This is a genomic window from Salinicoccus sp. Marseille-QA3875 (assembly GCF_054950095.1).
Window position 1 is genome coordinate 804,633 of sequence record NZ_CM143103.1, and the last position, 461,373, is coordinate 1,266,005.

The following is a 461,373-nucleotide window of genomic DNA, read 5'->3' on the forward strand; positions in this document are numbered from 1 at the left end:
TCACTGCCTTTGACCTGCTCGCTCACCTGTGTAATGATTTTCTCTTTCTCTTCATCATCCAGAGAAGCGAATTCTCCCGTACTGCCGACGATGATGATGCCTGCCACTTTCTGATCCAGGAAATGCTGGACGTTTTCTTTCATTCCTTCATAGTTTACGCTGTAATCCTCGTTCATCGGCGTGATCAATACCGGGTATACACCCTCAAATTTGTTCTGCATGTTCTTTATCCCTCTCAATTTCATATTTGTCTTTTTTCATTATAAATAATCCTGCATAACCGTAAATCAAACTGATGATAATAACTAAAAATCCATACCAGAAAAATGGTAAGTATGCGATTGTCGCGACACCCAGCGTTGTTGCCATAAACACACCGCCGTCAGACCATGGCACCATCGGTGTCGTTACTGTCCCTCCTGCTTCAACGTTACGCGACAGTAATGTCCGGCTGACGCCCTGCCTGTTATAGTTCTCTTCAGTAATCTTAGTTCCTGTCAAAAGTGAGACATATGCTGCACCACCGAAGAAGACACCGAAAAATGATGCAAGAAGTGTCGTGGTCGTCAAGTTGCCCGTGCTTGTTGCCCATCTTGCGAAAATGTCTCCAATGACCTTAAACGCACCGATAGTCTGCAGTAGTCCGCCGACACCAAGTGCAAGTATGATCAGTAGGATGACGTCCAGCATAAATGTTATCCCGCCGCGGTCAAGCAGATTATCGATAAATTCGATTCCCGTCGAGACGCCGCTTCCTGAATACATCGCTTCAATCGCTTCTATAAAGCCGTACCCCTGGAATAAGGCTGCCCAGACGCTGCCGAGCAATGCTCCGAAAAGAATGACCGGTACGGAAGGCAGCTTGAACAGAAGCATGACGACGACCACTGCTGCCGGTATGAGCATGATCCAGGAGATGTTGAATGTCTCCTGAAGGTTTGCCATCGTTTCCTGGGCAATCGTCAGATCCCCGCTGCCTTCGGTGATGAATATGCCGACGATCCAATATGCTGCCGCTGCAATGATGAATGCAGGAACAGAGACGAAAGCCATGGATTTGATGTGCCTGAACAAATCGACATTCGACAGCGATGCTGTCATGACCGTAGTATCAGATAACGGGGACATCTTATCTCCGACATAACATCCGGATATGACCGCTCCGGCCACCAGATATACCGGCAGGCCGAAACTTTCACCGATTGCCATCATGGCAATGCCTGCTGTCCCTGCCGAACCGAAAGATGTCCCTGTTGCAAGTGATGTAATGGAACAAATGATCATCGCAGCCATTAAAAATATGCTGGGACTGATGATGCTGAGCCCGTAGTAGATCATCGTCGGCACCACACCGCCTGCAATCCATGTTCCAATGAGGGCACCGACCGCAATCAATATCAGGGTGGCGCCCATGCCTTCATGAATGCCTTTCAATAAACCCCGTTCCATCTCAAAATAAGAGTATTTTAAATAAAGTCCAAATCCCATAATGACGAACCACACCAGCAAAAGTGCCAATTGAATCGGTAATTCCAAAATGACGATAGAACCGAACATCACTACTACGAACAGCACCATGATTGAAATTAACATCGGCACACTCGGCAGTCTATTCTCCCTTTCCATACAAATTCCCCCCTGTTTTATCGGATTACAAATCCTTTTGAATAGATATCTGTATCATCAATATAAAATTGCGAATTAGATATCAGATAATGCTCAAATGCATATTGGCCGTTGACGACCTCTACAACAGACGTATTTAATGCAGTGGCTTTGCCCTGCTTATAAACCCTGTTCAAAACAGAAACCGCTTCGCTCACCGGATAGGCGAGTATCACTTTCTCTTCATTGACTGTGACATGCTTGTCCTGATTGATGAGCACGAGATATCCCCTGAACGCTTCGTAAGCATCCGCGTACTTCTTTATCTCCGAGATATTTTCTATCGACAGTTCAAAATCCACCGCTTCCATACGGACATCTTTGCCATTTACAGCATACATATCATCTTTGCTTTCAATTTCATGGATATTTTCAATACCAAGGTCGTTATGTTCATAAATGTATGTATCCTCTTTCGACCGGATGGTATATGTTTTTTTCTGCCCGATATTGCCGCGCTCGAGCAGCGACTGGATGAAGCTTTTGAAAAGTATATCTCCATTATCCAAAATGGAGCTGGAATACACTTCAATATCAATGTCTGCCCCGGCCATTTCATAAATGATCAGATTGACATACTTGCTGCCCCGCGGCTCATTCAATAATAAATCGATATTGTTGAATCCTTCCACACTGCATGCAAGTTCATTCTTATGAACAATTCTGAGCTGCTGGCCGCAGACGTGAATATCATGACTGTTGATTATTTTCTTTATCACCTGCCCGCCTCCTTATATTTCAGGTATCAGCAGATACCCCTGATTCAGTGGATCATCCTCATTTAAATAAAAATCATGGCGTCCCATTATCCATGCGGAGCCTGTGATGGAAATCCTGTTATATGAGATGCCTTCTTCCTCCCGCGTACTGAGTAGACGTGCTTTAAATTGCGATCCCGTAATGCTTTCATGGATGAATTCTTCATCCACTCCGAGTGCACCTTCTTTATATAAGGTCGAAACTTTGGCACAGGTACCGGTGCCGCACGGTGAACGGTCGATGCCCCCCGGCGGGACAATGACTGCATTTTTAGTAACATCTCCTGGAGTATACAGTTCCATATGCGTTAATTTATCGATGAACGGAAACTCAGGATGCTGAATTTCATGCTCCATGTTAATAGCGTCCCGGATTTCCATGGCAGTCGATACAATCTCCTCAGAATCACTGACATCCAGCGTCAGACCGAGTTCTTCCGCTTTGATAATGCCGTAAAAATTACCGCCGTATGCGATATCACATTTAATATTTTTTTTATCTTTGTAATCGACGTAAACCGTCTTTAAATGAAAAGCATCCGTACTGACGAAGGTCACTTCCTCGACTTTGCCGTCGGTCACTTTGCATTCCGCTTCGACGACGCCTGCCGGGGTATCCAGTACAACTGTCGTGACGGGTTCCTTCACTTCGACATACCCGAGCTCGACGAGCGCTGTACATGTGCCAATGGTGTCGTGCCCGCACATTGGCAGATAGCCGCCGGTTTCTGCGAAGATTACGCTGAAATCCGCTTCTTCTTTCAAAGCCGGCAGCACAATCGTGCTGCTCATCACGTCATGTCCTCTCGGCGGATAGACCAGGAATTTCCTGATATAATCGTGATTTTGTTTCATATCCAGCATTTTTTCCTGGATTGTATTGCCTTTCAATTCCGGCATGCCTGTCAGCACTGTCCTTGTCGGATTACCGCCGGTATGTGTATCAATCGTTAAAAACTGCTGGGCATTGATGTTCATTGTGCCACCTCCTTGAATCTCGACAGGCTGAGCGGGCTGATGTCATCGACCAGTGAATCCGTCACCATCTCGCTCATCCATTTACCGGTGATGGCACTGAGTCCGATGCCATCTCCTTCATGCCCTGCCGCCACATAATAGTTTTTAATATCAGTATCAGAAATGATCGGCAGATGGTCGGGTGTCCATGGCCTGAGTCCCGCGTAAGACCGGATGATATTCAAATCTTTCATCTTTGGAAAATACTCGATTGCACGTTCAGCAATCAATCGGATGATGTTGGCATTCACATTAGTATCAAAGCCTGTAAATTCTCTGCTGCTTCCCATAAGGAAGTTCTGGCTTTCTGTCGCTTCATGCACTAAAGCAATGCCGTAGTCATTCATCGCCTTCGGTGCGACCCGCTCGCGCCCGAACTTCGTCATCAAATATCCGAATTCCTGAATTTTCCGGGTGCCCATCAGTTCTGTGCGGGAAGCGACAAGTATGTGCCCCTTACGCGGTCGGATCGGCAGGTCGATTTCCAGAAGTCTGCTTATTTCAGGTGCATGTATGCCGCCTGCATTGATCACTTTATTCGCGGTAAAAATTCTACCATCCGAATATATTTTAAAAGTCTCTCCATCTGTTTTTTTAATATCATCAACAGTAGTATGTTCATATAAAGTGAAGTCATACTTCTTCGCCTCGTTGATCAACGAAAAAGTCAGCATATATGGATTGACGGTCGAATCGTTTGTACATTCAAGACCGCCGGTCAGATGATCGGCAAAATATTTCGAGTCATTCTTCAAATCTTCCTTTGTCAGTTTTTTAAAGAACTGATCTTCCCCGTTCGCTTCGTTATGACGGTCGACCCATACATATGCCTGTTCCAGTTCCTCATCATTTGCACAAAGAAAGATACTGCCGGGGTGCCTGAACTCGAAGGGCATTTCAAGTTCCGCTGACAACTCTTTGATCAGTGCCTGGCTTTTAATCGCCATCCTGCTGTCGAAACCCGGTTCTTTATCTATCAGCAGGACATTGCCGTCGCATTTTGAAGTCGTGCCAGATGCAACTGTGCTCTTTTCAATGAGTCCTACATTCAGTCCTTTTTTCGACGAGTAGTAGGCAATGCTTGCGCCTATGACCCCACCGCCGATAATTAATAAATCAAAATGATTATTCAATAAGCCCTCATCCTCCTCTCTTAATTATATATAAGAAATAAGCATGCCAGTTTCACTTACAGTAAAACTATTATCGTTTGTAATAAAGTGTAAAGAAAACTATAATTATTATATTAAAGTTTACAAGAGGAGATATTATGATTGAGAAAAAGTTAATTGAAATACTGATCAATTTTTATAATCATTCGTTTACAATCATTGATAAAGATGAACGTGTCATCTATTGGAGTGATCGTGCTTCAGAAATATTCAACTTGAAAAATGAAGATGTGGTGGGAAAAGATATAAAAGAAATTTTTTCGGAAGATCAGCTGCTGATCCTGAATTCCCTCCGTAAAAATCAATCTTATGAAAAGAAGCGCCATCAGGCGACTCCGGATATTTATGTGGATATCAAAGCAGAACCTATCTGCTATGATGGTGAAGTTCTGGGGGCTGTTGTTTCAGAAATCGATGTGACGTCACAGATTAAAAGAGAAAAGGAACTTGAAGAACTTAAAAATAAAGTCAGCATACTGAGTGATAACGTCAGACAGTTGAATAATGATGACCATTTTAAAAATATCATCTACAAAAGTTCCATAATGGAAAATTTGAAAAATCAGATTGAAAAGGCTGCAAAGACAAATGCCAATATTTTAATTACAGGCGAGACCGGTGTCGGAAAAGAGCTGTTTGCACAAGCCATTCATAATACAAGCCGTCTTGAAGGAGACTTCATACCGCTGAACTGCGGCGCCATCCCCACCGAATTATTCGAATCGGAATTGTTCGGTTATGACAGAGGTGCCTTTACGGGTGCCAACAAAGAGGGCAATCAGGGGAAAATCGAACTTTCGGAAAACGGGACTTTATTCCTCGATGAAATTGGTGAAATGCCGCTGGAGATGCAGGTGAAGTTTCTGCGTATTCTTCAAGAGAGAAAGTACTTTAAACTAGGCGGTAAAAAAGAGCAGACGACAAATTTCAGGCTGGTTTCCGCCACAAATAAAATGATTACAGAACTGTTGTCATCCGAAAACTTCCGCTCGGATCTCTTGTACAGAATCAATGTCATCAACATCCATATACCGCCGCTCCGGGAAAGAACGGATGATATAGCGTCCCTATTTTACTATTACTTGTATCAGTTGTCAGATAAGTATCAAACGGAACTCAGATATGCCGATGAGCAGCTTTTACGAAGTCTGATGCAGTATGAATGGCCGGGAAATGCAAGGGAACTGATCAATGTCGTAGAGAGGCTTGTCATTTTTTCCAGCGGCGATCGGCTGGATAATAATATTTTCCATCAATATTTGGAAGAAGTGGGTCAGACTCAGAGTATGACCGCTTACAGTCTGCCTCAAAATGATTTGGAATTGAAAGATTACATCAATCATATAGAAGCGGATTATATTAAGCAGGTGATGGAGTCCAACAATCACAACATCGAAAAGTCCAGCCAGATCCTGGGCATCAGCCGGCCGACGCTGTATGCGAAGATCAAGAAGTTCAATCTGTAACTGGCACGATTATTTCTTATCGTATAATAAGTAAGAACTATCATTTGAGGTGAACATTATGAATAGTAACGAAGATTTTACAGTATGCCGCTGTGAAGGTGTAACATACTCGGAAATCTTGAAGGAAATGGACAAGGGCGTCAATAATTCAAGGGAAATGAAGTTAAAAACAAGAGCCGGCATGGGGTTCTGCAACGGCAGGACATGCGGCCATCTGATCAATAAAATTACAGAGGATGCTGAAAATGAGACTCCGGTCTTTATTCACCTGAGGGCCCAGCCTCCAATACGTACGATATCATTTGAAGAACTTTCAGGAGGGCAGCTTGATGACAAGAAGAATATTAAACCATAAGATACTCGGTGTGAAGAAACCTCATATCATCCCATTTGCATGGAATGGTGAGACATATTACGGTGCTGAAGGTGAAAGCATTACAGCCGCCCTGCTTGCCAATGACATACGGACACTCCGCTATCATGAAAACGACGGTGCACCGAGAGGGTTCTACTGCAACATCGGCCATTGCTCCGAATGCAGAGTGACGGTCGACGGCAGACAAAATGTCCGCGCGTGCCTGACGCCGCTTCAGAAGGATATGGAGATCGACAGACAGGGCAGGCTGCCCCATCTGGTTAAAGGAGGCCGTGGAAATGACACATTATGAAGTGATAATCATCGGTGCCGGTCCCGCGGGAATGAGTGCCGCCAACATATTGAAAGATGAAAAAAGCGTCTTGATTATTGATGAATATTATCATTACGGCGGCAGACTGCTCGGTCAGCTTTACGAAGAATCCAAAGGCAGCTGGTGGAACGGCATGGAAGTTGCCCATCGCCTATATAATGATCTGGATGACAAAATAACACTGAAGCTCGGGACTTCCGTCTACAATGTCGGGAAAGAAGATGCTGAGTTCACTGTTTTTACGAATAAAGGGGCGTTCACATCTGACTATCTGATCGTTGCGACAGGCGCGAAGGAAAACTCCTGCCCGCTTCCCGGCTGGGAACTGCCGGGAGTCATGACTGTCGGCGCCGCGCAGGTATTGACCAACTTCCACAGAGTCGCGCCCGGTGATGCCGGCGTCATTATCGGAATCAATCCCTTGTCAATGGTGATTGGAATGGAACTCGGATATGCCGATATCGAAGTCAGGAAAATCTGTCTGCCGGCTGAAAATAAATTTAATACCACCATGCCGAAAGATGCGCTTCTGACATTGATGGGACTCGGCCGCTCCGCCCCGACAAAATTACTATCCATTCCTGCCGCCATAGGCAGCAGAATGTCACCTTTTCATGGAATGGCTTTGAAACTCTTCCCGTCAAAGGGCGTTAAAGCACTGGGCCTGCCGATATCCATCAAAGAAAGAGTCATCAGGATCAACGGCAGAGATTCCGTAGAGTCCGTCACTACAGTAAAGACTAAATCTGACGGCAGTGTAATCAAAGGTTCAGAGCAGGAGATAAAATGTGATTTCGTCTGTATTTCAGACGGCTTGTCTCCGGTAAACGAAATCACTTCATTGTTTAATTTGAAACATGCCTATCTTGAATCCCTCGGTGGGTATGTTCCCATTCACAGTGAACACATGGAAACTGAAGTCGATAAAATGTATGTCGCAGGCAATATCACCGGGATTGAAAATGCCAAAGTTGCCATGCTGCAGGGCGAAATGGCCGCCCATCATATTTCAGGTGATGAAGCAGCGGTGAAAAATACTTTAAAAAATATTACAGATGAACGAAAAAATGCCAAAGTAAAATTCCATAAAGATCTCGATGCCGGCCGGGACAAGCTCCAGTTGTACTGGCTCGCAAAATAAAGCAAATTATTCAGAACGCATAATAAAAGAGCAGCCTGTGAGGCCGCTCTTTTATTTTGTGTATGAGATTATTTCGAATTCGATGATACTAGAAGAATCTTTGTCGTTTCGGCGGTATCATTATACCACTCATGCTCCACTCTAGAATCGATGTGAATGGATTCACCGGTCTCTAATGTTTTCTGTTCGCCGCTTATGATCACTTCCAGTGAACCGGATAGAACATAGATGAATTCCTGCCCTCTGTGAGTGTACGGCGAATGCTGTGACTCGCCTGCTTTTAATTCCACTTCAGCAGGGGTGAATATCGGATTTTCTATATCACCCGACAAATCTTTATATGAAAAATTACCATTCAAAGATGAAGCGTCGACCGGACCTGTATGGGTATCATCAAAAAAGAAATTCACATTCACATCGAGCGCTTCGGAAATCTTTTTCAGTGATGTGAACGTCAGTGTTTTCAAATCACGTTCAATCTGTGAAATAAAACTGATGGACAAGCCACTTTTCTCACTGAGCTCTTTTAAAGTCATCTTCTTGTCTTTACGTAACTTCTTCAATTCATTACCCAGCGTTTCGCTCATATCCCGGCCTCTTCCTTTTATGATCTGTCCATGTTGACAAACACACTTTTCACTTCGATATAGTTTGCGATCCCGTAGTCTCCGCCCATATCCCGGCCGATGCCCGATTGTTTATAACCGCCGAACGGCATTGTTTCAAGCTCCAGGCCGAAGTCGTTGATCCACACTGTTCCCGCTTCAAGTTTTGAAGCGATATAATGGCCGTCTTTAATATTCTCAGTCCACACACTTGCAGCAAGACCGTAATTGCTGTCGTTTGCTCTCGTTATGACTTCTTCAATGTCGTCAAACGGCAGAACAGACATTACAGGTCCGAATATTTCTTCTCTCGCAATCGTCATATCATCCGTGACATCAGTAAAGATTGTCGGTTCAACGAAGAAACCTTTGTCTCCGATCCGTTTTCCGCCGGTGATCAGTTTGGCACCTTCTTCTTTACCCTTTTCGATATATCCGAGAACTGTGTCCAGCTGCTTCTCAGATACTAAAGGTCCGATATCCGTTTTTTCATCCAGGCCGTCTCCCACTGTGATCTCTTCGGCTTTCTTCTTGAGTGCATCAATCACTTCATCATAGATGTTTCTGTGAACGTAGACCCTTGTCGTCGCGCTGCAGTTCTGACCGGAGTTATACATGGTACCGTCCAGAATACCTTCGAGACCCGCCTCAAGATCAGCATCTTCCAATACGACTGCAGGAGATTTTCCGCCGAGCTCCAAAGTGATGGACTTGATATCTTCCGCTGCCTCTTTCATAATATTGCGTCCGGTATTTGTCGAGCCTGTGAATGCGACTTTGGACACGTCTTTGTGAGTAACGAGTGCGTGGCCTGCTTTATTTCCGAAACCGGGCACAAAGTTGACTACGCCGTCAGGGAATCCCGCTTCTTTAAATAATTTCGCAGTATAAAGTATCGATAAAGGCGTATCTTCAGCCGGCTTCAGTACAATCGTACAGCCTGCAGCAAGGGCCGCGCCCATCTTCCATGCCGCCATAAGAAGCGGATAGTTCCACGGAACGATCTGCGCCACAACGCCGATCGGCTCGTGCACAGTGTATGTGACATAGTTCGGATCTATATTCGTCGTCTTGCCGAAAATCTTAGTCGCCCATCCCGCATAATACCTGAAATGCTGTACTGTGCCGTCGACATCATCCTCAAGTGCCTGCTGATATTTTTTCCCGTTATCCAATGCTTCAAGCTGTGCCAGTTCTTCACGATTTTCATGAAGCAGTTCAGCAAACTTATAAATCAGCTGTGACCTGGAATCCGCGTCCATCTTAGTCCATTCTCCATTGTCGAATGCATCTTTAGCCGCTTTAACAGCTTTATCCACATCTTTCTCTGATGCTTCACTGACATTCGCAATCACTTCTTCTGTAGAAGGATTTTTCACTTCAAAAGTTTTGCCGCTTTCAGAAGGTATGTATTCACCGTTAATATAAAGCCCTTTGTCACCTTCTAAAAATTCTTTCACTTTCGGTTTCAATTCAATTGCTGACATTCAATTCCACTCCCCATTATTTTATGTAATATTTTTAAATTTAAATATTCTGTTAACTGAATCATAAATGATTACAAATAAAAAAGCAATCAAAATTTCACTGACAGTGAAATTTTGATTGCCCTCTTGCTTCTGCTACTTAGTTTCAAGTCTTGAAAGCACAACTTCTCCCAGTACTTTTGCACTGATCAATAATGATTTTTCATTAATATCAAATTTAGGATGGTGGTTGATATAGGCATTTTCCACACCTTCGGGCTTTGCACCGACATTGATGAACGTGCCCGGAGTGTTCTGTAAATAATAGGAGAAATCTTCAGAGCCGCTTGAAGGATCGTGGTGAGCAAGATTTTTAATATATCCACCCCTGCTGCCGGACAAGATCTCTTCAACCTTCTCTGTCTTCTCCGGATCATTGTACAGTACCGGATAGTCATAGATATAATCCAGATCACACTTCACGCCAAAAGCAGTTTCCAATCCATTTAAGATTTTTACCATCTCATCGTGGATGGGCACTTTATTTTCCTCTTCCATATAACGTACCGTACCGCGCAACGTCACTTTATCAGCAATGACATTCTGTCCGCCCGGGGCTTCAAAAGCTGTGACCGACACTACAGTGGTATGCTTGGGATTCATCCTTCTTGATACGATCGACTGGACCTGGGTGACAAAATGTGAGCCGGCAACAATCGGATCGATTGTCGTCTCCGGCATCGCACCGTGTCCCCCGCTGCCCTGGATATGCAGATTGAAGTTTGAGCGGCCCGCCATAGCATTGCCGGAAACGAGTCCAACTTCCCCCGTTTCATACATCGGGAAAAGGTGGATGCCGTATACTTCATCAAGATCATCTAAAATTCCGGAAGCGACAATGCTCTTTGCTCCGCCCGGCGGCACTTCTTCCGCATGCTGGTGAATGAGTTTTATCGTTCCATCCCACTCATCTTTAAGTTCAATCAATGACTCGCCGAGAGTCAGTAAATATGCTGTATGGCCATCGTGGCCGCACGCATGCATCACACCTTCATTTTTCGACTTGAAAGGCACTTCCGTTTCTTCCGTAATCGGCAATGCGTCGAAATCAGCACGCAGACCGATTGTTCTGCCCGGGGCTTTTCCGTTGATTTCCACGACAATACCGTTCTCTCCTTCAATATTCGTTGTCACTTTTACGTCTTTATCTTTATAGAAATCTGCAATATACTGCGCTGTTTTTTCTTCCTTGAACGACAGCTCCGGATGCGCGTGAAGATGGCGTCTGATCTCGATCATTCGGTCTTCTTTCTCTTCAAGCCTGTTGAACAGTTTTTCTGTAATTGACATAACTATCCCTCCATCTGTTATTAAGTTTATTCTAAACTTATATAAATACAATTTCAATCTATACGTTATCAATTTCACAAAGTCAGCTCTGCCGCTGTATAAATTTCTGTGATAAGATTATAATTGTATAAAAATTTATTACTTAGGGGTAGCTAAAATGACTGTCAATAAAAAACCAATGAGCTTTTCAAAATCGATCAAAACTACACAGGTTTTCCCTGAGCATACAAATCATTTGAACACGATGTTCGGGGGCAAGATGTTAGCTAATATTGATGAGATAGCAGCCATCGCTGCGATGAAACACGCTGAAAAAAACTGTGTAACGGCTTCCATCGACTCTGTAAACTTTCTAAAACCGATACGCGCCGGTGAAATCGTTACATATGAAGCGTACATTTCTCATGTCGGCACTTCTTCACTTGAAGTCTGTGTACAGATTAAAGTCGATAATCCTTTCACACATAAGAGTGACCTTGCGGTGCTGAGCTTTTTAACTTTTGTTGCTGTAGATGAAGATGGTAAGAAAGTTGAAGTGCCGAAAGTATATCCGACAAACCAGCATGAGGAATGGTTGTTCAAAACTGCGGAAGACCGTATTCAGAAACGTCAGAATCAGCGTGTGAAAAGCAAGGAAACAATCGAATTTTTAAAAAGTATCGAAGAATAAAATAAGGAGGCGGCGATTTGCCGTCTCCTTATCTATTTGGACCAAAAACTCTCGGTTCTTTATTTTCAGGTATGCCATCCAGACGTTTCTGCAAAGATTTCTGCCAGCTTTCAGCTAAAAGTTCTACATCTCTTAAACTTTCTGCCAGACCGTAATTATCCTTCTGGTTGTACATCACTTCATTGCATGCATCGATCGACCACTCAGGATGCGGCCTTTCCAGCAGCTGGAAGCCTTCTCCCGCCTGCACTCTGCCTTCTTCGATCACTCTGAAGTACCAGCCAGTCCTCCCTGAGTTTTCAATTTTTAAGGCTAAATCAATGATCCGATGTTTTCTTGCCGGACGCCAGCATGGTCTGCGCGGCTGCGAGACTTGTATTTTGGCTTCTCCCAATTGATAAATATCACCGATGCAGACATTTGATTCATCAAGACCGGTTACCGCAAGATTTTCGCCGAAAGCACCTGCGTGCATCTCCTGTCCAAGCTCATTCTTCCATTCGTCATAATGCTCGATATTATAACAGAATGCCGCTTTTTCAGGTCCCCCGTGATTGCGTTTGTCTCCGACTTCATCATTTTCAAAACCTGTTTCTGCCAGATAGACTGCTTCCTCTGTTTTCTCCCTGTATATTGCTGTCGTCCATTCCTGATCCATCTTTTGCTCTGCGCTATTATCTCCATATGTTCTGGCCTTACCCACAAATAAATATTTCACTTTACCCAATTCCATGGCAACCGCCCCCAATGAATGTCATTTATCTTCATTATACAACTTTAAATTCATCTGTTAACCAGAAGACTTTCGTATCATCATGATATCTGAAAGCTTTTACAATCCGGTATTCACCGCTGTCCAGGTTTAAAGAATAGTCGGACGGGTCAATCTTTGTTGTTCTGGTTTCATCGGGCGGTATCGCTTTACCATAGTTATCAAAGGCAGAAAAATCTTTGAAGACCGAATCTTCCAATGTAAGCATATACCACTTTCCATCAACTTTTTTCTCAACATAGAAAAATTTTCCGTAGCCAAAAATTGAATCGCCGGTATTTTTAATGCTTAATTTAATTTTTAAAGCTGATTGTTCAAGATCAGGCTCGATGACATTCATTTCGAGACTTTTATTTGAACTTGGAAGTTCCTGCCTGGGGCTCGGATCTTCAAGCAAATCCGGAGTGACCGGGCTGATTACAGCGTTTAAAATAAAAGGAGTGAGAAATAATACGATGAATATTGAAAATCTTTTCATTTTCAATCACCTTCCTCACTCCAATTATAATATAAAGACAAAAAAGACGAAGAGACCTTCGCCTTATTTATCCCCTGATTTTGAATCTTCATCGTTAAATTCCGTCAATGCATATTGTTTGGAAAATATTCTTTTAAGCTTCCGGTTGATGGCACTTTTAGGATACCTTATTTTATAATTGGACAATCTGGCAAACTCCGCCGTCTTTTTATACTCCGGATTATTTTTATCCTGTAAAATCATATGAAGTCTGTCAAAATCTTCGATCCCTTCCGATTGCTCAATCGGACTGGGGCCTCCGTAATCCACTATTTCCGGGTATACATCTTCATCCTTCGAAATAAATTCCACCAGTTCAACTTTATGATGCCATTTCGCTTTGTAATTATAAATATAGCTCACTGTGCCAAGTTCTGATAAAAATGCATCCACCTGAGTATAACTGGAAAGCAATACTGGTTTCTTTTTGGTTTCTCCCGTCGTGTCTTCCGAATATACCCGGATGACATAATTATCATTTAAAAATTCAGCATAAAACTTTTTGCTCCATCCAAAAGCAATTTGAATGATCAAGTGCATCTCATAAAAGTTCAGACGTGTCGGAATAATCATTTCGCGAAAAATAATATCACTGCCGCCTACTAAAGATATTTTCACCCTATAAGCATTGTAGGATGATTGGCTTTCTTTATTTCTCAATATATTATTCTTGTAACGCTGACTTTTGACTTTTTTCAAATTGGTGCTCCTGATGGCTTTCAGCACTTCCGGATGAGATATTCCATAGTCATTCTCCATGACGATAATCAATCCGAAACTGATCAACTCCTGATATTCCTTAATGTTATTGTAAAAAGGATAATCATTTTCTGCATGTTTCCTTATCACTTGAAAAGCTTCGTCCGATAAAGACAGAAGAATCTCCCTGATTTTCTCTTTATCTGTCAGAAGTCTTTTTAAATCATTGACATAGATCGCTTTTTGAAGCGATGCCGGCGAGTGTGAAAGCGCTTTCGAAATTTCTTTCAGTTGAGTTATTGTTATACCCATTAACAACTCTTCGAGACGCATCTCTGAATATGACATAAGAATCGTTTTCTTAAGTGGACTGAGCTCTTCCAGCCATTTAAGATCTTTATCATTTTTGTTAAGTTCTTCAATCAAACTGCGCAGAGTTTCTTCATGCACAGCCCCCTTCCTCTCATTGAAGGGAACGACTAGATATTGATCGATTAAAAATGGATACTCACCATCCGACAGATCAATTGTGTAATATCCATTCTTCGCCTTAGACGATTTTAATTTATCTATCAGTTTAAGTTCCTCTGTACTCAACTGTTCAGCAACCCAGCTGATATGATACGGATTCGTAATTTCCCGGTACCGGTAGACCACAAACTCATCAATCGATTGATATGCCCTTTTCCTCGTTTTGCTCAATTCCTGCAAAATCTCTTCAGTTATGAATTGTCTGTAAAATTCTTGAACCCCCATAATTTTCCCCCTTTGGTGCATCTAACATCCCCTTGACAATCTCTTACTATAAATGTATCACAAATTGTAATGATACACTACTGATTTTTGTCTATTATCAGTTAATTCTGATTATTCATCAAGATCAGTATGTGTTGATATGGTATGCAGTGATTTGTATTGGTTGTGTGTCGCTGTTTTGTGTCTTTTTGCAGGCGTCGTTTTTATGTCATGGGTGAATAAATGCTTGAAAATCACTGAGTCTGCGAGTGATACTTTTCTCTTGGTTGGATGTCTAACAGCGCTTCGTAATGGAAACGAGGCTCCGTTGGATGTCTATCACCGCTTCGATATGGAATCGAGGCTCCGTTGCAAGTCTATCACCGCTTCGATATGGAATCGAAGCTCCGTTAAAATCATCTTATTCCTTCTTTAACTAAAATACCTCTTGCTGTAAAAGCCGGAAAACTGAATCTTAGATTTTTCTCAATTAGTATTACAGCTTCTTAATTTCTGCATCTGTAATTCAGATGTATTGGAGTTTATTTACAAAACATGCCAGTTACGAAAAACTCTCTGAATGATATAATAAAAAATAATTCAAATTTTAGGAAAGGGCGTTTCTCATATGGAAAAAGGTTATATTTCTGAAATAGAAGTTCAGGTGATGTACGCAGATACAGATATGATGGGCGTTATTTACCATGGTAATTATCCAAAGTGGTTTGAAATGGGCCGGATGCAGCTGATCACAGATATCGGTTATGATTATCTTGCGATGGAGCGTGAAGGATATTATGCACCGGTATATAATCTCGATGTGACTTATGTAAAGGCGTTAAAGTACGGTGACCGTGCATTTGTCAGAACATGGGTCAAAAAGAACACAGGCATGAGAACAGATTACGGTGTCGAAATTGTAAACGGCGACGGTGAACTATGCACTTACGGCACAACAACACATGTTGTCGTGAAAAAAGTAGATGGTGAATTTAAACCGGTGCCCTTCAAGCGGATCTTTCCTGAATGGTTTCAAATATATGAAAAGATTAAAGTAGACGGGTAAAAACGGCTCATAATACACCGATGTTTTATACACCGGTGTATTATTATACTCATTTCCACTTGTGTAAGCGCTCCCTCTATGTATACTTAAAAATAAGGAGGGGATTTTTACATGCCTGATTCAAATAATCAACTATTCGAACATAAAACAAAAAAAGAATTTAACTTTTTCTTAGCAGTGCTTCCGCTCATTGTCATGGTCATATCGATGCTGTATGCAATAGTGGTACTTGAAACCGATCCGCACCTTCCTTTAATTATCGGCACAGCCACCGCAATGATTGTTGCTGCAGCAGTCGGTTTCAAATGGGATGATCTGGAAGAAATGATGTACAAGGGGATACGTCTTGCACTGCCCGCTGTCGTAATCATCATGCTGGTCGGTCTGATCATCGGCTCGTGGATCGGCGGCGGCGTTGTCGCTACGATGATCTATTATGGTCTCATGATTATCAGCCCGCAGTTCTTCCTGGTGACAATCCTTATAATCTGTGTGATCGTTTCACTTGCTATCGGCAGCTCATGGTCAACTATGGCAACTATCGGTGTTGCCGGGATGGGGATCGGCATGAGCATGGGAATCAATCCCGCAATGATTGCAGGCGCTGTCATTTCCGGCGCTTATTTCGGTGATAAAATGTCACCGCTATCTGATACGACAAACCTGGCATCAGGTCTGACGAACACTGATCTCTTCGTACATATCAGACATATGCTGTACACGACAGTACCCGGACTGATTATTTCTCTGATTGCGTTCTTCATCATAGGAATAAATGTCATCGGTACAGGCACAACTTCTCCGGAAGATATTGAAGCCATGATGACAAGCATGCGTGAGAACTTTGTGATCAGCCCGTGGCTTTTATTAGTACCTGCTTTAGTTATTTTATGTATTGTTTTAAAAGTGAAAGCCGTGCCGGCTCTGGTCATTGGAGTACTGCTCGGATTCATATGTAATATCTTCATTCAGGGAGATGCATTTGCGGATGCTGCGTCCATTCTGATGAACGGCTATGTATTGGAATCGAATAACGAAATGGTCGATTCACTTTTTAATCGCGGCGGGCTTATGGACATGATGTACACAGTTTCACTGACTATCGTCGCCATGACTTTTGCCGGTATTTTGGAATATACAGGTATGCTTAAATCGATCATGCAGCAGATTCTTAAAGTTGCGAAAGGCACTTTTGGTATTATTACCGCAACGATTGTATCCTGCTTTGCAACGAACGCAACATGTTCAGAGCAGTATATTTCAATTGTCGTACCTTCAAGAATGTATTTAAAAACTTTTATCGAAAATAATCTGCATTCCAAAAACTTATCTCGCTCACTTGAAGACGGCGGTACATTAACTTCTGTATTCATCCCGTGGAATACTTGCGGGGTATTCATATACGGTACACTCGGCGTTGCTGCCTGGGAGTATGCACCATTTGCGATTCTTAACTTCACAGTGCCTGTAATTGCGATGATCCTGGCTGCAACCGGGTTCGGCATCACTAAAATGTCAGACGAAGAACGCGATGCTTACCTGGCCAAGCATTACCCTGAAGAGCATAAAACTGCAGAAGCATAAAAATAAGCCCCGGCAAAATTTGCCGGGGCTTCCCTCTTTCTGATCATTAGTCATCCTGTTCGACGTCAATCACTTTTCCGGTTGTTGCGTGGATTTCCACTTCGTATTCAGAACCGTCATAATCAATTTCTATATCGAATTCATTATCTTCCTTGTCCAAATCCCACTCATCTACAGTACCGCCGCCGACAGCATCCAGAGCGATGTTCAGCGCTTCTTCAGATGAAATGAATTCACCCTCAAACTCGATGTTGTTTGTATACTCCCTGTCTGATTTATTCTCCTGGTCGATATCTGTCACTTCACCTGTCGTTGCATTGATTTCGACATCATATTCAGAACCGTCATACACCAGTTCAATTTCATAATCATTGTCATCTTTGTCGAATTCCTTATCAGTGACATCTCCGCCGCCGACTTTATCTTTGGCAATCTGGACTGCTTTTTCCATTCCGATAAACTCAGAATCTGCAGATGATGTCGACTGCGTTCCTTCATCCGACTCATCATCCTGATCGAAGTCTTTTATTTCACCTGTCGTTGCATTGATTTCCACATCATATTCAAAACCTTCATGAACTATTTCAATTTCATAGTCATTGTCATCTTTGTCGAATTCCTTATCAGTGACATCTCCGCCGCCGACTTTGTCTTTAGCTATCTGGACTGCTTCGTCCATGCCGATGGACTGAGAATCTGTCTCTGTTGTCGTCTTTCTTTGTTCTTCCCTGGCCGCTTCTTTGTCGTCTTCACGGTCAATTTCTTCCTCTGAGATACTCAGGTCGTCAGCGTTGATCTTAACTTCATATTCATCTTCACCGTTTTCCATTTCAATCTCATAATAATAAACACCGTCATCTTCATCGAGTTCCACTTCTGTCGCAGTACCTTCAAAACGTTCGCTCGCCATATCAACTGCTTCCTGAACTGAATACTTGAACTCGTTTGTCTCTTCGGTCTGGACATTTGCGACACCGTTGTTATCTTCGTCAGACCACTCCAGATTTTCATCTGCACTCACTGTTGAACATGCGCCCAATACTAATGCCGAAGCCAGAGTACCTGCCATTAAAGTATATTTATTAATTTTCATTTTCTAACTCCTCCTTGTTATCTTACTTATATAATAACCATCCAAAACTAAAGGCCATTTAAAGTAAAATTAAAGAATGATTAAAAAATGAAATGTTTGTTTTAACTTGAGACATTTTCCTTGTTTTTCAACCGGATTGCCATTGTAACCAGCACGAAACACAGCATTGCTGCCACGAGATTTACAAAGACGACGCCCGGCCAGTAATGGCTGACCCAGAACAGTCCGGCAAAAGTTCCAAGCAGAGAAGCACCGACATAATAGAAGAACAGATACAGTGATGAAGCCTGGGCTTTATTCTTACTTGCATTCCTGCCGACGAGCCCGCTCACTACAGAGTGGCTTGCAAAAAATCCGTATGTAAACAGGGACAGACCCAAAATGATGGTAAATACGTTCGGTATGAACAAGATCAATATACCGGTTGTCAATATCAACAATCCAAGGTAAAGTACTTTCTCCTGGCCGAAACGGACCACCAGACTTCCATTTACAGTAGAACTGACTGTACCGATTAATAGTATCAGGAAAATCCAGCTGACAATCGACTGGTTAATGTTAAACGGCTCGCCGAGCAGGACGAATGTCACATAGCTGAACAAGGCAATATTCATCCCCATCAATAAAAACCCGACACCGTATAAGCTGACCAGCACTGGATTTTTCATATGACCGATGAGGGATCCGAACAAAGAGCCTACAGAAAATTTCTGCGCTGTAAAGTTCCGGGAAGGGTTCAGCAGCTTCCAAAATACTATCGTTGCAATGACACTGATGAGTCCGATGCTTAAAAATGCGATCTGCCAATTAAATACATCACCCATCAATCCTGAAAAAACACGTCCAAATACTGCACCGAGTGAGTTTCCGCTTATGTAGAGCCCCATTGCAAGCGGCATACTTTTAGGATGGATTTCCTCGTTGATATATGCCATTGCTATGGAAGGCACTCCGGCGAGGACCACACCTTGTAAAGTTCTTAAAATAAGTAACATGGTGAAGCTCTCTCCGCTTAAAGGCGTGAGTACACAAAGCAATGATGCTGCGAACATCGATGCCACCATTATTTGTTTACGTCCGACCGCTTCTGAAATCGAACCGAAAATTATCATGCTGACCGCTAAAGCCAACGTCGTTAAAGTCAGGGAAAGGCTTGAAGTGGCGGGAGTGACATTAAAAGCCTCACTGAATTCAGGCATCAGCGGCTGTGCAGTGTACAAAATTGCAAAAGTATTAAAACCGGCAGCAAAAAAAGCGATGGAAACTTTCCTGAATTCCGGCGTCCCCTTTTCTATAAAATTCATAAGCAGCATCTCCAATGAGTATTCTGTTATTTACAATGCTACCACTGCATCCTTTTATAGTAAATTGCAGTTGCTTGGGACCCGACGTCGTGTCGGGAGATACTCTCTCTGCCCCGACATCGTTTTTGCGCCATGTCGGGAGGACGGCAAAACCCGTCAAATCCTCTTCTCGATTTGACGGGTTTGCTGTTTAATCATCATAATCTATCTCTATTATCGAACCATTAATTGAATTGATTTCAACTTCGACTTCCTGCCCATTTACAATCAATTCAATTTCATATTCAAAATCCTCGTCATCATATTCCCATTCAATCACAATGCCGCCGACTGTGTTCAGTGCAATATTGATTGCCGCATCGGGCGTCAGTATACCATTGTTATAATCGGATGTCTGGTTATCCTGCTGTTCAGTGTTATCTTTTGACTGCTGCTCTGCATTCTCAGTCTTCTCTGCAGGTTCTTCCGCCGATCCAATTTCCTCTAGCACCTGCTTTCCTGCCGTTTTTTCCTGTTCTTCATCTTTTTTATCAGCAGATTCTGACTCCCCTTCGGCCGGTGGCTCCCTGTCGTCAGGTTCATCAGATTGGCCGGATTTGCTGTCTTTATCCTTCTTTGGCTCTTCAGTATTTTCATCCTCAGCTTCTTCATCATTTGCCGAGTCCTCACCTTTGCCACCGGATCCATCGATTTTATTTTTCGCATCTTTTTTAATTTCTTTATTAAGAACATCCGCCGTCAATGCATCGATTTCGATGACAACTGAATTATCGTCAGTCTCTATAAGGATTTCGTATTCATCATTTTCAAGTTCCCAACCGGTAATTTCCCCGTCAACTTCTCCATCAGCAATATCAAGTGCAGCTCCCGGAGTAATTCTTTTCACGCTGTTCAGTGATTCCTCACTATCAGCGTCACCTTTTTCAAGTTTGATTACTGCCAGATTGTCAGCATCCACTTTACTCTCGTACTTTATCTCATCATTCACGATCTCGATTTCATAATAATAAACACCGTCATCTTCATCGAGCTCCACTTCTACCACTGTGCCTTCATACAATGAATTAATCTTATCCACTGCTTCCTGCGGTGTATGGTTTAAGTCATTAATTTCCTCTGCGACACGGTTTTTAGCTTCGCCCTGATTATTGTTATGTGTCCACTCCAAATCAGTGTCAGCATTGGCAGTCGTACACGCTGTGATCAACAGAACCGCACCAAAAATAATGATACTCAAGTAGTATTTCATGTTATTTACTGACCTCCCAATAACGATTCATTGATTTCACTATACGGTTCTTGTCCTAAAGGAGACTTAACGATTTATTAAAACTTGATTAAAACCTTTGAAAATTTTGATTTTTCTCAATATTCTCTTTATATTTATTTCGGTTTATGAGATAATTAATGATAAGTTGAAAAACGTTTATTGATTTACAGCAGGTGATGGGAAAGGAGGAGCATGATGGTCCGTGTTTCCTGGGGGATGCTGGTTTTCCTGGTCACCATCATACTTACAGGCTGTAGCGGTGATGATGACTTTAACGGTCGTACGTTCACGATTGTTGATGCTTCTGCTCTTCTTGAAACAGAAGAACAGGCGAATCTGCAGGAAGATACCAATAGAGTATTATTGTCTCTCTCATTCGATTCAGGAGAGGTCACCATCAATTCTGATCAGGATTTAACAGGAGAATATAAAACAGTGGATGACCGGCTGGAAATAACTTTAAGCGATGATGAAGGGGATTTCAATCTAGTCTTTTCCGACCTGGCATCCAGCGTTGAGAAGAACGTCAAATATACAGCTGAGATTTCAGATGTAGATTATTCTCTTAGCAATACTGACGATCTTGCTCAATTGGAATTCATATCTTCGGATAATACTGAAGGCACGATGGTCTCTTTTGAAGAAGACACAGAATGACAATAAAAAACGACCTCGAGGAGGTCGTTTTTCATGCCGGTATACCAGCTGCAGCACGATCATCTTTCCATCTTCCAATTCAATTTGAACTGAACATTCAGGACAGTCCCTGAATCTACAAATGTAATTGCATTCCGGCTTTTTCCGGCAAAATAATGATTCAATATATTTTCGCATCGTTTTATCGTACTGTTTTCCATCTTGCCGTCCGAGCCCGAGTTGCTGCCAAACTCCAACGGTTTGAATATATATGGTGATTCCTCATACTCATAGAGATCCATATCATCTGTATTCCATGAACAGTCCAGATAGAATGTCTGATGATCTGCACAAATCAGGTCTTCATATAATTGTTCCGAGATTTCAATTTTGCGGTATGATTTTATGCCATCCTCTTCATTGCATAAATTCACAAAAAATTTATCATTCTCTATTTCTATTGATGATGATTTCAAGTTTTTAATCTCCGAATAGTCATCACCTCTAATACCTTCGAGTAAAGCTCTGTATATTGCGATATCAGAATCATTTTCGACTGTTAATACGAAGTTATTAAAATCATCTAAATGATACATATAACTTTTATTCATCAAAATTCTGATCCTCCGTAACCTTTTTATTTTTACCATCACATATTATATATTATTTCACAATATTTTTATACAAGTATATATGTATTTCATTGATTTTTCACAATAAAATGCCATCAGCTTTCCGGCTGATGGCATTTTATGATGATGTTTCTGCTACTTGTTCAATATTATCTGGTCTATTTCTTTCGGAAATTTATTGAAATTATGCGTTTCCTCACCAATGTACAGAGCATCTTCGATTCTCACACCGCCGAACCCGGGCTGATAAATTCCAGGCTCCACTGTCACGACGTGGCCGATTTTCAGTTCTTCCTTGTTTTCACTGTCGAGGGAGGGTTGCTCATGCAGGCCATAGCCCAGCCCGTGGCCGATTCTATGTGTGAAAAACTCCCCGTAACCGGAGTCATTTATAACGTCTCTTGCTTGTTTATCCACGATATTCATCGCCGTCCCATGGACCGCAGCTTTAACACCTGCTAAATTCGCTTCATAAACCGCATTGTAAATATCTCTTTGTTCATCGGTCGGTTCACCGATGATGAAAGTCCGCGTCATATCTGATACATAGCGGGATTCGGATATGATGCCGAAATCTATCAGCAGATAATCGCCGTTCTGTACTTCGGTGTCCCCTGAGGAACCATGGGGCAGGGCGGAATTTTCCCCGGTGAGTACGAGAGGTCCGAATGAAACGTCCATCGCCCCGTATGATTTTAACTTCTCTACAAGATAATCTGCAATTTCTTTTTCAGTCTTGCCGATGACACCATCTTCTATTAAATCAAATAACGCTTTCTCTGTAATGTCCACCGCTTCCTGCAGATGCGCTTTATCTTCTTCATTCTTAATGCCGCGCAGTGCATTGACCTCGTCGTCTATCGGACGGATGCTTTCAGCAGAGTACTCTTCCCGCAATTTCATATAGCGGTCATATATCAGATGTCCACCCTCGATTCCGATGGATTTATCCTGCCCCTGTCCGAGCTGTTCAAATAGCAATCTGAAAGGATCTTCACCGTCCCGGTGCGGCAGATGATTGACGACTGCTGCCGTATCATTGACGATTTCCTGATCCAAAGCCGGGTACATCATGGTCGTTTCCTCAGACTCTGCATCTATGATAAGGGCCAGCATTCTTTCATGAGGGTCTATAAAACATCCGGTGAAATAAAAGATGTTCGTCGGATCTGTGAGGATGACCGTATCTACGTTTATACCTGTGACCAGCTTCGAAACTCTCTCTTTAAAAATTGACATTAGAATTTTTCATCCTTTACTTTATCATTTTGATCAGTGCAACTTACTCATAAATATAACTCGTTCATGTTATCATTGTAAAATGATGTTAAAAATGAACGGTGATAAAAATGAAACGTTTCTTACAATTATTCAATGATTTGCATTTTAAAATAAATGACAGTTTTAAACTGCCGTTTTTGTCCTCTTTCGTACTGTTGACCGGTTATATTTTAATCGTCGGTTTCAGCGGCTACCTGATCGGCTACGATCTGATCGGCGAAAGCAATACTTCTGTGACAGATGATCTTTTTGTATTGTTTCTGAGAATGGTACTGATCATTCTCTTCATCAACTTTAATATATTATTCCTATATTTTTTAGTCAGGTGGTTCAGGCATAAAAGAATCGCCCTCAGGGTAATATATTCCTATTATGCCATTTTCAGCACCTTTTTATTTTTAATATCCATCATACTGTTTATCAGTATTTTATTTTCATACTATGTTCTCGGCATACAGACCGACCATCTGTTCTTGTTTTTCGGCCTGACAGTGCTCATCATACTCACCTCTGCCAACCTTTACCCGGCATATTTTCTGGTGCGTGCTTTGAAAGATGAGCCCATTGATATCTTCTGGGCCATCATACTGTGCGTGCTCGGGATTCACATTTTCAGCTTTATACTGTTCAACATCTGGAACAGGATTCACATATTCCAATTATGGCTGTAAATATATATGCCGGCGGGAATTCATTTTGATTTATGTTCCAAATATTTATCAAACCATGATGTCAGATGTTCGAGCCTTTCGACGCGCAGGCTCGGCTTTCCCGTCCTTGATAAATTATGGTCTGCTGCAGGAAACCTGACAAAACGGGTTTCCTTTTTCTTATATTTTAATGCAATGAAAAGCTGCTCACCCTGCTCCACCGGGCAGCGGTAATCATGCTCGCTGTGAAGTATCAGAAGCGGCGTTTCTATATTATCCACATATTTGATTGGAGAATGATGCCACATCGTCTCTATATCATTGAAGTCCGCTCTGATCTGCCAGTCACTGAAATAATACCCGATATCCGAGACCCCTCTGAAGCTGACCCAATTGGAAATGCTGCGCTGTGTGACAGCCGCTTTGAATTTATTCGTATGACCGACAATCCAGTTCGTCATAAAACCGCCGTATGAACCGCCGGTGACTCCGAGATTATCCGTATCAATCCAGTCATAATGCGCAGTGATATGATCCACACCTGCCATGATATCCTTATAGTCACCATTGCCGTAGTCACCTCTTACAGCATCTACAAACTTCTGTGAATAGCTGTGCGAACCTCTCGGGTTTACATATAAAACTGAATACCCTTTCGCTGCGAGCACCTGCATTTCATGAAAGTAGGTATTAGCATAAAACGCATGCGGTCCACCATGAATATTCGTGACCATCGGATATTCAGCACCTTCTTCAAACTCTGCCGGTTTCATAAACCATCCATGCACTGTCGTATCATCAAAACTCTTATATTCAATCGCTTCAGGCACGACAAGATCTTTCTCTTTCACATAGCGGGAGTTGATGCCGGTCACCTGTTTCAATTCGTGATTTTTAAGATCAAACTGATAAAGTTCACCCGGGTGATCCGGCTTTGAAATCGTCAAGTATGCATAATCCTCTCCGGCATCCATCCCATATATATGATGCGCATCCTGAAGCAGCGGTTTGATTTCCCCATTCACATTGCCTGTGTACAGATTTACACTGCCATTTTCGGACACCAGGAAGATGAAATCCGTGTTCGAAATCCAGACAGTCGGATTCATTTCCACTGACTGCTGCGTGTCTGCCGCAACATAATCACCGACGGGCTTATCCAGTTCTCCAGTCAGAGAGACAGAAGTCCCTTTTTCTAAATCATGCAGAACGATTTCTGCATGGGTCGCATTCTCGTACCCGCGCCCCATGTGAGTCATCAAAAAATATTTTTCGTCCGGACTGACATCGATTTTCATGATGGAACCTTCATCTTTGATTATTTCTGTACTGTTCCCGCTGCCCTTTTTAATATAGAGCTTCTGTGAAAAATTAAAGTCTCTATCTTCACTTTCATCTGACGAAAAGATGACCGTGTCCCTGCCGACACTCGCATGAAGAGTATAGTTCTCTTCTCCTGACAAAAGTGCAGTCACTTCATTTGTTTCCAGGTCCACCGACTTGACCGACTGGTACTTCTCTTTAAGCAGACCGACACTGTCGGCCTTATACTTCATGCGGTCGATGATTACAGGCTCGGGAAACTTCTCCTTATCGTCCTGTTCTCCTGAGACTTCATTTTCATTTAATTCCTTTTCCGTCAGCGGTTCACTGGATACATGATAAAAGATTTTCCTGCCGTCTTTTGAAAACAACGCGCTGCCCACGCCTTCTTTCTCACGCGTCAGCTGCTCCCTCTCCCCGCCGTTCAGGCTGATAAGGAAAATCTGCGGTTTATCATGCTCCCCTTTTGCTATAAATAAAGACCGTCCCCCCTTCGGTGAATGCACCACATTGGAAATACGTTCTTTTTTATAACTGAGCTGTCTGCTCTCTCCCCCATCGAACATAAATAGATTTGTCACATAATCATTGGATTTCTCATCCAGATAAGTTACTGAATATGTAGCTCCGCCGTCCGGAACGACTGCCGGAGCGGAGACTGATTTTATTTCGAATATATCTTTTATTTCAACTTTTGACACAAAAATCCCCCTCATCTGTTTTCTTCATCTTAACATTAATGAGGGGGATGTTTGAGTGATAAGTCACTCAGCGGTCCAGACATTTTGAAATTTCCATCATTCCTTCTGTAATTCTCGGCCCCGGTCTCGTGACGATATCCGGGTCCACTGCACACTGCCGCTCTTCAGATTTTATTGTCAAGTTTTCAGTTCCCGGAAAATCTGCCACTTCGTCACTTAATCCAGTCTCATCCACACCGCTGACTGATATTATGTAATCCGGGTTCCTCTCCATCACTGCTTCAATACTCGCGCTTATAAAGCCGGTCTGGTCACCGAAAGTGTTATCAACATTCAATTTTTCCAGAACATCATGTAAAAAAGTATGGTCACCTGCCGTAAAAAATTCAGGACTGTTCGCTATTTGGATGACCGCATCATAATTTTGTTCCCGTCTCTCATTTTCCACTATGTTATAAATATCCTTTTCCAGGTTTTCCGCAGCTTCCTCCGCTTTCCCGGCTTCTCCGATAAACCGGCCGATTTTGGTGATGGTTTCAGGAATGCCGTCGACAGTCTCCGTTTCCTCCACGTAAAGCACTTCTGCACCGGTTTCTGCAGCAATCAGTTCCAATGAACTCTCATGCATTGCACGGGATGATTCATGAGACAGTATATGCGTCGGTTCCAATGCCAATAATTGCTCAATATCAAATTCAAATGCATCAATTTTACTTACGTCCGGATTCTGGACCAGATCTTCTGGATATGTATCCACAGTGGTGATGCCGACGATTTCATCATTCACACCGAGAGCATCCAATATTTCAGTATTGCTTGGTATCAGTGACACAATCCTTTTATCAAAAGAAAAAGACTCTGAGCTGTTTATCTCAGAGTCTGCGTCGCTGCTTAAATCCGAATCAGATGATGTCGGCTCCTGCTGTTCAGAAAAATCATTCTGCTCTTGCTGTTGCTGCTGCATCATCATCATGCCGCAGCCTGACAGGTTCATGATTAAGAAGATCATGACCAGAGGCCTTAAAACTTTTTTCACATTAACACTCCTAAGTGATTACATTTTTTCCGGTGCTGAAACACCGACGAGCTTAAGTGCGTTCTGCAATGTTTGTCTGACTGCTTCTATCATTAATAAATATGCTTTTGTTTTATCTTCATTGTCACTGAGTACTTTTTCCGCATTGTAAAACTTATGGAAAGTACTTGCAAGCTCCTGAATATAAGTCGCTATTCTGTGTGTTGCACGGTGGTGGGCAGAGCCTTTGACAATATTCGGGAATGCCGCCATCTTCTTGATCAGATCCAACGCCTGTTCGTTCGAGATGACCGAAACATCTGCATTGTTGTCGACTTCATATCCTGATTCTTTCGCCTGTCTTAGAATACTGCAGATTCTTGCATGCGCATACTGTGCATAATATACAGGGTTGTCGCTGGATTCCGACTTAGCCAGATCCATATCAAAATCAAGATGGGAATCGGAACTTCTCATCGTCAGGAAATAACGGCAGGCATCGACACCGATTGTGTCAATCAGTTCGCGGAGCGTCACGGCTTTGCCTGTGCGCTTGCTCATCTTGACCTCTTCACCGTTTTCAATCAGACGGACCATCTGCATAATTTTAATTTCCAGCATTTCCGGATCTTTTCCGAGTGCGCCGAGAGAACCCTTCAGACGATGAATGTAACCATGATGGTCTGCGCCGAAAATATTGATCAACTTATCGAAATTCCTCTCAACCTTATCATAATGATAAGCAACATCCGGCATCAGATAAGTGTATGTGCCGTCACTTTTACGTAATACACGGTCTTTATCATCACCGAAGTCGGTAGTACGGAGCCAGAGGGCACCGTCCGCTTCAAATGTATAGCCGTTCGCTGTCATTACATCGAGTGCCGCATTCACTTCATCAGTTTCATAAAGTGAAGTTTCACTGAACCAATTGTCAAAGTTGACGTTGAAGTCATCAAGATCTTTTTTCAACTTATCCATTTCATAGTCCACTCCGAGTTTTCTGAACATCTCGATACGGTCTTCTTTTGTAGTATCAACGAGCTCCGGAGACTCTTCAGCAAGCTTTTTACCGATATCCTGGATATCTTTGCCGTTATAACCATCCTCCGGCATTACCAGTTCCTGCCCCAGCGCTTCCAGATAACGGGCGTCAATCGACAACGCCAGGTTGTCAATCTGGTTTCCTGCATCGTTGATGTAGTATTCACGTTCCACATCATGGCCGGCAAAGTCCATAATATTAGCCAGCGTATCGCCGACACTCGCATTTCTCGCATGTCCTATATGGAGATCGCCCGTCGGATTTGCACTGACAAACTCAATGAGTACTTTTTCTTTGACTTCCGGAGTCGAACGGCCGAAGTTTTCACCCTGTTCCATCACCTGAGGAATAACCTGAGTCACCGATGATTCATCCATGAAGAAGTTTATAAACCCAGGCCCTGCGATTTCGACAGATTTAATGCTGGCTGCTGATTCGTCCAGATGTTGAACGATCGATGCTGCTATGTCCCTTGGCTTTTTCTTCGCCTGTTTAGTCAATGTCATCGCCACGTTCGAGGAAAAATCACCGTTCGCTTTATCTTTTGGTGTTTCAATTTTAATTTCGGGCACTTCAGTCACTATCCCGGACTCTTTTACTGCATTTTCCAGTGCTTCCGACAATCCAGCTTTTAAATTCATCATTGAACCTCTCTCTCTAGTTTATATTGGTAGCTGCCCAGTAATTGACCCTGCTCAAATAATTCATAGTCAATAGTAATCTCGTTCCGAAGAGCTGCAATATGATATGTGTATATTGTGAAGTGATGCCTTCCGGCAGGTGATTCATAAAATGTATCCGTTTCTTTGCCTTCGGCAAAGTGGAATTTCATATTGACCACGCCACTTCTGTTGATTTTTATAAAGTCATCATTGATTCTCAATATGACATCCAGTTTATACTCGTCCATCTGCTCCTGATACTTCAAATAACGGTCACGTTTAAAAATCTCCGTCACTTCAACTTTCTGGGAGAAAGACTGCTTTTCATCATTCATATTAAAATTTTGAGTGAGTAAAAAACTCAATTTTTCATCCTTCATATAATCACCTGCAAGTAAGGTAAATTATAACATATTTAGAGTAATAAAGAGATTATAAACGCAAAAAAGACAGGGAGTTGCCCCTGTCTAAGTGTCCTAGTTATATTTTATATAACTATATAGTATTTTATAGTCGTTTCATGAAATCTGCAAGCCTCATTTATAAAAGTCTTATTTTGGACAAATTCGATATGTGGAATTAATCATCTTTCATGACTTCTTTCAATTTATCCGAGTTATCCCACATTTCAGGGTTATGATCCATTAAAAACTTCTTCAATGAACTTCTGCTCTTCTGATCCATGTCATCGATGATGATGTGGCCTTTCATGGAACGGTCCATCTGGTTGACGTGCTCATGCATCATCTTGTAGCCGCGCTTTTTCGTCTTATTGATCATCTCATAACATGAAGTGACACCTTCATAGACTGGACCGTCCTTCGTTCTTTCAACTGTCACCCAGACCAGCCAGAACTCTCTTTGGCCTTCGCCTTTAGGTTCCTCTATATCGTTGACCCATTTAACACGTCTTTCGACATCAGCCCGTCCGTGCAGTCCGCCGATATCGATGAAAGTTTCCTGTGTATCAATATCGATATAGACAGGAGCGACGTTTTCTACACTGATCGCTCCGAAATTCTGACCTTTGTGCCCTGTCAGAGGGTCGTCTTTAATAATATTAAACTGAAAACCTGGTTTCTTTTTGCTGGAATCATTCGACATTTTATCCTGCTCCTATGCTAATTGATTCAAAATATTTATTATTTCACCTTTAATCTCAGGGTCCTTTATCGCTAATATTTTCTCTTTTGGATAATACAGCTTCGACTCCATACGATGAACGCCTGTAATGGAATGGATGATTGCAGACTGGCTGCTGATCTCCCGCAGTTCTCCGTCATTTTTTTGGAGATGGATCGGTTTACGATTATTGTTTGTGCCGGGACGGTCATAATCATATGGTAAATCTGAAAATGAATCGCTGAAAAAATAATATTCCGGGTCGATGCCTGCTTTTTTAAACAAGTCTTCCAATTCACTTTTCGTAATATAAGAACCGTCGAATGGCAAATACTTGAACAGTTCCCTGTTTACAAAACGGTTGGACAGATCTGATAATATCTCGTCATCCTCATTGATCCATTCCTGCAGATAGAAATTGACCACCATTTCATCCAGCCTCAGATAATCATGAACGGTGACATTCTCTTCGAAGAAAGGTATGAAGTACTTTGGCGCCTGTTTAAATGTATGACCATTTTCATGTAAATACTTGGCCCGTCTCAAAGCGAGATTCAAAAGTACTTCCCCGCCCCGTGAAACGGGATGGAAATATACCTGCCAGTACATCTGATAGCGGCTCATCAAATAATCTTCGACCGCATGCATGCCGCTTTCTTTTATGATGACTTCTTCTTTTGCCGGACGCATGACGCGTAATATCCTCTCCATATCAAACCGTCCGTAACTGACACCTGTATAGTAGGAATCGCGCTGAAGATAGTCCATACGGTCCGCATCTATCTGACTGGATATCATACTGATGACAAGCTTGTTTTCATGTGTCTGATCAATCACCTTTGCCACCTCAAGAGGAAAATCGGGACTGACCCGTTTCAGCACATCATTGACATCGGTATCACCTAATATGATTTTACGGGTATACTCCTCGTGATCAGTATGGAATATTTTCTCAAAGCAATGGGAGAACGGCCCGTGACCGAGGTCATGCAGCAGAGCTGAAGCCAGGGCCAGCAGACGGTCATCTTCCTCCCACTCTTCATACTCCTTGAAGTTTTCCGTCATGCGCCTCACAATCTCATACACTCCAAGTGAGTGGTTGAAACGCGTGTGTTCAGCAGAATGAAAGGCCAAGTATAATGTACCCAGCTGTTTTATCCTGCGGAGGCGCTGAAATTCTCTTGTTTTTATAAGATCCCATATCAACTGGTCCCGTACATGGACATACCGGTGAACAGGGTCTTTGAACACCTTTTCTTCCACAAGCTGTTTTTTTGAATATGGTAATTCAGTCAACATAAACCATGCCCCCTCCACTCTCAATTCCATATTATCATAAGTCATATTACTAAGTACAAAACACCGGCCTGTATAACGATCATACATAAAAATATACGGCAGATGGATTTATCCTCTGCCGTATATTTCACATATTTTATTCGTTGGATGTTTTCTTATCGCTTTTTTTATTTCTCACTTCTTCTTCCTGTTCGAAATCTTTTTTTATTTCCTCGCTTGGCGGCTGATCAGGCGGCACCTGCTCTTTGAATTCATCTTCTTTCACTTTCTTTTTCTTATCTAGTTCCTGCTCTTCTTCACGGGTCGTCATCCGTCTATGCTCATCGTTTTTATTGTCCATGCATTATAACCCCCCTCTTTATGGTACCAATTCCCATTTCATATAGGGGGTTAAACTAAATTTCCGGTTTTTCTTCAGATCTGCCGTAAACAAAATGATAGATCACCATGGCAATAAGTATCGATATTACGAGCAGCTGGTACAATCCGCCGTAACCGACAAAAGGGACGATCATCCCAAGGAAAAATGGTCCGAATCCAAGGCCGATTTCCAGCATGATGAAAAATGTGGATGTAGCAAGACCCACGTTTTCTTTCTTCGCAATATTGACACAGAGTGCTTGTGCGACAGACTGGAAGTTACCAAATCCGAGGCCGATTAAAAAACCTGCAAACAGCAGTACAATACCTGCTCCGGCATTGCCCATCACGAAAAATCCGGCAGCCATCAAAATAAATGCAGGGTATTGAATGACATTGGCGCCAAAACTATCCAGTATCTTCCCTGTGACCGGTCTCGTGAGCAGAATAGCCGCCGAGTAAACCAGGAAGAACATACTGGCTGCAGTAACAAGATCTACCTCTATGGCATACAGATTCAGGAATGATAATACTGCAGAATAGGCAATCCCCATAAACAGTACTACCGTACCCATCGGGAGCACCTCTCTGTCAATCATGACAAACTTCGCTCTCTCCGCTCCTTCAGGTCTTACCGTGTTGTTTATTTTAATGAATGGCAGCAGGAATGAAATTACGAGGACAATAATTCCGATATAGATCAACATCGTATTAAAACTGATATATTCCGATAGTAGAAATGACAGAAAAGGACCGACTGCGGATCCCAGCACCATGCTCAGACTGAAATGGCTGATACCTTCGCCGCGTCTTTCAGGCGGGACCGAAATGGTTGCAAGCGTGTTGAGAGAGGTGCTGATGATTCCCGTCGCCAGACCATTCAATAATCTGACAGCTATTAAAAAGTAGAGGCCCCCGTCTATGAAGTATAAGATATAAGTGGCGAAAAACAGCAATGTACCGATGTACATTATTTTCTGTGCGCCCATGTTGTTGATCTGGTATCCCGACAGCGCACGGCCGATCAGCACCCCGACGATGAATATACTTGCGACGAACCCTGCTATACTGGGTGCAGCATCATATTTCTCGATAGAAACGCTACCTATGGTCACAAGGGTGGAATACATTGAAAACATCACTATAAAATGAAATATGAATATGACTGCAAATTCTTTTGTCCATATCTTTCCCTTGTGTCTGCTTTTGGACAAGACACCCTCTCCTTTCAAAACCAATTATAAAAACCAGTGACGAAATGTCACTGGCTGTTGCTTGAAAATATTTCCAGGTCTTTATCCCCCCGGACTTTTTCATTACGTTTAATCATGCGCTGAATATACTGTTCATATTTGTCCGAGTACTCAGACGGCAGATCGTAAGTCACACCAGGATTGATATTCAATACACTGAGAAATTTGTTGAGCACATCTTCTACCGTCCAGTTTTTATCCAGTAATTCGTTCAGTGATGCCATCACTTCCGGCTGAATCAAAGGATATTCAAACTTCGTCTCAGAGTCCTTTTTAGCATGACGGTAAAATTCTTTCATGATTTCTGCACGGGACGCACCAGATCCGGATACCGAAAGATAAATCTGCACGGCCACACCGTTTTTAATGCGTCTCTGGGATACTCCCGCGAACTTTTTACCGTCGATACTGAGATCATAGCTTCCCGGACAATAACTCCCGTTAATCTCATACGCTTTGACGTCGGCCTCCCCGAGTGCGGCACCGACCAGGTCGAGCATCAGATCATAGCCCTCATCGATAAGAGGTGATTTACCCTTCTCCACGATCAAAGATACATTTAAGATGCCGTCATCCAGAACCACACCGAGTCCCCCACTGTTTCTGACTATATAGTCATAACCGATTGAGGATAAGTAAGACAGTCCATCTTCCAGATGCGGCAGTCTGGCATCATGCAGGCCCAATATGACAAACGGATCATGTACCCAGGCACGAAACTTGAGCGAATGGTCTTCGCCCGCTATTTCCTGCAGGACATCATCCATAGCAAATGAATGATAAGGATGAGCAGTCTCTGATGCCGGTATATAATCCCATTGTTCGTTGAATAATTTATTCATTTTCGTTTTTGATGGCGAGTGCCTGTGTGGCTGTGAATAATGCCAGATTAAAGACTTCATCTGTCGTACAGCCTCGTGAAAGGTCGTTTACCGGCTGGTTGAGCCCTTGCAGAATCGGTCCGTACGCTTCAAATCCACCCAGTCTCTGAGCGATCTTATAACCGATGTTCCCCGCTTCCAAAGTAGGGAAAATAAAGACATTCGCATTTCCTTTTATTTCTGAATCCGGTGCTTTTTTCTCTGCAACACTTGGAACAAATGCCGCATCAAATTGGAATTCACCGTCTATCGGCACTTCAGGCATCTTGTCTTTCGCGTATTGTGCCGCTGTTCTTATACGTTCTGTCTCTTCTGTTTTTGCAGAACCGTGTGTCGAGAAGCTGAGCAGTGCGACAACAGGGTCCACATTGAAACTTTGAGCCGTCTTGGCAGTTTCAACCGCTACTTCAGAAAGCTCTTCAGCATTTAGTACCGGGTTGATTGCACAGTCGCCCATTACGTATAGCTCATCTTCACGAAGCATAAAGAATATCCCGCTTGTACGGGACACACCCGGCTTGGTCTTGATGATCTGCAATGCCGGACGGACTGTATTCGGTGTAGAATGCATCGCACCTGAAACAAGGCCATCTGCTTTATTGGTATAGACAAGCATTGTGCCAAAGTAATTAACATCGTTCAGGATTTCTTCAGCCTGCTCTTTTGTGACTTTACCATTTCTTCTTTCAACAAAAGCATCTACCAGTTCTTCTTTGTCATTACAGTCTACAGGGTTTATGATTTCCAGATTTTCTATATCCAACGACTCTTTTTCAGCCAGTTCTATAATTTCATTTTCATTTCCTAATACAATGGGGTGAACATAAGATGTTTTGTTCAATTCAATTGCAGCTGTCAAAATTCGAAGGTCAATACCTTCAGGAAAAACTACTCTTACATTTTTTCCATCTAAGTTCGCTTTTAGTTCATCTAAAAATTGACTCATAGTTTCCTCCTTGAAAAGCCTATATACGAAATAATTATACCTTTTCTGTCACATGATTTCATCCCTAAATCCTTTTAAAACGTTTTCAGATAGAGTAATATAGATATGATAACAATTAAAAAGAGAGGTTTTTTAAGATGAGTGAAGCTGTTTCAACGTTAGATGGATGGTGGAGTTTACATTTATTATATAATGTTGACTGGACATCTTTAAGATTACTTGAAGACTCGGAGAAAGATCAATTGATCGGTGAGCTGCAATCATTCCTGGACCGTCAGGAAGAGGTTCATAAAAATAAAGAAGGCAGTTATTCATTTTATAATGTCACCGGTCAGAAAGCAGACCTGATACTCTGGATGCTTCGTCCGACAGTTGATGAACTGAACAAGCTGGAACTTGAATTCAATAAGCTCGGTATCAGTGATTTTCTGATTCCGTCCTATTCATATGTATCTGTAGTGGAAATGAGCAGTTACCTGGCGAAAGATTCCGACGAAGACCCATACGAAAACCCTTATATAAAAGGACGTCTGTATCCTGAAGTGCCGAAATCCAAATACATCTGTTTCTATCCGATGGATAAAAAACGCGATCTGGATGACAACTGGTATATGCTTCCGATAGAAGACAGAAAGCGTCTGATGAGAGATCACGGCATGATCGGCCGCCAGTATGCGGGCAAAGTAAAACAGTTCATCACAGGTTCACAGGGACTGGATGAGTACGAGTGGGCAGTCACTTTATTCTCAGACGATATGCTTGAATTCAAGAAAATCATCTATGAGATGAGATTTGATGAAACATCTGCACGCTATGGAGTATTCGGAGACTTTTTCGTAGGCGTACACTTGCCGACTCCGGAATTACCAGAGTTTTTCAAATAGTATATACATGTTTGAACACCACCAGAATCGGCTATAGTGAAATGCTCGATTAAACTAACTGAAAGGGTGTTTATATGGGGAGATTAATTAGAAGACTCGCTATAATTGTTGCGCCTATAATCATTAAAAAGATATTCAATAAGAATAAATCTGATAAAAGACGTTAATGAGAAGCCTGCTGAGTTATGATTTCGAATAACCGGCAGGCTTTTTATAATTGTTTGACACCCCTTGATATGGGCTATAACTTATTAATATACCAATTTTCAGGGGGATTTTATATGTCTCGAATTATTCGCAGACTCGCATGGATTCTGATTCCGATGGCGATTCGGAGAGCCACACGCGGCAAAGGTAAAAAATAATATATGGACAAAGCGGTTTGTCAATATCGATAAAAATCGTAAACGGGGAAAGTATATGTTGACTGGAAACAAACAAAAAAGAATGATCCTCATCTTTACAGGATCAGTCACGTCTATCGTAGCTCTTTCTTTATTGATTGTCGGTTTCATCTTCTTAATTTCTGAAGGCGAACTATTTGGATTGGCAATCATTTTATTCGGCCTGGTTTCAATTTGGTTTGCACTGAGGGAATTTAAGGAGTATCATCAACTAAAGATAGAAGCAGAAGAAGCACAGAATCAGAGTGATAATACACAAAATAAGTCCGACTAAATGAGTATTTTATCCAAGTTCCGAGAAATGGTTTGAATTATTTTTAATATTCACTTACTATTCAATTATAACCGGTAATTAAATATAACTTGAATTTAGGCGAATTAACCCATATATATTGAAGGAGGTAATTCTAATGGCATTTGTAATCACACAACCATGTATGAGCGAAAAAGCAGGCGATTGCGTTGACGTTTGTCCTGTTGACTGTATAGAACCGGGTAAAGACCAGTACTATATCGATCCGGATATCTGTATCGACTGCGGAGCGTGCGTCACAGTCTGCCCGGTGGATGCAATCATCGAAGAATATGATATGACACCAGAGGACGAACCATTCCTGGAAAAAGCAAAACAGTTCTACGGATTAGCATAAAATATTGCAATACTTATGACCAAACCCCATCGCGGGTTTGGTTTTTTTATGGTGATTTTCTTGAAGTTTTGATCTTCCCCCGACATCGTTTTTGCGCCATGTCGGGAAAACCCCGCTGCCCCGACATCGTTTTTGTGCCATGTCGGGAGAACACCGCTGCCCCGACATCGTTTTTGCGCCATGTCGGGAGAACACCGCTGCCCCGACATCGTTTTCAAGCCATGTCGGGAGAACGCCTCAGAACACAAAAAAGCCACGGCAGGCATCTCCCGGACACCGACGTGGCTCTGAATATAATTATATTTTCACAATACCGATAATTACCATTACCCAGGCTGCCAAAAACAGTACGCCGCCTATCGGTGTAATCGCACCGAGTATTGAAATTCCTGACACAGCAAGTACATATAGCGAACCGCTGAAAAAGATGATGCCCGCAAACATTAACCAACCGGCAACATTCATCGGTATGTCAGTCATTCCAATCAAAATTCCTATCGCAATGAGTCCCATCGCATGGAACATCTGATACTGCACTGCAGTTTCCCAGACGGCTATATAATGATCTGATATTTTACCTTCCAGTCCATGTGCGCCAAAAGCACCCAGTGCAACTGATATGAATGCATTAATCGCACCTAGTATAACAAATAATTTCATCAATAATTGCTCCTTTTATTAAAAATCGAAGATCGAATCATTTTTACTTTTATCGTCGGAAGGGTCATTCCCTTTCTCCCGGCCGCCCATCAATTCAAGCATTTTCTCATCTTTCTCCGTAATGACAGGTTTTTCATTTTCTTCGTTCTCAACAGTTCTGCTTTTAACTGCCGGTTTATATCCTTGCAAAACACCGACCAGTGTCTCGAGCGCATAAAGATGTTTTTCAAATTCATGCGGCAGACTTGAAACTTCAAGCATATGCAGCTCGGACTTGATCTGATTTATGATCTGCTGTTTCATTCCCGCTCACTCCAATCCACCATCGCACGGCCGTGCTCTTTCAAATACGCATTCGTCCGGCTGTATGGTTTTGAACCGAAAAACCCCCGGTATGCCGATAAAGGGCTTGGATGAACGGACTTTATTACAAGATGTTTCGAAGTGTCTATCAGTGCCTCTTTTTTCTGTGCAGGTTTACCCCACAAGATGAATACTACATTTTCCAGTTCTTCCGATACCACTTCAATCACGCTGTCCGTAAATTGCTCCCAGCCGAGTCCTCTATGGGAGTTTGCTTCGTTAGCATCCACGGTCAGTACCGTGTTGAGCAATAAAACACCCTGGCCTGCCCAGTCTTTTAAGCTGCCGCCGGTCCGTTTTATATTCAAATCGTCTTCCAGTTCCTTATACATGTTCCGAAGGGACGGCGGTATTTTTATTCCCTCATTGACAGAAAATGCAAGGCCGTGGGACTGGCCTTCTCCGTGATAAGGGTCCTGCCCCAGTATGACCACTCTCACATTCTCGAATGAAGTCAGCTCAAATGCCGTATAGATTTCTTCCCTTGGCGGGAATACTCTGCCGTTTTTATATTTATCATTCAACACTTCTTCCAATGTGCTGAAGTCGTGTTTTTTCTTTATTTTTTGAAATACGTCTGTCCATTCCATTTGATCACCTCTCACAAAATTTTATTATACCATTCAAGTAAGCAATGCTCTAGAATTACAGAGTCAAATATAGTAAAATATCATTATTAATCTATAGTAGGAAAAGAGGAACTTTTATGAGGCTTCAAAAAACTCTAACGATCGCAGGTACAGATGTCAGCGGAGGCGCAGGCATAGCTGCAGATTTAAAAACATTCCAGGAATATGAAACATATGGAATGTCTGTGATCGTAACGACTGTGACAATGGACCCGGAAACGTGGTCACACAGAGTATTCCCTACAGCTTTAGAAGTTGTAGACTCACAATTAGAAACTGCTTTGTCGCTGTCACCGGACGCTATCAAAACTGGCATGCTCCCGTCTGAAGAAGTGATTGAAAGGGCAAAAGATGCCTTTTTGAACAGTGATGCAAAAGCATTCGTCATCGACCCGGTCATGGTATGTAAAGGTGATGATGAAGTTTTAAATCCCGGACTTGTGGATGCAATGGTAGAACATCTGATTCCACATGCAACAATTGTCACACCGAATCTGGTCGAGGCGGGTCACCTGACCGGCCGTAAAACACCTAAGACTCTGGAGGAAGTGAAACAATGTGCGGAGTCCATTATAAATATGGGTACCAAACACGTCATCATTAAAGGCGGTACAGGCATCGACGGTGACAAAGCAGTTGATGTATACTATGATGGTGAAGAATTCCATCTGATAAAATCGGATAAGATCGATGCATCCTTCAATCACGGTGCCGGCTGTACGTTTGCTTCGGCAATTACGGCCAATATCGCCAAAGGCAAAACACCTCTCGAAGCAGTTCAAAATGCGAAAGCTTTCGTCACATCGGCGATTAAAAACGGCTGGAAAATGAATGAGCATGTCGGGGTTGTCAGACATGGCGCTGCAAACACCGTAGAAGAAGTACAAGTAAATGATGAACAGATATAAATGGGAGATAGTCTGACTATCTCTTTTCAAATGTAAAAGTAGGAGTGGCATGTGAATGGAGAAAATCGACCGCGATAAAGTACAGGAAGTGTTGAATCAATACCAGAATCAACCTGTTTATGTACACGTTGAAATAACGAGTGGCGTGTATGCAAACCATTTAAATGAAGAATTCTTTAATGTCGGCACGTTCATGCGGAATGTCCAAGTCGAATTTGTCCAGGGCGCAATCAGAGGCGGTAGGGACGGTGAGTACCGTGTAGGTTTGAAGTTGGTTAACGGCGGCTGGATTTACGTCCTTGGTCTGACACATTATGTTATAAATGAAAACAATGAATTCATCCTGCATGGTTTTGACCATGACGGGAAAATGGCAAGTGCACTAGAAATATCCGCTGATGAATTTTTCAAATAGGAGGAAATTAAGATGGAAAAAGAAAGACATGTTTTAGTTGTCTTCCCTCACCCCGATGATGAGGCATTCGGTGTTTCCGGAACAATCATGAAATATCTTGATTCTGGAGTTCCGGTGACATATGCCTGTCTGACATTTGGTGATATGGGACGGAGTCTGGGTTATCCTCCATTTGCAACGAGAGAATCACTGCATGATATCAGAAAGCAGGAAGTCGAAAAAAGTGCTAAAATAATGGGGCTGTCCGATTTAAGGCTGCTCGGTTACAGAGATAAGACACTGGAGTTTGAACCGCCTGGTCATATGGCTTCAGTAATGAAAGATTTGATTGATGAATTGAATCCTTCCACTATCATATCTTTTTACCCCGGATATTCTGTACACCCCGACCATGAGGCTACTGCTGATGCTGTAGTGGATGCGGTCACGGAAATGAGCCCCGGGGACAGGCCGAAATTACAACTGGTCGCTTTTGATAAAAACACGTTGGAGGATCTCGGCGAACCTGATATCATTAACGATATTACAGGATATGAAGATAGAAAAGAACAGGTCATGGCAGCACACATCTCACAGACAGGGCCTTTATTAAAAAGACTTGCAGCTGAGACGGTAGATGGCCAGGAAACAAGAGAAGCATATTTAAAACTGGAGCAATTTTACAGTTATGATATAAATTAAGGAGATTGTTATGGAAGAGTTGGATTTAACGACACGAGAAGGTCGTTTTAAACATTTTGGTTCTGTTGACCCTGTTAAAGGTACAAAACCGACAGAAAAAGCCGAAATGGCTGATCTTCAAAATTCTAAAAAAGATTTTTTATTCGCAGTAGAGTCTGTAGGTATAAATAATTTGAGTTATCCTGTAGTAATTGGTGATTATCAATCCGTTGGTAACTTTGAACTCGCGACAAGTTTACGGCGTGATGAAAAAGGCGTTAACATGAGCCGCCTTCTGGAAGCGTTGGAGACTGAAAACAATAATGGTGTCACACTTGATTTTGAATCATTGGAACAGGTACTTCTTGTACTCCGTGACCGCATGCGTCAGGAAAATGCCGAAGTGACAGCTGACGGCAAATGGTACTTTTCAAAACCGAGTCCGGAAACGAACTTACACGGTATCGCACATGCAGATGTAAAATATTCACTTGCATTGAACGAAACCGGTCTGACAAGAAAGCAATTCGGCATGACAGCCATGGTTACGACACTTTGTCCTTGCTCAAAAGAAATCAGTGAATACGGCGCACACAACCAGCGTGGCTATGTGAAAGTCATGATTGATGTAGATCCGAATGTGGAAATACCTGAAAACCATAAAGAAATCGTTTATGAATTATTGGAAATAAATGCATCAAGCCAGCTGTACCCTATCCTCAAGAGAACTGACGAGAAAATGGTTACTGAACGCGCTTATGAAAATCCGCGTTTCGTAGAAGACCTGATTCGTCTGATCGCTTATGATATTGCAGAGCTTGACTGGGTAAAAGGTTTTGAACTTGAGTGCCGCAACGAAGAAAGTATCCACCAGCACGATGCATTCAGCAGAATGACTTATCAGAAATAACAAAAAGACATCCGATGGATGTCTTTTTATTTTGTCGTATTTTCGTATTCATTATTCAATACATTTTCAATTGCGACTGCTACGCCGTCTTCAATATTCGTTCCGGTAACTACATCAGCGATTGCTTTTACTTCCGACGTCGCATTCCCCATGGCTACGGCAGTACCGGCTCGTTTCAGCATGGAAATATCATTTAAGTTATCTCCGATTGCCATTGCATCCTTTAAATCAACATTAAGTTCTGCTGCCATCTTTTCAAGTGCAATACCTTTTTGAGCAGATCTATGCGTCAGTTCGATATTACCGTAAGAGGATGCTGATACAGCAAATTCATCAATTTCGTGCAAGTAGTTTTTCGCTCTCACAAGTTTTGGCATGCTCGCTGAAGCAGCTAAAAACTTTAAGATTTCTTCATCTTCCCGCTCGTATATTTCTCTGTAATCCGATACTTCCTTCAAAGATGTCTTTTCCAGTCTTTCACGCATTAACCTGCGTATTTTCCCGACATCCGGACTTCCGCCGGATTGTTCAGCTAATTCAATGAATATGTCTATATCCTTCTCAATGCTGGTCGTATAAATTGCACGGTCTGTATATACCTGATAGAAAAGGTCTTCAGATTTAAAAATATCAGTGGCCTGGGCAACCAATTCACTGTTCAGTGGATAATTAACCACGACTTCATGCTGATCGTTACGGACCTGGGCACCGTTCAAACATATATACGGAAGGTTCAGATCATACTCCCTGACAATGGCATGTGCTTCATAAAAAGCCCTGCCTGTCGCAATTACAACCTGGATTCCCTGTTCAAGCGCCTTGTTAATCGCAAGGATTGTCCTCGGGCTGATGGAATGTTCAGGTGTCAGCAGAGTTCCATCCATATCTATTGCTATCAACTTGACCATAAGCTGTATAAAACTCCTTTTAATTTTAATTTATAATAATAGAATTCTATCTTTGCCTGTCCTGTGATTTTCTTTGCCGCAAATCCTTAAAAAAACTTTTAAGAAGCTGGCTGCATTCTGTTTCCAATACTCCGGCAGTCACTCTGGGCCTGTGATTAAATCTTGGTTCATCCAATAATTCCATCAGGCTCCTGACCGTACCGCCCTTAGGATCATATGCACCGAAGATGACGTGTGATACACGGCTCATTATTATGGCGCCGGAACACATTACACAGGGCTCCAGAGTAACATATAAAGTACAATCTTCTAAACGGAAAGATTCAAAATGTTCACTGGCACGATGGATCGCAATCAGTTCGGCATGTGTTAACGGATGACTGGTTGTTTCCCTTAAATTATGCGCACGTGCAATGATTTCACCATTATGAACTATAACTGCTCCAATCGGCACTTCACCTTTATCAAATGCTTTCCCGGCTTCTTCCAGTGCCGCCCTCATAAATTCATTATGACTATTTTCTTTTGTCATGCAGTATAAACTCTCCACTTTCAATTAAATCGGTGATACTGTCCACAATCAGATCTGCACCTTTTAAATGTTCTCTCTTCGAAGTCCCGCTTAAAACCCCGATTGTGTAGAGTCCTTCGTCTTTACCAAGAAGAGTATCCGCATTATTATCGCCGATCATCACCACGTCACCGACTTCATAGTCATGTCTGCTGAGGAAAGGGTGCAGCACGCGGATGTCCGGCTTTTGATAATCTGTATCATCACCGGCAACAATATCATCAATCAGATCCGTAATTTCAAGTTTTTCAATAAAAAGCTCAGTGCCTTTCCTGCTGTCACTTGTAACGATAACATTTTTATAACCTAAAGACTTCAAAGTGGAAAGAACGTACCTTGAACCATCGATAAGTTCCATGTTGCTCGCGATATACTCTAAATTTTCTTCATAATAATTTTGTGCCCATTCGCCGCCGCCCTGTGCAAATTTTTCATACTGTTCATGAATATCTGCCGCTGTGCCGCTTGCGACTACAGCGTCGGATTGAATTTTACCTTCAACCAGGCCAAGGGCATGTGCGACATTTTCTTTTTGTGAATGAATATTAAAGTGTTCGGTAAAAGCTTCAACACTTTTAATTGCAAAAGGAGTCCAGACTTTTTCATAATTCAACAACGTGCCGTCCTTATCAAACAGTATCGCTTTCAATGACTATCCTCCTAGCAAAAATAAGAAGGCAAAAGCCTTCTTATAATTTTTCTCTTATTGCATTGATCATTTCTACGGTCATTTTTTCTAAATCATACTTAGGATTGAAACCCCACTGCTCTTTCGCAGCACTCACGTCAATGGCATCCGGCCAGCTCTCTGCAAGGCCCTGACGTACAGGATCCACATCATATGACAACTCAAATTCCGGAATGTGTTTTTTTATTTCACCGGCAACAGTTTCCGGTTCGATACTCATCGCAGTGACATTGAATGCATTGCGGTCAATCAGATTTTCCTCATCTGCCTCCATCAACTTGATGATGGCATCAATCGCATCATCCATATACATCATGTCCATATAAGTCCCCTGTCCTATATAGGATGTATAGCTGCCCTTCTTAACTGCTTCGAAAAATATTTCTACAGCGTAGTCTGTCGTGCCGCCGCCAGGTTCTTTAATGTGTGATATCAAACCTGGAAAGCGCACTCCGCGTGTATCCACGCCAAATTTCGAATGGTAATAGTCACAGAGCAGTTCGCCTGAGACTTTATTCACGCCATACATGGAAGTCGGTCTTTGTATCGTCGTCTGAGGTGTATCTTTTTTAGGTGTTGATGGACCGAAAGCTCCGATTGAACTCGGTGTGAAAAATTTAAGGTTCCTGGTCCTTGCAACTTCAAGGGCGTTGACCAGTCCGCCCATATTTATATCCCATGCTATCATGGGTCTCTCTTCACATGTTGCACTGAGCAGCGCCGCCATATGCATGATGGTGTCCGGCTCAAATTCATCCGCGAGCTCTACCATCTCATTATACCTTCTTACATCCAGTATTTTAAACGGTTTGCCTTTTAATGGCCCTTCCTCCGGTTCATTGATATCTGTCGGCAGAACATTTTCTTCACCGTATATTTCCCTTAATCTTACTGTCAGCTCAGTTCCAATCTGTCCAAGCGCCCCTGTTATTAAAATTCTTTTCATAATAAACCCCTTCAGGAAATAACCTTCAGTTCTTTTCCGACTTTCTCATAGATTTTAAGTGCATCATTCAGCATCTCTTTCGTATGTGATGCCATCGGCATATTACGCACACGTCCTGTGCCTCTCGGCACCGTCGGGAAGACGATGGATTTCGCATAGACGCCCTCTTCCATCAGGCGCTTTGAGAATTCCTGCGTGGTTTTCTCATCCCCGATGATACAAGGTGTAATCGGTGTTTCTGAATTACCGATATCAAAGCCCAGCTCTTTTAATCCGCTCTTCAAATAATTGCCGTTTTCCCACAGCTGGTCATGCAGTTCAGTTGAAGCCATCAACATCTTGATTGCTTCATTGATTGCTTTCGTATCTCCCGGCGTCAATGATGTTGAAAACAGGAATGGACGCGCCGCCACTTTTAAGTAATCGATCAGTTCCTGTGTACCGGCCACATAACCGCCGACCACTCCGATCGCTTTGGACAGGGTCCCCATCTGGATATCTACATCTTTTTCAAGTCCGAAGTGTTTTACAGTGCCTGCTCCTTTGCCCATTACACCTGAACCGTGGGCATCATCGACATAAGTGATCAGATCGAATTCTTTCGCGATTTCAACGATTTCAGGCAGTTTCGCAACGTCACCGTCCATTGAGAACACACCGTCAGTGATATACATCACTTTCTTATATTGACCCGACTCCACAGCTTCTTTTGCCTTTTTTCTCAAGTCATCCATATCCGAATGGTTTACACGGATGATTTTCGCACGCGACAGACGGCATCCGTCGATGATTGAAGCATGGTTCAGTTCGTCGGAAAGAATTGCATCTTCCTTGTTCATCACTGCCTGAATCGCTGCCATATTACAGTTAAAACCGGACTGGAATGCGACCGCACTTTCCGTCCCTTTAAATTTTGCCAGTGTTTCCTCCAGCTCAACATGGACATCGAGCGTACCGTTGATAGTTCTGACCGCGCCCGCTCCGACACCATGTGAATCGATTGTTTCCTTCGCTGCTTTCTTCAACGTTTCGTTCGTTGCCAGCCCTAAATAGTTATTAGAAGATAAATTGATTAATTCTTTATCATCAATATTGATTTTTGCACCGTTTGCGCCCTTCACCACATTGATTTCATTATATAGACCGTTATCCTTTAACTCCTTAAGGTTAGCTGATAAGTAATCGTTTAAAATTTTAGACATTTACCTCTCTCCTCTCATCATTAATTCTATCATAATTAAGCGCTTTCTTTTAATGAAAACTGGTATAATCCTAGTAATCGAAGTATTCTTTCTACATCAAATAGTTTAAAAAATTAAAAATTTTTGTTAAAATGAACTATTATCAAAATGGAGGTTAGTATATGACTATAAATGATTTGGCTGAATCCATCCTTCCTAAAATGATCGAGCATAGAAGGTATCTGCATATGCATCCGGAAGTATCATTCCATGAAGAGGAAACTTATAAATATATATTAAAATATTTACAACAATACGATAGTTTGAAAATCCGTGAAAAGGTCGGCGGCAAAGGGCTGCTCGCGACTTTTGGTGAAGGTCGCCCCCACATAGCAATCCGTGCGGATTTCGATGCGCTGCCGATCCAGGATGACAAGGATGTGCCGTATAAATCAACGGTCGATGGTGTCATGCATGCCTGCGGCCATGACGGTCATACGAGTACTTTATTCGCCCTGGTGGATATTTTGAATGAACAGCAAAAAGCAGGCAGATTAGCCGGATCCGTGTCGTTCATCTTCCAGTTTGCCGAAGAAGTCCAGCCCGGCGGCGCTGTCTCGATGGTGGAAGATGACGTACTGGATGGTATCGACAAAGTATACGGCCAGCATTACTGGAGCCAGTATCCGACACATACCATCAAGGTAAAACCGGGTCCGATAATTTCAAGTCCGGATTACTTTGTCATTACCATTCATGGTAAAGGCGGACACGCCGCACATCCCCATGAGGCAGTCGATCCTGTACTGATTGCCGCGGAGGTCATCACAAACTTGCAGAGCGTGGTTTCAAGACAGATCTCCCCTGTTGACAATGCCGTTGTCACTTTCGGCAAAGTCAGTGCGGGCACAGCGTTTAATGTCATACCTGATACCGCTGAAATTGTAGGTACTGTACGTACTTTCAAACCTGAAATCAAAGACAAGATTTATGAAATATTCCAGAATGAAGTGGAACTTACAGCAAAAAAACGTGGTGCCGAAGGCGAACTTTATTATAACTACGGTTATCCTGCAGTCATCAATCATGATGATGAGGCAGAAGTCATCGAACAGGCAGCGAAAGATCTGGGACTCCCTTTCGAAACCGCAAAGCCGTTGATGATCGGGGAAGATTTCAGTTATTACATTCTGGAAAAGCCCGGCGCATTTTTCTTTACCGGCTCCGGCAACAATGATAAGAACTCAACTTATGTCCATCACCATTCGATGTTTGATCTGGATGAAGATGCCATGGTCAGCGGATTATCCATGTTCATGAAAATACTTGAGCTTGAGCAGGTGATCAAATGGAGTTAAAAGAGATAGAGAAATTGGCCAGTGGCAGCTTCAATGAACTGGTGAAACTGCGCAGGCATTTCCATATGAACCCTGAATTATCCTTTAAGGAAGTGCACACCCCGGCTTATATCGCAAACTATCTTCATGAACTGGGATTGGATGTGCGTGAAGGCGTCGGCGGACGCGGTGTCGTCGCCAAGCTCATAATCGATGAGAATCTGCCCACAATTGCACTTCGTGCCGATTTTGACGCATTACCCATCCATGACCAGAAAGACGTGCCATACCGCTCTGTAGTGCCTGGAGTGATGCATGCGTGCGGACATGATGCACATACTTCTGTAATCATGACAGCTGCACGTATTTTAAGTGAAAATAGAAATTCGCTTAAAGGGAACGTAGTATTCATATTCCAGCATGCCGAGGAAGTCGATCCCGGCGGTGCGATACAGATGATTGCCGACGGATGTCTCGACGGTGTGGATGCAATATTCGGCCAGCATGTATCCACGAGTCTCGATATCGGTACAATCGGCTATAAAAAAGGAACAGCAACCGGCATGCCGGACGACTTCACGGTGAAGATCAAAGGCCGTGGCGGACACGCTTCGAAGCCCGACGGTGCAATCGACCCCCTCGCTGCTGCGATTTCATTCTGCAACCAGATGCAATATGCCGTTACACGCAAAGCTTCTCCAATGGAGCCTGTCGTGCTGTCGATCACGATGTTCAACGGCGGCCACCAGCATAATGTCATTCCTGATGAAGTCGAAGTCGGGGGAACTATCCGGACATTCAACAAAGAGACGCAGGATGTCATGATCAAAGAGTTGAAAAGGTGTCTTGAGGGGCTGGTCACGATGACCGGAATCTCATATGACCTGGATTACATGAAAGGCTACCCGCCTGTAGTCAATGACGATGAAAAAACGGATATGATCATCCAGGCCTCGAATGAGGTCTCTACTGTCAGCCAGGTCCAGTCTCTGGAAGCGGATCTCGGAGGGGAAGACTTTTCCTACTATTTGCAAAGAGTGCCCGGGACGTTTTATTATACAGGCGTGAAGAACGCCAGTTTCAGAGCCGATTATCCACATCATCACGGCATGTTCGATATCGATGAAAAAGGACTGATCAATGCATTGTCAGTGATGCTGCGCTCAGTGTTCATATATTTTGAAGAGGAGGCGTCAAAGTAATGGATATAAAACAGGAGATAGAATCCAGATTCGAAGAGATGGCAGCCGTGCGTCGTCACATGCACAGATATCCCGAACTGTCATTCCAGGAAGAGAAGACCAAAGCCTATATATACGATCAGATCAAGGACCTTCCTCTGGAAATAAAAAGAGACGTCGGCGGAAATGGTTTAAGTGCGAGATTACAGGTCAGCGATGATTATAAAACAGTCGGACTCCGTGCGGATTTTGATGCACTCGCAATCCAGGAAGAAAATGATGTAGAGTATAAGTCGGAAATTGACGGCGCGATGCATGCATGCGGCCACGATGCCCACACAGCAATGCTGATAACCACGGCTAAAATATTATGTGAGAATCAAGATGCCCTGCCAGTCAATGTCGTATTCATATTCCAGCATGCTGAAGAACAGCTGCCCGGTGGAGCGAAAAGCATGGTCGAAGCCGGCGTACTTGAAAATGTGGATTATATTTATGGTATTCATGTCTCAAGCAAATACCCCGTCGGCACACTCGGCTATTCGTACGGATATAAACATGCGAGTGCCGACGCTTTTACATTCAATATAATCGGAAGAGGCGGCCACGGTGCAGAGCCGCACGAAGCGATCGACCCGGTTGTCGCATCCGCTTCACTGATCCAGCAGCTGCAGACGATTGTTTCGAGGACCGTAGATCCATTGAAATCGGCAGTCGTCACTGCATCCATGTTCAATGCCGGCAGTGCATTCAATATCATACCGACCAAGTCAGAAGTCGCCGGAACAGTCCGTACATTTGAAAAAAGTGTCCAGGAGCAAGTTATCGGACGCATGGAAGGCATCCGTAAAGGGATTGAAGACAGCTTCAATCTAAAATGTGAGCTCGATTATGAAAAAGGATACCCTGCAGTATTGAACACCGATGCAGAGGTCGATCTGCTGGTGGAAACTTCCGGCGGCGATACGGATTTTATTACAAGCGTTGAAGAAGTTGAGACTTCAATGGGCGGCGAAGACTTCGCCTACTATCTTGAGAAAATACCAGGTGCATTCTATAACATCGGAACGAAGAATACAGCACTCGGGACAGACTATCCACATCACCATCCGAAATTCAACATCGATGAAGATGGAATGAAAGCAGGCGTCGAGTCATATTTGAGATTGATTACCGGATTTAGAGAAGTTTAAAAAAATGATAGGTTTGTCAGAACTGCTCACATAGCTAGAAATATCACAGCAAATACGAAAAAAGGTCAAAATCCCAAATAGGATTTTGACCTTTTCATTTACTTCGGCAATATTAAATTTTCCGCTTCTTTCAATATTTCGTAGGCATCATCTGATTTATTGGAACATACGACGATGGTAATGTCCTCACCGGGATAATGCACAGCACGGAAATTCACGCCGGGGTCATATCCCATCTGGATATATTTAACTACACCTTCTCCAGACGTTTCCATATATCCCGAGTAGCCATAATGAATATCTTCCCCTACACTCACCTGAGGTTTCAGAAATACCCGCATCATTTCTTCTGTTAAAATTTTACCATCCTTCAATGCTTTCCAAAATAAACCGATATCCGCAGCAGTCACATAAGCGCCGCCATCCGGACCGCCCTTAGCAGGCAGTGAAAAGATGTTGGATTTCCATGTGCCGTCAGATTTTTCCATATAGCCCATCGCCACATTGCCGGGTAATTCGTCCGCTGAAAAATACCCTGAATCATACATACTTGCCCTTTGAAATATATGCTCCTCTATATAATCTGCGAACGCCATGCCGCTGACCTGCTCAACCACCATACCTAAAATGATATAGCCGGTATTATTATAGTTAAATGGACTGCCGGCTGCACCAGCCATCTTCTCATATTGGAACATCGGCAGAAAATCTTTCGTCGAGCGCACCCTGTACATCGGAAGCACTTCCCAAAGTTCTTCAAAATCATCCATTTCATCCTCGTCAAAATAATCCGGTACACCGGATGTGTGGGTCAGCAGATGATGTATGGTGATATCCTCATCAAAGTGTGGAAATTCAGTATCCAGACAGTCGATGAGCTTCGTATTAAAAGCCAGCTTTCCATCCCCTGCCAGCCTGCAGATTGCAGCAGATGTAAAAATCTTGCTTCCCGAGGCTATAGAGAATCTTGTATCCGGCTGGTTCAAAATTTTTTCCGACTTGTTGGCAAAACCAAAACCGTCCGAGAACAGTATCTCATCATTACTTTCAACGTAAATGCTGCCTGAAAATTCAAGTTCCTTTTGCCTGTCTGCTAAATGATTCCAATTCACCTTATCATTCATTTTCAGTTCCCCCTGAATGTATTTTATACTTGCTTAAAACACATCCAACTAGCCTTTTCATATTTGATAATGAATCATCTCATTCTCCCCCTTTTATCTTTTCGATCATATCATCAAAAGTATCATTGTGCAATATTACAATGAAACCACCCTGAAAGCAGTTGCCGCTTCAGGATGGTCAGAATAATCTTCAACTATATACTTGCTCTCACAACTTTTTTATAATATCCAAGCGAAATCACGGCAAATATTGAATACAGCACAGTATATGCTCCCATCACTATCAACATCGGGGTCCACATCTCAATTCCGAATATGAACCATCCCGATTGCACGGCAAAATACGTGTGCAGCAAGCCGATGATCAACGGTATACCGAATGTGATTGCCATTTTCAAAGCGAGACCACGTAATATTTCACTTTCCCTGAAGCCAAGTCTGCGCAGTACGCTGTAACTGCCCTTTTCATTTTCACATTCATCAATCTGTTTAAAGTATAATATACAGCCGGATGTCAGTAAAAATGCAAAACCTAAAAACCCGATGATAAATGTCATCATTCCTGTCATCTTGACCATCTCTTCGTATGATTGAAGTTTAGAACTGAATGGCGGATTATTTTCATCGTCCATCAGTTCAAAAATCTCACTGGAGTCATCTCCTGCAATATTAAAAGCGTACATATCAGTCGGCATATCATTCTCACTGTTTGAATCCGGCTGATTATCATATAGATTCTGATAGACCTCGTCGTCCACGATCACGACAGGCAGCCCGTAGGATACGTTCGAGGGGATGACCGCCTTATCATCGACGTCAACGACTTCCACCGTCCGTGTGAAATATTTTTCATCAGTGAATGTCATCTGATCACCGACTTCATGTTCACTGAACATATCCTGAATTGCTAAATGACCGGTAACATGAGATTCATTTTTGCCCACATCGAAGCCTTCGAACTCGTTTTCACTTGCAACGACTACACTGTTTTGAAATAAACTGCCTTCGTTTTCTTCGCCTTTTTCATTTTCTTCTTCCAATCCAAAGTGGATGAAAGACTTCTCCATACGTTCAATTTCAATACCTTCATCATTCAACAGTTCTTCATAGAAATTCAAATCCTCTTCCGAATACACAGTATACTCATACGGATCGGTACTATTAAGCATTTTGTCCGTCGAATAATAACTGATATAACTCAGTGACATCGCCGTAATACTGATAGCTGTGATGACTGTGATCACCGTCAGTAAAAATGCATTTGACCGCATTTTAAACATCACGCTTGTAATCGACAGCACATCGTTTACATCCACATGTCCATTTTTCGCCCGGCGTATCAGATTCAATATAAATGTGATCGAATATTTAAATGTAATATAAGTACCGGCAATCGTTAAAAATAGGATGATCAACATATTAACCGGCAGCATGAAGGGATTCCCCATGGCACTTTCAAATAATTCTCCTGACATGTAATAGCCGTAACCCACCATGACAAGCCCGATGACCCCCATGATAATCGTACCGATGCCCACCGGCTTGCCTGCTGTTTCGGAGGTTTTATTGAGCTTAAGCAGTCTGATCAATGAAGAGCTTCTTAAAAATATATAATTTTGGATCATCAAAATGATGAATATCACAATGAATACTGCAGCTGTAATCCATACTGCGGTAAAAGAAAAACTCATATTTACCAGCATATCCACTCTCATTATTCTTAAAAGCAAGAGGAGCAGCAATCGGGATATAAAGAACCCAAGCAGTATACCGCCTATCAGACTGCCAAAGTAAATCATGAAATTTTCCAGCGCCAAAATTCTGAATACCCTGAGCCTGTCCATCCCTATCAATTGATAAAGTGCCAATTCCTTATGGCGTCTTTTAATAAAAATCATATTGGCAAACATGACAAATAATGAAATGATGATGAATATTACTACAGACCCCACCATAAAGAGAGAGGATAAGCCCGTATTTCCTGAAATTTCGGCTGATGCAGCATCATCCAACGACAGCAGTACGAGTGAAAAAAACAAGGACACACTGAAGATGAGCGCAAAAATATACAAGGCATAGTTTTTTATATTTCTCAAAAAGTTTTTTATGATTAAACTATTCAGCATCTTCAATCACACCACCCAGCACACGCTGTGTATCCAGAATTTCCTGATAGTAATTTTCCTGTGTCATATCTCCGCGCGTCAATGAAGTGTATACCTGGCCGTCTTTCAAAAAGACCACTCGATGTGAGAAGCTGGATGCTGCAGCATCATGCGTCACCATCAATATGCTTGTTTCTAACGTACTGTTCAACTGCTGGAGCTTCTTTAAAAGATCGCTTGCCGATTTAGAATCAAGCGCTCCTGTCGGTTCATCCGCAAATATGATTTTCGGTTGATGAATGAATGCACGGGCAGCACTTGTACGCTGTGCCTGTCCGCCCGAAACCTGACTTGGGTATTTATTTGCCAAATCTGTAATTCCCAATTCCCCCGCCACTTTATCAAAATGGGCCGAAGCTTCCTTCTTAGTCATGTCCCTTATGGCGAGCGGCAGCATGATATTTTCCTTAACGGTCAAAGTGTCGAGCAGATTATAATCTTGAAAAATAAAACCGAGGTCATTTTTTCTGAAATCTGCCAGTTTTTTATCTTTCAATGACGTGAAATCTGTACCGTCGATATAAATTTGGCCGCTTGTAACCCGGTCGATAGAACTTAAAACATTGAGCAGTGTCGTTTTACCAGAACCTGATGCGCCCATTATGGACACGAATTCTCCTCTGTTCAAATTGATATCTATACCTTTCAGGACATCTGTGCGGTTGAACTTATTACCAAAACTCTTCTTTATATTTTGTGCTTCTAATAATGTCATTATTAACCCTCCTGTATTTCTCTTATATATATTGTAACTAGAAAATATAATGACATCGTTTGATTGAGCGAACAAAAAACACTGCTAAGTGACATTTTTGTCACTTAGCAGTTATATTGGTGAATTGATTCTCTTTATTGAACTCAAGTGTCATGGTCGTATATTTTTCGTATGATGATTCAGCAGTAAGTTCAATGTTCAATGTCTCTGAGACATTTTTGGCTATATACAGACCCATTCCCGTCGACTGTTCGTCATGATGATCTCCTGTCGATGTAAATCCGGCTTCAAAAATCCTTTCCAGATCCCGCTTCTCTATACCTCTTCCATAATCCGTAATTGTGAGCATTGTAAACCCCTTCTCCGCGCTGCTCCGGATGACGATATCATTATCCTCGGAATATTTCACACTGTTCGTGATCAGCTGATCAATGATGAACTGACACCATTTCATATCCGTATATACGATATTTTCCTGCAGATCGATATCGAAGCCGATACATTTTCTGATGCATATTTCTTTTAATTTCCTGATCGAGCTGTTCAATACAATATTTAAATCGAGCGATTCTATGTACAGATCATTCTTTATATTCGGCAATCTTTTTAAATACAGCACTTCGTTCAGCATACCATTCAGCCGTGTCCACTCACTCAGCAATCTATTGCCTTCTGTTTCCGGTAAATCATCCAGCATCAGTTTCATCGTTGTCATCGGCATTTTCATATCATGGATGAAACGTGTAAGCTCATCCAGATTTTCCTTTGTTTTCAAAGATTCTTCATCAAGCTGCCGCTGATGCGTCACGCGCAGTTCATCCAGCTTTTCATAAATTTCATGCTGCGCCGGTGTATTTCCTTTCGTCAAACCCACCACATCATTCAACGTTTCAAGGTTTTCGAAATCATTGTAAAACTTCCTTTTCCGTCCATAATCCCAAATTATATATACGATTAATATGATCAGATTGAATAAAAATATATAGATTACAGATATATTGGGTATTCCGTTGTCCAGTAAACCGATTAATAATATTGAAATATTAAGTAGGAAAAATAATATGAAGACCGGTATGTTTTCTTGCCAGTACATCGACCACTACTCCTTTAAAATATAACCGATTCCGGTTTTAGTATGGATCGCTTCTTTCAAACCGATATTTTCCAGTTTTTTTCGCAGACGGTTAACATTGACCGTTAATGTATTATCACTGATAAATTTTGAGTCGTCCCACAGTGCCTCAATGATTTCTGTCCTCGATACAGTATCTCCTGCATTCTGTGACAGTATGGACAGAATATATGATTCATTCTTTGTCAGTTCCACAGTATGATCATCCACTGTGATAATCAATTTCTTGAAATCGAATATCGCATTTCTGAATTTAAATACATCCAGTTCTTTATTCTGATATTCATATGTACGTCTTAACAATGCCTGTACTTTGGCGTTCAGCACTTCAAAATTGAACGGTTTTTGCATATAATCATCTGCACCCATCTGCATGCTCATGACCATGTCAGTCGGATGATCTCTCGAAGATAAAAATATTATGGGTACTCTGGAAATATTTCTGATCATGCGGCACCAGTGAAAACCGTCGTACTTGGGCAGAGTGATATCAATGATGACGAGCGACGGTTCCAACTTTATAAAGTCGCTCATTACATCCGAGAAATCCTCTATGCCGTGCGCATCCACGTCCCACTCTTTAAAGCGTATGATCAACTCATCAAGAAGCACATCATCGTCTTCAATAATAAGTAATTCCACTGCTTTATACCTCCTTCTGAATTAAAGGTATTTCATTTATAATAGTATACGTTATAAATACCGGTTATAAAAACAAAAAAAGCGCAAAACCTTATTTAAGATTTTGCGCTTCAAATATATAATCACAGATTATTTTTTGATTTCAGTAACAACGCCTGAACCTACAGTACGTCCACCTTCACGGATTGAGAAACGAGTACCGTCTTCAATCGCGATTGGAGAAATAAGTTCAACATCAATTTCAACGTTGTCTCCAGGCATAACCATTTCAGTTCCTTCTGGAAGGTTTACTACACCAGTTACATCCGTAGTACGGAAGTAGAACTGTGGGCGGTAGTTAGTGAAGAATGGAGTATGACGTCCACCCTCTTCTTTTGAAAGAACATAAACTTCAGCTTTGAAGTTTGTGTGTGGTGTAATTGAACCAGGTGCTGCAAGCACTTGTCCACGCTGGATATCTTCGCGGGATACACCACGCAGTAATGCACCAATGTTGTCACCAGCTTCAGCATAGTCAAGAAGCTTACGGAACATTTCTACACCAGTGATAGTTGTTTTGTGTGATTCTTCAGCAAGTCCGATGATTTCAACTTCGTCACCAACTTTGATTTGACCACGGTCAACACGGCCTGTTGCAACAGTACCACGGCCAGTGATTGTGAATACGTCCTCAACCGGCATCATGAACGGCTTGTCAGAGTCACGCTCAGGAGTAGGGATGAACTCATCTACTGCTTGCATAAGATCAAGGATTCTTTGTTCCATGTCTGCATCGCCTTCAAGAGCTTTAAGTGCAGAACCAGCAATAACTGGAATGTCATCACCAGGGAAGTCATATTCAGAAAGAAGCTCGCGAACTTCCATTTCTACTAATTCAAGTAGTTCTTCGTCGTCCACCTGGTCAACTTTGTTCAAGAATACTACTAGTGCTGGAACACCAACGTTACGTGAAAGCAGGATGTGCTCACGAGTTTGTGGCATCGGGCCATCTGCTGCAGATACAACAAGGATAGCTCCATCCATTTGTGCTGCACCAGTGATCATGTTTTTAACGTAGTCAGCGTGACCTGGGCAGTCAACGTGTGCATAGTGACGAGTATCAGTTTCGTACTCGATGTGAGACGTGTTGATTGTAATACCACGCTCTTTTTCTTCTGGTGCGTTATCAATCTCAGCGTAGCTCTGAGCTGTAGTGTCACCATGTTTAGCAAGTACAGTTGCGATTGCAGCTGTTAAAGTTGTTTTACCGTGGTCAACGTGACCAATTGTACCGATGTTAGCATGTGTTTTCGAACGGTCGAATTTTTCTTTTGCCATTTTAAAATACATCTCCTTATTTAAAGAAATTAGTTTTTTATAGTTGCCCCGGGAAAAGTATAACACTTTCCAGAGTTGTTTCTAAGTCACTTATATACGATTCATATACAAAAATCAAGTTTATAAATTATTCACCAGTATTTTTCTTGATGATTTCTTCAGCAACTGATTTTGGTACTTCTTCGTAATGATCGAAAGACATTGAATAAGTTCCGCGGCCCTGAGTGTTTGAACGCAATGCTGTCGCATAACCGAACATTTCAGAAAGTGGAACGAATGCATTGACGACTTGTGCGTTACCACGGGCGTCCATACCTTCAACACGTCCACGACGGCTTGTTACGTCACCCATGATATCACCCATGTATTCTTCAGGCATAACGATTTCTACCTTCATCATAGGTTCTAAAATAACCGGATCACAAACTTTCGCAGCTTCTTTCAAAGCCAATGATGCAGCAATTTTGAAAGCCATCTCAGATGAATCGACATCGTGGTATGAACCATCAAAAAGTCTTGCTTTGACGTCTACCATCGGGTAGCCTGCAAGTACACCATTTTCTAATGAATCTCTGACTCCGGCTTCAACCGAAGGTATGAATTCACGTGGTACTGCACCGCCGACGATATTGTCTTCGAATTCAAAACCTGCACCTTGTTCGTTAGGTGTGAATTCAATATGAACATCACCAAACTGTCCGCGTCCACCAGACTGACGAGCGAATTTACCTTGAACTTTAGCCGCTGTTTTAAATGTTTCACGGTAAGATACCATTGGCGCACCAACGTTACATTCAACTTTGAATTCACGTTTCATACGGTCAACAAGTACATCCAAGTGTAATTCACCCATACCGCCAATGATAACCTGACCGGTTTCATTGTCAGTACGTGCAGTAAACGTAGGGTCTTCTTCCTGAAGTTTCACTAGAGCTGTAGTCATCTTATCCTGGTCAGCCTTGGATTTAGGCTCAACTGATAAGTGAATAACCGGCTCTGGGAAATCCATGGATTCAAGAATGATGTCAAGTTTCTCTTGTGTAAGGGTATCACCCGTACCAGTGTCTTTCAGACCTACTGCAGCTGCGATATCTCCTGCATAAACAGTAGAGATCTCTTCACGTGAGTTAGCGTGCATCTGTAAGATACGGCCAACACGTTCACGTTTGCCTTTAGTAGTGTTCTGAACGTAAGAACCAGCATCGAGTGTACCTGAGTACACGCGGAAGAAAGTAAGTTTACCTACATAAGGGTCAGTCATTACTTTAAACGCAAGTGCTGCAAACGGCTCAGAGTCATCTGGTTTTGCAATATATTCTTCCTCTTCATTATCCGTTTTATGACCGACAATCGGTTTAACGTCTAATGGAGATGGCAGGTAGTCCACTACTGCGTTAAGCAATAATTGAACGCCTTTGTTTTTAAATGCAGTTCCGCAAAGTGCAGGGTAGAATTCAACATCACAAGTTGCCTGACGAATTGCTGCTTTGAGCTCTTCTACAGTAAACTCTTCTCCGCCAAGGTATTTTTCCATAACGTCTTCGTTGACGTCGGCCAAACCTTCGATAAGAGCGTCTCTTGCTTCTGCTGCTTCAGCTTCATACTCTGCAGGGATCGCTATCTCTTCAATCTCTGTCCCTATGTCGTTACCGTAGTTGTATGCCTTCATTTCTACAAGATCAATGATGCCTGTGAAATTGTCTTCAGCACCAATCGGAAGCTGGACTGGGTGAATATTCGCTTGTAAACGGTCTTGTACAGTGCCTACTGCATACTTGAAGTCAGCACCGACTTTGTCCATTTTGTTTACGAACACAAGTCTTGGAACGCCGTATGTCGTCGCTTGACGCCACACTGTTTCTGTTTGTGGTTCAACACCTGACTGTGCATCAAGTACTGTAACCGCACTATCAAGTACACGAAGTGAACGTTCAACTTCAACAGTGAAGTCTACGTGTCCAGGTGTATCAATGATATTTACACGGTGTCCGTCCCACTGGGCTGTTGTCGCAGCAGATGTGATCGTGATACCACGTTCCTGCTCCTGCGCCATCCAGTCCATCTGTGAAGCACCTTCGTGTGTTTCACCAAGTTTGTGGATACGTCCTGTGTAATAAAGAATACGTTCAGTCGTCGTAGTCTTACCAGCATCGATGTGAGCCATGATACCGATGTTACGCGTATTATCTAACGAGAATGGTCTTGCCATGAGTATTCTTTTCTCCTTCCAAAAATGGATTGAAATTTATTACTATCAGGCACTGACACTACCAGCGGTAGTGAGCAAATGCTCTGTTAGCTTCTGCCATTTTGTGCACTTCTTCACGTCTCTTAACAGCACCACCGGTGTTGTTTGCAGCGTCAAGAATTTCGTTCGCTAATCTCTCTACCATTGTTTTTTCCCCACGCAGACGAGCGTAGTTCACAAGCCAACGGAGACTCAGAGTCGTACGGCGTTCCGGGCGTACTTCCACAGGCACCTGGTAGTTTGAACCACCAACACGACGTGCTTTGACTTCAAGTACAGGCATGATGTTCTCGATCGCTTCATCGAAAACCTCCATAGCATCTCTGCCTGAACGTTCCTGCACTAAATCGAATGCGCTGTATAAGATACTTTGTGAAGTACCACGCTTACCGTCAACCATCATTTTGTTGATTAATTTTGTGATCAGTTTTGAGTTGTGAATCGGATCTGGCAACACATCTCTTTTTGGAACTGGACCTTTACGAGGCATATTGTAATCCTCCCTTCAAATATTATCATTTATTCGTCAAAAGTTTAATTCATTTAATAGAATCAGTGACTTCAATTATTTTTTAGCTTTAGGCTTCTTGGCTCCATACAGTGAACGGCCCTGCATACGTCCGTCAACACCTGAAGTATCAAGTGCACCACGTACAACATGATAACGTACACCCGGTAAGTCTTTAACACGTCCGCCACGGATAAGAACAACACTGTGCTCTTGAAGGTTATGGCCGATACCAGGGATATAAGCGTTAACTTCGATGTTGTTGGAAAGTCTCACACGAGCATATTTACGCAGCGCTGAGTTTGGTTTCTTTGGAGTCATCGTACCTACACGAGTACAAACACCACGTTTATGAGGCGCAGATTCTTTCGTCACGCGCTTCTTAAGACTGTTGAAACCTCTGTTCAGTGCTGGTGAGTCTGTGCTTTGGCTTTTAGACTTACGCGGCTTTCTGATTAACTGATTAATAGTTGGCATTTTGAATAGTCCTCCTCCCTTTATCAAGATTTTGTAATACCACACATCCAGGTGGTTCATTTTTAGAGTATAAAAAATCTGCAAGAATAAATTCTTACAATTTCGCATCTAAATTGCTCTCTAAGAGGTAAATTACCCATTATAGAGTAACCTTAACAATAATAGCACTTTAAAAATGCTATTGTCAAGCATTTTCGAGTATTATTCCCATAAATGCCTCAAGTAGTAATGATAACAAGATAAGCCGTGTGATACAAGGGTTTAATCATAAGATATAACCCGGAATCCTTCCGGCGCTGCATCGCTGTAATACTGCTCACACATTCAGTTTTATAGAAAAAGAGCAGCAGTAAACAAATTGTTTACCGAAGCTCTTTAAAATCTATATTATTCTTCTGTCACTGTTTCTTTTTCTTCCACTTCGGGCAACTCGGCATCGACTTCAACATCACGGTATCTCGGCATACCGGTACCTGCTGGTATCAGCTTACCGATAATGACGTTCTCTTTGAGCCCGAGCAGGTCATCCCGTTTACCTTTAATTGCTGCATCCGTAAGAACTCTTGTCGTCTCCTGGAAACTTGCAGCTGACAGGAAGCTTTCAGTTTCAAGTGATGCTTTTGTGATTCCAAGCAATACAGGTTTAGCTGTTGCCGGACGTTTTCTCTTCTTAAAGATTTCTTTATTCGCATCCGTAAATGAGTGGACTTCAACCAACGCGCCCGGTAGTAGCGTAGTATCTCCGGCATCGATGATCCTCACTTTTCGTAACATCTGTCTGACCATTACTTCAACGTGCTTATCATCAATTTCCACACCTTGCATACGGTATACCTTTTGAACTTCTTTAAGCAGATATTCCTGAGTTCTGTTCAATCCGGCAATCGTCAATAATTCTTTCGGTTCGATTGAACCTTCGCTTAACGGTTCACCTGGAATGACTGTATCACCAATCTCGACTTTCAGTCTTGCTGCACCAAGCGCAGTATATGTCCTTGTTTCCTGTTCGCCTTTGATCTTGATTTCCTGCTGGCGATCTTTGACAATTTCGATATCTGTCACTTCGCCGCCGATTTCGGTAACGACAGCCTGACCTTTAGGATTACGTGCTTCAAACAATTCCTGGATACGAGGAAGACCTTGAGTGATATCACTTCCGGCTACCCCGCCTGTATGGAATGTACGCATTGTAAGCTGTGTACCCGGCTCACCGATTGATTGAGCTGCGATTGTACCCACTGCTTCACCGACTTCAACTTTTTCACCGGTTGCAAGATTTTTACCATAACAGCGTTCACATACACCATGACGTGTATTACAAGTGAATGCTGAACGGATATAAACCTCTTCAATACCACTGTTTACAATTTCTTTAGATGTTTCAACTGTAATCAGTTCGTTTGAACGTACAATAATCTCTTTAGTTTCAGGGTTTCTGATTGTCTCTTTCGCGTAACGGCCTTCAAGACGGTCGATCAGCGGTTCAATAAGCTCAGATCCTTCTGTGAGTGCTGAAACCAGCAGACCTTTATCAGTACCACAGTCTTTTTCACGGACAATCACATCTTGTGCGACGTCTACAAGACGACGTGTCAGATAACCTGAGTCAGCAGTTTTCAGCGCGGTATCCGCAAGACCTTTACGCGCACCGTGTGTGGATATGAAGTACTCTAGTACTGTCAATCCTTCACGGAAGCTTGATGTGATCGGCAGTTCGATGATCTCTCCAGACGGGTTGGCCATCAGACCACGCATACCTGCGAGCTGAGTGAAGTTTGATGCGTTACCACGTGCACCTGAGTCACTCATCATGAAGATAGGGTTCAACCTGTCCAATGACTGCATCAGTTTTTCCTGGATGACATCTTTTGCTTTAGTCCAAAGTTCAATGACTGTGCTGTAACGCTCATGCTCTGTAATCAGACCACGTGAGAACTGTTTCTGCACTTTTTCAACTTTAGCATCTGTTTCATCAATGATCTGCTGTTTATCCGGCAGTACTACAATATCGGAAACGCCAACCGTAATACCTGCTTTGGAAGAATACTTGAAGCCCAGATCTTTCATAAGGTCCAACATTACAGATGTTTCTGTAATGTGGAACTTATTGAAGATTTCAGCGATGATCTGGCCAAGATAACCTTTATCGAATGGGTCGACAAGCGGTCTGTCTTTATAATATTCTTTCAAGCCGCCTTCACCCAACTCTCCAACTTGTACGAAGTATTCATCAGGTGTTTTATTTTCAAGGTTTGTTCTTGTCGGTTCATTTATATACGGAAATGACGGTGGCATGATTTCGTTGAATATCATTTTACCGACCGTAGTCAACATTACTTTGCTGCGATTTTCTTCAGATACTTTTTCAATATCCAATGAGCCGGCATGTACACCGATTCTTGTATGAAGACCGACATAGCCATTTGTGTAAGCCATGATGACTTCATTCGCATCTTTGAAAATGTGACCTTCACGTTTATCATTCTCACGCTCAAGCGTTAAATAATAGTTACCAAGAACCATATCCTGTGATGGTGTAACAACCGGTTTTCCATCTTTCGGGTTCAGGATATTTTGAGCTGCAAGCATAAGCATTCTCGCCTCTGCCTGTGCTTCTTTGGAAAGCGGTACGTGAACCGCCATCTGGTCACCGTCAAAGTCAGCGTTATAAGCAGTTGTCACTAACGGGTGCAGTTGAATTGCCCTGCCCTCGATCAGTACCGCTTCAAACGCCTGGATACCTAAACGGTGAAGTGTTGGTGCACGGTTCAAAAGTACAGGGTGTTCGCTGATTACATCTTCCAGAACATCCCAGACTTCACTTTCCATCCGCTCTATTTTACCTTTGGCATTTTTAATGTTAGTAGCCATTTCTCTTTGAACAAGCTCTTTCATGACGAAAGGCTTGAACAGCTCAAGAGCCATTTCTTTAGGCAGACCGCACTGATACATTTTCAAGTTTGGTCCAACAACGATAACCGAACGTCCTGAGTAGTCTACACGTTTACCAAGTAAGTTTTGACGGAAACGTCCCTGCTTACCTTTCAACATATGAGACAACGATTTTAATGGACGGTTGCCCGGCCCGGTGACTGGACGGCCGCGACGGCCGTTATCGATTAACGCATCGACAGATTCCTGCAGCATACGTTTTTCGTTTTGTACGATAATTCCAGGAGCACCCAAATCCAACAGACGTTTCAGACGGTTGTTACGATTGATTACACGACGGTATAAGTCGTTTAAATCACTCGTTGCAAAACGTCCGCCATCCAACTGTACCATCGGACGGATTTCCGGTGGAATAATTGGAAGTACATCGAGGATCATCCACTCAGGTTCATTTCCTGAGTTACGGAATGATTCCACAACTTCCAGTCGCTTGATCGCACGTGTCAGGCGTTGACCTGTAGCAGATTCAAGTTCTTTCCTCAATTGGGCCAATTCTTCTTCCAAATCGACATTTTGAAGCAGTTCCTTAATCGCTTCAGCACCCATTTTGGCAGTGAAAGTATTACCGTGCTTATCATAATACTCACGGTATTCCCTCTCTGATAAGAGCTGCTTGGGCTCTAAGCCGGTCGAACCCGGTTTGATGACTGCATAAGATGCGAAATAAATGATTTCTTCTAATGAACGTGGTGACATATCCAAAAGAAGCCCCATTCTGGACGGGATACCTTTGAAATACCAGATATGAGATACAGGAGCAGCAAGTTCAATGTGCCCCATTCTCTCACGACGCACTTTTGCACGTGTCACTTCCACACCACAGCGGTCACATACCATACCTTTGTAACGTACACGCTTATACTTACCACAGCTGCATTCCCAATCCTTCGTCGGACCGAAAATTTTCTCACAGAATAAACCATCACGCTCTGGTTTTAAAGTTCTATAGTTAATTGTTTCAGGTTTCTTGACTTCACCGAATGACCAAGAACGAATCTTTTCGGATGAAGCAAGACCGATTTTCATATATTGAAATCTATTGACATCTATCAATGAGCTTTCCTCCCTAAAAGTTTAATCAAGCTCAGTACATCACTCAGTGACATTCTCAGTTTCAACTTGTTTTTTATCACTAACATTCAGCTGATTCGAATTGTCCTCATCTTCAAGATCATGCATATCGACTTCTTTGTCTTCATTATCCATGATTTTGACATTTAATCCCAAGCTCTGAAGCTCTTTCATCAACACTCTGAATGACTCAGGCACACCTGGTTTTGGAACGTTTTCGCCTTTTACAATCGCTTCATAAGTTTTCACACGACCGACTGTATCATCTGATTTGACCGTCAGTATTTCCTGTAATGTGTACGCAGCACCATAAGCCTCAAGTGCCCATACTTCCATCTCACCGAAACGCTGACCACCAAACTGGGCTTTACCGCCAAGCGGCTGCTGAGTAACAAGTGAATAAGGTCCTGTACTTCTCGCATGGAGTTTATCGTCAACCATGTGAGCCAGTTTGAGCACGTACATTACACCAACAGAAATTCTGTTTTCAAACGGTTCTCCTGTACGGCCATCATACAATGCCGTCTTACCATCTCGTGCAAGTCCTGCTTCTTCCATCGTATTCCACACGTCATCTTCATTTGCGCCGTCGAATACCGGTGACGCCATCTTTATACCCATCTCGCGGGCTGCCATTCCCAGGTGCAGTTCCAGCACTTGTCCGATGTTCATACGTGAAGGTACGCCCAGCGGGTTTAGCATAAGGTCGATAGGAGTTCCGTCCGGAAGGTACGGCATATCTTCCTCCGGCAGAATACGTGAGATAACACCTTTGTTACCATGACGGCCAACCATCTTATCTCCGACGCTGATCTTTCTCTTCTGAACGATATAAACTCTTACAAGCTGGTTTACACCAGGGGACAATTCGTCACCGTCTTCACGGTTGAACACTTTGACATCCAGGACGATGCCACCGGCACCATGCGGTACGCGAAGTGAAGTATCTCGCACTTCACGTGCTTTTTCACCGAATATCGCATGAAGCAGACGCTCTTCCGCCGTCAGTTCAGTCACACCTTTAGGTGTTACTTTTCCAACAAGAATATCGCCGTCCGTGACTTCTGCACCTATATAGACTATACCGCGGTCATCCAGTTTTTTCAGAGCATTGTCTGAAACGTTTGGAATGTCACGAGTGATTTCTTCAGGCCCAAGTTTAGTGTCACGGGCTTCAGATTCATATTCTTCAATATGGATGGAGGTATAGACATCATCTTTAACAAGTCTTTCACTCATGATTACAGCATCTTCATAGTTATAGCCGTCCCAAGTCATGAATCCGACTACAAGATTACGGCCAAGAGCCATTTCACCATTATCCATGGATGGTCCATCAGCTAATATTTCACCTTTGGAAACAACGTCCCCAACAGAAATGATCGGCTTCTGGTTATAACATGTACCTGAGTTTGAACGTGTGAATTTAGTCAGCTTGTAAACATCTTTTTCTGTTTCGACTTCTTTGCCGTTCTTCTCTTCAATTCGGTACACATGAATTTCCTTCGCTTCAACATGGGAAACTCTGCCTTTATATTTGGATACTACTGCTGCACCTGAATCGCGGGCAGATACGTGCTCCATACCTGTACCGATATAAGGTGATTCAGGTATAAGAAGAGGTACCGCCTGACGCTGCATGTTCGCACCCATCAGTGCACGGTTCGAGTCATCATTTTCAAGGAACGGGATACATGCAGTTGCTGCTGAAACAACCTGCTTCGGCGATACATCCATGTAGTCCATGCGTTCTCTTGGCATCTGCGTGTTATTACCACGGAAACGACAGAAGATTTCATCATTCTGGAAACGGTTGTTTTCATCAAGAATCGAGTTGGCCTGCGCCACAACATAGTTGTCCTCTTCGTCAGCTGTCAGATAATCTATCTGATCAGTGACACGATTCGTTTCATGGTCAACTCTTCTATACGGAGTTTCTATGAAGCCAAATTCGTTTACACGTGCATAACTTGATAATGTATTGATCAGACCGATGTTCGGCCCCTCCGGAGTTTCAATCGGACACATACGTCCATAGTGTGAATAGTGGACGTCACGCACTTCAAATCCGGCACGTTCACGCGTCAGACCACCGGGTCCAAGCGCTGATAGTCGACGTTTATGGGTCAACTCGGCCAACGGGTTTGTCTGGTCCATGAACTGTGATAACTGGGAACTGCCAAAGAATTCTTTGATAGAGGCAATTACGGGACGGATGTTGATCAGCTGCTGCGGTGTGATCGACTCAGCATCCTGGATTGACATACGTTCACGGATGACACGTTCCATACGTGAAACACCGATTCTGAACTGGTTCTGCAGCAGTTCACCGACTGAACGCAGGCGACGGTTGCCCAGGTGGTCGATATCATCTGTATAACCGACACCGTGTAACAAGTTGAAGAAGTAGCTGATTGAAGAGATGATGTCTGACGGCGTGATTGATTTCACTTCAGCATCAGGAAACGCATTCCCGATAATTGTCGTCGTTCCTTCTTCAAAGTTAGGTGCTTCGACACTGATCGACTGCACTTCAACAGGCTCATCAAGAGCGCCCTGTTCTAGATCATAGGTCTCCAGGTTAGCTGTCGATTCAAGTGCATCCGTAATTGAATCTAAAGTTCTGCGGTCGATTGTTGCCCCTTTTTCAGCAACAATTTCTCCTGTTTCTTTATCAACGATCGGTTCAGCCAATACCTGGTTGAACAATCTGTTTTTAAGATGAAGCTTTTTATTCATCTTGTAACGACCAACGTTCGCAAGATCATAACGCTTTGGATCGAAAAATCTTGTGTAGAGCAGATTTTTAGCGTTTTCCACCGTCGGCGGTTCGCCCGGACGTAAACGCTCATAGATTTCAAGCAATGCCTGATCCACTGTTTCTGTAGTATCTTTATCTAATGTGTTGCGTATATATTCATTATCACCAAGAAGGTTGATGATTTCCTGGTCAGTTGAGAACCCAAGCGCACGAACAAGCACTGTGATTGGAAGTTTACGAGTACGGTCGATGCGGACATAGACAACGTCTTTAGCATCAGTTTCATACTCTAACCAGGCACCGCGGTTCGGTATTACCGTTGCACCATAGCTCAACTTACCATTCTTATCATATTTCTCTGAGTAATATACAGATGGGCTGCGTACGAGCTGGGATACAATGACACGTTCAGCTCCATTAATAATGAAAGTACCAGTGTCCGTCATCAATGGGAAGTCACCCATAAATACTTCCTGCTCTTTCACTTCGCCTGTCTCTTTAATAACTAAGCGGACTTTCACGCGTAATGGCGCAGAGTAAGTTGCATCGTGGTTCTTTGCCTCATCTTCATCGTATTTTGGTTCACCAAGTTTATAATCTACGAACTCTAATGACATATTTCCAGTAAAATCTTCTACTGGTGAAATATCCTTGAACATTTCAATCAGACCCGTCTGTAAAAACCACTCATAAGACTTGGTCTGAATCTCAATCAAGTTAGGCAGATCCAATTGCTCTTCGATACGTGCATAGCTCCTGCGTGTAGCATGTCTTCCATATTGAATCACTTGACTCATCGACAGATTCACCCCTAATAAAATTTACGTAAAACATACACATTAGCATACTAGAATGTTTAAAGACAAAAAGAAAACGGAATCGAAATCAACCCCATTTTCTATTTATATTAAACAGTATTTAATACGCTCCATTTCAATAAGCAGACAAAAAGTGCATACTTATTGGTATTATATTTTTACATTCTATAACTATAACACAAGTATTTTGTCAAGTCAAATTGGTTATTGATTTTCTTACCAATTTATGTTTTGAGCAGCATCCTCATGTCTTTTTATACCTTTTAATACGTAATAGCCTTTCTCTTTCAAGAGTATTTCCACGTTGCCAAACAACTGCTCAATCGATTTTTTATATGATTTCATGCCCTGCTTCTTCTGTACCACCATATAAAATTTTCCGGCTGTCTCAAGACGGTTGAATCCGTCTTCTATAATGTCTGTGACAACATCCTTACCTGTTCTGAATGGAGGATTGGTAACATAAAGCTTCGTTTTAATATCTGATTCATCATATTCTTCCCTCGATAAAATCTCGGCTTTGATATCATTCTTCACAATGTTATCATGCAGCAGACTGACTGCATCCTCATTCACTTCAATCATCACCGGCCGTACATCTAAAGCTTTGCCCAATATGATGCCTATCGGTCCGTAACCCGCTCCCATATCGATCAATGAAGCGTCACCTGCCTCATTATCGGACACCACACCGGATATCAGCACTCTTGTACCGTAATCCAGCTGGTCTTTTGAAAATACACCGCGATCAGTTTTAAAATTATATACGGTATTCTTAAAAGTATATTCTATCTCTCTGTAATCATGGGCGGTTTGATCGGTTGTAAAATAATGCGACATCAATATCACCTCCGGTGATTTATATGTAATGAAAAAGAGAGGCTCATCTAAACAATATGTTTATATGAGCCTCACTTCAAAATTTATCTATACACAAAAATTATTTAAGTTCTACGCCAGCGCCAACTTCTTCCAACTTCTCTTTAAGTTCTTCAGCTTCTTCTTTAGCCAGACCTTCTTTGATTACTTTAGGCGCTCCGTCAACTAATTCTTTAGCGTCTTTAAGTCCTAAGCCAGTTGCTTCACGCACAACTTTGATGACTTTGATCTTGGATGAACCTGCGTCTGTAAGTTCAACATCAAATTCAGTCTTCTCTTCAGCTGCTGCCTCTCCGCCGCCTGCGCCTGCTGCTGCTACTGGTGCTGCTGCAGTTACGCCAAATTCTTCTTCAATTGCTTTTACAAGATCGTTTAATTCTAAAACTGTCATACCTTTAATTGACTCAATGATTTCTTCATGGTTAGCCATTATAAATTCCTCCATTTTTTTAATTGATTTAATTGCGATTAAGCTTCTTCTTCTTTGTCTTCACCAACAGCTTTAACTGCATAAGCGAAGTTTCGTACTGGAGCTTGAAGTACAGATAGTAACATAGACACAAGTCCATCTTTGGATGGCAGTGATGCAATTGCATTCACATCTTCTGCCGGTGTGAACTTACCTTCAAGGACACCTGCTTTAATTTCCAACGCTTCATGTTCTTTAGCAAAGTTGTATAGAACTTTGGCCGGAGCAATGACATCTTCATTAGAAAATGCAATCGCGTTTGGTCCAGTTAAAAATTCATTCAGCTCTGTAAGTTCTGCTTTTTCAGCAGCACGGCGAGTCATTGTATTTTTGTATACTTTGAATTCTACGCCGGCCTCTCTGAGACTTTTTCGCAGTTCAGTCATTTGGGAAACTGTTAATCCACGGTAGTTTACAACTATTGTAGAAACAGATTCTTTCATCTGAGCAGCGATATCATCTACTAATTGCTGTTTTGATTCCATCACGTTTGACATTCTTACACCTCCATAATTTTGTGTGTATAGGCTGGTGCAATAAAAAAAGCACCTTTTACCTACGGCAAAAAGTGCTTGAATATATATTGATCAATTCAAGTCTTTTTCATTTGCCTCGGCAGGATGTTCTTTTAAGTAACGCTTAAAACGCCACTCCTACTGTCTCAGGTAATCTTTTAATACAAGTGCAACTGTACAACAGCCAGCTGCACTTGTCAATATTAACTTTTATTATAGGATTCTTGCTGCGTTGTTATCCACTTTAATTCCAGGTCCCATCGTTGATGAAAGTGCTACAGATTTAAAGTAGGTACCTTTGGCAGATGCGGGTTTTGATTTTGCCAATGCATCGTGAATCGTATTGAAGTTTTCAACCAGTTTGTCAGTATCGAATGATACTTTACCAATTGCAACGTGTACAATACCTGATTTCTCTGCACGGTATTCAACTTTACCTGCTTTGATTTCTTCTACTGCTTTTTTAACATCCATTGTTACTGTACCTGTTTTAGGGTTTGGCATTAAACCTTTAGGACCTAATACACGTCCAAGTTTACCAACTTCACCCATCATGTCAGGTGTTGCAACGATTACATCAAAGTCAAACCATCCGCCATTGATTTTCTGAACGAATTCCTGATCTCCTGCGTAATCTGCGCCTGCTTCTTCTGCCTCTTTAAGCTTTTCACCTTTAGCAAATACTAATACACGCTGTGATTTACCAGTACCGTGCGGCAATACAATCGCACCACGGATTTGTTGGTCGTTTTTACGTGTATCAATACCCAGGCGGAAAGCGACTTCAACAGAAGCATCAAAATTTACAGTACTTGTTTCTTGAGCTAATTTAACTGCTTCTTCAATTGAGTATGAAGAATTGGCATCAAATTTCTCAAGAGCTGCCTGATACTTTTTACTTCTTTTAGCCATTTGTAATTCCTCCTTGTGGTTTTAGCGGGTTATCCTCCCACGTTTGTATTAATACGTTTTATACAGTCATTGTCATTTTACTTTTCAATTTCGAAGCCCATGCTTCGAGCTGTACCTTCGACCATACGCATTGCCGCTTCTACATCAGCCGCATTAAGGTCTTCCATTTTCGTCTCAGCAATTTCACGCACTTGCGCTTCTGATACTTTCGCCACTTTTTCTTTGTTAGGTTCACCTGAACCTTTTTCAACACTTGCAGCTTTTTTCAGTAATACTGCTGCTGGTGGTGTTTTAGTTATGAAAGTGAATGAACGGTCTTCAAATACAGAGATTTCCACTGGAATGATCAGACCTGCCTGCTCTTGTGTACGCGCATTGAATTCTTTACAGAACCCCATGATGTTCACGCCTGCCTGACCTAATGCCGGCCCAACTGGCGGCGCTGGATTTGCCTTCCCTGCAGGAATCTGCAATTTCACAACGTTGATAACTTTTTTAGCCACGATGTGCACCTCCTCGTTTATCGTGATGTGGTCATAGGATATTAAGATTTTATCCTCCCACTCGCATCTATAAAAAGATGGCCGGAAAATTCCGACCATAACATTTTACCATTATTATAATTAAAATACAACCTGTATTTTATAGTTTTTCTATTTGATCGAATTCCACTTCTACAGGCGTCTCCCTGCCAAACATTTCTACAAGCACAGTCAATTTGTAACGTTCTTCATCAATCCCTTTGATTTCACCGGATTGATTGTTGAACGGACCATCAATAATGTTGACGACTTCACCGATTTCAACTTCGAAATCGACTGTCTTCTCAACCATTCCCATGGATTTCAAAATAAACTTCACTTCTTCAGGCAGTAACGGGTTCGGTTTGCTTCCTGCACCCTGTGAACCTACGAATCCTGTGACACCCGGCGTATTTCTGACAACATACCAGGATTCATCTGTCATTATCAATTCTACAAGTACATAGCCTGGAAATGTCTTTTTCATCGCCGTTTTACGTTTGCCATCCTTAACCGTCGTTTCTTCTTCTTCAGGGATTACCACTCTGAAGATCTGATCTTGCATATTCATAGAGTCAAGACGGGCAAGTAAATTCGCTTTTACTTTGTTTTCATACCCTGAATAAGTATGAACGGCATACCAATTCTTTTCACCAGACATCCAATCGCTCCTTTAAATTACAATAAATCTATCAACGCTGTAATACCCAAATCCAATGCATAGAAAAAAGCCAGGAAAAATATAACCGTCAATGCAACAACCATTGTAAATCTGGCAGTTTCCTGACCGGTCGGCCAGCTTACTTTTTTCATTTCGCTAACTACATTTTGAAAGAAATTCTTATTGTTTGCCATTTTTAACATATCCTCCTACTTCAGATGGAACTTTTATGAGTCGTATGTCGATTACATTTTTTACAAAACTTTTTCATAATCAAACGTTCTTTATGGTCGTTCTTTAATTGATAATTTCTTGATCCACAGTCATTACACACCAATGTTATCTTCATATAACACATCTCACTCAATTCTTATTTACTATACCGATTTTGAAAAACAATGTCAAACACTGTTAAATCATACGATAAATTATTTTTTGCGCTTTCTTCTCACCCTGTGCAGGCTGTTTACTATCACCTTTTCACTGACACAAAGCTTCTCACTGATTTCCTTGATCTGGTAGCCGTAGTTACAATAATAAACGATTTGGCGTTCAAGCGGGGAACACACTTTACGGTTATTTAAAATCTGTGATTTGTTCTCCTCATATATGATGATATCCAGAGGATCATCCTGCATTCTGTTGCGGTGATCCGCAGTTTCAAAAGTGATATCCTTCACTGATTTGATGACCTCGCTCAAACCATAGTCGGTCAATCTATAATACAGCTTCATCAGTTCATACGTGATCACCTTCGAAACATAATGACGGTAGTTGCCGAGTTCGGGATTATACTTATAGCATAGTCTCAGCGCCAGTTCCATCATGTCCTGCAGCGCATCCTCCCGGTCATAATGATCGAAAGGATATTTCAGAGTCTTTTTAAAAATGACCTGCCTTAAATTTTCGTCTATCCAATCAAATGCACTAATATCACCATTGTATACTTTGTACGCATAATCATTCATCCGGTCATCTATCGATTCTTTGAGATTAAAGTAATGTTGAGTAATTAGATACATAAGCCGTCTCCCATAATTTTATATATATAAAATATATGGTGAGACGGCATTTACTTCAAGGTGCTATTTTAAGCCCCTTCTCCATTTTTCAAATTCTGATAAAACATCAGGACGGATATCCAGTTTCCGCCTGGGCAGTTTCTGGTTTATTGCATCAATTTCTTTGCTGATGTTTTTTTCGGAATCCTCCAGCGTCATCCACATTTCCCTGGATGGAATCCGGTAGGCACCTAAAGCGAAAATCGCATTCTGTTCAGTCAGGTCGCTCGTAACCACGCTGATCTCACATAGAAATGGATGATAATTATCATGGACAAAACGTTCGATATATTCATCAGCTGTTTCTTTTTCTTTAGTGAAAATGACGGTGATTCCATGTTTTTTCAAAATGGATTCCATACTCTTCACTTCGTAGGCATCGAACACGATGATAATTTCAAACGTGGTCACCATCTGATACTCCGCAAGTGCTTTTATCAGCTCTTCCCTGGCTAACTCCAGCGACACTTTGGATTCGCTGAAAAGCTCTTTATTGGCACCGATCAGGTTATAGCCGTCCACGATCAGAATCCTCTCTTTTTTTCTCATCACATCACAACCTGACAGGGTTTTGCCTGCGGTAAACCTCGTACATGAGCAGGGCCGCGGATACTGAGGCATTTAAACTTGATATTTGACCCACCATCGGAATTTTAACAGTGAAATCACATTTTTCAAGTGTTTTTTTGCTGATGCCCTCTCCTTCACTGCCGATAACCAATGCAGTACTTACATCTAAAGAAAGCTCACGGTAATCCGTGTCCCCGCTGCCGTCGGCACCGACGACCCAGAAACCTCTGTCTTTCAGCTTATCGATCGTCTGATTAATATTTGTCACCCGCACAACCGGTATATATTCAATTGCACCGGTGGAAGTTTTAGCCACTGTGTCTGTCAGCTGCACAGAGCGTCTTTTCGGGATGATCACTGCATCGAATCCTGTCGCATCGCAGGTCCTTAATATCGATCCCAGATTATGGGGATCTTCCAGGCCGTCAAGGATGATGACATTTGCAGTCTCCTCACCTTCAACCGTCTGCAGGAACTTCTCAAAATCCATATATTCATGGGCGCTGATTGACGCAATGATGCCCTGATGCTTTTCATCAGTCATACCGTCCATTTTACTTTTTGGAACATTCTGGACGACCACTTTCTGCTTCCTGGCCATATCCAGAAGTTCTTTCACCTGATTTTTATTAATTGAATCCTGTATATAGATTTTATTTATGTCTTTTTCGGAACGCAGTGCTTCCCGCACTGCGTTTCTGCCGGCCACTATGGAATTAGTCATCGTGAACCCTCCCTTCCTTAATAATTTCCTGCATCAATTCTCCTATTCTGGAATGGTTGTCCGTCAGATCGAGATAACCGATCAGCGCTTCCAGACCCGAGGCATTCCGATACTCTTTAATCGTTGCATTTTTAGCTCTCGTCGCACTTGATTTATTCCGTGCACGCTTGGCTATTTCCCACTCGTCTCCAGTGATCAGACCTTCTCTCCTCAAATGGAGCAGAGCATGCGACTGGGCTCTTGCACTCACCAGCCGGTTCGCTTCTCTATGGAGGTCTTCAGGCTTCAGGCGGGATTTATTTTTAATCAGAAATGTGCGGATGTAGACCGCGTATACTGAGTCGCCCAAAAAAGCTAAAGATAAGCTCGGCACTTCTTCCACATTAAAGTCAGCCACGCTTAAACCGCACTCCTTCTTTAGTATCTTCCAAAATTATGCCCTGTTCTTTTAAATAATCCCTGATTTCGTCAGCGCGTGAGAAATCTTTATTCTTCCTTGCATCGTTGCGTTCCTCGATCAGTTTTTCAACTTCTTCATCGAGTAAAATTGTTTCTTCTTCCAAAACAATGCCAAGCACGCCGGCATACTTTTCAAACACTTCTATGAACTTCGTCAGCACTTCAGCATTTGTTGTATTGTAGCGGAGATATTTATTCAGCTCGGAAGTGATGTCATGCCACGCACTGATAGCGTTGGCCGTGTTGAAATCATCATCCATATGCGATTCAAACGTCTTAACATTTTCATCGATGATTTCTGTTATCTTACTGTCGACTTCTGTACCGACTGCACTTTCAAGGCGTTCTTTCGCCTGTCTGTAGCTGTCCTGGATACGCTCCAGCCCTGCCCTTGCCGCATCGACCAGTTCACGGTTGTAATTGATCGGATTGCGGTAATGCACGCTGATCATAAAGAACCTCAGTACATTCGGATTGATTTCCTTGATGATGTCATGAACCAGTATGAAGTTGCCCAGTGACTTTGACATCTTCGTGTTGTCAATATTGATATACCCGTTATGCATCCAGTAATTCGCAAAAGTTTCATCTGTCATACATTCACTTTGAGCAATCTCATTTTCATGGTGGGGGAAAGTCAGATCCTGTCCGCCCGCATGAATATCTATCGTGTCACCCAGATGTTCTCTCGCCATCACGCTGCATTCGATGTGCCAGCCCGGACGGCCTTCACCCCACGGAGACTCCCATTTGATTTCATTCGGCTTTGCCTGTTTCCAGAGAGCGAAATCCAGAGGATCCTCTTTTTTCTCTCCGGCGTCGATACGTGCACCGACTTTCAGATCATTGATCGACTGCTGGCTCAGTTTACCATAGCCGTCATATGAACGGGTTTTGAAATAAACGTCGCCGTCTGATTCATAGGCGTGACCTTTCTCGATCAACACTTCTATGAATTTAACGATGTCATCCATATGATTCATCACTCTCGGATGGACTGTTGCGCGCTTGACGTTAAGCGCGCCTGTATCCTCAAAGAACGCTTCGATGAAACGCTCTGCGATATCAGGCACCGATTGTCCCAATTCCTGTGATGCCTTGATCAGTTTATCATCGACATCCGTGAAGTTCGCCACGTATTTTACATCATAACCTTTATATTCCAAATATCTTCGGACCGTATCAAAAGCGATGGCAGGTCTCGCGTTCCCGATATGGATATAGTTATACACAGTCGGGCCACAGACATACATCTTAACTTTACCTTCCTCGATCGGCTTAAACGTTTCTTTCTGTCTTGTCAAAGTATTATATATGCGAACCATCTTTAACCTCATCCCTTACTTCTTTTCTAAAGTCTTTTATTTCATCTTCCAGGCCTAATATCATTTCCAGAATAGGATCCGGTAAATCTGTCACGTTCAAGTCACGTGCGCCTTTAACCTTTTCACCAGCCTGTTTGACTATACGTCCAGGTATGCCTACGACTGTAGAATCCTTGGGTACGTTGATCAATACAACTGAATTGGCACCAATTTTGGAGTTTTCACCGATACGTATGTTACCGAGCACCTTCGCTCCGGCAGCAACCAGTACATTGTCATCCACGTCCGGGTGTCTTTTAGTCTCTTCTTTTCCTGTGCCGCCCAATGTGACACCTTGGTAGATTGTGACGTTATTGCCGATGCGGCATGTTTCACCGATGACCACGCCCATGCCGTGGTCTATGAATAAACGTCTGCCCACCTGTGCGCCGGGATGTATTTCTATACCTGTCATAAAGCGGCTGATCTGTGAAATGATCCTCGAGAGAGTGGCAAATTTTCGTTTATACAATTTATGCGCAATTAAGTGCATCCATACAGCATGCAGTCCTGAATAAGTGAACAACACTTCAAATTTACTTTTCGCAGCTGGATCCAGCTCCAGTATCATATTGATATCTTCTTTCATACGATTGAACAAGATGATCCTCCTCCCAAAATAAAAAATGCCTCTGTCCAAAAAACTGGACAGAGGCGCATTCGCACGGTTCCACTCTGTTTACAAAATAAATTTGCACTTATAAATATACAATTCATGACAGAGTGCATTTCTGAATTATATCATGGTTGCCTTCTCACCCGCCAGACAATCTCTGATTTCCACAATAAACCATACTTCATTTCTCTGTTACTGATTATAATAATCGATTACAATCCGGACTTCAACAAGATAGACTCATAAGCCGGTTATTTCAATTTAGAAATTCTGTTCAGTACTTTTTCTTTACCGATCAGAGAAATCGAATCCGGCAGTTCAGGTCCCTGTGTCTGTCCTGTAACTGCAACACGGATCGGCATGAAGAGCTGCTTCCCTTTATATCCCGTCGATTTCTGTACATTTTTAATTGATTTTTTAATGGTCGCAGGATCAAAGTCGATCAAGTTTTCAAACTCATCATACAATGCAGTCATGAGTTCAGGTATATGTTCCTGATTGATCACTTCTGTCGCAGCTTCACCAAATTCAATATCATCTTTGAAAAACTGCTCGGATAATGCTGTAATTTCACCGGCAAAACTCATCTGCGGCTGATACAGTGCTACAAGTTTCCTTGCCCATTCAATCTCCTCTGTACCTGAATCTTCATTAACCAGTCCTTCTTTAATCAGGAAAGGCAGTGCCATATCAAATACTGTCTCTGCATCTTTCTCCTTCATATACTGGTTGTTGATCCAGGTCAGTTTCTGCTTGTCGAAGAAAGCAGGTGCTTTGGATAATCTTTTTTCATCAAATAATTTGATGAACTCATCTTTGCTGAAAATCTCCTCTTCGCCTTCAGGCGTCCATCCAAGTAAAGCGATGAAATTAAATAACGCTTCAGGCAAATACCCAAGTTCTTTATACTGTTCGATAAATTGGATGATGGCCCCGTCACGCTTGGATAATTTCTTTTTATTTTCGTTGACGATTAACGTCATATGACCGAATTCAGGCGGCTCAAGTCCTAAAGCTTCATAGACCATGAGCTGTTTTGGTGTATTTGAAATATGATCATCACCGCGGAGAACATGTGAGATTTCCATTTCATGATCATCTATCGCGACAGCGAAGTTATAAGTCGGGATGCCGTCTTTCTTCACGATGACCCAGTCACCGAAACCATTTGATTCGAATGACACTTCACCTTTGACGATATCATCAAATTTGTAGACTTTATCCTGAGGGACACGGATCCGTATTGCAGGTTCACGCCCTTCAGCAATAAGAGCATCTTCTTCTTCCCTGGTCAGATTGGCATGGCGACCGCCGTATCTCGGCATCTCTCCGCGTGCAATCTGTTCCTCACGCTCTTTTTCAAGTTCTTCGCTAGTCATATAACAACGGTAGGCAAGGTCCTCATCCAGCATCTTTTTGATATAAGGTTCATAGATGGACCCGCGTTCAGATTGTCGGTAAGGGCCGTAGCCGCCGTCTGAATCAATACTTTCATCCCAGTCGATACCCAGCCACTTCAAGTTTTTCAGCTGGGATTCCTCACCTGTTTCAACATGGCGTGATTTATCAGTATCTTCGATCCTGATGATGAAGTCACCGCCGTAGTGACGTGCAAATAAATAATTGAATAACGCTGAACGTGCGTTTCCTATATGCAAAAATCCAGTCGGACTCGGCGCATATCTAACTCTTACTTTATCCATTATGATTCCTCCATTTTTGTGAGCAGGACCACTGCTTCAGAAGTGATGCCTTCTTTTCTGCCTACAAAACCCAGTTTTTCTGTAGTAGTCGCTTTAATATTAACATTAGAGACGGCTGTCTTCAAAATTGAAGCAACACTTTTCCGCATATCATCGATATGAGGTCTGAATTTTGGCGCCTGAGCCATGATTACAGCGTCGATATTACCAATCTCGTAATTTTCATCGTGCATTTTCTGCACAACTTCAGCCAGTAATATTTTTGAATCCATATCCTTATACTCGTCATCTGTATCGGGGAAAAATTTGCCGATATCACCAAGAGCCAATGCCCCCAGTATGGCATCCGCCACCGTATGCAGCAGTACATCCGCATCCGAATGTCCGGCCAGACCCCTGTCATACGGAATGGTCAATCCCCCGATGATCAGCGGTCTGTCGTCGGCAAATGCATGAACATCAAAACCATGTCCGATCCTTATCATTCGTCTTCACCCTTCCTGTTGATGATAGATTCGGCAACCACCAGATCTTCACGGGTTGTAATCTTAATATTATTATAGTTGGATTGAGCAATATGCACGTTCTCTCCCAGTATTTCCACCATGCTTGAATCATCGGTCACCGAAAGCTCATTTGTACGGGCATTTTCATGGGCGCGTCTGATTAAATCATAATCGAAAGCCTGCGGTGTGTGGGTGATGAATAATTCTTCTCTCGGCAAAGTCTCTGCAACGAGGGAACCCTTCACTTTTTTAACCGTATCTTTTACTTTGACTCCGCAGATGACCGCCTTGTGAATTTTGACTCTGTCGTATATGTCATCCAGCAATGCCTTCGTGATGAATGGTCTCGCACCATCATGTATGAAAACATATTCACACTTCGGAATTTCTTCCAAAACATTATAAATGCTGTCCTGGCGTTCTTTTCCGCCGATAACTACACCGTGCACTTTATCATACCCGGATAATTTTTCTTTTAACAGCGCTGCTTCATCTTCTCTCGCCGCCAAATAAATTCCTTCACAGTTCGGATCGTTCTGGAATTGCCCGACAGTGAGTTCGATGATCGATTTCCTGCTCAGTTCGATAAATACCTTATTTCTATTATACCCCATGCGCCTGCCTAAGCCTGCAGCGGGAATGATTGCGATATAAGCCATGATTAACTCTCTTTCTTAGTAAAGATGATGCGCCCTGAATTTGTTTGCAGCACACTTGTCACTTCAACACTGACAGTCTGGTTAACCAGTTTTCTGCCATCTTCGATAACAACCATTGTACCATCTTCAAGATAGCCGACGCCCTGGTCTTCCTCTTTACCATGTTTGGTCACCATAATATCCAGTGTATCGCCCTGCTTGATGATCAGCTTGATTGCATCGGACAGTTCATTGACATTTAAAACTTTAATATTATGCACCTGGCAGACACGGTTCAGATTATAATCCGTTGTGATCAGTGCTGCATTCTCTTCTTTGGCAAGCTGCACCAATTGCTGATCCACATCCAGCTTGTCATATTTTACGGGCTGGACTTTTACATTCTCAGAACTCTCCTGCAGGTCATGCAGCATTTCCAAACCTCTCTGGCCGCGGTCCCGCTTCATGGAATCTGTTGAATCTGCAATCAGCTGCAGTTCGTCCAGAACGAATTGAGGTACGGAGATCTCTCCTTCTATAAATCCTGTTTTTACAACATCGACGATTCGGCCGTCTATGATTGCACTGGTATCTAACAGCTTTTTCTGCCCTTGAAAACTCTCGGTCTGCTCTTTGTTATTTTGTTTCGGCAGCAGTTCCAGAACTTCACTGTGCTTTTTCATACCAATTTGAAAACCCAGATAGCCCAGAATAATTGCCAGTGCAAAAGATATGACTTCACTCACGATCGGAATATTTAATGTATTCAATAATAATGATATTAAGACAGCAACAACAAGACCGATAACCATACCCAATGTGGCAAAAATGATTTCGGGCAGATTTCTGTTTAAAAGGATGCCCTCACCCTTACGGATCAGCTGCTCCACTTTATCGATAGACCAATAGAAGATGATTAGAAAGAGCAGTCCGCCAATCAAGGCATGTACAAGGGCATTATTCAATATGGCCGGAAGATCGACAGGCATTACGGTAATCAAATCAGGGAACAACCATACACCCAGTGATACACCACACAAAAAGTATAAAATATACAATAAATATCTCAACATAACATTCACCTCCTCAAACTGGATTTCAGCTGACTAATTAAAAGCCTGTTTTATAGCCTGTCCCAGGTCGCTTACACCGTGGACTTTTAAACCTTCCGGCAGCTGAATGCCGGTCAGATTGGATTTTGGAACAATCGCCCGCTTGAAGCCAAGCTTGGCCGCTTCCTGCAGGCGTGATTCTATCTTGGTTACACGCCTCACTTCACCTGTCAGTCCCACCTCGCCGATAAAGCAGTCATCGCCGCGCACTTCTTTATTTTTAAAGCTTGAAGCAATGCTGATGATGACACTCAGGTCAACCGCAGGTTCATCGAGTTTTACTCCGCCCGCTACTTTGATGTAGGCATCATGCTGCTGCATCAGATAACCGCCGCTCTTTTCCAAAACGGCCATCAGGAGTGACAGGCGGTTTTGGTCAATCCCTGTAGACATACGTCTTGGGTTATGGAAGTGGGTAGGTGTAACAAGTGCCTGCACTTCGACGAGCATTGCCCTTGTACCTTCCATCGTTGCGACAATCGCAGATCCCGGCGTGTTTTTTGAGCGCTCTTCCAAAAAAATTTCGGAAGGATTCAAGACTTCTTTCAAGCCTGTGTTCTTCATTTCAAATATACCCATTTCATTTGTCGATCCGAAGCGGTTTTTCACAGCTCTTAAAATACGGAATGTATGATGCTGGTCACCTTCAAAATAAAGAACGGTGTCCACCATATGTTCGAGCAGACGTGGTCCGGCAATCTGACCTTCTTTTGTCACATGGCCGACGATGAATGTTGCGATGTTTTCACCTTTGGCGATATTCATGAGGCTCTGAGTACATTCTCTTACCTGGGACACGCTGCCCGGCGCACTCGTGATATCCGGGTGGAATATCGTCTGAATGGAATCTATGATCAAAAAATCCGGTTTGGATTTTTTTATTTCATCATGGATGTAATAGAGGTTCGTTTCACAATAGACGTTGAGATTTTCGCTTGTTTCATCCAGTCTGTCAGCACGCAGTTTGATCTGTTCAAGCGATTCCTCACCGGACACGTATAACACCTCATGCTCTTTAGACAATGTTAAAGCTGTCTGAAGTAAAATCGTCGATTTCCCGATACCCGGATCTCCGCCAATGAGTATGAGAGAGCCGTTTACAATGCCTCCGCCGAGGACACGGTCGAATTCTCCGATTTTTGTCAAAGTTCTTGGTGTAAACGTCTTTTTAACATTATTCAGTTTGACCGGCCGGCTGCTTTTCTCGGGTTCCTGCTTTCCAAGCGTGCCCCGGCCTTTCGTTTCTTTATGTATCAATTTTTCTTCCATCTGATTCCACGCACCGCAGCTTGGACATTTCCCCATCCATTTGGGTGATTCATATCCGCACGCCATGCATTCAAATATATTTTTAGTTTTCGCCATATTTGACAACTTCCCCCAGCCTGTACTCTTTATCATTGTATTACTATTTAGAAAGATTTTAAAGTATGGAATCTACAAGTAAAAATGAAAACAGAATAGCCCAAACCAACATTCGATTTGGGCTTTCTGCAATTACTTCTTGACTGCTTCTTTTTTCTTCGTATCTATTGTGAATTCTTTCTTCTTATAATCAACGACGACAACTTTATTTTCAAAGTCAGCGCCTGACAGTAAGGCTTCACTTAAAGTATCTTCGATATTCTTCTGAATGCTTCGTGCAAGCGGTCTTGCACCGTATTCAGGGTCATATCCATCTTCAGTAATCTGTGCTTTGGCTTTGTCAGTCACTTCAATATTGATATTCTGATCGATCAGTCTTTCCTGCAGCTGTTCAATCATCAGCGAGACGATTTCCGTCAAGTGTTCTTTTTCAAGACTGTGGAATACGATGATATCATCCACACGGTTGATGAATTCAGGTTTGAAAGTCTCTTTCAGCTCTTTCATCATCGTGCTCTTAATCGTCTCGTAATCCTGGGCATTCGCATCGGTTGTCGTTCCGAATCCTGCGAATTTACGGTCTCTGAGTTCTTGTGCACCGACGTTCGAAGTCATCACGATGATCGTATTTCTGAAATCGACTGTACGTCCGTTTGCGTCAGTCAGACGGCCATCATCCAGTACTTGCAGAAGCATGTTGAATACATCAGGGTGTGCTTTCTCAATCTCATCAAACAGAATGAGTGAGTATGGTTTTCTGCGGACTTTCTCAGTCAACTGGCCGCCGTCATCATAACCGACATAACCCGGAGGTGAGCCGACAAGTCTCGAGATTGAATGTTTCTCCATGTATTCACTCATGTCTACACGTATCATGGCGTCTTCTTCGCCGAACATCGTTTCACTCAGCGAACGGGCAAGTTCGGTTTTACCGACACCTGTCGGGCCGAGGAATATGAAGCTTCCAATCGGACGCTTAGGATCTTTGAGTCCGGCTCTTGCGCGGCGTACCGCTCTGGAAATTGATTTTACAGCTTCTTCCTGTCCGATCACTCTGCCGTGCAGGATGGATTCCAAATTCAACAGACGCTCTGACTCGCCCTCTGCAATTTTAGAAAGCGGGATGCCTGTGATACCGCTGATGACCACTTCAATGTCACCCTGTGTCACAGATTGAGAGGATTGCCCCTGCTCTTTCTTCCAACTGTCCTGTTTCTCTTTCAACTGCTTTTCAAGTTTCGACTGCTGGTCTCTGTAGTTTGCTGCTGATTCAAATTCCTGACTTTGTACGGCGGCATTCTTCTCTTTCTTAACCGCTTCAAGCTTGCTTTCCAGATCTTTCAAGTCCGGCGGGGAAGTATAGCTGCGCAGCCTGACTTTCGACGATGCCTCGTCAATCAGGTCAATCGCTTTATCCGGCAAGAAACGGTCCTGGATATAACGTGCACTCATTTTAGCTGCAGCGTCCAGAGCTTCATCAGTAATATTGATTCTGTGGTGCGCTTCATATTTATCTCTTAAGCCTTTAAGAATCAGTACAGTATCTTCAACATTCGGCTCATCAACCTGGACCGGCTGGAAGCGTCTCTCAAGTGCAGCATCTTTTTCAATATGCTTGCGGTACTCTTCAAGCGTAGTGGCACCGATACACTGCAGTTCGCCGCGGGCAAGTGCAGGTTTCAAGATGTTTGAAGCATCGATTGCACCTTCAGCACCGCCTGCTCCGATTAATGTATGCAGTTCATCTATGAATAAAACCACATTGCCTGCTTTATGGATTTCTTCCATCACTTTTTTCATGCGCTCTTCGAATTCACCGCGGTATTTCGTACCTGCGACAACCGTACCCATATCAAGCGACATGACACGTTTATCTTTTAAGGTTTCAGGCACTTCATTTTTCACGATCGACTGCGCAAGCCCTTCGGCAATTGCCGTTTTACCGACACCCGGCTCACCGATCAATACCGGGTTGTTTTTAGTACGGCGTGACAATACTTCAATGACTCTGGTGATTTCTTTGGAACGGCCGATGACCGGGTCCAACTGGTCTTCACGTGCAATTTCCGTCAAATCTCTCGCCAGTGAATCCAGAGTCGGAGTATTATTATCTTTCTTTTGAGGATCTTTGCCCTGAAGTACTTCAGGGTTGCCCAGCATTTTAATGACTGAAGCACGGGCTTTAGTGATATTAAGATCCAGATTGGCAAGTACACGTGCAGCAACGCCTTCACTTTCACGGATCAGTCCGAGCAGTAAGTGCTCCGTCCCGACAAAGTTATGGTGCAGCTTGCGTGCCTCGTCCATGGACAGTTCAATCACTTTTTTAGCGCGCGGTGTATATCTGATGGAGGCTGTCGCATCATCACCTTCATTGATCAGGTTGAAGACTTCATCACGTACATTGTCTTCGCTGATATTAAAGCTTGATAACACTTTTGCAGCGATGCCTTCTTTTTCTTTTATTAAACCGAGTAATAAATGCTCTGTTCCGATATTCGAATGCTTCAGGCTTATTGCTTCTTCCTGTGCATATGCAAGTACTTTCTGGGCTCTTTCAGTCAATCTTCCAAATAACATTTATATAGTCCCTCCTATTTGTTCACGTAATAAAGTTGCACGTTCTTCGGCAACTGCGCTCTCTAATGATACATACTCTTTATTCAGGCTGTTTAAACGCATTTTGATGAAAGCGGGTTGAATCAATTGGACAAGTTCCTGGAATCTGATCGTATTCTCGGGTAATAAGCCAAGATCGAGACCCAGTTTAATGTTGCTTAAATGATTCGCAGCCTCTTTCAATGAAATGGTATAGGCATATTTAAGTATGCCGTACGAACGAAATATTGAATCTTTGGCTTTTATGAGATGTTCGTTATTCATTATTGAGCGCATCTCTATCTCTTCTTCTATAATTCTTGTCTTCAGTTCGTTTAAGCTTTTGATGATATCCTTTTCAGACTGACCGAGGGTCAGCTGATTTGATAATTGGTATATATGTCCGAGCGGCACCGAACCTTCGCCGTATATTCCCCGGAGGGTGAAGCCAAATCGGTTTAAGTTGTTCGAAATCCTCTGGATCCTGTTTCCTAATGATAATGCCGGCAAATGCAGCATCACAGAAGCTCTGAGTCCCGTGCCTACGTTTGTCGGACAGGCTGTCAGGAATCCATATTTATCATCAAAGGCGTAGTCGAGCCTGCTTTCCAGCCGGTCATCGAGTGCAGATGCATTCTCATAAAGTTCATCCAGGGACAACTCTGCCCCCATTGCCTGAATTCTGATGTGATCCTCTTCATTGACCATTATCGAAACCGATTCATCATCATTAATATAACTTAAACGGCCGCGTTCGGTAAAAAGAGGACTGATCAGATGCTTCTCCACCAATAACGCTTTGTCTTCAAATTTCAATTCTTCCAGATCCACCTGTTTGAAATCACTCAGCGTATCGTTCAAAGTCTCGATTACATGAGTCATGTCCTCTTCCTTCAACATATGCGGGAATGGCAGTTCGCGGACATTTCTTGCCAGACGTATTCTAGATGACATCTCTACAGGAATTTCTTTTGCCTGGCTGACCCAGGGGCTAATTTTTGCCATTGTCATCACCCGCTTCCAATGATTTGATCTGATCACGCACTACTGCTGCTTCCTCAAATGCCTGCTCCTCAACAAGTTCGGAAAGGTTCGCACGAAGCTGTTCGATTTCCTTTTTAACCTTGATGTAAGCCGAAGACTTTTGAGGTATTTTACCGACATGTTCTGTTTGGTACAGCTGTACCTTCGTGATGATTTCATCACTTTTTTCACTGAACGTCTCATAACATTCCGCACAGCCGAACTTTCCTTTTTTCAATATGGATTCAATGGTGGAGCCGCAGTTTTCGCAGTGTTTCTTCTGCTGTTTGTGTGAACTGAACGGCTGTTGTGCCGAGAGAGACTGCAAGAGTTGATGTATATTGAACGAATCGTCCGAAAAACTTGAAAACTGACTGGAAAACGACTTATTGGCACAAGCTTCACATAAATACCTCTCTGTTTTGTTCAAGCCACTGCCTGTCGTTATATGAACAGTCGCTTCATTCTCCTGGCATGATTCACAAATCATATAATCACTCCTCAGTATATAAGATGACATCGATTATTTTAAGTAGAATTTTAGCTCTCAACTGATCCCTGAAAGGCAATTCTATCATTAAAGTCTCCCTGTCAAGAACGGCATTGATAATTTTACCTTCTTTCAATGTAATCGTGTCATTTTCAAACATCGATTGTACGATATGCTGTGCATTTCGCTGACTTAAGGCGGGGCCAATCAATTTTTTCAGATGAGCAAGATATTCTGATTTTGAATGTGTCTCAACTTTAGTGATACGTATATATCCGCCCCCGCCGCGCTTACTCTCTACCATATAACCGTGCTCATTGGTGAACCGTGTTTTGATTACATAGTTCAGCTGCGACGGGACACAGTCAAATTTTTCAGCGATAAAGGCACGCTTGATTTCAACGACTTCGCCGTCGGAAGCTGCAAGTAATTCTTTCAAATATTGTTCGATAATATCTGACATATTACGCATGCTGTCACCTCTTTTGACCTTCTTTGACTAAAGTATACATTCTGCTTCTGTTTTTGGCAAATTTCTTGTTCAAAATAAAATTCTTCTTTATTTCTGTAAACGTTTGCATTATAATGATTCAGTATCGCGTTTCAGTCTTATATACTTTATAATGTACTTTTAGAGATGCATATACATAACCGCAACATATATCAAATTTTTTGGAGGATCTTTTATGAGTGTTTTAATGGGGATAGTCGGTATACTATTCACACTTTTCCTTGCATGGATTGCGAGCAGCAATAAAAAACTTTCGTTTAAAAAATGGAAGAACATTCTTATCTTACTCGCATTACAGCTGTTTTTTGCATTCCTGTTCCTGAACACTACGTGGGGTCAGACATTTATCGGGTGGCTGGCCGAAGCATTCAACCACCTGCTCGGCTTTGCCGCTGAAGGCGGACAGTTTGTATTTGGTGACCTGATGTCTTTATCCACAGAATCAGCCGCAGCAGGCGACCAGGTTTTATATAACAGTGAAGATGGAATGGCATTCAACGTATTCTTCTTCAACGTATTGGTCCCTATCATTTTCATCAGTGCAATCATCGGTATTCTTTCCTATATAAGAGTACTGCCTTTGATCATTAAAGGTATTGGGATGCTGATGACCAGAATTACAGGCATGCCTTATATCGAATCATACAACGGTGCTGCTTCAATGTTCCTCGGTCAGTCCGAAGTGTTCATATCACTTAAAAACGTTCTGCCGAAAATGACGACTCAAAGACTCTATACTCTGGCCGCACAGGCAATGAGTTCAATTTCCCTGTCTATCGTCGGTGCATTCTTTACGATGCTGGAGCCACAGTTTGTCATCATTGCCATCGTGCTGAACTTCCTGGGAATTTACATCATCGTTCATGTCATCAACCCGTATGAGGAAGAAATCAGTGACGAAGGCGTTGCGATTTCAACAAATCCTGAGAAAGGGAAATCTTTTTTCCAGGTGCTTGGCGATTACATCATCGACGGCGGAAAAGTTGTGCTTGTCGTTGCAGCAATGCTGATTGGTTTCATTGCTCTGATCGGCCTCTTGAACCAGCTGTTCCTTCTTATACCAGGAAGCAGCCTGACGTTCCAGGATATTCTCGGTTATATCTTTATGCCGATTGCATTCCTTATTGGTATTCCTTGGGATGAAGCACAGACTGCAGGCAGCCTGATGGCAACTAAACTGATAACGAATGAGTTTGTTGCAATCGGTGAATTTATGACACTTGCAGATGACTTATCAAGAAAAACGCAGGCGATGGTTTCAGTCTTCCTGATTTCATTTGCCAACTTTGGAAGTATCGGTATCATAGCAGGTTCGGTTAAAGGTCTTCACAGTGAAAGTGGAGATGAAGTTGCAAGATTCGGACTCAAGCTTGTATACGGTGCGTCCCTTGTAAGCTTGCTTACAGCAACAATCGTCGGATTCTTCTTCTAATATCCGACATGAAAAAGCTCTCCCGGAAGACGGGAGAGCTTTTTCTTTTCAAAATTCAAAGTAAGTTTTTGGACAATCATCCGTCCAGCCCGACAATAACAAGTACACCCATTAGAATGATCATGATTACAGTAAAAACAATGAAATATTTAACATATCTAAGGGGATGCTTTTTGAAATAACCGGTGAACTGCAATATGGTCAGCATGCCGCTGACAAGAAAGAAGACGATGGATATCAGTAACATTGTATACAGCACATTTATAAACATGATTGGAAGCTCCTTAATTTCATCCTAAGACCATTGTACAGGAAATATGATTTTACACCATCAGCTCATATAAATTTAAAATTTATCTTGTTTGATAGTAGTTTTTCCATGTGATATCATATGAATGACTATAAGAAAAGAGTTTACTAGGGTTCCGCAATCTGATTGGTCTGGACCGAGAGTAGACCCATGAAGCAATTCATGACACGGAAGGATAAAAGCCTGGGAGATTTCAATATCTCCCAGGCTTTTTTATTTTATCTTTGAAAGGATTTGAATTTATGAACTGGATTAAAATCATCATCGCTTCCATTTTTGAAGTCGGCTGGGTCATCGGCATCACCCACGCCGATAACTGGTGGCAGTGGGGGCTCACGATCATCGCCATATATGTCAGCTTCTACCTGCTGATTGTCGCTTCCATGGAACTACCGGTCGGCACATCCTATGCCGTATTTGTCGGTTTAGGTGCAACAGGCGTCGCAATCAGTGATTTTCTGTTCTTCGGTCAGCCTTTTACAATCTGGAATATAATCTTTATAGGTGTGCTGCTGATCGGTGTCATCGGCCTGAAGATGGTCACATCCGAAGAGCGTGTGGAAGGGGCTGAGCAATAATGGCATGGATTGTACTGATATTTGCAGGAGTTTTTGAAATGCTTGGAGTCAACGCCATTAACGTATACACGCATAACCGGACCATCAAAGCACTCTTTGGAATATTACTGTTCTTCGGCATCAGCTTCATATGCCTGTCGATCGCCATGAATACCATAGCCATGAGTACAGCTTATGCCGTCTGGACGGGCATCGGCGCAGCCGGCGGTGCGATTCTCGGTATGCTGTTCTACAATGAACCGAAAAATTTCCGGAGAATATTCTTCATCTCATTGATCATCGGCAGTGCGGTCGGGCTGAAAGCAATCAGCTAATATGCTTTCACCTGGGGAACGCTGCCACAAGTAAGCAAGAAAATATAGAAGCTGCCCACTGATGGATAAATGCTCCCACAGATGAGCAGCTTATTTTTATTCAAAGGATATATTATTCGTCTGCGACTTTCACTATTTGCTTTCCAAAATTTGAACCGTCAAATAATTTTCTGAATGCTGCAGGGATTTTTTCGAATCCTTCTTCAACTGATACTTCCGTATGGATCTTGCCGTCGTTCACCCACTCTGAAAGCTGGCGGTCCGCATTCTGGAAATCATCGGCATAATTGCCGACGATAAATGCCTGCATCAACGTTTGAGACTTGATCAATGTTGACTGGATTCTCGGCCCGATGTCTTCTGATGGATTATTGTAAGCTGAAATCGCCCCGCATACTGCGATTCTTGAAAACTTGTTCAGATGTTTGAACACCTCGTCGGACACAGGGCCGCCGACATTTTCAAAATAAACGTCTATTCCTTCAGAAACTGCATCTGCCAGTTTTTCACTGAAATCATCAGATTTGTAATCGACACCCGCATCAAAACCGAGTGTTTCCGTTAAATATTTAACCTTCTCTTCACCGCCGGCAATACCGACGACTCTAGCCCCTTTGATCTTTGCAATCTGGCCGACTACCGAACCGACTGCTCCGGAGGCCGCCGACACGACGACCGTTTCACCTTTTTGTGGTTTGCCAATTTTCAGCAAACCGTGATAAGCTGTCTGCCCCGGCATACCCAGTGTGCTCAAGTACAGGTGTAAAGGCAGTTCAGTATTCGAAATTTTAGACAGGTTCTCTGCTGGGACTGTGACATGACGCTGCCAGCTCATTATCCCTTTGACAAAGTCGCCTGCTTCGTAACCGTCAGCATTGGCTTTTTCTATCTTCCCGATGACGTGGCCGCCCAGCGGTTCGTCCACTTCAAATGGTTCCGTATATGATTTTCCTGCCGACATGCGGCCTCTCATATAAGGATCTACAGATACATAAATGCTTTTTACTGTAACTTCCCCTGCCGCCGGCTCTTTGATTTCTGTCTCTTCAAACTTGAATACATCATCTCCAGGAATGCCATCCGGCCGCTTTGCCAGAACAATCTGTTCATTTTTCATACTTTAGCCTCCATTTGTGTATTATCCATCAAGTGTAAATCCGGCCAGGTATGATATCAATCAATCCGGTCTTTCCTCTGCAGTTCATAAGCTCTGGATCTTCCATGATTAACGGGAGTACAATAAGTTCGAAGGTTCCTCTGAACTGTGGAACGCGAAATTTCATTCTTTAATATCTTTTGAATGACAGCTGTTGTAACCTGCTCATTGTGATATAGTATCTGAAAATCCTGCACTGCGTTCAAAACATGCAGTTTATTGCTCGTTCTGCCGTGACAATTTCTGCACACTGTAAAACCCCTGTGACTGTCGAGTTCATACGCATTGCAATGCATACAATATCTGCCTGTTTTGAGACGGCTGAAGTCTGTACTTATTTGATAGAAGGGCTCCGGCACCCTGTATGATTCAATCAATTGAATGATCTCCCGGGCGTCTTTTCTGGAGGTTAACCGGTTCAAAGTTCTCATATATATTTTAATTCTGTCCCTTTTTATCACTGATGCAGTACAGGCATCATCGTTTGTTGAGATTATAAAATAAGGATTGGGAAAAATCACCTTGGAATCTACAACGATATTGATATGATTTTCCCTGAATATTTTTATAAGTTTAGAACTCGCTCTTTTAACCTGAATGATTGGGTCATCAGATATTTGAATATTTCCCACATGCCAGACGTTATTTTCATAAGTATATTGACCACTGTAATTTTTAATTTCATTGATAATAACCTTGTCATCACTGACAATTAAACTGTCAATTTGAACCAATGACTTATCTGCTTTTATCCAGATATCTCTGAAAATGTTGATTCCATCATGCCCTGCTTCCTCAAAGATTATGTCATATAACTGTTCACCTTCAAAACCTTTTTGTAATCTATTAAGCCTTTTCGACTCCACCTCTGTCAGCTGTGCTCTGATTGATAAAGTTTCCAAATACTTCAATTCGTTGGGCTTACTTCGCTCAGTCAGAAAAATAAAATCATCCCCTTTATTATTTTCGCCATAAAAAAAATCCCCTCTATAATGTATTAGGAGAAAAACAGGGATTTTGATTTTTTTACTTTTAATTTTTAAGTGTATTTATATTATTTATGAAACTATTCACCCTTTTATTTTGAAATCTATTGATTCCCATCTGAATTTCCTTACTTTCAGCAGTAGATAAGGATAGAATTTGAAAATATTTAAAGAAGTGAGCCGGCCGGGTGACTAGTAAAATCATATTACAAGTCACTCATAACCGCCAGTGACCAGCAAGCCACTTTATCCAGTCACTCACAACTCCCAGTGACCGGCAATCCACTTTATCCAGTCACTCATAACTCTCAGTGACCGGCAATCCACTTTTTCCAGGCACTCGTGACTCCCAGTGACCGGCAATCCACTTTTTCCAGTCACTCACAACTCCCAGTGACCGGCAATCCACTTTACTTTATTTTAAACTGGCATGTATCAACAGTTCATCTATAATCCCAGTTGTTTCTTAATGGCTTCTTCCTGATTTTTAAAGGCTTCCTGATCAAGCTCATGTGGTTCTCCAGTTTCAGAGATTTGCTTAATATTCTGCGCCTGGAAATACCAGCCTGTAAAGTCACGCACAATATTCTCAACTGTGAGCGGCAGTCTTTCTTTAAGTGTCAGCACTGTTTTGCCGCCGTTCCCTTCATCAAGTTCCATCTCTATATCACCGGCATGCCATGTAAAGATGATTCTCTTCTTATCACTGAATTCCAGTACATCCATGTATTCCCAATCATCGTCTCCAAGAGTGAACACCAATTTTTCCGGTCTCGGTTCATCGTCGAACCTCAATTCTGGAAACCACTGTTTTATACCATCTGCAGTTCCAATATAGTGAAATGTGTTTTCTGCCGTCGCATCGATTTCTATCTCTATTGTCTGATATGCATTATAATCATCAGTATTATAATCCGCCCTCATGTTTATAGTCCCCTTCCCATTTTTGAATTTTGATCACTTTAAGTATAACAAATAGTCTCACAATAAAAAAACAGTGCACTCATGCACTGCTTTTTCTGACTATAAAAGCTCTTTTGCCAATAGTCTGTAAACGTCGAGACGCTTCTCCTGAGAATGCGGGATACTACAGATCATCGCCTCTTCAAAACCATACATTTCCTGCTCATTTTTCAACTGCTCTGCAACTTCTTTTGCATCGCCTACCAGATGAAGTTTACGTCCTTCCCTGATGCTCATCTTATCGAGCTCACTGAGCGGATAATTCTGCGCTTCTTCCGGCGTCATCGTCTGGGATATGCGCCCCTGCTGCAGCATCAGTCTTGAAATGTCATATGGCAATGCTTCATATTCCGCTTCCTCTTTAGTTTCAGCGGTCGTCACCATATAGGATACGTTGATCTCAGGTTTCTCCATCAGCGCAGATGGTTTGAACCTTTCTTTATATATATCGAGTATTTCCTTCGACAATTCACCGTTGAAGAATTGCGCGAAAGAGTAACCCGCTCCCATTTCCGCCGTCTGAACCGCACTGTTACCGGTTGAGCCGAGCATCCATGCTTCGGGCAGTACTACATTGGAAGGAAAAGCCGGTGTTGAACCATATAACCTGCCTTCCGGCACTTCATCATTAATCAGCTGCATGGCAATTTCAAATTTGTCATACATATCATCCATCTTCGGCTGCCTGCCCTCAGCAAGTGCATACATCGCAAAGTGGTCTCCGCCCGGAGCCCGTCCGACACCGAAATCAATTCTGCCTGGAGAAAATGCACTGAGTGTTTTAAATACTTCAGCCAGTTTCAACGGTGAATAGTGCATCATCATGACACCGCCCGTACCAATTCTGATATTGTCGGTTTTAGCGGCAAGCCTTGCTGCAGTGACTTCCGGTGCAGAACTCACATGGGATTTTGTTCCATGGTGTTCCGCCATCCACATCCGGTGGTACCCCAGTTCATCTGCCAATACCGCAAGTTCTTCCGCTTTAACAAGTGCATCAGCGGATTCATTTCCTATCGTTACCGGCGCTTGATCCAATACGCTCAACTTCATTTAAAGCCACCCTTTCAAAATCTTCATCCAGTTAATTTCCAAATTAGAAATAATATTATCAGTTGTCATCCTTTCATTCAATTTAACTGCCTGTTTTACATTGGAATACGAATAATATATTCTCAAAGTAACAAATCCATAAAATACGAGGGGTTTTATCATGACCGGATCACAAGCTGAAAACAACAGGACCAGAGACAGTAAAAATGAATTCTGGATAACAGTCGCGCTTTTTCATATATACTTTATCTTTTTCTACATGCTGGTGCTTATCATCTTTTCACGGTTCACAGTCAGCTGGCTTATGATCATCGTCCCATTCCTGATTGTCGCCATGGTACCGCTTGCAAAAAAAGGGATAATGGCCGGTAAAGAAAAATCAACAAAAAATGAATTGCTGCCAACGGTGGGCTTCTTAATATTATTTGCGGCTGCTAAACTGATTCTTATCTTTTCATTACACGACTTTTTCGAATCACTTTATATCATTGATTTGGAATCATCGGTAATCGACCTGATTGTCGTCAGTATTTTCACAGTAGTTCTTGCTTTGGCTCTTTATTTCCTATTCACGACAGATGCGTGGGTCAACCGTTTCATTTTCGTCATTCTTGCAGTCTATTCACTTGCCAGAATTTTAAACCCTTTCGACGTGATGACTGATGTTACCGCCTGGATTCTGCAGTACTTGACCCTTATCGCCCTGCCGATTATTCTGCTCGCAATTTTTATAAAAGCAAAATCATCCAAAAGTTCGGAATAAAATGCCCGGGAGCTGTTTATTTTTCGTCAAATCTCAGCCATTTAACACCGACTCAATTTGATATAATAATTGTAAATATAAATTGTGGGCCGGGTGATCATTTTGTCACGTGAACATTTAAATTCACTGCTAGTCAAATTCATAACTTTCATTACAGTATTCGCGCTGTTATATGTTACATCAGCATATATTTTAACTTTCATCACACCGAATATTAACTGGGCGATGGTGCTCCATATACTTAATATCGGCGTGATGTTCATACTGTCCCTTTTTATCACCAAACACCTGGGCAGATGGATTGCAGCTAAAATTTCATAACAGGCAATATACCCGGACAGGAAATGATTTCCTGTCCGGGTATATTTTTATTGTCGTAAAATTTCACATTGTGTAATATGATTATATCAGGGGGCGGATTACTATGATCAGTATTTACGAATTGAAGCCTAAATTCCAGCAGTTATTGAAGCCGATTGTCAATTTCCTGCACAGGATGAATATCACACCTAATCAGGTGACCATTTTTGCATGCCTTCTTTCATTATTGATCGGCGTGCTTTTTTATTTCAATTACAGTTCAACCTGGATTTATATCGTCATCCCGGTCTTCATGTTTGTGCGTATGGCACTGAATGCGGTTGACGGCGTCCTTGCCAAAGATTTCAACCTGCAATCCAGACTGGGAAAATACTTGAATGAGCTGACGGACGTCATCAGTGATTCCGCTCTGTTTTTACCGTTCATATTGATCGCCGATCCACATCCTGTGACAGTCATCATATTTATCATATTGTCCATCATCAGTGAAATGGCAGGTGTCATGGGTGAAAATATTTCAGGCGTCAGGCAGTATAGTGGACCGATGGGTAAAAGCGACCGTGCTTTTTTAATCGGCGCAATATCGGTGTCACTGATTTTCTGGGATCCACTCACACAGTACTTATGGATTGTATTTCTGATTGCTTCAATTTTAATCGTCATCAATATATATACAAGAGTTAAAAATGGATTGGAGGACAAAGTATGAATTTCAATGTACTGACAGATGAAGTGCTTTACGTGCTTATCGGCATCGTCGCGATTTTAGTAGTTTCAACCGCAATCACTTTGTTTTTAAAACAAAAGAAACCTTCACATACGGTGGACGAAGTGATGCTGCGCATCAAATCATGGTGGGTGATGTTCTTCATCTTCACTTTCGCCCTCGTTATCCATTCGACAATATCACTGATATTCATGGGAATATTGTCGTTCCTTGCATTAAAGGAATATTTTTCACTGATTCCTTTCAACCGGGCGCACCGTCTCGTTATTTTCTGGTCCTATATCGCAATACCGATTCAGTTTTTATTCATATACTTTGAATTTTACGGCATGTTCATCGTCTTCATACCTGTGTATATGTTCCTGCTCATACCGATTCAGGCAATCATAGTCGGAGAAACGAAAAATTTTCTTCAGTCAGTCGCTTCTGTTCAGTGGGGGTTGATGCTCATGGTATTCGGCCTGTCGCACCTCGCCTACCTGCTCGTTCTTCCGGGAAAGGAAAACAGCGTGCTCGGTGCCGGGCTTGTTTTGTTCCTGGTCGTTCTTACTCAGGCGAATGACGTCGCACAGTTTTTATGGGGGAAATCACTCGGCAAACGGAAGATTCTGCCGAAGGTCTCTCCGAATAAGACATGGGCAGGCTTTTTCGGCGGCGTACTGACAACGACAGTACTCGCCGTAGTGCTGGCTCCGTTGATCACTCCTTTCACTTTGACCGGCAGTATCATTGCAGGGCTCTATATCGGTCTGACCGGATTTATCGGCGATGTTAATATTTCCGCTTTGAAACGTGACTTGAATATAAAAGATACTTCAGCACTGATCCCCGGCCATGGAGGTATCCTGGACCGCGTGGACTCACTGACATACACGGCACCGCTGTTCTTTCACTTTGCTCGATTCTTTTACTTTTAAGGGTGGGATAAATGAGAAGTTTATTATTTTCCATTTTAGTCAGGCCGGTCATACTGTTTGTACTCGGAATTAATATACGGCACAGGGAGAAGCTCCCGGCGTCCGGCCCTGTTGTAATCATTGCGAATCATAACAGCCATCTGGATACACTTGTACTGATGTCATTGTTTCACGGGAAAAGCTTTCAAAAAGTCCGTCCGGTGGCTGCCGGGGATTACTTTATGAAGAATAAATTCCTGGCTTTCTTTTCTACTAAAGTCATGAATATCATCCCGATAGAAAGAAAGATGACGAAGGATATCCAAGGCATGTTTTCACCGATTCTTGACGCTTTGGAAGATGACAGCATCATCATATTATTTCCTGAAGGCTCAAGAGGTGAGGCTGAACAGCTCAGCAGATACAAAAGCGGCATCTATTACTTGATGCGGGAAGTGCCTGATATTGATATTGTTCCGGTATTTCTATACGGCCTGGGCAAAGCTCTGCCGAAAGGATCTTTTATTTTCGTGCCGTTCTTTGTTGATATTCTCATCGGTGACTCATTTAAATACAATGAAAACCGCAAGGAATTCATGGACACTTTAAATGAACGAATGGATAATCTTGGAGAGGAGGGTCAGTTTAAAGAATGGTAATGATGATTGCATCTTTTATATGGGGTCTCAGTGAAGCTACCTTTTTCTTCATAATTCCGGATGTCCTGCTGAGCTATTATGCTCTAAAGAATGACAACTTAAAGAAGATTTTTCTAATGAACATCGTCTGCATCACCGGTGCCGCCTCCGGCGGCGCCGTCATATTCATGATGAGCACCACCAATCACGCCAATGTCGTTGATTTTATGCTGTCAGTCCCCGCCATCCACACATATATGCTCGATCATGTGAAGGCTGAAATGTCAGCCAATACTTTTCTGGCCCTGGTTACAGGACCTTTATTCGGCGTGCCCTATAAATTGTTTGCAAGTTTCGCACCACTTTACACTAATGTATTTATCTTCATATTATTTTCCATCCCTGCCCGATTAATACGATTCATTATCGTTTCACTGCTCGCATATTTACTTTCCCACAAGATTTTTAGATATTTGTCTTTAAAAGTTAAAACCTTGATCTGGCTTTTTGTTTGGGTGGTTGTCTACACAATCTATTTTTCCATCCACCCTTTCTGAATATCCATTTTATTTTTTGTTGACTTGATTAATGTATATTGACTTACCGGTATTTTTCAGTTAATATTCCTATTAGTTTGGTATGACTTTAATTTGTGAGGTGAACGGACTTGAAAGTACAATTGAAAGACGTACATAAAGAATTTAAAAAAGATCAAAAGCAAAAGCTTCAAGTATTGGATGATATCAACTTTGATATTAAAGAAGGTGAGTTCGTTTCTCTTCTCGGACCTTCCGGCTGCGGAAAGTCGACAATATTGAAATTAATCGCAGGACTTGAAAAAACGACTTCAGGTGAAGTGCTGGTCAACGGTACAAAAGTCGATAAACCCGGTACAGACCGCATCGTCGTCTTCCAGGAAGGCGGGTTATTTCCATGGATGACCGTAAAGGAGAACGTATCTTACGGCTTGAATCTGAAAAACATGTCCAAAACAGAAATAGAAGAAAAAACAATGGACGGCCTGCGGATGGTGCATCTTATCAATTTTGCAGATGCCTACCCCCATGAACTATCCGGAGGGATGAAACAGCGTGTGGCTATCGCACGGGCGCTCGTAATGGATCCAGAAGTATTATTGATGGATGAACCATTTGCAGCGCTCGATGAACAGACAAGACTCGTACTCCATAAGGAACTTCAGAATATCTGGAGAAATACAGGCAATACGATTTTATTTATTACGCATAATATTCGTGAAGCATTGACACTGTCCGACCGTGTACTTCTCATGAGTACCCGCCCCGGCAAAATAAAAAAATCTTTTACCGTTCAGTCTGCACGCCCCCGTGATCCTGCGGACAGTGTCATCGTCGATCTCGAAAGACGTGTCATGGCAGAGCTTGAAGTTGAAATGGAAAAAGTGTTAAAGGAGGAGTTTGGTGATGACTACAGTTTTAAGACGGATAATCTTCGTAGCAGTGATCATCGGGATATGGGAAGTAATATCTAAGCTTGGATTCTTCCCTACATTCATGTTCCCTCCTATCATCATTCCGAATGAGCCCGGGGGTGTCACCGTCATTGGCACGCTCATAGGGAGCATCATGTCAGGGCAGATTGTGACTGCTACAGGAACAACGCTGATCAGATTATTGATCGGCTTCTCGATCGCTGTCGTACTCGGCTTAACATTCGGATTCCTTATTGCCCGCTATAAATGGGTCGACGATACGCTGGGATTCTTTGTTACAGCACTGCAGTCCATTCCTAGTATTGTGTGGTTCCCACTTGCGATCGTCTGGTTCGGTCTCGGCAATGCCTCCATCCTTTTCATAGTGGCAATCGGAGCAACGTGGACAATGACTGTGAACTCGAGCACAGGATTTAAAAATGTGCCATCAATCTATATGGATGCCGCAAAAACATTGGGCTCTTCAGGTTCACACCTGCTGAGGACGGTCATCATACCCGCATCAGTTCCACATATCATTTCAGGACTGCGCGTAGCATGGGCATTTGCTTGGCGTGCAATCATGGCCGGTGAACTGCTCGGCTCAACAGGCGGGCTCGGTTACTTACTTGACCTGGGACGTTCAATCCAGGCAATGGATCTGGTTCTGTCCATCATGATTGTCATTGGTGTCATCGGAACAATTATAGACAATCAGGTTTTCTTACGTATGGAACGTGCAGTCGCACGCCGTTACGGTCAGACTGTTTAAATAAAATTCAGGAGGATATACATGAAAAAAATCATATTGGGAATTATCGCGCTGTCTCTTGCAGTAGTTGCGGGATGTAACAGTTCGGAAGAAGCAGCTGAAGAGGTCAGAATCGGCTACTTCCCGAACTTGACGCACATCACGACTGTTGTCGCTTTACAGAACGGATACTTTGAAGAAGAATTCGGGGAAGATATTTCAATTGATACGATGACATTCCCGAACGGCAGTGCTTTTATGGAAGCAATGTCTACCGAAGAGTTTGATATTGGTACTGTCGGACCCTCACCGGCTACGACAACATTTATGAGAAACCCTGCACACTCAATCATTGCAGGTGCAGTTAACGGCGGTGCCGTACTCGCAACAGCAGAAGATTCAGGCATTGAATCAGTTGAAGATTTAGATGGTAAAAGTGTAGCTGTACCGACAATAGGTTCGACTCAGGATATCATGCTGAGAAAAGCACTTCATGAAGCCGGACTGGATATTGATGACTCCGGCGGGACTGTAAGCCTTAATCCGCAGGCACCGGCTGATACATCGACATTATTCCTGCAGGGCGATGTAGCTGCTGCAGCAACTCAGGAACCTTGGGGAGTATTTTTAGAAAATCAGACGAATGCAGATATTCTTTTGGATGAAGATGAGTTCGGCTGGGGTGCAGATTCCACAATGACAGTAGTCACTGCAAGAAATGCATTTACAGAAGCAAATCCCGAACTGGCTGAAGGTTACTTACGTGCACATACAAGAGCAATTGAATTTATCGAAGAGAACCGTGAGGAAGCGGTTAATATTTTCGTAGATCATATCACTGAAATCACAGGCAGCGAACTGAGTGTGGAAGAAACACTTGAAGCAAGCGAACGTCTTTACCCGACTCATGAACTGGACGAAGAAGTACTTCAGGAAATGGCAACGATCAGCTATGAAGCAGATTACATGTCAAGTGATGACATCGAAGGATTGATCGACACAGAATTCATAGATAAAGTCACTTCTGAACAATAATGAAAAAGCACTCAACAACCAATTGTTGAGTGCTTTTTTATATTACCATCCACGGTCCTGCATTCTTTCATTTTCAGGAAGTGTCCGTACATCAATGCCCGACATCGGTGTGCCAAGCTCTTTTGCGAGCTCACCGATCAATTTATAATCCTGATAGTTTTCAGTCGCCTGAACAATCGCTCTTGCGAACTTCTCAGGCTGTTCTGATTTGAATACACCTGAGCCGACAAACACTCCGTCAGCACCCAGCTCCATCATTAACGCTGCATCCTGCGGGGTTGCGACACCGCCTGCTGCGTAATTGACGACCGGAAGTCCGCCCAGTTCCTTGATCTCTTTCAAAACCTCATATGGCGCGCCCAGATCTTTAGCGAATGTCATCAGTTCATCATCGCTTAATACTGAAATCTGCTTTACCTGCTGATTCACTTTTCTGATATGCCTGACCGCTTCGACGATGTTGCCTGTACCCGGTTCACCTTTTGTGCGCAACATTCTGGATCCTTCACCGATACGTCTTGCCGCTTCACCAAGGTCACGGCAGCCGCATACAAACGGTACACTGTAATCGGACTTCAACAGATGATACTCTTCATCCGCAGGCGTTAAAACTTCTGATTCATCAATGAAGTCGACACCCATCGCTTCAAGTACACGCGCTTCTGAAATATGTCCGATACGGCACTTGGCCATGACCGGAATCGATACTGCCTCCACCACTTCTTCTATGATACGCGGATCTGCTGAACGCGCGACGCCTCCTGCAGCACGGATATCAGAGGGCACACGCTCCAGTGCCATTACAGCGACTGCGCCTGCAGCCTCTGCTATCTTTGCCTGTTCCGCATTTACTACATCCATGATTACACCTTTATAAGGCATTGCCAGTTTTTCCTGAGCCATCTTACATCCCACTTTCTTATATTATTAACTTATGATATATTCTAGATGATTAACTGACTCTTACAAAGTGTCAGATTACCAAATAATATAGGGGTCAGATCATGTATATAAAACTAGATCCAAAAAGTGGGCTGAGCTTATATGAACAGCTTTATCAGGAAATTAAAAAACAAATTTTAAAAGGTGAAATCAAAAACAACGCCAAGTTACCGAGTAAAAGACAGCTGAAAATGGATTTGAACGTCAGTATGACTACCATCGAACGCGCCTATAATCAGCTTCTCGATGAAGACCTTGTGTACAGTGTGGAAAAGAGCGGTTTCTATGTATCAGCGATCGATCTGCTCAAAACGACACCGAAAGAAATACCTTATATTGTAAAGCCAGCGCAGCAAAAATTCAAACTGGCCCTCGGTACAATTGATACTTCCATTGTGCAAAGGGAGGTCATCAAACAGATTTCAAGAGAAGTATTCGACCAGCATGATCTGCTCAACCCGGGAGAAAACAGCGGTGAGCATGAACTCAGGGAAGCCATCTCGGATTATCTGCATTTCAACCGGGGAGTCTCCTGCTCCATCGATCAAATATTCATCGGTCCGTCGACAGAATTCCTGCTGCAGCAGGTTTTATTATTGCTTGATTATCCAACGATGACGATTGAAAATCCAGGGTATCCGATAGTGAAAAAAGTGATTTCACATTTAAAACTGACCCATGATATTGCACGTGTGGATTCCGACGGCATCAATCTTGAAGACGTCATCACCAACAAAAATCCTGTCGTCCATATCACTCCATCCCATCAATTTCCGAGCGGCGTGGTGCTGTCCTTGAAAAAGCGCATCCAGCTGCTGAATTACGCACTGGAAAATGATGTGTACATCATCGAAGATGATTATGACAGTGAATTCAGATATACCGGCAGACCCCTGCCTTCTCTGCAGGGACTTGACCAGAATGACCGGACGATATATATGAGCACATTTTCAAAATCATTGTACCCTTCCCTGAGGCTCTCTGTAATGGTTCTGCCCAAACCACTTTCCGAAAAATATTATACAGAAAAATTGTCCTGCAACGTTTCAAGACAGATGCAGCATATTGTCGCAAGATATATTTCTGAAGGATATTTAAACAGGCATATCAACAGAGTCCGTAAAATCTACAAAAAAAAGATGCAGCAGATTACAGAATGGCTGAAATCAGCCCATCCTGCCGTGAGTATCACCGGTGACCATACCGGTATGCACTTTATTCTGAGTTGTCCAGGGCATGATATACGACCACTTGTTCTGCAACATCAGCTGATCAGTAAAAACAATTATTCAGTGGACGACCATTTTAATGATTCAGTGATTGTCGGCATCGGTGAAGAGAGTACAGAAGATATTATTCAGACATTGGATATATTTTTAAAAAGTGTATATCAATAAAAATCTGCCTCGAATTTAACGACCATCAATCTGATTTGAAGCAGAGCCCAAATTATTTTGGCCATGAAAAAACACATGGAATACATTCCATGTGTTTATGAGTGGGCCTAAGTGGACTCGAACCACCGACCTCACGCTTATCAGGCGTGCGCTCTAACCAGCTGAGCTATAGGCCCCGGTTATGTAATTGAAAATAAAAAAATGGAGACTAGCGGGATCGAACCGCTGACCTCCTGCGTGCAAGGCAGGCGCTCTCCCAGCTGAGCTAAGCCCCCAAAATAGAATATAATAAGAAAGATGCGGGTGAGAGGACTTGAACCTCCACGTCCGAAGACACTAGATCCTGATTCTAGCGCGTCTGCCAATTCCGCCACACCCGCGGATGAAAATCGGGAAGACAGGATTCGAACCTGCGACCCCTTGGTCCCAAACCAAGTGCTCTACCAAGCTGAGCTACTTCCCGCAATTATAATTAAATCTGTTCAAAAAAATAAAACGGTATGACCGCTTAATAAAAATGGAGCGGAAGACGGGATTCGAACCCGCGACCCCCACCTTGGCAAGGTGGTGTTCTACCACTGAACTACTTCCGCCTTTAAAAATTATTCAAATGGAGAATGACGGGTTCGAACCGCCGACCCTCTGCTTGTAAGGCAGATGCTCTCCCAGCTGAGCTAATTCTCCCTCTCACTAATGTTGAGTGCCTATTAATGATAATACAAAAATCATTACAATGTCAACATATCCTTAATATTTAAAAGTGTAAAAAGGGAAAGCAAGTAGAATCCTTCAGCTAAAAGTGATTCTACTTGCTTATGGGTGCCAATCTATATAAAGTATTCTGCTTAAATACCTTATAAACTTAAATTAATTGTGCTATCGCGTCGATCGGAATACTTTTTTCACCAACAATTGTGAGGATGCCTGTTACTGCTAAAATCATTGACATAACAATTCTTTTTGTCATTGTATCTCCCCCTTTGTTAATAATTTTATTATACTACATGTTCAGACTGTTCTTTAAAAATTTTCATATATGAAAATTAAAAGATGAAATACTTTCTTTTTTCAGTCATTTTTAACTATAATGCTTATAACTGACAACTTATGGAGGGGATTCATATGTCTAATCAATCTATTGGAATGCTGATCAGAGAGTTCAGGCAGTCAAGAAACCTGACCATGAAGGAAGTTTGCGATACCGATCTGTCCATTGCACAATTATCCAAATTTGAGCGCGGAGTCAGCGAAATAACCATCAATAAATTATTAGTCATCCTGGACAAGCTGAATATTACAATTGAAGAATTCTTTCATGCTGAACAGGAATTTGAGTTGAGTGAATTTGAGCAGCTTATAGTGACAATGAAAGAGCATTACATAAAGAATGACGCCGGCCGGATAATTGAATTAAGAAATGAACAGCTTGAAAAATATTCACAGAAGAATGTTAAATTCTTTGAGCTGAATGCAATAATGCTGTCTGCTCTGCTGAAAGATCTTAAGAACGAAAAGACTAAAGAACCCGAAATGGAAGAGAAGCTGATCGACCATCTCCTTGAAGTGGATATATGGTGCCATTATGAAATCGTCCTTTTCGCCAACTCCATTTCACTGTTCAATACAAATACTCTTGTCACTCTGACAAATGAAATGATCAGCAATACGAAATATTATCAGGAAATAAAAAAACACCGCGTCATTACAATACAGACATTGATCAATGTCATACTCACTCTGCTTGAAAATGGTGAAACGGAGCAGAGTAAAATATTTCAGGATAAACTTACAGAACTTCTTGAGATGGACCAGTATCTGCTTTATGAAAGAAACGTCTCCATTTACTTAGCCGGTTTTTATCTTTATAAAACGGGCCAGAAAGAAGACGGCTTAAAATCAATGCAGCAGGCGATATCCACCTTTAAAGATTTAAAAATCGATCAGCTTGCACAAAACTTTCAAAGTCACTATGACCAGATCGTATCCGGATAATGAAAAGCCGTAAGTACCCATTTCAGTACTTACGGCCTTTCTTCTTAAATCCCTGTGTCTTCCACAGGCTCCATCCAGTCTATCGTGCCTACTGTCATTGCCAGATGGACAAGTTCACTGTCTTTCTTCGCACCGTGCCAATGAACGACATCTTTGCCTATATTGATGACATCACCCGCTTTAATCGTTTCAGGTTCTTTGCCTTCTTCCTGATACCATCCTTCACCGTGAGTGACGAGCAGCACCTGTCCGACTTCGTGGGAATGCCACTTTGTTTTGCCGCCCGGCTTGAAAGTTACATTCGCTATCGGCGTATTGAGGGGTGCTCCCTCCTTGAACAGCACGTTATGATACACTTCACCCGTAAAATTATCTGTCCTTTGTTCACCTTCCGGAAAAATCTTTTCTGCAGTCATTGACTTATCCCCTTTCAAATCTGTGTATCTTAAAAATAACATGTTTTTAAAATATATTGTAATGATGAAAACTGGAACAGCTGGAAATAAAAATCCCGCGTCGGCTCGTTTAATGAAAATAGCTTAAACAATACAGAATCCCTGCGATTGTCATTCCCTGATCTGGCCGGAGCCTTCCACAACATATTTATAGCTGGTCAATGCTTCCAGTCCCATCGGTCCTCTGGCATGCAGTTTTTGTGTGCTGATGCCGATTTCTCCGCCGAAACCGAACATTTCACCGTCGGAAAAACGTGTAGAAGCGTTCACATACACTGCTGCGGAATCCACATCGTTCAGAAAATCCTGAATGGCCTGGTAATCCTTCGCCACAATCACATCGGAATGACCTGTAGAATATTTCTCTATATGTCCGATTGCCTCGTCGTAACCGTCCACCACTTTTACTGCGATATCATAACCCAGATACTCATCTGTAAAATCCGACTCCTCTGCAGATACAGCATTTTCCACCAATCCGCAAACTGTTTCATCACCATGTATCGTCACTCCGGCTTCATCCAGGGCCTGAGCAAGTTCCGGCAATATCTCTTGTACAATACTCTTATCAACTAATAGAGTTTCCAAAGCATTACATACTGACACTCTATGGGTTTTGGCATTGATGAGTATCGATTTTGCCATATCGAAATCCGCCGATTCATGAATGTACATATGACAGTTGCCGGTGCCCGTTTCAATGACCGGTACCGTTGCCTTCTTCAATACTGCCTGGATCAGACCGGCACCGCCTCTTGGAATGAGGCAGTCCACACCTTCATTGAACTGCATGAACTCCGCTGCAAGTTCCCTTGAAGGATCTTTTATGAGTTGGATGCTGTCGTCTGGTACATTCGTTTTAGCCAAGCCGCCCTGCAGCACTTCCACAATTGCCTTGTTACTGTTCATCGCTTCTTTTCCACCGCGCAAAATGACTGTATTTCCTGCTTTTAAACAAAGTCCTGAAGCGTCTGCAGTAACGTTCGGGCGTGATTCATATATGATGCCGACAACACCGAGCGGCACTCTTTTTTTGCTGATTGACAGACCGGCTTCATTTACCCATTGTCCGTCACTTTTAGTCGTCGGATCTTCAAGTCCGGCCATTTTAACAAGACCGCCGGCCATGCCTTCAATTCTCTCTTCATTCAATGTCAGTCTTTCCACCAATGCTTCGGTCAGGCCGTTATCCTGACCGTTTTTAATATCCTCGGCATTTGCCTGTAAAATTTTCTCCTGGTTATCTTTAAGCGCTTCTGCCATTGCCAGCAGCGCTTCATTTTTATCACTTGCTGACAGTCCTCTCAAAATTCTTGCCGACTGTTTCGCTTTTTTTCCAAGTTCTTCAAGTACCGTATTTTCTGTCACTGTATTTTCATTCATGATCAATCATCTCCCTGTATCGATAGTTCCGGCAGCTCTTTTTTAAACAGAGTCCCGACTTCTTTTCCATCCACAATATCAAATATGATATTTGGATTTTCAGCTGAAGCAATCACCATGGCTTGATTGTTATCCATGACACGTTTGGCTGCGCTCAGTTTCGTTTCCATGCCGCCGGTTGAAAACACCGAGCCGGCACCACCTGCCATGGCAAGTATGTCATCATTGATTTCGCTCACATAAGGAATTAATTTCGCATCCGTTTCAGTATGCGGGTTGGCATCGAACAGCCCTTCTATATCACTTAAAATGATCAGCAGGTCAGCCTCGGTCACCTCTGTGACGACTGCCGATAATGTATCATTCTCTCCAAATTTTGACCTGCGTCCGGATTCGTCCACGGACACCGCATCATTTTCATTAATAATCGGAATGATTTTATTAGACAGTAAAGAATTGATTGTCGTCTGGCAGTTTTCATATGCATTAGGATAACTGACGATATCCCTCGTCATCAATATTTGTCCGACATGCTGGTCGTAATGCTGGAAGAAACGGCTGTAAAGATTCATAAGGACACTCTGCCCGACAGAAGCCAGTGCCTGTTTTTCAGCTATATTGTCAGGATACGAGTCCATATTCAAAGTGCATGCACCGGCGCCCACTGCGCCTGAAGCCACGAGAATCACCTCATGTCCCTGCTGTCTGAGTGTGGAACAGACATAAGCAAGACGGTCGATCTTATGATAGTTGATTTTGTCTATTGATTTCATTATTGAATTTGTACCGATTTTAACGACTATGCGTTTATGCCCCTTTGATAATTCAATGCTCATATGTACCACTCCCGAGATTCATAATGATTGTAATTATACATTAAAGCGCATATAAATAAACCCCTATTTAAAATGAATACGTTTTCATGCATAAAAAATGCAAATCCCGAGAGTTTCGGGATCTGCAATGTCTGTTCTATCTAATTATTTCTGCTTCATGTAAGGGAATAGCAGTACATCACGGATACTTGCTGAATCTGTGAGCAGCATAACGAGTCTGTCCACACCGATTCCAAGACCGCCTGTCGGAGGCATGCCGTATTCCAATGCTTCGAGGAAATCTTCATCCATATCATGGGCTTCATCGTTGCCGGCTTCTTTTTCAGCAACTTGTGACTCGAAACGCCTTCTCTGATCTATCGGGTCATTCAACTCTGTAAACGCGTTCGCGTGTTCGCGTCCAACGATAAATAACTCAAAGCGATCTGTAAAACGCGGGTCATCAGGGTTTTGTTTTGCCAATGGAGAAATCTCAATAGGATGACCATATACAAATGTCGGCTGTATTAAAGTTTCTTCCACTTTTTGTTCGAAGAATTCATTCAGGATATGACCATACTGCATCGTCGGTTTGACTTCGATACCATGTTCCTTGGCAAGTTCATGGGCTTCTTCATCCGTTTCGACATCATAGAAGTCCACACCAGTCTCTTCTTTTATAAGGTCAACCATATGCACACGTTTCCACCCTGTGCCGAGCTCTATATCCTGTTCACCGTACTTCACTGTGGAACTGCCTGTCACTTTTTCAGCAATATACGCAATCAGGTTTTCAGTCAGATCCATAATGTCATAGTAATCTGCATAAGCTTCATACAGTTCAATCATTGTGAATTCGGGATTGTGGCGTGTAGAAATACCTTCGTTTCTGAATACCCGGCCAATTTCATAAACTTTTTCAAGTCCGCCGACTATCAGTCTTTTCAGATGCAGTTCAATTGCGATACGCATGAAAAGTTCAACGTCCAATGCATTATGATGAGTGATGAATGGTTTTGCCTGTGCACCGCCTGCTATCATGTGCATCATTGGTGTTTCAACTTCCAGGAAGCCTCTTTCGTTTAAATAATTACGCATTTCCTGAATGATACGGCTCCGTTTTATAAATGTACCTTTCGATTCTTCACTTGTTATCAGGTCCAGGTAACGTTTACGGTAACGCTCTTCTATATCCTTCAGTCCATGATACTTATCAGGCAGAGGGCGGAGTGCTTTCGTCAGAAGTTTGAATTCACTTGCTTTAACTGATAATTCGCCGGTATTCGTCTTAAACATGACGCCCGTGACCCCGACGATATCTCCGAGGTCCGCATGTTTCCACAAGTTATCAAAATCTTCTTCACCAATCTGATCTTTCCTTACATAAATCTGTATCTGGCCGTTGATATCCTGGATATGCGCAAAACCGGCTTTACCTTTCCCGCGTTTAGTCATCAGGCGCCCTGCAATGACTGTTTCTGATTCATTTTCTTTTTCCTCAAGTTCTTCTTTTGAAAATTCATCCCAATCTCTCACAAGTTCATCTGAATACGCCGTACGTTCAAACTTCGCACCAAAAGGATCGATGCCAAGATTGATCAACTCCTGCATTTTCTCTCTTCTGACACTTACCTGGTCATTCATTTCTTCAGTCAACTAAAAACACTCCTTAAATATATTAAACTGTTATTTTTCCTGTCTATTTCTAATTCTAATGAAGAGTCATCTACAATCTCAGCACAGATTAATCACGCACTGATTTTTCAGGATGTCATTCTCTTCTTTCCAACTCTTCTTTAAGCTCTATTACAAGCTTGTCAAGTGTGGGATGTTTCATGTACGGTGCAATTTCTGAAAGAGGTTCCAATACAAAGCTGCGCAGATGCATCTCTTTATGAGGGATGGAAAGATCATCAAGTTCCAGCTCCAGATCTTCATAAAGGAGAATGTCTATATCTATAATTCTAGGGCCCCATACTTCTTCTCTGACTCTTCCCAGAGAATGCTCTATTCCCAGTACCGTCTCAAGAAGACTGAGCGGAGACATACGCGTACTGATCTCTGCGCACATATTCATAAATTCCGGCTGGTCTGTTTTGCCGTAAGGTTCTGTTTCCAGAATGGATGACTTATTGGTCACTTCAATTTCTTCAAAATCATTAAGTGCTTCAATCGCTTTTTCCAAATTTTCTTTACGATCTCCCAAGTTACTGCCCAGGCCCAGATAAACATTTGCCATTAGCTCTCCCGCCTTCTATTCAGAGTTATACTCACATTGTCATAGTGTCCGTCTATCGGCGGACTCGGTTTTGTAATCGTCACTTCTACTTCCTGTATTTTACCATACTGGTCAAATAGTGATTGTGATACTTTTTCTGCCAGATGTTCAATCAGGCTGACGGGTTCGCTTTTCATTATATCTTCGATTAATTGATAAGCCTCCCCGTAGTGTACGGTTGCATTCAGATCATCGTTCACAGATGCATCTTTCAAATCCAGATACATTGTGACATCAGTAATAAAAAACTGTCCCAATACACGCTCTGCATCCAGTGCCCCATGATAAGCATATATTTTTATGCCGTTTATTTTAATGTTATCCATCTAAATCTTCCTGTAGTTTGACATAGGCATCTGCAAGTCTGCGGTTAATTTCTATATTGTGGACACGCACCGCTCTGACACCTTTTTCCATACCGTAAATCGTTGTGGCAGCAGTGGCCGTATCTCTCTCAGAAGCTTTCGATTCGCCCTCTATTAGTTCCTTGATCATGCGCTTGCGGCTTGTTGCCAGAAGAACCGGATAGCCCACTGCGACCAGTTCATCCAGACGTCTCATCACCTCGAGCTCCTCCTGGCGTGTTTTAACAAATCCTATGCCTGGATCAATCCATATATTTTCTTTCTTTACACCATGTTCAAGTGCAAGGTCCACAGACTCCTGTAATTCTCTGATCATATCTTCGACCACATCTTCATAAGTTCCATGATCATTGTTGTGCATTAAGAAAATGGGCGCATCGAATTCAGCAGCAACATCGAGAATCTTTTCATCATAAGTGCCGCGCCACTGATCATTTATCATCGTCGCTCCCGCTTCCATTGCAGCTCTTGCCACAGTCGAACGGAATGTATCTATTGAAATTTCAACTCCAAAATCTTTAATCGCTTCTATCACAGGTTTCACGCGATCAATTTCTTCCTGTTCCGAAATCTCTGTATATCCCGGCCGCGTCGAATAGCCGCCAACATCGATGATATCAACACCTTCACCGACCATTTCACGTGCACGTTCCACAGCACTTTCAGTATCACGGTATTTACCGCCATCACTGAATGAATCCGGGGTGATGTTGAGTATTCCCATGATTTTCAATTTATTCATAGCACATACCTCTTACTCTTGTAGAATTTGAATAGACACATTATAACATGTTTCAAACTGACGATTCCACACTTTAAAAGTCCAGTTCTGCGAAATCAACCCACGGCTGAAAATTTCCGTAAAAAAACTGCAGGCAGATCTGATGATCTGTCTGCAGCTTGAGCATCCCAAATATATTACAATGATCTATTCATCAAAGTTAAATAGTGCTGTTGATAAATATCTTTCACCGTTAGACGGCAGAATTACAATGACGTTTTTACCTTTGCCGAGTTCTTTGGCAGCGTCGAGACCCGCTTTAACTGCTGCACCTGATGAAATCCCGCCAAGGATTCCCTCTTTGGCTGCCAGTTCACGTCCGACTTCCATCGCCTCATCATTTGAAACAACAGAAACTTCATCATAGATTTCCGTATTTAAAGTTTTTGGAACAAATCCAGCGCCGATACCTTGAATTTTATGCGGACCTGGTTCCTTACCGCTTAAAATTGCAGAATCTGTCGGTTCAACAGCATAAATTTTCACATTCGGATGATGTTCTTTCAACACTTTGCCTGCACCTGTCACAGTACCGCCGGTACCGATACCGGAAACGAAGCCGTCAATTGATAAACCTTCCATCTGGTTGACCAGCTCTACGCCGGTTGTTTTCTCATGAATTTCAGGGTTCGCCATGTTTTCAAACTGCTGCGGCATGAAATAGTTTTCTTTTTCAGCAAGTTCACCTGCTTTTTTAATCGCACCTTTCATACCGTCCGCACCAGGCGTCAGTACAAGCTCTGCACCATACGCACGAAGCAGGTTGCGTCGCTCTTTACTCATCGTATCAGGCATCACCAGAGTTGTCTTATAACCTTTGCTCGCTGCCACCATGGCAAGGCCGATACCTGTATTACCGCTTGTCGGTTCAACAATCATCGTATCTTTTGTAATTTCCCCTGCTTTTTCAGCTGCTTCTATCATTGCTAAAGCAATTCTGTCTTTGACGGAACTTCCGGGATTCATAAATTCCAATTTCACATATACGTCTGCGCTATTTTCGTCAGTAAGGCTGTTTAATTTTACTAGAGGTGTGTTGCCGATCGTCTCTGAAATGTTATTGTAAACTTTGCTCAAAATAAGCACTCCCTTTTCCTAGTATACTGATATGAATAATATAGCATGAAAATGATCCCTTATCAATATTAGTGCGTGATCAGTTCTTTCAATTCTTCGGCATCAATCCATACTTTATTGCGGCAGAAATGACAGTCGGCTTCCGCCCCGCCATCTTCTTTGATCATGGACATGATTTCCGCCGGGTCCAGAGCTGATATCGCATTTATGAAACGCTCTTTCGAACAATTACATTCGAAGGATACCGGCATTTCACTCAGCTCTCTCCAGTTCTTTTCCCCAATCGCAGCATCTATAATCTCACGGGGGCTTAGTCCATTGTCGATCTGCTGTGAAACAGGTGTCATTTCTTTTGTTATTTCATCGAGGAATTCAAATGTTTCCTCACTTGCACCAGGCAGCACCTGAATGATGAACCCCCCTGAAGCTTTAACAGTATTGTCAGGGTTCACCAGTACACCAAGACCGACGATGGAAGGCACCTGTTCACTCGTATAGAAATAGTAAGCAAAATCTTCTCCTATTTCACCCGATACAATTTCCGTAGAACCTGTAAAATGTTCTTTTAATCCGATGTCTTTGACGACTCTCAAGTAACCGTCAGTACCAACTGCTCTTCTGACATCCAGCTTTCCTGCGTCATTCAGCTCAAAGTGAACTTGAGGGTTGCCGAGATAGCCTCTGACGTGACCTTTCGCGTCACTGTCAGTGACAATAGCTCCAATCGGCCCTCCGCCTTCGATAGTCGTAGTCACTTTCTCTTCGTTCTTAAGCATTGCACCCATGAGTACAGCTGCTGTCATTGAACGCCCAAGCGCCGCAGCTGCTGTCGGGTATGCTCCATGGCGGCTGACAGCCTCATTTATAGTTTCTGTCGTATCCACTGCCAATATGCGGATTTCATCATTCAAACCAAGGCCTCTAACTAAATAATCACTCATTTTTATCCTCCTGAATCATTAAAAGTCGCCTTGCGGCGACTTTTAAATTGATTAATCTCTTCGATTATTATTTTCCCAGTCTTCTTCACGTCTCTTTTGTTGATCGACACGTGCGTTATCTTCCCGCTCTTCCGGTTCGCCGGCCATGTCCGGATGCTCTTCAAGTTCGCGGTTATCATCTGCACGGTCTTCACCGTCCTGAGATCTGTCTTTATCATCGACTTCTTTCTTTACTTCATCGTATGATTTGCCGACTTTTTCCTCTTCAGAATCATCTGCTGTATGGTCCTCGAAATTTCTCTCAGGTAACTTGCCATTGTAGAATAGACCTTCGATCTGTTCGCGATCCAATGTCTCTACTTCAAGGAGTGTTTCTGCAATCAATACCAGCTGTTCTTTATGATCAGTCAGAATTTGACGGCAGCGCTCATATTGAGTCTTAACAATATTCTGCATTTCCTGGTCGATTTCATATGCAATCTTATCTGAGTAATTTTGATCTGACTGCATATCTTTGCCAAGGAATACCTGGCCGTTCGACTCGCCGAACTGCAACGGTCCGAGTTTATCACTCATGCCATATTCTGTAACCATTTTACGCGCAATGCTTGTCGAACGCTGGAAGTCATTGTGGGCACCTGTGGAAACTTCACCGAAATTGATTTCTTCGGAAACGCGTCCACCAAGCAAACCGACAATCTTATCTTCAAGTTCAGGTTTCGTCATAAAGTAACGGTCTTCACGCGGCAGCATAACGGCATAACCGCCTGCCTGTCCGCGTGGAACTATGGTCACTTTGTGCACCATATCCGCATCATCAAGCACCATTCCGATTACAGTATGCCCAGCTTCGTGGAATGCAACGATATTTCTTTCTTTCTCAGAAATGATCTTGCTCTTCTTCGCAGGCCCTGCAATCACTCTGTCCGTCGCTTCATCAACATCACGCATATCAATCTTCGTCTTGTTATGTCTTGCCGCAACCAGGGCTGCTTCATTGAGCAGGTTCTCAAGGTCCGCTCCGGTGAAGCCCGGGGTACGTTGGGCAATTGCTTTCAAGTCGACAGTATCATCGAGCGGCTTGTTTCGTGCGTGTACTTTAAGTACAGCTTCACGGCCTCTGACATCCGGTCTGCCAACTTGTATCTGTCTGTCGAAACGTCCTGGACGCAGTAATGCAGGGTCAAGGATATCCGGTCTGTTCGTTGCAGCAATCATGATGATACCTTCGTTTTCACCGAAACCATCCATTTCTACGAGCAGCTGGTTCAATGTCTGTTCACGCTCATCATGTCCACCACCTACTCCGGCACCACGTTGACGTCCTACAGCATCAATCTCATCTATGAAGATGATACAAGGTGCGTTCTTTTTGGCGTTTTCGAACAGGTCACGTACACGTGACGCACCGACACCGACGAACATCTCAACGAAGTCGGAACCACTGATTGAGAAGAATGGAACGCCGGCTTCCCCTGCTACGGCTCTTGCAATCAATGTCTTACCTGTACCTGGAGGCCCAACCAATAGAACACCTTTAGGAATACGGGCGCCGATCCTGTCAAAACGACGGTGATCTTTCAGGAAGTCGACAACTTCAATCAACTCCTGCTTTTCTTCATCCGCACCGGCAACATCATCAAAACGAACTTTTTTCTTATTCTGGTCATAAAGCTTGGCTTTAGACTTGCCAAAGTTCATCATTTTGCCGCCGCCACCGCCGCCGCCTTGTGCCTGACTCATTAAGAATAAGAACAGGAACAGGATAATCAGTAACGGTATGAATGTAAATAACATTGTAGTCCAAGGACTTTGCTCATCTGCAGGCTGGACTGCAAAGTTCAAACCATCCTGAGCACGTGCTGTGTCTAAAATACTGTCCAAGTCACTTGTACTGTTGTATGGAATCACTGAAGTAAACGACTCCTGCTCTTCCTGTCCGCTCAAGCGACCTTCGATTAAGTAAACATTTCTGTCCGGCTTAATGTTCAATTCTTCAACATTGCCAGCTTCTAATTCTTCAATGAATTCATTATATTGAAGTTCTTCTTCTAGTTCAGAAGAACCATTAAACTGTGAAAATATACCAAACATGATGACTACTAATACTAAGATTAGTATCATGTTACGGCCTGTATTCTTCGGCATTCATACTCCTCCATTTCTAATACACTAAAAGAGATAATATCATAATTTATTCATCAAGTTCCACTGATATGTTTACGAATAGTGTTCCGGTTTCAATAACCCGATATAAGGCAGGTTCCTGTATCTCTCATCGAAATCCAATCCGTAGCCGACAACGAAACCATCAGGAATTTCAGTTCCTATGTATTTAACATCCACATGCAGCTTCCTGTTTACCGGTTTATCCAGTAAAGTGACAATTTCAATTGATGCGGCATTGCGGGATTTTATCAGATTGATGATTGAGTTCAAAGTGGTTCCTGTCTCTATGATGTCTTCCACTATCAAAATGTGCCTGCCATCGACCGAACCTGATAAATCTTTTAATATCTGGACTTCCCCTGTGGATTTCGTCCCCACATAGCTGGATACATCCATAAAATCGATTTCCAGATGTGCATCGATCTTTTTGATCAGATCACCCATAAACAGGACCGATCCTTTTAACAGACCGACTAGAATAGGCGTCTTACCTTCATAATCTTTTCTTATTGTATCGCCAAGATCTGTAACAATCCGGTCGATATCTTCTTCCGATAAGACCACTTCACTAATATCATTATTCAAACTCATGACTTTTCTCCTTTGAAATATTTAAGCCTTTATAATTTTCTCGTGGTTTCATTATATTATATATTGTTCCGAGTGCAATAACTTCATCATTCCCATTTATAATTAAAGGTATTTTCAGACGTTCCTCAAAAGGAACTTTTTCATCGATGAAAACCCTCGATATCTTTTTCGTTCCAAGATTCGGAAGACGTATCACATCACCGTCTGACTTAGCTCTGACCATCAAAGGGAAGATATCATCAGGAAGATCCACATCCAGTTTATAACTGTTAAAAAAATACCGCCCACTGCGATCAATTAAAAAACTCTTATCTGTCGATTTTACATTATTTTCGTATGTATTATCAATATATACATCATCATATCTCAATTTGATCAATTTATTTCCAATGGCAAGGTCACTTTGAGACAGTTCACTTTGTATTACATTGATTGTTTCTTCGATGAATATGCGACTCGGCGACACACCCCGGCCTTTCAGCCATCTCTGAAGTATGAACACCTTGATGATATGTGTCTGTGTCTTAAATGCACGTCTGGAAATCACACCGTCCGAACAACCGTTTAAAAACTTCGATGCTTCAATATCCGCAAGCTGTTTCAATTCATCAAAATCACTTGCAACCCGCGAAAGACTTTCTTCATGGAGATTTTCATTCTTTTTAATATTTCCGGCAATATGATGTCTGATGTAATTCCTTGTGTAATCATCTTCTTCATTTGTGGCATCTTCAAAATAGTGTACATCATAACGCTGCTGGTAATGCCTGATGTCTTCTTTCAACAGCGTAAGAAGAGGTCTCGCAACTTTCATACCGTTGATGACATTGTCTTCTTCTATACCGAGACTCTGATTCAGATGTCTGTTCGTCAGAAGCTGATGCAGAATCGTTTCAAAATGATCATCTTTATGATGTGCGGTGAGCAGCACATCTACACCATGGATTTTGCATCTGTCCGCAAAAAAACGGTAGCGCATTTCCCGTGCCTGTCCCTGGGAAAAACCATCTCCCATGGAGAGGTGCTTCACTTCTACTAAATGATCATTCGATTCTCCAAGCTGTCCTATATACTGCTCTTCTTGTTCTGACTCTCTACGGACACCGTGATTGACATGCAATAGAATAAGTTCCCGGTAAGTACCGCTGTATTCATGCGTTAACTGATGGTAAAGAACCATCGAGTCTATACCGCCTGAAATCGCGAGTGCCACAGTATCTGATTTCTGCCATTTTACATTTGCGAGTTTAAGTCTGCCTTTTAACATCTCAGTCTCCAACTTGTATTTTAAAATAAAATAAGACGATTACAAGAATCGCCTTAATTTTTTATCTGCGTCCGCGTCCACCGCGACGAGATTCTGCTTGTCTCTTTATCGTGGAAAGTCGATCTTCACTATCTTTAAGGAAAGACGATAGTTTCTTCTCGAAATCTTCTGGTGATGGTTCTTTACGTGGTCTTGGTTTCGGCTTTTGTTCTTTCGCCTTTTTAATCGACAGGCTTATTTTGCCATCATCACCGACAGACAGTACTTTAACCTCTACCTCCTGGCCAATGCTCAGATGATCATTGATATCTTCTACATATTGATCTGCCACTTCACTGATGTGTACGAGTCCGTTCTTTCTTTCCGGTAATTCAACAAAAGCACCAAAATGTTTAATACCTGTGACTTTCCCTATGATTTTACTGCCCACTTCAACTGACATGTTTATATAATATCCTCCCAATTACTGTTATCTCTATTTATAATACTATAAAAATGAAAAATAATCATTACATATGTAATGATTATTCCCCAGACCCGCTGTCTTCCGTAACAGGTTCGTCATTATTACCATCGGACAGGTTGAAAACAATTTCACCTTCTTCCGACAAGAAAAATTCACTGCGCGCGATACGCATAATATAGTCATCATCATTAAGCTGATTTATTTTCTGCTCTAAATCTTCCGCTTCGGTAATTTTATTCTCAAGCCGCTCTTCATTGACAGCCACTTCTTCTTCTAAATAGGAGTTCTGATGATTTTGATGCAGTGCAATGACAAGCAGAATGCCAGCAATAAGCAGCATGATGCTGCCGACAAGCAATGTCCGTTTTCTGCTCACACGACTTTCATTACTTAATACTTTTTTCTCGGTTTCTTTTTTCTTCGTGTAGCTGTTGAGTAATTTAACAACTTTTTTATTCACAGCACCACATCCATTCTTTTACGTTAACCCTCACTCCTAAAATACACCATTTCCACACAGATTTCTATATAAATTCATCTATTTCATCTTGATTTTCATTTTTCTCGAGTCTTTCTTCACTTATGATTTTATACATTCTTTCCGCTTCTTCCTTTTTGGCGTGTGCACCCAGCATCAGGACTTCGAAAGTCACGATCTTGTTCCCGAACCTGATTTCGATGATATCCCCGACATTGAGAATCGTTCCTGCCTTTGCGGTACTGTCATTAATCTTCACACGCCCTTCGTCACTTACTTCTTTTGCAAGCGTACGCCTTTTTATAATACGTGACACTTTCAAATATTTATCGAGTCTCATTATTATCACCTTTCTCTTCCACCTGCTCAGATAAAGAATCCTGATTATGAATTGTATTCTTCATCCATCCCAGAACTTTATCCCCATACTCTTTTTCATATTTTATCTTTTCTGGTTTTCCTTCGGCCTTTTTAGCCTGCTCCCACACGCGGTCGAGATCTTCCATACCTTCAACTACCACATCTGAGAATACGTGAGGATGACGTCTGACGACTTTTTCGTTCATGCTTGAAAGTACATCAAGGAAGTTGAAGTAGCCGTCCTTATTGCCTATTGCTGAATGAAGTGCCACCTGGAGCAGAATGTCACCCAGCTCTTCCACAATCGCTTCATCATCCTGCCGTTCAATTGCTTCAATGACTTCATAGGCTTCTTCGATCAGATACTTCTCAAGTGATTCATGAGTCTGCTTTTTATCCCACGGGCAGCCATCCTCACTGACAAGCGTATCAAAGAGCTCCATCATATGATATATCGATCTGTTATTCTGCGTTTCAAGCTCCATTTCAGGTATGAACAGTGCCATCAGGTTGCTCCTCATCTGCATATGGTCCAGTTCATACAGCGGCGTTTCATAGACCATTTCGTCGCTGCCGCCTGCAGCAGTAACGATTTTGACATTCATTTCAGCCGGATAATAATCGAGCAGCGTCAGTTTGACTTCGCTTAAGCTGAGCTGGTCATAAACCTGGGTAATGATGGTGTGTTTCTTATGAGAGAGGTCTTCCAGCCTTAAAGTTGAAGCATCCAGCAGTTGGAAACCTTCATTGACCGGCACTTCCACAGCACTGATGACTGCATCTATGAAACTCTGTCCACCGACTATATTCACCCGGTAGCCGCCGCTTCCTGCACTTTCCATTAAAATCTCCGTTGTCGTTTCATAAAATAAAGGGTGCCCCGGCACAACATAGTCCACATCAGACGACTGTACTGCTTCAATCAGCCGGCGGCATATCTCTTCATAGGTCGATTCAAAAGTTTCATTGCTTTCATAAACTTCGTCAAAAGCCTTCCAGTTCAACCCTTCTTCTTTCAATGTACTGATGACCGGGTGGTCTTCTGTCCGCAAAAATAAATTCCCAGACGATTTGATCCTTTTATATATGCCTAGAGGCATGCTGTCTATATCTGAGCTTCCCAGTCCGATAATATTAATTGTATTCATCAGGCAACCTCCATTCGACTGTCTTGAATATCTTCCATGATGCTGACCAGTTTCTTTATATCTTTAGTGGCCACAGTGATTTTCAGCTCGCCGTCCTCGACTGCCACCTGTATCATTCTTCCGTATTCACTTGTATCCATGAACAGTTTTTCACCATCAACCTGTCCGGTCGCCGTCTTCGAAACATGCAGATGGATCCTGCGTCCGTCTTCTTTCACCTGGTATATGCCATACATCAATGCATATACTTTCACACGGACAAGTTGTATCAGATTGTCGACTTCTTCCGGATACTCTCCAAAACGGTCGATTAGCTCATCCTCGATATCTGCAACAGTTTCTATGGAATCTGCGCTTCTAAGACGTTTATAAATATCTATTTTGGACTGCTCATGCGTAATGTATGTTCCCGGAATATAAGCATCCAAAGTGATGTCTATCGGAATGTTCACCGGCTGCTCTTCTTCTTTGATGCCCTGCTTTTCCTTTACCGCAGATTCCAGCATTTCCGAGTACAGTTCATACCCGACCGAATCGATAAAGCCGGACTGGTGTTTACCGAGCAGATTTCCTGCCCCTCGTATATTCAGGTCGCGCATCGCGATTTTAAAACCGCTGCCGAGTTCCGTATATTCCTTGATCGCTTCGAGCCTCTTCTCTGCGACTTCAGTCAGTACTTTATTCGGCTGATGGAACAGGTAGGCATAACTGATCCTGTTGCTCCGGCCGACACGTCCGCGCAGCTGGTAAAGCTGGCTGAGTCCGAACCGGTCAGCATCTTCAATGATTAATGTGTTGGCATTCGGCACATCAACACCTGTTTCGATGATGGTGGTCGTCACAATCACATCAAACTCATTATTGACGAAGGCAAGCATCGTCTCCTCCACTTCCTTCTCAGTCATCTTGGCATGCATGACACCCACCGCCGCATCCGGAACAAGCGATTCGATATGCGCTTTCTTCTGATAGATCGTATCTACCCTGTTGTGCAGATAAAACACCTGACCGTCACGGGCAAGCTCACGTTCAATGGCTTCACGCACAAAGTTGCCGTTAAATTCCAGCACATAAGTCTGTACAGGGAACCTGTTTTCAGGCGGCGTTTCAATGACAGATAGATCTCTCACCCCCGACAGGCTCATATGCAGCGTTCTCGGAATCGGAGTGGCTGTCAATGTCAGCACGTCCACATTGGTTTTCAACTGCTTGATGCGCTCTTTATGACGGACACCGAAACGCTGTTCTTCATCGACGATCAATAACCCCAGATCTTTAAATTCAACGTCTTTACTCAATATTTTATGTGTGCCGACTACGATGTCCACTGTGCCTTCTTTAAGACCTTCCCGCGTCTTCTTATTTTGTGCAGCCGTTCTGAAACGGCTCATCACTTCGACATTGATGGGATAATCTTCAATTCTCTCGATAAGACTTTCAAAATGCTGGGCGGCAAGAATTGTCGTCGGCACTAAAAATGCAACCTGCTTATTATCCTGTACAGCTTTGAAAGCTGCCCTTATCGCGACTTCCGTCTTACCGTAGCCGACATCTCCGCACAACAGGCGGTCCATCGGCTTTATTTCTTCCATATCATTTTTAATTTCATTGACGGAAGCAATCTGGTCAGGTGTCGGTTCATACGGGAACCTTTCCTCGAATGATTGCTGCATATCTGTATCCGGACCGTACTTGAAACCCTGCGCCTGTGCACGTTCCTGATACAGCTTCATCAGCTCATCGGCGATTTCATTGACGCTCGCCTCCACCCTGGCCTTCGTCTTCTTCCATTCTGTACCGCCGAGCTTATGCATTTTCGGTGTGCTGTCTTCATTCGATACGAACTTTTGGACGAGGTCCATCTGATCTACAGGAATATACAGCTGGTCGGTCCCTTTATACTGCAGCTTCATATAGTCATTATGAATGCCGCTGATTTCCATCGTTTCAATACCCAGATAACGGCCGACACCATGATGCACATGGACGACATAATCTCCAACGTTCAAATCCTGGTATGATTTGATCTTTTCGGCATTCGACAGTTTTTGACGGCGCTGCTTGCGCTTCGCCGTCTTATTATAGAGCTCTTTCGAAGTAAGCATCGCCACTTTCATAAATGGCAGAATAAAACCTTTAGGCATTTCGCCTGTCGTCAGTACAATCCCGCTGTCAACCGGGATAGTATGGATGTAGCTTGTGATATTCAGGTCTTCAAGAAGCTGCTTCGTCTTCTGCAGTTCCTCTTCATTCCTTAAAATGATATTGATCAAGTATTCATCTTGTATCATCCTGTTCAGGTTGGATGCGAGAATATCATACTGACCGTAATAGATTTCCGTCGGACGGACTGATATCTTAACGATTTTGCCGATTTCCACCGGCATGCTCTTCGTGAACAATGTGAAATAGGTGCTGCCCTGCAGAGAGATCAACCGGTCCAATTGACCTTCAAGATAATTTCCCCCGCCTTTAAACATTTTGCCGGCTTCAACCATCGAACTGTAAAATTCACTTACTGCTTCAAATTCCGTTTCATATGCAGAAGTGATATTCGTCACTTCATCGATGAGTACATGATGAGCATCGGTGATGTAGTCAATGAGTGAATTGCCCTTCTCATGAAGAAGATGACTGTATTGGACGAGATGTTCGAATGTAAGGTCAGGGTGCGTCACTTCGGCATAATGTTCATCCAGATTCTCTTTCGTTGTCTCGTCCGCCATATTTGACGACTCTTCATAGAGCCCCTCGATTTTATCGAGGAGTGCTGCTCTGTCATCCTCATCCAGTATATATTCGGCATACGGATTCAATGTGAAAGTTTCAATGTTTTCCATCGAGCGCTGTGATTCAGGGTCGATGATCCTGAGTGAATCTATCTCATCGTCAAACAGCTCCATACGGTAGAGGGCATCTGATGTATATATATCAAAAATATCGCCGCGTACGGCAAATTCGCCGACATTCTGCGCTTTCGTCATCCGTTTGTACCCGAGACTCACCAAATCCCCGATAAGCGCCTCATAATTCACCGTGCCGCCGATTGCAAACGCCTGTTGATATTCCAACAGCTTATCTTTCGGCATCAAAGGCTTCATAAGCGCATGTACAGGCACGATAAATAGCCCTGGCACATTATGTGCTAGAGCGTAGCCTGCCGTCATCCGCGATTTTATAAAGTCCGGACTCTGCTTTGAATGGTTCTCAATCATTATGTCACCGACCGGGAACGTATAGACATTGTCTTCCATAAGATCCATCAGAACAGATGCGAGCTTTTCCATCTGATGATTATTTTGTACAAATACGACATAAGGTCTTTTATTCATTTCATAAAGCTGTGATAAAAGAGTCGCCTTGAAGTCCTCATTCACACCGGTCACCAGAAGGTTTTCTTTTTTATCGTGTTTTGCCACTTCTAAAAATCGTTCATCCTTCTGGATCCGTCTAAGTATCTTATCATCCATCCACATCACCATTAAACTGAGTCATCACTTCTTCGAATGGCTCATTGATAAAGCTTGAAGAAGCTTCACTCGTTCTGTCGATCACTTTTCCAAGTAAAGGCTGCTCATCTTTTTTAAACTTACTGAGCACATATTTAACCACTGTCATCCCTGTATCAGGCCGGTCGATGCCGATACGGATGCGTTTATATTTTTCACTGCCAAGATGCTGATTCAACGATTTCATGCCGTTGTGCCCGCCGCCGGTGCCTTTGCCCCTCAATCTCAATTTACCGAGCGGCAGGTCCAGATCATCATACAGGACAATGATATTTTCCAGCTCTATATTATAATAGTCGACCAGAGGACGTACGCCTTCCCCGGATAAGTTCATAAAAGTCTGCGGTTTTACCAGCATGACTTTTTGACCGTTATGAATGCCGATGCCATAGTCACATTTGAACTTCCGGTCTGTAACTTCAATGTCCAATTCTTCTCCAAGTTTGTCAATAACCATGAACCCAACGTTATGACGTGTCTGTTCATATTTTTTCCCTGGATTTCCAAGTCCAATGATACACTTCATCTTCTCACCTCATATAACGCTAAAAAAGGCGATGGTTGCCCACCGCCAATTGTTCAAATTATTACTCTTCGTCTTCTTCTGATCCTTCAGGAGCTTCAGCTGACTCTTCGCCCTCTTCAGACTCTTCGCCTTCTGCATCCTCATCAGGCTCTTCCTCTTTTTGTGGAGGAACAACTGTAACAAGTGCTTCATCTTCTTCGTTTTCGATAGTGAAGTTACCTGTAATTTCAACGTCGGATACATATAAAGTATCTCCGATTTCAAGTTCAGTAACATCCAGTTCCAACGATTCAGGAATGTTATCCGGTGTTGCAGTTACTTCTACTTCAAAGATAGGCTGCTCTACGATGCCGCCTTCGTCCGTCCCTTTCGCTTCACCAGTGATTTCAATCGTAACATCCACTGTAACTTCAGTTTTCATGTTGATTGCAACGAAATCGATGTGTGTGATCTGATTTTTAAGTGAATCAAACTGGTAATCATACACCATCACTTTCGTCTCTTTACCGTCAAGCTCCAAATCGATTACACCGTTACGACCCACTTCGCGGATCAATTTGATGAATTCAACTTCATCAACTGCAACTGCTGTGTTTTCAACTTGATAGCCATAAACGACTGCTGGTACTTGACCAGTATTACGCAGCTTGTTTATCGCTGAACGAGTTTTTGTTTCTCTATTTGCCGAGGCCAATTTTGCCATGGTAATAATTCCACCTTTCATATAACAGACAATGTATTATGTCCAATTTAACACATAGCACAAATAATAATAACATATTACCCGCTTGTTTGTAAAAGAAACTTTTAATTATCAAATAAAGTGCTTACCGACTCTTCTTTGTAGACACGTACGATCGCCTGTGCAATCAGCGCTCCCACCGAGAGTTCCTTGATTTTATCAATCTTCTTATCTTCAGCCAGCTGAATGGAATTGGTAACTACCAGTTCTTTTATAATTGAACTTTCAATTCTTTCAATTGCAGGTCCTGATAATACAGGGTGTGTACAGCATGCATAGACTTCTTTTGCCCCTTTATCCACGAGCGCCTGTGCTGCCAGTTTTATTGTACCGCCGGTATCGATGATATCATCGATGATGATTGCCGTTTTACCATCAATTTCACCGACGATGTTCATGACTTCTGCAACATTCGGTTTAGGTCGTCTTTTATCAATGATGGCGATTGGTGTCTTAAGACGGTCCGCCATTTTACGTGCACGGGTTACACCGCCATGGTCAGGGGACACGACGACCACTTCTTCAAAGTCCAGATCTTCTTTTTCTGAGAAATAATCACTTAATAAAGGAACGCCCATTAAATGGTCGATTGGAATATCAAAGAAACCTTGTATTTGAGGGGCGTGCAAATCCAGTGAAATCACTCTGTTGGCACCTGCCGTTTCCAGAAGGTTCGCCACTAATTTAGCCGTGATCGGTTCACGTGAACGGCTTTTACGGTCCTGTCTCGCGTAACCATAGTAAGGGATGACCAGGTTGATTGTTTTGGCAGATGCACGTTTCAGTGCGTCCACCATGATGAGCAATTCCATCAAATGTTCATTTACAGGCTGGGACGTCGGCTGAATAACGAAAACATCACACCCCCGCACACTTTCTTCAATACTGATTGATACTTCCTCGTCCGAGAAACGGTTGACTTCACATTTACCCAGTGGAATACCGATATGATTGGAAATCTCCTCTGCAAGCGGTTCGTTACCGTTCAAAGAAAAAAGTCTTAAGTTGGAATTAGTTACGTGAGTAGCTGACATGATTTGCCTCCATTATTTTAGTTTTTATAATAGCCTTCTTTTGTCGTCTGTCTGTTTCTTGCAATTGCCAGACTGTCTTCAGGTACTTCGTCTGTTACAGTGGATCCTGCTGCAACAAATGACCGTGCACCAATTTTAACAGGAGCAACCAGATTGGAGTTGCATCCGATGAATGAGTCCTTGCCGACTTCCGTCTTATATTTGTTTTTACCATCATAATTCACTGTTATTGATCCGCATCCGATATTGGCACGGGCACCAATATACGCATCTCCAATATAACTTAAATGAGAAACTTTTGCCTCATTTTCAAGCTCGGATTTCTTAACTTCGACAAAGTTGCCGATTTTAACTTGTTCACCAAGTGTGGTCCCCGGTCTCAACTGGGCAAAAGGCCCCACATTCGTGCCTCTGCCGACTTTGGAACCGGTAATGACAGACTGTTTTATAACAGCATCATCCATTATCTCTGAATCAGTGATATGGGATGAAGTGGTTATTGTAACATTTTCACCGATGATCGTGCTGCCGCTGAGCACTGTGCCCGGATGAATTATAGTATCCATGCCAATTTTTACATTGGCATCAATATAAGTAGTTTTAGGATCGATAAGCGTCACACCATTCTGCATATGACTGACATTGATCTGTTCACGCAGCAATTCTTCTGCCTGACTGAGGGCAACTCTGTCATTGATGCCTAACGTCTCTTCAAATTCCATTGTTTCATAAGCATCGATCAACTTATGTTCCCTGAAAAGTATATTGACCGCTTCAGGCAGATAATATTCATTTTGAGCGTTATCATTTGTGACCTTGTCCAAAGCTTTAAATAGTGTTTTATTGTCAAAGATGAATGTACCGGTACTGATTTCATGCAGCTCCCTGATTTCAGAAGTCGCATCTTTCTCTTCAACAATCCTTTTTACCGAACCGTCATAATTCCTGACAATTCTGCCATAGCCGGTCGGAACATCAGCTTCTGCAGAAAGGATCGTTGCCAAAGATTTCCTCTCATTATGAAAATCGAGCAGATTTCGAATCGTATGGGATGAGATAAGCGGTGTATCGCCGCAGATTACCAAAGTGTCTCCCTCTTCATCAGCCAGCAGATCTCTGAGCTGATTCACTGCATGTGCAGTGCCGAGTCGTTCTCTTTGAACTGTTTTTTTAACACTGTCACCTAAATAATCACTGACTTCGTCACTGTCCGGACCAATGATGGTATAAACTTCATCAAATCCGGCCTCTTTAACATTATTGATGACATGCTGAATCATCGGCAGTCCACATAACTCATGTAAAACTTTCGCCTTTTTTGATTTCATGCGTGTACCTTTGCCAGCAGCTAAGATTATCGCTCTAGTTTGCATAGTTACCCTCCAATTATTCGATACATCAATTATATTTTACTCTATAATTACTTTCAAGACGAACATTAGGAGATTGTAAAACAATTCACAGGAGCAATCCAATCTTCCACAATGAATACTTATGATTTTAATTCTGTGACCTCATTTTTACACTGATGCATGATCTTCCCAAAATAAAAAGAGTATAAAATCTATGGGCAGATTTCATACTCGATTCCTAGTTTTATACGTTCTGGTCATCATCGTCTTCTTGTGCCGGTTCCTCGTCGGTTTCCATTTCTGATTTTTCATCTTCTCCGCTGCTGTCTGCTTTCTCTGCCTCCGCGACATCTTCAGTTTCATCATAGACTTTCATGATTTCTTCCTGTACATGCTGTCTCATCTCTGAATTGATCGGATGTGCTATATCCCTGAATTCACCGTCCGGAGTTCTCTTGCTCGGCATAGCTACGAAAAGTCCATTGTTACCTTCAATGACTCTCAAGTCATGAATGACAAAAGAACCTTCAAATGTAATCGACACTAACGCTTTCATTCTTGTATCCTGATTATTAACTTTACGCAGCCTGACATCTGTAATTTTCATATTCAGTTCCCCCAATAAGTTGATATTGTTGGATCAAATGTGTTACTGCTGCAGTCTAATCATATTAAATTGGTTATTGCGTTTCCATCTTATTCTTCCGATGCAACAACTTCAATTTCTACCTGAACATCTTTAGGTAGACGACTGACTTCCACACATGACCTTGCTGGTAATTTACCCGTAAAATAAGAACCATAAACCTCGTTGATATGCGGGAAGTTACCCATATCAGATATGAAAATCGTCGTTTTTACTATATTGTCAAAGTTCATTCCTGCTGCTTCGAGTACATATCCTACGTTTTTCATCACCTGATCGGTCTGCTCTTTAACGTCTTCGGAAATGATTTCTCCTTCTTTCGTAAGAGGAATCTGGCCTGATGAGAAGAACAGACTGCCCACTTTTACGCCATGGCTGTATGGCCCTAATGCTTCCGGTGCTTTTTCTGAATTGATTGGTTTCATAACTGACACTCCTTTTAGTTGTTACTTTCAATATACTGTATACAGTTTCCTTCTTCTACTGCAAAGGACTGGTTGTATTCATCTATATTCGATACTTTCAATACCGATGTATAATCTTTGAACTTCCTGTTGGCAACCTCTTTTGCTTCCACCAGTACACTGACACCGACGATCTCCGCACTGAATTCTTCCATAAGATTCATCACGCCGGAAATTGAGCCGCCTGCGCGCAGGAAATCGTCGACCACAAGCACGCGCGAACCTTCTTTTAATGTACGTTTCGATAACACCATCGTTTCAATCTTACGGGTTGATCCCGAAACATAGTTCACGGAAACAGTCGACCCTTCCGTAACCTTGTTGTCTTTCCTGATAATTGCGACCGGGGCATTCAGCTTTCTTGCAACTGCATTTGCGAGTGATATACCTTTTGTTGCAATGGTGACGACTGCATCTATCTCTTCATCCTTATACATCGTCGCAATCAGTTCACCGATATCATTCATCAATGACGGGTTGCCCATAATATCGGACATGTATAAATAGCCGCCGGGGAGCAGCCGGTTGTTCGTCTCCAGAATGTCCTTGAAATTCGATACGATTTCTATCGCACGTCCAGTGCTGATTTCAGGATGGTAGGTGATCCCTCCGCCTGCACCGGCCGTCGTTCTTATTGTTCCGATGCCATCATCTTCAAATACATGCTTTATAATGCGGATATCTTCACTGATTGAAGATTTCGCCTGATTGAACTGATCTACAAAATAAGTCAGCGGGATAAGCTCGTTTGGATGTGAAACTAAATATTGCGTCATGAATACTAGACGTTCACTGCGTTTGTATTTCATTATAACTCTCCAGTTCCGTATTATTAAGTACGATTTTATCACAAACGTTCGCCTTCAGCCAATTAACCCAGCAGTCTTACACGGTAGACTTCGTCACAGCAGCCGCGCATGGAGTTGTACAGATGTATCGCCTGACGTTCCTTTTGAACGAGACCGAACACTGTCGGGCCGCTGCCGCTCATCATTGCCTTATCCGCCCCTGAAGCTTCCATATTCTCGATCAGTTTCTTAACTTCCGGATAATGTTCAATCGTCACTTCTTCCAGATCATTCTTCATGTGATTCACCACACCGTTATAGTCGCCTTCGACAGCCGCTTCAACCACTTTTCCTGAAGCAGGCTCATGCTTCCCCGGCTGCAGGCGAGAATATATGACTTTCGTCGATACACCAACCGAAGGTTTTGCCAGAATCACCCATGCATTCGCCGGTTTCGGCAACAGCTCTATCGTTTCACCTCTGCCTGTGCAAAGTGCCGTTCTCCCAAAGACGCAGAACGGGATATCCGACCCCAGCTCTGCGCTGAGATCCGCCAGCTCCTCAAGAGAACGGCCGAGTCCGTACAGCTCATTCATGCCTCTGAATGTCGCAGCCGCATCGCTGGAGCCGCCCGCGAGTCCCGCTGCAATAGGTATATTTTTCTCAATCACAATATTGACCCCGGTTTTTATACGATAAGTTTTCATCATTAAAGCCGCGGCCTGATAAGCAAGATTTTTTCTATCATTTGGTAAATACTGGTTTTCAGTCTCTATCGTTATTTTATTGTCCGTACGCTTTTCAAATGATAATTGATCGTTCAGATCCACTGTCGTCATCACCATGCTGACTTCATGAAAATTATCATCTCTTTTGAAAAGGGTATCCAGTGTTAAATTGATTTTAGCCGGAGCTGTTTCATAATGCATAATACTATCTCCATTTTGTCCTTTTATTTTTGTCTATTTTAACATAATCCAATATGTATATGGAGATTCTGTATAATAAAAGGCTGGACAGCGGTGTGTTTTACACCGTCCAGCCTGATGTTGATCAGTCATCTGATTTTCTTTTATTTAATGCCCATAACACAATCATAAAACTTACAGCGACCCAGGCGAGCAGTATTAAAAACTCCGCTGCGCCGCCGTCACCGTTTAAAATATACAAGTTTTGATAAAGCGGAAGATATTCTGCAATCTGTCTCGCAATATGGGTTTCGTCAGTGACCAGAAATTCAATATACGGCGTGAAGCCGAATATGAACATGATCGGGATTAAATATACCGAAGTCGTTGCGACACTCTTGACCAGCAGTCCGACGCCGATGCCAAGATTTAAAAAGAATATGCCCAGCAAAATCAATCCACCAATATTTTCAACTGACCAAAAGCCGGTGGTTTCGATCAGCATAATGGATGCGACCAGTGATATTATTGTCATTAAAGTAATGACAGAGCTTTTGCCTGCGATAATATCTATAATCGTTGCCGGTGACTGCAGCAATCCTCTCAGTGTGTCCTTTTCATTCTCTTCTGCCATCATCGTCATCATCGAACTGAATGTTACAGCAGTAAAAACGACGCCGACGATTATAATGACCATTTCATTCGGTACACCGTCTGTTCCAGCCTCCATTCTGCCAAAGAATGCTGATATCACAATCGGAATCAGTACCGACGTAAACAACATCATATTCCTCATGAATTCCTTGAAGTCTTTTTCAAATATTGCCGCCACTCTTGCCATGTTCATATTAGACAAGCTCCTTTCCGGTTACTTTTTTGAATACTTCACCCAGTGTCGGAAAATCCGTCCGGATATCAATGACACTTGTATCAAACAGTGCTTCTTTTAAGAAATCCTGATTTTCCAAATCGCGTCCTACCGTTCTGACACCGCCGTCTTCATAAGTCAGATGCACATCATTCTTTTTATACCTGTGCCTCAATTCTTCCGGCGAGCCGGTTTCTTTAATGACACCCTCATACAGGAAAGCGACTCTGTCACACAATCTCGTCGCCTCGTCCATATTGTGGGTCGTCAGCATGATTGTCGTACCTTCATCTTTTAGATCTTCCAGCATTTCATGAATTTTTTCTGTTGTTGTCGGGTCAAGCGCACTGGTCGGTTCATCCAGGAACAGCACATCCGGTTTATGGAGTACTGCTTTACACAGCATCACGCGCTGTTTCATCCCTTTGGAAAGTTTGGAAACTCTTTTGCCCTTCTCTTCCAATAGACCGACTTTCCCGAGCACTTCATCCACCACATTTTTAGGCGCATCGTATAATTTTCTGTAAAGTTCCAGGTTATCGCTGACCGTCAATCTGTCATATAATGAAGTTTTATCAGATAGGATACCCAAATTTTTAACATATGAAGTCTTTCCAAAGTGCTTGTCCGAAGTCCCATTCACTTCCAAACTGCCGCCGGACGATTTAAATTCACCAGTTAAAAGTTTTATCGTTGTCGTTTTCCCTGATCCACTCGGCCCGAGCAACCCGAACACTTCTCCTTTCGCCACTTCAAAATTGATTCCTTTCAGCGCATGCTCCGCACCAAATGTCTTTTTCAATTCATTTACATGTATCATTTGAATTCCCTCCATGTTTTTCGGTTGATTTTGTTGTTAATTCAAGATTACACGCAAAATAAAAACACCGCGATATAATCACGGTGAGTTGTGGTTACGGGATATTCAATTGTGTCGAAATCCCTTTAAGTAAAGGGTGTACAGGCTAAATTGTACTATACATAGCCGAGTTGTACCTTGGGATGTACCAATCATATTCCAAACTGTTACAGCGATTTCACCTTTTTATTGAAGACTATTAAAAAGAAGACAACACTGAGAATCGTCCATGTGATTAATATGATAAACGGCTGAACAATCATACCTTCCCTGATAAATAAATTCTGATATAACGGAGTCAGCTCAAAAAATCGGCGGAAAATATTATCCTGATCTGTGACTATCAGTTCGATATATGGTGCCATTGCAAATATAAAGAGCATGATAATTATAAAAAGTGATGAAGAGGCCAATGTCTTTGATATCATTCCGAACGCAGCCGACAAAAAATAAAATATCATCCATAAAATAATCAAAGCAATGATATCAACAAAATTCATCATCATCAGACTATCCATCAGAATTAAATTGAATATCATGATTAAAGAAGTGACAGCGAATAACAGAATCCCTCTGCCAATAATGTTGGCTGTCATGCTTTTTTTATCCGTAATCACATAATCTAAAGCTCCCTGTTCATTATCTTCTGCCAGCATGCTTATTATGATACTGCTGGTCGCTGAAGCAAAGGTGATACCCACCATCGTAAAGATGACTATGAAAGGTATCGATTCCCCAACCTCTTCATCGATTCTCTGAAACATCAGCGCCATGAGAATCGGCAGCAGCAGGCTTGTGAGCATCGACATATTCATAACCATCTCTTTGGCGCTCAATTTGAATATCGCCATTATTTTATGTCCCATAAATCAACCTCATTTTGTATTTGCTTCTATAATGTAATCAGATGTTCCTGGATTTCATTGTATTTGGTCCTGGATAAAGGGATTTTTGATTCTTCCGGATTGCTGATGACGACTGAATACGTATTTTTGGACCATGTAATGATCTCTTTCACTTTGTGCAGGTTCACTATATAAGACCGGTGGCATCTGTAAAATCCATGACTGCCGAGCTTCTTTTCCGCTTCCTGCAAGGTGGACTCCATAACAAACTTTTCCCGGGAAATATTTATGAACACTTTCCCTTCATTGCTTTCCAAATATTCTATATCACTTATATTGACAAATAATGTTTTGTCATCCGCTTTAACTTTTATTTTGCTGATTTTATTCTCATTCTCTTCTTCAGGACTTTCTTCCGTTTCCACTTTTTGCAAGCCATGCTGAGTCAGTCGTGTGATATCAGGCTGGACAAGGAATGCATCTTCTGTCCTGGTCACAGCAACAACGACCCCTTTTTTCTGCTCCTTCAGATGGCTGATGAGCTTATGAAACAGATGGATATTATCCTTTGTTGTCCCGTAAAACGGTTCTATGAATATTATGTAGTTTTGGTCACTGAGCAGTCCATGTATGAAACTGAGCCTCTGGATGGTTTCATCATTTGCTTTGCCGAGCGGGAGACTGCTTACGTCTTCCAGCCTGTACTGCATCAATAGATCATCTGAGTTCGTCTTCCTATTATACCAGCCGCTGTAAAAGCGGATATAGTCTTTAATGTTGTGGCGTTTAAAAACAGGCATTTTAGATTTTACGATACCCACTTCACTTTTATCAATCATCGCTTCCAGTTTTTTTAAATATTCAAAAGACATCTGAATCGCTTCTACTTCGCCTTCTTTAAAATGAATTTGGTCGGCACTGTCTCTATCGATAATTCCGCTGACATTAATCTCCATTTGGACGCCCCCTTTACACTATTATTATAATGATAATCTCTCTTAAAATCACACTTTTAGTAGAAAACGCATTCATTTAGATTTCGAGACTTTATCCCTTTTAATTTTCAAAGATATATTGTAATATGAAGATACAGTTAGTTACATTATGTAATTAAATAAAATAATGTTATTCGGAGGAAAGATTTATGACTAAAATTGGTATTATTGTAGGTAGTACACGCGAAGGCCGTGTAAGTGTTCCAGTTGCAGAGTGGGTTAAGGAATTTGCTGAGAAGCAGAATACTGACGCACAATTTGAAATCGTTGATATTAAAGAGTACGGTTTAGACCGTTTCAACGAAAAATTACCGCCGGCTATGGCAAATAAAGAGTACTCCAATGAAAAAATTACTGCATGGTCTGAAAAAATAGATGAGTTGGACGGATTCATTTTTGTGACTCCTGAATATAATAACAACATCTCTTCATCACTGAAAGACCATATCGACTATATCGCTTCTGAGTGGAACAACAAAGCAGCAGGTATCGTAAGCTACGGTTCGACACTTGGCATGTATGCTTCACTTGCACTGCGCAACACACTTGGAAACTTGAGAATGGCTATCGTTTCACCTCAAGGTGCTTTCAGCCTGTTCACAGACTTTGAAGAAATGACTAAATTTGCGCCACAGGAAGTCCACAATGCAACTATGGAAGCATTGGTCAACGATGTAGTAAATTGGTCAACAGCTCTTAAAACAGTACGTTAATCTCTGATTAACATTCCTAATATAATAAAGCCTGCATAAATGGATTTCATTTATGCAGGCCTTTTTTGTTTAAAATCCGAACTGAGCTTCTTTTTTAGCTGTGATTTCTTTATATGTTTCCGACAATACCATCGTGTCATCTATTAGTCTGTCAAGACGCAGGTGGACATCATCTCCCTGAAGCTGACCGTCGATAAAGTTCGTATCCAGAACGAAAACATATCTCGGCACTATATTCGCTTTTAAATAGCTAAGAATCGGCTTGTAGTTATATTCCGGAATTAAGAAATGTTTATCTGAGCCTGCAGTGATGAGCAGGCTGACTGTTTTGCCTTCAAGAGCATTTTGAGGCAGCAGATCGAATATATTTTTCAGCGCTGCCGGCATTGAAGCCTGGAAAATCGGGCTGCCGATAAAAATGACATCTGATTCTATGATTGTCGCCAATACTTCTGTGGCATCACCGCCGTAATCCAGATAATTTCTGCCATCGCTGAACGGCAGATCTACATCTTGTAAGTTAATGTATTTGATTGTTGCATCACTGTACTGCGCTTCCAGCTTTTCTTTCAATAAAGTTGTTGCGATACGTGTTTTGTTGCCGGCATTTGAGCCTGATAATACTAAAATATTCATTACAACTATTCTCCTTTAGTCCGTTTTGTATATTTCTTAATTTCCGGTACCACTTTCTCACCTAATAGATCAATTGTTCTTTTAACATCATCAATGGGCACACCGCCAAAATCTATCTGGGCAATATAGCGGTCGTGATTGAACATTTCATGCTGATATAGAATCTTTTCCACAATATGTTCCGGAGATCCCACGTTGATGACACTCTTTACGTCCTGTCCCTGGGCGAATGCCTGTTTCGGAAATCCCTGCCCATTGGACAGTTTCATACCTTCATTGATATGAGGATAATATTCCTTATAGGCATCCATCATATTTTCCCTGATATATAGGAAACCTGCTGTCGCAACAGGCAGATCATCCGGATTAAAACCATTTTCAAAAGCTGTCTGGCGGTACAGATCGATTCTTGATTTAAAAGTTTCAGCCGGTCCACCGAGATGCGCCTGATACATCGGGATACCTATTCTTCCCGCCTTCTGGGCAGATGCGAGAGAACCGCCGACGGCCCGCCATATCGGCAGTCCCTCCTCTTGGTTTTCCGGACGGGGTATGACTTGCGCATCATTTAAAGGTGCACGGAATTCACCATTCCAGTTTATAGTCTTATTTTCATTTATTTTTAAAAACAGCTCGAATTTTTCTTCAAATAACGCTTCATAGTCGTTTAAGCTGTAACCTAGTAATTCATAAAGGCCAACCCGGGAGGCTCTTCCTGCGACGACTTCCATCCGGCCGTCCGACAAAAGATCGATTGTCGAAGCATCTTCAAATACCCGGACAGGGTCTGAAGTACTGATGATCGTTGATCCTGATGAGATTTTTATTTTGCTTGTCGCTTGAGCAATTGCAGACAACAGGACAAGATGTGCCTGGGATACGAAATGTTCCTGGTGTGATTCGCCTACCTGGAACACATCGAGGCCTGCATCTTCAGCCATCTTTGCCGCTTCTACAATTTCCTTCAGACGCTGGCTTGCGGGAATCAGCTCTCCAGTGTGTGGATTCGGCATATGTTCACCGAGGGAATAAAGACCGATTTCCATCCCCTTTGAACGATTGATTTCAGGCATAACATGAGGATTTTCACTTTTCATATGTCACTCTCCAAACTTTAGTACTTTAAGTATACGCATGCTGACAATTATTTTCTAATATATTGTTTATGTATTTAGTATGAATTAAAAAAGCACAGTTTTAAATGTCTGTTGCAGTATTTCTTGAATTCTGACTTTTATTGTTGTAATATCCTTACTACATCAGGATTGTTCATACGAAATAAAAGTTTAAATTGGTCTACCAGCTTGCAGAAACGCCAAATCAAAAAATTAGGAGTGGTTTTACAATGAAACGTTTGGCAAAGGCAGGACTTGCAGCAACACTTGCTCTTGGAACATTCACAGCCGTAAACACGACCGATTTGACAACACACGCAGAAACAGAAGTAATGGCAGAGAAAGACGTTAAAAATAATGAATATTATTATGAATATAATGGAGATACTGGATATCAGGATGATGCATCATTCTTGCTGGATGAAGCATTCGTCAAAGGATTATCAGATAATAATTTTACTTTGAATGGGTATGAAGTCGACGCTGATCCGGATGCTCACTTAGACAGTGAACATCATGAAATCATTGAAGTTTATGATCAGACATTGCATGTCAATGAGAGCGGCAAAGCGACACAGGCTGAGTTTCCTGTAAATGAAGGTACAATTTCCACGGATGATCTTGAAGACGTTTATGGAGAACCTGCGGGTAATTCATATTTGGATGGTGAAGGAAACGGTATGTATTTCTATTTCGAAAATGGAAAGCAGATCAATTTCAGCATCAGTGATGGCTCTGTCAACCTTGCAAAAGTAGGCGCACATGACTCTGAAGGTGCCGGAGACCGATAGTTTCAAAATTAAAATGCAAAAAAATAAGGTGGAAAATCTTACAATCAAGATTTTCCACCTTATTTTATGTTTAGCTGAGTCTGTACCAGCTGTTACCGTTCTTATTGGATTACAAATGCTTCACTCTGCTCGTTGACGAAAGTCATTTCAACATTGGATGTCAATACATCAGTGTATGTATATGACACTCTTTCAAAATTATGTTCTTCTTGATCAAGCTCTACTACGAAAATAGAAGGATATGTTTCTCTCAGAATACCATGTCTTTCTATTAACTTCTTACGGCCTCCATTGGCACGAAGAATAACGCGATTACCTAATTGACAATCAAGAATCTTTTTGATGTCGACTAAAGATTTTGGCATTTGGCCCACCTCACTAAATCTATTATAACAAGTTTACATAACTTTGTCAATAAATCGTTGGAATTAGTCGGCCTTACACGAACTTTAAGTTCGGAAAATTAATTAACTTACGGTATATTCCTGCAAATTCTTCAATTGATAAACTTTCTCCCCGTCTTCTCGGTTCAATTCCTGCATCATCCAGCAGCTCATTTATCTCAATTTTATATGCTTTTCCATCCTCAAACAGGGAGAGATAATTATTGAGGATGGTTTTTCTTCTCTGTACAAATGCACCTCTGGTGAGCTTGAAAAATTTCTCTTCGTCATCCACTGCCACTTTCGGCTCTTTCCTTGTCTTCATCTCTACTATGATTGAATCGACATTCGGTGCCGGCATAAATACAGCCTTTGGGACATTTTGAACTGTTTTGGCATCCGTATAATAATCGATGGCGATGGAAAGCGAACCGTATGCCTTTGTACCCGGTTCTGCACTGATGCGTTCGCCCACTTCTTTCTGCATCATCACGTAGTACCGGTCAATCGGCAGCTTCTTCATAAGAAAATTCATTAAAATAGGCGTTGTAATGTAATACGGCAGATTTGCCACGACAACAACTTCTTTGAATGTCCCCAGATCTTCTTCTATCATCGTTCCGACATCTGCTTTTAAAATGTCCTCATTGATAATCGTGACGTTGTCATATGGTGAGAGCGTATCATTAAGGACAGGTACCAGTCTTTGATCAATTTCATAGGCAACCACTTTCCCTGCTCTTTTGGCAATCTGTTCAGTCAATGAACCGATGCCCGGTCCCACTTCAATCACTGCCGTATCTTCGTCGATCGCCGCCCGGTCCAGCACTTTATGGATAACATTGGCATCGACCAGAAAGTTTTGTCCCAGACTTTTCTTAAATGTGAAACCGTGTTTTTTTAATATCTCTTTGGTTCTTGATACTGTTGCGATATCTTTCATATCATTCATCCTCTTCCAGCTCTGACAATATAGCCGTCACTCGGTCCTTTTCTATCCTGTACCGGTTCAGTTTATTCCTCAGCTGCTTTGCATTTGCGTAGCCGATATTCAGCTTCTCGGTCAAATACTCCCGGCGGGCTTTTGAATCGCCGATGCCGCTCAGCCGCCAGAGCTGCATATCCTCTACCGATATCTCTTCAGTACGCACCTGATGATTGACAAGTACATTTCGAAGCGCACTGCGGATGGCTTCAATCGAAGCGTGTTCAATCCCGATGCCGCGTTTACTTGTCGCAGCTTTTCTCGAAATAAAAGCCTCTTTTATATCAGGGAATCTTTCTAAAATGGTATTTCTGATCTTATGCCCGGGAAAGTCGGGGTCCGTTAAAATGATGGCTCCCCTTGTGGACATAGCCACTTCAATTTCCTGCATGATTCTTTCATTGATAGCCGAGCCGTTTGTTTCTATCGTCTCACAGATTAAAGCTTCCTTTAACCTCCGGGTATCGTCCCTGCCTTCAACTACAATTATTTCATTTATTACTGGTTTATCCATAAGTTAACTCCTTTGGACATTATCATAACATAATATTTCACAGCATTAATCATTTTATTTTTAACGAAAAAAAGCTGAGAGATTCTCTCAGCTTCATCATTTGAAGTTAAAAAGTCTTTCAGCATTTTCGGTCGTCGCTTTTGCGAGCGATTCATAAGGCATGTCTCTTAATTCCGCAATCTTTTCAGCGATCAGTTTGACATATGAAGGTTCGTTGCGTTTACCCCGGTGAGGATGCGGTGTCAAAAACGGTGCATCCGTTTCAACCAGCAGCCTTTCAAGCGGCACATGAACGGCAATATCTTTCGGCAGCTGTGCATTTTTAAATGTCACTGGGCCTCCGAGGGAGATATAGAAGTTCATATTGATGACCTCATCCGCCACATTCTCATCTGCACTGAATGCATGCATGATGCCGCCGATGTCTCCGGCCTGCTCTTCTTTTAAAATTTCTACACAATCTTCGGTTGACTCTCTGTTATGGATGATAATCGGCAGATCCACCCGTTTTGCGAGAGCGATCTGTCGCCTGAACAGTTCTTTTTGAACGTCCTTCGGTGATTTGTCCCAGTGGTAATCCAGGCCTGTTTCACCGATTCCTACAATCTTTTCATGTTTCGATAATTCTTCTATCCATTCAAGATCCTCATCGGTACAATCCACTGCATCTACAGGATGCCAGCCGATTACACCGTAGACATCCGCATGTCGATCGATCAGTTTCATCGTACGTTCGATGGTTTTACGGTCAAATCCGACTACCACCATCTTTTCTATGCCGGTATCTCTTGCACGTAAAATCACTTCTTCCAGATCCTCATCATAGTGATCTGCATTCAAATGTACATGTGTATCAATCAGCAAAGGGATCACTCCTTATTTTACGATGCTGCCGTTTTCTATACCATCAGGCACGCTGATCAGTGTCAGACGGTTGTTCTTTTCAGCTGTTAAAATCATACCTTCTGAAAGCTCACCGCGCAGTTTAACTGGTTCAAGGTTCGTGACAACAAGCACTTTTTTGCCGATGATATCTTCAGGTTCATACTGTTCTCTGATGCCGGAGACGATCTGGCGCTTCTCTTCACCGAGATCAACTTGGATTTTCAACAGTTTATCCGCTTTTTTGACACCTTCGGCATTGATGATCGTACCGGCTTTAATTTCAACCTTATCAAAATCATCAATTTTAATGCGTCCTGAAGTTAAATCTTCCTGCTCTTCTTCCTCCTGTTTAGGCGGCTTCATCGAAGTCTTGATATGTTCCACTTCACTTTCAACATCCAGACGTGGATAGATCGGCTGCGGTTTGTCGATGATTCTGCCATCCACCTTAATACGTCCGTATGTCTTGATGGAGTCATACTCTTCAAGAGTTTCATCAACCATGTTCAGCTGTCTAAAAATTTCTTTCGGACCATGAGGCAGATACGGTTCCAGAAGAATTGCCGCAATACGGATATTCTCAGCAAGGTGAACCATCACATTACCAAGCTCTTCTTTTTTACTCTCATCTTTTGCGAGCACCCACGGCGTCGTTTCATCAATATACTTGTTTGTACGGCTGATGATTGTCCATGTTGCTCTGAGTGCTTTATTGAATTCAAGTGCTTCCATTGCATCTTCATAAGCCTGTATGTTTTCTTTCACGACATTTTCAAGGCTTTCGTCAAATTCATTGATATGCCCTTTATATTCTGGCAGTTCACCGTCAAAGTACTTATTAATCATGGAAAGGGTACGGTTGACCAGGTTGCCAAGGTCATTTGCAAGGTCGAAGTTTGTACGGTCCACGAACGATTCCGGTGTGAATACACCATCAGAACCGAAAGGCACTTCTCTCATCAAGTAGTAACGCAGTGCATCGAGGCCATATCTTTCAACTAATGTGTTCGGGTAGATGACATTTCCTTTGGACTTGGACATCTTGCCGTCCTTCATCAATAACCAGCCATGCCCCATCAGTTTTTTAGGCAGTGGCAGATCAAGTGCCATCAGCATTACCGGCCAGTAGATCGCATGGAATCTGACGATCTCTTTCCCGATCATCTGGACGTCAGCCGGCCAATATTTACGAAATAAAGTTTCGTCATCAGAACCATAGCCGAGTGCAGTGATATAGTTTGTCAATGCATCGATCCAAACATAGACCACATGCTCCGGGTTTGATTTAACCGGGATTCCCCAGTCAAATGTCGTTCTGGAAACTGCCAGGTCCTCGAGTCCCGGTTTAATGAAGTTGTTCAGCATTTCGTTTTTACGTGAAGCCGGCTGGATGAAATCAGGATTGTCTTCATAGTACTGTACAAGGCGGTCTGCGTACTTACTCATCTTAAAGAAGTAACTTTCTTCTTTGAGCAGCTCGACTTCATGACCGCTTGGCGCTACTCCGCCGGTCATATCGCCCTTCTCGTCCCTGTACACTTCAGCAAGCTGGGATTCTGTAAAGAACTCTTCATCTTCGACGGAGTACCATCCTTCATATTCGCCAAGGTATATATCTCCCTGTTCCAGCAGCTGTTCAAAAATCTGCTGAACCGCTTTTTTATGAAAATCATCCGTCGTACGGATAAACTGATCGTTTGTAATTTCAAGCAGCGACCATAACTCCTTCATATCTTCGGCCATATCATCAACATATTTCTGAGGAGACACACCCATCTTCTGAGCTTTGTTCTCGATTTTCTGACCGTGTTCATCAGCACCGGTTAAATAATATACATCATATCCGCGCATACGCTTATACCTAGCCATAACATCACTTGCGATTGTCGTATAAGCGTTTCCGATATGAAGCTGGCCACTCGGATAGTAAATTGGCGTCGTTATATAAAATGTCGGTTTTTCCATGCCATTGCCTCCTAATTGTTCATTAGTTAAATATATCTAATTTTGCAGTGATTTTCAATTGTCGTTGTATAATTGTTGGCAACTTGAAAACCTTTTGTGCTATAATCATCTGTATCTTAAGACCTGCCATTTTTAAACAAAAAAGATGTATTTTTATTTATATATTTTAATTGGTTTGAATTTAGAAACAGAGTCTTAACATTATAATTCCTAAAAACCACAACGTAGAATCTTCATGAGGAACATAGTAAGGAGGAAATCATATGAAGTCAACTGGTATCGTGCGTAAAGTCGATGAGTTGGGCCGTGTAGTAATCCCTATAGAGTTGCGACGCATTCTCGATATCGAAGTAAAGGATGCTTTAGAAATCTATACCGATGATGACACGATCATCCTGAAGAAGTATAAACCATCCATGACTTGTGATATTACAGGCGATGTCTCAGATAAAAACATGAGGCTTGCTGAAGGCCGGATCATCTTAAGTGAAGAAGGCGCCAACATGCTTATAAAAGAGATTCAAGATAAAATGTCTGATGATTAACAAATGCTGCCGAAAATCTTATGATTTTCGGTTTTTTTTGCTCTTTTATCCCTCTCCACCATCATGATAAAGATTATAGACTTCCTGTTTCTTCATCCCTTTCATATCTGCTACCATCTTAATCGCTTTCGTCGGCTTCATGCCCTGTTCAATAAATTGATTCACATGTTCCTTAATCGGCATATCACTGACCATATCTTCCTCTTCGTAGCCTCTGATAACTATGACGAATTCTCCCTTTAAAGGAATTCCCGAGTCCAGCATGCCATAAATTTCTCTGACAGTACCCCGGCGGTGCTGTTCGAACTTTTTTGTAATCTCTCTTGAGATACTCACTTCCCTCTCTTCATCAATCTCCATCATATTTTTAATGGTCTGTTTCAATTTATGAGGTGATTCGTATAAAACCGACGTCTGGGGATGAAACATGATCTGTTTCAGCTTATCATTCTTCTTACTGCCAGTTTTCGGAAGAAAACCGAAGAAAGTGAATTCAAATGAGGGGATACCGCTCGCAACCAATGCGAGTGTAAATGCTGATGCGGAAGGAATCACAACATATTCAAGATCTGCCTCCTGCATTTTCCTGATAAGTTCGTAGCCTGGATCTGAAATGACGGGCATACCTGCATCACTCACCAATGCAAAGGTTTTTCCATCTTTCATCTCTGCAATGATATCTTCCTCCACCTGTTCTTTGTTGTAATCATGATAAGAGCGGAGCGGCGTGGAAATTTCAAAGTGATTGGTCAATTTTCTGGTCAATCTTGTATCTTCGCATAAGATGGCATCCACTTCTTTCAAAGTACGGACTGCCCGTACACTCATATCATCCAGATTTCCAAGTGGTGTGCCGGTTATATAAAGATTCATGATTTTCCTCCTTTAATCAAAATCAATTTCTCAAGCCGTGAAAGCTTTTTAATCTGTATCTCTCTTTTCATCGCATCGCTCTTCGAATCAAAGGTTTCCTGATACATGAGCTTTACCGGACGCCTGTTGCGGGTGTATTTTGCACCCGTACCGAGATTATGTTTTTCCACCCTTGCCCCGACGTCTCTTGCATAACCCGTATAGAGGCTGCCGTCATTACACTCGACAATATAAATATAGTAATTAACCATAGTAGACCTCAAGCATTTCCTCTGAATACTGATTATCTAGACCGTATATATAGAATGGTGGCAGGATATCAACGTAGGCCTGGCTGTGAAATGCCGCTTCCAGTACGACGAACATCGCAGTCTTCGAGGCCGGATCATTATAGACAAATTGCTTCTTCTTGACCCGGAATCCATTTTGCATCAGCTGATATGTAACTTCTTCGCTCCGTTCCGCACGGTGCACCATATAAAGACGGCCTTTATTTTTAATGAGGTAGCGGGCAGCCGTTATGATGCCTTCCAGGTCGATCATGACTTCATGCCTTGCGATACTGTGAGGTCCTAGTGTTTTCAGCGGCTGATCATTTGTGAAGTAAGGCGGGTTGACCGTAATGACATCATACGACGAGTGTTTAAAATGTGACTTTATATTTTTAATATCAATATTATGCATGGACAGCTGAGCTGATTTTTCATTCAGCTCAAATGAACGTTCAGCCATATCGACCAGCACTTCCTGAATTTCCACAGCATCTATCGGCAGTTCTGTCCGGCGGGACAGAATCAGCGGAATGATGCCATTGCCTGAACATAAGTCCATCACTGTCCGGTCCCGCTTAGTGATCTTCGTAAAATCAGCGAGCAGGAGGGCATCTACAGAAAAAGAAAATACTGCTCTGCTCTGAATGATCTTCATCGATTCACGGAAAAGTTCGTCCAATCTCTCTCCGTTTTTTAACAATTGGTTCACCTCTATTGAAATAAGAAAAGCGGCATCAGCCGCTTTTTGTAATTATGATTGGTTTATGAATCCCTGACAGAAGAGACACTCTTCTCCATGTCTGTGTGTACCAAAGTGTACGTTGCATATATGGAACCCTTCATCATACAAATTCTTTAAAGTGTTTTGTTTAAATGAAGCATCAGGTTTAGCTTTTGCATTATTCACAAGTGTTTCGTAATGTTCTTTCTCCATTTGCAGGCTGACGTTCTCTTCGACCAGCTTAACTGCATGCACTTTGATTGATTCCAGGTTATCATGCATGTTTTGAAGATCGTTTTCAAGCTTACTGATATGGTTGAACAGCTGTTCGCGGTCCATTATGAAACACCGCCGCCGGAAGCCATTTCTTCCAGCTCATCATAATGATATTCCTGAATGTAGTCATCCTTGTATTTTACCTGGATAACCAGATCCAGAATATTCATGCCGATCACTTTACCTTTACCATTCGGCGTATCAACCATTTCTCCGACATCGGGCATTTTCGTCCTTGTATCTTCATAGTACTGATCTTCATAATTCAGACAGCACATCAATCTGCCGCATGCACCGGAAATTTTTGTCGGTGACAGGGACAGGTCCTGGTTTTTAGCCATCTGGATGCTCACTGGTACGAAGTCACCGAGGAATGTCGAGCAGCAATGTGCTCTTCCACATGGACCGATACCGCCTAAATATTTTGCTTCATCACGTACTCCAACCTGTCTTAATTCGATACGTGTTTTAAAACGTGTGGCAAGCACTCTGACAAGTGATCTGAAATCCACACGCTCATCTGCTGTAAATTTGAAAATGAGCTTTTTATCATCAAGTGTATACATCGCGTTGACGATATTCATATCAAGCTTTTCTTCCACTACCGAAGCCTTGCAGAACTGCAGTGCATCGGCTGCTTTGGATTCATTTTCGTGATATTTTTCTAAATCGCTGTCATCTGCGAATTTTATAAATTGACCGTCCGGTTCAACTATATTATCTTTTGATATTTCATATGTGCCTTTGACGACACGCAGCAATTCCTTCCCGCGCTTTGTTTCGGCAATAATATAATCATCTCTTTGTACAGATGCTTTACTACTATCTATATAAATATTACTAAAGTAATCTAATTGAGTCGCAGTCATGAGTTTTATCATAATTCATCAACCTTTCGAAATGATAACCATTCCCTCAAATGCGAGCATAGGGTGTACATTGTATTGAATCATCTTATTGGCCTGTTCTATTTCATCCAGCATAACGGTCAGATGATTGACACCGATTATATTGTCCACTTTGACACCTTCTTCAAAAGGCTCGAATATATCCAGTTTCAACTTCGAGTGCATCGCCTGGCGTACATATCCGTCTATCAGCTGCAGCAGCAGCTGATGGTCACGGCGTTCAGCACACAGATCCAGCATCGGCTTAATATCAAGCAATACAAGAGAATGCCCATTAATCCATTTGGATGAAAATTCAGCTGCTGCATTCCGCAGCTTCGTGAAATTTTCGCCGGTATCCTTTACATGCTGTGCATTAAGAGACAGCACATCCACCGTCTCGAGATCCGCTTCCGACAAGTAAGACAGTTCCTTCAGCCGGTCGCTGCTCCGCCCTTTAATATGGACATGCTGTGACCTGGAATGAATAGTCGGTAAAATATTACTTTTATCGATTGTCAGCAAAATCGCTACCGTTTTCTCAGGCGGTTCCTCCAGAAATTTGAGCAGACTGTTTTCAGCCTGCGGCGTCAGCTTATCAAAAGCTTCAATAATGTACACTTTGTACTCCGATTCGGTCGGCTTGTTGTTCATCGCATGCATCAAATCACTGACTTCTTCTTTTTTTATAGAATTTTCATCAGTTTGCAGGTAATAAAAATCGGGATGATTCCCCTCTTCCAGCAAAGACTGGTTTCTCGGGGTGTCACCAAAAATATTCAACGCAAAAAACATGCCGTATCTGCGCAATGTTTCCAAAGTATCGCCTTCGAACATATAGGTGTGACTGAGCCTTTTATTTTGAATTGCATTCAATAAATAATTTTCCGTCGTCTGTTTAGTATCCATCTGTATTTACTTTAAAATCTTTCAAATTGCTCTATCGGTAATACGAAAACCGTTGCGCCGCCCACTTCCACTTCCACTGGATATGGGATATAGGAATCCGCATTGCCGCCCATCGGTGTTACAGGGGCAACCGTCTGTTCTCTGTTACCGCATGTATCGTCGATTACATTCAGCAGATCATTTACACGCTCATCATCCACACCGCAAAGGAATGTCGTGTTCCCTGCACGCAGGAAACCGCCTGTTGATGCCAGTTTTGTATTTCTGAAATTTGCTTTTGTCAGACGATCCGTCAATCTTTGGCTATCATGATCCTGCACAATTGCTATTACCATTTTCATGATTGGTCACCTCTACGATTCATATATTTTTCTATTATACTATAAGCATCCTTGAACACATCTTCAATAGTCTGGTTTGCATCCACAACCTTGATACGGTCCGGAAAATTTTCAGTCAACTTATTATACCCCAACACTACATCTTTGTGGAACTCGAGCGTTTCTTTATCCAGACGGTTGCTGTCACGTTTGTTATCCTGGATTCTTTTGAGTCCGGTCTCAGGTGAAAGTTTTAAATATATCGTCAAATCCGGCATATGACCTTCGATCGCAAACTTGTTGATCTGCATAATTTCATCAATTCCCAGATTTCTGGCATAACCCTGGTAAGCAAGTGAGCTGTCAATGAAACGGTCACATAAGACGATTTTTCCATCATCCAGAGCCGGCAGCACCTTTTCCACGAGATGCTGCCGTCTGGCTGCGGCGAATAATAATGCCTCTGTACGGCCATCCATGTCGCTTTCATTGGCGAGAAGTATATCTCTGATTTTCTCACTGATCGGGATGCCCCCCGGTTCACGTGTCACCATCACATCATCTGTATCTTCAAGCGCTTCACTCAACATCGATATAATGGTTGTTTTACCAGAGCCTTCCGGTCCTTCAAATGTAATAAACATCGTCATGTGTCATCCTCAACTTTATAGCATTCAATATTATCTTCTATGCCCTCCATTTTAACACGATAAAACCGTTTGTGTATTATAGTTTTAATAATGTCATGTGTAAAATGTTCACCAGTGTGTATAATCGGCACTCCCGGAGGGTATGGCACCACCGGACGCACTGCTTCTTTTCCAACCAGAAAAGTCAAATCTTCATCTTTTGACTGCGCTGGATCCGGCTCGTCAAATGACAATTCTTTCAATCTCTCGAACAATAGATCGAGCGGGTAGCCGTGACCTGGATGAAATAACGGCAGACACCATAATACGCCTTCATCGGTCACCATTTCTGAATATATATTTGCATTATCCAGTACTTCAAATAATCTGTAAGGAGAAACACCTTCCCGGTTAAGTGTAATTTTAGCAGGATCTTCGCCTTCACCGACCGTGAATTTCAGTTCTTTCAAATAATCAATGATTGCACGTCTTTTATTGTGAAATTCGTCAGGTACAAAATCATTGTAAAACTTATGTGCAAGTTCAATCGATGCCAATATTAGATAGGACGGGCTCGATGTTTCAAAGTAGTCGATGTACTTCATGACTGTCTGGTGCATCCGCTGATCCTTGGTGAATACTGCTGATGCACCGGTCAGCGCAGGAAGCATCTTATGATAGGACTGGATCACAATGTCTGCATTGAATGTCATCGCTGAAGGCAGAAAGCCCGGCGCGATACCATTGTGGGCTCCGTGGGCTTCGTCCACGATGACGATGGCACCTGCAGCCCCCGCTTCCCCAATGATGTTTTCCATGTTTTTAATCCCCTCGCCGCTGTACGTCGGATATGTAAGTATGAGGGCTTTATTTTTCAGGTCCAGCTTCAATACCTCTTCCGATGAGTGCTTTTCAAAAGATGCATCTGCAAGATCCAGACCGTGGTACACAGATTTATGGGCGTCACCAATGACCAGAAATTCATCGACCTTATCTTTGACAGCATAAACAGCAGATAAGATGCCTGTCGTCGTCCCATTTACAACCGCCTGGGCATGATATCCCGGTGACTTGCCGGCTAAAAACTCATTCAGTTCAAATAAAACGCCTTCAGGAGAATGCAGGTCATCCAGTCCTGTAATTTCAGTCATGTCATCCGTCCAGTTCAACCGGCTCAGATTTCCAATCGTCATATTTTTATGGCCGGGAACATGCATGGATATCGCCGTTTCTTCTCTTAATTCATTCAACTTATTTACCAAGCGCATTCAATCACCTTTTCAGTCAGCTGCTAATATATTTTTATAAAACGGATCTTTCCCTATAAATATTGTACGATCACAAAGTTCTTTAATCTCTGTCATATCATGCGAAGTATAAATGATCAATGTCCCTTTACCCGACAGACCCTTCAAAAATTTGCCGATTTCTATACGGGATTTCAAGTCTATGCCGGCTGTCGGTTCATCCAGGAGCAAAAGTTCCGGTTCATGAATCAGACTGATTGCCAGATTCAATTTCCGCTTCATACCGCCTGACAGCCTGTTCACTTTCGTATTATATTTTTCCAGATGCAACTCTGACAGGAGTGCTTTCAATTCGGAGACAGAAAGGTTTACAGGTGAAAGCTTTTCAAAGAACTTCATATTTTCCATAACAGTGAGCGCTTCCCAAAGTTCCACTTCCTGAGGCACGTAGCCTATTTTATGACGCAGTTTTTTATAATGGTTTTCATAACTGTGCTCATCCAAATACACTTCCCCGCTTGTCGGCCGGTTCAATGTTGCAATTATTTTTAACAGAGTGGACTTCCCCGCTCCGTTTTCACCGACGAGGCCGATGATTTCTCCCCTGTCGGCCTGCAGACTGAAATCTTCCAGTACAGCCTCTTTACCATAACTTTTATATAATGCTTCAACTCTCAACAACGGCCCCACGCCCTTTCCATAAGACAATCATCAGCAGTAAAACCGGCAGCAGAATATTTACAGACCCTGCCAGCAGCGACTCCACAGGATGCAGATGTACATACAGCCATTGTACGGTCATATCCGCTGCAAGAGGCATCACAGCGTGCACCGACAGCAACACTGCCGTCACCATCATTCCGAGCCTGTATAAGGCAAATGGGCTTCCTGCAGCTGCCGCAATAATAAAGCCCAGCATGTTGCAGAAAATCCTGAACAGAAACAGGCTCAACAGGCTGATATCCGCATCAAAAATTACATTGAGCAGTAAATATGTCATCACATCGATGATCAGCATAACCGCTGTATACATTGTCAAACTGTACAGTAAATACATTTTATGTGAAATGACGGTAAATTTGAACCGCTCAGAAATTTTTCCATGATACTCCTTGTTAATCATATCAAACATGAAAATTGACAGCATGATCGTCAAATATGCCCACACCATCCATGGGTTCAGTAATTCATCATAATCAGATATGACTTCAGTATCAAGGAAGGATAATTCCCGGGTCAATAAATTATTTTCTTCCTGGGTATTTTCGATCGTAACGGCTATTTCCTCTTCGGAAATGACTTGCCCGGGAGCGTACTCATCACCGAGTGCATTGACTTCCTCATAAACAGCCAGTACTCCCAGATGTTCCTGTACGAGCGAGGCCAGCTGTTCTTTTACCGGCACGTAAAATAAAGACCTGTCTGTATAATGCGCCTTTATTAAATCATCCCTTTCGTTATGCGTCATTTTATTTTCGAAATTTTCCGTGAGTATGAAAACACTGTCATAATTAAACTGCTCCAGCTGATGAATCACATGATTTCTATCTTTGCCACTAAACTTATCGAGTCTGATAAACTCACTATTTTCCAATGACATCAGAATATCATCGGTTATTTCCCCTTCACCATCTTCAACTACAACTGCCACAGGCACTCTGAAATCATCACTTGTCCTGTTCACTGCACTGGTTATGAGAACGGTCAGAATAAGCGGTAAAAACAGCCACAGCAACACTCTCCACATTACAGGCTTAAGCAGAAGCCAGCGTGTTATCAATATCTTTTTCACTGAGTTCTCCGCTCCTTCCAAAAACCGGCAGCAATCGTCATCAACGATAAAATGATAATGGAAACGACCAACACATCGAACTCAAATGAAAAACGGCTGCCCAGCATGATATTCTCCATCCAGCTTAAAGCCTGATAACTCATACTGTAATCAAAGAGTCCATCCATATAAATCGGAAAGAAGATTCTCGGTATTAAAGCACCCGCAAATAACAATACAATGAAAAGAACTGCAGCCTTTGCCAGCAAAATCACTTTAGATGAAGGCACCAGCCAGTCGATGAGCAGAAATACGAGAGCAAGGGCTGATATGTATAAGGCGAGCAGAACAGTCACTCTTATAAAATTCTCATCCGCAATATACAGTTCATCGGTTCTGGTGACTATGTATAATAATAAAACACTCATTAAAAGTGTCACTGCAAAAGTCAATATCGTTTTTGCGGTACCTTCCGCCATATATGTGACACCGAACATCTTCATCCGTTCTCTTAATTCAGGTTTCACATCCTGCACAAGTATCAGATGAGTCATCAATACCCAGATGGATATGATGATGAACATGCCGTTGACGATGAAATATTCATAACCTGATGAGATATGATGTGTTCTTTCAGATTCATCCATCATGGTCCCGCTCGATAAAGTCTGCAGGAAAAAATTGATGAATTGTTCAATCATCAGCGCTTCACGCTGATCTGCATCCATGCCAAAATCTTTGGCATAATGATTAATCGTCAGTATATTCGCCTGAGAATTCCGGATATGCCTGACCACTGTCTCTATCATTTCGTTGATGACATGGCTTTCCAGTATACGGTTGGGATTGCCGACAACTTTCAGCTGACTTTCCTCCCCCTCGATCATTTTAGTGAAAAACCCAGCAGGAAAAACGATGTACGCAGAGATATCATCACTTTCAATCTGTCTATAGGCTTCCTCTTCTTCAAGTCCGACAAGGGTCAGGGCCGCATCAACATCAGTCGCCTCCACAAGTAATGAAACAATCCGGCTCGTTTCATCACTGTCGTCAAGATTGACAATACCTACAGAAACCGGCTCTTCCTCCTCAGGCATAAAAAATAATGATGCCATCCAAATGACCAGGCCGACAAATAATAATGGTGAAATATAAATAAGAGGAAGTGACAGCCACTTCCTCCCCATTCTATTGATGTCATTAGCCAGAAACACGAGTATATGCTTCAATGTTTTCATTGCTAATGCACCCTTTCAATTAATTTTATTAAAATCCTTGTTCCATGCCGGGGGAATTTTCTCCTATCCATTCTGAGAACTTTTCACCGAACTCATTGAAATATCTCTCCAGTTCAGGTTCATCCATACTGCCCAAATCAACTGTATCAGCAGCTTCAGGTTTATCCACTTGATTTAATGTGGAACCTGTGACGTCAATGTTTACTGCGAAATTGTCCTTCGAGACGGTCACACCGTCATCGGCATATAATGTATGAATCTGCGACATCTGGTCTCCTTCATAAGTCCCCTCCATATCCCAGAACAGTGATACCGTTTCACCTTCGAAGCCTGCAGGGAAATCAACTTGAATATTTGTCTCATCCGTTTCTCCAGCTGTCTTATCCATTGACAGGTTAATTATTTCCGAACTGCCGGTCTCACTGAACTCGATATAGTCACTCGAGCCGTCTTCAGATTCATTGAGTGCTGCTTCTATATCGATGCCTTCGCCTTCGGAACGGAGTTTATAATTAAATTCTTCTCCACCCTCAGTCACCACCTTTTCACCAGTGATTTCAATCGGCACGGTTTCTCCTGACTCAACAAACGCTGTATTGAATTCACGCTTAACAATATGATCGTCATTTGTCCATATTGCTGAAGTCAAACCGTCAGGAAATTCCTGGTCGTGAACTTCTTCAGCAGCTTCTCTCAAAGTCTCGTTGAAATCACTGATGGATGCCTCCCCTTCATCGGAAGAAGTGCTCGCCATGAATTCCACTCTGAGCATTTCAGCCAGTTCTTCATCATCAGCAAGCTTCGTATAGAGATTGCTTAAAAATTCCTGGATCTGTTCTTCACTCAATGCCATCGTGAGTTTTTCAGCACTGATTTCTTCTCCAGCTACTGTAATATCTTCATCCTCGGAACTGAAAGCATCATCAGGAAGCTCTTCGCGGACAAATGATGTATATTCGCTCTGTATGTACTCTATATCTTTCTCACTTAAAGAACCACTTGTAAAGAAATCCGAATAATCCACTTCTGCATCCTCTTCCATACTTCCAGGTTCAATAGTATTAATAAAAGAAACTGCATCCGTCTCATTCAAAGTTAGATACTCTTCGATAAATGGAAATGTAACACCTGCTGTATCAGCATCCATATAGGCAAATAATCCTTCAAATTTAAAACCAGTTATATCACCCGAAATATCAGCCGACGAATATTCATTTTCTTTATGAAGCTGAGTTTCCACAGTGATTTCAGATTGGTTGATCATCTGCTCTAGTCCCATACTGTTTAAGCTAGGGTCACTAACATCTGCAGACAGAGTATAACTAGACTCCACCGCATTAGTCTGAGTCTGCTCATACCATTCCAATTCATTTTCAAAACGGTCTTCAATAACCTGAGTAAAATAATCAATTTCTCCTTTTTCAGCAAGAAGATAACTGTTTTTTGGTGTATTCACAAAGAATTGATACGCTGCAAAGCCGCCAATACCCGCCAATAATAGTACACCTGCAAGCACCCCTAAAATCAGTGGTATTTTAGATTTAGATCCCAACACTATTCCCCCAGACAATAATTTGAAATTTATTTAATGTTACCACATAAAAATTAGCATGTATATGATGGTAATAATAGACTAAATGTGTGAATAAATTTAATTAGCCTAATTTTATCTTCCGCAATATATACAATATAAAAAGAGGAATAGCGATAATCAAAGTGAATCTGATTTCAATGATAATAATATTCTTAAGATACACCAAAAATCAGACATAAAAAAAAAGACCTACATAAAAAAAGACCTAATCTCAATGATTAGATCTTTATATTTGCCTGGCAGCGTCCTACTCTGACGGGACGAATGTCCAACTACCATCGGCGCTGGAGAGCTTAACGACTGTGTTCGGCATGGGAACAGGTGTGGCCTCTCCGCCATCACTACCAGACAATGTTGACTGTCGAATACATGAAATGTAATCACAGTTTTGGGATGTTCGACTCCGTCGAACGAATGTCTATCTGTGCCGTTCTAAGCATTAGAAATGCAAGAACGTCATCGATATACACTCAAAACCGGATAGAAGCAGACAAACACAAGTGTAAAAACCCTTTACACGGTACAAATCTTTGAATAAGTCGTCGATCGATTAGTATTCGTCCGCTGAGTATGTTGCCATACGTACACGCCGAACCTATCTACCTCATCATCTCTGAGGGATCTATTGGGGAAATCTCATCTTGAGGGGGGCTTCATGCTTAGATGCTTTCAGCACTTATCCCGTCCATACATAGCTACCCAGCAATGCCGTTGGCACGACAACTGGTACACCAGGGGTATGTCCATCCCGGTCCTCTCGTACTAAGGACAGCGCCTCTCAAATTTCCTACGCCCACGACGGATAGGGACCGAACTGTCTCACGACGTTCTGAACCCAGCTCGCGTGCCGCTTTAATGGGCGAACAGCCCAACCCTTGGGACCGACTACAGCCCCAGGATGCGACGAGCCGACATCGAGGTGCCAAACCTCCCCGTCGATGTGAACTCTTGGGGGAGATAAGCCTGTTATCCCCGGGGTAGCTTTTATCCGTTGAGCGATGGCCCTTCCATGCGGAACCACCGGATCACTAAGTCCGTCTTTCGACCCTGCTCGACTTGTTGGTCTCGCAGTCAAGCTCCCTTATGCCTTTACACTCTGTGAATGATTTCCAACCATTCTGAGGGAACCTTTGAGCGCCTCCGTTACTCTTTAGGAGGCGACCGCCCCAGTCAAACTGTCCACCTGACACTGTCTCCCGCCCGGATCACGGGCGTGGGTTAGAATATCAACATCACCAGGGTGGTATCCCACCGGCGCCTCCATGTATACTGGCGTACACACTTCACAGGCTCCCACCTATTCTGTACGGGGGATGTCAAGATTCAATATCAGGATACAGTAAAGCTCCACGGGGTCTTTCCGTCCTGTCGCGGGTAACCTGCATCTTCACAGGTAATATGATTTCACCGAGCCTCTCGTTGAGACAGTGCCCAAATCGTTGCGCCTTTCGTGCGGGTCAGAACTTACCTGACAAGGAATTTCGCTACCTTAGGACCGTTATAGTTACGGCCGCCGTTTACTGGGGCTTCAATTTGCACCTTCGTTCCGAAGAACTAAGCGCGCCTCTTAACCTTCCAGCACCGGGCAGGCGTCAGCCCCTATACGTCACCTTTCGGTTTGGCAGAGACCTGTGTTTTTGATAAACAGTCGCTTGGGCCTATTCACTGCGGCTCATATCTCTATGAGCACCCCTTCTCCCGAAGTTACGGGGTCATTTTGCCGAGTTCCTTAACGAGAGTTCGCTCGCTCACCTTAGAATTCTCTTCCCAACTACCTGTGTCGGTTTACGGTACGGGCGGTATATATCTTGCTAGCAGCTTTTCTTGGCAGTGTGAATCAACAGCTTCGCCTACTAAATTTCGGCTCCCCGTCACAACTCACGGTTACACAGGGCGGATTTGCCTACCCTGACCACTCGTTGCTTGGACATGCACTTCCATCGGCATGCCTGACCATCCTCCTGCGTCACCACATCACTCGAACAATATACACCGGTACAGGAATGTCTACCTGTCATCCATCGCCTACGCGTCTTCGCCTCGGCTTAGGTCCCGACTAACCCAGAGCGGACGAGCCTTCCTCTGGAAACCTTAGTCATTCGGTGGACGGGATTCCCACCCGTCTTTCGCTACTCACACCGGCATTCTCACTTCTAAGCGCTCCACATGTCCTCACGATCATGCTTCGCTGCACTTAGAACGCTCTCCTACCATCAATAAATTGATCCACAGTTTCGGTAATATGTTTAGCCCCGGTACATTTTCGGCGCAGCGTCACTTGACTAGTGAGCTATTACGCACTCTTTAAATGATGGCTGCTTCTAAGCCAACATCCTAGTTGTCTGTGCAACGCCACATCCTTTTCCACTTAACATATATTTGGGGACCTTAACTGGTGGTCTGGGCTGTTGCCCTCTCGACAATGGACCTTATCACCCACTGTCTGACTCCCATGAAGCGCATCTATGGCATTCGGAGTTTGTCTGAATTCGGTAACCCGGGATGGGCCCCTCGTCCAAACAGTGCTCTACCTCCACGATGCTCTCATGAGGCTATACCTAAATATATTTCGGAGAGAACCAGCTATCTCCAGGTTCGATTGGAATTTCACCGCTACCCACACCTCATCCGGTCACTTTTCAACGTAAGTCGGTTCGGCCCTCCATCCAGTGTTACCTGGACTTCAGCCTGGACATGGGTAGATCACCTGGTTTCGGGTCTACGACGATATACTATGGCGCCCTGTTCAGACTCGCTTTCGCTGCGGCTCCACATTCACTGCTTAACCTTGCATATCATCGTAAGTCGCCGGTTCATTCTACAAAAGGCACGCCATCACCCATTAACGGGCTCTGACTACTTGTAAGCACACGGTTTCAGGTTCTATTTCACTCCCCTTCCGGGGTGCTTTTCACCTTTCCCTCACGGTACTGGTTCACTATCGGTCACTAAGAAGTATTTAGCCTTGGGAGATGGTCCTCCCGGATTCCGACGGAATTTCTCGTGTTCCGCCGTACTCAGGATCCACCTAGGGCCGACAACGTTTTCGTCTACGGGACTGTTACCCCCTCCGGTTCATCTTTCCAGATGGTTCGACTAACATTATCTTTCCACATTGGTGTCCTACAACCCCAGCCGAAGCTGGTTTGGGCTCTTCCCGTTTCGCTCGCCGCTACTCAGGGAATCGTGTTTACTTTCTCTTCCTCCGGGTACTAAGATGTTTCAGTTCCCCGGGTCTACCTCCAAATGCGCTATGTATTCACGCATTGGTAACGTCCATAAGACGCTGGGTTCCCCCATTCGGACATCTTCGATTCACAGCTTACTTACAGCTCCTCGAAGCATTTCGGTGTTGGTTCCGTCCTTCATCGGCTCTTAGTGCCAAGGCATCCACCGTGCGCTCTTCATCACTTAATCGTAATGAATTTGTGAGTGTACTGGTTACAGTACATCGCGTGTATCTTGAACTCTTTGTTCTCGGTTTTCTACGCTTGTTTTGATTTCGGTTAAAATCATTTGTTTTGTTTGCTTCTCTATCCGGTTTTCAATGTACATCTTTAATATGAATGCCTCTCCAATGAGAAAACATTCAAAACTGAATACAATATATCAAACGTCAATCCCGTTCCTGTAATTATCCTTAGAAAGGAGGTGATCCAGCCGCACCTTCCGATACGGCTACCTTGTTACGACTTCACCCCAATCATCAATCCCACCTTCGACGGCTGCCTCCATAAAGGTTGGCCCACCGGCTTCAGGTGTTACTGACTTTCGTGGTGTGACGGGCGGTGTGTACAAGACCCGGGAACGTATTCACCGTGGCATGCTGATCCACGATTACTAGCGATTCCAGCTTCATGGAGTCGAGTTGCAGACTCCAATCCGAACTGAGAACAGTTTTATGGGATTCGCTTGGCCTTGCGGCGTTGCTGCCCTTTGTAACCTGTCCATTGTAGCACGTGTGTAGCCCAAATCATAAGGGGCATGATGATTTGACGTCATCCCCACCTTCCTCCGGTTTGTCACCGGCAGTCAACTTAGAGTGCCCAACTGAATGCTGGCAACTAAGTTTAAGGGTTGCGCTCGTTGCGGGACTTAACCCAACATCTCACGACACGAGCTGACGACAACCATGCACCACCTGTCACTCTGCCCCGAAGGGAAACCATATCTCTATGGCTGTCAGAGGATGTCAAGATTTGGTAAGGTTCTTCGCGTTGCTTCGAATTAAACCACATGCTCCACCGCTTGTGCGGGTCCCCGTCAATTCCTTTGAGTTTCAACCTTGCGGTCGTACTCCCCAGGCGGAGTGCTTAATGCGTTTGCTGCAGCACTAAGGGGCGGAAACCCCCTAACACTTAGCACTCATCGTTTACGGCGTGGACTACCAGGGTATCTAATCCTGTTTGATCCCCACGCTTTCGCACATCAGCGTCAGTTACAGACCAGAGAGCCGCCTTCGCCACTGGTGTTCCTCCATATCTCTGCGCATTTCACCGCTACACATGGAATTCCACTCTCCTCTTCTGCACTCAAGTTCCCCAGTTTCCAATGACCCTCCCCGGTTGAGCCGGGGGCTTTCACATCAGACTTAAGAAACCGCCTACGCGCGCTTTACGCCCAATAATTCCGGATAACGCTTGCCACCTACGTATTACCGCGGCTGCTGGCACGTAGTTAGCCGTGGCTTTCTGGTTAAGTACCGTCACACACATGGCAGTTACTCCATGTGTCATTCTTCCTTAACAACAGAGTTTTACGAGCCGAAACCCTTCTTCACTCACGCGGCGTTGCTCCGTCAGACTTGCGTCCATTGCGGAAGATTCCCTACTGCTGCCTCCCGTAGGAGTCTGGGCCGTGTCTCAGTCCCAGTGTGGCCGATCACCCTCTCAGGTCGGCTACGCATCGTCGCCTTGGTGAGCCACTATCTCACCAACTAGCTAATGCGCCGCAGGCCCATCCATCAACGGCACCAAAAGCGCCTTTCAACTTTAAGACTTGTGTCTCAAAGGATCATCCGGTATTAGCCACGGTTTCCCGTGGTTATCCCAGTCTGATGGGTAGGTTGCCTACGTGTTACTCACCCGTCCGCCGCTCGATTGATTGGAGCAAGCTCCAATCGCTCGCGCTCGACTTGCATGTATTAGGCACGCCGCCAGCGTTCATCCTGAGCCAGGATCAAACTCTCCATAAATGGAAAGCTCATCTTGAGCTCGGTGTGATACTTCAATCATGAAGCATCGGTTTGCGTGTTCCGTTGTTCGCCTCAACTTGTGTTCCTATATAATAGAAACTTTATCGGAATTAAACGTTGACATATTGTCATTCAGTTTTCAATGTTCTCGTTTTCGACTGCTTTACTATCATAACATACCAGCTTATCGAATGCAAGCAACTTTTTTCAAGTTTGTTATTTTAGCTTTTGCAGCTGCCGGTTCAATCGGTGTTTCGTTTTGACCCGACAAGAAATAACTATACAGGCTTTCAAAACATAATGCAAGTGTTTTATTAAATTCTTTTAAAATTCTTTTCCGCTGCTTCCCTTTTAGAATACGACTCTTTATTAAAAGGTATACTATAGGAAGGAACTATTTAATAACAGCCGATTGTCCGCTGTGTTCTTTTGCAAGTTCCAGTCCGCATCTCTTTTCACTGAGAAATGAACTAGACTTACAACTATACCAGTATTATTTTAAAAAGCAACCCTAATGCTCTAAATTTTAAAATGATTATAGTTCACTCTATATATAGTACTCTTTCAGACATGCTTAACAACTCATACAGTAATCCGGTTCCTACTATATAGTAGTGATGTTTCTCCACAATCCGGGTCTGCACATCGTCAAACCCCTGTCATGACAACATTGACCAGGGTTTTCCAGTATGAAACAATGTAGTTGTCAAACAAAGATCAGTGAGGGTGATGGATATGGCAAAAGAAAAAGTGGAGTCGAAAGGTGTGGTCGCAGTCATTATGGCTGCAGCCTTTCTATTTACATTCAGCCAATTTTTACTGATAACAGCTTTCCCTACCATAATGGAAGAGTTTGATATCAACGCTACACAGGTCCAGTGGCTGACGACATCATTCTTATTGACCAGCATCATTTTCATACCGATGTCCGGTTATTTATCAACGACCTTTTCCTCAAAAGCGCTCGTGGTTTTCGCGATGTCGTGCATGGTCGTCGGTACAATCATCGGCGGGTGGTCTCCGAACTTCGGTGTACTGATTCTTTCAAGAGTCATCCAGGCTGTCGGAGCCGGTATCATACTGCCGCTCGTTCAAACGATATTGTTAATTGTCTTTCCATATCACAGACGGGGATTTGCAATGGGCATGCTCGGTGCTGTTACAAATGTCGCCCCCGCTTCAGCGCCGTCGATTTCCGGCGTGATCATCGATGTGCTCGACTGGCGTTCACTGCACTGGGTACTCCTGCCACTTGTTCTCATCACTTTGGTTCTGGCAATTTTCCTGATGAAAAATGTGTTGAAGAAAAATGAAGTCAGTCTGGATATGACTTCCATTATATTATCAGCGATCGGATTCTCGTTATTCATATTCGGTTTGAGCAATGTGAGTGTTTATGGATTTACGGACCTGATGGTTCTCGCACCAATCCTTATCGGTTTATTCCTGCTGTGGTTCTTTGTCACAAGGCAGTTTAAACTACCGGCACCTGTTTTAAACCTTAATTTATTCAGAAATAAAACCTTCACGCTCGCGCTGATCCTTATCTTCATCAATATGATGCTGCTCTTATCGACAGAAACGATACTGCCCATGTTTTCACAAACAGTACTCGGTACGAGTGCATTCCTGTCCGGCTTTTTATTAGTGCCGGGAACCATTCTGCTGTCCGTCATCACTTTTGTTTCCGGTTCATTATATGACCGGTACGGCGGAAGAACGATTGCAATTACAGGTTTCGCAATGACGACCCTGTCTCTTATTTTATTGAACACGGTCGGCATGGAGAGCTCACCCTACTTCATCATGGGTTACTTCTGCATATTCATGTTCGGTTTCGGGTTGACCTTAATGCCGCTCGTTACGATAAGCATGTCCGAACTGGACGATGATGAAATTCCACACGGTTCTGCGATCAACAATACCATCCGGCAGTTTGCCATGACGTTCGGCATCATTGTACTGACTTCAATCATCAGCATTACGGTGGTCAATATGGATGCAACGGAGACGGTCGCCACATACTGGGGCACAACATATGCATTCGGTGTGATGGCCATTCTCGCTTTCATAGGTTTCATACTGACTTTCCTGCTGAAGGACAAATCCAGATATCAGTAAAATAAAAACCATCTCTGCACGTCAAAGTGAGCAGAGATGGTTTTTCATTCCACGTCAGCGAGCGGCAGCCTATACATCACGAACCCTTTCAGCTGCAGCCCCCTGTTATATAAAGATGATCATCGGGCCCGACGGCAAGTCTTCCGCCATGATGCACCTGGCCGCAACGCCCCCCTATTATTGATATATATCCAATAGTGTCCGCTATATTACAGAAATAATATAATACGGTTACAGAGCCTGTTATCGCTTGATTCTTACGTCAAAACATTTTATCTTTAAGTTTAATCTGAAGCAGGAGTGTGGACCCTATGAATAATCGGAATACCGAGGATGACATTAACATCAATGGTTTCTTTACCAAAATTGTCAGTCTGATGTTTATCTGTTCCGTTTTTGTAAGCAGTGTTGATGTTGTGCCGGCCCAAGCCAGAGTCGAGCCCGGCGACGCCGAAGAGAAAACGGGTATTGTACTGGATGAGGTTTACTTGGAGTCAAGCATCGTCTCTACATCCGAAGCAACATCCATATTCGGCAGTACATTTCCAGAAGCAGAAGTGGAAGTGACTTATCCCGACGGCGGGACATATACCACAACAGCCGATGCAGGCGGTTACTATAAATTGAACGGCCTCCCATTGATGAATGAAGGAGAGTCCATCGATATCACCGCTTCAAAAGGCGAACTTAAAATGAGCGAACATTTACAGTTGAACAGATAATCATCAATTAAATTTATCTCCATGGTCGCACAAGGTCAACCATGGAGATATTTTTGTTCCATTCAATTATACGCCGATTAAATATAGGCATATCGGTATCGTCAGTATACTGATCAGCGTCGTGATCAATGTTGAGAATGATACGACGTTCGGCTTCACATTAAACTGGACCGCAAGCATTGTAGAGTTAGCAGCGACCGGCATTGCATTCAACAGGATGAATACCATTTTCATCGTCTCATCCACAGGCATGATCATGACCAGTGCCGCAGCAATGATCGGTGACAGCACCATACGGATGGAGACAACAGCAGTCACATCTTTAATTTCAAAACTTTCTTTGGTGATTCGCGCAAGCTGCATTCCTAAAATCAGCATGACTACAGGAATCGCGGCATTCCCGGTCATTTCGACAATATCCAGGATGCCCTGATCGAGCCGGATGTTTGCCATCTGGAAAACAACACCTACAATCGCTCCGTGAATGACCGGTATTTTAAATATATTTATCACCGCTTCTTTTACAGTGATGGTCGCACCGCTGCCGAAAGAGGCGATAAATATCCCCACCGTACTGATGACAAAGCCATGAAGCACCATTAAGACGATCGCATAGTCGAACGCAGTGGCCCCGAGCGCAAAGAGTGCGACCGGCGTCCCGTAGTTACCGCTGTTCGGAAATAAGGTCCCCAGTAATATCGCTGAAATATCTTCCTTTGAGGATTTGATGAAATATCCCCAGATGATAGTGATAACAAGTAAAATCCCAGTCAGCAAAAAGGTAAACAAAAATACATACAAATAATCAATCGTCAGTTCATTCCGATAGAAGGTATTGAATGTAAGGATGGGCAGTAATATATATAAAGACATTGATGAAATTGATTTAATATCAAATTTAAGTATTTTATCTGAAAGGTAACCCACCCCAAAAATCAGGAAGACCGGTAATATGATCATTATTAAATCCATGAAGTCACACTTCTTTCTGTCATAATAAACGACGTTGTCATACTCCTATGATAGATGAAATTTTCAGATAAAGGTACCCTTACATATAAAAAAGCCTGACTGATTACAGCCAGGCTTCAAATAATTTATGATTTAGTTGTTGATGCCGTTCTTAACCCATTCCGCCACCGTTACTGTACGCGCTGCCTGATGTTTCACTGCACCTTCAACTGAAATGCTCACTTTCCATTATTCTTTTTATTATTCCGGTCGTTCTACGGTAAAAATATCGCCGATGTCGGCATAATCATTTCCAGCGAGTCTGCTGACTGCTTTAAGTTTTAAAGGGTCGATATAACCGTTGTGATAAATATCCGAATCGATGTGATAATGCTTCACTTTTAACAGCAGCAAATCCGTCGTTGGAATATTTTCTTCATTATATATCACCACATTTTGATACAATTCTGTTTCATATCTTACTTTTGCTTCATTTAATCCGGGCACTTTCACAACTTTGGAGTCCACTGTAGTAAAACTTGAAATATCAAGTTCACTTTCATCTCTCGAGAGCGGTGCAGAAGTCTTATTCGCCTGTTCGACATTATCCTCATCCACGATATGGAGCACGGCCTCTCTGCTATTTAGTACATTCTTTGCCGTATCTTTACTCTCACCATCCGCACGCTGTACTGCTACAGAAAGCATCGGCGGATTATAAGTGACAATGTTGAAATAGCTGAACGGCGCCACATTTACGACATGGTCATCGGATATTGTCGATACTAGTGCGATCGGTCTCGGGATGACCGAGCCGATTAAAAACTTCTTCTTCTCTTTATCTGTCAGTTGTCCAGGGGAAAAATCGAGCATGATATCCGCTCCTTATATATCCAGTTTAGGCAGTGACTTCTCATATTCCGGTCTTAAATGTTCATACTGCTCCGGAAGTTTCAGTGAAGTGCCGAGTTCTGATTTATCTTCATCGACATCAAATCCGGGTCCGTCAGTTGCGAATTCAAATACCACATTGCCCTTTTCACCAATATAAATCGATTTGAAATAATTCCTGTCCCTGACTTCCGTTACACCGAATCCGTCTTCAGTCAGTGCACTCTGCCATTCTTTTAAAACATCCAAATCCGGTACAGACCATGCGATATGGTGGACAGTTCCAATGCCGAACCGTCCTCTTGGCTCTGGTGGTAATGAAGTGATGATATGATGCTTTTCTGCGCCCACAGTTTCAAAGTGCTGATTACTATCATTTATATTTATTTCATTCAACCCCATTTTTCCTGTCAGCAATTCTTTAGTTCCATCAGGATCGCCGGATAACAGTTCTGCACCGTGAAATCCTATGATGCCATTGCTGTCAGCAGTTTCCGTACCTTCAACAATCGCAAGATCGAGTGCGTGGACATCACTGAATTCTAAAGTCTTTGCTCCAAAAAATTCGGTTTCTTTAATCTCCACACCATGATCGGCCAAACGGTTCTTCCAGTAATCAATGCTGCCTTTAGGCACTCTGTAAGCGATTCTGCCGACCTGGCCGCTGCCTTTTCGGCCAACGTTATCGTTCGTCCAGGGGAAGAAAGTGATTACCGTTCCCGGCGTCACATCTTCATCCGAAAAATACAGATGATACACTCCATTATCGTCAAAGTTCACTGTCTGCTTGATTAATCTCTGACCTAAAACATCTCTGTAAAATTTCAAATTTTCGTTTGGATCTCCTACAATCGCTGTAATATGGTGAATCCTTTGAATAGCTTCCATACTTTCATCTCCCGATTTATCATATATTATTATTATTTATCTGTACGCGCTGTATCAAAGTGACGGACCTGGGCCTCAATCTGCTCACGCTTTGGTTCAAGCATCGGCGGAAGCGCCAGACTCTCGCCAAGTGTTTCATACGGTTCATCACCCATGAATCCTGGCCCGTCAGTGGATAGTTCTATTAAGATATGTCCGACTCTCGCATATAAAGCTTCAAAGTAGAATCTGTCCACATTGCCGGAATGACCGACACCAAGTTCATTGTACTTCTCTTCCCATGCCTTGATCGCAGCATGGTCCTCCACTCTGAAGGAAACATGGTGAACTTCTCCGTAGCCCTGCTGTCCCTGTTTCGTCTCATCTTTTCTCAAGATGACCTGACCGCCGTTACCGCCGGCACCGACTTCAAACACGGTCACATCATCTTCCTCAATGATCGGTTTCATATCATATATTGATGTCAATACCTGCTTGAAATCATCATAGTAGCTTACCGTTATTTCAATCGGTCCCAGTCCGTATATCGCTTTATCTTCCGGAACAGGTCCATTTTTCCAAGGTGTACCCGGTTCTACACCTTCGTTATTTTCATCTGAGAAAAGCTGGTATCTCTGACCGTCCGACTCTTCAAAAGGTAATACCTTTTTGCCAAACAACTCTTTAATACCTTCATTCTTAACACCGAATTCATTAAAACGTTCCAGGTAATATTCCAGTGCTGCATCATCCGGCACCCGAAGACCTGTCCTTGAAATTGAGTTCGTGCCGCGGATGCCTTTAGGATTGTTCGGAAAATCAAAGAATGTCATGTCCGTCCCCGGAGACCCGACATCATCCGCAAAAAAAGTATGATATGTCTGTATATCATCCTGGTTCACGGTCTTCTTAACAAGACGCATTCCAAGTATATTTGTAAAAAATTCATAGTTTCTCACCGCATCATCTGTCATTGCCGTTACGTGATGAATGCCTAATAATTCTGTAGTCATATATATCCTCCAAATTTATTATCTCCAATTCGAGATATTAGTTCTAATTTTAAGCTTATACCAAAGATATAAACTTTACTTTTCCAATAGAAGCTCTGCATGGGTGCCGATACGCTTCAATAAATTGATCGCATCTTCTACTTCACCATCGTTCCACTCATCAAAAATCGAATTGATCAAATGCTCCTGCTGGGCAACCCGGGTGTCCATATATTCCTTACCCGCTTCTGTAATGCAGGCAAACATTTTCCGGCGGTCTTCCGGGCATGGTCTTCTATATAAGAAGCCTTTGTCCTCAAGTTTATCGATGACATAAGTGATGCTGCCGGCCCCCAGCAGGATACGCCTGCCAATCGACTGGATCGGCTGATCGCCTTTATGATAGAGCAGTTCCATCACCGCATATTCGTTCAAATTGATTTCTTTTTTGAGAAAATCCTGTTTGATGAGCTTTTGAACTGACTGGGAAGATTTCATGAATACCGTAAAAGCTTTAATACGCGGATCCTTTTCTTCCAAAGCAACGCACACCCTTTTAGTTCTAATTTAATTATATTAAATTTAATCTATTCACTTTCGAGATTTATCATATGACAGATATAAACGAGAGTCAAGAGACAGGTTTGAAAAAGTGAATATTTTTTTGACTTACAAATGAAAATGTCCACTTGGCGTAAAGGGATGGCCAGACATAGAAAAGAGTGCCATCACAATCACATGTGGTGGCACTCTTTCAGATATACTCTTATAATTCTGTACGATACTCTATCGCTTTGGACAATGTTACTTCATCTGCATATTCCAGATCCCCGCCGACAGGCAGCCCGTGGGCAAGTCTTGTCGTTTTCAGACCGATCGGTTTGACGAGTCTTGAAATGTACATCGCTGTGGACTCACCTTCGATGTTTGGATTGGTCGCAAGAATCAATTCCTGGACTTCTTCATCTTTCAGGCGTTCCAGCAGCGGCGGGATATTGATATCTTCAGGTCCGATACCGTCCATCGGGCTGATTGCACCATGCAGGACGTGGTACATGCCACGGTATTCCCGCATTTTCTCCATTGCGATGACGTCCTTTGTATCCTGGACGACACAGATGACGCTTCTGTCCCTTGATTTATCCGAACATATATAACACGGGTCCACATCAGTGATATGACCGCACACTGAACAGAACTGCAATTCTCTTTTCACTTCCATCAGGCTGCGCGAAAAAGCAACGACGTCCTCTTCATTCATGTTCAAAACATAAAATGCCAGACGCTGGGCTGTTTTCGGCCCAATGCCCGGCAATTTCATGAAGCTGTCAATGAGCTTTGAAATTGGTTCAGGATAATGCATATTACATCATTCCTGGAATGTTTAAACCTTTAGTGTGTTTACCTAAACGGTCACTCATCAGTTCATCCGCTTTAGTCATCGCTTCGTTCGTTGCAGCAACAACCAGGTCCTGCAGCATTTCAATATCTTCAGGATCTACAACTTCTTCACTGATTTCAACATCCATGATTTCTTTCTGGCCGGATACAGTCACTTTGACCATGCCGCCGCCAGCTGAGCCTACAACGGTTTCTTCTTTCAGCTTTTCCTGCTCTTCTTCCATTTTCTTTTGCATTTTCTGCATTTGCTTCATCATGCCTTGCATGTTATTCATTCCACCGCGCATTTATAATTCCTCCAAAAATTTAATTTTCATTTATCCATTATATATGATTATTATTATACTATAAACCTTTATTAATCCCTAGTTTCCACTATACTGCTGTCGAACAGTTCCCTCGCAACATCGGATGGCTTTTTCTCATCAGTTTTCGTTTCCTGATTTTTGTTCGATTTTCTTTCTTTGATGTAGTCTGCTCTCACCTGCTGCCAGCTCGATTGAGGCACACCGACGACCTGGACTTCCTTGCCGATTATGGTCGGAATGACCGCTTCCAGTTCCTGCTTTTTCTTATCGTCGTTATTGATGAGTTCTGAATGTACATCGTTATCAAACTTGATCAGTACATGTGTATCACTCGCTGCCACGGGTTCCGAATCTTTGATCAGTGACCTTAAAGCATGGAATTTCTTCTCTTCCACATATTGATACACCTGCGGCCATCCGTCTTTCAGCTTAACAATATCTTCCTTGTTGGCCTTATCCAGCACTTTTTCAATCTGGCTGATCGAGTATCCTTTACCGCTCGAGCGTTTACTCTGAGACTTTCTCGCATCGCTGTTTGACTGCGGTGCGAGCTGGGCCTGTTCCAGCCTGCGTTCAAGTTCACTCAACTTCTCTTCGATATGAGACAGGTCCACTTCAGGGGCTTCCACTACATTATTGTGTTTTGACAACACTTCAATCAACTTCACGATGACCACTTCAAGATGGACACTCGTATTTACGGAAAACCTCATCATGACCATCGCATCATTCAAAACATCAATCATTTCATAAAGCACTTTATCTTCAACATTGTAAAATGCAATATCTTCATTCATCTCATTAGAATGCTTCATAAGAATGATATCCCTGATGTAATAAACCAGCTCATGAATCAGACGGGTCGGGTCTTTACCCTCGTCGATAAATTGATGATACTGTATGAAAGCTGCTCTCGAGTCTTTATTTTCAATGAGTTTCAGCCACTCATTCAAAGCATCCTGCTTGATGCCGCCGGTGATCATCACTGCATCATCCAATGTGATGATATCATTGCTGTAGGCGATGACCTGATCCATGATACTCAAGGCGTCACGCATCCCGCCTTCAGCTGTTCTTGAGATGTAGTCAAGCGCTTCGTCATTGTATTCGATCGACTCGGAATCTGCTACATATTTCAGGCGCTCAATAATTTCATTATTTTCAATCGCTTTAAAATCGAATCTCTGACAGCGTGAAATGATTGTTGCCGGTATTTTATGAGGTTCTGTTGTTGCAAGGATGAATATTGCATGGTCCGGCGGTTCTTCCAATGTTTTGAGCAGTGCGTTGAATGCGCCGGTCGTCAGCATATGCACCTCGTCTATGATATACACTTTATATTGCGTAAGTGAAGGGGCATACTTCACTTTCTCTCTCAGGCTTCTGATTTCATCGACACCGTTATTACTCGCAGCATCAATTTCTATCACATCATTGGCACTGCCGTCAGTAATGCTGATGCATACATCACATTCATTGCACGGTTCGCCCTCCTCGCCAAACTGGCAGTTCAGTGCTTTCGCAAAGATTTTCGCGATACTTGTTTTACCCGTCCCTCTCGGTCCACTGAATAAATAAGCATGTGATTCCTTATTTCTGATGATTGCATTTTTTAATGTTTTAGTCACATGTTTCTGCCCGACGACGTCTGTAAAACTCTGGGGCCGAAATGCACGATATAACGCTTGATACTCCATTCAGCGGCACCTCCACATTTTCTGATATCGTTCACTATTATAACATTAATAACATATCTTTTACGAATTAAAAAAGACTGTATCTATAAATATAGATACAGTCTCATATATGTAGCCGTGCACCGCTTCCTCGAAAGATCAGAACAAACGTTACTTAAAACATCAGCTCAACCTCGGCAACCCTACGGCACATGGGATGGGTCACTTAATGCTGCTTCCTTCCGGACCTGACATGATTCATGACGTCCCATTGCATAGGACCGAAGTCTCAACACCGATGAGATTAAGGCAGTCTTCACACTGACTTCCTCAGAAGCGGGATTCAGCCTTGCTGGAGCGGATTGCAAGTACAGGGCACCGCTAATTCCCCGCTTAGCACGGTATCTTACATAATAACAAAATTGAATTTATGTTGCAAGGAATTTTTACTCACCCGTAAATCTTCTTGAAAAATCGACGAATTTAAACTCACTTGCCAGGTGTTTTGATACATTGCACTGGAAAGGTGTGGCATCACTCAAATGTACAACCGATTTGACATTTGCCGTATATGGCGGCTGGACCGGCCCGAACAATGTTATATCCAGTTCGGTCATCGGACTGAATGTAATCTCTTTTTGGGAATATGAGATTTTGTGGCCCAATCTCTCTTCTATATATTCATATATGGAGCCTTCGGCTATTTCTTCAGTCAGACCGGGCATCATGTCATACATGAAATAATCGGTATCTATGATATGCGTCTTACCTTCATACAGCCTTTGACGGATCAGCTGCCATACCAAAGTGTCACCATTCAGGTTTAACGACTCCTGGACATTCGGAAATTCATCCGCACGGAATCTCTCTAAACTGTAAACATTTGTAGTGTATATTTTCTCCTGCTGTTCCTGAACTTCTTTGAAACTCGTTAAGTGAGACACTGTCAGGTTCATTGAAGGATTGTATATGATAACGGAACCTTTACCCTTCATCTTCTGAATATATCCGTTCTCCTGCAGAAGATTCAACGCTTTTCTCACCGTTTCCCTGGAAACGCCGAAACTCTTCAGCAGCTTATGTTCAGACGGCAGAATATCCCCCGCTTCATATTTACCTTCAACGATATCACTCGATAAAGATTGATAAATTTGATTGTACTTATTTAAATTCATAGCGTCACCTTAGTCAATTCAATTTTAAACCGTTGTTTCAATTGTAACAGTTATTTCCTGTAAATCATCATCGTTTCAAAAGGTCTCAGTTCCGATATTTGATTATCGTAATTTGAGGTTAAAATTTCACCGCCTGTATCGACATCTTCAGGGTAAGGTATCATCTTGTCGCTGTAGTTTGAAATGACGAGGAGCGACTCGCCGCTGAGGGTTCTTTCATAGGCGAACAAGTCCTTATCCTTCATCAATAAAGGCCTGATATCACCTGTTGTCAATATTTCCATATTGTGGCGTAAATCAATAAGCTTTTTATAAGTATAGAATACTGAATTATTATCTTCAACAGCTTTTTCAGCATTGATCTCAGAATAATTTCCCGCCACTTCAATCCATGGATCTCCGTCGGTAAATCCGCCATTTCTGCTGTCATCCCAATGCATAGGTGTACGGGCGTTATCTCTGGACTTTTCTTTTAATATCTCAATGACTTCCTGATACGACAATCCTTTATCTCTAAGCATATCGTAGGCATTTAAACTTTCGACATCCCGGTACTGATCGATGCGGCTGAAGCCCGGATTGGTCATGCCGAGTTCTTCACCCTGAAAAATATAAGGTGTGCCCTGCAGGCCGTGCAGTGAGATTGCAAGCATCTTTGCGCTCCGCTGACGGTTTTCCTCAGTATCATCTTTACCAAAGCGCGACACGACTCTCGGCTGATCATGATTGCACCAGAAAATCGCATTCCAGCCATCACCTTCATAAATGCCGAGCTGCCACTTCATTAACGTCTCTTTCAGCTGAATAAAATCATAAGATGCTTTCGTCCATTTTTCATCATTCGGGTAATCCACTTTTAAATGATGGAAATTAAAAACAGAGTTCAGCTCCTGTCTCTTTGGATTTGTATATTTGATACAGTGGTCGATTGTCGTCGATGACATTTCTCCGACAGTCATCACTTCTTTATCACCATAGGTCTGTCGATTCATTTCATGGATGTACTCATGAATCCGAGGACCGTCCGTATAGAATTCTTTGCCCGCTCCGTCCGAGTTTTTGAATTCTCCTTTAGAGAGCAGATTCACTACATCAAACCTGAAGCCGTCTATGCCAAAGTCTATCCAGTAATTGATCATGTCATAAATTTCATGACGGACCTTCTCATTTTCCCAGTTAAGATCTGCCTGAGTAATATCAAACAGTCTTAAATAATATTGGTTCGTGTCATCATCGTAAGCCCACGCATTGCCGCCGAATTTTGATTCCCAGTTCGTCGGCGGCGTATCATATGTTCCGTCCTTCCATATATAATAATCGCGGTATGGATTATCTTTTGATTTTCTGGACTCTACGAACCACGGATGTTCAGTCGAAGTATGATTGAATGCCAGATCCATCATAACTTTCAAATCTCTTTTATGCGCTTCATCAAGCAGTTCCTGCAAATCTTCCTTCGTGCCGAACTGAGGATTGATTTCATAATAGTTACTGATATCGTAACCATTATCATTCATCGGGGATTCGTATACAGGCGTCAGCCATATATAATCCACCCCGAGCAATTGTAAATAATCCAGTTTTTGAATAATGCCTTGAATATCGCCTGTACCATCACCATTCGAATCGTTGAATGATTTTGGATAGATCTGATACACAACCGACTTTTTCCAATCTGAAACAGCCACTGTCAAAACTCCTTTTAAGTTAGTCTACGTCAACCATATCTTTTGCTTGATTTTTTGCAAACTTCGAGAACACAAGTGTTAGTACAAACGGCACTACGATTGCAATCAGCATGCCGATAGAGAACAGCAGCCAGAAACCTTCTGTAATCGAGATGACTCCCGGCACACCACCGACACCGACACTGTATGCTGTCAGCATATTGGCACCGAACAGACCCCCGACGACAGAGGTCGTCAGTATCGCGGCAACGAATGGATATTTAAGCGGCAGGTTCACACCGAACATCGCAGGTTCAGTGACACCGAGCCAGCCCGAGATTCCTGAAGTCATCGCCAGACCTTCTTCTTTTTTCTTTTTATTTCTACGGTAGACCATCCATGCACCAAATGCTGCAGAACCTTGCGCAATATTTGAAATCGCAAGGATAGGCCATAAGAATGTAGACCCCGTCGTACCTATAAGCTGCAGGTCGACTGCCAGGAACATATGGTGCATCCCGGTAATTACAAGCGGTGCATAGAACAGGCCGTATACAGCTCCACCCAGAATACCCGCTGTTTCGAACAACCAGATGATAGCATCTGTAACAAGCGTACTGCCCCATAAAGTAATCGGACCTATTATTGTATAAGTAAGAATTCCGACAACAACCAGTGCGACCGGTGCAACAACAAGCAGTTTAAACATGTCAGGGACACGCTTATTCAGGAAATTTTCAACTTTGGCAAGCACCCACGTCGCCACAAGAACAGGCAGGACCTGCCCCTGATAGTTCAATTGCTGTACTTCCAGACCGAACACATTCCAAGTCGGGATCTCTGCCAGTTCTCCGGCCTCACTGTCGAAAAGCCCGTATTGGCTCGTAAGATCCGGGTGACACAGTGCCACACCAAGTGCTATACCGAGCAGCGGATTTCCCCCGAACACCCTCATCGCAGACCAGCCGATCAGCACAGGAAGGAAGATGAATGGTGCAACGGCAATGAAGTTGACCATGCTCGCAATACCTTCCACGCCAGGGAAACGTGTAATCACAGAATCAGCTTCAAAGAACAGGCCCTCCAAAGTAAGCAGGTTGTTCAGACCGAGCAGAAGACCTGCTGTAACAATCGCTGGTAAAATCGGGATGAAGATATCCCCCAGCATTTTGATGAACCGCTGCAATGGATTCATCTTAGTTGCAGCAGCTTCCTTCACTTCATCTTTGGAACCGCCGCCTTTACCCGTCTCTTCTTCAAAGATTTTAAACGCTTCATCCACCGTCCCCTGGCCGATAACCACCTGGAACTGGTTGTTCGCGGCAAACGACCCTTTTACAAGATCGATAGAGTCCAGTTTTTCTTTGTCCACTTTACTCTCATCATCCAATGCCAGACGCAGCCTCGTCACACAATGCGTGGCTGCATTAACGTTTTCTTTTCCACCGAGTGCTTCGATTATCTTCTTTACATCATCACGATTTACTGCCATGCCACTCACCCCTTTATTTATATAAAAACTTTATCATGTATAGACAACGATGACAAGAAAACCCACCGCCAATTTTTGTATATTCAAAATATTCCATCATAATTCAATTATATTTTATAACACAAAAAAACACCAGAAGCAGCAGCTGCTGATTCCGGTGTAATTTTAGGATAGGAAATATTTATTATTATTATCAGTTAATTAATATATACCACATTTTTATGAGTTAAAACATACTATTTTAATTATTTCTCACTTTTTTGAATAATAGTACGAATAAACTGATTAAGGCGAAAACAATGCCTGTGCCGATCAAAGTCCAGTCCATGGTACTTAAAGTCCCCGTCTCCACTGCCATGACATCCTCATTCGTTTCAACAGTCTCTGAATTTTCTTCAACCGCTTCCTCTTCTTCAACTTCATTTAAAATGATTTTTAAGCCTCTTTTACTGCGGTCTGTCACTTCCACGTCCAAAGTTGATTCGGAGATTTCATAACCTTCAGCCGCAGTGACTTCTATCTGATAATCGCCTGACGGAACTTCTTCGAATAGAAAGCTGCCGTCATCATCGGTAACAACACTCTGTTCGTCAAACGATTCTCCGCTTAATATAAGTTCATTACCCTCGATTCCCCCGCCGTCTTCATCAACCACTTCACCGGAAATGGAGAAAGTCCCGGCATCTAAAGTATTAACATCGACAGTCGGTTCAGGTTCCACAACTTCCACAGGTTCTTCCATCACCGGCACTTCTTCAACCGGTTCCTCAATGACCGGTTCTTCATATTCAGGCTCAGGTTCAACCGGCTCTTCGATAACTGGTTCTTCCTGTACAGGTTCCTCATAGTTTTCTGCAGGTACCTGTTCTGGACCCCGATTGCCGCCTTCATTATTGTAATAATTCTCATTGTTATCATAATTGTCATTATTCCAATTATTATTGTCGTTATAGTTGTTATTATTCCAATTATTGTTATTCTCGTTATCATATGATTCTTCGGACTCTGTCCAGCCATTCTCTCCTGACGATTCAGAGTAATCATTTTGCTGTTGTCCCCGTTCATCATTCATTGAGTCATTTTGTTCTTCGGTATTTTCATTATTGAAGTTCTGACCGGGTTGCAATGTGTTTGCCATTACGCTGACCGGCAATAGTGCCAAAAAAAGACTGGATATTATAAAAAGCAGCTTAAACTTGATGTTCCCCACTCCTTCGTTAAGTTGTACATTATCACATTAAATATAACATAAATTGTCACTGGCATTACATAAATAATATCGCAATTTAATTGATCCATTCTTTATCATATAATGATCTAAAGCTTCACGGTTACAGTATTCATTCAACAATACAACTATCCATGTATAATCGTTATAACAATTATAACGTGGATGCGATTTTATGAAAAAATACGAAAGAAAAGTGACTAAAATAGGTAACAGTTATGGGGTCTCTCTTCCTGTTGATCTACTAAAAGAAACCGGATTAACATACGGGGGCAATATTCAAATAGAGCGTGAAGAGGGGAAAATCATTTTAAGAAAAAAAGAAATCATAGATCTTCCTGAAGGTGTTGATGCCGAATTCATGGATGTATTAAATGATGTAATCAAAGAACATGACAAAGCATTCAAAGGATTGGTTGACAGATGATGGAGGAGGTTGTCTATCTGACAACAAACCAGGTCATTGCTATAAATACTATACAAATCAGTCTCTACTCTCCGAATGAACCAATGGGAGTAAAAGAACCTGATCTGCTCGACTCTGCATTAAATCGTCCCAAGCAGTCGGCTTTTAGACGTGACGCTTATCCCACAATCCATGAAAAAGCAGCTGCACTTTTTGAATCAACAGCCAAAAATCATGCTTTTTTCAATGCGGATAAACCCACAGCCTTAGCCTCACTGATTATATTTTTAAAGCTGAATGGCTACAGGTGGAATATGGGAATAGAAGATGAGCAGGATTTTACGGTCGATGTAGTGAATCATAAATATACGTTCGTAGAAATTATTTCAATGATTAAAAATCATACTGAAAAAATATGAACCCATTTCCAATTAATCTGGAAATGGATTCAGGAAAAATTTTATCATCAGAATATTAAGATGCCATTTATCCAACGACAGTGATGGATTGTATATTCATCAATTGGAAATTGACAGCCATGGGCGTTTATTTTCCCAATGGACTTTCACCGGGGTTTTATAAATATCACTTAAATTCTCCGACGTCAGTACATCTTCTTTTTTACCGCTGACTACAGCCTCGCCGTCTTTCATCAATAATACGTGGGTGATGACATCCGTGATTTCTTCAATGTGGTGGGTGACATAGATCAGGTGGCTTTCACGCTCTTTAATATTTTGCGTGATGCCGAGCACATCCTCACGCGATAATATATCAAGACCCGAACATGGTTCATCCAGTATGAGAAGCTCTGGATTGGTCATCAGTGCCCGACCGATGATCGCCCGTCTTTTTTCACCTTGAGACAATGTCCTGTAATATTGACCATTCAAATAATCCAGTCTCAAGTCAGTCATTATACTTTCCGCTTTCCGTCGGTCATCTTCAGTCACTTCTCTGTAAATTCCAAATGAAGAAAATTTCCCGCTGAGCACGATATCTTCCACCGTCTGGTTGTTTAAAGTTGCATCGAATCTTTCCAGTGCAGTTGAAACCACACCGATTCTCTTACGCATTTCAGGGATGCTCGCTTTCCCAAAAGTCGTGTCGAGTATAGTGACATCACCCATGGTCGGATAATTATAACCTGTCACAATGTTCAGCAAAGATGTTTTACCGGACCCGTTCAACCCAAGGACCGCCCAATGTTCACCGCTATTTATCATCCAGTTGATATCCTTTAGAATTTCCTGTCCACCCTTAATCCATTTCACATCTTTGATATTTATAATCTTATCCATATGTATCACTCCCGTTAGATGTTTATCCCTATCATAGTCAATTTCACATAAAAAAAGAAGACAGGAGGCTCCCATCTTCAAATTAATAGCTATTATTCATCTTCAGCCAGTTCATAACCGGCACTTACTAATTGCTCTTCAGATTGTTCCATGCTGATAAACTGAGCATCTTCTGCCTCTTCGTCAAATTCAGCGCCTTCAAGATTCGCGATTTCACCAAGATCTGCGACAGTATAGTCAACTTCTAACATTTCGACAATCCCATCATCACTGTACTCTATACTATGTTCCACACCGTCAACACTGCTGTAATCCACAGATTCTTCTTCCAGTAAGCTTCTCGCTTCATCTTCATTTTCTACAGCCAGAGCTTCATAAGTAATTTCACTTTCTGAAGTCTGTCTTTGAACTTCATCATCAATATGATAGTAGACCAACTCGTTCATGTAACCTTCTTCTTCCATAATGAATGTTTTTGACTGTTCTTCTCCGGATGCTGCTTCCTCACCGGCAGCAGCTTCTGAGTTCTCTTGTTCAGTACTGTTTTCTGAGTCGGCACCCTCATCTTCTATTTCTTCCTCGTCTGATACAGGTTCTCCGGGACCGTCCTCTGCCGATTCACTTTCTTCAGTCTCAGCTTCATCGCTGGTATCTGTTTCTTCTTCACCATTTCCACAGGCTGTGATAACCAGGGCCATCCCGCAAATAGTAAACAGTTTAAATAGTCGTTTCATAAGAACTCTCCTCCGATTGAAATAAAAAACACGTTTCAAATCTATCATTAAAATATTCCATAATCAATATAATCTATATTTGCCCTATATCTATTCAACAAAACTCATGACAACAAAAAACTGCAGAAAACCTTCATGATTTTCTGCAGTTTTAAATTTTATACGTCAAACAGGTTGTTAAATGATTCTGCCATCGTCGGATGGGTATATATATTATTTTTCAAAGCCGTTGCGGTAATATCATGGTCGATTGCAAGTTTGACGATATTGATGATTTCTTCGGAGCTTTTACCATAAAGACTGGCGCCGAGTACTTTATCCGTATCTTTATCGACGACCGCCTTGAAGACGCCGCGTTCATCATTATTGACTTTATGACGCGGGATTTCTTTTACAGGCACTTTACCTTCAACCACTTCATGGCCTTTTTTCTTCGCCTGTGAAGCTGTCATGCCGACTCTCGAAAATGGCGGGTCGATGAATACCGTATATGGCACTGCGCCGCGATTTTCAGTTGTCCGCTTACCGTCACCTTTCAGCTGGTCGTAAACGATTCTGAAATCATCGAGTGAAATGTACGTAAACTGCATGCCGCCTTTTACATCGCCGACAGCGTAAATGTTTTCTGCGGATGTCTGCAGGTTACCATTCACTTCCACTGCGCCGTCATCATCCAGCGTCACGCCGGCATTCTCCACAGAAAGACTGCCCGTGTTTGGTACACGTCCAGTGGCCACCAGCATGGCGTCTGCCTTAAATTTTCCGTTGTCCGTTTCAACCAGCACTGAGTCACCATCATTGGAAACTTTCGTCGTTTCCGTGCCGCTCACGAATTCGACTCCCGCTTCCACCAGATCATCATATACAGCTGTGCCGATATCTTTATCTTCTTTAATCAGCACATGCTCTGATCTGTCGATGACCGTCACCTTCGTCCCTAATTTGGTGAATAAAGAGATGAACTCCAAGGATACGTACCCCGCACCATGGACAACCAGTGAATCCGGCTGATGATCCAGCTCCATAATGCCTTCTGAATCAAAAATATTTTTAGTAGTGTCTATACCTTCAATACCTGGTATATTGCTTTTTGCACCTGTATTGATGACAATCGTCTCTGCTGTAAGTTCTTCTTTAACGTTGTCGCCGTCTAATATTTCAACAGTTTTATTATCTTTGAAACGTGCTGTATTCGTATATACATCAACGTTTTCGTTGTCTGCCAGATTAGCGTAGTTCTTTTTATTCAACCCATTCACAACGTCAATTTTTCTGTCCATCGCATCTTTAAAGGATTCGCCTCGTCCGGCTTCTTCAATCAGTGTTTTCGAAGGGATGCAGGCGATGTTGATACACGCACCGCCGTACATTTTGCTGCTCTTTTCAATAAGAGCCACTTTTTTACCGCCATTGCCGAGAGCGCCCGCCAAAGTCTTACCGGCTTTACCAAAACCAATAATAATTATGTCATAACTCATTTAACACCCTCCATTAATAATCAATACTATTAATATTCCCGGTATGTGTGATTCAAAACCCGGCGGAGCGTATAGTCTACGGCCAGAGCAGGTGTTTATGCCATCTTCCTCGAATCTTTTCGTACTCAAGGCGGGTGTGCGCCAGATCTTTCCTCGCCTGGAAGAACTCCATCTTTTCAGGCTTCACTTTATATATTGTCCATGTTTTATAGGCTTCTTTCTCGTTTTCAACTAATTCCATCGCATGCTGCATCTCCCGGTCCAGTTCGTCCAAACTCTCCAGTTCCGCACTCTGCTTAGCGATAATCGACAGTGCTTTCGATGTATTATTCCGATTGATGAAGTCCGCTCTGTTCTCTTCTTCATCGGCAATGACCACACTTCCTGTCACCCGAATCTGCCTGCCGACTTCACGCCAGTAAAATGTCATCGCCACATTCTTATTATTTTCCATGTCCAGACCTTTGCGGCTTTCAGAATTCGAGCCGATAATAAAACCTTCTTTGTCCATATCCCGCAGATTCACAATCCGGGCACTTGGAGAACCTTGCGCGTCCGCCGTACTGAAGATGAATGCACTCGGCTCCAATACTTCCGCATCCACAGCCTGATCGAACCACTCATAAAAAGTGTCCAGCGGATTGCCCGGTGCATCCTCAATTTTGAATTCAGGATAGTCCCCCGACAGGGGAGGATTTTTATAAATCAGCTTCTTTATATCCATATGATATCTCTCCTCACATTAAATATTATGATACTAGGTAAATTATAATTTTACAGTATATATATCGATGCATACACTATGAAATCCTTTAAAATAAAAAACACCATGCAGTGATAATTCTGCACAGTGTTCTTTATTCTATAATATTACTCAACAACCAGACTGACTTCACCCAGGTTTTCAAAAGTTGCCTTAAAGCGGTCGCCTTTTTCAATATCAACTGCTTTCGTCAATGCACCGGCAAGTATGAATTCACCTTTTTTCAAAGAAATATCATATTCACTTAAGGATTGAGCCAGCCACACTACAGCTTCGAGCGGGTTACCAAGTACAGCTGAGCCATAACCTTCATCCAGCTTCTCATCATTTTTGAAAACTTCTATCTTGACGTTCGGAAGGTCTATGTCAGACAGGTTTTTCTGTCCATCACCGATGACCATGCCAGCCGATGAACCATTATCCGAAACCGTATCTTCGAACTTTATTTTCCAGTCTTTTATACGGCTGTCAATAAGCTCTGCGACAGGCAGTGCATAATCGATGGCGTCAATGACAGTGTCCATGGATATGTCATTACTGTCGATATCTTTTTTCAACTTAAAGCCGATCTCAAACTCGACTCTCGGCCAGATGAATGATTCACTGTTGATTGTGGAATCAAACACCATATCATCAAATATATGACCATAGTCCGGCTTGTCCACGCCAAGCATCTCCTGCATCGCTTCGCTGGTGAGACCGATTTTTTTACCGACGATTTCAGCGCCATCATTATGACGGTTGTCTACATAAGCAAGCTGTACGCCATACGCTTCTTTCTCCGTCATATCAGGATACCGATCTGTAAAACTTTCTATAGGTGTTCTGTCTTTTTCTGCATTGTATATATCTAATCCAAGCTGTTTCACATCCATAATCCATGACTCACCTTTCTAGTTTGCCACCAGTTGATATTTTGTGCTTGATGCCACTTTATTCTTCCAGATAATACTGATGTTTTTATGATTAATCTTGTTCATCAGACATCTTTTTGTGAAATAGATTCTGCGGTCATGGTTATCTACGTGAATCTGACTATCGTACTTTATACCGCCGATATCTATTGAAACATCGTAGATGCCATCACAAGGCAGCATATAATAATCTTCCAGTTCCATATAACCGTCTTTGACATTTAAACATGTACGGTACAGTCTGCCGATCATATTCGTCAATTCCGACATTTGTCCATCAGCAATGGCCTTGCGTATTCTGGTGGAACTGATCTTCTCACCCTGATACTCGACTTTCTGTACTGTCGTCGTTGAAACCTCATACCCTGAATCACTAAAAATGGTATCAATACTGCCGGCACCTTTGAATCCATATGAAAAGTCATACCCGGCAACCGCATGCTGAGTATTTAAGTTCATCAAATACTCCTCGACATACTCTTCTGGAGACAATGAAGCGAAAGTCTTCGTGAAATCAATGATATATAAAGTATCCACATCCAAAGTCTCAAGCACTCTGATCTTTTCTTCCAGTGGAATTAAATAATCTACTTTATCCTTGTTGGCGGTCAACACTTCTCTGGGATGAGGGAAAAAGCTCATGACATTTGTTGATACACCGCGTTTTTCCGCTTCATCTTTAGCTGTTTCAATCACTTTTTCGTGCCCTTTATGAACACCGTCGAAAAAGCCCAATGCGACAACATTTTCCTTAGCCTGACTCTGCCAATATCCAAGATTTTCTTCATTGATAAAAATGACTTCCATGTAAAACGCCTCCATTAAAAAGTTGGCTTACTTAACAGTTTCTTCAACCAGTTCTAAATTTCTATACTTACCGCAATTGAAGATTAACGGCTCGCCGTCAACAACTTCAAACTCGTTAACCTTACCGATAAATAACACGTGATCACCTTCAGTGTGTTCATTATATACTTCACATGACAGCTGGCATAAAGCGTTTTTAACAACAGGCACATCTGCAAGCCTGTCGAATTCAAACTTATCTTCGAACGCTTTTTGTCCTGCGAATCTCATCGATTCATCCTGCTGATCACATGACAGAACGTTGACTGAAAACTTTCCGCTCTTTCTGATGCGTTCAAGCATATTCGCCTTATCTCCGACTGAGATGACAATCAGCTTTGGATCAAGTGACACTGACATGAATGCATTTGCAGTCATGCCGTAAGTTTCACCATCAACTTCTGTAGCTATAACGTTTACACCAGTTGCAAATTTCCCCATTGCGTTTCTAAATAATCTACCGTCTTCCATGGAATATTCCTCCTAATTAGATTCTTCGCTAACTTTATTAGTAATTGTATTGTTAATTTCTTCTTCTGTCTCGACGCTCTCTTCATTATCTTTACCAAGAATATTCGTCTTCTGGATAAGGAAATAAAGAACAAATCCTGACACAAGTGCAGGCGCTGCCCCATACAAAGCAAGTATGATGGCCATCATACCCGCTACGCCCATCTCATTTTCATTGCTGACCTGCTTCATCCCGATGGTAATACATAAGTATCCTGTCAGTATCAGCGTCAGAGATAATGCTATTGGTAAAAAAGGTGTGAAAAATGACACGATGGGCAGTATCAATATTCCTGCTGTAAAAGCAATCAGCATCGTGTTCGCACCAGAATAAATGGAATCCATAGATTTTTTACCGTAAGTATAACGTTCTGCAACCGAGGCAGTCCCCGCTGTAAAAATCGGCCCGGACATGCCGGGATGCGGTGCGATAAATGCATTTAACAAGTTTCTTAATGCTGTAATCTTATGCAGATTACTGAATGTGTAACTGATTTTTTCGTCAGGTCTTGCCTTCTCTGCCCGCTTAATCAACTGGTCCCCGACTATAATGTCACCGTAGGCAATGATATATGCCATGATTGCAATTGGAATCGCCTGGATGAACATCTCAATGCTGGGTAAACCGATTACAAACGGAGTGATGGCCCATACTTCCTGGAACGCAAGAGGTGTAATGCCCCACTCGATTGCCGGAACATTATATTCTCCCACCAGTACACCAACAACAATCGCAACCAGTATTGCCGGCAAAATACCGTAGTTCGCAATATTTTTAACCCAGTTGTGACTTTTCGTAACCTTTTTAAAGAACATCGAGAACATTGTGAACAGACAGAGGATGGCCCCGACAGTGATTGCAATCGGAGTTTCTGACATTCTTCCTCCGGGCTCAAGTTCTGTCATGATAGCTGCGATACCAGCGCCTATTAATATCCCCGCTTTTAATGAATTCGGCAGTTTTACCACTACCTTCTCGCCAACGCCGCCGAATGCAAATATGAAATATATCAAGGCAAGTACAATCTGTACTGCAATGATGGCGTGAACCGCTTCAGTGCCTGTCTCATAACCCTGCAGAAATACTACAATCAGAGGGATGAGCGCAGTAATGAACCCCGATACGAACGGAACCCCCATTGATGAGGGCAGCAGCATCAACAATTGGTTGATGACTGTTATCGTCACCGCCGCGCTGAATGATATCCCCATAAAACTGGTCATGATTTCGACCATACTTAGACCTGCTGTAAATAAAACCAGACCTTGAAAGAACTCCGCTTTCTCAATTCTGTAATGTAAGAATGGCAATCTGATTTTCAGTGAGCCTAACGGCCAATACGGCTGCTCTTCTCCATCTTTTCTTTTATAGAAGCTCATATCAATTTCCCCCTTGATAGTCTGTCCCGGATGAGATTCTCATCCAGGACATTTTTTTAGTCTTTATATGGCTCCAGGAAATCGATAATTACTCGGTTAAATTCTTCCACCTGCTCCCACTGCGGCCAATGACCTGCATCTTTGATCACAGTCAGTTCTGCTCCGGGAATCATCTCTTTAATCGGTCCTGCCTGTTCTACGGTCGAAGTCGGGTCATGATCCGTCCAGGCAAGAAGTGTCGGCGCCTGAATTTTGCTGCACCAGGAAGGATCCCAGATATACTGCTTTCTTGCTTCCGGCTCCTGCAGATAAACAATGTTATGCACTGCTTTCTGATATGAAGGCTGAGTGTAAATATCATAGCGGACCTGAATCAATTCATCCGTCACGACGCTTTTATCGTACATCAGCCACTCCAGACGCGTTTTTACGTTTTCATAGTTCGCTTCAAGTACTGCTTTTAAAGTAGAGGCCTTTAGCTTCTCCATTACTTCAGGATCGCTGTTTACGTTACCCGGAGTGTTAAGCACCATTGCCTTAACGTATTCCGGATGCTCTGCTGCAAACCAGCCGGATACCCAGCCTCCAAGTGATTCGCCGGATAAAAATACTTTTTCATGACCCAGAGCTTTTATCACATCAAACAGATGGTCACTGTATGCATCAATGCCGTACGGTTTGTCGGGCTTATCTGTATAACCGTGACCCAGCATATCTACAACATACAATTTAAAATGCTCTGCAAGACCTTTTACATTTTTACCGTACGCCTCGATGTGACCGCCCGTACCGTGAAGTAAAATAAGCGGTTCTCCTTCTCCTGCTTCGAGAACACGTGTTTTTACACCGTTAGCATCCAAATAAAATAATCTAAACTCTGTATCTTGTACTTCTGTCCAAAGTGACATAAATAAAAAACCTCCACAATAAATTTTTATATCCTAACCTGAATTATTCATAGAAAATCATTAACAGGCAATTAATGCCGGTTTCACTGGCTTTTCAAGGGAATGGCCATTTACTTGAAAAGTGAAAAAAGAACCCAATTCTGATAAGGTTAAAGCACTACCAAATAACCATCAGAAAGGGTTCTTATAATGGCTACTTTACCGCAAATCTCACTGGATTTCAATCGCAAGATCAAACTTTCAAACGACGGCGGTGCACTGTCATCGGATACGGGCAGTTTCCTCTTCCGGGAATTCGATGAAACAATCGGATTCTCAAAGACGATTAACCAACATCTGCACTTGAAAGACGACCGGCTGTACCACATCCATTCCAATGCAAATCTGTTGCGTCAGAAGCTGTATCAAATAATCGCCGGCTATGCAGAAGATGATAGTGCCGACCATCTGACGACAGATCCAGTGTTTACACAAATCCTCGGGTCCGATGCATTGGCGTCTCAGCCCAGTCTATCACGGTTCTGGTCCCGTTTTGATGACACAAGCATTGAGCAGCTGGACCGTGCCAATCAGACACTGTTGGATAAAGTCCATGCGCACCGCCAGTCGGAAGCGCTCATCATCGACTTGGATTCCACCCATGCGGATACATATGGCGCCCAGGAGGATGCGGCCTACAACACGCATTACAACACGGTCGGTTTTCATCCTATCATTGCGTTTGATGGGATGACGGGGGATTTTCTCAAAGTCAAACTGCGGTCGGGCAATGTGTATACCTCCAATGGGGTCGTCGATTTTGTACAGCCGCTCATTGCTCACTACAATGAAAAGTTTCCGGCAACGACACCATTCCTCCGCGGGGATAGCGGTTTCGCCGTGCCGGCGTTGTATGAGTTATGTGAAACGGAGTCGGTCGCTTACATCATCCGCCTGAAATCCAATGCCATTCTTCAGCGAATCGCGGATGAAATGTCTCCGGCCACAGCGTCTGACATTACAGAGACGGAATATCATTTCGAAGCCACGGAGTATCAAGCGAAATCTTGGTCCAAACCGAGAACAGTGATTGTTCAGTCGGTCCGCCCGGCGAATGAACTGTTTTTCACGCATTCATTTTTCATCACAAATCTTGGTGATGCCTTTTCGCCAGAGAATATCGTCAAGGTTTACAACAAGCGCGGTACGATGGAGAACTACATCAAAGAAGCCAAGAATGGCTTCCGGATGGACAAGATGGACAGCCATACCTTCCGGATCAATGCAGCGAAAATGATGCTCAGTCTGTTGGCCTACAATCTGACGAACTGGCTGCGCACCCTCTGCTTTCCAGACGGCCAACAGACCATGCAGATTGAGACCATCCGGATACGCATCATCAAGGTGGCCAGTAAACTCGTGAAATCCGCCCGGTCTCTTCAATTTAAATTGTCCAGCAGTTTTGTATACAAGGATTTTTTCGACCAGGTACTCCGGCGGATTCAGAGACTGAAACTGGAGTGAATGCGGCAGGCATCCATTTTTTAAACACTGATGTTAGACCAAGGGTGTAGTCTGTCCAAAAACAGATCCGTTTTAGAAATTCGTTCTGAAATGTTGTTCAAAACAAGAAAATCACTTTGATTTTGCCAAGCAAATAGAAAAATATTAGGAATCATATAATTTTGAAGCAATTGACGGTTCAACTGGGAAGTATGAATAATTCAGGCCTAATTATTAACTTTCGAACCTACCCAGTTTTTGTTCACAGGTGTCGTTTCAAAGAACGCATCCGGTACCGCCGGGCCCCACCATAATCTGCCTTTTGAATCATAATCTTCTTTCGTCCAGCCGATTGGCGTAAGATCCTGATCACGGTTGTAGTCACCGGAATAGATTTCGATTCTATGGCCGTCAGGGTCACGGATGTATAAGAAGAATGCATTGGATACGCCGTGGCGTCCCGGACCATATTCAACTGAGTCACGATAACCGGCATCAGCAAGTAAATCTGCTGTTCTTACAACTGCCGATACACCGTCAACGATATACGCGATATGGTGAAGTGCAGTTTCCTCCTGTTTAACAAGCGCCACATCATGTGTTGATGTTTTCGCCCTTGTCCATGCAGCAAATTTTTCATCGCCGTCCTGAACATATTCAGAAATGCTGAAACCAATCTTTTCCCAATATTCCCAAGCTTCGTCAACACTTTTCACACGAAGGTTCATGTGGTCGATCCGAACCGGCGGAATACCATTGAAGACATGTGTATTTCTCATTGGCAGTTTTTCAACGCCGGCTCTGCCTTCTCCGACATCAACCTGTTTCATGGAATGATAGAATTCCACCGGGTGTCCGCTCGGTTCTGCTACACGCAGCGTACGGCCGCGGCCTGGATGCACGCCTTCGATCATTTCAGTTTCAATACCCATTTCTTGATGCAGTGCTTCAAGTTCATCTAAATACTCTTCACTCGAAACTCTTAAACCGAAGTTTGCAAGTGCTGCTTCTTCATTCTTCGTAAGTACCAATGTATGAGTATCAAATTCATCTGTCGCTTTCAGATATAGACTGCTGTCTGTTCTGTCCACTTTGATGAATCCTAAAGTATCCACATAAAATTTCTCTGATCTATCTAAATCTGAAACGTATAACTCTATTTGTCCAAGTCTTAAAATCATAGCTTTTCACCCTTTATTTAATTTTTAACCTCTGACTCCGCTGTCAAATCCGAATAGTTCTTGTCCATATGCTGCTACTGCATCTTCATTCAACGATGTTTTATGTGTGGCAAGCGAAACAAGGTCTCTGAAGAATAATTCTATCGGACCGCCTTTATAAAGTGCACCGCCGCCCAGCGTTAAGATGATTCTCATGCCGATATCCACACATAGTTTGATCAGCTTGGTACGGATTGCAAAGAACTCTGAGTTATCAGTCTTACAGCCGTCTTTTTCATAATCTTCCAGCAGGTCGATATATTTATCGAGCATCGCTTCCGCAGCAAGAAAGTCCTGGGATATTTCTGCAACTACACGCTGGCTTCTTGGCGATTCACTTTCACGGATGCCATCCATCAGACGGTATCTTTTCTCAGTCTGCTTTTTAAACTCTTCTATCATTCTTTCTGCAGCGCCTACAGCCATTACCGGGAAACCGAAATAGAATGTAGGGAATAACGGCTTGTGATAGAACGGATAATCTTTTTCATAATTTTCAATAGGCGGTCTTCTTGTTTCTTCAGCTTCAGCCACTTTGAAAATTCTTGAATCGGGAACAAATACATTTTCCAGTACAACCTGGTTGCTTCCGCTTCCTCTTAAACCGAAAGTATCCCAGTTTTCAACAACTTGAAGTTCGTTTCTCGGGACGATCGGCAGAATGAATTCTTTTTCTCCCTTTTCATTCTCCACTTTCAATCCAACACCGACCCAGTCAGCATGATTGACGCCACTTACAAAGCTCCATTTACCGCTAATGATATAACCGCCTTCTACACGTTCACCTTCACCAATTGCTGCGAAGATATCTGCGATCAGTCCGCCGTGTTCGTAAATTTCATCCTGTCCTTCCTGAGGCAGGTATGCCGGAAGCATATTATGAAGCGGATATAAGAATGATAACCATGCCGCAGATAAGTTGTAATTAGAAACTGTGCGGAGCACTTTAACAAATGTTCTTAAATCTACACCCGGTCCACCTTGGTTTTTAGGAATCATCATTTTCGTAATTCCCACTTCTTTCATCAGTTCGACGACTTCTGGCGAGACACTCGCATTTTCTTCAGCTTCCTGTGCTTTCTCTTCAGCAAGTGCACCGACTCGCTTAGCACCTTCTATTAGCTCTTCTTCTGTCAATGCAGAATAATTTTCAACTGATTGTGTCATTTTCAAAACTCCTTTTTTAATTTTCTGTTTTGTATGCGGTTTCAACTATGTTTCCCATTGTAGCCGATGAATTTTCAGAAAACTAGAACACTGAATGTCAGACATTCAATATGAAATGAACACTTTTTGTCACATTGTGATTTATTAATCAAAGTACTGTGTCAATAAAAAGAAGCCGCCTTATGACAGGTCGACTTCTTTAAGTACTATGACTGCTTTTATGATGAGCAGCAGATGATTGCTGACATTCGGGTCTCTTAAATCCTTTTCAAGCAGCTCTTCTATTTTTTGAATACGGTGTCTCAGCCCGCTCATTGATAATGCCAGGTCTGCAGAGGTGTTCTTTAAATTGCCTCCATTTGATAAGAAGTAATAGAGTGTTTTTAACAACTCATTGTTTATATTACCTTCAGTATCCTGGAGACCTTTCAATTCTTCATCCGCAATGTACTCGATACTTTTCTTGTTGTTGGCGTTAATCAGTGCCCCGACTATACCCAGTTCTTTATAAAAAACCACTTCATTCTGGACAGCGAGACGACTCGCGATGACCGCTTCTTCCATGACTTTGCCTGTATTCTCTATACCTTTATTCACATTGCTGATGCCGATCACCAGTCCATTGCCGGAGATTTTTTCAACCCTTTTCTTGTATTCCTTGACTGCTCCAGTCATCTTTTCAGGTGACATGACCATCGTGATGACTCTGTCATTAATGATTGCCGTCAATACCGTTTTGTTTAATTTTTTGAAGTATGTATATGTTTCCTCCTGTACTTTCTCCTGAAATGAAAACTCTTCTTCAATCGAATCAAAAGGTTTAGCTGCATCCAGAACGAATATTAAATATGGATCATCAAAATCGACTCCGATATATTTGCCCCTTCGCAGCAACTCTGACTTAGATCCTTCTTTATGGATGACCTGCTCTAAATAATGACCTTTCATACGGCCAAGCGTTTCGATTTTCGCTTTTTCATTCTGCATAATCAGAGCGACAGTATTGGCCAGATGATCCAAATATAAATGCTCCTCATGATAGTTCGAGTGTGTCCGCGGACCGGTAATTGTCGAACAGTATCCGAGTATTTCCTTTTCAACGACGATTGGGACGATCACCCGGTGATAATGTTCAGTTTCGTGTACGTATTGTTGAAATGGAACCGAGTATCTCCCTTTTTCTTCTACAAGAAACTTGGGTATATCCACTTCACTGTCACGTTTTAGACCCTCTACATCATCAGCTGAAAACCCTGCAGAAGTAATGGTTTCAAATTCAAGGTTATCAATCGTCAGGGGCATATCGGTAAACTCATATGCTTTTATCACTATCGAATTTAAATCTCTGCCGTTTACTACTGCTTCAGTCAACTCTTTCTGAAATTCAGATAAGGAAGTGATGAACTCTGTCTGTTCCAACAGCTGATCATATGTCACTTCAAGCTCTTTAATGATGGGCGTTTTATCCATAAGCCCGACAGGCACATGATCCACATCACCCTTCCAGTCTTCTTTCGGTCTGATCATCCATTGACATGCATGATCTCCGCGGGCAACACAAGTGATTTCTTTGGCGATAAGCACTTTATTGAAAATAGTCGACATCATACCGCTCGAATAGCCGGTCAATGTGTGGCAGACGGGTGTCTCGGACGGCCCCAGACGGGATAGATGTTCCTTTGCCTCATAGGAACCGTGCCACTCACCTCTTCCAACCAGTGTTTTAAGAGTGCCGTCTTCGTTATATTCGATATCACATCTGTGATCGATGCCTGTTATATGTCCATTTCTTATATGTTCCTGCGGCCCGTCAACCACGTATTGTTCCAAAGGCTTTTTTATTTTAAGCAGTTCATTCGCGTCCTGAACACCCATATCCCAGCCGAACTGGAACAGGAAACTTGCCAGACGGGAACCACCGATGTGCTGAACGATATTCTGACGCAATATACCCATTGAAGATTTGGACAGCCTGAGCTTGTTTGTATCCTCTGCCCGTATGGGTTTAACACGATTCTCCCCTACAGAAACTTTCATTAAACCACCCCTAAAGAAATTTATTTGATGTATGTCAGAATTTCTTATTAATTTTCAGAAATGTCAACATGATATTAGTCAGTTTAGAAAACGCTTTCCATTTTGTCAATTATATTCGGGCCAAATAAAAAAATACCAGACTGAGATTTCAGTCCAGCACTTGAAACTTTATACATTTATATCAGGAGTGCCTGTCTCGATTTTTCGTGTTTATCCAGCATGATATGTTCTGGTTGAATACCCTCGTTACGCAGAATCGCGATATTTTCACTTAGGAATTCATCACTGCCGACAACATAAAAGAGTCCTTCTTTATCCTCCGCCAGCTGTTTCACCCGCTCGTAATAACCGCTTCGGTTATCGATAAACTCAGATGTCAGTCCATTGCTGGACTCAGGTACGAACAAATCCGGGAACAGATAGTTTTTAGAGGAATCTATATTGAGTGAATATATTTTTTCAACCTTATCAGAGTTGTTCAGATAATCGAGAACCAGCGGTCTGAAAGTTGCGATTCCTACACCTGAAGATAACAGGTAAACTGATTTACCCTCTCTTTTCAGTGGAACATTCGAGTGTGTTTTAAACAACGCCACCTGCTCGCCTATTTCCAGCGCATCCAGACGGTGCTTGAACTCTGAACGCTGCGCCCTTACACGCGTCGTGATCCCTATCGTTTTCTCGTCTGGCAATGTACAGATGGACATATGCCGTATTAAACTTCTGTTCGGTTTTTCTCCTGCATTGAAACCTTCCAGAGCAAGGTGCGTATGCGCGCCTTCTTCCCATGTGAAATCTTCAGGGCACTCCAGTATATATGTTTTAGTTTCAGGCGACTCTTCAACTACATCTTTGATCTTCGTCCAATAAATTTTAACCATATTAAGCGCTCCTAATCCATATTAAGTATGTCATTACATATTAATATACCCTAAGTGATAAGGATTCTCAATTAAACAATTTTAAAACAGCTGCTTCCAAATGAAATCAGTCGTTGGTACTAGAAGATTATAATCAATATTTATCTGCTCAAAGTGTTAAATCTCGGAGTTTTACAAAAATATATTCTGCATGTCCATCATGTGAAACGATGCGAACTGCAGAGTAGCCGGCGAGAAACAACTCCTGAAATTTCCCGCGGGTTTTCAGACGCCAGTCCAATGCGAGCGGAGGTTTTCTATGAATAATTCAGGTTCATATCTTTATATAATAATTTCTCAATACACATCTTCATTCATTATCGGTGCTGACTCTGAAAACAATTCCTGGAGCTTCTTGTTGATCTGCTTTTTCTGATAGGTTTTCCTATAATTCGTCGAAATTACCCATAGAGCGGTTTCTTCATGCTCGGGGTGTTTTTCATCATTCAGTATCGACATCGTTTCTTCGAAACCGTGGATACCCCCTGAATCTTCGATTGGAATCGGTCCTTTTCGCTTACCCACTGACGGATAGACGGGAGAGGGTTTCTGTAATAGCTCAATAAGCTCAACTTTATGTTCCCAATTATCTCCGTAATCATAGAGATAAGTCATTTCACCGTGCTCAATTAAAACACCGTCGACCATCGTTTCAGTTCCATTCAAATGTATAGTCCCCGACTGTGCAAATTCTGTGTTATCTTCATACGTCCCATACATATGAATGTACTTATTCCCCACATTGAATTGTGCCAGATGTGATGTCCACCAGCCCATCGCTCTTTGAATCACCAGATGAAATTCAAAGAAGTTCAGCCTTGCCGGGATGATGAGTTCGCGCTCTATTGGCACGTGTGCATCTTTCAATGTCACTTTCACACGCATCGCATTATATGCCCCGATACTTATTCTGCTCTTTGTAATGCCGCCAGACGTTTCAGGTTGACCTTTTTCAATGCTTTAAAAACTTCAGGATATATATAGCCGTGACTATCAGCCTCACCGGAAATTCCAAAATGGAACAATGCCTCGGTTTTACCGTTCACTTTAAAGTAGCGGTCATCATTGTCTACAGCCTTCTGCAGAGATACAACTGCATCATATGGCAAACTGACCAGCGCCTTGTCCATAAGGTCCGGGTCTGTCAGGACATGGTAGATCACCAGCTCTTCAGTCTGGCCCAGCTCGGAATCCACCGCAAAATTCAGGTTGCCGGTAATGGTTTTTAGCCCAGTCACAGGATACATTTCCAGCTCATTTTTCAAAGTGGCTTCTTCACCGACCCCATATACAAGATTCCTAACATGTTCTGGAAGTTTATCCAGATATTCTGATCCAGTTTCCAGCTCTTCATCTGGAATAGAAAGAAATAGTTCTTCTTCATCAAAAATGAATTTCATCAGCCCTTCGACAACCGACCTGTGAAGCACGCCTTTCCCATTCTTATCTTCTATCAATAGAACAAAGTCCGTCAATCCAGGATACTTGGATGGTTTGTAGTCCAGTGTATAATATTGTGTCAGCGTCGTTGTCTTGTGCAGGCGTTTAATCAAATTCATTTCACCTTCTGTCAGTACTTCAACGACCAGCTCTAAAAAATATCCATCCTCGCTTCTGAATGTCAGCACCTGGGCAAGTTCCTCCAGATTCCTAATCATATCCATGCCCTCAAGTCCGATATTCGCACGGATCAGATCGTTATTCGACAAATATTTTCTGTAAAATTGTAACGGCTTCATAGCATCGTCCCCTCGTATGTATATTTAACCTTGAATGTTCAATCTCATCAAAACTTCATTATTCTCTTCGTCAAAACCTGTTCTTTTAAACCCGAGCGACTCCAGCAAATACTTCATTTGTACGTTTCCTTCAACATAGTCGGCAACGAGCACATCATAACCCTTATCTTTTACAGCCATTTCAATGGCCGCTTCAATGATTTTCCGGCCATATCCTCTCCCCTGATGCTTTTCATCCACCATCATCCGCCAGATCATATATTCTCTTTCCTCTTTGTCCAAGTCCAGCAATAAAAATCCCACGACTTCATCCTTATCATAGACCGCATAAGGAAAAACATCATCGTTTTTACGGTACAGCCAGCATTCGGCAATCGACCGTACATTCGGGGCGACGAATTTAGATGTTTCCTGTGCATCATTTACCTTCAACTCAATCACTTCATAAAAATTGTCTTCTGTGATCTCTTTCAGTCCAACCATAGACTTATTCCCCTTATCATATAAAAAAACTGTCACTATTAATTTTATAGTGACAGTTGACTGTTGTCTATTTTCTATTCATATCAAAATTACTTATTCTCTTCAAAAGCCTTCACAGCTGCCTGCGCAACCTGCATATCCTGATCTACAGCGCCGCCGCTGACACCGACTGCTCCGACGACTTTGCCGTCTTTTTCAAGTGGGTAGCCACCGCCGAAAACTACGATGCGCCCCTGGTTGGTCGTGTTCAAGCCATACAGTTCACCATTCGGTACTGTTGCCTCTGCAAGGTCTACAGTCGGCATTTTAAGTGCAACAGATGTCCACGCTTTGTTCTGTGCAACATCAAGACTTGCAATCCAAGCGTCGTCCATACGGTGTGTCGCGATTAAATTACCACCTGCATCTACAATTGAAATTACCATTTGCACGTCAATACTCGCCGCTTCTTTTTCTGCAGCATCAATCAATTCTTTTGCTAAATCCAGATTCATTTCACTCACTTTATTACCTCCTGATCATTATTCGATAATACTAGTGCTTTTCGTGAAAATACTCATTATTGTTGTTGACATGATTTTATCATAGAGATAGTTGTTTTTATACAATTCAGCTTATTCATCGATCGTTGTATTAACAAAATCATACAAGCCATTTTGAGTCAGTACAACACCTGTTACATTATCATTGTATGCTGTAAAGTTCTCACCATATCTGACAAATATCATCGGCGACTGCTCATTAATGAATTCCTGTGCCTCTGAATAGATTTGTCCCCGAGTTTCTTCATCTGCTTCACGACGACCGTTATTCAACATTTCATCCAGTTCATCATTTTCCATGAATGAGCGGTTGCCATCTATGCCTACATAATCTGAATGAAGTAACGGTACAATCGCATTATCAGGATCTGCCGTCGAGTTATTCCAGGAGTAAGTGAACATATCATATTCACCATTACCTGTTGCTTCTAAAAATGCACCCCACTCCATCTGCTGAATATCCAGATTAATATTCAGTTCGGATAGTGCTTCCTGCAGATAAATCGCCATATCAATCCGCTCGTCACTTTCATCATTGACTGCAATCGATATATCAAATCCATCAGAATAACCTGCTTCATCCAATAATTCCTCTGCACGTTCCATATCATACTCATAACCTTCTAGATCTTCATCGTATCCAAGCATACTAGGAGGCAGTATGCCTTGTGCTTTACGTCCTGAACCATTGAAAATACCCTCAATAACTGACTCTCTGTCCAATGCATAAGAAAGTGCCTGTCTGACCAATGGGTCATCCATCGGTTCATTTTGAGTATTGATGCCAATATACTCCACCAAATTAGATTCAACCGCTTCGAGTGTCACTCCATCAGTGTTGTCCACTCGTTCAAGATTCTCCGTGCCGATACCGTTGATTACATCTGCATTGCCTGTTTCAATTTCTGCGATTCTGGCACCTGTTTCAGGGATTACATTAAATGTGATTGAATCCAACTTCGCAGGTTCCTCATAAAACTCTTCGAATTTCACAAGTGCAGTTGATTCACCTGGAGAGCGGCTGTCAAACTGCATATAACCTGAACCGATTGGATTTGATTCGACAATTGAACCCAGGTGCGAAGATATCTCACCTGCTTCTTCCTGCAAATCTTCTCCACTGTCCCTCGCTTCATAGTACTCTTCCAAAGTCATATCGATACCGGCTTCAGTGATTGCATTCTCATAATCTTCATCAATCTGGTTTTTACTGATTATGTTCCCCGCACCATGTGCAAGGTTCATGATTAACGGTGCATATGGATATTCAGTCACAATATTTACAGTGTAGTCATCGACGATTTCCACATCTTCAATCATCTCAAGTAAAAATGCTCGCTCTGAGGCAACCAGCGGATCGATGATACGGTACATATTCGCTTCAACAACTTCTGCATTAAATTCACTGCCGTCATGAAATGTTACATCATCACGTAATTCAAACTGCCAAGTGTAATCGTCGACCTGCTCGTAACCTGTCGCCAATTGATTGATGATTTCTCCATCTGCCGAAAATCCGACCAAGCCATCGAATATGATATTTCTTAAAAGTTCTGATGGAATATCATTACTGCCGTGAGGATCCAGCGACACCACATCTCCTGAAGTCGCAACGTTTAAATCTCCACCATCGCTCACTTCTTCACCTTCGTTTCCATTCTCTTCTGCTTCCGGGTCAACATTGCTGTCATCAGCACACGCAGCCAGTGTAACTGAAATTACAATGAGTAATATCAACTTCCAAGATTTCATAATTTCATTCTCCCTATTATGTATTTAAAACTACAAGTAAAATTTTAACATTTATCAATGATGATAGAAAGCGTTTTCAAATTTTTTAGGGTCTCAAAATAAAAATCCCGACTGATATCGCCAATATTAGTCGGGAAGAATTTTATTCACCTGTAACAAACATTTTGACCAAAGAAATTAAATTTATTCCTTCGGTTTATACCTAGTATAGATTTAATCCTCCTATTCATCCGAATGCCGGTACCGCTCGCGGTTTCGCTGGCGGTAACCGTACGTGCTCTCTTTTATCACGTTCTCATCCTGGACGCCGGCTCCGATGGCGGCGACTACCGTGGACAACGAAGCGGCAAACCATGCCAGCTCAATGTAAAAAAAGACGTTGATCTGGTCGGGCTGTATTTCACTGACGACATAACCGGGCGGCAGGAGCACCAGTGTTGCGGTGAGAAACATCAGAAAAAGGACACCATAATAAAATAATACGGAAATGAACAAAGTGAACAGCGTTGCCCCATTATAGAGTTTCAGTATCTGCTTGTGTTTCTTGCCTCTGACCGGCTCCCACAGTTCATGGGAGATGATGATCCATAAGGTCATTGCGATTATCGCAAGAAGCGATACAGCAATCAGACGTTCTGTCGGAAATATATTGCTCAAATTCCATGACGTTGAAAATATGATGCTGAAAGTGCCTGTAGCGAAAGCGAGTGCCACTACCGAACCCAGACTGCGCATCATGTTGAACGGATTGTTTGCAGAAGACATCCCGCTTATCAGCCGCAGATTGCCACGCCAGTTGTTTTTCATATAATAGACCGAATGGCTGGATTCGGTTTCTTCAAAATGTCTTTCTTCATAATAAATTTTGCTGGTTTTCAAGTAACTGTTGAAGACGCTTGTCAGCTCTTCTCTGTCTTTTTTTGTTCTGACATTTTCAATGATGGAAACGATTGTATTGAGTGCACTTTTTCTGATTGGCGGCCAGCCGAATGCCGGCAGTGAAATCAGTCCCACATCCGTCCCGTCGTTTATATCGATAGCGACGATATTGCCGTTACGGTATATTGGAAGGTCTGTGATAAAAATCGTATAATCCCAATCATACTTATCATGATACTCATCCGTCTTTCTGTACAATTCTTCTACCAATTCAGCATAGCCCGTCAGAGGATCGATATAAATACCGACTTCCCACTCAATATCTGCATCCACTTTTTTATTGAGTACATCCGGCAAGTCTTCCTCGATCTGTTTCGCAAGACGATCCGGCGCCCCCGGAGCGGCAACGATCCCGATGTATTTACTCACCATATCATTCTCCCTCCTCGGATTCGTCATGTGTTTGTTTTTCGCCGGCGTATTCTTCCTCTTTATCAGCTTTGGATTCTTCCTTTTCTTTCTTCTCTTCCTCTTCGAGCTGCCTGTATCTGTACCACTGACGATAGGAATATGTCACATTTCGAATATTCTCTTCTTTTTCGACAGTGGATCCGAAAGCACCCGCCAGAATTCCAAGTGAGGCAGTAAGCCATATCAGGTTCAGATAGTCCGACCACTTTACATCGGAATCCACATCCGTCCATGTTTCAAACAGTCCCATCGGCACGAATAACAGAATTGAAATTGTGAGCAGTACACTGACAACGAAATAATTCATCAAAGTCATTCCTGTAAGTGTAAGTAAGGTAGTGAGGTTATACAGCCGCCGGTAGGCTGGCTGGTTTTTCGTTGATGTACGCTCCCATAAATTATGGGTGTATATCAGCCATCCGACCATGCCGAAAACTGCAATGAACATAAGCAGTAGAAACCGCCACAATGAATAGTCAAGACTCAATTCCCAAGGTGTACGGAAAATTGAAATATACGTACCTGTCGCAAATGCCAGTCCGATAATCGTTTTAAAGTTCCCGTATTCTGTCCAGGGTTCATTCAAATAAGTCATTCCGGTTACGAGATGAAACCAGCCACTCACGGTTGATTTAATTACATAGCGATAGGTATCGTCCTCACCTGATTCAACCTCGGAAATCCGGTTTATAAAACTCGGCTGCACCTTCTCGGTCTCTTCCGTTTCCTGATTATCGTACAGTACGTCCATATGATGGATCAAAAGAGTTTTGAGCTTGTTTTTATTTCTGAAAACACCAAGAGCAGGCATTGAAATCAAAGAAATCTTATCATTATAATCAAATTCAGACAGGACGACCTTTTTGCTCGATATACTCGGCAGATCGGTGATAGCTATGGCCATGTCCCAGCTGTTATTTTCTTTGATGGAAGCCGCTTTACTGAAAATATGGTCGATATATTCTGATGAACTTGCCAAAGGGTCGGATTGATAATCAATCTCCCAGGTGATTCCATCATCTATTGATGTCCCGGCCAGTTCCTTTAAACTTTCCATGATATCTTCAAGTATTTTTTCTGGCAGACCAGGTGCTGTAATGACCCCTACGGATATTTCATTCATGATTTCCCTCCCTCAGTAACTTGTGTATTTTACCTGCCGCAGAACATTAAATAAACCGGTGGTCCAATATGTAAAACTATTTAAAGTTCAGCCATTTTTTGATAGTTCATTATGTCGATACCCGTATAGGCCTCTGTATAATCGAACATCAATGTTTTTCTGTGAACAGGAAAAAATAAACATACAGACTGTTTCAAATATTTAAGACTTCATCTGGCACGGAAATTTCATGTACTATAGAAGAAAGACTACTTAGGAGGAATATCATGGCAATCGATTATCATTCAAGACTGAATCAACTCATTACAAGTACGAAGAGTAGGGATGCCGAACAGGTTATCATCACCGATCCGGTAAACATCTTTTACTTCACCGGCTTTTACGCAGACCCGCATGAGCGTTATATGTCACTCGTCATAGATTCTGCCAACGAGAGTTATTTGTTCGTCCCGGCACTGGACCGGGATGCTGCTGCAGAAAAAGCTACGGTCGATTATATCGTCCCCATCTCTGACGAAGAGGATCCATTCGATATATTGGGGCAGCATCTGGAGTCGTCCGTCCATAACATCGGAGTGGAAATGAACGTCATGACGGTGGCGCATCAAAATGGTATCAAGTCCCTTTACTCAAGTGCCGGATTTGTCGATATCCAGCCGGCGATTGATGGTTTGAGGGTTTATAAATCCAGGGATGAAGTCGAAGGTATGAAAAAGGCTGTCAATATCATCGAGAAGGTATTGGAAGATGGCTTGAAAACCATCAAAGAAGGGATGACGGAAGCGGAACTTGTGGCCGAGTTCGAATATTTGATGAAGAAATACGGCTCAGCAGGGCCATCATTTTCCACCATGGTTTTGTCAGGTGCCAAAGCTGCCCTGCCTCACGGCAAACCTGACAATACAAAACTTGAAAACGGTGACTTTTTATTGATCGACTTCGGCGTCATCACCTACGACAGATACTGCTCCGACATTACAAGGACATTCGTCATCGGTGAAGCTGATGACAGGCAGAAGGAAATCTATGATATCGTCAAGCGCTCCACTCAGGCCGGGGTGGATGCCGTAAAAGCAGGCGTCCCGCTGAAAGAATTCGATATTGCGGCTCGGAATGTCATCCAGGAAAGTGGTTACGGGGAATACTTCAATAACAGAGTCGGCCACGGACTTGGAATCGAAGTGCATGAAGCACCTTCCATCCATCATCTGAATGAAGACATCGCCCAAAAAGGCATGGTCTTCACGATTGAACCCGGCATTTATATTCCAGATTACGGCGGCGTCAGAATTGAAGAGGAAGTTTATATCAATGAAGACGGTGAATGTGAAGTGCTGACGACTTTCCCGAGGAATCTAAAAGAAATATCTTTATAACAGATTAAAACCAGTACTTGAAAAAATTCAGTACTGGTTTTATTTTAATCATTTCTCTCCCGCTCCATCAGCACATCATAATGATGTTTTTCATGTATCAACAGCAGCTTTACCGTCTGAACAATGTTCGGATAGTCCGGTACCGGGTCCGGATACCTAATGGAGTAGGCTTCATCATCGCTTAAATTCTGAACCAACTTCTTCAATTGCTCCGTCTCTTCTTCAAGCATCAATCTGAGCTCGCCTTTAGAATACCTTCTGTCCATATCCGGCTCCAAAAATTTCGGCGCTTTCATCGTTGCTCCTGCATATATATTTTCCATCTCACCGTTATGTTCCTTAGTTTTGAATATGCTCATCTTAATCAAAAGTCTGCTCACCGGCAAATAAACTTCAGAAGCCTGCCTTGTGAGTTTCAATAATAAGTAACAATGATAAATGACTTCACCGATACTCCATTTATCATTCTGCACTCTTTTATGAATCTCTCCGTTAAATTCTTCGGTTTTAAAATATTCATTTCTTAAAATTTCGAGCGCACCAAATGATTTTCTGATCTCTTCATTCATCCCATCACCCTCATCCAAACGCTTTAGTATAACGCAGTACCCCGCTCACCCCATCCAGCCCGTCCGCTTCCAGCGCCTTCACTAGAAATGCTTCATCCGGTACTTCAAATGGAGCTGTAATACCAAACATGCCCGCCGGTTGATATCCAAACTTTCCATAATATTCAGGAGAACCTACAATGCTGATATACTGATAACCCTGATTTTTTGCCCGCACCTCGGCTTCCCTGATGAGAGCAGATCCGATTCCTTTGCTTTGCATACCTGGCCTGACAGCAATAGGTCCGAGTGCGAGACCTGTGTTATTCACTGATTCTCCGACTGCCACTTCACTGAGCATCGTATGCCCCAGCACCTGCTCTTCTTCCACCGCCACAAGCTCAAGCTCAGGGGTATAAGTTTTCTCTGCCCGTATCTTCTTTACCAGCTCAGCCTCACCCTGGTAACCATGCTCAGTTTCAGTAAAACTGTCCCTGAGTAATAAATCCACTTCATTGAATTCAGTTACATTTATACTTCTGATTTCCATCTTTTTCTCCTTTATAACAGACATTTTCTATTTTTATTCAAATACCCCTGACTCAGGCAGTTTAATCGTCTGAATGAATTTCAAATGTTACAATCATTACTATTAGTAACCTTGTATTTTATGGAAGGAGCAAGCCTATGAATACGAAAGAAAATGGATCAGTTTCAGAAACAAATAACGAGTCCAATAATACCCAGAGTGAAGTGATAGAGTTGAAATCATTCAGTCTGGACAGCTCGGAAGGTATGATGTGTGATGCCGGCACAGGTATTTGCGGACCAGTCAATGAAGAGAAAGAGGATAAAAAATGAAAATAACAATTTGGTCAGATTTTGTATGCCCGTTCTGCTTCATCGGTCAGGCACATTTGGATAAAGCACTGGAAACATTCGAACATAAAGATGACGTGGAGATTGAATATAAAAGCTACCTGCTGATGCCGGATATGGAATATCAGCCAGGCGTTTCGTATTATGAATTTTTCGCTGATAAATTCGGCGTCCCTGTTGAAAAAGCGAAAGAACAGCTGAAGCAGCAGGCGGATACCGCTGAAGGTTCCGGCGTCATCATGAACCACGACATCGCAAAACCTGCGAATACTTTTGACGGCCACCGCGTATTCCAATACGCAGAAGAACAGGGTAAAGGCACGGAATTTTTCAAACGCTTCTATGCTGCACACTTTACAGAAGGCGAAATTATCAGTGACACAGATGCCATCGTCCGCATGTCCGAAGAAGTCGGATTGGATGGGGGCGCGGTCCGGGATATTGTTGAAAACGGAAAAAATACAGATAAGGTCGAACAGGATATCGCACAGGCACAAAAGCTCGGTGTGCAGGGTGTCCCATTCTTCCTGGTGAATGATAAATACTCCATTTCAGGCGCCCAGCCGGTTGAGTTATTCCAGCAGGCACTGAATCAGATCTGGGAAGAAGAAGCATAAAGAAAAAGCAGCTCATACCGAGCTGCTTTTTGTCATCTCTCTTCGAAGTTTTCTATACCCTCGACTCTCTGTCTTTCAAAAAAGTTCTGGAAATAGTATTCCAGTGAATACTCATCCAAATGTTCTTTATAATAGATTTTCGCTTCTTCATCAGGATCCGCAGCAGTCAAAGCCTCAATTGTAAAGCTTCCCATTGAGCCGATGGCTTGGACCACTTCTATTTCCAGCCCCTGATTGTACTGGGCAAGGGAGACAAAATCCGTTTCGCCTTTATCAAGCACCTTTAATGCATCGAGCACATCATCAATCGTTGGACTGTTATTTTCCCCCTGACTCATCGTCAGACTGGTGAATGGATCTTTGTCCCAATCTTCACCCAGCTTATTAGACTTGAACATGTCAAATATTCCCATATCATACTCCTTTCTGATAATTTATCATATTATCGGTTCATTCCACTTGATGACTTCTGCACCTTCCACCGGTACTTTCCCTTTACTTAACACGTGAGGGACAAAATGAAACATTCCCAAACGGCCGTCATGTTTACTCTCTTTCTGAAAATACTCAAGTGTATCCTCAGGTATCCGGTTCAATTCAATATAATCTGCCGTCTCAAGCAGTTCAATATTCTCAATGGCTATCGGCGACTCAGGGCCGTCATAATATTTTTTATTGTAATGATACAGGACGTTGTCATTGCTTTTTAAGTCATCAATTGGAACTTTATAAAATTTCAAATCGTTTTTTAAATTTAAATCCAGCTTTTTAAGTTCTTTATAAATAAGGTGTGGATGCAAAGTTGAAAAATGAACTGCATCATTCCACAGGCAATCGAGCACGGGAATTTTCCTTTCCAGTAAAAATGCTCTTTCAGGGTGGTCATCATACTTGCTGTTATATTGCGCATACAGATTTTCATCCAGGTCCTTCAGTCTGTTTAAAGGCATCAAGTAATTTCCCGACATGTTTTTAGGTACCATGTGATATACGAAATTCATAACTTCTCCCCCATTTGTATTAATTTCACCTTAAGTCTTTTAACATATGGAAAGCTGTGAAATCTTTCTTTTTGATGGTAACCAGCGTTTTATAGCCTTGTTTTTCATAATAATCCACATTTTCCGCATTCGCTGTATAAAGGTAAATCGGACGGCTGACTGCTTTAGAATAGTCGTCTATTGCATTCATCATTGCTTTGCCGACACCCCGGCCCTGATATTCAGGACTGACTGCGATCATTTCCAATAATATAGCATCTTCAGGGATTTCATCAGGCTTTTGCATGGCCCTATACATTTTGAAAAGATTTTTATATTTGACCCTTTTCGCAACCGGCAGGACTTTCCTGATATTTTTAAGCAACTGCTTGAGCATTGAAAAACCATGCCTGTCATCAGTTACTTTTGCTGAAAACACCCCGGCCACATTACCATTGTATAATGCAACATCGACTTTTTCTCCGTGTTTTTTAAACACTTTCAACTCTATCTTCAATAGCTCGGTAAATAACCCTTCTGTCTCTGAATCGCTGAAATCAAAAGTGTTTTTCGCAAATTCTTCCGTTTGAAAACTCTTTGCAATAACACCCGCCGCCTGGTCGACATGTTCATTCTTCATTTCAGTTATTTGTACTGAATTCATGTGAAACTCCTTTTAAATAGCTAAGTGGTACATCTCTTACGTTAACTTTTATTATACAGCAATTTCAGGAAAGATTAAAAGAAGTCCTGAGTTCCATAGAAATTAAGACTCCTAGATCCAAATGCAATCAGCTTTCATTGGACTGATTAAAAATATCCCGGACAACTATTGTCGCCCGGGATATCCAAATAATAAATATTTTATTTAACTTCTTCTTCTCGCAAAGAACAGTAATGCTGCACCTGCTGCAAAGAGTACGACCGCAAGAATCGCGATTGTGCTGCCTAGAGCAATACCGGTGACTGGTAATGAACCTTCGGAAGAACCTTCTTCTTCACCAGTTTCCGGAGTGCCTTCACCAGATCCAGGTGTACCTTCGTCTGTGGAAGTCCTCGGAGTACCTTCGCCTCCTTCTTCAGTTCCAGATGTACTTCCATCTTTTGAACCTTCGGAAGCACCGTCTCCTTCATCACCTTCAGATGTACCTTTGTCTGTTGAATCAGTCGGTTTACCGTCTTCATCTTCAGTTCCAGGTGTACCTTCATCTTTTGGATCTTCTGGGTCTTTACCTTCGGATGGGGCTTCAGGATCTTTACCTGGTTCAGGTGTTTCATCATCTTCCGTTGTATAGCTGTTGATTACGATGATATTACCATGGTTGTCGTCTTTGACGAATGCTTTATAACCTTCAGGTATATTCAATTCTTCAACTGAATATTCTATAGCAGTACCATCATTATTTTCAGCTAAACCGTCCCAAGTATGTGTCCAATTATTTTCTGCCGACAAAGTGACTGCTTTTCCAGCCTCTTCACCATCAGCTGTCAATTGTACTTCGATACTATCTGGACGTGCATCTTTATTCTTCTTATCTTTCCAGCCTTTTGTCACTGTCACACTAGTTTCACCAGGTGTATAAGTGTTAGTGATGACATTGACACCGTCGTCATTTTGAGCAATTGACGTTGAATAATCAGTTACAGCATTTTCTGTTACCGTGTAATTGATTGCCTCTCCAGACGCATTCACCGGTAAATCAGTAAATGTATACTGCCACTCGTTATCTTCACTCAATATGACTTGTTCTATCACTTTACCTTCATCATCTACGAGATTCACCGTTACATTATTTGGGCGGACACCATCCTGATTGTCATTATCATCCCAAACTTTAGCAACAGGCACATCGATTGTTTCAGGTGTATAACTGTTAGTGATGATGATATTACCGTGATCTTCATCATTGATTGATGCTGTGTAACCTTCAGGTACATCAAGCTCTTCGACTGAATAGTTGATTGGTTCACCATCATTGTTTAATGGTAATCCATTCCACGTATTCGTCCAATCGTTTTCTGTTGATAAAGTTACCGGCTCCCCGATTTCTTTACCATCTGCTGTCAACTGAACTTCTACACTCTCCGTACGAACATTATCCTGATTATTTGAATCATCCCAGGCTTTAACCGCCGTTACACTTGTCTCTTCAGGTGTATAAGTGTTTGTGACAACGAAGCTGTTATCACTTTCTTCTACAATTGAGGCTGAGTAATTTTCAACTGTATTTTCAGTCACTGTGTAATTGATTTCGTTACCGTTATCGTTCACAGGCAGATTTGTGAATGTATGTTCCCAATCTCCATCTGCATCGACTACAGCCGTTCTTTCAATTTCTCCATCAGCAAGCAGATTGATTGTTACGTTATCAGGACGGATATCGTCTTGATTTTCTTCATCTTCCCAAGCTTTAGAGACATTCACTTCTGTTACTTCCGGTTCAGAAGTATTGGTGATCACTAAGTTTCCATGATCATTGTTATTGACTGCTGATGTGTAGCCTTCAGCAACGTCAACTTCCTGAACAGTGTAGTTAACAGCCTTTCCTTCAGCATTCAAATCTAAACCTGTCCATGTGTGAGTCCAGTCCTCTGCTGATGTGAGTACTACTGGGTCTCCATGGGCTTGACCATCTGCGAATAATTGTACATCTACTGTTTCAGGACGATCACCATCCTGATTATTACCGTCATTCCAGACTTTAGTCACTGTTGCGGAAGTCTCTTCAGGTGTGTAAGTGTTTGTTACGACACTGGACAGACCTTCATCTGTTGATGTTGTATCAATTTCTGTCGAGTAACCTGCAACAGTATTTTCAGTTATACTGTACTGGATTTCCTGGCCATCTTCATATACCGGTAAATCGGTAAATGTGTGCTGCCAATCATTGTCTTCATTCAACACTGCTTCTGTAACAATTTCACTGTCATTCAGCAGATTGACTGTAACATTATTTGGACGATTGCCATCCTGATTGTCATTGTCGTCCCATACTTTTGATACAGATGCTTCAGTGGTTTCAGGTGTATAACTGTTAGTGATGATGATATTACCGTGATCTTCATCATTGATTTCGACGTCATAGCTCTCCGGTACATCCAATTCAATTACAGAGTAATCGATTGCCTGTCCTTCTGCCATTTCATCCAATTCCGACCAAGTGTTTGTCCAGTTATTGTCATCTGATAAAGTGACCGGATCACCGATTTCTTCATCATCTGCTGTCAATTGAACATCAATGCTGTCTGAACGGGTACCATCCTGGTTATTTGCATCATCCCAGGTCTTGGTCACAGTTACACTTGTTTCTCCTGGAGTATAACTGTTCGTTATATCATAACCTTCATCACTTGAATTGTAAGAATAATCGGCTACTGTGTTCTCAGTCACCGTATACACGATTTCTTCTCCAGCTTCATTTACTGGTAAGTCAGTAAATGAATAATTCCACTCATCGTCTGCTGTTACTTCTGCTGAATCAACTTCTTCGCCATCAGCCAATAAGTTTACTGTAATTGAATCCGGACGTTCACCGTCTTGATTGTCTGCATCATCCCAGGTTTTCGTTCCTGATACTTCGGTTGTAGCTGGCGTGTGCGAGTTCGTGATATCGAAGCCATCATAAGATGTTTCATATCCTTCTACCGCCACTTCTTCGATTGTATAATCAATCTCTTCTCCAGCTTCATATACATGCAGGTCCGTGAAACTATAACTCCAACCTGTCTCTTCTGATGCTTGACCTGAATCAACCTGCTCTCCATTTGCCAGTAAGTTTACTGTGATGGAGTCGGAACGCAGACCGTCCTGATCATCAGCGTCATCCCAAGTTTTCGTTCCTGAAATTTCAGTTGTCTCAGGAGTATAGCTGTTTGTCAGAGTAATATTGCCATGATTTTCATCATTCAAGTTGACTTCATATTCCTCAGGCACATTAAGCTCTTGAACAGAATATTCGATTGGTTCCCCAGCTTCATTTGCATCAAGTTCCTGCCAAGTATGAGTCCAGTCATTTTCAGCAGTAATTTCTACTGCATCACCTTCCGGATCACCATTCGCCAATAATTGAACTTCGATACTTTCCGGACGGTTGCCGTCCTGATTGTTTCCGTCTTCCCAACCTTTGACCACTGTTACACTTGTTTCTTCAGGTGTATAAGAATTGGTAACGGTGCGGACACCATCTTCGTCCTCTTCGATATTCGTCGAGTAGTCCTCAACGGAATTCTCAGTAATTGTATAGTTGATCAATTCACCATTTGCGTATTCCGGCAAATCAGTAAACGTATGCTGCCAATCATTATCATCATTCAAGATGACTCTTGATTCAAGTTCTCCTGCGCCGTTATTAAGATTCACAATAACTTGGCCAGGACGTACTCTGTCTTGATCATCTTCGTCATCCCAGACTTTTTCCACTGGAATGTCGATGAGTGAAGGCGTGTAACTATTCGCCACGATAATGTTACCGTGGTCTGCATCATTGATGGATGATGTATAGCCCTCAGGTACATCTAATTCTTCGACAGAGTAAGCGATTTCTTCTCCTTCAGAGTTTAAAGCGAGTTCATTCCAAGTATGCGTCCAGTCATTCTCTTCTGATAAAGTCACCGGATCACCAGTTGCTTCACCGCCGGCTGTCAATTGGACCTCGATACTTTCAGGACGTTCACCATCCTGGTCATCTGCATCATTCCAGCCTTTAGTCACTGTAACGCTTGTTTCGTCTGGTGTGTAGCTGTTAGTCACAACATGCACACCGTCTTCCTTCTGTTCTATTTCTGTTGAGTAGTCTGATACAAAGTTCTCAGTTACTCTGTAATTGATTTCTGTACCATTTTCATACATAGGTATATCAGTGAACGTATACTCCCACTCGTTGCCTTCCTGTTCTTCGACGACTGCAGACCTCACTATTTCACTGCGGTCATTCAGTAAGTTCAGTGTGATGTTTCCAGGGCGGTTGCCGTCCTGGTTATCTGAATCATCCCAAACCTTAGTTACAGGCACTTCTGTCAATTCCGGTGTGTAACTGTTTGTAACGACAATGTTTCCATGGTCTTCATCATTGATTGATGATGTATAACCTTCAGGTACATTCAATTCTTCTACTGAATAATTGATTGCTTCACCTTCTGCATTTGCAGGAAGGCCATCCCATGTATTCGTCCAATCATTCTCTGCTGTTAGTGACTCTGCATCTCCAACTGGTTCACCGTCAGCTGTCAACTGAACTTCAACATTATCCGGACGTTGACCATCCTGGTTGTTTGCATCATCCCATGCTTTTGTCACTGTAACACTTGTCTCATCTGGTGTATGTGAGTTTGTAACAACAAAATTGTTTTCATTTTCTTCCACGATTGATCCCGAATAATCTTCTACTGTGTTTTCCGTTACTGTGTAATTGATTTCGTTGCCATTATCGTATACAGGGAGATTTGTGAATGTATGTTCCCAATCTCCATCTGCGTCAACAACAGCTGTTCTTTCAATTTCACCATCAGCCAGTAAATTGACCGTTACATTATCAGGACGGACGCCATCTTGATTTTCAGAGTCATCCCATGCTTTTGACACGGACACATCAGTTACTTCAGGTTCGTAAGAGTTAGTAATAACCAAGTTTCCGTGGTCTTCATTATTCAAACTTACTTCATAGCCTTCTGGAGCATCTATCTCTTGAACTGTATAGTCAATTGCATCTCCACCGGCATTCAGATCTAAATCTGTCCAGGTGTGAGTCCAATTCTCTCCTGCTGTGAGTACTATAGGCTCACCATGAGATTCTCCATCTGCAAGTAACTGTACCGTAACTTCTTCTGGACGGTTACCATCCTGGTTACCGCCATCATCCCAGGCTTTAGTCACTGTAGCGGTAGTTTGTTCAGGTGTGTATGTGTTTGTAACAACACTGTTTAAACCTTCATCACTATTAGTTGTCACTATATCAGTTGAATAATTAGCAACAGTATTTTCAGTCACACTATAATCAATCTCTGAACCATTAGCATATACCGGTAAATCAGTGAATGTATGTTGCCAAGCATTCTCTTCACTTAATACGACAGATTCAACAATGCTGCTGCCATCCAAAAGGTTAACCGTTACATTATTTGGTCGGACACCATCTTGGTTGTCAGCATCTTCCCATTCTTTTGACACAGACACTTCGATCGTCTCAGGATCATGGGAATTCGTGATGGTTATAGTTCCATCTTCTGAAATTTCTGTTGATGATTCATAACCTTCAGGTACGTTGACTTCCTCCACATTATACTCGACAGGTTCTCCGCTGCTGACTTCTCTTAAATCTTCAAATGTATGCGCCCAATTGTTGTCATCATTTAATTCGACAGTCTCCCCAACAGGCGTCCCATTCTCTGTCAGCTGAACTTCTATACCATCCGGCCTGATTCCATCTTGGTCATTTGAATCTTCCCATTCTTTATTTACATCAATATCTATAAATGTCGCGGTATTCGTAACTGTCAAACCATCTTCCTCTTTGGTGAATCCTGCAGGTGTATAATCATTCCCTTCAGAATCCACTTCTTTAACAGAGAAAATATATGGTTCTAAATCCGGTGCATTCATTTCAAGATCTTCCCATGAAACTTCTACAGATGATGAATCACTGTTCAATTCTTTCACTTCTGCATCTTCTACAGGTTCCGGATCTTCACCTTCGAGGTTGCGATAAAGCATAAGCCAAGTTGTTGGATAATTTGATTCTTCTGCACTTACCCAGTCCTTGGTTGCGCTGACCGAACCTGTTTCCAGTTCGTTATAGACTGTGAGGGTGTTGCCGTCTGCAGATGCGATCTCACTATCAGCAATCGGCTCCCAATTGGAATTTGTCACTGTGATGTTATAGTCTCCTGCACCCGCTTCAATTTCCTCCGGCGTCGAGTAACCGATAATCACATGAAATGGCTCTTCTAATTGCTGATAACCTTCCGGTACGCCCGTTTCATTCACGATATAACGTCCTGCGCGGGCATTATCTATATGAAAATTCCCGTCTTCATCAGTCGTTACAATGTTATCCAGAGGGACTTCCGTGCCGCTCGTAGTCACTCGCAGAAATTCGAAAGTTGCTCCCGATACAGGTGTTTCTCCATTTTCATGCAGCTTTTGCAAGTTGAAATCAAGGGTACGGCCTGAGCCGCCTCCACCATAAGTCCATTGCTGTGCAGTGGATGTTGTAGTTGAAGTATCAATTTCACGCTGTTCTTCTCCACCTGATAAAGATACTGAGTTTGTTACATCAAAAGTACCAATTAAATCAGGGTTTAAACGAGTAGAGTAAGATATATTTACTTGTTCATTAATTACATTGTCTGTAAATGTGACAGTAAAACTCTTATTATCCTCTGCAACATTCAGTTCATATGCATCCGAGTCCAGTTCGTTATCAGAACCATCCTTCACCGTGATTGATTCTTCAACATACGTTTGATTATCTGATAAACTGTCGCTGATTTCCGGATTATTAATTGTTAATCCTTCTTCGTTTACGGAAACTGTCCAGTCAATGTCTTCCGTTTCTGGATTTTGTTCTCCCGACTTGCCTACTAAGCCGGATTCTCCTCCATCAAAATAATCCTGGTAAGCATCATCAGACACCTCACCATGATCGTCATCTGATAAAGTTGTGGAGTTTGTATATCTATCCAAGTCAGTTTCATGGAACGAAGGATATTCCAGAATCTCAGTGTCAAAAGTCACTCTGTACTGATATGGACCATCAGGCAAGTTTATTTCAAATGTAAATTCATCTTCTTCTGAGTAGTTAATTGTTACTTGATTAGTAACATCCTCACCATCTCCACGAACTACAACAATCGTGTCTTCAATCAATGATTGATCTCCAGGTATGGTATCTCTCAATACTGGATTGACAAGGTTAACATAGTTATTCTCACTATCTGTATTCGCATCAATCTGCCATGAAATCACAGGTTTTTCAGGTGATTTATCTAGATTGGTTGCTTGTTTGGAAACACCAAGTGATGGGCTTGGTATATTTTTATGAGCTGATTGTTCCCCACCTGTATAATCTATCGTTGCCAGGTTCTGAACTTCAGCTGCTTCTTCTGCAGGAGAAAGTGTGGTTTTATAACTTATTTGATAAGGAACAGCATCAAGTTTGCCAATATCCATTACGAATGTACCGTCACCAGGCTCTAATACATTATACTCACTGCTGTCAACCGCTGCACCATCTCTTAACAGAGTGATATCACTGACTGTTGCAGAAGCAGGTGAATAAACATCGGTTACTGTTACGTCGTGCAAAACATTTCTGTTTTCATTAAATCCGATGAGCCAGTCGATTGTTTTACTCCCATCTTCATCGATTTCTACTGCACCATTTTTATAAATTCCAGGGTCTCGCTTCGCTACTTCTGCAGTTGCAGTTTCATCTCCACCCTGCCATGTTAAGACTGCTTCATTGGTCTGAGGTTCGTTTGCTGCATCATCTGCAGTCGTACGGTAAGTGATTGTATATGTTGCATTCGTATTACCATCAAACTGCAACTCAAATCCACTGTCACTGAAAACTTCTTCATAATCCAATGTTTCTCCGTCAGAAGTAACATCTAAAGAACCTTCAATATATTCATAATTACCAGAAGTGAATTTATCAGTTATTTTCGGGTTTTCCAGTAAGATTTTGCTGTTGTTAAATATTACTGTCCATTCAATCTCCTGCTCAGTATCATCTTCACTCGTTACATATTGCGCAGATTTCTCAATTCCAGCATTAGGTCCTGTCTGACCAAAATCCAGACCTACTGAGTCACCAATGCCGATTCCGTCACCATCTTCAAAAATCAACTCTGCGTTATTTGCCAGCTCAGGCTGCTGCATTCCGGCAGTTGTATAATACGTACGATATACGAATTCATAGGTGTGCGGCCCAGCGTCGTTTACACTGAGTTCAAATCCTGCACGCCCATCGTCATGGTCATGACCATCGATATTGAAGTTATCTACTTCTTCCCCGTCTCTCATAAGTTCATACAGGCTGTTGTCATCAACATCAAAATCTAAATATTCAGGATTGAACACATCTATGATGCCAATTGTACCGACATCAATTTTTTCTGAGTTCATAGTAATTGTCCACTCAATATAAGGGTTACCTTCTTCATCCACATATTGTTCTCCGACTTTACCACCAGTCGGTACAGTGTTTACATCCACTGAAGCATCATCCGCATTAGGATTTTGCATATCATCAGAAATTGTGTTTATTACAGTGTCGTTCAACCCTGTTGGCACCGATGAAGAGAACGTCATATAGTAAGCCTGTCCTTCAGCATCTAATTCAGGAATGGTCATATTCCCATCATCAATGACAGGTGTCACATTGATTAACTCAGGTGTACCGACAACTTCACCATCAACATTGGTCTCCACAAGAAAAACTTGAATAGTATCTTCAATGATTTCCCCATGACTCAGCTCATCTGTTAATGTAACCGTCCCAATATTCTCCTGACCATAGTTATATTCTACAGTCCAATCAATGACATCCTGACGATCGTTTGATAATGATCCATTTTTAGTGATTCCTGGCAAATCACCAGACCATGTACCTTCGAAACCATCACTTACTGGATTCTCATCACCGTCTAAAATTATCCTCGCATTGTTATTGATGGTATGTGTGCCTCCACCATCAGGTCTATCAATACTTGTAGTATAAGTGATTTCGTAGGCATCCTCTATATCGCCCAGATCCAGTTCGAAACCACCATCGTAAATTACAGGTGTAACATCTACCTGCTCTCTACCTATTTCTTCATTATTGTAGTTTCTTATGATTCTTTCAATTATGAAACTGCCCTCTTCAATAGATAGGTTCTCACCTAGATCATCTATCACTGCAGCATTCTCAAAACTGTTCATTGAGTCGTTTACGCGTACAGTCCAGTCAATGAATTCAGGATTCCTATCGACTTCTACTTTCTCACCATCTTCTAGAACATATGGATTTCCGGCAGATTTACGATCTTCACCGTCATAGTCCTGCTGCTCTGCTATAAGTGTAGCTGTGTAAGATGAACCGTCTCTGAATGGTACTTCGACAACCACTTCTTGTTCCGTTTCAAATACTTCAGTATTAAAGTTTCCTGTCAAATCTACATTCATCTCGACATCATCAAAATCATTGACGTTTTCATTAAATGTAATGATTACTTGACCATCAACAATTGAATATGTCGCAACTTCTGTACCGTCGACAGTGATAGGTCTGTTTTCAACTGACTGCTCAAAAAATGAAGGCAGATCTATTGTGTATGTATCACCTTCAGCAATCATTAGCTCATCTGGTTTAGTTATGCCATAAATTAATCTAGCAGCATTCATATCATTTAAGTCGACTTCTAAATCTGCACCGTCTTCAACCACTGTTTCATTCGGTCCAGGATTAATCACAAATTCAAATGATGAAAGAAGGTTTTCATCAACTGCTGCAAAAGTCCCAATTGACCTTTCATTTCCTTCTTCAGTTTCTGAAGATTCTTCCGTAGATTCTTCATCTGCGTCTTCTTCAGTTGCATCAGACTCTTCTTCTGATGCTTCTTCCTCAGCTGTTTCTTCTTCAACTGCTAAAGGTATGGCTAATTGCTCTTCAGCGCCAATCGGGGCGACATAAGCAAATTCTTCATCTATAGAGTTTTCATTAACCAGCACTTCGACATCGACTGGTGATGCTGCTGCACCTGCAGACTCTACCCCTTCAAGGAATGTAACTTCAATCTGACCGTCTGCAGCTACAACATAAGTTGCAATTTCAGTACCATCTGATTCGATTGTACCTTCCACTGCTTCTGCCACTTCAACTGAAGATGACAGTGTTGCAACTTCTACATCTCCAGCTTCATAGTTCTGGTCATCAGTCAATATACTTTCCATTCTTAAAGTGAAGGCTTCTTCTGAATCAAGTCCTTCTTCTTCAGTAAATGCATTACCTTCAGAATCCAATGCTTCTTCAACCGCTATGGAAAAGCCTTGCTTTTCTTCGTCTTCAACAAGCAATGGAATTGTTATTTGTTCTTCGGCATCGATTGGTGCTATGTAAGCAAATTCTTCATCGACGGCATTTTCATTAATATAAACTTCAACGTCAACCGGTTCATTGACTGCACCGGCCGATTCAATCGCTTCTAAAAATGTAAATTCGATTTCACCATTTTCATGCACTTGATATGTCGCAATATCAGTCCCGTTCGATTGAACTGTACCCTGATCTGCTGCTGCAACAACTACAGATGAAGGCAGTTGAACCGTTTCAACATCTTCTGCCTGATAGTTCTGATCAGCATCAAGAATGCTTGTGAGTCTCAATGTAAACGAGTCATCCTGATCAAGCTCTTCTTCTTCAGTGAATGCCTCACCTTCTGCATTCAAAGCTTGCGCAAGTTCTAAAGAGAAACCGTATCGCTCTTCATCTGCCTCTTCCTGCTCTTCAACAGATTCTTCTTCCATAGTTTCCTCTTCTTCGGTCTCTTTTTCAGTTTCCGTTTCAGGTTCTTCAGAGGCTTCAACCGCTTCTTCCTCTGTCACTTCTTCTTCGGATTCTGTGTTCGGTTCTTCAGCCGGTTCCTCTTCAGAAGTGTTTTCTTGAGGTTCATTTTCTTCTTCGGCTGCTTCTTCAGTCACTTCCAATTCAGCATTCTCATCTTCAGGCCCTGCTTCAGTATTCGCTAATACTGATATCGGCGTTGAAAATAAGGAAGTCAGAATAAGCAAAAGTGAAAGATATGTAATCGTGATTTTCTTCATCTGGCCATTCTCCTCCATTTATACTTGTAAATTTTACGTTGATGCAAAAAACGACAGGGGACAAATGAATTTAATACCAGCAACATGCATGTATAAAAATGTACACATTTTTATAACTCCCGATGAATTTTCAGGGAAGCTGCCATTTTTAAAACGCAAATATTTTCATTTATAATGAAAATAAACTGATATTAAATTTCAAGATATAGTAATTAAAGAGCTTAAATATGCCTATTACGCGCAATTTTAGTTACCTATCACTCTATATGTATTACTTTATCTTTAATATATCGCAGTCAATTATACCTCAAATCAAAATTTTTACAATATCAAAACCTAGAAATCTAAATAATATTAAGTACATATTTAATACATCTTTGTATTTTCTGTAAATATCTGTAATATTACTATGTGCATTACATGTATACATAAATTAGACACAAAAAAACTTTAATCGCAAATAGATTAAAGTCCTTTCCAATTACATCGTGGAGGAATTTTATCTGCATTCCATTTACGAAATAATAATTTTTCATATTTTTTATAAGCTTCATCCGTATAACACCGTTCTGTACCATAAATATAAAACGGCGGAAGTTTTGCTTTGCTGAAAATTTTTTCAGAAAATCGATCTTTTATCAGTGAACTTAATTCCCCTAGGTTTTTCCGAAATTCTTCTGAACGCTTACCGCCTCTTCGCAAGTGTTCTGCATCCATGGCATCGAGCATAGCCAAAGTATCCATCAAATATGGCTGCCCTTCATTATATACAGCTTTTACTACTGGATGGTGAAGATAGCGGGTGTTCACTTCTACGATTCCAAGCGCTCCGAGACACACTTTGATAATCTGGTATAATTCCAACACCTGCTTCGATAGTCTTCTGTTATCGAGGAACTGTGCGCTGACCTGATGATCTTCACTCACTCTGAAAATCTGCATTACTTCAGTTTCTCCAGTTCATCAAACATTGCCGGACGGTTCTTATGCTGGTCTTTCCAGTACTCGACCAGCTTATCCACCCGTTCTCTGCCGTCTGGATACTCAAACATATTACGCGTAAACTTCACGACATCCCGGTACATGCTTCGTTCATTGGCATGTTTCATATTTAGTAATGCTATTTTTTCATACATATCGAGCAGTTCTACAGGATACTTATCTTTTAAATCATTTTCATAAGTTTCGAGCTCTCGGGCGCTCATACTGTTCTGCACATGCTCCAACAGTCTGTCGTACATCCCCTCTCTTTTATAAAACATACCCAACCGGGATTGATCAGGAAGGGCCTCAAACAATTCTTCCCTGATTTCCAACCAGTCTTCTTCATTATAATGTTCTCTCAATTCATCGAGGTATTCTATGTTGGTATGATCGTATTTGGTCTGCAGCAGCCACAGCTCTTCGAGGCAGGCTTCACGGTTTCTATTTAATTTATACAATTCTTTCAGCTGGATGGTATACCATCTGTTCAATCCATGCGGTTTAAAATCGATTGCCCGGCCTTCTTTCAACAGTTCGATAGCTTTATCATATTCTGATTTGGAAATATGACGTTCTATCGCAATGTCCCTTACTTCAAAAAGATACAGATACTTTTCGATGAATGCGTCAATTTCCCGTTCCGGTCGATCCATCTGCAGAGCAAGGTTCAAATAAAACTTCGACCACATTTCAAGCTTCCACGAAAATGATCCGGGGTTTGTATCATTTTCAAGTGCATCAATCTGCTGCCCGGCAATTTGGAGCTTTCTTTCCATCTGATTTTGTTCTTTGAAATTATTAAGTAAAAACTCTAAGTACTTTTCAGCATCGATATTATCACTCAAATTATCATGCCTTGAAACCACCCATCTGAAAACGGTTGTCGAAATTGTTTTCGGTCCGTGGTTTAAGATTTCCTGCCATACTCTGAAAATCTCATTCATAATAGAGGAAACTGTGCCATCCGAATCATCAATAGCCAATTTGTTCAGCCTTAGAAAAATCAATTTAGTGATGTTGAATGCTTCTTCGAAATAATTATTGTCCACGAGTCCTGCAACATCATTTTCGAGAAAGTCATTCAATCCTCTTTCCATTCTCCTGGCTTTGAAATACGGCACAAAGCTGCCACGCTCAACATTCGGCCTGACGATTTCCTGATATCTCTTTTTATACTGGTCAAAATCCTCTTCAGTCAGTTCATTATTGCTTAAAAGACGCAGACGCATCACCAGATTTTCATCTTCACTGAGAAGATTAACAACAAAATTTTGAAGTGTTTCGTAATCCGTACTTTCTACAATATCCCTGATTTCGTTTACGTTCGTCATATTTTCACCTGCTCTTGAATTCTCATTAATTCAATTATACATCAGCACCCTCTTATAAACAGAGTCTCCAGCATAATTTGCAGGACTAATATAATTTTTCAAATAAATTAAATTTTATATGAATTTTACATATAATTATAGGTTATATCAATAAATTAAAGGGTAAATAATCTATAACTCAAATTTCAGGAGGGATTTTTTAATGTCGAAGAAAAAAGACGAACTGAATGAACGGGATACCATAGATAATACGAAGAAAGCACCACTTACTACAAACCAGGGCCTTCCTGTCAGTGAAGATGAATTTTCTCTGAAAGCAGGTGAGAGAGGTCCCACTTTGATGGAAGATTTTCATTTACGTGAAAAAATAACACATTTTGACCATGAAAGAATTCCTGAACGTGTCGTCCATGCAAGAGGTTTCGGTGTACATGGTGAATTTGAAGTTTATGAATCATTGGAGAAATATACAAAAGCAAAATTCCTGACCGAACCCGGAAAGAAAACACCTGTTTTCACACGATTCTCAACTGTAGCCGGCAGCCGGGGCTCCATGGACATTCCACGTGACGTCCGCGGTTTTGCGACGAAATTTTATACGGAAGAAGGAAATTATGATCTTGTCGCCAACAATATGCCAGTATTTTTTATGCAGGATGCAATCAAGTTCCCCGACATGGTTCATGCGGTTAAACCTGAACCCCATAATGAAATACCTCAGGCTGCTTCAGCCCACAATACATTTTGGGACTGGGTTTCTCAAAACACCGAAAGCGCACATATGGTCATGTGGCTGATGAGTGACCGTGCGATTCCAAGAAGCTTCAGCATGATGGAAGGCTTCGGTGTCCATGCTTTCAGACTTGTCAACGCAGAAGGTAAGAGCCATTTCGTCAAATTTCACTGGAAACCTGTAGACGGTATGCATTCTGTACTATGGGACGAAGCTCAGATTATCAATGGTAAAAATATAGACTTCAATCGTCAGACATTATGGGAGAATATAGAAAACGGTCATCCTGCAGAATTTGAACTGGGGCTGCAGATCATCCCTGAAGAAGATGAATTCAACATGGATTTCGACATTCTGGATCCGACAAAACTGTGGCCGGAAGAAGATGTCCCCGTACAGATTGTCGGTAAGATGAGCTTGAACCAAAATGTAGATAACTATTTCGCAGAAACCGAACAGGTCGCTTTCCACCCTGGCAGTGTCGTGCCGGGCATTGATTTTTCAAATGATCCGCTGCTGCAGGGCAGATTATTTTCATATACGGATACACAGCTGATCCGCCTTGGCGGGCCGAACTTCCATCAGCTGCCAATTAACCGTCCGTTAGCTGAATTCACCAATAACCAGCGTGACGGCTACGGCCAGATGTCCATCCATAAAGGAAAGACTGCACATCATAAAAACTATATGAACGATAATCAGCCGGAACCTGCCAGCCCGGAAGAGGGTGGCTATGAACATTATCAGGAAAAGGTCGAGGGAAGAAAGATACAGGCAAGACATGAAAGTTTCAAAGACCATTTCAGCCAGGCAAAAATGTTCTTGAATTCTTTATCCCAAACGGAGAAACAGCATCTCTATGATGCCTTCAGCTTTGAACTTGGTAAATGTGATGCGGAAATCAGAAATATCGTCCTTAAAGAATTAATCAACAAAATCGACCGTAATCTGGCGGAATATGTTGCCGACCAGACCGGCGCTGAACTGCCAGCGGAAAATGAGGAGTCGACTTATGAAAAAAGTTCTCCGGCACTCAGCATGATGAATACCAACTTCTCACTTAACACACGGACAGTGGGTGTTATAGTCATGCCGGAAGTCAAAGAAGAAACGTTGATTGAAACAAGAAGAAAACTTGAAGATAAAGGTCTCCAGGTCAGCTTCATTTCAGATAAGATCTATAAAATTGGCGATACGATGATTGATGATACACTCGATACCGTCCACTCTGTTCTTTTTGATTCCATCATCGTCATCCGCGGGGATGAAGAACTCCAGGCGCCCGTAATAGAACAATTGGAAATTGCCTTCAAGCACAAAAAAGCAATCGGCTTTGGCGGCAACCCATCGTTTGACAAACTTTCATTCTCAGAAAATGACAAAGGTGTATCGAATATAGAAACAGATTTGGATACTTTCCTTGAAGATGTTAAAAACCACAGGGTATGGGACAGATAAATTCAATTCACTTACTGACTGGGCCAAAAGCCCTGATGGAATAAAAGAAACGGCTTGGAAATCTTGATTTCAAGATTTCCAAGCCGTTTTTGTGGGTTTTATTATAGTAAATACAGATTTATAAACTTTCTTCAAGCTGACCATCATTCATCTGATATACACGATCACAGTACTCGAGCATACGTTCATCATGCGTGACCATAACAGCCGCTTTGTTATGTTTTTTAACTCCATTTGAGATGAGTTGAACAATTTCAAATGCACGATTACTATCGAGACTTGCTGTAGGTTCATCAGCAAGAATTATATTTGGATTATTTATAAATGATCTTGCGATTGCAGTGCGCTGGCGCTCACCACCGGATAATTCTGAAGGGAATTTTTTCAGTTTTGATTCCAGCCCTACTTCATTCAACAGATCTTTGGCAAATTTGCGGTCTTCTTTTGTTACTTTCCCGGTCATTTTTTTAACCATCAGCAGCTGATCCATTACATTTAAGTAAGGAATCAGATTAGATGTTTGTAAAATAAAGCCCAGGTGATTCAGTCTGAGTTTAGAAATTTCTTTACCGGAAAGATTTTTCAAATTTGTACCGTCTATCAGAACATCCCCTTCTGTTGATTTAAGAAGTGCACCTGCTATAGATAAGAATGTACTCTTACCGGAACCTGACGGACCGACCACAGCAACAAGTTCCCCGGGATTTACCTGCATGGAAACATTGTTTAATACTGTAAGTTTTTTGTCTCCGGCTTCTTCAAATTGTTTGGAAACATTAATAAATTCAATACCTGTCATTATTCAACCCTCCCCATTGCCTGCAGTGGATCAATTTTAGCGATCTTTCTTACAGAAATTAAAGAACTTAATACTGCGACCACAAGCAGAACAAATGCATAAGTAAATACAATTACCGGATCAAGCAGGAAAGGCATATCTTCCGGGAATACGAGCGCAGTCAGGTAAGTTAGACCCACTCCTGCCAGGATACCGAGTAATGCAACAATCGTCACTTGTGAAACAATGGTCTTAGCAAGAAATCCGTTGCTGGCACCGATTGCTTTCATCACACCAAACTGATGTACTTTTTGCAATGTAAGTACATAGAAAAATACTGAAATGACAAATGCAGAAATTACAAACAAGAAGCCAAGCATCATATTAATCGTACCTGTTTCAGCTGTGTACCCAGGCAGACCGTTAATCGCATCCTGTTTACTTACAACATCCACACCATCTATGTTTTGTTCCAGTGATTCAGCATCAATGTTTTCCCCCTGGAGCATAATAGCCTGTACAGGATTTTCAATACCCTGATCAGCACCAGGTGCAGCCAGTGCAATTTCTCTCCATTTATCAGTTACCGTAAATATTGCAGGTAAATGGTTAAACGTTTCGTTCTCTACGAATCCTGCAACTTCCAGTGTTTCAGGTGAACCTTCAATTTCAAGCGTATCACCGATATCAACACCGTCATTCTGTAAGGTATCATTTACAATGACCTGATTTTCTTTATTAGAATCAAGTGCATCGCCTTCGATTAATTCAGGTTCTAAAAATGAACCTGGTTCAATACCAAGTATAGATACATCCATTTTACTGCTGTCGCTGTCTTCTCCTGCTTTTAGTACTACAGCAACATTGCTGCTCATCGCAGTGGCATCCCCCACATTATTTTCTTCCATTAAATCATTAATCAGATCTTCAGGTAACAATGAGCGGTTCATGGAATCCCGCGCACCTTCTTCGAACACGACATAATCCGCATCCATATTTTTGAATGTTGCAGCACTCAGATTAGCCAGCCCATTACCGAGTCCGGATAAAATAAATACCAGCCACGCAATTAATACAAGAATCATACCGATCATTGTAAATCGCCATTTACTGTGTTTTAACTCTTTCAAAGCCAGAAACATTTGCATCACCTTTCATATTTATGAAATAAACTTGTTTTAAAATCTCACCTTTGAAATTATAACAAAGCAATGTTAATGAAAGGTTAACGGGAGTACTGTTCTTTATTTACTGTTTCTCATTGTAATTTTAAATGTTGTTCCACTCTCTTTGTTACTGGTCACACTAATCTCAAAACCGTGCAAATCTACAATTAATTTAACGATTGCAAGTCCGATACCGGTGCCGGAGCGATCAGTTCTTGCAACATCAGCTTTATAAAATCTTTCCCATATTCTGCTTATGTCTTCTTCTTTAATACCTGAGCCTGTATCTGTAATTGTAAAGTAGACTTTATCCCCGCTGCTGCAGACATTGATAATAATCTGCTCATTCATTTTGGAAAAATTAACTGCATTCTGAAGCAGGTTGATAATGACCTGCTCCATTTTTTCCCGATCTGCATAAACGATATTATTATCATTATTGTCGTTGAATTTCATCTTTAAATTCTTTTTCTGGTAAATCGGTTCAGCTTTTGAAATAATCTCCTGCACCTGTTCTGTAAGGCTGTATCCTGTACGGTTGAGCGGCATATGACTTTCTTCCAGATGTGACAGCGTCAAAGTATCATTCACCATTTTAATCATCCGTTCAGTTTCACGTTCCATCAAATGGTAGTAGTAGTCTTTTTTACTATCCGGGATGGTACCGTCCTGAAAAGCAATTAAGAAACCTTTCAGTGACGTGAGAGGTGTGCGGAGGTCATGTGACACATTGGAAAGAAACTCTCTGCGCCGCTCCTCCAGCTGATTCAATTCACCCGCCATATAATTAAATGTAGAAGAAAGTTTTCCAATCTCATCGTTTGAGTGATGATGAACTTTCACTGTAAAATTGCCTTTAGCATATTCAAGAGCGGTCTCATTTAATTTTAATAAAGGTGCAGTAATCTTCTTGGATATAATCCAAATAATAAAAGTTGCGATAACTAAAGTTATAAATAAAGTGAGCAGTATAATAATAATAAATTCTCGATATGTATGATCCAGATTGCTGAAAGCCATTATGAATACAGGATTATTATATGATTCTATTTCAACTTCAATAGGAGCTCCTATAATATAATGCAATTCTCCATTATAACGATCATTTTCAGTCACTTTTTCTCCGGATGTCTGAATGTCCTGCAGGACGCCCTCAAGATAGGGAGGCAGATTGTCCGATTCTTCATCGTTTGAAGCATCAGTGATATGAATATCATAATCATAATGGCTGATGAATGAATCTGTATCTGGCAGGCGGCCTTCTTCGTCAATATACTGTTCTATCTGGACGTGCTGATGATTATACGTATCAGCAAAATTATTGTATAAGCTGTTATGAATAAGGAATACAAATAATGTGATAAAAATTAAAAATGAAATGATGATGATAATAGAATAATTTACAAACATTTTTTTAAATATCGAGTTTTTATTATTCATTATCATCAGCCTCTAATCTGTAGCCGATACCCCTGATAGTTTTAATGCCGACTTTTGCCCCGGCATCAAGCAGTTTATCGCGCAGTCTTTTAATATGCACATCGAGCGTTCGATTATCACCTTCAAAACCGGTGCCCCAGACATTATCAAGGATCTGCTGTCTGGATAAAATCTGATTTGGAAAGGAAATAAGATAGTGAAGCAGCTCTATTTCTTTCGGTGCCAAAAAATATTCAACATTATTAATAATTAATCTATGCTCGCTTAAACTAATTGTCATTCCGCATACTTTTAAAATATCATTGTCCTCACGCATGTTATCGGTCCGCCTCAGAACCGATTTTATACGAGCCATTAGTTCATTGGGGTCAAAAGGTTTAACCACATAATCGTCAGCCCCTGTGTTAAGCCCATTGATAATATCGTAACTTTCACCTTTCCCGGTCAGCATTATGATGGGGATCGAGCGGTCGTCCAGGCGAATCATCCTGCATATCTCAAGGCCGTCCATTTCAGGCAGCATTAAATCCAAGAGTATACAATCCGGCTGTTCATTATAATACTTTTCCAGACCTTCTTCTCCGTCCACAGCTACGATAATATTATAATCGGCTTGTTCCAAATAAAGTTTAAGAAGTTCCACAATACTCAGATCGTCCTCTATTATTAAGATTTTTAAATGGTCATTCATAATTTTACTCCTTAATATTATATAAAAGCTGCCAGAAAGTATTATACATGATTTGAATTCTAACTATTGCAGCAAATTTCATCGAAAAAATGAATCTGCTGAATATACTTCTGTGGAAAATATTACATATAGTATAGCAAAAGAAGTAAAATAACAAGTAAGAATGAATATTTTAATATTCAAGAAGAACAGGAGAATTATTATGAAAATTATTGTCTTTGGAGCTACTGGTGGCGTGGGTCAATCAGTTATGCAGCAGAGTTTGGATGCCGGCCATGATTCGGTGGTATCATGTCTCTAATCAAGCAAAGGCATGAAAAAATCAAAAGAACTTCAAAATATGACGGAGAATATTGTTGAAGGCATGAAGGTAAATACAGAGAAAATGTGTCAGGTGTGCCCGCTAAATCCAGTTCTATACCGCGTGCAGATGTAGCACACTTTATCGTTAAAGCTTTAACAGATTCAAAATATGAAAACGCTTCGATAGGACTTGCGACATAATGTATCGATGTACTTTAAGTAATAAAAACAAAATTGGGTAAATAACGATAAAATAAAAAGAGACAGACCTGGATTTTAATGCAGGATAATTACACACAGAGGCGTCAGGAAACATGATCGTCCCTGTATTCCTGAACGGTTTGTAAGAACTTATTCATCGCCGTGGTCATATAAGATTCCTTATGCCAGATGAAATCTGTGGAGATTTCACTATATTTCGAAGACAATTCATAACCGTAGAGTTCTCCCCTTTCCAGATCTCCCTTCACCGTCGACTCAGGTACCAGGCTGATTCCGAGGCCGGATTTTATACTGCCTATAATTGTTTCCAATGTGCCGAATTCTACAATAGCCGCCTCTTCAACATTCTCATCATTCAACCATCTCTCGAGGTTTCTTCTGTATTTGCAGCCTTCTTTAAACACCAGCATCGGCATATCTTTCAAATCATCCTCTGTAGCCGCTTTGTCCCTGTATACGAGCATCAGCTTCTCTTTGAATAACTCGGCTTTGTTGATTGATGGATGACTTACAAGCCCTGCCACAAAGGCACAATCCAGTTTTTTGTCCGCCACTTTCCCCACAATTTTATCCGTGACATCACTGTCGATGGACAATGACACATCAGGATAGGACCTGCGATACATCGATAACACATCCGGCAGCCTGGTGATCGTTTCGACCGTGCCGATATTCAGCCTGCCTGAAGGCTCATCCGTGTCATGGAATGCTTTATTGATATCGTCCATCGTTTTCATTATCTGCTCTGCATAACCCTCAAGCTTCTTACCTTCTGAAGTCAATGTCGTCCCTTTTCTGTGGCGCAGGAATAATTGTGTATTGAGCTCTGCTTCTAATGCCTTGATGCGGGCAGTGACATATGACTGGACATAATTTAATGATTTCGCTGCACGGCTGATGCTGCCATGTTCACTGACACTTTGGAAAATCTGCAAATCTTTGAATTCCATAATACCGCCCCGTTCATTTCATTTGAACAGTATTATACACAAAATCACTTTGTAGATGTTAATAAAAAGTCCGGTTTAATAGAGTGTTCCTGTCGGGCAAACCTCACAAAAAAGTGACGGTACATCTATCAATCAGATATACCGTCACTTTATTTTAACCTGCATATTTTTCAATCAATTTCTTATAGAACTCTATGGAACTTTCAAATGCTTCGACTTCCACATACTCATTCGGCTGGTGTGCCAGCGTTTCGATGCCCGGCCCGTAGATCAATGTCGGAATTTTACTGTCCGGATTCAATACGGAGCCATCAGTATAATAGGACACACCGCCGACTGATTCCATCCCAGAACTTTCCAGTGCATCCCGGATGATGGTCGCGTCTTCATCCGTCAGTACTGTTGCTCTGTCAAGCACCACCTTAGAGCTGACTTCCGGCTGACCTTCGCCTGAAAACAAGCTGTTCAGCCTTTCATCGAACTCCTTATAAAGTGCATCATGAATGTTCGGGGTAATTGTGCGTATATCCACATTCAATGTGCATTGATCGGGTATGACATTTGTCTGGATGCCGCCGGAAATCATGTTGGCGGATACACTGCTTCTCCCGAGCGGTGCCTTTTCTTCCAACCACTCTTCTTTCAGTTCCTCGACCAGGCCAATCACTTTTCCCATCGCCTCTACAGCATTGATGCCCTCTTCAGGCATCGCCCCGTGTGCTGTTTTTCCGGTCAATGTCACTTCAATCCACAGTGCACCTTTGTGACCCGCAACGACTTTACCGCTTGTCGGTTCGGCAATCACAATGGCCTCCACATCTTTCATCCCCACCGTATTCACATAATGTTCCGCACCGACAGAGTCGACTTCTTCACCGGCAGTTGCCAGAAATTCAACATCTCTTTTCAGCTTGACGCCTTCCTTATGGAGAGATTCAACAGCCAGGTACAATGCAGCAAGGCCGCTTTTCATGTCTGTCGTACCTCTGCCGTACATTCTGCCGTTATCAATCTCTGCATCAAACGGTCCGTGATCCCACTCAGCAGAGCCGATCTTCACAGTATCCGTATGTCCGGACAACAGTAGTTTTCCTTTGTCTTCATCACTGCCTTTCAGTGTCACAGAGAAATTGCTCCTGTCATCTTCGAGTTCAGTCACTTCATAATGAAGATTTGCCGCTTCGCTTCTACGGATGAACTGCTCAACCACCCGATGTTCATTACCCGGCGGATTGGTACTGTCTATCCTGATCAGCGACTGCAGAAATTCAATGTGTGTCTGCAAAAAATCACTTCCCTCTCGCTTTGAAATAAACTTGACCTTCATTTTCAGGCTGCAGACTCGGACGTGTGGCTTTAAAGAGTGAAATATCCTGCTTTGTCTCTCCGGAAGTGACCAGTTCACTCAATACTTCACCGACTGCGCTTGAAAATTTGTAGCCATGCCCGGAAAATCCTGCAGCAATCGCAACGTGGTCATGTGCCGGATGTTTATCAATGATGAAGTTTTCATCGGGTGTGTTCGTGAACAAACATGTTTTCCCGACGTTGATGCTGCCGTTCGCAGCTTCCATGTAGTCTCCGAGGAAACCGCGTATATCCGCTTCATCTCTTTCAGATGTGCCGAACTGCTTGTTGTAGTATGCCGGATCTATGTCTTCCCCGTTGTCATAACGGCCGATTTTCAAACCTCCGCTGTCAATCGAAGGGAAACCGTAATAGACGCCTGTCGGCACATCCGCAAAGAAGCCGGGGAAATCGTCTGCCTTGTACAGTACATCGTCGGAATCAAACCATGCGATGGTCTGTCTGGATGGCTGGATGCGTATTTTCATATCCAGGTCATCGAGTATCTTTTTATTCCACGCGCCGCCGGAGATGATCAGTTTATCTGCTGTGAATGATTCTTCTGCCGTATCCACTTTGACGGAATCATCAAGAATATCGATGTTCATGACCGGTGAATTGACTTTCAGTTCTGCACCTTTATCGAGAGCGAGACGTCTGAATGTACGGATGCAATTCTCAGAAAACAGCATGCCCGCGTCCGGCTCATAACAGCCGATCTGACCGTCGGGCACCGTGATGCCCGGCCATCTTGCATTGATTTCATCTGCTGACAATGTTTCAAAGTTAAGCTTATATTTATGACCGCCGTCGATTGCCGTCTGGACAAACAAAGATTCACTTGGTCCAAATGTCACAACGCCTGTTTTTGTAAATATTCTTTCATTGGTTTTAGTCTGCAGGTCATCCCATAATTCCTGAGCACGCAGTGCAAGCGGTACATATTCAAGCCCTTCTCCGCATGCATGGCGGATCAGGCGCGTCTCTCCTGCGTGACTGCCGTTCTCATGCGGCGGATCGAACGCGTCAATCATCAATGTACGTACACCCTGTTCCGCCAGATAATAACCTGCTGCCATCCCCATCGAGCCTGCTCCAACTACAATCACTTCATAATGCTTTGTCAATTCCATCACTCCCCGAGGCAAAAAATAATGCCTTGATATTGTATATGACTCCATTTTAAGCGCTTACATATGTATATGTAAAATGATTATAAAAGATGATGGATATCTGTATTAGAGATACATCAGCGCTTTTGACATTGATCGAAGTATAAAAAAGAGCAAAACCCATAAGGTTCTGCTCCATCCAACTTTATTTTATTCCTGAGGTTCTGCAATCACACCACAAGCCACCGGATCTCCGGCATCACCCGACGGCTGTGATTCATAGTCATCTTCACCCGAATGAATGATCAAAGCAGTACCTTCTGCCGTATGCAGTGATGTGTCTACTTCTTCATCCAGAATCGTGACGTTTTCAGCCGGCACTTCTGTCGATACAGTACCGTCTTCATCCACTTCTATATTCTCAAGATCACCTGCATGCGGTCCGTCCTCATGGTCAAAACCGTGCGATGCATCTGTCGGGTTGAAGTGATCGCCGGCAGATTCAAAATCAGGACCTTCACACATACCTGCATTATGAATATGCATACCATGTGTTCCCGGTTCCAGGCCCTCGGCCTCCAGTGCAATCGTCAGCCCGTCATCCGCTTCAGAAAATGTAGCTGTACCCATTTCCGCTTCATCAGTATCATACATCGTCACTTCAATCTCTTCAGATGCCTCCTGTGTGGCACCTTCGTCGCTGCCTTCATCCGCACCTTCCCCGGATTCTTCACCGGTGCCGCATGCAGCCAATACTAAAACCAATATGAACATTGGAATAAATGCCCATTGCTTCATGATATCCCTCCATCCTTTTACTGGAATAGTTCCCTGTTTAAAATTGTGTAAACGCATCTCTTATAGACTTTCATAATATTATATATTCAGTTTATAAAATCCATTTAACGGATATTGTCCTATAAAGACGGAGGCTGATAATTGTGAATGACTTATTAAACTATATTGAACACAGAACTGCCCCGCTGCCTGACTATCCGTGGACGATGTATCAAAAATGGGAGGATTTAGTTTGTATGCATATACCCGTCGACCCAGAAGAGCTCCTGCCCCATGTCCCGCAGGAACTGGCAGTCGATTTATATGACGGTCAAGCCTGGATTTCGATCTTCCCGTTCCATATTCGAAAACTGAAACTCAGAAACAAGCCAAAATTTCCGTACTTTCATGAATTTTTGGAGCTGAATGTGAGGACTTACGTTAAGCACAAAGGGATCCCCGGTGTTTATTTCTTCAGTCTGGATGCCGAAAAAATCATGCCGGTGCTCGGTGCGAGAGCTGTGACACTCCCTTACTATAAGGCGAAGATGAAAAGAAAGGAGAAACATGGTTGGATGCACTATTCCAGCAAGCGCCGACATAATGATAAAGCATATTTTGAGGCAAGATATAAAGTGCTTTCCAGTGCTGCACCAGCGGAGGAAGGCACACTGGACCACTGGCTGTTTGAGAGGTACAGGCTGTATAAAACAATCCGCGGTACTGTCATCCATATCGGTATCCATCATTTGAAATGGAAGCTCGCCGATGTCTCCATAGATTACAATCCGGACTCGATCAACTCCCTCCTGCCCGGCGACATAAAAGGAGAGCCCGCCGCCGCCCACTACTCTCCCGTGCTGGATGTGATCTTTTGGCCACCGGTAAAATCTGAGTGATGGTGAGGGCGAGGGTGAGACGAGCAAGTCTTGTAAAATCTTATAGATACTCGGAATTCATACATCAAAAACGAGCAAGTCCGATGAAATCCCGAAGATACTCGGAATTCAGACATCAAAAACGAGCAAGTCCGATGAAATCCCGAAGATACTCGGAATTCAGACATCAAAAACGAGCAAGTCGGATGAAATACGAAGATACTCGGAATTCAGATATCAAAAACGAGCAAGTCCGATGAAATCCCGAAGATACTCGGAATTCAGACATCAAAAAACGAGCAAGTCTAATGAAATCCCGAAGATGCTCGGAATTCAGACATCAAAAACGAGCAAGTCGGATGAAATCCCGAAGATAAACGGATTCATACATCAAAAAACGAGCCAGTCCGATGAAATCCCGAAGATACTCGGAATTCAGCCGCCCACAATCCTGTTACGCCCTGATTTCCCTGCTCATAATTATCTGTCTGCCGAGGGGCCCGATAAAACTGTGGCCGGTGTCTGTAAATCCGCCTTTTTTGTAGACATGCTGAGCTACTTCATTCTTCACATTGACACCGAGCACAACTTCATCCACCCCCTCGTAATTTTCATTCACAAAATCATCCAGCTCACGGAAGGAAGCTGTCGCAACGCCGTGTCCTTGTTTAGTGGAGTCAACTGAATAATTGAACATCACGAGCGCATTTGGATTAGTGGTATATTTCTGAACAATATCCCCGCTCTGTAAAATAAACACCCCCGCGACCTGACGCCTCTGGATGATCAGGACCAAGTTTCTTCCTTCAATGTTTTCACAGCTTTTCAGGGCATCAAGCGGTGTTGCTGAATAATACTCATGCGCTTCAGTCAGCACATATTTCTCCAAATTCCCATAAAAGGAATCATCATAATATTTCAAAGTCACGTCCGTATCCACCCGGTACTGACTGCCGTCATCTTCACGTTTCAAGTACTGATAATCCACCAGGTACCTTCTTAATATCGCATAGTCGGGATAGATTTCCTTTAAAATTCCATTAACCTCTTTTTCCTTATATATATGATTGCGATCAAAATCCTTGATCAGCTCATCAAACAGCTGAAGTTTCATCTTTTCCTTCCTCGGAATCTGCACCAGTTTACCGTCCTTGAAAAACTTGTCTTTAATATCCATCATTTTTTCACCTGCAAATTAATAAGTAATACAACTTTATTTTCTTAAAATTATGATACTATACTTACAATAACTTTTATAACATAGGTGATCATATGATATTGGTGAGTGCATGCCTGGTTGGACAGAATGTCAGATATGACGGAGACAACAGTTTAAATGAAAAAATCAGCAGACTGATGGATGAAGGTAAGGCGATTGCCGTCTGCCCGGAGGTATTCGGAGGACTGACCACTCCAAGACTCCCTGCAGAAATTGAAAACGGAGACGGCCATGATGTGCTTGAAGGGAAATCAAAAATCGTGGACACCTCCGGCAAAGATGTGACAGAACAGTTTTTAAAAGGCGCTTATGAAACATTGAATGTCTTCAAAGAATTCGAACCTTCCATGGTTGTTCTGAAAGAAAACAGTCCGTCATGCGGCAGTTCTTTCATATACGACGGCACTTTCAGCGGCAATAAAGTCCGGGGTGTCGGCGTGACCACTGCATTGTTGGAAAAGAACGGCATACAGGTCATTTCCGAAAAAGAATTTGAAACATTATAAAAAAGTGAGTGTCCGACTTGGACACTCACTTTTTTCGAGGATTATTTATCTTCATTTTCATTTTTATCTGTTTCATCATCTGCTGTGACAACTTCATCGTCTTCATCTTCTATATCAGGTGCAACCTGCTCCGGCAGAGTGGCTCTGAATGCCTCGATTCTTTCTTCCAGCTCTTCTTCCGTTTCTTCACGGTAGCCCGGCTCATAAATGAGCTGCTTTCTTTCAAGCTCTATAATTTTGAATTCGCTTCTCAACGCTTTAAAGAGTGAAATTGCGAGCAGCACGACAACCAGGGTGAATGGGAATGCAGCAATCAGCATCGCCATTTCCAATGCACTCAGTCCGCCTGAGAACAACAGTACGAGTGCAGTACCTGAAAGGATTGCACCCCAGATCAGTTTGACTCTGAGTGATGGATTCAATGAACCGCCCGTCGTGAGCATACCCAGTACGAAAGTACCACTGTCTGCGGAAGTCACGAAGAATGAAGCAATCAGTATGATTGCGATACCCATGACCACTGCAGCAGCAGGATAGTTTTCCAGGAATGCGAACAGAGCCACTTCATTACCCTGCTCTGAAATCAGGCTGTACAGTCCACCGCCCATCAAGCTGTCTGATTCCATCCCGGCTACACCGAAAATTGCGAACCAGAGCGCACTGAATGCAACAGGAACTCCGATAACACCAAGAATGAATTCCCTGATGGTTCTGCCGCGTGAAATACGTGCGATGAAACTTCCGACGAAAGCAGACCAGCCGATCCACCATGCCCAGTAGAACAATGTCCAATCGTTCAAGAAGCCTCTATCGCCTTCAAATGAACTCATCCCAAGCGTCATGCTCGGCAGATTCTGTATATAGTTTCCTGCATTCGTCAGAAACGCTTCGAACATTGTAACTGTTGACCCGAAGACGAATACGAAAAGCATCAGTGCGATTGCAATGATTACGTTCCCTATACTCAAGTAACGGATCCCTTTATTCAGACCGGTCGATGCCGAAGTGACAAATGCCACTGTAATCAACAGAATCACTATCGTCTGAGTCAGGATATTATTTTCTATGAAATCAAAACTGTAGCTGAGTCCTGCAGTTATCTGCGTAGCACCGAGACCGAGTGAAGTCGCGATACCGAAAATCGTACCGAAAACTGCAAGAACATCCACACTTTTACCCATCCAGCCGTTGGCACGGCGGTCACCGATCAACGGTACAAGTGATGAACTCATGAGCAGCGGCGCTTTATGTCTGAAGTTGAAATACGCAAGCGCCAGACCAACTACTGCATACACTGCCCACGGATGGAAACCCCAGTGGAATAATGTATACTGCAGCGCTTCTCTTTCTGCTGCGGCAGTCCCGCCTTCGACAGACGGCGGACTATGGAAATGTGTCAGCGGTTCGGTTACACCGAAGAACACCAGACCGACACCCATACCGGCAGTAAACAGGAATGAGAACCATGTAAAATATTTATACTGGGGTTTTTCATTCTGTTTTCCCAGTCTGATTTTACCGTATGGACTGATCACCAGGAATAATGCGAACAGGACGAATCCTGTCATTGCCACCATATAGACCCAGCCAAAGTTATTCGAGATAAAATCGTTGATAAAACCTAATACCGTCTCTACATTGCCCGGTGCAATCACACCCCAAAGAATGAAGACAATCGCAATTGCAAGTGAAATATAAAAGACAGGCGTAACCTGTGACTTACCTTTCATTAGTAGACCTCCTTATAAAATTACAACCTTTAATTACACATACCCTACTATACAGATAAAACTCTGATATTTTTCCTTTACGGAAATAAGAGCCGGTTAATAAAAATAAGCATTAAAAAAAGACCTATAGACTGAGAATAACTTCATGTCATACCCGTTCTTCAGACCCGGATTCAAAACAGTATGTGTATAAACAGATGAGCATCCGTTTACCTTCGAACTTAGCCATGATAACACGATAAATGTAAAAATAAAACACCCGGGCTCAATGAATGCGTTTTAGTCTGGATTTATCATTAATTATTACGGTAAAATATGAGTGACATAAACATTACCACCAACGTACCTGTAATCAATATTATAAGTGTGGTAGATTAGATGAATCCGTTCCACAATAATCATTTAGAAAGAAGTACATATATGAGAAGATTTTCCGGCGTTACAGGATGCATATTTTTATTGATATTTTTAGGTATTTCCATTGGAGTCATCACTGAAAAACAATGGGTATACACTTTTGATATCACATGGATCAATTTCATTCAGTCTTTTATCACACCGCCTCTGACTGCTGTTGTATCGATATTAACCGACATCGGCGGTGTGCGTGAAATCATTTTTCTAACCATACTTGTCACTGTTTTTCTATTTCTTAGAAAATGGTATGCTGCAGGATTATGGTTAGGCGGCACAGTCCTTTTTAGTACCGTAATACTTACATTTATAAAAATTTTTGTTGGACGTGAGCGGCCTGATATTCTGGTGATTGCAACAGAGCAGTCACAAAGTTTTCCAAGCGGACATTCCACCCTCTCCACCGTCTTCTATGGATTACTTGGATTCACTTTTATTACCTTGGCTAAAAAAACCTCACAAAAAATAATAATTGCAGCAACTGCTTCATTGATTATCGGTTTCGTGATGCTTTCAAGAATTTATTTAGGCGCTCATTTCCCGTCAGATGTATTAGGCGGTCTTTCTTTTGGATCCGCAAGTACTTTAATCTCTCTTTATGTATATCAATTTTCATTACCATATTTGCAGAAGTTTCTGCTTCAATGGAAATTGGCTGATCGAAGCCCTGTTTTATTTAAATGAATTCACAGTTTCCAGTTTCAATTCTGTTTATTGTAAACTCTGATATTAACATCTAAACTTGTATATGAAGATTTATACGGAGGAGATAACATGAATATTGGTTTAATCGGTTCCGGTGCCATCGGACAATATTTATTAAAGAAGGTTAATAAAGAAAACCACCCTGCACTGAATATAAAAAGTATTCTGGTGAGGAACAGGGAGAAATACCAATCATTGGAGTCGGAATATGATATAAAGCTCTTTACAGATATTGATGAATTTCTGTCGTCTGATATCGATATGGTCGTTGAAGCGGCAAATGTCCAGACAGTACAGTCTGTACTGCCGGACGTTCTGAAGAAAAAAGATGTGATGCTGATCAGCGTCGGGGCACTCGTTGATGAGAAACTGCTGTCTGAAACGGTTCGCCTTACTGAAGATTATGGCCATCAGCTGCATCTGCCGTCCGGCGCCATCGGCGGGCTCGATCTGATTCAAAATGCAAAATCACATGGTGATTTGAACAGTGTACAGCTGACCACCCGTAAACCCGCAGCATCATTAACTGATGAAGAAATCCACGAAGAACAGATTGTATTTGAAGGCAAAGCTGTAGAGGCCATTGAAAAATTCCCTAAAAACATGAATGTCTCCATCATTCTCTCTCTGGCGGGTCTGGGTATTAATCATACTGATGTCAGACTGATTGCCGATCCCGCAGCCGATAAGAATATTCACCATATAAAACTTTCCGGCGATTTCGGCGAAGCAGAATTAACGATTAAAAATGAACCGCTGCCCGAAAATCCAAAAACGAGTGCCCTGGCGGCCCTCAGCATTCTCGGCACACTTGAGAGAATCCAGTCGAATATTAAATATGGAAACTGACTCTTAATATAAAGTTAGAGGCTGCAGAATTGAAATTACAATATTGTAAATTAAAATCCGGTGAAGAGCCTCTGCTCTTCACCGGATTTTATCAGTTGAGTAAATATAAATTTCTCGTTGCACGTGACGCCAGTACATATTTGATCAGCGGCAGATCATCATAAAATGCCGATTCGGTAATGATGACAGTATTGTATTCAAAGCCTTTAGATAAATAATACGGGAGCACCAGATAATCCTGGTTATAGATGGTATCCACTTCCTGCAGGTTCTTCAGACCGGGAACATCATCTTTCAGCTGCTCATACATTTCATCCGCCGCTTTTCTTGACGATGTGATAATCGCCATCTGTTCCGGCAGGTTTTCAGCAATCATCGCTCTGATCTGTGCCGCTTCATCTTCTGCACGGATGAACTGCACACCCTGACCGTCGACGGATACTGATTCTATACCGCCGGGTACGATCGTATTCAAATAATCATTGATCTGATTCGTCGAACGGTATGATTTCTGAAGTTTCATCATGTGATGATCATCTACAACCAGATCTTCACTGCCGACCGGATGGATCTGCTGGTTTTTATCACCCAGGCTCGTAAACGTCGCTTTACTGTAGTAATCCGTCATCACGGCATACTGGATATTGGAATAATCCTGGACTTCATCAACGATCACATGCCGCATCTTCTTATCGGAAGCATCAAGAACATGAATGTAAAGATACATCATCGGCGCAATATCTTCATACATGAAATTATTGCGTTTGACGTTTTCTATCGTTTCACTTCTCACTGCTTTGTCGGTGATCGATTTGACATAAAGCTTTTCAAGCTGGACGAACCTGAACTTTCGGATCTGCTGATGGATTCTCGCAAGCGTCTTCGTTGCATAATCATTCGCCATTTTCTGCAGCTCTTCCTTTTCACCGATATATTCACGCTTTTCATCCAGTTCTTTAAACTTCTTCCTGGTCAGCCACTTCAGTTCGCGCTGATACATATCCAGCAAATATTCATAGATTTTATGCAGCCGGCGGGAGACCGGGTGCTGCGACAGGTCATTATAGAATACTTTGTCGATCATCTCTTTGGCAATAAAGATTTTCTTTCCGTATTTAAGATCTCTGAAATACATGCCGCTCTCGCCTAATGTTTCCATATACTGCTTCAGGTGATCAAAATATGCTTTCGATGTTTTATAACGGTATGCATAACCGTCTTCGCCATTCAGTCTTTGTATATTATCTGCAAGAGACTCAAACTGGCGGCCGTTGAAATAAGGCACTTCATTCAGCATGCGGTAAAACGTCATATTTTTGACGTTGTCCTCCCCCAGCTCCGGCAGCACATCAGAAACGTAGTCATTGAAGACCTCATTCGGTGACATCAGCAGTATATTGTCCGCTTTCAGCTGGTTTCTGTACGTGAACATCAAATAGGCAATCCGCTGCATCGCAAGCGACGTCTTACCGCTTCCCGGCGGGCCGTAAACAAGCGTATTCTGATTCAGCGGCTGGCGGATGATGATATTCTGCTCACTTTGAATCGTCGCCACAATATTTTTCAACTTCGCCCTGGATGAATCCGTAATCAGCTGCTGGAGCATTTCGTCTCCGATATACAGATCACTGTCGAACATATTCAACAGTTCGCTTTTTTCAATCTGGAACTGCCGGCGCAGTGAGACATCGGTTTTTATTTTCGAACCGTCGGGGATGGTATACGACAGTTCGCCCACTCTGTTTTCATAAAAGAGGCTCGCAACCGGTGAACGCCAGTCGTAGATCAATATATCCTGATTATTGTCCTGGATGGTCGCACTGCCGATATAAATCGGCTCCCCGTCTGCAGTCAGCCTGCCGAAATATGGTTTTTTAATCATGCGCGCAGTGACGTCACGCATCTTCTCTATATGATTGTAAGTCGATTCTGTCAGACGCATTTCAGGCAGCATCGAGATGAAATCCATGACATTCCCGTCTTCAAAATCGAATGTATTCGATACATCGTCGTTGAGCATTTTACGTGTGGCCAAAATATCAGTAGAGGTTTTGTTCTGCTGCTGATTCAAACTCGCGTTGTATGCTCTTAAGAAGTTCACCGTAAAGTTCAAGTGAGCCACTTCAAGTTCAAATTCATTACTCATCAAACCGCTCCTCGTCTTTTTAAATAAATGCATGGCTTATCATATAACGATTTCAGCAGAATGAGTAGTCTTAATATCGTTTAAATAATATGCTATAATGGACTTGTTAAATAAACTGCCCTTCCCGGCACAACTTTTCGTGCGGGAAGGGCTTTATTTCTGTCTAATTAACATCTTAATTCTCTGCATGTTCTTCTAAAAATTCAAGCACAGCCTGATCACTCTCTTCTCCTGCCTGCACATTCGCTTCTTCGTTTCCGCCCATCATCATGCCTGCCAGTGCAGTCGGGCCTATGAATAGATGCCCGGCATCTTCATAAATTTCCACCTGCGCATTATCGCCCAGGTCTTCACCGATCTCTTCAGCCATGACGTCACCCTGCCACATCGCATCGTCTCCGCCTGCGATCAGCAGTGCCTGTCCATCAAAATTATCAGTATTGATCCTCGCCGTTTCCGAATTGTCATTCATCTCAACGGCAGATTCATATGTCTCCCGGTATTTCACAGGATTTAAGACGATGAAATCAAACATTGTGCGTGCAAATGCTCCGAAATCCGATTGCGAAAGATCGATATACGGCAGCTCTTCACCATCATATGTCCATGATGAAGCCATGTCCCCTTCAAACGAAAGACCCATGAATACATAGCTCGAAGGTGTATATAAAATCAGAGTGTTGATTTCATCGTAATAATTCGTCAGCAAAAGACCGAGTTCAGCACCCTTCGACGCACCGAGCAGCGTAATATCCGTATCATTCAACTCGGCATACTCCAGGAAATCTGCGAAAAATTCCAGAGGCACCCTATTTAACTCATCCACCTGGTTCTCTGCACCAAAAAAGAACATGGCATAAACTTCATAGCCGTTTTCTGCTAAAAATTCCGCCGCATCTGTGTTCGCGCTGCCTTCAGATCCGCCGAACACCGCTATCGGTTCTGCATCATTCGGGTCATCAGGCAAAAAATGAAAGCCGTTTGCCTCTCCGTGTTCAAAGTGTTCGATCGTTCCGCCTTCAAATGCCCCCGGGTAACTCGATATGTCAGTGACATCCCCCATGTCCTCGCTCCATCCCCACTTCTGTGTGTTATAAAAGCGCATGGCAAATACTCCGGCGGCGAGTAGAATAAGGATGACGACCAAACTTAATAAAATCCTTATCAAGATTTTCATATTAACATCCCCTGACTTTGTTTTTAAAATCACTCCCCAAGATGTATATTTACTCTTATTATATATTATTGCTCTTTTTAAATCATTAATATGAGTATTAATTCTATTAATTTCAAAAGCTGGAACTAACTATATCTGACTGGTGGTACATCAAAATCCAACAACCTGTCATAAAGTCCTTATTAATAAATAAATCACCCTTACCTGGAAATGTGTGTTTGTCAGTTCGAATATCAACTCTCTTTTTTCAGTCCCCCCATCTGAATTATAAAGTAGATGGTGAAACAGTCATAGAATAAAATATTCATGAACTTATCGATTGCTCCCTGTACTTTTATTTACTCCGCCTCAATTTTGTTATACAATGTATTACAAAGGGTCAGGAGGGATAATCATGGCTTTATCCGTAAGAATGTCCCAAGAAGAAGAAAAGCTGATTAAAGAATTTGCAGCTACGTATAACGTAAGTGTTTCATCACTGATAAGAACTGCAGTACTTGAAAAAATTGAAGATGAAATTGATATTGATTTATACGACAGGGCAATGGCTGAACATTTGAACAAGGATGAGTCAATTTCATTTGAAGAAATGGTTTCAGAATTAGGAATGGAACCTTGATCATGTACAAGGTACGGTTTGAGAAAAATGCTCAAAAATCGTTAAAGAAAATGGACCCGCAGCAAAGTAGCATCATACTCTCCTGGATTAATAAACATTTCGTGAATTGCAGTAATCCAAGAAGTTCTGGTAAACCTCTTGTTGGTAACCATAAAGTAAAATGGCGATATAGAATCGGTGATTACCGGCTTATATGCAATATTAATGATTCAACCGTGACAATCCTGATGTTGGAAATTGCCCACAGAAAAGATATTTATAAATGAACACCCCTCAAAGTGCAGGTTCCCAGCCAGGAACGTGCACTTTTGTTTTTGTCAAAATGTTTGTGCCAAAGTCGAAGTGTAATATGATTGTTTATAAGTGATTATCGCTTTAATATTAATATACAAATGAAATTAATTTAAAGGGGTGACACAAATGGCAGAAGAAACAAAGCGTTCAGGTGGTATTCAGCGTAAGGCACAGGCTTTCGGTTCTTTTTTAAGCAGTATGATCATGCCGAATATCGCAGCATTTATCGCATGGGGGCTGATTACAGCACTCTTTATCGAAGATGGATTTTTACCCAACGAGAACATAGCCGGTATGGTCGATCCGATGATCACTTACCTGTTACCGCTCCTGATTGCATTCTCGGGCGGGCGTCTGGTCCATGACATGCGTGGTGGTGTCGTCGGTGCGACAGCAACGATGGGTATCATTGCCGCTGCAGATTCACCGATGCTGCTCGGAGCCATGATCATGGGGCCGTTAAGTGGCTATTTAATGAAGAAAGTCGATGAGTTCCTGGTTCCGAGAACGAAACAGGGGCTGGAGATGCTGGTCAATAACTTCTCAGCAGGTATTCTCGCATTCCTGCTCGCACTCGCCGGCATGTTCGGTTTAGGACCTCTCGTACTCGGTCTGACAGTCTTACTCGGCCAGGGTGTAGACTTGATCATCGGCTGGGGTGTCCTGCCGCTGGTCAGCATATTCATTGAACCGGCGAAAGTATTGTTCCTGAACAATGCGATCAACCACGGTGTGCTGACACCGCTCGCAACGATTGAGTCCGCTGAAATCGGACGTTCGATCCTGTTTACACTGGAATCCAACCCGGGTCCAGGTTTCGGGGTATTGCTCGCTTACATGTTCTTTGGTAAAGGAACTGCGCGTGCCACTGCACCGGGCGCTGCATTCATCCAGTTCGTCGGCGGTATTCACGAAATCTACTTCCCGTATATCCTGATGAAACCGATGCTTTTAATCGCTGTAATTTTAGGTGGTGCATCCGGTATCATGACTTACAGTCTGCTTGACTTCGGACTTGCAGCACCGCCGGCGCCGGGCAGTATCATCGCTTATGTTCTGACGACGCCTGGTGGAGAATATCTTCCAATGGTCTTAGGTGTAGTAATCGCAACAGCAGTATCATTTACAGTCTCTGCACTCATCTTGAAATTCACAGGACAGCCTGAAGGTGATTTATCTGCAGCAACGGCACAGATGGAAGAACAGAAAGGCAGAAAATCTTCTGTAGCAGGCCCACTGTCAGCTGAAAATGAAGATTCAGAAGCAGAAAAAGCATTGAAAGAAGAAAGCACGGATGTGGATGACAGCATCGATTACAAAAATGTCGACAAAATCGTCTTTGCATGTGATGCCGGAATGGGGTCAAGCGCCATGGGTGCCGGCATGCTCAAAAACAAATTCAAAAAAGCAGGTCTCGATATCGATGTCACAAACTCGGCCATCAATCAGCTAAAAGGTGACGAGGACATCATCATTACACAGAAGACACTGACTGAACGTGCACAGGAAAAAGTACCCGAAGCAAATCATATTTCAGTGGACAATTTCCTGAACAGCCCGAAATATGACGAGCTTCTTGAAAGACTGAAAGATTCATCAGACGTTCAGACTGAAGAGCCGGCAGAAGCAGTTCCAGCTTCAGACGACGCAGTCGATTACGCAAATGTCGATAAAATTGTCTTTGCATGTGACGCAGGAATGGGATCAAGCGCCATGGGAGCCGGCATGCTGAAAAATAAGTTCAAAAAAGCAGGTCTTGACATCAATGTCACAAACTCAGCAATCAACCAGTTAAAAGGTGACGAGGACATCATCATTACACAGAAGACGCTGACAGAACGCGCAGAGAACAAAGTCCCAAAAGCACACCATATTTCGGTGGATAATTTCCTGAACAGTCCGAAGTATGATGAATTGCTTGAAGAATTAAAGAAACATCAATAAACTGAGTTTAAACTAACCGAATATAAATCAGGGGGTGCTATTATGATCAGTTCAAGAGAAAAGAAAATTATCACTGAACTCATCTATCATAATGGCACTTTTCTGTTGATTAAAGAAATCGCATCAAAGCTCGGTGTGTCCTCACGCACCGTCCATCGTGAACTGAAAAATGTGAGGGAAACATTAAAGTCATTGAACATTACATTGGCGAGCGAATATAAGCGCGGCATCGGCATCGATATTTCTGCACTTGAACGGGACACTTTGACGCGTTATATCTCGCAAAATTCCGCAAAGGATTTAAGTGCGGAAGAGAAGCAGGTGGCGCTGATCTATAATCTGATGATCTATCCCGAAGGGACGAAAAAAAGTGCGCTGGCTGTCGAACTCGGCGTCAGTGAACATACTCTGGATGAACTGATCAGCCATTTGAACAATGATCTGACACACTATGATCTGTCCATCACCAAAGACCGGCAGAGAGGCGTCAGACTGATCGGAGACACATTAAGCAAACAGAACTTCCTGACAAACATGATGGTCAGTGAACTGAACTCCAACAGTATATATTCAGTCATTGAAAATAATTTCGTCTTCAGCTCGCTGATCAATGATAAACTGCTGGGAATTTTGGAAGTGGATAATATTTTCAAAGTAGAACGTCTGCTGATGGACGAGCTTGATATTCTCCCCTATCAGCTGACAGAAAATGCCTACTTGAATTTGACACTGCATATCGTCCTTGCGATTGAACGGACGATGAATACGCAGACCGTTGACATCAAACCTTCGATAAAGGAAGAGCTGGCAAGGACAGAAGAATTTGAAGTATCCAAAGCTTTAACTTTCAAAATCCAGGAAGAATTCGACATTGAATTTCCAGAAGAAGAAGTTTATTTTATAACGATGCATTTAAGAGGCAGCAAAAGAAAGTATCAGGCGGACGGGAGTTCAGCCACTATAGAAGATCAGACTGTGAGATTCATCAATCTCGTCAGTGAGAAGATGGAGTATCCATTTTATGCATATCCTGAACTGAAAGAAGGTCTGGTCCTCCATATCGAACCGACGCTCCACCGGCTGGAATCCAATATCATTACGGCTAATCCTCTGCTTGAAGTGATTAAAGAACAATATCCCGATCTCTTCACGGCAAGCGGTAAGGCTTTCAGTGAGGTCTTCAACATTGAAAACGTGGATGAACCGGAAATCGGCTTTTTGACCATCCACTTCGGGGGTATCTTAAAAGCGAACCCACCTGTTGAAATTACAACGGTGTGTTCATCAGGTATCGGTACAAGCAGAATCTTAGCCAATCAGCTGAAAAACCGTTTCCAAAATATCTATATTAAACACGAATTGTCCATATCAGAACTCGCAGATACCGAACTCAGTGAGAGTGATCTTGTTTTAAGTACAGTCCCGTTGGATATAGACAACTATATATTGGTAACACCGCTACTTGATGATTACAGCATCAAGAAGATTTCTGAAGCCATTGACCAGACTGAAACGAGTGAGAACTTCAACATTCAAAAGACTCAGTATCTTAAAAGTGAAGAGATCAATATCGATAAAGTACTGCAGGCAACGGAACTGTTCCATTTTCAAAGCAATATCCGCCTGAATGAAAAAATGAAGTCTCTGGACGCTGTAAAATATATTTTGGAAAGTCATTCAAAAGCTGAGAATATTGAACATATCATGGACATCCTCAATGAACGGTATGAAATGACAGGGTTTATCATCGGTGAGTCAGGTTTTTCATTCCCTCATGTAAAATCGGAAGATATCTCAAAACATGAATTGATGATCATCACCAATGATCAGGGTCTGGTCGATAAAAATTATCTTGGTGAATCAGTGACAGTCAGCCATCAGATTATTCTGCTCGTACCCGAACACACACAGATCAATGACTTGATCAGTGATATCAGCATACTGCTCGGTGAACATTACGATGATATCGGAACGGTTCTAGTCAGCGGAGAAATTAATGAAACAATCAAGAAATATATTAAAAACAGTTACAGAAAGGACTTGATAATATGATTAATAAAGAGAACATCAAACTGAACCAGAGTGCAGCAACTAAAGAAGAAGCCGTAAAGGCAGCAGGCCAGATACTGGTCGATCAAGGCGCAGTAGAGCCGGCATACATCGACTCCATGCTTGAACGTGAAGGCGTCGTATCAACATTCATGGGAAACGGCCTTGCGATTCCCCACGGCACAGAAGAAGGTAAGTCTTCAGTAATAGAAAGCGGACTCTCACTGATCCAAATTCCTGAAGGCGTGGACTTTGACGGCAATGAAGCCAAAGTGGTGCTTGGTATTGCAGGCAAAGAAAATGAACACCTGGAACTGCTGCAGAAAATCGCAATCATCTTCTCTGAAGAAGAAAATGCCGAAAAAGTGATCAATGCATCTTCAGCAGAAGAAATCATCGAGATATTCGAGAGCGAGGACGATTGATATGAAAGCAGTCCATTTCGGCGCGGGCAATATCGGCCGCGGTTTTATCGGAAAGGTACTGCATGATAACGGTTATGCAGTCACTTTCGCAGATGTGAATGAGGAGATCATCAATGCACTGAATCAGGCCGGACAGTACACCGTCCATATCGCAGAAGAAAACGGTGCATCACACACTGTCGATAATGTCAGCGGCATCAACACCGCAGTCGAGGATAATAATTTAAAAGATGCGATTTTAGAAGCGGATATCATTACCACCGCGGTCGGTGTCAATATCTTGCCCATAATAGCAAAAGCCATTGCACCGCACCTAAAAGAACGTGCAGCATCAGGCGCCCCCCTGAATATCATCGCATGTGAAAATGCGGTGATGGCGACAAATGTGCTGAGAGAAGCCATCTTTAAAGAAACCGGCAACATCGAATCCGGCACTGTCGGTTTTCCGAATTCAGCAGTCGACCGCATCGTTCCGATACAGACAAATGACAATATACTGGACGTTAAAGTCGAACCGTTTTTTGAATGGGTCATTGAAGAAGATTCATGGGCGGGCGATGCTAAATTGGAAGGTGCGACCTATGTTGCAGATCTTATGCCCTATATAGAAAGAAAACTGTTCACCGTCAATACAGGTCATGCCGCGATCGCCTATTACGGCCGTACACTCGGCATGGAAACAGTTTCCGAAGCGATGAATGATGACAATGTGGAATCGTTCCTGAAAGAGGTTCTCGATGAAACAGCAGTCTATCTGACAGAAGTCTACGACTTCACCCGCGTGGAGCAGGATGATTATATAAATAAAATCATTGGACGATTTAGAAATACACATCTGTCCGATGACTTGAACAGAGTCGGCCGCGGTGTGCTGAGAAAGCTCAGTCCGAATGACCGTATCGTCAAACCGCTTCAATATCTTTACGAAAACGATTTGAAACATGAGGCGCTGATGAAACTTGTTTCATACGCACTGCAGTTTGATAATAAGGATGACCCCGAGCAGATCAAAATGGCTGAAATGATTAAAGACGAAGGAATAGCCGTGTTCATTAAAAAGCATACCGAACTGCCAGAAGTGCTGGTCAGGGATATTATAGAAGACTAAAAAAGCTGATGGAACGAGAGTCCATCAGCTTTTTTATTTCGGAGAGCTTTTAATAAATCAGTCTTTATCTTGTTTTCTTATGAACAGCTTTTTATTCCCGGAGTTTTTATACCTCGGTTTCTCCTCGCTCAGTGAGATGAAGAGCGACCAGGTCATCAGTATGATCACCAGCGAGAACGGCAAGGCTGCGACAATGAGCAGATTTTGAATGGACTGCACGCCGCCGGTGTAGATCATGATGATTGCAAATGCCGACAAAATGACACCCCAGCTCACTTTGACAAAGCCCGGGGGATGGATATCACCTTTCGTTGACAGCATCCCGAGTACAAATGTTGCGGAATCGGCCGATGTCACGAAGAATACCACAATAATCACTACCAGGAACAGACTCAGGATGTAACCAAGCGGATACTCCTGCAAAGTTGCGAATGTGGCTGTTTCAGTGGCATACTGCGAAATCTGCGCAATACCGTTCAACTCCAGGTTGATTGCAGAGGCACCGAACACGGTAAAGAATATGAACATCACAAATGACGGTACAATCAACACCCCGATTATAAACTCTTTAATCGTACGGCCGCGGGAGACCCGTGCAATGAAAATACCGACAAACGGTGCCCAGGACACCCACCATGCCCAGTAGAATATTGTCCAGTCGGCAATCCAGCTCATCTGACCTTCATCATTCATAGGCAGACGCAGTCCCATATCAAAGAAACCTGTAATGTAGTTCCCCATTGAATTGGTGAATGAATTTAATATATAGAGTGTCGGACCGACAATGAATAAGGCAAGCAGTATGAAAAATGCCAGTGACATATTAATGTTACTCAGTCGTTTAATGCCTTTATCGATTCCCGACCAGGCAGACCATGTAAATATTACAGTTGATACCGCAATGATCGCAAACTGTATCGGGAAATTTGACGGAATATCAAAGAGATACCCCAGCCCTTCGTTAATCTGCAGCGCACCAAAACCTAACGTTGCAGCGACACCTGTCACCGTTGCAATAACGGCCAGAACGTCTATCATTTTACCGAATATCCCCTGCGCCATCTTTTCACCGATAAGCGGTGTCAACGTCGCACTCACCAGGCCTGGATACCCTTTATGGAAGTTGAAATAGGCAAATGCCAGTGCAACGATTACATATACCGCCCAGGCGTGGATCCCCCAGTGAAAAAAGGAATACTGCAGCGCTTCATCAACTGCTGCATCCGACCCCGGTTCTGAAACCGGTGATGATATGAAAGCATGACTGATCGGTTCTGCCGTGGTCCAGAATACAAGTCCGATCCCCATCCCTGCACTGAACAGCATCGCAAACCAGGACGGCAGTGAGAATTCAGGATCCTCATCTTCCTTGCCCAATTTGATGCTTGAGTAACGGGAGAATAATAAGTATACACAGATGGCTAATATAGCCATGATCAATAATAAGTAATACCAACTGAAATATGTGGAAATGAACGCTGTAATATTTCCTGTGACCTGTTCAGTCTGTTCCGGCACTATCGCCCCAAACGCTACAAATATGACACAGATGACCAACGCAATCCAAAATACCGTTGAAACTGTTTTACGCTTCATGAAACCAGCCTCTCTATTCACTTTTATGTATATAAATATACCCTATAACATTTATAAACCAACATTTTCAAGAAAATGTACAGTTTATTACTATAGACTACTCGTGACCCTTTCTCAAGGTCATAAAAGAAGGCTTCTGTGTAATAAGCCACTCTGCTTCATATAGATAAAAATTCTACAGTCATAAGTGGAATATCATAATGTACTCTTCTTCATTTTCATCATAAACAGTAAACCCCAGTTCTTTATATATTTCGGCCGCATAATTAGATTTTTGGACTGACAGTGATAGTTTTTCATATTCATAATTTCTTAGTCTATCAATCATTTCTTTCATCATTTGTGTCCCTAAACCATATCCACGGTACTCTTCATAAAGGGAGATGGAAAGTGACGGTGTCTCGTCATCAATATGGCCGTAGTCATCTATAATACGTACCCATACGGCACCTGCAATTTCACCTTCCACTTCTGCAACTAAACAGTAATCATCTGCACGTGTCCCGAAATCTTCTATGTAGATCTGTAGTTCCGGAAGTTCGATTATTGACTTATCAGGTTTCCTGGACCCTTCCGGTGCATAGATCGCTTCATATAAGAAATCCTGCAGAAGAACAATCTCCGACTTTTCAATTTCTCTTATAATATAATTCATAAATCACTCCTCCTTCACAACAAGACCCATCAATGATGCCATTTGGATCGCCTGCAGACTTGATACGATGCATCCTTCCAAATCTTCTCTTTTAATACTTAAAGATTCGAAATGTGAAGAGCTGATATCCACACCTTTAAGTGACGTGTCCACAAATCTTGTCTCAGTCAGATCACAATTATCAAAACTGACGTTTTTAAATTCATCATTGAAAAAATCTGCTGTAATCAGTCTTGATTCATCAAACAGGACATTTTCCAGCTTCGTTTCATTTATGGCTGATAAATTCAATATCGTTTCCCGTAATTTGATATGTTTCATAATCGATGCATCAAAACTTACACCCGTCATTTTACAGTTGATAAATTCAACCCTGTGTATGGAAGCTTTATTAAAAATGGTATTTGAAAAATCACAGTTGATGAAACGGGTATCGGTCAAATCCGCCCCGTCAAATTCATTACCGGCTAAATTGCTGTCTTTGATAACAGAGCCGTATGATATGAATCTGTTTAGCTCGGAAGCACTGAAAACCGAGCTTTCTACTGTAACACCGTCAAATATCTGATCTTCATCTTTCCGAATGGAATCGTATGTAACAGCTTCCGGTTCAGGCAGTATTTTCGGTTGTTTGATATTCATATCCATCCCTCCTGGTTATTAAATTATTCTACTCCATTTCACCTTAATGTTATAATGATACTAACTTTAATAAGGTGGATGTTTATGAATAATCATGAATTGATTGAAGCGGAACAAATCTGTGCACATGCACTTCAGAGGGTCGATGCTGCACTCGCGCATTTAAAATCAGCAAAGAGCTGGGGCACTTTCGATCTGTGGGGCGGCGGATTTCTGACCAGCTACTTTAAAACCAATAAAATTGAGAAAGCAGAAAAAGAAATCGGACTGCTGCATGACGAACTCAGAAAACTGAATGATTCTTCAGAAGAAATCAGATATGCTTTGGACGGCTTTGAAGCTTTGACCAGCCTGCAGAAAACATTGGATATCGGACTTGATGACATTTATACAAACTGGAAAAACCAGGAGCAGGTCAAGCGCAATATTTCTTTGCTGGAAGAACTTCACGAAAATCTGAACGGCCTTAAAAAAGATTTAAGTTCAAAGCACGCATAATAAAAACCCTCACTCCAGAGGGTTTTTATCATTTCTTGAACTGTTCAGGCTTTTCGACCTTCATACTCAATATCTCACCACAGTCCGTACATACATCGGCGATGATCGCACTACCGAACGACAACGCCCTGTGTTTCGGCCGCATCGCCGCATAACCGCTTAACTTCCCTTGTTCTATATCTCTGCTTCCGCATTCCGGACACTCTTTTTCTTCCATCCTTCTCCTCCTATGCATTATTCAACGCTGTATCAAAAGCTTTCTTCGTCTCTTCATCAAATAAAATCCATGTAATCAGATCAAAAGCTTCCGGATTTTCTACCGTCATCTCTTTCACTGTATTGACCCCGATGGCTGCCGCCTTATCAACCGGAAAATGATAAACCCCCGTCGAAATCGATGGGAAGGCAATTTTACGGATGCCGTTTTCCATCGCCACTTCCAAAGCGCTGCGGTAACAGCTCGCGAGCAACGCTTCTTCATTACTGTCTCCGTCGTTCCATATCGGGCCGACCGTATGAATGACATGATCCACCGGTAAATTGTAGCCGCTGGAGATTTTCGCATCACCTGTGTCACAACCGCCAATCTTACGTGTTTCCTCGAGCAGTTCAGGCCCTGCCGCTCTGTGGATCGCACCGTCCACACCGCCGCCGCCCATGAGGCTTTCATTCGCCGCGTTGACAATCGCGTCCACATTCTCAACTTTTGTTATATCTCCAAGTTCGTTTTGAATATGTTAATACACTTAGAAAATGAAAATATTATTAATTATTGACATAAGACTTCAAACTGTCTAAAGCTTCCAATTTACTTTTGTTATTAGCTCTATAATATTTATTTAATAGCTGTATACATTTAAATAAATGTATACAGCCGATTATAATTGCCAAAGGAGGTATTGAAACCATCCAAACCTCACATAAAGAGAGAATTATAGTACCTATTATCAATACTACAAAAATAATATTTAATAGCTTATTTTTACAGAAACTAAAATAGTCACGAATTACTATGAATAAGTGTCTTTTCATATTATTGTATTGATAAACACTATAGCTAGAATTATTAAAAGTTTTGGAATTAAATACTTCATAATTATAATTTTCAAGACTAGATTCTTTTTCATACTTACTGATTTTTTCGCGTAAATTAGACTTCGTTATATATTTAATTGTTACTCTTTCTTTTTCAACGATTAACTTTTTTAATAGGTAGAACCCTTCCTCAATTTCAATTATTCTAAACACATTTCTAGAACTCACTATGATAGGATAGCCGACAATAATATTAAATATAAATAAGATAAACCAGAAGAATAAATATATATTTAATATAAGCTCGTACTTCACTTCTATTCCGAATAAAATATACATTAAAAAGAACATCCAAATAGCTATTGTGAAAATCAAATACATTAAATAGAAAGCGATACTATCAAGATGAACAATTTTTTTATCAAACTCAATTTTTTTGATAGCATATGTTGCAGCTACAACAGAGCCTATAATAGTAATCAATGGTAAGATTAAATCATTTAAAAAACTCTCGATGTTCCCCATTTTATCCCTCTCTTAAATTCTGTAATAATAAGTACTATATCTTGCTGATTAATAAAGTTAAAGATTCACTCAATCTAATAATACTTCATATGCTCTTTGACTTTATTCATCAAATAAAACCCATGTAACCAGATCAAAAGCTTCCGGATTTCCTACCACCATCTCTTTCACTGTATTGACCGCGATGGCTGCCGCTTTATCAACCGGGAAACGATAAACACCCGTCGAAATCGAGGGGAAGGCAATTTTACGGATGCCGTTTTCCATCGTCACTTCCAAAGCGCTGCGGTAACAGCTCGCGAGCAACGCTTCTTCATTACTGTCTCCGTCGTTCCATATCGGGCCGACCGTATGAATGACATGATCCACCGGTAAATTGTAGCCGCTGGAGATTTTCGCATCACCTGTGTCACAGCCGCCAATCTTACGTGTTTCCTCGAGCAGTTCAGGCCCTGCCGCTCTGTGGATCGCACCGTCCACACCGCCGCCGCCCATGAGGCTTTCATTCGCCGCATTGACAATCGCGTCCACATTTTCAACTTTTGTTATATCCCCAAGTTCTGTCTGAAGCATTTCATCACTCCTTAATACAGTTATACCCTGTATATTTAATAAGTAAAATGTATTTCCAATATCTGTTTACAAATGGCTGAAAACGTCTATAGTACAATAGATCAAATAATACACGAGGTGAATATCTTTATGACAAAAGTCGCAGTTGTTGTAGGCAGTTTACGTAAAGATTCTTATTCCAGGAAACTCGCAAAAAATCTGGCATCACTTCTGCCGGATGGGTTTGAACCTGAATTTGTCGAGATTGGCAACCTTCTGCTTTATAACGAGGAATACGACGGCAATGAGCCAAAGGAATATATCGATTTCCGTAATCAAATCAAAGGCATGGATGCAGTCATGTTCGTTACCCCGGAATATAACCGTTCCGTACCGGGTGTGCTGAAAAACGCTATCGATATCGCGTCCAGACCATACGGCGCAAGCGTCTGGGACGGCAAGCCGACAATGGTTGCCAGCCAGTCCATCAGTAATCTGAGCGGATTCGGTGCAAACCATCACCTTCGCCAATCCCTGACTTTCCTCAACATGCCGGTACTTCAGCAGCCTGAAGTGTATATCGCAAACAGTACAGAGCTCTTTGATGATAACGATAAGGTGAAATCGGATGATACTGTAGAATTTCTGCAGTCGGCAGTGGATGCATTTGTTGAACACGTTAAAAGATATGTATAATTTATAAATTTGGACTTCTCAGGCATTCAACTGTCTGAGGAGTCCTTTATTTCACTTAATATTTTCTATCAAATCTTCAATGAAAAGCATATCATCGATCGGTTGCGTACCTGCAGGTTTAGGACGTGCGGATGATATCGCTACGACGACTCCCTCTGCCGGGTCTATATGAAGCACCTGGCCGTGAATGCCGAAAGCCTGAAAGGCTTTATGCTCTTTCGATTTTTCTGTCCATGCCGGCCACCACATCAGGCCGTAATTCACGGTTTCTCCGTTATCCAAAGTCGTCGGCTGTCCGGCCTGCTCTGTCCACCACTCAGGCAGAACCTGGTTTCCTCCGGCCTTACCTCCGTCCAGGATGAACTGACCGAAGCGAGCATAATCTCTCAAGACAGCCGAGAAGCCGCTGCCGCCGATTTCATTGCCGTCAGGTGAATCCAGCCACCATGCCGCCGCGCTTTCCATGCCGCACGGCTCCCATATTTTCTCCGACAAATATTCCGACAGACTTTTCCCAGTCGCACCGATGACGATTTCACCCGCCACTGATGTTTCACCCGTTGAATAGTTATGTGTTTTTCCAGGTTCACCTGACTGTGGCAGTTCCGACATCACTTTAAGCAGTCCGCTGGGCTTTTGCGCAAGCTGGGCTTTTAGAAAAGTACGGCGGTCCGACTCGGGATTCGTGTAGGTCTCGTCCCATTTCACTCCGGAATTCATGCCTAAAATATGCCTGACAGTCGTATGTTCATAGGCACTGCCTTTCAGTTCCGGTACGTATTTCACGGTCAGATCATCCATACTTTCTATGTAGCCGTCCTGAATCGCGGCACCCACCAATGTTGACGTTATAGATTTTGCGACCGACATCGACATCCAGCGTGTATCCGGGCCATTGTCCCTCAAATAATTTTCATAGACCAGCTTCCCTTCTTTCAACACAACGATTCCGGTTACGGAGTTTAAGGTCAAGTAATCATATAAATCATAATTCTGATCGGCAAGCTCTGTAGTTTTATCCTTGATCTGTGACTTGAACGGCTTTAGTGACGCATGTGATTTCTCCAAAGGTCTTGGGGTTGAAGAAGCCGGAATTGTGCGGGTCGGGAAAAGCCTTTCAATATTGCGGAATGTATTGATCGCAAGATCCGGCAGCATATCGCCGTTGTAGATATTATCTATCGTGCCTATTTTTTCATTTTCATGTCTGTAAAAATCCATTGTCATTCTCCTCATTTAAAATCATTATGGAAACCGATAATATGCTTCTCGATTATTTCCATTTGGTTCTGCCAGGGTTTCTATTGTCAGTCACCTCAACCTGCTTAAATCGAACGTCCAGAAGTAACTGTGGAATAAAGACAGCTTCCCTTCTTCGGAATTACTCTCTCTGTCAGTTTTGACCAAAGCATTGAATTCCACTTTCGACGTGATTATCAGATTTTTATTTTCCAATTGAATTTCATAGTATATATGATCACTGTTATAACTCTGTAGCTTCTCAATTATCTGTATGGAGTTTCCGTCATTCAGCTGAATATGTTCCATCAGAGAATCGTCTCTCCTCTAGTACTTAATTTGAGGTTATACAAATAACCTTAAATTGTAAATGAATGTTGTGTTTGGATTGTTTCAGTAAAAATTCGTTTTTTAAATAACATGATCCACCTTCTATAAAACATATGTTATAATATATGTATGGAGGTAAATCCATATGAGTTCATCAAGAGAAGTGATTAAAAAGATTGAAAGTGACGGGTGGTATTTAATTAAGACTGTCGGGAGCCATCAACACTTTAAACACCCGGATAAGCCCGGAAAAGTTACTGTGCCTCATCCTAAAAAAGATTTACCAAGAGGTACAGAAATATCGATTTTAAAGCAGGCCGGGCTAAAATAGCCCGTTTGCTGTGACTTCACTAAACAGGAGGGATATTAATGAAATATCATTTTTACGCTGCATTGCAATTTGAAGACGATGCTTACAATGTGACATTTCCAGATTTGCCTGGCGCAATAACATTCGGTGAAGATGTTGCAGACGCAGTCTATATGGCTAAAGATGCTCTTGAAGGTCACTTGCTTGTCATGGAAGATGATAATGACTATATACCTGAGCCTTCTAACTATCATGACTTAGTAAAAGATATAGATAATAATGAACAGTTACAATTAATCACGGCTGATACTTCGTTGGTAAGAATCAGAGAAGAAAATAAGACAGTGAATAAGATGGTTACATTGCCTAAATATATGGTTGAGATGGGCAAGAAGGAAAACATCAATTTCAGTCAGACATTACAAAGAGCATTAAAGGACGAACTGAATATTTAAAGGATGAAGCGATTTTTAAACTCATGTTTATTAATCGCTTTTTGTTTTGAGCATTGACAGCTTCTCAATATTTAAAATGAGCATAAAGTTGTAAATCAGCTTCAAATATCTGTATCATAAATTGATGTTAAAAAATCAAAAAGGGGTAAGATAATTTTTTTATGAAGCTTTTATTCAACTTTTCATTACTTTCAATCTTGACGATTATAGTAGCGTCGCTGATATTCGTCAGTATAAATACAGTACTAGCAAACCAATTCATACAAGAATCCACTCAGATCGCTTCAACACAGACCTCTTCAGATTCTTCTTCTTCCGAAAACTCAGAGGAAAAACCTCAACCAGATGCACTTCATCCAAAAGTCGCTGAAAAAGCAGAGGCATTAAAAGAGAGTGCTGAAGAAAAAGACATTACGATTCAGATTACAGACGGTTTCCGTACCCATGAAGAGCAAGACACTCTTTATGCACAGGGCAGAACCGCTCCCGGCAATATCGTGACCAATGCCAGAGGCGGAGAGTCCTACCATAACTACGGTCTTGCGGTCGACTTCGCGGTAATAAATGATGGCGAAGTGATGTGGGATATCTCTTATGACGGTAATGACAATGGTACATCCGACTGGGAAGAAGTTGCAGAAATCGCTAAAGATCTTGGGTTCACATGGGGCGGCGACTGGGAAGACTTTAAAGACTACCCGCACCTCCAGATGGATTTCGATACTTCCATCCATGATCTACAAAAAGATAATCATGATATTTACTAATAGATAAATAGAGGTTTCGCAGCCATATTCAGTCAACGGCTGCGAAGTTTTTTATTCTTTTTCTGAAATTCCAACATATAAAATCTATTATTAATCACACAATTATGTGTATGATATGGAGGGATATAAAATTTCAAGGAGGAATAACTCATGGAAATACTGGCGAATGTCCTTTCAGGCTTAGTCGGCGGTGCACTTGCATTAGTCGGTGTCTGGCTTCAAAACAACAAGCAGGATAAAGATACACATCAGGAGCTCGAAAATAATATTGTGAGCTTGATTGATATACACCTTTATAAAATAGCCCAAACAAGAAATATTGAATTGAATAAAAATAAAACCAGAGCCAATAGAAAAGAATCTTCCGAAGCGTTTTATGATGTCAGAAATAACTTTGAGGAAATAGATAATCAGATCCAGGAGCTGATGAGCTTACTTAGAATCCATTCAAAAAACTCCAATGAATGTGTTCAGGACTTATTGAAGAGATACCAGCCTCTAAATCAGCAGCTGAACAGATTTACACGTGCTCACAGCATGTATGTAAATTTATTTGAGGACAAAACTTTCGATCGTGATAATTTGGCCAAATCTAAACGTAATTTAGATAAGGAGTTAAAGGATTACATAGATAAGATAAGAAATTTTTCACTAAAATATTTCAATCACCAAATCTTTGAATATCCACTTAAGGATTTAGAGGATTAAAACAATACGAAACGCATCTAAGCCACGGATGGTCGGCGGCTTAGATGCGTTTTTTGTTAATTTCTATTCATCAATACTGACTTCATATAATGAGAAGCTGGTATTCGGTGATATTATCAAATCATTTACAGACTCATGGTATGCCACACTCACATTTGCATGATGCATTGGCACCCAGACTGCATCATTGGTAGCAAAATCGTTGATCTCATGAAGCAGATCCAGTCTTTCATCCTGGTCGATGGTGGTTCTGGATTGTTCTACAAGTTCATCAAATTCTTCATTGTTATATCTTGAACGGTTGGTGGCATCTATATTATCTGAATGAAGATTTGGATAGAAGAGCTCACTTCCGTCTGCTGTACTGTTTGCCCAGCTGAGGAATGTCATTTCATAATTACCGCCTGCCGCTTCTTCCAGGAATGCACCCCACTCCATCATTTCGATATTCACATCAAATCCGGCCTCCATAAGCTGTGCCTGGACAATCTCGCTCATCAGAACGAAATGACCTTCATTTGCCACAAGCAATGTAATCGGTGTTTCATCAAAATTGTTTTCTTCTATAAGTTTTTCAGCTTCTTCCGGATCATAGTCATATCCGAATTCCTCAGCGGCTTCATCATAGCCGAAAACTTCCGGTCCGATAATACTGTTATTCTGAATACCGGCACCATTCAATTGATCCACATATTCATCGCGGTCAATCGCATGCGACACTGCTTTTCTGAATTCAAGATCATTGAACGGTTCTTTCTCCATATTAAAGGTTAAATAATTGATTCCTGTACCAGGCGTCAGATCGAGCTCAAGGTCTTCCACCCCTTCTATCCTTGGAATATGCTCAGAAGGGATATTCGGCAGAAAATCTACCTGGCCGGTTTCCAGCATCCCCACGGCTGACCCATATTCCGGAATGACATACATGGTCACTTTGTCGAGTTCAGGAGCTCCTTTGAAGTAGTTTTCATTTTTAGTGACGACAATATTATCACTGCTTGCCCACGACTCGAATTTGAAAGGTCCGGAACCGACCGGCTCAGTCATAATATCGCCGGACTCATCCGCTTCGGGCGAAACGATTGAAGCGTTGACGTGAGAAAGGGCTGCAAGCAGCGGTCCGTATGGTTCTTCCGTATTGATAATCACAGTGTACTCATCTTCGACTTCTATGGATTCCACCGGCTCAAGCAACGATGCCCTCGGCGCCGCTCTCTCCTCGTCCAGCAGCTGTTCGAAAGTATATTTGACGGCTTCGGCATTTAAAGGCGTGCCGTCATGGAACTCAATACCTTCAATCAATTTGAATTCCCAAGTTGTATCATCCAGAGCTTCATAGGAGTCTACCAGATGAGGTTCGATCTCCATCGTTTCAGGGTTATGTACAAAGAGCGTATCGTAAAGCTGCTCAAGCATGTAGGCAGAGACAGAATCATTCGTATCTATGGGTGACAGCCCTACTGCATCAGATGATGTGGCAAAAGCAATTTCCTGACTTCCTGAGTCAGCGCTTGCGTCATCGCCGGATTCCTGTGGCTCCACATCAGAATCGTCGCTGCAGGCGGCGGCGAATAAGGCAATAACTGCAACAAGTAGTGCATTTCTTAAAAACTTAAGCATCATAATTCCATCCCCTTTTTAATGAATAATTATGAGTATAGCCTTTTTGAAATATTTACACAATATAAAATTTAGATAATTGAAACTATTTTGATTTTAAATTCATAGAGTTTTAATTATTTCTGGAATCATACTCCTTTGTGAAGTGATAAAATAGTCCACACAAGGAGTGATCTAATGTCACAGGGTGAACGTATTTTACAGAAAAACTTCAATACAACCAAACGTGCAAATGCTTTTTATAACAATCAGATGATCAATTTTTTAAATGAGGACATGCAGCACTTCATCAGTCAGCAGTCTTTTATTTTCATGTCCACGAGTGATGCCGGGGGTAACTGCGATTCTACTTTTAAAGCCGGTGAAAAGGGGTTTGTACATATCATAGATGAGAAGCAGATCATGTATCCGGAATACCGTGGCAATGGTGTGATGGCGTCTCTCGGTAATATCTCAGAAAACCCTCATATCGGACTCCTTTTCATGGATTTTCTGGAGCATCATATCGGGCTCCATGTTAACGGTGCAGCCGAAATCATCGAAAATGATGCATTGCATAACATTTTAGATGAAAGTATTGTTGCTGAATTGACCGAGCAACACACAGGACGTGCAGAGCGCTGGGTGCTGATCACAGTACATGAAGCATACATCCACTGTTCAAAACACATTCCGCACTTCGAAGAAAAGAGCACTTCAACTGACTGGGGCACGGATGATGTGAAGAAAAAAGGAGGAGATTTCTTCAATGTGAAGAGGGACAAAGTGTAATAGTACTGATAAGATATATGAATAGGTTTTCAATCAACTATTCCGTTATAGTTTTGAAAGTTTTCCAAGATAGGAGGGCATTGATATTCCAAGTAATAATTTCACGAATGTTTTGACACCTGAACCTGAAATAATTCTGGCACTTATATCATTGATAGGTGTTCTTATACCATTTACAATAAAAATCATCAGATTATTATCTTCAGATGATATTGACCTTGATAATGATAAAAGAAATATCAAAAATAGATTAAAAACAATCTATACTTTTCTACTTTTTTTCGTAATAATAATGCTAATATTATTACTTTTTTCATACCAATTTATACAGCAGTTTCCAAACGAATGGCTGAACATTGATGATCGGCAAGATTATATTTTTATTATTGTTTTTTTCTATATATTTATTTCTCTGATTCTATCGTTATATTTTTCTTTTATTCTTTCAAATCTAAAAAATGAAGTGTTTATATTATTAGATGAAAATTTATATGTAAATGGAAATAAATTCAGAAAAAAATATATTCTTATTAGTAAAAATATCGAAAATAATATTGCTACAATCAAAATTAAGGATCCCATAAATCCTAATGTCCTTCATGAAAAATCATACAACTTAATTGACAATCCATTAAGTTATGAATATGGAACAATAAATAATTTTAAAGCAGTTTTCAAAGCGTTAAAAAAAGGTGCTCCTTTTTTTCTCAGAATGATTTTGATGATTTTATTCTTTATAATATTGATAGCTTCCCTGCGGCTTACAATTAGCATGTTTTCAGGTTTTTATAATATTTATGACCTTATAAATGATTTCTCTATACCCTTGGTAATTATATTCTTTATTATTTCACTAACATCATTGATACCTCTAATACTGAGCTTGTTTTCACTGCTCTATTCATTTAAACATGCATGGTATAAAAAATAATAAAATGAATTTGAAATATCCCCAGCTTTTAAAAGTTAGGGATATTTTTAAAAAGATGTAGTCAAGAATTTAGATTTCATTCATATTCACTTCTTCGGCTTGCCCAAATAATAATACACACCGGCCACAAATAATCCGCCGCCGATTATATTGCCGATTGTCACCGGAATGAGGTTGTAGATGAACCCGCCGACTGTCACTGTCTCAACGCTGCTGTGCAATAACGCAATGCCGAGTATGGACATGTTCGCAATGCTGTGTTCGAATCCTGTCGCCACGAATGCGAAGATCAATACGAACACCAGTGCAAGTTTTGCCGCATCGCCTTTTGCTCTGGCTGATGTCCAGATCGCAAGACATACGAGCCAGTTACACATGATTCCCTGCACAAGCAGATTCACGAAGCCGTCGCTCATCTTGTCCGATGCTGTCGCCACGGTAAAACCATCCATTTCAATCTCGGCGAGTATCCCGCTGAAAAAGATCAGATAGGAAAATAGTATCGCCCCGATCAGATTACCGATATAACACCAGAACCACAAAATCATCGTATCTTTCCATGACGTCACTTTCGACAATGCACTGAAGGTCAGGGTCATCACATTCCCTGTAAATAATTCCGAACCACCCCATATCACTATCGCCAGCGCCACACCGAACGTAATGCCGGTAATCAGGTTTAAATACGGTGAATCTGCCGCATACAGCGGACCGCCCATAAAGAACAGCACGATGGTCCCGACACCTATGTATGCGCCCGCCAATATGGAAGCCACAAGATATTTCATCTTTGAGTCATTATACATGCCCAATTTATTCACTGCCTGATTGTTCATCGTATCAATTGTATTTTTGTACATTTCAGTACCTCCCGCTCCATCAGTCATTTTTGTCATGCTTTGAAGTCATACATGAAAATACATATTATCCGATGAACATTGTAACATGACTTTCAGCAAAGATTGATTGCCGTGATTTTATAAAGTATAGTAAGAATATTATGTATGTTGGGTCATCCGAAAGGCAGAGATAAAATGATGAAGGCAGACGATTCAATTCAAAGTTATATAGATTCGCCGGAAAAACAGAAAAAATTATATAACCGGACGTTGTTCATTGTTGTCATCTCCCAGATGTTCGGCGGTGCAGGTCTTGCTGCAGGGATTACTGTCGGGGCATTGCTTGCCGAGCAGATGCTCGGGACGAATGCTCTCGCGGGTCTTCCGGCTGCATTATTCACTTTAGGCTCAGCAGGGGCTGCCCTCGCTGTCGGCAGACTTTCCAACCGTTTTGGCAGGCGCACGGGGCTTGCTGCAGGTTTTATCACCGGCGGACTCGGCTCTGCCGGCGTGGTGCTCGCTGCAGTATTAAACAGCGTACCTCTCTTATTTCTGTCTTTGTTGATTTACGGTGCGGGCACTGCGACCAATCTGCAGACACGGTATGCAGGCACCGACCTCGCAACTAAAGAACAACGTGGTACGGCAGTCAGCATTGCTATGTTCTCTACGACGTTCGGCGCTGTCGCCGGCCCTAACCTGGTCGATGTCATGGGCAGTTTTGCGATGTCGATCGGTGTGCCGGAGCTGGCCGGACCGTTCATATTATCTTCAGCTGCATTTTTGCTGGCAGGTATCTTTTTATACGTCTTTTTACGACCGGACCCGTTCATCATTTCTTTAAAGATCAATGAACTGAGACGACAGACAGATACTGAACAGATTTCAGAACCTTTCTACTCCAATAAAAAACTGATCATGACCGGTGCTTTCATCATGGTCATCACACAAATCGTCATGGTTGCCATCATGACGATGACACCCGTGCATATGGGAGACCACGGGCACACTTTACGCGCCATCGGATTCGTAATCGGCCTGCATATTGCTGCAATGTATCTCCCTTCGCCTTTAACAGGCATTCTGGTTGATAAAATCGGCAGACCCGCAATGGCGATTGCCGGAGGATTGATACTGCTCGCTTCCGGAATCATTGCCGCCACTGCCTCCGGGGAATCATTTTTAATGATGAACCTTTCACTGATTTTACTCGGTCTGGGCTGGAACTTCGGGCTGATCAGCGGCACAGCTTTGATCGTTGATTCGGTCAATCCTGCCACACGTGCAAAAACTCAAGGGACAGTGGATGTATTTATCGCCCTCGGCGGCGCTACTGGCGGCGCCATGTCCGGAATGGTCGTTGCAGGCTCCAGCTTTGAAGTACTCTCAATTTTTGGAGGGCTACTTTCCTTACTGCTGATCCCGATGGTATTCTGGTCTGTGCGTGGAAATAGGCCGTCCTGAACATGATAGATGATTGTCATCACTCATTCTGGACTTCCTGACCATTACCCTTTCGATATTAGCTGGTTTGTGACAAAAATGTCATGTTGGATTATGTTACATCGATGGTTGGCCGTCAAATCGAGGTGTATAGTGATTACATCGAGAGGAGATCAGTTGATGAATACAATTATTAAAACAAAAAATTTAACTAAATACTATGGAAAAAGCCAGGTCTTAAAAAATATCGATTTAACTGTTGAAACTGGTGAATTCACTGCGATTATGGGGCCTTCCGGTTCAGGTAAAACCACATTAATGAACACTCTATCCACTATAGATACATTTAATGCGGGTGATATTCAAATTGAAGGCACCTCGCTGCTGGATATTAAAAAGAAAGCACTCCGGAAATTCCGTCAGAAGAATATGGGATTTATCTTTCAGGAATATAATCTCCTGGACGCTTTAACTGTAAAAGAAAATATACTTCTTCCTTTGTCATTGCAAAAGACACCTGTAGAAGAAATGGAAATGCGTCTCTCCAAAATTATCCAGTCACTTAACATAGAATCCCTTCTAGACCGTTACCCTTCTGAAATATCTGGCGGACAAAAACAAAGGACTGCTTCAGCAAGGGCCATCATTACGGAGCCGGCAATTATTTTTGCAGACGAACCTACAGGTGCACTTGATACACGTTCAGCAACACAACTACTTGAACAAATTGAATCTCTTAACAAAACATTCCAGGCTACCATATTGATGATTACGCATGATGCATATGCTGCAAGTTATTGCAGACGTGTTATTTTTCTGCGTGATGGTAAAATAGTCAATGATATGTTCAAAGGAGAACAGAGTCAAAAAGAATTTTTTGACCGCATCCTCACCTTGCAGAGTGCATTGGGAGGAGAACGCAGATGAAATTATTAGAATTGTCATGGCGTAATGTCGGAAAGAATTTTAGAATTTACTCCATCTTTTTAATTTCCATGATTATTGGCGTAATTATTCAATTCACTTTCTCTTCTTTAATTTTCAACGAAGATATTCTGACTGCAATTGAAAATGAGGGGAATTTCCAATTGGGTTTGATAGCCGCCTCGGTCGTAGTGTTTTTATTCATTATATTTTTTATTATGTATGCTAATACATTTATAATGAATCAGCGGAAAAAGGAATTCGGAATGTATTTGCTCTATGGCATGAGTGAGCGCCAAATTGCTTTTATGATATTCATGGAAGCTGTTATACTCAGCACTGTGGCATTGATTGCAGGGATTATGGCAGGCGGTCTGCTATCCAGGTTTTCCGGCATGTTGTTAATGAACCTGATGCAGTACGAGGAAGTGATTTCATTCACTTTTCCCGCTGAAGCGGTTGTATCCACCATCGCTTTGTTCATTATTCTCACAGGCATCATAAGTATACAAAGTTACTTCAGTTTACGTCGTATAAAGCTGGTTGACTTATTTCATTCCGGTTCAAACCTGGAAAGACTTCAACCTCCTTCGAAGATGCTTTCTCTCCTGTCCATCTTGATGCTGGGACTTTCCGCAGCATTAATCAGCCAGAACGATGCTGTCATGTGGGAAGATCATCTTCTGATCAGTCTGCTGCTTGTCACAACAGGTATCATCGGCGGGACTTATTTATTTTACCGGCACTTTTCAGGATGGGTATTGGATCTTCTCAAGAGTGGTAGGGGGTATAATGAAGGCAACAGGGTGTTATGGAGTTCTTCTCTACGTTTTTCTGTACGTGGAAATGCTCTCAACCTGACTTCGATCACTTTATTCAGCACGATAATTATCATTTTAACGGGTTTTGTCGCAATCAATTTTGCAGTCCAGATTGATGGAAGCACTCAAAATTACCCAAATGATATTGCTTTTGAATCTCAGGATGAACAAACAAATCAGCAAATCGAAACAGTGATTGATGAATCAGATTATCAGATGACCTCTCACGAAACCATCATAGGGATTTTAACCGAGCCTGTGACGGACAGAACTGCCGCATTTGACCAGACGGATTATTTTACAGAAAATATACTGTTATTTTCCGAGTCGCAGTTCAATGAAATAATTGCTTTGCGTGATGATGCACAAACAGTTGGACTGGAAGGACAGGAAGCTGTCGTACTCTCAAAAATAGATCCACCGCAGCAATTCACAACTGAAAGCCAAACGGACTTCACAGTAGATGCTGAAGGAGAAGAAATCGATTTTCAGATTACTGAAAGAAAAGATTACACCCTGCTCGGCCCGCCCAGTAATATCGATCATTTCATTTTCCCGGCGACATTCATCATTTCAGACTCAGCATTTGCAATGATATACAGCAGCGATAATATTCAGACATATGAGCTGTATCAAATAGATAATGCAACAGATGCAACAGTGTTATCTGAAGAGGTGCGACAGATTGTTTTCCAATCACCGGATGCATATTACTCTGCTTTTCCAGACGACTATACCATGCAGGCAGAATCCTCAGCCCTGCTACTGTTCACTGCCGCATTCCTTTCAGTCATTGCGGTATTCGCACTGGGGAGTGTCATATACTTCAAACAATTACGTGAAGCGACAGGTGAACAAAAACAATATGCCATTTTGCGTAAAATAGGTGTTTCCAACAGTGAAATGAAACAGGTCATCCGCAAAAAGCTGCTATTCGTATTCCTGCCGCCTCTTTTACTCGGAGTGGTGTACAGTCTGTTTATCATGAATTTCTCCATTTTCGAGGAAGTAAGAGATTTTCCACAGCTCACTTCCATTATGTGGACAATAATCATTTTGTATTTTGTCATTTATATTCTGTTCTACATCTCTTCAACAAACTTATACTATAAAATCGTTAACGAAACGCGTTAGAGCAATGACCGAAACCGGTCATTGCTCTTTCATATTTAAATATAGAAATGGATCATCATCCTTTGAAAAGTGAACAGTAAATTCGGTATAAGATCCAACTTCAGATGAACAAGTAATATGATGACCCAGCTTATTTGATAATTGCTGAGCGAGATATAGCCCCATCCCTGTCGACTTGGAATATATTCTGCCCGCTTCACCGGTAAAGCCGCGATTAAATATTTTGGGCAGCTCCTGGGAGTGAATCCCTATCCCATTATCACGAATAGTCAGCTGCTTGTCACTGTGTGTTTCTGAAGTATCTATAAATATGTCCCCGCCTTCATCTGTGTACTTTAAACTGTTGGTTAAAAGTTGATCCACTATGAATTTCAACCATTTGGAATCACTTTGCACATCCATGGAACCTTCTGCCATATGGATTTGAATCCTTTTCGATATAAAGGTTTTGGAATGGTCTTTCACAGTATCTTTCACAATGTTCGTCACATCAAAATTTTCTATATCATAATCCTGGTTAAAACTGTCCAACTTGGCATAATAGAGGGCCTGATCCACATAGTTTTCAATTCTCTTCGTCTCTTCCCTTAAACTGTCTGCATCAATATCGGTCTGCTGCAGCAGATGAAGAATAGCAATCGGTGTTTTAATTTCATGAAACCAGGATACTATAAAGTCATAATGCTCTTTTTGTTTATCCTGCATTGCATTCATTTCACGAATATGCTCTGTTATCATATCATCCATCAATTGCATCATATGCTCTGCCTCCATGGAGAATCTTTCGTTTGATTCATCATCGATGGAACGGATTGACCTTAAATTCTGCTGATAGCGTATCACCAAAAAACCGGCCAGCAGAATTATAAATAAAACAAACGCATACAGGACAGTTCCCCAGGCAATATTCATATTGGTATCTACTAAAAATACTGCGGTAATCAACATGAAAACGATTAAACAGAAATATATATAAATTTTTTCATATTGCAAAAATCGAAAAAATTTCATTCGATAATATACCCCATTCCTTTACGTGTAACGATGAAATCATTCAGTCCGAGCCTTGTCACTTTCCGGCGCAGACGATTCACATTTACAGTCAAAGTATTGTCATCAACAAATTGTTCATCGTTCCACAACACCTGCATCAACTCATCCCGTGAGACAATTTTTCCGATATTACGCATCAGCAGCTGTAAAATAATGAATTCATTGCGCGTCAGTTCTACACTCTCTTCTTTATATCCAATCACAGAATTACTTACATTCAACTTTAAATCTTTATGAATGATTTGTTTCGTTTCCTCATCCTGATATGAATAATTTCTTCTAATCAACGCTTTAACTTTGGCTGCAAGAATATCCAGATCAAAAGGCTTTTGGACAAAGTCATCTCCACCCATGTTGATGGCCATAATGATATCCATATTTTCATTTCTGGAAGACAGAAAAATAATCGGTACGTTGGAGATGCTGCGAATCTGCTGGCACCAATAAAATCCATCCAACACCGGCAAGTTAATATCCAGTAAGACCAGATGTGGCCCAGTGTGCTGAAAATCTTCCAGCACCTGGTCGAACGCCGTCACCTCAACCACTTCATACTTCCATTTTTGCAGCACACCGGATACAATGCTTCTTATTTTTTCATCATCTTCTACAATCATAATTTTATACATGACATCACTCCCTTTCTCAGTCATGTTTAAACGTGCTGTCAGGATATTTTATATCATTATTATAACTCACAGGGCAATTGCAATACCTGTAATAAACCCTTCTTGAATTTAGTGGGGGAAAAGAGAATTCAAGACGACATTCAGTCCAATAGAAAAGAATATTCCGCCTGCACCGCCGATTGCCCATAGATGAGCATTAGATCGTATTAATCTGCCCTTTAAATTTTGTAAAGTGACTTCAGATTTCTTTGGGCGCCTTTTGTAAACTATAATCAGCAAAATGGAAGGGATAACCATCAGAATATTGTAGAATACAAGAGTAGGCACCCACAAGCCAATTGAAAAATCATTATAAGTCATCAATCCCAGAAATGCCCAATAAGGAAATGCCTGAGTGACTTCCATCAGGAAAATAAAAACTGCCATAAAAATTACTGTTTTTACATTGAGTTCATCACCTATTTTATTAAATATTTTCATATAAATATTTGTATTGTCTTTAGAAATACGCGGTATTATGAAACTGGCGATGATCATCAATATACCTGTACCTAAAAATGCAATTCCCATAAAAATACTCCCACCAGCTGCAGTAATCAATTCAACAACCGATTCATTTCCACTCATAAAGATTATACCTAAAAGATAGTATGCCCCTTGCGTCAGCACAAGAAAAAGTATCAGCCTTCTGATTTTATTCCCGGACTTCAAAAGCATGATATAAGCAGTTGCTCCAAGAATACCCGGCGCAATAGTATCTATAATTGCACAGATTAAAAATATACCAAACAAAGTTACAAGACCGAATTCCAATCTATCCCTCCCATTAACAATACGATTGACTTTTAAAGAATATTACATTACAATTGCATTGTCAAGGAGAGTGGATATAGTGCCTAAATTAGTAAATCATGAAGAAAGAAAATCTCTGATTGCAGATGCGGTCTTTAAATTAGTACAGGAAATAGGATTTGAAAAATTGACAATAAGAAAGATCGCACAAGAATCTGAACTGACTCTTGGTGGTGTTCAATACTATTTCTCCAACCAGCAGCAGTTATATATATATGCTATGGAGACCCTGCTTAATAGAACTGAAGAAAGAATTTATGATTCAGTGAAAAAAGGAGATGATCCATTAGATGGTGTTACGCAAATGTTGAAGCAGTTAATACCATCAGGTCCTGATGACCAGAAAATGGAAATTGAAGCCTGGCTGCAATTTGCCATCATGGCCAGAAAAGACAGGAAACTAAATGATTTTAATAAGAAGATAAGAAATTCAACTGAGCAGCTTATGCATCATATCATTTCAATATTGACTGAAAATGCACTGTTCAGAGATGACCTTGATACAAATGAAGAAGCAAAAAACCTTTATGTATTTATAGATGGTGTCACAATCCAATCAATACTTTATCCTTACTTATTTGGTGAGGAAGAAATAGATGCGCATATTAAAAATTATTTGAGAAAAATAACTATTGAGTAAAAACTGAATATGGCTTACAATATATCTTATGTGATGAATATGGGGCCATAGCTCAGCTGGGAGAGCGTTGCGCTGGCAGTGCAAAGGTCAGGGGTTCGAACCCCCTTGGCTCCATCATATAAGAACTAAATCCCCTGGAACTTCTGTTCCAGGGGATTTTTCTGATTACCGCGCTATCCTGCACCGCCACAGTTTCGTATGCTGCTTTAAATGGCTGGTTTAATTATTAAGTAAATGTTCACCGATTTTTAAAGGGTCGACAGATTCCCCGTCTTTGAATACGCGCATATTGCCGCCGGACAGTTCATCAATCAGCTGTACTTCGCCCGTTTCTGCATCCCGGCCGAATTCCAGTTTGATATCGTACAGATCCATTCCTTTCTGCGCGAGCTCATCTTTGATCAATTCGCTGACACGTACCGTCAGATCTGAAACTGCCTTATATTCATCCGGCTTTAAAATATTTAAAGCTTCAAGCGCTGCTTCGTTGATTACCGGATCTCCCCGCTCATCATCTTTCAACGTCATTTCCACATAGGCCGGCAAATCCGCACCTTCTTCAATGTAATCTCCGTAACGCCGGATAAAACTGCCGACAGCTTTAAAGCGGCAGATGACTTCCAAACCTTCTCCGAACACGGTTATTTTCTTCACCTTCATCGTACGCGCTTCAACATCCGAATCAATATAGTGCGTCGGGATACCGGCTGCATTGATTTTTTCAAAAAGATAACTGCTCATCTGAAGCCCCGCCCTGCCGGAACCTTCAACCGTCAGTCCCACCTGGTTTTCACCCGGGTCGAACACACCGTCTTTCCCTGTCATATCATCTTTGAAATAAAGTACGATCCCACCGTTTTCATCCTGATACACATCTTTTGTTTTGCCTTTATAAACCAGTTCCATATAGACACCTCATAAGTTAAGTTACTTATCATTATAATCCTCTTGAATAAAAATAGAAAATATTATCAAGATTTTCATTCATCTTTTACAGCAAATTATTCCTGTTTATATATCATCCACTTATCGTTATTTTTCTCGGCTCTTAATTCTGTGATGGTCATGCTTAAATGTTTATTGCTTTTTTTCATATTTTAAAGATACGATGTTATTAATGCCACTTTTCCTGGCCGCTTTATGAGACATGGGCTTTCTTCTGTACTCTTCAAATCCCATTTTTTCATATAATCTCATTGCTGGTCTGTTCGTATCCGCAACTTCATCAATGACATAGTCTTCGTATGGTGTATTCTCGATGATATGACGGATAAGCTGTGATGCAGCACCCTGCCCACGGAATGTTGATGCTGTACCAACAAATTCAATCGATCCAGTATGTAAAGGAATATTTTCAGATGGGGTTTCAAATTCTTTTTTCAAAGCGATTCCTGCTATACTCCCTTTAAAGAAACCCAAGTGCTTTCTCAATTCTTTTTTATTTAATTTGACTGCTTGGCTTTTCGAGTCTGTACAGGCTGCCACAGCGGCAACTTCCTCATCTCTAACAGCAACATAAAACTGATCCAGAATGAACATATGAGCAAATGCCTTTGCGATAACATTTTTATCTTTTGAAAAATAGCCGAGCCACTGTGTGAAGCCGTCGGCAAGGATGTTGCCCATCTGTGTTCTTACATCAAGTTCTGTTTGGTCCGCTTTGATTATATTAAATTTAAAGTTCTCTTTTTTCATAGCAATACAGGCACTCCTTTGTGAACAAGTATGCTTTCATTGTAAAATACAAAGTTAAAAAAGACACTCCATTTCAGAGTGTCTTTCCTCTGTACTATTGAGATGCAGTACTTTTGTGTATCCAATGCATACTGACATCTTTATGGTTCAAATCTTTTTCATAAGTCAATATTACGCCGTTGCCATTATCCGCATCAGCGACTGACTGTGCTCTCGTCTCTTCCATTGCCGATGCAATCGCAGGCGGCAGTTCCATTACTTTAAATACGCCCGGAAGCAGTCCTGCTACATCAGCAAGTTCACCGTTCATATCTGCCGTATTTTGAATTTCCGCCGCTTTATCTGTTGTTTCACATGAATTTAAATAGACGTGTTTAATCATTGTTGCACCGTCCTGATCCTCTACTACTTTGTTTACACCGTTACACGATGATGCCTCAATGCTCTGGTTACCCGCTATAGTTCCCAAGCCTAACGCAAGCGCTAATACCATCACTACTTTAAATAGATTTTTCATAAAATGAAATCTCCTTTCATTGTAGTATATTCAGAAGATTCCACTCTCACATTAAACTAAACGTGAAATCACAATTTTACATTACAGCAATGGTTTATAAAACCGGTAGAAGGCTTTGTATCAATACTTAGAGTCATATCAGAAATTTCTATGAAAACTCTTCTGGTTTCAGTTTGAAATTGAATAAAATTATATTTCATGGTAATGTTTGGATAATTTAAACTTCATATATAAAGGGGATTATAATATCTTAAAAAAAGATGCTGCCATTCTACTTTCGACAGGGAAATTTCACGAGGGTTATTCAAGTTTATCGGATGATGTGAGATGGAATATCATAGATGAAAAGACACTGAGTGGAATTGATGAAGTCGAGACATATTTTAAGTCTGTCGGAGAATATTTTCAAAGTGTAACGACTGACTTTAAAGTAAACGAAGTCATTGAAACCGAGGACAAAGTAGTGGTTATCGGTACGGGAGAATTTTACAGAGATGACGCGCTCATCAATGTGATTGAAGCGTGCGATGTATACATATTTGAAAATAATAAAGTGACTGATCTTAAATCTTACTGCATTCCGCTGAAAAATATTGGCTTAAAGTGAGTGAGCCTGCGAAAAAGTAAAACTGCTCACTTGGCTTCGAAAATCACGACAGGTGAGCAGCAAAAATGTAAACCTGCTCACTTGGCTTCGAAAATTACGACAGGTGAGCAATTGAACGGGGCTGGGACAAAAGCCACAATAGATGATAATCAAGAAATCCGTACATTTTACTCCTAGGGGGGAGCATCTGCGCAAGACTACAGGCTTGCGCGATGCCCCAGGAAAGAAAACGTACGGATTTTTATTTTGAGAATAGTTCTGTCCCAGCCCAGTTTTTTTCAATCCATCTGTCATTCCACAAATAGCGGTGAGATTTCAAAACCGCTGTCAGTAATTCGGACGAGCCCTTTATCGGACAGTCTGATTTCAGGAATTACGACCAATGCAAGCAGTGACAATGTCATAAAAGCATAGTTTAAATTACATCCCGCCTGCTGCAGTGATCTCGAGATATTTCGGGACTGGTCGGCCACTTCTTCATATGGTGCGTCCGACATCAGGCCCGCAACCCGGAGCGGCATTTCACTTTTACCGGAGTCGCTTACGACCGCAACCCCGCCCTGCATCTCTACAACTTGATTGGCCGCTTCCGCCATCTTCTCCCGATCATTGCCGATCACCATCAAGTTATGGCTGTCATGTGCCACAGTGGAAGCGATTGCCGCCGGCTCTTTAAATCCGACGCCTTTTAAGATGCCGAAACCCTGGTTGCCGTTTTTTCCATGGCGCTCTATTACTGTCATATGGCACAGGTCATCTTTGAGCTGCAGTTCACCGTCTTTACTGTCCATGCTGACATGCCGCTCTTTAGTTCCCACCTGATTTTCAATCAGCTGGATGGCCCGGACCGTATGCCGGCTTTCTCCTTCAGGCACTGCCGTTTTAAAATCTTCAGCCGTGAACTTTTTTGTAATATGCACAGAGTGTGTCGCTTTTTCAGACAGTGGATATTCCGGAACATCTACAATCATTTCGCCGTCTTCTGCAACCACCTGTCCAGCAGCAATTGTCGTCTTCACATCGATTTCTGCAAGCGTACCTTCAAGAATCACAATATCTGCAAATCTTCCCGGGGCGATGATCCCGACATCATTACTCAATCCAAAACGTTCAGCTGTGTTGATTGTTGCCATCTGTATCGCAGTGATCGGCGGCACGCCCTGCTCGATTGCGTGCCGGATGACAAAGTCCATATGTCCTTCATCGATCAGAGACTCCGGACTGCGGTCATCCGTTACCAGCATCATCCGTCTTGTATCCAGCCCCTGTTCTGTAAAAGCTTTGATCGGCTCTTCCACATCCAGCCATGCAGAACCTCTGCGCAGCTTGGCATACATGCCGAGTCTTATGCGTGCTGTGACATCATCGGCTGTTGTGATTTCATGATCACCGCTGATACCCGCTGCTGTATAGGCTGAAAGTCTTTTCCCTTCTTTTGAAGACCATGTATAATGACCGTCTGCGACTTTCCCGTGGCTGAGCGTCGTCTCAAGTATGGACATCATTTTATCGTCACCGTAAACCACGCCAGGGAAATTCATCACTTCACCCAGCGCATTCACATCTTCACCCCATGAAAAAGCTTCTGACACTTCATTCGGACCGATTTCGGCACCGTTCGTTTCAAACTCGGCACTCGTTGAAGGCACGGATGACGGTACCTGCATATAAGATGCCATCGGTGTCAGACGGGCTTCTTCCAGCATATATCTAAGCCCTCCCAGTCCGAGCACATTCGTTATTTCATGCGCGTCGAAGAAACCGCCCGTCGTCCCTTTCGGCATCACCGCTCTTGAAAACTGGGCGGGCGTGAGCTGCGTGCTTTCAATATGACAGTGGCCGTCTAAAAACCCGGGACATACGTAACGGTTTTCAGCATCAATCACCTTGGTGTCCTCCCCGATGGTGTGGGAAGCATCATTTCCTACATAGGCGATGCGTGCGTCTTTAACTGCGATATCAGTATCCGGCAAAATTTCATTGGAGATGACATTGATCAGCTTCGCGTTCTTTATTACCAGAGTTGCATGATCATCTCCGCGTGCAGTTGCAGCAAGCGATCTTATGGATTCAGCCTGGGGCCGGCGGGGAAATTTCTCTTCATTCTTCATGTTTTATCTGCTCCTTGTCCTTTGAATGGTCACCCTTTTAAATCATCTTAACATCATTGGCTGCAGGTGATAAAAATAACACCCTGCTGGCATAAAATAATTTGAAGATGTAAAATGTTTTAAGAAGCTTCAAACGTAAAGGATGCAGTGCCCATCTGTTATAATCTAGTATGGGAATAAGGTGTTTATTCATAACAGCTTTCAAATTTCGGAAGCCAGCGTTTTTTGGGTTCATAGTCCAATATACATACACCTTAAAAAAGTGCATCAACTACTCATTGGAGGCGTTTAAACATGAATGATCATTCAACAGAAGTTTATGATATAACGATAATAGGCGGCGGTCCTGCCGGGCTGTTCGCAGCTTTCTACGGAGGCATGCGCGAGGCAAAAGTGAAAATTATCGAGAGTATGCCGCAGCTCGGCGGCCAGCTTTCGGCGCTCTATCCGGAGAAATATATATATGATGTGGCAGGTTTTCCTAAAATCCGTGCACAGGAGCTTGTCGATAACCTTACAGAGCAGATGCAGATGTTCGAGCAGACCGTCGTTCTTGATCAGTCTGTAAAAAATCTCGAGAAACTGGAAGATGAGACATTCAGAATTGAAACCGATGATGACATCCACCTTTCACGGACGGTTCTCATCACTGCCGGCGTCGGTGCGTTCCAACCGAGGAAACTTAAGATTGAAAAGGCTGAACAGTACGAAGGCAAAAATCTTCACTATTTTGTCGATGATATAAAATCTTTCAAAAATAAAAATGTTCTCATATGCGGCGGCGGGGACTCCGCTGTCGACTGGGCACTGACGCTTGCAGATGATGCGAACGTGACGCTGACGCACCGCAGGGATAAATTCAGGGCGCATGAGCACAGCGTGTCCGAATTGCGCGAGTCAGCCGTTGATATCCACTCTTCATATGAAGTGGCCGAACTCATCGGTGACGGCCACAGAATCAGGCAGACCGTCCTGCAGGAAGTGAAAGGCACCGGGCAGAAAGTCATTGATGTCGACGATGTCATCGTCAACTACGGATTCATCTCATCGCTCGGCCCCGTCAAAGATTGGGGTATCGATGTGGAAAGAAACTCTATACTTGTCAATACCCGTATGGAAACGAACATTCCCGGAATCTACGCAGCGGGAGACGTCACATCATTTGACGGCAAGGTCAAGCTGATCGCGACCGGCTTCGGAGAAGTGCCGACGGCAATAAGCAATATGAAAGCCTATATGGACCCGGATGCCCGTCTTCAGCCGAAACACAGTACAGATATGTTCTAACTTAAAAATAATTGATGTATATTTAATCAGATACAATAACGGAGGCGTCACTGCATGGGCATTCTGCATGTCTTAAAACTTAGTCTGATGGCACCGGCCAGGCGGGCTGTCTTTCAATTGAACCGTGTAAAAACAAAACAGTTTTTCAGTTATATCTTTTTCCTTCTCCTGCTCGTCCTGCTGCCGAACGGCATCCGGCTTGTTGCCGATTCTGTAAACAGCGGCGGGTTCGCTCAGGAGTATCTGATCATTTTAATTTTATACCCGTCCCTTGTCATACTTTTTGGGATTCTCGGCATATCACTGCTCGCTTCGCTTGGCCTGTTCTTCAGATGGGTGACGGAGAGGAAGCTGGTTTATCCTCTTTTATGGAGAATGACCGTCTATGCATTAACTTATCCTGTAATCATCTTCACCATTTTGGATCTGCTTGATATGACAAGCACTCTCATCAATGGATTACTGCTGGTTGTGTTTGTACTTATATTCTTCGGGATGATTCTGGTATATCCGAGGGCAAGGAAGAAGGCTGAAGATTAACAGAGCATGTTCCATATATGGAGCATGCTCTCTTTACTTTCATTTTTAAATTTTATCTTCCAGGCTCGACATGAATTTCGCAGGATTGTCGGTACGTCTTTAGTCACTACCGATCCGGCAACATCGTGCGATTCCTGCATCTCGTTTCGTACGACATACTCTGAACCCGGCAACATCGTGCGATTCCTGTATCCTATTTCGTACGACATACTCTGAACCCGGCAACATCGTGCGATTCCTGTATGCCATTTCGTACGACATACTCTGAACCCGGCAACATCGTGCGATTCCTGTATCCCGTTTCGCACCACACCCACCGCTCTACAAAGGTTCCATCCGTTTTAGCGACTACCCAAACTTTGAATTTGGTGTTCATCAATCATGTTTTTAACAACCTCTGTGTTTTCCGTATCTGCGGCAGCGGATACATGCCCGTCCGGCCGGACGAGGTACAGCGAATCTTCCTTGATTCCTTTATCTTTCAAGGAATTGTCCCACGGCAGGTCAAAAAGCTGAAGTCCGGATTCTCTCACCAGTGCTTCAACGTCACTGTTCACTTCACCGTAAACATGGATCTGCCAGTCGAGCGTCCTGAGCGGCCTGTAGTTGTTCACTTCACCGCGGCGGATCCAGGGCAGCCGGTCCCCGCCTTTTACATCACCTGCTTCTCCTGTGCTCAGATTGCTGTCGTGATAATTGATCTGAATCTGGGAAATCGTTTCAAACAGCCGCTCCCTCATATAGTTGAACTTCAGGAGACGCGGAATAAAGACCGGCACCACAAAATTTCTGAGTCGCTGTTTGTCGACCATGAACTTGAACAGCCGGTCAGTCGTATTTACGAGTGTGCGGGCAAATTTAATTCTTTCAGATTCATACGTATCAAGGACAGACTCACTCATCTTCCCTTTCAACACCGCACTCAGTTTCCATCCAAGATTGATTGCATCACCGATACCGGTGTTCATCCCCTGCCCGCCGGCAGGACTGTGAATATGACCGGCATCACCGACTATGAAGACACGCCCTGTCCTGAATTTTTCAGCTACACGGTGATGAGAACGGTATGAAGAATACCAGTTCACTTTCTTCAACTTGACCGGCAGAATGCTTTCAGCATGAGATATCATCCCGGAAAACTCCGCCGGTGCTTCCCCGCCTTCCTTGAATTTTTCGGGTATCAGCCCGATCAGTCTCACCTGGTCCATCGTTCTGATCGGGAATCCGATACAGAAATATTCATCTTGGAAACCGATGGACGGCCCTTCAAGCACTGTGTCACTTTCCACATCCGCTACAAAGAATGTCTGTTTATATGTGCCGCCTGAAAAATCGATATCCAGTGCTTTTCTTACAGTACTCGATGCACCGTCACACCCGCATATATATGAAAAACTCTTTGTCACTGTTCCGCTTTCCGTTTCTATGACAGCCTCCACTGAATCTCCATCATCCCGAAAACTCTTCAATTCCTGATTCCACTGCACCTTATGCCCGGAAGATTCCAGTTCATTCACCAGAATGTTCTCATGAACATCTTGAGGCAGAATCAGAACATAGGGGAACGCACTCATTTCCCGTCCCAGCTGTCCGATGGGAATACAGGCCAGATGGTTTTTATTTTTGAAGAAATTGATTTTGTTGACAATGATACCGTTGACCACAATCTTATCGGCAATGCCCAGCTGCTCATACAGCTCCAGCGTTCTTGCCTGGACAGCCATGGCACGTGACGTCGTCCCCGGCCCGGCATCCTTGTCGATGATGGTAAACGGGATACCCTGCCTGCTTAAAGATATCGCAAGAGCGATTCCACTCGGGCCTGCGCCGGCTATCAATACTTCCTTCTCCATATAATGCACCTCCATTACAAAAAGTCCCAGTTGATTCACTATACCCTTTAAAGACAATGTTAATATAGTGAAAATCTTACTCTATCCATCCTTTTTCAGCATAAAACTCCTGTTGTTGGGGAACAGTTCAGTATGCACAGCAGCAAAATCCTATTACTGAAGTTATGTGTTGACAGAATGAAGACAAGCATTCAATTTCAGCAATATTTAATTTTGACAATTCTGTGAATTCCCTATAAACTTCATATAAAGTGAATATTCTTTACCTTACTTCATATAAAGGTTACAGGAGGGGATTACAGTGGCTGATCAAGATAAAAATGGAAAAGAAAAAGTGTTTTCAAGACGGGATTTCCTTAAGACTTCCGGTGTAGCAGCGGGCGGTATCGTCGGCGGTGCAATGTTCGGAGGCGTCGTAGGCAGCCTGTATCAATCTGAAGAAGGCACACAGACAGCTGAACCGGGAACTGATACAGAAAGTTCATTGACACACGGAGAACCGCTGGATGATGCGCGTACTTACTTCAGCAGGCGTGAAGATTTTGACACTCTGGCACTTGCGACTGAAAGAATCTATCCTGAGGATGATAACGGACCCGGCGCCATGGAGCTCGGAGTGCCTTATTTCATAGACAGACAGTGCAATGAATTCTGGGGCAGAAATGCCAGAGAATATATGATGGGGCCTTTCGACCATACAGGCGCAGAAACTCACGGTATCCAGTCAAAGCTTACCCGCGCTGAAGTATTACTCGCCGGAGTACGGCGCATGCTGGAAATCAGCCGGGAAGAACATGATGATGATTTTGCAAATCTGGATGAAGATCAGCAGATTTCAATTATGGAAAGTTTCGAGTCGGGTGATGTGGAAATAACAGGGGTCCGTTCCGAAGATTTCTTCGCACTTTTAAGAAGTATGACGATTCAGGGCGTATACTCAGACCCAGTATACGGTGGCAATAGAGGCTACGAAGGCTGGAGAATGATAGAGTTTCCCGGACCGCGCATGGGCTGGACAAACGAAATTGAATCCGAAGATTTCCAGGTGATAGAACCTGAAGGATTACGCACTTATCAAGGAGGGGGAATGTAAATGCCTGAAGAACTGGATAGTGTTGAAGTTGTTGTCGTCGGTACCGGCTGGGCCGGCGGTGTCGTCAGTGCAGAACTCGCAAAAGCGGGCAAAAATGTCGTCGCACTTGAAAAAGGTGATGAAAAAGTCCGCAGTGACTATATCGGTGTCAAAGACGAACTGCGCTTTGATAACCGCTATGATATCATGCAAAACTTGAAAGGCGATACAGTGACCTCAAGAAATGAAATAGATGACACGGCCCTGCCGATCAGATCGCCGCAGACGATGCAGATCGGTATAGATACAGGCGGGGCCAGTGTGCACTGGGCCGGGGCGACTTACCGTTATTGGCCGTATGAATTTGAAATGCGCAGCCAGACGATTGAGCGTTACGGTGAAGATAAGATTCCTGATGAAATGAACCTGCAGGATTGGGGCATTACATATGAAGAGATGGAGCCCTATTATGAACTTTGGGAAGATACAGCAGGCATCGGGGGCGAGCAGGATCCGCTTGCCCCGGAACGCAACAAACCGTGGCCGAACCCGCCAATGATTGAAACGCCGTCATTAAGATTATTTAAAGATGCAGCAAGCAACCTGGGGCTGCATCCATATCAGCTTGCTGCAGGCAACATGACGGAAAACTATGAGAACCCGGACGGGGAATCTTTGAATGCATGTATGTACTGTTCCTACTGTACAAGACACGGTTGTGACTTTGACGCAAAGTCCGACCCGATTGCAACGGTAGTCAAAACGGCAAACCGTCACGATAACTTTGAACTGAGACACAGAGCAAATGTACGCAGAGTGTTATATGACGAAGATGATAACCGTGCCACAGGCGTATTGTATGTAGATGAAAACACCGGCCAGGAATATGAACAGCCGGCAGATGTCGTTGTTCTGGCAGCATTTTCATTTTCAAATAACCGTCTGCTCATGTTATCGGATATCGGTGAACAATACGATCCGGAAACAGAAGAAGGTACACTCGGCCGTAACTTCAACGGGCAGTACAACCACGCATTCCACGGAGCTACAGGATTTTTTGAAAACGAGAAATTCAACCTTTATATGGGGGCTGGTGCGCTTGGTGCAACGTTGAGCGACTACGCAGCGGATAACTTCGACCATACTGATCTGGACTTTATTGGCGGCGGCGCCATCGAACTCAGACAATACGGCTTTGCTGCGATATCAAGCAGCAACAACGTACCGGAAGGTACACCGGGCTGGGGTAAAGAGTATAAAGACCAGTCCCTGCATTATGCGTACCGTACACTGACAATCTGGTACACGGCGAATGCAATGTCCTACTCTCATAACTATGTAGACCTGGACCCGAATTACACCGATGAATACGGTGATCCTTTACTCCGCGTAACATACAAATTTGGTGACAACGAAAGAAACATCGCAGCGTTCGGTATTGAAAGATGCACTGAAATCATGGAAGAAATGGGCGCCGACATCGTCGAACCCGGTTCAGTACCCGACGAATTCAACCACAGCTACACCGGCGGCCACTATACAGGCGGCGTCGTAATGGGTGACGATCCTGAAACTTCGGTGGTCAACAGCTACCTGCAGATGTGGGATGTCGACAACCTGTTCGTCGTCGGCGGTTCAGCATTCCCGCAGCACGGCGGACACCACCCGACACCGACAATCGGTGCTCTCGCCTACCGTGCGGCAGAAGGCATCCAGATGTATATGGATGAAGTGGAAGGACAGCTTGTCCAGGCGAACAACAGAAGAAACAGAGTATAATCTGCTTCATCAAAAATTTAATATATTATTAATCAAGAAGAAAATATCTTCAGAAGTAAAAGATGTGTATCTACATGTCTTTTACTTTTTTATTTGCATACCTGCCTAACATTTCTTTCGGAATATGGCAGTAATCATCCGGATATTTGGTTAATCTGTCCTGATGCTCTTCAGCACTTTCCACATAATTTTTAAGTGGTAATACTTCTACAGCAATGAGGTTGTAATCCTTTCTCCTGCGAAGAAATGCTTCCGTCCTCTTTAAATGTTCCAGATTTTCGCTGTATATTCCCGTCCTGTATTTTTCACCGACATCCTGACCCTGCTTATTTATGCTGTATGGATCAATTATTTCAAATAAATATGTCACCATGTCTTCTATTGAGACAGCGTCCGGATTGAACTCTGTTTTTACGCACTCTGCATAACCGTCGTAGTCCCCTTCAGTCGTGTGACCTGTTCCATTCGCTCTGCCGGCCTCCGTAGACTGGACCCCGGGCAGAGTTTTTATGAATGCCTGGACACCCCATAAGCATCCGCCTGCCAAATATACTGTCTCCATGTAGTTTCACTCCTATATATTTTTCTTACTCCAATTGTACAATATTATTGAATTCCAGCTCACTTTAAAAAAGTCCTGAAAATAAAATACTCTTCCCATAAAAATACGGGAAGAGTTCTTTATTATCCAATATTGCCTGCAGCTGCCTTTTCAATTTCCATCTGCTTCAATTCTCGGCGCAGTATTTTACCGCTGATGGTCGTTTTCGGCAGCTCGCCCATCACTTCAATTTCCTTTGGTGCAAGGTGTGCTGCGAGATTGTTCCTGACGAATATCCGGATTTCCTCCAGAAGTTCAGGGGTCTGTTCAAACCCTTTTCTCAAAACGATGAATGCTTTGACGATTTCTCCACGTACTTCGTCAGGTTTCCCGATGACGCCCGCTTCCTGTATCGCTTCATGTTCGATGAGTTTGCTCTCCACTTCAAACGGTCCGATCCTCTCGCCTGAAGAATTGATCATGTCATCATCCCTGCTCTGGAAGAACACGTAATCGTCTTTATCTTGATAAGCGAGATCTCCGGACAGATACCAGCCTTCATATTTGAAGTAGGAATCGAATTTATCTTTGTTGCCCCAAATCTCTTTCATCAGGCCCGGCCACGGTGTCTTTACCGCAAGTTGCCCGGCAGTGCCTCTCGGTACAACCTTTCCATCGTCATCCAATATGCCGACTTCGACACCCGGGAACGGCCGTCCCATCGAACCCGGTTTTATTTTCTCTCCCGGCAGATTGACGACTAGATGTGCACCCGTCTCAGTCATCCACCATGTATCATGGATTCTGACGCCGAGCGCGTCCCATGCCCAGTAGATGACTTCAGGGTTCAGCGGCTCGCCGACACTGAGTATATGTCTGAGTGAGGATAGATCATAATCTTTCAGAACGTCGCCCTGTGACAGAAGCATTCTGAACGCTGTCGGTGCACTGTACCAGATCGTGACACCGAGTTCTGCAATCAGTTTGTACCAGTGCTCGGCTTTGAAACGGCCGCCCTGGATGACGATTGTTGCACGGTTCAGCCAAGGCGCAAACAGTCCGTACACACTCCCCGTCACCCAGCCGGGGTGGGAGGTGCACCAGTAGACATCATCATCTTTGATGTCCAAAACCCATTTTCCCGACTGATATTGATGCGTAATCACGCGGTGAGCGTGCAGTACGCCTTTCGGCTTGCCGGTGGATCCGCTCGTGTAGTGGATCAACATGCTGTCTTCCGGGTCCATCCATTCCACGTATTCCTCTCCGTTATCGAAGAAAGGTTCCGCTTCAATATCTTCAGCAAAAAGAATCGTTTCAAGTGTCGGAATGTCTGCCTGCGGCACACGGCACACCATTTCCTTATCCGTAATGAGCAGCGTTCCGCCGCAGTCATTTATCCTGTCCCTCACCGCATCTTCCATGAACGCTTCGAATAAAGGTCCGGCCACCGCGCCGATTTTTATCACTGAAAGAATCGCAATATAGCATTCCGGTGTTTTCGGCAGAAAGACAAACACTCTGTCTCCTTTGACCACACCGTTCTTTTTTAATATTCGTGCGTAGTGATCCGTCTTATCTTTCACTTCTTTAAACGTATAGCTGATTCTTTCATCGCCGTTTACATAATGCAGTGCCGTTTTACTGCCGTAGCCGTCATCCACATGCCTGTCGATTGTTTCGTAGGCGATATTCAATTTGCCGGTTTCGATAAAACTCAAATCCGTCCCGGCATCTTCCCATTTAAAGTTCCTCCTCATTTCTGAATAGTCAGGGAGGTTATAGTCTCCCGGCAACGGTTCAATGATTTCCAACTGATTCAAAGTCATGATTAAAACTCCTTTTCCGGGATTTTATTAATCTACAGATTAAATTTCACACGCATAAGTTGAGATTGTACCGCGCAGACGCTGTGCCTCTTTATATGTGCAGCGGTTATGCACGACCTGCAGCCCGCCGTCTTTTGCGATATCTGCAGCTTTCGGCGAAATGACACCTTCCTGAAGCCAGAAGACTTTCGGCTTCACTTCAAGCGCTTCTTCTGCAATACCGATCGCAGCTTCAGGGCTTCTGAACACCTGGACGACATCAATCTGTTCAGGCACGCTTTTCAGATCCGGATATGCTTTTTCTCCGAGTATTTCCGTCTCTCCTGGATTGACCGGAATGATCTTATAGCCGAGTCTCTGCATCTTCCTTGCCAGACGGTAGCTCGGTCTCGCTTCTTTGCCGCTCAGTCCGACAACCGCAAGTGTTTTCCGGCGTGTCGTCTCCTGACCGTCTTCAGCCACTTTCTCTGTCGGTGAATTCAATATCCATTTGATGACGCCTTCATCATTGATGACGATTTCTTCATCTTCACCCGTATCAATGCCTGTCGCCTTCGTGAGCGCTTGATTCAGGTCATTTTGAATGTCTCTTACAGATTCAATACCGACGGACAGGCGGACAAGCTCTTCGTATACACCCGTTTCTTCCAGTTGTTCTTTTGTCAGCTGCTGATGTGTCGTTGAAGCCGGATGGATGATCAGTGATTTCGCATCCCCCACGTTCGCCACATGTGACCAGAGTGCTACATTGTCTATCAGCTTTTTACCTGCAGATTTGCCGCCCTTGATACCGAAAGTGATGATCGATCCGAAGCCGTTCTTAAATGTTCTTTTCGCAATTTCATGTGATGGATGGCTTTTCAGTCCAGGGTATGTCACCCACTCGACCGCCGGATGATCAGATAGGAAACGAGCCAGCTTTTCTGCATTTTCATTATGCCTTTCCACACGTACATGCAGTGTTTCCAGCCCCTGTATCAGATGGAAAGCGTTTGTCGGGCTGAGCGTCGCTCCAAAGTCACGCAGCAGCTGGACACGGATTTTAGTGCTGAACGCCAGCGTCCCGAAGTCCGATGCATAACGGATGCCGTTGTAACTCGAGTCCGGCTCTGTAAATTCAGGGAATTTCTCCAGATTCCAGTTGAAACGGCCGCCGTCGACAACGACACCGCCGATCGATGTACCGTGCCCGCCGATCCACTTTGTCGCTGAATGGACGACTATGTCCGCACCAAGCTTGATCGGTTTACATGTATGCGGTGTTGCGAAAGTATTATCGACAATTAAAGGCACATCCGCCGCGTGAGAAATGGCAGCAACCGCTTCGATATCCAGCACCTGCAGACCCGGATTGCCGATCGTTTCACCGAACACCGCTTTTGTCTTATCCGTAATGGCATTTTTAAAGTTTTCAGGATCCGTCGGGTCGACGAATTTCACATTGATGCCGTATCTGGGCAGGGTGACCGCAAAAAGATTATATGTACCGCCGTAAAGATTCGCACCGGCAACAATTTCGTCCCCTGCACTCGCGAGATTCAGAATGGACAGTGTAATCGCAGACATCCCTGAAGAAGTCGCAACAGCCGCCACCCCTTCCTCAAGCAGTGCCATACGCTTTTCAAACACCTCTACCGTCGGGTTGCCGATGCGGGAGTATATATTACCCGGCTCATCCAGCGAGAATAAGCTTTCTGCATGATCCGTATCGTGGAATACGTATGAAGTCGTCTGATAGATTGGTACAGCTCTTGACCCCGTCGTCGGGTCCGGTGCCTGACCGCCGTGCAATGATAAAGTTTCCAGATCATAAGTTGAATTGTGTTCGTTTGACATGTCCATTCCTCCAAGTTTGAATATGATTTAAAAAAGCACTCTTCTTAAAATATAAGAAGAGTGCTTTTCCTCCTCTTATCTTCCAGGAATAAAATCCTGCTGGAATTAGCACCTTTTCAAGCAAATCTGCCTAATGGTTGCCGGGCGTCAAAGGGCCAGTCCCTCTGCCTCTCTAGATAAGTCGAATCAATATTTCTTTAATGCATATTACAATACTATGATTAGCAAGCTTTGTCAAAGTGTTTTTTAAATATTTTGTTTAGAAAGAGAATTTAGATAACTTAAAGGAGATTTAAACGTTCTGAAAAATTTTATTCGCCAAAAAAAGACCACCGCGGACGGCAGTCTTATGATTGAAGGCTTCCGGACTTTGATTTCCCTGAAACTTAAACTTCATATTAAAATATGAACAAGTGGGCAACTGTTACAAAAACAGCGGCCAGAGCGTATTGGATCAATATGAGCGGCCACACCCAGCGTATCCACTTAACCCATGAAATACCTGCAGCAGCAAGCCCCGCCATGAAGTAACCTGATGTCGGTGTAACAATGTTAGAAATACCGTCACCAAATTGGAATGCAAGCACTGCTGTCTGTCTTGCCACACCGACCAGATCTGAAAGAGGCACCATGATCGGCATCGTCAGTGCTGCCTGTCCGCTCCCTGACGGAACGATGAAGTTGATCAATGACTGCACGATGAACATGCCGATGGCGGTCAGACCTGCCGGCAGCGCACCCACTGCATTTGACATCGAATAAAGAAGCGTATCAATGATATTTCCATCTGCCATCACAGCCTGTATGCCGTATGCAAAACCGACAACAAGAGCGCCGAGAACGATCAGCTGACACCCTTTGACAAAGTTTTCAGCGATAGCATTAACCCGCATACCGGATATTAGACCCATGAGGACACCCATGACCAGGAACAGCGCGGCGATCTCTGTAATATACCAGCCATGCTGGACGACACCATAGGCCAGTGTGACGATGGTCACTAAAAGCACACCGATGACGATTTTTTGTCTTCCTGTCAAGTGCTCCCGTTCCTGTTCTTCCAAAGTTTCTCTTTTTTCCTTATCTTCTTGATACATCAGGCTCTTCGTCGGATCTTTCTTGATTTTCCTTGCATAAATCATTACATATGCAATTGCAACGGCGACAAAAATCGCCCAGAAAATCAATCGTGTAAAGAACCCGGAGTAGATTGGCAGTTCTGCGATGCCCTGAGCGACCCCGACGGTGAACGGGTTCATGAAAGCGGCTGAGAAACCTGCAGATGCACCGCATAGTACGATAGCCGCACCCAGCATGGAGTCGTATCCGAGGAACACGACAAGAGGCACGATGATCATGATATAAGGAATCGTTTCCTCCGCGAGCCCGAAAATGGCACCTCCGATTGCAAACAATGTCATCAATACCGGAATAAGTAATATTTCGTTCCCTTTCATCTTATGCGCAACCGTGTTCATACCACTTTCGAGAGCACCGGTCGCCCTGAAAATACCGAATGCACCACCGATGATGAATATAAAGAATATGATCGGAGCAGCATCCACCATTCCCACGTGCACGGCCTGGAATATATCAAAGGCGCCTGCAGGATTCGCCTCAACCGCACTGTAGGACCCGTCCACGACAACTTCCTGACCGTCCACTTCGGCTCGTTCATACTCTCCTGTCGGAACAAAATAAGTGGCTGCTGCAGCGATTATTATTAAAACAAACAGGATGATGTAAACATGAGGCACTTCAAACCTTCTCTTTCTCTTCGGTTTAATTTCATTTTCATCAGATTCAGACATGATTATCTCCCCTTTTATAAAATATTCCGGAGTCAGGCACATATTCAGGTTCTATGCATTTCCGGAATTTCCCCCTTGAAACTTTCAAATACAACACTCTCTGGCACGGCGATAAAATATATTGGGTGAAGCACCGCCATGCACTGGATGATATGCATAATCTTTCCGTCTGTTGAATAAAAGATTATACTATTTTCGTTGTTTTCACAAGCACATTCGCAGAATTTTCTGTGTATATAATATTTTCAGGACATTAATCATTCAACTGCCGGTTGATATCAACAGCATTATAAGGCGGGGCAGTCTCTAAAATTAGATGAAGAAGCCGGGGACATCCGTCCCCGGCTTCTTCATCTTCACTCCCATTGTTATTTCACTTGATTATAAGCACCTGTGCGTTTAAATATTGCTTCTATGACATCCGACATCGCCTCTTTGGCCGGATCCTGGATCTGCATCGGTGCATACACGCTGTCATCCGCATTCAATACTTTGCGGAGTGCATTGGACCACGCAATGTTGATTTCAGTATTATAGTTTATTTTAGCGTGTCCGTATGATATTGCCTTTTGCAGGTCTTCATCTGAAATACCGGAAGCACCATGCAGTGCGAAAGGCACCGATGTCTCTTCCCGCAGCTCTGCCATTTCATCAAACCCCAAATTCGGTTCGCCTTTATATCTGCCGTGGACGCTGCCGAGCGCCGGGGCGAGACAGTCCACTCCTGTTTCTTTGATAAGTTCGAGACATTCATTCAGATCCGCATACATCATCGTGCTTTCGACTCCGTCCTCAATGCCGCCGACACTGCCGACTTCCGCTTCCACCATCACTCCGCGCGGCTTCGCATAGTCCACCACCTGCTTTGTTTTGGCAATATTTTCTTCAATACTCATGGTGGAACCGTCGAACATCACTGAATCATAACCTGCATCCACTGCTTCAATACATCTTTCCACTGACTGCGAATGATCAAAATGAAGGATTGTCGGCACAGTGATTTTCAGCTCTTCCTTTAAATTGCGGTACATGCTGACGAAAAATTTAAAGCCGCCGAGTTTGTCGATGACTGCATCAGTCGTTGCGATGATGACCGGTGACTGACACTTTTCAGCTGTCTTTAAAGTCGTTTCCACCCAGAGTATTCCATTGGCATTGATCTGCGGAACTGCGTAATTATTTTTCATAGCATCTTTCAATATATTAACCATCAATATCACTCGATTTCTTTAATAATTTATATACTCTTATACCATCAATGTAACAAAATAAATCACATACACAACACCGAGTGCTGATAGACCGGCGATAAAACCGCCGAGCGACCATGCTTTCAAAGTCTGGGCAACCGTCAGTTGACCGAATCTGTTAACTACCCAGAACCCCGAGTCATTCGGCAGGGACAATCCGATTGCACCGGAACATATCGCGAGCGCAAGGAGCACCGGATGGACGCCGAGCTCAGCAATCTGCGGTCCGAGTATGCTTGACGTCGTAACGAGCGCCACCGTGGCTGAGCCGAGAGATGCCCTTAAAATCTGTGTGAAAATGAATGCAAGGAGAAGCACATGGATGTTGAATCCTGTCATCATCTCTATTAAATACTCTCCCATTCCACTCGCGTTGATTACCGCACCAAACGCACCGCCGGCACCTGTAACGAGCAGAATGCCGCCTGCATCAGCCATCGACTGTTTAAACTGATCATCGTAACTTTCGCTTATGTATGGTTTTAAAACAATCAGCGCTGTAATGACACTGATCAGAAGTGCGACGTTTTTATCTCCGATAAATGAGAACACTGTAGACACAGGTGAATCCGGAAGCAGCAGCTGGCTGATCGTGTTTCCTAAAATCAGTACGATCGGCAGTAACAGCAGACCGAACGACAGGCTGTATGAAATCTGCTTTTTATAGACCGGTTCTTCTTCAACCTCTTCCATCTTCTCAAGATCCGACTGGTTATGTCCGATTCTTTTCCCGATGAACATACCATAGCCATAACCGCCGACAAGTGTTGCTATGGTTGCGACAAAAAGCCCTGCAACCAGAAAGATTCCCAGATCAACACCTATATTTTCAGCAACAACGAGCGGTCCGGGTGTAGGTATGATCATGCTGTGGGACACGATCAGACCGACTGCGAGCGCTGTAACAAATGTAATTCTCGGTAAATTCGTTTTACGCGTCACACTGCCGATGACTTTATTTAAAATAACGAATGCGGCATCGAAGAAAACCGGGATGGACACAACCGTTCCTGTCATCGCAATCCCGATGGGAGATTTCTTGATTCCTGTAACTCTCAAGATTCCTTCGGCGATTCTCTCTACCGCTCCGGATTTCGCCAGGAACTGTCCAAAGACGATTCCAAGCCCGATCAGAATACCGACGCCGGCAAGCGTGCTTCCGAATCCTTCGGCAATGATCTGCGATGACTCCGCAATTGGCAGGCCGACAAGAAATGCAAGTCCGAATGCGGTCACCAGTAATGATATGAAAGGTTCAACTTTAAACTTCAATATTAAAATGAATAAAACAACTAATGCCAGCAGGAAATATAATAAAAGCATCCAGCTCACTCCTCATGACTGATTTTTTTGTAGACATCGTACAGCGTGTGATTCTCACCGACATTTCCCGGGAAAACGATATAAGGAATGTGCGGATATTTCGCATCTTCGTCTGTTTCCCAGACAGGTATCCCTTTTTCAGCCTGGCCCAGTACATAAGCCTTTTTAACTTTTATACCTTCTGTTGCCACGTCACTGGATGTAATGCCGCCTTTTGCGATGATGAACCCCGGCTTCACATCAAGTGTCGATACAATCTGCACCAGACTGTCTGAAATCGATTTGGATATTCTCAAACTCTCTTCTTTATCTTCCGTCCTGATCAGTCCGCGCGAAGTATAGACCACCACATCTTTACCGTCTGAAATCAATTTCGAGACTTCATCCCGCAGCGTATTCACATACTCGGTCAGCTGACTTTCTTCAATCACTTTCCGGATTGAAAACTCAATTTCATGAATATCCGAGTGCTCGGTCAGATGCTTCAGTTGCTTCGTCGTCTTATCGACATGGGAGCCGACAACGATGATGCCGCCATTCTCGTTATCCGGCTGGATGATTTCTTCCCTTGCAAGAATCTCCCCCGGTGTCTGGCAGATTGCTCTGACAAATGACGCAGCCGTTCTGAATATGAATTTTTTGTTGTGTGACTTAAGATATTCCATCATGACACCTGCGAAAAACTCCATGTCCCTGTTGTTCACTGCGTCCACGATGACCTGGTCGAATGCATTTAAACCGTCGAATATTTTAATCAGTGCATGAGTATCGCAGCTTCTGATCATATCCAATGGAATGTGCACGACGTTCTCCGACCGAACCTCACCGTCACTTTTTTCTTCAATATAGTCCTTTAAATGTTTTGAATTGAAACCGAATGTAGAATCATTTGAGAACTCACTTTCACTGACAGGGATGAATTCATCATTCTCTTCCAAATAATGAATACCTTCGTAAGTGTACCGGCCACCTTCAAAGAATGCCGGGATATAAAACACCGCATCAAAGCCTTCAGGACTGTTCTCATGAATGACTTTCGGCTCGTAATAATAATGTCCCCTCAAAGTCGAATCACCGCGGCTGATGATGATGAACGGTATTCCTTTTTCAGAAGAGACACGTTCTACCGTCTGGATGATTTTTTCATGCACAGCTTTCGTTTCAGCTTCAGACAATGCGCGTGAATTCGTCATGATGAAAAACATATTGTGATCGGCATCGAAACCGTCTTCTATATATTCCTTTTGCCAAGTTGTGTAGACGTTTAAATCTTTCACCGTCTGTGTGCCTGTCGGATCATCATCCAGGACGACCACTTTATAATTGAAGTCTTGGAAGTTCCGATTTTCAGGACAGTTCAATTGTGTTTCAATCACTTTTTTATCCAAATTCATCACCTACATATTATTGATTTTTTCGAAATATTTAATGATGCCTGAATGGTCATTGATTCCGTTGCCGGAAGCTTTTTCAGACTTGTAGATTTCCTTGACCATATTCGTCACGGGCAGTGTCAGATCCACTGAATCTGCTGCATCCGTCACATTTTTCAAATCTTTATAATTGATATTGATCGGACCGCCCGGAGAATAATCTTCTTCGATCATCTTAGGGAACTTCGCTTCCATTACGCTTGAACCTGCAAGCCCGCCGCCGATTGCATCATGCATCTTTTCCAGGTCGATATTGTACTTTTTGGCAAGCACCACCGCTTCAGATAACGCCGCGATGTTCACATTGACGATAATCTGATTGGCCAGCTTGACTGTGCTGCCCGCACCGATTCCACCCACTCTGACAATCGAGGCTGCCATCGGTGAAATCACTTCCTGTATGTATTCAAGGTCACTTTCATTACATCCCGCCATGACAGATAACTCACCGCTGATTGCGAGCGGTTCCCCGCCGCTGACAGGTGCATCCGCAAAACGGATCTCAAGACTCTTAAGCTTTTCACTGATGGCAATGGAATCATTCGGTCCGAGGGAACTCATATCAATGACCATCTGCCCCGGTGACAAGTATTCCGCGATACCGTTGGTTTCTGAAAATAAAACCGATTCCACAATCTGCGCATTCGGCAGCATGGTGATCACCACTTCAGATTTCGAAGCCATTTCCTGTAAAGAGTCCACTGATGATGCGCCGTATTCCACGACCCTTTCCACCGCTTCGACATTCACATCGTTGACAAACACTTCGTGCCCGTGCGCCACCAAGTTCTTAACCATCGGCCTTCCCATAATCCCGAGACCTATAAAACCTATTTTCATGTCCTCACTCCTGGTAAACGTTTTCATCTTTTATGTATTGTATACCATAGTTATTAAAATGTATACAATTTCGAAGATGAAATTAGTGTATAATGTTTGTTGAGGTGTTTATTAATGGAGAACCTTTCACTTTATGAGCAAATAAGAGAGGATATCTTGAACGGCGGTTTTGATAAAAAAGAGAAATTGACCGAATTAAAGCTCGCCAAAAGATATAATGTCAGCCGGACGCCGATCAGAACATGCCTCCAGCAGCTGGAGTCCGAATACCTGATCAAAGACGGCTATGTCTTCAGACCATCCATGGAGGATTACCGGTCTTTATTTGAAATGAGGATACTGATTGAAAAATACGCCGTGGAAAAAGCCATCCTGCTTTTTAACGATGAAGATATTAAAGTGTTGAGAGGATATATAGAAGCAGCGCGCAAAGGTGATGAGCAGGACACCATGCAGGCGAATAAAGACTTCCATAACAAAATCATCAGTGCTGTAAAAAATCCATACTTGTCCGAGTCGTACGAACGGTTGAATGCAGTTATCTATATGTTCAGTAAAGTCGTCGTGAGCAAAGAACGGCCGAAATTACTGGATGAACATGAGGAAATTGTCGATGCGATTAAAGAGAGGAATGAAGAAACAGCTCTTTTTAAAATCCAGGAGCATTTGGAGAGGGACTTGGAGTTTACGCTGTATTATCTGTTTTGATTCAAATCATATGATCCTTTAAAAAAACCGGCCGGAGACTACACTCCCGGCCGGTTTTCACTTGAAGTCATCTGCCGGTCGGCGTAATTGTTGTATCAGATTAGGGTCGATTATATAATATAATAGTGTGTCTGTTTAAAACAGACTGAAGTGAAACACATGCATTATGATACAATGACAAAGTAGATGCATTCGGTATGTATTAATGAAAATTGAAGGGATGATTAATGGTGCGAGTTGTAGTAACAGGCATGGGTGCAGTGACCCCTATCGGCAACAGCGTCGGAGAAATGTGGACAAATATCCGTGCCGGCAGACACGGCATCGGTAGTGCCACTAGAGTGAATCCCGAACATTACAGAACACCGCTTGCCGCCGAAGTGAAAAACTTCGATCCGAAAACGGTAATGGACCGCCGGGAAGCGAAAAGAATGGATCTGTTCGCGCAGTACGCGGTTGCTGCGGCAGACGAAGCGCTCAGGATGAGCGGTTTCGAAATAAATGACGATAATGCATTTGATACCGGTGTCATTGTCGGATCAGGTTCAGGCGGATACGTATCCATGGAGGAAAACGTCATCAGACTGAATGAAAGAGGGCCGAACAAAGTTGAGCCGCTCTTTCATATCAAGACGCCTGTCAATATGGCAGCGGCAGGTATCGCCATGCACTTTGGAATGAAGGGCGATTCGATGTCCATTTCATCTGCCTGTGCGAGCGGGAGCCACTCGATCGGCGAGGCGTTCATGAAGATAAAGGCTGGACAGCTGACAGCATGCTTCGCCGGCGGCGCAGAAGGCACTTTGAGCGATTCGACTTACAGCGGCTTTTCAGTGTTGAAAGCCATGTCGCCCCAGACAGACCCGGACCTTGCCTCCCGGCCGTTCGACAAAGAACGGGACGGTTTCATACCCGGCGAAGGGTCGGGAATATTGATGCTTGAATCCCTCGAATCCGCACAGGCACGCGGTGCTGAAATATATGCTGAAATCACCGGATACGGCGCAACGACCGATGCCCACCACGTCACCGCACCGCTCCCTGACGGGAAGGCTGCGGGAATGGCGATGAGAAAAGCGATGAAGATGGGCGGCATCACAGCTGAAGATGTTTCATACATCAATGCGCACGGTACGAGCACTCCGGCCAATGATTCCAGTGAAACGAAAGCGATCAAGTTCGCGCTTGGAGCATCAGCATACAAAACGCCAATATCCAGCACAAAAAGTTATGTCGGCCATATGTTTGGCGCTGCAGGCAGTACAGAAGCGATCGTATCAATAGAAGCAATGAGACACGGCTACATCCCGCCTACTTTGAATCTTAAGAATCCGGACCCAGAATGTGATCTGGACTATGTTCCTTTAAAAGGAAGAGACGGAAAATTGGAATATGTCCTTTCCAACTCCATGGGGTTCGGCGGACACAACAGCTCACTGCTGTTCAAGCGGTGGAGTGAATAAATTCATCTGATGCATCAGGAGGAATATTTATGAAAGCAGCAATACTATTTGACAGTTCGGCATACTTAAAAGCCCCTTTGAAAGAAAGAATCGACCTTTTCCAGGTCGACTTCACTCTGGCGCTTCCGAATGGCGAGATCATCACAGAGTCGACAGATGAATCCCACCTGGAAAATTTCTTTGAACAATGGATGCAGGAAGGCACTGAACAGCCTAAAACGGCCCAGCCGGGCGTCCAGGCTTATCATACAGCCTTTCAGAAAATCATTGACGAAGGATATGATACCGTCTTCGGTGTTTATTTGAGTTCAAGCGTCAGCGGAACACTGCAGACCGCCCATTCCGTCGGGCAGGAATATAAGGATAAACTGACAATCCATAACTTTGATGCCGTCGGTCTTTCCGTGAATATGGAACAGTTGATCGTACAGATGACAAGAATGATCGATGCCGGTAAGTCTTTTGAAGAAATAAAAGATGAAATGACATGGCTGATGGACCAGAGCAGATTTTTCATCGCAATTGAGAAACATGATAATCTGATCAAAGGCGGCAGAGGCAGAGCATTGAACGAACTTGAAGACAATTCTTTCAAAACACTCCCCCTGCTTGAATACGTCCCTGAAGATATGCCGGTATTGACAGAAACCTTCCGGACAAATAAAAACCGCAACAGGCGCCTTTTGGAACTGACCGCCGACTACCAGAAAAAATATCCGGATCATAGAATCCAGGTCGGCATCGGACATACGCTCTCTGAAGATAAGGCACTGAAGTTAAAATCTGCCATTCAGGAGACCTTGCCGGAACAGCCTGTGGAAATCCGCCTGATCGGCACGGCTTTTTGTTCCCATCTGGGGAAAAATGCTTTATCACTCGGATTGATGCCTGTGACGAAAGAGGTTGAATAGATGATTAAACTTGCAGTCGATACAGAGGGCGGGGATTTCGGACCGGAAACGACCGTCTGCGGCGCCTGTCTCGCCATGCGTGATAACCCGGAATTGTATTGTCTGTTCTTCGGTTTCCCGGATCAGATTGAAAAGACCTTACCCGATTTTGCTGACAGAGACCGGATTCAAATCATTTCTGCGGATGAAGTGATTACAGATGAAGACAACCCATTGAGGGCAGTCCGTAAAAAACAGGATTCAGCGATTGTGAAAGCACTGCGAGCTGTTGCGGACGGGGAAGCGGATGCTTTTGTCTCCGCCGGCAGCAGCGGTGCAATTTATGCAGGAAGCCTTTTACACATCGGTACAATCCCTGAAATCAAACGTCCCGCATCCGTGACGATTTTACCGACAGCATCCACATCGTCACCCTATTACATGTTGATTGATTCAGGTGCGAACACTGCCTCCAAGCCTGAACATCTGACAGACTACGGCCGTATCGGGAGCAAAGTTGCAGAGCAGCTGCTCGGAATCGATAACGCAAGAATCGGCCTGCTGAGTAACGGAACGGAACCTTCCAAAGGCAATGACTTCACAAAAGCAGCCCACCGGCACCTGCAGACGGATGAATATTTGAATTTCACCGGCAACGTTGAACCGACCGCGCTGCTGAGCGGCACACACGATATCGTCCTGACGGATGGATTCACGGGTAATATCATGTTGAAAACAGTGGAAGGCACGGCAGAGATTTTAATGAATGACCTGCTGGAAAACATAAAAAAAGACGGGCAGCTGGATGCCGATGCTGAAAAACTGATCGAGAGCACAATCCAAAAGAGCATCAGAAGATATACCAATGAAGACATCGGCGGCGGGTTCATACTCGGCGTCAAAGCACCCGTCGTCATCACCCACGGTGCAGCAGACAAAATGATGTTCAAGAACAGCGTTGAAATCGCAGCCAGACTGGCAGAAAACAGTACCTTCAATGGTTAAGCAGTACACTCTGCTTATGATCAGGAAACGGTGATATGGATGAATACGAACCACTTATTTTATAAAATTCTTAAAAGGACAATTACTGCCGGAGACTATGTAGACTGGTCATACAGTGTATTGGAAGAAGGCGTTTCATCTCCTTCCTTGACCATTCTCTCTTCATGTTCATCCACTGATAATATTCTTGAAATAGAATCTTATTTCAGACGGGCAGCAGAAGAGCTTGAGATAGAACATCCGACATTTGAAACGGCTGCACGAGCCCGTCTGGAATTTCTTGCGCTGAAAATAATGGAGACCGAAGATGATGATTACAGGCAGATTTATCATCTGACCGACAGAATCTTTAAAGTTGTCGCTGTCGAACTGAATTATCCGGAGGAGCTGATGAACTGGGTGGAAATGAGTGAGTTGATGGACAGAGTCGATTATAATTACGATAAGTATGTAATATCAGAAATAAAAAATGAGGCTGGGCAGTTACTTGGAACCGATACTTAATATTAATAGCGGTGATATATATGGATGCGAAAAAGTTTACTGATATGATTAATGACCTTGAAGAAAAACCCGCTGGCACTTTACGTTTTTTCGGAAAATGGTTCGGCAGACCTTATGATAACCATCACAAAATTTTGAAGTGTCACGTCAAAGAAGAGATTTTGGAGATTGAATTTGACGCAGGTGAAACGGTAAAGATATCGGAGCCTGAAGATATAATTTTAAATGATGAGGGTATGTTCATCCACGATGCTGCATATGTTGAGCTTTCCCGGTATGCCTACGGCAGCACTCAAACGGATGAAAATTTAATAATAGATAGATATTCATTAAAAGACGGAGAGACGTCTGATAAGATTAATTATCCTGCTTTTGAATTACTTTGATTGCTTGATTATAGGAGAAATGATAATGATTTTAGCTCTAATACTTTTAATTATTGCGATCGGTTACGCATATAGACGGAGAGAGGAACCGATGGCAATGGCCACTGCAGGCAGCAGCCTGCTGGCTGTAGGAATCATCGCTTTACTGATATTTGCACTGATAGCAACAAATATATTACATTTCAGTGAAAGTCTGGAAGATATAATCGCATTGATAGCCATGGGCGATTCACTGATTCTGATCCCTTCCGGATTGATACTCTTGATAACCGGCCTGGTTTTAAACAGTAAGAAATCAAAATAAGTTTTATAAAACATTGCATATCGCATAATGATTATCAGCATTGATACTCTTGATAACCGGCCTGGTTTTAAACAGTAAGAAATCAAAATAAGTTTTATAAAACATTGCATATCGCATAATGATTATCAGCAAAATATTATTCCACTGGAAGATTTCATTACTATATGGAAGTCAATATACTTTTTAAAAAAGAAATTGGTAAATAAACTCCATCTTTATCAAATATAAAATCACCCGCAGATTTCGATATCTACGGGTGGTTTTCAATGTTTTGATATTTTACTTTATTCACTTGATCTTTACGATAATTTTACCTCTCGCATGTCCGGATTCACTCAGTTTATGTGCTTCCTGCACACCTTCAACACTGAAGGGGAATATTTTACCGACGGCCGGCTTCACCTTTCCTTCTGACACCAGTTCTATGATCTTTTCCAACTGATCGACTTTAGTGGAGGAATTCAGGTACATTGCAGTCACGCCTTTCTCTTCAGCCATTTCTTTATCCGGTTTTCCTGCAATGGACACCAATCTCCCGCCCGTCTTCAGGACATCGTAGCTTTTTTCCAGTATCTCTCCACCGAGTGTATCCAGCACGACATCGAACTCCGATTTACATCCAGAAAAATCTTCTTCTTTATAATTGATCACTGTATCTGCACCCAGACCTTTTACGAAATCTACATTTTTACCGCTTGTAGTCGTTGTGACCTCGGCACCGAAATACTTGGCGAGTTGAATCGCAAAACTGCCGACACCACCTGAACCCGCATGAATGAAGACCTTCTCTCCTGCTTCGATTTCTGCTTTATCCTTAAGCATCTGCCACGCTGTCATACTCGTCAGCGGTACCGCAGCCGCATCTTCATAGGAAACATTCTCAGGCTTATTCACGAGAAGTTTATCTTCCATTACGATATATTCTGCAAATCCGCCCGGCTTTTTAAGTTCTGCTTTACCGACCACTTCATCTCCGACCTTAAAATCTTCAACACGTTCGCCCACTTCTTTTACAGTACCTGAAATATCCCAGCCAAAAATAATGGGGAATGATAAAGGGATTACTTTTTTGAAATCCCCGGCACGCACTTTCACATCCATCCGGTTCACAGCGACTGCATGAACCGCCACAAGCACTTCATTTCCTGCCACTTCCGGCTTCTCCAGCTCTGCCATCTTAAACTCTTCCACACTGCCATACGCCTCTGTTATGATTGTTTTCAATTAAATTCTCCTCCTTGGAATTGTCGTAAAATATATGATAATCGTCCGATATTTTCACATTCATGGGACCATCTCCCGACCTTCATTTTCAGTATACATATCCATAAAGTACTTCACAAAGATGATGATATATCGCCGGTTCTGCCTTTTCTTCTGCCACACGGCAAAAAGCCCGTTACAATCATCATATAGAGATTGTAACGGGCTGTAATTAATGGTTATTAGTTAATTTCGATGCGTTTTAAACGACCTGTGTTTTGTGTTTTCGGCAATGTGATGTTCAGTATGCCGTTGTCAAATTTTGCGTCAATTTCAGCTTCCTCAATATTTTCGAATGAAAACTGTCTTTTGATATTGCTTACGCTTCTTTCACGGTGGATGACTTTTCCTTCATCATCAGTCGCTTCATTATCCACTGACTGTTTGCCTGAAATGGTCAGTATACCCCGATCAAATTCGATATTGATATCTTCTTTGTTCATGCCGGGAAGTTCCGCTTCCACCATGTAGGAATCTTCATGTTCTGTAATGTCAGTTTTCATCATCTGATTTCTATCCTCAGAAAAGAACGGCCGTCCAAAATCTTTAAACACATCACCAGGTTTCATATCGAAAAAACTGTTATTGAATGGTCTCATTTCAAATGCCATGATCCAATCTCTCCTTTAATGATTATATTCAAGTTTTGGTAAGGCAGTTGACATCACTCAAACTGTCTTATCAACTTATATATATTATAGCACATTGGTCAAAGATAGTCAAAGTCAGGAACGAACAGTTAATAACCAAATTCGTTGAAAATAAAATCATCGATTGAAATCAGCAGTCCAGAAGATAATAATGTAGTGATAAGCCCCCTCCAAAGCATTCTGATTTTGGAGGGGGCTTAAGATCACTTCACATTGATGATGATGTCATCATTATCAACTTCACCTTCGTTTGCTGCTGCAATTTCGATATTTGCAGGGCCGGTAATGATGATAGGCGTGATATCACTTTTCGCGTTTTCCCTGATATAATCCAAATCAAATTCCAGCAGTACATCACCTTTTTCAAATGTATCTCCTGTACTGACGTGAAGCTTAAATCCTTCTCCTTTCAAGTTGACCGTATCCAGTCCGATATGCACAAGTACTTCAAGTCCGCCTCTGTTCGTCAGACCGAGTGCGTGTTTCGTCGGAAAATCTGTCATAACCTCACCGTCAAAAGGTGCACGTACAACGCCATCTGAAGGCTTGATCGCGATACCGTCTCCCATCATTTTTTCACTGAAGACCTTATCCGGTACTTCCTCAAGTGCCACTGCTTTCCCTTTGATTGGACTGAAGATATCTTTTGTATCTGCAGTCAGCGGACTGTCGCTGACAGCCACTTCAGTATCTGCATCTTCCGACACTGTCGTTTCATCTGCAGAAGTAATTTTCCCATCGATGATCCTCTGCATATCATTCTTGATCCGATCGGATTTAGTTCCGAAGATGGCCTGCATATTATTGCCGACCTTCATCACCCCGGAAGCGCCGAGATTTTTAAGTGTTGCTTCATCAACCGCTGATGTATCGTTCACTTCCACACGAAGACGGGTGATACATGCATCCAGATGCTTGATGTTCGATTCCCCGCCCATTGCTTTTAAGACGTTGAACGGCAGATCTTCGATGCTGCCTGAATCAGAACCTGCAGCTACATCTTCACGTCCAGGCGTTTTTAGATCCATCGCCTTGATTAAAAATCTGAAGATGACATAGTACAGCACAGCATAGACTGCCCCGACTATGAATACCCACCACCACTCAGTGCGGTTCTGCAGCATGCCGAACAGGAAAAAGTCTATGAAACCGCCGCTGAATGTGTAACCGAGGTTCACATCCAGCAGATAAAGAATTAAGAAACTGAAACCGTCCAGCACTGCGTGAATCACATAAAGCAACGGCGCAACGAACAGAAATGAGAACTCCAACGGTTCCGTAATACCTGTTAAAAAGCTCGTCAGTGCACCCGACAGCATAATACCTGCAACATACTTCTTATGCTCAGGACGTGCAGCATGATATATCGCAAGTGCTGCCGCAGGCAGCCCGAACATCATTACAGGGAATTCACCCTGCATAAAGTTACCTGCCGTGAGGTCAGCGCCATCTTTCAACTGTGCGAAGAAGATGTTCAGATCTCCTCTTACAATATTGCCCGCTGCATTCGTGTATGTACCAAACTCAAACCAGAATGGCGCATGGAAAATATGATGCAGTCCGAATGGAATGAGCAGCCGTTTAACCATACCGAACATGAACACACCGAGTGCCGTCGCTTCTTCCATCAGGAAATATGAAACAGAGTTTAAGCCTTCCTGAATCGGCGGCCAGATTAAGAATAGTCCAAGTCCGATCAGGAATGACAGCACAGCTGTCATGATCGGAACGAAACGCTTGCCTGCAAAGAATCCTAAAAATTGCGGCAGTTCAATATTGTAGTATCTATTGTATGCCCAGGCAGATAAAACACCGATGATGATACCGCCAAACACACCTGTCTGGATGGTATCCACACCCAGTATTGATGCATAGGCAGGATTTTCAGCAGCCATTTCAGGCGTAACTCCCGCTACCTGTCCCATAGTCACGTTCATGATCATATAGCCGACAAAGGCAGCAATCGCAGCCACACCGTCACCTTTTGCGAGTCCCACCGCAACACCGAGTGCAAATAAAAGAGCTAAATTATCGAAGACGATACCGCCTGCTGCCTGAAGCATGTTGGACAGAGCGACGATCCAGCCCGCTTCTAAAAACGGCATGAAATCAACCATCGCTTCCGTTTGCAGCGCAGCCCCGATACCCAGCATCAGACCGGCAGCCGGCAATATTGCGACCGGCAGCATCAATGCTTTACCGATACGCTGCAATTGTCCAAAAATCTTTTTAAACATGGAAATTCCTCCTTATGATAAGTCTCAGATCATACAAAACAAAAAAGGACATGAGTATACAGAAATAGTTAAATAAACTACTCCCTGTAAACTCATGCCCTCTGATGGTTACACATTTACTCAGAATAATGTTCAAATTGATTTATGTGCATCGTTAAGTAAACAACTTCAGAGTCGTATACTTTCCGCTGCAGTTTGTTTTGCATCATTTTTACAATCTTTATGGCAACATTATAGCATAGTGGATATTGCGCTTTCAACAGTTCGCCAAAGTCGGACTGGTCGGGCACACTTTCACCTTTTATCACCCTCTGCACACAGAAACTGATATGCCTGACAAACCGGTCGTACCATAACGAAGTCTGATCCACGGATATACCGAGCCCCGTTTCAATTATCATTATCGCCTGATGCACCACTTCTGAGAAGATGTTCATCTCCTGTACAGATTTGTTGTAAATCGCAGAATGCACGTGCAGTGCGATAAAACCAATTTCAGCTTCCGGCAGATGAATATGATATTTCTGATTCAACATCGTCATCACTTCTTCAGCAATCTGGTACTCCTTCGGATAAAGTGCCCGCGTTTCATTGATGAAAGGGTTTGTAATCTCAATTCCTTCCTCCTGGCGTTTGATGCTGAAAAGCAGATGATCCGTTAAAGACAGCACAATCCGGTCGTTCACCTGATTCGCCGTCAGCTCATCGATCAGTTCAATCGCCTCGAATATCAATTTGAACAGCTGCTCATCACCCATGGTCAGAAGCGTCTGATACCTGCCGCTGTCCTGCTTGCCGGTCAGTTTATAAACCTTATCCGCTTTCTCTGTATCCAATATGTCATTTTCCTTTGCTCCGAAGCCGATTCCTCTGCCAATCAATACGACTTCCTCTAAATCATCATGTGCAATCACTACGTTGTTGTTCAGTGCTTTTTCAACTTTATACATACTGGTTCCCCTTGAATCTTCAAATGTGTTATTTGATCAACTGTTTCAGCCAGGCAGCCAACTCTGGTATTTCTTCATTATATATTATTGCCGGGACTTTCTTACCATCCGTTATAAAGAGGGAGTCAAGTGGTACAGAATTTTCATTTATGACTTCCGATATCCCACTGTCCGGCCAGTCTGTGCCGCATAAAAACGGCGGTGCATCTCCAGCGACAAATCCCGCAGGATCATTTTCCAGTTTTGAAATCAATTCATCTTCGACATCATAGCCTTCAAATTCATACGCCTGACCATTCGCTTCTGCAATGATCGTCAGCTCATACAATGGTTTTCTGAACAATCTTTTTCGTTCATTAATCCCGGGGTCCACCTTGAAATAAACTTCTTTCAACTTCAGCGGTTCGGTTTCTTTTGCATGATAAGCTGCCTGCTCCAAATCCATAGTCACTTTCATAAACTCTTTCCTTTTTCGTATTTTGTTATTGCCCACTTCTCTTTCAAATTCCTATACAATAGTATAAATTAAAAAATAGCCCGGGAATGACAATTTCGGACTATTTCTATTGTTCAAAATCTATTCAGTTAGTGTGACCTCTTGGAAGTCCGGCTTATTAAACTGATCAATATACAATCCTTCCACTTCTGTTCTTTGCGCGTTCATACTTTCAGTTTCCCTGAAATAAATCATCGGTGCTTCCTCTTCCAATATTGCCTGGGCTTCGTGATAAATCTCTTCACGTTCATGATCAGAAGATGCTTTTCTGCCTTCTTGAAGTAATTGGTCGAATTCTTCATTTTGAAAGAATGTGCGGTTACCTTGATATCCTATCATAGAAGAATGGAAGACATCCCATAACATCTGGTCGGGATCACCTGTAGAGTTCGGTGCACCTTGTATAAAAATATCATGATTCCCCTGGCCCGCTTCTTCAAGAAATGCGCCCCATTCCAGCTGTTCAACAGTTGCGTCAACATTTATTTTCTGTAAGACCTCCTGTAGATACACCCCTACATTGACACGCTCTTCATCATCATTCGTCAGTATTGATAATTCGAAACCTTCTTCATATCCGGCTTCCTCCATCAATTCCTGAGCTCTTTCCACATCATATGGATAGCCTTCCAAACTTTCATCGTGTCCTAAAAGCTCAGACGTCACGACACCTTTTGGCAGCTTTCCGGAACCATTATATATTCCATCTATGATCTCCTGTCTATCGACTAAGTGAGATATCGCCTGTCTGACACGCTTATCATCTAATGGCTTCTTCTGGGTGTTAAAACCAATATATTGAACTGCCATATTGTAAAGAGTATACGGTTCCATCACTTCGCTTTGTTCAATCTGAGACAGGTTACTGCTTTCGTAACCCATTATCATATGAGAATTCCCTGTTTCTAAATCTGCAATCCGTGAGTTTGTTTCTGTGATTATTTTAAATGTCACAGTGTCCATTTTCATAGGTTCGCCCCAATACTCATCAAACCTTTCAATTACTGTACTTTCACCAGGCGTTCTGGAAGAAAAAGCAGCATAATTTGTACCTATTGGGTTTACTTCGACAACTTCACCGATATAGCTTGAAATATCATCGACGATTCTTTCGTATTCTTCATCCTTTTTATCCCTTATTTCATAATATTCTTCTGCTGTTAAATCATGCCCCCCTTTTTCCAGCGCATTTTCATAATCCTCATCAATAACTTTTTTACTGACCATCCCGCCACCACCATGTGATAAATGGTTTAATAAAGGAGCAAAAGGATATTCTGTTATGATTTCCACTGTATGAGAATCGATGACATTCACTTCATCAATCATCTCAAAAATATTCAAACGTGGCGATGCCATAGCTGGATCAATCACTCTTTCCAGGTTCGCTTTTACAACCTCAGCGTTAAATTCACTGGTATCATGAAACACTACATCTTCTCTCAATTCAAATTTCCAAGTTGAATCGTCCACCTGCTCATAATCTTTTGCAAGAAGAGGGATGATTTCTAAGTTTTCCCCATGAGTGACTAACCCCTCATATATAGTATTTCTCATCTGATCAGAATATAAATCATCGTTACCGTGCGGATCGAGGGAAACTGCATCAGTACCCGTTGAGACTACAAAGTCCCCGCCTTCAGACACTTCATTTCCTTCAGCCTCCTCGGCCACATCCACCTCAGCATCATTGGTACAAGCAGCCAGAATACTCACTATCAACACCATAATCAGAATATGAAATTTTTTATTCACTATGTATTTGCCCCTCTCACTAAAATCATAGTTGATAACTATGTTATTAAAGCATATTTTATCACTAGGGATTAATAATAATCAACCTACTTTTATAAAGAATGTTCCCTTTCGAGCAATCAGACATTACAAAGTCTATGTGTTGCTATATTAAAAGCAGATAGGTATCAAAATTTCTAGCTATACTAGTAATTTTGAGCAAATTATGATTAGAAAAGAAGCAAACTTAAAAAGTAGAATGACTAAATACTTACCTTAAAAATGACTGGGTTTTATCTTATCAGTCATAAAAAAATAACCCCTTATTTAAACTCTTACACTGACACGGGGTTATTTTCATCTGTACAAGCTAAACAATTATTATTAAGCCGAAATTTCATATTAAAACTCGTTTTCTTTGTTATAGTTATAAAATTTTAGTCTAATCTCTTATTTATGCCACGGGATAATTTTCCCGTGGCATGTTTTACGAACCTCACTATAAAATAGGCGAAATCAGGTTCGCCAGCACTTCCTTCACTTTGATCCACTTGCTCCGCGATTCATATTTCTCTTTCGTCAGCAATGTGCTCGATTTCATGTCTTCTTCAAAGGTGATCCTCTGCTGTACTGCCTCATCTTCATCATAGATGAATGCATTCACTTCAAAATTCAAAAAGAAGCTTCTCACATCAATATTGGTCGTGCCGATACTGAGCAGTTCATCGTCGATCATCATGGTTTTTGCATGCAGAAAGCCTGTATTGTATATAAAAACTTCAGCTCCCATATCGACAAGTTCACCGGCATTGGCATACGTCGCCCAGTAGACGAACGGATGGTCAGGGTGGTCTGGTATCATCAGACGGACTTTGACACCACGTAAAATGGCTGTCTTTATCGCTTCGAATATGGATTGATCCGGGATGAAGTACGGTGTCTGTATATAAAGTGAGTTTTTGGCACTGTTGATCATCTGGAAATACCCATACTTGTTCTGCTGGTATTCCTCATCGGGGCCGCTGGAGACAATCTGCATGGCTATATCCCCGTCATAATCCACATTCGGAAAGTAACGCTCCTCCCATTTCAGATAACTCCGTTTACTGTGGGAGTCCCAGTCAAGCATGAACCTGAGCTGGAGCAGCTTGACCGCATCCCCTTGGATTCTTAAGTGTGTATCGCGCCGGGGTGGGAGGTCTGCTTCGTGCCATTCCCCCTTTTCTTCATCGAACCCGACGTACTCATCACCGACATTGAAACCCCCGATGTATCCTGTGCTTCCGTCGATGACGGCGAGCTTCCGGTGGTTCCTGTTGTTCAGCCGGGGGTTGACGAGCGGGAGATAGCTTGGGAAGAAAGCGGCAACCTCGCCGCCTGCTTTTATCAGTTCATTGAAATGACGGTTCTTCAAGGTTCTTGACCCCAGGTCATCATACAGGACCTTTACCGTCACGCCCTCTTTCTGTTTCTTGACAAGTGCCTCATAAATCTCTGTGCCAATCTTATCCATCTTGAAAATATAATATTGAATATGGATATGATCTTCAGCCTGGCGTATATCTTCCAGCAGATGGTTGAATTTACGGCGGCCGTTGGTGAAAGTTTTTAAATGATTATTTGAAGTGAGGAATGTCTCCTGGCTCTGGAGCATCATGTGGATGAAATCCTTGTGTTTTTCAGTGATGCTGTTCGGGAAATCACGCTTCCCCGACTGCAGATCATCCAACTGCTCATTGACGATTTTCTCAAGCCGCTCCTGCTCCTTCGTATCCATCTTGAATAGATTCTGTCTGTATATTGTACGGCCAAAAAGCATGTATAATACGAAGCCTACGATGGGGATGAACAGCAGGATCAGCAGCCATGCCCATACACTTTGTGCACTCCGCCGCCTTTCGAGGAAAATCAAACTGATCGCGAATATGATATTGATGATGAAGAGCGCGATGAGGATGATATCCAATATGAAATAGGAACTTATTAAATTGGACAAATTGTCAAATGTCAGCCTCGCCATAACCTGCCCCCCTCAAGTCTACTCTTATGTACATAATATACATATTCCCTCTGAATTACCCGCCCAAACGTTCGGGGACGAGGGTCCTGTGCGGGATTTTATTTTCAAAAACTTATATAATATCGTTGCACCAGCCAATTGAACGGCGGCACTTAAGGTCAGGGAGGCACAGGAAAATGAAGAGCAGTCATCTTTTTTATAAAATACAGAAAGGTACAATCACGGTCCGGGATTATATCAATTGGTCCCATACCTTAAGCAAAGGTACTTCATCACCTTCACTGGAAATCATTGCTTCACTCTCTTCTGTTGATAACATCTTTGAAATAGAGCCTTATTTTAAATAATCATTATACGAGGAGCTGGCAATATGATTGAAAAAGAAATACAGATAAAGACATTGCTCTATGGGGACCCTTTTTGTTTGGCCTGTGAAACATTAGGAGTGCAGGACATGAGGCATCACAGTTACTCCGAGGTGTTCACAGTGACTTTTGAAGAAGTGTATGATTACGTTTCAGTCCGCGGCCTGCCTGAAAGTGGAACATCATTCATCCATGAAGGGTTCCATTACTTTAAGGCAGATGGGAGGTGGCATACTTTCTTCAGAGAAAGAGGAAACATCTATGATAAGAGGTGTTTTGATGATGAAGAAGCTGGTAAACGATATATCCTCCGGACCCTGCTTCAGCTGAAAGGCACAGGGTTATACTGGGGTTGAAGATTCGAACGGTTTATCCCAACCAGAACTCGGGAAGATGATAATTAATGATTTTATAGGAGGATTATGATGAATTCTTTCAAAGCTTTAGTTGCTGATAAGATTGACGGAAAGATGGAGATGAGCATCAAGGAAATGCAGATTGATGATTTGACCGATGGTGAAGTGCTGATCGACGTCCATTACTCCAGCGTCAACTATAAAGACGGCATGGTTGCATCACTTGGTGAAATTGCAGATGAATTTCCAATTATTCCAGGAATTGACCTCGCCGGTGAAGTCATCGAATCAAGCGATGACAGATTTAAGAAAGGTGATGCCGTCATCGCCACAAGCTACAAGATCGGCACGGGCATCGCGGGCGGTTTTTCCCAGGTCGCACGTATCCCGGCAGACTGGATTGTACCTCTGCCCGACGGACTGACTTTAAAAGAGTCAATGGAGCTCGGCACTGCAGGTCTGACTGCGGGCATTTCGATTAAAAAACTTGAAACTGTCGGTATGACCCCGGATAACGGTCCAGTTCTGGTTGCGGGTGCGACCGGCGGTACGGGCAGCTTATCCGTCAATATGCTGGCTGCTTCAGGGTATGAAGTTGTCGCCAGTACAGGCAGCATGGATGAAGTGGAATATTTAAAATCCATCGGTGCAGCGAAGGTCATTCACCGGGATGAGGTCACAAATCAGGATGACAAGCCTGTTGGTAAGCCTGCATATCAGGCAGCCATCGACCCTGTCGGCGGCAAAACGACAGAGTATATCATCAAGCATATACAGCCTGAAGGTGCACTCGCAACATTCGGGCTGGTTGCAGGTATCGAAGTGAATACCACAGTTTTACCTTTCATCGGCCGCGGCATCCACTGGGTCGGTGCAGATTCCGTCAATTACCCGATGAAGTTGCGTAAAGAAGTATGGGAAAGGCTCGCTTCAGACTTGAAACCGGACATCTTAAATAAGGATGTCGTAAACGAAGTGACTCTGGAAGAGCTGCCTCAAGTACTGCACGATATCATCGAAGGGAAAGTCAAAGGCCGGACAATTGTGAATCTTAAAAGTCAGTAAGAACCATTCGATGAATTTGATCAAAAACTTCACAAAGACGGACAGCTGTTCATTATTGAACAGCTGTCCGTCTTATTTATCATCATTCAAAATTTATACATACTCATGATATTCATCAGGGTCCTGTCCCTCGACACGGCCATTTTCACCTTTATCCAGTGCATCGATCTTTTCGATATCCTCACGGTCCAAATCAAAATCTGTCGCTTCGAGATTTTCCTTTTGATGCACCGTGTTGCTGGATTTCGGGATGGTCATGACACCGGCCTGCCAGTTCCAGTTGATGATGATCTGCGCCGGTGTCTTATCATATTTATCTGCAATTTCTTTTATCGTTGCATTTTCAAGCACATCATTCAGGTAGCCTCTGCCGAAAGGGCTCCAGGCTTCTGTAAGGATGCCCCGCTTCTCATTTTCTTCGACCATGCGGTTGTTGGTAAAGTACGGATGGCGTTCCACCTGGTTTGTGGCAGGCGTCACTCCCGTTGCTTCAATGATGTCATCCAGATGGTCCGGTTCGAAGTTTGACACGCCGATTGTCCGGAACAGGCCCTGCTTCTGTGCATCAACGAGCGCTTTCCATGCTTCAACATATTTTCCATCATCCGGATTCGGCCAATGGATCAGATACTTGTCAAAGTACGCGAGTCCGGTGCGGCGGAGTGATTCCTGGATGAAAAGGAAAGCTTTATCATATTCATGATGTGAACCTGGCAATTTCGTGCTGATCAAGATTTCTTCCCTGTCGAGTCTGGAGCGTTTCACCGCTTCCCCGACAATGCCTTCATTATCATAATTCGTTGAAGTATCAATCAGGCGGTAACCCATGTTCAAAGCATTCATGATGTCAAAAGTGCCTTTATCCCCGGCGATTCCGATTGTACCCAGACCGACATACGGCAGGGTCGTTTTATCATTCAATACGAATCCTTTACCATCAATAGTCAAATTCTCATCTCCTTTAAAACTGCCACCATGAGGTAACCCATGACTAATCTCGTATACACCATCACTATATCCGTTATAAAGTATGTCTAAACCATATAAGAATGAGATTTAAAGACGTTCTATCCCTCGTGATTCAGCTTATTATAAGCCAGCAAAGCTATGAATTTCGCCGCAATATGCGCAGCGTTCAATGCAGTGATATTTGCCGGATCACGGTCCGGCAGCACTTCTACAAGGTCAAAACCGATAAAGTTCCCGCCTGCAACGCCCCGCAAAAGTTGAAAAGCTTCATGGTTTGTGAAGCCCCCGACTTCGGGCGTCCCTGTCCCCGGTGCATATGCCGGATCCAGGAAGTCAATATCAAACGTCAGAAATACCGGCGAATCCCCTATACGAGCATTCGCCCGTTCAATGACCGCGTCAATGCCGATTTCACGGCATTCCAATGCTGTAATCACTTCGTAGCCCAGGTCACGCTGTTCTTTCAGATGTGACTTGGAATATTGACGCATGCCAATCTGTATTGATGAAGATGTGTCGACAATCCCTTCCTCAACTGCACGCCTGAACATAGTAGCATGCGTATATTTTTGCCCGTTGAATGATGAGTCCCAAGTATCACTGTGTGCATCAAAATGGAGCAGGCTGACAGGACCGTACATCTCTGCAGCTGCACGAAGATGCGGCAGAGAGACAGAATGATCACCACCCAAAATGATCGGTACAATATGTTTTTCATAGAAAGGAGCGAGCTGCTTTTGGACTTGCTCAAAGTTCTTTTCAATGAAACCAGGTGTTATTGCCAGATCCCCGTAATCCACTCCGGACAGCCGTTCAAACAGTTCAACATCAAAATACGTGTCATATGATCCAATCCGGGTGGAACTGCTCCGGATTGCTTCGGGACCAAAACGCGCTCCCGGCGCACTTGTCACCCCTGTATCAAAAGGATGCCCGATAATCGCATAATCAATGTCCTCCAACGTTTTGACATGTGGCAAATGCATAAACGTACGTATGCCGGTGAATCCTACTTCATTATTTACAGGTTTATAATGCATAGCTGAACCTCCATGTATTTAAGTACTTTGTTACCAAGTATACCTAGCTTCTCCACCTTTTTTAAAATTCCAATTTGCTATTACTGAAAGATTCGATTTTTCCAAATGATTATTTCAGTAAAAATCCTTTATTCAATGGGTCATGAGGACTGGTTACAAATTGATGAAATCCTGTTATATATGCTGAGCCTGTTATTTTAGGTATCACTGCATCAACATCATCAATCTTTTCTTCAGCAAAGGCCTCACCAATGAAAACTTCATCAGTGATGGATTCATGGACAAAGCTCTCCCCTAATTTCAATTTCCCTATTTCAAATAATGTCGCTACTCTTGCAGCTGTACCTGAACCGCATGGTGAGCGGTCGATTTGTTCGTCGGCAAAAATAGTCACATTTCTTAAATCAGCCTCAGAACTCTTTGGTTCATCTGAAAAAATCACACCATATATACCGGCAATATCTTCTATAGGGTGCCTCACCTCAAGATTACTCTCAATATAATGTTTGATTTTAGTGCCCCATTTTTTCAACTCATCCAAATAAGATTTCACAGCTTTGATTCCGAGGTCTTTCGTGTCTACAACCCCATAAAATGCACCTCCATAAGAAATATCAATATCAAAACTGATACCGTCAATTTCTACCGGAAAATCTTTTGTGTGGACAAAAGAGGGAACATTTTCAAAAGATACTGATTTCACTTTGTCATTTTCCATATTGGCATAAGCAACAACAGGACCGGCCGGACAGTCAACAATAATTTTTTGTTTATCACTTGTCACATCTATAACCCCGGTTTCAATCTGAGTCGTGATCACTGACATCACTCCATGGCCGCACATTGTGCTCCAGCCCTCATTGTGCATGAATAGAACACCAATATCTGCCCCTGGTGTCGACGGCTCAGTTATGATACAGCCATACATCCCATCATGTCCACGTGGTTCATACATCAAGACCTGCCTTAATTCATCAAGATGTTCCATACAGTAAGCCCGTTTTTCAAGTTGAGTAGCCCCCTTGATCTCCGGTACACCATGGGTAATAATTCGAAGCGGTTCTCCTGCTGTGTGGGTATCAATCGTTGTAATCATTTTATTTAATTCCATAATTATAACCCCTTCATTATTAAAAATTGTGTTGCTGTCCATTTTGTTTTCTTTAATCTTATTATTAGTATAATCAGCCATAAACACAACAACCGTGCCTAAAACGACAGACTTGAACAATCAGTTTAAGAGCTTCTTTAAAGATATCAGCTGGCATGCAATGTATTATCATCTCAATGTGAATATAAAAAAGAGGTACTGTAAAAAACAGTACCTCTCAATTCCCGCCGGTTCTCTGGTGGAGTTATTCCCACTCGATCGTCGCCGGGGGTTTATTAGTAACATCATAAACCACTCTGTTTATGTGTTTGGATTCATTTACGATGCGCTGTGAAATTTTGCTCAGCACATCCCAGTCAATCCTTGCGAATTCGCTGGTCATGCCGTCGACACTTGTCACGGCTCTGATGCCGATTGTATAGTCATACGTACGCTCATCCCCCATGACGCCGACGGATCTGATGTTCGGAAGTACTGTGAAGTACTGCCAGATGTCTCTTTCGAGCCCTGCTTTACGGATTTCATCTCTTAAAATCCAGTCGCTTTCTCTGACGATTTCAAGTTTTTCTTCCGTAATTTCACCAAGTACTCGAATCCCGAGTCCGGGACCTGGAAACGGCTGTCTCCACACTAAATGTTCTTCGATTCCCAGCTCGATTCCCAGCTCTCTCACTTCATCTTTGAATAAAGTGGCGAGGGGCTCGATAAGTTCGAACTCCATATCTTCTGGCAGTCCGCCCACGTTATGGTGGGATTTGATCGTTGTCGCCGTTTCGGTGCCCGACTCGATGATGTCGGTGTACAGTGTGCCCTGCGCAAGGAAGTCCACATCTTTCAGCTTGCCCGCTTCATCATCGAATACATAGATGAACTCGTTGCCGATGATTTTACGTTTCTGTTCAGGGTCCGAGACGCCTTTAAGCTTATTTAAGAAACGGTCTTTGGCATCGATTTTGATGATGTTCATATTGAAACCTTCACCAAACTGCTCCATGACCATATCGCCTTCGCCTTTACGGAGTAGACCGTGGTCGACGAATATGCATGTCAGCTGGTCGCCGATTGCTCTATGAAGAAGGACTGCTGTAACTGAAGAGTCCACACCGCCGCTCATTGCACATAATACTTTGCGGTCACCGACCTGTTCACGGATTTTCTCCACTTCGATGTCGATGAAGTTCTCCATCGTCCACTCACCGGTACATCCTGAAATATCTCTGATGAAGTTTTTTAAGAATGCATCACCATGGATGGAGTGCTTGGATTCCGGATGGAACTGTACACCGTAGAAAGGTTTCTCTTCATGTCTGATGGCAGCATACTCGCAGTTTTCAGTATGGGCGATTTTTTGGAAACCTTCCGGAATTTCTGTGACTTTGTCACTGTGGCTCATCAGCATCCGTTCGTTTTCATTCAGCCCTTTGAAGATATCCACTGACGGATCCAGTACAAGGTCCGTCGTGCCGTACTCTCTGCCCGGTGAAGAGACGACTTCGCCGCCGAGTGTATCCACCATCAGCTGCATGCCGTAACAGATGCCGAGCACCGGAATCCCCAAGTTGAAAATCTTAGGATCCACTCTGTAGGCATCTTCTTTATAGACACTTTTCGGTCCGCCTGATAGTATGATGCCTTTTGGATTCAGTTCTTTTATCTCTTCTAATGAAACACTCGGGTTGTGAAGTTCACTGTACACACCGAGATCACGTATCCTCCGGGTGATCAGCTGATTGAACTGACTGCCGAAGTCGATTACCATTATTAGTTCCTGTTCTTTAGCCATTTCCATTTATAAAAATCTCCTATCAAGTAGTATAGTTCGGTGATTCTTTTGTGATCTGAATGTTATGCGGATGACTCTCCACTAAACTTGCACCGGTGATTCTTATAAACTTGGATTCTTCGCGTAAAGCTTCTAAGTTTCTGCTGCCTGTATAGCCCATACCTGATTTCAGACCGCCCATCAACTGATAGATCGTATCTGCAAGTGGTCCTTTGTACTCGGTACGGCCTTCTATGCCTTCCGGCACATACTTCTTGGATTCTTTATCTTCCTGGAAATAACGGTCTTTTGAACCCTGGTCCATTGCGCCCATGGAGCCCATGCCGCGGTATGTCTTATAACGGCGGCCCTGGAACATTTCAACTTCACCTGGTGATTCTGTAGTACCTGCAAGCAGGCTGCCGAGCATGATTGCATTGCCGCCGGCAGCAAGTGCTTTCGTGATGTCACCTGACAATTTAATTCCGCCGTCTGCGATGATTGCTTTACCGCGTTTACGTGCCTCTGTTGCAGCGTCATATACTGCCGTAATCTGAGGCACCCCGACTCCTGTCACGACACGCGTCGTACAGATTGAGCCCGGTCCGATGCCGACTTTGACAACATCCACCCCTGCATCGAACAATGCGGCAGTACCTTCTGCAGTCGCCACATTCCCTGCAATCAGGGTAATGTTCGGGTACTTCTCCCGAATATCTTTAATCGCATCAAGCACACCTTGTGAATGGCCGTGGGCAGTATCGATGACAAGTGCATCCGCCCCTGCTTTAACAAGTTCTTCGGCACGCTTTTCCGTCTCTTTTGCGATGCCGATTGCAGCAGCAACCAGAAGACGCCCCTGGTCATCTTTTGCAGAATCAGGGAACTCGATCACTTTCTCTATATCTTTGATGGTGATCAAGCCCTGCAGAATATCATTTTCATCAACAAGAGGGAGTTTTTCTATACGGTGCTTTTGTAAAATTCTGCTCGCCTCTTCAAGTGTCGTACCTACAGTACCTGTCACTAAGTTATCTTTTGTCATTACATCATCAATCGTCGTCGAGTAATCTTCTATAAAACGCAGATCCCGGTTAGTAATGATTCCGATAAGTTTTTTCTCTTCCGGATTGCTTACAATCGGTACACCTGAAATGCGATATTTAGCCATTAAATGTTCTGCCGCATATACTTCTTCTTCTTTCGTCAGGAAGAATGGATTTTTAATGACACCATTTTCAGACCGCTTCACTTTTTCAACTTCTTCTGACTGGGCTTCGATTGACATGTTTTTATGAATAACACCGAGGCCGCCCTGACGTGCAACCGCGATTGCCATGGCTGATTCAGTCACTGTGTCCATCCCTGCACTGAGCACCGGAATATTCAACTTGATATCAGATGATAGCTGTACGGACAAATCCACATCCTTCGGTAATACTTCCGAATGCGCCGGCTGCAATAACACATCATCAAACGTTAATCCTTCTTTTTCAAACTTACTTTCCCACATCTTATAGCCTCCTGTATTATTGTTGATAACCTCCAATAAATGAACATGACGAAGAACAATTAAAGCATTCGATTAATTGTTATCTCATAGTAGGTTTTTTTATGGAAAACCATAGAAACTCACAATCCATATTACTGTGATTATATGAAATAAATAATTATAATATCATAACAAAGTGAACGATAATATACAACTCAATTGTACATGATAACTGGATAAATATCTGTAATATGATGAGTAAAAATTGAATGGTGAGGGTAAATGTAAGTAACACATCAATTATCGGAGGCAAAGTCTATGAACTACTATGAATTCTTTTCTGATCGTGATGAATTTCTAAAGGAAATTGAAATGTTAAAAGCGGAAGACTACTTTGAAGGGGATTTTCATTTATTGGCCGACGAAGACTCAGATCCTGATGAGATGCAGTGGATAAAATATACCGAAATCAACTTCCATCCATATCATGAACAGGCTGAGGGCATAAAATCGATATTTATCGCCAACGAACCTGCAGGCAAATATATTTATAATATCGGTCTGAATGAGGATACTGCTGAAGATTACTTAAGAAGAATCAAAGACGGTGAACTCCTCCTTTACTATACGGACGAAGATAAATATACGAGAGAACAGGAAGACCACGAAAAACCTGATTCGGAAATCTATTAAATGAAAGATGTCCATGCACGGGTTTGTACATGGGCATCTTTTATTCATGTTTCGTTAAGATAATATTTTTTCCTGTTCTGAAAACAGCTCGATCAGCTGCTGCTTTGTAATATAAGTAGGTACGCCGATTTTCGGAATATTAAAGTCTTTGAATTTTATCAGCATACGGCGGTATATTTCTATATTGAGTGCCGGATTTTCAATGACTTTCGGCAACTCTCTCTGTTCATGTTTCTTCAGAAATTTATAATAGCTCAAATAATTATGCTCTTCTTCCATATCACTTCTGAAGCCGCCGAAATCAATGATATATTTCTTTCTAAAATACTGCTGATCATCGAATGTTAAAAACTCAAATGAAGTTTCTATGCAGTGATACATTCGGAGGATGACCTCAACCTCCTCGCTCACTTCTTTCGAAATGCCATTATCCATATGGTGGATATGTTCAAATATTTCATCGTATTTACTTTCAATGCCGTTGATGACGATGTCGATATAGTAGTCGTAGTTCATGTAGTTCTCACTGCCTTTTTTATAGCGGTCACGTCTTTCCATAAGCAGAAGATACACAAGCAGGCGCTCTTCTTTGCGGCTGAGCGGCGGTTTATCGGCCATAGTCATCAATATACACCGGCAGGTTTTCCGCAGTCATTCACAGACTTGTTTTCCCCCTGTTTCCTTTCCACTGATTTTGTTAAAAACAAATTCATAATCATAAATAATCCCCCTTGATAAATGTAATTCCCCTTTAAATATGGAAATTTATCTCAATAATAAATGAGAAATACATATATTGGAACAGGAATCATTTAACTATTCACAAATGAATAGTTTTCTAATTTGTCCAACAAATGCAGACTATTGTGCTGCTCGAAAATAATTCTGCTGGACGCCTTTAAATCTGCATGTTCTTCGAATTTTCCAAGTTCACCCAATGCTTTCAGCCACAAATAATAAATTTCACACATCAAATAAGAAGATTCATTCGAACACAATGTGTTTATCGCTTTTTTACATTTCAAAATGACATGATAATACTGTCCTTCCCTGCTGTAGGTGACAATCATATTATAAAGGATCTTCATCTGCAGTTTAAAATTCGGCACTTCCAGCTCATGACACAATTCTTCTGCATGTGCATAAAAATTCAATGGTTCCTCTCCATCTTCATACATAGTATTTCCAAGAGCCATATATAAATGCGGAATACTGTCTCTGTACTTGAATTTTTCAGCGATATATATTGCATGTTTCAGCAGCGCGGATGAAGTTTCATAATCCTTATTACTGAATGCAACCAGACCCTGGTGCCATTTTATGTACATTTTGACTTTGACCGAAGGATCTTCTGTCACATGACTGTATCCTGCAATGAGATTTCCCATCATTTTATAATCACGTGCATCCCTCATTTCATCCAGTCTGCTGAAGTAGATGTTCTCCTGGATCGATTCTTCCTGCGCAAGCAGATCATTGACTGATAAGTCCAGTCTTCCTAAAATCTGGTTCACCGTTAAAAATGATAATTTCAATTTGTTGCTCTCAAGTCTTGATAAAGTAGACTGTGAACAGATGCCTTCACACAGCCCTTCCTGCGAGTACCCCTGTCGTTTACGTTCTCTTCTGATTCTGTCCCCTATTGTCGTCAATACACTGCCCCCTAAAAGTGATAATTTAATCATATTATGATTATCCACCGTGTCAATATAAATTTCCGAGTCTGTTTATTATTATTTTGAAGGGGTATCTTTTTAATAACAAGATATATGCAAATATAAAATAGTATTTTATCTGGAGGGTTATTATGGGACAGTTTGAAAGTTTTAAAAGTGAGCAGGAATTGGTCGGACGAATCGAACGTCTTCGCGCAGACGGCGTCCATGATGATGACATTACAGTATTTTCAAAAGAGTCTTTGGAAGGCAATTCCTTAAATTACACAGGAGTGAATTTTAAAAATGCAGATGGATCACCATGGGACAGATTCGTCTCACTTTTCACTTCAGAAGAACCTGAAGAAAGGGCACTGGCGGATCTTGAGTTAAGCGATTCAGAGAAAGAAGATTATATTACATCACTGCAGGCAGGAGATATTCTGCTTCACGTCAATGAAGTCGCTCTGGGCGAATCGGACAAGATGGGCAGTGATGAAGAGGAAACATCCCGATACGACAGCAACGACAACAATGTCGGCGGTGAGCCGCACGAAAAACAGGGTGTCGGTGAAGAGGATAACCCTGGTGTTGCACATACTGCAGCCTCAGCAGATACAGAGGGGATGGGAACCACATTAAGTGCAGGTGAAGCACTTGAAGATGCCGATGACAATGTCCCTTCAACCCGCGCTGAGCTCGACAGAAACTATGAAGCACGTGAAGTCGGCAGCATCAGCGATCTCGATGATAATGAACAAACAAGCGGCCGCGTAGTCGATGCCGAGCCGAACATGGAATACGGTACCGAAGAGACTGGCGACCCTGAAGATAAAGAATTCGAGGGCACTATGAGAGCAGAAGACCGCCAGTCCGTCAATGTGGGAGAAGCAGGCGGCCGGGTCGTCGACACTGAGCCGAATGTGGAATACGGCGCCGAGGCCCCGTCGGACCCTGAGGACAGGGAATTCGAAGGCACGATGCGGGCGGAAGACCGCGGAGACAATCAAGACATGGCAGAAGACAGAGTCAACGTGGCGGACGACAGAGTCGATGTTTCAAACTACGGTTATGATGATGCTGAGAACGTTGACACTATTGACGATGATGATATTGAGAGAAAGAAAGCAGCTATGGACCAGCAATATTACAGCAAGGAAAATGACATCCATAAAAATGAACCGGATCGACGCAATTTGAATATGTAATGCTGCAAGCCCCTCCCCGTGATAATAATCTCGGGGAGTTTTTCATAAAAAAATGGGATATGGATCCACAGATCCATATCCCATCATCATTCATATCTGGTTCTTATTTACTCTTTGCAAGCTCTTGTGCAACCCCGACGATCCAGTCTTCCTGACCGCCGACGGCACCCATTTCCGCTACACGCGTCAGAATGTCGCGTGGATCCACGCCGTACTCTTTACCCGCACGTTCTGCGAACAGCAAGAAACTTGAATATACACCCGTGTAGCCTAAAGTGAGCGACAGACGGTCAATCTGTACCGGGCGTTCCATCATCGGTTTCATCAGATTTTCTGCAGCATCCATCGTTTTATATAAATCAAGATTATGTTCAACACCTATACGGTCCAACACTGCAACAAGCTGTTCAGTTGCAGTATTACCTGCGCCCGCTCCCATGCCTGCAAGACTGGAGTCGATACGGCCTGCACCTTCTTCTATTGCCACAACCGAGTTTGCCACTGCAAGTGACAGGTTATTGTGCCCGTGGAAACCGACTTCTGTTCCACTGCTTAAATTGTTCCTGAGCAATGAAATTCTTTCTTTGACTCCATCCATGGTAAGTGCACCTGCCGAGTCAACAGCATATACCGTCCCTGCACCGTAAGACTCCATCTTTTTTGCCTCTTCAAGCAGATTTTCAGGTGACGTACGGTGGGACATCATCAGGAATCCGACCGTATCCATGCCAAGGTCCGCCGCTTTGGCGATATGCTGTTCTGAGACATCCGATTCCGTACAGTGCGTTGCAACACGTGCAACTTTTGCACCCCAGTCATGTGCCTGCTCCAGGTGATCGATGACGCCGATACCCGGCAGCAATAATACTGCGACTTTCGCATTTTTTACATTATCAACTGTCGTTCTGATGATGGTTTCTTCGCTTTCTTTTGAGAAACCGTACTGGATTGAACTTCCGCCGAGACCATCACCGTGCGTTGCCTCGATGATATCCGCACCTGAATCATCAATGACACTTGCAAGTTCGGCAATCTGCTCCTTGGAATACTGGTGACGGATTGCATGCATACCATCGCGTAATGTCACATCGTTTATTATCACTTTTTTAGCCATTATATTCTCTCCTTTTGAAGCAGGTTTTTCGCCATCATTTCGCCTGTTTTCACTGCTGCTGATGTAATAATATCCAGGTTACCTGCATATTTCGGCAGGAAGTCCCCGTTGCCTTCAACTTCAACAGATACTGTTACAATGTCATCTTTGACAACAGGTTCTGCTTTATAACGGTAACCCGGCACGTATGACTGGACATTTTCAACCATAGCGTCCAAAGATTTAAGAATTTCATCTTTTTTAGCTTCTGCAGACTCGCCTGTCTGGATATGAATTGTATTTCTCATCAAGATCGGCGGGTCAGCCGGGTTCAATGTAATGATCGCTTTCGATTTCTGAGCGCCGCCCACTTCTCTGATCGCGTTCGCTGTCGTCACTGTGAACTCATCTATATTCTGTCTCGTTCCCGGACCTGCACTCATACTTGAAATGGATGCGACGATTTCCGCATAATCCACTTTCAGAACATCCGATACCGCTTTGACGATCGGTATCGTCGCCTGACCTCCGCACGTTACCATGTTGACGTTATCCAGATGAGGCACTTCCTCTTCCTTCAAGTTCACTGATGGTACTAAAAATGGACCGACCGCAGCCGGTGTTAAGTCGATTGCTTTCTTGCCGAGATCTTTTAAAATTTTCGAGTTATGAAGGTGCGCTTTCGCGGAAGTTGCTTCATATACGATATCTGCAAGCTCAGGATTTTCGACCAATCCGTCAATACCGTTCGAAATTGCTTTGACTCCGTGCTTTTCCGCTCTTTTCAACCCTTCAGATTCAGCATCAATACCGATCAATGCCGTCACTTCCAATACTTCATTGCCCAAAAGCTTCATCATTAGATCGCTGCCGATATTACCTGAACCAATAATTGCACATTTTACTTTATCCATTATCATTTTCATCCCCTATAATAAAGATTTTCCTTTGCAGCAATACTCACAGGCATCATTTAAATGAGCCGTCAGTATACGCCGAGCACTATCTATATTCTGTACTTCCAATGCTTCCACCAGCCTGATATGCTGATTGATGATTTCATCCTGATTGCTTAAAGTGACTTCACTTGTAATGTCCACAAGTGTCCGGAAGATGTTCCGCTGGACATTCCACAAGTGCATCAATGTCTCGTTGCCTGACATCTTCACAAGCAGATAATGAAAGGATAAGTCGGTCTCAATATCTCTTTCCTCAAATGCATCCGCTTCTTTCATCATCTCCAGATAGTCATGAAGCAGTCCTTTGTATTTCTGATAAAGCGACATGTCCAGCTGCTGTAATGCATGCGTTTCCAATAAAATCCGCACTTCATATAAGTCTCTGATTTCCTTGAGGTCATATTCAATGACAACCGATCTGCCGTTGGATCTTTTCTCAATCATCCTTTCCGCACTGAGCATCGCAAGAGCATCACGTACAGGACCGCGGCTCACGTCAAACTTCTTTGACAGTGCCACCTCTCCGAGGCTGTCTCCGCTTTTGTAATTGCCGAGAATGATATCTTTCCTCAAAATATCTGCAATGTCCGTTGTCGAGTACTGCATATTCTTCTTCACCTAATTTTCTGAAATGTTAACATTTATAAATACAGTGTAGAAAATTAACTTTGCTTTGTCAATATCAATATTCTTTTCAACGTTTTAAAAAGCATTTCCCCCACCCGATCACAGAAAATTACTACATATAATGTCCTTATATAAAAATATATAAATTAATTTTTATTTTTGGTTCCTGATATATTTTCAAGGGATGATTTGGTTGACAGCAGTCATTTTCAATAGTTTAATTTGAGTTAATTTATACGCAAAGGGGAAATTATAATGGGCATGAAAATAGTAAGATATATTAAAGATGACAACTTCAGATGGGGTGTCCTGTCTGAAGGGAAAGTATTTGATATTGATGATGACTCTCCAACTTTGGCAGAATTTTTAAAAGACGGCCCGGGCCTGGCAAAGTCTGCACTCCAGAGTGCTGATGCAGCATCATACAGTCTGAATGATGTTGAACTGGCGAGCCCGGTGACTAAACCTTCCACGATGACATGCCAGGGCGCCAACTACTCTTCCCACCGCCAGGAGTCGGGCATGACGGCTGAACGTCCGGAATTCAATCTGATCTTCGGCAAAGCGGAGAGTTCGCTTTGCGCATATGATGCAGATGTCATCCGCCCAAAAGGTGTTAAGCTGCTCGATTATGAAATCGAGCTTGGCCTCGTCATTAAAAATGAAATCAATCTGCCGGTTACCGTAACAGAAGAAAATCTTCATGAGTACGTTGCCGGCTTCGTCATCATGAATGACATCTCTGCACGTGACGTCCAGCTTCCTGAAGGTCAGTGGCTGCGCGGTAAAAGCTACCGTACTTTTGCGCCGGCCGGGCCATATCTATACATCCCTGAAGATAATGAATTTTCAGCCGTCCATAATCTGGACCTGAACCTTTGGGTCAATGACGAACTCCGCCAGTCTGCAAATACAAACCAGTTACTTTTCAAACCGGAAGAGACACTGACTGAACTGTCAGAAGTGATGGACTTCTCTCCAGGAGATGTCCTTCTTACAGGAACACCCGGTGGTGTCGCAATGAATCTGACGAAAGACCAGATTGAAGCAGCAACAAAGATCACCGCTTCATTAAGCGATAAAGTGAAAGGCTCCATTGAAGCACAATCAGACAATGATAACTACTTGAATGATGGAGATATCATCCGTGCTTCCATCAAAAGTCCCGACGGTTCTGTAGATCTTGGCGAACAGAGAAATAAAATAGTATCCGGATAAAATCACTGAAAATAACCCTGACCGTCCCGCGCTGGAGCCCTTCCAGCAGCCGGACGGTCTTTATTTTGTAAGCGGTTTAGTATTAAATATGTCAAAATATTTAAAGTATTCGTATGATTCATATCTATATTTAAATAAAATCCTGCACTATACTTCTTAATAACCTATCAAGTGATAGCGCTTACAAATTAAAGGGGGATTTACATGACTAGTCAAGCAACTAAACAAGCTTCAGAGCAAGCAGTCAGTCGTGAAGAATTACTAAAAAGAGCAAAAGAAGTTGGAGAACTCGCTGAAAAATATGCTTTACAGACAGATGAAGACCGGAGACTTCCGGAAGAAGTGATACAGAAGATGAAGGAGGCAAACTTCCACCTGCTCCACCGTCCAAAACAATATGGCGGACAGGATCTGGATTTTGAAACATTTGGAGATATCATCAGAACAGTTGCATATCACAGTGTATCAGCAGCATGGGCGACGTATTTCGTCATCATTCATGAAACTTGGCCTTCCTTCATTCCGAAGGATGCCCGTGATAAATTATTCAACAGTAATGAATTGATGGCAGACGTATTCGCACCGGTCGGAAAAGTTGAAAATGATGACGATGGTAAAGGTTACCGTGTCAGCGGCACTTGGAACTTCTGCAGCGGCGTCCTCTGGTCAGACTGGATCGCACTGGGTGCTTTCCACACGATGAGAGATGCAGAACAGCCTGAACTCAGCCTGTTCATCGTTCATAAAAGCGAGACGGAAATCATTGATAACTGGGACACATTAGGCCTTCGGGGTACAGGAAGCAACGCAGTTAAATTGGATAACGTATATGTCGATCCGGAATATGTTTTCCCGCTATCAAGAGTAGTGGAAGGCGCAACAGCTCCTGACGGCAACTACGAAGATGATTACCTGTTGTTCAACGTACCTTACATCGCTTACTTCTTATCCGGTTTCTCACAGATTCTTGTTGGTGGACTTAAGAGACTGGTGGATGATTTCGTTGATAAAACAAACAGCCGCGTGAGAGTTTACAACAACAATTCACAGGAAAAAGACAACAGCAGTGCGCAGAGAACGCTCGGCGAAATCAAAATGGAGTATAACACTCTTGAGAAAATCGCTGATGACTACCTTGAAAGAATGCAGGGTTATGCTGAAAAAGGTACCCGCATCCTTGATGAGGAAGAGCGTGAAGAGTTATTCGCAATGCGCGGTTATGTCGCTAAGCACGCACCGCTTATCGCAACCAGACTGCTCACAGTACTCGGCGGTAACGCACTGTACAGAGAAGGCGGATCTGAAAGATTCGTGCGTGACCTCATTGCAGTTTCCTGCCACCCTACTCACCTCTATGAAGATGCGATGGTCGGCTATGGTAAAACAATTGTCGGCCAGGACGGACACCCAATGTGGTAAGAGTTTTAAACGATTAAAATAAAAAATCATATATAAAAGGGGAAATAATCATGAAAACAGAACCAATCCTTGATATTGCACATTTGGCTCATATGGAAATCTACAGTCCGAAATTGGAAGAATCTGTATCATTTTTTAAAGAAATGCTGGGAATGAATGAAGTGAAACGCGAAGGGAAATCTGTCTACCTGCGTGCGTATGAAGATCATTACCACAACTCCCTTATCATTACTGAACATCATGAATCGGGACTAGGTCATATGGCATTACGGACAACCTCAGCAGAGGCACTGGAAAGACGAGCCGCTGCAATAGAAGAAATGGGTTACGGCCTGGGCTGGATCGACGGTGACGTTGGTCACGGACCTGCATACCAGTTCCAAACACCTGATGGTCATAAGATGGAAATTTTCTGGGAAGTTGAATACTTCGACTGCCCGAGTGAAGAAAAAACCGAATTGCTGAACCGTGCACAGAAGCGCCCGAACCGCGGTGTGCCGGTACGCCGTATTGACCATATCAACTTATTAGCCGGCGACCCGGACAAAAACGTCGAGTTCATGCAGGAGGCACTTGGCTTCAAAACACGCGAGCGAATTGTAAACGAAGACGACACTCATGTTGCAGCCTGGTTGAGCGTAACCAACCTTGTCCATGATATCGCAATAATGGGCGATGCACTTGGAGAAAAAGGCCGTCTTCACCATATCTGCTACTGGTACGGACAGCCTCAAAACTTGATTGATGTGTCCGAGCTGCTTGTTGAAGCGGGCCATAAAATTGAAGTTGCTCCGATTAAACATGGTATATCCCAGGCATACTGCATGTATGTGTACGAGCCAGGCGGCAACCGCGTTGAACTGTTCGGCGACTCAGGTTACCTCATCTTCGACCCAGACTGGAAGACGGTCGAGTGGAAAGGCGAAGATGCAGCGAGGGCGATACTGTGGCACGGCGGAAGCAACCTGCCTGAAGATTTCTTCGCATATGGTACACCTGACAGACAGCCGAGCGAAGTTGAAGTCGAAGAAGTCACTAATAACTAATACATTCGGAGGTAATATATTTGGCAGCTAATGAAGCTAAACTAGAAGAAATAGAAAAGAAAATGACCGTTGACGGAATAGAGACGAACTATCTTGAAGCTGGCGCGGGTAATAAGGAAACCATGGTATTGATCCATGGTTCCGGCCCCGGGGTTTCGGCATTTGCAAACTGGAGATTGGTCATACCGCGTTTAAGTGAGACATTTCATGTTTATGCGCCTGATGTCATCGGGTTCGGTAAAACAGCTAAAATGGCAGAGAATGAGTATACTCTTGAGGTCTGGGTGAACCATCTGATTAACTTCATCGAAAACGTTTCAGACGGCCCTGTTCATATTGTAGGAAATTCATTTGGCGGTGCGATGGCACTCCAGATTGCACACAGAAGACCCGATCTAGTCGATAAATTGATTTTAATGGGTACAGTCGGTGTGAAACACGAAGTATCCTACGGTCTGAGTAAAGTATGGGGGTATGACCCGAGCATTGAAAATATGCGTGAACTGATCAAATTATTCTCATACAACCAGGAAGCTGCAAACAATGAAGAACTGGTCAAATTAAGATATGAAGCAAGTATGGATCCTGAATCGAAGGACGCATTTCATAATATGTTTTATAATAACCAGCAGGAAAGACTGGAAGAGATATCACTTGAAGATGAAGAGATTGAGAAAATCGAAAAACAGACGATCCTTTTCCACGGTCTTGAAGACCAGGTCATTCCTTTTGAAGCGACCAGCTACAAATTGATGCAATTACTGCCAAATGCTGAGCTGCACTTATTCAACAAGTGTGGTCACTGGACTCAGATTGAGAAGACTGAGCCGTTCATCGATCACATTCTGGCATTCACAAAAGATAAATAAAAATTATAAAAAGCGCTTATTTTCAAAATGAAAATAAGCGTTTTTTATTAATGTTTTTTCTTAACTGCAGCTACGTTCAGTGCCATGTATATCGAGAATAAAGCCTTCGTATCATCCAGATTAACATTCAGAATATCACTGATCTTCTCAAGCCTGTATCTCAGGCCGCTGATGGACATCGACATCGCTATCGAAGTGGCATTGATGCTCATCCCGTTCTCAATATAATATTTCAAAGTCTCAATCAGTTCATCATGTTTGTCCTCCGCAAGGACCCCCCCTATCTGGCCGTCTACGAATCTGTCCAGCAGGGACTGGTCCGAAATTTGGAATAATATCTTCTCAACTCCGAGATCATCATAGTAAAGCACGGTATTTTCATCCGTCTTTGTATTCAATGCAATTTCTGTTTCCTTGTACAGTTCCGGCAATGACTTTATATTATTTTCAACGGAGCTGACTCCGACATAGAACTGATAGCTCTTAAATTTCTTCTGACAATGTTTCAGCAGACCATCGATCATCTTAGGTTTATCCTTCAGCATCGTATTGTCCGGCTGTTCTTCCAGAGCAAAAATGAGCTTTCCGGATTTGTAGCATGCAAAGGAATCGAGCCCACGCTGCTTGAAGAACAGGTTGATATGCCGCAGCACACGCTCATTCATCTCTATTTCCAGACTCAACTCATCTTCATCACCCATTTTTTCGAGTGTGAACACCCAGTAATCCCCTTCAGGATCCAGGTTCAGATAATTTGCAATTTTATACATCTCATCCTCATCAAGTTTTTCATCCAGTATATCCGTCAGAAAGCTCCTTCTGATATTCTGGGCCGTCTGGATTTTGATGTTCTCATGGAGCAGAATGATCGAAGCAGTCAGCGATGCCTGTTCGATTAACATGTGTTCAAGAGGGGTCGGCGTACTGCCGTCATTAAAGATGAATGAACAGTATCCCCGGATTTTATTGTCAAAGTAGATCGGTGTTCTGAGCATACCTCTGTCAGCCGACAACTCGAAAAACTCTGTCGTCTTCGCCGTGAATTCCTTCAGATCAAAGTCGGGCTCATTGCCGCCAGCTGTCACTATGATATTGCGATACTCATCTTCGATGAAAATCTGCAGACCGGTTGTGCCATGCAGAAGCTCGACAATATTCTGAAGGCCCTTCTTTGATAAGATGATTTCTATCATCCTTTTATGGACATCATGGCCAGTTGAGAGATAGTCCCTCTCCTCTTTCAGTTTTGCCGTCACTTCATCCAGTTCTTCGACCACACTTTCAGACTGATAATATGTGTTTTCATGCTCATCCGGGCCCCATTCTTCAATGGGTTTACAGACTATTTCACAGTTCTCATCGCCCATCGCCTTGCATTTCGTCTCTTTTACAAGCATGGGCTTGCCAAGCGCACTTGTCAGATAACCACTCGCAAAACCGCACAAAGTATGGCATACCGGCTGGTCGACCGGCCCTTCAAACTCGAACTGCTTTTCAACTTCATATGAATTATACCAGGTGACCCTGATGTAATTCGTCTCATTATTTTCATTATATTTTATCTCTTCTACGATTACCTCATCCAGATGGCCGTGCATTTTATGAAACATCGGTCCGGCCTTGACCAGTTCCTCTTCATCTTTCCAATCCAGCTGCCTTACCATCTCTCCTTCACTGACGCCTGTGTGCCAGCCGTACCTTATAAAAATGCCCTTCGCCCTGTCTTCTCCGACACTATAAATCAATTCCTGCTTTAAAGCATGTAACGCTGAGACTGGTATGCTGACCTCTCGTTTATGGAACATCCCATGCAATTGATCTGCAGGCAGTTTTAGAATCTCACTCAGTTCCTGTATATTTGACTGTTGTTCTTTTGAATTATGAGTCATAAATTTCTGCACCCCTTTTATATATTTAAACGATATCATCAAAATTTAAATATTTAGTATATTCTGTACTAATAACATTGTGTTTTTAGCAGAATTGGTAGCTTATAATTAAATCCGTCCGATGATAGCATTTAAGTATCCTATCCAGAGTGCTTATATCATTTATATGGAAGCTTGGTAGCGATTTCATTATAAGTCTCTGAAATATATTATGCAAATTTAATAATATCATTTCAGCAAAGCGATGTACCTTTATACAATATTGAGGTACCTCTGGATAACTTTTTTACTAACCAATCATTAATTCTCAAGGGGGAAATTATAATGGAAGATCGTGAATTCAGAAATGCAATGGGTAAGTTTGCCACAGGCGTCAACGTTATCGCAACAGAGGTGGATGGTGAAACATACGGCATGACCGCCAATGCATTCATGTCGGTGTCACTCGATCCCAAGCTAATCGTCATTTCAGTCGGAGATAAAGCGAATATGTTAGAACGTATCAGAAAGAGCGGAAAGTTTTCAGTCAACGTCCTGTCGTGTGATCAGCAGGAGGAATCGATGCGGTTCGCCGGACAGAAACAGTTTGAAGATAAATTTGAATTTGACACACTCGCCGGTGTGCCGGTCGTTGCCAATGCGGTCGCTCAGCTGTCATGCGAAGTATACAACGAGCACACGGAAGGCGACCATGTACTCTTCATCGGCAAGGTGAACGACCTGGCATTGACCGAATCCGACCCGCTGCTTTTCAATTGCGGCAAATACAGAAGACTGGAAGCACTCGAAGAAGTGAGATAAAAAGATTTAAAGGGGATGTTAAAAATGGAAGTCATACATTTGGATGATGTCAACCTGGAGTACTGGCAGAACAATTCAAGAGACAATGTGGTGGCACTCGGGTTTTTCGACGGTGTGCACAAAGGGCACCAGCACGTCATTGAATGTGCCAAAGCTGTTGCGGATGAAAAAGATGTATCACTGGATGTCATGAGCTTCTTTCCACATCCCAAAACCGTGTTGTCGAACGGCAGAACAATCATTCAGTATTTAATGACTTTGGATGAAAAAGCCAAAGTATTGAAGCGTATGGGTGTGGATCGATTTTATATCGTCAATTTCACTAAGGCATTCGCCGGCCAGTCACCGGAACAATATGTCTCGGAATATCTCCTGAAATTTAAAACGGTGCATGCGGTGGCCGGCTTTGATTTCAGTTACGGCTTCAAGGGCCAGGGGAAGATCAGCACTTTGGAAGCAGACTCCGGTAATCAGATCACCACATCTGAAATCGGCAAAGTCGAATGTCACGGTGCGAAGATCAGTTCGACACTGATCCGTGAAATGATTTTAAGCGGCCGCATGCTGAAAGTCAGACAGCTGCTGGGCAGGAATTATACGACCCACACCCGAATCTATAACGGACAGATTCAGCTGCAGCGCCAGTATATCCTGCCGCAGACCGGGTATTACGATGTCACTTTACGGTCGGACTTTTATCACCATGAATGCAAGGTGTTTGTAGACCATGACAACCATACAATTTCTTTTGCCGATCATACGCTATTGAAACATTTCAATAATAAAAATCTTGAAATCACATGGAAAAGAAAAGTGGCATCCTTTGCCTCAAAAGAATATGCCATCAGCTAGGAGGACTGCATATGCCAGATACAGAATTATTAGCCAATGAAATTTACAATGCAGAAAAAACAGTTGCCCCCATTCAGCCGATCACCAATATGTACCCGGATATTTCAGCGGGTGAAGCATATGAGATTCAGCTTGAATATGTAAAGAAAAGAATTGAGCAGGGCGCCGAAGTCAAAGGTAAAAAGATCGGTCTCACTTCTCAGGCGATGCAGGATATGCTCGGTGTCGACCAGCCGGACTACGGCCATATCTTTGACGATATGATTTACAATGAAGGCGAAAAAATCGATACGGAAAAGTTCATCAAACCGAGAATCGAGTTTGAGATCGCATTTGTCCTGAAAGAGGATATCGATGCTGACAATATCAATTCGGATAATGTTGCGGACTACATTGATTACGCCCTGCCTGCTGCCGAGCTGATCGACAGCCGGATATGCGACTGGAAAATCAAATTTGAAGACACGGTGTCTGACAATGGTTCTTCTGCCGGTGCTGTACTTGGAGCAAAGCGGTTGAAGCTTGCCGATATTGATTTACCGGCCGAACGGATGGAAATATTCAAAAACGGCATCAAGATTGATGAAGGCTACGGCAACGCCGTGCTGGGCGACCCGCTGGAAGCAGTGGTATGGCTCGCAAAGTCTTTGCACGCATACGACATCACCCTGAAAAAAGGCGAAGTCGTGTTGGCCGGTTCCCTGACCAAAGCGATGGATGTGGCTGCGGGAGATATATTCGAAGCCCATTTTGAAAACCTTGGCTCAGTCAAAGTCGAATTTTAATATGACAAAGACCTCAGCAAAAAATGCTGAGGTCTTTTATTTTATCCATTTTTAACTTGTAGATACATTTCCCTGAACTTCTCCTTACTGAAAATTACAGGCACAGGGTAAGCCGGATTCGCTTCATCATATGCGTATTCAACCATCTCATCCAAATCCGCTTCATCAATTTCAGGGATGCGGACACCGATGCCCATCTCTTCATTCAAATCCCTGATACTCTGTAAGAATTTTTGTGCTTTACGCTCATCTGTGCCGCCTGTTTCAGCTACACCTGCACAATCTGCAAGTTTTGCCAGGTCCTCATAAACGGTTTCACCGTAATCTTCAAGTACATACGGCATAATGATCGCGTTGGCTTCACCATGCGTCACAGGGTATCTCGCGCCGATCTGATGAGCCATCGCATGGATATTGCCGACATAGCCCCGGGTAAATGCACGCCCTGCAAGATAGGCTGCATACTGCATATTATCCCGTGCAGTGATATCCGCGCCGTTATGATAGGCTCCCCTTAAATTTTGATAGATCAGTTCCACCGCTTTTTCTGACATATTTCTCGTTTCTGCAGTGTTGCTCAAATTAGTATAGGATTCGACAATGTGGCTGAGCACATCCATGCCGGTGTGGGCGGTGATCTTCGGCGGCAGCCCTGTAGTGAGAGATGCATCAAGAACAGCGACCTCGGGCAGCAGTACGATGTCCGACACCGCATATTTCATTTCATTTTTGCTGTCGGTGATCACCGTCGCGATTGTACCTTCACTTCCCGTTCCGGAAGTTGTGGGCACCGCAATGACAGGCGGCAGTTTTTTACGGATTTTCATGAGTCCCTGATATTTCTTGATGTCTCTTGTACCAGTCCCGATTACGGCAGCCGTCCCTTTCGCACAGTCAAGCGGAGAACCTCCGCCGAAGCCGACAATCGCATCACACCGGTTTTTATTGTAAATATCAGCCGCTTCGTTGATGTTCCCATCCGTCGGATTCGCGACCGTTTCATCATAGATGAAATACTCGATATTTTGTGATTTCAACCCTTCCAACAATGAATCCAGCAGCCCCAGATTCCGGATGCCTTCATCAGTGATGATGAGGACTCTTTTATAATTTCTGGCTTTTAAAGTATTGGGGAGAATGTTAAGCATCCCCTCTCCGCGCAGCAGGAGCGGCGGCGTCCAGTCCAATACTTTTGACAGTTGTTTCATACCTTTTTGATACGTTCTGGCATATATTTTGAACCATTCAAAATTCACTTCATCACCTTCACTGTTTTACGAGTCTCTTCCCTGAACCGGACTCTTTTTAACATGATTTCAGCTGTCGAATGTATTTGTTTCCATATCTATCAGCCAATGGTTTTTAAGTGACAGCGCCCGCTCAGTTGCCGCAAGCAGGCCGAGTACGACCAGCGTCACATTGAGCCAGCCCGGCAGCTGAAAAGGACTTTTAAAAGTGCCGGCATTATCAGCGACCAGGTCCATGTGTGTAATCATCTCAATCACTGCAGGTATCGCAATAATCAGGCCGATGATGAGGATGGCAATCGCAATGTATCCGACCCATTTACTCGCTGTTGGAAATTTCAACTCAAACCTTGCCCGTTTACCCTCCAGCGAACCTTTATCGGGCATCATCTGTAATTCACCAGCATCGGTGACATAGTGAATTTTCTTCACACCATAATTTGTAGTTTCAACTTCTATGAATCCTCCCGGCACCTCATAGAGCGAAGGGACGGTGGATTCTTTAATACGCACACCATTTTTATACAGGGCGCTTTCAGGACCCATCAGTTCCTTACCATACAGATCCACATCAACAGTATAAAGATCCACATCAATCTTTTGATGAAAGACCGTGCGGTGAAAATATTCCCAGAAACGAATATCTTTCAGAGGCTCACCTTTCGCATCTCTCACCTTTTTCAACCTGCGGTTTTTTCTGAAATCACTATATTTCTTCAACACCTTATCCATCCCCTTTTTGATTGCGATAAAGTTTATATGTATAGTTACAATTTACTCCAATAAAAGGAATTAATCAATAAAATTCATACTAGCGAGCCACATTTTAAAATCTTCTGATAAAAAGTGTGAAATTATCCCATAAAGGGTAAATAATATATAACCTTTCATAGGAGTGATTTTTAATGACAGTGAAAAAGTTACTGGCAGCCGGTTCATTATCGACAATACTCCTGCTCGGCGCATGCGGAGAAAACGATGAAACCGATATAACGGAACCCGACGATCCGGATGATAACGTAGAACAAGAAGACAGAGGCGAAGATATTGATGAAGAAGAAGGCGATGACGCAGACGATTCTTCGACGGAGTAAGTGATTGAATTGGCTGTGGCACGAAAACCAGATATGCCATGAGTTCGTGTCGAAATATCAACACAAAATTTGATGATCGTATCAAAAAAGAACCCCGACAGACCAAAGCCTGTCGGGGTTCTTCGCATATTATGCTTCTTCTTTTACATATGGTAACAATGCCATATGACGTGCGCGTTTGATCGCCACTGTAAGTGGGCGCTGATACTTCGCAGAAGTACCTGTTACACGTCTTGGAAGAATTTTACCACGTTCTGAAATGAACTTTTTAAGAAGTTCTACATCTTTGTAGTCGATGTGTGTAATATTGTTTGATGTGAAATAACAAACCTTTTTACGACGACGACCGCCTCTTCTTGGACCTGCCATGAGACATCCTCCTCTTATTATAGATTGATAGGTTGAGTCTGGTGTGTGGCCGACTCTTATACCTTACGAATCCATAATTTCGTTCATTACGTGTAATATGCCCTGTGTGTATGTGCACGATACATCATACAATATTTGAATCCCATTGTCAATATACACATTCTAGGATTCGTTCGCTTTGACCCGGATGAACATCAGCATGAAGAATGACAGTACCACAATGACGATGACCCACGCCCAGGCAAGTGACATATTGCCAGACTGGAGTGCGACATATATCGCTGTCGGCAACGTTTGTGTGCTGCCCGGAATATTGCCGGCAATGATGATCGTTGCGCCGAACTCGCCGAGTGCGCGGGCGAAACTGAGGAGCGCTCCGGTAATGAGCGCTGTTTTTGTCAGAGGCAGTGTAATTTTGGTGAAGACCTGCCACTTGTTTGCGCCGTCCACTTTAGCTGCGTCTTCAATCTCTTTATTCACATTAAGAAAACCACTTTTCGCTGCCTGGTACATCAGTGGAAATGCAACGACAGTGCTTGCCGCGACTGCTGCGTACCATGTGAAGATGATGGTATCGCCGAACAGCCATGCAAACATATCCCCGACGACACTGTTGTTCCCGAACAACACAAGCAATAGAAATCCCACCACTGTGGGCGGTAGGACGAGCGGCAGCATTAATACCGTTTCAACAATCAGTTTGCCCCGGAAATCGTTTCTGGCCATGAACCTCGCAATGACGATCCCGGCAAACAATACGATCACTAATGCTATAAATGCAACCCTCAATGACAGCAGTACAGGGGTCAGGAATTCTGCAGTTGTAATGTTACTCGATAATAAAACCATATTCATTGAAAACCTCGCCTGCTTCCTCACTTTGTACATATTCGTAGAAAGCGCGCTGCGCTTCAGTATTATCCGTCTCATTCAGAGTGCCGAGTGGATAGATGACCGGTGAATGACTGTCTGTTGGTGCAGTATCCACCACTTCAATACCGTCACTTGTCAATGCATCTGTATGATACACAACCCCTGCATCAACATTTTCAGTCTCTACATAGTTCAATACTTGTCTGACATCTTCAGCAAATATTAACTTGGATTCGACCTCTTCCATTATATTCATATTTTCAAAAGTTTCGATACTGTACTCCCCGGCAGGTACAGATTCAGGATTACCGATTCCGATTCTGTCTGCATTTTCCAGGTCATCGAAAGATGAGATCGCACTGCTGCCTTCCGGGACGACAAGGACGATTTCATTTCTCAGTAAATCTACTTTGTTCTCTTCATCTATGTACCCCGCATCGACCACTTCTTTAAAATGATTTTCATTCGCTGAGAAGAAAAGGTCAGCAGGTGCACCCTGCATAATCTGCTGCATTAAAGCCCCGGACCCGCCGAAGTTGAAGTCCACCTGCACTTCAGGATATTCCTCATTAAAGTGCGCCCTGACTTCTTCAAGGGCATCCACCAGACTCGCTGCTGCGGATACTGTGATTGTACCTTCAACCGCATCACCTGAATGGGCCTCCTCTTCTCTTTCTTCAACAGTCTCCCCGTTTCCACAGGCTGACATTACAAAGATAAGCATCAGAAGGAATATATATTTCAAGCTGTTCGTAAATTTCATCTTATATAAGCCTCTTTTCACTTATTGTAATTATTTATCTTTAAGTATATTGCTAAAATAATTCAAAGTAAATGATACACAGGCGGTTGAAATGACAATAATAGCAATATTCACAGTGCCATCATCTTCACTTTACTCAAAGGCGTTTCATCTATACACTGAAAATAATGATGATTACAGGAGGTTTTTGATTAATGTCTGATGAAACGTTGAGAGAAGCAGGTATCCAGTTTAATTTAAGTGTAATGAGCGATGACTTTGCAGATGTCATTCTAGAGGCGCTCGGCAGTGTCGACACGACGAACGTATGGATGAAGACCGATGATGTGGCCACGGCAGCAACAGGAAGTATCGTTGATGTTTTCGATGTAGTAAAGGCAATTTATTTAAACGCAGCGAAAACCGGCATTCATACAGAGATGAGCGGAAACATCGTGCTCGGCGGCTGCAACACCGGAGATGATCAGAACGATAATGATGATGTTCAGTTGAATAAAGAGACGTCGGACGGAATTTCCCAAACTGCCGGCTGCCGATTTTCGATTTATCCTCTAGGTGAAGAAAACTATATCGAGAAGATTACAAAAGAAGTCGAGAAGCTGTCCGACTATGGTGTCGAAGTCAGCATGGCCCCGTTCGCCACACGTATCGATGGTGAAGTGAATGATATTTTCACTGCACTCGAAGCCACCTTTACCGAAATTCAAAAATCAAGCGAACATGTCGTCATGCCGTTTACCATTTCCTGCAACAGTCCATCCAATTAGTAAATAGAGCAAATGGCCGGAATTTTATTCGGTCATTTTTTATTAAATGATTCTCTTTCAGCCCCTGTTCCATTGAAGTTATTTCCCGGGAAATTCCTCTGTTTTATAACGGGACCCGTTACCTTCTACCAATGCATCATGCCAACCTTTATCTAATAATATAACATTGCTTATAACGCCTTTTATCACCACGGTCCGGTTCCCTCCCGACATCGTTTTGCCGCCATGTCGTGAAAGAGCCGTTCCCCCGACATCGTTTTGCCGCCATGTCGCGAAAGTGCTGCTACCCCGACATCGTTTTGCCGCCATGTCGGGGCTGGACAAAATAAAGCTCATGAATGAATATTATCTCAACTAATTTTATAAAAATGAGGGATTATATTTTAATCAAAGAGGGATAACACTTATAATAGGAACATATTAGAGTTTAGAAAGGGGTATTCACTTGGCACAACTGGCAGGATTAGGGAAATCGGGGATCTATGTCCATCCCATTGCACTTGGAACCAACTTCGTAGGCGGGCATAACTTGTACAAAGATGTGGATGAAGAAGCAGGCAGACAAACAGTACGTGATGCGCTTGATAATGGCGTGACTATGCTGGATACTGCTCAAATATACGGACCCGACCGTTCGGAAGAACTGGTTGGTGAAGTACTTAAAGAATATCAGAGAACAAAGGTGGTCATTGCAACAAAGGCTGCACACCGTGAAGATGAAAATGGAGAAATGGTCATTGATAACAGCCCGGACTTCCTGAAAAAGAAAATAGAAGAAGCGCTCGCCCGCATGCAGCTGGAGTATATTGATCTATTCTATATCCATTATCCGGACCCTGAAGAAAAGACACCTTTGAATGAGGCTGTCGCAGCTTTGAAAGAAGCGAAAGATGAGGGGAAAATAAGAGCAGTCGGTGTTTCCAACGTGACACTCGGTCAGCTGAAAACTGCGAATAAGGACGGCTGGGTCGATGTTGTTCAAAATGAGTACAATCTGCTGAACCGTGAAGCAGAGAACGGCATGTTTGATTATTGTACTGAAAACAACATCACTTTCATTCCATTTTATCCGCTTGCTGCGGGATTGCTTGCGGGACAATATGATGAGGATTCAAAGTTTGACGACCTGCGTTCCAAACTGCCTTTCTATCAGGAGGATGAATTCAAAGAAAATCTGGTTAAAGTCAATCAGCTGAAATCAATCGCAGAAAAGTATGATGAAGAAGTTGCCCAGATTGTACTGGCCTTCTATTTTACACGCCCGTCTGTCGGTGTAATCATCCCCGGCGCTAAAAAAGGCTCTCAAATTAAAGAGAATATGCGTGCAGCTGATATTGATCTGCAGGATGAAGATATTCAGGCAATCGATAAAATTTTCAAATAAAAAATCGGTAATGCGTCGTCAGATGCATTACCGATTTTTTCTACCCGGAGTCCAGCCAGTCGACCAGCGGTTCAAGATAGCTTTTTTCTTTCCAGTCATAAGCTGTTGTACGGTCTCTTAAAATGTTTATCCGCTCTCTGGAACCCCTTTTTATTTTCCTTCTGAAAATGACGTTCCCCGTTCTTATTGTCACACGATCCATAAAAGTCAGGTTTTGATAGTCATATTCCCCGCGGGCATAAAATACTTCCACATCTATTTCAAACTCTTTAAACTGATATAACCACAGCGCTTCCGTCAGTCCTTTATAAAACTCTTCCAGCCCGACCGCAAGTACCGCCACCCGGTGGTCTTTGAACGCCTCCATATTTCTTTTCATAAAATCACGTCCGGTAATTTCACCCTTATATATGCCACCGGCAACCACTATGTTTCTATAACTTTTTAAGTTCTGCGGCAATGTTTCATTTTGTCCCATCACGTCACAGCTGATCATCTCTTTCAGCCACGATGCATATTGTTCAGTTGCACCATATTTTGATTGATAAAACACAAGATTTTCTGTCAACTCCCATCCCCCCTTTAACACGTAAAAAATATGTATTATTCCTACTTTACCCTTTAAACTGTCGAAACAATCTAAATCTTTACAATCTTCATTCAGTGTATTATTATTCTTGTATACAGTATACAAGAGGTGATTGAGCATGTTAGACAAGATAAATCAGAGAGTTACTAAACTTGAAATACCGGGTACACGCCAGTTCTCAAACAGAGTTTCAGCATACCGTGACGGCGTCAATTTCACGATTGGCGAACCTGATATACCAACACCGTATACGGTGAAGAAAGCAGCCATCAATGCCATAGAAAATAATCAGACGGGGTACTCCCATAATGCCGGGCTGTTCGAACTGAGAGAAAGTGTATCAAATTTCTTCAAAGATATTTATGACGTCAAATACGACCCCGAAGATGAAATCGTCGTCACGACCGGAGCGAGCGAAGGATTGAGATCGGTTTTTGAAACCATCCTGAGTGAAGGCGATGAAGTCATCATTCCTGCGCCGTGCTACTCCGCGTACGAGCCGCTGGTCGACCTCCTCGGTGCAAGCGTGACATATATGGATACTTCAGATACGGATTTCGTGCCGGACCCTGAAAAATTAAGGAGTATCATCACTGATAAAACAAAAGCGGTACTGCTCAACTTTCCGTCGAATCCGACAGGAAAAGTTTTATCGGAAGAAGAAATGGCACCACTGGTGAAGGAACTCGCGAGCCATGAGATCTTTATCATTTCAGATGAAATTTACAGTGAGATCACTTATGATGCAAAACATATTTCATTTTCACAGTATCCGGAAATCCGTGACAGGCTGTTCCTTATCCACGGACTGTCAAAATCCCATTCGATGACGGGCTGGAGACTGGGTTATGTACTCGGGCCGGCTGAATTTATGACGCACGTTCTGAAAGTGCATCTGTACGATACAATCTGTGCAGCACTGCCGAGTCAGTATGCTGCGATCGAGGCACTCGACAACAGCCGCCACTCAGCCGCTGAAATGTCTGCAACATACAAGGAAAGACGTGACCTGATTGTTGAAAGACTGACTCAGATCGGACTTGAGACAAAAACACCGCAGGGTGCATTTTATGTTTTTCCTTCCATCGAAAAATTTAATATGAGCTCGTTTGAATTTGCAGACAGACTGCTCGAGGAAGAACATGTTGCGGTCGTTCCCGGCAGCGGTTTCACAGAATTCGGTGAAGGATTCATCAGAATTTCCTACGCCACTTCAATCGAAAATATAAATGAAGGGCTGAAAAGAATCGAAAGATTTGTGAGTGACCTTTCATAAAAAGTTTAGAGGGTGAAACTATGAAAACGATTCAGACAAAAGTCTCTCTTAGTGAACAGGCATTCCACATTCTTAAAGAAGAGATTGCGACCGGAAAATTAAAAGTCGGCGACCCGCTGCCGGAAGAAAAGATATCGGCAAAGCTTGGCATCAGCCGTACACCGCTCCGGGACGCGCTCGTTAAACTCGAAAATGAAGGATTGATCAGAACAAGGAATGGAAAGCCGGCTGTCGTTTCAGGTTTTTCCAAAGAAGATTCTCTCAACCATCTGGACATGCGGCGTATTTTAGAGATAGAAAATCTGGAGCGGATCATTCATAAAATGGATAAAGAAACTCTGAAAAAGTTAAATGAAAATATATCCCGGCAGGACCAGGCAGTTAAAAATGGACACCATCAGCTCTATCTTGAGCTCGACAGTGAATTTCACATACTGCTCACCGAAACAAACGACAACCGGCTGTTTCATGAAATGATCGAACGGCTGAGCACAGGGGTGGACAGGGCTTTCCTGACATTATCGAACACAATTGAAGTCAGCCTGGAGGATTCTTTCATAGAACACAAAGAAATATTGGATGCTTTGTCAGTCAAAGACCTTTCCCTTGCGAAAGAAGCACTGCTCCGGCATCTGGACAACATAGAAAAAAGATTCCTGAAATTTTACGACAATGAGGAGAATACTTATGATTGACACTTCAAATGGAAGGTGGCAGACTGCCGCTCAGTTACATGACCTGATCACTCGTCTGGTCAGTTTCGACAGCAGATCAGGTACATCAGGCGAGGTGGGGTTCCCGCATTTCATTAAAGACAAACTGTTGACACTACCCTACTTCGAAAAATATCCGGAGCAACTCTATTTTGTCGATGCTGACGAAGACCGGCATGCTCTGGCCGCTCATTATAAAGCAGATGACACAAAAGATACCGTCGTATTGATCAGCCACTTTGATGTCGTACATACAAAAGAGTTCGGGGACCTTGAAGAGATCGCTTTTGACGTTGAAAAGCTGACGGAAGCAATCGCAAAAAGAAAAGACAGCTTCAGCGCCACAGTAAAGGCAGACATTGAATCTGATGATTACCTTTTCGGACGCGGGGTGATGGATATGAAAATGGGTCTGGCACTCCACATGAGCTTAATCGAGCTTGCAAGCACCGAAGAGTGGCCGGTCAACGTTATTCTGGTTACTGTACCCGACGAAGAAGTGAATTCCGACGGCATGCGGGCAGCTGTTAAGTTTTTATCCGGTCTGAAAGATTCCGAGGCTCTGGATTTGAAACTGATTTTAAACAGCGAGCCGTCGTTCAGCCAGAGTCCGCAGGATACCAATTACTATATTTACTCCGGTTCCATTGGAAAGATCATGCCTTCCGCCCTTTTCTACGGCGTCGGCACACATGCAGGGGAGCCGCTTCAGGGCATCACGAGCCATTTTATAAGTTCGTACTTGACAAAGGAGATGGAATTCAACGCAGATTTTTACGAGGAAAAATTCGGAGAGAGCACGCCGCCACCCGTCTGTCTGCAGCAAAACGATCTGAAGAAGGATTATTCCACACAGACATCACACCATTCATATGCGCTCTATAACGTCTTCACTCTCGAACGGAGTCCGAGCGAAGTGATGAATATTTACCGAAATGTTGCAGAACGGGCGATGAGCGAGTGTTACTCGGATTACATCGAGTTATGCAAAAAACTGAATACGACACCGCTGAATAAAATCAGCACCATCACTTTCAACGATCTAGCGCTGCACGTCATCAATGAGCACGGCCAGGATCGATACGACCTGATCACAGCCAGTGTGTTTAATGACAGTACATTGAACATCAGGGAAAAAGCGATTAAGATCGCTGACCGGCTGATGGATACGGCAAAAGAACTCGCACCTGCGACAGTACTCTTTTTGGCACCGTCGTACTACCCTGCAGTCAACGCATCGGATGATCCGGTGCTGCAGCAGAAAATAAAGTACATCCAGGAGATTTTTAAAGCGGAACATGATGTGGATGCGAAGCAGGTCCATTATTTTAACGGCATCTCAGATTTAAGCTATGTGAACTATACCGGCAGCGAAGATGGATGGCTTTCATTTAAAGAGAATCTGCCGGTTTGGGGGGAGCCTTACTCCATTCCATTTAGAGAAATGCAGAATTTAAAAGCACCCGTACTGAATGTCGGTCCTTACGGCAAAGATGCACACAAAATGACAGAAAGACTGCATAAGGACAGTGCATTTATTTATACACCGGATGTTTTAAGAAAGCTGATCAAAGGCTTTATCGAGTAATCGTTATTAAAAGGGGTGATTTAAGTATGAAAAATTTTACTTTCCTGATATTGGTCACCGTATTGGTATTATCTGCCTGCGGCAGGCCGAATGCGGATGAAGAGACTGGACAAAAGACCATACGTATTGCCTATCTGGTCAATCCAACCCAGTCTTCACATCTGATAATGGAGGATTTTAAAGCTCAGGTGGAAGAAGAATCCGGCGGGGATCTGCAGGTGGAACTTTATCCGTCAGGGGCTTTATTCCCCTCTGACCGGGAAGCGATTGAAGCAGTGCAGCTGGGCAATGTCGAGATGACGCTCCCTGCGCTTGCCAGTGTTTCAGGGTTTCACCAGGATTTCATGATTCTGGACCTGCCTTATCTGTTTGAAGATGAAGAAGAAGCATATTCTGTTCTTGACGGTCCGTTCGGCCAGGATCTGCTCGACGGACTCGAGGATGCCAACATTAAAGGCCTTGCCTACGGCGAGAACGGCTTCCGTCACATTACCAACAACATACGGCCGGTCCATACTCCAAAAGACATAGAGGGACAGAAGATGAGGACACTTGAAAGTCCGGTGCATACAGACGTCTTCAATGCTTTTGGCGCGAATGCTTCACCGTTTGCATTCGGGGAGATGTACTCCACACTGCAGCAGGGCACTTATGACGCCATGGAATCTCCCATTGCCCTGTTGTATACGAGCAACCTGTATGAAGTGCAGGATTATATGTCACTCACTTCACATGTGTATATGCCGACAGCTTTACTGATGAATGATGATTTCTATGAATCATTGAGTGATGAACATCAGAAAATAGTTATGGAGGCATCTGAGATGTTCAAGGATGAACAGCGGCAATTGGAACAGGAACAAAATGAAGATTATATGCAGGAAATGCTTGATGCAGGCCTCCAGGTCAACGAATTGACCGATGAAGAAAAGCAGGCATTCAGAGAAAAAGCCCAGCCGGTCTTTGACAAGTACGAGGAGATGCTTGGATCAGAACTGTTTGAAAAATTAGATGAAGCCATCGAAGCAGCTGAATGACTGCATGAGGATGTCACAAATTGAGGAGTACTTTTTATATGAGGAATTTTAGCTTTCTGGTGTTGATCACCGTGTTGATATTATCTGCCTGCGGCAGACCCAATACAGATGAACAGACCGGACAGAAGACGATACGTCTGGCACATCTGGTGAACCCGACCCAGTCTACGCATATCATGTCGGAAGAATTTAAAAAACAGATCGAGGAGGAATCCGACGGACGTCTTAAAGTCGAACTCTATCCATCCGGGTCTTTATTCCCATCTGACAGGGAAGCGATTGAAGCAGTGCAGCTCGGTAATGTCGAAATGACCATTCCCGCACTTGCCAGCGTCTCTGGATTTGACCAGGATTTCATGATTCTGGATCTGCCCTACCTGTTTGAAGATACAGAAGAAGCATATTCCGTTCTTGACGGTCCGTTCGGCCAGGGTCTGCTTGACGGACTCGAGGACGTCAATATCAAAGGCCTTGTATACGGAGAAAACGGCTTCCGTCATATAACCAATAATCTACATCCGGTCTATACCCCGGATGACATAGAAGGACAGAAGATGAGAACATTGGAAAGTCCGGTACACGCCGATGTCTTCAATGCCTTTGGTGCCAATGCTTCACCGTTTGCATTCGGGGAAATGTACTCCACGCTGCAGCAGGGCACATACGATGCCATGGAATCTCCCATTGCCCTGATGTATACGAGCAATCTATATGAAGTGCAGCAGTATATGTCACTGACTTCCCACGTATATATGCCGGTCGCACTTTTGATGAATAATGATTTTTATGAGTCACTTGAGCCGGATCTGCAGGAAATCGTGGTGGATGCAGCTGAAGATTACAGGGAAGACCAACGAATACTTTCCCAGGAACAAAACGATGAATACATGGAGGAAATGGTCGAGGCCGGCCTCCAGGTCAATGATTTGACCGATGAAGAAAGACAGGCGTTCAGTGAAAAAGCCGAACCGGTTTATGATAAATATGAAGAAATGCTCGGATCTGAACTGTTCAATGAACTGGATAGAGCTGTCGAGGAAGCACAATAGACATGTCACAAATTAAGGGGACTTTATATGAAAAAATATTTTAACAGATTTGAAGAAGGTTTTCTGATTGCAACACTGGTATTGATGGTCCTGCTCATATTCGGACAGGTCGTCGGCCGTTACGTTTTCCAAAGTGCACCCAGCTGGACGGAGGAATTCGCAAGATACATCCACATCTTCCAGGTCTGGATAGGTGCGGGCTATGCCGTAAAACTGAGAGAACACATAAAGGTCACCGCATTTGTAAATATATTTAACGGTGCTGCGAGAAAAATCATGGATGTTGCCTCAACGTTAATATGGTTTGTATTGATTGTGCTGGTTGCGGTTTTCGGCACACAGCTGGTGCTCGCAACACTCCAGTACGGGCAGGTATCACCTGCCACGCAAATACCGATGTGGATTGTATATCTTGCAGTGCCGCTCGGTTCGGTCAGCATGGCTGTCCGTCTGATCCAGCAGCTGGTGGGAATCATCCGCAAAGATTACTCGAACATTAAAGAAGAAGAGAAACAAAAAGAGAAAGAAGAGGTGCCACTATGAATATAATTCTGATATTATTTGCCGTATTGATAGTGTGCTTCCTGATCGGCGTGCCAATTGCGATTTCACTTGGAGCCGCTGCCATCGTTGCCATCTGGTTTGGTACCGATCTGCCAATTGACCTGATTGCCCAAAAAGCATTTACGTCACTCGACTCATTCTCACTGCTGGCCATTCCGTTTTTTATTCTTGCCGGCATATTGATGGGACGCGGGGGTATTTCCAAACGCCTTTTGAATCTCGCCACTGCACTCGTCGGCTGGATCACAGGCGGTCTGTCACTCGTGACGATTGTTGCCTGTATGTTCTTTGCCGCTATCGCAGGTTCAGGCCCGGCAACAGTTGCAGCCATCGGTAGTTTTATGATTCCTGCAATGATTGCCAATAAATACGGTAAAGGATTTTCATCAGGTGTAACTGCTGCGGCCGGCTCCATCGGCGTTATCATCCCGCCATCCATACCCTTTGTCGTGTATGGTGCAGTCGGCAGTGTGTCTGTCGGAGCAATGTTTATGGCAGGTATCATTCCTGGTGTGCTGATTGGTATTGCGCTGCTGCTCACAGCATATCTGATGTCGAAGAAACGTGGGTACAAACCGCAGGAAGGTGCAGAAAATTTTGTATTCAAAGATGTATTAAAAACCGCATGGGATGCAAAATGGGCTTTACTTGTCCCGGTAATCATACTCGGCGGTATTTACGGCGGGGTGTTCTCCCCGACAGAAGCTGCGGTGACAGCAGTGGTCTATGCGATTATAGTCGGTGTCTTCATACATAGAGAACTCGACTGGCAGGGCATGTACGATTCCTTCATGGAGACCATCCTCATCAACGCGACAACGATGATCATCATCAGTTTTTCTGTGTCATTCGCATTTTTCATGACACTTGAGCAAATACCGAATACGATTGCCGAAGGATTGATGAACTTGACTTCGAACCCGATTTTCATACTCGTCATCATCATCATTCTGCTTTTGGTTGTCGGCATGTTTATAGATACAATTTCAGCATTGATCATTTTAACGCCGATACTGCTGCCGGTGGTCACTTCCGTCGGTATCGATCCGGTTCACTTCGGGGTCGTTCTGGTTGTAGCACTTGCGATCGGTTTTGTTACACCGCCGCTTGGAGTGAACTTATTTGTTGCCTCCAGTGTCGGTAAAGTTAAATTCGAACAGGTCGCCGTCGGCGTACTGCCATTTGTTGCGGTCATGATTATATGTCTGTTGATCATAGCATTCATCCCGGCACTTTCAATGTTCCTGCCAGGCTTGTTTGAATAATTGATTTATGGAGGTTCACCGTTATGAATAAACCCCTCATCTGGATTTTAAATGATGTTTGGGAAGAACATGATTATGAAATTGAACGATTGAATAATGAAGGTTATGAAGTCGCAGTCACCAGACTGAAAGACTTTGATGCGGACTCGAAAAAATATTCGGGTTCTGCATCGGTCGTCATGTTCCAGGTCGGTTTCATCGTTGATAAAGCACTGATTGATACACTCGATAAGTGTAAAGCGATCATCGCAATGGGCATGGGCTATCAGAATGTGGACATGGAAGCCGCAAGCAATAAAGGCATCCATGTCTCAAACATTCCGGATTACTGTATTGAAGAAGTGTCGGACCATACCGTTGCCATGATGCTTCACGGCATGAGAAGACTGTCGGATTACAGTGAGGTCGTAAAAAGCGGCAGCTGGGATTCATTTGCGGTTTCCGGCGTAAAACCGATAGGCAGTCTCACTGTCGGACTGCTCGGTTTCGGCAGAATTGCCAAAAGAGCTGCTGAAAAATTGAAACCGTTCGGGGCTGAAATTATTGCCCATGATGATTTTATTCCCCGGGAAATATTTGATGAATACGACGTGGAAGCTGTGTCATTTGAAGATTTGATGCAGCGTTCCGACCACTTGAGTCTGCATGTTCCGCTCACTGAGGATACAAAGCATATCATCAATGCCGGCAGCCTGGAGCTGATGCAGGACGGTGCTTTCATCATCAACACATGCCGCGGCGGAATCATCAAGGAAGATAATCTGATCCAGGCCATCGAATCCGGGAAAGTCGGCGGTGCAGCTTTGGATGTTCTGGAGCAGGAGCCGCCCGACTTCAGTAATCCGCTGTTGAATAGAAAAGAAGTGCTGATTACACCACACGCTGCCTATTATTCCGATGACGCCCTGAAAAATTTGAGGATTAAAGCATGTGATAAAGTGATAGAGGCAGTTGAGACCGGAACGATCGGCACTGCTTTGAATCATGATAAGTTAAAATGAATTTTAAAAAAGAACCTGTTCCAGATATCTGGAACAGGTTTTTCTTATTTATCTTACTTGACCTCATTCACTGCAAAATAATTATCTTCATCATCCGAGAAATTGAATACCCGGCCGTCAGGCGTCTCTACAATATCTCCGCATCTGATGCCTTTATTATTAAAATCAGCATACAGCCCATCAAGGTTTTTGACCTGGAACATCAATGAAGGTGTGCCGAGATTCACTTCAGGACTTGCTTCTCTTATGAATGCTTTGTCAAAGATTACGATGCTCGTTTGTGAATCCAGACTGGGCGCCACTTCCACTGATTTATAATCATCGTAAATTATGTCTTCTGATTTAATCACAAACCCCAAGTCTTTTGTCCAAAAAGCTACGGATTGTTCCTGATTATCCACGTATAACATGACACTTTGCAAACCATCAATCATATTTACTCCCCCTCATAATAAAGTGCATCAAACAGCTTACTGGTTCAATTATAAATATTAGTTTACTATTACACAAATTTAAACGCTAAAAAAGCAGCACCTCATCATTCAGATAAGGAACTGCTTATATCAATCATTTTTTATGAACAGAGTGAATGACAACATCTTCACCGTAACGGCGGCGGCTTATCTTTCTGGCATCCGCCTGAGTTCGTGCCGGAATTTCATAAGTCTTTTTACCGTCATCTCTTTCCACCGTTACCATGAAGCATTTTGTACCACATCTCATATTCATACACCCTCTCAAGTATCATTGCTTAAAATGGACCGTAGTCGATGAAGAATGCAATGACCAGGAATATTGCCCCTGCTCCATACCATAACAGAAGTAACGGCCAAATGAACTTGATCCAGTCTGTATATTTGATTTTGGCAATCGCAAGCGCCGCCATGAAGTAACCTGAAGTCGGATAGAATATGTTCGAAAACCCGTCCCCAAAGAGGAAAGCAAGTACAGCAGTCTGTCTCGTCATTTCGGTCAAGTCGACCAGACCAATCATGATCGGCATTGTCGCGGCTGCCTGTCCGCTTCCTGAAGGAATCAGGAAGTTTATTATTCCCTGGACAATCATCATCGCTACCGGGACGACCGACTCCGGAAGTACTGTGATGATCTCGCTCAGTGCGTAGACTGTAGTGTCCATGATCGAACCGTCTTCAAGCACTACGGAAATCGCACGTGCAACCCCTACGATCAGGGCACCTAAAAGGATGTTCTGCATACCTTCGTTCATTGCACCCGCAATCTGCGAAGGCTTTAAACCGCCGATCAGACCTGTAATCGTACCTGCAAGGATATAGAAACCTGCAAGCTCGATAAAGTACCACTGGTACTGGAAGATACCAAACAGCATGAACCCGAGTGCACCGATGAACACCCACGTAGCAACAACGGTTCTTGTCGTGACTTCTTTCGTTTCCTCATCTGCTTCAGTCCACTGTGACTCGTCGATATTATCACTGATCAAAGTCTTACTTGGATCTTTCTCTACACGTTTGATATATGACATGACAAACAAAATACCGATAGTGGTCATGACAGCCAGAATGATTGCACGGTAACCGATACCAGAGAACAGCGGAAGTTCCGCAATCGTCTGCGCAGTACCCAGGTTCGCCGGAGCTGTCAGTGCCACTGTAAAGCCGACTACTGTCGCTATAAGCACTGTACCTGTCGCAGCCATCCTGTCAAAACCAAGTTTCAGGAAGAGCGGTAATAATGCAGGTAAAAATATCAGTGAAGATTCTATATTACCTGTCAGAGATACGAAAATCGCCAATGGCACAACAATTATCGGGATGATCAATAACCCCTTGTTTCCAAACTGTTTGATTAAAAAGTTGATGATTAAATCGATGACACCCGCTTTTTCGATGACTCTGAACATTGCACCGATCGCGAGGATACCGAAGATGATGATGACTGTGCCTTCGACACCCCTTGGCACCGCAGTCATGAATTCAAAAATACCCACCGGCGTCTGTTGGATAAATTCAAAAGTATTCGGAATGATCATCGAAACCCCGTCGACTTCTTCACGGTCAAACTCACCTGCCGGCACTATGTAAGATGCAATCGAAGCCAGGATAATCAAGGTGAATAGAATGACATAAATATGCGGCATTTCAAACTTACGTTTATTCGTCTTTTTTGCCAAATTTAAAACCTCCCATCAATATTTCAAAAATTTAAACAATTACATAGAAGCCATTATTACATAATTTTCTAGAGAATTGGAGGTTATTTTTATTTTGGTTTAAAATTTTAGTGTATTTTTCCATTATAGAAATTATGTTTTGAATCCATACGTATGTATGCCATAGTTAAATGACATATGAAATTTTTAATGGCTGTACCTGACTGGTATCAGCCGGATACCGGAAGGAGAAGCCAAATGGAACGTATAATCAATTTTCAGGATGAAATAGTGACCGCATTATCAAAACATGATACGCAGACTTTCAGAGAAATTTTTCTGAATATCCATCCGATGGACCAGGCCGCCATCTTTATTGCTCTCGATCAACAACAACACGAACAGATTAAAGAATATTTATCCGCAAAAGAATTTTCCGATGTGTTTCAAGCTTTGGATTTGGGACACCAGACTGCAGTCGCAGAGGAACTGGATGACCATTATATTGCAGAGATGTTTGATTACATGTTTGCGGATAATGTCGCAGATTTCCTGGAAATTCAGGATGATGCCTACCGTACAAAAATCTTATCATTGATGACGGATGAAGAAAGTACGGAAGTCGAAGAGCTGATGGATTACGATGAAGACAGCGCCGGCACAATCATGACGAAGGAATATATTGCTGTCACCGCTTCAGATACATCGGGAGACATACTCAAGCGGCTGCAAAAAGAAGCTCCGGATGCAGAAACAATCTATTATATATATGTCGTGGATGATCAGCATCGCCTGCAGGGTGTTCTATCATTAAGGGATCTGATCGTTACAGGTGACAGCGAAATAGTAGGATCGATTATGCAGACGAATTTCATTACAACCAGTGTCGATGAAGACCAGGAAGAAGTCGCAAAAACTATTAAAAAGTATGACCTGATTGCCTTACCTGTCATTACTGCAAACGGACTGCTTGCCGGTATCGTCACTGTCGATGATGTCCTCGATGTCGTCCAGATTGAAACGGAAGAGGATTTCGGTGAACTCGGTACGACAAGAGGTGCAATGGATCATCAACTGACCATGTTCCAATCTGCCATAAAACGCGGTCCCTGGATTATTTTGCTGATGCTTTTTGGCATGATCACAGCCAATATCATCGGTGCTTTCGAAAACACATTGGAGGCCGTTGTCCTGCTTTCCGCATTCATCCCTCTGATTATGGATTCAGCGGGGAATACCGGCACGCAGGCTTTGACAGTCGCCGTCCGCAACCTCGCGCTTGGAAAAATCGGACCGGGGTCCATATTTAAAACATTGTGGCGGGAACTCGGTACAGGCTTTTTACTCGGCTTGGCATGTTCAGCCATGCTGCTCATCATCATCCCGCTGCTGTACCCTTCCGGTGATCTTATGCTCGCTGTCATCGTCGGTTTAACACTGATTATTACATTGAGTCTATCCGCAGTCGTCGGCGCCATCATACCTGTAATCATCAAGAAATTGAAGATCGATCCGGCCGTCGCTTCCGGACCGTTCATCACGACAATCAATGACATCATGGGCCTTTTAATCTACTTTACAATCGCAACGACACTGCTCAGTTACTTATGAATAAAGCCCGTTTCATCCTTAAAATCCATCGACTGGCTGGTGAGTTGCATCCCGCGTGCCGGGTTTTCATTGTAATTGGTCAGGGCCAACGTCAAGATGCCACAACTCATGTCTCCAAGCACCACTTGTGACAGGGGGCATCATAAAAAAGAGGCTGCATCATCATGCAGCCCCACTCATCAGTCTCCCCAAACCTCATCTGCAACTTCTTTTACTAAACGTAGCTTATCCCACTGTTCTTTTTCAGTTAAATTGTTGCCTTCTTCTGTTGAAGCAAACCCACATTGTGGACTGACGCACAGTCTGTCTTTGTCGATGTACTTCGAGGCTTCTTCGATTCGTGCCTTGATTTCCTCTTTGTCTTCAAGTTCAGGCAATTTGGATGAGAACAATCCAAGTACGACCTGCTTGTCTCCACTCACTTTCGACAATGATTCAAAACCGCCTGCACGTTCTGTATCAAACTCTAAGTAGTATGCTTCCACATTTTCTTCGCCGAATAAAACTTCTGCGATAGTATCATATGCACCGGAAGATGCCCATGTTGAACGATAGTTTCCACGGCATACATGTGTTGTAACGACCAGGTCTTCCGGTAAATCTGCGATTGCTTCATTATTCAGTTCTACATATTTACGGCTTAAATCTTCTACAGTGAAGTCGGCATTTAAGTTCTTCCAGTAATTTTCATCTACAATCATCCCCCACGTGCAGTCATCCAGCTGCAGATTACGGCAGCCTGCCTCGTATAATTCTTTGATGAATGTCTGATATGCCGCTGCGATATCATTAAGTAACTCCGCTTCATCCGGATAATGATGATCTGTCGCTTCTTTATTTTCAGGGCGGGTCAATTCTGCCAGGAATTGGGCCGGTGCGGGAATCGTCTGTCTTGCGATGATTTCATCATCCGCAAATTGCTGCACGTATTTGAAATGCTCGATGAATGGATGGTTCTCCCCTGAAAGCTTACCTGTCAGCCTCGCAGTTTCAGCTCTTGTTTCCACATGTGCAAATTTATACCCTTGACCGATATCAACCTTTTCGATACCGCCAAGTCCCCAGAAAAAGTCCAGATGCCACCATGAACGGCGGAATTCTCCATCTGTAATTGCTTCAAGGCCGATCTCTTTTTGTTTCTCAATCAAGTCTTTAATCGTGATATCTTCAACATTCTTAAGTTCTGATTGTGTGATGCTGCCCTCTTCAAATGCCTCACGCGCCGCTTTTAATTTCGCCGGGCGCAGGAAACTGCCTACGTTATCAAATTTGAAAGGTGCAACTCTTTTTACTTTTACTTGTTGGTTCAATGCCATATCCGACCACTCCTATATGTTTTAATGTAGATTCATCGTATCATAGGATCAATGCAATAGTATAACTGCTAAAATTCATGGCCTGTTATAACTTTTGGCTATATGATAGAATGAATGAAATAAAAGCCGGGGTGAATCATTATGACAATACAACAATTAAAATATTTGATTGAAGTCGTGAATAAAGGCTCCATCAACGAAGCGGCCAAAACTCTGTTTATTTCACAGCCGACATTATCCAAATCGATTAAGCTGCTTGAACAGGAGATGGGCATCATAATTTTTACAAGAACTTCCAAAGGCATTGTTCTGTCTACCGACGGGGCCGAGTTTTTGAGTTACGCAAGACAGGTCGTCGAACAGGTCAATTTAATGGAAGGACGTTATCTGGATTCACCTTATCAGGAACAATTATTGTCCGTATCCACACAGCACTACTCTTTTTCAGTGGATGCGATGGTAAAGATGATTGATAAGTACGGCGGGGATAAATATCAATTTACGCTGAGGGAAACACGGACATTTGAAATTATTGACGATGTGAAGAATATGACGAGTGAAGTCGGTGTCCTTTTTATGAGCAATTTCAACCAACAGGTGCTTTCCCAGTTGATAAAAGAAAACCAGCTGGAATTTGAGCCGCTGTTTACAGCAAGTCCGCACGTGTTCATCAGTAAGGATAATCCGCTTGCCGAGAAGGAACTGGTGACACTTGAGGATCTCGCGCCCTACCCGAGACTCGCTTATGAACAGGGGCATAACAATTCCTTTTATTTCACCGAGGAGATTTTGAGGACGCTGAACAGTCCGAAAGACATTCTGGTGAGTGACCGGGCGACGCTGTTCAACTGTCTGATCGGCCTGAATGGCTATACGATTTCCTCCGGCGTGCTGAATGCGGATTTGAACGGCACGGATATCATCCCGGTAAAATTGGATGTGGAAGATCAGATTACAGTCGGCACGCTGCTTAACAAAAAAGCACAGCTCAGCCGGATGGCGAAGCTGTACCTGGAAGAACTGGAGAAATGCATCATATCCTATGATCTGTTATAGGAATAACTTCATCCCCTCGTGTGTAACCTGAAACCCCAGTTTTTCATAGAAAGAATGCGCGCCCATCCGTCTTTTGTCCGTCGTCAGCTGGACGATGCTGCAGTCATTTTCTTTCGACAGGCGGATTGCTTCTTCAAATAAAGACCTGCCCACACCTTTACTTTGATGAGATTTATGCACCCGCACACCTTCGATTTGGGCGCGTTTCTGACCCCCGCGCGCAAGCGTCGGAATGAATGTCAGCTGAAGACAGCCGATTGTCTCACCGTCCTCGGTGGCGAGCAGAACCTGATTGCCCATTTGGGCTTCGATATCATTGAACGCCTGGATGTATTTGCCGTCGATTTCTTCGCTGACCGTCTCACGCGTTTTGCCGAGTTCATCATCAGCGAGCAGTGCGACGATATCTTTGAGGTCGGTTGTTGTTGCAGTTCTGAAATCCATGAAACTCCCCCTTTTTCTTGATTATATTATAAAACAGGAATGATTATCAGGTATATCATACTTCTCGTGCCATGGTGCAAAAGCGACGGCACGGCAACCCAACGAAAAAAGAGACAAAACCGAAGTTTTATCTCTCAATCAATCAAATCAAATTCCCAATCGATAAATATTTCGTGTCCAAGTATGCTTCAATACCTTCCGGACCGCCTTCTTTGCCGAGGCCGCTCTCTTTCAGGCCGCCGAACGGTGCATGTGCTGCTGAAGGTGCGCCGTCGTTCCAGCCGATGACGCCGAAATCCAGCTCTTCAGACAAGTACAGTCCGACTTTATAATCATTCGTGAAGTAGTATGCGGCAAGGCCGAACGGCAGTCCGTTCGCAAGCTCGATCGCATCCTCTATATCTGAGAATGACTGGATCGGAATCAAAGGTCCGAATGTTTCTTCGTTCATGATTTCCATCTCCTGATTCGCATTTTTGATCACTGTCGGCTGATAGAAGTATGTCTTCTTATCATCGTCGATGATGCCTTCGCCGCCGCACAGTATTTCTGCGCCGAGTGCTCTCGCATTTTCAGCCTGGGCACTGACTTTGTCATAGGCGGCTTCATTGATCAGCGGGCCGACCTGGACGTCTTCTTCCATGCCGTTGCCGACTTTCAAGCCTGCCACTCTCGCACTCAATTTCTCAGAAAATTCATCCACAATCGATTCATGGACGAACAATCTGTTTGCACAGATGCATGTCTGCCCCGCATTTCTGAATTTGGATGCGATGGTCTGATCGACCGCGATATCCACATCCGCATCTTTACACACGATGATCGGCGCATGTCCGCCAAGTTCCATCGACAGGTGCTTGACTGTGTCCGCACTGTTTTCAATCAGTGATTTGCCCACCGGCGTCGATCCGGTGAACGTAATCTTTCGGACTAGAGGGCTGTCTGTAAATAAAGACCCGATGTCCCTGCCTGAACCGTTCACCGCTTTGAATACATTTTCCGGCACGCCTGCTTCGTAGGCCAGTTCGACAAGCTTCATCGTTGTCAGTGGTGTTTCCGCAGCAGGCTTGATGATGAATGAACAGCCCGCTGCAAGTGCAGGTGCAACCTTTCTCGTCAGCATCGCTGCCGGGAAATTCCACGGTGTAATGCCTGCAACCAGACCGACCGGCTGCTTTTTAATGATGATATTCTTATTCGGTGAGTTTGCAGGCACCGTTCTGCCGTAAACACGTTTCGCCTCTTCAGCGTACCATTCGATGTAGGCATTCGCATAAGCCACTTCACCGAGTGCTTCGGCGAGAGGCTTGCCGCTTTCTTTAGTGATGATCAGAGCGAGCTCATCTTTATTTTCATTGATCAGGCGGAACCATTCCTTGATGACGCCGGAACGGTAATGCGCGTCTGTTTTACGCCACGCCTTGAACCCTTCGTGACAAGCTTCAATTGCGGCCTGCACTTCTTCTTTTGAACTTTTATTCAAAGTATCGATGACTTCCCCTGTTGCCGGGTTTTTAATATCAAAAGTCTGTACCATTATGCTTCTCCTGCTTTCTCTAATGCTTCGTCAAGAATATCCAGTCCTTTATTCAGCTCCTCATCAGTAATGACGAGCGGCATCAGAAATCTGATGACATTACCGTAAATACCTGCTGAAAGCAGGATTAAACCATTGTCATTCGCGTATTTTGCGATCTGAGAGGTCAATGCTTTGTCAGGCGTATTTTCTTTGTCGCCTTTAACAACTTCCATTGCCACCATTGCGCCGAGGCGTCTGACTTCTCCGACAAATGAATATTTGTCCTGATAAATTTTAAATACAGATTCAAGCTTATGGCCGATCCTTTCTGCTTTGTTGCAGAGGTCTTCCTCTTCAATCACATCAATGACTGAAAGTGCTGCAGCACATGCGACCGGGTTGCCTGCAAATGTTCCGCCGAGTTCCCCGGGTTCGGCCGCATCCAGTATTTCCGACCTGCCCACGACACCGCTTAAAGGCAGACCTGCTGCGAGTGATTTCGATACTGTCATCAGATCCGGTTCGATATCGAAGTGTTCTGAAGCGAACCATTTACCCGTACGGCCAAAACCTGTCTGAATCTCATCCATGACAAAGACGATGCCATTGTCCCTGCAGAACTCAGCCACCGCTTCAACGAAGCGTTTCGGCGGGATGATAAAACCGCCTTCGCCCTGAACCGGCTCCATGACGACACACGCCACATTTTCAGGCGTTACCGTTTCTATGAAAAATTCTTCGAATTCCTTGATCGACTGATCGATATACTCTTCTTCCGTCAGCGCAGGATGTCTGCGGTAAACATATGGGAACGGTGCCGCATAAATATCCGATGCAAACGGACCGAAGCCATTTTTATAAGGTTTTACTTTACTCGTCATGCTCATCGTCAAGTTCGTGCGCCCGTGATAGCCTCGCTTAAATGAAACGACTGCATTTCTGCCTGTATATTTTCTGGACATTTTAACTGCATTTTCCACAGCTTCCGCCCCGGAGTTGAAAAGGATCGTTTTTTTATCAAAGCTGCCCGGCGTGATTCCGCACAGTTTTTCAGCAAGTTCGATATAACCGTCATACATAATACAGTTGAATCCCGGATGCAGAAACTTATCCACTTGATTTTTTACGGCTTCTGTCACTTTTGGGTGTGTATGTCCTACATTCTGAACGCCGATTGCGCCGGCGAAATCGATAAATTGGTTGCCTTCAGGATCAGTGACAGTCGCCCCGTGCGCGTGACTTGCGATACTTAAATTACCGTTGCTGACGCCCCGTGCGACATATTTATTTCTCTTCTCTTGCAGTTCTTCAGTTCTTGTCATTATTATGAAACCCCTTTCATACTGCTTTTTAGACTATTATGACAAATACTGGTGTAATTTAAAGTACCAATGATTTAAAAATCTAGGCACCAAAATAAAAATGACCCCGGTTAATAAACCGGAGTCATTCAAATAATATTACTTTTTAACTTGATCCAGCAGCCAGCCCGCGATGTCTTTCTTGTTCTGTTCACCGATCTGATGCGCTGTATCATACGTGGTATAAGAGACATTCGCACCTTGTTCTTTAAAGAACGCTTCGTTCTTCTTCCCGATTTCCGGGGGGAAGATTTCATCTTCTTTCCCGTCTGACAGGAAGACATCCAGATGTTCTACGCTTTTCACGCCGTATCTCTCTTCCAGAAATTCAGGTACATAACCGTTCATGGAAACAATACCGCTGATCGTATCACCCATCAGAAGTGCCAGTGTATTCGACAGAATCGCGCCCTGACTGAATCCACCAAGATATACATTATTCTTATCTACCGGATACTCATCAATAATTCCACTCACAAACGCCGGCAGCTTTTTCATGCAGTCATCAAACGTATCCATGTCGGGTTTTCCGAATCCTTCAAGTAAGTAATAGGCATAGCCGTTTTTAAATTCCAGATTGCCGCGCACACTGACAACGATAAACTCATCCGTCACCCCGTCAAAGTTGATCCATGCAAATTCTTCATGGTGACCGATGCCGTGAAATGCAATCAGCAATGGATATTTCTTACTTTCATCATAATTTTCAGGTGTTTTCACTTCATAGTAATATTCATTCTCCACACAAATGCCTCCTGATTTCGTTTGTCATCATTATAGCCTTCCCGGCCCGAGAAACAAAACTAATCTTCACCTGACAGTTGGACACATCGCAATCGTTTTTGATTAATACACACCCTTGTGAAATAATTAATGCATTAGATCATACGATTTTTAGAGAGGGATATCATATTGGAAACATTACAAAATCTGGACTACAGCGAACGCCTCAACTTAATAGAAGAAACCGCAAAACAGTTTAAGGAAACGGCTCAGAAACATGATGAAAATGTCACGTTCCCATTTGAGAATTTTGAAAAACTGAAAGCAATCGGCTATCCTGCACTGTCCATACCGAGAGAGTACGGCGGCGCGGGCATCAGTCTCGTTGAACTGATGAAACATCAGGAAACCATTGCGAAGTATGACGGTGCCACTGCACTGTCCATCGGCTGGCATATGGGCATCATTATGGATCTCGGCGAGAAGAAGACATGGGATGCAGAGAAATATAAAAAAGTCGCTACAGATGTCATCGAAAACGGCGCTCTGATCAACAATCTTGCGACAGAACCCGCAACAGGCAGTCCGACACGCGGCGGCAAGCCGGAAACGACTGCGGTAAAAGACGGCGACTCGTGGATTTTGAATGGCAGAAAAACATTCGCCACACTTTCTCCCATTTTAAAATACGCCTCAGTCAGCGCAACGATTGAAGAAACCGGCGAGGTCGGGGACTTTATTGTCGATACAGACCTTGAAGGTGCGAGCGTTGACGAGACATGGAATTCCGTCGCGATGCGGGCGAGCGGCAGCCATGATTTCATAATGGAAGATGTGCGCGTAAGAGAGGAAGACCTCGTGTCATTCAGAACACCCGGTAAAAAAGATCCATCCGGCTGGCTGCTCCATATACCCGCGTGCTACCTCGGAATTGCCAAAGCGGCTCAGGAGGCTGCAGTCAAATTTGCCACCACTTATTCACCGAACAGTATTAAAGGAACGATTTCAGAGCTGCCGAATGTCCAGGAGAAACTCGGACGGATCGAAATGGCAGTGATGGAAGCAGACGCCTTTCTATATACAGCAGCGAAGGAATGGGATGATTCAACACCCGGGGAAAGAAATAAAATGGGCGCGAAGCTCGGGGCAGTTAAAACATCCATCGTGAACAAGGCGGTTGAAATTGTCGACCTGTCCATGAGAGTCGTCGGTGCGAAAAGTTTAAATGCAGACAATGAGCTGCAGAGACACTATAGAAACGTGCGCGCCGGCCTCCATAACCCACCGATGGACGATATGGTCATCATCAGCCTTGCCAAACACTCCATAGAAAGATTAAAATAAACTTCTGTTTACTATATGTAACCAGATATTTATTTGATATGAGCAATTAGTTTGAAATCGAGATAGGTTTCCTCTATTATTGATAGTAAGAAACAATATCACTCAGGAGGTTATATTTTGGGAAAATTATATGAAGATAAAGTTGTATTGATTACAGGCGGTGCCGGCGGTATCGGACTGGCATCAGCGAAGAAATTTGCTGAAGAGGGAGCAAAACTCGCTTTAGTCGACTTGAATCAGGAAGCAATTGAAAATGCTGCAAAAGAAATCGAAGATGCTGAAGTCATCACATTCAGTGCAGACGTATCGGATGAAGCTGAAGTAGAAAAATTCGTCCAGGAAACTAAAGACCACTACGGCCGCATTGATGTGTTCTTAAATAATGCCGGAATCAACGGTGCAACAGAAGATCTTGTAGACATTACAAAAGAAAATATCGAAAGTGTCTTCTCAGTAAACGTCTTCGGCGTATTCTACGGACTAAAACACGTACTCCGTGTAATGAAAGAACAAAAGAGCGGTTCTGTAGTGAACATGGGCTCCATCGGAAGCTGGATCGGTTCACCTTCAATGAGTCCATACGTTGCATCCAAGCACGCTGTTGTCGGTATTACTAAATCCGCAGCACTGGAAGCGGCAGACTACGGTGTACGTGTAAACGCAGTATCACCACACGCAGTTGAAACTGAAATGATGAGAAGAATCGAAGCAAACAGAAACCCTGAAGAAGCAGCAGCTTCCAAACAGGCGGTCATTGACGGCATTCCATTATCAAGATATGCGAAGCCCGAAGAAATTGCCGACCTCGTCATCTTCCTGAACTCTGACAAAGCTTCCTTCATCACAGGAACTTACCAGAGAATTGACGGCGGTGCTTCAGCATTATCGTCATAAATTATCGAGATCAAATTCAGTCATAATGAAAATCTCTTAAAACCCCGGAAACTTAATTGTTTTCGGGGTTTTTTCGTTCAATGTGCTGATGTAAAATTACTCCCCGGTGTTATATAATTAAGTTACATAGAATTTCTCAGGAGGGACTGCCCATGAAAGCATTGTATGTAGTTATTCCTATTGTACTGCTGCTTATTTTGGGTGCCGTATTTTTTACAGTTTCATCCGGTTCAGATGATAATACAGATGCCATTAACGAAGAAACTGCTTCGACAGAAGAAGTCGATGAACCGGCAGAATCGGTCGAAGAAGCAGGTACCGACGAAACAGACGAAAACCAGGAAAACAATCTGAGTGGAGAAGGCGAACAGGAAGCATCTTCTGAAGAAACGACAGATGAGCAAAAAAATGATACCTCTGAGGATTCCGCCGGCAATAACGAAAATTATAATGCTGCTGAACAGTGCATCATGTCCGAACTCACAGAGTGTAAAGGTGTTTCAACAGAAGATCAATTTACGGCCTATCAAAACCTTATCGAAGATGGCACACTGCCACAGTCACCGGTCAGCGACTGTCTGCCATGTGCCGTAAAGTATTCTTTCGAAGCTGAATATGGAGAATCGAAACCGATAGATATATCAGTACTCCCCCGTTCTGAAGAAGCACCTGAAGAAATAAACAGTCATCTGCAGTTTGTACGGCAGTACCTTTTTGCCCTGCCTGGATACTATAACGATCAGAACAACGAAGCGCTTGAATTCTACCGGGAAGGCTCAGTGGGCCAAAACTTATTAACTGCAAACAAAGCATCCGGCCGATACGCCAATCATATAACTTACTCGGTGCATATCGATTATGAAGAGCAAAATCCAGACGGCAGCTCCAACGTTTATATATACCGCACCTACTCTCATGAGAACACGAATGGTATTTATGAAAATTATGTACTGTATAACGTGATGGCCTCAGACGGGAGAAACTACATCATTGGCTATGAAGAAATAGAAAATGTGCGAATAGAATAAACACAAAATATCAATTACGGAAACAAAGTGACGCATAAGGCTTTGTTTCCGCTTTTTAATAAGACATTTTATTAAGCCTTCAATTTATTTCTGCAAGCAGATGGAACACTATTCCAATGTTTGAAAACCGGTAATCAGGAAAAATATAACGCACAATCATCTCGAAGAGGAAATCCGTCTTATCAACAGTGTGAGAGGTCATCTTACACCTGAAAAAATTAAGGAAATCAGGAATCATGAAGCAATGGCAAGTGATAATATGAGTAAGAGACATGAAATTGAAAAGAAATGGGCTCTGGAAAAATATAAAGTGATGATGCACAGCCAGAAACACTATGAACGCATACGTAAAGAGTTAAAAGGAAACCCTGATATTGAGGTGTTGGATGTCTTGATTGACGAGGCAATGGAAACCACTCCCACGAAAGGTTCGATCATGAATACATACAACCATATGTGGGGATATTTTAAAAAAGTGTGTACAGAAAAAGAACGTACAACAGCCACGGAGTTGGAAGAAAAATTCAAGGCACAGGAGGTTGAATCTGAAGCGCTGCTGAAATTCATTGCTGAACTTGCTGATAAATATGAAGTGAAATATCTTCAAAATTCATCGATTCTTCAATGATTCATCGGTATGATATTTTCGAAGCTCTTCTACTGGGGGCACCAACTAGTATGCCATTCAGAGGATGCTCGGAACGAAGAGTCTCGCAGACCGCCAGATGATCCGACTCAGCCAATGGTTCGGCGTTGTATTGTCACTGATTACATTTCTCATAGTACCGCTGCTGCAGACATGAAGAGAGAGTGGAAGAAGCGGAAAGTACGAAATGATGGGGGAGATGCAAAGGAAAGTGCTCTGAAACATTAATGTTTCAGAGCACTTTTTGTGGCGGTCAACTTCTATCGGATCTTAATTCACCTTCCGAATCCACAAGCAGACCGTGCTGTGATGCGGTCATAAGGTCACGGTAGATGCGGTTCAGAGGATGACTTTCTGTGACAATATCCATTCCTAGGTAACGGTAAAGTTTCTGGACTCCGCTCACTGCAGCGTCAGCGACGATTTTGCTCCGGGTGGAGATTATCTCCATGTCCTTGTCATCAAGAGATCCACCGGTAAGGTGGGCATCCCATGATTTTTCGACTGCCTGATAGAATTTCCGGCGCTCCTTCTGAAATCGTGCTTCATTTTCTTCCAGGATTTTATTCACATGGTCATACCGGTTCGAACCTTCTTTTTTCCAGGCTGCTTTTTTAGACTCGACATGTTCGCGCGCCGCTTCAAAGAAATGTTTTGCGACACCGATGGCAGTGGAAGCGATATTCGCTGCGGCGAATGGCACAAACGGATAATGGTAGACCGGATGATCGAAATGGAAATGCGGGCCGGTCACGTCAAAACGATATGCCGCAGGTACGAAAGCACCCTCCACATGGATGGTATGGCTGCTGGTCGCTTTCATGCCGAAGGCGTTCCAATCCTCTTCAATTTCGACTTGATCGGGTGTAAAAGCAAAAGCATACAGTTTCTCATCCTCCGCGTCATCGGATTCTATCCGGCATGTTGCAGTGAACAGGCTGGCATGGCCGGCCCCGCTCGCAAATGCCCATGTGCCGTTCACAATATAGCCGCCATCAGTCTTTCTGGCCACACCCGTCGGGCGGTCGCTGCCGGCAATGTAGAAATCTCGGGCGGTGAAATATTTTCTGACCGCTTCCGGCGCCATCGTCGTCGCAAAGAATCCGGCGCCTGAACCGATCTGCACGAGCCAGCCGAAGCTGCCGTCCACATGTGCCGCTTCCTCGAATATTTTCAATGCCTCCGGCAGCGGCTGCATATTGCCGCCCAACGCGTCCGGCACAAACAATTTGAACAGTCCCTGATCATAGATGTACTGCAGCACCGTCTCTGACAGCCTGCCCTCCTGCTCCATCTGAGACGCCTGGTTTCGGATGAGTTTCGTCATTTGTGCATCAATCATTCTGAACCCCTTCTTTCAACAACAGGTAGATTTCCCTTTTAAGCTTGGCAAACGTATCATCCAGCGTAATGCCGGGATCACGCGGCCGTTCGAACGGCACGTCGATTTCCTTGATGATGCGGGCTGGTTTATTGGACAAAATCAGTATACGGTCGGACATGTAGAGCGCCTCCTCTATGCTGTGGGTGATGAACAGCACCGAACGGCGGTCGGTTTCCCACATTTTGAGCAGCCAGTCCTGCATGTCGAGCCGTGTCAGTTCATCGAGTGCACCGAACGGCTCATCCAGCAGCATGAGACGCTGCGGGCTGAGGAGCGAGCGGATGAAGGCGACGCGCTGGCGCATACCGCCGGACAGTGTATCAGGGTAGGCGGATTCATAACCACCGAGCCCGGCCCGTTCCAGCAGTCTGCGAGCAGCCTCCCGGTCGACGGCGCCGTTTACCTCCTGGACCAAAACGACATTATCCTCGATCGTCCGCCACGGCAGCAGGGAATCCTGCTGGGGCAGATAGCTGATGTTGCCCCGTGTGCCGTTGGCACGCTTACCATCAATAAAGATATCACCATTCTCCGCATCGATCAGTCCGCCGACGAGATTGAAGATGGTGCTCTTTCCGCTGCCGGAAGGGCCGAGCAGCGTGACGAACTCCCCGTCAGCGACACTCAGCGAAAGGTTATCGAGCACGTCGATGTCCGACTGCCCTTTGAATGTATGAGACAGATTTTCAATACGCAGTTTGTCAGTCATCCGTTCCACTTCCTTTCTTGTCCTGATTCCATGGAGTCAGCCATTTCTCGAGCAGCAGAATAAAACCGAACAACACCAGACTGATCAGCATGATGACAAAAATCGATACGAATACCTGATCCGTCCGGAACGCGGAAGATGCGACCGTCATGAAGACCCCGAGACCCTGCTGGGCACCGAGCCACTCGGCAATGACCGCACCCATCACACTGTATGTGGCAGAAATCTTAAGACCTGAAAAGAAATACGGCAGGGCACTCGGCCATTCCAGCTTGAAGAAAATCTGCCGGCGGCCGGCGCCGATCATCCGCATATAATTGAGCAGTTCGGGATTCGTCTGCCGAAAACCGTCAATCAGGGAGACGGCGATCGGAAAGAAGACGACGAGCGTGATGATCAGTATCTTCGGCAGTGCCCCGAAGCCGAACCACAGCACAAGAAGCGGGGCAAGCGCAATAATCGGCACATTTTGCGAGAGCACCATAAGCGGGTAGATGCTTTGCCTCGCCTGCGGCACCAGATGCAGTGCAACCGCCAGAACGAGTCCGACCGATACACCGATGGTAAACCCGCCGAGCGCTATCAGTATCGTCGAGATGCTGTGGTCGATGATGCGTGGATAGATCTCGATGCCTTCCTGTATGATCTGAACCGGGCTTGGCAGCATCCACGCCTCGATCTCAAAGATGCCGACAGCCAGCTGCCAGATGACAAGTATGGCGAAAATGGCGAGGAGCGGTGAGAGTACGCTCCATGATAAAAGTCGTTTCATCGTTTATTCCTCCGATTCATCCGGCAGAAAGTCATTTGTGAATGCAGCATCGACATCCAGCTCAGACTCGATCAGATCGCTTTCATACATCCAGTCCGAATAATTCTGCCAGACCTCCCGGTCCTGATACCCCCAGTAAGGCGCGTCACTCTGATAGACATCCGCCAGCCACTCCTGGCTCGCCATCACAAGCGCTTCGTCGAGATCCGGTTCGGCATCAATCAGGTGAGACGCCGCCTGTTCCGGATTTTCCATCGCCAGCTGGTAGCCTTCCGTCGTCGCACTCATAAAGGCTTCAACCGTTTCCGGATCGCTTTCAATCATATTCTCATTCGTAATCATTACAGGTGTATAAAAATTCAATGCATCCGAATACTCGGTGAAGTCGATTGTATTGAGCGGCATATCCCTGAGCTCAGCTTCAATCCCCGTCCATCCGTAATAGATCCATGCAAAGTCGACATCACGCTGCACAGTAGCAAAGAAATCCGCCTCCCCGACGTTGAGGATTTCGACTTCACTGAAATCTGCACCATCCGCCTGCATGATCGAGTGAATCGTCTCCTCTTCGATCGGTGAACCATAGCCGCCATATGTGTGACCTTCAAGATCCGACGGCGTTTCCAATCCGTATTCTTCAGGTGAAGCCAGATATGACGTATTATCCTGGATGATTGCAGCGAGTGACACGATCGACACATCCTGCAGACGCGCCTGCGTCACATTCTCCTGTGCACTGATGCCGAAATCACCATTGCCTGTCGCGACCGTCTGTTCCGCGCCCGCTTCACCCGGCAGGACGATTTCCACATCCAATCCGTGTTCCTCGTAATAGCCTTCCGCCTGTGCGGCATAGACACCTGTATGATTCGTGTTCGGCGTCCAGTCCAGCACAAACGTGACATCCGTCAGTTCATCCATATCAGCGGATTCCTCCGCACCACCGCCCCCGCACGCTGCAAGCAGCAGTACGAATACGACGGGAAATAGAATTTTATTCATAATAAAAGCACTCCTCTCAAAAACGGCATAAAAAAACACCTTCCTTATCCGGAGGCGTCAAGACTTGTGAGGGTGGACCATACATCCATGGCATAGCCGTCACACATTCCCTCCGCTGGTATTATCCAGATCAGGTCCAAGGGTCAGGATACATCCTTCTCAGCCACAGTATGGCTCCCCTATGCATTAATATTCGTTTGTGGCATCAATTATATCATGATGGAACCGTATGTCAAAAAGTGATGACTTCGTGTTGAAACCGTTACCGCAATTATATATAATAAACATCAACAATTGACCGAATAAATGAAATATTCTAAAAGGGGTGTAGCATATGGCTCAAAGATCAAAGTTCAAAGATCCGGGTTTGTTTGCGACTTTAATCATCATCATCTACTCGGCGTTCGTATTCGGCTGGTGGCCGGTGGATATCTACGTCGCGGGAATTTCACTCGTTGCATGGCTGATGTTCTTCGGATTGTTCATCTGGTTTATTTTGACGGTTGCCTATGTCGTGTGGATTGAAAGAATCGAAAAAGATTAGCACAGCCAGAAACAGAAAGGGGTATGATGTATGCAGATCACTGAAGGAATCATTCTATTACTGTATTTATTATTAATGACTGTCATCGGTATTTATTTCTACCGAAGGGCCAGGCAGAGTGAAAGTGACTATTTCACAGCGGGCCAGAGCATCAATACATTTGTCGGGGCGTTCGCAATCTTTGCTGCCATCGCCAGTTCCAGTTCGTTGATGGGTGCGGTCGGCTCCGGCGTGACGATGGGGCTCCCGTATTATTTCACCTACGCATTCGGTGTGCTTGCCGCACTGCCGCTTGCGATGTTCCTGATCTCGGGGCAGGTCAGACGTTCCGGTGCAAAGAGCATGCCGGACTTCTTCCACCAGAGATTCGGCACATCCGTCCAGGTACTTGCTGCAATCATCGTCGTGGTCGCCATGACTTTCTATATGGTGCCGCAGCTCACTGCAGCAGGTCTGATCGGTTCCTACGTGCTCGGCATCGATTATGCCACAGCAACCATCGTACTCGGGCTCGGCTTTACAATTTATGCAGCACTCGGCGGTATGTGGGCGATTACATATACCGACCTGTTCCAGGGGATGATCATGCTTTTTGGTACGGTCATACTCGCCGCCGTCATCTGGGTGGACTTCGGGAGCATCGGCAATATGCTCGACAGTGCACTCGCTGCCGATCCGGCATTTGGTGACGTCACACAGCCTTGGATGTCATACTTCGGACTGTTCATCGCATTCATATGGTTCGGCATCATCTCGCCGTCGGTCGTCATGCGTAACTTCGCTTCACGTGATGCAAGAACGGCACGCCGCTCTTCCATGTGGGGCACATTCATCTATATCATCCTGTTTCTGGGCGGTTTTTTCGTCACGATTGCCGGTGTCACACTCGGCATAGTTGAAACGCTCGATAATACAGATATGATTTTCGTCTCCGTCGTCGAAGAATATCTGCCGCCGATTCTCGGCGGCGTCATGCTCGCCGGACTGCTCGCTGCGATCATGTCATCGGCGGACGCGATGCTGCTTGCGATTTCAGCAGGCATTGCACATGATATTTATAAACAGCATATCAATCCGAAAGCGAGCGAGCGCTTCGTCACCCTGCTCGGTCTGATTACGATGTTCGTGGCAGTCATCATCGGCATCGTGATCGCCATCAATCCGCCGGGCATCATCGCCGTCATGGTCGGATGGGTCGGCGGCTTCCTGTTATCTGCGTTCGGTTTCCCGTTCGTCCTAGGTATCTGGTGGAGACGCGCCAACAAGATCGGTGCATTCACCGGCATGCTGGGCGGTGCGATTCTGTTCGTCATACTTGTTTCAAGCCAGGCACTGCCGACCAATGCCGAACCGATCATCGCGGCACCCGTTTCACTCATCCTCGTCATCGTAGTAAGCCTGATGACATCACCGCCGCCGAAAGAGCAGCAGGCCAGAGTCGATATGTATCACTCACACCTGGATGATAATAAATGATAAAACGCATAGGAAAGACTCATATATCTGAAAAAGAACTGTATCAATCGATATATAAAAGTTTAGGGATGAAAGCCCGGCTGAATAAAACCATCAACGCAGATTATCTCAAAAAAAACACAACGAGTGCCACTCTTCTTTACCACCCATTCTGGATGGTGAAGAACCTGGTTCTCGCAGACCGGCCGCCCTTTCCGCCGAAGAAGATTCCGCGGATGATTTTTATCGATGCTGTGTCCGGGTATCGAGGCATCTTTTCCCATGTGCCGCCGGTCAGTGAAGAAGCGGTGGGTGATCGGTTGGTCGTCGAGCCGGTTATTCAGGAAAATGAAGTCGGCAAGTACGCCGAAGATGTAAGAAGGAAACAGATTGATAAGCAGTATCTTCTGAAGAAACCCAGGCATAAAATTGTGGAAACTTCCATGGTATATCTGCCGATCTATAAAGTGGTTGTAGACAGTGCAGAGGTAGATAGAACCTTCTATATCAATGGAAACACAGGAGAATCGGAGCAGTTTCTGAGCGGGAGATGGGAGAGCGGGAAAGATTTGATTGGATAATGGATTAAAATAACTGGGGATGGGATAAAAGACCTCTGAATGGCTTCATCATTTCCGTCTCTGAAATCCCTCGATTATCGTTGATATGATGCGGATAATCAGGGGTTCTGTCCCATTTTATATTACATTTCAAACACACCCCACCATGATTTGATGGTGGGGTGTGTTTGAAATACATTAATGTTTGTCATTTATTTAGATCTGTTTTAGCAATACTCTCATCCAAAGCTTCATAATCATAATACTGGATTGCTTCATACAATTCTTCTCTTGTCTGCATATCATCTAATCTTTCTTTTTGAGAACCGGTCTTCATTATTTCATCAAAAACACGTTCATACGCTTTAGCTGCTACACGCAATGAAGTGACCGGATAAATAACGATGTCATATCCAAAGTTCTGGAACTCTTCAGCAGAATAATATGGTGTTTTACCGAATTCAGTCATATTGGCAAGCAATGGACCATCAACTTCTTTCTTAAAACGCTCAAAGTCCGCTTTATCTCTAAGCGCTTCAGAGAAAATAATGTCCGCACCTGCTTCTAAATAATTATTTGCACGTTCAATTGCCGTCTCAATACCGTCCACTCCATAAGCGTCCGTCCTTGCTACAATAACAAGTGTCGGTTCGGTTTCCTTAATCGCTCTTATCTTTTGCATCATTTCTTCTGTCGTAACGAGCTTTTTGCCATTTAAATGCCCGCACTTTTTGGGCATGTCCTGATCTTCAATTTGTACGGCAGCTACATTCGCTTCCACCATTTCTTTTGCCGTCCGGATTGCATTTAAGACACCGCCATACCCTGTATCTATATCCACAAGCAACGGCAGGCCGGTCGCCCGGACAAGTTCTTTTGCTCTGGCGGCAACCTCATTTGAATATATCAAACCGATATCAGGCAAACCTTTACTTGCAGTATAAGCAGCACCAGATAAATATAGTGCACTTGCACCGGACTTTTTGGCCATTAAGGCAGACATGCCGTCATGTGCACCCAATACTTTCAGGATATTCTGATCTTTCGTCATTGTTAAGAACTGCTCTGCTAATAATTTCTGGTCAGGTTTTTCATGCATAAACCAGGTCATTAAAAATCCTCCTAAACTTTTGGTTTATATCTCATTTTATATATCTTGGCGAGTAATGGAACGAGTAATGCTAATACTGTCATGATTGTCAGAACAATGGATATTGTAGAAGCTGTAATCACATCCAGAGGAGAATCATAAATAACCATTGAACGCTGGTAGTTCTGTTCCATCTCAGAACCGACAATCAGTGCTAGAATCAGTGGAACAACCGGATAGTCCATGATTTTTAATAATAAACCGACAATCCCCGCTATCAATAGTATATAGAAATCAACCGTCGAGTAGCCCAATGTATATGCCCCTAAAAACGAGAGTACTAAAACAATCGGATAAAGTACTTTGGGCGGTGTATCCAATACTTTCACAAGAACGCCGACCATGGCTATGTTTATAATAACGAGAATGATATTACCAATAAACATACTGTTGATGAGTGTCCAGACCATATCCGGACTGTTTTCAAACAATAGCGGCCCTGGAGTAACACCTATCATTACCAGTGCACCCAGCATAACAGCAGTCGTTCCTGAGCCGGGGATTCCCATCGTCAGCATCGGAATCATTGAACCGACAGCAGAAGCACTATTGGCTGACTCTGGTGCAACAAGACCTTCAACTGCACCTTTTCCAAACTCTTTCTTGTTCTTCGAAACTTGTCTTTCAGCATTATATGCCATCAGCGAAGAAATAGTTCCGCCCGACCCTGGTAAGACACCAAGTAGGAAACCGATCGGTCCGCTTCTTAATATCGGCGCGAGCGACCTTTTCCATTGATTTTTAGTAAACCATTTACTTCCGATATTTCTATTTGAATTCTCTACTTTCTTTTTCTGGCCGATTAAATTGTACAGTACTTCACCGATTGCATAGATTCCGATAATGATTACAACAAAATTGATACCATCTGTAAGATGCGGAATATCAAAAGTAAATCTATGTACACCCGACTGTAAGTCGACTCCTATCGTACTTATGCCAAGCCCGATAAAAAGCGTAAGGAACCCTTTGATTTTGTCCCCCTGAGCCAAAGTAACTACAGATGTAAGAGCAAATATAAACAAAATTAAAAACTCGGCAGGTCCAAAATTAAGGGCAAAATCAGCAAGTGGTATCGCTAAAAATATAAAGCCGAATATTGCCATGAAACCGCCTATGAGTGATGCCATTGCCGCAATGGACATCGCTTGACCTGCAAGACCTTTTTTAGTCATTAGGTAGCCGTCGAATGTTGCGGCGATGGACGACCCATCACCAGGTGTGTTTATTAAAATTGAACTTCTGGAACCTCCGAATAGTGCCCCTATGTATATAGCTGTCATTAAAATCAAAGCACTGACAGGCTCCATTCCAAATGTCAATGGAATCAGCACAGCCACACCCGTAGCAGCACCCAATCCTGGGAGGATGCCGACAATAGTGCCCAGTAAGGCACCAAATATTAACCAAAGTATATTTTGCGGCTGTAAAGCCGTCATCAGCCCTTCGACGATTATACCAGTATCCATTTATTCTCCTCCTTAAGGCAAAGTAATATCAAGCAGCTGTGTAAAGCTGTACCAAGTGCTCAATGATACTACAAGCGTAACAATTACATTCATTTTCCATGTTTTCTTGCCATTCAAATAAAACAATAGACTGCCCATGAATAAAATTGTAGAAATCAAATATCCAAGAATTTCAAAAAGCAGCGCATAGCCAAGGCAAATCAACAATATAATAGAAATCAGTTTCACGGACTTCGAATCTACAATAAGATGAAGATCTTCATTTTCTTTATAATTTTCTTTTCTGATATTAATCAGATCAATAAGGGCAAAGATAAATATACCTGCACAGACGAATCCGGGAAAGTATCTTGGCAATTCCGGTTCTCCAAGAGTAGCAAACGGCAGGCTGAGTATCATAATCCCGTATATTACGCTGCCGATTATAAAAATAACCGGCAGAGAATACCTTAAAGTTGTAACCAAATTCATCTAAAATGCCTCCTTAAAGTTTATGGTGCCAAACCTGACTCTTCTACTATGTCAGTGAAGAAAGATTGTTGTTCTTCTAAAAACTCCTCACTTTCAGAACTGTCCATGTAGAAATCTTCTAATGCATTATTATCAAGAGCCGTTTGCCATTCCTCAGTTTCAACCATGTTACTAAGCATATCGTCCCATTCAGCCATTTCAGCTTCTGACATATCCGGTGGTCCCATTATTCCACGCCAATGTGGAAACTCGACATCCAGCCCCAACTCAGTCCACGTCGGTATTTCTTCATATCCGTCTATGCGTTCAGGTGATGTGACTGCAAGAATGTCTATATTACCTGCTCCGTATTGTTCAGCTAAATCTGACATTGAGTTACTTGTCATATCAATATGACCACCAAGTAAAGCATTCATTATATCTCCTCCACTGCTGTACACCAGAAACTCCAAATCTGTAGGATCTATACCGTGGGCAATTGCAGCCTGTACAAAAGCAAGATGGTTACCGCTCCCTAGAGAGGGACTCACACCGATTGTTAAAGATTTAGGATCTTCCTTCAACTGATCCATTAAATCCATAGCATCATCAAATTCATGATCTGCTCTTGTTGCAATGGCGAGCCATTCAGTGGACAACATAGCCAATGGAGTAAAATCCTGATAGTTCAAATCACTGTGTCCCAGCAATTCACCCGTGATAAGCAGGCTGGAATTTAATGCCGCAAAATGACTGTCCTGCTGCATTAAATACTGCCAACCTACTTCGCCACCACCACCGGGTTTATTGACAACTGTAATATCTTCATCAGATGTCCCGTCTGCCTGCATTGCCCTTTGCGCTGAACGTGCAGTCATGTCCCATCCACCGCCTGGTGTAGCCGGGGCAATCATCTCTATATTTCTTTCTGGAAAGTCTACTTCTGAACCTTCGCCTGATTGACATCCTGCCAATAACAAACTGCCTAATATAATAAATGAGATAAGTTTCATAATTAGTCCCCTTACTTGTAATCGTTTACAAAAAGCTATAACAAGCACTATATATTACTAAATATTCAGATACAATATTATGAATTTAAAATTTTTAAAAACCTTAATGACAGTTTCATCCTTTTTGTCCACAAAAAATACACGCTTACTTGAGCGTGTATTTCCTTTCTGGACGTCCTATTTCTCCATATGATAAGTGGGTTTCAGCCTGGTCTTCCGAGACCAGATGTTCCAGATATCTGCGTGCTGTTGTTCTTGATACACCAACATTCCTGCAGATTTCTTCGATTGTTATTCCTTCCTGTTTGGCATCCATCGCAGCAATTATTTTACTGAGAGTAATGCTATCTATACCACTTGGCAATATTTCATGTTTGGTACTGTTCTCACTGTTAGCTGTACCTGTAAGAAAATAGTCTGTATCAATCGTGTTAAAATCGCCATTTTCCATAAACCAGTTTTTATCATTGATATAATTATTCAGTACTTGTGTGAATTCCTCTACACCTACAGGTTTTATTAAAAACTGATAGACACCAAACCTTTTGGCGGTCAGTAAATCCTGCCTGTTGTTAGAAGCTGAGACAATGATAATATCTGTTTCAGGCCAAATGTTTCTTATTTTAGACAATAGGTCTATACCCTTAATATCCGGAAAGTATATATCCAATAAAATAAGATCTGCATTCTCTTCATAGAGACTTTTCAGCAATTCTTCGCCATTTAAGACTTTTGATGACACAGACATCCCATTAACATTATTTACAATCTCTTCATGTATCAGAGAGACCCGATAATCATCCTCTGCAATGATAACTTTCATCTTCTAACTCCTCTCTTTTGGTATATAAATTGAAAATACGGAACCATTGCCTTCTTCAGTATTAAAAGTGACAAATCCATTGTATTTTCTGACAGTCAGATTTACATTTGATAGTCCGAATCCCCGGTTTTCCCCTTTTGATGAAGAGCCACTGGATAAAATATTTTGGGAATCTTCATAACTCATACCTTTGCCATTATCCTCAACATCTATGATGATGTCATTGCCAATATCAGTAATGAATATGTTGATCAGTTTTTCTTCTTTTTCTGATACTGCGTCAATTGCATTATCAATCAGGTTTCCCAACATGGTTGCCATATCTGAAACACTGATATCCGTTCTCCCAAGCTGGCTGTTAGGGTCTATGTTAATCTCCACTCCCTTTTCTCTGCCTTTTTCAATTTTACCGAGCAGTATTGCGTGAGTGCCTGAATCTTTTATACTTGTCAATGTTGGTATTGTACTTTCATCTTTAATTTTTTCTTCATCAATAAAATTAATTGCCTCATCATATTTTTCCACTTTAAGAAGTCCGTACAGTACATGCATCTTGTTTTTGAATTCATGGCTCTGTGCTCTCAGTTCATCAGAGTAGCCCATAATCTGCTGCAGAGAATCCTGCAGTTGTTTTATATCGGTTTTATCTCTGAAACTGCAAATAGCAGCAACTATATCATCATCCTCATGAATCGGCAGGCAGTTGATGATATATGTGTTACCGTTCAGCCTGACTTCCTTATCGTAATATGAAGTCCCTTTCGTTATCACCTTATTGAAACTGAACAGTTCTATAATTTTTTGACTGTCTGTATCCTGAAGCACACTGTCAGCCGAGGGATTACTGAAAGTAATCTCAAAATTTTTGTCCACCATTATAATACCTTCACGTACCGTACTGATGATAGCATCTCTTTCCTTGAACATTCTGGCTACAGTTACCGGTTCATATCCTAAAGTATCAGACTGTATACTCCTTTGTAACCATAATGCACCCAACACTGAAATGACAATCCCTATAGTGGCGACCAAGGCAAGGCGAAGCACTTTATCAAGTATTGAAGCGACGATATCTGAACTTAAATAACTTACCGTCACTGCCCCCAAGACACGTTCCCCGTCATTTACCTCTTCAAAAATGGGTGCCACAGTCCGAATCTCACTACCTTCCTCTCCTGACGCATTATCTGTAATGTTTGCGCCAAAAAGCAATGATGGGGAATAGTCTGTAGTTTCTGCGGGATGACCTATGTTTTCTTGATTATAATGATAAATGTAGACTTCATCCCTATTGACTATGGTCACATTGGGATATTCCGTATTTATTCTGACACGTTCAATAATCCCCTCGATTTCATCAATGTCATTATCATTTATAGCATTATTCAAGTCAGGCATGTGACTGAAACCGTCAGCAGTCTGCCTGGACAACTGCTCGTACCTGTCATAAGTATTATCTATCTCAATGTATATGAATGCGACGATCAACATTGTTACCAGTGTGATCGAAGTGATGAGAAAAATGGATATTATTCTGTTCTTTATGCTCATATTTAAAATTCTATTTTTCATATATCCACCTTAAAAGATAATTTGTTCATATTATATCACCAGTGTTATATAAGTTTAAACTGATTATTAATAACACTCAAAATGTTACGTTTACTTATTTTTACCAAATAACAAATCCTTTATGGTTACAGCACTCCTTACATCCATCATGTCCAATACAGCAGCCGCTGCTCTGATGGCCCCTATCGGCTTGGTACTGGCAGTCAGCCTTGGTGCAGACCCGAAAGCGATACTGATGACAGTCTGTGTGGCTACAAATGCAGCATATGCTTCACCGGTCGGCACACCGCCAAACACCATGATCTACGGACCTGGCAACTACACATTCATGGATTACATTAAAAACGGTACACCGATATTAGTAATACAGCTGATACTTTGTGTATTTGTAGTACCGTTGATCTGGCCGTTCTATTAAATAAAATTAAAATCTCCATCCTGATTGTCTGTGAAATTTTCGACAGATCAGAATGGAGATTTTTTATAATAGAAAATAAGATTAGGAGAAATTCTCTCTTCAGATGAATAGCAGTATTTGAATTATACTTTTCTTTCAATATTTTATTAAATGAATTCAGCTGCTTTCTTCACTAAAATCCCCCACTATTGTTTGAAGCCTCGTCATATCACTCTTTAATCATGAATGACTTTCCTAAATTTTATATGGTACTTCTGTTCTTTTTACAATATATACATTTGTTTACCTTAAATTAATATAGATAGGGCATCTTTTCCTCTGTTTTGTAAATACATAAAATATAAAAGCACCTTCATTTCAAATATAAAATAACCCGATAATTATTAGTGCGTATTAGTTTATCTCTAAAATCTTTTCGGCACTTAAATAAAATCCGGTCACAGAAAATATGCTTTCCTTCTAAAGACAGTTTGGCAGAGGCGCAGTCTCTATCAACTTTCCTACTTTTAAAATTAACTATTATGAAGATGATTTCACATTAACAATATTGAAATAATCTCCTAAACTTTTAAACACTTCATCAACATGTCCTAACCGCGGAAACCTCCTTATGCATAGCTTGATTAAATAATTCACCAACCCGTAATGCGTTAAATTTGTAAAATATATGATTTTCTTTTTAACAATAATTTACCTTGAATTAACCATGGTCTTCGACTTATTTCTTATACTTACATTGTCGAAAAATAAATCAACACCCTATCCAAATCATAAAAGGAGTACAGATATGCCAGAAGTATTACTAGAAAACATTGTTAAAAAATACGATTCTGATCACGTTGCAGTGAACGATTTTAATCTCGAAATTAACGACAGGGAATTCATCGTTTTTGTTGGTCCTTCCGGATGTGGAAAATCCACCACTTTGAGAATGATTGCCGGACTTGAAGGAATTACAAGCGGCAATGTAAGTATTGATGGAGAAGTGATAAATGATGTTCCACCTAAAGACAGAGATATCGCAATGGTTTTCCAAAACTACGCTCTTTACCCTCATATGTCCGTATTCGACAACATGGCTTTCAGTCTGAAGCTCAAAAGAATCAACAAAAAAGAAATTAAATCAAGAGTTGAAAATGCAGCTGATATTCTGGGACTCACAACTTTTCTTTCAAGAAAACCAAAAGAATTATCCGGTGGGCAGAGACAAAGAGTTGCTCTGGGGAGAGCAATCGTCCGGGATGCAAAAGTTTTTTTAATGGATGAGCCACTTTCAAACTTAGATGCAAAATTACGTGTACAGATGCGGGCTGAAATTCAAAAGCTTCATCACAGACTGGGAACAACCTCTATTTATGTCACTCATGATCAGACCGAAGCGATGACAATGGCCACAAGATTAGTAGTTATGAAAGACGGGGTGGTTCAGCAGGTTGGAAAACCAAAAGATGTCTATGATAAACCTCAAAACAAGTTTGTTGCCAGTTTTATCGGCTCGCCGGCCATGAATTTTTTAACAGGACAAATTAAAAACGGCCATTTCATAATTGATGATTTGGAAATACCAATACCTGATGACATTTATGAAGTATTAAAAAGAAAATCTTACGAAGATAAAAAAATCACTTTAGGTATTAGACCGGAAAGCGTTACATATTTAGGGACACATACAGAAAAAACAAATCGGAATGCTATCCCTGCTGCTGTCGGTGTAAGTGAACTGATGGGAGCAGACACACTCCTGTACTTAGACATAAATCAACAAAGTATTACATGTCGTATCAATGATTCAATCGAAATAGGATTCGGTTCCCAAGTACACGTTCAGTTTGATATGTCAAAAGCGCATTTCTTCGATATCGAGAGTGAGGAAGTAATTCAGTGAAAACACGCAATATTTATAATGTGCTGTATACAGTGACTGATTGGATGGTCAAACTTGGCTACCTGAATATTTTATGGGCTTCTTTCACTATTTTAGGTTTAGGTGTTTTCGGATTATTTCCTGCCAGTTTTTCAGTATATGCCATTGTAAGGAAATGGTTAGATGGTGAAAGGAATATCAATTTGTTTAAAACTTTCAAGACTCACTATTTTAAAGAATTTTTTATAACAAACTTACTCGGAGTTATCACATCCATTTTAATCACTCTCTTTGCTTTAAACATAGTTTTTTATACAGGGTTCGAACATAAAGTCTCAGATATTCTAATGAGCTTATTTGGGGCGCTGCTGATCATTACCATTACTTTGGCACTGTATCTTCTACCGCTTTTTGCATCGATTCGACTGAAGTTCTTTGATTATTTTAAAGCAGCGACTTATATAATTATCACACATCCGGTTCAAGCGCTGGCTTTACTCGTTTTCACACCTGTATATGGAATGATTTTGCTTACTTTACCGTTTTTAATACCATTTTTCAGTGTCAGTATTTTTGCTGTTATTTCTACATGGATCGTTCGAAATTCATTTACACCTTTAATAAGAAAAATCAGCCATCAGTAAAGAGTTTGTGTAGAGTGCCTTACCATCTTGAATCATCTTATAAAGATTACCTGGTATATTCTAATTTCAAAAATGCAATTGCATCATATAGATGCAAATACGTAAAGGAGCAAAAAAATGGTTAACGTTCTTTTTATATTAACTGATCAACTTCGCGCTGATTGTCTCGGTGCTTTCGGTAATACAGATATTGACTCAAAAAATATAGATTCAATCGCTGAGGACGGTGTCAGATTTACAAACAGCTTTTGCACTTCACCGGTGTGTACTCCCTCAAGATATTCCATTTTAACAAGTATGTACCCACATCAGCATCAGGGTTATACGAATGATTCCAGCATCCCTTATACATACATGACTTTCCCTGAAATTTTGAAATCTCATGGCTATGACACTGAAGTGATTGGCAAGATGCATACCAATCCTTCTGATTTAAATGTGGGATACACAAAAGTGACGCTGGCCGAACAGACAGAACCCGGCCGCTACGAAGATGACTACCATAAAGTACTTCAATCAAAAGGTTTAACAGACCGTATCGATGAATATGATCAAGTACTTAAAATTCGTGAACGTGCACCTGAATCTTATTGGAACTCATTTGGTGCCATGGAGTCCACTTTGAGTGAACAAGATCATTCCACCAATTGGATTGGAGATCAGGCAATAGATGCCGTCCGGCAATGGAAGGGAGACAAAAACTTGTTAACTTTGAGTTTTATAAAGCCACATCACCCTTTCGATCCGCCCTACCCCTGGTCCACCATGTACAATCCTGAAAAGCTTCAGCTTTTGCCAGGGTGGATTGAGACGCCCATGGATCGTGACCTTGATTATCATGAAGGCTACTTTCCACACGATTTACTCACTGTAGATAAATTAAAGCAGGTGATGGCGTATTACTACGCAAATATCAGCTTTATAGACTACAAGATCGGGCAGATTATAGGCATCTTAAAAGAAAAAAATTTATATGATGATACATTAATCGTTTTCTCAAGCGATCACGGTGAATTTATGGGTCATCACCATATGCTGCTAAAAAGCAACCACATGTATGACCCGATTGTAAAAGTCCCTTTAATCATAAAATATCCAATATCTTATAACCGGCTTGGCACTTCAGATGAACTTGCCAATAACATCGATATCGGACCAACAATATTAGAGATTGCAGGTATTGACAAACATCGTGATATGGCCGGCAACAGCTTACTGTCCAAAAGTGACAGGGAGTTCGTCATTACAGAGGATAACCGTGGATCGGCTTATATGATCCGTTCAAAAAGATATAAGCTGCTGAGTTACAACACAGAAGATGAGTCATTATTTTTTGACTTGGAAACCGATCCCTATGAATTTGAAAATTTATATTTTGATGAATCATATAAAGACACAGTGGTCTATTTTGAAAAAGTTTTAGCAAGATTTGTATTATTCGACCACCCTGCTCCAATCTATCAACCACCCAATAAGGAGAAAATATAATGACTACCTTCCCAAAAATCTATGATGATGTAAACAAACCATTCATTGAAGCACACCGTGGTGCGGTGAGGCTCGCACCTGAAAACACAATTGCTTCATTTAATAAGGTTCTGGAAGAAACTGATGCCAGATTAATAGAAATTGACGTGCAATTAACTAAAGACAAAGAAGTCGTTGTGATTCATGACTCAAAAGTCGACAGAACCACCAATGGCACAGGAGACGTTGAAAATATGACTCTGGCTGAAATTAAAAGGTTGGATGCAGGCAGCTGGTTCAGTAAAGAGTTCACCGGTGAAAAAGTACCAACTTTGGAGGAAGCTCTCGCATGGTCTAAAAATAAAATATGGCTGAGCATCGAATTGAAAAATATCACTGAAAATAAGAAGGAACTGGTTAAAAAAACTGTAGAAAATATCCTTGCTTTTGGAGTCGAAGATCAAGTACAGATCATTTCATTCAACCACAGAATGTTGGAACTCGTTAAAAAGTATTCTTCTGACATTAAAACAAGTGCCATTACACCTTGTGCCATCGTAAATCCACCGGTTTATCTGAAGAGTTTCAATTGCCAGGTACTTAACGGGCCGGGCGAATATTTAACCAAAGAATTAGTTCAGGATCTACACGACTCAGGTCTGCTTGTAAACGGCGGCATGGTCAATGACCTGGAAACCTGGGATCGTCTTAAGTCTTTGAATGTTGATCTGATGTGCACAAATATACCGGAAGAAATTTCCGAACACGAGAGACAAAAATATATATCTATTTAAGGAGGTGATTCGTAAACCCAGAGTGAGCTACATACAGTCATTCGCTGTCTCATAAGTTTTTCCGAAAAAAATTGAAAGGTGATCATTTGTGAAAAAAAATCTTTTATTATACTTATCAATACTAACAATGTCCGTTATTTTAGTTGCGTGTGGAAGTTCAGGAGAAGCTAGCAGCAATGAAGAAAGCGAATCGAACGGCCCGGTAGAACTAACAATGTGGTACTGGGGGGATGAAAGTGAAGAAATTGAACAAAAGGTGAATGAACAATTTGAAAATATAGAATTTCAGGTCCAAAAACAACCATCCGGAGAGGATTATAAAACCCGGCTTCAGACGACACTTGCAGGCGGGGGTGAAGGACCGGACATCGTAGCCATGGATAGCTGGATTACAGATTTTCTTCCAAATCATGATATGTTTTTAAATTTGAATGATTATGGTGCTGAAGAACTTGGTGATACTTATCTGGATTGGAAAATTGAAATGGCCACAACCGAAACAGAAGATGGAGAAGAAAAATTAATCGCCCTTCCAATCGATGTGGGTCCTGTAGGATTATTCTACCGGGCAGATCTATTTGAAGAAGCCGGTTTACCAAGTGAACCTGATGAGGTTGCAGCAGAATTGCAGGATTGGGAAGATTATTTGGAAGCTTCAAGAATTCTAGCTGAAGAAACTGGTGCGAAGATGTATACGGCAGATGAACTTTATAGAAATATTACCGGGCAGACTGAAGAGCTGTACTTCAACGAAGATGGAGTGTTCATCGCTGACCAGCCTCACATCAAAAATGCATTCGACACCGCTGTACAAGCATACCAGGAAGACATTACCATCGTCAGCGAATCAGGCAGTGAGAAACGTGCAATGATGAATACCAGTGATGTTGGATCATTAATTCATGCGACTTGGTTTACAGGTGATGTTGTCGATTCGGCTGCTGACCATGCCGGCAAGTGGAGAGTTGCATTCCCGCCGGGCGGTGGCGGCAACCAGGGTGGTTCATTCCTTGGAGTTTTAGAATCTACAGAACATCCAGAAGAAGCCTATGAGGTCATCGAGTGGGTTTTGAATCCGGAAAATCAGCTGGAAAGTCAGGTCAACCATGGATTATTCCCTTCGACACCTGAAGTTTACGACGCACCGGAAATGCAGGAAGAAGTTGATTTCTTTGGTGATCAGGTGATTAACGAAGTGTTTGCACAATCTGCTGAAGATGTAAATATCGTCCACAGAACTGAAGATGACACATTCGTGGAAGCTTCCATACTCGAGCAGTTACAACTTGTTATCAACGAAAACAAAGATTCTGAAGAAGCATGGAACGATGCTATAGATCGCGCCAAATCACAGTTAAACAGATAAATACATTGGCTCTTCGTTCACACGAAGGGCCAAATTTTAAGGAGGATCGCAATGAAATTTGGACATATTGGTACCGAAAATGAACAGACTTTCGGTCACAAGAGCACATCTGCCATAAAAGATATCATCAAGGACAGAACTTTATATTTGTTTATCTCGCCATTCTATTTAACTTTCCTTGTTTTCGGACTGTTTCCAATCATATTTTCAATTTACCTTTCATTACATAGTTGGGACGGCATCGGAGAAATGACATTTGTGGGTCTTGATAACTTCGCATATCTCTTTGAAGACAGTGTGTTTTGGGGTGCTATCGGTAATACATTCATTATCTGGATAATGTCAGTGATTCCGAGTATTGTATTTGGTCTTATTGTTGCGAACCTGATAAACAGCCCTATCACAAAATTTAAAGATTTTTTTAAAGTTGCATACTTTTTACCTAACGTAACTGCAACAGTGGCTGTAGCGATTATATTTTCATCCGTATTCTCAACGAATTATGGTGTTGCAAACTTTTTCCTTGAAACGATTGGTTTGGACCGCGTGCCATGGTTAACAAACTCCCTGGGCATTAAAGTTGTCATTGCACTTATGGTGATATGGGCGAGTGTCGGTTACAACACAATATTATATCTTGCCGGTTTGCAAAGGATACCAAAAGAATTATATGAAGCTGCTGCTATGGATGGTGCAAACTCTTTTCAAGTATTCACTAAGATTACATTACCTTTAATGAGACCCATCATTCTCTTTACGGTCATCATGTCTACAATCAGTGGTCTACAAGTATTTACCGAACCGCAGGTGCTGGCAGAAGGCAGGCCGATCCAAGGTTCTATGACCATTGTACTTTACCTTTATGAACAGGCATTCAGTTTCAATTCATTCGGCTATGGCGCCGCACTTTCATGGGTTCTGTTCTTTATAATTTTAGCTGTTTCAATTATCAACTGGAAAATATTCAATAAAAAGAATAAAGGAGGAAGAATTTAAATGGTACGTGCGTTCTCTCTTAAAGGCATTATACTGCATGCACTCCTGATCTTCGGTCTGCTGCTTTCTCTATTTCCCTTTTTCTGGATGATTGTCATGGCGACGAATGATACGAGTGCAGTCTATACTGTTCCTCCGACCTTCACCTTTGGCTCAGAACTGATGAATAACATCAGTGAAGTATTCGCAAGTACGAACTTCCTGAATTCATTTAAGAATACAGTTTTTGTAACTGTTGTCGCAACATTTTTCAAACTGTTTTTTGCTTCATTAGCAGGATTCGTTTTTGCAAAATACGATTTTAGAGGTAAGAATTTTCTATTCTTCTTCCTGCTTGCAACCATGATGATTCCTTCTCAGCTTTCATTGGTACCTAATTTCATTGTTATGGACACTCTCGGATGGCTGGGTGATTTCAAAGCATTGATAATTCCAGATCTTGCAAGTGCATTTGGTATCTTCCTCATTCGTCAATACAGTGAAGAAGCGATTCACAATGATTTGATGGATGCAGGTGTGATGGATGGCTGTAATAATTTCAGATTATATTGGCATATTGCACTGCCGATTATGAGGCCCATGCTCGCCTTTTTTGGAATGGTGACTTTCATGGGGGTGTGGCAGGATTATTTATGGCCATTAATCGTCATGACCAATCCTGAGAAATACACATTGATGATTGAACTTGCACAACTTAAATCCTTATATTCCATTGATTATGCACTTGTGATGACCGGATCATTACTTGCGACATTGCCATTAATTATTGTGTTTTTGTTGTTCAGTAAACAGTTTATCGCCGGTATTGCAGACGGCGCAGTAAAAAGTTGATTATATTATGGAGGACTTTGAAATGTTATATGAAAAAACTTTAGCAGGAGCAGAAAAGATTGTCAGAGAAAATGTTGCTGATAACGATGTGATAGATATGTTTCTTCAGTGCTATAAAGATACTTTGAACAACACAACCAAGATTCTTCCGGACGACACAGTATTCATGACAACAGGGGACATCCCGGCCATGTGGCTTCGGGACTCGACTTGTCAATTACGGCCATATCTCCCTTTTATAAATGAAGACAATGATGTCCAGCAGCTCGTCAGAAGAGTAATTAAAAAACAGATAAAATCAATTTTAACAGACCCTTATGCAAATGCCTTTAATGAAACGGCAAACAACAACAAATGGGACGATGATCTCCCGCCCCAAAAACCTGAAGTATGGGAACAAAAGTATGAATTGGACTCATTATGTTTCCCGATTCAGCTGGCACATCAATACTGGAAGTACACAAAGGATACAAGTATTTTTGATGATGATTTCAAGAAGGCGATCTCCACCATCATCGGTCTTTGGAAAGTTGAGCAGCATCATAAAGAATTTTCAAAATATACATTCGAAAGACCCAGCAGAAATGGTCTCATGCTCAGAAATAACGGTCAAGGCACTGCAGTCGGTTACACAGGAATGACGTGGTCCGGTTTTCGGCCGAGTGACAGTGCATGTACATACCATTACTCTATTCCAAGTAATTACTTTGCGGTCCGTGCGTCAGAAATCATTTCAGAGTTTGCCAGTCAAATATTCAATGATGTAAATTTGACACTCAGTGCGATGAACTTATCCAAAGAAATTAAACTTGGCATAGATACATTCGGTGTTGTGAATTATAACGATGAACAAATTTTCGCTTATGAAGTGGACGGTCTCGGCAACCACGTCCTTATGGACGACAGCAATATGCCAAGCCTGCTGTCGTTGCCGCTATTAAATAATATTTCACCCCATAATACCATTTATAAAAGAACGCGTGATTTTATATTGAGCGATGAAAATCCTTACTACTTTAGGGGGAAGTCACTCACGGGTGTAGGGAGTGAACACACAAGAAATGATTTTGTATGGCCGCTTGCTCTCGCCGTCGAAGGATTGACAAGCACAAGCCGCAAGGAAAAATGGAAGAAAATCAAGATGATTGTAGAAAATGACGACGGAACTAAATTAGTGCATGAATCTGTAAATCCAAATGATCCGACCGATTATACAAGACCCTGGTTCTCGTGGGGGAATTCGATGTTTTGCGAACTGGTTCTAGATTATTGCGGTCAGACCGTTAAACATAAATAAGGAGAGTCAATATGTTCCTTACAACAGAAAAGATAGAGAAACGTCATAAAGAACTGTCAAAGTCAAAATTTGAAATGATTGAACCCTTAAATCACTGGTACTTTATTGAGGATAAAAATAATGCTCTTCAATCCCCTCCCGAAACCTCTTCAACATCCCCGGCTGCCGCAATCGGAGATGAGTGGTCTGGGCGCGATCAATATTTCTGGTTGATCAATAATATTAAAATACCTGAAATAAAAAACAAAAATTTGATGGTTTATTTTGATATAGGCAGAACAAATTCAGGTAACAATTCAGGATATGAATCCTTATTATTTATCAATGGCAAAGAAGTTCAGGCTCTCGACTCAAATCATCCAGTCTATTTTATACCCGAAGAGCTGCAAAACACATCAATTTCTATTGCAATAAGATTATGGAGCGGTTTGGAAGGAGGCGGACCGAAAAAAATTCAAAATCATAGACTCGAAAATACTTATCTGGGAATACATCATCAATATATTCATAAGCTTTCTACACAGATAGAAATGGCTTTAAAGTATACAAGATTATTAAATGAGAATGATTCAAAAAAATATTTTATAATCTCTATTTTAGATCGGGCAATCGGCAGTTTAAATTTGGATGAAGCACCTGAAAAACTGGATAGGAACTGTAAAATTGCTTATGATACGATGCTTTCAGAACTAAAAAAGATAGCACCGGAAAACTTTGTCAATTTAAATGCTATAGGTCACAGCCACATCGATGTCGCATGGCTCTGGGAGATAAAACATACAAAAGAAAAGATTGTAAGAACATTTACTACCGTTCTTTCTTTGATGGACCGATATCCTGAATTCGTTTATATGCAGTCACAGCCACTGCTCTATCAATTCATAAAAAATTCACATCCTGAAATCTATCAGAAAATAAAAGAAAAAATTTCATCCGGCCAGTGGGAAGTGAACAGTCCGATGTGGGTTGAAGCAGATTGCAATATACCCAGTGGAGAATCTTTAGTGAGACAAATTCTATATGGAAAACTGTTTGCCAAAGAAGAATTTGATATTGACTCTACAGTCCTCTGGCTGCCCGATGTATTCGGCTATTCCTGGGCTCTGCCCCAGATTCTGAAAAAATCAGGCATCGATACATTTGTAACTTCTAAAATCAGCTGGAACTGGTATAACCAGATGCCTCATGACACTTTTAAATGGAGGGGCATCGACGGCACAGAGATTCTAACATATCTTATTTCAACACCCGAACCACATAACTACCATGCTGATTCATTTCAAAACACTTATAACGGGGTCATTGAGCCGGAAACTGTTTTAGGTACTTATAACAAATATCAGGATAAATCATTAAATCAAAATCTCCTCATTCCTTTCGGATATGGAGACGGCGGAGGCGGGCCGACATTTGAAATGATTGAAAACATCGAGGCGTTGAATAATATTCCATCCGTTCCGAATATTAATATTGGGCCGATAGAAAAGTATTTCGATAACTTACATTCGAGTTTGAATGAGATTGATGAATATATTCATACATGGGATGGAGAATTGTACCTGGAAGCACACAGAGGCACCTATACATCTCAAAGTAAATTGAAATCTGGAAATCGTCGTTTGGAAATATTATTGCGGGAACTGGAATTGATGGCTGTGGTTAAAAATGTATTTCATAACCAGGAATATCCTGACTATAAATCGATATGGAAGAACTTCTTAATTTACCAGTTTCATGATATCTTACCCGGTTCTTCAATCAAAGAGGTAAACGATGACACGGTAAATGTATATAAAGAGATACACACACAGCTTTTAGAAACCGAGAATGATCTGATGAAAGATGTATTTTATAAAAATAAATCAACATTTTCTGTGTTCAATTCCAGCCCATGGAATTTAAAAGATTATATCTATATAGAATCGCGGGAGGACCTGTCCTTTTACAACTGCAAAAATAGGCAGTTAGATGCTGCGAAATATCGGGACGGTCATTTAGTCTGGCTGGAACATAACAATCCATTCGGCTTTGAAGTCATCTATTCAAAAAAAGAGAGTAAAAACACCCTGACAAATGGATTTATCGTTTCGCATAATCATATTGAAAATCCTCATTATATTATTGAGTGGAATCAATCCGGGCACATCACAAGGCTTTTTGATATTGAGTATAAGCGTGAGATCATCACCGATAACGGTATACAGCTAATAATCTATGAGGACAAACCGCTGATGTTCGATGCATGGGATATCGATATATTCTATCAGCAGAAATACGATATTTTAGACGCAGACGAAATTACTGTAATTCAGTTCGATTGTGCAGTTGAAATTATATTCAAGTATGAATACAACAAATCAACTATAGAGCAGAGAATGAAAATCTATACTCATTCCCGCCGTATAGATTTTGAATGTACAGTAGACTGGCACGAGAAACAAAAATTATTGAAAACTCATATTCCAACAACAATCAGATCAACCGAAGCCACTTTTGATATCCAGTTCGGCAATATTAAACGGCCGACCCACTGGAATACAACATGGGATTATGCAAAGTTCGAAAGTGTCGGACATCAATGGATCGACCTTTCTGAATATAATTATGGACTGGGACTGCTTAATGACAGTAAATATGGTCACAGTGTCAAAGACCACATCATGACTTTATCTCTATTGAAAAGTCCTGTCTATCCTGACCCAGAAGCAGACGAAGGTACACATCATTTCACTTACAGCCTGTATCCCCATGATAAGGATTTTGTTCAATCTGAAATCGTTCAGGAAGCCTGGAAGTTAAACAACCCTTTTAAGGTATTCAATGGTGAAGCTGCACAGAAGGCACCGTTAATAAAAATACATGGCACCCCGGATATTCAAATCGATTCGATAAAGAAATGTGAACATTCAGATGACGTTATTATCAGAATGCATGATTTCTCCGGAGGGAGGCAAAATATATCAATATCACCAAACTTTGAGTGCTCCGGCTGGACAGAAACAAATTTACTTGAAAAAGTCATATCACATGACAACAAGGTTTTTCCAATTGAATTTATACTGGAACCTTTTGAAATAAAAACAATTCTTATAAAAAGGATGTGATTATATCATACAATTACGAAAGACAACCACCTTTAGAATATTACAGCTGACAGATTTACATTTTCATAATTATCCATTCAGCAGTGAAGATGAAAAGTCTATTGTGAACATCCATAAAACAATCCGTACTGCCAGACCAGATTTAATTGTACTGACAGGTGACATTATTTTCTCACCTGAAGTGCCTGACCCTGATCTGACAATCCAAAAAATCGCTGAAATTTTTAATCAGTACGAAATACCGATAGCACTGACATATGGTAATCATGACAGTGAAAAATACGTCTTGAGAATAGAGCTGCTTCATCTTGAAAATCATTTCAAGCATCTGGTACAGAAAAAGAACAAAATGCTGGTCAATGATAAGCTCTTCTATAATATAGAAATAAAAAATAGTAATGAGGAGTTAATCCATATCATATATTTGATAGACAGCGGTGACTATGCAAAAGAAGATAATATATTTTATGACTATATAGAACCAGAGCATGTTGCATGGTTGAACACTGTAAATCTCAAATACTCAAAAGCTGCAACGAATGTATGCTTCACACATATCCCTTTAATTGAATATGAAGAAGCAAAAGACAATATCATTAAAGGCAGGAATAATGAAGACATAAGTTCTTCAGAAATTAATTCGGGACTATTTTCAGTCATGTTAAAGCATCAAAATCTGAAAGCAGTATTTTGTGGCCATGATCACGATAATGATTTTGCAGCTGATCATTTAAACAAAATTCTAGCATATGGCAGAGTGTCCGGGTATAACTGTTATGGAGATTTACCCAGAGGGGCCCGCCTTATAGATTTAGACCAAAATAATGATATTAAAACTACTGTTATTGAGTATGACAGTTAACTATGGCTGCTAAAAATATTAACAGTCTCCAATCTATTCCTACATTCAGATATCTGTTTATACCAATACTGATTGAGCAGCTTTTTATATTACTTTTACAAAATATGGACATTGTCATGTTAAGCCAGTATTCAGACGGCAGCGTCGCAGCTGTCGGTCTAGCCAACCAGATTATTATTGTCACAACCATGATTTACGGCATTATAAATGTAGGGACCACAATTCAACTGACTCAACTTTCTTCAACATCCAACTATAAGAGCAGTTCAAAAGTGGTCTCACACTCCATATATTTGAACTTATTTTTCACCTTGACATTAACACTCTCCATCGTTATATTTGGTGATAATTTACTTGAATTAATTCAAACCCCTGAACATTTAATGCAAGAGGCACAGACTTACTTAATCATTATCGCCTTGGGATTTGTCTTCCATTCAATCATCGGACTATTCAGCAGTATATTTAAAAGCTATGCTATGGTCCGTTTGATAATGACAGTGAACGTGATCATCAACATCATGAACATAATACTGAATTACCTCGTTCTCTTTACTGGTTTTGATTTATTGGGCTCCGGCGTGTTTGGTGTCGCTGTTGCCACAAACGTGAGCAGAGCAATAGGCGCTGTAATTTTAATTTCTTATTTCATAAAACATAAAAATCAACTGGTTAAGCAATTATATTTTAATGAAATTGACTGGCCAGTTTTCAGGAACACTCTGTATCTGGGCATACCTTCTGCAGGTGAAACAATTTCATATAATCTGTCACAGCTGGTCATTACAGGCTTTATAGCAAGTCTTGGAGCTGTGATGGTCAATGCGAAAATATATTCTCAATTGATTACATCAGTCGTATTTCAGATCTCTATGGCAATCTCACAATCCGCACAAATTATTATAGGGAAAATGATAGGCAGAGACCTTAAAGTAGATGCATATAATTTTTCTCTTAAAATATTGATCAGGAGTACAATATTCAACTTTTTGGTCACCTTGTTGATTGCTCTTTTATCTTTTTATATCGTTCCATTTTTGACTGATAATCCTGAAATCATTAAATATACAATTACATTGGTTTTCCTCAGTGTTTTATGGGAGCCTGCAAGGAATATTAACATCTTGCTCATTTCGAGCCTGAACGTTTCCGGTGATGTGAAATTCCCTGTAACTGTGAGCATTTTGGTGATGTGGATATTTGTCGTACCCATGTCTTATATAGTGGGTATCTGGTTCGGTTATGGGTTGATCGGTATATGGATCGTCAATATCGTCGAAGAATGGCTAAGGGCCCTGATCTTGTTCATCAGATGGAAAAATGGAAGATGGCGGAACATCCATATTATATGAACTCCCTTAATAGTGATCCCGGAAAATTTATGGATACCCTTAAGTACTGCATCATAAATCATTCATAATGAAGATCAAATAGTTAAAACCCTGAAACTTAGATTGTTTCAGGGTTTTATTATCCGCATGCCAAGATGTGAGAAGAGTTCCAGCTGTTATAAATTTAAGTGAATAATATTCATAGACTGGTTCCCTATGAAATCATTGTAAATAGTTATTACTGTGCTTTATTCCAGTTTAGCAGTTAAGAGATTTCCATACACGGCTATATCAGGAGATGGTTTTATTTCTGCCCGCCAGCCAGAAAAATGTTCCTCCTATAAGAAAGCCTGCAATCGGAAAAAGTAAGCTGAACTCTGTAAGCCCTACTCCCCAGGATATGAAAAATAACCCTAAAAAAACTAATGAGATGGAGATTACGGTAGAACGTTGCATGACCTTCTCCTTTCGATATTATCATTTACACGAATTATTATTGCACTTCTATTTCACCTGGAGTTCCAAATGATTTACTATGTGATTGCAAGATTGATTTTTTCTGTGATTTTCTGCGCAGTCTTCTGTAATTCAGGGAGATATTTTTCTTTCGCTTCTTCCAAAGAACATCTACCGGAATGCGTAACACAATTTACTGCTGCTACGACATTGCCATTTATATCAAATATTGGTGCAGCCATAGAAATCAAGCCGATTTCCAGTTCATCCTTATTCACAACCCAGTTATTAATTCGGATTTGATCCAACTGCTCTCTTAATTCATTTTCTGTACTGATTGTCTTTTCAGTAAATGCATGCATTGAGCTTCTATTAAAGTACTGCTTCAATTTCCCCTCATCCAGATGAGATAGCAGTAATTTCCCTACTGAAGTTGCGTGGGCCGGGAGGCGGGTTCCCTTACCCAGTGTTTCATTCATTATGTTGTTTACTGTAACACGTTCAATGTAAATGATTTCCGTATCATCAAGAATCGCAATTGAAGTGGACTCATTCAATTTATATGATAATTCTTCCAAATAAGGAACCATCGAGTCCCAAATTTTCAACGAGTCTGAAAATGTATTTCCAAAAGTCATTATTTTAGGCGTAAACGAAAATTTACCATTATCAGACTTCATATATCCCATCTTTTGAAGCGTTACAAACACTCTTCTTGTAAACGGTTTTGAATGCCCTGTTATATTGGCAGATTCATTGACAGTCAAGGCTGATTTGCCGTTAAACGATTTCAGGACGCCTATCGATCTTTCTAAAGTTTTTAAATAATCGCTCGGTTTGATGTTCGACTCATCAAAACTGTTGTCTTCCATATCAGAACCTTCCTCACATTAATATTTGCCTTTAATTTAGCAGCATCAATTTTTAAATATAAGACCTCCACCTGATTATTGTGTTTTATTAATGAAGTCTTGAAGATGCTTTTCCATTTCTTCAGATGTCACTTTTACTTCATCATCTCTACTTTCATATTTTTCAGGATGCTTTCGTGCATCTTCTTCAAACCATTTCGCATCGGCTTTCCATCTTTCTTTCATATTACTTCTTCTGCGTTTACCCGGGTTTTTAACGGCTCTTTCTGTTCAACCAGCCTGACCATCACCTCACCACCTCTAGTAAAATATATCTTATATTCTTTTGAGTATCATGGAAACACTCAGATTGTATATTATTCTGGAGTATGTTCTTTAGTACTTTCTCTCAATATCAATTCTCCGCCTTCGATCATGATTCCTTCCATCTGTCTATTAGGGACTTTACTTTTAATGCTTTCAATGATTTTAAGTACAGCCACTTCCCCCATTTCATAAAGAGGCATCCTGATAGTTGTCAAAGCCGGATTTAAAGCTGTGGCAAACGAAACATCATGAACTCCGATGATCGATATATCCTCCGGGATTTTCAGTCCTCTTTCCTGCACAGCTCTCATTGCACCTAAACTGATCATGATATTGGCGGCAAAAACAGCTGTAGGTCGTTCCTCCAGATTTAGCAGATGATTCATCTGTTCATACCCGGAGTGCATCGAATAGGAACTTTTTCTGATATAGTCTGCATTTAAATTTATACCTGCATCTCTTAATCCATTTTCAAATCCATTAAAACGTTTAAGTCCTGTACCTGTTTCGAAAGGTCCGGTAATATGCGCAATTCTTTCATGACCTAATCCAATTAAATGCTCCGCAGCGATATATCCCGCTTTTTCATCATCAAGGACAACATGATTATCAATGCCCTCTACAGAACGATTAACCAGAATGAACGGTTTATTTAATTCAGTAAGTTCCAGGATATCTTTATCATCCAATTCTGAAGCGGCGATAAGCAGACCGTCAATTCTTCCTTCGACGAGATGGGAAAAATAATTCCCGCCTATCCCTTTTTGATTCTTACTGTAGACGAGGAGATTATAACCTTCTTCTGCAGCTTTATTTTCTGCACCATGAATAATACTTGAGTATACCGGATTTGAAAAATCCGGAATGATCATACCGATCATCATCGTTTCATTTCTTTTAAGATTTCTTGCGGAATGATTCGGCACATAATCAAGCTCTTCAACAGTCCGCAGGACTCTTTCCCTGGTTTCTTTTTTTATCTTGAGAGTGGCATCCTGGTTTAAAACCCGCGAAACCACCGAAGGATGTACACCCGCCTTCTTCGCCACGTCTTTGATCTTCACCAATTCCGATAACCTCCGACCACAATTTCTTTATCTTAATTATAAACGAAATAAAATACGATAGCTAAATTAAAAAGTATTTGACAAATCAAAACATTCATTTTATAGTTTAGATGGTAAAAGGAAATCGTTTTCCTTTTTTATTTTACCTAATAAGGAAAACGATTTAATTAATTTAGGAGGAATATTTATGCCGTCAAATGTTATGGATTCAGAAATTTACAGAGGGATTTTCATTTCGGAAAAAATGCGCGAAGTATTTTCAGATGAATCATTGATGCAGAAGTGGCTGGACGCATGGTCGGCGCTTGCGAAAGCCGAGGCAGACATTGGGATCATCCCCCGGGAAGCTGCTGAGAAAATATCAGAAAAAGCCAAATACGAAGTGTTCGATCCAACTCTGATACGTGAAGGGATCGTTGATACTACTCACCCGCTCATCGTACAGATACGACAGTTCACAGAAGCTGTGGGTGGGCGCGAAGGTGGCTATATCCATTGGGGTGCAACAACACAAGATATTATGGATACGGCTGTCGTACTTCAGATGAAAGAAGCACAAGAAGTGTTACTCGAACAACTTGAGAGATTTTTGGAAACTTTGTTAGCGCTTGCAGAAGAATATAAAGATACCATCATGGCCGGAAGAACCCATGGTCAACACGCCTTGCCTGTAACTCTGGGTTATAAAATAGCAATATGGGCGGATGAAATCGGCAAACATATCGAAAGATTGGAAGCAGGAAAAGAAAGGTATTTAGTCAGTTCATTCAGCGGTGCAGCCGGCACTTTGGCTTCAATCAATGAAAATGGTCTGGAAATCCAAGCGAGATACAGTGAATACCTGGGATTGAGACAACCGACAATCACGTGGCATGTTCAAAGAGATGGTTTTGCAGAATTCTCAAGCTACATAGCAATGATTGCCGGCACAATCGGCAAAATTGCCAATGAAATCATTAATCTGCAAAGGACAGAAATTGGTGAAATCGAGGAAGGTTTCAAAGATGGACAGATCGGCAGCAGTACCATGCCTCACAAAAGAAATCCGATGATTTGCGAATATGTGGTTGGCTTGACACGCGTAGTTCAAAGAAATGCTTCTCTCAGCTTTGATGCAATGATTCAAGAGCACGAAAGAGATATGACTTACTGGACTACAGAATGGTCGTACATACCTCAAATCAATATGATGACAAGCGGTGGCATCGAGCAGATGCAAGGTATACTGGATCGTTTCATCATTCATGAAGATAAAATGGCACAGAATCTGGGTCAGTTGAAAGGCTTAATCGTTTCAGAAAACCTGATGCTGAAGCTCGGTGCGCATGTCGGCAGACAGATTGCGCATGACATGGTCTATAAAGTTTCCATGCAAGCTTTTGAAGAAAACCGTCATTTAGTTGATGTGGCCTTGAAAGACGATGATATCATGTCTCATCTTTCTGCAGATGAAGTAAGAAGTTATTTAGACCCGAAAAGTTATGTTGGTCTGTGTGAAAAATTTGTAGAACGTGTTCAACAGAAATGGAAAAAGTAAATCACTTTATAATTAAGGAGATAGTTATATGTCACCAGCTATAATTACTTTACTGATACTTCTGCTTGCAGCTGTTTTATTCTTAACAGAAAAACTTCCTGTTGCTGTCACAGCATTGCTTACGACAATGCTATTATACATCACAGGTGTGATAGACGCTGCAACAGCTTTTTCAGGGTTTACAAATAATGTTGTCATATTGATTACAGGGATGTTCGTCATCGGTGCATCTCTATTTGAAACAGGCGTAGCCAAGAAAATTGGTGGTCTGATTACAAGATTTGCTAAAACCGAGAAACAATTATTATTCGCAATTATGATAATCACCGCTTCTTTATCAGCATTCCTCTCAAATACAAGTACAACAGCCGTAATGATGCCTATTGTTATTGTCATCGCAGCCAGTGCAGGATTCTCAAGTTCTAAATTTCTCATGCCTCTCGCTTATGCTTCAGCTTTTGGGGGTATGATTACACTCGTTGGCACAAACGGTAACTTGGCAGTGCAAGGTGTAATGGAAAACCAGGGGATTGAAGGCTTTGGATTCTTTGAATTTGCTTATGTAGGTGTCCCACTTACACTGATTGGTATTATTTATATGATGACTATCGGTCGTAAACTTGTACCAGACAGACTGGATGAGCAAGGTGCTGTAATGGGAGACATATCAATAGAAGAAGAAACGAATCCAAACCATACTCCAATTAAACAAATCATCTCAGTTTCTGTTTTGGCACTTGCCGTCATATTTATGGTGTTTGAAGCTCAAATAGGCATCCCGCTTCATGTCGTTTCAATAATGGGAGCCTTGATCATCGTTATTACAAGAACAATGACAGAAAAACAAGCATATAAATCATTGGATTTATCCACCATTATTCTTGTAGCAGCGATGATGCCGCTTGCGACTGCTCTGGATGAGACAGGTGCAGCTGTCATGATTGCAGACTTTGTCCTTGGCTTGATTGGAGAAAGTGGTGGACCATATGTGATTACAGCTGTACTCTTTATCGTGACAGCACTTCTTACATCCATCATGTCCAATACAGCCGCAGCAGCACTAATGGCCCCAATTGGTTTGGTACTCGCAGTGAGCCTCGGCGCTGATCCGAAAGCCATATTGATGACAGTCTGTGTAGCAGCAAACGCAGCATATGCTTCACCGGTAGGAACACCGCCAAATACCATGATTTATGGTCCCGGTAACTACAGATTCATAGATTATATAAAAAATGGCACACCAATATTAGTGATACAATTGATACTTTGTGTATTTGTAGTGCCGCTAATCTGGCCGTTCTATTAAATAAAATTGAAAAATAACTCTTCAATCAAATATTCATTCAAACAAAAAGGGTCCATTTACTATAATTTGTAGATGGCCTTCTTTGCATATGATTCATAAAAGGATCACTAAGTAAGAGTGAAAAATCCTAAGTTTGTAAATGTATGTTTACAAACTTAGGAAGTGTGCTTCATTATAAAGTTAAATTTTATCTTATTTGTTAGTTCTTTCTGCGACCGGTTGTTTCATCTTGACAGCGCTTTTTGTCAAGATATAATATACCAGGCCTGAAAGCAATAAGGATTGAAGAGCCGGAATTCCGAAAGGATATATATACTCAGTGAAATATCCGAGGGCACATCCTAATATTACCGCTATAGTCGCATTCCAATTCCAGCCCTTTTCATCTTTCCATTGCTGTTTTTTAATGAAGAAAAAATCCACAATCATTACAGCAAATATAGTAGGATACACCACAGCCATAATTACTAAAAATTCAGTGAAGTAATTCAGTATGCCCCCGACTGCTAACAGTACCCCTACAAGAGAGCCTATCAATGTCAAAATGGCTCTGCCTTTATTCGTATCAATATTAAACATATTGGCAGCCGCTAAACCAATTGAATAACTTGCTACAATTTGACTCGTCCATAAAGCTATCCAAAGAATTAAAAATCCCCAGAATGGAAACCCTAAATCCTGCATCACCAATACAATATCAGGCTCTCCCACTCCTACTGCCATAATCGCACCTGTCATAAAAAAGAGCAGGCCTATAACTACTATACCTAGAGGAATCAAAGCTTGATCTTTGATTTTTGCTCTCGAGTATCTAGTGTAGTCAGAAGCTATTAACCACTGTGCTACGTTGGCACCGAGAACTAAACTTATTGCAGCGAAAATAGTCATTGAAGGCTCAGGGTTCCAAGAAAAGAGATTTTCCCATCCTCCTGTCGAGGATAAGGCAAAATAAACTCCTGCAGCAATTAATATGATGCCAGCGGGGACTGCGATATAATCAGTCCACTTCATGGAGTTATAGCCTAATACTGCGGGGAGTGCAAAGAGTGCACCCGTTAACAATGTGAGCAATGCCCAAAGCCCAAAATTTGCTGAATAATCGATACCTAACGTAGCAGCTAATGCATTACCTGCTACAGAAGTATTTATACCGAACCAACCAACATTCAATATCACCAGTGCAAGTCCAACTACATATCGAGCCTGTATTGAGCCAAAGCTTGATCTTGCTATAACTGCAGCAGGCAGCCCTGTTTTAGCGCCCATATAACCCTGAATTGCGTTTCCAATCCATTGTATAAGTACTAATCCAATTATCAGTATGCCTAATGTCTCTAATATACTAAAACTACCAACTAAAGTGGCGCCGACCATTATTACCGGTACAGAAAACTCAAGACCCCCAAAAATTGTTGCAGGAACCATCCAATGTTGCCTGTCTGATGATGGCACTGGTGTTAAAGGCGATTGCTTAGTATTTTTATCCTCCATAAACCCATCCCCTGTTTAAATTCTGTTTTCAAAGCGTGAAATTATAATTTTCTTTGGCAAAAGTCTCGTTAATCAAGCCATCCAAAATGTCATTTCTTATTTTCTTCTCATCTCTCTCTTTGGGAGATCCAAATCCTCCGCCTCCCCCAGTCTTGACAATCACTTTATCACCCACATCCAGGCTCTTACTGTTTACTTTCAAACGCTTTTCTTTATCATCTTTAGTTATAATTTCAACTTCAGGAGCTTCACCTGATAATCCATCGAATAGCCCCCAAGCAGGTGTTTTTGCCCTTTCAAACCAAAGTGATAAGTTGGATGCTTTCGTCAACTCATATTCTCTGACAATACCTTGACCACCCTGGGTCCTTCCAGCCCCTCCGGAGTTCAGCCTGAATCCGTATTCATTTATTTTAAGAGGATACTTCGATTCCAAAACTTCAACCGGCAAATTTTTGAAGTCACCGTTGGAATTGTTGATTAACCCTGATTGTCCATCATCAGCGGAGAATGCTCCCCAACCGCCTGCTGTTGGTTCTACATAGAGAAATGTCGATTCATCTTCATTTCTTCCTGAGAAAGTGACTACCATGGAGTCCCCATAATGAGCAGCAGCTGACTCTTCTTTCAATACAGGAGAAAGTGCTTTGATTATAAGGTCAATCAATAAACCTAGTGCTGTGAAATACCAACCACAAGCTGCCGGTTCTTCTGCGCTGAATATGGACCTCTTCGGAACTTTTATGTCCATGGTTTTGAAATTCCCGCCAGTCACAGGAGAGTCGGGACCAATCATATGTTTGAATGCCACCCTGCAGGCTGAAACAGTTTGAGCCAGACCACAGTTCGTCATGCCCATCCTCTGGGGGCTCGAGCCTTCCAAATCTATAGTCAATCTTTCGTTTTCAATGACCACTCTAACCTTCACCGGCACCTCGTCATCGGTTACACCATCATTATCAAGTGTGCCTTCTGCTGTATACACACCGTCAGGAATCGCTGAAATTTGTTCTATATCAATCAATTCCGATTGTTTGAAAATATCTTTGATGGAATTCCTGAAAGTTTTTATGCCGTGCCTTTCAACAATGTCATTGACTCTCTTATTACCAGTGTTGCAAGCTGCTATCTGAGCATTCAGATCTCCCAGTGCTTGATCACTCAGTCTGCTGTTCATCGTAATCAATTTTATAACGTCCTGGATAGGTTCCCCCTTATCATAGATTTTTAATGGAGGAATCCTAAGGCCTTCTTGATAGATTTCTGTAGCATCCATAGGATATCCCGGATCTTTCGCTCCTAAGTCCAACCAGTGTGCCCGTGTGGCTGAAAAACCCACTAACTCATCTTTATAGAAAATAGGGGCAATAACCGTTATATCATTCAAATGAGTTCCGGCTAAATAAGAGTCGTTCATGATATATACATCACCGGGGTTATAATTTTCATTGCCTCCGATGATCTTCGTCGTTTCCCTGATACATACATCCAGATTTCCTAAAAAGGTCGGCAATCCTGAGGATTGGCCCAATAGTTCAGCATTTTCATTGTATATCCCGACACTACAGTCTTTCATTTCATAAATGATTGGAGAGAAAGAACTTCTGGCAAGGCTTTCATTCATTTCTTCTGCTGCTGAACTCAGTGCATTTCTTATAATTTCAGTTGTTATAGGGTTCTCAATAAATGTGCTATTCATTTTATTTCTCCTTTTCAATCAGCAGATTTTTCGTATCATCTAACTTTGCAATGAAGTTATGAGGCACAACTATTGTGGAAGTTTCAGTCTCTATTATTATAGGACCGTGCAATTCTTCATTTACCGCCAATTTTTCAAGATTGTATATCTTGGTATCTACTTGTTCATTATTCCAAAAGACTTGATTTACCTTATCAAAGTTTGAATCCTTGTCTGCTTTCTCTTCTAATTTTCCATGAGGATTTTTATCAAGTAAGCCATAAGAGACGACTCTTAAATTAACGATTTCGACTGCTCCCTCAGGATTATTATGACCGTATATATTGAGATGCATATCATGAAAGTCTTGTTCTAAATCATCGTAAAAATCTTGACTATCCGGATTTTCATCAACGGTCACGGTATACTCTTGACCAACATACCTCAAATCATATTGTTTATTATGTTTTATATTATTTGAATCAATGTTCTGGCTCTTCAACACATCTTCAGAATTTACAATCATCTGATCAAACAGGTTTTTCGTAACAGCTTCATCACTGGATCTTAAAAGTGAGACATATGTTCTCACATCATCATGCCTGATATCAGTTTGCAACATACCCCAAGCAGAGAATGTTCCCGCTGAAGCTGGGACAATTATTTTATTAATACCAAGATTTTCTGCTATGAACATTGCATGCATCGGCCCTGCCCCGCCAAACGCAACCAAAGTGAAGTCCCTGGGATCGATTCCTTTTGAAACTGTAAGTGTTCTGATGGCATCAGCCATTTTGGCATTAGCTATTTCGCATATCCCTTCTGCAGTTTCATAAACTCCCAAACCAAGCTGCTTACCGAGTTCCTCAATCGCTTTGTATGCGCCCTCAAAATCGAGTTTCATATTTCCACCCAGAAAATCTGCAGGGTCGATTCTACCGAGTACAACGTTCGCATCTGTTACTGTCGGTTCTGTTCCACCTTTGCCATAGCAAACTGGACCGGGGACTGCACCGGCACTTTGGGGTCCTACTCTTAATCCACCACCTTCTATCCAAGCAATTGAGCCACCACCGGCTCCAATGGTGTGCATATTGACCATGGGTGATAGAATAGGGAATTTTTCAATATTGACTTCTGATGTGACATCCGGCTCCCCGTCAATGATCATACTGACATCAAAGCTTGTTCCTCCCATATCAACACATATCAGGTTATCATTGGAAGTCTGTTCTCCTAATGTGACGCCCCCCATGGTTCCACCTACAGGCCCTGAGAGTAAAGTTTGGATTGGCTTATCTTTCGCCACTTCTGAAGTCATTACCCCACCATTCGATTGCATTATGAATAAGTCATTTTCTGTACCTTTTTCTTCGAGCTGATCTTCAAATTGATTCAAATAGTTTTCAACAATAGGTGCGATATATGCATTGATTAAAGTCGTACTTGTTCTTTCATACTCCCGCCACTCCCTGACTATATTGTGTGAAAGGGAGACAGACATTTTATTATTTCTCTTTTTAAGGATGTCCAATACCTTTAGTTCATTTTCAGGGTTTTTATAAGCATGGAGTAGAGCTATAGAGACTGATTCATACCCTGCATCTTCTATCTCATCTAATAATTTATTTACCTCATCCTCTGAAACTTCTTTATGTACTGTGCCATCATGAAGAACTCTTTCATCAAGTTCGAATATGTTTCTTCTTTTAACTAGTGGCTCAGGTTGCCTGTACTGAATATTATAAATTTCAGAACGATTGGCTCGTCCTATTTCATTGACATCCCTGAAACCTTTGGTGACTATCAAAGCCATGTTGGCTCCTTTTCTCTCCAGAAATGCATTCAACCCGGCAGTAGTACCGTGGACGAAGAATTCAACTTCAGAAAAGTCTTCTATCATAGTTGCAATGCCATCCAGGACCCCTTTTGATAAATTCTCCTTAACCGTAGGAACTTTAGCTGATTTATAATCTTTCTTTCTCCTGTCGTATAAAACTATGTCAGTGAACGTACCACCTATATCTGCTGATAAACTGTATCTTTTCAAAACCTTTTCCCCTTCCTCATTCTTCCGATTTATTGCTGTTAAAATTAAAATTCATTTAAGAAAGCGCTTTTAATTTTTGGCGAGTTAAGAATTGATTTAAAATAATTTTGGCGTAAGGACACATAGAATTGTTAGATTTTCTTGAGAATTATTTCTATAATAATGTTTATAAGTAGATGGATAATGAATCATTTCTCCTTGCAGAAGCGTGTATTCTTTTTCATCTACATAAAATTTTGCCTCCCCTTCAATAACATAGTACATTTCTTCTCCATCGTGACTTGAAGGTTCACTGTGACTGTTTGGCGGGACCTTTACTATATAGCTGTCCAGACGTCGATTCTCAAATTCACTTGATGCTCTTAACAACTCTTGATCTGATTTTTCTAATCTAAAAGGGATGATTTCTGATGGCACAATTTTAAAATCATGTGCATGTTCCGGTTCAAAAAAAGACTTGATGGGAACATTAAGTGCTTCAGCTATTTTACTTAGGGAAGTTATTGCTAATGAACTTTCCCCCCTTTCTACTTGTGAAAGAAAACTTACAGATAAACCTGTATCCTGACTAAGTGTTTTTAGGGTTTTACCCTGTTGTACTCGTAAAGTTTTAATCTGATTTGAAACTTCCTTCATAAATTACACCTACACAATAATTTTTTACAGCTATACTGTAATAAGTAATATAACATAGAGAAATCGCAAAAGAAAGAGTTTTCTGTCGATTCTCAATACTGCAATGAAATTTAGAAGTTCGTGTGAAATTTTGAAAACCTAAACCCTTGCAACTTCAGGATTTTGACAGTACTTTAAGTTATTTTCATTTCTTTGGAGCTGTTAAGTTCTACACTTGGCATCAGGCTCTTGCCTAAAACATGCAGAGAGCATCCAAAGGGTGGCAAGCGTTTACGAACCTATCCTGACGGGTCTGTTATATAATTAAGTTAAAGGCATTTCAACATAAAAGGTGACTGGATATATGAAAGGCTTAGAAGGAAAAGTCGCAGTTGTCACAGGTGGTGCTTCAGGTATCGGCTATTCGATCGTCGAACAGTTATTGGAGCATGACGTCAAAGTGGCCATCGGGGATTTGAATGAAGAGAAACTGAAAGAGATTGAGCAGCAGTTCCCGGAAAAGGTTGTCGGTGTCAAAGCGAACGTCACGTCGGAAGATGACATGAAAAATCTTGTTGATACAGCCGTTGAAAAGTTCGGCCAGCTGGACTACGGCTTCAACGTCGCAGGTTTGAGCAAACCCGGCCTGATCATGGATCAGAGTTTCGAGGACTGGAAGACGACTGTGGATATCGTCCTGCACGGTGTATTCCTGGCGACAAAGCATGAAGCGAACGCCATGAAAGAACACGGCGGTGCCATCGTCAACATCTCTTCCTTGAATGCACACGTGCCGATGTTCTACGGTGCAGCATACGCTTCTGCCAAGGCGGGCGTCGAGATGTTCACTAAAAACGCTGCACTCGAATTTGCAGAGCATAAGATCAGGGTGAATGCTATACTGCCCGGCTTGGTTGAAACACCGATCACCACTGGATTCTTCGAAAATGAAGACCTTAATAACGAATTCATGGGACGCATCCCTGAAAGAAGAGCCGCTGCTCCGGCAGAGATTGCATCACCATCACTCTTCCTTGTCTCAGACGATGCTTCCTATATCAATGGAACAAGCCTCGTCGTCGATGGCGGCTGGGAAATTACTGGCTATCCGAATTTAAGTAAATTCATGTAATAAAAAAATCGATATATGAAACGGCCTCCTGTCTGTTAGGAGGCCGTTTATTCTTTAGAAAAAAGTCTACCCTGCATTCTATACATGCTTGTAGTTACTTAAGCTTCACCATGAGGTGATATCAATACCTTCGCCTGACTCTTATCTGTATTTAATAATTCAATACCATCTTCTACAGTGTTTTCTATGTTAATGCGGTTTGTCACTACTTTAAGTACATCCAGTTGTCCTTCAGCAATTGCTTTGATCACTGGCTCGTAGTCATGCGTATATGCTAAAGAGAACTTTATTTGACCTTCGATTGTCAGCATATCATTTGGATTAAATGATACTTCTCCACCGAACCCTGCAATGACCTGAACGGTTCCACCGCGTTTAATGGAATGGATAGCACTATTGAAAGTAGGGTTTGCTCCTGCTACTTCATAAGCAACATCCACACCTTTTCCTGTAATTTCCATAATTTTCTCTACAGCATCTTCTTGACCAGCATTGATGACATGCGTTGCTCCAAGTTCTTTAGCCTTATCCAAACGTTCTTGAGACAGATCAATTACAAATGTTTCTGCAACACCGTATGCCTGGGCACACAATAAAGTTAACAATCCTATCGGGCCGGCACCATAAATTGCAGCACTTTGTCCTGCTTTAAGCCCGGAGAGACCTACAGCATGAAATGCTACGGCAGTTGGTTCTACTAAAGCCCCTTCTTGTAAGCTGACACCTTCAGGCAGCTTATGGAAATATTTCTCCTCAGCTACAAAGTGCTCAGCAAACCCGCCATCTCCAGCTAATCCAAAAAATCCTACATTGGATACTTCACATAAATTATATGTACCTCTACGACATGGCTCACATTCACCACAATATAACATTGGTTCGATTGCTACTTTATCGCCGACCTGAACACTAGTTACGCCCTCTCCAACCTCTTCAACAGTGCCTGAAAATTCATGGCCCAGAACTAAAGGTGTTTTGTCATGAGTCATTGGATGCTCATCATAAGCAAGTGATAGTCCATGATTGTATGCATGTAAATCACTTCCGCAGATGCCGCCCCAGCCGACTTTAACTTTGACCTGACCATCAGATACAGATTTTACATCCACTTCTTCCAAACGTAAATCTTTCTCACCATAAATTACTGCCGCTTTCATTTTTGACAATAAACTCACTTCTATAATATTTTGTATTCGCTTTCAATTTTAAGTAATAAAAATGAAGTGGTCAATATTGATGCTTGTAGTTAAAATTATTATTTCTCAAGCAGATCATTTAATTGAATTCGTAGCGTCTCCCATTCATTAGTAAAATCAATGGTATTAATATCAATGACCAGATCCGATTTAGGATGCTCAAGTAGCTCTTGTTTATAAAATACTTTTACAAACCTGGTAATAAAATCATTTAATTTTTGAGGTTCTTTGGTTAAATCCAAAAATTCACTCTTACCACATGAATCAGAAATATCAAGTTCGCACCATATAAATTCGCATAACTTCACTAGATATTCATATGATTTATTGTACTTATGCATGACTAATCCATCAAAAACAGTTTTATCTATTTTTATATAACTCACTTTTCTTAAATAATTATAGATATCCACCATAGTCCATTCATATTCATCTTTAAGATATCTGTAGTTCATCAACAAAGTTAAAGTTCTTTTGATAATTTGGTTATAAATATTATCGTGATTTAAAAAATCATTCATATAAGAGAATCCTGGATGTATGTCTTTTGATTGCTGGATGACTTCAAAATCAATTACTTTTGATTCCATACCATCGTTTTCAATGAGATCTTTTATATAATTATCAGAGCGGCTTCTTTTTATTTGAACATCAAGCTTTTTAATTATAACTTTACTTAACAGATTGATAAAATCTTCATCATAATTTTTATCTATCTCTACTTTGTAAATCTGATTTGGATAGCCGCATACGTAAGCCAGCATAAAGTATAAGTTTCTCACAGGGATTGGAGAATTATTTACATTTCTATTCATGTTTTTCCTCTCTTCTATAATATTTATAGAACGATCCCCCGTTTTATTCTTACATACACATAATTTTTAAAAATTTTTATTAAAATTCAAGGAAGGGTTAAACTCCTCTTGAGTTTTAGTCAAGAGGATATAATTTTATTATTAAATCAGAGAAATATTCTGTTCTTCTTTCAATATCTTCTATAGTCCAGGAGTCTTTACTACCTAACTCTTGTCCATCTTCAGTAAGTGAGTCATTTAAAAATAATTTAGTTCTTAAGCCTTGATATGAATAACCATTATCTGAAGAAAAGTCTCTTTTCTCTAAAAACTTTTTATCACTCATTTCAGAGTTATAACCAGTCAGAGTTAAATTCCCGATTTTATGCACATTTCTTTGTTGCAATTGTGTGGCCTCGTCGAGATCATCGGGAGAGATCATGGCAGGCCAACCATATTTCAAATTTTGAGTTTTAGGTAAAATATGTTCAAGAGTCCAAATTGGACGATTATTAACATATTCATCAAGGTTATCTCTTTTTTGTTTGTCAAAAAATTTACCGTATTCTCTTTCTAAGTCAATTAATATCATTCTTACAGTTTTAGGTGAAACATCATAAACTGAACCTTGCAAAGCATTTTTAAAATCTATCTCTGTAGAACTAATACTGTTCATTTCTTGTTTTATAATCTTAATTACAACATTATTTAAATCATCTTCTTTTTGTAAAATTCTAATGGAGGATAAGATCTTTGCTCGTATATTTGAAGATTTTGGTTTTAGCACGATATTTCTTCTCACAAAATAATTAACTATGTATTCTAAAGATTTTTCCAAGTTATTTACACTTAATTTGTTTTCATGATACTTTTTTAATAAAAATAGTTGAAGTGGATATGATTGAGAAGATTCCAATTTCATCAATTTATTAAAAAGCTTTTCAAGATTCCTAACCAAGGGATGATCATCATGATTTTCAACTAAAGGTGAAATTATAGAGTATAATTTTGCATTTTCAATTAATTCATCTATATAAGAATATCCTTTATCATTAAACAGTTTTTGGTACTTTTTTAATGCTGATTTTTTAGTTATAGATGATAAAGTATTGTTAACAAATGCATCCCAATTATTTAAGAAGAATTGTGTTATTGCTGTGGAATGAGGTTCATCGTTTTTATCTAAAAAGATTTCAATCAATTGCTCCCACTTCTCCAAAGCGTCTTCTTCGAAAACATCTTCTTGAGTAGCTCTTCCCAAATATGTAGACTTTAATAAATCTATCAATGTAAGTGGTAATCCCTTTGCGTTCAAAGAAGAGAATACCGAGAAAGCATCAGAAATATTCTCAACTGTTATTCTCAGCAATTCTAATGAATTTAATTTTCGGTAGAATATATTGACTTCATCAAAATTCTCTAATTGTTCCATCAATCCCTGTATGCTTTTATATCTCTTACCAAAAACACGATTACCATATCTCCCTCTTGGTCCATTATTTATAACACCCAAATAATTTTCAAAAATTTCTCTGTCCTTATCTAAAAGAACAATATGGGGGTCTTCATAATTAATAAGAAGTTTTCTTTCTAAGTCACCTTGCAACCTTATAATTCGATCGTATGTCGAACTATTTACACTGTCTTCAGCCTCAAAATTTTTTAAATCAGCTAGTCTTTCATAAATAGCTAATAAAAATAAAGCGATTGTTGTCAATCTTTGTTGCCCATCAACTACATCAAATATTTTGACACCATCCGCTTGTTTTGCCTCAGTTACTAACAAATTTCCAATATAATAACCTTCCGGTTCATTTCTAATATCCTCAAAAAACTCTTCTATATTGCCATCCATCCAAGAATAATTTCTTTGATAAATCGGTACCCTATATTTAGCTTGAGGCTCGATCGGGAAGATCTCAGAGATAGTTTTTGATTCTGGATTTAATTTCATTGTACAATCTCCTTTCAACAATAGATCTTAAATTAATTAGATCATTTATTGATCAAAAATGTCAATGTTTAGAAAAATCTGTATTTATTTAAGCGAACTCTCAAAATATCTAAATATCCCATACTCCACCGGCTGCTCTAAAATAAAGTTCATCTTCGCTACTTTATCTTTATTTCCACCTATTCCATCTTCTACATTTTCAGCAGTGTCCAAATCTATCTCTACTTCTCCTAAATAATAATGTTCAGCTTCTGCTTCATCTTTTTTCACAAAAAGATACAATGTCACATCATTATTTTTATAATCTCGAATAATTTCTCTATTAATCTTAGAATCTAAGTCTGTCCCTTTTCTCGTAAACCACTGAAACACATGAGAATCCAAAAAACGATCATCATATTTAACCGATTCATCAATATCTTCACTCTTATTGTAATTTATAAAAATTGGCACAGTATTATGCTTATTTTTATACCCATACATCGTACTCGATTCATCTTTATTCCAGTTCAAGACCCGGCAGACATCTTTCCTGCTGTATTTTTCATTTAGTGTCAGCGGTTTTCGCTGGTTATAATCTTCAGACTGTAGTACCGCAAGTGTTAAAACATCTTCTACATACTCATTAAAATATTCATCTTTCAAAGCATCACTGAATTCATGACTCAAAGTGATTTTCTTATCTTCCACTTCAATTAAAGGGTACTTGTATTTCTTAACTGACTGACTCGTATAAAACTCCAAAGTGAACATTCTTAATATAGAGTCCATCGTCTTATCTGTCATGTAGTACCCTTTTTCATGCATTTTCAGCTGAAACTCTGCTTTATGAACTTTATTTTCCAACAACAATTCCTTCAGTAAAAATACTTCCTGCACTCTTTTCCCGTCTACCATCTCTTTTGACAGGAATGTTAAAATCCGATCTTGACCATTGGTCAAAGCTTCCACCGGCTCTTTCAACTTCTTCAAAAAAGCAGGGTAGTGATCAAACTTATTCAACACCAGCATTGGGCTCATCGCGTCCTCGTCATTGTGCAAATCAACCATTGTTGGAATATGTCCGAGTTTATCTTTTGTATGATGATACATTCTTCTTAAGTTAGTAAGATCACTCGCACGGTTTTTAGAAATGGACTTAAATATTCTCTCCTGTGCAATTCTTTCAAAGTTAATCGTCGACTCCCCAGAGATCATATTACGGTTCATTAAATTCCGTCGTAAGTTATCTTTGTTAAATGATTTATCTCCCGTTAATGCCACCGGAATTAAATAGTTGTTTTTATAGTTACCAATAAAATCAATCACGGTAAGAAATTCTTTATTCTCATGCTTACGCAATCCACGGCCGAGCTGCTGGACGAAAATGATGCTGGATTCGGTCTGGCGCAGCATGACGACTTGATTGACCGAAGGTATATCAATACCTTCGTTGAAAATATCCACTGTAATTAAATAATCCAACTGGTTTTTCTCAAGCTGTTTAACTGCCTTATCACGCTCATCCTGTGAATCCGAGCTGGTCAGTGATTTTGTTTTAAACCCTCTTTCGTTTAGCAACCCCGAAAGTTCAGCTGCTTCTTCTTTTCTTGAAACGAATATTAATCCTCTGACTTGTTCACCAGCATGGGAGTAATAGTAGAGCTTATCTATGATGTGATCAATCCGGTCCTCATGGATCAGATCTAGTAACCTACTATCATCCGTTATCGTCTCTCCATCACTTTCAAAATCCGTGACCCCAAAGTAATGAAAAGGTGATAATATTTCAGCTTCCAGCGCCTTTTGAAGACGGATTTCATACGCAATATTGTAGTCGAACAGACTGAATATCTCAGTATTATCCGTTCTCTCAGGTGTCGCTGTCATACCCAGTAAAAATTTAGGCGTGAAGTAGTTAATAATTTTATGATATGAGTCCGCACCACTTCTATGGGCCTCATCTATAACAATGTAATCAAAATCATCTCTCTTGAATTGCTGCAAATGATCTTCTCTTGATAATGTCTGGACTGTCGCAAAAAGATATTTAGCATCTTTGTTTTTGGAAGTTCCGCTGTATATACCAAAATGCTGTGGCTCCATATCAATTAAGTCACGATAATCCTGAAGTGACTTTTGAAGAATCTGCTCACGATGTGCGACAAATAATACTCTCTCGGGATTAAATTGTTTCACATCAAATGCTGATAAGTAAGTTTTACCTGTACCGGTAGCCGATACGATTAATCCTTTATCTTCCCCCGTCAGCCTTAAATTTTTTAATGACTCCAACGCTTCTTTTTGCATTATGTTCGGTGTAATTTCTTTAGGATCATTGTTTGTATATCGGTATGGCTGCTTATTTTCAATTAGATGCAGAACTTTATCGTCATGTTTCAGTTCTTTATATAAATCCTGGTAGTCTCGGATCCAAGTATCAGATAATTCAACAGAATTTTCCCAAAGTCCTTCAAACTGTTCTTTGAAATTCTGGATGACTTCTCCGTTATCGAGAGACGTTAATTTCAAGTTATATTCATAGTTCTTTTTCAAAGCCGAATCTGTTAAGTTCGAACTGCCGATGAACATCGTGGAATATCTGTTGTTATTAAATATATAACCCTTCGCATGAAAACCGGCCTGATCAGTGATCCGCACATCTACATTTGGTATTTTAAGCAGCTCTTTAAATACCGTTGGTTTATTAAAATTTAAATAAGTAGAAGTAATTATTTTACCTCGTACTCCTCGCTTGTTTAATTCATAAAGTGCTGTCTTCAAAGAAGCAATACCACCCTCAGTGATAAATGCAACAGAAATAACAAAAGACTCACATGATTCCAATGCATCCAACATTGGTGAGAGTACATTTTCTTCTTTTGAATTAATGATCAGTTCCGGCGGATGATGTGATACTTTACCGGTATAACGATCAATGAATCCACGTTCATATGCATTTAATAGATTATTTTGCAGATACTCCATTTAGTTCACACCTATTTATGTAGTTTCTATCTACAATATTTATTCCCTATATTTTACCATACAGATTTTTCATTTTCAGTATATTCAATATCTTTTCCACTCTTAATCTGTTACTCTAAAAGTGTTTATTGTTACATTTAGGGTAACAAAGGAGTGTAGGCAGCAAAAACCATGGGAGGTATATGCATGGCCACCAAGGATACAATGAAGACTAAGCAAAGGATTAATTACTTGGGCATCGGGGTTGTTGCAGGTACGGCTTTTGGCATCTCACTCGGCGGCATGTTCGACAATACGATAATCGGCATGGTGACGGGTTCCGGACTCGGCTCTGTGATCGGTTATCTCTACAACAGTAAAAACTGACTTCCACGTCAAGAAGTGCAGGCCTCCCCGGTCCGCACTTTTTTCGTTTTTGAATTCAAGGAGTCTACTCATCCTTCACCGTCCTGAATCCCATGTTCCCGGTTGAGCTGTCCACCGTATTCGATGACCTTGCTGCGACCCTGTACCGGTTACAGTAGGAGCGGTGGCAGAGGTATGAGCCGCCGCGTATCCCCTTCGCCTGACGGGTTTCATCAAACCAGTTGCCGCACCACTCCCATACATTGCCTGAAGTGTTATAGAGCCCGTAACCATTCGGCTTGTAAGCGTCGACTGGTGCGGTGCCGATGTAGCCGTCGATCTGTGTATTATTCATCGGGAACTCACCCTGCCAGATGTTGCACATATGCCGCCCCGGTTCGAGTTCGTCTCCCCAGGGATACCGCTTCTGCTCCAGCCCGCCCCTTGCGGCGTATTCCCACTCGGCTTCATTCGGCAGCCGTTTGCCGGCCCATCTGGCATAGGCTTCCGCATCATTCCACGACACATGGACGACCGGGTGGTCCAGGATATCTTCAATGTTAGAGGATGGTCCGTGCGGGTGTTTCCATGAAGCACCTTCCACCGCAAGCCACCACGGGGTGTTCGGCAGCTGCCCTTTCACATGTCTATCATCGACTTCCGCAAGCAGCATATGGAACACGAACGACCATCCGAACCGCTCCGCATCGGTCACGTAACCTGTTTCATCGATGAACGCCTTGAACTTCCGGTTGCTCACCTGATACTTGTCTATATAAAAGCCCGCGACTTCGACTTCCCGCACAGGACCCTCGTTGTCCTCCCGGTTCGCATCCGCATCCTCCGAGCCCATGAGAAAGGTGCCTCCGGGGATGAACGCCATGTCTTCTGTGTCCTGGTTTTCTTTATCTTTAATCTCCTGCATCTCCCTGATTTCCCCCGTTCCTCTCGACGGGGCGCAGCAGCTTTTATGTTCTTTCATGCTTTTCCTCCTCAACTTCTTATAAGGGGTTCCGCTTCATAAGATTTCCGGGTTCCTTTATAATCGATGATAACAGAAAACATAAAATATTTAAGGAGTGTGGACATGTCTGATAAGAAACCGAATATTGTATTGATTTTTGCGGATGATCTCGGGTATGGGGACGTCTCCTGTTTCAATGAAAATTCTAAAGTGAAGACGAAGCATCTAGAGGGTCTGGCGGAGTCCGGGATGATCTTCACGAATACGCACGCCACTTCCGCCCTGTGCACCCCGTCCCGCTACGGCTTGCTCACCGGGCGTTACAACTGGCGTTCGAAGCTGAAGAGCTACGTGCTGCCGGGTGATTCGATGCCGCTGATCGAGGAGGACCGCCGGACGCTTGCGCATATGCTTAAAGACGCGGGCTATCAGACGGCAGCCATTGGGAAATGGCACCTCGGCCTCGGATGGCAGCTGACGGATGAGCCAGACTTTGAGAAGTACGGGCTGGACCCTGAGGATTTCCCGCGTATGGAAAAACGCCACGGCCGTGACGGCATATTCGACGTCCGGGCGGGGCTAGCCGATTTTGAAGGACTCGATATCGACTACTCCAAACCGATCACCTTCGGCCCGAATGAACTCGGGTTCGATTATTTCTTCGGCACACCGGCCTCACTCGACCAGCCGCCGTTCGTCTACATCGAAAACGACCGTGTGACTGCGGAACCGGACGGCACGACGGGCGTATCGAACCTCGACCGCCTCGGCCCGAGCAACCAGACGCAGTGGCAGAACGGCGTCATCGCACCGGACTTCGTCCATGAGGAGGTGCCGGACGTCATGCAGGAGAAGGCGCTCGAGACGATCGACAAGTTCACGGAGGGTGATGATCCATTCTTCCTCTACTATCCGAACCACCTCGTCCACGGGCCTTTATTGCCGAATAAGGAATTCAAAGGGAAATCCGGCATCGGACTGTACGGCGACTTCATCCTGCAGCTTGACCATTATATCGGGGAGATCATCGACAAGCTCAAAGAGATGGATATATTCGATGAGACGATCTTCATCTTCACGAGCGACAACGGGGCTTCGGGCGTGGCCGGCTTCGAGGCGCTGCATGCCAAAGGACACTACCCGAACCATATATTCAAGGGCGCGAAAGGCGATATATGGGAAGGCGGCCACAGGGAGCCGACGATCATTTCATATCCGCCGGCGATTGAAGCCGGCGGGGTTTCGAACCACCTGATCAGCTTATCCGACCTGTACCGCACAATCGCCGAACTGATCGATGCGAATGTGCCGGATAATGCAGCGGAGGACTCCTATTCACTGTCACCGATATTCGAAGGCCGGACGGAGGAAGTCCGGGAGGATGTCGTCCACTCGTCTGCCAACGGCGGGCTTGCCATTCGCCGGGGGAAATGGAAGCTCGACCTCGTTGAAGAGGGCGGCGGAATGGGCGTGACGCAAAAGCAGATGCAACGCGGCGAACAGCCGACATTCGAGCCGACCGAGCTGTATGACCTTGAAGCGGACATCCGGGAGCAGCATAACGTGATCGATGAGCATCCGGATCTCGTTGAAGATATGGTCGCATCTCTTGCAGAGTACGTCCGCCTCGGCCGCTCGACACCGGGCGAACCTCAGGAGAATGAAGGCGGCAACGACTGGCCGCAGTTCGGTTGGATCGAGGAGTACAGGCAGTACGTCGACCAGTTCCAGTATGACTGATCATCAAATAGGCAAATAAGATGAAATAATTAAAGCCAGGCAGTATAATACAATTAAATAAAATAGTTCTCTTATTAAGAGTGAGTGAAGGGACTTGGCCCTGTGAAACTCCGGCAACAGCTTGTAAAAGCGATGTGCCAAATCCAACAGTTGTTATAACTGGATGATAAGAAGTCGTGTTAAAGCTCTTCTTAATTCAGGAAGAGCTATTTTATTTGAAAAAATAAAAAGGTGGGAATTAAATGAAAAACGTACGCGAACTATTTTCAGAATTGGACGATTGGAAAGCATACAAACCGGTCAGCACGATGAGCAGCATAGCGAAGTTGAATCATATCAGAAGTTTGGAGCGGGAAATCAAAAAACACATTGACGTTGAAGATTACAAAGATTATATATTATCCAAAGAAGGAAACCGGTCACTGGAGAGTTGAGGAAAATTGGAGATCAGTATTTACTCTGATCAAACCGGCAAAACCGGCCTGGATATCTTAAAATCAAGATGTCCAGGCCGGTTCTTTTATTGGTTCAGGGCTTTTGTGCCGGTTTCTTTTCATATTTTTATAGACGTATTTCTGGTATGATTAAAGTGAAAATTGTTTCTTTCAGGGGGATTTGTCATGTCTGATTACAAAGACGATCAACAGGAAGAAAACGAACCGGTTGAAGAGGAAAACGAGGAGATGGATGACAATCGTTTGGCACTGGGCATTGCATTCGGGCCGATCATCGGTGTATTCATCGGGATCCTTATGGACAATATCGCTATGGGCATCGCCCTGGGGATGTCTTTCGGTGTCATTCTCGGGGTTGTCCTGAATCAAATGAAATAGGAAGATAAGGGGGCTTTATTATGTGGATACTCTTCATCGTACTGGCAGGCATACTCGCCGGCGTCATCGGAGATTATTTGAAGCATCGCAGGAAAATGGAAAAAATGAAGCTCGACCATATCGATAAGGAGATAGAACTTGAACGGCTGAGACAGGAAAACTACCTTCTTGAAAATGAAGAAATGCAGTCGGTGCTGGACCGCATCAAAGCGGACAATAAGCGGCTCGAAGTAGAAAAGGACAACAAGTGGCTGATTCAGGAAACACGGGAACGGCAGCTGGAAAAGCACGATGAATGACCAATCCCCCAAGTTGAAATAATTCACTTTTTCCTATATTATTAATAGGTTGTCTTTTATATCATTACATAAGAAAGAGTGGATATTAAAGAGTGGATATTTTGCTGGAATTTTTAAAGCGCCAGTCCCGCCATCTGTTCCCGGGCTATTTTGCGATGGTCATGGCAACGGGTGCGTTATCACTGTCATTCTGGTATCTGGGTCTGGAAATCGCAGCTGAACTTCTTATTTACTTGAATATCTTCATATATATTTTACTACTGTCATTGAATATCATCAGACTTTTATTGAATACTGATGAATTTTTACAGGATATATCCGATCACGGTAAAGGGCCTGGATTTTTCACTTTGATCGCCGGCACCGAAGTACTCGGTACCCAGCTGGTGGTCATTAAAGGATTGATCGTATGGGGGTTTTTATTCTGGAGCATCGCCTTTTTACTGTGGATCATTTTGATGTACACTTTCTTCACACTGATCATCGTAAAGAAAGTGAAGCCGTTAATCGACGAGTCCGTAAACGGCGGATGGCTTCTGGTCGTCGTCTCGACACAGTCGATTGCTGTGCTGGGTACGCTGATTGCACCGGGCATGGGGGCATTCAGTGAAATCATCCTGTTCATTTCACTGTGTCATTTTCTTCTCGGATGTATGCTGTACCTGAATATCATCGCATTTATATTTTACCGTCTGATGTTCGTCAATATTGAAGAGATCTCCTTAAAACCGCCGTACTGGATCAATATGGGGGCGCTTGCGATTACGACGCTCGCAGGATCGGTACTCTTGATCCACGGTACGGGGGCGGGCATCATCGCAGATCTTGAGATTTTCATCAAAGGTTTCACACTGTTTTTCTGGGTGCTCGGCTCATGGTGGATTCCGCTTCTGATCACTCTCGGTATATGGCGTCACATCGTACGCCGTTATCCGCTGTCCTATACGCCTGAAATGTGGGCGATGGCTTTCCCGATTGCTATGTACACGGTCGGTACGATCCATCTGTCCATTGTTCTGGAAATGGAATTTTTAATGATCATCCCTTACATTACGATATTCGGAGCGGCGGGCGTCTGGCTCTTCGTTTTCGCCGGTATGGCCGTCCACCTCGGCAGAAGGCACGTGGCATATTTTAAAGAGCATGTCCCTTCGGACCATGCGAATAAAGAGCATATCAGCTGAAGCGGAGTTTCAAAAGTCACTTTGTTCACCCAAAGTTAACATTTCATACAAACATGAGACCTTATTTTATAAGAATGATGCTGTATAATAACGTTAAAAGCATAATCAGGAGGGCTGTAAATGAGTCAGTTTGAAGTGTTTAATGATGAAGAGCAGTTGTTCAGACGTATTGACCAGCTGCGTATTGATGATGTAAAAGACGAGGATATTACAGTCGTTTCAGATGACAGGCTGGACAATCACTCCATCATTTACTACACGTCTGTCAACTTCAAAAAATCTCAAGGCACATTGTGGGACCGCTTCGCTTCAAAGTTCGGTGATGATGACGCAGGCACACGTGTCACCGAGCAGCTCAATCTGTCCGGGGTTGATAAAGTCAAGTATGACAAAGCTTTGGATGAGGGGAGTATTTTATTGTTCGTGAAAGGTCTGGTGCACACTGAAGAAGCGGAAAAAACGCATGAAGACAGTGCGGACAGTTCCAACGGTGAATCCCGTGAAGCAGCCGAAGATACAATAAGTAAAACAGGCAGTATTTCAGATGATGAAGAAAAGAGGTCGGATGAAATGATCAAAGAAAAAGAACGCGAAACGGTGACAAAAGATTATGACGGCATTACCGTCACTACGGAAGTGGCACAGAAAAAAGAGAAACCGGTCAATGAGATCAGAACTGACGAAGACACTCACCGCATAGACATGAGCACTTACGTCACAGACTATGATGAAGAACTTGAACTTGAGGAAGAAGAAGTTCAGCATGCCAAAGTGGATGCCATATTAGAAGAAGAAGAGGAAGAAGAGGAAAAAGAAGAAGAAAGAAATTATTATCATACAGTCAAAGATAATGTCGTCAATATGCAGCCTGAAGAAGATGAGGTTGAAATCAGACAAGGCTAGATTATATGACAATCCCTGGTAAAACAACCGGGGATTTTTTTATTTCAGCCAAGTTTATGCGATTTTAAAAGGGGTAAAATAATACAATGACATCATTATATAAAGTCAATTAATCTGGAGGGTTGATGATGAGCCGCTTTGAGAAATTTGCTGCGGAACACGATTTAATGGAAAGAATTGAACAGCTGCGTACGGAAGGTTTTGAAGAAAATGAAATTACCGTGATATCCAAACAAAAGCTTGAAGATGCCTATTTGAAATATAGGAGCGTGAACTTTAAAAATTCTGAAGGTACGACATGGGACAAATTCGTCTCAATGTTTTCCGATGACGATCCGAAAGACAAAGTTCTGGGCGAATTCGATATCACCGACAGTGAAAAAGAGCACTTCAAATATGCTCTGGACAGAAAAGAAATTCTTTTGCTTAAAGAAGATCATGCGGCTGATGAAGATGGATATGTACAGGAAGAAGCTCGTGAATATCATGAAACCCAGCAGCAGGATGCACAGGCAATGGAAGCACAAGCTGCGCAAAATGAAAGGCTCGATGCACAGAACCGGGCTGCGGAAGTGTCAGGCGCCTATTCGTCTGATTACGGCCCCGCTTCGAAAAGTAAAGATATCGAAGCTGATAATGATATCACCCTTAAAGACACTGAGAATGGTCATGAATATGATTACAATCAAATAAAGAAAGCTGCTGACCCTGAAGTAAAAAGTGAATACGATTATGACTCCAATGAGTATGACTATAAAAAATGATACTGGAAGCATCGGGAAATTCCCGGTGCTTTTATTTATAATACATATGGGTTTTCAAAGGGGTGATGAATTTGAAACTGGGTGCGGTGGAAGTCCTTTTCATGCACTATATTACTGACAGAACAACTGAAGAAGTACATAAATATGATTTCTGGCAGTTCCAGTATGACCGGCAGCCGGCGGATCTCGTGCGGCGTCTTTTAGATGCAGGTGTGATCTATGAGGATGACAGCCTGCCTGAAACCCTCCAAAAGTTAAGGGCATTTGAACTGAAATACATTTTAAAAGATTCCGGATTCAAAGTTTCAGGAAATAAACCCGAACTCATCAAAAGGATTCTTCAGTATGCAACAGAAATTGATTTCACTGATGTTCCCTTAAAAAATGTCTATAAACTTTCTGAAGGGTGGTCCAATTTTTACAGTCAGACCTGCTTTTTAAACTATTTCCATTTCAACGGCAGCTTTGATGTGCATGAAGTCTATGAATTTTATCTGGATCATCAAAATCTGGCCGACCATCAGATTGCCATAGGTTATTTAGAAGAGAAAGTCCATGATCATATCAATGATGAAAACAAATACACCGCAGTCAAATGCTATTATCTGCTGGCGAATTACGCCCGGGATGAAATGGGAGATCTCCTGCTGTCCATCTATTATCTGAACCACTTCACCATGCTTGTCGTCCTCCAGGCAGCCCATCACTACGATATGGATTCAGTCCGTGCATATTTTGATTTGGACGGTTATACGAAAGACAGATACAGAGCGTTCATGAAATCTGAAGAGATGCGTACTGATGAGCTGTGCCGGCTCATGATGGATTCCACAAAAGCACTTCCCTATTCCCCTGAAGAGCTGGAGGCCGCTGCGGCATTCATCATGGAACTGATAGACGAAAAGGCTTAAATCCTCTTAAACGGATTCAAGCCTTTATTTTTAATGGGCATGGCCGTGGTGATGATCTGATTCCGTCCGGAATGCCATATCACAGATGACTTCCGTGCCGTGGCTGTGGTCTTTGCATTCAATCTGAATCGTGACGTGCCCGATATTGTTCTCTTCCAGTTCGTGTTCGATTTTATGAAGCAGTGCCTGACTTTCTAATACTGTCATAGCCCCGTCTACAACGACGTGGGCGGACAGCGCGTTCATACCGCTTGTGATCGTCCATGCATGGAGGTCATGTATGCCTTTCACTTCATCGAAGGCTTCTATCCTCCGGACGATGGCTTCGAGGTCGACATTGACCGGGGTGCCTTCCATCAGCACGTGCAGCGAATCTTTCGTCACCCGCCAGCCGCTGATCAGGATGAGTACGGCGACGATGATACTGGCGAGCGGGTCAGCGATGCCCCAGTTGAAGAAAATCATCAGCAGTGCCGCAATGATTGCTCCGACTGAACCGAGCAGGTCGCCTAATACATGAAGGAACGCCGCTCTGATATTCAGGTTATCCTTCGTACTTCCGCTTCTCATCAGCATCCATGCGACAATGATATTGACGATGAGGCCGATTGCTGCGATGCCGAGCATGCCGAATGAAGCCACTTCCGGCGGATCTTGAAATCTGCCGATGGCTTCATAAAATATAAAGCCGGAAATCAGTATTAAAGTGACACCGTTGAAAACGGCGGCAAGTATTTCAAACCGTTTGTAGCCGTATGTCTTACTGTAATTTGCGACCCTTTCGCCGAGTGTCAGGGCAACTACTGCGACACCGAGTGATATCGCATCACTCAGCATATGTCCGGCATCCGCGAGAAGTGCCAGACTGTTCGTCAGGAAACCGCCGACCGCTTCAATGATCATAAAAAATGTAATGATTAAAAATGCGGTGAACAGTGTTTTTTTATTCGCATCATGCGAGTGGTCATGACTCATCTCTGCACCTCCTGAAATTCATCTTAATCATGTTCAATATGGCTGATCATCTGATCCAGCATCAGCATCACGTGTTTATCATCATGGGAATAATAGATTGTGGTGCCTTCTCTCCGCGATTTGACCAGCCTCAGATTTTTAAGCGTCTTCAATTGATGTGAAACCGTTGACTGTTTAATATCCAATGTATTTGAAATGTCACCGACCGAATGTTCGTCGTTGAACAGATAAGTCAATATACGTATCCTCGTCGGATCTCCGAGTGCCTTGAACGTTTGAGTGACAGTATCTATCGTTTCTGAATCCAGTTTTTTATAATCCATATATCCACCCCTGATTCTTTATACATCTATATATTAGCATATGTTCATATAGTAATGGAAGTGATGACAAAAACTGCAGACCACATTACATGATCTGCAGTCCGTCTGTCATATTTCTTACTCGCCGCTCAACATCCAATTGACACCGTACTTGTCTTTAAATGATGCAAACATTTGTGTCCATTCAGTTTCCTCCATCGGCATCTGGACGTCCACTCCGGATCCAACCGCCTGCTCATAAAATGATATCATCTGATCCTTCTCCGTTTCCAGATCGAAGACGAAGGCCATCATCGCTCCTTCATTATTGATGGGTTTCCTGTTCCATGTATCACTGATGTAGAAACCATGTCCCATGATTTCTATCTCGGCATGCATGACGAAGTTTTCTTTTATGTCTACCGGAATATCTTTAAACTCGGAAGTATCCTCGAACATTGCGTCATCCATCATCTGTATGGAAACTAAAGAAGCATTGAAATTGTCTTTATAGTAGTCGATTGCTTCACGTGCATTCTGGAAATTGAAATACTGAAAATGTTTGACCATTTGATTCTCTCCTCTCATTATTCACTCTTAAAATCGTGCTGATGGATATTCTAATCACATCAATTATACAATTTCCTGTCCTGTATTTATTATTCTAATCCGCCCTATATTCATTTCTCTCCTCTTTTAAAATATTGATGAATAACAGAGGGAGATTCAAAGTGATTGGAGGATCTTCAGGCAGAGGCGGCCGTAAATTCAAAGTCTTTTTGTATTTCCCGGGAAAAGTCATCTTCTTTTCCACTCTGCCTCTCAAATTATCTTTGTGGACAAAGATTTTGAGTGGATTGTAAGTTTTGTGAATGACACATGCCAGACAGTAATAGTCGCCTTTTGGCACATTGTTAAAATAAACGTCCCGTTCCTTATCGAATTTCAATATCGCTTTGCCGATCACCGGCGACTGGTTCGGTATCGGCTTTTTGAACAGTCCGATGAATATGATGCCTTCGAATGTCTCACTGGAAGTCAGACGGACGGTAAGATCCGCCTGTCCGCTGACTTCTTCCAGCGGCTCATCATCTTCATGCAGTTTATAATCGCTGTAGATCTTATGGTGCCGGCTGGTCAGCTGTTTCGGTGAGAGGATCATTGATTTCTTGATTCTGTTCGTAAAGGTGCCCTCGCTCAAATAGCCGGATTTCAACTGGATATTAAGGACGGAGGCATTCGTCTTCAAAAGCTGCTCTACACTGTTCTGCACTTTCAGGCTCACCAGATAATCCTGCGGGGTGACGCCCGTTTCCTTTTTGAAGACACGATAAAAATGCGACTCACTATATCCGAAATAGTCAGCCGCTTCCTTTACCGTCGTATGATTGTAATGGGTTTTTAAGTATTCCAGTACTGCATTGATATCCATGGCTGTCACCACCGAATTATTTATCGTGTTTCCTTTTCATTTCATCAGAATACCCAACTCTTTCAACTTCATATCCCACTTTCATTTTAACGAATATTGCGAATATTTACCACTTATAAATGTAAGCCCTTTCTTTTGCATAACCTGATATTATTAGGGTAGAATAAACATATGCGCTTTCTCGCAACAATTTAATTTTTAGGAGGAATTTTTAATGGTATTGCCTTACAAAGCAGAGGCTGCGACTGATTTTACTCAAGAATCAAACAAGCAGGCATTCAAACAAGCATTAGAGCAAGTGAAAGAAGATTTTGGTGTTGAACGTCCACTCGTAATCGGTGGGAAAGATATCATGACAGACGATAAGACGACTGTCATCAACCCTGCCGATAAAGAGCAGATTCTTGGTCATGTTTCAAAAGCTAAACCAGATCACATCGAGCAGGCTTTCGAAGCTGCTGAAGAAGCATTTGAATCATGGAGTGCGTGGACTGCAAAAGAACGTGCAGACCTGCTTTTAAGAGTTTCAGCAATCATTCGCCGGAGAAAACATGAGTTTTCGGCATTGATGGTATACGAAGCTGGTAAACCATGGAATGAAGCTGATGGAGATACAAATGAAGCAATCGACTTCATTGAATACTATGCCCGCTCAATGGTTGAATTAGCAGATGGTAAACCGACACTTGACCGTGAAGGTGAAACAAACAGCTACTTCTATCAGCCTATGGGTGTCGGTGTAACAATCTCACCATGGAACTTCCCATTCGCAATCATGGCAGGTACGACACTTGCACCGGTTGTTGCAGGTAACACAGTACTGTTGAAACCATCAGGAGACACTCCTTTGATTGCATATAAATTGATGGAAGTCCTTGAAGAAGCAGGACTCCCTGCAGGTGTAGTCAACTTTGTACCAGGTTCATCACGTGACATCGGTGATTACATGGTAGACCACCATAAAACACACTTCATCACGTTTACTGGTTCAAAAGGTGTTGGACTGCGTATTACAGAAAGAGCGGCAGTCGTGCAGGAAGGACAGCACTTCCTGAAACGCACAATCACTGAAATGGGCGGTAAAGATACAATTATCGTTGATAAAGATGCGGACATCGAAGTTGCAGCTGAGTCAATCGTAACTTCAGCATTCGGATTTTCAGGACAGAAATGTTCAGCATGTTCACGTGCTGTCGTTCACGAAGATGTTCATGACGAAGTACTTGCAAGATCAATCGAACTGGCTAAAGAACTGACTGTAGGAAACACGGTGGACAACACTGACATGGGACCTGTTGTCAGCCAGAAACAGTTCGACAACATTAAAGAATATATCGAAACAGGTAAAAAAGAAGGTAAACTTGAATTTGGCGGAGAAACAGATGATTCCACAGGATTCTTTGTTCACCCGACAATCTTCTCAGACCTTGATCCGGAAGCTGTAATCATGCAGGAAGAAATCTTCGGACCTGTAGTCGGCTTCACTAAAGTCAAAGACTTTGACGAAGGTCTTAAAGTTGCAAACAACACAGAATACGGGCTGACTGGTGCAGTCATCACGAATACACGTGAAAACTGGCACTTGGCAGTCCGCAAATTCGATGTCGGCAACCTTTACCTGAACCGCGGCTGTACTGCAGCTGTCGTTGGATACCACCCATTCGGCGGTTTCAAACTTTCAGGTACAGACCAGAAGACAGGCAGCCCGGATTACCTGCTTAACTTCTTAAACCAAAAAGTCGCTTCAGAAATGTTTTAATTGAAAGTGGCTTGAATTTAGCTCCACCCTTTTGGGTGGAGCTTTTTTTTACGAAAAATAGGGCGTGAATAAAATCCTGAAACACTTCATCTAAACTTGTATTGACAGGTCATCGTTAAATTGTTAGAATATAAGAACTTTTTAAAATTTAATAAGTCTTGAATTTATTTCTAACAAATTTAAACATCACTTATGAGGAGCAGACTTTAATGAAAAAATTACTGACAGGAAAAAATCATCTTTTCACCCGCATTGCCATCGGCTTTGGACTCGGTATTCTAATGGGTATATTCTTCCCGGCATTTTCCATCCAGACAAGCTTTGTCGGAGATATTTATTTAAATCTGATTCAAATGATGATTATTCCGGTCATTTTTGTAGCTGTTTCCACTGGTATCATCAACATAGGCAGCTCTCAAGATCTCGGGCGCATCGGTTTGAAAAGTATTGTGGTTTTCGTTCTCATGTTTATCGCCACAGCAGCCATCGGTCTAATCATCTCCTACCTTATACGTCCCGGAAAGAGTATCGAGGTAGAATCTGCCTCATATGAGGGAGAAGTAGCTGAACCGACGCTCGCTGAGTTTTTCATGAATATCGTTCCCGACAACTTATTTATGGCTATCTCTGAAGGCGATATACTGGCAACGATTTTATTCACAGCCATTTTTTCCATTGCCATTGTCATCGTCGGTGAGGAAGCTGAACCTGTTAAAAATGTAATTAATAGTCTTTCAACGATTATCTTCAAAGTGCTGGACTTCATTATGGAAGCCACACCAATTGGTATCATTTCACTGATGGCTTTTGCTGTTGCAGAATACGGTACAGGAATATTTTCAGCACTCGGACTATACATATTTACAGCTTATCTCGGATGTATCATTGCTTTCATAGTTGTAATGCTTATACCTGTATGGCTATATACCGGCCTGACGCCTGTACAATTCATTAAGGGCATATACAAAGTATGGTTAGTTTCATTATCCACTACCAGTTCAGCAGTAACACTTCCGACAACAATGCGTGTATCAAAAGTCGATTTCAAAGCATCCGAGTCCATTACTAATTTTGTAGTACCGCTTGGTACGACCATAAATATGGCTGGTGGTGCAATTTCGTTCAGCGTACTTGCAGTATTCGTTTCCGATTTTTACAACCTGCCGCTCGATGTAGGACAGATCATCTACCTCGTACTCATCGCCACAGTATTGAATATGGCTGCACCAGGTATTCCCGGAGGAGGTATCGTCCTCGGCGCCTCATTTTTAACACTGCTCGGTCTGCCGATTGAAATGATGGGACCGATTGCTGCAATTTACCGTCTTCTTGATATGGCATATACAACGATGAATGTCACTGGCGACGCAGCTGCCAATCTCCTGATTAATAAATCAGAAGAAAAACGCGCGCTGAAACTGGATTATAGCCGTACTTGAGCAGACTCGCAGAAATCAGAGATTAAAAAGAGTCACTGGAAAATAAAATTCCAGTGACTCTTTTTGTTTGATTTGTTCACTTGCGGATGATTTCGTCTCTATGTGAGCACCAGTCTTTATTTTCCAACGATCAGCTTGTTATGGTCTTTCGTAAACTCCGTTAAATATTCTACACCGTCTTTAGTGACAAGGATGCTGTCGCCGACCTGGGTACGGTAGTTGTCAGAATCCGTACCGCCGTCTACTGCAAATACCATGCCTTCTTCAATAACTGCCTCACTGTTTTTAGCAAGCTCCGGAGAGGCGGTATATGAGAACCCTAAAGAACGGCCGGCTCTGAAAGGAATCGGATAGCCATTGTCTTCGATGACTCCTGCATATGCCTCGAATACGTCTTTCGCATATGCGCCGGGTTTAATCTGGGCGATCGCTGATTTCTGTGCCTCTTCAGCCACGTCCAGCATTTTTGCGACTTCATCATTGATGTCGCCGACGAAAAGCGTACGGTCGAATCCGACGAAGAAATTTTTGAACTCTGCCGTACCGCAATGACAGATGAAGAGGGGCTCGCCATGGACGAGTTTTGTCATGCCGCTTCTGTGGTGGCACATTGTGATTTCGCTGCCTGAACTCATGATCTGTTTATTTCCTATGCCGGGATAGTTGAACGGCTGCACATGTTGATAGTGTGCTTCCATCAGCTTGGCAGCATGGCGTGTCCCTGCTTCTTTTGAAGCCAGCTCCACTTCGTATTCGTAAACGCCGGGTGCTGCAACTTTCATCGCGCCTTTCAGCATTTCGACTGCCACTTCGCCTGCGTGTCTTGCGACCTGGATTTCCTCGGGATCTTTAACGCTTCTGAGTTTGTCTATTTCCGGACCGATATCTGATATGCGGTCTTTTGAAATCACTTCTCCGATGAAATCCCAGACGACGCGCGGCATCCACATATAGTCGACTGCCGCTTTCTCATCTTTGTACTTATTCAGATATTCCTTTAGAGGCGGACGCCATTCATCATCGATGCCGTCTGTCCACGGGATGATTTTTGTGATATCGGTCTGTTTATGGGCCATCTCCTCTTCCATTACAGGCACGATGAGTACGGATTCGCCATGTACAGTCTGTATAAAGATGTTCGGTCTGCCCCACTCGATGCCGAGTGCACCGTGGTAACCTGTCAGATAATAAACGTAGTCCGGATTCATGATCACTGCAACTGCATCGCCCTGTTTCTGAAGTTTATCGATGACACGTGATCTTCTTGATTTGAAATCAAACACTCTATCCCTGCTTTCGTATAAGTTATAAATCTTCCCCCGTCAGACCTTTGACAGAATCGACCAATATTTCTTTGCCATCTATCTCTGAGAAGAAAAATGCTTTATATACTTCCTGCTCCTGCACAATTTCTATTTCAGGGTTTCTGAATGCATGATATTTATGCATCACCCATCTGATTACCAATTTTCGCGCTTTATTGATCGCTTCTTCCGCAGTCAGTACCGGAGGCACCAGTGCTGAAGAATCAATATCGATTTCTGTCGTTTCAGGAAACATATTTGAACGGAGCGGCACGCCCTTTACAAGGTCCACCGTAATAACCGTCCATGCCGTCCTGGGTTTCATGAAAATCCGCGGCATGGTCACTTTGCACAATACGATCAAATACGGATAACCAACCAGTTCCCTGTCACTTAAATCCATAGGTGTGTTGATGATAGAGACCAGTTTGTTTTGAACGTTATCCATTCGTTTCAGCTGTTCCTGCAGTTCTGAATGTACCTGCTGATTTATAATCGCGGTCAATCAGATCCATGATGATCTCTTTTTCAGTCTTATTGTCCAGATTGCTCGCTTTCAGATTTTCAATGACTTGTTCATCCGAAGGCAGGAAAGTAAATCTGCCAAGTTCATTTTTCTCGGTAAAGTCATCCCAAAGTTTATCAAAGTCATCACCTTCGGGTGGCTTGGTAAACAAGCTGACCACGACGATTGCAACCAATGCTGCAATAAATGCCGGTCCGCCTTCATAAATATCAAGCGGCGGCCAGAAATACCAGATGACAGTAACAAGTGGTCCGACGATCATACCCGTGATTGCGCCGGTTTTAGTGACACCCTTCCAAAACAGGGAAAGGATGATCGGCGGTCCGAAACATGTGGCAAGACCCGCCCATGCGAATACTGCCAGCCAGAAGACCGAGTCAAGCGGGTTCAAAGCGATGATGATTGCAAACGCACCGAGTACAGCTGTTGCAATACGTGCGATAAGAATCGTCTTATCTTCGGCAAGCTCACCTTTTTTGAAGATCTTATTCCACATGTCTTCTGCGATTGTTGAAGATGCAATCAGAAGCATGGAGTCGATTGATGACATCATTGCAGACAATGCTGCTGAGACGATGATACCGGCAAGCCACCATGGCAGGAGTTCAACCGTCATTGTCGGGAAGATCTGTTCAGGATCTTCAAGTCCCGGGAATAAAGCAAGTCCGGACATACCGATAAGAACGGCACCGTAGTATGCGATCATCATCCATACGATCCCGATCAGTGCAATACGTTTTACATCACGCGTATTTCTGAGTGCCATGTAACGCACCAGGACGTGCGGGGAACCATTGAATCCGATCCCGATGAATAAGTAACTGATGATAGCGATAAGACCTGCGACCGTAAGAGCCGAGTTGCCAAAAAACGGCGCAAGGAATTCCTCGCCCATCATATCTGACAGCTGGTAGCCCATTTCTGTGAAACCGCCGATTTCAAAAATCGCGAGAATTGGCAGCACCAGAAATGCAAATGCCATCAGCAGCCCCTGTATAAAGTCAGTCAGAGATACCGCGAGGAACCCGCCCATCATCGTATAGACGACTGTTACGATACCGCCGACGATGACGCCGGTTGAAAAGCTGACCCCAAGTACGACTTCAAATAAAACACCGAACGCCACGAACTGAGCCGTGACGTAGACCGTCATGAAAACTGTCATGACGACGATGGAAACCCATCTCATGATGTGTGTATCATCTTTGAAACGCGCGGACAGAAAGTCCGGCACCGTTATTGAATTCTGCAGCTCTGATAAGCGGCGGATCCTTTTTGCAAAGAACAGCCAGTTAAAGATCGAGAACACACTTGATACTGCGTTCCATGCTGCACTCATACCTGTCGAATATGCCTCACCCGGCAGACCGACTGTCATAAAACCGCTTGATTCCGATGCTTTCTCACTCATGGATAAAACCCATGGTCCCAGATTCCTTCCGCCAAGAAAGTATTCCGAAGAACCTTTGCTGCTTAATCTCGCAGACCACATACCGAGGCCCAACAGAAATATGAGATAAAGGATTACAATTATTAATATACCAGTACCACCCATTGGTTAAGCCCCCTCATTTCTTTTTTGTTTTTTAAAAAGTTCATTTTCCAGTTTTTCCATTTTAAGTTCCCGAATATACCAGATGACGACTGAACCGATAAATAGGATAGGCGGCAATATTAAAATCAGCCATCCCGCCAGTGGAAATGCGTCCATATTGAAAATCTCCTTCCCGTCAGAATTTTTATTAAAAATTACTTGAACGTCGAGCGAAATTATTCAGATAATTATAAAAAGCTTAGCATAGTAAAATTGGATAGTAAACCGAGTGGACAGGGTTTTATTTATAAAAAAATGCTCATCATGTATATATGATAAGCATTTTTTACCATTTCATCATTCTTCAGTTCTGTACTCATCTTGAATATCTGCAAATTTCTGTGCTGAATATTCACTCATGCCGCGATCTTCCACATCTTCAGCGTAAAGACTTAAAATCATGTCTTTTTCATCCTGATCATAGCCGATGAACCAGCCTGTTTCCGAACCGCGTGTGTCCTGTGACATTTTATTTTCACTGGTGCCGGTTTTGCCTGCAAATGATGCATAGTCCCGTTCCATATCACTTGCATGATAATCGGTCACGACACTTCTCATCGCACTTTCAAGGTAATTAAGATCATCTTCATCTGCGATGTTCTCCACCTGGATTTCATCTTCAGAATCTGCAAGTATGTGCGGCACGTAAATATCGCCGCCGTTGATTACACCGGCATAGATTGAAGTGATCTGTATCGGTGAAATCAGCAGCTCACCCTGTCCGTATGCGCTGTCGGCAAGCAGTACTTCATTTTCAATCTGTTCTTCGTTTGAAACCTGGCTGGTATATATCGGATAGTCGGTGTCATATTCTTCACCGATGCCGAGCTCGTGCATGCCTTCAGTGAAACGTTCTGCTCCAAGATCCAGCATCGTCTGTGCAAAGTAGATATTGTCGGAGCTCGTAATCGCCCGGTCCAGGTCGAATCCGCCGTCTTCTACGTGATAGCGGTTGACGCTGTAACCGCCCCAGGAGTCATCCTTCTGCCAGCTCCTGCCTGAAATCTCACGGGTCTCATCACGATCGAATCCATCAGTATTGAGCGCAACCAATGCAGAAAGAATTTTCTGGGTCGATCCCGGAGAAGTCGTGCGGTTGAATTTTCCGACAAGCGGGTTTTCATCATCATTCTGCAGTTCTTCCAGCTCATTCTGGCTGATGCCGAACATGAAATCATAAGGGCTCGGGCTCGGATAGCTGACCGTTGCGAGCATGTCACCATTCTTCGGATCCAGTGCGACGCTAGCGCCTGAGTCTTCTTCCATCTCGCTGTAAACAATCTTTTGCAACTCTCCATCTATCGTCAGGACGATATCCGAACCGTCCTCAGCTTCTTCACTGAATAAAGTATCGACTGCATTGCCTTTGTCATCCATGATTGTAATTTCATAACCGCTTTTCGGCTGCAGACGCTCATCATATAACTGTTCCAGTCCGCGCTTTCCTGTCACGTCGCCCTCGCTTAAATAATCCGATTCTTCAAGTTCTTCTGCATTCACGCCGCCGACATAGCCGAGCAGATGGAATGTTGCCGCATCCAGCTCATATTCCCGGGCAGGCTCTTCCTGCACCTGCAGATTGTTCTCTTCAAAACCGGCTTTGTCCTCATCAGAAAACCGGTGTGTTTCCTTAATGGGAACAAACATCCCTTCACTGATCCACTCCTGATTGAAAGTGCTCTCCAGTGATTCCTCACTGATTTCAAGCGTATCGCTCAGAGCCGTCAGGTCTTCTTCTTCAACCTCTCCGGCAATAAAGCCGACCACTTCCTTATGACCGTTGAACGCCAGGGGTTCTCCGGATTTATCCTGGATTTCACCGCGCTCACCTTTAGTGAAGTTGAAGTCCAGTACATGATTGCCAAGCTCCGGAATGATCATGTCAGGTGTCCATTCCACATGCCAGTCATTCTCTTCCTCATTGTATAAAAGGCTTACCTCGATATCTTTGGAAAGTTCGCCGTATGCGGAATCGATTGCCCATTCCCCGTCGTAGATCTTATGGACATCTGTAGAGTTTTCTTCATCCAGTTCTAGATTGTTGATTTCTCTTTTTTCAACGCCCAGATCTTCGTACAACTTTTCATAACGTTCTGTCACATCTTCAGCGCTGTATTCTTCTCTATGCTCTGCGCTGAGATTTTCATAGATTTCTTCATAGCTGCCTTCTTCAAAATTTGAAACATATTCATTCAATGCTTCATCTTCATTTGCCTGGAAAATATTCGTAAAGTTAAATAATACTATTACAGTGACTGCGAGAACCGCTATCACGCCAATTATGATGCCAATCCATTTCTTCATCTTTACACCTGCAATTTCATGATTTAAAAAGAATAAACGAACAAATCATTAACTCTGAGCGTTAATCGATCATCCGTTTATTCAGATTTCATTATTCTAAATTTAATCTTGAATTTGTCCGTTCAAGCGAGCGGTCGAGACGTTCCAATATACTGTCCGGCAGATTTTCGTCACCCTGGAAATCTTCTACAGGCAGTATCTCATAATCAAACGGTCTCTCGCCGGTTTCACTGTGGCGGTACACCCATGTCGGCGTGTAGCTGATGTCGGCCACTGTCGTTTCATCGGATGCCGTATCTTTTTCAATATCGAAGTGCATGATAACGCCGTCTTCATTCGGCTGGAAGTCCTCTCCGATTGTTTCAAGGCGCTGGTTGGAAACGAAGTTACCCAGTGAGTAAGCGACGAATGCTTCATGTTCGCCATCGCTGGATTCAATCGTTTCCCCGCGCTGCAGCACGTGCGGATGGGAACCGATGATGAGGTCCACGCCCTGATCCGCTAAAAACTGTGCGTAATGTTTCTGGCTGTCACCCGGCTCCTCTACATATTCAGGGCCCCAGTGCATGTATGTGAGAATGATGTCCGGATCGTCCGCTTTCGCTGCATCGATGGCCGCTGTCAAGTTCTCTTCAGAGATGACGTCAATCATATTATGCACTTCTTCGTCCGTATACGGGTCGTCCATGCCGTTCATGCTTTCTGTAAACGCGAGCAACGCCACTTTGATGCCGTTGACATCTTTAATGACATGGCGCTCTTCCGGTGCTTCCTCATATGTACCGACAACATCCATATCCGCTTCCTCAAGCTTCTGGACTGTGCGTTCGATGCCCTGTGCGCCCATGTCCAGGCTGTGGTTATTGGAAGTGACGATTGAATCAAACCCTGCATACTCCACACCTTCGACAATTGCATCCGGTGTATTGAACAACGGATAGCCCGTGTAGCCCCGGTCCTCACCCGCAACTGTCGTTTCAAAGTTGCCGATTGCAAGGTCCGCCTCTTCCAGATAAGGCTTCACGTGTTCAAAGACCGGTTTAAAATCGTATGAATCCGTCTCTTCTACGTAAGCACCCCAATACTGCTCATCATGGGCCATTATATCGCCGACGGTCGAGATTGTAATTTCCGTCGTTTCAGATTCTGATGCCGCTTCGCCGTCCGCTTCCGAGCCGCTGTCATCCGAGCCGTCACTTTCCGGGTCATCGCCGTTTGTCCCCCCGTCATTTTCACTGTTTTCCGATTCTTCATCCACTGCCACTTCTTCACCCGGTTCACCGTCATCGTTCAAAAAGGTGAAAGTGCCATACGCAGCCCCGATGACGACAATGAGCAATAATACGGGAACAAGTATTTTTAACAAAGTTGATTTGTTTTTATTCCGCTCAGTTCTCTTCAATGTCTATCCCACTCTCCATAATATATTCTTCATACGTCAGACCACTGTCATATATATCTTGAGCCAGCTCTTCGCCTACATATCTCAAATGCCACGGTTCATACATGTAGCCGGTAATATCTTCCTTGCCTTCATGATAGCGGATGATAAAGCCGTAGACGTGAGCGTTGTCTTTCACCCATTCGCCTTCAGCCGTCTCACCGAAAGATTCCAACAGTTCATAGCCGACACTTTCACTCGTCACATCCATTGCGAGCCCCGTCTGATGTTCACTGGCCCCCGGCGGTGCACTGAAACGGCTCGCCGCTTCCTCACCGTGCGTTTCCACGTAACTCCCGTATTGTATCTCCTGGGTCCCGTATGAACGGTAGCCGGACCTTGCATATAATATAATGCCCGCTTCCTCTGCCGTTGCAAACATCTGCTTCAATGCGTCAGCTGCCGGGGCCCGGAGCTGATTGATTTCCGGATGCTCCGGGAATATCAACGGCACTTCGACAGCCACCAGATCACGCGGTACATAATCTTCGCTTAGCAGGTACTGCCTGTTTACAAGCGCCTCGATGCCAGCCTCATCAAAAACTTCTTCTTCAGTTACAAGCTCATATGTACGTTCTTCAATCTCTTCCGATTCAGATGTCTCTTCTGCAGACTCTTCCCCCTCATCAGCTTCCCCAGAGCTTTCTTCGGTTTCATCCTGTGCTTCCGTCGCTTCAGGTGCTTCCGATTTTTCAGTTTCTTCCGCCGGTTCGGAGTGACATGACGCGAGTATCAATACCGCAAACATTATCCAAAGGCACTTTCCATCTATAATATGTTTCATTGAACTCACCTTAATATACGTATTTTACTTAGTTTCATTTAACCACAGTACGGCGCTCTATACCATCACTAAGTGAAAAAGACCCGGATTGTCTCGGGTCTTTTCAAAAGTTCATTTTTAAAATAAAACCATCCAAATGTTTGTCTGTCCCAGGTATGGCGTCATCCAGCCTTATTCGCTGAGCCAGCTCCAGGCGTCGTCCATTTCTGCCTTATCATATTCTCTGACGTTAAGGCCGGGGAGGTGGTCTGCCACAGAAGCTGCTTTTTTCAGTCTTTCATCATCGGTGACAAAAGCAATTTTTTCATACTTGTTCCAGTACCACATATCGACGAATGTACCTTTCACCAAGGCGCCGACTTCGACATTCTGTATCTTTTTAAAGTAGGCAAGTACATTGATTTCACTACTTTCACCGTAATGTCTGCTTATAAATTCAGCGGCTTCATCTGTATCTTTTTTAGTCACGCCGCCGTCCACTTCCATATAAATGACATTTGGATAATCACTTTCAGTTATTTTCAACATATTGGGTCATAACTCCTTCTCGAGGCATTTATTAATTGGTTACCCTTTATCACTGTTTAAAAACGTGATATCAGCGCTGGATCGAGCCGGTCTCAGGATTGATGATAAGCAGCTTCCAATTTGGCAATATCAAACTTTTTCATCTTCAGAAAGGATGCGGTCACGCGTTTCAGCTGTTCGGGTGTGCCCGCCTCCACCATCTCATCCATCACTTTAGGTACGATCTGCCACGATACACCATATTTGTCCTTCAGCCAGCCGCACTGTTCAGATTCCGGCACATGTGACAGCTTGTCCCAGTAATAATCGATTTCTTTCTGGTCTTCACATTTGACGAGGAGCGACACCCCTTCGCTGAAGTTGAATTCATGTTTTTCAGCCGAATCCATCAATGCAAAACACTGATTTTCCAGCTCGAACTGGCCATGCATGATATGATCCGTCATATTCGGTTCCATATTTCCCGGGTAATAATAAACTCCGTCCGTTTTTGAATCATTGAAGATGTCCATATAGAAGTTCATCGCATCTTCCGCTTTGCCGAGATTATCGTTGATGAACATCATGGCGGGTATGATCCGGCTGTCGATTTCTTCTGCCGGTGCTTCCGTCCGGTACAGCTGCCAGGACACCCCGTATTTATCCTCTGCCCAGCCGTACAGTTCGCTGAAGTCGTATTTCTGAAACGGCATCAGAACTTTGCCTCCCTCTGTCAGTGCTTCCCAGATGTTTTGAAACTCATCCTGTTCATCTTTGGAGAAAATGACCATAAATGAAATGGAGGGATTTTTTGTGACGTAAGGTCCTGCACTGATACCCATAAAACGATAATCCATCACTTCGAAGTCGACCTGCTCCGCATCGTCGGACGGCGTCTGTTCAAAAATATTTGAATTTATCATTCTCGAATCCGGGAACAGGCTGGTGTAAAATTCAGCGGCTTCCATTGCTTCAGTATCAAACCACAAGTGCGGTACAATCTTTTGATAAGACAAAATGACTCACCCCTTTAATTTAGTGACTCCATTTTACAATGGAATCGGTTTTTATTTTTATTCTAATCTGCTTATTTCTAAAAAATGACGGTCTGAGATTGCCCAAGCCGCCATTTTTTATCGGTTATTCCACATTTTGAACGTCTGCGATCATCTGTGCGAGATCGTGCTCTTCGATGTTTGTAATCTGATTGTGCTCATCCATGAACACGACTTTCGGTTTCAGCTCCTGAATCTCTTCTTCTGACATTTCCGCCATGCTTAAAATAATGACGAGGTCACCTTTTGAAAACAGGTGCGCAGGCGGTCCGTTCAGACAGATTTTTCCGCCTTCCGCTTCAGCAGGCAGTGCATAAGTCTTCCACCTTGCCGCATTTCTCAGATTTGTTATCTGCACCATCTCGTAAGGATGGATATTCGCTTCTTTCATCAATTTCGCATCTATCGTAATGCTGCCTACGTAATCAAGATCAGCTTCAGTTACAGTTGCACGGTGCAGTTTTCCTTTACACATCATTCTTTTCATTTGAAACTCTCCTTCCGGTCCGGCTCATGACTGATCAGCCGGATTGAATACCATATCTTTTATTTAAGATTACACTAACATACAACATCTGGGAATTAAAAACATAAAAAAGCGCCTGTGACCGAGTCTCAGACGCTTTACACACATTTTATATTAAACATCCACACACATTAGATGCTTATTTGATTACACACACAGTTCACACACGTAATACGAAATTATTTCTATACTTTGATTAATTATGGTTAAATCTTAAAACGGTAAGTCATCATCACTGATATCTACCGGGCCATCTGCATTCGCAAATGGGTTTTCCTCGGTTTTGTCCTGTCTCGGACTCGGTGATGATTGTGCAGGTCTGGATCCAGTTGACTGGTTGCCAGCACCTCCACCGTACGCACTTGTATAATTATCTGCTGAGTTATAATTATTTTGAGATTGATTACTACCTTGTTGTCCTTTTGGCTCTAAAAACTGAACACTGTCACATACAACCTCGGTCACGTAAACTCTCTGGCCATCTTTGTTCTCATAGTTTCTGGTCTGGATTCTGCCATCAATACCTACAAGACTGCCTTTTTTCACATACTGGTTCACATTTTCCGCCTGTTTACGGAAAGTGACACAGTTTATAAAATCCGCACCACGTTCACCATTTTGTCCTGTAAAAGGACGATTGACTGCCAGGTTGAAAGTTGTAACAGATATATTGTTCTGACTGACTCTAAGTTCCGGGTCACGTGTTAAGCGACCGACCAATACAACACGGTTTATCATGCAATCAACTCCATGTCATTATTTGACTAAATTATTTGCTTGCTTTTTCTTCTGCCTGCTCATCACGGACAATGATATGACGAATGATATCATTGCTGATCTTAGCCAGACGCTCGAATTCTTGAGTAGCTGTTCCATCATCATTAACTTTGATGATCTGGTAAAATCCATCTGTGAAATCATTGATTTCATAAGCTAAACGACGTTTACCCCACTCTTTCGATTCGACAATTTCCGCACCGTTTGTAGTCAACAGGTTGTCAAAACGCTCTACTAAAGCTGTTTTTTCTTCCTCTTCAATGTTTGGGCGGATGACATATAAAATTTCATATGCTCTCATCTTCTGCACCTCCTTATGGTCTTTGACGGCTAATAACAACTCGTTATTAACAAGGAATAATTTTCATTACTCACAATCAATTATTATATCAGCAATGTGGACTTATTACAATAATTTAGTGAGGATTTTTATTTTTAAAATTCTGGGAACAGGTGATGGAGCCCCCGACGCTATAACTCTCTTCATGTGGGGTGTGGCACGAAATTGTCAATCGCAGGCTGCTCGTGCCACCAGCACAGCCAAAACCCTCATCCTTCCAAGAGTTTTGGAGTTTTTCATGTTTTATAAGTTAACTTCCTCATCCATATTTCAAGCAGGCCATTCTTTTTATTTTGTTCCATGAAATAGGCTATGGTCAGCGTCACTGCCCACAGCAGTACAGCAAATATGAATCCGGTCGTGATATTGATGTGTGCGCCGAGATCAAAGGCGATTGGTGACAGGAATACTACGATGAGGATTTCGTGTAGGACGAAGAATGTCAGTGAACGTTTGCCCATCGCTGCCATTGCATGGGTGATTTTATTCGGTGCATTGATCTTATGCCCTAAAATTCCAAATAACGCCGCGTAGCCGAGTCCTGCGAATAGTCCCGAGATGATGTGCACGCCGTATATCAGTCCCGCATTAAAGTACGACGGGAATATTAAATCGTTGATCAGCACCAGTGGAATCGCACCGATGATGGATATCGAAAGTGTGATGATCATCAACTTCTTCAAAAATGGCAGATGCTCTCCGGGATTGATCAGGACATTCAGCTGCCCCAGCCAGAACCCCATCAGTACAGAGGGAATAACCGGATACATCAGATGTGTGAACAGCGGTACGAACGGAATGCTGAAAAGGCGTGCCCAGATGGTATTGAGATATGTCTCTTCCCCGGTAAATTCAACAGGCACGCTGTAACCATCCATGGCAAATAAAGCGCCGCCCCATAACAATGAAACAAATACTGCATAAAAGAAGGTGGTCGCTCCCGTCCAGATCAGAAGCGTCTTATTGCTGCGGCCGAGGAAAGGCAGGAGGATGATTCCCGCGATACCGTACACCATCAATATATCCTGTCCCCAGAATACGCCTGTTAAAATCATGCCGAACAGAATTAAATAAATACATCTGCGTAAGATGAGCCGCCTCGCTTCACCGATGCTCCTGCGTTCACTCTGTTTGTTGTATATCATGATGACTCCATAACCGAACAATACTGCAAACAGCGGCCGTGCACGATTATCGACGAAGAATTCCATCATCATATTGATGAAGCTTTCAAAAGCGTTGCCGGGAGCCATTTTAGTAACTACGCCGGGTTCACTCAAGTACATCATCAGCGGAACGTGCGACAATATGATGAGAAACAGCATCGAACCGCGTGCCAGGTCGAGTGACAGTGCTCTCTTCTTCTGATTTGACTGTGTCCTTACTTCAAACATATTAAAACTCCTGACTTAATGAGTGACCAGACGGATGAACTGAGCGTTGTTGCAATCTTTGACAACGACGCCGAGCTCCATCAGGTCTTTCTTAAGATCTTTCACTTTCTTTTCATCATCCTCCCTTTTGGCCTGTCTTCTTTCATAAAGAATCGTATTTGCCGTGTCGCTCAATTCATCGTGACCAGCAGTCCATTTGAAAAATTCATCGATATATGGATCTTCGCTGACCCATGGATAATGAAATTTCTGAAAGGTATTTTCAAGTTTCACGGTCGAATAATCCGTGTCCTGCCTTAAAAGCTCAAGCCCATCATTGCCGATGATGACAAGCTTTTTCCCTTCTTTGAAAACACTCTGGATATCCGACTTCTGTATTTCAGATTTTTTATCAAATATATCCACAACTACATGGTCCCGATTGACTTCCATCTTCAAAATTTCTGTGAATATAAAAATCGACAAAAAGACACCTGATATAAATCCGAGTATCGCAAGCCCGCGGTTCAACCAGCTGCTGTCGATACCCGTGATGAAATTGATCAGCTGATTATCCGATAAAAATGGAAGCATTGCAATCCAGTCGACTATGGATGGGAGGTAATAGAAAATGCCTGCCGTTAAAATCGGAATGATGACGATGAGAATTTTCTCAAAGCCATTCAGTCCTAGTTTTTCACTATTCATTTTGACTGCCTCCTGTACATAAATACTGACCCACCATTTTGAACAGTTCTTCTCCATATCTTTCACTTTCCGTATCATTTTCCGGGGCAAAAATCATTTCATCGATAGCGCCGTTGATGATTCTTGTTAAAATTTTAACGTCGACACGCGAAGTAAACTGCTTAGTTTCTATTCCTTCTTCAATAATTGAATTCAATATTAAATAAACACCGTCAGTCTCATCCTCATCCATCAGATATAATGCTTTGTTATCTTCTGTTCTGGCATTGAATATGATCTCTATCAGCGCTATGTTCTCCACTCGGAATTTTCTCTGGTAATTCAGGGAGGCATTAATATACTCTTCTATTCTTTCAATGGCTGTTTTATCACTTGTAATGGAATTTTGGATGTACTCTATTTTATGAATGAAAATATGTTCCAAAAGTGCAAATAACAATATGTTTTTGGATTTGAAATGGTAGGACACTAAACTTGGATTTATATCTGCACGTTTTGCGATATTTTTAAAAGTCATATTTTCATAGCCTGATTCAGCCAACTCTTCGATACAGGCTTTTATAATCTGCTCTTTTCTCTGCTCCTGGATAAATGACAACACGCCCACCTCTTTTTGAATGCTCATTTAATATTTTAAACGGGTATTCAAATAATGTCAATGAAAGTTTCTTATTACACATTTTCTGCACAAAAATAGTGCCACCCGACAAATCGGATGACACTTCTATAATTTATTAGACGTTGAATCTGAAATGGACGACGTCGCCATCTTTCATGATATATTCTTTACCTTCCAGACGGACTTTGCCCGCTTCTTTGGCTTTAAGTTCACTGCCTGCTGCGACAAGATCGTCGTAGGCAACCGTTTCTGCACGGATGAATCCTTTTTGGAAATCAGTATGGATGATGCCTGCACATTCAGGGGCTGTCATACCTTTTTTAAATGTCCATGCACGGACTTCCTGAACGCCTGCAGTGAAGTATGTCGCAAGGCCGAGCAAGTCGTATGAAGCACGGACCAGTTTATCCAGTCCAGACTCTTCAAGGCCGAGCTCTTCTAAAAACATTTCTGTTTCATCATCATCAAGTGCAGCAATCTCTTCTTCGACTTTTGCCGAGATGACAATCACCTGAGAACCTTCATTTTCTGCATATTTCCTGATTGCTGTCAGATGTTCATTCGATGACAGATCCATCAGATCATCTTCCGATACGTTTGCCACATATAACATCGGCTTTTCAGTCAGCAGATGGAAGTGCTTTACTGCATCCTGCTCTTCTTTTGAAAATTCCAAAGCCCGGACCGGCTGTCCTTCTTCCAGTCCTTCTTTGATTCTTGTCAGCACAGCGAATTCGGCCATCGCTTCCTTATCTTTCTGCTTTGTCATCTTCTCCACTCTCGGCAGCCTTTTTTCAACACTTTCAAGGTCTGCGAGAATCAATTCCATATTGATGACTTCGATATCCTCGATCGGATTCACATTTCCTGAAACATGCGTCACGTTATCATCGTCAAATGCACGGACGACCTGTGTGATTGCATCCACTTCACGGATGTTTGCGAGGAATTTATTCCCCAGTCCTTCACCTTTGGAAGCACCTTTCACTATACCTGCGATATCTGTAAATTCGAATGCTGTCGGAACAGTCTTTTTAGGTTCCACCAGTTCTGTCAATTTGTTCAGACGCTCGTCAGGTACTTCAACAATACCGACGTTCGGATCGATTGTTGCGAAGGGATAGTTTGCAGCAACTGCACCTGCTTGTGTAATTGCATTAAATAAAGTGGATTTACCGACGTTTGGTAAGCCAACAATTCCTGCTGTTAAAGCCATGTTATTTCTCCTTTAATTACCATTAGTTTTTTACAATGCGTTTCATGCGTTTTTCAAAGTCGCGCCGTGTCATCATGATTGTACGTGCACATTCCGTGCATTTTATTTTAATGTCGGCACCCATACGTGTAATCTGAAAATCACTGCTGCCGCACGGATGCTGTTTTTTCATTTCAACTATATCATTTAATTCATATTCTTTTTTCATTACTCTTCACCTTTTTTCACTGAATCGTCAAAATCCTGAATATCCATTGATGGTACGGAAATATACACGCCATTCCTGGCAAGGTGATTCTTGATCGCTTTTCTGTTGCGTCTTGTCGCGCCGAAATGTTCCATCGGTTTTGTAATCAGCATCACTCTCATGATCGCTTCACCGTTCACGATATCGTTAAGCCCCATGACCTGCGGCTTCTCTACAAGCGAGTCATCCGCTTCCATCGCCGTTTCGGCATAGTCGTTCAGCAAATCTTCCACGTGATCGAGATCTTCAGTCAGAGACAGGTTGATATCAAGGAATGAAATTGAATTGTATTTGGAAAAATTGATGACTTCACTGATCGTCCCGTTGGGTATGACGTACAGCTCGCCTTCAAAGCCCTGGATTTTTGAAATGCGGAGTCCGAGAGACAGCACTTCGCCTTCAGCCACTGTTGTTCCAAGTGTATTGACTCTGACAAAGTCACCGGTATCAAATTGGTTTTCCAGTAGAATAAAGAACCCGGTCAACATGTCTTTAACTAAACTCTGTGCACCGAAACCGATGGCCAGACCGACGACCCCGGCCCCGGCGAGTAATGTTGCGACAGGTACGCCGAACGTTTCCAGAATCATCACGAACACAACGAACCAGACGACAATACTCACTGCATTCTGCAGAACGTTGATCAGTGTCTTACTGCGTTTGGCATTATGTTTGACTTTTCCGTTCTTCGCCTTCGCCTTTGATTTAAAAGTGAAATAATTTTCAATAATACGGTCGAATACTTTAACGATGATGCCCGCAATAATGATTAAAACTATCGCAAACAATACATCTGTACCTATACCAATCCATAAATCCGGATTTTGAAGTTCAGCAACGATACTCTCTATGAGCCCCAAAGTTTCTTCTGCTCCGTTGGCGATATTGAATATACTTGATAAACCCAATTTCAAGCCTCCTATGATTCTTCAAATAATTTCATCAATCGGTTGAATTCTTCTTCGTTTTTAAATTCAAATGAAATCTGCCCTTTGTTACGGGTCTTTTTTATTTCCACGGCAGTACCGAATCTCTCTTTTAAATGACCTTCATGTTTAAGAAGGAAGTTCGGTTTTTCCTTCGGTGCCTTTTTCTTTTTCGGCACCTGCATACTTCTTACATACTGCTCGAGTGCCCGTACACTCATACTTTCAGACACAGCTTTCTTTGCCGCTTCTTCCTGTGCAATCGGGTCTTTCAGACTGAGCAGTGTGCGCCCGTGGGCACCGGACAGTTTCTTTTCATTAATCAGTTTTTTTACTGAATTCGGCAGATTGAGTATGCGCAGCATATTGGCGATGTACGGCCTCGACTTGCCGAGTCTTTTTGCGACTTCAGCCTGTGTCAGTTTACGTTTTTCCATCAGCTGCCTGTAGCTCATCGCCTCTTCCAGAGGATTCAAGTCTTCGCGCTGCAGATTTTCAATGATTGCAAGTTCCATCATATCATCGTCCGACAGCTCTTTGACGATTGCCGGAATGGTTTCCTGTTCAGCTAATTTCGATGCGCGGAAGCGTCTTTCACCGACGACGATATCGTATCCTTTGACCGATTTTCTTAAAATGATCGGCTGCAGCACACCATGTGTGCCGATTGAATCCGCAAGTTCCTCAAGTTTTTCAGAATCGAATTCCACTCTCGGCTGATATGGATTTTTACGGATTTCCGACAGTTTGACATCAGTCACCGATTCTTCCTCGGTGTTGGTATTGAACAAAGCGTCCAGACCTTTGCCGAGCCGTTTTTTACCTGTCACGTCCAATCACCTCTTTGGCCAGCTTCGAATAGTTTTCAGCCCCCTGCGATTTCGGGTCGTAGACGGTGATCGGCTGGCCGTAACTCGGCGCCTCGCCCAATCTGATATTCCTCTGAATCACCGTATCGTATACCTGGTCTTTGAAATGTTCTCTCACTTCTTCAGATACTTGCGAACCGAGATTCGTACGGGCATCCAGCATTGTGAGCAGGACGCCTTCAATGGAAAGCTCCGTATTCAGATGGCGTTTGACCAGTTCGATCGTGTTGATCAGCTGGCTCAGTCCTTCAAGTGCATAATATTCCGCCTGCACAGGGATAAGTATGCCATCCGCTGCAGTGAAGGCATTGATCGTCAGAAGGCTGAGGGACGGCGGGCAGTCGATGATGCAATAATCATAGTCGCCGGATAACTTCTCAAATGCCTTCTTCAGTCTGAGCTCCCTGCTCATTGCAGAAACGAGTTCAATTTCGGCACCGGCAAGAGAAATATTCGCCGGAATGATATCCAGATTCATATTGGCTGTTTCATGGACCACTTCATTGATGCTTTCATCATCTATAAGCACGTCGTATATCGATTTCTTCAAATCATTCTTGTCGATTCCAAGACCGCTCGTCGCATTTCCCTGCGGATCGATATCGACGAGCAGCACCTTTTTACCGTAATCTGTCAGAGCAGCACTCAAATTCACTGCCGTTGTCGTTTTCCCTACGCCGCCCTTCTGGTTGGCAATGGCAAAAGTCTTCATGAAGATTCGCTCCTTACTTAAAAATCACATAAATATATTATATCAATCAGATTGGCAGAAGTAACACAAAATATGAAAGCACCCAACTTGAGTTGAGTGCATTATTTATAGATCTTTATCGATACTTCGACATGGTCCTCATTGTCTGTACTGTCAAAAGCGAGCGAATGTCCTTTGCCTTTAAGCTTTTCCACCTGGCTCGTTATATCATTGACGACAAATGAAACGTCACTGTTGAAGTCAATCTGCTCAACATTTTTATCGGAGCGTTTTTTGACGAGGTTTTCTGTATCTTTGACCGTCAGTTTTTTTTCCTTTATATCCGTCAGCACTTCACCCTGCTCACTGTCATCAAGGCTCAATAAGCTTCTTGCATGCCTTTCGGTGATTTCACCTGAACCGAGCGCCTCGATCACACTCTCTGAAAGCTTCAGCAGTCTCAGTTTGTTCGCTATGAACGACTGGGATTTACCCAGGTTCAGAGCAAGGTCTTTCTGAGTGATATCTTCCATTTCAAGCAGCTTCTGGTAGGCACGCGCCTCTTCGATGCTGGAAAGATTTTCACGCTGAATATTTTCTATCAGTGCGACCGCTGCGGTTTCCTGGTCCGTCAAATAACGCACCAGTGCCTCGGTCTTTTCAAAGTTTAAAAGTTTCATCGCACGGAAGCGTCTTTCTCCGGCGATGATTTCATACATGCCCTCTTCTATCGGGCGGACGGTGATCGGCTGAAGAAGACCGTGTTCTTTAATCGAATCACCAAGTTCACGAATCCGTTCATGATTGAAAACGGTTCTTGGCTGATAACGGTTGGGAACAATATTTTCAAGCGGCAGCTTCTGCAGGCTTTCCGTATCCGGCTTGGCCTCACTGCTCTTATCTATCAGATTGAATAATTTTGAAAATGGTTTTTTCAATGTTCCACCGTCCTTTCTTTGTTTACTTTAATGGTGATTTGTTCGGCGTACCCGGTTTTCTGGGATATTTCTTAGGTGTTTTACGCACTTTTTCAATATCAAGTATATAACGGTCGCTGTCTTCTTCAGGCAGAGTGAATTGATGTGACTCCACAATTTTACCGCCGAGAAGATCAAGTGCAAACTTACTGTCTTCAAGTTCTTCCAGGCCTTTTCTGCCTTTTAGGACGATGAATCTTCCACCAGTACGGACGAGCGGCAGACACAGTTCCAGCAAAGTGTTCATATTGGCAACGGCTCTTGCTGTCACCATATCAAACATATGCCTTGCCGTGTGCTGTCCGAAAGTCTCTGCACGGTCATGCACAAGATGCATGCCGCCAAGCGATAATTCAGCCGTCAGTTCATTCAGGAAGTTGATCCGTTTATTCAGAGAATCGACGATCGTCACTTTGATATCCGGTCTGACAATCTTCATCGGAATGCTTGGGAATCCCGCCCCGGCGCCGACGTCACACAGACGCGTCCCTTCGGGGATGTCCGTGTAGAATAACGGTGTCAGTGAATCATAAAAATGCTTCAGATAGACTTCTTCTTTCTCCGTCACCGCTGTCAGGTTGATCTTTTCATTCCAGTGGACCAGCATCTCGTAATACTTGTCGAACTGGCCGATCTGTTCTTCGGTCAATTCAATGCCATGTTCTTTAAGTGCTTCTATGAATTGTTGCGGGTTCATGCTTCCACTCTTTTCACGTTGCCTTGTTCAATATAGACAAGAAGTATTGAGACGTCTGCCGGGTTGACGCCTGAAATTCTTGAAGCCTGGGCGATATCCAAAGGTTTCACTTTCTTCAGTTTATCGCGTGCTTCGGTTGCGAGTGAATGGATGGCATCGTAATCGATGTCTTCAGGTATTTTCTTTTTCTCCATTCGTCTCATCTTATCCACCTGGATCAATGATTTTTTAATATAGCCTTCGTATTTCGTCTGGATTTCAATCTGCTCATACTCAAGCTGATCCAGTTGTACTTCTTCATTTAGAATTTCCAGTATGGACATGTAGTCCATCTCGGGACGTCTGAGAAGATCGAGAGCAAGAATACCGTCTTTCAGCGGCGTTCCTCCGCGTTTTTCGATGACTTCCTGAGTATGCCCGTTCGGTTTGATGCGGACTTTTGACAGACGGTCAATCTCAGCATTGACTGTATCCCTCTTGTGATTGAACTTGTCATAGCGCTCTTCAGAGATTAGACCGTTTTCATAGCCGATATCCGTCAGTCTCATATCCGCATTGTCATGTCGGAGCAGCAGACGGTGTTCTGCACGGGAAGTCAGAAGACGGTACGGTTCATTCGTACCTTTTGTGATCAGATCGTCAATCAGTACACCGATATATGCATCCGCACGGCTCAAGATCAGCGGCTCCATGCCGAGTATTTTATTTGCAGCGTTAATCCCTGCAACTATACCTTGTCCTGCCGCTTCTTCGTAACCGCTCGTACCGTTGATCTGGCCGGCGGTAAATAAATTCCCGATCTTTTTAGTTTCAAGTGTCGGCCAAAGCTGTGTCGGGTCCAGTGCATCATATTCGATTGCATAGCCTGCACGCATCATACGCGCATTTTCAAGCCCCGGTATCGATGACAGCATTTCACGCTGGACATCTTCCGGCAGACTGGTAGACAGACCCTGTACATAGACTTCTTTCGTGCCGCGTCCCTCCGGCTCAAGGAAAATCTGATGGCGCGGCTTGTCATTGAAACGTACAATTTTATCTTCGATTGACGGGCAGTATCTTGGACCTGTACCCATCTTCATACCCGAATACATCGGGGACAGGTGAAGATTCTCATTGATGATTTCATGTGTATGATCTGAAGTATAAGTCAGCCAGCAAGGCAGCTGATCCATTATAAAATCAGTCGTTTCATAACTGAATGCGCGCGGAACATCGTCCCCCGGCTGTATTTCAGTTTTTGAGTAGTCGATGGAATCGGAGTTGACACGCGGCGGTGTACCGGTCTTGAATCTGACGATGTCAAAACCGAGATCTCTGATCTGGTCGGCTAAAGCGATTGACGGCATCTGATGGTTTGGACCGCTTGAGTATTTCAGCGGGCCGAGCACAATTTCACCGCGTAAAAATGTACCGGTGGTAATAATGACTGATTTCGCATTATAGACGACACCAATATTCGTTTTGACACCTTTGACGACATCATCTTCGATGATCAGTTCGTCCACCATACCCTGTAATATATCCAGATTCTCTTCCTGCTCCAAAATGCTTTTCATTTCCTGCTGGTAAAGCACCTTGTCAGACTGTGCACGAAGTGCACGGACTGCCGGTCCTTTACCTGTATTCAACATGCGCATCTGAATATGTGTCTTATCCGTCACTTTGGCCATTTCGCCGCCGAGTGCGTCCACTTCACGGACTACGATGCCTTTGGCGGGTCCGCCGACTGACGGATTGCACGGCATGAATGCGATGTTATCCAAATTGATTGTCAGCATCAGTGTCTTCAATCCTTTACGGCTTGCAGCAAGTCCCGCTTCGACACCTGCATGCCCGGCACCGATGACAACAACATCATAATTTTGTGCGTTCATAATTTTCCTCCTATTATTATTTTCCTAAACAGAACTGGCTGAACAGCTGATCGATGAGCTGTTCACTTACATCTTCACCGATGACTTCACCGAGCAGTTCCCATGTTTTCACTAAATCTATCTGAACGATGTCGATCGGCACATCCATGTCTGCGGATTCGATCGCATCGCTGATTGCACTGTTTGACTGTTCCAACAAGCTGATATGGCGGTTGTTTGAAAGGTATGTCGAGTCGGCGCTTGAAACCTGACCGCCGAAAAAGAGCTCGGCAATCCTGTCTTCAAGATCATCCACACCGGTACCTTCCGTAATTGACGTTTTGACGATCGGGAAATCATAGCGGTCTTCCAGTTCAGCGATATCAAGCTCGCTGTCCAGATCCAGTTTGTTGATGATGGCGATGACATTTTCATCTTTGACTGAATCGAGGAGTTCAATATCTTCGGATGTCAGCGGCTCATCATTGCTGAGCACATAAAGAATCAGTTCCGCCTCTGTCAGCGCCTGGCGGCTTCTTTCCACACCGATTTTCTCAACGATGTCATCCGTATCCCGGATGCCTGCAGTATCCACCAGTTTCAGCGGAATGCCGTTGACGTTGACATATTCCTCTAAAATATCACGGGTCGTTCCCGCAACATCAGTGACGATCGCTTTATTATCCTGGATCAGATAATTGAGCAGCGAACTTTTGCCCACGTTCGGCTTACCGACGATTACGGTGCTCAACCCTTCACGCATAATCCGGCCCTGGCTGCTCGATTTGAGCAGTTTTTCTATCTCTATTTTGACTTTCTCTGCTTCTTCCAATAAAAATTCCGTCGTCGCTTCTTCTACATCATCATATTCCGGATAATCGATGTTCACCTCGACCTGTGCGAGGATGTTCAGGATGCTCTGTCTTAAACTTTCTACATATACTTTCAGACGGCCCTGCATCTGGCCGCTCGCCACTTTGGATGCTTCGTCCGTTTTCGAACGGATGAAATCCATGACACCTTCTGCCTGTGACAAGTCGATACGGCCGTTTAAAAATGCGCGTTTCGTAAACTCGCCCGGCTCTGCCATGCGCGCGCCGTGTTTTAATGTCAATTGCAAAATACGATTGATGGTGTTGATGCCGCCATGACAATTAATTTCTACAATATCTTCACGTGTATAGGTCTTCGGTGCACGCATCACAGCCGCCATCACTTCTTCTACTACTTCATCTGTATCCGGATCGATGATATGCCCGTAGTTGATCGTGTGGGAATCCACTTCATCGAGCGTCTTTTTCCCACGATATAACTTGTCGGCAATTTCTAACGCACCTATCCCGGATAATCGCACAATGGCAATTGCCCCTTCCCCGACAGGAGTGGAGATACTGGAAATTGTTTCTAATTGCATGATGGTATAACTCCTTTATTTCTTTTCAATGACAAGATAACGGTTTGGTTCGCTACCTTCAGAATGTGTACTGATATTTTCCAGATCACTTAACACATTATGCATGATTTTTCTTTCAAATGAAGGCATCGGTTCAAGTTTTACCGGCTGTTCCGTCCTAATTGCTTTTTTCGACATATTTACAGCCAGATTTTCCAAAGTCTGGCGGCGTTTATCGCGGTAATTCTCTATATCCAGGACGATGACACCGTAACTTCTATATATCGTATTCAAGTAGTTCTGCCCGATTTCCTGAAGCGCGTTCAAAGTCTGTCCGCGTTTACCGATCAGCTTTGCTGCAAGATCGGACTCGAGTTCGATGTGCCCCGTATTATTTTCCACTTCGTAAGTGGCAGTATTATCGATATTCATATCAGTAATGACATTATGGAGATAATCTGAAGTTTCCGAGATTGCCTCCTCAAATGTCATACCATCTTCAGTCTTCCCACTTTCATCCTCTTCATGCTGTACAGCTGCACCGGGTTCTTCTGCAGGCCCTTCTTCCTCCGCTCTAGCCGGTGTTTTATTTTCATCTATCGGTTCGGTACTTTTTGCCGCCTCCGGTTGTGCGGTCTCTTCTTCTGCATCTCTTTCTTCAAGTACTTCATCGACCATGGATTTTTCTTCGTCCGGCTGATCACGGTTGATCAATGCATCGATTGTTTCATAAGTCTTCAATTCCGGGTTGATGACAGTGAGCTGTACTTCTGCATCTTTTTTGCCCAGCCCTAAAAAGCCCTTTGAGCCGCCTTCAAGAACGTCAATCTTAATGTCTTCTTCCGCTACTTTCAGTTCTTCGAGTCCGAGTGCAATTGCCTGATCTACAGTTTCTGCTTTGTAATTTTTGTACATTTAAAGTACCTCCGCGTCATTTTATACATTTTGCTATTTTTAACACGTGTAATAATGACTTTTCAATCTGATGATAGTCCATCGTGCTGACAGGGTTTCTAGCGATCACAATATATTCATGTGATTTTAAACTGTCTTTATGCTGTTGGAAAAATGCTCTGATGCGCCGTTTGATCTTATTGCGCATCACTGCATTACCCAGCCGCTTCGATACACTGATACCCAGTCTCAAATGTGTAACATCAGGATGGTCACTCAAATAAACTACAAACTGCCTGTTGGCATATGATTTCCCTTTTTTGAAAACAAGCTTGAAATCCTGTTCTTTTTTTATTCTAAATCGCTTTTTCATCATTATTACGCTCTTTCACAGTATGATATATTATTATAACAAAATTTACATTAATCTAAAATTTATCTACTTTAAACCACAAAAAAAGATCACCTATACATAGATGATCTCGAATTATTATGCAGAAAGTACTTTTCTTCCTCTTCTTCTACGGCGCGCTAAAATCTTGCGGCCATTAGGTGTGCTCATTCTTTTACGAAATCCGTGCACTTTGCTGTGTTTACGTTTATTTGGTTGGTAAGTACGTTTTGTCATATCTAAACACCTCCGTAGACCATTGAATTACTTACATTCATTTTTTCTCTGTGATTGCAACTATTAAAGGATAACAGAATCAGCAGCTGATTTCAATGAAATTTATAATATTTTTCATGAAGAACCTGTGGACTATTAAGATTTTGTGGATAACTTTTAAGGGTAAATAAGTTATACACATGTTAATTCATCACTTTTACCGACTATTCACAGGTGTTGATATAAAAGTTGTGGATAAATGTGTATTCTGTGCATAACTTTTAAAGAATTGCGTAACAATCATTGTTTTTTAGTGTTAAATACTTTAGAATTTGAATGTATCTCTGTGGAAAAGGTATGTTTACTGTGAAGTTATCCACAGACTGTGTGTAACTTGTGGATAGTTTTCCAGAGCTGTGCTTAACTTTATCCACAGCATGTGATTTTTGTGAAGAGAGAGGATATATATGAGTTCGATAAATGACATTTGGCAAAAAACTTTAGATGCAATCCAATCGGAAATACCGATCACCAGTTTTAAAACATGGTTTAATGACACCACGATGATCCATTTGGATAATAAGACAGCAGTCATCAAAGCGGAAACGGAATTCCAGCGTGACTGGCTGGAGAACCATTACAGTGAGCTGATCCAAAAAAAAATATATGAATCCATCGGCGAGCAGCCGGCCATCCAGATTACGATTCATGACGAGGTTCAGAATAATGAAAAGCCCGCACCGCAGGGAGAAGTAAAGGATACTTCCCAGGAAGTGCATGTGCCTGCACAGTTAAATATGAACAATACTTTCGAAACCTTTGTGATCGGCAGCGGCAACCGCTTCAGCCACGCCGCTTCTCTTGCAGTGGCAGAGGCACCTGCGAAGGCTTATAACCCGCTCTTCATCTACGGCGGCGTCGGTTTGGGTAAAACGCATCTGATGCATGCGATCGGCCACTATGTCCTTGAACATAGACCGAATGCAAAAGTTGCCTATTTATCAAGTGAGAAATTTACCAATGAATTCATCAACTCCATCCGTGACAATAAGACCGAAGAATTCCGTAATAAATACCGCAATGCAGATGTTTTATTAATTGATGATATTCAATTTTTAGCAGGCAAGGAATCCACGCAGGAAGAGTTCTTCCATACATTTAACGCCCTTCATGAGGACAATAAGCAGATTGTCATCTCCAGCGACCGCACACCTAAAGAGATTCCGACGCTTGAAGACCGTCTGCGTTCGCGTTTCGAATGGGGCCTGATTACGGATATCACACCGCCGGACCTAGAAACGAGAATCGCAATTTTAAGGAAGAAATGTGAAGAGGAAAATGTCGAGATTCCCAACGAGGCGATGATATATATCGCAAGCAACATCCAGACGAACATCCGTGAGCTGGAAGGCGCTCTGACACGGGTTGCCGCATATTCCAAACTGTCCAACCAGCCCCTGACTTCCGACATGGTCGCAGAAGCGCTGAAGGATATCGTATCTCAGAAGAAACCGAAGAAAATTACCATTCAGGATATCCAGGAAATCGTGGCATCATACTACGGTGTGCAGATTGAAGAGTTCGCATCTAAAAAACGGACGAAATCAATCGCATTCCCGAGACACGTGGCAATGTATCTGTCCCGTGAACTGACAGATAATTCACTGCCTAAAATCGGAGAAGTTTTCGGCGGCCGGGATCATACGACAGTCATCCATGCACATGAGAAAATCTCAAGGCTCGTATCAGAAGATTCGCTGTTCAAGGATGAATTGGAAGAGATAGAGAAAAAACTCAATTAATCAGTATAAATCTGATAAAATAATTAATGTGTACAGTGTGGATAAATGATACACTTGGACTAACAATTTATACACATGTGGATAAGTGTGTGCCACTGCGGTTAACCGGGTTATCCACATATTCACAGGGCTTATTACTATTATTACTATCTTTTTATAATTTATTAATATATAAGGAGTTATGAATCGTGAAAATTAACATCAATCGTCAATATTTCATTGAACAATTAAACCATTGCTTAAAAGCAATTTCTCCAAGAACGACTTTACCCATTTTGAACGGCATTAAAATTGATGTAAAAGATGATCATATGATTTTAACCGGCAGTGATTCAGAAATATCCATCGAAATCACAATTCCTGTTGAAGTGGACAATGAAGAAGTTTTGGAAATCCATGAAGCCGGAGCAGTCGTATTATCAGGTCGTTTCTTTGTGGACATCATTAAAAAACTTTCAGGAGACTTTGTCCAATTGGAAACGAATGATGCATTCCAGACTAAAATCACTGCATCAAAATCAGAATTCAACTTAAGTGGTAATAACCCTGACCAGTATCCCCTGCTGCCGGACGTCAGTGATGAGGAAAGTCTCGTGATTTCTGCTTCAGTATTAAAAAATGTCATCAACCAGACGAACTTTGCAGTATCTTTATCAGAAACAAGACCGGTCCTGACAGGTGTACACTGGCAGTTTGATAACGACGAGATTACATTTACCGCAACCGACTCACACAGACTCGCGCTGCGCCGTCTGACAGGTGAACAGTTCAATAATGACAACAATGATGCGATCATCCCGGGCAAGTCACTGACCGAACTGAATAAAATCATCAACGATACAGACGAAGAAGTGGAACTTCATCTGTCACAGAACCAGGTGCTGTTCAGCTATGGCAACATGCGCTTCATCTCGAGACTGCTGGAAGGCAACTATCCGGATACATCAAGATTGTTCCCGGAAAACTTCGAAACGAAAGTGACTGTGAACAATGCGGAGTTCTATCATGCAATCGACCGTGTATCACTGCTTGCCCGTGAAGGCGGAAATAACGTCATACGTATGAGCGTCAATACAGACAGTGTCGAGTTGTCGTCAAATTCCCCTGAAGTCGGTACGGTGAACGAAGATATCAATACAGAAAACATCGAAGGCGAAGGACTGAAGATTTCCTTCAACTCCAAATACATGATGGATGCACTGAAAGCCATCAATAATGAAGATGTCACAATCGAATTTTACGGCACGATGCGGCCGTTCACTTTGAAATCAAGTGAATCCGATGAAGTCGTCCAGCTGATTCTGCCGATCAGAACTTATTGATCATTGATCAAAACAGTTAAAAATTGAATAAAAAACTAGACTGTCCTCTATTTTTGCGATAAAAAACGATGGACAGTCTTTTTTTATTTATAAGTAGGTTGACCCTGTTCAGGACGATAAACGCTATGAAGGCCGATTTTTGGCTTTTTAAATGAAAATTAATGAAAAATAGTGTATAATATAAGAGTGTGAAGTTTTAGGAGGCTGTGTATATGGAAACTAAAATTTTCGATGATATTATCACTTTGGGGCAATTTTTAAAGTTGGAAGGCATCATCGGGAGCGGTGGCCAGGCAAAGTGGTTTTTAAGTGAAAATGTCGTCTATATAAACGACGAAGTCGAAAATCGACGAGGTAAAAAGCTGCAGCATGGCGATGTGATCAAATCAGATGAATTTGGTCAGTATAAAATAGAGTATAAGCAATGATTTTAACAGATATCAGTATTAGTAATTTTAGAAATTATGACTCTCTCGAGCTGGAATTTCATCCCAAGCTCAATATATTCATCGGTGCAAATGCGCAGGGCAAGACAAACCTGCTTGAGTCCATCTATTTTTTGGCGCTTGCCAAAAGTCACCGGACTTCCAAAGATAAGGAGCTCATTCAGTTCAATGAAGAAGAAGCTTTTGTAAATGGTCACATCAATACATCTTACAGTACCCTCCCCCTATCGATCAGTATTAATAAAAAGGGAAAACGAGCGAAAGTGAATCACTTGGAAGTTTCCAAACTGAGTCAGTATATCGGTCATTTGAATACTGTTCTTTTTGCGCCGGAAGATCTGAATATCGTTAAGGGATCTCCACAGATAAGAAGGAAATTCATCAATATCGAATGCGGACAGATATCCAAGATTTATCTGAGTGCGCTGAGCAGCTATCAAAAAGTGCTGGCAACTAAAAATCAGTACTTGAAGCAGCGCAGTCCCGATAAGATGATGATTGAAGTATTGAATGTCCAGCTTTCTGAATATGCGAGCATCGTAATTTTAAAGCGTGCGGAATTCATAGAGACGATTGAGAAATTTGCAGCGGAAATCCATCACGATATATCCAACGGCAGTGAAAATCTGAAGATAAGATATGCACCGAATATAAAGTATGAAAGCAGCAGCCAGGAAGAACTGCAAAAAGAACTTGAACTTTTATTCGAAGAGAATCTGGCAAAGGAAATGGAACGCATGCAGACATTGATCGGACCGCATCGTGATGACATCACGTTCAGCATCAATGATTTTGACGTGCAGACATACGGTTCACAGGGCCAGCAGAGAACGACGGCCCTCAGTGTGAAACTTGCTGAACTTGAATTGATCAGGCAGGAGGTCGGCGAATATCCGGTGCTGCTCCTTGATGATGTATTGAGCGAGCTTGATGAAAACAGGCAGGCGCATCTGCTCACATCGATCAGGGACCGTGTACAGACATTCGTCACAACCACTTCAATCAGTGATATCAACCATGCAATCATGAATGATATGCAGACATTTACTGTGGAGCAAGGTCAAGTTAAAGCTTAATGGAAGGTGAGAACATGGAAGATAATAATATAGAATATGGTGCCAGTCAGATTCAAGTACTCGAAGGACTTGAAGCTGTAAGAAAACGTCCGGGGATGTACATTGGTTCGACTGCTTCAAGAGGTCTGCACCATCTGGTATGGGAAATCGTCGATAACAGTATCGATGAGGCGCTCGGCGGTTACGCAGATACAATCAATATCACAATCGAAGAGGATAACTGGATAAAAGTGACCGATAACGGCCGCGGTATTCCCGTGGACATACAGGAAAAGATGGGCCGTCCTGCGGTTGAAGTCATTTTGACTGTACTGCACGCCGGCGGTAAATTCGGCGGCGGCGGTTACAAAGTGTCAGGCGGTCTGCACGGTGTCGGCTCATCGGTGGTCAACGCACTCAGTGAAACGCTTGAAGTCTACGTTCACCGTGACGGCAAAGTCCATCACCAGTCATATACCCGGGGTGTGCCCGATTTCGATTTGAAAGTCATCGAAGATACAGATGAAACAGGAACAATCATACGTTTCAAGGCGGATCCGGAAATCTTTACAGAGACGACGGAATACGAATACGAGGTGTTCCAGCACCGTGTAAAGGAGCTCGCTTTCCTGAATAAAGGGCTTCAGCTCAATCTTCACGATGAACGTGGAGATGAAACCATCAGTGACGAGTACTACTACGAAGGCGGTATAAAATCATACGTCGAACAGATCAATGAGTCGAAAGAAGTTCTGCATGACGAAGTGATCTATCTGGACAAGGAAAAGGACGACGTGGAAGTGGAAATAGCCATCCAGTACAACAAAGGTTTCTCCTCCACCCTGCTTTCCTATGCAAACAATATCCACACTTATGAAGGCGGTACGCACGAAGAAGGATTCAAGCGTGCGCTGACAAAAGTGATCAACAACTATGCGACTAAAAATAATATCATCAAAGCTGGTGATGAGCGTCTGAGCGGAGAAGATGTGCGTGAAGGCATCACTGCCATCGTATCCATCAAACATATGGATCCACAGTTCGAAGGCCAGACCAAAACAAAATTCGGAAACTCCGAAGTGCGTCTGATTACAGATCAGCTGTTCACAGAAGGATTTGAAAGATTTTTACTGGAAAATCCGACTGTAGCAAGAATAATCATTGCTAAAGGTGTCACAGCGCAGCATGCACGTATGGCTGCCAAAAAAGCGCGTGAAATGACGAGACGCAAGTCCGCACTGGAAGTCTCCAGCCTGCCCGGTAAACTTGCCGACTGTTCAAGTAAAGATCCCGCAGAAAGTGAACTCTTCATCGTTGAGGGGGATTCTGCAGGCGGTTCGGCCAAATCCGGCCGTAACTCGACCACACAGGCAATCTTACCGCTCCGTGGTAAAATATTGAACGTTGAAAAAGCACGTCTGGACAGAATATTGAACAACAATGAAATCCGTTCGATGATTACAGCGCTCGGTACAGGGATCGGTGAAGAATTCGATCTGTCCAAAGCACGTTACCATAAGATCGTCATCATGACGGATGCCGATGTTGACGGTGCGCATATCCGTACATTGCTGCTCACATTCTTCTACCGTTTCATGAAACCATTGATAGAAGCGGGCTATGTGTATATTGCACAGCCGCCACTTTACAAAGTGGAACAGTCGAAGAAGAAATATTATGTGTTCGATGATGCGGCACTTGAGGAATTGAGAGAATCCCTCCCTGAAACTCCGAAAATCGCTTTATCAAGATATAAAGGTCTGGGCGAGATGAACGCAGATCAGCTGTGGGAGACGACTATGGACCCTGAATTCAGAACGCTGCTGCAAGTCCGTCTGACGGATGCAGTGGAGGCGGATCAGACATTTGAAATGCTGATGGGTGACATTGTGGAACACAGAAGGAGCTTTATCGAAGAAAATGCTTTATATGTTCAAAACCTGGATATTTAATGATGGAGGTCAGTATTAATGGCAGATAACCAAGATAGGCTGCAGGAAATCAATATAAGTAAAACGATGCGTACTTCCTTCCTGGATTATGCAATGAGTGTTATCGTCTCACGTGCCCTGCCGGATGTCAGAGATGGCATGAAACCGGTGCACCGCCGTATTTTATACGGAATGTACGATAACGGCATGACAGCTGACAAGCCTTACAAAAAATCAGCGCGTATCGTCGGTGATGTGATGGGTAAATACCACCCCCACGGTGACTCATCGATCTATGAAGCGATGGTCCGCATGGCCCAGGACTTCAGCTACCGCTATCCTCTTGTGGATGGTCAGGGTAACTTTGGTTCAATGGACGGCGACGGTGCCGCGGCAATGCGTTATACAGAAGCGAAAATGAGTAAGATATCTGCTGAACTGATGCGTGATATCAATAAAGATACGATTGATTATATTGATAACTACGACGGCAACGAAAGAGAACCTGCTGTTCTGCCGTCACGTTTTCCAAATTTACTCGTCAACGGTACAAGCGGTATCGCAGTCGGCATGGCGACAAATATTCCGCCGCATAACTTAACCGAAATCATTAATGCAGTACTTGAAATTTCAAGAAATGATGATGTGACACTGGCTGAACTGATGGAACATGTCCAGGGGCCTGACTTCCCTACTGCCGGGCTCATCGTCGGTAAAAGCGGCATCCGCCGTGCCTACGAAACCGGCCGCGGTTCAGTGATGATGCGTGCAAGATGTGAAATCGAAATGATGAAAAACGGCAAAGAACGCATCGTTGTTTCAGAAATACCTTATCAGGTCAACAAAGCGAGACTGGTTGAGAAAATCGCAGAGCTTGCGAGAGATAAAAAGATTGAAGGCATCACTGATCTTCGTGACGAGACAAGTTTAAAAGAAGGCGTCAAAATCATCATAGAAATCCGCAAGGATAAAAATGCGAATGTCATTTTGAACAACTTATATAAACAGACGCCGCTGCAGACATCATTCGGCGTCAATATGCTTGCGCTTGTAAACGGTGAACCGATCATTCTCGGTCTGAAAGAAGCACTGGTCCATTATCTGGATCATCAGAAAGTGGTCGTCAGACGCCGTACCGAGTTCGATTTGAAGCGTGCCCAAGACCGTGCCCATATTTTGGAAGGTCTGCGCATCGCTCTGGATCATATCGATGAAATCATTGCATTGATCCGCGGCTCTTCAAATGATGAAGAAGCGAAAAACGGATTAATGTCTGAATTCGACTTATCAGACCGCCAGGCTCAGGCAATTTTAGATATGAGACTGCGCCGTCTGACAGGACTGGAACGCGATAAGATAGAATCCGAGTATGCGGAAATCATGAAAACGATCGAGGAACTTAAAGCGATTCTTGCAAGTGAAGAACGTCTTCTTGAGATCATCCGCGAGGAACTGACTGAAATCAGGGACCGTTTCGGCGATGAACGCCGTACCGAAATCACAATCGGCAACATGTTCGATATTGAAGATGAAGACCTGATTCCTGAAGAGCAGATTGTTGTCACATTGAGTCATAACAGTTACATCAAACGCCTGCCCTCTTCGACATACCGTGCACAGCACCGCGGCGGACGCGGCGTACAGGGCATGAATACTGTCGAGGATGACTTCGTCAGCCAGCTTGTGGCGATGAGTACACACGACTATATTCTGTTCTTTACGAATAAAGGCCGTGTATACAGGCTCAAAGGTTATGAAATACCTGAAATGTCACGTCAATCCAAAGGTATACCGATCGTTAATATGCTCGAAATCGATAAGGATGAAAAAATCAGTACCATCATCGGTGTGAAAGATAAGGATACAGAAGGTATGCATCTTGTCTTTGCAACGAAAAAAGGAATTGTTAAACGTTCTTCTCTGGATAATTTCGACCGTATCAACAAAAACGGTAAAATTGCGATTACATTCAAAGAAGATGATGAATTGCTTGCTGTCAGACTGACAGATGGTTCCAAAGAAGTCATTTTAGGCACCCAGAAAGGTTCACTCATCCGGTTTGAGGAAACGCAGATCAGAAATATGGGAAGAACCGCTGCCGGTGTCCGCGGTATCAGACTGCGCGGTGATGACGAAGTCATCGGTCTTGATGTGCTCAGTGAAGACCAGGAAATATTGGTCGTGACTTCAAACGGTTACGGTAAACGTACGGCAGAATCAGAATACCGCAGTGCCAACCGCGGCGGTATGGGTGTTAAAACAGCAAACTTGAATGACCGGATCGGTGACCTGGTTTATATCGCTTCCGTCGACGGTGATGAAGATTTAATGATTGTTACAGACTATGGTGTGATCATCCGTCTGATCATGGAAGAAGTGTCCGTCACAGGACGTAATACCCAGGGTGTGCGTCTGATCCGTCTGGCAGAGGAGCACAACGTTGCGACAGTAGCCAAAGTGAAAGAGCAGCTTGATGAAGAAGAGCTTGTTTTGGAAGAAGACGGTAACATCGAAGAGCAGATCGAGGGCGAAATGGAAGAGAGACTCGATGAACAGGATCACGATGTAAGTGAGGAAGTTGAAGAGTCACTTGAAGAAGAAAACCCGGAAGAATAAATCAAACTCAGGGCGTTAATTAAAAATTAACGTCCTGATATTTATTCATGCGGAGTAAATATTCAGTTTTACTATGTTTCATCAGATTATAATAAAAAAGAGTCGAGGGAGGAATATTATGGAATTTACTATTTGGGATGTTTTGATCGACTTTTCTATTATCTCAGGCCTGCTGCTTATAGGCGTCCTTTTGAGAGCGAAAATTGTTTTTATTCAAAGAACTTTTATGCCAGCCAGTATCATCGCAGGTATTTTAGGATTGATTTTAGGCCCATATGCACTTGATATTTTACCTTTTACTGAGTTGGTCGGTTCTTATCCGGGACTGTTGATTGCATTCGTTTTTGCGGCTTTACCGTTCTCCACAGGTAAATTTAAAGTGAAGGAAGTTATCGGGAAAGTGGGCGGTTTATGGTCCTACTCACAGACAATCATGTTATTGTTCTACGGGCTGGGACTGTTATTTGCTCTTGTCTTTCTGGCACCATTTTTCTCAGATTTACATAATGGCTTCGGTCTTTTATTAGCAGCAGGTTTCGTCGGCGGACACGGTACCGCAGCGGCAGTCGGTGATGCTTTTGCCCAGCAGGGCTGGGAAGAAGCGACTTCGATCGCCATGACGTCGGCAACAGTCGGTGCCCTTACGGCAATCAGTGTCGGACTGGTATTGATCAAGCGTGCTGCCGCCAAAGGCCATGCAAACTATATCCAGGACTTTAAGAAGCTGCCGCATGGTTTACGTTCAGGACTTCTACCTGACAGTGAATGGGATGCGATGGGTGAAGGCAGAGTGTCATCCATTGTCATCGACCCGTTAATCTATCATGTGATGTTTATCGTCATTGCGACAGGTATTGGATATTACTTGAGTGTACTCGGCGAAGAGCTGCTGCCGGATGTTGCAATTCCTGCATTCTCCCTCGCCTTTATTGTTGCTTTGCTCATCAGGCTGGCGATAGAAGCGTTGGGTGCTGATAAATATCTGGATAAAGAAGTGTTCTCCAAAATCAGCGGCGGCGCGACAGATTATCTTGTTGCCTTCGGTATTGCCTCGATAAACCTGACTGTCGTTGCACAAAATATGGTGCCATTCGTCATTCTGATGATTTTCGGTATCATTCTGGCGTATGTTTTCTACCGTTTTCTGTCCGGATACTATTTCCAGGAAAACTGGTTTGAAAAAGGGATATTCACATTCGGCTGGATTACAGGTGCAGTGGCAATGGCCATCGCATTAATCAGAGTGGCCGACCCTAAACAGGAAAGTGAAACTCTGGACGATTTCGGCCTCGCCTATGTGCCGATCGCTCCGGTGGAAATCGCACTCATCACCTTTGGCCCGTTGTTTATAGTGAACGGACAGCACTGGCTGTTCATAGTGATTACACTCGTGCTGACAATTGCGATTTTATTATTCTCGTACAGCCAGGGCTGGGTCAAAAAATCACGCACATAATAAATGTATTTCCCGAAGAACGGTATTTGATACCGTTCTTCTTTTTTATGCCTTTACAGTACATTGAAATTTCTTTATGAAAGCGCTATAATTGAGGGTAGACATTAGTTATCAGATGATAAAAGAGGTAGACCGGTCAATGGTAAAAGAACACACATCAATCCATAATGATGAGTTTGGTAAATTTGCCACACTCGTTGCACTGACAGACCAGGAAACAGCACTCGGCATCTCTCCGCATTTCGACACTTATAAAGTGGTTACCGGCAAGGTAGGGTCGATGGAGTTGAAGAAAGTCATTTCTTCTGTTGAGACGGCAGCCAAACGCGGCGGACTGATCCATTCGGATATATACCGTGAAACGCACGCCCTCTACCATGCGATTATTGAAGCGGCGGAAGGTGTCACGAGAGGCAAGTTGAGTGTCGGTGACATCATGCGTACAGTCGGGCTGTCATTCTCGGTAGTGAGAGGCAATCCATATGAGGATGACCGCGAAGGTGAATGGCTCGCAGTCTGTTTTTACGGAACAATCGGTGCGCCGATCAAAGGCAAGGAACACGAGGCGCTCGGTCTCGGTATCAATCACATATAAAATATAATTGTCATAGATATTAGCTGATAGAGACATTGTTACTTTAAAAATAAGGTAACTGTGTCTTTTTTTAATGGCAATAGGAGGGAGTACATGTCAATTTTAAAATTAACAGGGGAAGATCTATCCATTGAAGCAATAAAAGATTTCCTGGGAAATAGTGAATCCATGGTGGTGATCACAGATGATGCCTACGATAAATTGAAAGCGTCGCGGAAAATCGTGGAAAACATCATCGATGAAGGAAAGACGGTTTACGGCATTACGACAGGTTTCGGTTTGTTTTGTGATGTGTTGATTTCGAAAGAAAAGACGATTGACCTGCAGGCGAACCTGATCCGTTCCCACTGCTGCGGCATGGGAAAGCCATTTTCCGAAGATGCCGTACTGGTGATGATGATTCTGCGTCTGAATACGCTGGTCAAGGGGCATTCCGGAGTGACGATTGAACTTGCGGACCAGCTGAAAAAGTATATCAATAAGAGAATCATACCGAAAGTGCCTGAACAGGGTTCGCTCGGGGCGTCAGGGGACCTCGCCCCGCTGTCGCATATTGCGATTACACTGATGGGAGAAGGAGAGGTTTATCACGACGGGGAATTGAAACAGACTGCTGAAGTGCTGGACGAACTTGATATCGAGCCGCTGGTGCTCCAGGCGAAAGAAGGGCTCGCTCTGATCAACGGCACACAGCCGATGACTGCCCAGGGGGTGCTGAACTATATCGAAGCGGAGAGCATGATGGAAGCGGCGCTGTGGATTGCGTCCCTCACCCATCAGGCACTGAACAGCATCACAGATGCATACAATCACAATATTCATTCTTCAAGGGGATATGAAGAACAGATTTATGTGGCGCGGAAAATGCTCGACTATCTGGAAGGGTCCGGGCTCACGACACGTCAGGGGGAAGTGCGGGTGCAGGACGCCTACTCCATCCGCTGCATACCGCAGGTGCACGGCGCCTCGTTCCAGACACTGGCGTATGTAAAGGACAAGCTTGAAATCGAGATGAATGCGGCGAATGACAATCCGCTCATATTCAGCGAAGAGGAAGTATTTTCAGGGGGGAATTTCCACGGTCAGCCCATCGCGATTGCGATGGACCTTCTTAAAATCGGTGTGGCAGAGATTGCCAATATTTCAGAACGCCGCATCGAGCGTCTTGTGAACCCGGCATTGAACGGGGATCTGCCGGCATTTTTAAGTCCTGAAGAAGGACTGCAGTCAGGTGCGATGATTCTGCAGTATGCTGCTGCAAGTCTCGTTTCTGAAAATAAAACCCTGGCCCACCCTGCAAGCGTCGACTCGATACCGTCTTCTGCCAATCAGGAAGACCACGTATCCATGGGGACGATCGCCGCACGGCATGCAAGGGATATCATCGATAATATGAGAAATGTGCTGGCAGTGGAACTGCTGATTGCATTGACTGCTGTTGAACTGAAGGGGAAAGAAAAACTGTCGCCGAAAACACGGGAGAAATTTGATGAATACAGAATGCTCGCAGACTTTATTGATAAAGATCGCAATTTCAGCAAAGATATTGAAAATTTGAGTCTCGCACTGAGTGCAATAAAATAAGGGGTGTAATTATGACGAGGAAAATTACTGCTAAAAAAGGTTTGGAAATTGAATGTAAAGGCTGGGAACAGGAAGCGGCACTCCGCATGTTATATAACAACCTGGATCCGGAAGTGGCGGAACGGCCTGAAGACCTTGTCGTATATGGGGGTATCGGCAAGGCAGCGCGTAACTGGGAATCATTTGAAGCAATTGAAAATACACTGCGTAAACTTGAAAAAGACGAAACGATGCTGGTCCAGTCCGGGAAACCGGTGGCTGTCTTTAAAACACATGAAGAAGCGCCGCGGGTTTTATTGTCGAACTCGGTTTTGGTGCCGAAATGGGCAGACTGGGAGCATTTCAACGAACTCGATAAAAAAGGACTGATGATGTACGGCCAGATGACGGCAGGATCATGGATCTATATCGGCTCACAGGGGATTGTTCAGGGGACTTATGAAACGTTTGCGGAACTGGCGAATCAGAATTATGACGGATCACTTAAGGGGACAGTGACTTTGACCGCAGGACTCGGCGGCATGGGCGGTGCTCAGCCGTTAGCTGTAACGATGAATGAAGGTGTTGCGATTTGCGTGGAAGTTGATGAATCGCGGATTGATAAACGTCTGGAAACGAAATATCTGGATGTTAAAGCCTACACACTCGATGAAGCTTTGAAACTTGCGGGAGATGCACAGGATTCAGGTAAGCCGTTATCGATTGGACTGCTCGGCAATGCAGCAGAAATCCTGCCTGAAATTTTGGACAGTGATTTTAAAATTGATGTTGTGACCGACCAGACTTCAGCGCATGATCCGCTGAACGGTTATGTGCCGGAAGGCTATACTTTGGAAGAAGCGGCAGAACTGCGGGCGGCTGATGCGGTGCAATATGTAAAATTGTCTTCGGAATCGATGGCGAAACATGTACAGGCGATGTTGGATTTCAAAGAAAAAGGATCAGTCGTATTCGACTATGGCAACAATATCCGTCAGGCTGCGTTTGATGCGGGTGTCGGGAATGCTTTCGATTTCCCGGGATTTGTTCCGGCTTATATCAGACCTTTATTTTGTGAAGGGATGGGGCCGTTCCGTTTTGTCGCTCTCAGCGGAGACCCTAAAGATATAGAAGTGGCCGATGCAAAAATGCGGGAACTGTTTCCGGAAAATGAAAAGTTACTGCGCTGGCTGGATATGGCACAGGAAAAGATTGCGTTCCAGGGACTGCCTTCCCGTATTGCATGGCTTGGCTACGGCGAGCGTGCGAAGATGGGACTTGCACTGAATGAACTGGTCGCAAGCGGCGAGATTTCAGCACCGGTCGTGATCGGCCGGGATCATCTGGATTCCGGTTCTGTCGCCAGTCCGAACCGTGAGACGGAAAGCATGAAGGACGGCAGTGACGCGGTCGGCGACTGGGCCATCCTGAATGCTCTCGTCAATACCGCGGCCGGCGGTTCATGGATCAGTGTGCACCACGGCGGCGGGGTCGGCATGGGTTATTCACTGCATGCCGGCATGGTCGTTGTTTCTGATGGGACTGAAAATGCTGCTCGCCGTCTGGAACGTGTTTTGACGTCGGACCCGGGCATGGGTGTCGCCAGGCATGCCGATGCCGGGTATGAAATCGCAATTGATACAGCCAGAGAACGCGGCGTAAATATTCCAATGCTGGAGGAGAATGAATAATGAATGATGTAATCATTAAAAATATAAAATCTTTAATATTGCCGAAGAAGTCGGATAAGCCTTTAAAAGGCAAAGAAATGGATGAACTGAAAATTGTGGATGATGCCGTGATAGTTGTGAATGACGGAAAAGTCGTCTATGCCGGTGAACAGACGGACGGGTACGAGGCAGCCGAAGTGATTGATGCTGAAGGCAAGATTGCCTCCCCTGCCCTCGTCGAGCCCCATACCCATGTGGTACACGGCGGATCGCGCGAACATGAGATGTCGTTAAAGCGCCAGGGTGTCGACTACCTGAAAATTTTGGAACAGGGCGGCGGTATTTTAAATACTGTGGAACAGACAAGAAAGGCATCGTTTGATGAACTGCTTGAAAAAGCGTCGGTGAATATAACGCGGATGATTCAGCACGGTGTGCTGACCGTCGAAAGTAAAAGCGGCTATGGACTTGATAAGGAAAATGAACTGAAGCAGCTTAAAGTGTCAAAAGCATTGGAAGAGAAGTTCCCGATTACGATGCGCCATACTTATCTCGGACCGCATGCGATTCCAAAGGGCCGTGATTCCGATGAATTTCTGGATGAGATGATCGGGCTGCTGGACGAAGCAAAGGAATATGCGGATTTTGCGGATATATTTACTGAAACCGGCGTGTTTACAGTCAATCAGTCACGAAAATATATGGAAGCGGCACGCAGGCAAGGCTTCCGGGTTAAAATTCATGCGGATGAAATCGACCCGCTTGGCGGACTTGAACTTGCGATTGAGCAGGATGCGGCGAGTGCCGATCACCTGGTGGCTGCGAGCGAGGAAGGCAAGAAACAGCTTGCTGATTCAGATACAGTGGCGGTATTGCTGCCGGGGACGACGTTTTATTTGGGGAAAAATGAATTTGCAGATGCCCGGGGCATGATTGCCGGCGGCGGTGCTGTCAGTCTTGCTACCGACTATAACCCAGGAAGCTGTGTCACAGATAACCTTCAGATGATCATGGCGATTGCTGCATTGAAGCTGAAGATGACACCGAATGAAATCTGGAACGCAGTGACAGTGAATGCGGCACACGCGATTGATGCCTCAGGCCGCGGCACCCTCGAAGCCGGTGATGATGCGAATATAGTGATATGGGATGCGCCGAATCATGAGTATATCCCCTACCATTACGGCGTCAACCACGCATATAAAGTTTTCGCGGATGGCAGGCTGTTGTATGAAAGACCCGGGTTGAAGTTTTAAAAAAGTGTAGAATCGGTGTATGAATTAATAAATGGCACGAAACCATAAATTTTTCATGGTTCGTGTCGCAAATGCTGGTGAAATGGCACGAGATTCCATTTTTGTTGTAATTCGTGTCATTTTGAGTGGATAAATGGCACGGGATGATGGAGATTCTCTGTTTCGTGCCATCTGATGCGCCCTTATGGCATGAATGGCAGTTTACATCCTATTTCGTGTCACGACTTTCATCAATGGAATTGTAAATGCTTCATTCACTTGCATTTTTCAGACCGGCGTTATAAAATGACATCAAGTCAAATAAATATCTACTACTTTGAAGGAAGCAGTAGCATCATCTAATTTCAGAGAGGTCATGTTTGGTGGGAATGACCGGCAGGTAATGTGAATTTCTATCCTTCGCAATAAAAAGTAGCCGGCATGTAAAAATGTCGTTATGTATAATGAGATAGTGCCGTCAAAAAGCACTAATTAGGGTGGCAACGCGTAATCAAAACCACGTCCCTTCAACAGGGGATGTGGTTTTTTATTTTCTAAAAAATAAAAAACATGGAGGCTTGAAAATATGTTGGATATAAAAGTGATCAGACAGGAAACGGATTTGGTAAAGGAAAAAGTGACGAAACGCGGTATGGATCCGGCGGTCATTGATGAAATTTTAAATCTGGATAAGGAACGACGCGGACTGATTCAGCAGACTGAAACGCTGAAGAGCAGGAGAAACAAAGTTTCCGGCGAAATCGCACAGAAGAAAAAGAACAAAGAAGATGCAGAAGACGTCATCAAGGAGATGCGTGACGTCGGTGAAGAAATCAAGCAGGTTGATGCGAGGCTGAATGATATCAAAGAAAAATTCCATGATGAAATGAGCGGCATCCCGAATCTTATTCATGATGATGTGCCTGAAGGTGCGGATGATACTGAAAATGTGGAAGTCAGAAGAACCGGAGAAATAAGAGATTTCGATTTTGAACCGAAAGGTCACTGGGATATATTAGAAGCGCTTGAGCTTGCAGATTTTGAACGTGCGGCAAAAGTATCCGGTGCCCGCTATGTCTATCAGACAGGTGACGGTGCACGTCTTGAGCGTGCGCTGATGAACTTCATGCTGGATGTGCATAATAAAAACAACTACCGTGAAATGATGACGCCGCAGATTGTCCGTGCGGAGGCGATGTATTCAACAGGACAGCTGCCGAAATTCGAAGAGGATCTGTTCAAGATTGAGGGCATGGATATGTACACCATCCCTACTTCTGAAGTGACGCTGACGAATTTTTATAAAGATGAGACGCTGACAGATGATATGCTGCCGGTCAAGTTTACGGCCCAGACGGCATGTTTCAGAAGTGAAGCGGGTTCTGCAGGCCGGGATACGAGAGGTCTGATCCGTCTGCACCAGTTCAACAAAGTCGAGATGGTCCGCATGGAGCGTCCTGAGGATTCATGGGCGGCGCTTGATGAGATGACGGGACACGCTGAGAACATTTTGGATCTTTTGGAAATCCCATACCGTACAGTAATTTTATGTACAGGGGATATCGGCTTCGGTGCTTCGAAAACATATGATGTGGAAGTATGGCTGCCGAGCTACAACGACTACAAAGAAATCAGCTCTGTTTCAAATATGACAGACTTCCAGGCGAGACGCGGAAATATTAAATTCAAGCGCAGCAAGGATTCGAAGCCTGAACTGGTCCACACTTTAAACGGCAGCGGACTTGCTGTCGGCAGAACGATGGCCGCAATTTTGGAAAATTACCAGAATAGTGACGGGACTGTCACAATCCCAACAGTTCTAAGGCCTTATATGGGTGGTCAGGAAGTACTCAAAAAGGTATAATAATAATATTAAATGCTCCTATTTCTGACGTAGGAGCTTTATTGCGTATTGGAAAGGAAAGGGTGTTTATTTGAAACAAAATGTTTCACTGGGTCAAACATTTCTTGCGATACTGGTCATATTTGTGTTCATCGCAATTACATCATTGAGCGTTTTACTCGGTGCAGTTATTCTGCCATTAGTCGTCTATTACCTGCTTAAGATCAAACATAAATCCAACTATCATTACTGGTTGATATTCATCAGCTTCATGTTTCCTGCACTGCTGTTCCTCTCGCCTCTTTTATGGATGTGGGTTGTGGTACTATATATACTGACTGCAGTGATCCATCATACACTCGCTAAAGGGCTCTCGCAGGAGCTGACCTTGTTCTACGGTACTTTCGCTTTGATGCTGAGTGTCGTCGGCGGTTTGAACATGCTGGTGTTCATGGATGTCATCAATCCTCTTTCAGAGACTTTTATGACCTTCAGAAGCTGGTATATGGAACAGATTGAAAACATGGGAGGATTAAACGTCGGATTTGTAGACGCTGAAATGTTCAGCGCAGCGCTTACCGAGATGTTCGCGCAGCTGCCGGCATATATTACAATCATTTCATTTTTTGTTATTCTATATACTGTATTGATGTTAAGATTGTTATTACAAAATAAAGAACTTCCGGCATGGTCATACATGTCGTTCAGTGAATGGGCATTCCCGCGATTCATATTATATTTATTTTTCATTTTGTATATCGTTTCGCTCTTTACCACAACTGAAGACACGTTCGGCACGATTATCAGCAACTCATATGTTTTAGTGGAATGGGCAGTATTCCTCCACGGACTGAGCTTCTCCTATTTCTTCCTTTTGGAAAAAAAGGTGAACAAGGTTTTATCAGTCATCATTTTGATTCCGCTGGCAATCATCAGACCGTTGACACTCGTAATCGGTTTACTTGAAATGGTATTCAGATTCAGACTGTTGATGAAACTAAAAAGGAAGTGAATCAGATGTTCAACATTATCGATAAAAAACTAATTTATATCCCGTTTGGAATTGCTGCATTCCATGTTTTAGTGTTGAATATCTTTGTCATGGCCAATCATGTACGGTTAGGCCTTGTTGTGTTATTATTCAGCATCATTTTGATGCTGGCACTGTTCTTGTATTTGACACGCTCGATTACAAGCAGTGAAGAACGTTCAAGAAGAATCGTCTATGGGATAGCGGGATCAAGGAAATATGCTGTGGATGAACTTCCTGCAGGTCTGATCCTTTTGAACGATGAAGATGAAATTGACTATATGAACCCGCAGATTTTAAATGTGCTGACAGATGACAGTATAGGAGAACCGATCAACAAAGTGTTTTCCAATATCATGACGGCACTTAAAGCGAATAACATGAAGGTCATCGAGTCCACCTACGATGACAAAAACTATCGTATCTTTTGGGAAGAAGAGCATAAGGCGCTTCACCTGATTGATATTACGAAGGAACGTCAGCTGCAAAAGCGTGTAGAAGAAAAAACACCGGTCATCGGAATTTTATTCCTCGATAACTATGACGATGTCACACAGAACATGAGTGAAGCTTTGAAAAGTGAGTTGAATAACACGATAACGAATACGATCAATGACTGGGCAAACCGTCATAACGTCTATATCAGACGTTTTTCCCAGGATCGTTTCATCATCGTTTTAAACTCGAAGATATTGAATGATATCGAAGAAACCAGATTCAATCTGCTGGACGAAGTGCGTGACCGTTCTGAAGAAATCGGCGTGCAGATCACACTTAGTATCGGTATCGGTGAAGGGACGGATGAGTTTATCGACATCGGTGAACTCGCCCAGTCCTCCCTTGACCTTGCACTCGGCCGCGGGGGTGACCAGGTGGCAATCAAGGCTGCAAACGGCAACGCAAGATTTTACGGGGGTAAGACGGACCCGATGGAAAAACGGACACGTGTTAAAGCCCGGGTTGTCGCACATGCGCTCAGAGATATTCTGCTTGAAGGCGACAACGTGCTGATCATGGGTCACAAACGTCCGGATATGGACTCCATCGGTGCATCACTCGGTGTTGCAAGACTTGCTTCCATGAACGGCATTCAGGCGCACATCATTTTAAATGAAGAAGATATCGATGATACGATGCAGAGGGTGATGAATGAAATCACCGGACGTGAAGAGCTGCTGGAACGTTTCGTGACCAGTGAAGATGCGTGGGATCTGATGAACCCGAAAACGACGGTCGTCGTAGTAGATACCCACCGTCCGGGCATGGTGCTGGATGAGGATATCATGAATAAATCGACGCGTAAAGTTGTGATAGACCATCACCGGCGCGGCGATGAAATCATCTCGAATCCCCTGCTCGTCTATATGGAACCTTATGCATCAAGTGCAAGTGAACTTGTTGCCGAACTCATCGAGTACCAGAATGTTGAGAAGAGATTGTCCCGTATCGAAGCGACAGTGATGCTGACGGGCATCATCGTCGATACGAGAAATTACACATTGCGTACAGGATCGAGAACTTTCGACGCTGCAAGCTTCCTGAGAAGCCACGGGGCGGACCCGGTGCTTGCCCAGACATTCCTGAAGGATGATATCGACACGTTCATCGCACGCAGTGATTTAATCAAATCTGCAGAGATTTCCGAGAACGGCATAGCAATCGTCAGATCGGATGAGACGATGAGCTATCACCCGGTTACAGTGGCTCAGGCAGCCGACCAGCTCTTACAGATCGAAGGTGTCAAAGCGTCCTTCGTAATGGCATACCGTGAAGACGATTCAGTGGGTATTTCCGCCCGCTCATTCGGTGAAATAAACGTCCAGCTCATTATGGAACAGCTTGGCGGCGGTGGTCATCTGACGAATGCAGCAACACTGATCAAAGACCGTTCAATCGAGCAGGCATATGAAGATTTAAACGAAGTGATTGAGGAAGCTTTAAAAAACAGGAGTGAAGAATAATGAAAGTGATTTTTCTAAGTGATGTAAAGAACCAAGGTAAAAAAGGTGAAGTCAAAAACGTTGCGACCGGCTATGCACAGAACTTTTTGATTAAAAAGGGTCTGGCGGAAGAAGCGACACCCGGCAACCTTCAGAAACTGAAAGAACATAATGACCAGATTGCCGAAGAAAAAGAACAGGAATTGGTGGATGCCCAGCTCTTGAAAAAAGAACTTGAGTCGAAAGAGGTCGAAATAAAAACCAAATCCGGTGAAGACGGACGTTTATTCGGTTCAATCAGTTCCAAACAGATAGTAGAGGCATTCAGCAAGCAGCACGACCTTAAAATCGATAAAAGAAAAATTGAAATGGATCAGCCGTTGAAAAGTCTCGGCTACCACAAATTAAAAGCGAAACTTCATCCAAAAGTCATCGCTGAAATAAAAGTTCACGTAGCTGAACAATAAATGATGCACATTGAAAGGAGGGGTTGATTATGAATGGCAATAACCAGATGCCGCATGATGTTGAAGCAGAACAATCGGTATTGGGGGCGATTCTGGTCAATCCCGAAATTTTCATATCGATCTATGAAATATTGGATCCTGAAGATTTCTACCGTAATGAACACCAGCAGATCTTTCTTGCGATGGCACTGCTCAGTGAAGAGCGGACGCATATCGACCTCGTTACGCTGACGAATCAGCTGCGTACGATGGATCAGCTGAATGTGATCGGCGGACCGAGATATTTAGGTGAGCTGTCAGAGTTTGTTCCAACGAGTTTAAACTGGACATTCTACAGCAACATCGTCGCAAAATACTCGTTGCGCAGAAAATTGATTGAAACGGTCAGTGAGATCGCGACAGAAGGCTTTTCCGAAGAATTTGACATCGAAGATATTCTGAATGAAGCCGAATCTAAAATAATGTCCATTTCGGAAGCGCGCCGGAATGAAGGATTCCGTTCGATGAAATCAGTTGTCCATGAAGTGTATGAGCAGGTCGAAGAAAGAGCCGGCCAGAAATCTACAACGACTGGTATTCCGACAGGCTACAGGGATCTCGACTTCATGACATCCGGATTCAACCGCAACGATCTGATCATTCTCGCAGCCCGTCCTTCCATGGGTAAGACGGCATTTGCACTGAATATCGCAGGACACGTGGGGACCTCCCAGGATAAATATACGGTCGCAATTTTCTCTCTTGAGATGGGTGCCGACCAGCTTGTGACAAGGATGATATCTTCCAAAGGGATGATTGATGCCACGAAGCTGAGACAGGGTAACCTTGAACATCAGGACTGGGATAATTTTACGACCGCAATCGGTCAGCTTGCAGATTCGAAAATATTCATCGATGACAGTCCGGGCATCCGTGTCAGTGACATCCGGTCAAAATGCATGAGGCTGAAGCAGGAACACGGTCTTGATATGGTCATCATCGACTATCTCCAGCTCATCCAGGGCTCCGGCACCAGGGGCAGTGACAACCGTCAGCAGGAAGTATCTGAAATTTCACGTATGCTGAAATCACTGGCCCGTGAAATGCACTGCCCCGTCATCGCGCTGTCACAGTTGTCAAGGAGTGTTGAATCGCGCCAGGATAAGCGCCCGATGATGAGTGACCTGCGTGAATCAGGTTCGATCGAGCAGGATGCGGATATTGTCGCATTTTTATACAGAGAAGACTACTATACCCGCGGCGACGGCGAAGAAGAAAGTGCCGGCGCCCAGAAGGAACAGGACGAAATTGAAATCATTCTGGCCAAGCACCGTAACGGTCCGACAGGTACGGTCAATTTAATATTCAATAAGTCATATAGTACCTTTTTTGACCAGGATACTAGAGATTACGGAGATGGATACATCCCTCCGAACTAAATTTACGAATGTTTTTATATGGCTCATATAAAAACGTTCGTATTTTTTGTTGCATCTTAGATGGTATATTGGTAAAATGTAGACGGTATTTCTATTGAATAAATTGGAGGCTCTTAAATGTCTGGTACAGTAGTAGTTGGAACGCAGTGGGGAGACGAAGGTAAAGGGAAGATCACGGATTTCCTATCAGAAGATGCGAATATCATCGCACGTTTTTCTGGCGGTAATAATGCAGGCCATACGATTCAGTTTGGCGGCGAAACTTATAAATTGCACTTGGTACCATCAGGAATTTTCTATAAAGATAAACTGTCCTTAGTTGGAAACGGTGTCGTGATCGACCCGCTGTCCATCATTAAAGAACTGGATGGTTTGATTGAACGCGGTATAGAAGTCGACAACCTGCGTATCTCCAACAGAGCTCAAGTTGTTCTGCCGTATCACCTTGTTCAGGATGAATATGAAGAAGAAGAACGCGGTGAAAATAAGATTGGTACGACTAAGCGCGGCATCGGTCCATGCTATGTGGATAAAGTGCAGCGCATCGGTATCCGTATGGCTGATTTAATAAATGAAGAAGTATTTAAAAAGCGTCTGGACGAAAACTTGGAAATTAAAAATAAAACACTCAAAGCACTTTACGGCCACGAAGGCTTTGAATTCGATGATATATACATTCCTTATATGGAAGCTGCGAAGCGTCTGGCGCCTTATGTTACAGATACTGCAAAAATTTTGGACGACGCATTCCAAAATGGCGAGAAGGTTTTATTTGAGGGTGCACAGGGTGTCATGCTCGATGTGGATCACGGTACGTATCCGTTCGTCACTTCCAGCAACCCGGTTGCGGGTAACGTGACAGTCGGCTGCGGCGTCGGAACGGCGAATGTGAAAAATGTTGTCGGCGTATGTAAAGCCTATACATCACGCGTCGGCGACGGTCCCTTCCCTACCGAGCTGTTTGATGACAATGGGGAACACATCCGTGAAATCGGCCGTGAATATGGTACAACAACAGGCAGACCGCGCCGTGTCGGCTGGTTCGACTCTGTAGTCGTACGCCACTCAAGAAGGGCGAGCGGAATCACTGACCTCTCCCTGAACTCAATCGACGTATTGAGCGGACTGGATAAAGTGAAAATTTGTACTGCATACGAAATTGACGGTAAGGAAATTACAGAATACCCGGCAACGTTGAGTGAATTGAACCGCGCAAAACCGGTTTACAAAGAACTTCCCGGCTGGAAAGAAGACATCACGGGTGTGAAGCACCTTGATGAACTGCCTGAGAATGCACTGAACTACCTGCGCGAAATTGAAAGATTATGCGACGTCAATGTCTCAATCTTCAGCGTCGGTCCGGATCGTAACCAGACAAACTTATTGAAAGACTTCTGGTCGTAGAATCTATATTTGATGAGGCCGCCCCAACTTCAGGTTGTGGCGGTTTTTATTTTTGTTGAGGGTCGTGTCGTTTTTCAGATTGTAGTGGCACGAGCGACGTAAGAAATTGGGTTTCGTGCCATTTCTCAAGCTGTAGTGGCACGAGTCATGTGAGAAATTGGTTTTCGTGCCATTTCAGAGTGTCTGGCGATGCCTCCCCCACAATGACGTCATCCCCGACAAAAAACTTTCATAAATGAGTTGAAATTGAAATTACTCTCATGGTATACTATATCTTGTGCCATATGTTACATGGCCCGTTGGTCAAGCGGTTAAGACACCGCCCTTTCACGGCG

The 461,373-nt window shown here is 42.8% G+C and carries 441 protein-coding genes, 8 tRNA genes, 3 rRNA genes, 1 other RNA gene, 5 riboswitches and 1 other annotated feature (2 of these 459 running past the window's edge); of the genes, 156 read left to right on the plus strand and 297 right to left on the minus strand.

Annotation, left to right across the window (positions count from 1 at the left end; all coding sequences use genetic code 11):
• The 5 genes in view from ACY8DT_RS04195 to ACY8DT_RS04215 are tightly spaced (at most 17 nt apart) and all read right to left on the minus strand, a layout consistent with a single transcriptional unit that may run on beyond the window.
• A protein-coding gene (locus ACY8DT_RS04195) for a dihydrodipicolinate synthase family protein (protein ID WP_462421679.1) crosses the window boundary here: on the minus strand, positions 1 to 221 show its 5' end (the start). The gene continues 661 nt to the left of window position 1, outside the view; only the first 221 of its 882 coding nucleotides appear in the window; its start codon is at positions 219 to 221; the stop codon falls past the left edge of the window.
• Positions 205 to 1,626: a Na+/H+ antiporter NhaC gene (nhaC, locus tag ACY8DT_RS04200; protein ID WP_462421680.1), complete on the minus strand. Its 1,422-nt coding sequence runs from the start codon at positions 1,624 to 1,626 to the stop codon at positions 205 to 207. Before nhaC (ACY8DT_RS04200) ends, ACY8DT_RS04195 begins: the two co-directional genes overlap by 17 nt.
• Positions 1,627 to 1,643: 17 nt before the next feature.
• Positions 1,644 to 2,384 carry a hypothetical protein gene (locus ACY8DT_RS04205; protein ID WP_462421681.1) on the minus strand — a complete coding sequence of 247 codons (741 nt, stop codon included), beginning with the start codon at positions 2,382 to 2,384 and terminating at the stop codon, positions 1,644 to 1,646.
• A gap of 12 nt (positions 2,385 to 2,396) precedes the next feature.
• Positions 2,397 to 3,401 carry a proline racemase family protein gene (locus tag ACY8DT_RS04210; protein WP_462421682.1) on the minus strand — a complete coding sequence of 335 codons (1,005 nt, stop codon included), beginning with the start codon at positions 3,399 to 3,401 and terminating at the stop codon, positions 2,397 to 2,399.
• Complete coding sequence (locus tag ACY8DT_RS04215; RefSeq protein WP_462421683.1) at positions 3,398 to 4,573, minus strand: NAD(P)/FAD-dependent oxidoreductase; 1,176 nt, start codon at positions 4,571 to 4,573, stop codon at positions 3,398 to 3,400. The genes ACY8DT_RS04210 and ACY8DT_RS04215 overlap by 4 nt, the downstream gene beginning before the upstream one ends.
• 137 nt (positions 4,574 to 4,710) lie before the next feature.
• Here ACY8DT_RS04215 and ACY8DT_RS04220 point away from each other — a divergent pair, with 137 nt between their 5' ends.
• The 4 genes from ACY8DT_RS04220 to ACY8DT_RS04235 are packed head-to-tail and all read left to right on the plus strand — an operon-like array spanning position 4,711 to position 7,908.
• Complete coding sequence (locus ACY8DT_RS04220; RefSeq protein WP_462421684.1) at positions 4,711 to 6,078, plus strand: sigma-54 interaction domain-containing protein; 1,368 nt, start codon at positions 4,711 to 4,713, stop codon at positions 6,076 to 6,078.
• A gap of 58 nt (positions 6,079 to 6,136) precedes the next feature.
• Positions 6,137 to 6,433 (plus strand): (2Fe-2S)-binding protein, encoded by a 297-nt coding sequence (locus ACY8DT_RS04225; RefSeq protein WP_462421685.1) that lies wholly within the window; start codon positions 6,137 to 6,139, stop codon positions 6,431 to 6,433.
• On the plus strand, positions 6,408 to 6,746 hold the full coding sequence (locus ACY8DT_RS04230) for a (2Fe-2S)-binding protein (protein WP_462421686.1): 339 nt from the start codon (positions 6,408 to 6,410) through the stop codon (positions 6,744 to 6,746). The genes ACY8DT_RS04225 and ACY8DT_RS04230 overlap by 26 nt, the downstream gene beginning before the upstream one ends.
• Positions 6,733 to 7,908 carry an NAD(P)/FAD-dependent oxidoreductase gene (locus ACY8DT_RS04235; RefSeq protein WP_462421687.1) on the plus strand — a complete coding sequence of 392 codons (1,176 nt, stop codon included), beginning with the start codon at positions 6,733 to 6,735 and terminating at the stop codon, positions 7,906 to 7,908. The genes ACY8DT_RS04230 and ACY8DT_RS04235 overlap by 14 nt, the downstream gene beginning before the upstream one ends.
• Positions 7,909 to 7,976: 68 nt before the next feature.
• On the opposite strand, the gene ACY8DT_RS04240 is transcribed toward ACY8DT_RS04235, so the two are convergent.
• The 3 genes from ACY8DT_RS04240 to ACY8DT_RS04250 all read right to left on the minus strand — a co-directional run bounded on the left by ACY8DT_RS04240 (position 7,977) and on the right by ACY8DT_RS04250 (position 11,329).
• On the minus strand, positions 7,977 to 8,495 hold the full coding sequence (locus tag ACY8DT_RS04240) for a helix-turn-helix domain-containing protein (protein ID WP_462421688.1): 519 nt from the start codon (positions 8,493 to 8,495) through the stop codon (positions 7,977 to 7,979).
• Between the two features lie 17 nt (positions 8,496 to 8,512).
• Positions 8,513 to 10,000 (minus strand): aldehyde dehydrogenase family protein, encoded by a 1,488-nt coding sequence (locus ACY8DT_RS04245; protein WP_462421689.1) that lies wholly within the window; start codon positions 9,998 to 10,000, stop codon positions 8,513 to 8,515.
• 135 nt (positions 10,001 to 10,135) lie between these two features.
• Positions 10,136 to 11,329, minus strand: coding sequence for an amidohydrolase (locus ACY8DT_RS04250; protein ID WP_462421690.1), 1,194 nt, complete (start codon positions 11,327 to 11,329; stop codon positions 10,136 to 10,138).
• Positions 11,330 to 11,486: 157 nt separating this feature from the next.
• Here ACY8DT_RS04250 and ACY8DT_RS04255 point away from each other — a divergent pair, with 157 nt between their 5' ends.
• Positions 11,487 to 11,999, plus strand: coding sequence for an acyl-CoA thioesterase (locus ACY8DT_RS04255; RefSeq protein ID WP_462421691.1), 513 nt, complete (start codon positions 11,487 to 11,489; stop codon positions 11,997 to 11,999).
• Positions 12,000 to 12,027: 28 nt separating this feature from the next.
• On the opposite strand, the gene ACY8DT_RS04260 is transcribed toward ACY8DT_RS04255, so the two are convergent.
• From ACY8DT_RS04260 to ACY8DT_RS04270, 3 genes are all read right to left on the minus strand, one after another.
• Positions 12,028 to 12,732, minus strand: a complete 705-nt coding sequence (locus ACY8DT_RS04260; protein ID WP_462421692.1) for an MOSC domain-containing protein — start codon at positions 12,730 to 12,732, stop codon at positions 12,028 to 12,030.
• A gap of 34 nt (positions 12,733 to 12,766) precedes the next feature.
• Positions 12,767 to 13,249 (minus strand): immunoglobulin-like domain-containing protein, encoded by a 483-nt coding sequence (locus ACY8DT_RS04265; protein ID WP_462421693.1) that lies wholly within the window; start codon positions 13,247 to 13,249, stop codon positions 12,767 to 12,769.
• Between the two features lie 63 nt (positions 13,250 to 13,312).
• Complete coding sequence (locus ACY8DT_RS04270) at positions 13,313 to 14,743, minus strand: IS1096 element passenger TnpR family protein (protein ID WP_462421694.1); 1,431 nt, start codon at positions 14,741 to 14,743, stop codon at positions 13,313 to 13,315.
• Positions 14,744 to 15,350: 607 nt separating this feature from the next.
• Between ACY8DT_RS04270 and ACY8DT_RS04275 the strand changes: the two genes are divergently transcribed.
• Together ACY8DT_RS04275 and nhaC (ACY8DT_RS04280) are read left to right on the plus strand one after the other, a co-directional pair.
• Entirely contained in the window at positions 15,351 to 15,788 is a 438-nt protein-coding gene (locus ACY8DT_RS04275; RefSeq protein ID WP_462421695.1) for an acyl-CoA thioesterase, read from the plus strand.
• Positions 15,789 to 15,899: 111 nt separating this feature from the next.
• The gene (gene nhaC, locus ACY8DT_RS04280; RefSeq protein WP_462421696.1) at positions 15,900 to 17,372 is read left to right on the plus strand and encodes a Na+/H+ antiporter NhaC; all 1,473 of its coding nucleotides are present in this window, start codon (positions 15,900 to 15,902) and stop codon (positions 17,370 to 17,372) included.
• Between the two features lie 46 nt (positions 17,373 to 17,418).
• Here nhaC (ACY8DT_RS04280) and ACY8DT_RS04285 read toward each other — a convergent pair whose 3' ends face one another.
• From ACY8DT_RS04285 to ACY8DT_RS04295, 3 genes are all read right to left on the minus strand, one after another.
• The gene (locus ACY8DT_RS04285; RefSeq protein WP_462421697.1) at positions 17,419 to 18,465 is read right to left on the minus strand and encodes a PepSY domain-containing protein; all 1,047 of its coding nucleotides are present in this window, start codon (positions 18,463 to 18,465) and stop codon (positions 17,419 to 17,421) included.
• A 101-nt stretch (positions 18,466 to 18,566) separates the two neighbouring features.
• Positions 18,567 to 19,769, minus strand: a complete 1,203-nt coding sequence (locus ACY8DT_RS04290; protein WP_462421698.1) for an MFS transporter — start codon at positions 19,767 to 19,769, stop codon at positions 18,567 to 18,569.
• Between the two features lie 190 nt (positions 19,770 to 19,959).
• A complete protein-coding gene (locus ACY8DT_RS04295; RefSeq protein WP_462421699.1) occupies positions 19,960 to 21,018 on the minus strand; it encodes a PepSY domain-containing protein in 1,059 nt (352 codons plus the stop codon).
• Positions 21,019 to 21,234: 216 nt separating this feature from the next.
• On the opposite strand from ACY8DT_RS04295, the gene ACY8DT_RS04300 reads away from it, so the two are divergent.
• Entirely contained in the window at positions 21,235 to 21,696 is a 462-nt protein-coding gene (locus ACY8DT_RS04300; RefSeq protein WP_462421700.1) for a hypothetical protein, read from the plus strand.
• A 59-nt stretch (positions 21,697 to 21,755) separates the two neighbouring features.
• Here the strand turns inward: ACY8DT_RS04300 and ACY8DT_RS04305 are convergent, their stop codons facing one another.
• Positions 21,756 to 22,286, minus strand: a complete 531-nt coding sequence (locus ACY8DT_RS04305) for a phage lytic cycle repressor MrpR family protein (protein ID WP_462421701.1) — start codon at positions 22,284 to 22,286, stop codon at positions 21,756 to 21,758.
• A gap of 156 nt (positions 22,287 to 22,442) precedes the next feature.
• A complete protein-coding gene (locus ACY8DT_RS04310; RefSeq protein ID WP_462421702.1) occupies positions 22,443 to 23,546 on the minus strand; it encodes a M24 family metallopeptidase in 1,104 nt (367 codons plus the stop codon).
• A 110-nt stretch (positions 23,547 to 23,656) separates the two neighbouring features.
• Between ACY8DT_RS04310 and ACY8DT_RS04315 the strand changes: the two genes are divergently transcribed.
• Positions 23,657 to 24,259, plus strand: coding sequence for a hypothetical protein (locus ACY8DT_RS04315; protein ID WP_462421703.1), 603 nt, complete (start codon positions 23,657 to 23,659; stop codon positions 24,257 to 24,259).
• Positions 24,260 to 24,279: 20 nt separating this feature from the next.
• Here ACY8DT_RS04315 and ACY8DT_RS04320 read toward each other — a convergent pair whose 3' ends face one another.
• The 10 genes from ACY8DT_RS04320 to pta all read right to left on the minus strand — a co-directional run bounded on the left by ACY8DT_RS04320 (position 24,280) and on the right by pta (position 34,845).
• Complete coding sequence (locus ACY8DT_RS04320; RefSeq protein WP_462421704.1) at positions 24,280 to 26,262, minus strand: alpha/beta hydrolase family protein; 1,983 nt, start codon at positions 26,260 to 26,262, stop codon at positions 24,280 to 24,282.
• 67 nt (positions 26,263 to 26,329) lie between these two features.
• On the minus strand, positions 26,330 to 27,298 hold the full coding sequence (locus ACY8DT_RS04325; RefSeq protein ID WP_462421705.1) for a helical backbone metal receptor: 969 nt from the start codon (positions 27,296 to 27,298) through the stop codon (positions 26,330 to 26,332).
• 18 nt (positions 27,299 to 27,316) lie between these two features.
• Positions 27,317 to 28,966, minus strand: coding sequence for an arginine--tRNA ligase (gene argS, locus ACY8DT_RS04330; protein WP_462421706.1), 1,650 nt, complete (start codon positions 28,964 to 28,966; stop codon positions 27,317 to 27,319).
• A complete protein-coding gene (locus tag ACY8DT_RS04335) occupies positions 28,963 to 29,364 on the minus strand; it encodes a YwiB family protein (protein WP_462421707.1) in 402 nt (133 codons plus the stop codon). Before ACY8DT_RS04335 ends, argS begins: the two co-directional genes overlap by 4 nt.
• Before the next feature lie 199 nt (positions 29,365 to 29,563).
• Positions 29,564 to 30,088, minus strand: a complete 525-nt coding sequence (locus ACY8DT_RS04340) for a YwhD family protein (RefSeq protein ID WP_462421708.1) — start codon at positions 30,086 to 30,088, stop codon at positions 29,564 to 29,566.
• A gap of 12 nt (positions 30,089 to 30,100) precedes the next feature.
• On the minus strand, positions 30,101 to 31,405 hold the full coding sequence (locus tag ACY8DT_RS04345; protein WP_462421709.1) for an HD domain-containing protein: 1,305 nt from the start codon (positions 31,403 to 31,405) through the stop codon (positions 30,101 to 30,103).
• 136 nt (positions 31,406 to 31,541) lie between these two features.
• A complete protein-coding gene (locus ACY8DT_RS04350; RefSeq protein WP_462421710.1) occupies positions 31,542 to 31,745 on the minus strand; it encodes a hypothetical protein in 204 nt (67 codons plus the stop codon).
• A gap of 55 nt (positions 31,746 to 31,800) precedes the next feature.
• Positions 31,801 to 32,979 (minus strand): MFS transporter, encoded by a 1,179-nt coding sequence (locus tag ACY8DT_RS04355; protein WP_462421711.1) that lies wholly within the window; start codon positions 32,977 to 32,979, stop codon positions 31,801 to 31,803.
• 47 nt (positions 32,980 to 33,026) lie between these two features.
• Positions 33,027 to 33,860 (minus strand): lipoate--protein ligase family protein, encoded by an 834-nt coding sequence (locus ACY8DT_RS04360; RefSeq protein WP_462421712.1) that lies wholly within the window; start codon positions 33,858 to 33,860, stop codon positions 33,027 to 33,029.
• The gene (pta, locus tag ACY8DT_RS04365) at positions 33,853 to 34,845 is read right to left on the minus strand and encodes a phosphate acetyltransferase (RefSeq protein ID WP_462421713.1); all 993 of its coding nucleotides are present in this window, start codon (positions 34,843 to 34,845) and stop codon (positions 33,853 to 33,855) included. Before pta ends, ACY8DT_RS04360 begins: the two co-directional genes overlap by 8 nt.
• 137 nt (positions 34,846 to 34,982) lie before the next feature.
• On the opposite strand from pta, the gene hemQ reads away from it, so the two are divergent.
• From hemQ to ACY8DT_RS04380, 3 genes are all read left to right on the plus strand, one after another.
• Positions 34,983 to 35,729: a hydrogen peroxide-dependent heme synthase gene (gene hemQ / locus ACY8DT_RS04370; RefSeq protein WP_462421714.1), complete on the plus strand. Its 747-nt coding sequence runs from the start codon at positions 34,983 to 34,985 to the stop codon at positions 35,727 to 35,729.
• A gap of 420 nt (positions 35,730 to 36,149) precedes the next feature.
• On the plus strand, positions 36,150 to 36,407 hold the full coding sequence (locus ACY8DT_RS04375) for a hypothetical protein (protein ID WP_462421715.1): 258 nt from the start codon (positions 36,150 to 36,152) through the stop codon (positions 36,405 to 36,407).
• Between the two features lie 136 nt (positions 36,408 to 36,543).
• On the plus strand, positions 36,544 to 36,783 hold the full coding sequence (locus tag ACY8DT_RS04380) for a DUF362 domain-containing protein (protein WP_462421716.1): 240 nt from the start codon (positions 36,544 to 36,546) through the stop codon (positions 36,781 to 36,783).
• Between the two features lie 297 nt (positions 36,784 to 37,080).
• Here the strand turns inward: ACY8DT_RS04380 and ACY8DT_RS04385 are convergent, their stop codons facing one another.
• The 3 genes from ACY8DT_RS04385 to ACY8DT_RS04395 are packed head-to-tail and all read right to left on the minus strand — an operon-like array spanning position 37,081 to position 38,396.
• Positions 37,081 to 37,443, minus strand: a complete 363-nt coding sequence (locus ACY8DT_RS04385) for a DUF423 domain-containing protein (protein WP_462421717.1) — start codon at positions 37,441 to 37,443, stop codon at positions 37,081 to 37,083.
• Positions 37,444 to 37,461: 18 nt separating this feature from the next.
• Positions 37,462 to 37,746: a DUF5327 family protein gene (locus ACY8DT_RS04390; RefSeq protein ID WP_462421718.1), complete on the minus strand. Its 285-nt coding sequence runs from the start codon at positions 37,744 to 37,746 to the stop codon at positions 37,462 to 37,464.
• Positions 37,743 to 38,396: a uracil-DNA glycosylase gene (locus tag ACY8DT_RS04395; RefSeq protein ID WP_462421719.1), complete on the minus strand. Its 654-nt coding sequence runs from the start codon at positions 38,394 to 38,396 to the stop codon at positions 37,743 to 37,745. Before ACY8DT_RS04395 ends, ACY8DT_RS04390 begins: the two co-directional genes overlap by 4 nt.
• 116 nt (positions 38,397 to 38,512) lie before the next feature.
• Between ACY8DT_RS04395 and thiD the strand changes: the two genes are divergently transcribed.
• From thiD to folE2, 4 genes are read left to right on the plus strand one after another with little or no spacing between them, the layout of a single operon-like run.
• The gene (thiD, locus tag ACY8DT_RS04400) at positions 38,513 to 39,343 is read left to right on the plus strand and encodes a bifunctional hydroxymethylpyrimidine kinase/phosphomethylpyrimidine kinase (protein ID WP_462421720.1); all 831 of its coding nucleotides are present in this window, start codon (positions 38,513 to 38,515) and stop codon (positions 39,341 to 39,343) included.
• Between the two features lie 55 nt (positions 39,344 to 39,398).
• Entirely contained in the window at positions 39,399 to 39,758 is a 360-nt protein-coding gene (locus ACY8DT_RS04405; RefSeq protein ID WP_462421721.1) for a DUF1806 family protein, read from the plus strand.
• A 12-nt stretch (positions 39,759 to 39,770) separates the two neighbouring features.
• Positions 39,771 to 40,439 (plus strand): bacillithiol biosynthesis deacetylase BshB2, encoded by a 669-nt coding sequence (gene bshB2, locus ACY8DT_RS04410; protein WP_462421722.1) that lies wholly within the window; start codon positions 39,771 to 39,773, stop codon positions 40,437 to 40,439.
• Positions 40,440 to 40,449: 10 nt separating this feature from the next.
• The gene (folE2, locus tag ACY8DT_RS04415; RefSeq protein WP_462421723.1) at positions 40,450 to 41,328 is read left to right on the plus strand and encodes a GTP cyclohydrolase FolE2; all 879 of its coding nucleotides are present in this window, start codon (positions 40,450 to 40,452) and stop codon (positions 41,326 to 41,328) included.
• 26 nt (positions 41,329 to 41,354) lie between these two features.
• On the opposite strand, the gene ACY8DT_RS04420 is transcribed toward folE2, so the two are convergent.
• The 5 genes from ACY8DT_RS04420 to ACY8DT_RS04440 are packed head-to-tail and all read right to left on the minus strand — an operon-like array spanning position 41,355 to position 45,643.
• Positions 41,355 to 42,236 (minus strand): Cof-type HAD-IIB family hydrolase, encoded by an 882-nt coding sequence (locus ACY8DT_RS04420; protein ID WP_462421724.1) that lies wholly within the window; start codon positions 42,234 to 42,236, stop codon positions 41,355 to 41,357.
• Between the two features lie 46 nt (positions 42,237 to 42,282).
• The gene (gene tadA / locus ACY8DT_RS04425; RefSeq protein WP_462421725.1) at positions 42,283 to 42,768 is read right to left on the minus strand and encodes a tRNA adenosine(34) deaminase TadA; all 486 of its coding nucleotides are present in this window, start codon (positions 42,766 to 42,768) and stop codon (positions 42,283 to 42,285) included.
• Positions 42,752 to 43,456: an HAD family hydrolase gene (locus ACY8DT_RS04430; protein WP_462421726.1), complete on the minus strand. Its 705-nt coding sequence runs from the start codon at positions 43,454 to 43,456 to the stop codon at positions 42,752 to 42,754. The genes tadA and ACY8DT_RS04430 overlap by 17 nt, the downstream gene beginning before the upstream one ends.
• A 40-nt stretch (positions 43,457 to 43,496) precedes the next feature.
• Positions 43,497 to 44,441 carry an NAD-dependent epimerase/dehydratase family protein gene (locus ACY8DT_RS04435; protein ID WP_462421727.1) on the minus strand — a complete coding sequence of 315 codons (945 nt, stop codon included), beginning with the start codon at positions 44,439 to 44,441 and terminating at the stop codon, positions 43,497 to 43,499.
• Positions 44,442 to 44,452: 11 nt separating this feature from the next.
• A complete protein-coding gene (locus tag ACY8DT_RS04440; protein WP_462421728.1) occupies positions 44,453 to 45,643 on the minus strand; it encodes a glycine C-acetyltransferase in 1,191 nt (396 codons plus the stop codon).
• Positions 45,644 to 45,804: 161 nt separating this feature from the next.
• Between ACY8DT_RS04440 and ACY8DT_RS04445 the strand changes: the two genes are divergently transcribed.
• The 3 genes from ACY8DT_RS04445 to ACY8DT_RS04455 are packed head-to-tail and all read left to right on the plus strand — an operon-like array spanning position 45,805 to position 49,333.
• Entirely contained in the window at positions 45,805 to 46,980 is a 1,176-nt protein-coding gene (locus tag ACY8DT_RS04445; RefSeq protein ID WP_462421729.1) for an amidohydrolase, read from the plus strand.
• Entirely contained in the window at positions 46,971 to 48,161 is a 1,191-nt protein-coding gene (locus tag ACY8DT_RS04450; protein WP_462421730.1) for an amidohydrolase, read from the plus strand. Before ACY8DT_RS04445 ends, ACY8DT_RS04450 begins: the two co-directional genes overlap by 10 nt.
• Positions 48,161 to 49,333, plus strand: coding sequence for a M20 metallopeptidase family protein (locus ACY8DT_RS04455; RefSeq protein WP_462421731.1), 1,173 nt, complete (start codon positions 48,161 to 48,163; stop codon positions 49,331 to 49,333). The genes ACY8DT_RS04450 and ACY8DT_RS04455 overlap by 1 nt, the downstream gene beginning before the upstream one ends.
• A 98-nt stretch (positions 49,334 to 49,431) precedes the next feature.
• On the opposite strand, the gene ACY8DT_RS04460 is transcribed toward ACY8DT_RS04455, so the two are convergent.
• The 34 genes from ACY8DT_RS04460 to ACY8DT_RS04625 form a co-directional block, all read right to left on the minus strand.
• Positions 49,432 to 50,457, minus strand: a complete 1,026-nt coding sequence (locus ACY8DT_RS04460) for a serine hydrolase domain-containing protein (protein WP_462421732.1) — start codon at positions 50,455 to 50,457, stop codon at positions 49,432 to 49,434.
• 194 nt (positions 50,458 to 50,651) lie between these two features.
• A complete protein-coding gene (locus ACY8DT_RS04465) occupies positions 50,652 to 52,583 on the minus strand; it encodes an ABC transporter permease (protein ID WP_462421733.1) in 1,932 nt (643 codons plus the stop codon).
• Positions 52,573 to 53,337, minus strand: a complete 765-nt coding sequence (locus ACY8DT_RS04470) for an ABC transporter ATP-binding protein (protein ID WP_462421734.1) — start codon at positions 53,335 to 53,337, stop codon at positions 52,573 to 52,575. Before ACY8DT_RS04470 ends, ACY8DT_RS04465 begins: the two co-directional genes overlap by 11 nt.
• A 100-nt stretch (positions 53,338 to 53,437) precedes the next feature.
• Entirely contained in the window at positions 53,438 to 54,430 is a 993-nt protein-coding gene (locus ACY8DT_RS04475; RefSeq protein ID WP_462421735.1) for a sensor histidine kinase, read from the minus strand.
• Between the two features lie 6 nt (positions 54,431 to 54,436).
• Complete coding sequence (locus ACY8DT_RS04480) at positions 54,437 to 55,111, minus strand: response regulator transcription factor (RefSeq protein WP_462421736.1); 675 nt, start codon at positions 55,109 to 55,111, stop codon at positions 54,437 to 54,439.
• A 129-nt stretch (positions 55,112 to 55,240) separates the two neighbouring features.
• Positions 55,241 to 56,428: an elongation factor Tu gene (gene tuf, locus ACY8DT_RS04485; protein ID WP_462421737.1), complete on the minus strand. Its 1,188-nt coding sequence runs from the start codon at positions 56,426 to 56,428 to the stop codon at positions 55,241 to 55,243.
• 127 nt (positions 56,429 to 56,555) lie between these two features.
• Positions 56,556 to 58,637: an elongation factor G gene (gene fusA / locus ACY8DT_RS04490; protein WP_462421738.1), complete on the minus strand. Its 2,082-nt coding sequence runs from the start codon at positions 58,635 to 58,637 to the stop codon at positions 56,556 to 56,558.
• A gap of 58 nt (positions 58,638 to 58,695) precedes the next feature.
• Positions 58,696 to 59,166 (minus strand): 30S ribosomal protein S7, encoded by a 471-nt coding sequence (gene rpsG / locus ACY8DT_RS04495; protein WP_462421739.1) that lies wholly within the window; start codon positions 59,164 to 59,166, stop codon positions 58,696 to 58,698.
• 75 nt (positions 59,167 to 59,241) lie between these two features.
• The gene (rpsL, locus tag ACY8DT_RS04500; RefSeq protein ID WP_052254912.1) at positions 59,242 to 59,661 is read right to left on the minus strand and encodes a 30S ribosomal protein S12; all 420 of its coding nucleotides are present in this window, start codon (positions 59,659 to 59,661) and stop codon (positions 59,242 to 59,244) included.
• 387 nt (positions 59,662 to 60,048) lie between these two features.
• A complete protein-coding gene (gene rpoC / locus ACY8DT_RS04505; RefSeq protein WP_462421740.1) occupies positions 60,049 to 63,666 on the minus strand; it encodes a DNA-directed RNA polymerase subunit beta' in 3,618 nt (1,205 codons plus the stop codon).
• Between the two features lie 39 nt (positions 63,667 to 63,705).
• Entirely contained in the window at positions 63,706 to 67,242 is a 3,537-nt protein-coding gene (rpoB, locus tag ACY8DT_RS04510) for a DNA-directed RNA polymerase subunit beta (RefSeq protein ID WP_462421741.1), read from the minus strand.
• A gap of 237 nt (positions 67,243 to 67,479) precedes the next feature.
• Positions 67,480 to 68,103: a class I SAM-dependent methyltransferase gene (locus tag ACY8DT_RS04515; protein WP_462421742.1), complete on the minus strand. Its 624-nt coding sequence runs from the start codon at positions 68,101 to 68,103 to the stop codon at positions 67,480 to 67,482.
• A gap of 100 nt (positions 68,104 to 68,203) precedes the next feature.
• On the minus strand, positions 68,204 to 68,572 hold the full coding sequence (rplL, locus tag ACY8DT_RS04520; protein WP_462421743.1) for a 50S ribosomal protein L7/L12: 369 nt from the start codon (positions 68,570 to 68,572) through the stop codon (positions 68,204 to 68,206).
• A 38-nt stretch (positions 68,573 to 68,610) separates the two neighbouring features.
• A complete protein-coding gene (rplJ, locus tag ACY8DT_RS04525; protein ID WP_462421744.1) occupies positions 68,611 to 69,108 on the minus strand; it encodes a 50S ribosomal protein L10 in 498 nt (165 codons plus the stop codon).
• 33 nt (positions 69,109 to 69,141) lie between these two features.
• Positions 69,142 to 69,295: a sequence feature (ribosomal protein L10 leader region), on the minus strand.
• Positions 69,296 to 69,339: 44 nt separating this feature from the next.
• Positions 69,340 to 70,038: a 50S ribosomal protein L1 gene (gene rplA, locus ACY8DT_RS04530; RefSeq protein ID WP_462421745.1), complete on the minus strand. Its 699-nt coding sequence runs from the start codon at positions 70,036 to 70,038 to the stop codon at positions 69,340 to 69,342.
• Between the two features lie 77 nt (positions 70,039 to 70,115).
• The gene (gene rplK / locus ACY8DT_RS04535; protein ID WP_462421746.1) at positions 70,116 to 70,541 is read right to left on the minus strand and encodes a 50S ribosomal protein L11; all 426 of its coding nucleotides are present in this window, start codon (positions 70,539 to 70,541) and stop codon (positions 70,116 to 70,118) included.
• 139 nt (positions 70,542 to 70,680) lie between these two features.
• Positions 70,681 to 71,220: a transcription termination/antitermination protein NusG gene (nusG, locus tag ACY8DT_RS04540; protein WP_462421747.1), complete on the minus strand. Its 540-nt coding sequence runs from the start codon at positions 71,218 to 71,220 to the stop codon at positions 70,681 to 70,683.
• A gap of 17 nt (positions 71,221 to 71,237) precedes the next feature.
• A complete protein-coding gene (gene secE / locus ACY8DT_RS04545) occupies positions 71,238 to 71,414 on the minus strand; it encodes a preprotein translocase subunit SecE (RefSeq protein WP_462421748.1) in 177 nt (58 codons plus the stop codon).
• A 20-nt stretch (positions 71,415 to 71,434) separates the two neighbouring features.
• Positions 71,435 to 71,578 carry a 50S ribosomal protein L33 gene (gene rpmG, locus ACY8DT_RS04550; RefSeq protein WP_462421749.1) on the minus strand — a complete coding sequence of 48 codons (144 nt, stop codon included), beginning with the start codon at positions 71,576 to 71,578 and terminating at the stop codon, positions 71,435 to 71,437.
• A gap of 70 nt (positions 71,579 to 71,648) precedes the next feature.
• Positions 71,649 to 72,242 (minus strand): RNA polymerase sigma factor, encoded by a 594-nt coding sequence (locus ACY8DT_RS04555; protein WP_462421750.1) that lies wholly within the window; start codon positions 72,240 to 72,242, stop codon positions 71,649 to 71,651.
• A gap of 63 nt (positions 72,243 to 72,305) precedes the next feature.
• On the minus strand, positions 72,306 to 72,830 hold the full coding sequence (locus ACY8DT_RS04560) for an NYN domain-containing protein (protein WP_462421751.1): 525 nt from the start codon (positions 72,828 to 72,830) through the stop codon (positions 72,306 to 72,308).
• Between the two features lie 4 nt (positions 72,831 to 72,834).
• The gene (gene rlmB / locus ACY8DT_RS04565; RefSeq protein ID WP_462421752.1) at positions 72,835 to 73,575 is read right to left on the minus strand and encodes a 23S rRNA (guanosine(2251)-2'-O)-methyltransferase RlmB; all 741 of its coding nucleotides are present in this window, start codon (positions 73,573 to 73,575) and stop codon (positions 72,835 to 72,837) included.
• Positions 73,568 to 73,972 (minus strand): Mini-ribonuclease 3, encoded by a 405-nt coding sequence (locus ACY8DT_RS04570; protein ID WP_462421753.1) that lies wholly within the window; start codon positions 73,970 to 73,972, stop codon positions 73,568 to 73,570. Before ACY8DT_RS04570 ends, rlmB begins: the two co-directional genes overlap by 8 nt.
• Entirely contained in the window at positions 73,965 to 75,359 is a 1,395-nt protein-coding gene (gene cysS, locus ACY8DT_RS04575) for a cysteine--tRNA ligase (protein WP_462421754.1), read from the minus strand. Before cysS ends, ACY8DT_RS04570 begins: the two co-directional genes overlap by 8 nt.
• Positions 75,343 to 75,999: a serine O-acetyltransferase gene (gene cysE, locus ACY8DT_RS04580; RefSeq protein WP_462421755.1), complete on the minus strand. Its 657-nt coding sequence runs from the start codon at positions 75,997 to 75,999 to the stop codon at positions 75,343 to 75,345. The genes cysS and cysE overlap by 17 nt, the downstream gene beginning before the upstream one ends.
• A gap of 266 nt (positions 76,000 to 76,265) precedes the next feature.
• On the minus strand, positions 76,266 to 77,717 hold the full coding sequence (gltX, locus tag ACY8DT_RS04585; protein ID WP_462421756.1) for a glutamate--tRNA ligase: 1,452 nt from the start codon (positions 77,715 to 77,717) through the stop codon (positions 76,266 to 76,268).
• A complete protein-coding gene (ispF, locus tag ACY8DT_RS04590) occupies positions 77,717 to 78,202 on the minus strand; it encodes a 2-C-methyl-D-erythritol 2,4-cyclodiphosphate synthase (RefSeq protein ID WP_462421757.1) in 486 nt (161 codons plus the stop codon). The genes gltX and ispF overlap by 1 nt, the downstream gene beginning before the upstream one ends.
• Positions 78,199 to 78,882: a 2-C-methyl-D-erythritol 4-phosphate cytidylyltransferase gene (ispD, locus tag ACY8DT_RS04595; protein WP_462421758.1), complete on the minus strand. Its 684-nt coding sequence runs from the start codon at positions 78,880 to 78,882 to the stop codon at positions 78,199 to 78,201. Before ispD ends, ispF begins: the two co-directional genes overlap by 4 nt.
• A gap of 2 nt (positions 78,883 to 78,884) precedes the next feature.
• Positions 78,885 to 79,934, minus strand: coding sequence for a PIN/TRAM domain-containing protein (locus tag ACY8DT_RS04600; RefSeq protein ID WP_462421759.1), 1,050 nt, complete (start codon positions 79,932 to 79,934; stop codon positions 78,885 to 78,887).
• Between the two features lie 33 nt (positions 79,935 to 79,967).
• Positions 79,968 to 81,338 carry a DNA repair protein RadA gene (radA, locus tag ACY8DT_RS04605; RefSeq protein ID WP_462421760.1) on the minus strand — a complete coding sequence of 457 codons (1,371 nt, stop codon included), beginning with the start codon at positions 81,336 to 81,338 and terminating at the stop codon, positions 79,968 to 79,970.
• Positions 81,339 to 81,470: 132 nt separating this feature from the next.
• On the minus strand, positions 81,471 to 83,918 hold the full coding sequence (locus tag ACY8DT_RS04610; RefSeq protein ID WP_462421761.1) for an ATP-dependent Clp protease ATP-binding subunit: 2,448 nt from the start codon (positions 83,916 to 83,918) through the stop codon (positions 81,471 to 81,473).
• Positions 83,919 to 84,941: a hypothetical protein gene (locus ACY8DT_RS04615; RefSeq protein WP_462421762.1), complete on the minus strand. Its 1,023-nt coding sequence runs from the start codon at positions 84,939 to 84,941 to the stop codon at positions 83,919 to 83,921.
• Complete coding sequence (locus ACY8DT_RS04620; protein WP_462421763.1) at positions 84,928 to 85,449, minus strand: UvrB/UvrC motif-containing protein; 522 nt, start codon at positions 85,447 to 85,449, stop codon at positions 84,928 to 84,930. Before ACY8DT_RS04620 ends, ACY8DT_RS04615 begins: the two co-directional genes overlap by 14 nt.
• A gap of 4 nt (positions 85,450 to 85,453) precedes the next feature.
• A complete protein-coding gene (locus ACY8DT_RS04625; protein WP_462421764.1) occupies positions 85,454 to 85,921 on the minus strand; it encodes a CtsR family transcriptional regulator in 468 nt (155 codons plus the stop codon).
• Between the two features lie 214 nt (positions 85,922 to 86,135).
• Here ACY8DT_RS04625 and ACY8DT_RS04630 point away from each other — a divergent pair, with 214 nt between their 5' ends.
• On the plus strand, positions 86,136 to 87,392 hold the full coding sequence (locus ACY8DT_RS04630; RefSeq protein ID WP_462421765.1) for a NupC/NupG family nucleoside CNT transporter: 1,257 nt from the start codon (positions 86,136 to 86,138) through the stop codon (positions 87,390 to 87,392).
• A 76-nt stretch (positions 87,393 to 87,468) separates the two neighbouring features.
• Here the strand turns inward: ACY8DT_RS04630 and ACY8DT_RS04635 are convergent, their stop codons facing one another.
• Positions 87,469 to 87,663 (minus strand): hypothetical protein, encoded by a 195-nt coding sequence (locus tag ACY8DT_RS04635; RefSeq protein ID WP_052254939.1) that lies wholly within the window; start codon positions 87,661 to 87,663, stop codon positions 87,469 to 87,471.
• Positions 87,664 to 87,798: 135 nt separating this feature from the next.
• Positions 87,799 to 87,894: riboswitch (guanidine-I (ykkC/yxkD leader) on the plus strand.
• A 50-nt stretch (positions 87,895 to 87,944) separates the two neighbouring features.
• Between ACY8DT_RS04635 and ACY8DT_RS04640 the strand changes: the two genes are divergently transcribed.
• Positions 87,945 to 88,280, plus strand: coding sequence for a DMT family transporter (locus tag ACY8DT_RS04640; RefSeq protein WP_052254940.1), 336 nt, complete (start codon positions 87,945 to 87,947; stop codon positions 88,278 to 88,280).
• The gene (locus ACY8DT_RS04645; RefSeq protein WP_462421766.1) at positions 88,280 to 88,594 is read left to right on the plus strand and encodes a DMT family transporter; all 315 of its coding nucleotides are present in this window, start codon (positions 88,280 to 88,282) and stop codon (positions 88,592 to 88,594) included. The genes ACY8DT_RS04640 and ACY8DT_RS04645 overlap by 1 nt, the downstream gene beginning before the upstream one ends.
• Before the next feature lie 112 nt (positions 88,595 to 88,706).
• On the opposite strand, the gene ACY8DT_RS04650 is transcribed toward ACY8DT_RS04645, so the two are convergent.
• The 4 genes from ACY8DT_RS04650 to ACY8DT_RS04665 all read right to left on the minus strand — a co-directional run bounded on the left by ACY8DT_RS04650 (position 88,707) and on the right by ACY8DT_RS04665 (position 92,752).
• A complete protein-coding gene (locus tag ACY8DT_RS04650) occupies positions 88,707 to 89,711 on the minus strand; it encodes an NADP-dependent oxidoreductase (protein ID WP_462421767.1) in 1,005 nt (334 codons plus the stop codon).
• A 56-nt stretch (positions 89,712 to 89,767) separates the two neighbouring features.
• Positions 89,768 to 90,661: a nuclease-related domain-containing protein gene (locus tag ACY8DT_RS04655; RefSeq protein ID WP_462421768.1), complete on the minus strand. Its 894-nt coding sequence runs from the start codon at positions 90,659 to 90,661 to the stop codon at positions 89,768 to 89,770.
• 522 nt (positions 90,662 to 91,183) lie between these two features.
• Entirely contained in the window at positions 91,184 to 91,660 is a 477-nt protein-coding gene (locus tag ACY8DT_RS04660; RefSeq protein WP_462421769.1) for an SRPBCC domain-containing protein, read from the minus strand.
• Positions 91,661 to 91,759: 99 nt separating this feature from the next.
• Positions 91,760 to 92,752, minus strand: coding sequence for an MsnO8 family LLM class oxidoreductase (locus ACY8DT_RS04665; protein ID WP_462421770.1), 993 nt, complete (start codon positions 92,750 to 92,752; stop codon positions 91,760 to 91,762).
• Positions 92,753 to 92,912: 160 nt separating this feature from the next.
• Here ACY8DT_RS04665 and ACY8DT_RS04670 point away from each other — a divergent pair, with 160 nt between their 5' ends.
• From ACY8DT_RS04670 to ACY8DT_RS04710, 9 genes are all read left to right on the plus strand, one after another.
• The gene (locus tag ACY8DT_RS04670) at positions 92,913 to 93,515 is read left to right on the plus strand and encodes a hypothetical protein (RefSeq protein WP_462421771.1); all 603 of its coding nucleotides are present in this window, start codon (positions 92,913 to 92,915) and stop codon (positions 93,513 to 93,515) included.
• 102 nt (positions 93,516 to 93,617) lie between these two features.
• Complete coding sequence (locus tag ACY8DT_RS04675) at positions 93,618 to 93,836, plus strand: hypothetical protein (protein ID WP_462421772.1); 219 nt, start codon at positions 93,618 to 93,620, stop codon at positions 93,834 to 93,836.
• A 103-nt stretch (positions 93,837 to 93,939) separates the two neighbouring features.
• Positions 93,940 to 94,545, plus strand: coding sequence for a CDP-alcohol phosphatidyltransferase family protein (locus ACY8DT_RS04680; protein WP_462421773.1), 606 nt, complete (start codon positions 93,940 to 93,942; stop codon positions 94,543 to 94,545).
• Complete coding sequence (locus ACY8DT_RS04685) at positions 94,542 to 95,480, plus strand: phosphatidate cytidylyltransferase (RefSeq protein WP_462421774.1); 939 nt, start codon at positions 94,542 to 94,544, stop codon at positions 95,478 to 95,480. Before ACY8DT_RS04680 ends, ACY8DT_RS04685 begins: the two co-directional genes overlap by 4 nt.
• A gap of 11 nt (positions 95,481 to 95,491) precedes the next feature.
• Positions 95,492 to 96,118 carry a lysophospholipid acyltransferase family protein gene (locus ACY8DT_RS04690; protein ID WP_462421775.1) on the plus strand — a complete coding sequence of 209 codons (627 nt, stop codon included), beginning with the start codon at positions 95,492 to 95,494 and terminating at the stop codon, positions 96,116 to 96,118.
• Complete coding sequence (locus ACY8DT_RS04695; RefSeq protein ID WP_462421776.1) at positions 96,112 to 96,654, plus strand: hypothetical protein; 543 nt, start codon at positions 96,112 to 96,114, stop codon at positions 96,652 to 96,654. Before ACY8DT_RS04690 ends, ACY8DT_RS04695 begins: the two co-directional genes overlap by 7 nt.
• 110 nt (positions 96,655 to 96,764) lie before the next feature.
• A complete protein-coding gene (locus ACY8DT_RS04700) occupies positions 96,765 to 97,607 on the plus strand; it encodes an ABC transporter ATP-binding protein (RefSeq protein ID WP_462421777.1) in 843 nt (280 codons plus the stop codon).
• Complete coding sequence (locus tag ACY8DT_RS04705) at positions 97,540 to 98,319, plus strand: ABC transporter permease (protein ID WP_462421778.1); 780 nt, start codon at positions 97,540 to 97,542, stop codon at positions 98,317 to 98,319. Before ACY8DT_RS04700 ends, ACY8DT_RS04705 begins: the two co-directional genes overlap by 68 nt.
• Positions 98,320 to 98,340: 21 nt before the next feature.
• A complete protein-coding gene (locus ACY8DT_RS04710; protein WP_462421779.1) occupies positions 98,341 to 99,333 on the plus strand; it encodes an ABC transporter substrate-binding protein in 993 nt (330 codons plus the stop codon).
• 42 nt (positions 99,334 to 99,375) lie between these two features.
• Here the strand turns inward: ACY8DT_RS04710 and pdxS are convergent, their stop codons facing one another.
• On the minus strand, positions 99,376 to 100,236 hold the full coding sequence (gene pdxS, locus ACY8DT_RS04715; protein ID WP_462421780.1) for a pyridoxal 5'-phosphate synthase lyase subunit PdxS: 861 nt from the start codon (positions 100,234 to 100,236) through the stop codon (positions 99,376 to 99,378).
• A 101-nt stretch (positions 100,237 to 100,337) separates the two neighbouring features.
• Here pdxS and pdxR point away from each other — a divergent pair, with 101 nt between their 5' ends.
• The gene (gene pdxR / locus ACY8DT_RS04720; RefSeq protein WP_462421781.1) at positions 100,338 to 101,672 is read left to right on the plus strand and encodes a MocR-like pyridoxine biosynthesis transcription factor PdxR; all 1,335 of its coding nucleotides are present in this window, start codon (positions 100,338 to 100,340) and stop codon (positions 101,670 to 101,672) included.
• Between the two features lie 102 nt (positions 101,673 to 101,774).
• On the opposite strand, the gene ACY8DT_RS04725 is transcribed toward pdxR, so the two are convergent.
• The 6 genes from ACY8DT_RS04725 to ACY8DT_RS04750 all read right to left on the minus strand — a co-directional run bounded on the left by ACY8DT_RS04725 (position 101,775) and on the right by ACY8DT_RS04750 (position 102,356).
• Positions 101,775 to 101,848: transfer RNA gene (locus ACY8DT_RS04725), tRNA-Ile, on the minus strand.
• A 26-nt stretch (positions 101,849 to 101,874) separates the two neighbouring features.
• A tRNA-Ala gene (locus ACY8DT_RS04730) sits at positions 101,875 to 101,947 on the minus strand.
• A 23-nt stretch (positions 101,948 to 101,970) separates the two neighbouring features.
• Positions 101,971 to 102,052: transfer RNA gene (locus ACY8DT_RS04735), tRNA-Leu, on the minus strand.
• A gap of 9 nt (positions 102,053 to 102,061) precedes the next feature.
• Positions 102,062 to 102,135: transfer RNA gene (locus ACY8DT_RS04740), tRNA-Pro, on the minus strand.
• Between the two features lie 55 nt (positions 102,136 to 102,190).
• Positions 102,191 to 102,265 (minus strand) — tRNA-Gly (locus tag ACY8DT_RS04745).
• Positions 102,266 to 102,283: 18 nt separating this feature from the next.
• A tRNA-Val gene (locus tag ACY8DT_RS04750) sits at positions 102,284 to 102,356 on the minus strand.
• A gap of 438 nt (positions 102,357 to 102,794) precedes the next feature.
• Between ACY8DT_RS04750 and ACY8DT_RS04755 the strand changes: the two genes are divergently transcribed.
• Entirely contained in the window at positions 102,795 to 103,664 is an 870-nt protein-coding gene (locus ACY8DT_RS04755; protein ID WP_462421782.1) for a helix-turn-helix domain-containing protein, read from the plus strand.
• A 44-nt stretch (positions 103,665 to 103,708) separates the two neighbouring features.
• On the opposite strand, the gene ACY8DT_RS04760 is transcribed toward ACY8DT_RS04755, so the two are convergent.
• The 29 genes from ACY8DT_RS04760 to ACY8DT_RS04900 form a co-directional block, all read right to left on the minus strand.
• Positions 103,709 to 104,080 (minus strand): cupin domain-containing protein, encoded by a 372-nt coding sequence (locus tag ACY8DT_RS04760; protein ID WP_462421783.1) that lies wholly within the window; start codon positions 104,078 to 104,080, stop codon positions 103,709 to 103,711.
• 150 nt (positions 104,081 to 104,230) lie between these two features.
• Positions 104,231 to 105,502: a glutamate-5-semialdehyde dehydrogenase gene (locus ACY8DT_RS04765; RefSeq protein ID WP_462421784.1), complete on the minus strand. Its 1,272-nt coding sequence runs from the start codon at positions 105,500 to 105,502 to the stop codon at positions 104,231 to 104,233.
• 2 nt (positions 105,503 to 105,504) lie between these two features.
• Positions 105,505 to 106,338 carry a glutamate 5-kinase gene (gene proB / locus ACY8DT_RS04770; RefSeq protein ID WP_462421785.1) on the minus strand — a complete coding sequence of 278 codons (834 nt, stop codon included), beginning with the start codon at positions 106,336 to 106,338 and terminating at the stop codon, positions 105,505 to 105,507.
• A 144-nt stretch (positions 106,339 to 106,482) separates the two neighbouring features.
• On the minus strand, positions 106,483 to 107,973 hold the full coding sequence (gene lysS / locus ACY8DT_RS04775) for a lysine--tRNA ligase (protein WP_462421786.1): 1,491 nt from the start codon (positions 107,971 to 107,973) through the stop codon (positions 106,483 to 106,485).
• A gap of 115 nt (positions 107,974 to 108,088) precedes the next feature.
• Positions 108,089 to 108,556, minus strand: a complete 468-nt coding sequence (folK, locus tag ACY8DT_RS04780) for a 2-amino-4-hydroxy-6-hydroxymethyldihydropteridine diphosphokinase (protein ID WP_462421787.1) — start codon at positions 108,554 to 108,556, stop codon at positions 108,089 to 108,091.
• Positions 108,556 to 108,921 carry a dihydroneopterin aldolase gene (gene folB / locus ACY8DT_RS04785; RefSeq protein ID WP_462421788.1) on the minus strand — a complete coding sequence of 122 codons (366 nt, stop codon included), beginning with the start codon at positions 108,919 to 108,921 and terminating at the stop codon, positions 108,556 to 108,558. Before folB ends, folK begins: the two co-directional genes overlap by 1 nt.
• Positions 108,914 to 109,702, minus strand: coding sequence for a dihydropteroate synthase (gene folP, locus ACY8DT_RS04790; protein WP_462421789.1), 789 nt, complete (start codon positions 109,700 to 109,702; stop codon positions 108,914 to 108,916). Before folP ends, folB begins: the two co-directional genes overlap by 8 nt.
• Before the next feature lie 186 nt (positions 109,703 to 109,888).
• Positions 109,889 to 110,818, minus strand: a complete 930-nt coding sequence (cysK, locus tag ACY8DT_RS04795) for a cysteine synthase A (RefSeq protein WP_462421790.1) — start codon at positions 110,816 to 110,818, stop codon at positions 109,889 to 109,891.
• A 68-nt stretch (positions 110,819 to 110,886) separates the two neighbouring features.
• On the minus strand, positions 110,887 to 111,759 hold the full coding sequence (hslO, locus tag ACY8DT_RS04800) for an Hsp33 family molecular chaperone HslO (RefSeq protein ID WP_462421791.1): 873 nt from the start codon (positions 111,757 to 111,759) through the stop codon (positions 110,887 to 110,889).
• Positions 111,760 to 111,810: 51 nt separating this feature from the next.
• Entirely contained in the window at positions 111,811 to 113,907 is a 2,097-nt protein-coding gene (gene ftsH / locus ACY8DT_RS04805) for an ATP-dependent zinc metalloprotease FtsH (RefSeq protein ID WP_462421792.1), read from the minus strand.
• A gap of 72 nt (positions 113,908 to 113,979) precedes the next feature.
• Entirely contained in the window at positions 113,980 to 114,513 is a 534-nt protein-coding gene (hpt, locus tag ACY8DT_RS04810; protein WP_462422224.1) for a hypoxanthine phosphoribosyltransferase, read from the minus strand.
• A complete protein-coding gene (gene tilS, locus ACY8DT_RS04815; RefSeq protein ID WP_462421793.1) occupies positions 114,506 to 115,786 on the minus strand; it encodes a tRNA lysidine(34) synthetase TilS in 1,281 nt (426 codons plus the stop codon). The genes hpt and tilS overlap by 8 nt, the downstream gene beginning before the upstream one ends.
• Positions 115,787 to 115,847: 61 nt before the next feature.
• Entirely contained in the window at positions 115,848 to 116,228 is a 381-nt protein-coding gene (locus ACY8DT_RS04820; RefSeq protein ID WP_052254967.1) for a S1 domain-containing RNA-binding protein, read from the minus strand.
• 82 nt (positions 116,229 to 116,310) lie between these two features.
• Complete coding sequence (locus tag ACY8DT_RS04825) at positions 116,311 to 116,712, minus strand: FtsB family cell division protein (protein ID WP_462421794.1); 402 nt, start codon at positions 116,710 to 116,712, stop codon at positions 116,311 to 116,313.
• Positions 116,713 to 116,776: 64 nt separating this feature from the next.
• Entirely contained in the window at positions 116,777 to 117,070 is a 294-nt protein-coding gene (locus ACY8DT_RS04830) for an RNA-binding S4 domain-containing protein (protein WP_462421795.1), read from the minus strand.
• Complete coding sequence (locus tag ACY8DT_RS04835; RefSeq protein ID WP_462421796.1) at positions 117,057 to 118,238, minus strand: MazG nucleotide pyrophosphohydrolase domain-containing protein; 1,182 nt, start codon at positions 118,236 to 118,238, stop codon at positions 117,057 to 117,059. Before ACY8DT_RS04835 ends, ACY8DT_RS04830 begins: the two co-directional genes overlap by 14 nt.
• Positions 118,238 to 121,708, minus strand: coding sequence for a transcription-repair coupling factor (mfd, locus tag ACY8DT_RS04840; protein WP_462421797.1), 3,471 nt, complete (start codon positions 121,706 to 121,708; stop codon positions 118,238 to 118,240). The genes ACY8DT_RS04835 and mfd overlap by 1 nt, the downstream gene beginning before the upstream one ends.
• A complete protein-coding gene (gene pth, locus ACY8DT_RS04845) occupies positions 121,701 to 122,273 on the minus strand; it encodes an aminoacyl-tRNA hydrolase (protein ID WP_462421798.1) in 573 nt (190 codons plus the stop codon). The genes mfd and pth overlap by 8 nt, the downstream gene beginning before the upstream one ends.
• A gap of 61 nt (positions 122,274 to 122,334) precedes the next feature.
• A complete protein-coding gene (locus ACY8DT_RS04850) occupies positions 122,335 to 122,976 on the minus strand; it encodes a 50S ribosomal protein L25/general stress protein Ctc (RefSeq protein WP_462421799.1) in 642 nt (213 codons plus the stop codon).
• A gap of 104 nt (positions 122,977 to 123,080) precedes the next feature.
• Complete coding sequence (locus ACY8DT_RS04855) at positions 123,081 to 124,049, minus strand: ribose-phosphate diphosphokinase (protein WP_462421800.1); 969 nt, start codon at positions 124,047 to 124,049, stop codon at positions 123,081 to 123,083.
• 17 nt (positions 124,050 to 124,066) lie between these two features.
• Positions 124,067 to 125,422 carry a bifunctional UDP-N-acetylglucosamine diphosphorylase/glucosamine-1-phosphate N-acetyltransferase GlmU gene (gene glmU, locus ACY8DT_RS04860; RefSeq protein ID WP_462421801.1) on the minus strand — a complete coding sequence of 452 codons (1,356 nt, stop codon included), beginning with the start codon at positions 125,420 to 125,422 and terminating at the stop codon, positions 124,067 to 124,069.
• A gap of 223 nt (positions 125,423 to 125,645) precedes the next feature.
• Positions 125,646 to 126,008, minus strand: a complete 363-nt coding sequence (gene spoVG, locus ACY8DT_RS04865) for a septation regulator SpoVG (RefSeq protein WP_462421802.1) — start codon at positions 126,006 to 126,008, stop codon at positions 125,646 to 125,648.
• An 89-nt stretch (positions 126,009 to 126,097) separates the two neighbouring features.
• On the minus strand, positions 126,098 to 126,472 hold the full coding sequence (locus ACY8DT_RS04870) for a RidA family protein (RefSeq protein WP_462421803.1): 375 nt from the start codon (positions 126,470 to 126,472) through the stop codon (positions 126,098 to 126,100).
• Between the two features lie 14 nt (positions 126,473 to 126,486).
• Positions 126,487 to 127,320, minus strand: a complete 834-nt coding sequence (gene purR, locus ACY8DT_RS04875) for a pur operon repressor (protein ID WP_462421804.1) — start codon at positions 127,318 to 127,320, stop codon at positions 126,487 to 126,489.
• Between the two features lie 62 nt (positions 127,321 to 127,382).
• Complete coding sequence (gene ispE, locus ACY8DT_RS04880) at positions 127,383 to 128,228, minus strand: 4-(cytidine 5'-diphospho)-2-C-methyl-D-erythritol kinase (protein WP_462421805.1); 846 nt, start codon at positions 128,226 to 128,228, stop codon at positions 127,383 to 127,385.
• A gap of 124 nt (positions 128,229 to 128,352) precedes the next feature.
• Complete coding sequence (locus ACY8DT_RS04885; protein WP_462421806.1) at positions 128,353 to 129,054, minus strand: ABC transporter permease; 702 nt, start codon at positions 129,052 to 129,054, stop codon at positions 128,353 to 128,355.
• A gap of 1 nt (position 129,055) precedes the next feature.
• Entirely contained in the window at positions 129,056 to 129,895 is an 840-nt protein-coding gene (locus tag ACY8DT_RS04890) for an ABC transporter ATP-binding protein (RefSeq protein WP_462421807.1), read from the minus strand.
• 206 nt (positions 129,896 to 130,101) lie between these two features.
• Positions 130,102 to 130,800, minus strand: a complete 699-nt coding sequence (locus tag ACY8DT_RS04895) for a hypothetical protein (protein ID WP_462421808.1) — start codon at positions 130,798 to 130,800, stop codon at positions 130,102 to 130,104.
• Positions 130,801 to 130,826: 26 nt separating this feature from the next.
• Positions 130,827 to 131,735, minus strand: coding sequence for a LytTR family DNA-binding domain-containing protein (locus tag ACY8DT_RS04900; RefSeq protein ID WP_462421809.1), 909 nt, complete (start codon positions 131,733 to 131,735; stop codon positions 130,827 to 130,829).
• Between the two features lie 188 nt (positions 131,736 to 131,923).
• Between ACY8DT_RS04900 and ACY8DT_RS04905 the strand changes: the two genes are divergently transcribed.
• A complete protein-coding gene (locus ACY8DT_RS04905; RefSeq protein ID WP_052254984.1) occupies positions 131,924 to 132,487 on the plus strand; it encodes an NADPH-dependent FMN reductase in 564 nt (187 codons plus the stop codon).
• A 69-nt stretch (positions 132,488 to 132,556) separates the two neighbouring features.
• On the opposite strand, the gene ACY8DT_RS04910 is transcribed toward ACY8DT_RS04905, so the two are convergent.
• Together ACY8DT_RS04910 and ACY8DT_RS04915 are read right to left on the minus strand one after the other, a co-directional pair.
• Positions 132,557 to 133,123: an NADPH-dependent FMN reductase gene (locus tag ACY8DT_RS04910; RefSeq protein ID WP_462421810.1), complete on the minus strand. Its 567-nt coding sequence runs from the start codon at positions 133,121 to 133,123 to the stop codon at positions 132,557 to 132,559.
• A gap of 5 nt (positions 133,124 to 133,128) precedes the next feature.
• Positions 133,129 to 134,220, minus strand: coding sequence for an LLM class flavin-dependent oxidoreductase (locus tag ACY8DT_RS04915; protein WP_462421811.1), 1,092 nt, complete (start codon positions 134,218 to 134,220; stop codon positions 133,129 to 133,131).
• Positions 134,221 to 134,468: 248 nt separating this feature from the next.
• On the opposite strand from ACY8DT_RS04915, the gene isaB reads away from it, so the two are divergent.
• A complete protein-coding gene (gene isaB / locus ACY8DT_RS04920; RefSeq protein WP_462421812.1) occupies positions 134,469 to 135,029 on the plus strand; it encodes an immunodominant staphylococcal antigen IsaB family protein in 561 nt (186 codons plus the stop codon).
• Positions 135,030 to 135,130: 101 nt separating this feature from the next.
• On the opposite strand, the gene ACY8DT_RS04925 is transcribed toward isaB, so the two are convergent.
• The 5 genes from ACY8DT_RS04925 to metG form a co-directional block, all read right to left on the minus strand.
• Entirely contained in the window at positions 135,131 to 135,394 is a 264-nt protein-coding gene (locus ACY8DT_RS04925; protein WP_052254987.1) for a Veg family protein, read from the minus strand.
• Positions 135,395 to 135,467: 73 nt separating this feature from the next.
• Entirely contained in the window at positions 135,468 to 136,364 is an 897-nt protein-coding gene (gene rsmA / locus ACY8DT_RS04930) for a 16S rRNA (adenine(1518)-N(6)/adenine(1519)-N(6))-dimethyltransferase RsmA (protein WP_462421813.1), read from the minus strand.
• Positions 136,357 to 136,911, minus strand: coding sequence for a ribonuclease M5 (gene rnmV, locus ACY8DT_RS04935; protein ID WP_462421814.1), 555 nt, complete (start codon positions 136,909 to 136,911; stop codon positions 136,357 to 136,359). Before rnmV ends, rsmA begins: the two co-directional genes overlap by 8 nt.
• 96 nt (positions 136,912 to 137,007) lie before the next feature.
• Complete coding sequence (locus ACY8DT_RS04940) at positions 137,008 to 137,775, minus strand: TatD family hydrolase (RefSeq protein ID WP_462421815.1); 768 nt, start codon at positions 137,773 to 137,775, stop codon at positions 137,008 to 137,010.
• Positions 137,776 to 137,787: 12 nt separating this feature from the next.
• On the minus strand, positions 137,788 to 139,761 hold the full coding sequence (metG, locus tag ACY8DT_RS04945; protein WP_462421816.1) for a methionine--tRNA ligase: 1,974 nt from the start codon (positions 139,759 to 139,761) through the stop codon (positions 137,788 to 137,790).
• A gap of 263 nt (positions 139,762 to 140,024) precedes the next feature.
• Between metG and ACY8DT_RS04950 the strand changes: the two genes are divergently transcribed.
• Positions 140,025 to 140,306, plus strand: a complete 282-nt coding sequence (locus ACY8DT_RS04950) for an AbrB/MazE/SpoVT family DNA-binding domain-containing protein (RefSeq protein WP_052254992.1) — start codon at positions 140,025 to 140,027, stop codon at positions 140,304 to 140,306.
• Positions 140,307 to 140,351: 45 nt separating this feature from the next.
• Here the strand turns inward: ACY8DT_RS04950 and rsmI are convergent, their stop codons facing one another.
• From rsmI to ACY8DT_RS05030, 16 genes are all read right to left on the minus strand, one after another.
• Entirely contained in the window at positions 140,352 to 141,179 is an 828-nt protein-coding gene (rsmI, locus tag ACY8DT_RS04955; protein WP_462421817.1) for a 16S rRNA (cytidine(1402)-2'-O)-methyltransferase, read from the minus strand.
• Entirely contained in the window at positions 141,176 to 141,430 is a 255-nt protein-coding gene (locus tag ACY8DT_RS04960) for a GIY-YIG nuclease family protein (protein WP_462421818.1), read from the minus strand. Before ACY8DT_RS04960 ends, rsmI begins: the two co-directional genes overlap by 4 nt.
• Positions 141,423 to 142,151 carry a tRNA1(Val) (adenine(37)-N6)-methyltransferase gene (locus ACY8DT_RS04965; RefSeq protein ID WP_462421819.1) on the minus strand — a complete coding sequence of 243 codons (729 nt, stop codon included), beginning with the start codon at positions 142,149 to 142,151 and terminating at the stop codon, positions 141,423 to 141,425. The genes ACY8DT_RS04960 and ACY8DT_RS04965 overlap by 8 nt, the downstream gene beginning before the upstream one ends.
• Before the next feature lie 51 nt (positions 142,152 to 142,202).
• Complete coding sequence (locus tag ACY8DT_RS04970; protein ID WP_462421820.1) at positions 142,203 to 142,511, minus strand: initiation-control protein YabA; 309 nt, start codon at positions 142,509 to 142,511, stop codon at positions 142,203 to 142,205.
• The gene (locus tag ACY8DT_RS04975) at positions 142,511 to 143,329 is read right to left on the minus strand and encodes a PSP1 domain-containing protein (RefSeq protein ID WP_462421821.1); all 819 of its coding nucleotides are present in this window, start codon (positions 143,327 to 143,329) and stop codon (positions 142,511 to 142,513) included. Before ACY8DT_RS04975 ends, ACY8DT_RS04970 begins: the two co-directional genes overlap by 1 nt.
• Before the next feature lie 6 nt (positions 143,330 to 143,335).
• Positions 143,336 to 144,244 carry a DNA polymerase III delta subunit-related protein gene (locus tag ACY8DT_RS04980; RefSeq protein ID WP_462421822.1) on the minus strand — a complete coding sequence of 303 codons (909 nt, stop codon included), beginning with the start codon at positions 144,242 to 144,244 and terminating at the stop codon, positions 143,336 to 143,338.
• 11 nt (positions 144,245 to 144,255) lie between these two features.
• Complete coding sequence (darA, locus tag ACY8DT_RS04985; protein WP_052254999.1) at positions 144,256 to 144,585, minus strand: cyclic di-AMP receptor DarA; 330 nt, start codon at positions 144,583 to 144,585, stop codon at positions 144,256 to 144,258.
• Positions 144,582 to 145,214, minus strand: coding sequence for a dTMP kinase (gene tmk, locus ACY8DT_RS04990; protein ID WP_462421823.1), 633 nt, complete (start codon positions 145,212 to 145,214; stop codon positions 144,582 to 144,584). Before tmk ends, darA begins: the two co-directional genes overlap by 4 nt.
• On the minus strand, positions 145,211 to 146,461 hold the full coding sequence (locus ACY8DT_RS04995; RefSeq protein ID WP_462421824.1) for a PLP-dependent aminotransferase family protein: 1,251 nt from the start codon (positions 146,459 to 146,461) through the stop codon (positions 145,211 to 145,213). Before ACY8DT_RS04995 ends, tmk begins: the two co-directional genes overlap by 4 nt.
• Positions 146,462 to 146,473: 12 nt before the next feature.
• Complete coding sequence (locus ACY8DT_RS05000; protein ID WP_462421825.1) at positions 146,474 to 147,121, minus strand: ABC transporter ATP-binding protein; 648 nt, start codon at positions 147,119 to 147,121, stop codon at positions 146,474 to 146,476.
• On the minus strand, positions 147,108 to 148,232 hold the full coding sequence (locus ACY8DT_RS05005) for a hypothetical protein (protein ID WP_462421826.1): 1,125 nt from the start codon (positions 148,230 to 148,232) through the stop codon (positions 147,108 to 147,110). The genes ACY8DT_RS05000 and ACY8DT_RS05005 overlap by 14 nt, the downstream gene beginning before the upstream one ends.
• Entirely contained in the window at positions 148,229 to 149,449 is a 1,221-nt protein-coding gene (locus ACY8DT_RS05010; RefSeq protein ID WP_462421827.1) for an ABC transporter permease, read from the minus strand. The genes ACY8DT_RS05005 and ACY8DT_RS05010 overlap by 4 nt, the downstream gene beginning before the upstream one ends.
• Before the next feature lie 28 nt (positions 149,450 to 149,477).
• Positions 149,478 to 151,001: a hypothetical protein gene (locus tag ACY8DT_RS05015; RefSeq protein WP_462421828.1), complete on the minus strand. Its 1,524-nt coding sequence runs from the start codon at positions 150,999 to 151,001 to the stop codon at positions 149,478 to 149,480.
• Between the two features lie 276 nt (positions 151,002 to 151,277).
• Positions 151,278 to 151,392 (minus strand): 5S ribosomal RNA (rrf, locus tag ACY8DT_RS05020).
• A 181-nt stretch (positions 151,393 to 151,573) separates the two neighbouring features.
• A 23S ribosomal RNA gene (locus ACY8DT_RS05025) occupies positions 151,574 to 154,460 on the minus strand.
• Positions 154,461 to 154,687: 227 nt separating this feature from the next.
• Positions 154,688 to 156,237, minus strand: a 16S ribosomal RNA gene (locus tag ACY8DT_RS05030).
• The 16S, 23S and 5S rRNA genes sit together here, the layout of an rRNA operon.
• 735 nt (positions 156,238 to 156,972) lie before the next feature.
• On the opposite strand from ACY8DT_RS05030, the gene ACY8DT_RS05035 reads away from it, so the two are divergent.
• Together ACY8DT_RS05035 and ACY8DT_RS05040 are read left to right on the plus strand one after the other, a co-directional pair.
• Complete coding sequence (locus tag ACY8DT_RS05035; RefSeq protein ID WP_462421829.1) at positions 156,973 to 158,358, plus strand: DHA2 family efflux MFS transporter permease subunit; 1,386 nt, start codon at positions 156,973 to 156,975, stop codon at positions 158,356 to 158,358.
• Between the two features lie 311 nt (positions 158,359 to 158,669).
• Positions 158,670 to 159,080 (plus strand): peptidase associated/transthyretin-like domain-containing protein, encoded by a 411-nt coding sequence (locus tag ACY8DT_RS05040; protein WP_462421830.1) that lies wholly within the window; start codon positions 158,670 to 158,672, stop codon positions 159,078 to 159,080.
• Between the two features lie 66 nt (positions 159,081 to 159,146).
• Here ACY8DT_RS05040 and ACY8DT_RS05045 read toward each other — a convergent pair whose 3' ends face one another.
• The 13 genes from ACY8DT_RS05045 to ACY8DT_RS05105 form a co-directional block, all read right to left on the minus strand.
• Positions 159,147 to 160,052 (minus strand): AEC family transporter, encoded by a 906-nt coding sequence (locus tag ACY8DT_RS05045; protein WP_462421831.1) that lies wholly within the window; start codon positions 160,050 to 160,052, stop codon positions 159,147 to 159,149.
• Positions 160,053 to 160,292: 240 nt separating this feature from the next.
• On the minus strand, positions 160,293 to 160,904 hold the full coding sequence (locus ACY8DT_RS05050) for a flavin reductase family protein (RefSeq protein WP_462421832.1): 612 nt from the start codon (positions 160,902 to 160,904) through the stop codon (positions 160,293 to 160,295).
• 12 nt (positions 160,905 to 160,916) lie between these two features.
• On the minus strand, positions 160,917 to 161,810 hold the full coding sequence (locus ACY8DT_RS05055; protein ID WP_462421833.1) for a VOC family protein: 894 nt from the start codon (positions 161,808 to 161,810) through the stop codon (positions 160,917 to 160,919).
• 32 nt (positions 161,811 to 161,842) lie between these two features.
• Positions 161,843 to 162,802 (minus strand): ring-cleaving dioxygenase, encoded by a 960-nt coding sequence (locus tag ACY8DT_RS05060; RefSeq protein WP_462421834.1) that lies wholly within the window; start codon positions 162,800 to 162,802, stop codon positions 161,843 to 161,845.
• 75 nt (positions 162,803 to 162,877) lie between these two features.
• Entirely contained in the window at positions 162,878 to 163,321 is a 444-nt protein-coding gene (locus tag ACY8DT_RS05065) for a MarR family winged helix-turn-helix transcriptional regulator (protein ID WP_462421835.1), read from the minus strand.
• A gap of 226 nt (positions 163,322 to 163,547) precedes the next feature.
• On the minus strand, positions 163,548 to 164,144 hold the full coding sequence (gene recR / locus ACY8DT_RS05070; RefSeq protein ID WP_462421836.1) for a recombination mediator RecR: 597 nt from the start codon (positions 164,142 to 164,144) through the stop codon (positions 163,548 to 163,550).
• Position 164,145: 1 nt separating this feature from the next.
• Positions 164,146 to 164,469, minus strand: a complete 324-nt coding sequence (locus ACY8DT_RS05075; RefSeq protein WP_052255014.1) for a YbaB/EbfC family nucleoid-associated protein — start codon at positions 164,467 to 164,469, stop codon at positions 164,146 to 164,148.
• A gap of 71 nt (positions 164,470 to 164,540) precedes the next feature.
• Positions 164,541 to 166,187: a DNA polymerase III subunit gamma/tau gene (gene dnaX, locus ACY8DT_RS05080; RefSeq protein ID WP_462421837.1), complete on the minus strand. Its 1,647-nt coding sequence runs from the start codon at positions 166,185 to 166,187 to the stop codon at positions 164,541 to 164,543.
• A gap of 115 nt (positions 166,188 to 166,302) precedes the next feature.
• Positions 166,303 to 166,568, minus strand: an RNA gene (gene ffs / locus ACY8DT_RS05085) — signal recognition particle sRNA large type.
• 44 nt (positions 166,569 to 166,612) lie between these two features.
• Positions 166,613 to 167,341 carry a trehalose operon repressor gene (treR, locus tag ACY8DT_RS05090; RefSeq protein ID WP_462421838.1) on the minus strand — a complete coding sequence of 243 codons (729 nt, stop codon included), beginning with the start codon at positions 167,339 to 167,341 and terminating at the stop codon, positions 166,613 to 166,615.
• Between the two features lie 50 nt (positions 167,342 to 167,391).
• On the minus strand, positions 167,392 to 169,029 hold the full coding sequence (gene treC, locus ACY8DT_RS05095; RefSeq protein WP_462421839.1) for an alpha,alpha-phosphotrehalase: 1,638 nt from the start codon (positions 169,027 to 169,029) through the stop codon (positions 167,392 to 167,394).
• 19 nt (positions 169,030 to 169,048) lie between these two features.
• Positions 169,049 to 170,500 (minus strand): PTS system trehalose-specific EIIBC component, encoded by a 1,452-nt coding sequence (gene treP / locus ACY8DT_RS05100; RefSeq protein ID WP_462421840.1) that lies wholly within the window; start codon positions 170,498 to 170,500, stop codon positions 169,049 to 169,051.
• A gap of 241 nt (positions 170,501 to 170,741) precedes the next feature.
• A complete protein-coding gene (locus ACY8DT_RS05105) occupies positions 170,742 to 171,638 on the minus strand; it encodes a carboxypeptidase-like regulatory domain-containing protein (protein ID WP_462421841.1) in 897 nt (298 codons plus the stop codon).
• 265 nt (positions 171,639 to 171,903) lie between these two features.
• Here ACY8DT_RS05105 and ACY8DT_RS05110 point away from each other — a divergent pair, with 265 nt between their 5' ends.
• Positions 171,904 to 172,155 (plus strand): AbrB/MazE/SpoVT family DNA-binding domain-containing protein, encoded by a 252-nt coding sequence (locus ACY8DT_RS05110; RefSeq protein WP_462421842.1) that lies wholly within the window; start codon positions 171,904 to 171,906, stop codon positions 172,153 to 172,155.
• Entirely contained in the window at positions 172,152 to 172,553 is a 402-nt protein-coding gene (locus ACY8DT_RS05115) for a type II toxin-antitoxin system death-on-curing family toxin (RefSeq protein WP_462421843.1), read from the plus strand. The genes ACY8DT_RS05110 and ACY8DT_RS05115 overlap by 4 nt, the downstream gene beginning before the upstream one ends.
• Before the next feature lie 99 nt (positions 172,554 to 172,652).
• On the opposite strand, the gene ACY8DT_RS05120 is transcribed toward ACY8DT_RS05115, so the two are convergent.
• From ACY8DT_RS05120 to ACY8DT_RS05160, 9 genes are all read right to left on the minus strand, one after another.
• Entirely contained in the window at positions 172,653 to 173,435 is a 783-nt protein-coding gene (locus ACY8DT_RS05120) for an ABC transporter ATP-binding protein (protein ID WP_462421844.1), read from the minus strand.
• 92 nt (positions 173,436 to 173,527) lie between these two features.
• Positions 173,528 to 174,169, minus strand: coding sequence for a DUF1307 domain-containing protein (locus tag ACY8DT_RS05125; RefSeq protein ID WP_462421845.1), 642 nt, complete (start codon positions 174,167 to 174,169; stop codon positions 173,528 to 173,530).
• 158 nt (positions 174,170 to 174,327) lie between these two features.
• Positions 174,328 to 175,647, minus strand: a complete 1,320-nt coding sequence (gene merA, locus ACY8DT_RS05130) for a hypothiocyanous acid reductase MerA (RefSeq protein WP_462421846.1) — start codon at positions 175,645 to 175,647, stop codon at positions 174,328 to 174,330.
• Positions 175,648 to 175,723: 76 nt separating this feature from the next.
• Positions 175,724 to 176,371 (minus strand): pyridoxine/pyridoxamine 5'-phosphate oxidase, encoded by a 648-nt coding sequence (locus tag ACY8DT_RS05135; protein WP_462421847.1) that lies wholly within the window; start codon positions 176,369 to 176,371, stop codon positions 175,724 to 175,726.
• 146 nt (positions 176,372 to 176,517) lie between these two features.
• The gene (locus ACY8DT_RS05140; RefSeq protein ID WP_462421848.1) at positions 176,518 to 177,285 is read right to left on the minus strand and encodes a 2-keto-4-pentenoate hydratase; all 768 of its coding nucleotides are present in this window, start codon (positions 177,283 to 177,285) and stop codon (positions 176,518 to 176,520) included.
• Between the two features lie 18 nt (positions 177,286 to 177,303).
• Positions 177,304 to 178,131 carry an FAD synthetase family protein gene (locus ACY8DT_RS05145; protein ID WP_462421849.1) on the minus strand — a complete coding sequence of 276 codons (828 nt, stop codon included), beginning with the start codon at positions 178,129 to 178,131 and terminating at the stop codon, positions 177,304 to 177,306.
• Between the two features lie 27 nt (positions 178,132 to 178,158).
• On the minus strand, positions 178,159 to 178,641 hold the full coding sequence (locus tag ACY8DT_RS05150) for a flavin reductase family protein (RefSeq protein WP_462421850.1): 483 nt from the start codon (positions 178,639 to 178,641) through the stop codon (positions 178,159 to 178,161).
• A gap of 12 nt (positions 178,642 to 178,653) precedes the next feature.
• Positions 178,654 to 180,060: a xanthine/uracil/vitamin C permease gene (locus ACY8DT_RS05155; protein WP_462421851.1), complete on the minus strand. Its 1,407-nt coding sequence runs from the start codon at positions 180,058 to 180,060 to the stop codon at positions 178,654 to 178,656.
• A gap of 56 nt (positions 180,061 to 180,116) precedes the next feature.
• Positions 180,117 to 180,968: an alpha/beta fold hydrolase gene (locus ACY8DT_RS05160; RefSeq protein WP_462421852.1), complete on the minus strand. Its 852-nt coding sequence runs from the start codon at positions 180,966 to 180,968 to the stop codon at positions 180,117 to 180,119.
• A 189-nt stretch (positions 180,969 to 181,157) separates the two neighbouring features.
• Between ACY8DT_RS05160 and ACY8DT_RS05165 the strand changes: the two genes are divergently transcribed.
• The gene (locus ACY8DT_RS05165; protein WP_462420189.1) at positions 181,158 to 182,471 is read left to right on the plus strand and encodes an IS1380 family transposase; all 1,314 of its coding nucleotides are present in this window, start codon (positions 181,158 to 181,160) and stop codon (positions 182,469 to 182,471) included.
• A 206-nt stretch (positions 182,472 to 182,677) separates the two neighbouring features.
• On the opposite strand, the gene hpaD is transcribed toward ACY8DT_RS05165, so the two are convergent.
• The 11 genes from hpaD to ACY8DT_RS05220 form a co-directional block, all read right to left on the minus strand.
• A complete protein-coding gene (gene hpaD, locus ACY8DT_RS05170; RefSeq protein WP_462421853.1) occupies positions 182,678 to 183,631 on the minus strand; it encodes a 3,4-dihydroxyphenylacetate 2,3-dioxygenase in 954 nt (317 codons plus the stop codon).
• Positions 183,632 to 183,655: 24 nt separating this feature from the next.
• Complete coding sequence (locus ACY8DT_RS05175; protein WP_462421854.1) at positions 183,656 to 184,837, minus strand: acyl-CoA dehydrogenase family protein; 1,182 nt, start codon at positions 184,835 to 184,837, stop codon at positions 183,656 to 183,658.
• A 180-nt stretch (positions 184,838 to 185,017) separates the two neighbouring features.
• The gene (locus tag ACY8DT_RS05180; RefSeq protein ID WP_462421855.1) at positions 185,018 to 186,874 is read right to left on the minus strand and encodes a V4R domain-containing protein; all 1,857 of its coding nucleotides are present in this window, start codon (positions 186,872 to 186,874) and stop codon (positions 185,018 to 185,020) included.
• 176 nt (positions 186,875 to 187,050) lie between these two features.
• Complete coding sequence (locus ACY8DT_RS05185) at positions 187,051 to 187,755, minus strand: ferredoxin reductase domain-containing protein (protein WP_462421856.1); 705 nt, start codon at positions 187,753 to 187,755, stop codon at positions 187,051 to 187,053.
• Between the two features lie 336 nt (positions 187,756 to 188,091).
• A complete protein-coding gene (locus ACY8DT_RS05190) occupies positions 188,092 to 188,679 on the minus strand; it encodes a plasmid pRiA4b ORF-3 family protein (protein ID WP_462421857.1) in 588 nt (195 codons plus the stop codon).
• 20 nt (positions 188,680 to 188,699) lie between these two features.
• A complete protein-coding gene (locus ACY8DT_RS05195; protein WP_462421858.1) occupies positions 188,700 to 189,533 on the minus strand; it encodes a hypothetical protein in 834 nt (277 codons plus the stop codon).
• 24 nt (positions 189,534 to 189,557) lie between these two features.
• The gene (locus tag ACY8DT_RS05200; RefSeq protein WP_462421859.1) at positions 189,558 to 190,016 is read right to left on the minus strand and encodes a GNAT family N-acetyltransferase; all 459 of its coding nucleotides are present in this window, start codon (positions 190,014 to 190,016) and stop codon (positions 189,558 to 189,560) included.
• Between the two features lie 89 nt (positions 190,017 to 190,105).
• Positions 190,106 to 190,510, minus strand: coding sequence for a GlcG/HbpS family heme-binding protein (locus tag ACY8DT_RS05205; RefSeq protein ID WP_462422225.1), 405 nt, complete (start codon positions 190,508 to 190,510; stop codon positions 190,106 to 190,108).
• A gap of 120 nt (positions 190,511 to 190,630) precedes the next feature.
• On the minus strand, positions 190,631 to 192,310 hold the full coding sequence (locus ACY8DT_RS05210; RefSeq protein WP_462421860.1) for a glutathione ABC transporter substrate-binding protein: 1,680 nt from the start codon (positions 192,308 to 192,310) through the stop codon (positions 190,631 to 190,633).
• Between the two features lie 222 nt (positions 192,311 to 192,532).
• Positions 192,533 to 193,621, minus strand: a complete 1,089-nt coding sequence (locus ACY8DT_RS05215; protein WP_462421861.1) for an MFS transporter — start codon at positions 193,619 to 193,621, stop codon at positions 192,533 to 192,535.
• Between the two features lies 1 nt (position 193,622).
• Positions 193,623 to 194,783, minus strand: coding sequence for a hypothetical protein (locus ACY8DT_RS05220; RefSeq protein WP_462421862.1), 1,161 nt, complete (start codon positions 194,781 to 194,783; stop codon positions 193,623 to 193,625).
• Positions 194,784 to 195,049: 266 nt separating this feature from the next.
• On the opposite strand from ACY8DT_RS05220, the gene ACY8DT_RS05225 reads away from it, so the two are divergent.
• A complete protein-coding gene (locus ACY8DT_RS05225; RefSeq protein WP_462421863.1) occupies positions 195,050 to 196,159 on the plus strand; it encodes a M24 family metallopeptidase in 1,110 nt (369 codons plus the stop codon).
• A 44-nt stretch (positions 196,160 to 196,203) separates the two neighbouring features.
• Here the strand turns inward: ACY8DT_RS05225 and ACY8DT_RS05230 are convergent, their stop codons facing one another.
• Positions 196,204 to 196,728, minus strand: a complete 525-nt coding sequence (locus tag ACY8DT_RS05230; protein ID WP_462421864.1) for a DinB family protein — start codon at positions 196,726 to 196,728, stop codon at positions 196,204 to 196,206.
• A gap of 10 nt (positions 196,729 to 196,738) precedes the next feature.
• On the minus strand, positions 196,739 to 197,257 hold the full coding sequence (locus ACY8DT_RS05235; protein ID WP_462421865.1) for a GNAT family N-acetyltransferase: 519 nt from the start codon (positions 197,255 to 197,257) through the stop codon (positions 196,739 to 196,741).
• 137 nt (positions 197,258 to 197,394) lie between these two features.
• Between ACY8DT_RS05235 and ACY8DT_RS05240 the strand changes: the two genes are divergently transcribed.
• On the plus strand, positions 197,395 to 197,568 hold the full coding sequence (locus tag ACY8DT_RS05240) for a hypothetical protein (RefSeq protein ID WP_462421866.1): 174 nt from the start codon (positions 197,395 to 197,397) through the stop codon (positions 197,566 to 197,568).
• A complete protein-coding gene (locus ACY8DT_RS05245) occupies positions 197,565 to 198,203 on the plus strand; it encodes a DsbA family oxidoreductase (RefSeq protein WP_462421867.1) in 639 nt (212 codons plus the stop codon). The genes ACY8DT_RS05240 and ACY8DT_RS05245 overlap by 4 nt, the downstream gene beginning before the upstream one ends.
• Positions 198,204 to 198,235: 32 nt before the next feature.
• On the opposite strand, the gene ACY8DT_RS05250 is transcribed toward ACY8DT_RS05245, so the two are convergent.
• The 6 genes from ACY8DT_RS05250 to ACY8DT_RS05275 all read right to left on the minus strand — a co-directional run bounded on the left by ACY8DT_RS05250 (position 198,236) and on the right by ACY8DT_RS05275 (position 213,301).
• The gene (locus tag ACY8DT_RS05250; RefSeq protein WP_462421868.1) at positions 198,236 to 198,616 is read right to left on the minus strand and encodes a hypothetical protein; all 381 of its coding nucleotides are present in this window, start codon (positions 198,614 to 198,616) and stop codon (positions 198,236 to 198,238) included.
• A 24-nt stretch (positions 198,617 to 198,640) separates the two neighbouring features.
• Positions 198,641 to 199,204 carry a group-specific protein gene (locus ACY8DT_RS05255; RefSeq protein ID WP_462421869.1) on the minus strand — a complete coding sequence of 188 codons (564 nt, stop codon included), beginning with the start codon at positions 199,202 to 199,204 and terminating at the stop codon, positions 198,641 to 198,643.
• A gap of 25 nt (positions 199,205 to 199,229) precedes the next feature.
• A complete protein-coding gene (locus tag ACY8DT_RS05260) occupies positions 199,230 to 199,847 on the minus strand; it encodes a GNAT family N-acetyltransferase (protein ID WP_462421870.1) in 618 nt (205 codons plus the stop codon).
• A gap of 204 nt (positions 199,848 to 200,051) precedes the next feature.
• A complete protein-coding gene (locus tag ACY8DT_RS05265) occupies positions 200,052 to 210,986 on the minus strand; it encodes a Cna B-type domain-containing protein (protein ID WP_462421871.1) in 10,935 nt (3,644 codons plus the stop codon).
• 465 nt (positions 210,987 to 211,451) lie between these two features.
• On the minus strand, positions 211,452 to 211,928 hold the full coding sequence (locus tag ACY8DT_RS05270; protein WP_462421872.1) for a pyrimidine dimer DNA glycosylase/endonuclease V: 477 nt from the start codon (positions 211,926 to 211,928) through the stop codon (positions 211,452 to 211,454).
• On the minus strand, positions 211,928 to 213,301 hold the full coding sequence (locus tag ACY8DT_RS05275) for a hypothetical protein (RefSeq protein WP_462421873.1): 1,374 nt from the start codon (positions 213,299 to 213,301) through the stop codon (positions 211,928 to 211,930). The genes ACY8DT_RS05270 and ACY8DT_RS05275 overlap by 1 nt, the downstream gene beginning before the upstream one ends.
• A gap of 202 nt (positions 213,302 to 213,503) precedes the next feature.
• Here ACY8DT_RS05275 and ACY8DT_RS05280 point away from each other — a divergent pair, with 202 nt between their 5' ends.
• A complete protein-coding gene (locus ACY8DT_RS05280; RefSeq protein ID WP_462421874.1) occupies positions 213,504 to 215,492 on the plus strand; it encodes a catalase in 1,989 nt (662 codons plus the stop codon).
• 118 nt (positions 215,493 to 215,610) lie between these two features.
• Here ACY8DT_RS05280 and ACY8DT_RS05285 read toward each other — a convergent pair whose 3' ends face one another.
• The 8 genes from ACY8DT_RS05285 to ACY8DT_RS05320 form a co-directional block, all read right to left on the minus strand.
• Positions 215,611 to 216,291 (minus strand): ABC transporter ATP-binding protein, encoded by a 681-nt coding sequence (locus ACY8DT_RS05285; RefSeq protein WP_462421875.1) that lies wholly within the window; start codon positions 216,289 to 216,291, stop codon positions 215,611 to 215,613.
• Positions 216,291 to 217,412, minus strand: a complete 1,122-nt coding sequence (locus ACY8DT_RS05290) for an ABC transporter permease (protein ID WP_462421876.1) — start codon at positions 217,410 to 217,412, stop codon at positions 216,291 to 216,293. Before ACY8DT_RS05290 ends, ACY8DT_RS05285 begins: the two co-directional genes overlap by 1 nt.
• 102 nt (positions 217,413 to 217,514) lie before the next feature.
• The gene (locus ACY8DT_RS05295; protein WP_462421877.1) at positions 217,515 to 218,876 is read right to left on the minus strand and encodes a HAMP domain-containing sensor histidine kinase; all 1,362 of its coding nucleotides are present in this window, start codon (positions 218,874 to 218,876) and stop codon (positions 217,515 to 217,517) included.
• Positions 218,869 to 219,567 carry a response regulator transcription factor gene (locus ACY8DT_RS05300; protein ID WP_462421878.1) on the minus strand — a complete coding sequence of 233 codons (699 nt, stop codon included), beginning with the start codon at positions 219,565 to 219,567 and terminating at the stop codon, positions 218,869 to 218,871. Before ACY8DT_RS05300 ends, ACY8DT_RS05295 begins: the two co-directional genes overlap by 8 nt.
• A 608-nt stretch (positions 219,568 to 220,175) precedes the next feature.
• The gene (locus tag ACY8DT_RS05305; protein ID WP_462421879.1) at positions 220,176 to 221,042 is read right to left on the minus strand and encodes a LysR family transcriptional regulator; all 867 of its coding nucleotides are present in this window, start codon (positions 221,040 to 221,042) and stop codon (positions 220,176 to 220,178) included.
• Between the two features lie 154 nt (positions 221,043 to 221,196).
• On the minus strand, positions 221,197 to 222,327 hold the full coding sequence (locus ACY8DT_RS05310; protein ID WP_462421880.1) for a M20 family metallopeptidase: 1,131 nt from the start codon (positions 222,325 to 222,327) through the stop codon (positions 221,197 to 221,199).
• Positions 222,328 to 222,331: 4 nt separating this feature from the next.
• The gene (gene solA / locus ACY8DT_RS05315) at positions 222,332 to 223,516 is read right to left on the minus strand and encodes an N-methyl-L-tryptophan oxidase (RefSeq protein ID WP_462421881.1); all 1,185 of its coding nucleotides are present in this window, start codon (positions 223,514 to 223,516) and stop codon (positions 222,332 to 222,334) included.
• 195 nt (positions 223,517 to 223,711) lie between these two features.
• A complete protein-coding gene (locus tag ACY8DT_RS05320) occupies positions 223,712 to 224,299 on the minus strand; it encodes a superoxide dismutase family protein (protein WP_462421882.1) in 588 nt (195 codons plus the stop codon).
• Between the two features lie 143 nt (positions 224,300 to 224,442).
• On the opposite strand from ACY8DT_RS05320, the gene ACY8DT_RS05325 reads away from it, so the two are divergent.
• Positions 224,443 to 225,177 (plus strand): YqjF family protein, encoded by a 735-nt coding sequence (locus ACY8DT_RS05325; RefSeq protein ID WP_462421883.1) that lies wholly within the window; start codon positions 224,443 to 224,445, stop codon positions 225,175 to 225,177.
• A 433-nt stretch (positions 225,178 to 225,610) separates the two neighbouring features.
• Here the strand turns inward: ACY8DT_RS05325 and ACY8DT_RS05330 are convergent, their stop codons facing one another.
• Positions 225,611 to 226,336 carry a GNAT family N-acetyltransferase gene (locus ACY8DT_RS05330; RefSeq protein WP_462421884.1) on the minus strand — a complete coding sequence of 242 codons (726 nt, stop codon included), beginning with the start codon at positions 226,334 to 226,336 and terminating at the stop codon, positions 225,611 to 225,613.
• A 92-nt stretch (positions 226,337 to 226,428) separates the two neighbouring features.
• Here ACY8DT_RS05330 and ACY8DT_RS05335 point away from each other — a divergent pair, with 92 nt between their 5' ends.
• Positions 226,429 to 226,881, plus strand: a complete 453-nt coding sequence (locus ACY8DT_RS05335; protein WP_462421885.1) for a 2-thiouracil desulfurase family protein — start codon at positions 226,429 to 226,431, stop codon at positions 226,879 to 226,881.
• A 41-nt stretch (positions 226,882 to 226,922) separates the two neighbouring features.
• Here the strand turns inward: ACY8DT_RS05335 and ACY8DT_RS05340 are convergent, their stop codons facing one another.
• The gene (locus tag ACY8DT_RS05340; RefSeq protein ID WP_462421886.1) at positions 226,923 to 228,611 is read right to left on the minus strand and encodes a BCCT family transporter; all 1,689 of its coding nucleotides are present in this window, start codon (positions 228,609 to 228,611) and stop codon (positions 226,923 to 226,925) included.
• Positions 228,612 to 229,031: 420 nt separating this feature from the next.
• Here ACY8DT_RS05340 and ACY8DT_RS05345 point away from each other — a divergent pair, with 420 nt between their 5' ends.
• Both ACY8DT_RS05345 and nadX read left to right on the plus strand, forming a co-directional pair.
• Positions 229,032 to 229,709, plus strand: coding sequence for a phosphatase PAP2 family protein (locus ACY8DT_RS05345; RefSeq protein WP_462421887.1), 678 nt, complete (start codon positions 229,032 to 229,034; stop codon positions 229,707 to 229,709).
• A 90-nt stretch (positions 229,710 to 229,799) separates the two neighbouring features.
• Complete coding sequence (gene nadX, locus ACY8DT_RS05350) at positions 229,800 to 230,579, plus strand: aspartate dehydrogenase (protein ID WP_462421888.1); 780 nt, start codon at positions 229,800 to 229,802, stop codon at positions 230,577 to 230,579.
• Between the two features lie 91 nt (positions 230,580 to 230,670).
• Here nadX and ACY8DT_RS05355 read toward each other — a convergent pair whose 3' ends face one another.
• A complete protein-coding gene (locus tag ACY8DT_RS05355) occupies positions 230,671 to 232,725 on the minus strand; it encodes a HelD family protein (protein WP_462421889.1) in 2,055 nt (684 codons plus the stop codon).
• Positions 232,726 to 232,900: 175 nt separating this feature from the next.
• Positions 232,901 to 233,902: an acyl-CoA thioester hydrolase/BAAT C-terminal domain-containing protein gene (locus ACY8DT_RS05360; RefSeq protein ID WP_462421890.1), complete on the minus strand. Its 1,002-nt coding sequence runs from the start codon at positions 233,900 to 233,902 to the stop codon at positions 232,901 to 232,903.
• A 394-nt stretch (positions 233,903 to 234,296) separates the two neighbouring features.
• Between ACY8DT_RS05360 and relB the strand changes: the two genes are divergently transcribed.
• The 6 genes from relB to ACY8DT_RS05390 all read left to right on the plus strand — a co-directional run bounded on the left by relB (position 234,297) and on the right by ACY8DT_RS05390 (position 240,341).
• Positions 234,297 to 234,521, plus strand: coding sequence for a type II toxin-antitoxin system RelB family antitoxin (gene relB, locus ACY8DT_RS05365; protein ID WP_462421891.1), 225 nt, complete (start codon positions 234,297 to 234,299; stop codon positions 234,519 to 234,521).
• A 50-nt stretch (positions 234,522 to 234,571) separates the two neighbouring features.
• Positions 234,572 to 234,787, plus strand: a complete 216-nt coding sequence (locus tag ACY8DT_RS05370) for a type II toxin-antitoxin system RelE family toxin (RefSeq protein WP_462422226.1) — start codon at positions 234,572 to 234,574, stop codon at positions 234,785 to 234,787.
• A gap of 154 nt (positions 234,788 to 234,941) precedes the next feature.
• A complete protein-coding gene (locus tag ACY8DT_RS05375; protein WP_462421892.1) occupies positions 234,942 to 236,759 on the plus strand; it encodes a PTS mannitol transporter subunit IIBC in 1,818 nt (605 codons plus the stop codon).
• A gap of 42 nt (positions 236,760 to 236,801) precedes the next feature.
• A complete protein-coding gene (locus tag ACY8DT_RS05380; protein WP_462421893.1) occupies positions 236,802 to 238,811 on the plus strand; it encodes a BglG family transcription antiterminator in 2,010 nt (669 codons plus the stop codon).
• Complete coding sequence (locus ACY8DT_RS05385) at positions 238,808 to 239,233, plus strand: PTS mannitol transporter subunit IIA (RefSeq protein WP_462421894.1); 426 nt, start codon at positions 238,808 to 238,810, stop codon at positions 239,231 to 239,233. Before ACY8DT_RS05380 ends, ACY8DT_RS05385 begins: the two co-directional genes overlap by 4 nt.
• A 1-nt stretch (position 239,234) precedes the next feature.
• Complete coding sequence (locus ACY8DT_RS05390; protein ID WP_462421895.1) at positions 239,235 to 240,341, plus strand: mannitol-1-phosphate 5-dehydrogenase; 1,107 nt, start codon at positions 239,235 to 239,237, stop codon at positions 240,339 to 240,341.
• A 57-nt stretch (positions 240,342 to 240,398) separates the two neighbouring features.
• On the opposite strand, the gene ACY8DT_RS05395 is transcribed toward ACY8DT_RS05390, so the two are convergent.
• The 3 genes from ACY8DT_RS05395 to ACY8DT_RS05405 all read right to left on the minus strand — a co-directional run bounded on the left by ACY8DT_RS05395 (position 240,399) and on the right by ACY8DT_RS05405 (position 243,234).
• Positions 240,399 to 241,937, minus strand: coding sequence for a BCCT family transporter (locus tag ACY8DT_RS05395; protein ID WP_462421896.1), 1,539 nt, complete (start codon positions 241,935 to 241,937; stop codon positions 240,399 to 240,401).
• Positions 241,938 to 242,118: 181 nt separating this feature from the next.
• Positions 242,119 to 242,592, minus strand: a complete 474-nt coding sequence (locus ACY8DT_RS05400; protein ID WP_462421897.1) for a GNAT family N-acetyltransferase — start codon at positions 242,590 to 242,592, stop codon at positions 242,119 to 242,121.
• 3 nt (positions 242,593 to 242,595) lie between these two features.
• Positions 242,596 to 243,234 (minus strand): pentapeptide repeat-containing protein, encoded by a 639-nt coding sequence (locus ACY8DT_RS05405; RefSeq protein WP_462421898.1) that lies wholly within the window; start codon positions 243,232 to 243,234, stop codon positions 242,596 to 242,598.
• 84 nt (positions 243,235 to 243,318) lie between these two features.
• Here ACY8DT_RS05405 and ACY8DT_RS05410 point away from each other — a divergent pair, with 84 nt between their 5' ends.
• On the plus strand, positions 243,319 to 243,732 hold the full coding sequence (locus ACY8DT_RS05410; RefSeq protein WP_462421899.1) for a hypothetical protein: 414 nt from the start codon (positions 243,319 to 243,321) through the stop codon (positions 243,730 to 243,732).
• A 28-nt stretch (positions 243,733 to 243,760) separates the two neighbouring features.
• Here the strand turns inward: ACY8DT_RS05410 and ACY8DT_RS05415 are convergent, their stop codons facing one another.
• The 4 genes from ACY8DT_RS05415 to ACY8DT_RS05430 all read right to left on the minus strand — a co-directional run bounded on the left by ACY8DT_RS05415 (position 243,761) and on the right by ACY8DT_RS05430 (position 245,865).
• Positions 243,761 to 243,949 (minus strand): hypothetical protein, encoded by a 189-nt coding sequence (locus ACY8DT_RS05415; protein WP_462421900.1) that lies wholly within the window; start codon positions 243,947 to 243,949, stop codon positions 243,761 to 243,763.
• 10 nt (positions 243,950 to 243,959) lie between these two features.
• On the minus strand, positions 243,960 to 244,427 hold the full coding sequence (locus ACY8DT_RS05420; RefSeq protein ID WP_462421901.1) for an O-acetyl-ADP-ribose deacetylase: 468 nt from the start codon (positions 244,425 to 244,427) through the stop codon (positions 243,960 to 243,962).
• 70 nt (positions 244,428 to 244,497) lie between these two features.
• Positions 244,498 to 245,292 carry a hypothetical protein gene (locus ACY8DT_RS05425; protein WP_462421902.1) on the minus strand — a complete coding sequence of 265 codons (795 nt, stop codon included), beginning with the start codon at positions 245,290 to 245,292 and terminating at the stop codon, positions 244,498 to 244,500.
• Between the two features lie 102 nt (positions 245,293 to 245,394).
• Positions 245,395 to 245,865 (minus strand): O-acetyl-ADP-ribose deacetylase, encoded by a 471-nt coding sequence (locus ACY8DT_RS05430; protein WP_462421903.1) that lies wholly within the window; start codon positions 245,863 to 245,865, stop codon positions 245,395 to 245,397.
• A 129-nt stretch (positions 245,866 to 245,994) separates the two neighbouring features.
• On the opposite strand from ACY8DT_RS05430, the gene ACY8DT_RS05435 reads away from it, so the two are divergent.
• Positions 245,995 to 246,540: an NADPH-dependent FMN reductase gene (locus ACY8DT_RS05435; RefSeq protein WP_462421904.1), complete on the plus strand. Its 546-nt coding sequence runs from the start codon at positions 245,995 to 245,997 to the stop codon at positions 246,538 to 246,540.
• Positions 246,541 to 246,591: 51 nt separating this feature from the next.
• On the opposite strand, the gene ACY8DT_RS05440 is transcribed toward ACY8DT_RS05435, so the two are convergent.
• Positions 246,592 to 247,761, minus strand: a complete 1,170-nt coding sequence (locus ACY8DT_RS05440) for a serine hydrolase domain-containing protein (protein WP_462421905.1) — start codon at positions 247,759 to 247,761, stop codon at positions 246,592 to 246,594.
• A gap of 90 nt (positions 247,762 to 247,851) precedes the next feature.
• A complete protein-coding gene (locus tag ACY8DT_RS05445) occupies positions 247,852 to 248,088 on the minus strand; it encodes a hypothetical protein (RefSeq protein ID WP_462421906.1) in 237 nt (78 codons plus the stop codon).
• A gap of 166 nt (positions 248,089 to 248,254) precedes the next feature.
• Between ACY8DT_RS05445 and ACY8DT_RS05450 the strand changes: the two genes are divergently transcribed.
• The 4 genes from ACY8DT_RS05450 to ACY8DT_RS05465 all read left to right on the plus strand — a co-directional run bounded on the left by ACY8DT_RS05450 (position 248,255) and on the right by ACY8DT_RS05465 (position 250,349).
• Positions 248,255 to 248,440, plus strand: coding sequence for a type II toxin-antitoxin system HicA family toxin (locus ACY8DT_RS05450; protein WP_462421907.1), 186 nt, complete (start codon positions 248,255 to 248,257; stop codon positions 248,438 to 248,440).
• Positions 248,441 to 248,478: 38 nt separating this feature from the next.
• The gene (locus ACY8DT_RS05455) at positions 248,479 to 248,874 is read left to right on the plus strand and encodes a type II toxin-antitoxin system HicB family antitoxin (protein ID WP_462421908.1); all 396 of its coding nucleotides are present in this window, start codon (positions 248,479 to 248,481) and stop codon (positions 248,872 to 248,874) included.
• A 161-nt stretch (positions 248,875 to 249,035) separates the two neighbouring features.
• Complete coding sequence (locus tag ACY8DT_RS05460) at positions 249,036 to 249,641, plus strand: M15 family metallopeptidase (RefSeq protein WP_462421909.1); 606 nt, start codon at positions 249,036 to 249,038, stop codon at positions 249,639 to 249,641.
• 150 nt (positions 249,642 to 249,791) lie between these two features.
• The gene (locus tag ACY8DT_RS05465; RefSeq protein ID WP_462421910.1) at positions 249,792 to 250,349 is read left to right on the plus strand and encodes a hypothetical protein; all 558 of its coding nucleotides are present in this window, start codon (positions 249,792 to 249,794) and stop codon (positions 250,347 to 250,349) included.
• Between the two features lie 63 nt (positions 250,350 to 250,412).
• Here ACY8DT_RS05465 and ACY8DT_RS05470 read toward each other — a convergent pair whose 3' ends face one another.
• Positions 250,413 to 251,972 carry an ABC transporter substrate-binding protein gene (locus ACY8DT_RS05470; RefSeq protein WP_462421911.1) on the minus strand — a complete coding sequence of 520 codons (1,560 nt, stop codon included), beginning with the start codon at positions 251,970 to 251,972 and terminating at the stop codon, positions 250,413 to 250,415.
• 174 nt (positions 251,973 to 252,146) lie between these two features.
• Here ACY8DT_RS05470 and ACY8DT_RS05475 point away from each other — a divergent pair, with 174 nt between their 5' ends.
• Positions 252,147 to 252,740 (plus strand): pyridoxamine 5'-phosphate oxidase family protein, encoded by a 594-nt coding sequence (locus ACY8DT_RS05475; protein ID WP_462421912.1) that lies wholly within the window; start codon positions 252,147 to 252,149, stop codon positions 252,738 to 252,740.
• Between the two features lie 112 nt (positions 252,741 to 252,852).
• On the plus strand, positions 252,853 to 253,671 hold the full coding sequence (locus ACY8DT_RS05480; protein WP_462421913.1) for a hypothetical protein: 819 nt from the start codon (positions 252,853 to 252,855) through the stop codon (positions 253,669 to 253,671).
• An 86-nt stretch (positions 253,672 to 253,757) separates the two neighbouring features.
• Here ACY8DT_RS05480 and ACY8DT_RS05485 read toward each other — a convergent pair whose 3' ends face one another.
• Entirely contained in the window at positions 253,758 to 254,531 is a 774-nt protein-coding gene (locus ACY8DT_RS05485) for a formate/nitrite transporter family protein (protein ID WP_462421914.1), read from the minus strand.
• A 174-nt stretch (positions 254,532 to 254,705) separates the two neighbouring features.
• Between ACY8DT_RS05485 and ACY8DT_RS05490 the strand changes: the two genes are divergently transcribed.
• The 3 genes from ACY8DT_RS05490 (at position 254,706) to ACY8DT_RS05500 (ending at position 258,832) form a co-directional block, all read left to right on the plus strand.
• Positions 254,706 to 255,974: an MFS transporter gene (locus tag ACY8DT_RS05490; RefSeq protein ID WP_462421915.1), complete on the plus strand. Its 1,269-nt coding sequence runs from the start codon at positions 254,706 to 254,708 to the stop codon at positions 255,972 to 255,974.
• Positions 255,975 to 256,133: 159 nt separating this feature from the next.
• Positions 256,134 to 256,880: an ABC transporter ATP-binding protein gene (locus tag ACY8DT_RS05495; protein WP_462421916.1), complete on the plus strand. Its 747-nt coding sequence runs from the start codon at positions 256,134 to 256,136 to the stop codon at positions 256,878 to 256,880.
• On the plus strand, positions 256,877 to 258,832 hold the full coding sequence (locus tag ACY8DT_RS05500; protein WP_462421917.1) for an ABC transporter permease: 1,956 nt from the start codon (positions 256,877 to 256,879) through the stop codon (positions 258,830 to 258,832). Before ACY8DT_RS05495 ends, ACY8DT_RS05500 begins: the two co-directional genes overlap by 4 nt.
• Before the next feature lie 18 nt (positions 258,833 to 258,850).
• Here the strand turns inward: ACY8DT_RS05500 and ACY8DT_RS05505 are convergent, their stop codons facing one another.
• The 3 genes from ACY8DT_RS05505 to ACY8DT_RS05515 all read right to left on the minus strand — a co-directional run bounded on the left by ACY8DT_RS05505 (position 258,851) and on the right by ACY8DT_RS05515 (position 261,327).
• Positions 258,851 to 259,744, minus strand: a complete 894-nt coding sequence (locus tag ACY8DT_RS05505; RefSeq protein ID WP_462421918.1) for a sensor histidine kinase — start codon at positions 259,742 to 259,744, stop codon at positions 258,851 to 258,853.
• Between the two features lie 95 nt (positions 259,745 to 259,839).
• Positions 259,840 to 260,514, minus strand: a complete 675-nt coding sequence (locus tag ACY8DT_RS05510; protein WP_462421919.1) for a response regulator transcription factor — start codon at positions 260,512 to 260,514, stop codon at positions 259,840 to 259,842.
• 108 nt (positions 260,515 to 260,622) lie between these two features.
• On the minus strand, positions 260,623 to 261,327 hold the full coding sequence (locus tag ACY8DT_RS05515; RefSeq protein WP_462421920.1) for a GAP family protein: 705 nt from the start codon (positions 261,325 to 261,327) through the stop codon (positions 260,623 to 260,625).
• 79 nt (positions 261,328 to 261,406) lie between these two features.
• Between ACY8DT_RS05515 and ACY8DT_RS05520 the strand changes: the two genes are divergently transcribed.
• Complete coding sequence (locus ACY8DT_RS05520) at positions 261,407 to 262,006, plus strand: TetR/AcrR family transcriptional regulator (RefSeq protein WP_462421921.1); 600 nt, start codon at positions 261,407 to 261,409, stop codon at positions 262,004 to 262,006.
• Positions 262,007 to 262,047: 41 nt separating this feature from the next.
• Positions 262,048 to 262,120, plus strand: a tRNA-Ala gene (locus ACY8DT_RS05525).
• Positions 262,121 to 262,225: 105 nt separating this feature from the next.
• Here the strand turns inward: ACY8DT_RS05525 and ACY8DT_RS05530 are convergent.
• The 3 genes from ACY8DT_RS05530 to ACY8DT_RS05540 all read right to left on the minus strand — a co-directional run bounded on the left by ACY8DT_RS05530 (position 262,226) and on the right by ACY8DT_RS05540 (position 264,218).
• Positions 262,226 to 262,912, minus strand: coding sequence for a phosphoribosylaminoimidazolesuccinocarboxamide synthase (locus ACY8DT_RS05530; RefSeq protein WP_462421922.1), 687 nt, complete (start codon positions 262,910 to 262,912; stop codon positions 262,226 to 262,228).
• A gap of 171 nt (positions 262,913 to 263,083) precedes the next feature.
• Complete coding sequence (locus ACY8DT_RS05535; RefSeq protein WP_462421923.1) at positions 263,084 to 263,701, minus strand: GNAT family N-acetyltransferase; 618 nt, start codon at positions 263,699 to 263,701, stop codon at positions 263,084 to 263,086.
• A 94-nt stretch (positions 263,702 to 263,795) separates the two neighbouring features.
• Complete coding sequence (locus ACY8DT_RS05540; protein ID WP_462421924.1) at positions 263,796 to 264,218, minus strand: hypothetical protein; 423 nt, start codon at positions 264,216 to 264,218, stop codon at positions 263,796 to 263,798.
• 208 nt (positions 264,219 to 264,426) lie between these two features.
• Here ACY8DT_RS05540 and ACY8DT_RS05545 point away from each other — a divergent pair, with 208 nt between their 5' ends.
• On the plus strand, positions 264,427 to 264,825 hold the full coding sequence (locus ACY8DT_RS05545; RefSeq protein WP_462421925.1) for a nuclear transport factor 2 family protein: 399 nt from the start codon (positions 264,427 to 264,429) through the stop codon (positions 264,823 to 264,825).
• 290 nt (positions 264,826 to 265,115) lie between these two features.
• Here ACY8DT_RS05545 and ade read toward each other — a convergent pair whose 3' ends face one another.
• Complete coding sequence (ade, locus tag ACY8DT_RS05550) at positions 265,116 to 266,936, minus strand: adenine deaminase (RefSeq protein WP_462421926.1); 1,821 nt, start codon at positions 266,934 to 266,936, stop codon at positions 265,116 to 265,118.
• A 294-nt stretch (positions 266,937 to 267,230) separates the two neighbouring features.
• Between ade and ACY8DT_RS05555 the strand changes: the two genes are divergently transcribed.
• Both ACY8DT_RS05555 and ACY8DT_RS05560 read left to right on the plus strand, forming a co-directional pair.
• Complete coding sequence (locus tag ACY8DT_RS05555) at positions 267,231 to 268,223, plus strand: NAD(P)/FAD-dependent oxidoreductase (protein ID WP_462421927.1); 993 nt, start codon at positions 267,231 to 267,233, stop codon at positions 268,221 to 268,223.
• Positions 268,224 to 268,277: 54 nt separating this feature from the next.
• Entirely contained in the window at positions 268,278 to 268,763 is a 486-nt protein-coding gene (locus tag ACY8DT_RS05560) for a DUF1189 family protein (RefSeq protein WP_462421928.1), read from the plus strand.
• Between the two features lie 341 nt (positions 268,764 to 269,104).
• Here ACY8DT_RS05560 and ACY8DT_RS05565 read toward each other — a convergent pair whose 3' ends face one another.
• The gene (locus ACY8DT_RS05565; RefSeq protein ID WP_462421929.1) at positions 269,105 to 270,616 is read right to left on the minus strand and encodes an FAD-dependent monooxygenase; all 1,512 of its coding nucleotides are present in this window, start codon (positions 270,614 to 270,616) and stop codon (positions 269,105 to 269,107) included.
• Between the two features lie 301 nt (positions 270,617 to 270,917).
• Between ACY8DT_RS05565 and ACY8DT_RS05570 the strand changes: the two genes are divergently transcribed.
• Both ACY8DT_RS05570 and ACY8DT_RS05575 read left to right on the plus strand, forming a co-directional pair.
• Positions 270,918 to 271,709 carry a gluconate 2-dehydrogenase subunit 3 family protein gene (locus tag ACY8DT_RS05570; RefSeq protein WP_462421930.1) on the plus strand — a complete coding sequence of 264 codons (792 nt, stop codon included), beginning with the start codon at positions 270,918 to 270,920 and terminating at the stop codon, positions 271,707 to 271,709.
• Positions 271,710 to 273,467, plus strand: coding sequence for a GMC family oxidoreductase (locus ACY8DT_RS05575; protein WP_462421931.1), 1,758 nt, complete (start codon positions 271,710 to 271,712; stop codon positions 273,465 to 273,467).
• A gap of 70 nt (positions 273,468 to 273,537) precedes the next feature.
• Here the strand turns inward: ACY8DT_RS05575 and ACY8DT_RS05580 are convergent, their stop codons facing one another.
• The 8 genes from ACY8DT_RS05580 to ACY8DT_RS05615 form a co-directional block, all read right to left on the minus strand.
• Positions 273,538 to 274,029, minus strand: a complete 492-nt coding sequence (locus ACY8DT_RS05580) for a peptide-methionine (S)-S-oxide reductase (RefSeq protein ID WP_462421932.1) — start codon at positions 274,027 to 274,029, stop codon at positions 273,538 to 273,540.
• 122 nt (positions 274,030 to 274,151) lie between these two features.
• Positions 274,152 to 275,837: an acetate--CoA ligase gene (gene acsA / locus ACY8DT_RS05585; protein ID WP_462421933.1), complete on the minus strand. Its 1,686-nt coding sequence runs from the start codon at positions 275,835 to 275,837 to the stop codon at positions 274,152 to 274,154.
• A gap of 39 nt (positions 275,838 to 275,876) precedes the next feature.
• Entirely contained in the window at positions 275,877 to 277,673 is a 1,797-nt protein-coding gene (locus tag ACY8DT_RS05590; protein ID WP_462421934.1) for a PLP-dependent aspartate aminotransferase family protein, read from the minus strand.
• Between the two features lie 72 nt (positions 277,674 to 277,745).
• Positions 277,746 to 277,856: riboswitch (SAM riboswitch) on the minus strand.
• A gap of 215 nt (positions 277,857 to 278,071) precedes the next feature.
• Positions 278,072 to 279,484, minus strand: coding sequence for a YfcC family protein (locus tag ACY8DT_RS05595; RefSeq protein WP_462421935.1), 1,413 nt, complete (start codon positions 279,482 to 279,484; stop codon positions 278,072 to 278,074).
• Positions 279,485 to 279,852: 368 nt separating this feature from the next.
• Positions 279,853 to 280,695, minus strand: coding sequence for a class II fructose-bisphosphate aldolase (locus tag ACY8DT_RS05600; RefSeq protein ID WP_462421936.1), 843 nt, complete (start codon positions 280,693 to 280,695; stop codon positions 279,853 to 279,855).
• 36 nt (positions 280,696 to 280,731) lie between these two features.
• Positions 280,732 to 282,057 carry a GntP family permease gene (locus ACY8DT_RS05605; protein ID WP_462421937.1) on the minus strand — a complete coding sequence of 442 codons (1,326 nt, stop codon included), beginning with the start codon at positions 282,055 to 282,057 and terminating at the stop codon, positions 280,732 to 280,734.
• Between the two features lie 5 nt (positions 282,058 to 282,062).
• A complete protein-coding gene (locus ACY8DT_RS05610; protein WP_462421938.1) occupies positions 282,063 to 283,445 on the minus strand; it encodes a four-carbon acid sugar kinase family protein in 1,383 nt (460 codons plus the stop codon).
• Positions 283,446 to 283,454: 9 nt separating this feature from the next.
• Positions 283,455 to 284,330: an NAD(P)-binding domain-containing protein gene (locus tag ACY8DT_RS05615; RefSeq protein WP_462421939.1), complete on the minus strand. Its 876-nt coding sequence runs from the start codon at positions 284,328 to 284,330 to the stop codon at positions 283,455 to 283,457.
• A 114-nt stretch (positions 284,331 to 284,444) separates the two neighbouring features.
• Between ACY8DT_RS05615 and ACY8DT_RS05620 the strand changes: the two genes are divergently transcribed.
• The 7 genes from ACY8DT_RS05620 (at position 284,445) to ACY8DT_RS05650 (ending at position 289,590) form a co-directional block, all read left to right on the plus strand.
• The gene (locus tag ACY8DT_RS05620; protein WP_462421940.1) at positions 284,445 to 285,038 is read left to right on the plus strand and encodes a GntR family transcriptional regulator; all 594 of its coding nucleotides are present in this window, start codon (positions 284,445 to 284,447) and stop codon (positions 285,036 to 285,038) included.
• 227 nt (positions 285,039 to 285,265) lie between these two features.
• Positions 285,266 to 286,501 carry a beta-ketoacyl-ACP synthase II gene (gene fabF / locus ACY8DT_RS05625; RefSeq protein ID WP_462421941.1) on the plus strand — a complete coding sequence of 412 codons (1,236 nt, stop codon included), beginning with the start codon at positions 285,266 to 285,268 and terminating at the stop codon, positions 286,499 to 286,501.
• A gap of 29 nt (positions 286,502 to 286,530) precedes the next feature.
• Positions 286,531 to 287,412: a DegV family protein gene (locus tag ACY8DT_RS05630; RefSeq protein ID WP_462421942.1), complete on the plus strand. Its 882-nt coding sequence runs from the start codon at positions 286,531 to 286,533 to the stop codon at positions 287,410 to 287,412.
• Positions 287,413 to 288,396: a phosphate acyltransferase PlsX gene (gene plsX / locus ACY8DT_RS05635; RefSeq protein ID WP_462421943.1), complete on the plus strand. Its 984-nt coding sequence runs from the start codon at positions 287,413 to 287,415 to the stop codon at positions 288,394 to 288,396. It begins immediately after the preceding gene.
• A 39-nt stretch (positions 288,397 to 288,435) separates the two neighbouring features.
• The gene (locus ACY8DT_RS05640) at positions 288,436 to 288,900 is read left to right on the plus strand and encodes a hypothetical protein (protein WP_462421944.1); all 465 of its coding nucleotides are present in this window, start codon (positions 288,436 to 288,438) and stop codon (positions 288,898 to 288,900) included.
• A 20-nt stretch (positions 288,901 to 288,920) separates the two neighbouring features.
• On the plus strand, positions 288,921 to 289,286 hold the full coding sequence (locus ACY8DT_RS05645) for a hypothetical protein (RefSeq protein WP_462421945.1): 366 nt from the start codon (positions 288,921 to 288,923) through the stop codon (positions 289,284 to 289,286).
• A gap of 25 nt (positions 289,287 to 289,311) precedes the next feature.
• Complete coding sequence (locus ACY8DT_RS05650; protein WP_462421946.1) at positions 289,312 to 289,590, plus strand: hypothetical protein; 279 nt, start codon at positions 289,312 to 289,314, stop codon at positions 289,588 to 289,590.
• A gap of 288 nt (positions 289,591 to 289,878) precedes the next feature.
• On the opposite strand, the gene ACY8DT_RS05655 is transcribed toward ACY8DT_RS05650, so the two are convergent.
• The 7 genes from ACY8DT_RS05655 to cls form a co-directional block, all read right to left on the minus strand.
• Entirely contained in the window at positions 289,879 to 290,814 is a 936-nt protein-coding gene (locus tag ACY8DT_RS05655; RefSeq protein WP_462421947.1) for an NADP-dependent oxidoreductase, read from the minus strand.
• A 221-nt stretch (positions 290,815 to 291,035) separates the two neighbouring features.
• Positions 291,036 to 291,464, minus strand: a complete 429-nt coding sequence (locus tag ACY8DT_RS05660; protein WP_052255090.1) for an Hsp20/alpha crystallin family protein — start codon at positions 291,462 to 291,464, stop codon at positions 291,036 to 291,038.
• Positions 291,465 to 291,706: 242 nt separating this feature from the next.
• The gene (gene ptsG / locus ACY8DT_RS05665; RefSeq protein WP_462421948.1) at positions 291,707 to 293,740 is read right to left on the minus strand and encodes a glucose-specific PTS transporter subunit IIBC; all 2,034 of its coding nucleotides are present in this window, start codon (positions 293,738 to 293,740) and stop codon (positions 291,707 to 291,709) included.
• 116 nt (positions 293,741 to 293,856) lie between these two features.
• Positions 293,857 to 294,690 (minus strand): glucose PTS transporter transcription antiterminator GlcT, encoded by an 834-nt coding sequence (gene glcT, locus ACY8DT_RS05670; RefSeq protein WP_462421949.1) that lies wholly within the window; start codon positions 294,688 to 294,690, stop codon positions 293,857 to 293,859.
• Positions 294,691 to 294,718: 28 nt separating this feature from the next.
• On the minus strand, positions 294,719 to 295,147 hold the full coding sequence (locus tag ACY8DT_RS05675) for a hypothetical protein (protein WP_462421950.1): 429 nt from the start codon (positions 295,145 to 295,147) through the stop codon (positions 294,719 to 294,721).
• Between the two features lie 120 nt (positions 295,148 to 295,267).
• Entirely contained in the window at positions 295,268 to 296,941 is a 1,674-nt protein-coding gene (locus tag ACY8DT_RS05680; RefSeq protein WP_462421951.1) for an ABC transporter substrate-binding protein, read from the minus strand.
• A 478-nt stretch (positions 296,942 to 297,419) separates the two neighbouring features.
• Positions 297,420 to 298,940 carry a cardiolipin synthase gene (gene cls, locus ACY8DT_RS05685; RefSeq protein ID WP_462421952.1) on the minus strand — a complete coding sequence of 507 codons (1,521 nt, stop codon included), beginning with the start codon at positions 298,938 to 298,940 and terminating at the stop codon, positions 297,420 to 297,422.
• Between the two features lie 176 nt (positions 298,941 to 299,116).
• Here cls and ACY8DT_RS05690 point away from each other — a divergent pair, with 176 nt between their 5' ends.
• The 3 genes from ACY8DT_RS05690 to ACY8DT_RS05700 all read left to right on the plus strand — a co-directional run bounded on the left by ACY8DT_RS05690 (position 299,117) and on the right by ACY8DT_RS05700 (position 300,726).
• Positions 299,117 to 299,287, plus strand: a complete 171-nt coding sequence (locus ACY8DT_RS05690) for a hypothetical protein (RefSeq protein ID WP_462421953.1) — start codon at positions 299,117 to 299,119, stop codon at positions 299,285 to 299,287.
• Positions 299,288 to 299,394: 107 nt separating this feature from the next.
• Complete coding sequence (locus ACY8DT_RS05695; protein ID WP_462421954.1) at positions 299,395 to 299,661, plus strand: hypothetical protein; 267 nt, start codon at positions 299,395 to 299,397, stop codon at positions 299,659 to 299,661.
• A gap of 69 nt (positions 299,662 to 299,730) precedes the next feature.
• Positions 299,731 to 300,726 carry an acrylyl-CoA reductase family protein gene (locus ACY8DT_RS05700; RefSeq protein WP_462421955.1) on the plus strand — a complete coding sequence of 332 codons (996 nt, stop codon included), beginning with the start codon at positions 299,731 to 299,733 and terminating at the stop codon, positions 300,724 to 300,726.
• Between the two features lie 93 nt (positions 300,727 to 300,819).
• Here ACY8DT_RS05700 and ACY8DT_RS05705 read toward each other — a convergent pair whose 3' ends face one another.
• The 5 genes from ACY8DT_RS05705 to guaB all read right to left on the minus strand — a co-directional run bounded on the left by ACY8DT_RS05705 (position 300,820) and on the right by guaB (position 307,121).
• The gene (locus ACY8DT_RS05705; protein ID WP_462421956.1) at positions 300,820 to 301,674 is read right to left on the minus strand and encodes an aldo/keto reductase; all 855 of its coding nucleotides are present in this window, start codon (positions 301,672 to 301,674) and stop codon (positions 300,820 to 300,822) included.
• 119 nt (positions 301,675 to 301,793) lie between these two features.
• Complete coding sequence (gene speB, locus ACY8DT_RS05710) at positions 301,794 to 302,735, minus strand: agmatinase (protein WP_462421957.1); 942 nt, start codon at positions 302,733 to 302,735, stop codon at positions 301,794 to 301,796.
• A 109-nt stretch (positions 302,736 to 302,844) separates the two neighbouring features.
• Positions 302,845 to 303,846 carry a proline racemase family protein gene (locus ACY8DT_RS05715; RefSeq protein ID WP_462421958.1) on the minus strand — a complete coding sequence of 334 codons (1,002 nt, stop codon included), beginning with the start codon at positions 303,844 to 303,846 and terminating at the stop codon, positions 302,845 to 302,847.
• 244 nt (positions 303,847 to 304,090) lie between these two features.
• Positions 304,091 to 305,635: a glutamine-hydrolyzing GMP synthase gene (gene guaA, locus ACY8DT_RS05720; RefSeq protein WP_462421959.1), complete on the minus strand. Its 1,545-nt coding sequence runs from the start codon at positions 305,633 to 305,635 to the stop codon at positions 304,091 to 304,093.
• A gap of 16 nt (positions 305,636 to 305,651) precedes the next feature.
• Positions 305,652 to 307,121: an IMP dehydrogenase gene (gene guaB / locus ACY8DT_RS05725; protein ID WP_462421960.1), complete on the minus strand. Its 1,470-nt coding sequence runs from the start codon at positions 307,119 to 307,121 to the stop codon at positions 305,652 to 305,654.
• Positions 307,122 to 307,188: 67 nt separating this feature from the next.
• Positions 307,189 to 307,289, minus strand: a riboswitch (purine riboswitch).
• 129 nt (positions 307,290 to 307,418) lie between these two features.
• Between guaB and ACY8DT_RS05730 the strand changes: the two genes are divergently transcribed.
• Positions 307,419 to 307,793, plus strand: a complete 375-nt coding sequence (locus tag ACY8DT_RS05730; protein WP_462421961.1) for a hypothetical protein — start codon at positions 307,419 to 307,421, stop codon at positions 307,791 to 307,793.
• Between the two features lie 54 nt (positions 307,794 to 307,847).
• On the opposite strand, the gene ACY8DT_RS05735 is transcribed toward ACY8DT_RS05730, so the two are convergent.
• Together ACY8DT_RS05735 and ACY8DT_RS05740 are read right to left on the minus strand one after the other, a co-directional pair.
• A complete protein-coding gene (locus ACY8DT_RS05735) occupies positions 307,848 to 308,417 on the minus strand; it encodes a YfbU family protein (protein WP_462421962.1) in 570 nt (189 codons plus the stop codon).
• Between the two features lie 188 nt (positions 308,418 to 308,605).
• The gene (locus ACY8DT_RS05740; protein ID WP_462421963.1) at positions 308,606 to 309,478 is read right to left on the minus strand and encodes a helix-turn-helix domain-containing protein; all 873 of its coding nucleotides are present in this window, start codon (positions 309,476 to 309,478) and stop codon (positions 308,606 to 308,608) included.
• 122 nt (positions 309,479 to 309,600) lie between these two features.
• Between ACY8DT_RS05740 and ACY8DT_RS05745 the strand changes: the two genes are divergently transcribed.
• Positions 309,601 to 310,656 carry a general stress protein gene (locus ACY8DT_RS05745; RefSeq protein ID WP_462421964.1) on the plus strand — a complete coding sequence of 352 codons (1,056 nt, stop codon included), beginning with the start codon at positions 309,601 to 309,603 and terminating at the stop codon, positions 310,654 to 310,656.
• Between the two features lie 103 nt (positions 310,657 to 310,759).
• Here the strand turns inward: ACY8DT_RS05745 and dmpG are convergent, their stop codons facing one another.
• Genes dmpG through ACY8DT_RS05760 form a run of 3 tightly spaced genes read right to left on the minus strand, consistent with a single transcriptional unit; the run spans position 310,760 to position 313,314 of the window.
• The gene (dmpG, locus tag ACY8DT_RS05750; RefSeq protein ID WP_462421965.1) at positions 310,760 to 311,770 is read right to left on the minus strand and encodes a 4-hydroxy-2-oxovalerate aldolase; all 1,011 of its coding nucleotides are present in this window, start codon (positions 311,768 to 311,770) and stop codon (positions 310,760 to 310,762) included.
• On the minus strand, positions 311,770 to 312,663 hold the full coding sequence (locus ACY8DT_RS05755; protein ID WP_462421966.1) for an acetaldehyde dehydrogenase (acetylating): 894 nt from the start codon (positions 312,661 to 312,663) through the stop codon (positions 311,770 to 311,772). The genes dmpG and ACY8DT_RS05755 overlap by 1 nt, the downstream gene beginning before the upstream one ends.
• A gap of 15 nt (positions 312,664 to 312,678) precedes the next feature.
• On the minus strand, positions 312,679 to 313,314 hold the full coding sequence (locus ACY8DT_RS05760; protein ID WP_462421967.1) for a GntR family transcriptional regulator: 636 nt from the start codon (positions 313,312 to 313,314) through the stop codon (positions 312,679 to 312,681).
• A gap of 276 nt (positions 313,315 to 313,590) precedes the next feature.
• On the opposite strand from ACY8DT_RS05760, the gene ACY8DT_RS05765 reads away from it, so the two are divergent.
• From ACY8DT_RS05765 to ACY8DT_RS05780, 4 genes are all read left to right on the plus strand, one after another.
• Complete coding sequence (locus ACY8DT_RS05765) at positions 313,591 to 314,553, plus strand: fumarylacetoacetate hydrolase family protein (protein WP_462421968.1); 963 nt, start codon at positions 313,591 to 313,593, stop codon at positions 314,551 to 314,553.
• 204 nt (positions 314,554 to 314,757) lie between these two features.
• The gene (locus ACY8DT_RS05770) at positions 314,758 to 315,972 is read left to right on the plus strand and encodes an acyl-CoA dehydrogenase family protein (protein ID WP_462421969.1); all 1,215 of its coding nucleotides are present in this window, start codon (positions 314,758 to 314,760) and stop codon (positions 315,970 to 315,972) included.
• A gap of 50 nt (positions 315,973 to 316,022) precedes the next feature.
• Positions 316,023 to 317,018: a catechol 2,3-dioxygenase gene (locus ACY8DT_RS05775; protein WP_462421970.1), complete on the plus strand. Its 996-nt coding sequence runs from the start codon at positions 316,023 to 316,025 to the stop codon at positions 317,016 to 317,018.
• 62 nt (positions 317,019 to 317,080) lie between these two features.
• Positions 317,081 to 317,887, plus strand: a complete 807-nt coding sequence (locus ACY8DT_RS05780) for an alpha/beta fold hydrolase (RefSeq protein ID WP_462422227.1) — start codon at positions 317,081 to 317,083, stop codon at positions 317,885 to 317,887.
• A gap of 47 nt (positions 317,888 to 317,934) precedes the next feature.
• Here ACY8DT_RS05780 and ACY8DT_RS05785 read toward each other — a convergent pair whose 3' ends face one another.
• Positions 317,935 to 319,776 (minus strand): XylR N-terminal domain-containing protein, encoded by a 1,842-nt coding sequence (locus ACY8DT_RS05785; RefSeq protein WP_462421971.1) that lies wholly within the window; start codon positions 319,774 to 319,776, stop codon positions 317,935 to 317,937.
• Between the two features lie 324 nt (positions 319,777 to 320,100).
• On the opposite strand from ACY8DT_RS05785, the gene ACY8DT_RS05790 reads away from it, so the two are divergent.
• Genes ACY8DT_RS05790 through ACY8DT_RS05800 form a run of 3 tightly spaced genes read left to right on the plus strand, consistent with a single transcriptional unit; the run spans position 320,101 to position 322,214 of the window.
• Positions 320,101 to 320,577 carry a flavin reductase family protein gene (locus tag ACY8DT_RS05790; protein ID WP_462421972.1) on the plus strand — a complete coding sequence of 159 codons (477 nt, stop codon included), beginning with the start codon at positions 320,101 to 320,103 and terminating at the stop codon, positions 320,575 to 320,577.
• A 24-nt stretch (positions 320,578 to 320,601) separates the two neighbouring features.
• Entirely contained in the window at positions 320,602 to 321,429 is an 828-nt protein-coding gene (locus ACY8DT_RS05795; protein ID WP_462421973.1) for an FAD synthetase family protein, read from the plus strand.
• Between the two features lie 11 nt (positions 321,430 to 321,440).
• The gene (locus tag ACY8DT_RS05800; RefSeq protein WP_462421974.1) at positions 321,441 to 322,214 is read left to right on the plus strand and encodes a 2-keto-4-pentenoate hydratase; all 774 of its coding nucleotides are present in this window, start codon (positions 321,441 to 321,443) and stop codon (positions 322,212 to 322,214) included.
• A 41-nt stretch (positions 322,215 to 322,255) separates the two neighbouring features.
• Here the strand turns inward: ACY8DT_RS05800 and ACY8DT_RS05805 are convergent, their stop codons facing one another.
• The gene (locus ACY8DT_RS05805) at positions 322,256 to 323,470 is read right to left on the minus strand and encodes an iron-containing alcohol dehydrogenase (protein ID WP_462421975.1); all 1,215 of its coding nucleotides are present in this window, start codon (positions 323,468 to 323,470) and stop codon (positions 322,256 to 322,258) included.
• A gap of 60 nt (positions 323,471 to 323,530) precedes the next feature.
• Positions 323,531 to 324,184 (minus strand): hypothetical protein, encoded by a 654-nt coding sequence (locus ACY8DT_RS05810; RefSeq protein ID WP_462421976.1) that lies wholly within the window; start codon positions 324,182 to 324,184, stop codon positions 323,531 to 323,533.
• A gap of 182 nt (positions 324,185 to 324,366) precedes the next feature.
• Here ACY8DT_RS05810 and ACY8DT_RS05815 point away from each other — a divergent pair, with 182 nt between their 5' ends.
• The gene (locus ACY8DT_RS05815; RefSeq protein ID WP_462421977.1) at positions 324,367 to 324,555 is read left to right on the plus strand and encodes a hypothetical protein; all 189 of its coding nucleotides are present in this window, start codon (positions 324,367 to 324,369) and stop codon (positions 324,553 to 324,555) included.
• 129 nt (positions 324,556 to 324,684) lie between these two features.
• Here ACY8DT_RS05815 and rpsR read toward each other — a convergent pair whose 3' ends face one another.
• The 3 genes from rpsR to modA form a co-directional block, all read right to left on the minus strand.
• Entirely contained in the window at positions 324,685 to 324,924 is a 240-nt protein-coding gene (gene rpsR, locus ACY8DT_RS05820; RefSeq protein WP_092986677.1) for a 30S ribosomal protein S18, read from the minus strand.
• Between the two features lie 162 nt (positions 324,925 to 325,086).
• Positions 325,087 to 325,773, minus strand: a complete 687-nt coding sequence (gene modB / locus ACY8DT_RS05825; protein ID WP_462422228.1) for a molybdate ABC transporter permease subunit — start codon at positions 325,771 to 325,773, stop codon at positions 325,087 to 325,089.
• Positions 325,754 to 326,560 carry a molybdate ABC transporter substrate-binding protein gene (gene modA, locus ACY8DT_RS05830; protein ID WP_462421978.1) on the minus strand — a complete coding sequence of 269 codons (807 nt, stop codon included), beginning with the start codon at positions 326,558 to 326,560 and terminating at the stop codon, positions 325,754 to 325,756. Before modA ends, modB begins: the two co-directional genes overlap by 20 nt.
• A 194-nt stretch (positions 326,561 to 326,754) precedes the next feature.
• Here modA and ACY8DT_RS05835 point away from each other — a divergent pair, with 194 nt between their 5' ends.
• Together ACY8DT_RS05835 and ACY8DT_RS05840 are read left to right on the plus strand one after the other, a co-directional pair.
• Positions 326,755 to 327,327 carry a YkoF family thiamine/hydroxymethylpyrimidine-binding protein gene (locus tag ACY8DT_RS05835; protein ID WP_462421979.1) on the plus strand — a complete coding sequence of 191 codons (573 nt, stop codon included), beginning with the start codon at positions 326,755 to 326,757 and terminating at the stop codon, positions 327,325 to 327,327.
• Positions 327,328 to 327,772: 445 nt separating this feature from the next.
• The gene (locus tag ACY8DT_RS05840; RefSeq protein ID WP_462421980.1) at positions 327,773 to 328,711 is read left to right on the plus strand and encodes an aldo/keto reductase; all 939 of its coding nucleotides are present in this window, start codon (positions 327,773 to 327,775) and stop codon (positions 328,709 to 328,711) included.
• 40 nt (positions 328,712 to 328,751) lie between these two features.
• On the opposite strand, the gene ACY8DT_RS05845 is transcribed toward ACY8DT_RS05840, so the two are convergent.
• Positions 328,752 to 329,279, minus strand: coding sequence for a flavodoxin domain-containing protein (locus ACY8DT_RS05845; protein WP_462421981.1), 528 nt, complete (start codon positions 329,277 to 329,279; stop codon positions 328,752 to 328,754).
• 139 nt (positions 329,280 to 329,418) lie between these two features.
• Between ACY8DT_RS05845 and ACY8DT_RS05850 the strand changes: the two genes are divergently transcribed.
• From ACY8DT_RS05850 to ACY8DT_RS05885, 8 genes are read left to right on the plus strand one after another with little or no spacing between them, the layout of a single operon-like run.
• A complete protein-coding gene (locus ACY8DT_RS05850; RefSeq protein ID WP_462421982.1) occupies positions 329,419 to 330,576 on the plus strand; it encodes an aminotransferase class I/II-fold pyridoxal phosphate-dependent enzyme in 1,158 nt (385 codons plus the stop codon).
• Positions 330,577 to 330,596: 20 nt separating this feature from the next.
• Positions 330,597 to 331,271 (plus strand): GntR family transcriptional regulator, encoded by a 675-nt coding sequence (locus ACY8DT_RS05855; RefSeq protein WP_462421983.1) that lies wholly within the window; start codon positions 330,597 to 330,599, stop codon positions 331,269 to 331,271.
• A complete protein-coding gene (locus ACY8DT_RS05860; RefSeq protein WP_462421984.1) occupies positions 331,264 to 332,877 on the plus strand; it encodes a M20/M25/M40 family metallo-hydrolase in 1,614 nt (537 codons plus the stop codon). The genes ACY8DT_RS05855 and ACY8DT_RS05860 overlap by 8 nt, the downstream gene beginning before the upstream one ends.
• Before the next feature lie 26 nt (positions 332,878 to 332,903).
• The gene (locus ACY8DT_RS05865) at positions 332,904 to 333,914 is read left to right on the plus strand and encodes a DctP family TRAP transporter solute-binding subunit (protein ID WP_462421985.1); all 1,011 of its coding nucleotides are present in this window, start codon (positions 332,904 to 332,906) and stop codon (positions 333,912 to 333,914) included.
• A gap of 38 nt (positions 333,915 to 333,952) precedes the next feature.
• A complete protein-coding gene (locus ACY8DT_RS05870; RefSeq protein WP_462421986.1) occupies positions 333,953 to 334,963 on the plus strand; it encodes a DctP family TRAP transporter solute-binding subunit in 1,011 nt (336 codons plus the stop codon).
• A 27-nt stretch (positions 334,964 to 334,990) separates the two neighbouring features.
• Positions 334,991 to 335,506 (plus strand): TRAP transporter small permease, encoded by a 516-nt coding sequence (locus ACY8DT_RS05875; RefSeq protein WP_462421987.1) that lies wholly within the window; start codon positions 334,991 to 334,993, stop codon positions 335,504 to 335,506.
• Complete coding sequence (locus tag ACY8DT_RS05880) at positions 335,503 to 336,792, plus strand: TRAP transporter large permease (RefSeq protein ID WP_462421988.1); 1,290 nt, start codon at positions 335,503 to 335,505, stop codon at positions 336,790 to 336,792. The genes ACY8DT_RS05875 and ACY8DT_RS05880 overlap by 4 nt, the downstream gene beginning before the upstream one ends.
• Positions 336,793 to 336,815: 23 nt before the next feature.
• On the plus strand, positions 336,816 to 337,793 hold the full coding sequence (locus tag ACY8DT_RS05885) for a C-terminal binding protein (RefSeq protein ID WP_462421989.1): 978 nt from the start codon (positions 336,816 to 336,818) through the stop codon (positions 337,791 to 337,793).
• Positions 337,794 to 337,846: 53 nt separating this feature from the next.
• On the opposite strand, the gene ACY8DT_RS05890 is transcribed toward ACY8DT_RS05885, so the two are convergent.
• From ACY8DT_RS05890 to ACY8DT_RS05900, 3 genes are all read right to left on the minus strand, one after another.
• Positions 337,847 to 338,227: a VOC family protein gene (locus ACY8DT_RS05890; protein WP_462421990.1), complete on the minus strand. Its 381-nt coding sequence runs from the start codon at positions 338,225 to 338,227 to the stop codon at positions 337,847 to 337,849.
• A 133-nt stretch (positions 338,228 to 338,360) separates the two neighbouring features.
• Positions 338,361 to 338,516 carry a hypothetical protein gene (locus ACY8DT_RS05895; protein WP_462421991.1) on the minus strand — a complete coding sequence of 52 codons (156 nt, stop codon included), beginning with the start codon at positions 338,514 to 338,516 and terminating at the stop codon, positions 338,361 to 338,363.
• 28 nt (positions 338,517 to 338,544) lie between these two features.
• A complete protein-coding gene (locus ACY8DT_RS05900) occupies positions 338,545 to 339,945 on the minus strand; it encodes a YfcC family protein (RefSeq protein WP_462421992.1) in 1,401 nt (466 codons plus the stop codon).
• 237 nt (positions 339,946 to 340,182) lie between these two features.
• Between ACY8DT_RS05900 and mgtE the strand changes: the two genes are divergently transcribed.
• A complete protein-coding gene (gene mgtE / locus ACY8DT_RS05905) occupies positions 340,183 to 341,535 on the plus strand; it encodes a magnesium transporter (RefSeq protein WP_462421993.1) in 1,353 nt (450 codons plus the stop codon).
• A gap of 179 nt (positions 341,536 to 341,714) precedes the next feature.
• Here mgtE and ACY8DT_RS05910 read toward each other — a convergent pair whose 3' ends face one another.
• On the minus strand, positions 341,715 to 342,851 hold the full coding sequence (locus tag ACY8DT_RS05910; protein WP_462421994.1) for a 5-methyltetrahydropteroyltriglutamate--homocysteine S-methyltransferase: 1,137 nt from the start codon (positions 342,849 to 342,851) through the stop codon (positions 341,715 to 341,717).
• Positions 342,852 to 342,992: 141 nt separating this feature from the next.
• On the opposite strand from ACY8DT_RS05910, the gene ACY8DT_RS05915 reads away from it, so the two are divergent.
• Complete coding sequence (locus ACY8DT_RS05915) at positions 342,993 to 343,907, plus strand: LysR family transcriptional regulator (protein ID WP_462421995.1); 915 nt, start codon at positions 342,993 to 342,995, stop codon at positions 343,905 to 343,907.
• Here ACY8DT_RS05915 and ACY8DT_RS05920 read toward each other — a convergent pair.
• From ACY8DT_RS05920 to ACY8DT_RS05935, 4 genes are all read right to left on the minus strand, one after another.
• Complete coding sequence (locus ACY8DT_RS05920; RefSeq protein WP_462421996.1) at positions 343,902 to 344,351, minus strand: GNAT family N-acetyltransferase; 450 nt, start codon at positions 344,349 to 344,351, stop codon at positions 343,902 to 343,904. The two genes, ACY8DT_RS05915 and ACY8DT_RS05920, sit on opposite strands and share 6 nt — an antisense overlap.
• Before the next feature lie 142 nt (positions 344,352 to 344,493).
• The gene (locus ACY8DT_RS05925) at positions 344,494 to 345,888 is read right to left on the minus strand and encodes an NAD-dependent succinate-semialdehyde dehydrogenase (protein ID WP_462421997.1); all 1,395 of its coding nucleotides are present in this window, start codon (positions 345,886 to 345,888) and stop codon (positions 344,494 to 344,496) included.
• Complete coding sequence (gabT, locus tag ACY8DT_RS05930) at positions 345,888 to 347,192, minus strand: 4-aminobutyrate--2-oxoglutarate transaminase (RefSeq protein ID WP_462421998.1); 1,305 nt, start codon at positions 347,190 to 347,192, stop codon at positions 345,888 to 345,890. The genes ACY8DT_RS05925 and gabT overlap by 1 nt, the downstream gene beginning before the upstream one ends.
• 138 nt (positions 347,193 to 347,330) lie before the next feature.
• Positions 347,331 to 347,975: an alpha/beta hydrolase gene (locus ACY8DT_RS05935; protein WP_462421999.1), complete on the minus strand. Its 645-nt coding sequence runs from the start codon at positions 347,973 to 347,975 to the stop codon at positions 347,331 to 347,333.
• Positions 347,976 to 348,143: 168 nt separating this feature from the next.
• Here ACY8DT_RS05935 and ACY8DT_RS05940 point away from each other — a divergent pair, with 168 nt between their 5' ends.
• The 4 genes from ACY8DT_RS05940 (at position 348,144) to ACY8DT_RS05955 (ending at position 351,848) form a co-directional block, all read left to right on the plus strand.
• On the plus strand, positions 348,144 to 349,298 hold the full coding sequence (locus ACY8DT_RS05940; protein ID WP_462422000.1) for an acyl-CoA dehydrogenase family protein: 1,155 nt from the start codon (positions 348,144 to 348,146) through the stop codon (positions 349,296 to 349,298).
• Between the two features lie 117 nt (positions 349,299 to 349,415).
• Positions 349,416 to 350,192 (plus strand): SDR family NAD(P)-dependent oxidoreductase, encoded by a 777-nt coding sequence (locus ACY8DT_RS05945; RefSeq protein WP_462422001.1) that lies wholly within the window; start codon positions 349,416 to 349,418, stop codon positions 350,190 to 350,192.
• A gap of 152 nt (positions 350,193 to 350,344) precedes the next feature.
• Positions 350,345 to 351,220, plus strand: coding sequence for a hypothetical protein (locus ACY8DT_RS05950; RefSeq protein WP_462422002.1), 876 nt, complete (start codon positions 350,345 to 350,347; stop codon positions 351,218 to 351,220).
• Between the two features lie 244 nt (positions 351,221 to 351,464).
• Complete coding sequence (locus ACY8DT_RS05955; protein WP_462422003.1) at positions 351,465 to 351,848, plus strand: YbgA family protein; 384 nt, start codon at positions 351,465 to 351,467, stop codon at positions 351,846 to 351,848.
• Positions 351,849 to 352,119: 271 nt separating this feature from the next.
• Here the strand turns inward: ACY8DT_RS05955 and ACY8DT_RS05960 are convergent, their stop codons facing one another.
• The 4 genes from ACY8DT_RS05960 to ACY8DT_RS05975 are packed head-to-tail and all read right to left on the minus strand — an operon-like array spanning position 352,120 to position 355,733.
• Positions 352,120 to 353,208: an acyl-CoA dehydrogenase family protein gene (locus tag ACY8DT_RS05960; protein WP_462422004.1), complete on the minus strand. Its 1,089-nt coding sequence runs from the start codon at positions 353,206 to 353,208 to the stop codon at positions 352,120 to 352,122.
• Entirely contained in the window at positions 353,201 to 353,959 is a 759-nt protein-coding gene (locus ACY8DT_RS05965) for an ABC transporter ATP-binding protein (RefSeq protein ID WP_462422005.1), read from the minus strand. Before ACY8DT_RS05965 ends, ACY8DT_RS05960 begins: the two co-directional genes overlap by 8 nt.
• The gene (locus ACY8DT_RS05970; protein WP_462422006.1) at positions 353,952 to 354,731 is read right to left on the minus strand and encodes an ABC transporter permease; all 780 of its coding nucleotides are present in this window, start codon (positions 354,729 to 354,731) and stop codon (positions 353,952 to 353,954) included. The genes ACY8DT_RS05965 and ACY8DT_RS05970 overlap by 8 nt, the downstream gene beginning before the upstream one ends.
• A 3-nt stretch (positions 354,732 to 354,734) precedes the next feature.
• Positions 354,735 to 355,733, minus strand: coding sequence for an ABC transporter substrate-binding protein (locus ACY8DT_RS05975; RefSeq protein ID WP_052255191.1), 999 nt, complete (start codon positions 355,731 to 355,733; stop codon positions 354,735 to 354,737).
• Between the two features lie 90 nt (positions 355,734 to 355,823).
• Positions 355,824 to 355,924, minus strand: a riboswitch (TPP riboswitch).
• Between the two features lie 143 nt (positions 355,925 to 356,067).
• Here ACY8DT_RS05975 and ACY8DT_RS05980 point away from each other — a divergent pair.
• The 3 genes from ACY8DT_RS05980 to ACY8DT_RS05990 are packed head-to-tail and all read left to right on the plus strand — an operon-like array spanning position 356,068 to position 358,313.
• A complete protein-coding gene (locus ACY8DT_RS05980; RefSeq protein WP_462422007.1) occupies positions 356,068 to 356,277 on the plus strand; it encodes a hypothetical protein in 210 nt (69 codons plus the stop codon).
• Positions 356,278 to 356,307: 30 nt separating this feature from the next.
• Positions 356,308 to 357,753, plus strand: coding sequence for a sodium:solute symporter family protein (locus ACY8DT_RS05985; protein WP_462422008.1), 1,446 nt, complete (start codon positions 356,308 to 356,310; stop codon positions 357,751 to 357,753).
• Positions 357,750 to 358,313, plus strand: coding sequence for a hypothetical protein (locus ACY8DT_RS05990; RefSeq protein WP_462422009.1), 564 nt, complete (start codon positions 357,750 to 357,752; stop codon positions 358,311 to 358,313). Before ACY8DT_RS05985 ends, ACY8DT_RS05990 begins: the two co-directional genes overlap by 4 nt.
• A 187-nt stretch (positions 358,314 to 358,500) precedes the next feature.
• Here the strand turns inward: ACY8DT_RS05990 and prpB are convergent, their stop codons facing one another.
• The 6 genes from prpB to ACY8DT_RS06020 form a co-directional block, all read right to left on the minus strand.
• A complete protein-coding gene (gene prpB / locus ACY8DT_RS05995; RefSeq protein WP_462422010.1) occupies positions 358,501 to 359,403 on the minus strand; it encodes a methylisocitrate lyase in 903 nt (300 codons plus the stop codon).
• 11 nt (positions 359,404 to 359,414) lie between these two features.
• Positions 359,415 to 360,911: a tripartite tricarboxylate transporter permease gene (locus tag ACY8DT_RS06000; RefSeq protein ID WP_462422011.1), complete on the minus strand. Its 1,497-nt coding sequence runs from the start codon at positions 360,909 to 360,911 to the stop codon at positions 359,415 to 359,417.
• Between the two features lie 12 nt (positions 360,912 to 360,923).
• Positions 360,924 to 361,382 (minus strand): tripartite tricarboxylate transporter TctB family protein, encoded by a 459-nt coding sequence (locus ACY8DT_RS06005; protein ID WP_462422012.1) that lies wholly within the window; start codon positions 361,380 to 361,382, stop codon positions 360,924 to 360,926.
• A gap of 20 nt (positions 361,383 to 361,402) precedes the next feature.
• Positions 361,403 to 362,335 carry a tripartite tricarboxylate transporter substrate binding protein gene (locus ACY8DT_RS06010; protein ID WP_462422013.1) on the minus strand — a complete coding sequence of 311 codons (933 nt, stop codon included), beginning with the start codon at positions 362,333 to 362,335 and terminating at the stop codon, positions 361,403 to 361,405.
• 184 nt (positions 362,336 to 362,519) lie between these two features.
• Positions 362,520 to 363,197 carry a response regulator gene (locus ACY8DT_RS06015; protein WP_462422014.1) on the minus strand — a complete coding sequence of 226 codons (678 nt, stop codon included), beginning with the start codon at positions 363,195 to 363,197 and terminating at the stop codon, positions 362,520 to 362,522.
• Positions 363,198 to 363,200: 3 nt separating this feature from the next.
• Entirely contained in the window at positions 363,201 to 364,769 is a 1,569-nt protein-coding gene (locus tag ACY8DT_RS06020; protein ID WP_462422015.1) for an ATP-binding protein, read from the minus strand.
• A gap of 121 nt (positions 364,770 to 364,890) precedes the next feature.
• On the opposite strand from ACY8DT_RS06020, the gene ACY8DT_RS06025 reads away from it, so the two are divergent.
• From ACY8DT_RS06025 to ACY8DT_RS06080, 12 genes are all read left to right on the plus strand, one after another.
• The gene (locus ACY8DT_RS06025) at positions 364,891 to 365,187 is read left to right on the plus strand and encodes an SLC13 family permease (RefSeq protein WP_462422016.1); all 297 of its coding nucleotides are present in this window, start codon (positions 364,891 to 364,893) and stop codon (positions 365,185 to 365,187) included.
• 787 nt (positions 365,188 to 365,974) lie between these two features.
• Complete coding sequence (locus ACY8DT_RS06030; protein WP_462422017.1) at positions 365,975 to 367,072, plus strand: ABC transporter ATP-binding protein; 1,098 nt, start codon at positions 365,975 to 365,977, stop codon at positions 367,070 to 367,072.
• On the plus strand, positions 367,069 to 367,695 hold the full coding sequence (locus ACY8DT_RS06035) for a YesL family protein (RefSeq protein WP_462422018.1): 627 nt from the start codon (positions 367,069 to 367,071) through the stop codon (positions 367,693 to 367,695). The genes ACY8DT_RS06030 and ACY8DT_RS06035 overlap by 4 nt, the downstream gene beginning before the upstream one ends.
• A gap of 117 nt (positions 367,696 to 367,812) precedes the next feature.
• Entirely contained in the window at positions 367,813 to 369,183 is a 1,371-nt protein-coding gene (locus ACY8DT_RS06040; RefSeq protein WP_462422019.1) for a sulfatase family protein, read from the plus strand.
• Positions 369,183 to 369,956 (plus strand): glycerophosphodiester phosphodiesterase, encoded by a 774-nt coding sequence (locus ACY8DT_RS06045; RefSeq protein WP_052255195.1) that lies wholly within the window; start codon positions 369,183 to 369,185, stop codon positions 369,954 to 369,956. Before ACY8DT_RS06040 ends, ACY8DT_RS06045 begins: the two co-directional genes overlap by 1 nt.
• A gap of 88 nt (positions 369,957 to 370,044) precedes the next feature.
• Complete coding sequence (locus tag ACY8DT_RS06050) at positions 370,045 to 371,322, plus strand: ABC transporter substrate-binding protein (protein ID WP_462422020.1); 1,278 nt, start codon at positions 370,045 to 370,047, stop codon at positions 371,320 to 371,322.
• A gap of 51 nt (positions 371,323 to 371,373) precedes the next feature.
• Complete coding sequence (locus tag ACY8DT_RS06055) at positions 371,374 to 372,318, plus strand: carbohydrate ABC transporter permease (protein WP_462422021.1); 945 nt, start codon at positions 371,374 to 371,376, stop codon at positions 372,316 to 372,318.
• The gene (locus tag ACY8DT_RS06060) at positions 372,319 to 373,149 is read left to right on the plus strand and encodes a carbohydrate ABC transporter permease (RefSeq protein ID WP_462422022.1); all 831 of its coding nucleotides are present in this window, start codon (positions 372,319 to 372,321) and stop codon (positions 373,147 to 373,149) included. It abuts the gene before it with no gap.
• Between the two features lie 22 nt (positions 373,150 to 373,171).
• Complete coding sequence (locus ACY8DT_RS06065) at positions 373,172 to 374,446, plus strand: glycoside hydrolase family 125 protein (protein ID WP_462422023.1); 1,275 nt, start codon at positions 373,172 to 373,174, stop codon at positions 374,444 to 374,446.
• Positions 374,447 to 374,457: 11 nt separating this feature from the next.
• Entirely contained in the window at positions 374,458 to 377,550 is a 3,093-nt protein-coding gene (locus tag ACY8DT_RS06070; protein ID WP_462422024.1) for an alpha-mannosidase, read from the plus strand.
• 46 nt (positions 377,551 to 377,596) lie between these two features.
• Entirely contained in the window at positions 377,597 to 378,412 is an 816-nt protein-coding gene (locus ACY8DT_RS06075) for a metallophosphoesterase family protein (RefSeq protein WP_231634364.1), read from the plus strand.
• 2 nt (positions 378,413 to 378,414) lie between these two features.
• Complete coding sequence (locus ACY8DT_RS06080) at positions 378,415 to 379,764, plus strand: MATE family efflux transporter (protein ID WP_462422025.1); 1,350 nt, start codon at positions 378,415 to 378,417, stop codon at positions 379,762 to 379,764.
• Positions 379,765 to 380,276: 512 nt separating this feature from the next.
• On the opposite strand, the gene ACY8DT_RS06085 is transcribed toward ACY8DT_RS06080, so the two are convergent.
• The 3 genes from ACY8DT_RS06085 to ACY8DT_RS06095 all read right to left on the minus strand — a co-directional run bounded on the left by ACY8DT_RS06085 (position 380,277) and on the right by ACY8DT_RS06095 (position 382,441).
• Positions 380,277 to 381,071, minus strand: coding sequence for an IclR family transcriptional regulator domain-containing protein (locus ACY8DT_RS06085; protein ID WP_462422026.1), 795 nt, complete (start codon positions 381,069 to 381,071; stop codon positions 380,277 to 380,279).
• A gap of 75 nt (positions 381,072 to 381,146) precedes the next feature.
• Positions 381,147 to 381,296 carry a hypothetical protein gene (locus ACY8DT_RS06090; protein WP_462422027.1) on the minus strand — a complete coding sequence of 50 codons (150 nt, stop codon included), beginning with the start codon at positions 381,294 to 381,296 and terminating at the stop codon, positions 381,147 to 381,149.
• Between the two features lie 131 nt (positions 381,297 to 381,427).
• Entirely contained in the window at positions 381,428 to 382,441 is a 1,014-nt protein-coding gene (locus ACY8DT_RS06095; RefSeq protein WP_462422229.1) for a LacI family DNA-binding transcriptional regulator, read from the minus strand.
• A gap of 190 nt (positions 382,442 to 382,631) precedes the next feature.
• Here ACY8DT_RS06095 and purB point away from each other — a divergent pair, with 190 nt between their 5' ends.
• A complete protein-coding gene (gene purB, locus ACY8DT_RS06100) occupies positions 382,632 to 383,981 on the plus strand; it encodes an adenylosuccinate lyase (protein ID WP_462422028.1) in 1,350 nt (449 codons plus the stop codon).
• Positions 383,982 to 384,009: 28 nt separating this feature from the next.
• Positions 384,010 to 385,287: an SLC13 family permease gene (locus tag ACY8DT_RS06105; RefSeq protein ID WP_462422029.1), complete on the plus strand. Its 1,278-nt coding sequence runs from the start codon at positions 384,010 to 384,012 to the stop codon at positions 385,285 to 385,287.
• A 192-nt stretch (positions 385,288 to 385,479) separates the two neighbouring features.
• On the opposite strand, the gene ACY8DT_RS06110 is transcribed toward ACY8DT_RS06105, so the two are convergent.
• The 4 genes from ACY8DT_RS06110 to ACY8DT_RS06125 all read right to left on the minus strand — a co-directional run bounded on the left by ACY8DT_RS06110 (position 385,480) and on the right by ACY8DT_RS06125 (position 391,142).
• A complete protein-coding gene (locus ACY8DT_RS06110) occupies positions 385,480 to 386,778 on the minus strand; it encodes a purine-cytosine permease family protein (RefSeq protein ID WP_462422030.1) in 1,299 nt (432 codons plus the stop codon).
• Between the two features lie 28 nt (positions 386,779 to 386,806).
• A complete protein-coding gene (locus ACY8DT_RS06115; protein ID WP_462422031.1) occupies positions 386,807 to 388,477 on the minus strand; it encodes a hydantoinase B/oxoprolinase family protein in 1,671 nt (556 codons plus the stop codon).
• 1 nt (position 388,478) lies between these two features.
• Positions 388,479 to 390,506 (minus strand): hydantoinase/oxoprolinase family protein, encoded by a 2,028-nt coding sequence (locus ACY8DT_RS06120; protein WP_462422032.1) that lies wholly within the window; start codon positions 390,504 to 390,506, stop codon positions 388,479 to 388,481.
• Between the two features lie 96 nt (positions 390,507 to 390,602).
• Positions 390,603 to 391,142 (minus strand): helix-turn-helix domain-containing protein, encoded by a 540-nt coding sequence (locus tag ACY8DT_RS06125; RefSeq protein WP_462422033.1) that lies wholly within the window; start codon positions 391,140 to 391,142, stop codon positions 390,603 to 390,605.
• A 343-nt stretch (positions 391,143 to 391,485) separates the two neighbouring features.
• Here ACY8DT_RS06125 and ACY8DT_RS06130 point away from each other — a divergent pair, with 343 nt between their 5' ends.
• Positions 391,486 to 392,253 (plus strand): SDR family NAD(P)-dependent oxidoreductase, encoded by a 768-nt coding sequence (locus ACY8DT_RS06130; protein WP_097041791.1) that lies wholly within the window; start codon positions 391,486 to 391,488, stop codon positions 392,251 to 392,253.
• A 98-nt stretch (positions 392,254 to 392,351) separates the two neighbouring features.
• On the opposite strand, the gene ACY8DT_RS06135 is transcribed toward ACY8DT_RS06130, so the two are convergent.
• The 4 genes from ACY8DT_RS06135 to ACY8DT_RS06150 all read right to left on the minus strand — a co-directional run bounded on the left by ACY8DT_RS06135 (position 392,352) and on the right by ACY8DT_RS06150 (position 399,164).
• Positions 392,352 to 393,410, minus strand: a complete 1,059-nt coding sequence (locus ACY8DT_RS06135) for a 2,3-butanediol dehydrogenase (protein WP_462422230.1) — start codon at positions 393,408 to 393,410, stop codon at positions 392,352 to 392,354.
• A gap of 98 nt (positions 393,411 to 393,508) precedes the next feature.
• Entirely contained in the window at positions 393,509 to 394,264 is a 756-nt protein-coding gene (locus tag ACY8DT_RS06140; protein WP_462422034.1) for a 5-methylcytosine restriction system specificity protein McrC, read from the minus strand.
• 115 nt (positions 394,265 to 394,379) lie between these two features.
• Positions 394,380 to 396,197: a DUF262 domain-containing protein gene (locus tag ACY8DT_RS06145; RefSeq protein ID WP_462422035.1), complete on the minus strand. Its 1,818-nt coding sequence runs from the start codon at positions 396,195 to 396,197 to the stop codon at positions 394,380 to 394,382.
• Between the two features lie 84 nt (positions 396,198 to 396,281).
• The gene (locus tag ACY8DT_RS06150; RefSeq protein ID WP_462422036.1) at positions 396,282 to 399,164 is read right to left on the minus strand and encodes a DEAD/DEAH box helicase; all 2,883 of its coding nucleotides are present in this window, start codon (positions 399,162 to 399,164) and stop codon (positions 396,282 to 396,284) included.
• 186 nt (positions 399,165 to 399,350) lie between these two features.
• Between ACY8DT_RS06150 and ACY8DT_RS06155 the strand changes: the two genes are divergently transcribed.
• Positions 399,351 to 399,530: a hypothetical protein gene (locus ACY8DT_RS06155; RefSeq protein ID WP_462422037.1), complete on the plus strand. Its 180-nt coding sequence runs from the start codon at positions 399,351 to 399,353 to the stop codon at positions 399,528 to 399,530.
• Positions 399,531 to 399,594: 64 nt separating this feature from the next.
• On the opposite strand, the gene ACY8DT_RS06160 is transcribed toward ACY8DT_RS06155, so the two are convergent.
• Positions 399,595 to 400,491 carry a formylglycine-generating enzyme family protein gene (locus tag ACY8DT_RS06160; protein WP_462422231.1) on the minus strand — a complete coding sequence of 299 codons (897 nt, stop codon included), beginning with the start codon at positions 400,489 to 400,491 and terminating at the stop codon, positions 399,595 to 399,597.
• 105 nt (positions 400,492 to 400,596) lie between these two features.
• Here ACY8DT_RS06160 and ACY8DT_RS06165 point away from each other — a divergent pair, with 105 nt between their 5' ends.
• The 8 genes from ACY8DT_RS06165 to ACY8DT_RS06200 all read left to right on the plus strand — a co-directional run bounded on the left by ACY8DT_RS06165 (position 400,597) and on the right by ACY8DT_RS06200 (position 407,107).
• A complete protein-coding gene (locus ACY8DT_RS06165) occupies positions 400,597 to 402,213 on the plus strand; it encodes a sulfatase family protein (RefSeq protein ID WP_462422038.1) in 1,617 nt (538 codons plus the stop codon).
• Between the two features lie 68 nt (positions 402,214 to 402,281).
• A riboswitch (SAM riboswitch) is annotated at positions 402,282 to 402,386 on the plus strand.
• 69 nt (positions 402,387 to 402,455) lie between these two features.
• Positions 402,456 to 402,647, plus strand: a complete 192-nt coding sequence (locus ACY8DT_RS06170; RefSeq protein ID WP_462422039.1) for a hypothetical protein — start codon at positions 402,456 to 402,458, stop codon at positions 402,645 to 402,647.
• 186 nt (positions 402,648 to 402,833) lie between these two features.
• On the plus strand, positions 402,834 to 403,046 hold the full coding sequence (locus ACY8DT_RS06175; RefSeq protein ID WP_462422040.1) for a glycine zipper domain-containing protein: 213 nt from the start codon (positions 402,834 to 402,836) through the stop codon (positions 403,044 to 403,046).
• A 20-nt stretch (positions 403,047 to 403,066) separates the two neighbouring features.
• The gene (locus ACY8DT_RS06180; RefSeq protein ID WP_462422041.1) at positions 403,067 to 403,345 is read left to right on the plus strand and encodes a hypothetical protein; all 279 of its coding nucleotides are present in this window, start codon (positions 403,067 to 403,069) and stop codon (positions 403,343 to 403,345) included.
• 92 nt (positions 403,346 to 403,437) lie between these two features.
• Positions 403,438 to 404,529, plus strand: a complete 1,092-nt coding sequence (locus tag ACY8DT_RS06185; protein WP_462422042.1) for a tellurite resistance/C4-dicarboxylate transporter family protein — start codon at positions 403,438 to 403,440, stop codon at positions 404,527 to 404,529.
• 120 nt (positions 404,530 to 404,649) lie between these two features.
• Positions 404,650 to 405,432 carry a general stress protein gene (locus ACY8DT_RS06190; RefSeq protein WP_462422043.1) on the plus strand — a complete coding sequence of 261 codons (783 nt, stop codon included), beginning with the start codon at positions 404,650 to 404,652 and terminating at the stop codon, positions 405,430 to 405,432.
• Between the two features lie 128 nt (positions 405,433 to 405,560).
• Positions 405,561 to 406,196: a general stress protein gene (locus tag ACY8DT_RS06195; RefSeq protein WP_462422044.1), complete on the plus strand. Its 636-nt coding sequence runs from the start codon at positions 405,561 to 405,563 to the stop codon at positions 406,194 to 406,196.
• A 65-nt stretch (positions 406,197 to 406,261) separates the two neighbouring features.
• Positions 406,262 to 407,107, plus strand: a complete 846-nt coding sequence (locus ACY8DT_RS06200; RefSeq protein WP_462422045.1) for an SAP domain-containing protein — start codon at positions 406,262 to 406,264, stop codon at positions 407,105 to 407,107.
• A gap of 30 nt (positions 407,108 to 407,137) precedes the next feature.
• Here ACY8DT_RS06200 and ACY8DT_RS06205 read toward each other — a convergent pair whose 3' ends face one another.
• The 4 genes from ACY8DT_RS06205 to ACY8DT_RS06220 form a co-directional block, all read right to left on the minus strand.
• Complete coding sequence (locus tag ACY8DT_RS06205; RefSeq protein WP_462422046.1) at positions 407,138 to 408,082, minus strand: cation diffusion facilitator family transporter; 945 nt, start codon at positions 408,080 to 408,082, stop codon at positions 407,138 to 407,140.
• Positions 408,083 to 408,105: 23 nt separating this feature from the next.
• A complete protein-coding gene (locus ACY8DT_RS06210) occupies positions 408,106 to 408,405 on the minus strand; it encodes an ArsR/SmtB family transcription factor (protein WP_462422047.1) in 300 nt (99 codons plus the stop codon).
• Positions 408,406 to 408,522: 117 nt separating this feature from the next.
• Positions 408,523 to 408,954 carry a VOC family protein gene (locus tag ACY8DT_RS06215; RefSeq protein WP_462422048.1) on the minus strand — a complete coding sequence of 144 codons (432 nt, stop codon included), beginning with the start codon at positions 408,952 to 408,954 and terminating at the stop codon, positions 408,523 to 408,525.
• 94 nt (positions 408,955 to 409,048) lie between these two features.
• Positions 409,049 to 409,816 carry a helix-turn-helix transcriptional regulator gene (locus ACY8DT_RS06220; RefSeq protein ID WP_462422049.1) on the minus strand — a complete coding sequence of 256 codons (768 nt, stop codon included), beginning with the start codon at positions 409,814 to 409,816 and terminating at the stop codon, positions 409,049 to 409,051.
• Positions 409,817 to 410,030: 214 nt separating this feature from the next.
• Between ACY8DT_RS06220 and pruA the strand changes: the two genes are divergently transcribed.
• Positions 410,031 to 411,575, plus strand: a complete 1,545-nt coding sequence (pruA, locus tag ACY8DT_RS06225; protein ID WP_462422050.1) for an L-glutamate gamma-semialdehyde dehydrogenase — start codon at positions 410,031 to 410,033, stop codon at positions 411,573 to 411,575.
• 209 nt (positions 411,576 to 411,784) lie between these two features.
• Complete coding sequence (locus tag ACY8DT_RS06230) at positions 411,785 to 413,014, plus strand: dicarboxylate/amino acid:cation symporter (RefSeq protein WP_462422051.1); 1,230 nt, start codon at positions 411,785 to 411,787, stop codon at positions 413,012 to 413,014.
• Between the two features lie 116 nt (positions 413,015 to 413,130).
• On the opposite strand, the gene ACY8DT_RS06235 is transcribed toward ACY8DT_RS06230, so the two are convergent.
• The 27 genes from ACY8DT_RS06235 to rpmH form a co-directional block, all read right to left on the minus strand.
• Entirely contained in the window at positions 413,131 to 414,297 is a 1,167-nt protein-coding gene (locus ACY8DT_RS06235; protein WP_462422052.1) for a M24 family metallopeptidase, read from the minus strand.
• A gap of 22 nt (positions 414,298 to 414,319) precedes the next feature.
• Complete coding sequence (locus ACY8DT_RS06240) at positions 414,320 to 414,766, minus strand: hypothetical protein (RefSeq protein WP_462422053.1); 447 nt, start codon at positions 414,764 to 414,766, stop codon at positions 414,320 to 414,322.
• The gene (locus ACY8DT_RS06245) at positions 414,759 to 416,399 is read right to left on the minus strand and encodes a sodium/proline symporter (protein ID WP_462422054.1); all 1,641 of its coding nucleotides are present in this window, start codon (positions 416,397 to 416,399) and stop codon (positions 414,759 to 414,761) included. Before ACY8DT_RS06245 ends, ACY8DT_RS06240 begins: the two co-directional genes overlap by 8 nt.
• A gap of 3 nt (positions 416,400 to 416,402) precedes the next feature.
• On the minus strand, positions 416,403 to 416,555 hold the full coding sequence (locus tag ACY8DT_RS06250; protein WP_462422055.1) for a hypothetical protein: 153 nt from the start codon (positions 416,553 to 416,555) through the stop codon (positions 416,403 to 416,405).
• A 180-nt stretch (positions 416,556 to 416,735) separates the two neighbouring features.
• Positions 416,736 to 418,742: a penicillin-binding transpeptidase domain-containing protein gene (locus ACY8DT_RS06255; protein WP_462422056.1), complete on the minus strand. Its 2,007-nt coding sequence runs from the start codon at positions 418,740 to 418,742 to the stop codon at positions 416,736 to 416,738.
• A gap of 91 nt (positions 418,743 to 418,833) precedes the next feature.
• Complete coding sequence (locus ACY8DT_RS06260) at positions 418,834 to 420,144, minus strand: CapA family protein (protein WP_462422057.1); 1,311 nt, start codon at positions 420,142 to 420,144, stop codon at positions 418,834 to 418,836.
• Entirely contained in the window at positions 420,131 to 420,967 is an 837-nt protein-coding gene (locus ACY8DT_RS06265; protein WP_462422058.1) for a M15 family metallopeptidase, read from the minus strand. The genes ACY8DT_RS06260 and ACY8DT_RS06265 overlap by 14 nt, the downstream gene beginning before the upstream one ends.
• Before the next feature lie 171 nt (positions 420,968 to 421,138).
• Positions 421,139 to 421,495: a SpoIIAA family protein gene (locus tag ACY8DT_RS06270; RefSeq protein WP_462422059.1), complete on the minus strand. Its 357-nt coding sequence runs from the start codon at positions 421,493 to 421,495 to the stop codon at positions 421,139 to 421,141.
• 92 nt (positions 421,496 to 421,587) lie between these two features.
• Positions 421,588 to 422,490 carry a VOC family protein gene (locus ACY8DT_RS06275; RefSeq protein WP_462422060.1) on the minus strand — a complete coding sequence of 301 codons (903 nt, stop codon included), beginning with the start codon at positions 422,488 to 422,490 and terminating at the stop codon, positions 421,588 to 421,590.
• Between the two features lie 124 nt (positions 422,491 to 422,614).
• Complete coding sequence (gene panD / locus ACY8DT_RS06280) at positions 422,615 to 423,016, minus strand: aspartate 1-decarboxylase (RefSeq protein WP_462422061.1); 402 nt, start codon at positions 423,014 to 423,016, stop codon at positions 422,615 to 422,617.
• Between the two features lie 252 nt (positions 423,017 to 423,268).
• Complete coding sequence (gene ssb, locus ACY8DT_RS06285; RefSeq protein WP_462422062.1) at positions 423,269 to 423,793, minus strand: single-stranded DNA-binding protein; 525 nt, start codon at positions 423,791 to 423,793, stop codon at positions 423,269 to 423,271.
• 31 nt (positions 423,794 to 423,824) lie between these two features.
• A complete protein-coding gene (gene rpsF, locus ACY8DT_RS06290) occupies positions 423,825 to 424,133 on the minus strand; it encodes a 30S ribosomal protein S6 (protein ID WP_462422063.1) in 309 nt (102 codons plus the stop codon).
• A 275-nt stretch (positions 424,134 to 424,408) separates the two neighbouring features.
• The gene (locus ACY8DT_RS06295) at positions 424,409 to 425,566 is read right to left on the minus strand and encodes a DUF418 domain-containing protein (protein ID WP_462422064.1); all 1,158 of its coding nucleotides are present in this window, start codon (positions 425,564 to 425,566) and stop codon (positions 424,409 to 424,411) included.
• 15 nt (positions 425,567 to 425,581) lie between these two features.
• Complete coding sequence (locus tag ACY8DT_RS06300) at positions 425,582 to 426,253, minus strand: YqeB family protein (RefSeq protein ID WP_462422065.1); 672 nt, start codon at positions 426,251 to 426,253, stop codon at positions 425,582 to 425,584.
• Positions 426,246 to 426,851 (minus strand): TetR/AcrR family transcriptional regulator, encoded by a 606-nt coding sequence (locus ACY8DT_RS06305; RefSeq protein WP_462422066.1) that lies wholly within the window; start codon positions 426,849 to 426,851, stop codon positions 426,246 to 426,248. Before ACY8DT_RS06305 ends, ACY8DT_RS06300 begins: the two co-directional genes overlap by 8 nt.
• Before the next feature lie 136 nt (positions 426,852 to 426,987).
• Positions 426,988 to 428,088, minus strand: a complete 1,101-nt coding sequence (gene ychF / locus ACY8DT_RS06310) for a redox-regulated ATPase YchF (protein WP_462422067.1) — start codon at positions 428,086 to 428,088, stop codon at positions 426,988 to 426,990.
• Positions 428,089 to 428,110: 22 nt separating this feature from the next.
• Positions 428,111 to 428,296 carry a DUF951 domain-containing protein gene (locus ACY8DT_RS06315; RefSeq protein WP_462422068.1) on the minus strand — a complete coding sequence of 62 codons (186 nt, stop codon included), beginning with the start codon at positions 428,294 to 428,296 and terminating at the stop codon, positions 428,111 to 428,113.
• Entirely contained in the window at positions 428,296 to 429,243 is a 948-nt protein-coding gene (locus tag ACY8DT_RS06320) for a mechanosensitive ion channel family protein (protein ID WP_462422069.1), read from the minus strand. The genes ACY8DT_RS06315 and ACY8DT_RS06320 overlap by 1 nt, the downstream gene beginning before the upstream one ends.
• Before the next feature lie 11 nt (positions 429,244 to 429,254).
• A complete protein-coding gene (locus ACY8DT_RS06325; RefSeq protein WP_462422070.1) occupies positions 429,255 to 430,091 on the minus strand; it encodes a ParB/RepB/Spo0J family partition protein in 837 nt (278 codons plus the stop codon).
• Positions 430,081 to 430,842 carry a ParA family protein gene (locus ACY8DT_RS06330; protein WP_462422071.1) on the minus strand — a complete coding sequence of 254 codons (762 nt, stop codon included), beginning with the start codon at positions 430,840 to 430,842 and terminating at the stop codon, positions 430,081 to 430,083. Before ACY8DT_RS06330 ends, ACY8DT_RS06325 begins: the two co-directional genes overlap by 11 nt.
• Before the next feature lie 101 nt (positions 430,843 to 430,943).
• Complete coding sequence (locus ACY8DT_RS06335) at positions 430,944 to 431,759, minus strand: ParB/RepB/Spo0J family partition protein (protein ID WP_462422072.1); 816 nt, start codon at positions 431,757 to 431,759, stop codon at positions 430,944 to 430,946.
• A 22-nt stretch (positions 431,760 to 431,781) separates the two neighbouring features.
• The gene (gene rsmG / locus ACY8DT_RS06340; RefSeq protein ID WP_462422073.1) at positions 431,782 to 432,495 is read right to left on the minus strand and encodes a 16S rRNA (guanine(527)-N(7))-methyltransferase RsmG; all 714 of its coding nucleotides are present in this window, start codon (positions 432,493 to 432,495) and stop codon (positions 431,782 to 431,784) included.
• Positions 432,492 to 434,372, minus strand: a complete 1,881-nt coding sequence (gene mnmG / locus ACY8DT_RS06345; RefSeq protein ID WP_462422074.1) for a tRNA uridine-5-carboxymethylaminomethyl(34) synthesis enzyme MnmG — start codon at positions 434,370 to 434,372, stop codon at positions 432,492 to 432,494. Before mnmG ends, rsmG begins: the two co-directional genes overlap by 4 nt.
• 16 nt (positions 434,373 to 434,388) lie before the next feature.
• Positions 434,389 to 435,765, minus strand: coding sequence for a tRNA uridine-5-carboxymethylaminomethyl(34) synthesis GTPase MnmE (mnmE, locus tag ACY8DT_RS06350; protein ID WP_462422075.1), 1,377 nt, complete (start codon positions 435,763 to 435,765; stop codon positions 434,389 to 434,391).
• Between the two features lie 15 nt (positions 435,766 to 435,780).
• Positions 435,781 to 436,659, minus strand: coding sequence for an RNA-binding cell elongation regulator Jag/EloR (jag, locus tag ACY8DT_RS06355; protein WP_462422076.1), 879 nt, complete (start codon positions 436,657 to 436,659; stop codon positions 435,781 to 435,783).
• Positions 436,660 to 436,675: 16 nt separating this feature from the next.
• Complete coding sequence (rnpA, locus tag ACY8DT_RS06360; RefSeq protein WP_462422232.1) at positions 436,676 to 437,011, minus strand: ribonuclease P protein component; 336 nt, start codon at positions 437,009 to 437,011, stop codon at positions 436,676 to 436,678.
• 117 nt (positions 437,012 to 437,128) lie between these two features.
• Positions 437,129 to 437,266: a 50S ribosomal protein L34 gene (gene rpmH / locus ACY8DT_RS06365; protein ID WP_082238368.1), complete on the minus strand. Its 138-nt coding sequence runs from the start codon at positions 437,264 to 437,266 to the stop codon at positions 437,129 to 437,131.
• A 446-nt stretch (positions 437,267 to 437,712) separates the two neighbouring features.
• On the opposite strand from rpmH, the gene dnaA reads away from it, so the two are divergent.
• From dnaA to ACY8DT_RS06455, 18 genes are all read left to right on the plus strand, one after another.
• The gene (dnaA, locus tag ACY8DT_RS06370; RefSeq protein ID WP_462422077.1) at positions 437,713 to 439,047 is read left to right on the plus strand and encodes a chromosomal replication initiator protein DnaA; all 1,335 of its coding nucleotides are present in this window, start codon (positions 437,713 to 437,715) and stop codon (positions 439,045 to 439,047) included.
• A gap of 185 nt (positions 439,048 to 439,232) precedes the next feature.
• A complete protein-coding gene (dnaN, locus tag ACY8DT_RS06375; protein ID WP_462422233.1) occupies positions 439,233 to 440,369 on the plus strand; it encodes a DNA polymerase III subunit beta in 1,137 nt (378 codons plus the stop codon).
• Positions 440,370 to 440,581: 212 nt separating this feature from the next.
• Positions 440,582 to 440,797 carry a S4 domain-containing protein YaaA gene (gene yaaA / locus ACY8DT_RS06380; RefSeq protein WP_462422078.1) on the plus strand — a complete coding sequence of 72 codons (216 nt, stop codon included), beginning with the start codon at positions 440,582 to 440,584 and terminating at the stop codon, positions 440,795 to 440,797.
• Positions 440,794 to 441,891, plus strand: coding sequence for a DNA replication/repair protein RecF (gene recF, locus ACY8DT_RS06385; protein WP_462422079.1), 1,098 nt, complete (start codon positions 440,794 to 440,796; stop codon positions 441,889 to 441,891). Before yaaA ends, recF begins: the two co-directional genes overlap by 4 nt.
• Before the next feature lie 14 nt (positions 441,892 to 441,905).
• Complete coding sequence (gene gyrB / locus ACY8DT_RS06390) at positions 441,906 to 443,822, plus strand: DNA topoisomerase (ATP-hydrolyzing) subunit B (RefSeq protein WP_462422080.1); 1,917 nt, start codon at positions 441,906 to 441,908, stop codon at positions 443,820 to 443,822.
• Positions 443,823 to 443,840: 18 nt separating this feature from the next.
• Positions 443,841 to 446,417: a DNA gyrase subunit A gene (gene gyrA, locus ACY8DT_RS06395; protein ID WP_462422081.1), complete on the plus strand. Its 2,577-nt coding sequence runs from the start codon at positions 443,841 to 443,843 to the stop codon at positions 446,415 to 446,417.
• A 118-nt stretch (positions 446,418 to 446,535) separates the two neighbouring features.
• Complete coding sequence (locus ACY8DT_RS06400; protein ID WP_462422082.1) at positions 446,536 to 447,873, plus strand: sodium/glutamate symporter; 1,338 nt, start codon at positions 446,536 to 446,538, stop codon at positions 447,871 to 447,873.
• A gap of 139 nt (positions 447,874 to 448,012) precedes the next feature.
• Positions 448,013 to 448,468, plus strand: coding sequence for a histidine utilization transcription antiterminator HutP (gene hutP / locus ACY8DT_RS06405; protein WP_462422083.1), 456 nt, complete (start codon positions 448,013 to 448,015; stop codon positions 448,466 to 448,468).
• 93 nt (positions 448,469 to 448,561) lie between these two features.
• Complete coding sequence (gene hutH, locus ACY8DT_RS06410; protein WP_462422084.1) at positions 448,562 to 450,052, plus strand: histidine ammonia-lyase; 1,491 nt, start codon at positions 448,562 to 448,564, stop codon at positions 450,050 to 450,052.
• A gap of 11 nt (positions 450,053 to 450,063) precedes the next feature.
• Positions 450,064 to 451,722: a urocanate hydratase gene (gene hutU / locus ACY8DT_RS06415; RefSeq protein WP_462422085.1), complete on the plus strand. Its 1,659-nt coding sequence runs from the start codon at positions 450,064 to 450,066 to the stop codon at positions 451,720 to 451,722.
• A complete protein-coding gene (hutI, locus tag ACY8DT_RS06420; RefSeq protein WP_462422086.1) occupies positions 451,722 to 452,957 on the plus strand; it encodes an imidazolonepropionase in 1,236 nt (411 codons plus the stop codon). The genes hutU and hutI overlap by 1 nt, the downstream gene beginning before the upstream one ends.
• 565 nt (positions 452,958 to 453,522) lie before the next feature.
• Positions 453,523 to 454,800 (plus strand): serine--tRNA ligase, encoded by a 1,278-nt coding sequence (gene serS, locus ACY8DT_RS06425; RefSeq protein WP_462422087.1) that lies wholly within the window; start codon positions 453,523 to 453,525, stop codon positions 454,798 to 454,800.
• 70 nt (positions 454,801 to 454,870) lie between these two features.
• The gene (locus ACY8DT_RS06430) at positions 454,871 to 455,791 is read left to right on the plus strand and encodes a DUF2232 domain-containing protein (RefSeq protein WP_462422088.1); all 921 of its coding nucleotides are present in this window, start codon (positions 454,871 to 454,873) and stop codon (positions 455,789 to 455,791) included.
• A gap of 5 nt (positions 455,792 to 455,796) precedes the next feature.
• A complete protein-coding gene (locus tag ACY8DT_RS06435) occupies positions 455,797 to 457,770 on the plus strand; it encodes a DHH family phosphoesterase (protein WP_462422089.1) in 1,974 nt (657 codons plus the stop codon).
• Positions 457,770 to 458,216 (plus strand): 50S ribosomal protein L9, encoded by a 447-nt coding sequence (gene rplI, locus ACY8DT_RS06440; RefSeq protein WP_462422090.1) that lies wholly within the window; start codon positions 457,770 to 457,772, stop codon positions 458,214 to 458,216. The genes ACY8DT_RS06435 and rplI overlap by 1 nt, the downstream gene beginning before the upstream one ends.
• 29 nt (positions 458,217 to 458,245) lie before the next feature.
• Complete coding sequence (gene dnaB, locus ACY8DT_RS06445) at positions 458,246 to 459,634, plus strand: replicative DNA helicase (protein ID WP_462422091.1); 1,389 nt, start codon at positions 458,246 to 458,248, stop codon at positions 459,632 to 459,634.
• A gap of 117 nt (positions 459,635 to 459,751) precedes the next feature.
• Positions 459,752 to 461,038 (plus strand): adenylosuccinate synthase, encoded by a 1,287-nt coding sequence (locus tag ACY8DT_RS06450; RefSeq protein ID WP_462422092.1) that lies wholly within the window; start codon positions 459,752 to 459,754, stop codon positions 461,036 to 461,038.
• 293 nt (positions 461,039 to 461,331) lie between these two features.
• Positions 461,332 to 461,373 (plus strand) — tRNA-Glu (locus ACY8DT_RS06455) (it continues 30 nt past the right edge of the window).

What these genes read in the sequence shown, in the direction of transcription:
- gabT (WP_462421998.1), bottom strand. Translation starts at nt 347,192, where the DNA reads ATGACAAGAACTGAAGAACTGCAAGAGAAGAGAAATAAATATGTCGCA.
- ACY8DT_RS04385 (WP_462421717.1), bottom strand. Translation starts at nt 37,443, where the DNA reads ATGAAATTATTTGTTATACTAGGTGCGATTAATGCATTCATATCAGTT.
- ACY8DT_RS05780 (WP_462422227.1), top strand. Translation starts at nt 317,081, where the DNA reads ATGACCGTTGACGGAATAGAGACGAACTATCTTGAAGCTGGCGCGGGT.
- mgtE (WP_462421993.1), top strand. Translation starts at nt 340,183, where the DNA reads ATGGAACGTATAATCAATTTTCAGGATGAAATAGTGACCGCATTATCA.
- ACY8DT_RS06060 (WP_462422022.1), top strand. Translation starts at nt 372,319, where the DNA reads ATGGTACGTGCGTTCTCTCTTAAAGGCATTATACTGCATGCACTCCTG.
- ACY8DT_RS06065 (WP_462422023.1), top strand. Translation starts at nt 373,172, where the DNA reads ATGTTATATGAAAAAACTTTAGCAGGAGCAGAAAAGATTGTCAGAGAA.
- ACY8DT_RS04705 (WP_462421778.1), top strand. Translation starts at nt 97,540, where the DNA reads ATGACTACAGTTTTAAGACGGATAATCTTCGTAGCAGTGATCATCGGG.
- ACY8DT_RS05620 (WP_462421940.1), top strand. Translation starts at nt 284,445, where the DNA reads ATGGAGAACCTTTCACTTTATGAGCAAATAAGAGAGGATATCTTGAAC.
- ACY8DT_RS05760 (WP_462421967.1), bottom strand. Translation starts at nt 313,314, where the DNA reads ATGCAGTACTCGACAACGGACATTGCAGATATTTTGAGGAAAGATATC.
- ACY8DT_RS05295 (WP_462421877.1), bottom strand. Translation starts at nt 218,876, where the DNA reads ATGAATAATAAAAACTCGATATTTAAAAAAATGTTTGTAAATTATTCT.
- ACY8DT_RS04615 (WP_462421762.1), bottom strand. Translation starts at nt 84,941, where the DNA reads ATGGCAAAAATTAGCCCCTGGGTCAGCCAGGCAAAAGAAATTCCTGTA.
- ACY8DT_RS05435 (WP_462421904.1), top strand. Translation starts at nt 245,995, where the DNA reads ATGACAAAAGTCGCAGTTGTTGTAGGCAGTTTACGTAAAGATTCTTAT.
- ACY8DT_RS04475 (WP_462421735.1), bottom strand. Translation starts at nt 54,430, where the DNA reads ATGTACTGGCAAGAAAACATACCGGTCTTCATATTATTTTTCCTACTT.
- ACY8DT_RS06105 (WP_462422029.1), top strand. Translation starts at nt 384,010, where the DNA reads ATGTCACCAGCTATAATTACTTTACTGATACTTCTGCTTGCAGCTGTT.
- ACY8DT_RS05690 (WP_462421953.1), top strand. Translation starts at nt 299,117, where the DNA reads ATGAAGAGCAGTCATCTTTTTTATAAAATACAGAAAGGTACAATCACG.
- ACY8DT_RS05990 (WP_462422009.1), top strand. Translation starts at nt 357,750, where the DNA reads ATGATAAAACGCATAGGAAAGACTCATATATCTGAAAAAGAACTGTAT.
- ACY8DT_RS06070 (WP_462422024.1), top strand. Translation starts at nt 374,458, where the DNA reads ATGTTCCTTACAACAGAAAAGATAGAGAAACGTCATAAAGAACTGTCA.
- pdxR (WP_462421781.1), top strand. Translation starts at nt 100,338, where the DNA reads ATGTATATAAAACTAGATCCAAAAAGTGGGCTGAGCTTATATGAACAG.
- ispF (WP_462421757.1), bottom strand. Translation starts at nt 78,202, where the DNA reads ATGATAAGGATCGGACATGGTTTTGATGTTCATGCATTTGCCGACGAC.
- ACY8DT_RS06255 (WP_462422056.1), bottom strand. Translation starts at nt 418,742, where the DNA reads ATGAAGAAATGGATTGGCATCATAATTGGCGTGATAGCGGTTCTCGCA.
- ACY8DT_RS04300 (WP_462421700.1), top strand. Translation starts at nt 21,235, where the DNA reads ATGGTCCGTGTTTCCTGGGGGATGCTGGTTTTCCTGGTCACCATCATA.
- ACY8DT_RS05555 (WP_462421927.1), top strand. Translation starts at nt 267,231, where the DNA reads ATGAATGATCATTCAACAGAAGTTTATGATATAACGATAATAGGCGGC.
- folK (WP_462421787.1), bottom strand. Translation starts at nt 108,556, where the DNA reads ATGGCAAATGTTTATCTGGGCCTGGGCAGTAACTTGGGAGATCGTAAA.
- ACY8DT_RS04645 (WP_462421766.1), top strand. Translation starts at nt 88,280, where the DNA reads ATGGCATGGATTGTACTGATATTTGCAGGAGTTTTTGAAATGCTTGGA.
- ACY8DT_RS05530 (WP_462421922.1), bottom strand. Translation starts at nt 262,912, where the DNA reads ATGGAACTGGTTTATAAAGGCAAAACAAAAGATGTGTATCAGGATGAA.
- ACY8DT_RS05970 (WP_462422006.1), bottom strand. Translation starts at nt 354,731, where the DNA reads ATGAAACGACTTTTATCATGGAGCGTACTCTCACCGCTCCTCGCCATT.
- ACY8DT_RS04210 (WP_462421682.1), bottom strand. Translation starts at nt 3,401, where the DNA reads ATGAACATCAATGCCCAGCAGTTTTTAACGATTGATACACATACCGGC.
- dnaA (WP_462422077.1), top strand. Translation starts at nt 437,713, where the DNA reads ATGAGTTCGATAAATGACATTTGGCAAAAAACTTTAGATGCAATCCAA.
- ACY8DT_RS05160 (WP_462421852.1), bottom strand. Translation starts at nt 180,968, where the DNA reads ATGTCACTTTGGACAGAAGTACAAGATACAGAGTTTAGATTATTTTAT.
- ACY8DT_RS04885 (WP_462421806.1), bottom strand. Translation starts at nt 129,054, where the DNA reads ATGAACATGGCAAGAGTGGCGGCAATATTTGAAAAAGACTTCAAGGAA.
- ACY8DT_RS04870 (WP_462421803.1), bottom strand. Translation starts at nt 126,472, where the DNA reads ATGAAACCAATCAATTCAGAAAAAGCACCGGAAGCATTAGGGCCATAC.
- ACY8DT_RS05060 (WP_462421834.1), bottom strand. Translation starts at nt 162,802, where the DNA reads ATGACTACAGAATTATTAGGCATTCATCACGTAACGGCAATGACAGAT.
- ACY8DT_RS05950 (WP_462422002.1), top strand. Translation starts at nt 350,345, where the DNA reads ATGAAAGCATTGTATGTAGTTATTCCTATTGTACTGCTGCTTATTTTG.
- ACY8DT_RS04275 (WP_462421695.1), top strand. Translation starts at nt 15,351, where the DNA reads ATGGAAAAAGGTTATATTTCTGAAATAGAAGTTCAGGTGATGTACGCA.
- ACY8DT_RS05270 (WP_462421872.1), bottom strand. Translation starts at nt 211,928, where the DNA reads ATGCAGATTTTCAGAGTGAGTGAAGATCATCAGGTCAGCGCACAGTTC.
- ACY8DT_RS05975 (WP_052255191.1), bottom strand. Translation starts at nt 355,733, where the DNA reads ATGAATAAAATTCTATTTCCCGTCGTATTCGTACTGCTGCTTGCAGCG.
- ACY8DT_RS05910 (WP_462421994.1), bottom strand. Translation starts at nt 342,851, where the DNA reads ATGGCATTGAACCAACAAGTAAAAGTAAAAAGAGTTGCACCTTTCAAA.
- ACY8DT_RS06240 (WP_462422053.1), bottom strand. Translation starts at nt 414,766, where the DNA reads ATGGATAACGTTCAAAACAAACTGGTCTCTATCATCAACACACCTATG.
- ACY8DT_RS05915 (WP_462421995.1), top strand. Translation starts at nt 342,993, where the DNA reads ATGACAATACAACAATTAAAATATTTGATTGAAGTCGTGAATAAAGGC.
- ACY8DT_RS04340 (WP_462421708.1), bottom strand. Translation starts at nt 30,088, where the DNA reads ATGTCGAATGATTCCAGCAAAAAGAAACCAGGTTTTCAGTTTAATATT.
- ACY8DT_RS06115 (WP_462422031.1), bottom strand. Translation starts at nt 388,477, where the DNA reads ATGAATAGCACATTTATTGAGAACCCTATAACAACTGAAATTATAAGA.
- rplL (WP_462421743.1), bottom strand. Translation starts at nt 68,572, where the DNA reads ATGGCTAACCATGAAGAAATCATTGAGTCAATTAAAGGTATGACAGTT.
- ACY8DT_RS05605 (WP_462421937.1), bottom strand. Translation starts at nt 282,057, where the DNA reads ATGCTTTTATTATATTTCCTGCTGGCATTAGTTGTTTTATTCATTTTA.
- ACY8DT_RS05675 (WP_462421950.1), bottom strand. Translation starts at nt 295,147, where the DNA reads ATGAAAGTGACTATGGATTTGGAGCAGGCAGCTTATCATGCAAAAGAA.
- ACY8DT_RS04460 (WP_462421732.1), bottom strand. Translation starts at nt 50,457, where the DNA reads ATGAATGATAAGGTGAATTGGAATCATTTAGCAGACAGGCAAAAGGAA.
- rsmG (WP_462422073.1), bottom strand. Translation starts at nt 432,495, where the DNA reads ATGAACCCGCAACAATTCATAGAAGCACTTAAAGAACATGGCATTGAA.
- ACY8DT_RS05345 (WP_462421887.1), top strand. Translation starts at nt 229,032, where the DNA reads ATGAGAAGATTTTCCGGCGTTACAGGATGCATATTTTTATTGATATTT.
- ACY8DT_RS04900 (WP_462421809.1), bottom strand. Translation starts at nt 131,735, where the DNA reads ATGGAGATTAATGTCAGCGGAATTATCGATAGAGACAGTGCCGACCAA.
- ACY8DT_RS05180 (WP_462421855.1), bottom strand. Translation starts at nt 186,874, where the DNA reads ATGAAAGTTTCTGTAGGGGAGAATCGTGTTAAACCCATACGGGCAGAG.
- ACY8DT_RS05340 (WP_462421886.1), bottom strand. Translation starts at nt 228,611, where the DNA reads ATGAAAGGTAAGTCACAGGTTACGCCTGTCTTTTATATTTCACTTGCA.
- tuf (WP_462421737.1), bottom strand. Translation starts at nt 56,428, where the DNA reads ATGGCAAAAGAAAAATTCGACCGTTCGAAAACACATGCTAACATCGGT.
- ACY8DT_RS04600 (WP_462421759.1), bottom strand. Translation starts at nt 79,934, where the DNA reads ATGTTGAGATATTTATTGTATATTTTATACTTTTTGTGTGGTGTATCA.
- ACY8DT_RS05380 (WP_462421893.1), top strand. Translation starts at nt 236,802, where the DNA reads ATGATCAGTTCAAGAGAAAAGAAAATTATCACTGAACTCATCTATCAT.
- ACY8DT_RS04315 (WP_462421703.1), top strand. Translation starts at nt 23,657, where the DNA reads ATGAAACGTTTCTTACAATTATTCAATGATTTGCATTTTAAAATAAAT.
- ACY8DT_RS04310 (WP_462421702.1), bottom strand. Translation starts at nt 23,546, where the DNA reads ATGTCAATTTTTAAAGAGAGAGTTTCGAAGCTGGTCACAGGTATAAAC.
- ACY8DT_RS04620 (WP_462421763.1), bottom strand. Translation starts at nt 85,449, where the DNA reads ATGATTTGTGAATCATGCCAGGAGAATGAAGCGACTGTTCATATAACG.
- hslO (WP_462421791.1), bottom strand. Translation starts at nt 111,759, where the DNA reads ATGAGTGATTATTTAGTTAGAGGCCTTGGTTTGAATGATGAAATCCGC.
- ACY8DT_RS05470 (WP_462421911.1), bottom strand. Translation starts at nt 251,972, where the DNA reads ATGATGCTTAAGTTTTTAAGAAATGCACTACTTGTTGCAGTTATTGCC.
- ACY8DT_RS04670 (WP_462421771.1), top strand. Translation starts at nt 92,913, where the DNA reads ATGACCGGATCACAAGCTGAAAACAACAGGACCAGAGACAGTAAAAAT.
- ACY8DT_RS05105 (WP_462421841.1), bottom strand. Translation starts at nt 171,638, where the DNA reads ATGGCAAACACATTGCAACCCGGTCAGAACTTCAATAATGAAAATACC.
- ACY8DT_RS05465 (WP_462421910.1), top strand. Translation starts at nt 249,792, where the DNA reads ATGGAAATACTGGCGAATGTCCTTTCAGGCTTAGTCGGCGGTGCACTT.
- prpB (WP_462422010.1), bottom strand. Translation starts at nt 359,403, where the DNA reads ATGACCTGGTTTATGCATGAAAAACCTGACCAGAAATTATTAGCAGAG.
- ACY8DT_RS05490 (WP_462421915.1), top strand. Translation starts at nt 254,706, where the DNA reads ATGATGAAGGCAGACGATTCAATTCAAAGTTATATAGATTCGCCGGAA.
- rpoB (WP_462421741.1), bottom strand. Translation starts at nt 67,242, where the DNA reads ATGAGTCAAGTGATTCAATATGGAAGACATGCTACACGCAGGAGCTAT.
- bshB2 (WP_462421722.1), top strand. Translation starts at nt 39,771, where the DNA reads ATGGAAAAAGAAAGACATGTTTTAGTTGTCTTCCCTCACCCCGATGAT.
- ACY8DT_RS04360 (WP_462421712.1), bottom strand. Translation starts at nt 33,860, where the DNA reads ATGAATAAATTATTCAACGAACAATGGGATTATATACCGGCATCAGAG.
- hpaD (WP_462421853.1), bottom strand. Translation starts at nt 183,631, where the DNA reads ATGATTTTAAGACTTGGACAAATAGAGTTATACGTTTCAGATTTAGAT.
- ACY8DT_RS06170 (WP_462422039.1), top strand. Translation starts at nt 402,456, where the DNA reads ATGAAAAACGTACGCGAACTATTTTCAGAATTGGACGATTGGAAAGCA.
- hutH (WP_462422084.1), top strand. Translation starts at nt 448,562, where the DNA reads ATGTCAATTTTAAAATTAACAGGGGAAGATCTATCCATTGAAGCAATA.
- panD (WP_462422061.1), bottom strand. Translation starts at nt 423,016, where the DNA reads ATGAAAAGAATGATGTGTAAAGGAAAACTGCACCGTGCAACTGTAACT.
- proB (WP_462421785.1), bottom strand. Translation starts at nt 106,338, where the DNA reads ATGAGCATTGAATTATCAAAGGGGCATAAACGCATAGTCGTTAAAATC.
- ACY8DT_RS05145 (WP_462421849.1), bottom strand. Translation starts at nt 178,131, where the DNA reads ATGGAAGTCATTTTTATCAATGAAGAAAATCTTGGATATTGGCAGAGT.
- ACY8DT_RS05390 (WP_462421895.1), top strand. Translation starts at nt 239,235, where the DNA reads ATGAAAGCAGTCCATTTCGGCGCGGGCAATATCGGCCGCGGTTTTATC.
- ACY8DT_RS04895 (WP_462421808.1), bottom strand. Translation starts at nt 130,800, where the DNA reads ATGGGACATAAAATAATGGCGATATTCAAATTGAGCGCCAAAGAGATG.
- mnmE (WP_462422075.1), bottom strand. Translation starts at nt 435,765, where the DNA reads ATGCAATTAGAAACAATTTCCAGTATCTCCACTCCTGTCGGGGAAGGG.
- ACY8DT_RS05370 (WP_462422226.1), top strand. Translation starts at nt 234,572, where the DNA reads ATGGACCCGCAGCAAAGTAGCATCATACTCTCCTGGATTAATAAACAT.
- rplA (WP_462421745.1), bottom strand. Translation starts at nt 70,038, where the DNA reads ATGGCTAAAAGAAGTAAAAAGTATCAGGCAGCTCTTGAGAAATTTGAT.
- folE2 (WP_462421723.1), top strand. Translation starts at nt 40,450, where the DNA reads ATGGAAGAGTTGGATTTAACGACACGAGAAGGTCGTTTTAAACATTTT.
- ACY8DT_RS05430 (WP_462421903.1), bottom strand. Translation starts at nt 245,865, where the DNA reads ATGCTTCAGACAGAACTTGGGGATATAACAAAAGTTGAAAATGTGGAC.
- ACY8DT_RS05495 (WP_462421916.1), top strand. Translation starts at nt 256,134, where the DNA reads ATGAATACAATTATTAAAACAAAAAATTTAACTAAATACTATGGAAAA.
- ACY8DT_RS06015 (WP_462422014.1), bottom strand. Translation starts at nt 363,197, where the DNA reads ATGAAAGTTATCATTGCAGAGGATGATTATCGGGTCTCTCTGATACAT.
- ACY8DT_RS04270 (WP_462421694.1), bottom strand. Translation starts at nt 14,743, where the DNA reads ATGGGGGTTCAAGAATTTTACAGACAATTCATAACTGAAGAGATTTTG.
- ACY8DT_RS04515 (WP_462421742.1), bottom strand. Translation starts at nt 68,103, where the DNA reads ATGTCGCATTATTTTACAACCGATCAAACCGCCCATGATTACAGAGAG.
- ACY8DT_RS04925 (WP_052254987.1), bottom strand. Translation starts at nt 135,394, where the DNA reads ATGCCAAAATCTTTAGTCGACATCAAAAAGATTCTTGATTGTCAATTA.
- ACY8DT_RS04435 (WP_462421727.1), bottom strand. Translation starts at nt 44,441, where the DNA reads ATGAAAAGAATTTTAATAACAGGGGCGCTTGGACAGATTGGAACTGAG.
- ACY8DT_RS06435 (WP_462422089.1), top strand. Translation starts at nt 455,797, where the DNA reads ATGTTCAACATTATCGATAAAAAACTAATTTATATCCCGTTTGGAATT.
- ACY8DT_RS05960 (WP_462422004.1), bottom strand. Translation starts at nt 353,208, where the DNA reads ATGATTGATGCACAAATGACGAAACTCATCCGAAACCAGGCGTCTCAG.
- rnpA (WP_462422232.1), bottom strand. Translation starts at nt 437,011, where the DNA reads ATGAAAAAGCGATTTAGAATAAAAAAAGAACAGGATTTCAAGCTTGTT.
- ACY8DT_RS04610 (WP_462421761.1), bottom strand. Translation starts at nt 83,918, where the DNA reads ATGTTATTTGGAAGATTGACTGAAAGAGCCCAGAAAGTACTTGCATAT.
- gyrA (WP_462422081.1), top strand. Translation starts at nt 443,841, where the DNA reads ATGGCAGATAACCAAGATAGGCTGCAGGAAATCAATATAAGTAAAACG.
- ACY8DT_RS05615 (WP_462421939.1), bottom strand. Translation starts at nt 284,330, where the DNA reads ATGAAAATAGGTTTTATAGGTCTCGGGATTATGGGAAGGCCGATGGTT.
- ACY8DT_RS05650 (WP_462421946.1), top strand. Translation starts at nt 289,312, where the DNA reads ATGATTTTAGCTCTAATACTTTTAATTATTGCGATCGGTTACGCATAT.
- ACY8DT_RS05695 (WP_462421954.1), top strand. Translation starts at nt 299,395, where the DNA reads ATGAGGCATCACAGTTACTCCGAGGTGTTCACAGTGACTTTTGAAGAA.
- purB (WP_462422028.1), top strand. Translation starts at nt 382,632, where the DNA reads ATGCCGTCAAATGTTATGGATTCAGAAATTTACAGAGGGATTTTCATT.
- ACY8DT_RS05385 (WP_462421894.1), top strand. Translation starts at nt 238,808, where the DNA reads ATGATTAATAAAGAGAACATCAAACTGAACCAGAGTGCAGCAACTAAA.
- ACY8DT_RS05150 (WP_462421850.1), bottom strand. Translation starts at nt 178,641, where the DNA reads ATGGAAGACGGTAGATTATTTAGAAACGCAATGGGGAAATTTGCAACT.
- ACY8DT_RS06020 (WP_462422015.1), bottom strand. Translation starts at nt 364,769, where the DNA reads ATGAAAAATAGAATTTTAAATATGAGCATAAAGAACAGAATAATATCC.
- ACY8DT_RS04765 (WP_462421784.1), bottom strand. Translation starts at nt 105,502, where the DNA reads ATGAATGAAAATACAGTGACAGAAAATACGGTACTTGAAGAACTTGGA.
- rpsF (WP_462422063.1), bottom strand. Translation starts at nt 424,133, where the DNA reads ATGAGAGCATATGAAATTTTATATGTCATCCGCCCAAACATTGAAGAG.
- ACY8DT_RS05440 (WP_462421905.1), bottom strand. Translation starts at nt 247,761, where the DNA reads ATGGATTTTTACAGACATGAAAATGAAAAAATAGGCACGATAGATAAT.
- ACY8DT_RS04830 (WP_462421795.1), bottom strand. Translation starts at nt 117,070, where the DNA reads ATGAGACTCGATAAATATTTGAAAGTGTCACGTATTATAAAAAGGCGT.
- dnaX (WP_462421837.1), bottom strand. Translation starts at nt 166,187, where the DNA reads ATGGAGTATCAAGCGTTATATCGTGCATTTCGGCCCCAGAGTTTTACA.
- ACY8DT_RS05175 (WP_462421854.1), bottom strand. Translation starts at nt 184,837, where the DNA reads ATGACACAATCAGTTGAAAATTATTCTGCATTGACAGAAGAAGAGCTA.
- ACY8DT_RS06055 (WP_462422021.1), top strand. Translation starts at nt 371,374, where the DNA reads ATGAAATTTGGACATATTGGTACCGAAAATGAACAGACTTTCGGTCAC.
- ACY8DT_RS05235 (WP_462421865.1), bottom strand. Translation starts at nt 197,257, where the DNA reads ATGGAAATCAGAAGTATAAATGTAACTGAATTCAATGAAGTGGATTTA.
- darA (WP_052254999.1), bottom strand. Translation starts at nt 144,585, where the DNA reads ATGAAAATGGTAATAGCAATTGTGCAGGATCATGATAGCCAAAGATTG.
- ACY8DT_RS06160 (WP_462422231.1), bottom strand. Translation starts at nt 400,491, where the DNA reads ATGAAAGAACATAAAAGCTGCTGCGCCCCGTCGAGAGGAACGGGGGAA.
- serS (WP_462422087.1), top strand. Translation starts at nt 453,523, where the DNA reads ATGTTGGATATAAAAGTGATCAGACAGGAAACGGATTTGGTAAAGGAA.
- ACY8DT_RS06145 (WP_462422035.1), bottom strand. Translation starts at nt 396,197, where the DNA reads ATGAAATTAAATCCAGAATCAAAAACTATCTCTGAGATCTTCCCGATC.
- ACY8DT_RS05040 (WP_462421830.1), top strand. Translation starts at nt 158,670, where the DNA reads ATGAATAATCGGAATACCGAGGATGACATTAACATCAATGGTTTCTTT.
- plsX (WP_462421943.1), top strand. Translation starts at nt 287,413, where the DNA reads ATGATTAAACTTGCAGTCGATACAGAGGGCGGGGATTTCGGACCGGAA.
- ACY8DT_RS05075 (WP_052255014.1), bottom strand. Translation starts at nt 164,469, where the DNA reads ATGCGCGGTGGAATGAATAACATGCAAGGCATGATGAAGCAAATGCAG.
- ACY8DT_RS06030 (WP_462422017.1), top strand. Translation starts at nt 365,975, where the DNA reads ATGCCAGAAGTATTACTAGAAAACATTGTTAAAAAATACGATTCTGAT.
- ACY8DT_RS06165 (WP_462422038.1), top strand. Translation starts at nt 400,597, where the DNA reads ATGTCTGATAAGAAACCGAATATTGTATTGATTTTTGCGGATGATCTC.
- ACY8DT_RS04685 (WP_462421774.1), top strand. Translation starts at nt 94,542, where the DNA reads ATGAATTTCAATGTACTGACAGATGAAGTGCTTTACGTGCTTATCGGC.
- folB (WP_462421788.1), bottom strand. Translation starts at nt 108,921, where the DNA reads ATGGATAACATTAAAATAAACGGCATAAAAATATATGCTTATCATGGG.
- ACY8DT_RS06155 (WP_462422037.1), top strand. Translation starts at nt 399,351, where the DNA reads ATGGCCACCAAGGATACAATGAAGACTAAGCAAAGGATTAATTACTTG.
- secE (WP_462421748.1), bottom strand. Translation starts at nt 71,414, where the DNA reads ATGGCAAACAATAAGAATTTCTTTCAAAATGTAGTTAGCGAAATGAAA.
- rnmV (WP_462421814.1), bottom strand. Translation starts at nt 136,911, where the DNA reads ATGGATAAACCAGTAATAAATGAAATAATTGTAGTTGAAGGCAGGGAC.
- ACY8DT_RS05660 (WP_052255090.1), bottom strand. Translation starts at nt 291,464, where the DNA reads ATGGCATTTGAAATGAGACCATTCAATAACAGTTTTTTCGATATGAAA.
- ACY8DT_RS05800 (WP_462421974.1), top strand. Translation starts at nt 321,441, where the DNA reads ATGCCAGATACAGAATTATTAGCCAATGAAATTTACAATGCAGAAAAA.
- ACY8DT_RS05120 (WP_462421844.1), bottom strand. Translation starts at nt 173,435, where the DNA reads ATGGATAAGATTATAAATATCAAAGATGTGAAATGGATTAAGGGTGGA.
- ACY8DT_RS05240 (WP_462421866.1), top strand. Translation starts at nt 197,395, where the DNA reads ATGAATACGAAAGAAAATGGATCAGTTTCAGAAACAAATAACGAGTCC.
- ACY8DT_RS05815 (WP_462421977.1), top strand. Translation starts at nt 324,367, where the DNA reads ATGACAGTGAAAAAGTTACTGGCAGCCGGTTCATTATCGACAATACTC.
- ACY8DT_RS05250 (WP_462421868.1), bottom strand. Translation starts at nt 198,616, where the DNA reads ATGGGAATATTTGACATGTTCAAGTCTAATAAGCTGGGTGAAGATTGG.
- ACY8DT_RS05300 (WP_462421878.1), bottom strand. Translation starts at nt 219,567, where the DNA reads ATGAATGACCATTTAAAAATCTTAATAATAGAGGACGATCTGAGTATT.
- nhaC (WP_462421680.1), bottom strand. Translation starts at nt 1,626, where the DNA reads ATGGAAAGGGAGAATAGACTGCCGAGTGTGCCGATGTTAATTTCAATC.
- ACY8DT_RS05870 (WP_462421986.1), top strand. Translation starts at nt 333,953, where the DNA reads ATGAGGAATTTTAGCTTTCTGGTGTTGATCACCGTGTTGATATTATCT.
- mfd (WP_462421797.1), bottom strand. Translation starts at nt 121,708, where the DNA reads ATGGATGATAAGATACTTAGACGGATCCAGAAGGATGAACGATTTTTA.
- rlmB (WP_462421752.1), bottom strand. Translation starts at nt 73,575, where the DNA reads ATGACTAATTCCATAGTGGCCGGCAGAAACGCAGTGCGGGAAGCACTG.
- ACY8DT_RS04440 (WP_462421728.1), bottom strand. Translation starts at nt 45,643, where the DNA reads ATGTCTAAAATTTTAAACGATTACTTATCAGCTAACCTTAAGGAGTTA.
- ACY8DT_RS06210 (WP_462422047.1), bottom strand. Translation starts at nt 408,405, where the DNA reads ATGGATTATAAAAAACTGGATTCAGAAACGATAGATACTGTCACTCAA.
- ACY8DT_RS05110 (WP_462421842.1), top strand. Translation starts at nt 171,904, where the DNA reads ATGAAAAAATACGAAAGAAAAGTGACTAAAATAGGTAACAGTTATGGG.
- ACY8DT_RS05055 (WP_462421833.1), bottom strand. Translation starts at nt 161,810, where the DNA reads ATGGAAGCTATTCAAAGGATTCACCATATTACAGCGATTGTAGGAGAT.
- ACY8DT_RS04850 (WP_462421799.1), bottom strand. Translation starts at nt 122,976, where the DNA reads ATGGCAAAATTGGCCTCGGCAAATAGAGAAACAAAAACTCGTTCAGCG.
- ACY8DT_RS05575 (WP_462421931.1), top strand. Translation starts at nt 271,710, where the DNA reads ATGCCTGAAGAACTGGATAGTGTTGAAGTTGTTGTCGTCGGTACCGGC.
- cysS (WP_462421754.1), bottom strand. Translation starts at nt 75,359, where the DNA reads ATGGTTCGCATATATAATACTTTGACAAGACAGAAAGAAACGTTTAAG.
- ACY8DT_RS06085 (WP_462422026.1), bottom strand. Translation starts at nt 381,071, where the DNA reads ATGGAAGACAACAGTTTTGATGAGTCGAACATCAAACCGAGCGATTAT.
- ACY8DT_RS04855 (WP_462421800.1), bottom strand. Translation starts at nt 124,049, where the DNA reads ATGTCAGCTACTCACGTAACTAATTCCAACTTAAGACTTTTTTCTTTG.
- ACY8DT_RS05580 (WP_462421932.1), bottom strand. Translation starts at nt 274,029, where the DNA reads ATGGAGACAGTATATTTGGCAGGCGGATGCTTATGGGGTGTCCAGGCA.
- ACY8DT_RS05190 (WP_462421857.1), bottom strand. Translation starts at nt 188,679, where the DNA reads ATGCGTGTGAAAGTGACATTGAAAGATGCACACGTGCCAATAGAGCGC.
- ACY8DT_RS05165 (WP_462420189.1), top strand. Translation starts at nt 181,158, where the DNA reads ATGGCTACTTTACCGCAAATCTCACTGGATTTCAATCGCAAGATCAAA.
- ACY8DT_RS06150 (WP_462422036.1), bottom strand. Translation starts at nt 399,164, where the DNA reads ATGGAGTATCTGCAAAATAATCTATTAAATGCATATGAACGTGGATTC.
- ACY8DT_RS04560 (WP_462421751.1), bottom strand. Translation starts at nt 72,830, where the DNA reads ATGAGAAAAAAAGAGAGGATTCTGATCGTGGACGGCTATAACCTGATC.
- ACY8DT_RS05880 (WP_462421988.1), top strand. Translation starts at nt 335,503, where the DNA reads ATGAATATAATTCTGATATTATTTGCCGTATTGATAGTGTGCTTCCTG.
- ACY8DT_RS05230 (WP_462421864.1), bottom strand. Translation starts at nt 196,728, where the DNA reads ATGAATGAAGAGATCAGAAAATCATTTGGTGCGCTCGAAATTTTAAGA.
- ACY8DT_RS05895 (WP_462421991.1), bottom strand. Translation starts at nt 338,516, where the DNA reads ATGAGATGTGGTACAAAATGCTTCATGGTAACGGTGGAAAGAGATGAC.
- rplJ (WP_462421744.1), bottom strand. Translation starts at nt 69,108, where the DNA reads ATGTCAAACGTGATGGAATCAAAACAGCAATTAGTAGATGATATCGCT.
- ACY8DT_RS05415 (WP_462421900.1), bottom strand. Translation starts at nt 243,949, where the DNA reads ATGGAAGAAAAAGAGTGTCCGGAATGCGGAAGCAGAGATATAGAACAA.
- ACY8DT_RS05535 (WP_462421923.1), bottom strand. Translation starts at nt 263,701, where the DNA reads ATGAAAAAAGAGAACTTTAAATTTAATATAATCAAAGCGGACCAAACA.
- ACY8DT_RS04950 (WP_052254992.1), top strand. Translation starts at nt 140,025, where the DNA reads ATGAAGTCAACTGGTATCGTGCGTAAAGTCGATGAGTTGGGCCGTGTA.
- ACY8DT_RS04265 (WP_462421693.1), bottom strand. Translation starts at nt 13,249, where the DNA reads ATGAAAAGATTTTCAATATTCATCGTATTATTTCTCACTCCTTTTATT.
- radA (WP_462421760.1), bottom strand. Translation starts at nt 81,338, where the DNA reads ATGGCGAAAACTAAAAATATATTTGAATGCATGGCGTGCGGATATGAA.
- ACY8DT_RS06195 (WP_462422044.1), top strand. Translation starts at nt 405,561, where the DNA reads ATGAGCCGCTTTGAGAAATTTGCTGCGGAACACGATTTAATGGAAAGA.
- cls (WP_462421952.1), bottom strand. Translation starts at nt 298,940, where the DNA reads ATGGCGAGGCTGACATTTGACAATTTGTCCAATTTAATAAGTTCCTAT.
- ACY8DT_RS05715 (WP_462421958.1), bottom strand. Translation starts at nt 303,846, where the DNA reads ATGGAATTAAATAAAATGATTACAACGATTGATACCCACACAGCAGGA.
- tmk (WP_462421823.1), bottom strand. Translation starts at nt 145,214, where the DNA reads ATGACGATGTTTATTACATTTGAAGGACCGGAAGGCTCTGGTAAAACA.
- ACY8DT_RS05125 (WP_462421845.1), bottom strand. Translation starts at nt 174,169, where the DNA reads ATGAAACGACTATTTAAACTGTTTACTATTTGCGGGATGGCCCTGGTT.
- ACY8DT_RS04450 (WP_462421730.1), top strand. Translation starts at nt 46,971, where the DNA reads ATGGAGTTAAAAGAGATAGAGAAATTGGCCAGTGGCAGCTTCAATGAA.
- ACY8DT_RS04970 (WP_462421820.1), bottom strand. Translation starts at nt 142,511, where the DNA reads ATGGACCGCGAACAGCTGTTCAACCATATCAGTAAGCTTGAAAACGAT.
- ACY8DT_RS04660 (WP_462421769.1), bottom strand. Translation starts at nt 91,660, where the DNA reads ATGAGGGCGGATTATAATACTGATGATTATAATGCATATCAGACAATA.
- thiD (WP_462421720.1), top strand. Translation starts at nt 38,513, where the DNA reads ATGAGGCTTCAAAAAACTCTAACGATCGCAGGTACAGATGTCAGCGGA.
- ACY8DT_RS05155 (WP_462421851.1), bottom strand. Translation starts at nt 180,060, where the DNA reads ATGAGCTTCTATAAAAGAAAAGATGGAGAAGAGCAGCCGTATTGGCCG.
- pth (WP_462421798.1), bottom strand. Translation starts at nt 122,273, where the DNA reads ATGAAGTGTATCATTGGACTTGGAAATCCAGGGAAAAAATATGAACAG.
- ACY8DT_RS05035 (WP_462421829.1), top strand. Translation starts at nt 156,973, where the DNA reads ATGGCAAAAGAAAAAGTGGAGTCGAAAGGTGTGGTCGCAGTCATTATG.
- ACY8DT_RS05540 (WP_462421924.1), bottom strand. Translation starts at nt 264,218, where the DNA reads ATGAAAAATCTATTTAAAGTAGTGATGGTATTAGCGCTTGCGTTAGGC.
- pta (WP_462421713.1), bottom strand. Translation starts at nt 34,845, where the DNA reads ATGAGTCAATTTTTAGATGAACTAAAAGCGAACTTAGATGGAAAAAAT.
- acsA (WP_462421933.1), bottom strand. Translation starts at nt 275,837, where the DNA reads ATGACTTTGAATCAGTTGGAAATCATTGAACCGTTGCCGGGAGACTAT.
- ACY8DT_RS05735 (WP_462421962.1), bottom strand. Translation starts at nt 308,417, where the DNA reads ATGACTATGGCCGATAAACCGCCGCTCAGCCGCAAAGAAGAGCGCCTG.
- ACY8DT_RS05320 (WP_462421882.1), bottom strand. Translation starts at nt 224,299, where the DNA reads ATGAAGCAATGGGCATTTATTCCAATGTTCATATTGGTTTTAGTATTG.
- guaB (WP_462421960.1), bottom strand. Translation starts at nt 307,121, where the DNA reads ATGTGGGAAAGTAAGTTTGAAAAAGAAGGATTAACGTTTGATGATGTG.
- ACY8DT_RS05330 (WP_462421884.1), bottom strand. Translation starts at nt 226,336, where the DNA reads ATGATGGATATTAAAGACAAGTTTTTCAAGGACGGTAAACTGGTGCAG.
- ACY8DT_RS04760 (WP_462421783.1), bottom strand. Translation starts at nt 104,080, where the DNA reads ATGACTGCAGAAAAGATTTTTCCGGAAGGTGAACAAAGGACAGATAAT.
- ACY8DT_RS05425 (WP_462421902.1), bottom strand. Translation starts at nt 245,292, where the DNA reads ATGGGGAACATCGAGAGTTTTTTAAATGATTTAATCTTACCATTGATT.
- ACY8DT_RS04640 (WP_052254940.1), top strand. Translation starts at nt 87,945, where the DNA reads ATGAACTGGATTAAAATCATCATCGCTTCCATTTTTGAAGTCGGCTGG.
- pruA (WP_462422050.1), top strand. Translation starts at nt 410,031, where the DNA reads ATGGTATTGCCTTACAAAGCAGAGGCTGCGACTGATTTTACTCAAGAA.
- ACY8DT_RS05865 (WP_462421985.1), top strand. Translation starts at nt 332,904, where the DNA reads ATGAAAAATTTTACTTTCCTGATATTGGTCACCGTATTGGTATTATCT.
- ACY8DT_RS06205 (WP_462422046.1), bottom strand. Translation starts at nt 408,082, where the DNA reads ATGAGTCATGACCACTCGCATGATGCGAATAAAAAAACACTGTTCACC.
- ACY8DT_RS04630 (WP_462421765.1), top strand. Translation starts at nt 86,136, where the DNA reads ATGAGTGTTTTAATGGGGATAGTCGGTATACTATTCACACTTTTCCTT.
- ACY8DT_RS05260 (WP_462421870.1), bottom strand. Translation starts at nt 199,847, where the DNA reads ATGAATTCAGTACAAATAACTGAAATGAAGAATGAACATGTCGACCAG.
- ACY8DT_RS05115 (WP_462421843.1), top strand. Translation starts at nt 172,152, where the DNA reads ATGATGGAGGAGGTTGTCTATCTGACAACAAACCAGGTCATTGCTATA.
- ACY8DT_RS06450 (WP_462422092.1), top strand. Translation starts at nt 459,752, where the DNA reads ATGTCTGGTACAGTAGTAGTTGGAACGCAGTGGGGAGACGAAGGTAAA.
- dnaB (WP_462422091.1), top strand. Translation starts at nt 458,246, where the DNA reads ATGAATGGCAATAACCAGATGCCGCATGATGTTGAAGCAGAACAATCG.
- ACY8DT_RS04915 (WP_462421811.1), bottom strand. Translation starts at nt 134,220, where the DNA reads ATGAAAAGTGAAAATCCTCATGTTATGCCTGAAATCAATCGTTCAAAG.
- metG (WP_462421816.1), bottom strand. Translation starts at nt 139,761, where the DNA reads ATGGAAAAACCGACATTTTATATAACGACGCCAATTTACTATCCGAGT.
- ACY8DT_RS05375 (WP_462421892.1), top strand. Translation starts at nt 234,942, where the DNA reads ATGGCAGAAGAAACAAAGCGTTCAGGTGGTATTCAGCGTAAGGCACAG.
- ACY8DT_RS05395 (WP_462421896.1), bottom strand. Translation starts at nt 241,937, where the DNA reads ATGAAGCGTAAAACAGTTTCAACGGTATTTTGGATTGCGTTGGTCATC.
- ACY8DT_RS05505 (WP_462421918.1), bottom strand. Translation starts at nt 259,744, where the DNA reads ATGAATATTGCCTGGGGAACTGTCCTGTATGCGTTTGTTTTATTTATA.
- tilS (WP_462421793.1), bottom strand. Translation starts at nt 115,786, where the DNA reads ATGTTAAAAGGCAGACTTAAACTCGCAAATGTAAAATGGCAGAAATCA.
- purR (WP_462421804.1), bottom strand. Translation starts at nt 127,320, where the DNA reads ATGAAATACAAACGCAGTGAACGTCTAGTATTCATGACGCAATATTTA.
- ACY8DT_RS05485 (WP_462421914.1), bottom strand. Translation starts at nt 254,531, where the DNA reads ATGTACAAAAATACAATTGATACGATGAACAATCAGGCAGTGAATAAA.
- ACY8DT_RS04910 (WP_462421810.1), bottom strand. Translation starts at nt 133,123, where the DNA reads ATGAATATTTTAGTATTATCAGGCTCAAATGCCGGCAACAAAACACGT.
- ACY8DT_RS04960 (WP_462421818.1), bottom strand. Translation starts at nt 141,430, where the DNA reads ATGGTTAATTACTATATTTATATTGTCGAGTGTAATGACGGCAGCCTC.
- ACY8DT_RS05200 (WP_462421859.1), bottom strand. Translation starts at nt 190,016, where the DNA reads ATGGTTGGACTGAAAGAGATCACAGAAGACAATTTTTATGAAGTGATT.
- ACY8DT_RS04625 (WP_462421764.1), bottom strand. Translation starts at nt 85,921, where the DNA reads ATGCGTAATATGTCAGATATTATCGAACAATATTTGAAAGAATTACTT.
- jag (WP_462422076.1), bottom strand. Translation starts at nt 436,659, where the DNA reads ATGTACAAAAATTACAAAGCAGAAACTGTAGATCAGGCAATTGCACTC.
- ACY8DT_RS05050 (WP_462421832.1), bottom strand. Translation starts at nt 160,904, where the DNA reads ATGCTCGATTTTTCCCCTGGACAACTGACAGATAAAGAGAAGAAGAAG.
- ACY8DT_RS06220 (WP_462422049.1), bottom strand. Translation starts at nt 409,816, where the DNA reads ATGGATATCAATGCAGTACTGGAATACTTAAAAACCCATTACAATCAT.
- recF (WP_462422079.1), top strand. Translation starts at nt 440,794, where the DNA reads ATGATTTTAACAGATATCAGTATTAGTAATTTTAGAAATTATGACTCT.
- ACY8DT_RS06140 (WP_462422034.1), bottom strand. Translation starts at nt 394,264, where the DNA reads ATGAATAGAAATGTAAATAATTCTCCAATCCCTGTGAGAAACTTATAC.
- ACY8DT_RS05590 (WP_462421934.1), bottom strand. Translation starts at nt 277,673, where the DNA reads ATGTCAAACGAACACAATTCAACTTATGATCTGGAAACTTTATCATTG.
- ACY8DT_RS05925 (WP_462421997.1), bottom strand. Translation starts at nt 345,888, where the DNA reads ATGGTACAGACTTTTGATATTAAAAACCCGGCAACAGGGGAAGTCATC.
- ACY8DT_RS06270 (WP_462422059.1), bottom strand. Translation starts at nt 421,495, where the DNA reads ATGTTGAAAATAACTGAAAGTGATTATCCAAATGTCATTTATATGGAA.
- ACY8DT_RS05215 (WP_462421861.1), bottom strand. Translation starts at nt 193,621, where the DNA reads ATGGTGAGTAAATACATCGGGATCGTTGCCGCTCCGGGGGCGCCGGAT.
- modA (WP_462421978.1), bottom strand. Translation starts at nt 326,560, where the DNA reads ATGAAATTTACGAACAGCTTGAAATATATATTCCTTCTGATGCTTATC.
- relB (WP_462421891.1), top strand. Translation starts at nt 234,297, where the DNA reads ATGGCTTTATCCGTAAGAATGTCCCAAGAAGAAGAAAAGCTGATTAAA.
- ACY8DT_RS04650 (WP_462421767.1), bottom strand. Translation starts at nt 89,711, where the DNA reads ATGAAAAATGAACAGATTGTTCTGGCAAAGCGGCCGGATGGCATTCCT.
- guaA (WP_462421959.1), bottom strand. Translation starts at nt 305,635, where the DNA reads ATGGAAATGGCTAAAGAACAGGAACTAATAATGGTAATCGACTTCGGC.
- ACY8DT_RS04695 (WP_462421776.1), top strand. Translation starts at nt 96,112, where the DNA reads ATGGTAATGATGATTGCATCTTTTATATGGGGTCTCAGTGAAGCTACC.
- ACY8DT_RS06005 (WP_462422012.1), bottom strand. Translation starts at nt 361,382, where the DNA reads ATGAATTTGGTTACAACTTTAAGGTATTCTCTGCCGGTTATTTTTATA.
- ACY8DT_RS06295 (WP_462422064.1), bottom strand. Translation starts at nt 425,566, where the DNA reads ATGTTTGAAGTAAGGACACAGTCAAATCAGAAGAAGAGAGCACTGTCA.
- ACY8DT_RS05730 (WP_462421961.1), top strand. Translation starts at nt 307,419, where the DNA reads ATGAACTACTATGAATTCTTTTCTGATCGTGATGAATTTCTAAAGGAA.
- ACY8DT_RS06190 (WP_462422043.1), top strand. Translation starts at nt 404,650, where the DNA reads ATGAGTCAGTTTGAAGTGTTTAATGATGAAGAGCAGTTGTTCAGACGT.
- ACY8DT_RS05500 (WP_462421917.1), top strand. Translation starts at nt 256,877, where the DNA reads ATGAAATTATTAGAATTGTCATGGCGTAATGTCGGAAAGAATTTTAGA.
- ACY8DT_RS05835 (WP_462421979.1), top strand. Translation starts at nt 326,755, where the DNA reads ATGTCTGATGAAACGTTGAGAGAAGCAGGTATCCAGTTTAATTTAAGT.
- ACY8DT_RS04335 (WP_462421707.1), bottom strand. Translation starts at nt 29,364, where the DNA reads ATGAAGGATGAAAAATTGAGTTTTTTACTCACTCAAAATTTTAATATG.
- nhaC (WP_462421696.1), top strand. Translation starts at nt 15,900, where the DNA reads ATGCCTGATTCAAATAATCAACTATTCGAACATAAAACAAAAAAAGAA.
- ACY8DT_RS05700 (WP_462421955.1), top strand. Translation starts at nt 299,731, where the DNA reads ATGAATTCTTTCAAAGCTTTAGTTGCTGATAAGATTGACGGAAAGATG.
- hutP (WP_462422083.1), top strand. Translation starts at nt 448,013, where the DNA reads ATGGTAAAAGAACACACATCAATCCATAATGATGAGTTTGGTAAATTT.
- ACY8DT_RS04995 (WP_462421824.1), bottom strand. Translation starts at nt 146,461, where the DNA reads ATGCGCTTGGTAAATAAGTTGAATGAATTAAGAGAAGAAACGGCGATA.
- hemQ (WP_462421714.1), top strand. Translation starts at nt 34,983, where the DNA reads ATGAGTGAAGCTGTTTCAACGTTAGATGGATGGTGGAGTTTACATTTA.
- ftsH (WP_462421792.1), bottom strand. Translation starts at nt 113,907, where the DNA reads ATGCCGAAGAATACAGGCCGTAACATGATACTAATCTTAGTATTAGTA.
- ACY8DT_RS04665 (WP_462421770.1), bottom strand. Translation starts at nt 92,752, where the DNA reads ATGAAGTTGAGCGTATTGGATCAAGCGCCGGTAACGATAGGAAATGAA.
- ACY8DT_RS04405 (WP_462421721.1), top strand. Translation starts at nt 39,399, where the DNA reads ATGGAGAAAATCGACCGCGATAAAGTACAGGAAGTGTTGAATCAATAC.
- ACY8DT_RS05985 (WP_462422008.1), top strand. Translation starts at nt 356,308, where the DNA reads ATGCAGATCACTGAAGGAATCATTCTATTACTGTATTTATTATTAATG.
- gyrB (WP_462422080.1), top strand. Translation starts at nt 441,906, where the DNA reads ATGGAAGATAATAATATAGAATATGGTGCCAGTCAGATTCAAGTACTC.
- ACY8DT_RS04820 (WP_052254967.1), bottom strand. Translation starts at nt 116,228, where the DNA reads ATGTCAGTTGAAGTGGGCAGTAAAATCATAGGGAAAGTCACAGGTATT.
- ACY8DT_RS05630 (WP_462421942.1), top strand. Translation starts at nt 286,531, where the DNA reads ATGAAAGCAGCAATACTATTTGACAGTTCGGCATACTTAAAAGCCCCT.
- fusA (WP_462421738.1), bottom strand. Translation starts at nt 58,637, where the DNA reads ATGGCAAGACCATTCTCGTTAGATAATACGCGTAACATCGGTATCATG.
- ispE (WP_462421805.1), bottom strand. Translation starts at nt 128,228, where the DNA reads ATGCATTATGAAACAGCTCCGGCTAAAATCAATTTAACACTGGATACC.
- ACY8DT_RS05220 (WP_462421862.1), bottom strand. Translation starts at nt 194,783, where the DNA reads ATGAATGAAATATCCGTAGGGGTCATTACAGCACCTGGTCTGCCAGAA.
- rsmA (WP_462421813.1), bottom strand. Translation starts at nt 136,364, where the DNA reads ATGAATGATATGAAAGATATCGCAACAGTATCAAGAACCAAAGAGATA.
- recR (WP_462421836.1), bottom strand. Translation starts at nt 164,144, where the DNA reads ATGCATTATCCTGAACCAATTTCAAAGCTCATTGACAGCTTCATGAAA.
- ACY8DT_RS04230 (WP_462421686.1), top strand. Translation starts at nt 6,408, where the DNA reads ATGACAAGAAGAATATTAAACCATAAGATACTCGGTGTGAAGAAACCT.
- ACY8DT_RS05010 (WP_462421827.1), bottom strand. Translation starts at nt 149,449, where the DNA reads ATGAAAACATTGAAGCATATACTCGTGTTTCTGGCTAATGACATCAAT.
- ACY8DT_RS05740 (WP_462421963.1), bottom strand. Translation starts at nt 309,478, where the DNA reads ATGATTAAATTATCACTTTTAGGGGGCAGTGTATTGACGACAATAGGG.
- ACY8DT_RS05290 (WP_462421876.1), bottom strand. Translation starts at nt 217,412, where the DNA reads ATGTTTCTGGCTTTGAAAGAGTTAAAACACAGTAAATGGCGATTTACA.
- ACY8DT_RS04465 (WP_462421733.1), bottom strand. Translation starts at nt 52,583, where the DNA reads ATGCTGAATAGTTTAATCATAAAAAACTTTTTGAGAAATATAAAAAAC.
- fabF (WP_462421941.1), top strand. Translation starts at nt 285,266, where the DNA reads ATGGTGCGAGTTGTAGTAACAGGCATGGGTGCAGTGACCCCTATCGGC.
- ACY8DT_RS05045 (WP_462421831.1), bottom strand. Translation starts at nt 160,052, where the DNA reads ATGGATTTAATAATGATCATATTACCGGTCTTCCTGATTTTTGGGGTG.
- rpmG (WP_462421749.1), bottom strand. Translation starts at nt 71,578, where the DNA reads ATGTGTTATATGAAGATAACATTGGTGTGTAATGACTGTGGATCAAGA.
- rplI (WP_462422090.1), top strand. Translation starts at nt 457,770, where the DNA reads ATGAAAGTGATTTTTCTAAGTGATGTAAAGAACCAAGGTAAAAAAGGT.
- hutI (WP_462422086.1), top strand. Translation starts at nt 451,722, where the DNA reads ATGAATGATGTAATCATTAAAAATATAAAATCTTTAATATTGCCGAAG.
- dmpG (WP_462421965.1), bottom strand. Translation starts at nt 311,770, where the DNA reads ATGGCTAAAAAAGTGATAATAAACGATGTGACATTACGCGATGGTATG.
- ACY8DT_RS05195 (WP_462421858.1), bottom strand. Translation starts at nt 189,533, where the DNA reads ATGAAGCCGTTACAATTTTACAGAAAATATTTGTCGAATAACGATCTG.
- ACY8DT_RS04975 (WP_462421821.1), bottom strand. Translation starts at nt 143,329, where the DNA reads ATGATAAAACTCATGACTGCGACTCAATTAGATTACTTTAGTAATATT.
- ACY8DT_RS04290 (WP_462421698.1), bottom strand. Translation starts at nt 19,769, where the DNA reads ATGAATTTTATAGAAAAGGGGACGCCGGAATTCAGGAAAGTTTCCATC.
- ACY8DT_RS04470 (WP_462421734.1), bottom strand. Translation starts at nt 53,337, where the DNA reads ATGACATTATTAGAAGCACAAAATATAAAGAAGAGTTTTGGTAATAAG.
- ACY8DT_RS04345 (WP_462421709.1), bottom strand. Translation starts at nt 31,405, where the DNA reads ATGTTGACTGAATTACCATATTCAAAAAAACAGCTTGTGGAAGAAAAG.
- rpsL (WP_052254912.1), bottom strand. Translation starts at nt 59,661, where the DNA reads ATGCCAACTATTAATCAGTTAATCAGAAAGCCGCGTAAGTCTAAAAGC.
- ACY8DT_RS06330 (WP_462422071.1), bottom strand. Translation starts at nt 430,842, where the DNA reads ATGAAGACTTTTGCCATTGCCAACCAGAAGGGCGGCGTAGGGAAAACG.
- ACY8DT_RS05285 (WP_462421875.1), bottom strand. Translation starts at nt 216,291, where the DNA reads ATGACAGGTATTGAATTTATTAATGTTTCCAAACAATTTGAAGAAGCC.
- yaaA (WP_462422078.1), top strand. Translation starts at nt 440,582, where the DNA reads ATGGAAACTAAAATTTTCGATGATATTATCACTTTGGGGCAATTTTTA.
- ACY8DT_RS05135 (WP_462421847.1), bottom strand. Translation starts at nt 176,371, where the DNA reads ATGGATATAAAGAAGCTGATTTATAAAAATCCTCCCCTGTCGGGGGAC.
- ACY8DT_RS05460 (WP_462421909.1), top strand. Translation starts at nt 249,036, where the DNA reads ATGAAGCTTTTATTCAACTTTTCATTACTTTCAATCTTGACGATTATA.
- ACY8DT_RS05245 (WP_462421867.1), top strand. Translation starts at nt 197,565, where the DNA reads ATGAAAATAACAATTTGGTCAGATTTTGTATGCCCGTTCTGCTTCATC.
- ACY8DT_RS06180 (WP_462422041.1), top strand. Translation starts at nt 403,067, where the DNA reads ATGTGGATACTCTTCATCGTACTGGCAGGCATACTCGCCGGCGTCATC.
- ACY8DT_RS06090 (WP_462422027.1), bottom strand. Translation starts at nt 381,296, where the DNA reads ATGAAAGAAAGATGGAAAGCCGATGCGAAATGGTTTGAAGAAGATGCA.
- ACY8DT_RS05565 (WP_462421929.1), bottom strand. Translation starts at nt 270,616, where the DNA reads ATGGAGAAGGAAGTATTGATAGCCGGCGCAGGCCCGAGTGGAATCGCT.
- pdxS (WP_462421780.1), bottom strand. Translation starts at nt 100,236, where the DNA reads ATGGCTCAGGAAAAACTGGCAATGCCTTATAAAGGTGTAATCATGGAT.
- gltX (WP_462421756.1), bottom strand. Translation starts at nt 77,717, where the DNA reads ATGGATAAAGTAAGAGTTAGATATGCGCCGAGTCCGACTGGATTTTTG.
- ACY8DT_RS06080 (WP_462422025.1), top strand. Translation starts at nt 378,415, where the DNA reads ATGGCTGCTAAAAATATTAACAGTCTCCAATCTATTCCTACATTCAGA.
- ACY8DT_RS05755 (WP_462421966.1), bottom strand. Translation starts at nt 312,663, where the DNA reads ATGGATAAAGTAAAATGTGCAATTATTGGTTCAGGTAATATCGGCAGC.
- ACY8DT_RS05770 (WP_462421969.1), top strand. Translation starts at nt 314,758, where the DNA reads ATGACTAGTCAAGCAACTAAACAAGCTTCAGAGCAAGCAGTCAGTCGT.
- treR (WP_462421838.1), bottom strand. Translation starts at nt 167,341, where the DNA reads ATGAATTTAAATAAGTACAATCAAATTTATCAATCTTTATCGAGTGAT.
- ACY8DT_RS06245 (WP_462422054.1), bottom strand. Translation starts at nt 416,399, where the DNA reads ATGGGTGGTACTGGTATATTAATAATTGTAATCCTTTATCTCATATTT.
- ACY8DT_RS04245 (WP_462421689.1), bottom strand. Translation starts at nt 10,000, where the DNA reads ATGTCAGCAATTGAATTGAAACCGAAAGTGAAAGAATTTTTAGAAGGT.
- ACY8DT_RS04835 (WP_462421796.1), bottom strand. Translation starts at nt 118,238, where the DNA reads ATGAATACAATTAATATTATCGGACTGGGAAGCTCAGATATAGACAGC.
- ACY8DT_RS05255 (WP_462421869.1), bottom strand. Translation starts at nt 199,204, where the DNA reads ATGAATTTCGTATATCACATGGTACCTAAAAACATGTCGGGAAATTAC.
- ACY8DT_RS05185 (WP_462421856.1), bottom strand. Translation starts at nt 187,755, where the DNA reads ATGGTTAAAATTTATTGGACGAAGATCAAAGATGTAGTTGAAGAGTCG.
- ACY8DT_RS05355 (WP_462421889.1), bottom strand. Translation starts at nt 232,725, where the DNA reads ATGAGTAATGAATTTGAACTTGAAGTGGCTCACTTGAACTTTACGGTG.
- ACY8DT_RS04905 (WP_052254984.1), top strand. Translation starts at nt 131,924, where the DNA reads ATGACTAAAATTGGTATTATTGTAGGTAGTACACGCGAAGGCCGTGTA.
- ACY8DT_RS04635 (WP_052254939.1), bottom strand. Translation starts at nt 87,663, where the DNA reads ATGTTTATAAATGTGCTGTATACAATGTTACTGATATCCATCGTCTTC.
- modB (WP_462422228.1), bottom strand. Translation starts at nt 325,773, where the DNA reads ATGGTTTTATTATCGAGTAACATTACAACTGCAGAATTCCTGACCCCT.
- ACY8DT_RS05790 (WP_462421972.1), top strand. Translation starts at nt 320,101, where the DNA reads ATGGAAGATCGTGAATTCAGAAATGCAATGGGTAAGTTTGCCACAGGC.
- ACY8DT_RS05400 (WP_462421897.1), bottom strand. Translation starts at nt 242,592, where the DNA reads ATGAATTATATTATAAGAGAAATTGAAAAGTCGGAGATTGTTCTTCTG.
- ACY8DT_RS05455 (WP_462421908.1), top strand. Translation starts at nt 248,479, where the DNA reads ATGAAATATCATTTTTACGCTGCATTGCAATTTGAAGACGATGCTTAC.
- ACY8DT_RS05360 (WP_462421890.1), bottom strand. Translation starts at nt 233,902, where the DNA reads ATGAAAATCTTGATAAGGATTTTATTAAGTTTGGTCGTCATCCTTATT.
- ACY8DT_RS05595 (WP_462421935.1), bottom strand. Translation starts at nt 279,484, where the DNA reads ATGTCTGAATCTGATGAAAATGAAATTAAACCGAAGAGAAAGAGAAGG.
- ACY8DT_RS04285 (WP_462421697.1), bottom strand. Translation starts at nt 18,465, where the DNA reads ATGAAAATTAATAAATATACTTTAATGGCAGGTACTCTGGCTTCGGCA.
- ACY8DT_RS05140 (WP_462421848.1), bottom strand. Translation starts at nt 177,285, where the DNA reads ATGGATGTGAAACAGCTTGGATTAGATATATACAATGCAGAAAAAGAC.
- nadX (WP_462421888.1), top strand. Translation starts at nt 229,800, where the DNA reads ATGAATATTGGTTTAATCGGTTCCGGTGCCATCGGACAATATTTATTA.
- ACY8DT_RS06215 (WP_462422048.1), bottom strand. Translation starts at nt 408,954, where the DNA reads ATGGTCAAACATTTTCAGTATTTCAATTTCCAGAATGCACGTGAAGCA.
- ACY8DT_RS04420 (WP_462421724.1), bottom strand. Translation starts at nt 42,236, where the DNA reads ATGGTCAAGTTGATAGCAATAGATATGGATGGAACTCTGCTGACACCT.
- ACY8DT_RS06265 (WP_462422058.1), bottom strand. Translation starts at nt 420,967, where the DNA reads ATGAAACATATTATAGATGGAAAGTGCCTTTGGATAATGTTTGCGGTA.
- ACY8DT_RS04380 (WP_462421716.1), top strand. Translation starts at nt 36,544, where the DNA reads ATGGCATTTGTAATCACACAACCATGTATGAGCGAAAAAGCAGGCGAT.
- ACY8DT_RS04295 (WP_462421699.1), bottom strand. Translation starts at nt 21,018, where the DNA reads ATGAAATACTACTTGAGTATCATTATTTTTGGTGCGGTTCTGTTGATC.
- isaB (WP_462421812.1), top strand. Translation starts at nt 134,469, where the DNA reads ATGAAACGTTTGGCAAAGGCAGGACTTGCAGCAACACTTGCTCTTGGA.
- ade (WP_462421926.1), bottom strand. Translation starts at nt 266,936, where the DNA reads ATGAAGAATGAAGAGAAATTTCCCCGCCGGCCCCAGGCTGAATCCATA.
- ACY8DT_RS05965 (WP_462422005.1), bottom strand. Translation starts at nt 353,959, where the DNA reads ATGACTGACAAACTGCGTATTGAAAATCTGTCTCATACATTCAAAGGG.
- ACY8DT_RS05275 (WP_462421873.1), bottom strand. Translation starts at nt 213,301, where the DNA reads ATGACGAACGTAAACGAAATCAGGGATATTGTAGAAAGTACGGATTAC.
- ACY8DT_RS06025 (WP_462422016.1), top strand. Translation starts at nt 364,891, where the DNA reads ATGGTTACAGCACTCCTTACATCCATCATGTCCAATACAGCAGCCGCT.
- ACY8DT_RS05405 (WP_462421898.1), bottom strand. Translation starts at nt 243,234, where the DNA reads ATGAATATCAAACAACCGAAAATACTGCCTGAACCGGAAGCTGTTACA.
- rsmI (WP_462421817.1), bottom strand. Translation starts at nt 141,179, where the DNA reads ATGAATCTTTATATAACCGGCACACCACTTGGAAATCTGGATGATATG.
- ACY8DT_RS04240 (WP_462421688.1), bottom strand. Translation starts at nt 8,495, where the DNA reads ATGAGCGAAACGCTGGGTAATGAATTGAAGAAGTTACGTAAAGACAAG.
- ACY8DT_RS05920 (WP_462421996.1), bottom strand. Translation starts at nt 344,351, where the DNA reads ATGGATTTCAGAACTGCAACAACAACCGACCTCAAAGATATCGTCGCA.
- ACY8DT_RS05475 (WP_462421912.1), top strand. Translation starts at nt 252,147, where the DNA reads ATGTCACAGGGTGAACGTATTTTACAGAAAAACTTCAATACAACCAAA.
- ACY8DT_RS05785 (WP_462421971.1), bottom strand. Translation starts at nt 319,776, where the DNA reads ATGACTCATAATTCAAAAGAACAACAGTCAAATATACAGGAACTGAGT.
- ACY8DT_RS05450 (WP_462421907.1), top strand. Translation starts at nt 248,255, where the DNA reads ATGAGTTCATCAAGAGAAGTGATTAAAAAGATTGAAAGTGACGGGTGG.
- ACY8DT_RS05445 (WP_462421906.1), bottom strand. Translation starts at nt 248,088, where the DNA reads ATGGAACATATTCAGCTGAATGACGGAAACTCCATACAGATAATTGAG.
- ACY8DT_RS05640 (WP_462421944.1), top strand. Translation starts at nt 288,436, where the DNA reads ATGAATACGAACCACTTATTTTATAAAATTCTTAAAAGGACAATTACT.
- ACY8DT_RS05955 (WP_462422003.1), top strand. Translation starts at nt 351,465, where the DNA reads ATGGCAAGTGATAATATGAGTAAGAGACATGAAATTGAAAAGAAATGG.
- ACY8DT_RS05745 (WP_462421964.1), top strand. Translation starts at nt 309,601, where the DNA reads ATGGGACAGTTTGAAAGTTTTAAAAGTGAGCAGGAATTGGTCGGACGA.
- tadA (WP_462421725.1), bottom strand. Translation starts at nt 42,768, where the DNA reads ATGACAAAAGAAAATAGTCATAATGAATTTATGAGGGCGGCACTGGAA.
- treP (WP_462421840.1), bottom strand. Translation starts at nt 170,500, where the DNA reads ATGGCAGTAAATCGTGATGATGTAAAGAAGATAATCGAAGCACTCGGT.
- ACY8DT_RS04305 (WP_462421701.1), bottom strand. Translation starts at nt 22,286, where the DNA reads ATGAATAAAAGTTATATGTATCATTTAGATGATTTTAATAACTTCGTA.
- spoVG (WP_462421802.1), bottom strand. Translation starts at nt 126,008, where the DNA reads ATGAAAATTACAGATGTCAGGCTGCGTAAAGTTAATAATCAGGATACA.
- folP (WP_462421789.1), bottom strand. Translation starts at nt 109,702, where the DNA reads ATGAATAAATTGAAAATCATGGGAATACTCAACATCACCCCGGATTCA.
- ACY8DT_RS04260 (WP_462421692.1), bottom strand. Translation starts at nt 12,732, where the DNA reads ATGGAATTGGGTAAAGTGAAATATTTATTTGTGGGTAAGGCCAGAACA.
- ACY8DT_RS04680 (WP_462421773.1), top strand. Translation starts at nt 93,940, where the DNA reads ATGATCAGTATTTACGAATTGAAGCCTAAATTCCAGCAGTTATTGAAG.
- ACY8DT_RS06135 (WP_462422230.1), bottom strand. Translation starts at nt 393,410, where the DNA reads ATGAAAGCGGCAGTAATTTATGGTGAGAAAGATTTACGTTTGGAAGAA.
- ACY8DT_RS05775 (WP_462421970.1), top strand. Translation starts at nt 316,023, where the DNA reads ATGAAAACAGAACCAATCCTTGATATTGCACATTTGGCTCATATGGAA.
- glmU (WP_462421801.1), bottom strand. Translation starts at nt 125,422, where the DNA reads ATGCAAACTAGAGCGATAATCTTAGCTGCTGGCAAAGGTACACGCATG.
- ACY8DT_RS04755 (WP_462421782.1), top strand. Translation starts at nt 102,795, where the DNA reads ATGTCTAATCAATCTATTGGAATGCTGATCAGAGAGTTCAGGCAGTCA.
- ACY8DT_RS04690 (WP_462421775.1), top strand. Translation starts at nt 95,492, where the DNA reads ATGAGAAGTTTATTATTTTCCATTTTAGTCAGGCCGGTCATACTGTTT.
- ACY8DT_RS06040 (WP_462422019.1), top strand. Translation starts at nt 367,813, where the DNA reads ATGGTTAACGTTCTTTTTATATTAACTGATCAACTTCGCGCTGATTGT.
- ACY8DT_RS06130 (WP_097041791.1), top strand. Translation starts at nt 391,486, where the DNA reads ATGAAAGGCTTAGAAGGAAAAGTCGCAGTTGTCACAGGTGGTGCTTCA.
- ACY8DT_RS04390 (WP_462421718.1), bottom strand. Translation starts at nt 37,746, where the DNA reads ATGAAACAGCAGATCATAAATCAGATCAAGTCCGAGCTGCATATGCTT.
- ACY8DT_RS04220 (WP_462421684.1), top strand. Translation starts at nt 4,711, where the DNA reads ATGATTGAGAAAAAGTTAATTGAAATACTGATCAATTTTTATAATCAT.
- ACY8DT_RS06125 (WP_462422033.1), bottom strand. Translation starts at nt 391,142, where the DNA reads ATGAAGGAAGTTTCAAATCAGATTAAAACTTTACGAGTACAACAGGGT.
- ACY8DT_RS04395 (WP_462421719.1), bottom strand. Translation starts at nt 38,396, where the DNA reads ATGGAATGGACAGACGTATTTCAAAAAATAAAGAAAAAACACGACTTC.
- ACY8DT_RS06230 (WP_462422051.1), top strand. Translation starts at nt 411,785, where the DNA reads ATGAAAAAATTACTGACAGGAAAAAATCATCTTTTCACCCGCATTGCC.
- ACY8DT_RS04225 (WP_462421685.1), top strand. Translation starts at nt 6,137, where the DNA reads ATGAATAGTAACGAAGATTTTACAGTATGCCGCTGTGAAGGTGTAACA.
- speB (WP_462421957.1), bottom strand. Translation starts at nt 302,735, where the DNA reads ATGCATTATAAACCTGTAAATAATGAAGTAGGATTCACCGGCATACGT.
- rpmH (WP_082238368.1), bottom strand. Translation starts at nt 437,266, where the DNA reads ATGACAAAACGTACTTACCAACCAAATAAACGTAAACACAGCAAAGTG.
- rpsR (WP_092986677.1), bottom strand. Translation starts at nt 324,924, where the DNA reads ATGGCAGGTCCAAGAAGAGGCGGTCGTCGTCGTAAAAAGGTTTGTTAT.
- argS (WP_462421706.1), bottom strand. Translation starts at nt 28,966, where the DNA reads ATGATGAATTTAAAAGCTGGATTGTCGGAAGCACTGGAAAATGCAGTA.
- ACY8DT_RS04455 (WP_462421731.1), top strand. Translation starts at nt 48,161, where the DNA reads ATGGATATAAAACAGGAGATAGAATCCAGATTCGAAGAGATGGCAGCC.
- ACY8DT_RS04375 (WP_462421715.1), top strand. Translation starts at nt 36,150, where the DNA reads ATGTTGACTGGAAACAAACAAAAAAGAATGATCCTCATCTTTACAGGA.
- ACY8DT_RS04235 (WP_462421687.1), top strand. Translation starts at nt 6,733, where the DNA reads ATGACACATTATGAAGTGATAATCATCGGTGCCGGTCCCGCGGGAATG.
- ACY8DT_RS05305 (WP_462421879.1), bottom strand. Translation starts at nt 221,042, where the DNA reads ATGGAATTCAAAGATTTGCAGATTTTCCAAAGTGTCAGTGAACATGGC.
- ACY8DT_RS05265 (WP_462421871.1), bottom strand. Translation starts at nt 210,986, where the DNA reads ATGAAGAAAATCACGATTACATATCTTTCACTTTTGCTTATTCTGACT.
- rpsG (WP_462421739.1), bottom strand. Translation starts at nt 59,166, where the DNA reads ATGCCTCGTAAAGGTCCAGTTCCAAAAAGAGATGTGTTGCCAGATCCG.
- ACY8DT_RS04710 (WP_462421779.1), top strand. Translation starts at nt 98,341, where the DNA reads ATGAAAAAAATCATATTGGGAATTATCGCGCTGTCTCTTGCAGTAGTT.
- ACY8DT_RS05225 (WP_462421863.1), top strand. Translation starts at nt 195,050, where the DNA reads ATGGCAATCGATTATCATTCAAGACTGAATCAACTCATTACAAGTACG.
- ACY8DT_RS04255 (WP_462421691.1), top strand. Translation starts at nt 11,487, where the DNA reads ATGACTGTCAATAAAAAACCAATGAGCTTTTCAAAATCGATCAAAACT.
- ACY8DT_RS06400 (WP_462422082.1), top strand. Translation starts at nt 446,536, where the DNA reads ATGGAATTTACTATTTGGGATGTTTTGATCGACTTTTCTATTATCTCA.
- ACY8DT_RS04250 (WP_462421690.1), bottom strand. Translation starts at nt 11,329, where the DNA reads ATGTCAATTACAGAAAAACTGTTCAACAGGCTTGAAGAGAAAGAAGAC.
- ACY8DT_RS05875 (WP_462421987.1), top strand. Translation starts at nt 334,991, where the DNA reads ATGAAAAAATATTTTAACAGATTTGAAGAAGGTTTTCTGATTGCAACA.
- ACY8DT_RS05795 (WP_462421973.1), top strand. Translation starts at nt 320,602, where the DNA reads ATGGAAGTCATACATTTGGATGATGTCAACCTGGAGTACTGGCAGAAC.
- ACY8DT_RS06175 (WP_462422040.1), top strand. Translation starts at nt 402,834, where the DNA reads ATGTCTGATTACAAAGACGATCAACAGGAAGAAAACGAACCGGTTGAA.
- ACY8DT_RS05855 (WP_462421983.1), top strand. Translation starts at nt 330,597, where the DNA reads ATGAAAACGATTCAGACAAAAGTCTCTCTTAGTGAACAGGCATTCCAC.
- ACY8DT_RS04350 (WP_462421710.1), bottom strand. Translation starts at nt 31,745, where the DNA reads ATGGACAATAAAAACGATGAGCATAGACGGATGACGACCCGTGAAGAA.
- ACY8DT_RS05885 (WP_462421989.1), top strand. Translation starts at nt 336,816, where the DNA reads ATGAATAAACCCCTCATCTGGATTTTAAATGATGTTTGGGAAGAACAT.
- ACY8DT_RS06000 (WP_462422011.1), bottom strand. Translation starts at nt 360,911, where the DNA reads ATGGATACTGGTATAATCGTCGAAGGGCTGATGACGGCTTTACAGCCG.
- ACY8DT_RS04890 (WP_462421807.1), bottom strand. Translation starts at nt 129,895, where the DNA reads ATGATACATGTAAATGAATTGAAAAAGACATTTGGTGCGGAGCATGCG.
- ACY8DT_RS06300 (WP_462422065.1), bottom strand. Translation starts at nt 426,253, where the DNA reads ATGAATAGTGAAAAACTAGGACTGAATGGCTTTGAGAAAATTCTCATC.
- ispD (WP_462421758.1), bottom strand. Translation starts at nt 78,882, where the DNA reads ATGGCTTATATCGCAATCATTCCCGCTGCAGGCTTAGGCAGGCGCATG.
- ACY8DT_RS06045 (WP_052255195.1), top strand. Translation starts at nt 369,183, where the DNA reads ATGACTACCTTCCCAAAAATCTATGATGATGTAAACAAACCATTCATT.
- nusG (WP_462421747.1), bottom strand. Translation starts at nt 71,220, where the DNA reads ATGTCTGGTGAAAAGAATTGGTATGCCGTTCATACTTATTCAGGGTAT.
- ACY8DT_RS05210 (WP_462421860.1), bottom strand. Translation starts at nt 192,310, where the DNA reads ATGAAATCTTGGAAGTTGATATTACTCATTGTAATTTCAGTTACACTG.
- ACY8DT_RS05600 (WP_462421936.1), bottom strand. Translation starts at nt 280,695, where the DNA reads ATGGTTAATATATTGAAAGATGCTATGAAAAATAATTACGCAGTTCCG.
- merA (WP_462421846.1), bottom strand. Translation starts at nt 175,647, where the DNA reads ATGAGTTATGACATAATTATTATTGGTTTTGGTAAAGCCGGTAAGACT.
- ACY8DT_RS06315 (WP_462422068.1), bottom strand. Translation starts at nt 428,296, where the DNA reads ATGAAAAAAGAATATGAATTAAATGATATAGTTGAAATGAAAAAACAG.
- ACY8DT_RS05410 (WP_462421899.1), top strand. Translation starts at nt 243,319, where the DNA reads ATGAATAATCATGAATTGATTGAAGCGGAACAAATCTGTGCACATGCA.
- ACY8DT_RS06200 (WP_462422045.1), top strand. Translation starts at nt 406,262, where the DNA reads ATGAATTTGAAACTGGGTGCGGTGGAAGTCCTTTTCATGCACTATATT.
- ACY8DT_RS04555 (WP_462421750.1), bottom strand. Translation starts at nt 72,242, where the DNA reads ATGTATCTAATTACTCAACATTACTTTAATCTCAAAGAATCGATAGAT.
- ACY8DT_RS06110 (WP_462422030.1), bottom strand. Translation starts at nt 386,778, where the DNA reads ATGGAGGATAAAAATACTAAGCAATCGCCTTTAACACCAGTGCCATCA.
- ACY8DT_RS05645 (WP_462421945.1), top strand. Translation starts at nt 288,921, where the DNA reads ATGGATGCGAAAAAGTTTACTGATATGATTAATGACCTTGAAGAAAAA.
- ACY8DT_RS05280 (WP_462421874.1), top strand. Translation starts at nt 213,504, where the DNA reads ATGTCGAAGAAAAAAGACGAACTGAATGAACGGGATACCATAGATAAT.
- ssb (WP_462422062.1), bottom strand. Translation starts at nt 423,793, where the DNA reads ATGATAAACCGTGTTGTATTGGTCGGTCGCTTAACACGTGACCCGGAA.
- glcT (WP_462421949.1), bottom strand. Translation starts at nt 294,690, where the DNA reads ATGTATAAAGTTGAAAAAGCACTGAACAACAACGTAGTGATTGCACAT.
- ACY8DT_RS05510 (WP_462421919.1), bottom strand. Translation starts at nt 260,514, where the DNA reads ATGTATAAAATTATGATTGTAGAAGATGATGAAAAAATAAGAAGCATT.
- ACY8DT_RS05850 (WP_462421982.1), top strand. Translation starts at nt 329,419, where the DNA reads ATGTTAGACAAGATAAATCAGAGAGTTACTAAACTTGAAATACCGGGT.
- ACY8DT_RS05765 (WP_462421968.1), top strand. Translation starts at nt 313,591, where the DNA reads ATGGGCATGAAAATAGTAAGATATATTAAAGATGACAACTTCAGATGG.
- ACY8DT_RS05335 (WP_462421885.1), top strand. Translation starts at nt 226,429, where the DNA reads ATGATATTGGTGAGTGCATGCCTGGTTGGACAGAATGTCAGATATGAC.
- ptsG (WP_462421948.1), bottom strand. Translation starts at nt 293,740, where the DNA reads ATGTTTAAAAAGATTTTTGGACAATTGCAGCGTATCGGTAAAGCATTG.
- ACY8DT_RS05980 (WP_462422007.1), top strand. Translation starts at nt 356,068, where the DNA reads ATGGCTCAAAGATCAAAGTTCAAAGATCCGGGTTTGTTTGCGACTTTA.
- mnmG (WP_462422074.1), bottom strand. Translation starts at nt 434,372, where the DNA reads ATGAACGCACAAAATTATGATGTTGTTGTCATCGGTGCCGGGCATGCA.
- ACY8DT_RS04980 (WP_462421822.1), bottom strand. Translation starts at nt 144,244, where the DNA reads ATGGATACTAAACAGACGACGGAAAATTATTTATTGAATGCAATTCAA.
- ACY8DT_RS05860 (WP_462421984.1), top strand. Translation starts at nt 331,264, where the DNA reads ATGATTGACACTTCAAATGGAAGGTGGCAGACTGCCGCTCAGTTACAT.
- ACY8DT_RS04445 (WP_462421729.1), top strand. Translation starts at nt 45,805, where the DNA reads ATGACTATAAATGATTTGGCTGAATCCATCCTTCCTAAAATGATCGAG.
- ACY8DT_RS05205 (WP_462422225.1), bottom strand. Translation starts at nt 190,510, where the DNA reads ATGAATCTGGATTTAGCAAAAGAATTGATTGATGCTGCAGAAAAAGAA.
- ACY8DT_RS06250 (WP_462422055.1), bottom strand. Translation starts at nt 416,555, where the DNA reads ATGGACGCATTTCCACTGGCGGGATGGCTGATTTTAATATTGCCGCCT.
- ychF (WP_462422067.1), bottom strand. Translation starts at nt 428,088, where the DNA reads ATGGCTTTAACAGCAGGAATTGTTGGCTTACCAAACGTCGGTAAATCC.
- ACY8DT_RS05890 (WP_462421990.1), bottom strand. Translation starts at nt 338,227, where the DNA reads ATGATTGATGGTTTGCAAAGTGTCATGTTATACGTGGATAATCAGGAA.
- hutU (WP_462422085.1), top strand. Translation starts at nt 450,064, where the DNA reads ATGACGAGGAAAATTACTGCTAAAAAAGGTTTGGAAATTGAATGTAAA.
- ACY8DT_RS05560 (WP_462421928.1), top strand. Translation starts at nt 268,278, where the DNA reads ATGGGCATTCTGCATGTCTTAAAACTTAGTCTGATGGCACCGGCCAGG.